Origin of the sequence: Mesorhizobium sp. M0207 (genome assembly GCF_040321995.1) — a bacterium.
In the GTDB taxonomy this organism is placed as follows: Bacteria; Pseudomonadota; Alphaproteobacteria; order Rhizobiales; family Rhizobiaceae; genus Mesorhizobium.
The window spans coordinates 113,114-456,583 of sequence record NZ_JAMYSQ010000002.1; the positions used below are offsets into that span (position 1 = coordinate 113,114).

A 343,470-nucleotide genomic window follows, 5' to 3' on the forward strand; every position below is an offset into this window, starting at 1 on the left:
ACGAAGAAGAAGACCGTGACCAGCATCAGCGCCAGCACCAGCAGCGATGCCATTGCCGATGCATAGCCGAAGGCGCCGAACTGGAACGCCTGCTTGTAGATGTAGATGATCAGCACCGAGGTCGAATTGACCGGCCCGCCTTTGGTCATCACATAGATCAGGTCGAAGACCTGGCCGCCGGCGACAGCCGCGACGAGCGAGACCAGGAGGACGAAGAAGCTGGTCGGCTTGAGCAAGGGCAAAGTAATGTACCAGAAGCTTGTCACCGGCCCGGCACCGTCGATCTTTGCGGCTTCGTAGTACTCTGCCGGGATGTCCTGGAGCCCGCCGAGGAAGATCAGCATGTAGAAACCCATCAGGAACCAGACGCTGACCAGCACCAGCGTGAACAGCGCCAGATTTGGATCGCCGAGCAGCGAAATTCCGCCGAGACCGACGAGCGGCGCCAGCCGGCTGACGATGCCGACCTTTTCGACCAGCATGAGCTGCCACACGAGCGCCACCACGACCAGGCTGACCATCTGCGGCGCAAAGAACATCGAGCGCATGACCGCGTTGAAGCGGTTGGTCTTCTGCACCAGAAGCGCCAGTCCCAGTCCGGCGACGTAGAGCGCCGGCACCAGCATGACGGCATAGGCTACCGTCACCTTCACGGACGACCAGAACAGCGGGTCGCCCCACATGCGCCTGTAATTGCCGAACCCGACGAACCTGTAGCCGCCGAAGCCGTTGACCTCGAAGAACCCGACGGCGAGCGACAGCAGCATCGGCACGCCGACGAACACCAGCAGGCCAACCGCATCGGGCAGGACGAACAGCCATGCGGCGCAGCGCTCCCTTTGCTTGGCGGTGAGGCCGCGGGCGGAATTCGCGCCCGCGGCTGGCGGTTTCAACTGATCCATGCTGGAAAGGGCCTAAAGGATCGGCGCGCCGGAATAGGAAGCGAGGAACGCATCGAGTTGCTGACTGGCCGTCGTCGCCGCCTGCTGGGCATCAACCCCGCCAAGCTGTGCCGACTGGATGGCGTCGGAGATGATCTTGTACGCCTCCGGCGGAACCCGCGGCTCGGCACGCGTTCCCGGGTGGATCTCCTTGGCGAAGGTGCCGAACTTGCCCGTGCTGAAGACATCGGCGCCGGCCTTCAGCGCGCTGTTGCGCGGCGGCATGTCGCTCTTGGCGACCGTGCACCAGTTGACGACACGGTCGATCGAGGCCTGGTCCATCGAGGCCAGCGCCCAGGCGCAGAACTGGGCGGAGGCATCTGGGTTCTTGCCCCCGGCATTGGCGACGAAGGCCCAGCCGCCGCCGACAGTGACGTATTTGCCATTGGCCGGCGTCGGCAATTTGAAGATGCCGTAGGGCACATCCTTGGCGTTGTTGTCCATCGCCGAAATGCCCCAGATGCCGCAGTTCTGCATGGCGCACAGCCCTGCCCCGAGATTGGCGACTATGTCGAAACCACCGCCGACCACTTGACGCGGCGCCACGCCGGTATTGATGGCATCCTGCCAGAGTTTCAGCGCCTGGACGGTGGCCGGCGAATCGAAGGCGCTCTTGCCGTCCTTGCCCTGGAATTCGCCGCCGCCCTGCCACAGGAACGGATACCAGGTGAAGTTCTGGTAATAGCCGGGAGTCGTTTCGAACAGCACGCCGTAGCGGCTGGGCGTCGTCAGCTTTTTGGCGACCGCCAACAGCTCGTCCCAGGTCTTCGGCACGTCGTTCTCGTTGAGCTTTGCATCCTCGAACGCTTTGACCGAATAGTAGAAGGCCATCGGCTCGACTTCCATCGGCACACCGTAGATCTTGCCGTCCACCATGCGGTTGGCGATGACGCTTTCCGGGAAATCGGCTTTGGCGCCATCCTCGATATGCGGCGTCAGGTCGGCAAGCACGCCGCCATTGTAATAACGCAGGAAATCGCCGGGGCTGATGAGGAAGATGTCAGGACCCTCGCCCGACGCGAAGGCCGTTGCCAGCTTGGAACCGGAGATGTATTCGCTGTTGACGACATATTCGAGCTCGACCTTCTGGTCGTGGCCGTCGTTCCAGTCGGCCACCAGCTTTTCGAACCACTGGACCTGCGGCTTCACGTCTCCGCCAGGCGCATAGAACTGCCAGAATTTCAGCGGCGCTTCCTGAGCGCGCACGGCCATCCTGTTGATGAACGGGAAGCCTGTGAGGCCGGCGGCAGCGAAAGTGGCGCCGCCCTGGATCAGCCGACGGCGATTCAGGCTGGCCAATGGCCGGTCGCGGGTCGTTTTGTCAGTCATCAATTCCTCCCTTGGATGTTGTTCGGTCGAACGTTGGCGAAGGGACCTCCGTTCCCTTTGCCGGCATCTGGCGTCACGCGCTGTCGAATGGGCTCAACGCGCATGGGATCACTTCGGTGCGCGGCGCGCCCTCGACTTTGCCACCCAGCCGTTCGAGCAGCATTTCCGTGGCGCGCTTGGCAAGCATTGTCGGACTGTTGCCGACACAGGTCAGCTTCGGCCTGACATATTCCAGTTGAGGCAGGTCATCGAAGACTGCGATGGCGATATCCTGAGGGATATTGATCCCATGGTCGTAGAATTCGGTCAGCGCACCGGAGGCCATCAGATAATTGGCGAAGAACATCGCCGACGGCAGGTGTCCGCCGTGCTTCTCCCTGAGCCAGGTGACCGCTTCCCGCCCTGACGGGGCAAGATAGCTTCCCTCAAACCGCAGATCGGCGGAGATTGGCACGCCATTGTCGGCGAGCCCTTTTTCGAAACCGGCGGCACGCGCCATCGCCTCCTTGAAAAAGGATGGCCCGGTGACATGGGCGATGCGGCGATGGCCCCTCTTCGCCAGATACTCGCCCATCAGATAGCCGCCGCCGAAATCGTCCAGCTGGACGCTGTCGACAGCATGGTTCGGCAGATGGCCGATGAAGACGGCGGGCAGATCGAGGCTGAGCAGTTCGCTGTGCATGCCGTGCAGCGCGAAGTCGGCAACGATGACGCCGTCGACCCGCTTGCGCCCGATCTGGCGCAAATACTCGCGGCCGTGATCCTGTGAATGTCCGCCCGGCACGTCGGTGTTGAAGATCAGCATGTCGAGGCCGACCACTTCGAGCGTCGACTGCGCCGTTTTCACCAGCTCCGGATAGAACGGGTTGCGGATGTCCGGGATCAGCATCGCGATAATGTTGGTACGGCCGGTGCGCAGGCTTTGCGCATGCGGGTTCGGGGTGTAGCCGAGTTCGTCGATCGCCGCTTGTACGCGCTCACGCAGCGATTTCGATACCCGGTCCGCATGGTTGATGACATGCGACACGGTCGTGCGCGACACGCCCGCTCGCGTGGCAACTTTGGAAATCGTACTCATGGTGACAGGTTATGGGCACTTGAATGCATTTGCAAATCGATTTTACCGATGTCTCGCAAATTAGGGCCATCAGGCGATTATACAAATGCCAAAAGAAAAGGCCGGGTTGTTAAGCCCGGCCAAGTGTGAAGGTCTATAACCTCCAGAGGGGAACGCGCCGGACGCAATGGGAGGAGACATCCGACGCAATTCGCATATGGGTCTGCATTGGTGGCGTTTCAACGATGCGGCAGTAGACCAACGGCGTTGCTGCCATAGAGCCAGAAACGCAAAGCATTCGAAGGGGCGGTGGATCGCAGCTGCCAGTTGGACACAAAGGTCGGCGAATGCAGGGCGGGCTCCTGGCATAGGGACTTCAGTCTGTAAGCCTATCGACCAAGGACCCGCACAGCCAAACTTTGGTCCGAGGCTGCTATCGCAAAAGCCCGAAATGCGAGAGTTTCAGGAACTGAGTTCCGAGGAGCCCCGTTGCGATGCCGACTGTTACAGGAGGCCGCCATGGACCCGAGCATTCACCAGGCACGTTGGCTGCTTTTTCCGTTATTTGGCCTGTGTTTCGGGGTCGCGGCCATTGGATTTATTGTTGGCTGACGGTGGAAGTCGGCGCTACCGCGGAGAGACGCAACCAAAGGAAGGCAAAAGACTTGCGCAGTAAATAGTCCCTTCCTGCGCTAGCGAGACCCACCAGTTACCATCGTGGGACTGGTGGGTCTTGACGTTCCGGACGCAAACCATTGTTTTAAGCATCACACGAATTTCGAACAGGAGGCAGTACGACAGAGCCGTATGATTAAGGGGAGTTCCGACATGCGACTGACAAGTTCATTGATGACGACCCGGAAACGAAGGACCGGATCTTCACGAGGACGTCGTGTCGGCATTTCTGTAGTCGTCTTGACCTTCATTCTCGTCGTAAGCCCCTATCGCGTCTTGTTCGATGGATCATCGCAGCCGCTCGGCCCGCAGGCTGTCTGGGCCAAAGATGGCGGGAACGGCAACGGCAATGGCGGGAACGGGAATGGGAACGGCAATTCGGGCAATTCGGGTGGAAACTCCGGCAATTCGAACTCGAATGCTGGTGCCGGCAAGGGCAAAGCAAAGTCGCAGGACGACAATCCCCCTGATCCCGCCCCTGCGGTAAACCCCGATAGCAAGCCAAAACTCTTTGTCAACGCATCCACAGGAGACCGGGTCGAGGTGAGCGGCCCGAGCATTGGCGTGGTGCATTCGAATGGACTCAGCGAACGCATCGACAGGGGCCAATACGAAATGCGGGACGCCAAGGGCCGCACCATCATTCGGCGCCTGGCGACGCGTTCCGATCGGGACAGGTTGCTTGAAATGATCGACTGAGGGCCAGTTCACATGGCCGCGCCGTGCGGCAATTTCGGCTCAAGCATGATCGCGAACAGGCGGATGCCGGTGCTCAGTCGCATCGCGCAAGGTCATGGCGGCTTCGGTCCTGTTGCTGACGTTGAGCTTGGCCAGGATTCGCGTCATGTGGTGCTTTATCGTCTTTTCATGCAGGTTCAGCCGAAGCCCGATCCGTTTGTTGCTCAGTCCCGCGGCAACCAGCGTCAGGATCTCCCTTTCACGGCTGGTGAGGTCGGCAAGTCCGTCAGCTTTCGCCGGCTCTTTTGATTGAGCTGACAGATCGGCCAACAGGCGCGCCGACAATTGTGGACAGACATATCGTTCGCCCGACGCTACCGTGCGCAGGATCGCAGCCAACGTCCTCGAGCCGACCCCCTTCAGAACATAGCCCCTGGCCCCGCTCTGCAACGCGGTCATCACGTGCTGGTTTTCTTCCGAAACGGTCAGCATCACAATTTTCAGTGCCGGATGCCGCTCAAGGGCCGGTCCGATCACGCCAAGGCCACCTCCAGGAACCGAGATGTCCATCAGCAGAATGTCGGGCCGCTGGTCTTCGATTATCCGCAGGGCATCGTCTCTGCTGCTTCCTTCACCGACGATCTCGAACCCGCCGATCTGATCGAGCGTGCGCACAACGCCTTCCCTGAACAGCGGGTGGTCGTCGACGATGGCGAGCTTGATGGCTACTGTCATGTCTGCCCCATTTCAACGATGTTGAGGGCCATTCTTACGACTGTGCCACTCTGTGAGGAAGTCACGGTAAACTGGCCCCCGAGGCTTTCCACACGCTCGCGCAGCCCTACGAGTCCCAGCCTCTCGGGACGCGCGATTTGCGGGTCAAAGCCGGCGCCGGCGTCGGCCACTTCGATACAAACGCGCTCGCCGTCGAAATGTTTCTCGACCGACTGACCTTCACCTCCGGCATGACGGAATCCATTGTTCAGCGCCTCCTGGACGAAGCGGAAGATGCAGATCTTGGCCGCCGGCGACAATGGCGCATGGCCGCCGGTCATCGATAGCATCACTTTGACGCCGGTTCGTTCTTCGTGCGCCCGTACGGCAAGCTGGAGAATTTCACCCAGTTCGGCATGCTCGATATGCGGCAGGACAAGGCCCTTGCTGATGCTCCTGATCTCGCGCATGGCATCGTCCAGATGTGCTTTGATGGCCAGCAATTCCTGTGCACGCTTCGATTGCGGCGTAGCGGGATCGGCAATGACGGGGCTGTCGATCCCCAGCGCCGCGAGAGCAACCAATTGCGCCGGGCCATCGTGCAAGTCCGCACCGATGCGCCTGAGATAGCGTTCGTTAAGTGCGGTGGCACGCTGCGAGGCACGCTGCACCCGCAGCCTCAACAGTCTGTTTTGCGCAAGCAGATCGGAAAGCTCGGCAATGCGCTGCTTCAACGAGCGGCTCTGCGAACTGATCATGCGGCTGCCACGGAACACGATTGCCGACAGCCCGAGAAAGAAGGCCGCTGTGACGGCGGCAACGTCCAGCCAGGTTCGAATGAGTGCCTGATGCAGGTTTCTTTCAAAATCAGTGGCGACCTCGTAGAATTCTGAAACGGCCACCACTTCCCCCGACCATGGCTGCAGCACCGGATTGTAGATCTCGAGAAGATGCAAGCCGCTGGCCCTTTCGGCCTCGCTGTCCGGATCGTCGAGCTTGTCGAACTCCGAGACCATTTGGCCTGCGAATGCCGCCCGGAGATTGTCGCTGGGTTCAAAGCGCTTGCCGATCAATGTCTTGTCGGTCGAATACAGGATGGTTCCGTCGCGACGCCAGAGCTTGAAGGATTCGAGCCTTGTGCCGAGTGCCCCTTGTCCCAGCGTTTCATCGAGCGCATGGGCGACGCTCTCGTCGAGCACTTCGCTCTTGCGCATATCCGGAAGCAGCGGCGCGATAACGCTGTCCACGTAAAGAGCCGTCGCGGAAGCCGAATTCTGCGTGACCACGGTTTCTATATGGTTCGTGACGGAAATCCCGACCACCACCATGGCTGACAGGGAAAATAGACCGCCCGCGAGCAGGAACTGTGTTGCCAGCGACAGCGCATTCCAACGGTCAACAAGGCTTGTCAGCCTGTGTGGCTTGGTGTTCCGAATGGCGCGCTCGGCAGCACGCCGCACCAGTGGCGCGATTCTGGAGAGCCGGCTAATCCGTTGTCGAACGTCGCTGAAAGACGCCATCCTAGGTGTGTAACCGATCAATCGCGATGGAACTAGGGCCTGATGAGAGGGCGAACAGCGTATCCGGCGCTTTTTTGGGCAAACCGTCTCATTGCGTCGTTCGGTAAAGCTCGGACGCGGCCTGCTTCAGTGCCGCCCGTCCATCCGGCCTCAGATACATCATGTGCCCGCCCTCCAGCACCTCGGTGCGAATGGGCTTTGCGCCGGCAAGCGAAGGAATTTGACCAAGCAGGTAGCGCGAGCCCATGTACGGCGTCACCAGGTCGCTGTAGCCGTTGACGATCAGCACGCCGAGGCTGGGGTTTAGCACGCGCGCCTGTTGAAGGTCGTCCATGACACCCGCATAGCCCTGACGCGTCGCGCTCGTCCCATAGTCCCAATTGCCGCTGACTTCACGGTTGAGAAGCCGATAGCTGATATCCGTGCGGAAGTTCAATTCATCACGCACATAGCCGACGAAAGCGGAGGTGAGCGCCGGCACGCTTCGGTCGAGCACCGGATCGGGACCCTCGACTCCCAGGCTCTCTGGCGCCACGTCCGCTGTCGCGATGTTGCCGTCATAGGCGCTGAGAACATTGCCCTTTGCCCGTGCAAACTCCTTGGCGAACAGCCCTATGGGAATGCGTGCAAAGTGCCGCTGGACGAGATCGAGCGGCAGACCGGTGATTGCGGCGACACGCTGGCTCGCCAGGCGTCCACCCTGCTCCAGCCCACCGGCCAGCGCGGCCAGATAATCGCCGAGCGCATAGCGTTCGACTTCCGCCAGCCGCTCCTGCAGGGCCGGGCCGGAAACGCCTTCGCTGTGTAGGCGCACTGCCGCCAGCGACGGCAGTTCCAGCGCCCAGTGGAGCGGCTGGAACTCGTCCGGGCGCACCAGCGTGAATTCGAGCGCCGGCGAAATCAGCACGACACCACTCGGGCTGATGCCGATGTCTTCCTGAAGCTTCCTGGCGAGCAATGCTGCTCGAAAGCCGCCATAGCTTTCGCCAGCCAGGAAGACAGGCGATGCCGTACGGTTCGTCTGCGCCAGATAGAGTCGGATAAACGCGCCTATCGACGCGGCGTCCTGGCTGACGCCCCAGAAGCTGTGTGCTTCCGTGCCGGGCGCTTCACGGCTGTAACCGGTTCCGACAGGGTCCACAAAGACCAGGTCGGTCATGTCGAGCCAGGTGTCGGGGTTATCGAACAGCCTCTGCGGCGACGGCAGGAAACTTCCATCGGCCGCTGTCGCCAGAACCCGCGGACCGAGCGCGCCGAGATGGAGATAGGCGGAAGCTGCTCCCGGACCGCCATTGAACACGAAGGTGATCGGGCGACGCGGATCCGGTCCCGTTTCTTTCCCTGCGTGCAGAGCATAGGCGACATAGAAAATCTCGGCGGTGATATCGCCTTTGCCGGACGGCAATGACAGCGTACCGGCCTTGGCCTCGTAATCGAGCGTGCGTCCGGCAATGACGATCGAATGATCGGAAGTCTGCGGCGGTGGCAGGAGCGAGAGAACCCCGCCTGTGGGCGGCGGCCGCTGGGCCGTCTCCGCATGACCGAACCCAGTTCCGGCAACCAACAGCAGAAGAGCGAGGGCGATTTCTTGCAGCTTGATAGGCATGACGTCTCCGGAGCAATTGGCTGGAAACTAGCACACCGTCGGCCGAACCAAAGTCACAGCACCGTGCGCCAGTACATCTGACAAGAAGGGGTCGAATTTGGAAATCCAATGCCCAGGCGGAAGATAGGGCGCGAGGGTCACGGCGGCAGCCTAACCTCTTCCAGCAGATGCGTGCGGCGGAATGGCGGACCAACGACTTCGTGAATTTTCTGCCGGTTGACTCGATTGGCCCACTTCCTAGGTTGGCATTCGGGGCTCCCGTGCAATCCGAAGTTGGTATGACATCTTTCCACACCCGAAAGCTTGCCCTTCTCCTTCTATCGGCAAGCGCCACCATCCTGTCTTCCTGCGTCATGCCCGACGACACGTCGAGCACTGCGAAGGAAGACGCCACGGCGGCGGCAGCCCGCAGGGAGATGGTCGGCCTTAGCGAGGCGGACGTTCGAATGTGCGCCGGCTTTCCTACCGCCACTGCCGATGTCGGCAAATCCGGCCAGATCTGGACCTATCAGCGCGTCGTTCAACGCGGCAATCTCAACATTGTCGTTCCGACCGTGGCCATTGGCCCCGTCCCGGCGCTGGGGGGTTCCGTCAACGTCGCCCCCGGCGGCTATTGCAACACGCAAATTCGAATGGTTGACGGTCATGTTGCCGAGGTTGCCTACGCCGGCGACAACAACCTGCCGAACAACCGCGATGCGCTCTGTGTCAGCACGGTAGACGCCTGTGTCGCCTACGCCCGTCAGTATCATCCAGGCAGGACAATGGGCAGATAGCGGGATGAGTGGCATTGCCGCTGATCTGAACGCCTGAGATTTCTGGTTTGCCGGCTAGTATCCTCGATCCCGATCGAGCATCACCGATTTGACCTGACTTTCCCCGCTATCAACCGCCGACCCCATCGCGAATAGTGGAGAAATAGCGGTCGGTTCCGACCTGCCCGCCCTTGAGGGCAATTTCCAGCCCATCGATCGCCTTAATGCTTGAATGCGCCACACAAAGTGGCGAGCCCGGCGATGCCGGCAGCGGCATTCGCACAGTCAGCGCGTCGACGCCCATCTGGGCAAGTGCATGGCTCGACGTGTCGCCGCCGGCGATGACCACGCGCAGTAGCTTCTCTTGAAGCGTCAGTTCGCGGAGAACCTCGCCAAGGCCGTGGCCGAGCTTATGGCGGGCGCCTTCCCGGAGATCGATTTCTGCACCGCGGTCGGCCGCAGGCCCCAGCGCGGTGTAGAGGATGACGCTGCGCCCGGCCCGTAGGCTGGAGCGGCCGGTTGCCACCGCGCGCGCAATCGCGTCGTTCGAAGCCTCAGAAACCAGTTCGACTGGGTCGAGCTCGATCCCGTCGAAGCCGTCGGCCAGAGCATAACGGATCTGTCGTTCCGTCGTCGGCGAGCAGCTCCCCGAGACCACGGCGATCCTGTCGGCAGCGCCCGGCGGCGAAAAGGCGGATTTGGTATCCACGATCCGGTTCGCTGCCCATTCGACCAGCAAGGCATATTCGATGCCTGAAGAGCCGACGACGAAATAACCGCCCGGCTTGCGAGCGCGCCAAATCTCCTTGCCGGCAAGTGCCTGGGTTTCCAGGCTATCGACGTCGACAAGCACAATACCTGAGCCATTCTCCACAAGCCGGTCGAATGCTTTCGACCGCGACGCGGACTGCAGCGTCGCCAGGTCGACCAGGCCCGAGGCGAGGCTGGTCTGGCGCGACAGATGGATCAGCAGGTCGGATTCGTCCATCGGCGTGGTCGGATGGCGGCTCATCACGGGATGGCGGTCGATGCGGAAATATTTTTCGCGATAGGCCGCGAACAGATGACCGAAGGCGGTGTAGCGCTTCAGCTGCGGCGCGCCGACGACCAGCGGCACGCCGTCTTGCCGGAAAACCGAGCGGCCGATTTCGATCGCCCGGCCGATGCTGCCGATTGCCGGGCTGGAATCGAAGGTCGAGCAGACCTTGTAGTGGCAGATCTCGGCGTTGACGGTCTTCAGCCAGGCGAAGGCATCTCGCAGATGCGTGTCCATCCACTGCGGCGTCTCGCTGCGGCTGGTGCCGGCCAGCCCAAGGGCGCGGCAATGCGCAAATTGCGAAAGCAGCGCCTCGTCCGGCTGGCGCATGAACAGGACGGTCGGCACGCCGCCGAGCTCGAGCGCCTCCATAACGTCGGTCGAGCCGGTCAGGTCATCGCCATAGTAACTCAGAAGCAGGTTTTGCATGGCGTCAGGCCGCCTCGCCGCCGCCGAACTTCTCGATCGACCGCGCCAGCTCGACATGGCTCAAGGCATAATCCGCCAACGGCATGTCCTGGACCGCCGCCTGCCAGGCCTGCTGCACGGCGCGCACCCCGGCGCCCGGCCCGTCTGGGTGGCTGACGATGCCACCGCCGCAGAGATAGAGAAGATCGACCGTCCGGCCGGTTCGCTGGAAGGTTTCAGGCGCCTGCCCGCCCCACTGGCCGGAGCCGGCGACCGGCAATGCGCAATCGGCCGGCGAAAAGATCGGCGTGGTCACCGCCTTGAAGGATTCGACGAAGGACCAGTCGGGTTCCCAGTATTTTGAGGCGATGCCGTTGATCTGGAACTGGTCGACGCCGAGCAGGCGCCAGAACTGCTGCCAGACCTTGAAATCCATGCCAAGGCCGGGATGACGGGTGAGAATGTCCCAGCCATTGCGGTGGGCATGGAGCACAAGACTGGAGCGTTTTCGAAGGTAAGCCATGCCGCCGAAACCGATCGAATTGATATTGACCACCGCGCAATTGCCGCCGGCCTTTGCCACCAGATCGTGGTTTCGCATCATCTCGTCGGGATCGGCATGTGAAATGCCGAAGGCATACATGACCTTCTTACCGGTCTTCTGCTCGTGGTCGAGGATCAGCGGCATGATTGCCCTCACCCGCTCCGACAGCGGCGAATAGGCCGGGCTCATCAGCTTCTCGTCGTCCTTGATGAAGTCGACGCCGGCCGCAATCAGCTCTTGCACCATTGCGGCCGTCTCGGGCGGGCGGAGCCCCAGCGCCGGCTTGACGATGGTCCCGATGATCGGACGATCCGCGACACCGGTCAGCCTGCGGCTGCCCGTGACGCCGAATTGCGGGCCCGGATGCGCGCCCCGGTACTCCTCCGGTAGCCTCATGTCGACGACCCGGATACCGGACAGGCCCTTGATCGAAAAGGTGCCGCCGATGGTGATGGTCATCAACGCCGACAAGTCGGTACCGATGGCGTCCAGCGGAAACGCGATGTCGACGTCGGCGCGCTTGACCGGGCCGTTGCGCGCTTCGGGACCGGTTTCGGGAAGAGACGGCCGATCCGCATCCGGCAGATTCCGTATCGCCAGGACTCGCGCTGCGACCCTGGCCTTGAGCTCTTCGGTCTCGCCGGCCAGCGCGACGAAGGTTCCGGTCGACTGGTCGCTTGCGATCTTGGCCGCAAGCGCCTCGATATTGCCCGGCGTTTCGATGCGATAGGTGAGAACAATCATATTCGCGCGGCCTGCCGGGTGGTTCGAAAAAGGTTCCTTGGCCCTTGAAATCTGGTATAATGAGTACATAAGCTTTGCAAGCCCTATCCGGCTTGGCGGTAAGGGCGAGCCGGCAGCAGGCGTTCCGGAATTCACGGCGGAAATGCTAGATAGGGGCCGGTCAAAGGAGTGATTCGCGACGATGAACCGTTCGGAGCCGATCGTCCGGCGCAAGCTTTCCGACGAAGTATTCTTGAGACTGAAGCGCCTGATCACCAGCGGCGAATTGCTGCCGGGTGACGACATGCCGTCGGAGCGCGAATTGATGGAGCGCTTCGAGGTCGGCAGGCCGGCGATCCGCGAGGCAATGCAGGCGTTGAGCAATATGGGCCTCGTCGCGATCTCGCATGGCGAGCGGGCGAAAGTGCTGCAGCTGACCGCCAAGTCGATCATCAAACAGGTCGACGGCGCCGCCAAGATCATCCTGTCGTCGTCGAAGGACACGCTGGAGCACCTCAAGAACGCGCGTATCTTCTTCGAGCGCGGCATGGTCAGGGAAGCCGCAGAGAAGGCAACCGCCGAGGACGTGCAGCGGTTGCGGGCAACGGTTGCCGAGCAGCGCAGCCATCGTGGCGACTCGGAAGCCTTTATATCCGCCGACATGAAATTCCACACCCAGATCGCGGCAATATCCGGCAACCCGATCTATGTCGCCGTCAGCGAGGCAATGCTTGGCTGGCTAAAGGAATACCACACCGAAATGCTGATCTGGACCGGCAAGGAAAAGTTCACGCTGACCGAGCACGAAGAGATCATCGGACGCATCGAGGCCAAGGATGCGGATGGCGCCGAGAAGGCGATGATCAAGCACCTCGAACGCTCGCGTGCGCTTTACGTGATGAACTCCGGCAGCTGAAAATCAAGAGCAAGGTCCCGACCGCAGCGGCCGGCACCTTGCTCTCGGCCTACTGACTGACCACCGATCAGCCTGAGCCCGGACCGACGCAGTTTTCTGTTGCGTCTGAATCCGATGTATGTGCCGCGTGTTTTCATTCAACGATTTCAGCATTTGCATCTTCCCAGCCATGGATTTCCGCGGCCCGCTTTCGTCAGCAAGCCCGCATAGGCCCTCCTGGAGGCGCCGCGCTTGTTCTGGGATTGGCAATTCTTGCAAAGACTATGCTAGGCTTGCCATCCGAGAACGATACTGGAGTACCGCAATGGCTGACAGGGGCCTCCACGTTGTGATCTGGCTGCCCTCGAATTTCTATTCGGCCGTCGTCTCGACGCTCGTGGAAATGTTTCAGCTTGTGAATGACGTCTGCCGTTCGCAGGTTCTCTCCTGTGAGTTCGTTTCAAGGAGCGCGCCGTCGGCATCGAGCACCGGAATTTCCTTCCCGACAAAGGCTCAACCATCCCGGAAAATGGATGTCCTGATTCTCATTGCCATGCCGGGTGTCGAGATTCCGGAGCTTCTGCGCTCGCTCGACGAGGAGAGTGAGCATTCAAAACCGCTGATCGCGCTCGCGCAGCAGCAGGACGCAATCATCGCAGCACATTGCGGCGCGTGTTATCTGCTCGCCACTTCGGGATTGTTGGACGGCAAGCGCGCAACGATATCCTGGTGGCTGAAGAACGAGGCAAGCCGCCGGTTTCCGCAAGTGCGATGGGACGCTTCCCGCCTGCTCATTCGCCAGGACCGCCTTTACACATGTGGAGGCGGGTTTTCCGGACTCGAACTCGCCAGGGCTTTGCTGATCGATCTGGGCTTCGAGAAGGAAGAGCGGATCATTCGAAAACTTCTGGTTCTTCCTCCGCCGCGCAAATTCCAGAGTCCCTACGAATTTCCTCTCGACAAAATTTCGAACGACGCCAGCCCATTCGAGAACAAGCTGCGCGAGCTCTCGAACGACAAGATGTCAGAAATCGATTTGAAATTTCTTGCAACCGAATTGGCGATGTCTTCGCGAACCCTGTCTCGCAGGTTTTTCGACGAACTCCAGACAACGCCGGGAAAATGGATCCAGGAAAGGCGGCTGGAGTTGGCAAGGTCCATGCTTGAGGAAACGAAACTGAGCGTCTCAGAAATCTGCTATCGGGTGGGATATCAGGACGTCGCTTCGTTCAGCCGTCTTTTTTCCAAGACAACTGGAATGGCACCAGGCGAGTTTCGAAAGCAAGTCCGGTGACAAGTCGGCAGCGGAAGTGCTGCGGCTACGGGCAACCGCTGCGGAACTGCGGCGATTCATGAACCCCGACGTGACTTCAGCCAATCCGGACCGTTGCGTAGGGCGTCATGACAAGACGGTCTCGGCCCGACGCGTCGCGCTGAATCTGGCGTGACGTTCGTCCATCCCAGATATTCAGAAAACCCTGATCGGAACCGAGCCCGGAAACATCGACTGGAAGGTCGTCCGGAGTAAGGTTCGCCAGCCAGACGATGATCTTGCCTGTCTGGGAGTGGCCGGCCAGTGCCAGCACCCGCGTCTCATCGGTCGTTGTCGCCGCCACATGCGCATGGCCGGCCAGATCGCAAAGTCCTTTCACCGCGTGGAAAATCGGCCGGGGTGTACCTTCTTTGACAGGTTCGCCCGACGAGGCCAGCACGCCGAATGGTCCGGTGAAGCTGCAGAGCGTCAGCATTTCGAGCCCGGCCGGCGCAACGCGCGCGGCATAGCCGATCGTCCATGCGGCCCCGAACAGCCCGGCATGGCGAGGGTCGCGGTTGGCCATGGCAATGCGCTGACTGTCGGGATTAGCCTTGGTCGCGCCGCCATAAGGGTTCTGGCGCATGGCAATGGTCGACGGCCCGATCCGATAAGGTATTGTTCCGAAGATCGTTCGTACTGACGCCGTGATGAAAGGCAACGCCTCCAGCGATTGCATGACGCTGAGATCGTCGGAGGCGTGCACGATCGGGCAGGTGCAATGCGTGACGAAATCGAGCGGGTCGGCCGGCACACGCTTGCGATTGAGTTCGGTGAAATAGCTGAACATGCCGCCGCCGAGGCGGCTGTCGGGAAAGGAGCGCCGCGCCGCGGCGTAGACGTCTTCGAGCGACGGGCATTGCGGCCATGCGCTGCCCGGCGGCGTCGACTGCCGGTCGACCGAGGGCGAGACGGCAATGGCCGAAAGCTTGAGCCCGGCCTGGCGCACCCTGTCGGCGACGCCTGAAAGCTCGGCGTCGAGATCGCCGTCGCCGGCAATGACACATTCGAGCGTTGTCCGGACCGGATAGGCGGCGGCGAGCCGGGCGTAGGATCGCAAGGCGTCGAGCCCATGGCCACGCGTCGGGTCGTAGTGGAACATCAATTGCTGCGGACCAAGCTCGCACAGCACCGACAACTTGCCCAGCGCCGCCTCGACCTCATCCGGGTAGATGATCACGCCAACATCCGGCAGCGCCGGTCCGGCTTGGCCGAGCGTGACGCGAATTGGTTCCGCGATTGCCGCAGCAGTTGGCACTTTCCCGCGACCCTCTATCCGCAAACTAGTGGTCTGGCGGAAGGTCTTGCCGGCAGGCAGCACATAGGGCCATGGCAGCGCGAGCGGCCGGACATAGGTCTTGTAGGAGGCATCCGACCAGTTGCGCTGGTCCTCCATCTCGAACGTGTCGCCTTGCATCCGGCATTCGGCGGTGACGCCCGGCCGGATCTCATGGGTGATCGCCCGCAGATCCTTGAAAGGCTGCCAGGCATCGATCAGCTCTGGAAGCCGCGTCGCGACCACGCTGCCATCGGTATGCTCGACCGTGACCGGGCTGCCGGCCAGCCCGGCAATTGGATGCAGGATGCAGAAGCCGCAGCGATTGGTCTCGAAATCGCTGTCGGGAAGAGCGCTCACGTCGAAGATCAGCTGGCCATCGGCCGAGCCCTTGATGGTCGCACGGAAGTCGAGCCGGCTTCCCTCTGGTCCGAAACAACCTGCCGAATAGCTGACGAAGAAAGCGTCGTCGCCCTGGTCGATGATTAAATCGGTGAGCGCCGGCTCGTAGGTGCCCCAGTCGCGATCCCTGACGATGAAGGCGACGGCGCGCAGAACCTCGGTGCCGCCATGCCGGATGGTGCGCAGATTGCCGTTGACGAAGTCCGCCGTCAGCGCGCCGGCGCGCAGCCTGACCGGTTCGGCTTCAACGGCACGTGTGCCGTAGAGGAGGAAGGCGTCGGCTGTCATTTCAGCAAGGCGTCGAGTTGCACCGGCTCCCGGCTTGCGGCGCCCGCGTACGCAGCCTCGACCAGCGCTAATGTCTTGAGGTTGTCCGCGCCCGAGGTCGCGGGCTCGGTTCCCTTGGTCAGGCAGTCGACCCAATGCTTTTGAATGGCGACGACGCTTTCCTGGATGTTGTGCCACGGCCGTGATGCCCAGGCCAGCAGCGGCGGCGAGACGTCGCTCACAGCTGTCCCGCTCCTGCCGGTGACGGTGAGGCGGTAGCCCTGCGCCAGCCGGATCGTGCCGTCGCTGCCGTCGATCTCGATCAGCGTCTCGGGGAACGGCTCTGTCGCGAGTCTGCTGGCGTAGCTGCAGTCGACCACGGAAGTGGCTCCGCCCGTGTGGTCCATCAGCATCGTCGCAACGTCCTCCCCGGCAATGCCGGGATTGATGCGCGCCGTTCGCGCAGTGACGGTCGAGACGTCGCCCAGCAGGAAGCGGGCTATGTCGAGGATGTGGATACCCAGATCCTCGATGATGAAGCGCTTTCCCGTCGCCAGATAAGGCTGGCCGGAAAACACGTCATAGGCAGAGCGGAACGAGATCCGTCCGAAAAAGGGGGGGCCGATTTCGCCGCTGTCGAGCACGGTACGCACCGCCTGGATCGGCGACTGCCAGCGAAAATTCTCATGCACCATCAGCGGCACGCCGGCGTCAGCACAGGCCTTTACCATCGCCTTGGCGTCGGCAAGCGTCGGCGCAAACGGTTTTTGGCAGATTGCCGGAACGCCGTGCTGCGCCGCCATCTCCACGAGCATTCTGTGGCTTGGTGCCGTGGTGGCGATGTCGACGAAATCCAGCCTTTCGCCGGCAAACAGCGCTGCCGCGTCGGTATAGCGCCGTGCGACCCCGAACTGGTCGCCAATGATCCGTAGCCGGTCCGGATCGCGGTCGCAGATGGCGGTGATCGAGGCGCCCTCTATATCGCGCCAGGCATGCATCTGGTTGATGGCAAAGAAGCCGCAGCCGATCAGCGCTCCACGCAGTTCCGCCATGTCAGCCGGCCTTTGCCATCTGCATCAGCGTGACACGGCTCTGCAGCCGGCGCTGTGCCTGGTCGACGACGACGGCGACGATGATGACCAGGCCCTTGATCACCATCTGCCAGAACGAACTCACTCCCATCATCACCAGCCCGTCCGAAAGGATGCCGATTACGAAGGCGCCGACAATGGTGCCGCCGATCGTGCCGCGACCGCCCGACATCGAGGTGCCGCCGAGCACCGCCGCGGCAATGGCATTGAGCTCGAAGCTCTCTCCGGTCGCCGGATGCGAGGCCATTAGTTCGGACGAGATGATCAGCCCGACGATCGCCGCGCAGAAGCCGGAGAACATGTAGACGAACATCTTCACCATATTGACGCGGACGCCCGAAATCCGCGCCGCCCGCTCATTGCCGCCGACCGCGAAGATGTGGCGGCCGAGCGGGGTGTATTTGGCGAGATAGGCCGCCCCTAGCGCAACGACGAGCAAAATCCAGAGCGCGACCGGCAGGCCGAGCAACCGGCCGGCGCCGAGAAAGCCGAATCCGGTGGTGCCGAGCTCCGGCTTGCCGACGAGATTGGGGAAAGTACGGCCGTCGGACGACAGCAGCGCCAGGCCGCGCGCGACATAGAGCACGCCGAGCGTGGCGATGAACGGCGCAACGTTGAGCCTGGTGATCAGCAAGCCGTTGACGGCGCCGATCAATATGCCGACGGCAAGCGTGATCAGCGCGATCTCGAAGACGTTGAAATAGATGGTATAGCCGACCTGCAGGTCGATGCCGTTGAGCACGAGATAGCCGGCCACCATGCCGCACAGGCCGACGATCGAGCCGACCGACAGGTCGATGCCGCCGGTGATGATGACGAAGGTCATGCCCATTGCGAGGAATGCGTTCAGCGCCACATGCTTCGACATCAGGATAAGATTGGCGGCCGATAGGAAATTGGGGGCGGCTATCGAGAAGAATAACAGCACGGCGATCAGCGCGATGAACGTCCTCGCCTTCATCAGCGTCAGCAGGACCGAGCCGCCCGACATGGAGTTGACCGCCGCCTTGGCTGGGATGTCAGTCATGCGTCTTGCTCTCCGTGCGGGACCGGTCCGTGGCCGAAGGCGGAGGCAGCGACGAGTGCGGCCTCCGTCGCCTCGGCGCGGTCGAACATGCCGGTCAGTTTTCCATTGCTCATCACCGCGATGCGGTCGGACAACGCCATCACTTCGTCGAGATCGGAGGTGGCAAACAGAATCCCCAGGCCGTCGCGCGACAGCTTGCGCATGGTGCGGAACACGTCGGCCTTGGCGCCGACGTCGATGCCGCGGCTGGGCTCGTCCATCAACAGCACCTTCGGCCCGGTGAGCAGCGCCTTGCCGATCACCACCTTCTGCTGGTTGCCGCCTGACAGCGACGAGACTTCCTGCGCCGGATCGGCGACCTTGATCGCCAGTTCGCGCACCGTCCGGGCCACCGCCTGTCGTTCGGCGGCACCACGAATGTGGAACAGGCGCACGAACCGCGACAGGCTGGCCAGCGTCAGATTGCTGGCGACGGAGAGGATCGACACCAGCCCTTCGCGCTGGCGGTCTTCGGGGATCAGCGCCAGGCCGCGCCGGATGCGCCGCGTCGTGTCGCGCTCGTGCACTTTTTTGCCGGCAATGAATATCGTGCCCGTCGAATGGCCGTGGCGGCCCATGATGCAGTCGAACAGCTCGCTGCGTCCGGCGCCCATCAGGCCATAGATGCCGAGAATTTCGCCGGCGCGCAGCGACAGCGAGACGTGATCGACCGCAAGCCCGCCGGTGACGCGCGGCAGGCAGATGTCCTCGGCGCGGAATATTTCCTCGCCCGGCACATGGCCGTCGGCCTTGGCGAAGTCCTTGGCATCCGAGCCGATCATCTGCCGCACGATCCACTGGGTGTCGACGTCTTTCATCTCCGCCTGGCCGGTGATGCGGCCGTCGCGCAGCACCGTGATGGTGTCGCCGATGCGGATCAGTTCCTCGAGCCGGTGCGAGATGTAGACGATTGCCACGCCGCGTGCCTTGAGGTCGGCAATCACCTTGAACAGTATCTCGACTTCCGCCGCGCTGAGCGCCGAGGTCGGTTCATCCATGATCAGGATGCGCGCATCGAGCGAAACCGCCTTGGCGATCTCGACCAACTGCTGCTGGCCGATGCGCAGATCCTCGACCAGCATGTCGGGCCGGATGCCGGCTTCCAGGCGTTCAAGGAACTCCGCCGCACGGCGCTCCTGCTCCTTGCGGTCGATCTTGCGGAAGCGGTTGGTGATCTCGCGGGTGGCGAAAATATTTTCGGCGACAGTCAGATTGCCGAACAGATTCAGCTCCTGGAAAACCATGCCGATGCCGCGGCTCACGGCATCACCGGAAGACGAGAATGAAACCTCCTCGCCGTCCAGCAGGATGCGCCCGAGCGTCGGTTGCTCGACGCCGGCGATGATCTTCATCAGCGTCGATTTGCCGGCTCCGTTTTCGCCGACCAGCACGTTGACCGCGCCTTTGCGCACCTCGAAATTCGCCCGCTTGACCGCGACGGTGCCGGAATAGACTTTCGAGACGTCCTCCAGCTTCAGGATGACATCTTGATCGCCGCTCATGACTTCGGCCCGATCTTTGCCTCCGCCGGCGTCACCAGCGGCAGGTCCTGGCCACTGCCCGGCGTATAGGCGCCAAGTACCTCGACGCTGCGGCCCTCGAGTGCCTCGCGCGGCAGCTTGGAAAGCACGGTCTTGTCGGCATAGGCGTTGAAAGCCTTGCCGAACTGGGCGAAGTCGATCTGGTTGGTGAAATCGTTGAACTGGATGAAGTCGAGGCTGTCGCGCAGCGCGGTTCCGCGCATTGCGGGTCCGATCTGCACCCGCGCGTCCGCCTTGCCGTCGCCGTCGGCATCGACGTCCATCGTCGCCGCGCGTGACTGTGTGTTGGCTGCCACGACCTTGCCCTCGATCCGAACGGCGAAGGTCCATGGCGAATTCGCCTGCTTCTTCGGGTTGCCGTATTTGGCGCCGGCAGCGGCGGGATCGGTCTTGGCCAAGGTGTGAACCTCGGCAAACGGCCCGGCCTTCTGCTGCAGATAGGGTATGACTTTCGCCGCCCAGATGTCCTCGACCATCTTGTCGGGATCGAATGCGGAGCCAGTGCCGCCGTTTTCCGCCGACGGCGTCGGCAGGATCTTGCAGGCGGTCAGGCTGCCTATTGCTGCGAGGAACAACGCGACAAGGATCGGCCGGGTCAGCGTGTTGAACATGTCGGCTCGTTCGGCATGGCGGTCAGGAGCACCCAGAGAAATGGAGGCAAGGGCGAAATGGAAGCAAGGGACGAACCGGAGGCTCGTCCCTTGCTGCTTGATGTTACGCCGGCTCAGTTGGTGAGCGCGAACGTCTCCAGCTTGGCGGCATTGTCGCCATTGACCAGGACGCAATCCATCAATTGCTTTTCCTCGGCCGGGGACTTCTTGTTCTTGATGAAGTCGTTGGCCTGCTCGACCGCCATCTGCGCCTGCGCGAAGGCCGGCTGCAGGACTGTCGCCTTGATGCCGCCGGAGGTGATCGAGTCGCGCACGTCGTTCGACCCGTCGAAGCCGACGACGATGACGTCCTTGCGGCCGGCAGCGGCAAGTGCCGCATGAGCGCCCATCGCCATCGTGTCGTTGCCGGAGATCACGCCCTTGATATCGGGATTGGCCTGGAGGATCGATTCCATCTTTGAATAGGCCTCGGTCTGGCTCCAATTGGCCGACTGCTGCGCCACCATCTTCAGGTCCGGATAGTCGTCGATGACGTCGTGGTAACCCTTGGAGCGGATGCCGGCATTGGTGTCGGATTCCTTGCCGACGAGCTCGACGAAATTACCCTTCTCGCCCATCAGCTTGACGAATTCCTGCGCGCCGAGCTGGGCGCCCTGATAATTGTTGGAGACGATCTGCGCGACGGCAACGCCGGTGGCATTGATCTCGCGATCGATCAGGAAGGAAGGAACGCCTGCGTCCTTGGCCTTCTGCACCGCGGCGACGGTGGCGTCGGCGCCGGCATTGTCGAGGATGATCGCCTTGGCGCCGCGGCCAATCGCCGTGTCGATCAATTCGGACTGCTTGTTGGCGTCGTCGTCATGGACGAGCACCAACGCCTCGTAGCCGAGTTCCTTGGCCTTCGCCTCCGCGCCGACAGCTTCCGCCTTGAAGAACGGATTGTCATGCGAGGGCGTGATGATGGCGATCAAATCCGCCGCATAGGCGGGTGCGGCGGTGCCAAGCGCCAGCATGCCGGCAAAAGCCGCAAGCGTCATTCTGCGTGTCAGTTTCATGTATTCCTCCCGTTGAAAATCTGTGCCTTGTCCCCAAGGCTATATGCATTCGATTTGGTTAGTCGTAGGCGGCGGGTCGCGTCATATTCACAAGCCCTTGGCCGGCTTCACTTCGACGGATCGCTCCCCCTATCCTCCACTCATCCAGCGCCTGACTCCTGCTGCGAAGCTTGACGGTCCGATCCATCGAACAGCTAAGCCAACTGGTATAATGAGTCAATGACAATTTCAGGTGACATGTTCCGGAGAACGCGTCGCTGCCCTCAAGTGATGCGCTGAATGCTCGCGGCAATCTCCTCCGGCTCGAACACCCGCTTCCAGTCGTCGCGCATCAGCACCGGCTTGCCGAACTCTATCGCCTTGTTGCAGGCGTCGGAGAACACGCCTTTGGTCTCGCCGAAGATGACGGCGCCAAGCACGTTCATATGACCAAGCAGGAAGTCGAGCGCCGCCTGCTTGTCGACCCCGCGCGCCACCACCTCGTCAACGGCCTCCTTCATGACGACGAGCAGCGAAGCGCATACCGTTTCCGAAAGGCCGGGCTCGAGCAGCGCCATCTGATCGACGGTGACGCGATGCGAGCGCATGACCGGGGCCCAGATGATCTTGGCGATCGCCTCACCCTTGGCGAAATCCTCCTCGGGTCCCTGCATCAAGGCGCTGACCATGTGTTGCTTGGCCTTGACGCCGCCGAAATAGTCCTTCTTCGCCGCCATGTCGGTCTCGTCGTTGAAGATCGGCGGATGGCACGGGTGGGTGACGAAATACGTCAGGTCCGGCCGCTTCGGCAAATGCCCGGCGAAAGGTGCCGCGGCGTCGAGCACGACGACCATCGTGCCTGATGCAAGCTTGCTCTCGATGTTCGCCGCGACCTTGCCGATATGCGTGTCCGGCACCGCCAGGATCACCACATCGGCGCCATCAAGCGCCTCATCGGCGCTGACGGCATCGATGCCGAGGCCCGACTTAAGCCGCTCGCGGCCGGCGTCGCTGACCTCGACATGGCGTATCGTATAGGGAGATCCGCGAAAATTGGTCGACAGACGGTAACCCATTTTGCCGCCCGCACCAAACAGCGCAATCGTTGTCATGTGTCCGTTACTCCTGAATTCCAACGATGGCCCTGCCGATCGTCATCCCATTGACTTGTATGCACATTGCCGCCGGTTGGCGGATTAGAGAACGCAGGGGAGCCGCCGCTCAAATGACGATGCCATGGACGATGTCTCGGGCGCCCGGATGTCCAGCACAGCGCAGCTACGCGGAGCATGCTACCTTAGGTACACATTATACCAGCATACCAAATTGGCAAGCGGCCATGGCACGGCTCTGACCACTTGCTCGACCGTCGTTTACCTCCTGTTCAACGGCAAGGAGCGATCATCGCGCTGAACCGCCGATCGGCGGGATGATTCGCAGCCGACAAAGGCCCATGCTCGAAACTTCACTCTACAGCCCGGTCAAGACCTTCCTGGAAGGCCTGGGATTTATGGTCAAGGGCGAGATCGGCGGCTGCGATCTGCTGGCGCTGAGTGCCGACTCTCCGCCGATCGTCGTCATCTGCGAGCTGAAGCTGAAGTTCAACCTCGAACTGGTGCTCCAGGGCGTCGACCGTATGGCGGCGAGCGACGAGGTCTGGCTAGCGGCATGCATGTCGGCCCGTGGCAAGGGCCGTGAGAGCGATGTGAGATACCGCAATCTCTGCCGTCGGCTCGGCTTTGGCCTGCTTGGCGTGCGACCGAACGGCGAGGTTCAGGTGCTGCTCAGCCCGACGGCATTGGCTCCGCGTCGGGACCCCCGGCGCCGCTCGAAGCTGATCGACGAACATCGGCGTCGGCAGGGAGATCCTGTCGCCGGCGGCGGCTCGCGTGCGCCGATCATGACCGCCTATCGCCAGCAGGCACTGGCATGCGCCGCAGCACTCGCCGACGGCCCAAAGCGGCCGCGTGACTTGAAGCCCAAGCTGCCGAACGCGCCCAAGATTCTGCTGCACAATGTGTATCGCTGGTTCGCGCGCACCGATCGCGGGATCTACGAACTGACCGCTCAGGGCCGTGAGGCGTTGCAGCGCTGGCCGCAGCCCGATCGCAGCCACACCGCTGCCTGAGACAGGCAACGCCGGATTTCGCGCCCTGCTTTCCGCGACAATCACGGCTTTCGGCAAGACATCACCTCGTCACGGAACCATATTTCGACACGATGGTTTTGTCGTCACCGAATTGATCGTCCGCTGAGCAAACGGAAGGAACGGCCATGCGCCTATCGACGACAATTGCCACACTTTCGGCGCTGGCCCTTGCCTCGCCGGTCTATGCGCAATCCGTGGCACCAGAGCTTGCCCCTGTCCCGCCGACGGCCCCGCAAACCCTGCCAGAGCAAGCCACGCCCGAAGGGACCACTCCCGACCAGGCTACACCTGACCAAGCCTTCTCCGCCCAGAATTTCACCGCTGTGACAATCGTGGCGATGGAGGATCTGCCTCCTGAAATCAAGGCACAGGCGGAGGCCGTCGTCACCCAGACCAGCGCCGAGGATTTGCGCATCCTGCAAAGTTCGATCGACGCATCGCCGCAGGCGGCATCGGCGTTGGCGGCGAACGGGCTTAATTCCACGCAGGTCGTCGCAGCTAATATCGACGGCGACGGCACCCTGACGCTGATCATCCAGACGACGACGTGAGCGGCTGAAAGCGGACAAGCCGGCTCCGGCACGGAACCAAAGCCCGCTTGATCGCGGAGGACTGTCATGGCCGAGGCTGCAGTTCGCAACTTCACCATCAATTTCGGGCCACAACATCCCTCCGCTCACGGCGTCCTGCGGCTGGTGCTCGAACTCGACGGCGAGATCGTGGAACGCGCCGATCCCCATATCGGCCTGCTGCATCGCGGCACCGAAAAGCTCATCGAGTACAAGAACTACCTGCAGGCCTTGCCCTATTTCGACCGGCTCGACTACGTCGCGCCGATGAACCAGGAGCATGCATTCTGTCTCGCCGCCGAGAAGCTCCTCGAAATATCGGTTCCGAAACGCGGACAGCTCATCCGCGTGCTTTTCTGCGAAATAGGCCGGCTGTTATCGCACCTCCTCAACGTCACCACGCAAGCCATGGACATCGGCGCGCTGACGCCGCCGCTCTGGGGTTTCGCCGAGCGCGAGAAGCTGATGGTCTTTTATGAGCGCGCGTCCGGCGCCCGCATGCACGCGAATTATTTCAGGGTCGGCGGCGTGCATCAGGATCTGCCGCCGGAACTCCTAGACGACATCTGGAAGTTCTGTGATCCGTTCCTCAAGGTCTGCGACAATCTCGAAGAGCTGTTGACCGAGAACCGCATCTTCAAGCAGCGCAATGTCGATGTCGGGGTGATCGGCCTCGATGATGCCTGGGCCTGGGGCTTTTCCGGCGTGATGGTGCGCGGATCGGGCGCGTCTTGGGACCTGCGCAAGGCGCAGCCATACGAATGCTATTCGGAGATGGATTTCGATATCCCAGTCGGCAAGCATGGCGACTGCTACGACCGCTATCTCGTCCGCATGGAGGAAATGCGCCAGTCGGTCCGGATCATGCGGCAATGTCTGGAAAAGTTGCGCTCACCAGAAGGCCAGGGACCGGTCGCGATTCCGAGCCACAAGATCACGCCGCCGCCGCGTGCCACGATGAAGCGCTCGATGGAAGCGACGATCCACCACTTCAAACTTTATACCGAAGGCATTCGCGTGCCGAGCGGTGAAGTCTATGCCGCCGTCGAGGCGCCGAAGGGTGAATTCGGCGTCTACCTCGTGTCGGACGGGGGCAACGTTCCCTACCGATGCAAGATCCGCGCACCTTCCTTCGCCCACCTGCAAGCGATGGATTTCCTGTCCCGAGGCCATATGATCGCCGATGTTGCCGCGATCATCGGCTCGCTCGACATCGTGTTCGGAGAAATCGATCGCTAGTTTAGCCAGGTCGCAGGATCTTCCCCGATCGCAGGATCATTCGTCGTTAGTAGCCGCGCAGGCAGGCCTGGACGGCGCTCGACCACCGGTCAGACGAAGGCTCTCACCTGTGGCGGGCCAGCTCAAATTCTCACATCAAAGACGGACGCATGGCCGCGACAAGGCGCAGCCAAGCGTCAAGGAGTTTCACAATCTGCGCGGCCCGACGGCGCACGAGCCCTTCCAAGTTCGGAAGCGCTCTCCACGGCGCGGAAAGAACGCGTGTTCCGCCGTTCCTCGTACCGCCTCAATGCACGATCAAGCCCTTCATCCAGGCAACAAATCTGTTGCCGCGAACTATCCCGCGCACCCTGGCAGCGGCCCATCTCGCTTGCATCGTAGCGCCGACATGGCAATGGCAGACGATTTGGTGCAACTGCCGGTCGCTCAGTTCGAAGAAGCGCTTTGCCTCACCATAGGTATCATCGCTGAGGCCCATGGCACGCAGAACCGGATCCTCGAAGGCGACAGTGAGCGGCGTCCCAGCGCCACGCGATCTGTCGCGCGCTTCCCTGTTCATATATTCGGTGCCTGGAAGCGCCCCAAGGCATCGCGTCGGGTTTTGTTCGAGAAGTTCCGCCCAACGTTCAATCCGCTGGGTTCGAGTCATCGCCGGATACGCCGCGAAGGACTCAACTTCCGCGACGGCCTGCAGTTGGTCGAGTGTTTGATGTTTCATGGTCGGCTCCTGTCGACAGGTGAATTCGCCCACGCCTACATGAGCAATTATCGCGCCATGGAGCGCTGACAAGGCCGGACCGCCGCAACATGAGGCGTACGGATCACCTGCCCGGTGAAGCGGCGCTCGAATTCCGACGCGCCCCCCGCCTGTGTTCGATGTCACCCGTTAACCGAACCCGTTTCCGGACAGGAACTTTTGCGGAAGCTTGCCGTTTGGCTTTGCGTCCGCTTCGGCGGCTGCAATATCAATCTTGAAAGCAATTCCGTTGGACACGAAGCCTCAACGCGTCGAGCAAGACGTCGAGCCTGTAAATGAAACCCGGGAGCAACCGGCCCCGGTTCGAGAATTTCGTGAGCGATCGGCAGAGCCCCGGCAGGAAAAACCCGACGGGAATGCCTCGCAACGAAAGGCCGGTCTGCTCGGCTTTCCCAGGCGCCATCCCTATGCGGCCGCAGCTATCGCGCTTGCGCTGTTGCTCGTCGCGGCAGGCATCGCGATCTGGTGGCTGAACGCTCGCCAGTACGAATCGACCGACGACGCCTTCATAGATGCGCGCATAGTGACGATCGGTGCGCAAATAGCCGGCCGCATTACCGAGCTGGCGGTTACCGACAATCAGCACGTACAGGCGGGCGATGTCCTCCTGCGTATCGACGACAGCGACTATCAGGCAAACCTGAAGCAGGCCGACGCCGGCGTCGCCGCGGCCGAGGCCGAAATCGTCAATGTCGCCGCGCAGATCGAGGCTCAAAAAGCAAAGGTAAACGCTGCCCAGAGGCAGGTTGCACAGGCCAAGGCAGCGCTGGATTTCGCCAAGGCCGAGGATCAACGCAATCGCGAACTCCTGGCCAGGGGCACGGCAACGCAGCAGCAGGCGCAGCAGGCGGCATCGACGTTGCGTCAGGATCAGGCCGCGCTGGACAGCGCCGAGGCCAATGTCGCCTCGGCAAAAAGCCAGGTTTCGGTCTTGCAGGCACAGGCCAGGAGCGCCGAGGCGCAGCTCGAGCAGGCCAAGGCCAGCCAGGAGCAAGCCCGCACGACGCTGTCGCGCACGACTATCACAGCACCCGCCGCCGGGCGGGCAACGAGCATTTCTGCGGCTAACGGCACCTACGCCCAACCCGGCCAGGTATTGATGATGTTCGTTCCCGACGAGGTCTGGGTGAAGGCCAATTTCAAGGAGACGCAGCTCGATCTGATGCGGCAGGGACAGCCGGTCGACATCGACATCGACGCCTACCCGGACAAGTCCTTCCATGGCCGCGTCGACAGTATCCAGGCCGGCAGCGGCACCGCCTTCAGCCTCCTGCCGGCCGAAAATGCCACCGGCAATTTCGTCAAGGTGGTGCAGCGCGTGCCGGTCAAGATCGTCTTCGACAAGCCGCCGGATGTGCTTCTCGGGCCGGGCCTGTCGGTGGTGCCGACGGTCAAGGTGCGATGAGCGGCGAAACCGCCAGAAATCAGGGTGAAAGCCGATCCGCCGCCGGGACGCACAATCCCTGGCTTATCGCCGTCGTCGTCTCCATCGCCACTTTCATGCTGGTGCTCGACACCTCGATCGCCAATGTCGCCCTGCGCAACATCGCCGGCAGCCTGGCGGCCGGAATGGACGAAAGCACCTGGGTGATTACCACCTATCTCGTTGCCAACTCGGTGATCATCCCGGTCAGCGGCTGGCTGGCAAGCGTCATCGGCCGCAAGCGCTACTACATGCTCTGCGTTGCGACCTTTACCGTCGCGTCGCTGCTGTGCGGACTGGCGCCCAACCTGGAACTGCTCATCCTGTTCAGGGTCCTTCAGGGCCTCGGCGGCGGCGGCATGGCGCCAAGCGAGCAATCGATCCTTGCCGATACCTTTCCGCCAGAAAAGCGCTCGCAGGCCTTCGCGCTTTACGGCATTGCCGTCATCGTCGCACCGACGGTCGGGCCGACGATCGGCGGCTGGCTGACCGACCATTTCTCCTGGCACTGGATCTTCTTCATCAACGTGCCGTTCGGCATCCTGTCGCTGGCCCTGGTGCAATGGCTGTTGGTCGAACCGGACGTACTCGAACGCGAACGCAAGGAACGGCTGAAAGGCGGCCTGAAGATCGACGGGATCGGGTTCGTCCTGGTAGCGACGGCATTGGGGTGCCTGGAGATTTTTCTCGACCGGGGCCAGCGCTACGATTGGTTCGCCTCGGATTTCATCACCACTTTCGCAGTGATTTCCGCGATCGCGTTCCTGCTGCTTATCCCATGGGAACTCAGTCGCGGCGATCCGGTCGTCGACATGCGTCTGTTGTTCACGCGCCAGTTCGGCACGGCGTTCCTGGTCATGATGGCGGTCGGTGCTATCCTGTTCAGCACCACCCAGATCGTGCCTCAGCTGCAGCAGACGACATTTGCCTACACCGCGACGCTCTCGGGCCTTTCGATGATGCCGGGCGGCATCGCCATGTTGATCTTGATGCCGGTGTCCGGATTTGTAGGCAGCATCGTGCAGCCCAAATATCTGATCATGATGGGCATGTCGGTGGTCGCAGTGGCCCTTTGGCATATGACCTCGCTAACTCCGGACGCCAGCTTCCGCTTCTTTGCCTTTGCCCGTGTTTTCCTGATGGTCGGGCTGCCGTTCCTGTTCATTCCCATCTCGACCGCGGCCTATGTCGGCCTGCCCCCGCAGAAGACCAACCAGGCATCTGCGCTGATCAACGTTGCACGCAATATCGGCGGCAGCATCGGCGTCTCGCTGTCCAACACCGTCATTGCGCAAAGCTCCCAGATCCATCAATCGAATCTGGTCGGCCACACCGTGCAGTCGTCGCCCGCCTATCAGCAGGCGCTTCGGCAGGCGACCGAGCATTTCGTCGCCCAGGGTTCGCCGATGGTCGAGGCGAAGCAGCAGGCGATCGGCTGGCTTGGCCAGTTGATCGCCCGCCAGGCCACGCTGCTCGCCTATGTCGATGTCTTCCGCTACTGCGCGGTGGCAACCGCCCTGCTCGTTCCGCTTGCTCTGCTGCTGCGATCAAGCAAGTCGGGCAGCAGACAGGCGAATCCGGAGATGGGCTGACCAGAAGGCGGGAACCAGCTGACCCATTGCGTTGTTCTGCGCCAAGAGGAGATGATCACGATGGCCACTATTCCCACACCCGAGCCAATGCCGACCCCGGTGCCGCCGCCTCCCATCCCCGATCCCAAGCCCGTGCGTGAGCCGGACCCCGACAGGCTCCCCGACGAGGACCCCATTCCCAATCCGGATGAAAACGATATTCCGCCGAAGCGGGCGTTCAACATCTAGCCTATTAGATTTCGAGCACAGCGTAGGGGCGGCCGGTCGGCTTGGCGACATGCATGGCAACGTTATAGACCGTCGCCCCGCCCGGTGTGCGGCCCTCGTAGGCGCCGCGATGCGCATGGCCATGCACCACCGCGCTGACCTGGAACCGGTCTATTGTCTCGGCCAGGCGTGACGAACCGAGAAACGGGAAGATCTCCAGCGGCTCGCCTTCGACCGTCTCGACGACAGGCGCGTAGTGCAGAACGACAAGCGTGCGTTTGGCGCGGACCTGCCGCATTGCGTTTTCAAGCCGCATCGCTTCGTTCACGCTTTCCGCCACCATTGACTTGATCGCCGGTTCGCCGAAGGAGCCGAGCATGCGCGATCCAAAACCGCCAACGAAACCCTTGACCCCAACGAACCCGACCTCGTGAATCTCCGTCGCCTCGCCGTCGAGCAGGTGAACGCCCGCCTGGCGCAGAATGTCGGTGACCTGCTCGACGGCGCCTGACTCATAGTCGTGATTGCCAAGTACGGCGACGACCGGGATCGTGCAGGCACGCAGTTCCTCGGCAAGGATTTCGGCCTCCCGAGGCTTGCCGAGATTGGTAAGGTCGCCGGTCAGCACGAGAACCTGGGCTTCGCGCGACATCTCGCCGAAAAGATCGCGGTACGACGCCTGGTCCTCCTTGCCGACATGCAGATCGCCGATGGCGGCGATCTTGAGTGTGCCGCCGTTTTCCGCCTTTGCCGAAGCAGGTTTGAGTTCGTCAGCCATCGCTATATTCTCCTTCACCGCCGACGTCGGCAAAGCCCCATTCCTTGACGTCGATCTCATAGTCGGTTCGTGAAAGCATGCGCCCGCGGCAGATCCGCATCCGGGAAGGCGGCAGTTCGCGCTGTTTGGCCAGCCGGTCGAGCAATTCGTCGAGCAGCCACGCCGGCACACGGTCTCGCTCCGTCGGATAGATCCATCGGAAGTTCAAGAGATGCATCAGCAAGACTTCCCAATGGACTTCCATGTAGGAAAGCAGCCTTTGCCAATCGATCTGGTCGTGCGCCTTGAGGATGGTGTGCGCGACGTCGGCGCCATCGTGGCGGCGGCGGTCTTGGATGAAACTTTTGGACCAGATAAGCTCGGTTGGGCCGATGATCCGCACCTGGCTGCCCAGCAATTCGCCCTGACGGGCGTGCTCCAGCCACAGGTCGTCGACGGGCATTGTGCCGTTCATCGAGGCGAAAATGACGTCGAAAAAATGCGTGCCCTTGAACACTTTGCCGAGCCACCGGTCGTCCTCGACCACGACGGCGTAACCGATCCGCTTGAAATGGGCGAGGATGCGCGGGCAGTCGCCGGCCTTGCAGAAAATATCGAGATCCTTGGTCAGGCGGGTGATCCCGGTATAGGCGCTTACGGCATAGGTGCCGGCGACGAGAAAGGGGATGCCGGTCGTGACAAGCTCGCGGATCGCCTCGATATAAAAGACCTCCGCTTCGGCATTGCGAGGCGTCGGGGCGGCTTTTGGATCGACCGACGGAACGGATGCCGGGATGGCGCTTTCCGGTGGGGGATTAATGATCATAGCAATGGCTCCTGGCTCGGCAGACCAGCAGCCGCCTGTATCTAATAGCCAAGCACGCCCGATGGTTCCCGCCGTTACGCGGTACTGCCGCTCCCGCCGCTGCATCAGGCGAACACATCGCCGTCGCAGGCCTTCGAAGCGGTCATGGCTGTCGCCGTCGCGGCAGTGATGAAAAGACATGCACCGGTTATGTTGGCGTCAGGATCGCAGTGCAATCAGCCTCAGGCGCGTCGAGGCGGAGTAGGCCCGCTATCATCCTCAGGTCCGGAAAGGATTGGCTTCAACATGGTTCCGGAGCTGTCGGAGGCGCTGCGCACCCGGCGCAACAGCCCTTTCAGCGCCCGTAGCCAAACCGACTCTGTTTTCCGGAACGCTGCAGGCGGCGTGGCGAAAAGGCCATTCTCCATTTTGTAGTTCCTCACAGTCTCAGTCCAAATCAGCGTTCTTCAACGAGCAAAGCTTGTGTTGGTTCCGCGTCGCCATCGGCGGGAGCACGGGCTGGACGGGGCGAGGCCATCATTGGCAGGTTCGAGCAGGCTAGCCTTCTGCAGCGAGATCAGCGCCTCGCGAGATCAGCTTCGGCGATCAAGTGGCGGAATTCAGCTACCAGCCGGCGGGATTCGGCTCGTATCCTGATGCGCCGGCTCTGGACACGACCCGCGAAGGCTGAAATTGTGATCGCATTTCCAGTTGCAAATTTGGTTGGGCTCGGCGGGGATGGCGCTGGTTTCTGAAGACATTGCCCGCCATCCGGCGCTGCGTCGCCATGTCCAGGCTCAGTCGCGGACGCTTCTCCAGACCTATGAAGCGAACCCGCGGCTGGCCTCCGTATTCGCCACCCAACAACGTTGGCTGATGGCCCATATCGGCCTTGCCTTGTATTTCAATCGAGAGCCGGACGATCATCGCAAGGGACTTACGTCCGCACGGTTCATGGACGACATCTGCCGGCATTCGGTGGCCAGCCGCAACACCGCCGACGCCTTCCTGAGGGAGATGCTGCATTACGGCTTCATCCGGCATCTGCCGATCAAATATGGGCGCATCCGCCCCTTTGAGCCGACCGCGGGCACTCTGGAGACGGTTGCCGGCTGGGTCATGGCTCATCTCAGAACGCTGGACAGCCTGGACAGCGGATTTCGACTGGCTGCATTCGTCGCACAACCGGACATGCTCGCCAAACTGCAGCCGCTGGTGGCCGACGGCCTGCTTTCGTCGCATGCCGTGCGGGAGCCGAGACAGACCTTTTCCTTATTCACCTGGCTCGACAATGGCGGCATCGTCATGGATTGGCTGATGTCCGGCGTCGACCCCGATCATGCCGACCTGGGCCGAATCCCGACCGGTGTCGTCTCAATCGGAGATTTCGCGAACTGGCTCAAGCTTTCCCGGACCCACCTGTCACGCAAATTGGGCGATGCCGAAGAACTCGGCAGCGTCGGCTGGTTGGGCCAGCGCGGTCACTCGGTCATGTGGGTGTCGAGCGAGTTCTATCAGGAATACATGACCGCCCAGGCGGTCAAGCTCGCCATCATCGATGCAGCCTTCGATAACTGTGTTGTAACTTCGCAAGCCAGCTGAACCGCGAGCCGACCGCCGTCGTGGCAGCCTTGGCGCCGCCGCGACGGAGGTCCGGCATTTCAATCGATGTCGAACGACACGCCCTGCGCAAGCGGCAGCGCCTTGGAATAATTCACCGTATTGGTGGCGCGCCGCATATAGGCCTTCCAGGCATCGGAGCCGCTCTCGCGGCCGCCGCCGGTTTCCTTCTCGCCACCGAAGGCACCGCCGATCTCGGCCCCTGACGTGCCTATATTGACGTTGGCGATACCGCAGTCCGATCCGTCGACGCTAAGAAAGCGCTCGGATTCCTGCAGGTCGCGGGTAAAGATCGAGGATGACAGCCCCGCTCCCACCGCATTGTGTTCTTCTAGCGCGGTGTCGAAGTCCGAATATTTCATCACATAGAGGATGGGCGCGAAGGTTTCCTCTGTCACGGGCGAAACCTGCCGCGGCATTTCGACCAGCGCCGGACGCACATAGTAGGCGTCGGGGTGACCGTTCTCGACCCGCATTCCGCCGGTTATCTTACCGCCATGCGAAGCCGCCTCCTCCAGCGCCTTCTGCATATTCTCGTAGGCAGCCTTGTCGATCAGCGGGCCAACCAGAGCGCTTGTCTCCAGCGGATTGCCGACCGAGACGCTCTCATAAGCCTTCTTCAGGCGCGGAACGAGCTGGTCATAGACGCTCTCATGCACGAACAGGCGCCTGAGCGTCGTGCAGCGCTGGCCGGCCGTGCCCATGGCGCCGAAGGCGATAGCGCGGAGCGCCATGTCCAGATCGGCCGTCGGGCAGACGATCCCGGCATTGTTGCCGCCGAGCTCCAGCACGGCACGGGCAAAGCGCTTCGCCAGCCGTGGGCCGACATCCCTGCCCATGCGCGTCGAGCCGGTGGCCGAGACCAGCGGCACCCTGGGATGATCGACCAGGATCTCGCCGACGGCGCGATCGCCGATCAGCACGGGCGCCAGTCCCTGCGGCGCGTCAGCACCGAAACGCTTTACCGCGCGTGCAAAAATCGCCTCACAGGCGAGCGCCGTCAGCGGTGTCTTCTCCGACGGCTTCCACACCACCGCGTCGCCGCAGACCAGCGCAAGTGCTGCGTTCCACGACCACACCGCGACCGGAAAGTTGAAGGCCGAGATGACGCCTACGACGCCGAGCGGATGCCAGGTCTCCATCATGCGATGGCCGGGACGCTCGGTGGCGATGGTCAGGCCGTACAATTGCCGGGAAAGACCGACGGCGAAATCGCAGATGTCGATCATCTCCTGCACTTCGCCAAGACCTTCGGATGGGATCTTGCCGACTTCGATCGATACCAACCGGCCAAGCTCGGCCTTGTGTGTGCGCAATTCCTCGCCGAGCAGCCGCACCAGTTCGCCACGCTTGGGAGCTGGCACCTGCCGCCACGCCAGGAAAGCTCTGTGGGCATTGTCGATGGTCGTTGCCGCATCGGCCGGCGAGATGGTCTTCAGCGCGGCGATCTGCTCGCCGGTCACCGGGCTGCGCACGATAAGATCGCCGCCCGTAAGCGCGCGCTCGGCAACGCCGAGTTTCGCCAGAAGCCCGGCCGTTTCCTTCGCAATCGTCATTTTCATCCCTTTCAGATTCCGTCGCTCATATGGCGTCGGTCCAAGCCTTGCGCCATACCCACTCCCTGCCGGTCGGCACACCAGGCGCTGTCATGGCGTGGCATTACGCGTTTCAGGGAGAAATCGCCACCCCGGCATGGTCCAAGCCGGCGTCCGACTGTTGAACCAGCCAGATAGAGCGAATCAGTGTGCCGTCTTGGCGGTTTCCCGCACGGCGCTTTCTTTCATCAGCCGGTCGATATGCATGCGGATATGCGCTGCCTCGGCGGCCGTATTGGCAAGCGCGATGGCGCGGTCGAAAGCGACGCGCGCCTCCTCGCCGCGGCCAAGCTGCATCAGCAGTCCGCCCTTGAGGCCGAAGAAATGGAAATAGCCGGAAAGCCTTCCCTCCAGCGGCTCGATCATGGCGAGTGCGGCTTCCGGTCCACGCACCTTGGAGACCGCGACGGCGCGGTTGAGCGTCACCACCGGCGACGGCTGCATCTGCTCGAGCAGGCCGTAGAGCAGGTCGATCTCGTTCCAGTCCGTGTCCTCGGGCTTTTCCGCCCGCGCATGCAGTGCGGCGATCGCCGCTTGCACCTGGTAGGGACCGGGCTTGCGATGGCGCAACGCCTTATCGATCAGCGCCAGGCCTTCATCGATCATCTTGCGGCTCCACAGGCTGCGGTCCTGGTCTTCGAGCAGCACGATCTCGCCGTTCTCGTCGAAGCGAGCCGGCGAGCGTGCATGCTGCAGCAGCAACAGCGCCGTCAGCCCCATGATCTCCGGCTCGGTCTGGAACAGCCTGAGCAGCAGCCGGGCCAGCCGGATCGCCTCTTCGCAAAGCGGCGCACGCGCCGAAGCCTCGCCGCTGTTGCTGGAATAGCCTTCGTTGAAGATCAGGTAGACCATGGCGGCGACGGCGGCGAGCCGTTCGGAGCGCTCGACCGCTCCCGGCGTTTCGAACGGCACCCCGGCGTCGGCGATACGCGCCTTGGCGCGCGTGATACGCTGCTCCATGGCGCTTTCACCGACCAGGAAGGCGCGGGCGATCTGCTTGACCGTCAGGCCGGAGACGATGCGCAACGCCACCGCGATCTGCTGTGTGGCCGGCAGGTCGGGATGGCAGCAGATAAACAGCAGCCGCAAAATATCGTCGCGGTAATGCGCCCCGTCCAGCCGCTCGGCGACGTCGCTCTCGGCATCCTCCAGATCGGAGATCTGGTCCTCCTCCGGCAGCGGCGCCTGCTTGGCGCGCTTGCGCACCGCATCGATGCCGCTGTTGCGGCCGACGAAGATCAGCCAGGCTGCCGGATCGCGCGGCGGACCGTTTTTCGGCCAGTTGTTCAGTGCCCTCAGGCAGGCGTCCTGGAATGCTTCCTCCGCCGCGTCGAGGTCGCGGAAGTAGCGCAGCAATGCCCCCATCGCCTGCGGGCGAGCGGTGCTGATTGCCGTGCTGATCCAGGCGAGTTCGGTCATGCGGAAACCTTGGCGGGATTGAAGAGCGAGACCGGCCGGATTTCGTAGGAGCCGCCGCTCGGGTTGACCTCGGAAAGCTCGCGCGCGAAGTCGACGGCCTCATCGAGGTCGGCGCATTCGAGCGTGTAAAAGCCGAGGAACTGTTCCTTGGTTTCGGCAAACGGGCCGTCGATGACGATCGATTCGCCCTTGACCTTCCTCAGCGTCGTCGCCGCGGTCGTCGGCAAGAGCCGCGCCACCGGGCCAAGCCGGCCCGCCTGGGCATATTTTTCCTGCACACCGATAAGCTTTTCCATGACGGCGTCGTCCTGCTCCTTGCTCCAGGAGCAGACGACGTCTTCGGAAGCATAGCAGAGGATCGCGTAGAGCATGGGTCGTCCTTTTCTCTGTCAAAGGACGAAACACTAGGACCGATGCCGACATGGCGTCGACAAAAAAATACGCTCCGTCCGGCGTCCCAGCCCCTAACTGAAATGTGGAATGCTTTCTGCTGCAAAAGTCGGTCGCATAACTTCGAATTTTTGGGACTGACTTTGCGGCAGGAACTTCCCTGAAAATTCAACGCGATCGATTTTGTCGCAAAACTTAGGAGTTTCGCGACACCGGAATCGATGCAGTCGAGAAGTTGATGAACGTCGGATTCTCTCCAAAGAGCGGACGGTTCTCGCGTCGTCATCCCAGGCTGCCTATGATGCGGCATGGAAGCAAAAGTGTTCATTCGTGACGATGGCGAAACAGACGCAACGGGCGTTACGGATTCGATTCCATGGTGGAGCTTTACGAAGACGGCGCTCTCCGTTGCTCTGTTGCGCCTGTCGGAACGCGGCAAGATCAACCTCGACGAAGCTGTCGAGGGGAAATCTTTCACACCTGCCCAACTCCTACAGCACGAGGCGGGGTTACCAGACTACGGTTCCCTTCCGGCCTACCACGCCGATGTTGAAGCGGGTCGTCCGCCGTGGTCTGTTGATGACCTGTTGAATGCGGTCGAAGCGGATCGGCTGCGATACGAACCCGGTCAAGGGTGGGCTTATTCGAACATCGGCTACCAGGAGGTCGCCCGATTGATCGAGGAGGCAACGAATGTCCCTCTTTCCGAGGCTCTTTCCAACCTCGTATTCATCCCTGCCGAACTCGCCACGGCCCGGCTCGCCCTCACTCCGGCTGATTTAGCAGACGTGCAGATGGGCGATGCGATCGGCTATCATCCGGCCTGGGTCTATCACGGATTGGTTGTCGGCACGGCGATGGATGCGGCCCGACTTCTTCGCCATCTACTCGCCGACAATTTGGTCGACGGGAACGCGCTGTCCAGAATGCTCGAACACAGGCCGCTCCCGCAATTCCGCTCTGAACTCCATCCCGATCCAGCATACGGATTGGGGCTGATGCTGCGGGCAACGAACTCGCTCGCCCATCCCATCGGTCACCGCGGAAGCGGTCCCGGAAGTCGAATTGCCGTCTATGGGCAGCAGGGGAGAACATGCGTCGTTTGGGCAACCGCCGCTTCAAGCACCATTCCCGAGGCGGAAGTTTTCCGTGCCTTGGAAAACGGGGGCTTTTGACACCCCCACCCGAAGCCGATCGGCCGTTTTCCAACCTTCCGCGATCTTGCCGTATCGCGAAATTCCCGATTGAAGCGACAAAATAACCGGCAAATGCCGATTAGGCATATTCCAGAACGCGCATTTCAACATGCAGTCCGGCCGCGACCACCATGTTGACGAGGGTGTCGAGGGCGAACAGGTTGATCTTACCGCGCAGGAGATCGGACACGCGGGGCTGCGTCACGCCGAGACGGCGCGCGGCTTCGACCTGCGTCCAGCCCTTTGCCCGGATATGCTGTTCCAGCGCCATCATCAGTGTGGAGCGGAGCTTCATGTTCTCTGCTTCGGCGGGGGTGTCTTCGATGGCGTCCCACACGCTTGCAAAAGTCTCGTTGCTCATTGGCCTAACTCCTTCATCAGATCGCCGTAGCGTTTCGCAGCCAGGTCCAGATCCATTTTGCTGGTCTTCTGCGTTTTCTTCTGAAAGCAATGCAGCACGTAGACCGCATCGGCGACTTTGGCGACGTAGATCAGCCGGAAGGCGCCGGCTTCGTCCCGAATCCTGATCTCCTGCACACCCTTCCCGATTGTCGCCATTGGCTTCCAGTCGGTTGGAGGTTGCTCATTCTGTACCTTGTCGAGCTGGTAGCCCGCTTCGCGCCGTGCCGAGTTCGGGAAAGCGCGCAGATCATTGAGGGCGCTGCCCCGGAACTTGAGCATTTTCATGCGGCGACTATACAAAAATTTGTATAGTCGCCGCAAGCCTCTTTTCTTCGGGCTGCATCAAGGACTACTTGTCACCTTGCCGCACCCAGATCTGGATGCAAATAGTGCAAAAGTCAGGATTTTCGCGACACGAAGGCAGCGATTTTCGACCTCGAAGCGGCCATGACGGTCGGCGCAATCCGTGGTCAGGCAGGAACGTAAGTCAACCTGATGACCTCCCCGCCGATCCGATCGCTGGCCACAAGGCGGAGCGGCGGCCGACGACCGGTGAAGAAGGGCTTGCCGTGACCAAGCACCACAGGGTGAAAGTAGAGACGGTATTCGTCGATCAGACCGAGGTCAGTCAGGCTTTGCGCCAACTCCGGTCCGGAGGCGGAGATCTCTCCTGGAAGCCGGGTCTTCAGCCCGCGTATCACCACCTCGACGTCATCCATGACAAGCGTTGCGTTAGGGCCGACCGACTTCAACGAGCGGGACACGACCCATTTCGGCAGGCTTCGCCACGCCATCGCGAAGTCGCGTTGCTCCGGGGTCCACTCAGGATGGTTGTTGTCCCAATAGCGCATGACTTCATACATGCGTCGACCGTAAATGCTGCCTGTCAGGTCGCGGACGTGGTCGATCCAATGACGAAAGAGAGCAGGATCAGGTCCAAATTCCTGATGGTCGACATAACCGTCGAGGGAGAGATTCATTCCAAAAACGAGCTTCGCCATGCCGTAAGTTTCCGTGCCGGTCAGGGTATGATGGCCACCCTGCTGCGTCATTCCTTTGTCGCGAAAATCCCATTAAAGCGACAGTTTTGCGATTGAATTTTGCGACGCCGCAAAATGGGACATTTTGCTACAATCGGGTGCGCAGAATGCCGCACGAGGATATTTTCGGCAAGAAGATCGCCCAGCACACCAATGCTGCAAACGGATTCGGCACCCCTATCTGCTTGGTTTTCACATTTCGGTTAAGAGCTGGGTCCCGGCGTCATTCCCTCGCCTTCAGCCATCTCAAGACCAAGGCCTCCTCGTCGTCGAGCCCGGCGATCGAGCGCTTGCCTTGGTTGGCATCCGCCATTTCGTCCAGCAGCCGTCCTTCGGGCCAGGCGCGGAACACTTCCGGATGGATGTAGCATTGGCGACAAACCGCGCGCGTATTGCCGAGCCGCTCGGCAACCTTGTCGATGATATTGTTCATCACCCGCTTTTGCTGCGCCTGGCTTTCCGGACGTTCGGTTTGCGCAAACAGCGACGCCGCATGGATGGTACCACCCCAGGTTCTGAAGTGCTTGGAGCTGAACTCCGCTCCGGCGTTTTCCCTGATATAGCGGTTGACGTCGTCTGAGCGCACCGGACGCCTGTTTCCGTCCTCGTCGAGATACTGGAACAACTTCTGCCCCGGCAGGTCCTGCGCTCCACGCACGACCTTGGCAATCCGGCGATCGACAAGCTTCAATCTCCATTCCTTGCCGGATTTACCGATGAAGGCAAAACGCAGGCTCGAGCCCTTGATGTCGACATGGCGGTCACGCAGCGTGGTCAGCCCAAAACTCTTGTTGTCGCGGGCATAGGCGGCATTGCCGACACGGATCATCGTGTTGTCGAGCAGCCAGACGATAGCCGCAACGACGCGTTCCAGCGGCAGGCCGTGACGGCGCAAATCGACGTCGATCTGCCGCCGCAGTTCGGGCAGGCTTTCGGCGAAGGCGATCAGGCTCGAATATTTGACGCCGTCACGCTCCTCCGCCCAGTGCGGGTGATAGCGGTATTGTTTGCGGCCGCGCTGGTCCCGACCGGTCGCCTGGATGTGACCGTCGGCATCCGGCGAGATCCACACATCGGTCCAGGCCGGTGGAATGGCGAGCGCCTTGATGCGTGCCAGCGCCTCCCCGTCGACAGTCCGCCCGTCGGGTCCTTTGTACGAGAACCCCTTGCCCGAACGCAGCCGGCGAATACCGGGTTCAGTGTCGGTCACATAGTTGAGCGAGGCCCGAACGGCCGAGGCTTGCGCGCCGTTCTCCAGCGCTCCGTTGTGCGGCACCGCGTTTTTTGGTGCAGCTTTCCTCACAGCCGATTGGCCAGACGACGACCCGGATTTGTCCAGCATGTCCTCTCCACGGAATTTCCGTAGATAAGCCGCTTGCCGGCTGCGGGTTCCAACGCCTCTTGATCTCTTGGTCCCGGAACAGCCTATCGACGTCGCCGTGCGTCGAAGACGTGCGTCGTCACGCCTTCTCGAGCACGACCGGAATGACGTCGACCGCCTGCTCGCCGACCTGTCCACCAGTGGTTTTCAGGACGCCGACGATCGGCGCCACATCGGAGTAATCGCGGCCATAGCCGACCGTGATATGGTCGTTGCTAGCCCGCATGCCATTGGTCGGATCGAATTCCTGCCAGCCGGCATCGCGCCCGCACCACACCTTGACCCAGGCGTGCATGGCGTCGGCACCTTCGAGCCGCGGCTTCCCGCGCGGCGGGATGGTGCGCAGGAACCCGCTGACATAGCCCGCGGGAATACCGAGGCCGCGCAGGCCGGCGATCATGATGTGGGAAAAATCCTGGCAGACGCCGCGCTTCAGGCCAAAGGCGTCGCTGGCCCGCGTCTGCACGGTGGTCGCCTCGCCGTCATAGGTGAAATCGCGGTGAATGCGGTTGCACAGAGCCATGGCCGTGCCGACTGTCGAACTGCCGGCACTGCCTTTCGCATAGGCAGTGATTGCCGCGTCGATGCCGGCATGATCGCTGGCGGCCAGAAAGTGATGCGGCGAAGCCGGCGCCAGCGAGTGCACTGCGCCGAGTTCTTCCCTCAGCCGGCGTATGTCCGGCGATACGTCGAGCCCGGGTTCGGGCCGCGACACTGAAACACGCGCGCTCATCCTGATGTCGAGCGCATCATGCGCGTCACGAAAGGCGATCGAGGTGACACTGTTGCCGAAAAAGTCGGAAAAGTCGGAACGTTCGCTGGGCGCCGGCACAAAAGACAGTGAAGCGGCGATGACGCGCTGCACGCCAGGGATGGTCGGCGGCAGCACGCGCACCTGATGGCGGCCACCGCCGGCCGCCGCATCATAGTCGTAACGCAGGTGAAGCCTGATGTCGTAGAGCATGCTGTCTCTACCCGAAATAGGCTTTGGCGAGGCTGTTGTAGAGCCCGCCGATTTCATTGGCGAGATCGCCGAGGGCCTTGGCCGTCATGTCCGAGGGCTCCTTGATGGCGATCGACGTGTTGAGCTGCAGGATTTCCTTGGCCGCCGGCGACATATGGCCTTCAGCGCCGACAGCGGGCAGCAGCGCGATTTCGGCTTTCAGTCGTTCGAGCTGGAAAAGGATTGAGCGCGGGTTGAGCGGATCGAGCGCCAGAAGGTCGACCACGGTGCGCCGCCCCGCCTGCACCGGATATTGCCGACGGTGGGTCATGACGCTGTCGCCGATCTCCAGCATCATGTCGAGCGCACCTTCCGGCGCCTGGGCTCCGGTCAGCCGGGCGAGCGTGCGGGCGATCTGGATGCCGCGTTCGAGCCTGCGGCCGATTTCCAGGAAACGCCAGCCGGCAAAGCGGTACATGTTCTCGTGCAGCAGGCCGGAAAACCCGGCCAGCTTGCGCAGGATGACCGTCATTGCCCTTGTCGCGTCGTCACCCGGCGCCACTGTCGCGGCAAATTGATGGATGGTCTTCGACAGATCCTTCAATGCCAGCCAGCCATCGGGCGAGAAGCGGTCGCGGATCTGCCCGGCGCTGTAAACGGCGCTGTCCAGCGTGCCGATGAGCCCCAATGGGATTGCCGTCTCGACGTCGATGCCGAACGGCGCGAGATAGTCGCTGATATCGGCGAGCAGCGGCATCTCGGGATCGGATGTCTCGGCCAGCCGCACATGGTAGGCGCGCAGGATGCGCACCGTGTCTTCCGATCGCTCGATATAGCGGCCGAGCCATGTCAGGTTCTCAGCCGCGCGGCTGGGCAGGCTGCCCGGCAGGGTTCGGGTGAAGCTGTCGTGCTCCTGCGGCAGCAGTGTCTCGCGCTCGACCGGCCTGTCGCTGACCACCCAGACATCCGCCGCCTGGCCGCCGCGCTGCATGGCGATGGCCGTCGGGTCGAGCGAAAAGCCGACACGGGCAAAACCGCCCGGCATCACCGTCCAGCCTTCCGGCGTCCGCGCCAGATAGACGCGCAGGCTTGCCGGCCGCGGCTCCAGCCAGCCGCCGACATAGACAGGCGTGGTCGACAGCGTCACCGCTTCCTGGCCGACGAAGTCGCCGCCGTCCCGTTCGATCCTGGCGACGAGCTCGGCCCGTTCCTCGACCGACAGCGCTGACCCGAGCTTGGTCGAGCCGTCGTCTTCGAAGGCAAGCCGCGCCGACAGCGCCGGGCCGATCACCATGCTATCGATGTTGGCGAGCACATGTTCACGCTCCGTCTCCTGCCCGCACCACCATGTCGCGACCGTCGGCAGCAGCAGTTCCTCGTTGCGCAGGGCGCGCGAAATCTTGGGCAGGAAGGCGAGCAGCGCGCGCGTCTCCATCAGGCCGGAGCCCAGTGCATTGACGGCCGAAACCGCCCCTTGCCGAACCGCCTCGACCAGCCCCGGCGTGCCGATCTGCGAGTCCGGCCGCAATTCAAGCGGATCGGCGAAGGCGGCGTCGAGCCGCCGCCACAAGACGCTCACCGGCATCAGCCCCGAAACCGTGCGCACCATCAGCCTGCCGCCGGAGACGGTCAGGTCCTCGCCCTCGAGCAGCATGATGCCGAGATAGCGGGCGATATAGGCATGTTCGTAATAGGTTTCGTTTAGCGGTCCCGGCGTCAGGATGGCGACACGGCCGCCGGCTTGCCTGGCCATGCCGATCAGCGCGTCGCGGAAGCGACGGAAGAAGCCGGCCAGGCGGTGCACATGCATTTCGCCGTAGATGTCGGACAGCGCCCTTGTGGTGGCGACGCGGTTTTCCAGCGCAAAGCCGGCGCCCGACGGCGCCTGTGTGCGGTCGCCAAGCACCCACCAGCGGCCGTCCGGGCCACGACCGAGCTCGAAGGCGCAGAAATGCAGGAAATGGCCGCTGGCCGGCCTGGTGCCGACGACCGGCCGCAAATATTCGGGGCTGGCCGCGATCAATCCGGCCGGCAGAATGCCTATCTCGACCAGCCGGTTCGGACCGTAAATGTCGGCGATGGTCTCCTCGAACAGATCGGCGCGCTGGACCAGGCCGGCGCTGATACCAGCCCATTCCTGCTCCTCGATCAGCAGCGGCACATGCGCCAGCGGCCATTCGCGCTCGTTGGCGCCGGCCTTGTCATAGACGCGGTAGTAGACGCCGGCGTCGCGCAGGTACTGGTCGGCGCGGGCGAAGCGCTGGGCAAGCTTTTCCGGCCCCAGGTCCTCCAGCGCCTCGATGAAGTGCCGCCAGGCCGGCCGCGGATTGCCCGACGCATCGACCATCTCGTCGACGACGCCGTCGATCGGCTGATAGTGCTCCAGCAGACTGTGGGTCTGCGGCTTGCTGCGCAGCCTTTTGTGATTCCCCTTCGCCATGGCTGATCAGAGTCTTTGCGGCCGCCGAAGGTCAAGGGTCATCGGGAAATCTTCAGAGGCTTCTTCGTTGCGCAGCACATAGCTGGACGGCGTATGGCCACGCGGCTCGAAGCGAGCGAGCCGCCGCGCCTCCGCTTCGTTGCCATTGACCGGGAAGGTGTCATAGCTGCGCCCGCCGGGATGTGCGACATGGTAGACGCAGCCGCCGACTGCGCGGCCCGACCAGCGGTCATAGATGTCGAAGACCAGCGGGGTGTTGACCGGCAGCGCCGGATGCAGGCCGGACGCCGGCTGCCAGGCCTTGAAGCGCACGCCGGCCACCGCGATCTCGCGGTTGTCAGTCACCTTCATCGGCACGACGCGGCCGTTGCAGACGACGGCGTGACGCTCCGGGTTGAGCCCCTCGGTCTTCACCTGCAGCCTTTCGACGGAGGAATCGACAAAGCGCACGGTGCCGCCGATCGCGCCTTGCTCGCCCATCACGTGCCACGGCTCGAGCGCCTGCCTGAGCTCCAGCTTGACGCCGGCATGCTGGACCTCGCCGCAGAACGGGAAGCGGAATTCGAGCTGGGCATCGAACCATTCCGGACGGAATGCAAAGCCGTTCAGCTTGAGGTCGTCCAGCACATCGAGAAAGTCAGCCCAGACATAATGCGGCAGCATGAAACGGTCGTGCAGCGAAGTGCCCCAGCGCACGAAGCGGCCGTCGAGCGGGTTCTTCCAGGCCCGGGCGATGATGGCGCGCACCAGCAATTGCTGCGCCAGGCTCATGCGCGCGTTGGGCGGCATCTCGAAGCCGCGGAATTCGACCAGCCCGAGCCGGCCGGTCGGCCCGTCCGGCGAAAACAGCTTGTCGATGCAGATTTCCGATCTATGCGTATTGCCGGTCACGTCGGTCAGAAGGTTGCGGAACAGCCGGTCGACCAGCCACGGCAGGGGTGCCGCGCCCTTGTCCGGATGCGGCACCTGCGCCATCGCGATTTCGAGTTCGTAGAGCGTATCGTGGCGCGCCTCATCGAAGCGCGGCGCCTGGCTGGTGGGGCCGATGAACAGGCCGGAGAAAAGGTAGGACAGCGACGGATGCCGCTGCCATTGCAGCACCAGGCTCTTCAACAGGTCGGGGCGGCGCAGGAACGGACTGTCATTGGGCGTGGCGCCGCCGACGACGACATGGTTGCCGCCGCCGGTGCCGGTGTGGCGGCCGTCGATCATGAACTTGTCGGCGCCAAGCCGCGTCTGCCGCGCCTCTTCGTAGATCGCCGTGGTCGTCACCACGCAATCCTGCCAATTCGCGGCGGGGTGGATATTGACCTCGATGACGCCGGGATCGGGTGCGACACGGATGACGTTGAGGCGCGGATCGTGCGGCGGGCCGTAGCCCTCGATATGCACAGGCAGTCCGATCGCCCTGGCAGCGTTCTCCGCCGCCGCCACCAGTTCAAGATAGTCCTCCAGCGCTTCAACCGGCGGCATGAAAACGCAAAGCCGTCCGTCGCGCGGCTCGACCGAAAGCGCCGTGCGCACGGCGCCGCCGATCTCGGTGATCTCCTGTTCGACACGGTCCTGCTGGCCGGTGGCGGCCGTGAAGGAAACGGCCTGCTGGCGTCGCGCCATTTCGTCGGCGCCTTCCAGTTCGGCCGGAGCGGGCGAAGAAACAGAACCGGGCAAGATCGCCTCACGCGCCGGCAACGATCCGCGCGGCAGCGATGGATCGACGGGCACGATGTAGGGAAACTGTGCCGGCGGCACATACGGCAGCGTACCAAGCGGCAGGCGGTAGCCGACCGGCGAATCGCCGGGCACCAGGAACAGCCGGCCGCGCCGCGTCTTCCACTTCTCCGAGCGCCAGCGCGGTCCGGACGCCTGGCTGTTCCAGCGCTGGACAGGCAGCACATAGCCCGACGGCCTGGTCAGCCCGCGTTCGAACACCCGCGCCATGCGGCTGCGCTCCTCGGGGTCCTCCAGCTTCGAATTGGAAGGATCGACGTTGTCCGGCAGCTTGCCTTCCTTGAGCAGCCATTCGGCGGGATCCTCATAGGCTTCGCTGACCATCGTCTTGTCGATGCCGAGTTCGTCGGCAATCGCCGTCAGCAGCCTTTCGGCCTGCTTCGGTCCGACATCCGCCTCGCTGTTTTCATGTGCGATCAGCGACGGGTCGCTCCACACCGGTTCGCCGTCGGTGCGCCAGTAGAGCGAGAAGGTCCAGCGCGGCAGGCTTTCGCCGGGGTACCACTTGCCTTGCCCGTAATGCAGGAAGCCGCCCGGCGCGAAGCGTTCGCGCAGCCGGCGGATCAGGGCATCGGCCTTTTCCCGCTTGGTCGGCCCGACGGCGGCGGTGTTCCACTCTGCAGCCTCGAAATCGTCGATCGAGACGAAGGTCGGCTCGCCGCCCATGGTCAGCCGCACATCGCCGGCCTGGAGTGCTGCATCGACCTCGACGCCCAGCGCGTCGAGCGCCTGCCAGCTCTCGTCGGAGAACGGCTTGGTGATGCGCGGATGCTCGGCGATGCGGTCGACCCGCATGTCGAAACCGAACTCGACATTGGCGAAGCTCGCCATGCCGGAAATCGGCGCGGCATTGCGGAAATGCGGCGTTGCCGCGAGCGGCACATGGCTTTCGCCGGTGAGCAGGCCGGAGGTCGGGTCGAAGCCGATCCAGCCGGCGCCCGGCAGATACACCTCGCACCAGGCATGGAGGTCGGTGAAATCGGTCGCCGTGCCGGGCGGCCCGTCGAGCGCAACGAGGTCGGGTTTGAGCTGGATCAGGTAGCCGGAGACGAAACGCGCGGCGATGCCGAGGTTCCTCAGTATCTGCACCAGGAGCCAGCTCGAATCGCGGCACGATCCCTTGCCGGCGGCCAGCGTTTCCTCGGGCGAGAAGACGCCGGTTTCCATGCGCACGATATACGCGATCTCGCGCTGTAGCCGCGCATTGAGGTCGACGACAAAATTGACGGTGTTGGTCGGGTGGCGCGGGATGGTTTTCAGGAATGCCTCCAACAGCGGCCCCGCCGGTTCCGGCGTTCGATAGATGGTCAGATCGTCCCGGATCTCTTCGGGGTATTCGAATGGAAACGTCTCGGCCGACGGTTCGACGAAGAAATCGAACGGATTGTAGACCGTCATGTCGGCAACGAGATCGACCTCGATCTTCAGTTCCGTCACCGGCTCGGGAAAGACGAAGCGGGCCAGGAAATTGCCGTAGGGGTCCTGCTGCAGATTGACGAAGTGATTTGCCGGCCCGACCTTCAGCGAATGGCTGAGCACCTTGGTGCGGGAATGCGGCGCAGGCTGCAACCTTATGACTTGCGGGCCTAAGACGACCGGCCGGTCGTATTTGTAATGGGTCAGGTGATAGACGGCTGCCAGAATTGCCATGGTGCCCCTGAAGTCGGCGTTTCAAAAGGAGTTCGCTGAACCCTGACACGAATGCTGACCATTCTCCAAGCAGAGATGTTGCGCTGCACCTAAATCAAGCAGCTTTCATAGCTCACGAAACGGAGCGCCGACCCCGGGATTCCGCAGTGTGGCGGCAAGACGTTGCAACGCTGCAGAGCCGAAGTCCGGCGGGTCAGCACCGGGCGCTTCCCGCCGATATCGATGATCGGCAGCACACGCGATGCTTCGTCGAAAAGAGCGGAAAAGAAAAACCCGCCTCGGCGGGCGGGTCGTTGGAGCCAATTAGCACCATACCCAAATTAGTAGCATAGCTGCCGGCACAAAGCAAGAACAAAATGTGGCATGGTCGACGAAAGTTGCCGATCTCCCGCTTTGCGAGGGGAGATACCAGGCACGGGCATCCTGGAAGCGGAGCCTGAACCCTAAAAGAATGCCTGCAACCCGGTCTGCGCCCGTCCGAGGATCAGCGCATGCACGTCATGCGTGCCTTCGTAGGTGTTGACGGTTTCCAGGTTCTGGGCGTGGCGCATGACGTGATAACCGATCTGGATGCCATTGCCGCCATGCATGTCGCGGGCCTGGCGGGCGATGTCGAGCGCCTTGCCGCAATTGTTGCGCTTGACGAGCGAGATCATCTCCGGCGCCATCTTGCCTTCGTCCATCAGCCGCCCGACGCGCAGGCTGCCCTGCAGGCCGAGCGCGATCTCGGTCTGCATGTCGGCGAGCTTCTTCTGGAAAAGCTGCGTACCGGCCAGCGGCTTGCCGAACTGCTTGCGGTCGAGGCCATACTGGCGGGCGCGGTGCCAACAATCCTCAGCCGCGCCCATGGCGCCCCAGGAAATTCCGTAGCGTGCCCGGTTGAGGCAGCCAAACGGCCCTTTGAGACCCGAGACGTTGGGCAGCAACGCGTCCTCGCCGACCTCGACGCCTTCCATCACCACTTCGCCGGTAATCGAGGCTCGCAGCGACAGCTTGCCGCCGATCTTCGGCGCCGACAGCCCGTTCATGCCCTTTTCCAGGACAAAGCCGCGAATCTGGTTGTCATGCGCGCCCCCACTTTCGTCGGACAACTTTGCCCAGACGACGAACACGTCGGCGATCGGCGCGTTGGAAATCCACATCTTCGAGCCGGAGATCCTGTAGCCGCTCGCGGTCTTTTCGGCCCGCGTTTTCATGCCGCCCGGGTCGGAACCGGCATCCGGCTCGGTCAGGCCAAAGCAGCCGATCCATTCGCCCGACGCCAGCTTCGGCAGGTATTTCTTGCGCTGTTCTTCCGAGCCATAGGCGTGGATCGGATACATTACCAGCGACGACTGCACGCTCATCATCGAGCGATAGCCCGAGTCGATCCGCTCCACTTCCCGCGCGACCAGCCCGTAGGTGACGTAGTTGGCGCCGAGCCCGCCATATTCCTCGGGGATGGTGATGCCGAGCAGACCGGCCTCGCCCATTTCGCGGAAGATCCCGGCGTCGGTCTTCTCCTCGAGATAGGCTTCCTCGATCTTAGGAGCGAGCTTGTCGGCGGCAAACGCCGCGGCGCCATCGCGCACCATGCGCTCGTCCTCCGAAAGCTGGTCCTCGATCAGGAAAGGATCATCCCAGACGAATGCGTTCTTGTCGGCGGCCATGGCTCTCGGTCTCCCAAACTCATGCATGTCGCCCAAAGCTTGCCCGCGGGCCTGACCCGAGGGTGTTCGGCAGCTTGGGGATAACGACATGCATCGAAACAGAAATCTTGAAACGCGCGGCTTATCGGCTCCCGTCCTGAAAAAATCAAACGAAATAGCTTCGCCGATCCATGAGCATTGGTGATGGATCATCAATGTCGAGCGCCGTCGTCTGACCTGCCACAGCCGGCTCGCGAAAATTATTTCCGCTTCAACGCATCGGCCAAAGCGGCGCCGAACGCGCCCTGCTGCACCGGCCGCTGCGGCTGGCGTTGGGGCGCGGGCGCGCGCGGCACCGGCCTGCTGCCATTGTCGCGCGGCTTCGGTGCGCCACCGTCACCATCCTTGCGCATCGACAGACCGATGCGCTTGCGCTTGATATCGACGTCGACGACACGCACCTTGACCACGTCGCCGGCCTTGACCACCTCATGCGCGTCCTTGATGAACCGATCGGCCAGTTGCGAGACGTGCACCAATCCGTCCTGGTGCACGCCGATATCGACGAAGGCGCCGAAGGCCGCGACATTGGTGACAGTGCCTTCAAGCTGCATGCCGGGCTTCAGATCCTTGATGTCGTCGATGCCGTCGGCAAAGGTCGCGGTCTTGAAGCCGGGGCGCGGATCGCGGCCGGGCTTTTCCAGCTCCGCCAGGATGTCGCGCACCGTCGGCAGGCCGAAGCGCTCATCGACGAAGACGCGCGGATCGAGCGCCTTGAGTGCGGCGCTGTCGCCCATCAGCGAGCGGACGTCGCGCCCGCAGGCCGCAACAATCTTCTTGGCCACGCCATAGGCCTCCGGATGCACGGCCGAGGCATCGAGGGGTTCGCTGCCGTTTGGAATGCGCAGGAAGCCGGCGCATTGCTCGAACGCGCGGGGTCCAAGGCGGGAGACCTTCAACAGTTCGCGGCGGCTGGCGAACGGGCCGGAGGCATCGCGATGCGCAACGATCGCCTCGGCCAGCGATGCGCCGAGACCCGAAACCCGCGCCAGAAGCGGCGCTGACGCCGTGTTGAGATCGACGCCGACGGCGTTGACCGCATCCTCGACCACCGCTTCCAGCGAGCGGCCGAGGCGGTACTGATCGACGTCGTGCTGATACTGGCCGACGCCGATCGACTTGGGCTCGATCTTGACCAGTTCGGCGAGCGGATCCTGCAGGCGCCGCGCGATGGACACCGCCCCGCGCAGCGACACGTCGAGGCCGGGAAATTCCGCCGCCGCCGTTGCCGAGGCGGAATAGACCGAGGCGCCGGCCTCGCTGACGATCACCTTGAGCGGCTTCGGCCCGGACCCGGCAGGCATGTCAGCCAGCATGTCGGCCACCAGCCTTTCGGTCTCGCGGCTGCCGGTGCCGTTGCCGATCGAGATCAGCTCGACCTTGTGCAGCCGGATGAGCCTGGCCAGTTCGGCCTGCGTGCCGCGCACGTCGTTCTTCGGCGGGAACGGATAGACCGTTGTCGTCGCCAGCAGCTTGCCGGTGCCGTCCACCACCGCCACCTTGACGCCGGTGCGAATGCCCGGATCGAGCCCCATCGTCGGCCGTGAGCCGGCAGGGGCGGCAAGCAGCAAATCCTTGAGATTGCGGGCGAAGACATGGATGGCTCCTTCTTCGGCCCGCTCGCGCAGATCGCGCATCAGATCGAGCGTCAGGTGCAGCGACAGCTTTATGCGCCAGGTCCAGCCGGCGACCTCCATCAGCCAGCGGTCTCCCGGCAACTGGCGGCCGATGGCGTAGGCGTCGGCAATCATCCGCTCAACCGGTTTCACCGGAGAGGCGTCATCGGCATCGACTTCGATGTCGAGCGACAGAACCTCCTCGTTGCGGCCGCGCAACATGGCCAGCGCGCGATGGCTCGGCACGTTGGCCCAGCGCTCGACATGGTCGAAATAGTCGGAAAATTTCGCGCCGGCCTCCTGCTTGCCGTCGACGACGCGCGAGCGCAGAAAGGCGCGTTCCTTCATGTAGGTCCGCAATCTGCCGACCAGATCGGCATTCTCGGCGAACTGTTCGGACAGGATATCGCGCGCACCCTCGAGCGCCGCCTTGGCGTCGGCCACGTCCTCGCTGATGTAGGCTAGCGCCAGCTCGGCGGGTACAGCCGTACGGTCGGCGAGAATAGCTTCCGCCAGAGGCCCGAGCCCGCGCTCGCGTGCGATCTCGGCCTTGGTCCGGCGCTTCGGCTTGTAAGGCAGGTAGATGTCTTCGAGTTCGGCCTTGGTAGCGGCTGCAGCGATCTTTGCTTCGAGCTCCTCGGTCAGCTTGCCCTGCTCGCGGATCGAACCAAGGATGGTGTCGCGGCGCGCGTCGAGTTCGCGCAGATAGGCGAGCCGCTCGGCGAGGTCGCGCAGCTGCGTGTCGTCGAGGCCGCCGGTGACCTCCTTGCGGTAGCGCGCCACGAACGGCACGGTCGCGCCGTCGTCGAGCAAGCCGATCGCCGCCGCAGCCTGTTCGGGCCGCGCGGCGATCTCGGCGGCTATGATGGTTGCGATGCGCTTGATATCGGCTGCCATGTCGTACCTGTCGCTAGTCGAAACGAGCGGCGACCATAGGCGCAGAGCACTGCCGCGCCAACTGCGCCATTTTCAACCCGGCGAGAGGTCCACAGGAAAAGGTCGGGGCGTCTGGATGGATCAGACCATCCGGCTCAGCGCCTCGAAGAAAGAAATCATATCCAGATCGAGCGGATCGTCGACCGGTACCGGCTGCGACGACATCTTTGCGATTACCATTTCGGCCTTCGGATTGACGTAAAGCCACTGGCCGTGGATGCCGATGCCGCAGAAGGCGCCGCTTGCCGCGCCCGTCTGGTACCATTTGTTGCGATAGCGGCCACGCTGAAATAGGAACGCCATCGTGCCGCGCCGCCAGGCCTCGGCGTCACCGCCAGTTTCGGTCGTGTCACGCATCCAGGCTTCCGGGACGACGCGGCGGCCATTGGCCACGCCGCCTTGCCGCATCATCTCGCCGACGCGTGCAAGGTCGCGCGGCGTCACCGAAATGCCGCCGGCAGTGCGCGCCGTGCCTTCCGTGTCGACTGTCACCGAGGCGTCGCTGACGGCGCCGAGAGGCTCCCATAATTTTTCGCGCATCAGATCGGCGAAGCGCCGGCCCGACGCACGTTCGAGCAGGATGCCGAGCAGGTCGGAATTGGGCGAGCGGTAGCGGAACGTCCGGCCATGCGGCTCGGCCAGGCCCTGCAGCGTCATGAGGAAAGTGGCCAGGCTCTCGATGCCCCCGCCCGGATTCCACAGCATGGCGCGGCGGTAGCGGGCGAAGGCGCTTTCCGGATCGAGATAGGCCTCTTCGAAATCGAGGCTGACACTCATGTCGAGCACGTGCCGCACACGCGCATCGCCATAGGCCGAGCCGGCGGCTTCGGGCAGATAGCGGCTTACCGGAGCCTGCGGATCGAAAATCCCCTCGCCTTCCAATATGCCGGCAACAATGGCGGTCAGCGACTTGCTGATCGAAAAGACGATGTGGCGCGCCCCAAACTCCATATGCGGCGCGAACCAGTCGCCGACGAATTTGCCGCGTTTCATGATCGTCAGCGCGTCGGTATCGGAGCGCGCGAGAAACGCCGCGACAGTCTCCGCGCCGCCTGCAAGAGCGACTTTTTCGCCAAGTAGCCCGCCGAAATCCTGCTCCGGCGCCTCGCTGCTGCCCGGCTGTGCCGCCACGGCAGCGCTCGGCACCAGCTCGCCGACATTCTGGAACGACCACCGGCTGAACGGGCTTTCCCGCCAATTGCCGAGCAGCACCTCCTTGCGGGCAAAGCCATACCTGGTCTCGAACGCGGTCTTGCCGGCCATGGCCGCTTCCTTCCGGGTCTTAGGCGTTCTAGGCGAGCGCCGCGGCGATGGCGTGCACGGCTTTCAGTGTCGCCACCGATAGGCGACGTTAAAAAAATGCGGACAAAACGGACCCGGCCGGCGCCTGCCGCCGGGTCCATCACGATGCGGTCACTTCTGCAGTTCGGTCCAGATCTTGCTGTAGATTGCCTGCACGTCCTCGGAACACAATTTTTGCAGCTCGCCATGCGCCTTGACGTCTTCCGGGATGGTGACTTCCGGCGCATCCTTCATATCGGCCGGCATGTACTTGTCGGAACCGGCAATGCCGTTGGCGTAGCGGTGGAAGGCGGATAGGCCGGCGGCATTTTCCGGATCCATGATGAAGTTCTGGAACAGCTTGGCGTTCTCGACATTCTTGGCTTCCTTCAGGACCATGACATTGTCGCTCCAGAGGCCAAAACCTTCCTTGGGATAGAAATAGTGGATCTTGGGGTTCGCCAGCCGCTGGCGCAGGGCTGAGCCGTTCCAGTCGCTGGTCGCCTTGAAATCGCCGGCGCCCATTTTCTCGATGGTATTGTATTCCATTGCGATCCAGTTCGGCTTGGCAGCAACCAGCGTGTCACGCACCTTCTTCAGCGTTTCCTTGTCGCTGGCGCATTGCGCGGCGCCGACATATTTGGTCGCCGCGAACATGACGTCGTTCATTTCCGGCACGACGTTGACCTTGCCCTTCAGTTCGTCGGGTGTGTTGAAGATGATGCCCCAACTGTCCGACGGCCCCTTGTAGACATCGGTGTTCACCACGATACCCACCGTGCCCCAGGCCCATGGCACGGAATATTTGCGGCCGGGATCGAAATCGGGATTGGCCCATTCCGGCGCCACGTTCTTGAAGTTCTCCATCTTGCCGGGATCGGTCTCCTGAACGAGGCCTTCCTTGATCCAGATCGGCACGAAGGTTTGCGAAGGCACCGCGATGTCGAAGCCGGTGCCGCCCTGGCGAACCTTGGCCAGCGCCGTATCGTTCGAATCGTAGTCGGTGATGGTCACCTTGATGTTGTATTTCTGCTCGAACTTCTTGATCACGTCGGGGCTGGTGTAGTTGCCCCAATTGTAGATGTTCAAAACGCCGTCCGCGAAAGCGCCGCTTGTCGAGGCGAGCAGCGCCAACCCGACGGCGGTCGCTGATGTCTTCCAGTTCATGTTTTAGCTCCCATTTTCGATTTTCAGTCCCGTTTCCTGCTGATGAAGAAAAACAACGTCACGATGGCGACCGACAAGAGCAGGAACACGGTCGATATCGCGTTGATCTCCGGCGTTATGCCTCGACGTATCTGGCCAAGCATGTAGGTCGGCAGCGTGTCCTGGCCGCCCGATTTCACGAACTCGGTGATGACGACATCGTCGAGCGAGATTACGAAGGCCAGCATCAATCCGGCCAGGATGCCGGGCCAAAGCAGCGGCAGGGTGATGCGGCGGAACGTCTTCCACGGCGTCGCATAGAGATCGGCGGCGGCCCGTTCCAGCGTCAGGTCCATGTTCTCCAGCCGCGCCCGGATCGGCAGGTAGGCGAACGGAATGCAAAAGGCCGTATGCGCCGCGATCAGGTAGCCGAGCCCGGAATAGCCGGTGAATATCTTGATGCGCGAGAAAAAGATCAGCAGCGCCACGCCGGTGACGATCTCCGGCACCATCAGAGGTTGGTTGATGGCGGCATATTTGAAGGTCAGGCCGGGATAGGGCGGCGTGCGCGTGGTGGCGAGCGCCGCCATGGTGGCGAAGATCGTGGCCAGGATCGCCGCGATGGCGCCGATCTGGAAGGAGCGCACGGTGGCGTCGATGACTTGCGTGTTCTGCCACGCCGACTGGAACCATTTGAGCGAGAAGCCGCCCCATTCCGACGTCGAGGTCGCGGCGTTGAAGGCATAGACGACCAGCACGACGATGGGCAGATAGAGCACGACGAAGCAGGTCGCGGCGATCGCGGTGAATCCCGGCTGATGCTTGATTGCGAAGCTGCTAGCCATGACGCATCTCCGACCGGCCGGTGTTGCGCACATAGGCGAGCAGCGCCACCATGACGATGACCATGACGGCGATCGACAGCGCCGAGCCGAGCGGCCAGTTGCGGCCTTGTCCGAACTGCAGCTCGATCAGGTTGGAAAGCATCATGGTCTTACCGCCGCCCAATAGGACCGGTGTGACATAGGCGCCGAGCGCCGGAATGAACACCAGAATGGAGCCGGCGATGACGCCCGGCTTGACCAGCGGGAAAATGATACGCCTGAGCACCTGGAAGCGTGTCGCATAAAGATCGTAGCCGGCTTCGACCAGCCGGAAATCGAGTTTTTCCATGCTGGCGTAGATCGGCAGCACCATCAGCGGCAGATAGACATAGGCCATGCCGATCAGGATTGCCGTGTCGGTGAAGAGTATCTGGATCGGCGCCGAGATAATGCCGAGCTTGAGCAGCACCGTGTTAATCAACCCTTCGTTGCGGATGATCTGCAGCACGGCGAAGGTGCGGATCAGCAAGTTGGTCCAGAACGGTATGGTGATCAGGAACAGCCAGAGATCGCGCGTCTTCTCGCTGCGCGTCGCCATGAAATAGGCAGTAGGAAAACCAAGCGCCAAAGTAGCGATCGTGGTCACGATGGCAAGCTTGATCGAGCGCCAGAAGATAGTGACATGGGCGGCAGCAATGGAAAGCGTGTCGTCGAAGATGTCGCGTTCCATGAACACCGATGTCCAGGCCTCGGGCGAGAATTGCCACTTCACGTCGCCATAAGGGCCGGGCGTCAAAAACGAATAAACCAGCACGATCAGCAAGGGACCGGTTGCTGCAAGGAAGATGATCAGCAGGGCCGGCGCCGACAGCAGCCAGCGGTCGCGGATGTCGCGCCGTTCGGCCGCCTTGGCGACTTCTTCCGCGCTCGTCATCAATCCCTCAGCACTTGCGCGGCGTCGTTGCCGATCGAGACGCCGACCTTGTCGCCCCGCTCGAAACCGCAGCCTGCGCTGCGCGTGTTCTGCTGGCGCACGGTGAAGGCTTCGCCGCTGTCCAGTTGGACATGAATATGCGTGTCGGTGCCGAAATAGACGATGTTTTCGACGGTTCCGGAAAGATCGCCCTTGCCGCCGGTCAGCTTGGCGTGTTCCGGCCTGACCACCAGCGTCGCATTCTCCTTCGGCTGGAAGCCCTCAGCCACCGTCGCGTCGATCGTCGCGCCGGATTTTAGTGTCGCGCGCGCCTTGCCGTTGCCGATGCCGGTGATGGCCGCGGTCAGGAAATTGGTTTCGCCGATGAAGTCGGCGACGAAGCGCTCGGCCGGCTTGTCATAGATGTCCCAGGGCGTGCCGACCTGCAGGATCTTGCCGGCCGACATCACGGCGATGCGGTCGGACATGGTCAGCGCTTCTTCCTGGTCATGGGTGACGAAGATGAAGGTGATGCCGGTCTGGTGCTGCAGCCGTTTCAGTTCGATCTGCATTTCCTTGCGCAGCTTGTAGTCGAGTGCCGACAGCGGCTCGTCGAGCAACAGCACTTTCGGCTGCGGCGCCAGCGCGCGGGCCAGTGCGACGCGCTGCTGCTGGCCGCCGGAGATCTGGCTGGTGCGGCGGGCACTCAGCGCCTCCATCTTGACCAACTTCAGCATCTCGGCGACGCGCGCCTTGATTTCGGTCTTCGGCTTGCCCAGCATCTCCAGGCCGAAGCCGATATTCTCGGCCACTGTCATGTGCGGGAACAGCGCATAGGACTGGAAGACGGTGTTGACCGGCCGCTTGAACGGCGGCAGCGGCGCGATGTCGTGGCCGTGCAGCAGGATTTCGCCTTCGCTGGGAAAATCGAAGCCGGCGATCAGCCTGAGCAGCGTCGTCTTTCCGCAGCCCGACGGCCCCAGCAGCGTGAAGAACTCGTTCTCGCGGATCGACACCGAAACCGTGTCGAGAGCGGCGACTTGTGCGTCCCCGGTACCGAACACCTTGCGGACGCTGCGGACCTCGATTGCACTCTTACCCGGTTGATCCGGCACGCATTACCCCATTTTCATGTCCGCTCTTGATGGCGGATCCAGTTCCCATTCGATTGTCAGCATATGCCGGTCGGCTTGGCAACCATGCATCTGGATCTCGGTTCAGAACGCAAGCCCCATGCCATAGTCAGCGCCATCATCAACCCCGGTAAGTGATCTTGCCGCCGCAGATGGTGCTGACCGAACGCACCTTGTGCAAGGAAGCCGGTTCAGTTGCCTCGATATCGGCCGACAGCACCACCAGATCGGCCAGATAGCCTGGTTTCAGCCGGCCCTTACGGTGTTCCATGAATTCGGCATAGGCCCCTTCGACCGTATAGCCCGCAAGCGCTTCCAGCAGCGAGAAGCTCTGGTCGGGATCGCCCTCTGCCCAAGGTTTGCGCAGCACCGCCGCCTGAATGCCCAGGATCGGGTCGACCCGCGACACCGGCCAGTCGGAAGCGAAAACGACATGCGCGCCCGCCTGCTTCAGCGTCCGCCAGGCATAGCTGAGCGGCCATCTTTCGCGGCCAATGCGCGAGAGCGTCGGCTCCAGCGGGAAGTCCATGGCGCCGGGCGGGTGCGGCGGCTGCATCGAGGCGACGACGCCGAGTTCGGCAAAGCGCGGCACGTCGGCGGCAGTGGTGACCTCGATGTGCTCGACCCGGTGCCGGCTGTCGCGCCTGCCGTTCTTCCGCCGCGCCGCCTCGTAACCGTCGAGGACCGCGCGCACAGCGCCGTCGCCTATCGAATGCACGGCGATCTGCAGGCCGCGCCGGTCGGCCTCCACTGCCACCTCGGCGAAATGCTCTGGCGTGAACAGCGGCTCACCGCGCCAGCCCGGCCGGTCGGCATAGTCGTCGACCATGACCGCGGTCCAGCCTTCCAGCACGCCGTCGTAAAACATCTTGACCATGCCGGACGACAGCCATTCCGATCGGTAGGAGTTGGCCATGCTCGATGCCTTTTCCAGCTTGTCGAGCGTCATGAAGTTCTTGAAATGAAAAGGTATCTTGGTGCGGCAGAGCAGCCGCCCTTCCTGCTCCAAACCGGCAAGCAGTTCGAGTTGGTAGAGATTGCCGTCCATGTTCTGGATCGAGGTGATGCCGTGGCGGGCGCACCATTCCAGACCGCGATGCATCAGGTCGCGATCGGCCGCGACTTCGGCTGCGGAAGGGTACGGCTCGGGCTCGCCGCCTGTCGCAAGGCCGAGCCGCACGCGGTTCTGCCCGGAAAGCTCGAGGATCGGCCCAAACGCCTCGCCCTCACGCAATTCGCCGGCCGCGAGGCCGTCGGCGCCCATGACGATCTCATTGCCGGGGCCGAGTTGCTTGCCGTGCAGGATGCCAGCCAGCTTCAGCGCCTTGGTGTTGGCCCACATCGTGTGGTGATCGGAAGCCGACATGGCGAACGGCCGGTCGGCGATGATGCGGTCGAGATGATGGCGGGTGACCGGCTCTTCCTTGGAAAGGATGGTATAGTCGACGCCGGCCCCAAGCAGCAATTTGGCGTTCGGCCGTGCCGCAGCGTAGGCGCGGATCGCGTCGCTCAGCGCATCGAAGCCATGCACGCCCTGAAGGTGCAGATTGTCCAGTTCGGCGGCGCCGCCGAAAAGGTGCATATGTGCTTCGATGAAGCCCGGCACCACCGAACCGCCTTGCGCATCGATGATCTTCGTGGCCGGCCCTTTCAGCGCCTCGATCGTCCGGCGATCGCCAACCGCCAGGATGTTGCCGTCCTTTATCGCCACCGCTTCGGCTGTCGGATTGCCTTCGTCCATGGTCAGCACACGGGCATTGGTGACGATCAGGTCGGCATTTGAACTCATGATTACCCGCAGGTCGGTTGCGCTGCCGGCAGGCTAGACGACCGGCTGCCGGGCCAGCAAGCCATGGCTGGTTGGCCCAGCGCCTTGTGAAAGGCAGTGCAGGACGGTTAGGGTCGCCGCGTCTCACCACGGAACAATTTCATGAAGACTGTTTTTTCGCCTTTCCATGCCGGCCATTCCGGCAATGTCGAATTGATCGCCGGCGCCATCGTGCCGGCCTTTGAAAAGCCGTCGCGCGCCGAGTTCATCAGGGCGCGGGTGGAGAGCGAGAAGCTCGGTCCGATCCTGCCGCCGGAAAGCCACGACCTCGCCGCCGCCAGGAAGGTGCATGCCAGCGACTACATCGATTTCCTGCCGACCGTGTGGCCGCTCTGGGAAGCGTCGGGCCGCAGCGGTTCGGCCATTCCCTTCACCTGGCCGACGCGCGGCCTGCGCGGCGACGTGCGCCCGAAAGGCATCGATGCGCTGCTCGGCTTCTACTCCTTCGACGGTGGGGCAACGTTCGTCAAAGGCACATGGGATGCGATCAAGTCGTCCTATGACGTCGCGTTGACCGCCGCCGCGCTGGTCAAGGCCGGTGAGCCTTCCGCCTTCGCGCTGTGCCGCCCGCCAGGGCACCATGCAGGGGCGGCCTTCATGGGCGGCTATTGCTTCATCAACAACGCCGCCGTCGCCGCGCAATGGTTCCGCGACCATGGCGCCGGGCGCGTTTCGATCCTCGACATCGATTATCACCACGGCAACGGCACCCAGGAGATCTTCTATCGCCGCGGTGACGTTCAGGTGCTGAACCTGCATGGCGATCCGATGACGGAATATCCCTTCTTCCTCGGCCATGCCGACGAACGCGGCGAGGGCGACGGCGAAGGCTTCAACGACAATTACCCGATGCCCTTCGGCACCGGCTGGGACGTGTGGAACGCCTCACTCGAGGACGCTTGCACGAGGCTTTCGGCTTATGCTCCTGACGTCGTCGTGGTTTCACTCGGCGTCGACACCTTCGAGAAGGACCCGATCAGCCAGTTCAAGCTGAAGACACCCGACTATCCCAGGATCGGCCGCCGCATCGCCAGGCTCGGCCTGCCGACGCTGTTCGTCATGGAAGGCGGCTACGCCGTCGAGGAGATCGGCATCAACGCCGTCGGCGTGCTGACCGGCTTCGAGGACCGCTAGAGGCGCTGCCGGTGCCCACAAATCATATGGCAGCGCTCGGCGCGGCAAGCGCTATGGCGGGCAGGCGCGCTATCTCGTTGTTGGACCATGATCTTTGTCGAGAATGCGTTCGCCCTTTGCGACATGATGTTCTATTTTTTGAATCCGTGGCTTGAGGGGCCGATTCATCGGAAGAACAAAACGCGTTTGAGCCCGGGAAAGCATTTATGAACGACGACACACCGGAAAGCGAAAGCGCCTCGGCGCTGGCGCCGTTCCGGCACGGCATCTTCCGGGCGGTGTGGTCCGCCAGCCTCGTCTCCAATTTCGGCGGCCTGATCCAGGGCGTTGGCGCCGCCTGGATGATGACGACGATCGCCACCTCGTCCTACCAGGTTGCATTGGTCCAGGCCTCGACCACCTTGCCGATCATGCTCTTCGCGCTGCTGGCCGGCGCTATCGCCGACAGCTTCAACCGGCGCAAGATCATGCTGATCGCGCAGATCTTCATGCTCGTCGTCTCGGCTCTCCTGACCGTCTTCACCTATCTCGACCTGATGACGCCGTGGACGCTGCTCGCCTTCACCTTCCTGATCGACAGCGGCACCGCGCTCAACAGTCCGTCCTGGCAGGCTTCGGTCGGCGACATGGTGCCTCGCACCAGGGTGCCGGCGGCGATCGCGCTCAACTCGATGGGCTTCAACCTGACGCGCAGCGTCGGCCCGGCGATCGGCGGCATCATCGTTGCCGCGGCAGGCGCTGCCGCGGCCTTCGCCGTCAACACGCTGAGCTATGTCGGCCTCATCGTCGTGCTGGCCCGCTGGAAACCGGAACTGCCGGCATCGACCTTGCCGCGCGAGACGCTGGGCGCCGCCATGGGTGCCGGCCTGCGCTACGTCGCCATGTCGCCTAACATTGGCAAGGTGCTGGTCAGGAGCTCGGCTTTCGGCTTCAGCGCCGGCGCGGTCCTGGCATTGCTGCCGCTGGTCGCGCGCGACGTCGTCAAGGGCGATGCCTTGAGCTACGGCATCATGCTCGGCGCCTTCGGCATCGGTGCCGTCGGCGGCGCGCTGATCAGCGTCAGGCTGCGGCAGCTGCTGTCCAGCGAAACCATGGTGCGCATGGCATTCGCCGGCTTCGCCGTCTGCGCCTTCAACGCCGCCGTCAGCAATCATGCCTGGCAGACGTCGCTCGGTCTGCTGCTCGGCGGCGCCTGCTGGGTGACCGCGCTGTCGCACTTCAACGTCACCGTGCAGATGTCGACGCCGCGCTGGGTGGTCGGCCGCGTGCTTTCGGTCTACCAGACCGCGACCTTCGGCGGCATCGCGCTCGGCAGCTGGGTTTGGGGTGTCGTTGCCGACGCGCATGGCGCCGAAGTCGCCCTGATGGCGGCCAGCGTCGCCATGCTGGCGGGAGGCGCCATCGGCCTGCTGCTGCCGCTGCCGCAGCAGGCTGTGCTCAACCTCGATCCGCTCAACCGTTTTCAGGAGCCGCATCTGGCGCTTGATCTCAAGCCGCGCAGCGGTCCAATCGCCATCATGATCGAATATGTCATCCGCAACGAGGACGTGCCGGAATTCCTCGCCACCATGGCCGAGCGCGGCCGCATCCGCCGCCGTGACGGCGCCCGCAACTGGACATTGGCGCGCGATCTCGAAAATCCCTCGATATGGATCGAGCACTACCACACGCCGACCTGGGTCGAATATATCCGCCACAATCGGCGCGCCACCTACGCCGACGCCGTCATCGGCGAGCGCATAAGGGCGCTGCACAGCGGCAACGAGCCACCGCGCGTCCGCCGCATGATCGAGCGCCCGACGACAGCCGGCACCGCGCTGGTCATGCCGAAGGGTCCGATCGAGCATTAGCGGCTGGCGGTGCGTCCAGTTGGACGAGCAAAATGAAATTGCGGCCCCTGGCCCAATCCGCGAATGCACGAACAGGATGGCCATTGTGGAGAGACGGTTATATCAGTTGGTGTGACTATGACCACTAAGGGGAGACGATGCGTTACATACGTCCGCTTTCAATTGAAGACGCCGCCGGCCTGTTGGCCGGTTCAGCCGGCACGGCCGCCATCCTCGCCGGAGGCAGCGACCTCTTGGTGCGAATGAAAGGCGGCTTTATCGAACCCGACCTGATCGTCGACATCAAGGCGATCGACGGGCTTGGCGAGATCAGGGAAACAGCCGAGGGCTTCAGCATCGGCGCGGCGGTCCCCTGCGCCGTGCTGGGCGAGAACACGGCCCTGCAGAAGGCATGGCCCGGCGTCGTCGAAGCGGCCAAGCTGATCGGCTCGAAGCAGGTGCAGGGACGCTGCACCATCGTCGGCAATCTGTGCAACGCCTCGCCGGCCGCCGACAGCGTGCCGGCGCTCGTGGCCGCTGGCGCCAAGGCTGTGGTCGTCGGCCCGGGAACCAGGCGCACGATTGCCGTGCAAGCGGTGCCGACTGGGCCGGGCAAGACGTCGCTGGCCAAGGGCGAGATCATCGAGGCAATCCTGCTCGACAGCCGTCTGCCGCGTTCGGGCGATGCCTATCTGCGTTTCATTCCGCGCACGGAGATGGACATAGCGGTGGTAAGCGCCGGCGTGAACTTGACGCTCGATGAGCAGGGTCGCGTCAAATCCGCCCGTCTGGCGTTGGGCGCCGTGGCGCCGACGGTAATTCTGGTCGAGGAGGCCGCCGAGGTTCTCATCGGCTCCAAGCTGGACGAAGCCACGCTGGAGAGGCTCGCCAAGGTCTGCTCGGGTGCCTGCCGCCCGATCGACGACAAGCGCGGCACCATCGAATTCAGACGGAAAGTCGCGGGTGTGCTGGCCAAGCGGGCCGCCACGACCGCCTATGCACGCGCAGGAGGCAAATGATGGCTGGTGTGGCAGTATCAACGACAATCAACGGCGACAATGTCGAGTTCCTTTGCCAGCCGGACGAGACGCTGCTTGATGTCCTGCGCGATCGCCTGGGGCTGACGGGCGCCAAGGAAGGCTGCGGCACCGGCGACTGCGGGGCCTGCAGCATCATCCTCGACGATCGGCTGGTGTGCTCGTGCCTGGTGCTCGGCGCGGAAGCCGAGGGCCGGCACGTCGAAACCATCGAGGGCATGGCGCATGGCGACAGGCTGCATCCGCTGCAGCAGAAATTCCTGGAGCACGCCGCACTTCAATGCGGCGTCTGCACGCCGGGCTTTTTGATAGCGGCAAAGGACCTTTTGGCCAAGAACCCCGATCCGACCGAGGAGGAGATCCGCTTCGGCCTCGCCGGGAACCTCTGCCGCTGCACCGGCTATGACAAGATCGTGCGTGCCGTTCAGGACGCGGCCAGCGTGATGAAGGGAGCATGACGATGAATTTCGATCCGCGTTACTCCGGACGCAATTTCACCTCTGTCGGCACGCGTCCCATCCGTCCCGACGGCGTCGACAAGGTGACGGGCCGCGCACGCTATGGCGCCGACTTCAACATGGCCGGGCAACTGGTCGGGCGCGTTCTCAGAAGCCCCCATGCGCATGCCACGATCAGGAAGATCGACACGTCGAAGGCGGAGAAGCTCGCCGGCGTCAAGGCCGTGATCACCGCGGCCGACCTGCCCGACCTCACCGACGGCGATGCCGCCATGTACGACATCCTCGACAACTGCATGGCGCGCAAGAAAGCGCTCTATGACGGCCATGCCGTGGCCGCGGTGGCTGCGGTCGATGCCCGCACGGCGAGGCAGGCACTGAAGCTGATCGAGGTCGACTACGAGGTGCTGCCGCATGTCACCGACGTCGACGAGGCGATGAAGCACTCCGCACCTCTGGTCAACGACGCCATCTTCACCGAGGGCCTCGAGCAAAAGCCCCTCAAGCCTTCCAATGTCACCAAGCGCACCCAGTACGGCCATGGCGACATCCATGTAGGTTTCGGCCAGGCCGACTTCGTTGTCGAACGCTCCTTCAAGACCGAGCAGACGCACCAGGGTTATATCGAGCCGCATGCCTGCGTGGCCAATGTCAGCTCCGACGGCACCGCCGACCTGTGGGTCTGTACGCAAGGCCATTTTGTCTACCGCCAACACTGCGCCCAACTGCTTGGCATGGAAGCCTCGAAGCTGCGCGTCACCTCCTCGGAGATCGGCGGCGGTTTCGGCGGCAAGACCCATGTCTGGGCCGAGCCGGTGGCACTGGCGCTGTCACGCAAGGCCGGGCGGCCGGTCAAGCTGGTCATGACGCGCGACGAGGTGTTCCGCGCCTCCGGCCCGACCAGCGCCACCTCGATCGACGTTCGGATCGGCGCCCGCAAGGACGGCACGATCACGGCGGCCGAGGCGACGCTGCGCTATAGCTGCGGCCCCTATGCCGGCACGTGGGCCGAGATCGGCGCCATGACGGCCTTTGCCTGCTACAACCTCGAGAACGTCAGGACGGTCGGCTACGAAGTGCTGGTCAACCGGCCCAAGACCGCGGCCTATCGCGCGCCGTCGGCTCCGATGGCGGCGTTTGCGGTGGAAAGTGCGGTCGACGAGCTGGCCAAGGAGATCGGCATGGACCCTGTCGAGTTCCGGATCAGGAACGCGGCGCAGGAAGGCACCAGATCGTCCTATGGACCGGTATACGGCCCGATCGGCATCGGGCCGACGCTGGAGGCGGTGAAGAACCATCCGCACATGAAGGCGCCGCTCGGCAAGAACCAGGGCCGCGGAATGGCCTGCGGCTTCTGGTTCAATTTCGGTGGCCAGACCTGCACCGACCTCAACATCGGCATGGACGGCTCGGTCTCGCTTGCCGTCGGCACGGTCGATGTGGGTGGTTCCCGCGCGTCGCTTTCGCTGGTCGCGGCGGAGGAGCTCGGCATCCCCTATGAGCAGGTCAAGGCGGTGGTCGCCGATACCTCCAGCCTCGGCTACAACGACATGACGGACGGCAGCCGCGGCACCTTCTCCTCCTCCATGGCGACGATCTCGGCCGCCCGCAACGCCATCAAGGTGTTGCGGGAACGCGCCGCGCAGATGTGGGACATACCCGTCGACGACGTGGTCTGGGAAAAAGGTCACGCGATTGCCAAGGGCGAGAAATACGGCAACCTTGCAGCATTGTCGCTGAAGGAGATCGCAGCCGCGTCAGGGAAGACGGGGGGACCGATCGCAGGCCACAGTGAGCTCGTCGCCGACGGCGCCGGCGTCTCCTTCGCTACCCATATCTGCGATATCGAGGTCGATCCCGAGACCGGCTCCACCAGGGTGCTGCGCTACACCGTCGTTCAGGACGCCGGCAAGGCGGTGCATCCGACCTATGTCGAGGGGCAATACCAGGGCGGTGCCGCGCAAGGCATCGGCTGGGCGCTGAACGAGGAGTATATCTACGGCAAGGACGGGCGGCTGCAGAACCCTGGCTTCCTCGATTATCGCATCCCGGTCTGCTCGGACCTGCCGATGATCGACACGCAGATCCTCGAGATCCCCAACCCAAACCATCCCTACGGGGTGCGCGGCGTCGGCGAGACCTCGATCGTGCCGCCGCTGGCGGCGATCGCCAATGCGGTGTCGAACGCCGCGGGCGTGCGCATGACCCATATCCCGATGTCGCCGCCGCGCATCCTGGCGGCGATCGAGGCGGAACGGGAGGGCTGATGGTCGAAGTGACGCTCTGGGGGTCGCTCGGCGCGATCGCCGGAGGCAAGAGCAAGGTCGAGATCGAGGCGAAGGATATTCGGGAGCTGTTCAGGAAACTGGCTGAGCAGTATCCCGGCCTCGAGCCATACATCGATCGCGGCATCGCCGTCGCCATCGACGGGACGATCTATCGCGACACCTGGTCGAAGGAACTGCCGGAAGGGGCGGAGATATTCCTGCTGCCGCGCCTTGCCGGGGGATGATTTGGGCTCGAGCTCAAGCCGCGCTCCGTGCGGCCAATGCTCGTTTATGAATTCGCGGCCCAGCAGGTCTATCGTAACCCGAACACTACAGTGGAATTGCGGTCACTTCTTTGGCCGTTCGGATCACGAACATCGTGTGGTATCGCGCGACGTTGCTTCGGTCTCGGAACAGTCGCTCGCACAGTGCATCGAACTCTTCCATATCCGTCAGGCGGAGCATGAGGACGGCGTCGGTTTCGCCGCTTACACTGTAGGCCTGAGTGACGGCCGGTTCCTGGGCGGCCAACTCGAGAAAGTCCCGCATATACTGCTCACCATGACGCTCCAGTTCGACGGTGACGATCGCCTTCAAGCCCCGGCCAGCCTTTGCCGGTGCGAGAAGCGCGACAACGCGGCTGATGACACCGCTTTTCTTCAGTCGTCGTATGCGGCGCAGGCAGCTCGAAGGGGAAAGCCCGATTAACCCCGCCAGTTTGGCGTTAGTTCGTGAGGCATCATCCTGGAGCAGGTTGAGAAGCCTTCTGTCGATCTTGTCCATGTCGGTCGCGCTCAGCGTCGGTGCGTTGCAATTTTATTGCACGGAATCGCAAACTTTGACCACAAATGCGAAGCGTCTCACGCTACTCAGACGGCTCCAGGGATGATGGAGCAGCATGATGGCAATTTGCGCCGCCTTCTATCGCAAGACATTGGAGACGCTTGGAATCTATTGGGAACTGGTTCGCGTGATCGTTCCGGTTGCGATTGCCACGCGGCTGCTGCAGGACCTTGGTGTCATCCAGGCGATTTCTCCGTTCTTCTCCCCGCTCATGTTGCAGGTGGGGTTGCCACCTGAACTCGCCTTTGCCTGGCTGACGGGATTGCTGGTCGGGATCTGGGGCGCGCTTGTGATCGTATTCACCTTGGTTCCGGTTTCGGCGCTCAGCACTGCCGACATGACGGTTCTTTCGGCTCTCTTGCTGTTTGCACATGCTATTCCGATCGAGCAACGGATCATTAAGAGGGCCGGGCCGAGCTTCCTGGTCACCGCGGCGCTTCGTATTGGCGGGGGTTTGGTCTTTGCTGTCCTTCTGCATCAGATATTCGCCGTGACCGGATGGCTGTCAGGACCGGTGAAGCCGGCGTGGATGCCGACGAATGAAAGCACCGACTGGGGCTGCTTTTTCCTGGGTACGCTCAAAACCCTGGGCATCATGCTCGTTGTTCTGCTTGCGCTGAGCTGGGTGATCGAGCTTCTAAAGATGTCGGGCATTTTGGATTGGATGAACAGAGGGCTTGCACCGCTCTTTCGGCTCGCCGGCATCGAAAAGCAGACGGTACCTTTCGCCGCTGTCGGCCTGTTTCTCGGGATTTCCTATGGCGCAGGACTGCTGATCCGCGAGGCGCGCACGCCTAGCGCGGAGCCGCGTCAGATATTCCTTGCCTGCGTGTTCATGGGTTTTGCCCATAGCCTCATTGAGGATACGTTGGTCGTTGTCACACTTGGCGCTGATGTTACGAGCGTGCTTCTCGGTCGCCTAGCGTTTGCCGTGCTCGCGACCGCCGTGATCGCAAAAGTAATCAAGGCGGTTCCCGACGCTCTTTTCTTCAAGACACTCTTCCACAAGGAAGAAGACAGTCCGCGCAATCGGATTTCGGAGCCGGCGATTAGCGGGCCGTTGACGTGAGCCCTCCTTACGCAGCAGCCGACATGTGTGTCGAATCGCTATCGGCACAGGACGCGGCTACCCCTCGCCCGACAGATCGCGCCGCGCCTTGTCGAGTTCTTCGGCATAGCGCCGCATCAGGTGGCCTTCGGTCAGCAGCCCGACCACCTTGCGGTCGGTGAAATCCTCGACCACCGCCAATTCCTCGGCGCCGGCGCGCTGGAAGGTCTCTGCCGCCGACTGCACGTTCATGCTCGGCACCAGCACCGCATCCCTGAATTTGGCGAAGGACAGCACCGGCAACCATGCCCGCGTGATGCTGCGGCGATAAAGCCCATCTTCACCTCGGGGAACTGCGTTGACGTAAACGTCAACCCGAAGCTATATGCGCCGGCGGCCGTGGCTGTAAAACCAGGCAAGCGGCTTCGGCCAGATCGAAGCGCCGGCGCGCGACAAACGCAAGCAGACGAGGAGAACCGCCATGAGCGTTCAGGAGATTGCCGACAACATCAGGTCGCGCGTGGCGAGTGCCGGGTTCGATCGCTCGGTGAAATTCGACACCGGCAGCGACGGCGTCATCGTCATCGACGGCGCCGATGTCTCGACCACCGATGCGCCGGCCGATTGCACCATAAAGCTGTCGCTCGACGATCTGGACTCGCTGATATCAGGCGACCTCAACCCGACCATGGCCTTCATGTCCGGCAAGATAAAGGTCGAAGGCGACATGAGCGTCGCCATGGCGCTGAGCCAGCTGATCGGCTGATCCACTCCGGTCAGGGATGAAAACAAGCCGCCGTGCAATGGGCGGCTTGTTTCTGATCCGTCACGCAGCGAGCGGCAGCCTCTGCGCCTTCAACTTGCGCCCTGCCGCCTTCAGGGTGCCTTGCGCGCCGTCGAGCGCGCCGACAACCAGTTCCCGCGCCAGCAGGCGGTGCCGCTCGTAAGGCCCCGGCATGGCCAGCGAGCCGGTCTTTGCGGCCGAAAACCCGAAGCGCTCGTAATAGGGCGCGTCGCCGACCAGCAGGATCGCCACATGGCCAAGCCGCTCGGCCTCGGTGACCGCATGGCGCATCAGCGCCGAGCCGATGCCGGCATTTTTCAGCGCCGGGTCGACCGCAAGCGGGCCGAGCAGCAGCGCTGCCGTGCCGCCCTCGCCCAGCACCACGTCCCACAGCCGCACCGTGCCGGCAACAGTGCCCGACGCATCGCGCGCGACAAAGGCAAGGCCCTCCGAAGGCCGGCGGCCGCGCCGCAGCTTTTCCGACGACTTCTTCCGGCGCTTCGGCCCCATGGCGCGATCGAGCAAAGCGTCGCGAGCGCCAACGTCGGCGGCGGTTTCGGCGACGACCGCAATCTCCCCCCTCGAGGGGGAGATGTCGCCGAAGGCGACAGAGGGGGTTGTCGCGCGTGAAGCGCCGGCCTCCATCTGCGGCGGGAGGCCGAGTCCAGTCGAACCGAACCCCTCTGGCCGCTTCGCGGCCATCTCCCCCTCGAGGGGGGAGATTCCCACGCCTTCAACGATGAGATCTGCAACGTTCATTTCCGCGATCCTTCACAAGCGGATTGTTCCACAGGCGAGCCCGGGCGGGCGACAGGCGCCCATCTCCGGATGATCTGATCGGTTCTTTCGAACCGTCAGATCACGTAGGATCGGAGAGGCTCGAAGCCGTTGAAGGCGACCGATGCATAGGTCGTCGTATAGGCGCCGGTGCCCTCGATCAGCACCTCGTCGCCGATGGTCAGCGACAAGGGCAGCGGGTACGGCGTCTTTTCGTACATCACGTCGGCCGAATCGCAGGTCGGGCCGGCGAGCACGCAAGGCGCGGTCTCGCTGCCGTCATGCGCGGTGACGATCGGGTAGCGGATCGCCTCGTCCATCGTCTCGGCGAGACCGCCGAACTTGCCGATGTCGAGGAACACCCAGCGCACATTGTCGTTATCGGCTTTCTTCGAGATCAGCACGACTTCCGACTTGATGACGCCGGCATTGCCGACCATGCCGCGGCCCGGCTCGATGATCGTCTCGGGGATCGCGTTGCCGAAATGCTTCCTGAGCGCCGAGAAGATCGCCTGGCCGTAGGCCTGCGCCACCGGCACATCCCTGAGATAGCGGGTCGGGAAGCCGCCGCCCATATTGACCATCTTCAGCACGATGCCTTCGTCGGCGAGCGTCGCGAACACCTTCTTGGCGTCGCTGAGCGCACGGTCCCAGGCGGTCAGGTCGGTCTGCTGCGAGCCGACATGGAACGACACGCCATGGGCGTCGAGGCCGAGCGCCCTGGCATGGCGCAGCACGTCGACCGCCATCGCCGGCACACAGCCGAACTTGCGCGACAGCGGCCATTCGGCGCCCTCGCCGTCGGTCAGGACGCGGCAGAACACACGGGCGCCGGGAGCGACGCGGGCGATCTTCTCGACCTCTTCGACGCAGTCCACCGCAAACAGCTTGATGCCGAGCTGGTAGGCGCGCTGGATGTCGCGCTCCTTCTTGATGGTGTTGCCGAAGGAGATGCGGTCCGCCGGCGCACCGGCGTCCATCGCCATCTCGACTTCGGCAACGGAAGCGGTGTCGAAGGACGAGCCCATCGCAGCAAGCAGGCGCAGGATTTCCGGCGCCGGATTTGCTTTCACCGCATAGTAGATCTTGGAATCGGGAAGCGCCTTCTCGAAGGCGCGGAAATTGTCGCGCACGACATCGAGATCGACGACGAGGCACGGGCCGTTCGGACGTCGGGTGGCGAGAAAGTCAAGGATGCGCTGGGTAGCCATCGGGTCTCTCCATCAGCGCCTTGCGGCGCGCACAAAGGCTTGCGGACGCGGGCTCTCGGCCTCGCGAACACGCGGTGGACAAAGGCGGGACGGAAATCCATGGAACCAGCCGGTGGAGACCCCGGAACCATGAAGCGCCGTCTCGCGGCGGTGAACCTTGGCCTTGCCCGGCCTCGGTTCGCTTTGTCTGCCTTGGCTTGGATGGGAGACCCGTCCGCACTGCCGGCAATGAAGGTGTGCCTCTTCAGTAACCCCGGTCTTTGGACGACCGGCAGAACACCAGAAAGGCCCGCACCGTCGTTGCTTCAAGGTGTCCTCGGTTGGCGGTTGGCCGCTAAACCGACTGGAGGGGTTGGCTCCAGTTACCTTACCGATTGCCCTCACCATTCGAGGATCGGCGGACACCCACAGGCACGTGCGACTTTGGGCAAGCGCGATATAAGATCGAAAGATTTCACAATCAATAAAAATCGTATGGCAGGTTGTAAAATTTGTGGCATCGAACAATGCTGCGGCAACCAGAACAACAATGCTGCGGCAAGCACATCCGGATATCGAACGCATGACAGGCACTCGCGGCCCGCTGAACGCTTTTCTCGACCTTGATCAAACCCCTGTAGCCAATGCGAAATCCGGCCCGCTTGCCGGCTTGCGGCTTGCCGTAAAGGACATCTTCGACGTCGCCGGCTACCGCACCGGCTGCGGCAATCCGCAGAAATACCGGGACGCTTCACCGGCCATGGCGACCGCGCCGGCCGTCCAGGCGCTGCTTGATTCGGGCGCCCGCTTCGTCGGCAAGACGCAGACCGACGAACTCGCATTTTCCCTGCTGGGGCTGAACGCGCATTTCCCGTCGCCCATCAACCCGGCAGCACCCGACCGCGTCACCGGCGGCTCGTCCTCCGGTTCTGCCGCGGCAGTCGCCGGCGGGCTGGCCGACATTGCAACCGGATCGGACACCGGCGGCTCGATCCGAGCGCCGGCAAGCTTCTGCGGCCTGATCGGCCTCAGGACGACGCATGGCCGTATCCCGCTCGACGGCGCCATGCCGCTGGCGCCTTCGCTGGACACATTCGGTTGGTTCGCAAGCGACATCGTCATCTACGAAAAGGTCGGCACGGTGCTGCTCGGCGACGATCCGCATTCCCATGAACTGAGACGCCCCGTCACTCTCGCTGAGCTGGACGGCCTCGTGCTCGGCCCGCACGAGGCCGACGAATATCTCGCCATGCTCCGCAGTGTCGCTTCGGTGCTGGGCGCACCGCGCAGCGTCGGCCCGCTGTCGCATTCGACCGACGATCTCTATTGGTGCTTCCGCAAGCTGCAAGGCTATGAAGCCTGGCAAAGTCACGGCGCCTGGATCGCCGGCGGCGACCGCATGCTGGGACCCGGTGTCAAGGAGCGTTTCGAGCACGGCGCGACAATCGACGCGGCAACCGCGCAATGTGAAACGGAACGTCGCGTTTCGTTTCGCCTCGAACTGGCCGGCCTGCTTGGCGACGACGGCGTTCTTGTGCTTCCGACCGCTCCTGGTGCCGCGCCGCTCAAGGCCGCGTCATTCGACGATTTGCAGACCTATCGCGAGCGGGCGCTGAGACTGCTCTGCCTTTCCGGCCTGTCCGGCTTTCCGCAAATCACGCTGCCGCTCGGCAAGACCGGCGGGGCGCCGTTCGGCCTTTCGCTGCTCGGTCCGAAGAACAGCGACCGGCAGTTGATTGCGCTGGCCGCCCGCATCCTTTCGGCCCACCAAGGAGGCGCATGACATGGATACGCTGACCCGCATGCGCGCCTTCATCGACGTGGTCGAGGCCGAAGGATTTTCGGCGGCGGCGCGCAAGATCGGCCGCTCGAAGGCGCTATTGTCGAAATATGTGCGCGAGCTGGAGGACGAGCTCGGCGCGCTGCTGCTCAACCGCACCACCAGGCAGTTTTCCCTGACCGAGGCCGGCCACACCTATTACCGGCGCGCCTCGGAGATCGTGCGCGAGGTCGACAGCCTTGCCGATGCGGTGCGCGAATCCTCCGGCGACGTGCGCGGCAGGATCAAGCTGTCGGCGCCGCGCACCTTTGCCGACGCGCCGATCGGCCAGTCGCTGATCGACTTCGCCAAGCAGCACCCCGACATCGTGCTCGACATCCATCTCGACGACCGTTTCGTCGATCTGGTCGAGGAGGGCTTCGATCTGGCGGTGCGCATTTCGCGGCTGGAAAATTCCTCGTTGATCGCCAGGCGCCTGGCGCCATTTTCGGTACGGCTTTGCGCGTCTCCTGAACTGATCGCCAGGCACGGCATGCCGGTCAGGCCGCAAGACCTTGCCCGCGTGCCTTGCATCATCGACACCAATGGGCGCTGGCTCACCAACTGGCCGTTCAAAGGCGACAGCGGCGATACGGTGAGCGTTTCGGTTTCCGGCCCGATCGAGGTCAACAGCCCGATGGCGGCAAGGGCCGCTGCCGTGGCTGGATTGGGATTTTCCGTCCTGCCGGATTTCATCGCCGCGCCCGACATCGAAAGCGGCAAGCTGCTGACTGCGCTGGATGACCGCATTCTGCCCGGCGGCGGCATTTTTGCCGTCTATCCGCACCGGCGCTATCTGCCTGCAAAAGTTCGCGTTTTCGTCGACTTCCTGGTGCAGTGGTTCAAGACGCTGGACAACGCATGAGCTTTCAGCCGCGTTGCGGTCCCATTTTCGCCCGCTTTCTGGTAACTGTCGGCAATTCACCGAAGCCGATTGAATCGCGACCGAGAATGCACCTGAAACGGCAAGCAATCATGCTGGCTTCGGCCTTGACCGCGACGTTTGCCGCCGTCGGACCGGCTGAGGTGCATCCCCACGTCTTCGCCGAAGCCCGCCTCGAAGTGGTCCTCGGCCCGGATCACCAAACTGTGAAGGCATTGCGTCATGTCTGGCGCTTCGACGATTTGTTTTCGAGCACGGTGATGATGGAGTTCGACAAGAATTCCGACCTGAAACTCGACGACAAGGAGCTGAAGGATGTCGCCGACACCGTCCATGCCTCGCTTGCCGAATTCAACTATTTCCAGCTCGTCACCGTCGACGGCAAGGACGTGGCAATGACCCCGCCGCCGCATTTGATGGCCAATTTCGACAATGACCAGTTGATCATCCTGTTTGAATCTGAACCGAAGGTACCGATCAAACTGAGCGGCAAGATAGATATCGGCGTCTACGACCCGACCTTCTACACCGCGATCGATTTCACCGAGGATGCCAATCTGCAGGTCGATGGGTTGCCGCCGACCTGCACCAGCAAGGTTGTCCGCCCGAACCCGGACGAGGCGATCGCCCAGAACCAGAAGACCCTGACCGAGGCCTTCTTCAACGATCCGACAGGCACCGACATGAGCAAGATCTTTGCCACCAAGCTTGAACTGACCTGTCAGCCGGAAGGATAGATCCAGTGACCAAACCGTCCCTGCGTTTGGCATTCGGTCTTCTGGCCGCCGCCTTTGTGATGACGCACTTTCTCGGCTCCGCCCACGCCCAGAGTTCACTCGGCATCGGCACCAATGACGGCATGGCTCCAACCGCCACCGGCCCGTTCGCCCACATCCTGATGTGGATCAATCTGCGCCAGCAGGAATTCTATCATGCGCTTGCCGGCGCGATGAAGGCGATGCGCCAGGACGGCAGCAAGTTGTGGCTGCTCATCGGCCTGTCCTTTGCCTATGGCATTTTCCACGCCGCCGGCCCCGGTCACGGCAAGGCGGTGATCTCTTCCTACATGGTGGCCAATGAAGTGGCGCTCCGGCGCGGCATCATGCTGTCCTTCGTCTCGGCCCTGCTGCAGGCGCTGACCGCGATCGTGGTGATGCTGGTCGCCTATTTCTTGCTGCGCGGCACTGCCGTCTCGATGACAGACGCCGCATGGTTCCTTGAAATCATGAGCTATGTCTTCGTCACTCTGTTCGGCGCCTGGCTGCTGTGGCGCAAGGCCGGCCCGGCCATCCTTCGCCTGTTCGGCGCAAATCCGGGCTACAGCCTCTCGGCTGCCCATGCCGGCCATTCACATGCCGGCCATTCACATTCCGCGCATGCCCATGCGGCACATTCCCACGCGCTTGATGCGCATGACCACCACGATCATGCGCATGACCATCATGACCACGGCGCCCACGACCACGCCCATGCTGCGCACGATCACCACAGCCATGCGGCGGGCGAGGTCTGCGAGACCTGCGGGCACTCGCATGCGCCCGACCCGGCGCTGCTTTCTGGCGATCGCTTCGATTGGCGCACGGCCTGGTCAGCTGTCGCTGCCGTCGGCATCCGCCCCTGTTCCGGCGCGCTGATCGTGCTGAGCTTCGCCCTGCTGAACGGGCTATGGTTCGGCGGCATCCTGTCGGTGCTGGCCATGGCCCTCGGCACCGCAATCACCGTCTCGGCTCTGGCGACTCTTGCGGTGACCGCGAAGAACTGGGCGGTGTATTTCGCCGGCGACGGCCGCATGGGCAACCGCATCCATTCCTTCGTCGAGATCGGCGGCGCCGCCTTCGTCTTCCTGTTCGGCCTGCTGCTGCTTTCGGCCAGCCTGACTGGCGCCTGACCTCGTTGCGTCCGATCGGGGCGCTTTAACTAGGGATATTGCCCCCCAACTCGTCTTCGATATGGACGCGGATGATCTCGTCGAAGCTCGTTTCGGCGGCAAAGCCAAGCTCCCTCGAGCGCCGCGCCTCGAAGCGCGTCGGCCAGCCCTTGACGATCGCCCAGATCGTCTCGTCGGGCTCCTCGCGGATCAGTTTCACCGCCTTGGCGCCGGCGACCCGTTCCAGCGCTTCGATCTGTTCGCCGACGCTGACGGCGACGCCCGGCATCGTCAGGTTGCGGCGTGGGCCGACGGCGGTACCGTCGATCTGAGCCGCATGGATCAGGAAATTCACCGCCGAACGCGGGCTGGCGTGTGTGTGTATGACCGAGCGCGGCACCGGCAGGATCGCTTCATGGCCGCTCAGCGGCTCGCGGATGATACCGGAGAAGAACCCTGAGGCCGCCTTGTTCGGCTTTCCCGGCCTGACGCAGATGGTCGGCAGCCTGATACCGATGCCGTCGAAGAAACCGCGGCGCGTATAGTCGGCAAGCAGCGCCTCGCCGATCAGCTTCTGCGTGCCGTAGGAGGTCAGCGGCGTCGGGTGGAACTCGTCCGGAATGATGTCGGGAAACGGTGCGCCGAACACGGCGATCGACGAGGTGAAGACGACGCGTGGCGTATAGGCGGCCAAGCGGATGGCATCGAACAGCGCCCTGGTGCCGTCGAGATTGACGCGATAGCCGAGATCGAAATTGGCCTCCGCCTCACCCGACACCACGCCGGCGAGATGGAAGATCACGTCGGGGCGCGGCGCGACCAGATTTGCGGTCGCTCCCGGTGCGGCAAGGTCGCCGGTGTGGAGGGTAATGCTGACACCTTCGAGCACCGGCGCTTGCGGCGGCACGATATCGTGAAGATCGAGCGCGGCGATCTTGCGGCCGCCGAGCGTCCCGTCCTTGGCCAACCTGGCGATGAGTTTGCGGCCGACCATGCCTGCCGCGCCGGTAATCAGAATGCGCATGTCACTTTCCCTTTTTGCGCTGGCTGCGGCTACGCAGCCATAACACGACGAAGATTGCCACCATGAAGATCGCCGCGACGACGCCGGCAAGAACCGTCGAGACCTTGCCGACCGCCAGCATCACTGTTGGAAGATAATAGGCTGCGATGCCGAACAGCAGCAAAACCCAGGCGGCGCCGATCGCCGCATTGCGGGTGTCGCGGTCCATCACGCGGCGCCAGGGTGGCGAGAGTTCATGTCGATCGTTGCCAATGCCCAGAACTCCCGAAGTCAGTGATAATGGCCGCGGTGCGGTGCCGCATCATGCGCGTGATCGTGCTCGTCATCATGCTCATGGCTGTCGGCACATCGGCCGAATTCCGGTTCGACCGTGGCATGGGCTATGCCATGTTCCGCCGCAAGCCGCTTCTTGATCGCGCTTACCGCCATATGCGCGTCGACGCCGTCATTGAGGCAGGCATGCAACGTCGCCATGTTGCTGGAACCGTCGAGCGACCAGACATGCATGTGATGCACCTCGCGCACGCCCTTGACCGAGCCTTCGATGTCCCTGGCGATCAGGTCGCGGTCGAGGCTTGCCGGCACGCCCTCGAGCAGGACGTGGGCGGCCTCGCGCATCAGCGACCAGGCCGTGGACAGGATCAGCAGCGCGACAAGCACCGACAGGATCGGATCGATGGGCGTCCAGCCCGTCGCCAGGATCACCAGCGCCGCCACGATCGCCGCCGCCGAGCCAAGCAGATCGCCGAGCACATGCAGGATGGCGCCACGCATGTTCAGGCTGCCGCGATCGCCGCCATGCAGCACGTAGAAAGAGCCGATATTGACCGCAAGGCCGGCGATGGCAACGACCAGCATCGGCCCGCCGAGCACGGGCTCAGGCGTCAGCAAACGCCCCCAGGCCTCATAGACGATCCACAGCGCGATGGCGAAGATGGCGATGCCGTTGGTGTAGGCGACCAGTGTCTTGACCCGGCCGAAACCATAGGTGAGGCGCACGGTTGCCGGCCGGCCCGCAAGATGGAAGGCATACCAGGCAAGCCCGAGCGCAACGCAATCGGCAAGCATGTGGCCGGCATCCGCCAGCAGCGCAAGCGATCCCGTCAGGAGACCGCCAAGCGTTTCGACGACCATGAAGCCGGCGGTCAGGCAGGCCGCGATCAGCACGCGCTTCTTGTCGGTCGAGCCGTGCACATGCCCGGCACCGTGACTTTGGTCGTGGCCCTGTGCAGCATGGTCGTGGGTATGCGCCATCTATGAGCTCCTGCTAGAGCCTGGTCCATCCCGGCAGAATCGGGATGGAGGCTCTATCTTTTTATTTGACCATGATCTTTTCCGAAAACCGGATACCACTTTTCGGGAGCATGGTCAGACGCCGAACTTGGCGCGAAAATCCTCGAGCCGCCGCTTCTGCTGGCCATCGCTGTCGAAATTGGCCGGATCGAGCCACGCCTCATAGGCTCTGCGCAGATCAGGCCATTCCTTGTCGATGATCGAATACCACGCGGTATCGCGGTTTTCGCCCTTGACCACAAGATGCTGACGGAAAATGCCCTCGAACTTGAAGCCGAAACGTTCCGCCGCGCGCTTCGACGGCTCGTTGCGGTTGTTGCATTTCCATTCGTAGCGGCGGTAGCCAAGCTCGTCGAAGACGTACTTCATGAACAGGAACTGCGCTTCCGTCGCCGCCGGCTTTCGCGAGATCAGCGGACCCCAATAGATGTTGCCGATCTCGATGACGCCGTAGGCGGCGTCGATGCGCATCAGCGTCTGCCGCCCGGCAACCTTGCCGCTGGCCTTGTCGATGACCGTGAAGAACAGCGGGTCTTCGCTGGCTTCTGCCTTGTCCAGCCACGGCTGGAAGGCGGCACGGCTCTCCGGCGGGTAGTCTGGCAGCCAGGCGAAGCGGCCGTCGACATCGGCCACCGACGAGGCCTCAAACAGGCCGTCGCCGTGCTTTTCGGCGTTGAGCGGCTCCAGCCTGACAGTTCGCCCCTCCAGCACCTTGCGTTCGGGCCGCGGGCGCGGTTGCCAATTCTTGAGATTTTCCGACACCGAAAACTCCAATCCGTTTGACTTTTGCGGGCGGACGCTCACAAAAACGCACGCTCGCTGAAAGAACCACACGGACGGGAAAAATGCTCCACACGATTTCGGCCTTCGACCGCCTCGGCGAGGAGAATGCGTTCGCGGTGCTGGCGCGTGCCACGGCACTTGCCCACCAGGGCCGCGACATTGTCAATCTCGGCATCGGCCAGCCCGACTTCAAGACGCCGCAGCACATCGTCGAGGCCGCGATCAAGGCGCTACGCGATGGCCATCACGGCTATACGCCGGCCAACGGACTGCTGGCGACGCGCGAAGCGGTGGTACGCCGCACGCTGGCCACCACCGGCGTCGAAGTCTCGCCGGAAGCGGTGATGATCCTGCCCGGCGGCAAGCCGACCATGTTCGCGGCCATCCTGATGTTCGGCGAGCCGGGCGCCGAAATTCTCTATCCCGATCCCGGCTTTCCGATCTACCGCTCGATGATCGAGTTCACCGGTGCTGCCCCCATCCCGGTGCCGATGCGCGAGGAGAACGGCTTTGCCTTTTCGGCTGCGGAGACCTTGGCGCTGATCACCCCGAAGACCAGGCTGCTGATCCTCAACTCGCCCGCCAATCCGACCGGCGGCGTCACGCCTCGCGCCGAGATCGAAAAGCTGGTCAGGGGGCTGCAAGCGCACCCGGACGTCGCCATCCTCTCCGACGAGATCTACGACGTGATGACCTATGACGGCGAGACGCACTGCTCGCTGCTCGCCTTCCCCGAAATCCGCGACCGGCTGATCGTGCTCAACGGCTGGTCGAAGACCTGGGCGATGACCGGTTGGCGCATGGGCTGGTCGATCTGGCCGAATGGCGACAAGGGCGCGCATCTCTACGACAAGGTGCGCAAGCTGGCGGTCAATTGCTGGTCCTGCGTCAACGCGCCGAGCCAGTATGCCGGCATAGCCGCCATCGACGGCCCGCAGGACGACGTCGACAAGATGATGCGCGCCTTCGACCGCCGCAGGAAGGTCGTGGTCGAGGGGTTGAATGCCTTGCCCGGCGTTTCCTGCATTACGCCGAAAGGCGCCTTCTATGCCTTCCCCAATGTTTCCAAGACCGGCTGGAAGGCCAAGAAGCTCGCCTCGGCGCTGCTCGAGGATGCCGGCGTGGCGCTGATCGGCGGCCCCGATTTCGGCATTCTCGGCGAAGGCTATGTCAGGCTGTCCTACGCCAATTCCGAGGAGAACATCCTGCGCGCGCTGGAGCGGATCGAGGCGTTCCTGGCGAAGTGAGGACGACGATAGGAGAAGCCACATGTTCTATGCCATTCTTGCCTATCACGAGGAAGAAGCGATTACGGCACTGACGCCTGAGCAGGATGCGGCGCTGATGACCGATCTTCTCCAGATCAACGATCGGCTCTACCGCCAAGGCACCCTTGGGCCGGCGGCCCGGCTCGGCGCGACACAAGACGCCTGCACCTTGCGCGGGCCAGGCACCGGAATGGTTATCGACGGCCCCTTCGCCGAGACCAAGGAACAATTGCTGGGGCTCTATGTCGTCGACTGCGCCAACCGTGACGCCGCCATCGACATTGCGCGCGACCTTCGCCGTGTCAATCCGACCGCCGTCTACGAAATCCGCCCGATTTCGCTATATTTACCCGGCGTGCCGCTTCCGGTCACCCAGCCCTAGGACGTAGACTCATAGCTACGTGGCCAGATGCGGATTGCGACGAGTTTTAGGGCGGCAAGAAAGTTCTCAGCCAGCTTGTCGTAGCGCGTCGCGATGCGACGGAACTGTTTGGCTTTGTTGAAGAAGCGCTCGATCAGGTTACGGGCTTTGTATAGGAAGGGCTGAAGCAGATCGGGGCCTTGCGATAGGCATTGGGGGATATTGGCCCAAGTGTTCTGGTCGGTGATGGCAGTGCGCAATGCGTTGGCATCGTAGCCCTTGTCGGCGAGCAGCATCGCACTTTCAGGCAAATCTTTGATCAAGTCCGCTGCGGAGGCAGACATTTGGCTATGAAAGTGACGTCCAGACCACACTCTCAAGATCGGGAGAGTAGCGGGCGATGATAGCCTCTTGATCATGTTCCTGCGTGAGAATTATCTGCTTCCCAGTAGCGTCACCGAGCAATCGCATAAAGCGGTCAAGCTTCTCAACCTCGGTTTTTCCGCTGACTTGCCTTGGATCGAAGTCGAACTCAATTTCGACAGCGCTGAAGAAGTGACATGCAAGCTGGATTGGCCCGACGTAGAAAGACAGTAAGCTGCCTGTTTCGCTTTCCAGGGCCGCTTCGACGCCCAATGGCATCGACTCGATCTTGCCGGAGACACTGAAACTAGCAGGCGGGGTCCATTCGAGGAGGATGTCCCAGACGACCTGCCAATCTGCCTCAGACGTGTTCAGAACGTAGATGTCTCGCCAGGAGCCGTCCCAAGCGAAATCCGATGCTATCTGTTCCCAATTCATGCATGAACCATTCTCAATGACTGCAGTTCTAGCATGACATGTGCCATGACCGCTTTCCACAAATCCCAAGCCCGCTTTCCACCTATCCCGGTCATTCCGCATTTATGAGTTTACGGCCTAGTCTAGTGCATGTCGCCCAAAGTGCGCAGCGGTTTTGGGACAACGACATGTATACAACCTGGACCGGTTGCCTACCCTCGCCCGACAAACGGCATCTTCGTCGCCATCACGGTCATGAACAGCACGTTCGCGTCGAGCGGCAGGCTGGCCATATGGAGGACGGCATCGGCGACGCGCTCGACATCCATCACCGCTTCGGCGGCAATGGTGCCGTTGGCTTGCGGCACGCCGACCGTCATCGCCTGCGCCATGTCGGTCAGCGCGTTGCCGATGTCGATCTGGCCGCAAGCAATGTCGAAGGGCCTGCCGTCCAGCGCCAGCGTCCTGGTCAGCCCGGTGATGGCGTGCTTGGTCGCCGTATAGGGCACCGAGCCCGGCCGTGGCGCATAGGCCGATACCGAGCCGTTGTTGATGATGCGGCCGCCCATCGGCTGCTGCCTGCGCATGGCGCCGAACGCGGCGCGAGCACACAGGAACGAGCCGGTGAGATTGACCCCGACGATGTCGTTCCACACGTCGACCGGGATGTCGTCGATCAATGTCGATTTGTAGCTCGTGCCGGCATTGTTGAAGAGCAGGTCGACGCGCCCGAAAGCCGCAGCCACCGTCTCGAACAGATCGTCGACCTGATCGGCCTTGCTGATGTCGCAGGCGAAGGCCAATGCCTTGGCCTGCGTCGGCCCGGCCGCGGCGATCGCATCCTCCAGCACCGGCTTGCGGCGACCGCAGAAGACCGTATTCCAGCCGGCCTTGAGCAGCGCCGTGGCGACGCTTTTGCCGATGCCCGTGCCGGCGCCGGTGACGATGGCGGTTTTATAGTCGGTCATGGCTGTACTCCCTGAAAGGGATGAGGCATCGCAAATGACGGGAACCATGGCAAGCCGGCCCAAAGCCTGTGCTCACAAAAAGGGCGGCCGTTGGCGACCGCCCCTGATCCGAACCGGGCATGGGAGGAGGAAAACCGATCCGACTGACTGAAATCATGCGCTCACCGGATTAACGAGAAGCTAACGCCAACGGTGCCGAGCTCCGAGGCTTCCTCTTCGAGCTACCAGCGCGAGCCTGCGACCGGCTTGGCCGTGCTGCCCGCTGCCGGCACCTTCGCCGCCGTCACCGTCGCCTCGACATGGTCGACCAGCGCATCCGGCAGGCCGAGACGGCCGGCAAGCAGGTCGAGATAGCCGCGTTCGGCCCGCGTGTCCGGATCGATGGCAAGACGCGAGGCGGTGTAGAGTTCCAGCTTTTGCGCATCGGTCTTGGCCCCGGCGATCAGCACATCCAGATCGAGCGGCGCCTCCAGTTCCGACATCAGGAATTTCTCCGCTTCGGCGCCGACGCCGGCGAGGCTGAGCTTGCCGGCGATGTTCTGCCGCTCTTCGTCATCGACGTGACCGTCGGCCTTCGCCGCCGAGATCATCGCCCTGACCAGCGTCAGCGTGAATTCGTCTTCGCCCTGCGGCGCTTGCGACGGATGGAAGGCGGTATCGGCCGGCGGCGGCAGCAATTCCGGTTCGCCTGCAGCTTGCGTCTCGGCCGGCGCGTTGCCGTTCTTGTAGTTCTGGTAGGCCTTGTAGGCGAGGCCGCCGATCGCAGCCAACCCACCAAGCTTCACCGCCGCACCGGTGACCTGGCGGCCTGGGCCGGTTCCGAGCAGCACCGCGGCCAGCGCGCCGGCGGCAAGCGGATTGTCCTTGGCCATCTGCACCGCCTGCCCCGCCTTGTCGCGGACAGTCGATCCGGTGCCGGGAACTTGCGAGCCGAGCAGATCGTCGAGGAGCTTCTTGGGATCGAACATCAATGCCTCCAGAATTGGCCCGGCCGAAGGTGCGCGGGCAGGTTTGCACGTCGAAGACCTAGGTCCCGCAGTTTGACATTACAATGACGCGGCGCGTCCTTTTGCCCGCTGCCACGCATGACCTCGCACCGACATCTGCTTGTATCTCACGCGGAAATTACAGTGCTGCAGCCTCCTTCCGCGTCAAAAAACGCGCGGCGCTGTGGACATCGGACGTGTCGAAACCAGCTTCGACTTCGGTAATGTCGCGGCATGTCGCTTGAGAGGAGCCTGGCATGACCGATGAGACAGACCGCCAGCCGGCACGCGATCCCCAGGAGCTGGAGCGCCTGCTGATTTCGCGGCAATGGGTCGGAGACATTGACGGCATGGCCGCGCTTTTCGAGCCACATGCAGTCATCAACAGCGGTGGCGGACACCTGACGTTCGGCCGCGAAGCCATCCGGGCGCTGTTCGCGGAGATCACCGCAACCGGCCGAAAATTTCAGTCCGGAGATCAGCGCCCGGCTGTCGTCAATGGCGACCTGGCGCTGACCTCGACCCGGCTTCCCGACGGCACCATCACCACCGAGGTCGCGCGCCGGCAGAGCGACGGGACATGGCTGTGGGTCATCGATCGTTTCTCTATTGCTTGACGTGAAGTTGCTTAACGTGAAGCTAACTTCCGATGTGGCGGTCGCCGCGTGCTTGCGCCAGCTCGACCTGGTGCTGGCGCTCGGCGTAGCGGGCGCGATCTTCGTCCGAGCGGGCATCGAAGCAATGCGGGCATGAAACGCCGGTGGCATATTGCGGCGACAGCCGGTCTTCCGCGGCTAGCGGATGCCGGCAGGCGCGGCAGAGTTCGGCCTCGCCTTCGACCAGCCCGTGCGATACCGAAACGCGCTCGTCGAAGACGAAGCATTCGCCTTGCCAGAGGCTCTGTTCGGCGGGCACATCCTCGAGATATTTCAGAATGCCGCCTTTGAGGTGGAACACATCCTCCAAACCGAGCGACTTCACATAGGCCGTCGCTTTCTCGCAGCGAATGCCGCCGGTGCAGAACATGGCGACCTTGCGCCCGTCGAGCTCGTGCCGATGCTGCTCGACCCAGGCCGGGAATTCGCGGAAGCTGTTGGTGGCAGGATCGACAGCGCCCTTGAAGGTGCCGAGCGACACCTCGTAGGCGTTGCGCGTGTCGATGACGATGGTGCCCGTATCCGAGATCAGTGCATTCCAGTCGGCCGGCGCGACATAGGTGCCTGCACCTGCCGCCGGATCGATATTCTCCACGCCCATGGTGACGATCTCGCGCTTCAACCGCACCTTCATGCGATGGAACGGCATCGTTGCGGCGCTGCTGTATTTGATCTCGAGGCCGGCGAGACCGTCGATGGATTCGAGATGATCGATGAGCGCCGCGATTGCCGTTTCACTGCCGGCGACCGTGGCGTTGATGCCCTCACGCGCCAACAGCAGCGTGCCTTTGATGCCGCGTGCGCAGCAGAAGGCGGCGAGCGGCGCGCGCAGCGCCTCGAAGGTGTCGAGCCGGGCGAAGCGGTAAAGCGCGGCAACGCGGAAGGCTTGGCTGGGAAGTGTCATCACCAAGCCACTAGACGCTCACGACAGCCGGATCAAGGCGGAGCCGAGAGCGGTCTGATCGCGACGGGTTTCGAACACCACGCGTGACATCGCGACACGCCGCGTTTCGTGGACAGAAAAACCTCCTTCTGCTAACCGGTCGACTTGATCAACAGAGGAGAGACGACGAATGCCCAGCACGACCGAAAAGCTCCTGTCGCTCCTCAACGGCCAGCCGGTCATACCGGTGCTGAAGATCGCCAATCCCGCCGACGCGGTGCCGCTGGCCCGGGCGCTGGCCCGCGGCGGCCTGCCGGCGATCGAGATCACGCTGCGCACCGCCGACGCGCTGGAGGCGATCCGCCGGGTGGCGGGCGAGGTTGAAGAGGCCGTCCTCGGCGCCGGCACCATCCTGGACGCCCGCCAGTTCGGCGAGGCGGCGGCCGCCGGTTCGAAGTTCATCGTCAGCCCCGGCATCACCCGCGAGCTTCTCGCGGCAGCCAAGGACAGCGACGTGCCGTTGCTGCCCGGCGCCATCACGCCGGGAGAGGTCATGGCCGCCCGCGAAGCCGGCCTGCGCTTTCTGAAATTCTTCCCGGCCGAACAGTCGGGCGGCATCGCTTCGCTCAAGGCTTTCGCCTCGCCGCTTGCCGACGTGAAATTCTGCCCGACCGGCGGTATCACCGGCAAGAATGCCGCGGACTACCTCAGCCTGCCCAACGTCATCTGCGTCGGCGGTTCCTGGGTGGCGCCGGACGATCTGGTCAAGGCCGGCAAATGGGACGAGATCGAAGCCTTGGCGCGCGCGGCAAGCAAGCTCGGGCGCTAGCATCTTCTGCATCAAAAGCCGCCGCCGATCTGGTTCGCCGGGCTGGTTCCCGCTCATGGGCTCGAACCACGATTCACGCCTTCAAAGGGCGCTGTCCTACCATTAGACGAAGCGGGAGAATGCCGACCAGTGGTTAGCATCCCTGGATGAAGGAAGCCAGTGCCGGCGGTGGAGGCCGCGCGAGGTGCCCAGCGCGGCCTACTCGGTCTTGAAGCGGGCAACCGACATGAACTTGACGGCTTTGCCGGTGAACCGGTTTGCGTCGGCCATCTCGTTGCCCGGCTGGAAGCCTATCGTATAGACCTCGCTCGGTGCCGTACGGACGAAGTCGTAGGCGTAGCGCGGCGCCGTTGTCGCATCTGAAACGGTTGCGACATACTCACCGCTGTGCAGCGCCCACCGGGCGGCCTGCGGCGCGGCGGCGACCACCACCGGCTTGGGGCCGGGCTTCAGGTCGCGGGCGGTGGCCCTGGGTTCCTTGCGTGTGGTCTTCACGCCTGCACCGATGACGGCGGCCGGATCGGAGCCGGCCGGGCGGGCAACGATGGCCTCGCGCGGCGATGCCCCGTCGCTCGATGCCCCGTCGTCGCTCGCCGGTTCCTCGAACACCGATGCTTGCTCGGAAAGCGACGCGACCTTGTATTCGTCGGTCGCGCTGACCCTTTCCAGAACGGCCTTGACCTCGTCGGGCTGGGAACTGTCGGGCCGCGCCGACGGCAACACCGAGAATGCGTCGGTGGCGGTGTTGCTCCGCTCGGCCGCACTCGCCAGCGCCAGCAACACTTGCTTGTCCTGCGGCGCAAGACTAGCAGGCGAAAGATCGGCCGGCAGCGAATGATCGGGCCGCCAGCTCGGCACGGGAATGTTGTTTGCAGCGACCTGCACCGGGCCGGCCGCAGCAGACGGGTCTGCTATGCCGAACGGAACATTTGCCGGCGCCACACTTGCCGGCGCTTGTGCGGTCGCCACCGCCTGTTCAGTCGATCCAGCCGCATCCGCCACGCCGAACGGAACGTTCTCAGGCGGCTGGCCGCCGACGTCCGTCTTCGGGCGCGGAGCAAAATCCGGCAGCGGGATGCTGCGGGCAGGCAATGCCGCGATGATCGTCTCCGGCGTGTCGTTCTCCGGTTCAGGCGCAGGCGCCGGAGCATCGGCGACTTCCGGAATCTGAGCGCGCTTGGCATCCTGAGGCGCGACGATGGCAATGCCAGGCAGGTTGCTGCTCTTGGCGGACGGCGCCGGCTTCACGTTACGGGGCTTTGGCGCCGGCTCGGCCATCGCCACGTCGGCGCTGTCGTCCGCCTCGTCGTCGCCACCGCCGAACAAGGCTGCCAGGAACCCGCGGGATTTCTTGCCGCCGCCGCTTGCGCTGGCCAGTTCGATGGCCGGCGCACCGGCGCCCTTGCGGGCCTTGTAGGAGGCGAGCGCCTGTTGATAACCAGGCAGCGGCTTGCCGTCGCTCGGCACATGCAGCGTCTTGCCGTTGGGGAACACGCGCGCCAGTTCCTGGCGGCTGATGCCGGGCCAGTGGCGCACATTGCCGACATCCATATGCACGAAGGGCGAGCCGGAGCTGGGGTAGTAGCCGACGCCGCCGCCCTGCATCCTGAGGCCGATGTCACGCAGCTTCTTCAATGGGACACCGGGAATGTAGAAATCCATCGCCCTGCCGAGCATGTGCTGGCTCTTCTCGGCGACGCCCCTGCTGCGGCTGCGCAGCATCGAATTCGTGGCCGGCGAACGATAGCCGCAGACGACCTGGATGTAATCGGTGGCGCCGCTCTCCCGATACGCTTCCCAGACCAGGTCCAGCAGGCGCGGATCCATCTTGGTCGGCTCGTTGCGGCGCCAGTCGCGCAGGATGATGTTGATCTTTCGCAAGCCCGCCTGGTCGTAGCGGCCATTACGCTTGTAGACGATCTCCGCCTTTTCATGCGTGTGGAGATGATAGAGCTTCAGCGAACGTGTCTCGGCGCTGGCGCCGGTTGCCGCCGCTGCAAGGAACCCGACAGCAACAATCACCGCTGCCAGCCATCTCGGCCAGACGCTCATGTGATAATGCCGCCCGTTTTCGTGTCGTTCGATTCTGTTCAAATCAAAAGGCCTTGCAGGCTGCCGTTTTGTCCCCGGATTTGACCAAACGGATGCGTGGTGTGTGCATCCGAATATCGATCCTAATGGTTAATCATCGCTTATTGAAGCCGAAATGCGGTAACACGGTGGCGATATCCCGCCCAAAATATTGCGCAGGATATCTTGGTAAACCGCTGGTTTAGATCATGTTTTGGCGCCAGCTCGAAACACGATCTGTTACCGTCCGCCTTAATATGTGAACACTGTGGCGAACACATCATTTCGAGGCGCAGTTGCGTGGAATGATGTCCGGATGAGAACCGGCTTGGCCCTGTGACTCAGGAAGCGAGCCGTTCGACGCGGCCGGTTTCCGGGTCGATGCCGTATTCCTTGAGCTTGCGGTAGAGCGTCGACCGGCCGATGCCGAGGCGGCGGGCGACTTCGCTCATCTGGCCGTTATAGTGATCGATGGCGAGCTTGATCATTTCGAGTTCGACGTCGGCCAGCGCACGCACATTGCCGCGCTCGTCGAGCGCCCGCAGCGTGCCGAAACGAGGCCTGGCCGGTGCATCGGGCTCGGCCGCGGCGACGCCGACGGCGGCCGATATGTTGTCGCGCGGCTGGCTGCCCGAAGCCACTCCGGAAGCTGGCCACCCCGGAGTTGGCCCCCCTGGAGTTGGCCACCCTGGAGCTGGCAAGGCGATACCCGCATCGAGATTGACCGTGCCCTCGACCTGCGCCCGGATCTGCGGGAACTCTTCTTCGGTCAGCATGTCGCCGTCGGCAAGCACCGAAGCCCGGAAGACGGCATTTTCGAGCTGCCTTATGTTGCCCGGCCAGTCATAGGCCTGCAGCATGGCAAGCGCCGCAGCCGAGATGCCCCGCAGGCGGTGGCGCGGATCGGCGGGCGCCACCTTCTCCATGAAGTGCTCGACCAGATAGGGGATGTCGCCGCGACGGTCGCGTAATGGCGGCACGAAGATCGGATAGACGTTCAGCCGGTAGAACAGGTCCTCGCGGAACTTGCCGTCCTTGACCTGCTGCAGCAGGTTGCGATGGGTTGCCGAGATCAGCCTGATGTCGACCCTGACGGTCGAGCGGCCGCCAACCGGATCGACCTCGCCGTCCTGTACGGCGCGCAACAGCTTGACCTGCACGTCGAGCGGCAGGTCGCCGATCTCGTCAAGGAACAGCGTGCCGGTGTGCGCTTCGACGAACTTGCCGGTATGTTTTTCGGTGGCGCCGGTGAACGAGCCCTTCTCGTGCCCGAACAGGATCGATTCGACCAGATTGTCGGGGATGGCGCCGCAATTGACGGTGACGAAGGGTTTCGAGCGGCGGTCGCCGCTGCCCTGGATGGCGCGCGCCACCAGTTCCTTGCCGACGCCGGATTCACCTTCGATCAGGATCGGAATGTTGGACGCCGCCGCCTTGCTGCCGAGCCGGATCACCCGATCCATCGCCGGACTGTGGGTGATCATGTCCTTGAACGTCAGATGGCCGCCGCGCTGCCGTGACGAGCGCTTCACTTCGCCTTCGAGCGCTTCGACCTTGAGGGCGTTGCCGATCGACGCCTGCAGCCTGTCGGGAGAGGCCGGCTTGACGACGAAATCGAAGGCGCCGTGACGCATTGCCGAAACGACGGTTTCGATGCCGCCCTGCGCGGTCTGCACGATGACGGGAATGTGGATGCCGCGCTCGCGCATCGCCTTCAGCACGCCGATGCCATCGAGGCCCGGCATCATCAGGTCGAGGATGATCACCGACACGTCGCGCGCATTGGGTCCGTCGACGAGATCGAGACCGGCCTCGCCGCCATCGGCGACGATCGCGGTGTGGCCGAATTTCGTCACCGCCGCCTCGAGCAGCCTGCGCTGCACGGGATCGTCATCGACTATGAGTATGGAAGCTGCCATGACTGATCCGACCGTGCCCGCCCGAGAATGCGCCCTATGGATCATCTTGGCACAGGGTTCTAAATAAGCTTTCAAAAAACCCGGTGAATGAATTCCTTAGGATTTGACCGGCTTCTCGTTTCCTCGAATTTTTGTGTCTGGAAGGATCGGCAATGCGCATGGTTTTTGCTCGAAAGCTGGCGGCGGCGCCCGGTCAGGGCGTGGCGGAGCTTGGCGACCTGCCGGAATGGAATCTAGCCGATCTCTATTCGGGCATGGAGGCGCCCGAGTTGAAGCGCGACATCGCCAAGGCCGCCGCCGATACCATCGCCTTCGAGAGCCGTTGGAAAGGCACGCTCGCCGCCGAGGCCGGGCGTGGCGGCGCCGGCAGGCTTGGCGAGGCGCTTCAGGTCTATGAAGTGCTGGAGGAGCTGATCGGCCGCATCGTCTCCTATGCCGGGCTTGTCTATGCCGGCAACACGTCGGATCCGCAGCGCGCCAAGCTCTATGGCGACATCCAGGAAAAGATGACCGATGCCAGCGCGCACCTGCTGTTTTTCGCGCTCGAGCTGAATCTCATCGACGATGGTGCGATCGAAACCGCACTCGCCGCCGATCCGGCCTTCGCCCATTACCGGCCCTGGGTGCTCGATCTGCGCAAGGATAAGCCCTATCAGCTCGAAGACCGCATAGAGCAGCTCTTCCATGAAAAATCGATCACCGGGCGCGGGGCCTGGAACCGCTTGTTCGACGAGACGATGACCGATTTGCGTTTCGACGTCGACGGCGAGGAGCTGACGCTTGAGCCGGCGCTCAATCGCCTGCAGGACGCCGACGGCGAGGTGCGCCGCCGGGCGTCCGAGGCGCTGGCCACGACCTTCCGCAAGAATCTGCGCGTCTTTACACTGGTCACCAACACGCTGGCCAAGGACAAGGAGATCTCCGACCGCTGGCGCGGCTTCGAGGACATTGCCGATTCCCGCCATCTCGCCAACCGCGTCGAACGCAGCGTGGTGGATGCGCTCGCCGCCGCGGTTCGCGACGCCTATCCACGCCTGTCGCATCGCTATTACGCGATGAAGGCGCGCTGGCTCGGCATGGAGGTGATGAACCACTGGGACCGCAATGCGCCATTGCCCGAGACCCCACAGGCGGTCATCGGCTGGGACGAGGCCAAGAACACCGTGCTTTCCGCCTACCAGCGCTTTTCGCCCGACATGGCGGAGATCGCCAGAACTTTCTTCGACCGCAACTGGATCGATGCACCGGTGAGACCCGGCAAGTCGCCTGGCGCCTTCGCCCATCCGACCGTGCCTTCGGCGCATCCCTATGTGCTGCTCAACTACATGGGCAAGCCGCGCGATGTGATGACGCTGGCGCACGAACTCGGCCACGGCGTGCACCAGGTGCTGGCCGGCGGCCAGGGCGCCCTGATGGCATCGACGCCGCTGACGCTGGCCGAAACCGCATCGGTGTTTGGCGAAATGCTGACCTTCCGCTCGCTGCTCGAGCAGACCACCGACAAGCGCGAACGCAAGGCCATGCTCGCCCAGAAGGTCGAGGACATGATCAACACGGTCGTGCGCCAGATCGCCTTCTACGAGTTCGAGCGCAAGGTGCATGCCGAGCGCAGGAGCGGCGAACTGACCTCCGACAAGCTCGGCCAGTTCTGGTTGGAAGTGCAGGCGGAAAGCCTCGGGCCGGCGATCAAGCTGCGCGAAGGGTACGAGGTTTTCTGGACCTATATCCCGCACTTCATCCACTCGCCTTTCTACGTCTATGCCTACGCATTCGGCGATTGCCTGGTGAACTCGCTCTACGCGGTCTACCAGAACGCCGAGCGCGGCTTTCAGGAGAAATATTTTGCCATGCTGCGCGCCGGCGGCACCAAGCATCATTCCGAGCTTCTAGCGCCGTTCGGCCTCGACGCGGCCGACCCTGCCTTCTGGCAGATCGGGCTTGGCGTGATCAGCGGACTGATCGACGAGCTGGAAACACTGGACAAGTGATGCGCAACACTGGGCGATGCGCAACACCGGATGACCGGGTTTTCCAGAACAGTTTAGCAGCAACGCATATTGGCGATGGTCTATTCTTGTCTTGGTTATTTGTTCTTAAATATCTTTCCATGGAAGTTTTCCGTTAGATTCCCGTAAGCTGTATGATAGCGTCCGCCCTCAAGCTCAGCCGGGCACGAATGGATCCGGTCGGAAAATCCCGACCGGCCATGGCGTGTCGGCGGATGCGACAACGGTTGTTGGCCAGGGGCAAACCGGTCGCCGACAGCTCGATCGAAGCCGGCTGTTCTGCAAATTGCGGAACCACCATCGAATGGTCCTTCGCCGAGGTCATGGCTCTACAGGCCAGGGCGGACGGATCGGACTGGAGAGAGAAAGACAATGGGCACTTTTTTCTACATGCTCCTGGCGTTCCTGGTAGGTGTGTTGGTTGGCTGGTTCATTTGGGGACGCCTGCGTGGCGAACTCGACAGTTTGCGCGGCGATCTAGACCGCACGCGCAGCGAACGCGACAGATTGCGGGCCGACAGCGACCGTCTGACCGGTGAGTTGGATGCATGCGGCCGCGCCCGCGCCGATCTCGAACGCCGGCTGGGCGAGGCGAAAACCACCCAGGCGCCAACCGCGAAGGCGGCAACAGCCAAGGCGCCAGCCGCCAATGCCGGTGCGACCAAGGCGGCGATGCAGGCGCCGTCAACCCTGATTTCGACATCCGCACCAGCCAAACCGGCGCCGAAGAAATCTGCAACGGTGAAGGCCGCGACCGCGCCACGCGCAAGTGCCGCGAAAACGACAACGCCGAAACCGCCTGCATCGAAAGCGAGCGCCGCGCCGACGGCAAGCAAGGCTGCGCCGGCGGCAAGCAAGGCCGCGCCGGCGGCAAAGAAAGCCGCGACCGGCAGGGCAACAGCTATTGCCCCAGGCAAAGCCAACGACCTGCGTCGCCTGATCGGCATCGGCCCCACCAACGAGCGGCTGCTCAAAGGGCTTGGGGTCACGACCTATGCCCAGATCGCCGCCTGGACGCCCGACGATGTCAAGCGGATCGAGGCGACGTTGAATTTCGACGGCCGTATCGAACGTGAACGCTGGATCGAGCAGGCGAAACTGCTTGCCGCCGGCGACGAAAAGGAATTTGCGCGCCGCTTCCCGACCGCGGGAGAAGCCAGCAACACCTGATCCATCGCAAGGCGGCATCTGGAACAAGGCGGCGCCCTCTGGCGCCGCTTTTGTTTTTGCCGCCGCGCCTTTGCGTCTTGGGACGCCGTTCCCTCGATTGCGCACGGTCGAGCCCCCATATAGATCGATCGCTGGTGACCGCAGCATCCGAGCCTTATGTCCCTGCCCCTGCCCTTTGCAATTTTCAGGAACGACGAGACCGCGCGGCAGCTCGTTTTCGACCGGCCGGCCGAGTTAATCGCAGCGCATGGCGAGGCGGATTTTTTGCCGGCGCTGGAAGCCGCGCAGGCTGCACATGACGGCGGCAAATGGCTGGCCGGTTATTTCTCCTACGAGGCCGGTTACCTGCTCGAACCCAAGCTCGTTCCGCTGCTGCCGGCCGGCCGCCGCGCCCCGCTTTTTTGCCTCGGCGTGTTCGATGCGCCGGTCGAGCAGACGGTCGCGCCAGGCGATCCGCCGGCCAGCAACGGCCCAATCTTCGACGCCAAGGCAGCCTGGTCTTCGGACGACTACGCCAAACGCTTTGCCAGGCTGCATGACCACATCCGCAAGGGCGACTGCTACCAGGGCAATCTGACCTTTCCGGTCCATGCGCAGTGGTCGGGCGACCCGCTGGTCGCCTTCAACGCGCTGACCGAACGCCAGCCGGTGAAGTATGGGGCGCTGGTCGCGCTCGGCGATCCGATCGTCTTGTCGCGTTCGCCCGAACTGTTCTTCGAGGTGGACGCGGAAGGCATGATCGAGACGCATCCGATGAAGGGCACCGCGCCGCGCGGCGCAACAAAAGCCGAGGACGATCGCCTGAAAGCGTTCTTGCGCAACGACGAGAAGAACCAGGCCGAGAACCGGATGATCGTCGATCTCCTGCGCAACGACATCTCACTGATCAGCGAGGTTGGCACGCTCGATGTGCCGGAGCTTTTCCGCATCGAGAGCTACCCGACCGTCCACCAGATGGTGAGCCGCGTGCGGGCGAAACTCTTGCCCGGCCTCGCCATCCATCAGATTTTCGCCGCGCTGTTCCCCTGCGGCTCGATTACCGGCGCACCGAAGATCCGCGCCATGGAGATCCTGCGCGAGCTGGAAAGTGGCCCGCGCGATGTCTATTGCGGCGCCATAGGCTGGATCGCGCCCGGCGGCCGGATGCGCTTTTCGGTGGCGATCCGCACCATCTCGCTCTTTGCCAATGGCGAGGCGGTCTACAATGTCGGCGGTGGCGTCGTCTTCGATTCGACAGCCGAAGAGGAGTACCAGGAGTGTCTGCTGAAAGCCCGTTTCGCGACGGGAACACTGCCGATTTCGAACTGATCGAAACAATGCGCTGGGAACCCGGCTCGGGTTTCCTCCGTTTCGACCGCCATCTCGCGCGGCTTTACGGCTCGGCAAGCGAACTCGGTTTCGCCTGCGATCCGACAAGGGTCGGCGAAGCGCTGATGAATGCGGTCGGCCACCAACAGATCGCGTTGCGCGCCCGCCTCGTCCTGTCGCGCAAGGGCGAAATGGCGGTGTCGGTGCAGCCCTACGAGCCGCTCGCCGCAGACAAGGTCTGGACCCTGCAGCTGGCGCGCGTGCGGCTTGATTCGAGCGATATGCTGCTGCGCCACAAGACCAGCCGCCGACAAACCTATACGCGCGCGCGCGCCGAATATCTCGCCGGGCGCGCCGACGAGGTGCTGCTCGCCAATGAGCGCGGCGAAATCTGCGAGGGCACGATCACCAATGTCTTTGCCGATTTCGGCGACGGCGTGCTGGCCACGCCGCGGCTCGATTGCGGCCTGCTGCCTGGCGTCCTGCGCGGCGAACTGCTGGATCAAGGCCGCGCCGGTGAAGCGGTCTACACGTGGAACGAACTGAAATCGGCCAAGGCGCTGTTCGTCGGCAACTCGCTGCGCGGATTGATCCCGGCGCGGCTGGGCTGAAGCATCTGGAGACAACAATGTTCGTGGTTTCGCTGAACTACAAGGTGCCGCTGACCGAGATCGACCGCCTGCAGCAAGCGCATGTCGAGTGGCTGAAGGCCTGCTATGCGCAAGGTATCTTTGTCGCCTCCGGGCCAAAGCGGCCAAGGACCGGCGGCATCATCATCGCGCGTGGTCCACGCGAAGTGCTCGAAGCCAGACTGGCGGACGATCCCTTCGCCAAGGCAGGTGCCGCCGATTACGAAATCACCGAATTCACGGCGAGAATGGCCGCCGCCGCACTGGAAGCCTACAAAGAGGCATGAGCTTCCGCCCGCCGACCCACACACCCTATGACGGCTCGTCGAAACTGTTCACCATCGGGCTGAAGCCGCTCAATCTCGATAGCTGGATCGAGGTCGACGAATATCTGCTGCCCTATCTTGCCGAGAAACGCCGGCTTTATGCGGAAATTCCCGGCAAGGTTTTTGTCGAGGAGCAAACAACGCGCGACGCTCAGCGCGAAGTGCTCGATCTGCTCGGTGCGCATCTGGCGGCGAACTTTCCTGAGACCCACAGGCGTACCGACAATGCGATCGAGGTGATCGGCGGCATCGACAATCTCGAGGGCTCAGGCACCTCAGCTTCTTTCAGCGATGCGCCGCTTGTCGCGGCCTCGTTGCTCGTCCAGGAGGATTTGATCCTGATGCGTCGCGACGAGAGCGGCTGGCGTCTGGCGGCCGGCTCGCTCTGCTTCCCGTCGTCATGGTCGCTGATCGAAAAATTCGGCAAGCCGCTGCAGCAGATCCACGCGCCGGTACCGGGTTTCGGCCCGGGCACACGCCCGGCCGATCTCATCAACCGCATGTTCGACGGCCTCCAGGGCCAAGCCGTCGAGCGCTACAACTGGTCGATCCAGGCGGGCGACGCACTCTACCATCCGCTCTCCAACCTCGAACGCATCGACCGCGCCAGCAGTCGCCCGTCGAGATTCCCGGATGGCGACATCGACGCCCATGCCTTTATCCGCGTCGAGCGGCAGACGCTGAGAAAGCTCCCCGTTTCGGGCGACGTACTCTTCACCATCCGCATCCATCTCGACCCGCTCGCCGTGCTGGAACGCCACCCCGACCGCGCGGCGCTCGCGGCGTCCTTGGCCGAACAACTTCTGGCGCTGGACGAGGCACAACTCGACTACAAGGGGATGACCGCCGACCGTGACCGGCTGGTGGGAACACTGAAAATGATCGCTGGGGGGAACAATGATCCAGCATCTTAGCAGGCCGGTCACGTTCATGGCCGCGATCCTGGTACTGTCGACAGCAGCCGAGGCGGAGCCGGTGACTTATGCCGGCAAGCTTGGAAAGGCCGATATCGTCGTCGAATTCACCGGCGACCCCGCGGCGCCCGGCGGCCCGCTGGCCGGCCGCTATTTCTACCGCTCGAAGGGCGTTGACATCCCGCTGCAGGCCCGGTCTCAAAGGGGCAGCAAGTTCGAACTGGCCGAGGAGGAGGCATGCGGCACCGACAATTGCGATGACGGAAAGGCCGCGCCGATTGCCGCCGTGTGGCGCCTGGCCTCATCCAGTAACGGCAAGACCCTTGAAGGCAGCTGGAACGGAAAGAAGGCGCTGCCGCTCAGATTGGAACGGGTCGCAAGTCGGCAAGTGACCGGGAACGAGCCCAGCACCCCGCTCGATCTCTACGATTTCAGCTTCATGAAGTTCTTCGCCAATGACACGCCGCTCACTATGGAAACGTCCCCTTATGACTATCTGCGGATGGACACTCAGCTCGATAACGGCAAGACGACTGGTTGGCCGGACGCAACCTACCGCTATGTCGTCGACCCCCGCACCAGGTTTGCCACGCCGCGCATTGTCGAACTGTCCGGCGACGTTCCGATCGAGGCCGCGAATGCTCTGCTGCAAGAGAGGCACTGGCGCGCAAACATCGGCGCACTGGGCTGCGTGGCGGCGCAATATGCCGGTTTCGACGAAGGCGGGCCAATTGACGGTATGAACGGCGGCACGCTCGGCGGCTATGAGGACAGCACATTCGAAGTGACGTCGCTGACTCCGCGGCTGATGAGCTGGCGGGAGTCCGGCAGCATCTTCTGCGGCGGAGCGCATCCGACCAACTATTCGGACGCCTACATCATGGATGTGCGGCGCGGCGTCCTGCTTGGCCTTCAGGACATTTTCTCGGATACGGTGGATGGCAAGCCCGGTCCTTCCCTGGCCTCCTTCGTCAAGCAGCGGCGCAAGAAACCGATCGATCAGACCGATATCGATCACGAAGCCGAATGCGGCATGGACGATCTCATCGGCGAATATCTAGCGGTCAGCCTCTGGCGTGAGGGCGACAAGCAGGTTCTGGTTTTCGGGCTCCAGACCCTGCCGCATGCCATCCAGGCCTGCGCCGACGATCTGCTGGAACTGCCGGTCTCCGAGGCACGTGACCTCTTCGAGCCTGCATTCGCAAGACTAGTCGAGCCGTAGCCGGGATGGCGCGGCGTGAGGCCGGCCGTCCGCTTTTCGCTTTATTGTGACAATGATCTATGGTTTGTCGCGCCGCGGCCAAGCCGCTGTTCCGAAGCGTTTTTTGAGGGAGTAATCGATAAATGGCGAATGAAAACTGGCCCGTTTACGGTGAGATCACCGGCCCTGTAGTGATGATCGGCTTCGGCTCGATCGGACGGGGAACGCTGCCGCTGATCGAGCGCCATTTCAAATTCGACAAGTCGCGCATGACGGTCATCGACCCGCGCGACACCGACCGTAAATTGCTCGACGAGCGCGGCATCACTTTCATGCAGGATGCGGTGACCAAAAAGAACTACAAGAAGCTGCTGACACCACTTTTGACCAATGGCGGCGGCCAGGGCTTTTGCGTCAACCTGTCGGTCGACACTTCCTCGCTTGAGCTGATGAAGCTCTGCCGCAAGCTTGGCGTCCTCTATATCGACACGGTGGTCGAACCCTGGCTCGGCTTTTATTTCGACGAGAAGGCCGACAACGCCTCACGCACCAACTATGCGCTGCGCGAGACCGTACGTACTGAAATCGCGAAGAACCCGGGCGGCACCACGGCGATCTCGTGCTGCGGCGCCAATCCGGGCATGGTCTCGTGGTTCGTCAAGCAGGCACTGGTCAATCTCGCCACAGATCTTGGCCTCGACTTCTCGGAACCCGCGCAGCACGATCGCGAAGGCTGGGCCAGGCTGATGAAGAAGGCCGGCGTCAAGGGCATCCATATCGCCGAGCGCGACACCCAGCGCACCAAGAAGCCCAAGCCGATGAACGTGTTCTGGAACACCTGGTCGGTCGAAGGCTTCATTTCGGAAGGGCTGCAGCCGGCCGAGCTCGGCTGGGGCACGCATGAGGCGTGGATGCCGAAGAACGCCAAAAGCCACAAGAACGGTTCGAAGGCCGCGATCTATCTGGAGCAGCCCGGCGCCAATACACGCGTGCGCACGTGGTGTCCGACGCCCGGCCCGCAATACGGTTTCCTGGTGACACACAACGAAGCGATCTCGATTGCCGATTTTTTCACGCTGCGCGGCAAGAAGGGCAAGGTGCAATACCGGCCGACCTGCCATTACGCCTATCATCCCTGCAACGACGCAGTGCTGTCGCTGCACGAGATGTTCGGTGTCGCCGGCAAGGCTCAGCCCGTGCATCACGTGCTCGACGAAAATGAACTGGTCGATGGCGTCGACGAACTCGGCGTGCTGCTCTACGGCCACGCCAAGAACGCCTACTGGTACGGCTCGCAGCTGTCGCTGGCCGAGGCGCGCAAGCTGGCGCCCTATCAGAACGCCACCGGCATGCAGGTCACGTCGGCGGTGCTGGCCGGCATGGTCTGGGCGCTGGAAAATCCCGAGGCCGGCATCGTCGAGGCCGACGAGATGGATTACAAGCGCTGCCTCGACGTGCAGGGCCCCTATCTCGGGCCGGTCAGGAGCTATTATACCGACTGGACACCGCTCGACAATCGGCCTGGTCTGTTTCCCGAGGATCTCGATACCAAAGACCCGTGGCAATTCCGCAACATCCTCGTTCGATAGCAGCGTTGCCTCGACACTCGGCCAGCTTGCAATCGCCCGGAAATCGGGCGATTGAAGAGGGGCGGCCTAGAGCCACGTGCGTCCATTTGGACGCACAAAGTACGCTCTAGCACTTTGAATGTGCGCATCGTGCTTTCCGAAAATCGGATCGATTTTCGGGCCGATGCGAGAGGAGAGGATCTTGAAGATGACGATTGCGCAAAGACTGCTTTCGGCTGGCATTGCCGCGGCCGCTACGGTCGCGTTGGCGGCCTGCACGACAACCGGCCCAGGCGAGCCGCCGGTGATCACGGCCAAGGGGGTTGAAGGCTCCTGGATCGACGCGCAGGGCACGGGCTTGTCGACCTTCAAGGGCGGCAGCTTCGCGACCGTCGCAACCGACACCGGCCAGAAGCTTGCCGATGGCAGCTACACCATGACCGGCGGCACCTCGGTCGAGATCCATGGCACGTCGCTGATCCGCCAGACGCCGATCAGCTTCAACTGCCTGATGGTCTCCACCAGCCAGCTCAATTGCACCAGCGCGAGCGGGCAGAATTTTGTGCTGACCAGGCGCACCTGAAATCCGATTCCGAATTTACTTTGCACAAGGGCGGCGGCTTCAAGCCGCCGTCTTCTTTTTACGCCGGCAAAGCTGATGCCGATTTCTGCTTGCATCGACTGAAACGCGATGTGAACATAGCCCAAGAGGGCTGTTACATCCCAGTCAAACAAGAGCGTTAAACGCCTCTGCGCATGACCCCGAAAATCGGAGTCGATTTTCGGAAAGGATCATGCGCAAAATAAAAATTGGTACAGCGTCCTTTGCGCGTCCCAAATGACGCGCGGCGCTGTACTCAAGTTATCCGGGAGACGAGAATGAAGAAGATTGCTGCCATCGCCGCGCTGTCGGCATCGGCGCTTGGCCTGTCGGCAGGGGTATCCTTTGCCGACTACACGGTCAACATCCTGCACATCAACGACTGGCATAGCCGCATCGAGAGCAACAACAAGTACGAATCGACCTGCTCGGCCGAGGAGGAGACCAAGGGCGAATGCGTCGGCGGCGCCGCCCGCCTGGTCACCGCGATCGCGCAGGAGCGCAAGAAGCTGGAAGGCCAGAACGTGCTGCTGCTCAGCGCCGGCGACAATTTCCAGGGCTCGCTCTTCTACACGACCTACAAAGGCAAGACCGAAGGCGAATTCCTCAACCAGATGAAATTCGATGCCGAGGCTCTCGGCAACCATGAGTTCGACGATGGCGAGTCGGCGCTGGCGCCGTTTCTCGACATGATCCAGTTTCCGGTGCTCGGCGCCAATGTGAAGGCCAGTGCGCAATCCAAGCTCGGCGACCGCGTCAAGCCGTCGATCGTGGTCGAGGTCGGCGGCCAGAAGATCGGGATCGTCGGCGCGGTCACCAACGACACGCCGGAGCTTGCCACCCCTGGCCCGAATATTGCCATCGAAGACGACGTCAAGTCGATCACCGCTGAGGTCGAGAAACTGAAGCGAGAGGGCGTCAACAAGATCATCGCGGTGACCCATATCGGCTACAAGCGCGAGCGCGACGTGATCGCCAAGATCCCGGGCGTCGACGTGGTGGTCGGCGGCCACAGCCATTCGCTGCTGTCCAACACCGACCCCAAGGCGGAAGGCCCTTATCCGACGATGGTCGACAATCCGGACGGCTACAAAGTGCCGGTCGTCCAGGCGGCGTCCTATTCGAAATATCTCGGCGAGTTCAAGGTCGTGTTCGACGACAACGGCGTCGTCAAGGAGGCCAGCGGCGATCCCATCCATCTCGACAAATCGATCACGCCCGACCCCGCCGTGCTTGCCCGCATCAAGGAACTCGGCGCGCCGATCGAGGCCTTGAAGAACAAGGAAGTCGCCGAGACCACCAAGGCGATCGACGGCAGTCGCGAAAACTGCCGCGCCCGCGAATGCGAGATGGGCAATCTGGTCTCCGACGCCGTCCTCGACCGGGTCAAGGGCCAAGGTGTCGAGATCGTCATCTCGAATGGCGGCGGCTTGCGCGCCTCCATCGACCAGGGCACCGTCACCATGGGCGAGGTTCTCACCGTCCTGCCGTTTCAGAACACGCTGGCGACCTTCCAGATCTCCGGCAAGGATTTGGTTGGCGGCCTCGAAAGCGGCCTCAGCCAGGTCGAGGACGGCGCCGGGCGCTTCCCGCAGGTTGCCGGCCTGAAATATGCGTTCGACAAATCGGCGCCGCCTAACGCACGCGTCAAATCGGTCGAGGTCATGGAAGGCGGCGCCTGGACGCCGATTAAGCCGGACAAGGATTACCTGGTCGCCACCAACAACTATGTCCGCCAGGGCGGCGACGGCTACAAGGTGTTCGCCGAGAAGGCCAAGAACGCCTATGATTACGGCCCGGGGCTGGAACAGGTCGTCGCCGACTACCTGGGCGCGCACCGGCCCTATACGCCGAAGCTCGACGGCCGCATCACCGAGATCGCCGCGACCGTGGCCCCGGCCGCAGAACCTGCCAACCCTGCCGAACCGCCAAAACCTGCTGAGGCTGCGCCGGCAAAGCCCGTTGAGCCGGCAATGCCCGAAATGCCGGCCGGCTCCGGCGACATTTCCAAGACGCCGCCGGCCGTCCCGGCTGAAACAGCGCCGGCACCCGCACCCGCCGAGCCGGCCCAGCCGGCGGCACCTGCGGCTCCTGCCACACCGGCTCCGGCGACCCCTGCTCCGGCTGAGCCGGCACCGGCCGAAAGCAGCCATGTAATCGTCGCCGGCGATACCTATTGGGATCTCGCGGTGAAGGCTTATGGCGACGGCACCAAATGGAAAATAATCTCCGATGCCAACAAAGCCTACGAGCCACGCCGCCTTCCGGTCGGCGCAACCTTGACGATCCCGACGGCCTCAAAGTAATCCGGCCGCAGGAACGCAATGCACCCGCCCGGCAGACCGGGCGGGTGTTGCATTTCTGGGATAAGGTGCGGCCAGACGCAGCATTTGAAAACCGGCGCGGCATCGCTACTTTCGCCGCGGCACCGTTGGTTCGCGGTGTTGGAGAACCTCATGACGCTTGCCAACCCTGCTGAAATCAAAGCCGAGAAGACTGCCGCCTCGCCGTCGGCAGGGCACCCTCTGGTCAGGACCGGCAAGGTCGGTGTCATGCTGATCAATCTCGGCACCCCGGACGGCACCGGCTTCAAGCCGATGTGGCGCTACCTCCGGGAGTTCCTGTCCGATCCGCGCGTCATCGAGCTCAACAAGGCGATCTGGTATCCGATTCTCTACGGCGTGGTCCTCACCACCCGGCCGAAGAAATCAGGGGCCAACTACGCCAGGATATGGAACCGGGAGCGCAACGAGTCGCCGCTGCGAACCTACACCCGCGCCCAGGCCGAGAAGCTCGGGCTCGCGCTCGGCGAGCTACCCAATGTCGTCGTCGACTGGGCGATGCGCTATGGCAACCCTTCGACCGAGAGCGTGGCCGAGAGACTGGTCGAGCAAGGCTGCGACCGCATCCTGTCTTTCCCGCTCTATCCGCAATATTCGGCGACGACGACTGCGACTGCCAACGACCAGCTGTTTCGCGCGCTGATGAAGATGCGCCGCGCCCCGGCCATTCGCAGCGTGCCACCCTATTACAACGAGCCGGCCTATATCGAGGCGCTCGCCCGTTCGGTCGAAAAGCATCTGGCGAGCCTCGGATTCGAACCGGAAATTGTCATTGCTTCCTATCACGGCATTCCGAAACTCTATTCCGACAAGGGCGACCCCTACCAGGCCCATTGCCTCGAGACGACCCGACTGCTGCGCGAAAAGCTCGGCTGGGATGAAAACAAGCTGATTACCACCTTCCAGTCGCGCTTCGGCGCGCAGGAGTGGCTGCAGCCCTACACCGACAAGACGGTCGAAAGACTAGGGCGCGAAGGCGTGAAATCGGTCGCCATCGTCAATCCAGGATTTTCCGTCGACTGCATCGAGACGCTGGACGAGATCGGCAGGGAAGCGTCCGAGACCTTCCATCATGCCGGCGGCGAAAAGTTCGCACATATCCCTTGCCTCAACGACAGTGCCGAGGGCATGGCGGTGATCGAGGCGATGGTGCGGCGCGAGCTGTCCGGCTGGGCCTGAACAGATCACCCGTCTATGCACCCGCAATCCGTGATCACCTGATTGTAACATTGCTGAAACACACTTAAGTGTTTGGTGGAATCGGTCGCGTGGAATATCCAACATAGCCGGCCTTTGAGGGGAGAGCCAAATGGGTTTCAGTGGTTTTGATATCGCGCTTCTTGTTCTTGTCGCCCTTGTCGTGCTGGTGCTTATCAAGGGCATCCGAACAATTCCGCAAGGCTATAATTATACCGTCGAACGTTTTGGCCGTTACACCAGGACATTGAACCCAGGCCTCAACCTGATCGTGCCTTTCGTCGACCGCGTCGGCGCCAAGATGAACATGATGGAGCAAGTGCTCGACGTACCGACGCAGGAGATCATCACCCGCGACAATGCCACCGTTGCCGTCGATGGCATCGCCTTCTATCAGGTGCTCAACGCGGCGCAGGCCGCCTACCAGGTCTCCGGCCTGCAGAATGCGATTCTCAATCTCACGATGACCAACATCCGCACCGTGATGGGCTCGATGGACCTCGACGAACTTTTGTCGAACCGCGACGCCATCAACGAGCGCCTGCTGCGCGTCGTTGACGAGGCGGCGCATCCCTGGGGCATCAAGATCACTCGTGTCGAGATCAAGGACATCAACCCGCCGGCCAATCTCGTCGAATCGATGGGCCGACAGATGATGGCCGAGCGCAATAAGCGCGCGCAGATCCTCGCCGCCGAAGGCCTCAAGCAATCGCAGATCCTGGAGGCCGAAGGCCGCAAGGAAGCCGCCTTCCGCGATGCCGAGGCGCGCGAGCGCTCGGCCGAGGCTGAAGCACGCGCCACGCAGGTGGTGTCGGAGGCGATTTCCAAAGGCGACGTGCAGGCGCTCAACTACTTCGTCGCGCTGAAATACACCGAAGCGCTGACCAGGATCGGCTCAGCGACAAACAGCAAGCTCGTGCTGATGCCGATGGAGGCCTCATCGCTGATCGGCACGCTCGGCGGTATTGGCGAAATCGCCAAGGAAGTTTTCCGAAGCGAAGGCACCGCCGGTGCCGCACGACAGGCCGCCCGCCCGCCGGTCGTTCGTCCGAGCGAAACCTGAGGCCACAGCCATGCTCGGCCGCATTGTTTCCGAACTCGGCCCGTGGAGCTGGATGGTCCTCGGCTTCGTCCTGCTGGTAATGGAGGTCATCGCGCCGGGCATTTTCATGCTGTGGATCGGCATTGCCGCGCTGTTGATCGGCGTCGTCTCACTGCTCATCTGGGATGCCGGTTTCTGGACCTGGCAAGTCCAGGTCCTCGCCTTCCTCGCGCTGTCGCTGGTCTCGGCCTATGTCGGCAAGCGGCTGGTGGGCGGGCGCCATGATGAAACCGACCAGCCCCTGCTCAACCGTCGCGGCGCACAGATGGTCGGCCGGACGGCGACCCTTGCCGAGCCGATCAAGGACGGGCGCGGCCGCATAAAGCTGGGCGACACGTTGTGGCGCGTCTCCGGCCCTGACCTGCCGGCCGGCACGCAAGTGCGCGTGACGGGCGCCGCTGATACCGACCTGGAACTGACGGTCGAGGCGGTCTAGAAGCCCGCTAGGCAGCACCGATGCGCAGCAGGTCGTGCAGATGGACGAGCCCGATCGGCCGCCTGCCTTCGACCACCATCAGGCTGGTGATAGCCGAGTCGTTGATTGTCTGCAGCGCCGTCGCAACAAGCGTGTCGGGCGAAGCCATTTTCGGCTCTCTGGTCATCACCTGATCGACGCTCATTGCCAGGAGATCGCTGCCGATATGGCGCCTGATGTCGCCATCGGTGATGATGCCGATCAGCTTGCCGTCCGCGGCAGTCACGGCCACGCAGCCAAACCCCTTGCGCGACAATTCGAGGATTGCCTCGCGCATGCCGGTACCTGACGACACCAGCGGCAGCCTGTCGCCGACATGCATGATCTCGCGGATCTGCGTCAGGTTGGCTCCGAGCTGGCCGCCGGGATGGAACGTGCGGAAATGGTCCGGGGTGAAGCCGCGTGCCTCGAGCAGCGCGATGGCCAGCGCATCGCCCATCACCATTTGCAATAGTGTCGAGGTCGTCGGCGCAAGCCCGTGCGGGCAGGCTTCCGGTGCTCGCGGCAGCAGAAGCACAACGTCGGCCGCGCGCGCCAGAGCCGATTTTTCACCCGCGGTGACCGCGACCAGCGGGATCGAGAAGCGCCTCGAATAGGCGATGATGCCCTTGAGCTCAAGGCTTTCGCCCGACCACGAAAGCGCGATTATGGCGTCGTTTCTGGCGATCATGCCAAGGTCGCCGTGATTGGCTTCGGCAGGGTGGACGAAAAAGGCCGGCGTGCCGGTCGAGGCGAGCGTTGCGGCGATCTTCGAGCCGATATGGCCGCTTTTGCCGACCCCGGTGACGATGACGCGGCCATCGATCTGCGACACCATGCCGACGGCTCGTGCGAACGGCTCGGCCAGCCCGTTTTCGAGAGCGTCTGCCAGTGCCGCGACGCCGGCCTGTTCCGTCGCCACGGTTCTCAGCGCCGAGGCAATCGCGGCCTGCCCGTCATGCCGCTTCCTGTCTGGGGATTTCACGTCCATGGACGATGCGATTAGCGCTTCGGCGCGCGCCTGTCCAACGGAATTGCCGTCCGGAACCTCCTGACGGGCCATGCCTCAACGCTCCGTTAACCATCCCCATTTACGGTTTCGTAAGTATGGCGCGCGTGCGCCGCGCAAGCAGTGGTGCCGATGTCCGGGTTTCAGCCTCAAAACAAAATGGGACGAAAGGGCAAGGCGGTCTGCGCTTTGCTGCTGGCAACCAGTGTCTTTGCGTTGTCGCGGCCGGCACTGCTTTGCGCCCAGGAAACCGAGCTGCGCGGCGAGGTTTCGGAATCGACAATCCTGGACGAACAGCAGTACAAGATCAGGCAATCGAGCATAGCCGGAACCCAAGCCGCGCAGGCTGCTGCAACCGCCAACGACAATACGCCGCTGCCTACCTATCGCCCGGCCAGCCAAGGGGCGTTGCCTGACGATGGCACGAGCGAGGCGGCCACAACCGGCGGCACTTTCGATCAACCAGTGGCCAGCGGCGACCCATTTCCCGACAACCCTGCTCCGCCACCCCGACGGCGGCCAAGCGCGACGCCACGCGCCGCCAATGCGGCCAACGCCGAAGACGAGACCGCTGACAGCCAGAAGCGCAAGAGAGCCGCGACTGCAGCCGCGGCGGCGACCGATGACACCGATACCGCCGCTATAGACGAGCAGGATACGGTCAACCGCCGTGCCGTCACCATCGATTCCGCCGAGAGGCTCAGGCTCGACCCCGGCGCCGAGCGCACCGAAGCCATCGAAGGCCAGAACAAAAAGAACGAGGACGACCCGTTCGCCGCCACCGGCATCAAGCTCGGCTCTTTCGTAATCCGGCCGACGCTCGAGCAAGGCCTGACGTCTTCGACAAACGCCGATTCGAGCAGCCTCGGCAAGCCGGCCTTGCTGTCGGAAACGACTCTGCGCTTCAACGCCGTCTCCGACTGGCGGGAGAATTCGGCGACGGTTGAGGGCTATGGCATCTTCCGCGAAACCTTGTCCGGCTATGACATTCACGAGGCGCAAGGCCGCGTCGACGGCACACTCAACATCGATCTCGACAATGATCTGCGCGCCATCGCCAAGCTGGGCTATGAGGCCGTGCCCGAATCGGCCTCGGCGCCGGACGCGGTCGTCGGCGCCGTTGGCCAGCCGGTGCGCCAGACCGTGAACGGCAGTCTCGCCGTCGAGAAGGATGCCGGCAAGATGCGCTTCGCGCTGACCGGCGCGGTCGAGCACGACATCTTTGGCGACGCCAAGCTTTCGTCCGGCGGATCGCTGTCGCAGAAGGGCCGCGACTCGACGCTCTACACGGCCATTTTGCGTACCGGTTACGAGATCTCGCCTGCCATCACCCCGTTCACCGAAATCGAGATCGGCCGGCGCGCTTATGATTTGCGCGTCGATCCAAACGGCTTCCAGCGCTCCTCGACCAGGCTTGGCGCACGGGCCGGCGTCGAGCTCGATCTCCGCGAGAAGCTTACCGGCGAGTTCTCGGTCGGCTGGCTGCGCGAAGCTATCGACGACGATGCCCTGCCGGCTATTTCGGGCGCGACGGTCAATGCCGATCTCAAATGGTCGCCGGAACGCGGCACCACGATCGGGCTCACCGCACAGACGACCGCCGAGAACACGACGAATGCGGGCGAAAGCGGCGATATGCTCTATTCCGGCAGCCTCACCGGCGAGCGGCAGATCCGCGCCAACCTGACCGGAAATGCCGCTCTCGGCCTCGAATGGCGCGACTATACCGGCTCCGACGATCATGATTTGACGCTGAGCGCCGAGGCTGGGCTGACGTGGTGGCTGAACCGCTACACCGGGCTCACCACCCGCGCCAGGACTGAAAAACTGACCAGCAACCTGATTGGGCGCGACTACACGGCCAACAGTATCTTCGTCGGCTTGAAGTTGCAGCGCTAAATGCATGTCGCGCAAAAGTGTGCAGCGGTTTTGCGATAACGACTTGCCTAAAACAAGAACCTAAAGCGCGTCGCATGAGGCCGGTCGAACGCGGCGCGCTTTAGCCGATCAGCGCGGCAACCGGTGTTGAAACTACAAGGCTATGCCGCGGCGTTCTGACGGCGCGAGTTCGTCGAGAAGCGTGCGAATGACACCGGCCATGCTGGCATTCATGTCTCTGCGCCACAGTGCGAAGGCAACGTTGGCCTCGACGAAGCCTTCGGGCGAGCCGCAGTCGAACGTCCGCCCGCGGTAGTGGTAGCCGTAGAAGGGCTGTTGCTTCTGCAGCTTCAGCATTGCATCGGTGAGCTGGATCTCGTTGCCGGCGCCTTTTTCCTGACCTTCGAGTATCTTGAATATCTCCGGTTGCAGGATATAGCGCCCGTTGATGTAGAGGTTCGACGGCTCCGTGCCGGTCTTCGGTTTTTCCACCATGCCGGTGATGCGGAAACCGTGATGCGCGTCCTCGCCGCGGCCGACAATGCCGTATTTGTGCGCCTCGGCCGGATCGCATTCCTGCACGGCGACGATGTTGTTGCCGGTCTCGGCGTAAAGCTCGACCATGTCCTTCATGCAGCTTTTTTCCGACTGCATGATCATGTCGGGCAACAGCAGCGCAAAGGGCTCGTCGCCGACGAGCTCGCGCGCGCACCAGACGGCGTGGCCAAGGCCGAGCGGTACCTGCTGGCGGGTGAAGCTGGTCTGCCCCGGCGCCGGTTGCAGCCGCTGAAGGCGGGCGAGCTGGTCGTCCTTGCCGCGCTGCGCAAGCGTGTCGTAGAGCTCGAACTGGACATCGAAGTGATCCTCGATGACCGCCTTGTTGCGGCCGGTCACGAAGATGAAATGCTCGATCCCGGCATCGCGCGCCTCATCGACCACATACTGGATGACCGGCCTGTCGACGACCGTCAGCATTTCCTTGGGAATGGCCTTGGTAGCAGGGAGAAAGCGCGTGCCGAGACCGGCAACCGGGAACACTGCCTTGCGAACTCTCTTCATGTGCCAATTATCCATTTGCATGCCTGTTCGGCAATCCCGATTCGAGACATTTTCATGCCGAAATCGAGGATTACTGAACGGCGGGTCATAAATCTCAGCTGGTAAAGCATTGACGCATCTTTTCACCCCGCACGGCACCTATGGTAAACCAAATGCTAACCGGGTTCGGCGATGAATAGTCTTCCTGAGATGAAGAAGGAGGAAAAGATGTCCGTTCGCAACGCCGCAAGGCGCTTCACCAGCGTCCTGACGGCCGCCAGCCTCTCGCTTGCTTTGCTCATGCCCAGCGGGCCGGCTTTTGCCGATGCCGGCTTCCGCCAATGGGTCGCCAGCTTCCGTGCTACCGCCGTGGCGAGCGGCGTTTCCGGCTCCGTCTACGACCAGGCATTCAAGGGCATCAACGATGCTGACCCGGTGGTACTGGAAAAGGCCCGTACTCAACCCGAATTCACCGCACCCGCCTGGGATTATTTCGACAACCGCGTCCATGACCAGTCGGTCGCCGTCGGCCAGCAGATGGCAAGGAAATGGAAGCCTTGGCTGGACAGGATCGAGGCAAGATACGGCGTCGACCGCTACATCCTGCTGGCCATCTGGTCTATGGAATCGAACTACGGCGAAACTCTCAAGCGCGATGATATCATGCGCAATGTCGTGCGCTCGCTGGCGACGCTTGGTTATGCCGATCCGAAGCGAGCGAAATTTGCCCGCACCCAGCTGATCGCGGCGCTGAAGATCCTGCAGACCGGCGACATCGACGAAAGCCATCTCAGCGGCTCATGGGCCGGCGCGATGGGCCATACCCAGTTCATCCCCACCAGCTACCAGTCCTATGCGGTCGATATGGACGGCAACGGCAAGCGCGACATCTGGAATTCGATTCCCGACGCACTGGCGACAGCCGCCAATTTGCTGAGGAAGAACGGCTGGCAGGCAGGCAAGACCTGGGGTTATGAGGTCAGCCTTCCGGACGGCAAGAAGCTGCCCGGAGGCTCAAAGTCGCTGTCGCAATGGCAGGCGCTGGGGGTCAGCCGTGCCAACGGCAAGCCGTTCAAGAACGGTGCGGACAAGGCGACGTTGAAGCTGCCCGGCGGCAGCGGCGGGCCGGCTTTCCTGATGATCAAGAATTTCTCGGTCATCAAGCGTTACAACAATGCCGACAAATATGCGCTCGCCGTGGGCCTTCTTGCCGACGAAATTGCCGGCTATGGCGGGCTTGTGCAGGACTGGAAGCGACCGTTTACCAAGCTCTCCTTCGAGGAAAGGCAGGAGCTTCAGAAGCGACTTTCCGAGCACGGCTATTACGACGGCAAGTTCGACGGCAAGATCGGTGACGGATCGAAAACCGCCATCATGGCCTTCCAGGCAAAGGCTGGCTTGACCCAGGACGGGTATCCGAGCAAGGAAGTGCTGAAATGGCTCAGGCAGAACTAGAGCCGGTTGCGGGATGGAGAGGGTGATTGGTTTCGGCTGCGCGCATCCGGTTAATCGTTCGTCGCGTGCCGATCCTCGTTCTGGCGATCGCCGTTCTGGCGGTCGGCGGCGCCAGTGCCTTTCATACCGCGGCCATGGCGCAGGAGCCGGAAAGTCGTGGCTGGTCGCTGCGCGACCTGTTGTTTCCGCGCAGAAGCGAGCGGTTTGAGCAGCCGCCGCCCGAATACCAGCGAGAATTCCAGAGAACAAAGCCCAGGCCCAAGCTGAGAAAGCCCCGGTCAGTTAGCCGGCCGCCGCCGGCCGAGCCGACAACCCCAGTGGCCGAGAAGGCGCCGGGTGCACGCGTCGTTCTGGTGGTCGGCGATTTCATGGCGTCTGGGCTGGCTGAGGGGCTCGACGCCGCGTTTGCTGAAAACACCGGCGTCAGGATCGTCGTCCGTGCCAACGGATCGTCGGGCTTCGTGCGTGACGATGTCTACAACTGGCCAGAACAGGTCAAGTCGCTGATCGCTGCCGAAAAACCGGCAGCCGTCGTCGTCATGCTCGGATCCAACGACCGGCAGCAGATGCGCGTCGGCGATGTACGCGAGCAGCCGCGATCCGAAAACTGGACCAAGGAATACGAGCGCCGGACCGATGCGTTCGGCAAGGCCATCGCCGCAACCAAGGTGCCGTATCTGTGGGTCGGCATGCCGGCCTTCCGGGTCTCGAAAATGACCTCCGACATGCTGGCCTTCAACGACATCTTCCGCTCGTCCGCCGAAAGCCACGGCGGCGAATTCGTCGACGTCTGGGACGGGTTCGTCGACGAGAACGGCGCCTTCATCACCAGCGGACCGGACATCAACGGCCAATCGGTGCGCCTGCGCACCGACGACGGCATCAACATGTCGAAGGCCGGCAAGCGCAAGCTCGCCTTCTATACCGAAAAGCCGCTGATGAAGATCCTGGGGCTGGCCGCGCCAGGAAGCGTGGTGACGGCTTCTGCCCCGGCCGGCGCTCCCGTCGAGGCGCCGGCACCTGCCGCGGCACCGATAGCTGTCGATCGCACCGTGCCGATGCTGCTCAGCGATCCGGCGCTGGACGGCGGCTCGGAACTTCTCGGCGCCGCCCCGCCGGCAAAAGCTGACAAGAATTTGCCGGGCGAAAGGCTGATCGTCGAGGGCAAGGCGCCCGACGCCTCACCGGGCCGCGCCGACGATTTCTCCTGGCCGCCCAAGACACAGCCTGCGACGGCGGCCGCATCCGATACGACGACGGCGATCCGCCAGTAAACAGAACCTCTTCGGAACGGGCTCAGCGCGGCAGCACGCTCGATCCCATCAGCGCCTCGTCGATGGCGCGCGCCGCCTGGCGACCCTCGCGGATCGCCCAGACGACCAGCGACTGGCCGCGCCGCACGTCGCCCGCCGCATAGAGCCTTTCGACGCTGGTCCTGTAGTCCCGGTCATTGGCCTCGACATTCTTCGAACGGCGGCTGTCGGTGACGATCTTCATCTGCCCGTCGAGTTCCGAGATCGGCCCGCGAGCGGCTGGCCCGGCAAAGCCGATGGCGATGAACGCGAGATCGGCGCGGATGACGAATTCCGTGCCCGCGATCGGCTTGCGCTTTTCGTCGACCTCGCAGCATTTGACCCCGGTCAGCTGGCCGTCTTCGCCGATGAATTCAAGCGTCGCCACCTGGAATTCGCGCTCGGCGCCTTCGGCCTGCGACGATGACGTGCGCATCTTGGTCGCCCAGTAGGGCCAGACCGACAGCTTGTCCTCCTTTTCCGGCGGCTGCGGCCGGATGTCGAGCTGGGTGACGCGTACCGCGCCCTGGCGGAAGGCGGTGCCGACGCAGTCTGAGGCAGTGTCGCCGCCGCCGACGACGACGACGTGCTGGCCGCCGGCGACGATCGGGCGCGACGGCCATGCCACCGACTGGATCGGCTCGCCGCCGATACGCTTGTTCTGCTGCACCAGATACGGCATGGCGTCGTGCACGCCGTCGAGATCGTCGCCCGGGATGTTGGCCGGGCGCGGCGTTTCGGAGCCGCCGCAATAGAGCACGGCGTCATATTCGGCGAGCAGTTCGGCGACCGGCTTGTCGACGCCGACATTGACGCCGCAATGGAAGCTGACACCTTCGCCCTGCATCTGCTCGATGCGCCGGTCGATATAATGCTTCTCGATCTTGAAATCGGGGATGCCGTAGCGCATCAGCCCGCCCGGCCGGCTCTCGCGCTCATAGACGTGAACGTCATGGCCTGCGCGGCCGAGTTGCTGGGCAGCCGCCATGCCTGCCGGCCCCGAGCCGATGATCGCGACGCGCTTGCCGGTCTTCCGTTCCGGCGGATAGGGCCGGATATGGCCGGTTTCATAGGCTTTGTCGGCAATGGCCTGCTCGATGGTCTTGATGGCGACCGGAATATCCTCGAGGTTCAGCGTGCAGGCTTCCTCGCAAGGTGCGGGGCAGATGCGGCCGGTAAATTCCGGAAAATTGTTGGTCGAATGCAGGTTGCGGATCGCGTTTTCCCAGTCGCCATTGTAGACGAGGTCGTTCCAGTCCGGGATCTGGTTGTGGATCGGGCAGCCGGTCGGTCCATGGCAATAAGGAATGCCGCAATCCATGCACCGCGCGGCCTGTTTCTCGACCTCCTTGTCCGACATCGGCAGCGTGAACTCGCGGAAATGCCGGATGCGGTCGGAAGCCGGCTGGTACTTGTGCACCTGCCGGTCGATCTCGAGAAACCCTGTTACCTTGCCCATAGTCCAGTCCCTGCTGTCCGGAAGGCACGCCTGGCGACGCACCCGTTAACCTCATAAGGCAGCTGTGGCAACCTTCAGTCCGAGGTCAGGATTGTTGATGAAGATGGTTGCCGGGACGCATGGCCTCCCGGCAATTTCCAAATCTATTCCGCCGCCACGTTCATGCGCATCCGCTCCATCTCGATCAGCGCGCGGCGGTATTCGACCGGCATGATCTTCCGGAATTTCGGCCGGAAAGTCGCCCAGTCGTCGAGGATTTCGCGACCTCGTACCGAGCCGGTGTAGTGGACGTGGTTGGAGATCAGCTGGTAGAGCCGCTCCTCGTCATGGCTGGTCATATCGCCGGATACGTCGACACGGCCCTTATGGTCGAGATCGCCGCCATGGTGGAGCAGCTTTTCCATCAGGTCGTCCTCTTCCGGAACCGGCTCCAGCTCGACCATCGCCATGTTGCAGCGTTCGGCGAAATCACCCGCCTCGTCGAGCACATAGGCGACGCCGCCCGACATGCCGGCGGCGAAGTTGCGGCCGGTCTGGCCGATGACGACGACGATACCGCCAGTCATGTATTCGCAACCATGGTCGCCGACGCCTTCAACGACGGCGGCGACACCCGAATTGCGCACGGCAAAACGCTCGCCGGCAACGCCGCAGAAATAGGCCTCGCCCTCGGTTGCGCCGTAGAGCACGGTATTGCCGACAATAATGGACTCGGCAGCAACGATTTTCGTGTTCTCCGGCGGGCGGATGACGATGCGGCCACCCGACAGGCCCTTGCCGACATAGTCGTTGGCGGCGCCCACCAGTTCGAACGAGACACCGCGCGCCAGGAAGGCGCCAAAGGACTGGCCGGCCGTGCCGGTGAGCTTGACCGAGATCGTGTCCTCGCGCAGGCCCTTGTGCTTGAAGCGCTTTGCCACCTCGCCCGACAGCATGGCGCCGGTCGAACGGTCGACGTTGCGGATCGGCAGTTCGATACTGACCGGCTGCCTGGCTTCGAGCGCCGGCTTTGCGAGGTCGATCAGCTTGCGGTCGAGCACGTCGTCGATCGGATGCTTCTGCCGCTCGGTCCAGTGCACCGCCTCGTGCGGCGCATCGGGCTTGTAGAACATCTTGCTGAAGTCGAGCCCGCGTGCCTTCCAGTGCTGGATCAGCTCGCGCTTTTCCAGAAGGTCGGTGTCGCCGATGATCTGGTCGAGATGGGTGTAGCCCATCTCGGCAAGCACCGCCCGCACCTCTTCCGCCACATAGAAGAAGAAGTTGATGACGTGCTCGGGCGTGCCCTTGAAGCGCTTGCGCAGCACCGGGTCCTGTGTCGCGACGCCGACGGGGCAGGTGTTGAGATGGCACTTGCGCATCATGATGCAGCCGGCCGCGATCAACGGCGCGGTCGAAAAGCCGAACTCGTCGGCGCCGAGCAGTGCGCCGATAATGACGTCACGCCCGGTGCGCAGGCCGCCATCGACCTGCAGCGCGACGCGCGACCTGAGGCCGTTGAGCACCAGCGTCTGGTGCGTCTCGGCAAGGCCCATCTCCCACGGGCTGCCGGCATGCTTGAGCGAGGTCAGCGGCGAGGCACCGGTGCCGCCGTCATAGCCTGATATGGTGATGTGGTCGGCACGCGCCTTGGCGACGCCGGCCGCAACCGTGCCGACGCCGACTTCCGAGACCAGCTTGACCGATACGTCGGCCGCCGGATTGACGTTCTTCAGGTCGTAGATGAGCTGCGCCAGATCCTCGATCGAATAGATGTCGTGATGCGGCGGCGGCGAGATCAGGCCGACGCCCGGCGTCGAGTGCCTGACCTTTGCTATGGTCGCATCGACCTTGTGACCCGGCAGCTGGCCGCCCTCGCCTGGCTTCGCCCCTTGCGCGACCTTGATCTGCATCATGTCGGAATTGACAAGATACTCCGCCGTGACGCCAAAGCGTCCCGAGGCGACCTGCTTGATCGCCGAGCGTTCGGGGTTCTTGCCGCCGCCCGGCAGTGGCAGATAGCGATCGGCCTCTTCGCCGCCCTCGCCGGTGTTCGACTTGCCGCCGATGGCGTTCATGGCGCGCGCCAGCGTCGTGTGCGCTTCCCTTGAGATCGAGCCGAAGGACATCGCCCCGGTCGAGAAGCGCTTGACGATATCGGCCGCCGGCATCACCTCGTCGAGCTTGACCTTCTTGCGCCCGGTCTCTTGCGCAAGCTTGATCTTGAACAGGCCGCGAATGGTCTGCGCCTGCGCCGTCTCGCTGTCGATCTGGGCGGAATAGTCCTTGAACGTCTCCCACGAGCCTTGGCGCACGGCGTGCTGCAAGGTCGCCACTGCGTCGGGCGACCAGATATGGGCCTCGCCGCGCATGCGGAACATGTATTCGCCGCCGACCTCGAGGCTGTTGCGCAGCACCGGGTCGTTGCCGAAGCCGTCGGTGTGGCGGCTGACGGTTTCGGCGGCGATCTCGTCCAGCCCGACGCCTTCGATCAGCGTCGCCGTGCCGGTGAAGTACTTCTGCACGAAATCCGACTTGAGCCCGATGGCGTCGAAGATCTGCGCGCCGCAATAGGACTGGTAGGTCGAGATGCCCATCTTGGACATCACCTTGAGGATGCCCTTGCCGATCGACTTGATGTAGCGGGAGACGACCTCGTAGGCATCGACCTCCGCTGGCAATTCGCCACGCTTGTGCATGTCGAGCAGCGTGTCGAAAGCGAGATAGGGATTGATCGCCTCGGCGCCGTAGCCGGCGAGACAGCAGAAATGATGCACCTCGCGCGGCTCGCCGGATTCCACGACGAGCCCAACCGAGGTGCGCAATCCCTTGCGGATCAAATGATGATGCACGGCCGCCGTTGCCAGCAGCGCCGGAATGGCAATGCGATCCGGGCCGAGCTGACGGTCCGAAAGGATGATGATGTTGTAGCCGCCGGCGACCGCCGCCTCGGCGCGCTCGCACAGCCGGTCGATGGCGCCCTGCATGCCGGCCGCGCCTTCATTCGAACCGTAAGTGATGTCGATCGTCTTGGTGTCGAAACGGTCTTCGGTGTGGCCGACGGAGCGCAGCTTCTCCAGATCGCCATTCGTCAGGATCGGTTGGCGCACTTCGAGCCGCTTGCGGCGCGAATTGCCGACAAGATCGAAGATGTTGGGCCGCGGCCCGATGAAGGACACCAGGCTCATCACCAGCTCCTCGCGGATCGGGTCGATCGGCGGATTGGTGACCTGTGCGAAATTCTGCTTGAAATAGGTGTAGAGCAGCTTCGATCTGTCCGACATTGCCGAAATCGGCGTGTCGGTACCCATCGAGCCGACGGCTTCCTGGCCGGTGGTCGCCATCGGCGACATCAACAGCTTGGTGTCCTCCTGGGTGTAGCCAAACGCCTGCTGGCGGTCGAGCAGTGAGACATCCCTGCGCAGGGCGCGCGGCTCGACCGGGTTCAGATCCTCGAGGATGAGCTGTGTGTTGGCGAGCCAGCTCTTGTAGGGATGCCTGGTCGCGATCTCCGACTTGATTTCCTCGTCGGAAACGATGCGGCCCTTGTCCAGGTCGATCAGCAGCATGCGGCCGGGCTGCAGCCGCCACTTCTTGACGATCCTTTCCTCCGGCACTGGCAGCACGCCGGCTTCCGAAGCCATGATGACGCGGTCGTCATCGGTGACGATGTAGCGCGCCGGCCGCAGCCCGTTGCGGTCGAGCGTGGCACCGATCTGGCGGCCGTCGGTGAAGGCAACCGCCGCTGGCCCGTCCCACGGCTCCATCAGCGCTGCGTGATACTCGTAGAAGGCCTTGCGGTCCTGACCCATCAGCTTGTTGCCGGCCCAGGCTTCCGGGATCAGCATCATCATGGCGTGGGCGAGCGAATAGCCGCCCTGCGTCAGGAATTCGAGCGCATTGTCGAAGCAGGCGGTGTCCGACTGCCCTTCGTAGGAGATCGGCCACAGCTTCGAGATGTCGTTGCCGAACAGTTCGGAATCGACCGAAGCCTGCCGCGCCGCCATCCAGTTGACGTTGCCGCGCAGCGTGTTGATCTCGCCATTGTGGGCGACCATGCGGTAGGGATGCGCCAGCTTCCACGACGGGAACGTGTTGGTCGAGAAGCGCTGGTGGACAAGGATCAGCGCCGTCTCGAAACGCGGGTCGGTGAGGTCCTTGTAGTAGGCGCCGACCTGATAGGCCAGGAACATGCCCTTGTAGACGATGGTCCGCGACGACATCGAGACGACATAGAAGCCGTTATCGACGCCTTTGGTCTCCTCATGGATGCGACCGGAAATGACCTTGCGCAAGATGTAGAGCCGCCGCTCGTAGTCGTCGTCGTTCTCGATCTCGGCGCCGCGGCCCAGGAACACCTGCCGGTGCACCGGCTCGGAAGCGGCTATGTCGGGCGCCTTCGACAGCGACGAATTGTCGACCGGCACGTCGCGAAAGCCGAGCAGCGGCTGGCCCTCGAGCTGCGCCACCTCGGCGATGATGCCTTCGATATGCGCCTGCAGCTCCGGGTCGCGCGGCATGAACACCTGGCCGACGGCGTAGTGGCCGGGCTTCGGCAGTTCGACCCCTTGCTTGGCCATCTCCTCGCGGAAGAAGCGGTCCGGCAGCTGCACCAGCACGCCGGCGCCGTCACCCATCAGCGGATCGGCGCCGACCGCGCCGCGATGCGTCAGGTTTTCGAGCACGGCAAGGCCGTCCTCGACGATCTGGTGCGACTTCACGCCCTTCATGTTGACGATGAAGCCGACGCCGCAGGCATCATGCTCGTTGCGCGGATCATAGAGGCCGTGCGCGGCATAGCCGGTGTTGGTTCGCCCAATATTGGTCAGGGACGGATTTTTGACGGCTGCCGCTGTCGTCTGCGCGGCCTTCGTCGCAGATGGCGTCATGTCCGTCATCGTCCTGTCCTCCGTTCCGTCCCCTTCGGGCGCTGGTTTCCGTCGGGAAGCGCGGCTCCCCTTTCAATCTGCGGCACGTCTTGCGAAATTCTTGCCGACCGTGCGGCTTTCCGCATGGTTCGCATATGGTATTCGTACAGGCCGGAGCCAGACTGTCTAGCTGTCGCTCGCGGCAATGGCCGCAGAGGCGCAATCATATGCCAATGCGGCCAGTTTTGTGCGACAAAATAAGACAGTACTACTGTCCTAAATTTTTATGACAGAAATTTTGGATGCACACAAGACCGATTCACAAATTTCTTGAAGCTTTCGCGACAGAAAATTGCGCGGAACGCCGTGTCAGCGTAACCTTCCGTCGCTGCATCTACGCTCATGCGTTTCACTGGCTTTAGCGGATTTTCGGTATCTGCCCCTTGCGGCCGGCATGCGAAAGCGGCCAAGCTCGCACCGATTTCCCCAGCATAGGCAGACGCATGATTTTCGCTTCCGACAATTGGGCAGGCGCCCATCCCCGTATCGCTGCCGGCCTGTCGGCCCATGCCGACGGCTTCTCCACCGCCTATGGCGACGGCGTCCTCGACAAGGCAGTTTACCGGCGCTTCAATGAGATCTTCGAATGCGAAGTCGCGGTGTTTTTCGTCGCCACCGGCACCGCTGCCAATTCGCTGTCGCTGACTACCTATAACAAGCCAGGCGGCATTTCCTTCTGCCATCGCGAATCGCACATCATCGAGGACGAATGCGGTGCACCGGAATATTTCACCGGCGGTTCGCGGCTTTGTACAGTCGAAGGCGCACTCGGCAGGATCGATGCCGGCAATCTGGAACGGGCGGTGGACCGTTTCGCACCCGAAAACGTCCATTCCGGGCGGCCGGTTGCCGTTTCGATCACCCAGTCGACCGAAGTCGGCACCGTCTACACACTGAACGAAATCGCCAGGATTTCGGCGATCGCAAAGCAGCATGGACTGCCGCTGCACATGGATGGGGCCCGCTTTGCCAATGCGCTCGTCGCGCTGGAAACGACGCCGGCCGAAATGACCTGGAAGCATGGCGTTGACATCCTCTCCTTCGGCGGCACCAAGAATGGCTGTTGGTGCGCCGAGGCGATCGTGCTGTTCGACCTCGAGCGAGCCAAGGAATTGGCCTTTTTGCGTAAGCGCGCGGCCCAGCTGTTCTCGAAATCGCGCTTCATCGCCGCGCAATTCGATGCTTATTTCAGGGGTGGGCTGTGGCTCGACACAGCACGGCACGCCAATGCGATGGCGGCACGGCTTGCCGCGGCGATAGAAGATTCCCCTTCGGCCCGGCTGGCCTGGCTGCCGCAGGCGAACGAGGTCTTCGCAGTCATGAAAAAGGCCGAGGCCGAAAGAATGCAAGCGGCAGGGGCGGCCTTCCACGACTGGCACAGGCCGCTCGGCTACGACGGCTACATTGGCGAAGACGAAGCGCTCTATCGGTTTGTCACCAGCTTCGCGACCACGCCCGACGAGGTCGACCGTTTCGGCTACCTGCTCGCCGGATAGCAAGCCTTGCCCACCAGCAAAAAGAGCGGCGCATTGCTGCACCGCCCTTTCTTCCCGGGGAGTTGGCGTCCCGGAGTTTAGCTGCCTGGCTTAGGCGGCAGTCTTGGCCTCGATCTGCTTGGCCTTGGCCGGAGCCGAGGTGATCGCGATCTTGCGCGGCTTCAGCTCTTCGGGGATGTTGCGCTTGAGGTCGACGAAGAGCAGGCCGTTCTTCAGCGCGGCGCCGACAACCTCGACGTGATCGGCAAGCTGGAAGCGGCGCTCGAAGGCTCGGCTGGCGATACCGCGATAGAGCAGTTCGGAGCCTTCGCCATTGCCTTCCTCCTTGCGCTCACCCTTGACGGTCAGCACATTGCGGTGAGCTTCGATCGAAATCTCATCTTCCGAGAAGCCGGCCACAGCCATCGAGATGCGATAGGCATCCTCGCCCGTGCGCTCGATGTTGTAAGGCGGATACGTCTGGCCTTCCGGCTGCGCAAGCGAATCGAGCATGGTGAACAACCGGTCAAAACCGACGGTCGAACGGTAGAGCGGGGAAAAATCAACGTGACGCATAGTGTGTTCTCCTGTTGAGCAACAAGGTTGCGTATGGCCGGTGCGAAACCCGTGACGGCGTTCCGGATGGGCCAGCGGCCCCGACATTGGCGACCGCATGCCAAATTTGGGAAGCCGGCGACGGCATTTCAAGATTTTCCCGCGTCCGAACGGGACCGGTCCCCGGCCCACGTCCCGATGCCGATGAACGGCAGATGAACCGTGGCTTCGGCGAGCGTTCAGCCGGGCGGCACTAAAACTGTTCTCGAGATCACGAACAGGTCGCCGGAAAAGGCGACACGACGAGGCCGAACCGGGTGTAACGTCCCTTCCTCCCGGTCGACAGAGGCCGGAAGCACGCCAAGGCTGCTTCCGGCCTTACTTGTTCGCTGCCTGGCGGTCGACCTCCCCGGCGTCCCGAATTCCTTTGCTTTTGGCGCATGGGCGTTTATGCCTGACTTGCGCCCACACCGGCACCGACACCAACCAAAAACCGCATGACCGATCTTCTCCACCAGCCCCCTCTCTTCCAGGAAACTCCGGGCAATCCGCTGCCGGAAAACGCGGCCGGCGGCTTCTTCACCACGCGCGACGGCAAGAAGATCCGCTATGGGCTGTTTGCCGCGGTTGCCCGCCCGATGAAGGGCACCGTCGTCGTCCTGACCGGCCGCAACGAGTGCATCGAGAAGTATTTCGAGACCATTCGCAACCTTGCCGACCGGGGCTTTGGCGTGGCAACCCTCGACTGGCGCGGACAGGGCGCTTCCGACCGGCTGATCGGCGACCGACAGCGCGGCTTCGTCCGGAGCTTCTTCGATTACACCGGCGATCTGGAGCAGTTCTTCGAGGAGATCGTGCTGCCCGATTGCCGAGGACCCTACTACATACTGGCCCACTCGGCCGGCGCGGTGATTGCGCTGCTCGCCGCGCCCTCGATGGCGAACCGCGTGCGCCGCATGGTGCTGATCGCACCGTTCTTCACCGTGCCGGACCTGCCGGTTTCGGTAAAAACCGTCCGCCGCCTCTGTTCGCTGTTCTGCCTTCTCGGCCTTGGCCGGCTCTATGCCGCATGGGGGCCGCGGCCCAAGGAATCGGTGCCCTTCGCCATAAACAAGCTGACCAGCGACCCGGAACGCTATCGGCGCAACACGCTGATCTACGAAACCTATCCGCAGCTGGCGCTCGGCGGACCGACGATCCGCTGGCTGAAGGCGGCCACCGAGGCATCCTTGATCGTCAGCGACCCGGATTTCATGGCCAAGATCCAGGTGCCCTTGCTGATTATCGCCGCCGGCGCCGACCAGGTCGTCTCGACCAGGGCAGTCGAAGCCTATGCGAGACGTCTGCGCGTCGGCTCGCTAGTGATGATCGACGGCGCCCGCCATGAGATTCTCCAGGAAGCCGACCTCTATCGCGAGCAGTTGCTTGCGGCATTCGATGCCTTCATCCCCGGAACCGGCGACGCTGTTTGACCGCTTCGCCGGCGCCCGCCAACAAAGCCCGCACGGGTCGCTTGTCCGACGCAGCGTGCCCCCTTATTCCCGTTAAGGCATCGAGCGCTAGGTTGCTGCCAAAGAGAATGGAGGCCATTCGCCGGGAGAAAAACGACCATGAACGCATCGAATACGCTGTCACGTCAGGGGCATCGGCTACTGCAGATTGGCGTCGCGCTGCTGCTGTTTTCGTCATTCGAAGGGTTTGCAATACCGTATCTCGCCGCACCGCGGCTCGGACTGTCCGCGCACACGCTCAGCGCCCTGGAGGGCGTTCTCTTGCTGGGTCTAGGCCTCACATGGTCTAGGCTCAATCTCGGCGCGGCGACGTCGCGGATTGCTTTCTGGCTGCTGATCTATTCGGCTTTGGCGATCCTGGCCGCCTACGTGATCGCCAGCGCCTGGGCGGCCGGCAACGAGACTATGCCGTTGGCGGCCGGAGCCTTCCACGGAAGTGCCTTTCAGGAAGCTGTGATCAAAGGTGTGGCGTATTCGTCCGCGCCGACCGGCCTCATCTCTTTCGTGCTCATTTTGTGGGGCCTGCGTCTCTCGGACGCTTGGCCTGCCGACAGCTAATGCATGTCGCGCAGCGGTTTTGCGATAACATGCATAAAACAAGCGCGTCACATGAGTTCACTCAAACGCGACGCGATTTGCTTTAGGACCGTACCGCGGTTTCCGTCGGATTTGCGCAAAACAGACGCGTGGGTGCACCGGATGCTTAGCCGCGCAGCGCCGCCATCGCGGCTGCGTGCAGCTCAGGTGTCGCCGCCGCCAGGATGTCGCCGCCGTTTTCCGCCGGCCCGCCTTCGAAGGTGGTGACAACGCCGCCTGCCTTCTCGATGATCGGGATCAGCGCGACGATGTCGTACGGTTTCAATCCGGGATCGGCAACGATATCGACGCTGCCCGCCGCCACCATCGCGAAGGCATAGCAGTCGGTGCCGTAACGGGCGAGCTGGACCTGTTGCTCGAACAGGTCGTAGCGCAGGCGCGCGTCTCCCTTGAACAGCGCCGGCGTGGTGGTGAACAGCGTCGCCTCGGCGAGATTCGTCGTCTTGCGCGTAGCGAGTTTTCGGGAGCCACCGGGACCTTCATAATGCGAGCCGGAGGCATTGGCGTAGAACAACTCGCCGGTGAAGGGCTGCGACATCATGCCGGCGACGGCATCGCCGTCGACCGTCAGCCCGACCAGCGTGCCCCATACCGGCAGGCCGGAAATGAAGGCGCGCGTTCCATCGATCGGATCGATCACCCAGACATGCCGGCTGGAGATGTTTTCGCTGCCATGTTCCTCGCCGAGAATGCCGTGATCGGGGTATTGCGCTGATATCAGCGCCCGGATGGCGCGCTCGGCCTCGCGGTCGGCCTCGGTGACCGGGTCGAAGCTGCCGCGCTCCTTGTTGGTGACCGCGCCCTGGCTGCGGAAGCGCGGCAAGGTCTCCGCTGCGGCGGCACGCGCAATGCGCCGCATGAACTCGATGCTGATGTCCAACTGATTCTCCCGCTCCAGCATGTTTGGAGATACCCGTTTGCCTAGGGATTTATGCCGAAACAAGGGCGTTCGGAGCCTTTCGCATGGTGCCAACTGTTGCTCGAATGCAACGCCGTCGTCATGGAAATGCAGTTTCCACTTCACAGTGAATTAAAAAAGCCGGAACGCGCCTTGACATTTGTGCAGCGCACAATACGTTTGTTCTCGGACAGGGGTTCCTGTCCATGCCCTCCTTGGGCGTTTCCTCCCTAGACTTCGACCGTGTCGTGCAAACGATGCGGTCTTTTTTTACGCCGCCGCATGAGCGGTGAGTACCGCGATTCCGCGGCTATTCGGCGGCCAGCGGCAAATCCATGAAATTGTGATCGGGCATCGCCATCAGTTCGGCCGAAAACCGCGCCAGATCGTCGGCCAGGGCGTCGAAACCAGCCGATCTCTGGAACGTCCGCTCATTCATGTAGAGCCCGCGATTGACCTCGATCTGCAGCGCATGCAGATGGCGCACGGGGCGGCCATAGTGCTCGGTAATGAAGCCTCCGGCATAGGGCTTGTTGTGGGCGACGCTGTAGCCCATGCCGGTGAGCAGGCCGATCGCCGTCTCGGTCAACGCCGCCGCGGCGGAAATGCCAAAGCGGTCGCCGACGATGAAGTCCGGCCGCAATCCGCTGTCGCCGACCCTTATGCTTGCCGGCATCGAGTGGCAGTCAATCAGCACGGCGTAGCCGAAGCGCGCATGGGTTCTGGTCAAAAGCCGTTTCAGCGTCTCGTGATAGGGCTTGTAGACCGCTTCGATGCGCGCCACAGCTTCCGCCAGCGGCAAGCGGCCGGAATAGATGTCGAGCCCCTCGCCGACCAGCTTGGGCACGGTGCCGAGCCCGCCGGCCACCCGCGCCGAGCGGATGTTGCAGAATGACGGCACCGGTTCGGCGAACATGCGCGGGTCGAGTTCCCACGGCTCCCGGTTGACATCGAGATAGGCGCGCGGGAAGTTTGCCGCCAGCATCGGCGCTCCGAGCGCGACGGCGCCGCCGAACAATTCCTCGACATAGCAGTCCTCGGAGCGGCGGATGGCATTGCGGTCCAGCTTGGCCATAGCCATGAACCGGTCCGGATAGTAGCGGCCGCTATGCGGCGAGTTGAAGAGGAAGGGAACGCGCTGTTCGGCGCCCGATCGGATTTCGAAGGGTGGAACCACCGAAAAATCCTCGGCTGCCGTTTTCAATTTGAACGAACCCGGGAATACAAATGCATCATGATGGGAAAGTGCCACCTCGCCGCCCGCATGTCCAGCCGCCGAAGCGCCAGCCAAATCAGGATTGTGCGGCCAACGTTCACTTGATGTTTACCGTCACCTCCTCATATACAGCATGGTTAACGGGCTTGCCGCACGGCATTGTCGGTTGGGTGATTCGGACGGGACAACATGGCACGCATTCTGCTGGCGGAAGACGACGACGACATGCGCCGGTTCCTCGTCAAGGCGCTGGAGCGCGCCGGTTATCAGGTCAGCGATTTCGACAATGGCGCCAGCGCCTATGAGCGGCTGCGCGAGGAACCTTTTTCGCTGCTTTTGACCGACATCGTCATGCCCGAGATGGATGGCATCGAGCTCGCCCGACGCGCCACGGAGATCGATCCCGACCTCAAGGTGATGTTCATCACCGGCTTCGCCGCCGTCGCGCTGAACCCTGATTCCAAGGCGCCGAAAGACGCCAAGGTGCTATCGAAGCCGTTCCACCTGCGCGACCTCGTCAACGAGGTCGAAAAGATGCTGCAGGCCGCCTGACGCGCTTTTTGTCGCGTCTTGACCGACGCCGCAAGCCAGGCGTTCTTTCCCTTTTCCCGCTATTGACGTGCCGAACCAAAAATGGTGTATGCGCGGCTTCGGATGGGCGTGTAGCTCAGCGGGAGAGCACTGCATTGACATTGCAGGGGTCACAGGTTCAATCCCTGTCACGCCCACCATCCAAATAATCCCTCAATTGGCCGTCGGTATTTTTCGTCGACTGAGGTTCCCGGCCAATACCGGCCTCAGGCCGCACCGAGGCGCAGATCGCCGGTCTCGACGTGCTCCAGAAACCAGGCATAGGTCTGTTCCAACCCGCTGCGCAGCGAGTAGCGCGGGCGCCAGCCGGTGGCGAACAGACGCGACACGTCCATCAGCTTGCGCGGCGTGCCGTCCGGCTTCGTCGCATCGAATGTTATTGCGGCATCGGCGCCAGCGACCGACACGATGGTGCGGGCAAGATCGGCAATAGTGATGTCTTCCCCCGAGCCGACATTGATGTGGCTGTCGCCCGAATAATTCTTCAGCAACCAGACCAGCGCGTCGGCGGCGTCGTCGACATGCAGGAATTCGCGCATCGGCGTGCCCGATCCCCACACCTCCAGGCTCTTGCGGCCGGCGCGCCTGGCCTCGTGCGCCTTGCGCATCAGAGCGGGCACGACATGGCTGGAATTGAGGTCGAAATTGTCGCCCGGACCGTAGAGATTGGTCGGCATCGCCGAGATGTAGTCGACGCCGTACTGGCGCCGATAGGCCTGGCACAGTTTCAGCCCGGCGATCTTGGCGATCGCATACCATTCGTTGGTGGGTTCGAGCGGCCCGGTCAGCAAGGCGTCCTCGGAGATCGGCTGCGCCGCGAATTTGGGATAGATGCAGGATGAACCGAGAAACAGCAGCTTCTGCACCTCGTTGCGGAAGGCGCTGTCGATGACATTGTTCTGCATGACGAGATTGTCCTGCAGAAAATCGACCGGAAGCCTGTTGTTGGCCAGGATACCGCCAACCTTGGCCGCCGCCATCACCACTGCATCCGGCTTGCGGTCGGCCATCCAGCGCCGCACGCCGGCCTGGTCGAGAAGATCGATCTCGGCGCGCGAGGCGGTCAGGACCTCGCAATCCTCGTCGGCCAATCGGCGCAGGATGGCCGAGCCGACCATGCCGCGATGTCCGGCCACGAAAACGCGCTTGCCCTGAAGGTCGAAGGTCATCAGCTTACCCCAATGCAGAACGGCAGCTATGCCAGTTGGCCGGCGGAGCGCCGGATCGGCTTCTCTGTTGCCGGACGCATACCGCATACAGATTTGCCCAGACAAGGCAATCGCAAAGCCACCCGAAGCAACCTTTGGATCGGACGCTGTAGCGCTCGCGATCAGACGCCCGCTACCGCGCAGAGGCTTGTCATTCTGGCAATGGCAAGCCCGGGGTCGGCCAGCAACCCTGCCTGGTCGGCAAGGCGAAAGACGTCGGCATAGTGACGGATGCCGCGCGCCGATTGCATGCCGCCGACCATCGAAAAATGCTCCTGATGGCCGTTCAGCCATGCCATGAAGACGATTCCGGCCTTGTAGTATTCGGTCGGCGCCTCGAAGATCTTGCGCGACAGCGGCACTGTCGGGGCCATCAGCGCGTCGTAGCCCGCGCGGTCGCCGTCGGCCAGCTTTGCCAGCGCCGCATTGGCGACCGGCGCGATGGCATCGAAAATGCCGAGCAGCGCGTGCGAATGTCTGTCGCCGTCGCCGGCGATCAGCTCGGGGTAATTGAAATCGTCGCCGGTGAACATCAGCACGCCCTCGGGCAGCCGATCCCTGAGCGCAATCTCCTTGCCGGCATCGAGCAGCGATATCTTTATGCCTTCGACCTTGCCGGCATGGCGTTCGATGATCGCGACCAGCGTCTCCAGCGCAGTTTCGAAGTCGCTGCTGCCCCAGTAGCCTTTCAGCGCCGGGTCGAACATGTCGCCCAGCCAGTGCAGGATGACCTTGCCGGAGACCTGGGACAGGATGCGGTCGTAGACGCCGATATAGTCGTCGGGGCCTTTGGCGACCGCCGCCAGCGCCCGGCTGGCCATCACGATCGCCTTGCCGCCAAGCCCTTCGATGAAGCCGAGCTGTTCTTCATAGGCCGCGATGACATCGTCTAGCCTGCTGGCGCCCCCCGGCGCCAGATGGTCGGTGCCGGCGCCCGACGCAAGATCGGCGCCTTCGACGCTGTGCGCCTCGGCGATCGAGCGGCGGATCAATTCTTTGGCATTCGCCCAGTCGAAACCCATGCCGCGCTGAGAGGTGTCCATCGCTTCGGCGACACGGAAGCCAAGCCGCCAGAGGTGACGGCGAAACGCCATCGTCTTGTCCCAGTCGACCGCGGGCCTCGACCACGGATCGGTCATGGCGAGGGGATCGGCAACGACATGGGCGGCGGCGTAGGCGATGCGCGAGAAGCGAGCGCCGGCCACAGGCTGCACCGGCTGGCCGACAAGCCGGTAGCGGACACGGCCGGCGCCTTCCCCGGGCAAGGTGATGTCCATGGCTCTCTCCCTTACCAATGCCTATTAAATGGAACGTTCCAACAAATCAAGATATTTTACCCCTGCCTCGTGCGGCGAAAATTGCTGCATCGCAGTAGCCGAAAGCCCTGCTTGCCGGAGGATTGCGCCGCCGAGCCGCATTTTTCCCGGCTTCGCAAAAACGCGATTGACTCAAATGCGCCGCAGAGATTAGATCGTTCCAATAAAATCGCACAAGAAACCACCGGGAGGACAGATCTGGATGGCCAGCCGGGCCAAGGCTACGATACTCGACATCGCCCGTGAGGCGGGCGTGTCCAAATCGACGGTATCGCTGGTGCTGCAAGGCAGCGGGCTGATCCGGCCCGAAACCGCGCTCAAGGTGCGCAAGGCGATCGAGGACGTCGGCTATGTCTACAACCGCGGCGCCGCCAATCTGCGCAAGGCCCATTCCAACGTCATCGGCATGGTCATCAACGATCTCACCAATCCGTTTTTCGCCGAGCTCGCGGTCGGCATGGAGCGCGTCTTCCAGTCGGCCGGCGTTGTGCCTTTCATCGCCAATACGGCCGAAAACCCGGTGCGCCAGGAAGAGGTTCTGAAATCGTTGATGGAGCAGGGTGTCGCCGGGCTCGTCGTGTCGCCGGCGCGCGGCACCACGCCTGGCGCGTTCCGCCGCCTTGAGACCGCAGGCGTTCCGGTCGTCTTCGTCATGCGCCGGCTTCCCGAAAGCCGCATCCCGGTGATCACGCCCGACAATCATCGCGGCGCCTATCTTGCCACCGCCCATCTGATCGGCAAGGGCCACCGCCGGCTGGCCTTCTTCGGCGGCTCGTCCGACCTTGTCGTCTATCACGAGCGCCTGGGCGGCTTTCGCGAGGCCTGTGAAGCGCTCGGCATCGATCCGGCCGACAGGCTGGTCTTCGAGGGCGAAACCAGCCGCAAGGGCGGTATTGCCTGCCTGGAAACCGCACTTGCCATGGCCGCGCCGCCGACCGCGGCCCTTTGCTTCAACGATGCGGTCGCCTTCGGCGTCTTGCTGGCGCTGCGCAAGCGCGGCCTGGAACCCGGCGCGGACTTTGCCGTCGTCGGCTTCGACGACGTCGCCGAGGCCGAGCACTATATGCCGGCGCTGACCAGCGTCGCGGTGAACACCGCCGGCCTCGGCGAGCGCGCCGCCCATGTCGTGTTGAAGATGATCCAGTCGCGTACGACGCGCGCCGAGGATCATATCGGCGCCGTCAACCTCGTGGTCAGGGAAAGCTGCGGCCCCGATCGCAAGGAGCATGGCTGCGCAGGAATGGGAGACGCGGCATGACCGTCAGTTGGGGGCTGATCGGCGCCAGCACGATCGCAAGACAGTTCATGATCGGCGCCATCCGCGCGCAGCCGGACGGCGAGATCGCCGCGGTGATGAGCTCCAGCCCGGAGCGGGCTACCGCCTATGCTCTGGAAAACCGCATTCCGGCGGCGGTCGCGACGATTGATGAATTGCTCGGCTCCGACATCGACGCCGTCTACATCTCGACCACCAACGAATTGCATCTCGAACAGGCACTCGCCGCGATCGAGGCGGGAAAGCATGTGCTGTGCGAAAAACCACTGGCGCTGACCAGCGCCGACGCGCGCAAGATGGTCGCGGCGGCCAGCGCCGCCGGCGTCGTGCTCGGCACCAATCACCATCTGCGCAATGCCGGCTCGCATCGGGCGATGCGCGAAGCGATCGCTGCCGGCCGCATCGGCAGGCCGGTCGCCGCGCGCGTGTTCCACTCCGTCTATCTGCCGGAAAACCTGCAGGGCTGGCGCATCACCAGGCCGGACGCCGGCGGCGGCGTGGTGCTCGACATCACCGTCCACGATGCCGACACGCTGCGCTTCGTGCTCGGCGACGATCCCGTCGAGATCTCGGCATTCACGCAGTCGGCCGGCATGGCCGCCGGCGGGCTGGAAGACGGCGCCATGTGCCTCTGGCGCTTCGGATCGGGGATCATTGCCCAATCGCATGAGGGCTTCACCACCAAATTCGCCGGCACCGGCTTCGAGGTGCATGGCAGCGAAGGCTCGCTGATCGCCAAGGATGTGATGACGCAGAAGCCGCTCGGCTCGGTGTTGCTTCGCACGGCACAGGGTGAGGAGGAATTGAGCTTCGACCGCGAAGACCTCTATGCCCGTTCGCTGCGCCAATACCACGCGGCGATCCGCGGCGAGGGCCAGCCTTCCGCCACCGGCGAGGACGGCGTCTGGTCGCTGACATCAGCCGAAGCGGCATTGCAGTCGGCCAGGTCCGGCAAGGCCGTTGCCATCGACCCGAAGCTCGGGAGCGCAGCGTGAGCAAGCTCGTTTCCGCGGCTGAGGCTGCCGGCCTGATTAGGGATGGCGTGGTCGTTTCCGTGTCGTCGTCGAGCGGCCTCGGCTGCCCGGATGCGGTGCTTGCCGCTATCGGCGAGCGCTTCGACGCCGACGGCCATCCCAAGGACATCACGACGCTGCACCCGATCGCCGCCGGTGACATGTACGGCATCAAGGGCATCGACCATGTAGCCAAGCCCGGCCTGTTGAAGCGCACTTTGTGCGGCTCCTATCCGTCCGGGCCTTCATCGTCGGAACCGCCGCAGATCTGGAAGATGATCGGCGACAATACGGTCGCCGCCTACAACGTGCCGTCCGGCATCCTGTTCGACATGCATCGTGAGGCCGCCGCCAAGCGCCCCGGCGTGCTGACCAAGGTCGGGCTCGACACCTTTGCCGACCCGCGCCATCAGGGTTGCGCCATGAATACTGCCGCCAGCGAGCCGATCGTTTCGGTGCAGCAGTTCGACGGCGAGGAATGGCTCTATTTCCGCTCGATCGTACCGCAGGTCGCGATCATCCGCGCCACCACGGCGGACGAGCGCGGCAACCTTACCTATGAGCATGAGGGTGCCTATCTCGGCGGCCTCGAACAGGCGCTGGCCGCCCGCAACAATGGCGGCATCGTCATCGCGCAGGTCAAGCGCGTCGTCGAGAACGGCACGCTGAAGCCGCACGATGTGCGCGTGCCCGGCGTGCTGGTCGACCATATCGTGGTGGCGCCCGACCAGTTGCAGACGACGCTGACGCCCTACGATCCGGCCATCTCCGGCGAGATCTTCCGGCCGCTGTCGAGCTTTCGCAACGCCGAGATGAACGTCCAGAAGGTCATTGCGCGCCGCGTCGCCATGGAGCTTGCCGACGGCATGGCGGTCAATATCGGCTTCGGCATCTCGGCCAATGTGCCGCGCATCCTTATCGAGGAAGGCCAGCACGGCAAGGTCACCTGGGTCATCGAACAGGGGGCGGTCGGCGGCGTGCCGCTGCTCGACTTCAAGTTCGGCTGCTCGTCGAACGCCGACGCCTTCATGCCCTCGCCGCACCAGTTCATCTATTTCCAGGCCGGCGGCTTCGACGCCTCGCTGCTGTCCTTCCTGCAGATCGACCGCCACGGCTCCGTCAATGTCTCGAAGCTTTCGGCGCGGCCGCACGTCACCGCCGGCGCCGGCGGCTTCGTCGACATCACCGCGCGGGCGAAGAAGATCGTCTTTTCCGGTTTCTTCAATGCCGGCGCCAAGCTGTCGCTTGCCGGTGGCGGCATTCGCATCGACCAGGAGGGCAAGGTCAAGAAAGTCGTCGGCGAGGTCGAGCATATCTCCTTCTCGGGCAAGCGTGCCGTCGCCCAGGGACAGGACATCACCTATGTCACCGAGCGCTGCGTGATGAAGCTGACGCCGGCAGGGCTGATGGTGACCGAGCTGGCGCCAGGTGTAGACTTGGAGCGCGATGTGCTGGCGCAGGCCGAGATCCCGCTCGCCGTCGCCAACGAGCTGAAAATCACACCGGATGCGCTCTACCGGGACCGGCCGATCGGCCTGTCGCTCAATGGCGGCGCATCGCTTGGAGGCGCACATGGCTGAGCGTCTGGTCACCTTTGAAACCGACGGCGCCATCGGCATTGTCACGCTGCGCCGGCCGGAGAAATTCAACGCGCTCGACATCCCGATGCTGCGGGCGCTCGAAGAAGCACTCGACGAGGCCGAGACAGCAACCGGCGTCCGCGTCGTGCTGATCTGCGGCGAAGGCAAGGGCTTTTGCGCCGGTGGCGACGTCGAGGCTTGGGCAGAAATGAGCGCTGTCGATTTCCAGGTGCAATGGGTGCGCTACGGTCACCGGGTCTTCGACCGGCTGGCGCGGCTGCGGCAGCCGACCATCGCCGTGCTTGCCGGCCATGCACTGGGCGGCGGGCTGGAACTGGCGGCCGCTGCAGACTTCCGCGTGGCGGAAACACAGGTGAAGCTGGGGTTCCCCGAAACCTCGATCGGCGTCGTTCCCGGCTGGTCCGGCACCCAGCGCGCCGTGCGCCGCTTCGGCGCGCAGGCAGTGCGGCGGATGGCGCTCGGCGGCGAAGTGTTTCTGGCTACCGAGGCTCTTGCTCTGGGGATTGTCGACCGGGTGGTCGAGACCGGTAAGGCGTTCGCTGAAGCCAAGGCCTGGGCCGGCAAGATCGCCGAGCGCGGCCCGCTCGCGACCGAAGCCGCCAAGCTGATGATTGCCATCGCGGAGGGCGAAGAGAGTGCTGCCGCGACCGAAGCGCTGGCCAGCGGCTTCATCGCGCTGACAAGCGATCTCAGGACCGGCGTCGATGCTTTCAAGGCCAAGCAGAAACCGGCGTTCTCAAGATCTTAGGACCTGAAACTCACATGAACGCACCTCTCAACATCGCCATGCCCGCCGAGGCAGCCGCAGCGCCGAAAAGCTACCGGCTGCTGATCGGCGGCAGGTTCGTCGACGCCCAGGACGGCCGCACGCTGGAGCGCAGCAGCCCTGGCCACGGCTTCACCGTCTCGCGCTATGCACAAGCCGGCGCGGCGGACGTGGAGGCTGCGGTACAGGCCGCGCACAGGGCCTTCGAGACCGGCCCGTGGCCGCGCATGAAGGCCGCCGAGCGCGCCGCGATCCTGCTCAAGGCTGCTGACCTGATCGAGGCGCGGCTGGACGAGATTGCCCGGCTCGACGCACTGGAATCCGGCAAGCCGATTGCGCAGGCGCGCGGCGAGATCGGCGGCGCCGTCGATATCTGGCGTTATGCCGCGGCACTTGCCCGCACGCTTCACGGCGAAAGCTACGCCAATCTCGGCGATGCCATGCTCGGCGTCGTGTTGCGCGAACCGATCGGCGTCGTCTCGATCATCACGCCGTGGAATTTCCCGTTCCTTATCGTCAGCCAGAAGCTGCCCTTCGCGCTCGCCGCCGGCTGCACGGCGGTGGTCAAGCCGAGCGAGATGACCTCGGCCTCGACCTTTGTGCTCGGCGAGATCCTGATGCAGGCCGGCCTGCCGGATGGCGTCGTCAACATCCTTGCCGGGTTGGGCGCCGATGTCGGCGCACCGATGGTCAGCCATCCGCTGGTCGAGATGGTGTCGTTCACCGGCTCCACCCGCGTCGGCAAGATGACCATGGCGTCTGCCGCCAACTCGCTGAAGAAAGTCGCGATGGAGCTCGGCGGCAAGAACGGCCAGATCGTCTTTCCCGATGCCGACCTCGAGGCCGCCGCCGACGCAGCGGTGTTCGGCGGCTTTTTCAATGCCGGCGAATGCTGCAATGCCGGCAGCCGGCTGATCGTCCATGAGGCGATCGCCGACGAGTTCCTCGGCGCCGTCAATGCCCTCACCGCCAAGGTGGTTGTCGGCGACCCGCTCGACGACCGCACCAAGGTCGGCGCGATGATCTCCGCCGACCATATGGCCAAGGTCACCGGCTACGTGACGGCAGCGGAAAACGGCGGCGGCCGGATCTGTAGCGGCGGCAATCAGCTTGCTTCGAGCGCCGGCCAGTATCTTGATCCGACCATCGTTCGCGATGTCACCGAAGACATGGCCATTGCACGCGAGGAAGTGTTCGGTCCGGTGCTCTCGGTGCTGATTTTTGAATCGATTGAAAGGGCGTTGCACATCGCCAACAACACGCCCTATGGTCTGTCGGCGGGCGTGTGGAGCGCCAGCATCGATACCTGCATGTCGGTGGCGCGGAATGTGCGTTCGGGAACCGTTTGGGTGAACACGTTCATGGAGGGTTACCCCGAGCTGCCTTTCGGCGGCTACAAGCAGTCCGGTCTCGGACGCGAACTCGGCAAGCGCGCCGTCGAGGATTATACCGAGGAAAAGACAATCCAGTTTCATCGCGGCCAGCGCACCGGATGGTGGGTCGGCTGAGTTGGGAAGAACCCGGCGGGCATCCGCCGGTCGTGTAAGTTCAACAAGGGAGGAAGTACATGTTGCGCAAACTGCTTATCGGGACGGCTCTCGCATCGGGCGTTGCGTTCGCGGCCCATGCCGAGGACGTCAAGGAAGTCCAGATGCTGCATTGGTGGACGTCGGGCGGCGAAGCTGCCGCTCTGAACGTGCTCAAGCAGGATCTGGCCAAGGAAGGCTTTGCCTGGAAGGACGTGCCGGTGGCCGGCGGCGGCGGCGACGCCGCCATGACCGCGCTGAAGGCGATGGTGGCAGCGGGCAACTACCCGACCGCCTCGCAGATGCTTGGCTATACCGTGCTCGATTACGCCGCAGCCGGCGTTATGGGCGACCTGACCGAGACGGCGATAAAGGAAGGCTGGGACAAGTCCGTTCCCGCGGCCCTGCAGAAATTCTCCGTCTATGACGGCAAGTGGGTCGCGGCTCCGGTCAATGTCCACTCGGTCAACTGGCTATGGATCAACAAGGCGGTGATGGACAAGATCGGCGGCACCGAGCCCAAGACCTTCGACGACTTCATTGCGTTGCTGGACAAAGCCAAGGCGGCGGGCGTCATCCCGCTCGCGCTGGGCGGCCAGAACTGGCAGGAAGCGACAATGTTCGACTCAGTCGTGCTGTCGACCGGCGGGCCTGAGTTCTACAAGAAGGCCTTCAACGACCTCGACGAGGAGTCGCTGAAGTCCGACACGATGAAGAAGTCGTTCGACAATCTCGCCAAGCTCGTCACCTATGTCGACCCGAACTTCTCGGGCCGGGACTGGAACCTCGCCACCGCCATGGTCATCAAGGGCGATGCGCTGGTGCAGGTGATGGGTGACTGGGCCAAGGGCGAATTCAACGCCGCCAAGAAGGTCCCGGGCACCGACTTCCTGTGCTACCGCTTCCCGGGCACCGACGGCAGCGTCGTCTACAACTCCGACATGTTCGGCATGTTCAACGTTCCGGAGGACCGCAAGGCCGCCCAGATCGCCCTGGCCACCGCCACGCTGTCGAAGAGCTTCCAGTCGGCCTTCAACGTCGTCAAGGGCTCTGTCCCGGCCCGCACCGACGTGCCGGACACCGATTTCGACGCTTGCGGCAAGAAGGGCATGGCCGACCTGAAGGCCGCCAATGAAGGCGGCACGCTGTTCGGTTCGCTGGCGCAGGGCTATGGCGCGCCTCCCGCGGTTGCCAACGCCTACAAGGATGTCGTCTCGAAATTCGTGCACGGCCAGATCAAGACCTCGGACGAGGCCGTGACCCAACTGGTCAGCGCGATCGAAGACGCCAAGTAAGGCACCCGCCCATGTGAATGATCTCCCCGGCGCAAGCCGGGGAGATCCCCCGCGGCGAGGTTTTGCGGTCTGGCCGACCGGCACGCTTTCGTGCCGCAGAGCCCGAGACAGCAGAATTCCGGACCCGCCATACGGAATGGACAGATGAGCACAGTTGCTGAAACCAGTATCACGCTGACGCCGGAGCACGATGCCCGTCCGGGCGCCACGGTGCGCTCGCGCCTTCAGGACGCGCTGCCGAAGCTCGTGCTGGCGCCGAGCTTCGCCGCCACTATCGTCTTCGTCTACGGCTTCATCCTGTGGACGATCTATCTGTCCTTCACCAATTCCAAGACCTTTCCCTCCTATGCCGTCACCGGGCCACGCGCCTATCAGCGGCTATGGCGCTGGACTTTCGAAAGCGATCCGCCGTCCTCCTGGTACACGTCGATCACCAATATGGGGATTTTCGGCTTCCTCTATATTTCCATCTGCCTGGCGCTCGGCCTGTTCCTGGCAATCCTGCTCGACCAGAAGATCCGCGGCGAAGGTATGCTGCGGCCGATCTACCTCTACCCGATGGCACTGTCGTTCATCGTCACCGGCGTTGCCTGGAAATGGTTTCTGGACCCCGGCCTCGGCCTCGAGCAGACGCTGCACCAATGGGGCTGGACGAGCTTCCATTTCGACTGGATCAAGAACAAGGATTTCGTCATCTACACGGTGGTCATCGCCGGCGTCTGGCAGGCGTCGGGCTTCATCATGGCGATGTTCCTGGCCGGCCTGCGCGGCATCGACGGCGAGATCCTGAAGGCGGCGCAGATCGACGGCGCCACCACCTTCCAGCTCTACCGTCGCATCGTCATCCCGCTGCTGCGGCCGATCTTCCTGTCCGCCTTGATCGTCCTCGCGCATCTCGCCATCAAATCCTACGATCTGGTGGTCGCGCTGACCAGCGGCGGGCCGGGCGGTTCGGCCTGGCTGCCGTCCAACTTCATGTATGAGTACACCTTCAAGCGCAACGAGATGGCCGTCGGCTCGGCCAGCGCCGTGATCATGCTGATGACCATCACCGCGATCATCGTTCCCTATCTCTATTCCGAGCTTCGGGAGAAGCCGCGATGAGCGCCGTGGCCACTCCTGCTCGCCAGAGCACTGGCGGTATCAGCGCCAGGACGGTCAACCGTATTGTCATCTACGGGCTGCTGGCGCTGTTCGCGCTGTTCTATCTGATGCCGCTGTTCGTCATGCTGGTGACCTCGTTCAAGACCATGGACGAAATCCAGAACGGCAACATGCTGGCGCTGCCGCAGGAGCCGACCTTCGCACCTTGGATAAGGGCGTGGAGCGAGGTTTGCTCGGGTCTCACCTGCGTCGGCATGAAGGGTTATTTCTGGAACTCGATCAAGATGGTGGTTCCGGCCGTCATCATCTCGACCCTGCTCGGCGCGCTCAACGGCTATGTGCTGACGAAGTGGCGCTTTCGCGGGGCGACGCTGGTGTTCGGGCTGATGCTGTTTGCCTGCTTCATTCCGTTCCAGTCCGTCCTCTTGCCGATGGCAACGATCCTCGGCAGCCTCGGCCGGTTCGGCGTCAAGCTGCAGAACGCGACCGGCCTCACCTTCGGCTTCGGCAATCCGACCGTGAACCTGGTGTTCGTTCACGTCGTCTACGGCATCGGCTTCACTACCCTGTTCTTCCGCAATTATTACGAAGCGTTTCCGAACGAGCTGGTGAAGGCGGCGCAGATCGACGGCGCCAGCTTCTTCCAGATCTTCCGGCGCATCATGCTGCCCAACTCGCTGCCGATCATCGTGGTGACGGTGATCTACCAGTTCACCAACATCTGGAACGACTTCCTCTTCGCTTCCGCCTATGCCGGCTCAGGCGACGTGATGCCGATGACGGTGGCGCTGAACAATGTCGTCAACACCTCGACCGGCGTCGTCGAATACAACGTCAACATGGCGGCGGCGATGATCGCCGCGCTGCCGACGCTCCTCGTATACGTGCTCGCCGGCCGCTATTTCGTGCGCGGCCTGATGGCCGGCGCCGTCAAAGGATAATCGAATGGCTTTTCTGGAAATTGACGGGCTGAAGAAGCGTTTCGGAGCGGTCGAGATCCTGAAAGGCATCGACCTCGACCTGGAAAAGGGCGGCTTCCTCGTGCTGGTCGGGCCTTCCGGTTGCGGCAAGTCCACGCTGCTCAACACTATTGCCGGCCTGGAAACCATCACCGAAGGGGAAATCCGCGTCGACGGACGCACGATCAACGATCTCCACCCCTCCAAGCGCGACATCGCCATGGTCTTCCAGAGCTACGCGCTCTATCCGAACATGACGGTTGCCGGCAATATCGCCTTCGGCATGGAGATGCGCGGCGTGCCGGCCGGCGAGCGCCAGAAGGCGATCGACAAGGTGGCGAAGGTCCTGCAGATCGGCCATTTGCTGAAGCGCAAGCCAAGCCAGCTCTCCGGCGGCCAGCGCCAGCGCGTCGCCATGGGCCGGGCGCTGGTGCGCGATCCAAAGCTGTTCCTGTTCGACGAGCCTTTGTCCAATCTCGATGCCAAGCTGCGTGTCGACATGCGCATCGAGATCAAGCGCCTGCACGCCACCACCGGCACTACCATCGTCTACGTCACCCACGACCAGATCGAGGCGATGACGCTGGCCACCAAGATCGCGGTGATGCGCGACGGCGAGGTGCAGCAGTTCGGCACGCCAGCCGAAATCTATAACAATCCGGTCAACCTGTTTGTTGCCGACTTCATGGGCTCGCCGGCGATGAACCTGATCCCGGCGACGATCGGCAGCAACGGCAGCGGCTTCTCCGTCGTCATGGAGCGCGAGGCGCGCCAGCCGATCTCGCTGCCGCTGGGCAATGCGCCGGCCGGCCTGTCGGCATTCCAGGGAAAACCGATCATCTTCGGCGTCCGCCCGGAAGCACTGACCGATCCCGAGGGTGCCGAACGCAACGCCTCGAACATCGCCCGCGCCGACTGTCACATCGAGGTCATCGAGCCGGCCGGCTCGGATACGTTCGCGGTCACCAATCTCGGCGGCAAGGCGGTGGTGGCGCGGCTGCGCGCCGATGCCAAAATCCAGCCCGGCACGGTCACGCCGCTCGCCTTCAACCTGACCAAGGCGGTGTTCTTCGATCCGGCGACCGAGAAACGCATCGTCTAACGGCCATGACAAATCCCGACATCGTCATCATCGGCTCCGGCATAGGCGGCGCCACGATCGCCTCCGGCCTTGCCGGCGGTGGCGCCTCGATCCTGATGCTGGAGCGCGGCGAATCACTGCCAGCAACGCCGCACACACGCGACACCCGCGCGATCTTCGTCGACGGCCATTATCGACCGAAGGAGATGTGGCTTGAGGCCGGCGGAGCGCCTTTCAACCCGGGCAATTACTACTATGTCGGCGGCAATTCGAAATTCTACGGCGCTGTGCTGATCCGCTACCGCAGGGAAGACTTTTCGGAGATGGAGCACTATGGCGGCATCTCGCCGGCCTGGCCGTTTTCCTATGAGGAATTCGAACCCTGGTATTCCAAGGCCGAGCAGCTTTTTCACGTGCGCGGTGCACTCGGCGAAGACCCGACCGAGCCGTTCCACTCGACGCCCTACCCTTTCGGGCCGGTACCAGACGAGCCGCCGATCGCGCGTGCGCGCGCCGAGTTGAAGAGCCTAGGCCTGCATCCGGCATCGCTGCCGCTCGGCGTCGACATCGAAGCCTGGCTGAGAGATGGCAGCACGTCGTGGGACGCGTTTCCCAACACCGGGACCGGCAAGATCGACGCGCAATCCGGGCCGTTGGCAGCAGCCCTTGCCGATCAGAATATCCGGCTTGAGACCGGCGCCCATGTCGAATATCTCGAGGCATCGCCGGACGCCAGGACGATCGAGACCGTCCATTACCGCCAGAACGGTGCGCTGAAGAAAGTCGCGCCGAAGCTGGTCATCCTATCGGCCGGCGCAGTCAATTCCGCCGCCATCCTGCTGCGCTCGCCCACCCCTCAGGGCAGAGGCGGCGGCAAAGGCCTGGCCAACCGCTCCGACCAGGTCGGCCGCAACTTCATGAACCACAATTCGAGCGCCATGCTGGCGATCGATCCACGCCGCCGGAACAAATCCGTCTACCAGAAGACGCTGATGCTGAACGATTATTATCTGTCCGACGGCAAGGGCGGCAAGCCGCTCGGCAATGTCCAGCTCCTCGGCAAGATCGACGGCAACATCCTCAAGGCCAATGTCAGGCGCGCGCCCAAATTCGCGCTCGATTTCATGGCCGGCCACGCCGTCGACTGGTATCTGATGTGCGAGGACCTGCCCGATCCCGAGAGCCGCATCATGATCGACGGCAAGGACATCGTCATGCAGTGGCGGCGCTCCAACATGCAGTCGCTCGACGGACTGACCAAGGTGATGCGCGAGAATTTCCGCGCCTGCGGCTATCCGATCGTCCTGTCGCGTCCGTTTGACAAGCGCACGCCCTCGCACCAATGCGGCACTGTGAAGATGGGCAACGATCCAGCGACCTCGCCGCTCGATCCGTTCTGCCGCTCCTTCGACCACAGCAATTTATTCGTCGTCGATGCCGGCTTCCTGCCGAATTCGGCCGCCGTCAATCCGGCGCTGTCGATCGCCGCACAGGCGCTGCGCGTCGCCGACCATATCCGCAAGACGGAGCTCGCAACATGAGCCGCCCGGCAGCGATCGTCACCGGCGGCGCGCGCGGCATCGGCCTTGCCTGTGCCGAGGCGCTGGCCAGCGCCGGCTTCGATATTCTGGTCGCCGACCTTGCTGACGAAGCCGCAGACGGGCTCGCCGCCGACATCACCGGGCGCGGCGCGAAATTCGCCTATGTCAGCTGCGACATCGCCAACCTCGACGGCCACGCAGCGCTGATTGATGCCGCGACAAGCGCCTTCGGCCGCATCGACTGCCTGGTCAACAATGCCGGCATCGGCACTGTCCTGCGCGGCGATCTGCTCGAGCTCAAGCCGGAAAATTTCGACCGGGTGCTCGGCATCAATCTGCGCGGCACCGTATTCCTCAGCCAGGCCGTCGCCAAAGCGATGCTCGGCCTGCCAAGCGATGGTGCGAGATCGATCATCACCATCACTTCGGTCAGCGCCGCCATGGCCTCGCCGGAACGTTCCGATTACTGCATCTCCAAGGCTGGGCTTTCGATGTGGGTGAAGAACCTGGCACTGCGGCTCGCCGCCGAAAATATCGCCGTGTTCGAGGTGCGCCCGGGCATCATCCGCACCGACATGACCGCCGGTGTGACCGCCAAATATGACGGGCTGATCGACGGCGGGCTGGTGCCGGCGATGCGCTGGGGCGAGAGCGAAGATATCGGTACCGCCGTGGCGGCGCTCGCCGGCGGCAAGTTCGGCTTTTCGACCGGCTCGGTCATCAATATCGACGGCGCGCTGTCGGTGCCGAGGCTATGAACAGGTGATGCCATGACCGACTACATAATCGTCGGCGCCGGCCCGGCCGGGTGCGTACTCGCCAACCGGCTGAGCGAAGATCCGTCGCATCAGGTGCTGCTGCTCGAAGCCGGCGGCAAGGACTGGCATCCGTTGATCCACATGCCGGCCGGTTTCGCCAAGATGACCAAGGGCATCGCCGCCTGGGGCTGGTCGACGGTGCCGCAAAAGCACATGCAGGACCGTGTCTTCCGATACACGCAGGCCAAGGTGATCGGTGGCGGCTCTTCGATCAACGCCCAGATCTACACGCGCGGCAACGCCCGCGACTACGACGCCTGGGAGAAGGAAGAAGGCCTTGCCGGCTGGGGCTATCGCGACGTGCTGCCCTATTTCAAGCGCGCCGAGAACAACCAGCGTTATGCCAACGATTTCCACGGCGACCAAGGCCCGCTCGGCGTATCGAACCCGATCGCGCCGCTGCCGATCTGCGAGGCCTATTTCCGTGCCGGACAGGAGATGGGCATCCCCTTCAATCCCGACTTCAACGGGGTAGCCCAGGAGGGCGTCGGTTATTATCAGCTGACGCAGAAGGACGCGAAGCGCTCCTCCGCCTCTGTCGCCTATCTCCGGCCGATCCGCGAGCGAAAGAATCTCACCGTCAGGACCGGCGTTCTGGTGACACGCATCGTCGTCGACAAGGGCCGCGCCGTTGGCGTCGAGATCGTCGACAGGCCGGGCGGCCAGCCAACGATCCTGCGCGCCGAGCGCGAGGTGATCGTCTCGTCCGGCGCCATCGGCTCGCCGAAGCTTTTGCTGCAGTCGGGCATCGGCCCGGCCGACCATCTGAAGGCGGTCGGCGTGACACCGGTGCACGATCTGCCCGGCGTCGGCTCCAACCTGCAGGATCATCTCGACCTGTTCGTCATCGCCGAATGCACCGGCGATCACACCTACGACAACTACGCCAAGCTGCACTGGACGGCTTGGGCCGGCCTGCAGTATCTGCTCCTGAAGAAAGGCCCGGTAGCCTCCAGCCTGTTCGAGACCGGCGGCTTCTGGTACGCCGATCCGACCGCCGTCTCTCCCGATATCCAGCTGCATCTCGGCCTCGGCTCCGGCATCGAGGCCGGCGTCGAGAAGCTGAACAATCCGGGCGTGACACTGAACTCGGCCTTCCTGCGCCCGCGCTCGCGCGGCACCGTGCGGCTGAACAGTGCCGACCCGGCCGACCGCCCGCTGATCGATCCGAACTATTGGTCCGATCCCTATGACCGCGACATGTCGATCAAGGGGCTGAGGCTGGCGCGCGAGATCATGCGGCAGAAAGCGCTGCAGCCCTATGTACTGCGCGAGGTACTGCCGGGACCCGACCTGCAGAGCGGCGACGAGCTGTTCGACTACGCCTGCCGCAGTTCCAAGACCGACCACCACCCGGTCGGCACCTGCCGAATGGGCCACGATGCGATGAGCGTGGTAACGCCAGATCTCAGGCTGCGCGGTATCGAGGGCCTGCGCGTCTGCGACGCCTCGGTGATGCGGCGCATCCCCTCCTCCAACACCAATGCCCCGACGATCATGGTTGGCGAAAAAGGCGCCGATCTGATCCTTGGCCGCGAGCCGCTGCCGCCGGCGGTGTTTTCCACCAACCGAGCGGCATGAGGGACAAAGAATGATCAGGCACTGTGTCTTCGTCAGATTTCGCAACGATGCCGCCGACGCCGAGCGCGCGGCAATCCATGCCGATCTCGAAGCGTTGCGGGCCGTGATCGACGGCATGGGCAAGGTCGAATTCAGCGCTAATACCAGCCCGGAACCCTTCGCCCGCGGCTTCACGCACGGCTTCACCATCGACTTTCGCGACGCTGCGGCACGCGATGCCTATCTGGAGCATGAAGCGCATCAGCGAGCCGGCGCAAAACTGGTCGCGGCGCTCGAAGGCGGCACCGACGGGCTGATGGTGTTTGACCTGGAGATCGCGTGACTATCCCATTCTCAGCGCAACGACGCCGGCAACGATGCTAAGCACCGCGGCACCTCGCCATGCCGTCATCTTCTCGCCGAGCGCGAACACCGAGATCATCATGGCGAACAGGATCGATGTTTCGCGCAGCGACGCCACCGAGGCGATCGGCGCCTTGGTCATCGCCCACATCACGATCCAGTAGGCGCCGCCGCTGAGCACGCCGGTATAGATTCCGGCCTTCCAGTCGCGCGCCAGCACCGGCAGCGCCTGTGGGCCGCGAAAGACGACGCATAGCACCAGCGCCCACAGCGCATCGCAGACGAACAGCCAGGCGGCATAACTCGACGCGGTGGCGGCCAGCCGCGCGCCGCTGCCGTCCGACAGCGTGTAGCTGGCGATGAAGATCGATGTGCCCAGCGCGAAGCCGACGGCGCGCAGGTTCAATTTCTCCAGATGCGCGCCGCCGCGAAACGACAGCACCAGCGTGCCCGCCGACAACAAGAGGATGCCGAGAATGGCGAGCGGCGCCGGCATCTCGGCAACCACCACAACGCCCCCCAAAGCGGCCAGCAATGGCGCGGTGCCGCGCGCCAGCGGATAGGTCTGGGCGAAATCGCCGGCCTTGTAGGCGCCGATCAGGAACGTCCTGTAGCCCATGTGGAAGACAACCGAGGCGAGGATGTATGGCCACACTTCCGGCTTCGGCACCTCGACGAAAGGCAATGTCACGAGCGCAGCGGCACCCATGCCGAGCGTCATCAGTGTGATCGACAGGAAACGGTCGAGATGGACCTTCACCAGCGCGTTCCAGATCGCATGCATGGAAGCGGCGGCGAGCACCGCGAAAAAGACAAACAGGCTCATCGGCGGTTCATCCGCCGCCCGTCCCGATGACGATCGGCGTCTCCAGGTCGATATCGACCCAGAGCGGAAAATGGTCGGAAGCGATTTGGCCGATATCGGCGCTGACCGAGCGCACGCGCCCGGCAAACATGCCGCCGACGAAGCAATGGTCGAGCCGGCGCTTTGCCAGCCTGCCATCGATAGTCTTCACATGGGTGTGGAAATCCGCTGTCGGTTCCATTGCGACGGCGGCGACATCGACAAAACCGTCGAGATAGGCGGCACCGCGATGATAGGGCGCGCTGCCGACAATGCGCCGGTACTCGGCGCTGTCCGGCTCCATGTTGAAGTCGCCCAACCAGATCGCCGCTACGGGGTTTTCTGGCTCCTGTTCGCCATTGCTCCAGTTGCGCGCGGGCTCGTCGTCGGCGCCGCTCCATGGGCCGCCCTCGGACGGCGCACGGCGATGCTCGGCGAGCAAATAGTCGATCTGCTCCAGCCGCTCCTCGGCCGCGATATGCGCCAGATGCAACGACAGCACCCGCACCGGACCGGCAGGGGTGCGGATCATGCATTCGAGTGCGGCATTGCGGGTGTTGAGCGGCCGCAGCGTGCGCCTGAGCGGCAGCGTATGCAGCCGCGACCAGACGATCGGAAGCTTCGACAGAACCATGGTGCCGAATTGCCGCCGCCGGTTGACGATGCGGCCTTCACGCCGGTGGCTGGCATCCATGTCGAAGGCCGGCCCGTAGACCCAATGGTAGTCGGGCAGAAATTGCGAAAGAAGTTCCGGCTGGTCGTCCTCGTTGCTGCGCAACCAGTGCCGTTCCACCTCCTGCAAGGCGATGATGTCGGCGCCGGCCACGACCTTGGCACAACGCGCCAGGTCGTAGCGGCCATCGCTGCCGAAGCCGTACTGGATGTTATAGCTGACCAGCTTCATTGCTTATCCGGCTCAGTTTCCTGCTGGCAGTAGCCGTTCGCTGACAGCCTTGCAATGTGCAGCCGGGCGGAGGGAGCTTGGGCCAGATGCTAAGTGGTCAGCGGCTGGAACCGACCGGGCGGGGATGCTGCCAGTTCCGACCAGTCGATTTCTTCCTCAAGGCGGTGGTAGGCTTCGTCGCCGATCGTTCCGTCGATGCGCAAACGCTCCAGCGCATCGCGCTGGCTCTTGATGGCGTAGAGACGCAATCTGTCATACTCGGTCGCCGCCTGGGCATCCTCGGGGTTTTCGGCGATGGCGCGCTGGGCGGCATATTGCTCTCGCACCGCCCCGGCCGCGCTCGATGTCTTGCCGCTGAGCACGTCCAGCGCCGCCTGCATGATGGCGACGCGCGCCTGCGCCACCTCCCGGTCGACCGTCCGGTCGAGGTCGAGATTGAGCAGAAGCAGCAACGGTTTCAGGCTGACGCCTTGCAGCACCAATGTGCCGAGCACGACCGTGAAAGCGGCGAGCACGATCGGATCACGGCCCGGAAAGTCGGCCGGCAAGGCGAAGGCTGCCGCAAGCGTCACCAGGCCGCGCATGCCGCACCAGCCGATGAGCACGCCGCCGCGGAATGTCGGTGCGTCCTTCCGCCTGTCCTCGTCGCCCAGACGTGCCAGCGCTCTGAGGATCGCGCCGCAGCCCAGAACCCAGACGAGCCGCGATACGATGACGACGGCCAGCACAGCCAGGGCAAAGACGAACGCCTCGCTTTGTCCTTGCTCGGCAAGTCGGCCGACGATGGACCGCGCTTGCAGGCCCATCAGAACGAAGGCCAGCACGTTGAGCACGAACACCGCCGTCTCCCAGACCGAGTAGGAACTGACACGATTCCTTGCCGGCATGCGGCGCGGCGATGTACGTGCGATCGTCATGGCGTAGACGACGATCGTGATGATGGCGGAAAGCCCTATCCTGTCGGCCAGGATCCAGACGCCGAAGGTTGAGGCGAATTGCACCACGGTGCCGCTCGCCGGGTCGTCGATGCGGCCGAGTATGGCGAGAGACAACCGGCCGAGCACATAGCCTGCGGCAAGGCTGCCGACCGTCGACAGCAGGATCATTGGAACGGCACTGCTCAACAGGATGGTGCCGGCGGCTGCGGAAACCGACATCCTGTAGATCAGCAGCGCCGTGGCGTCGTTGAGAAGGCTCTCGCCTTCCAGGATGGCGGTGATGCGGTGCGGCACCTTGAACTGTCCGAGCACGGCCGCCGCCGCCACCGCATCGGGCGGCGCTACGATCGCGCCGAGCGCTATGGCGGCGGCGATGGGCAAGCCTGCCATCGTCCAGCCGACCAGCGCGACCGTCACGGTGGTGAAGATGACGGCGCCAAGCGCCAGCAGGATGAGCGAAACCTTGTAGCGGTTGAGATCGCGCAGCGACGTGTCATAGGCCGCGTCGAGCAGAACCGGCGCGATGAACAGAGCGAGCGCCAGCCCCGGGTCGATCTCGATGGTCGGGGCAAACGGCAGGAAGGCGATGCCGGCGCCGGCCAGCGCCAGCAATGACGGATAGGGAATCTGCAGACGCCGCGACAGCGCGGTCAGGGCGACCGCGATGAGAAGCAGGACAAGGGTGAGTTCAAAAAGCGCCATGCCTTATCGTAGCGGTGAAGCCGGGCGATTGGCACTGCAAAAACGACGACGGCTTTGGCTGCTGGTGAATGGTGAATGGTGAATGGTGAATGGTGAATGGCTGCGTGCAGAGGAATTTCGGCGCGTAAAGCGCATTCTTACTATTCACTGTTCACTATTCACTCTTCTCCTAATGCAGCACCAGCATGTCGCCCGACGAGAACGAAATCTCGGCCTTTTCGCCGACGGCCGGCGGCGGTGTGGCCGGACTGTTGAACGTGTCGAGCGAGACCGTGCTGCCGCCGATGCCGACGCGAACCCGGATGACCGAGCCGAGGAAATGCACCTCGGCGATTTCGCCCCAAAGGCTGGAATCGCGGCCGGGGTGTCGGCCGAGCGAGATCGCCTCGGGCCGCAACGCCAGCGACAGCGTGTCGCCGGATTTCGAGCCGTTGAGCTTGCCCTTGAGCGAGACCTCTTGCGAGTTGACGCGCACCTTGCCCGAAGCGGCGTCGGTGACCGTGCCTTCGAGCACGTTCAGCGTGCCGACGAAATTGGCGACGAATTTGGTTGCCGGCCGGTTGTAGATCTCGAACGGCGTGCCGACCTGCTCGGCCTTGCCGCCATACATGACGGCGATGCGGTCGGAGATCGACAGCGCCTCTTCCTGGTCGTGGGTGACGAAGATGGTGGTGATGCCGAGCTTCTTCTGGATCGAGCGGATTTCCTCGCGCAGCGACACGCGCACCTTGGCATCGAGCGCCGACAGCGGCTCGTCGAGCAGCAGCAGTTTCGGCTTGGGCGCAATCGCCCGCGCCAGCGCGATGCGCTGCTGCTGGCCGCCGGACAGTTGGTAGGGATAGCGGTCGCCCATCTGCGGCAGCTTGATGATGTCGAGCATCTCGGCAACGCGCCTGTCGGCATCGGCCTTCGGCATACCGGCGACCTTCAGCCCGAAGCCGATATTCTGCGCCACGGTGAGGTTCGGAAACAGCGCATAGGCCTGGAACACCATGCCGATGTTGCGCTGGTTGGGCTTGAGCCGGGTGACGTCCTTGCCGGCCACGACGATCTTGCCGGCGGATGGCTCTTCGAAACCGGCGACCATGCGCAGCACCGTCGTCTTGCCGCAGCCCGACGGTCCGAGAAAGGAGACGAATTCGCCCGGCTCGACGTCGAGGTTGAAATCCTGCACCACAATGGCGGCGCCGAAGGATTTCTGCACATGCTGGATTGAGAGGAATGGCTCGGCCATGGCTTTTTCCTTCGGGTCAGTTCGGACGGTTCGCCGATCGCGGCGCGAAGCGCGACAGGATCTGGATCAGCGACATGCAGCCCCAGGTAATGGCAAAGGCGATGATGGCAAGCGCCGCCGGCTCATAGGCGCGATTGGCGCCGACGTTCTGCAGATAGGGTCCGAAAGCAGGCCGGTTGAGCAGGCTGGCCATGGTGAATTCGCCGATGACGATGGCGAAGGTCAGGAATGCGCCCGACAGCACCGCGATCAGCACGTTGGGCAGGATGACCCGAGTGATGATCGTGCCCCAGCCGGCGCCGAGGATCTGCGCCGCCTCGGTCAGTGTCCGTACGTCGATTGTGCGAAGCCCGGTGTCGACGGCACGATACATATAGGGCAGCGCCAGTGTCGCATAACCGATGACCAGCAAGGCATTGGCTCCTGTCTCGCTGGCCAGGAACGGCAGCGGTGAGTTCGACCCGTACATTCTGATGTAGCCGAAGACGATAACGATGGCCGGAATGACCAGCGGCAGCAGCGTGATGAACTCGACGACGGGCCTGATCTGCGGCAGCCGCAGACGAATCCAGTACGCCGCCGGCACCACCACCAGCACGCCAAGGACGATGGTGCAGATGGCTGCGACCACCGAATAGATGAAGGTCGCCTGGAAGCGGGGATCGCCGAGCACGACCTGATAGGCATCGAAGGAATACGCGCCGCGCCGCATGCGCATGGAGAATTCCACGGTCGCGATCAGCGGAATGAAGAAATAGGCCGCGCCCAGCGCGAAGACGATCCAGGCCCAGAATCTGCCGGACTTCATTTGAGCCACCTCTCAGAGCGCGTCCGGAACCAGATGTAGAAGACATTGGCCAGCCCAGTGATGACGATCATGCCGAAGGCGATGGCGTAGCCGAGATGGGCATTGTGCAGCACGTCACCGCGGATCTGCGCGTAGAGCAGGATAGGGACGATGTTAAGCGAGGAGCCGGTCAGAGCGTAAGCGGTGGCGATGGCACCGAAGGCGTTGGCGAACAAGAGGATGACGGTGCCGAGGAAACTTGGCCAGATCACCGGAATGACGACCATGCGCCAGAACTGCGCCTGGGTCGCGCCAAGCGTTGCCGCCGCTTCGCCCCATTCCTTCTTCAGCCCATCGATCGCCGGCACGATGATCACCACCATCAGCGGGATCTGGAAATAGACATAGGTCAGCGTCAGGCCCCAGAACGACAGGATGTTGAAACCATGGGCATAAATGTTGAAGCCGACCAAGACGTTGAGCAGCACCGTGGCGAGCCCGAGCCGGCCGAGCGTCGCGAGAAAGGCGAAGGCCAGCGGCACGCCGGCAAAATTGGAGGCCACGCCGGAAAAGGTCAGTGTCGCCGAGCGTATCCACTCCGGCAGCCCGCCGCGCACGATGGCGATGGCAATGGCAAGTCCCGCGAAAGCACCGATCAGCGACGAGGCGAGGCTGACCTTGATTGAGATCCAGTAGGCGGCAACGATCGACGGCTGCGCCAAGGCGGCTATGTTTTCGAAAGTGAATTCGCCGGCATCGTTCCGGAATGCGCCCAGCATCAGATAGAGCGTCGGCAGGATCAAGAACATGATGGCGAAGATGAAGAAAGGCGCAACGCCAAGCCATTGCGTCGGCAGCCGCATGCTGCGGGCGTCGGCAGGAGGCGCGGTCTTCCCGGCAACAGCGTGATCGGACAACGAGATATCGGTCATGCGCCGGCTACCGTCCTGGAGGTATGCCGGGCGGCGATCTAAGCCGCCCGGCTGATCTCAAGTCTTACTTGACGTTGGCGCCGACGACGGCATCCCAGTTCTTGGTGATGGCTTCCTTGGCCTTGCCCTGCTCGTCGAGCGTCGGGAACACCGCGGCTGCATAGGACTCGGCCGGCGGCAGCTTGGCCATCACGTCAGCCGGGAGCTTGCCATTCTTGGCGAGGTCGTTGAAGCGGATCGGGTGACAATAGCCCTTCAGCCAGCCGATCTGGCCTTCGTCGGAATAGAGATATTCCAGCCACAGCTTGGCAGCATTCGGGTGCGGCGCATAGGCGCTGATCGCCTGAACATAGACGCCGGCGACGACACCGGTCTTCGGCACGACGACGTCGACCGGCGGATTGCCCTTCAGCGTATCACGGCCGGCAAGCGCGTTATAATCCCAGGTCACCAGGATTGGCGTCTGGCCTTGAGCAAGCGTCGCGGGCTTGCCGATGACCGGCACGAAATTGCCGGCGGCGTTGAGCTTCTTGAAGAAGTCGAGACCAGCCGTGCCGGCGGCTTCGCCGGCAGCCGCACCGCCGGAAAGGCCGGCGGCATAGACTGCCTGGATGGCCTGGTTCGAAGCACGCGGGTCGCCGGCGAGCGCCACGGTATTGGCGAATTCCGGCTTCAGCAGATCGGCCCAGTCGGCCGGCGCTTCCTTGACCAGGTCCTTGTTCACCAGAAACGAAAGCACGCCGTAGTAGTCGCCGGTCCAAAAGCCTTCGGCATCCTTGGCGCTGTCCGGGATCGAGTCCCAGGTTGATACTTTATAAGCCTGGATCAGGCCATCCTTCTTGGCGGTCGGGCCGAAGCTCAGGCCGACGTCGATGACGTCGGGCGCTTGCGGGCCCTTGTTGTCCTTGTTGGCCTTGATCGCCTCGACCTCGTCGCCGGAGCCGGCATCGGGGTTGAGCTCGTTGACGGTGATCCCCGGATATTTTGCCTTGAAGCCGTCGATGACCGCGCCGTAGCCGCACCAGTCATGCGGCAGCGCGATGGTGGTGAGCTGGCCTTCAGCCTTGGCTGCGGCGACCAGTTCATCCATGGACTGGGCCGACGAGATGGCAGAGGTCGCCATCAGGGCGACGGCCGAAAGGGAAAGCAGTTTTCCCGTGAATTTGAACATGTGTTCTCTCCGTTGAACTGACGCCGTTGGACGCCTGCGATGCGGTATCGTTTTCGTGTGACAGCCAGATGAAAGCTTTGTGAAAGCGATGCCCCGCAGTATGAAAAAGTAAACTCTTTTTAACCGGCTGTAGCAATCGCTCCGCGATTCTTTTTCCGGCTAACTAGTTTCGATCTTGCCTTTCATCTTTCCCCCTTTCCTTTGCCTCTTTTCCCAAGTCGATTTCCGATGCGAAAATTGTCTCAGACGGTGCCGGCGATGGCGTTTTCGAGCAGCGTCAGCGCCGCCTTCTTGGTCAGCTTGACCGGGTTGCCGCCGGCGGTCGGATCGACCACCGCCATGTCGGCAATCAGGCCCTTGCGCTTCTTGTCCATGTCGAGCCCCTTGATCAGGCCGGGCAGCGCATGCGGCACCTTGAGCTCCTTGCGCAGCTTGATGATCGCCTTGGCAAAACCGTCGAAGCCGCCCTTGATGCCGCAATAGGCGGCAAGCCGGGCGATGCGCGGCTCGATCGCCTCGCGGTTGAAGGCCAGCACGTAGGGCATGAACACGGCGTTGGTCATGCCGTGGTGGCTATCGTAGAGCGCGCCGATCGGATGCGACAGCGAATGAATCGCTCCAAGCCCTTTCTGGAAGGCGGCCGCTCCCATGGCAGCGGCGCTCATCATGTTGGCGCGGGCGACCAGATCCTTGCCGTTGGCATAGGCTTTCGGCAGGTTTTCGAAGACCAGCCTTATGCCTTCCACGGCGATGCCGTCGGCCATCGGGTGATAGCCCGGCGCGCAATAGGCTTCGAGACAGTGAGCGAGCGCATCCATGCCGGTGCCGGCGGTGATGAAGCCCGGCATACCGACCGACAGCTCCGGATCGGCAATGACGATCGCCGGCAAGAGCTTTGGATGGAAGATGACCTTCTTGGTATGGGTCGCTTCATTGGTGATGACGCCGGCGCGGCCGACTTCCGAGCCGGTGCCGGCGGTGGTCGGCACGGCGATGATCGGCGCGATCGCATCGGCATCGGCGCGTGTCCACCAGTCGCCGACGTCCTCGAAATCCCAGACCGGCCGGGTCTGCCCGGCCTGGAAGGCGATCAGCTTGCCGAGGTCGAGCGCCGAGCCGCCGCCAAAGGCAATGACGCCGTCATGCTTGCCCTTCTTGAACACGGCAATGCCGGCGGTCAGGTTGGAATCCACCGGGTTCGGCTTGACCTCGGAAAATACGCCATAGGGCACCTTGGCGTCGTCGAGGATCTTCAGGGTCGAGGCCACCACCGGCAGCCTGGCCAGTCCCGGATCGGTGACGAACAGCGGCCGCTTGATGCCGGTCGCCGCCAGCACCTCCGGCAGCTCCTTGATGCGTCCGGCGCCGAAGCGGACGGTCGTCGGGTAATTCCATTTGGAAACGAGTTTTGTCATTTCGACCTTCTTGACTGCTTTCGTGCTCTCGGATGTCGTCAATTCACAAAGGTATTGGCCACACGGTCTGACCGCATCATGTACGGAATCCAGATGGCTGCGGCCCAGACGGAACGGTAAATTCCGCGCATCGTTTCGCTGTCGAACGCATCAGCCAAGGTTGGAAAGCTCTCGCGAAAAACCAGATGCGCAGCCCATGGGTCGAGGATGGCATATACCGGCATCGCGACTGCCCAAATCATGTACCAGCCCGGGAATATCTCCCAGCGCTTGAACATGAAGAACAATAACAGGACCGGGGCTGTAAGGCTTAGAACGCCTGCTGTCACCAGTTCGGCAACGAGCAGCGCACCTTGAGAAAAACTGAAGGCCTGCCAGTCGAAGCCGAGATAGTCGGTATTGTGCAGTTGTACCAACCCCAGTATCGGCGTGAGCATCAACCCGAGCATCGGCAGGACAAGCCATCCGCCGATACCCTCGGGACCCTCACCATCTGGCAGCGCCGATTGTTGTGTATCCGCCATTACTCCCCCTCAACAGCGATCGCATGCCTGTCGATCGCCACCTTAGATCACCTCGCGCAGATGGTATGATTTCGGCCTGGTCAGATTGTCGTAGCCGATGGCCGACAGTGCCGCGCCCTTGCCGGTGTCCTTGACGCCGGTCCAGACCAGCGCCGGGTCGAGATAGTCGCAGCGGTTCATGAACACGGTGCCGGTCTCGACAAGATCGCCGATCGCCGCCGCATGCTCAATGTCGCGCGTCCAGATCGAGGCCGTCAGCCCATAGGGGCTGTCGTTCATCAGCGCGATCGCCTCCTCGTCGTTGCGCACCTTCATGATGCCGACGATCGGGCCAAAGCTTTCCTCGCGCATGACGCTCATCTGGTGGTCGACCTGGGTCAGCACTTCCGGCGCCAGATAGGGCGAACCTTGCCTGTCGTTGGCCACCTTCATATCGATGTGCGCCCTGGCGCCCTTGCGCAACGCCTCGGCCTTCTGCTCGCGGATCAGGTCGGCGAAGCGCGCCTGCGCCATCGGCCCCATGGTGGTCGCCTGGTCGAGCGGATTGCCGACGACGTAGTTCCTGGTCTCGGCAATGAAGCCCTCGACGAATTCATCGTAGACCGTCTCATGCACATAGACGCGCTCGATGCCGCAGCAGCACTGGCCGGAATTGTAGAAAGCGCCGTCGACCAGATTGGCAACGGCATGGTCCATCTTTGCGTCCGGCAGCACATAGGCCGGATCCTTGCCGCCGAGTTCGAGGCCGAGCGTCATGAAGGTGCCCGCCGCCGCCTTCTCGATGGCGCGGCCGCCGGCGACCGAGCCGGTGAAGTTGACATGGTCGATCTTGCCGGAGCCGAGCAGCCTTTCGGTCTGCGCGTGGTTCAGGACGAGGTTCTGGAACAGGCCCTTGGGCAGGCCGGCCTTATCAAACGCCTGCTGAAACCGCTCGCCGACCAACAATGTCTGTGCCGCATGCTTGAGGATGACAGCGCTGCCCGCCATCAGCGCCGGCACGATGGTGTTGACGGCGGTGAGATAGGGATAGTTCCACGGCGCGATCACCATGACCACGCCGAGCGGAACCTTCTTCACATAGCGGCGAAAGCCGTCCTTCGGATTGGAGGCCATGACCGGCTTCAGGGCCGCCTCGGCGATCTCGACCATGTAGCTGACGCGTTCCCTGACGCCGCCGAACTCGCCGCCATAGCGCACCGGCCGGCCCATCTGCCAGGCGATCTCCGGCACGATCTCGTCGGTCATGGCGACCAGCGCTTCCAGCATGGCAAGCATGTATTTGCCGCGCTCGATGACCGGCGTCTCAGCCCACTTCTCCTGCGCCGCCTTGGCACGTTCGACCGCGGCACCGATCGCCTGGTCGGTGGCAAGAGGCCGTTCGGCATAGATCGAACCGTCGACGGGGGATTTTATCTTGACCGTTTCGGTCATGCCTTGGGTCCTCGCATTCTACAATAATGTCGTTGGTTAGCGCCGCCCCTCATCCGCCTGCCGGCACCTTTTCCCGTATACTGACGGGGAGAAGGGACAAGCTCAGCGCCGGGCCCCCTCTCCCCCGTTCTTCACGGGAGAGGCTGAGGGTGAGGAGCGGCGCCAACGTTGCCAGATTATTCAATACCGCTCGAACCCCCTGTGCAGTTCCCAGTCCGTAATCCGGCGGTCGTACTCGAACTGTTCCCAGTGTGCCGTGTGGACGTAATGTTCCAGCACATCGTCGCCGAGCGCTTGCCTCAGCATTTTCGATTCCGCCAGCGTCGCGGTGGCGTCGCGCAATGTCTTTGGAATTTCAGGCAGCTGCGAGGCCTGGTAGGCATCGCCGACGAAGGGCTTCTGCAGCTCAAGCTTTTCATCGATGCCGGCGAGCCCGGCCGCGATCAGCGCGGCGAAAGCCAGATAGGGGTTCAAATCGGCGCCGCCGATGCGGCATTCCATGCGGATGCCCTTGGTGCCCTCGCCGCAAAGACGGAAGCCGGCGGTGCGGTTGTCCTCGCTCCACATGATCTTGGTCGGCGCAAACGTGCCGGCCTGGAAGCGCTTGTAGGAATTGATGTAGGGCGCCAGGAACCAGGTGAATTCCTTGGCATATTTGAGCTGGCCGGCCGCCCATTGCTGGCCGAGTGTCGACAGCGTCCACTCGGCATTTTTGTCGTAGAACAACGGCGTCTTGCCGTCGGCGCTCCACAGCGAATTATGGATGTGGCTGGAATTGCCGGCGAGCCCGTAATTGTACTTGGCCATGAACGAGATCGCCTTGCCTTCGGACTCGGCGATTTCCTTGGCGCCGTTCTTCAGGATGACGTGGCGGTCGGCCATGTCGAGCGCCTCGGCGTAGCGGACATTGATCTCTTCCTGGCCTGGCCCCCACTCGCCCTTCGAATTCTCGATCGGGATGCCGGCCGCCTCCATCTCGTTGCGCAGCCGGCGCATGACGCCTTCTTCCTTGGTGGTGATGCCGATCTGGTAGTCGCCGATGTAGGGCGATGCCGTCTCGAGGCCCTGCCAGTGCTTCTTGCGGGCGGAATCGTAGGTTTCGCTGAACAGATAGAATTCGAGCTCGGAAGCGAAATAGCCGATATAGCCGCGATCCTGCAGCCGCTTGACCTGCTTCTTCAGCATGGCGCGCGGCGAATGCGCCAGGTCGTCATGGGTATGGTGGTCGAGCACGTCGCAGATCACCAGCGCCGTCTTCTCCAGCCACGGAACGAGCCGCAGCGTCGCAAGGTCCGGCTTCATGACGAAATCGCCATAACCCTTCGACCAGCTCGCCGCCTTGTAGCCGGGCACCGGTTCCATATCGATGTCTGCCGCCAAGAGATAGTTACAGCCATGCGTCTCGTCATGCGCGGAATCGACGAAATAACGGGCCAGGAAACGCTTTCCCGCGAGCCGCCCCTGCATATCGACGATGCAGGCCAGCACCGTGTCGACCTCGCCGCTGGAGACCGCTTGCTTCAACTGATCGAACGAGAAATTTCCGGCCATTCCTTTGGCACTCCAGCGCTTGTCGTTTCGGGCTTGTCACTTTGAAAAGGAAACGGAAACCCATGGCCGGCACGATGCCGGCCATGGTCATCAGAGAGCGTCAGGCGCCGGCCTCGCCGACAGCTATCTCGGCTGCCTTTATCGCCGCCTGGCGCTTCGCGATCTGGTCGCCGATGGGCGGACCCTGGAAGCGGCGGTTCTCGAAACCGAACCAAAGCACCGCGGTCAGCACGATGAAGCCCAGGGTGATATAGAGCACCTTGTCGTTCGGCGGCTGGATGGCGATGTAGAAGATGATCGCCATGCCGATGATCGACAGGATGCAAAACAGCTTGAACAGGCCGGCGCCGAGATTCCATGGGCCGGGATTCGGCCATTTCGCCGTTCCGAAAGCCGTCATGCCGAGCGCGATCGGAATGGTGAAGGACAGGAACAGGAACACCAGCGTCGAATTGACGACGATGGTGTAGATGTTGGTGCCGCCGATCGAAATGAACTGGGCAAGAAAGACATAGATGATCTCGAGGATCGCAGCGGTCCAGATGGCATTGACCGGCGTGCGCCAGGTTGGGCTGACTTTGGCGAGCCCGGCCGAACCGACCGGCATGCCGCCGTCGCGAGAGAACGCAAACAGCATGCGCGAGGCCGAGGTCACCGTGGCGAGGCCGCAGAGGAACTGCGAGATCAGGATTGCCAGATAGAGCAGTTCTTTCAGCCAGCCCGGTAGGATTGCATCCATTGTCGAGAAGAATACGCTCCAACCCTGCTTGGCGCCTTCCGCCAGGTCCGGAATTGCCAGAACGATCGCGCAGACCATCGCCCAGCCGATCAGCGACGACCAGAGCACGGACGAAATGATCGCCCGCGGAACGGAATGCGCTGCCTTCAGCGTTTCTTCCGAAGTATGCGCCGACGCATCATATCCGGTGATGGTGTAGACCGGCAGCAGCAGGCAGAGCAGGAACAGGTAGCTCATGGAATCCGACTGTGGGAAGACACCGCCGCCGGCATCACCCGAATAGTTGGTGAAGGTCCACAGCCGCGTGATGTCGATTGCGGGCGCAAACACTAGGCAGGCAATGATCAGCACAGCTGTTGCGCCAAGGATCAGGAAGCCGGAAGCGTCAGTCAGCATGGCGGTCAGCTTGATGCCGAAGTGATTACAGAGCGCCTGGATCGCGGTGATGACGGCAACAAATCCGACAATCTCGCCCGGAGTACCGGTAATGCCGAACCAGCTCCCGAACGTTCCGACGAAGAAGAAAGCAGTACCGATGTTGATGGCGCCGAGCACGGTGATCAGGCCGAGCAGATTGAGCCATGCGGTGAGCCAGCCAGTGAAACGGTTCCCTAGGATGGATGCCCAGTGATAGAGGCCGCCGGCGGTCGGAAATGCAGAGGCGATCTGGGCCATGGCGAGCGCGAAAAATCCCGAAACCATGCACCCGACGATCCAGCCGATGCCAGCGCCGGCGCCACCGATGGACGACGTCGCTTGCGCGAAGGAATTGATGCCGCCTGAGAGGATGCAGATGATCGAGAACGAGATCGCGAAATTCGAGAAGCGGCTCATGCTTCGCGACAGTTCCTGAGCATAGCCCATTCCGTGGAGAACTTTCAGGTCCTCCTTCTTGTCAACTTCGCTGTAACCCGGTGCTACCATTTTAAAGTCCCCTTTGGTTTCTTAGCTGGCCGATTGAACTGACTTTCCGACTGCGCTTGGTCTGGAGGCCTTGGCCGCTTCGGGCTCCAGATTGAGAAAAATACCTGCGAGCAGATCCGCCCATTTCCGCTGCCCGGCTGCGCCGGCGATCTCGTCGTTGCGGATTTCAATCATTGCGCAGGCCAGCCCGCGCGAGCGGGCATGGCGTTCCAGTGTGAAATAGACGCGGTCGGCCGGCGAATAGGGTTCATTGACGCCGACCGTGACGCCGGCGAGCCGCTTCAGCGCCGCGATCAGCGGCGCCGCCAACCGACCATCCTCGTCATGGATGATGCCTATGTGCCAGGGCCGGCTCTTGCCCTTGTATACCGGCGTGAAGGAATGGATCGAGACCAGTCTGGTTTCTCGCCCGGCCGCCTGGCGTTCGTCGATGATTGCAGCGATCCTCTCGTGAAACGGCCGCCACGCCAGAGCGATGCGCGCCTGCCGCTGGTCGGCGGAAAGCCCCTGGTTGGCCGGGATCACGGTTTTTTCGCTGGCGCTGACCGTCACTATCAGGTCCGGCGCGTCGATCGGCCGGTTGCAGTCGATGACGAGCCGCGAGACGCAGGTCTCGACCAGCGTCGCATCAAGCACCTCGGCCATCCGGCGCGCCACCGGCAAGGCGCCGGGATCCCAGGCGATGTGGTGGGAAAGTTCCTCGGCGGCAAGGCCGAGCGTTCCGAATTCCGGTGGCAGGAAATTGGAGGCGTGGTCGCAGGTCAGCACGAAAGGGCTTGATCCGCCGGGGTTCGTCACCCTTACGGTTTCAGGCGATGCAAGGCTGGCGGGCCGTGCTGTCTCCATTGTCTGCTGTCCCCGGGGAGCGCTGTATCGTATGTTACGTATTTTGCCTCATTGCGTCCCTGCGGATGATTTCATACAGTTTGGCCGGCTTTGTCAAACGCGATTTCGATAATGCGCTAACGGCACGGCCAGGGTGGGGAAAAAGCATGGTTTCGAGCATTGCCGAACTGATCTCCGACCGCATCGGCACCATGCCGGCCGGCGAGCGGCGCGCAGCGCAAGCGCTGATCGCCAGCTATCCGCTGATCGGGCTGAAGACGGTCGCCGAATTCTCGGCTACGGCCGGCGTATCATCGCCCACGATCCTGCGTTTCGTCGCCCGGCTCGGCTTCCAGAACTATCCGGAATTCCAGTCGGCGCTGCAAGACGAACTGGCGGCGCAATTGCAGTCGCCGGCTTCGCGCACGCTCAATCCCCCCTCCCAGGGCAGCAGCGCCGTGTCGCCGATGCTGGAAGCGACCCTCGACAACATGCGCGAGACATTCCGGCACCTCTCGGACAAGCAGCTTGCCGACATCGTCGCCAAGCTAGCCGACCGGCGCGGCAAGACATTCCTGATCGGTGGCCGCTTCACCGACCCGCTGGCGCGCTACATGGCCGCCCACCTCGCCATCATCCAGCCCAACGTTTTTCACCTCGGCGGGCAGGAAAGCGTCTGGCGCGACCGACTGATCGACATGGGGAAGCGCGACGTGCTGGTGATCTTCGACATCAGGCGCTATCAGGACAGCCTGGTCCGTTTCGCCGAGACGGCCAACCAGCGCGGCGTGCAGATCGTGCTGTTTACCGACCAGTGGCTGTCGCCGATCGCCCGCTTCGCCCGCCATGTCATCGCCGGGCGCACCGCCGTGCCTTCGGCCTGGGACTCATCCGCCGCGCTTTTCGTCGTTGCCGAAGCCCTGATCGGAGCGGTCACAAGGCAGCTCGAAGCCGACGGCGCCAAACGCATCCGCGAACTGGAAAGCCTGCGGTAGAGCCCCTCCGGAAAGGCACGCCTTTCGCTTCGCTCTAGTCCAATAAAAAACTGATCATCTGCAGGATCAGGATCAGCAAAAGGACGCCAAAGACAGTTGCAACAACCGCTGCCAGCAGGACGGTGCGTTGTTTCTTACCCATGGCTTTCCCGCCGACAGCATAGTCCCCGTCCACGACTACGAATATCAGTCCCGCCCCACTGCTCGGCCACCTCCCAACTCCTCAAGACCCGCCTGCGGCTTGGGCGGAGGAGTAATGACGACTGGTTCACGCGCGAAATGAACCGCTTACCAAGGTGCTCGCTAACGGGCACGGCCGCATCATTCATCCGACCCATGTCACGTCCGAATGACCACCTTGCATTTCGGGCTTAACCATCCAGCCACTAAATGTGCCCCACCCCAGCTACTTTACCCATGGCAAGCATGATCGAAGTTCGGCTAGCCTTGTCGACGTGAAGCCGCTTCCTTGAACCAAAGCGCGGTGAACTGCGCGGAGGGTACGATGAGCTATCTGGACGAGCTGTTCTCAGTCGCCGGCAAGACAGCGCTGGTCACCGGCGCCGCGACCGGCATCGGCCGCATGGCGGCGACCGCTCTGGTCATGGCCGGCGCCTCGGTGATGATTGCCTCGCGCAAGGGCGAGGACTGCGCCAAGGTTGCCGGCGAGTTGAACGGACTTGGCGCCTCCGGCCGGGCGGAAGGTTTTGCCGGCGACGTCTCCAGCGAGGCCGGCATTGCGGCGCTTGTGGCCGAGGTCAGGGCGCGGACCGAGCGGCTGCATATCCTGGTCAACAATGCCGGCATCTCCTGGGGCGCGCCGCTGGAAAGCTTTCCCTACCATGCCTGGGCCAAGGTGTTCGGCGTCAACGTCACCGCGGTTTTCCACCTGACGCGCGAATTGCTGCCTCTGCTCGAAGCCGCCGCCAGCGACGCCGACCCGGCCCGGGTGATCAATCTTGGATCGGTGATGGGCACGCAGCCGTTGGCCGAAGACGCTTACTCCTACTCGGCCTCGAAGGCTGCGGTTCACCACCTGACACACATCCTGGCGATCGAATTCGCCGCCCGCGGCATCACCGTCAACGCCTTTGCGCCTGGCCCTTTCCAGAGCCGGATGACGGCCTTCGCCACCGGCACCGAGGACCAGGCAAGACATATCGGCAACCACGTTCCGATCGGCCGCATCGGCGCACCGGATGACATTGCCGGCGCAACGCTCTATTTGTGCAGCCGGGCCGGCAGCTATGTCACCGGCGCCATCCTGCCGATCGATGGCGGGCAGTCGGTGCAACACGGGCTGACATTGTTCAAGGAATGAGACGCACGCCATCCGGCGAGTGAAATGCCGGGGGTGAAGATGGAGGACATCAGCGTGGAACCGATCAGTCTCGATGTGCTTCTGGCCAACGTCGGCAAGGAAGTCGGCGTGTCGCCATGGCGGGTCGTCACCCAGCGCATGATCGACCAGTTCGCCGATGCCACCGACGACCATCAGTTCATCCATTGCGATCCGGAACGCGCCAGCCGCGAAACGCCGTTCGGCGGCACCATCGCGCATGGCTTCCTGTCGCTTTCGCTGTTGTCGGCGATGACCTTCGAAACCATGCCGCCGCTGGAAAACAGCAAGATGGGCGTCAATCATGGCTTCGATTCGCTGCGCTTCCTGGCCCCGGTGAAGACCGGCTCGCGCATCCGCACCCGTTTCGTGCTGGCCGACGTCAAGGTCAGGCCGTCGGGGTGGGTGCAGACGGCGCACGACGTGACGATCGAGATCGAGGGCTCGAAAAAACCGGCGCTGACCGCGCGCTGGCTGACGCTGACGCTGATCGAACGCCAGCCGGAAGCGGTCTGACTCTCTCGGGCGGAGAAGCCCAAATCTATCTGTGCCAAATCTATTTAGCTTCGGCCGCGACGTACTTCATGTGACGGCTGACCTGCAGCGCAATGTAGACGACCAGTGAACAACCGATTGGGAACACGATCTCGTTGAGGCCGGTTGCGATCGCCTGTGGCATTGCGAGAGCAGCGTCATTTGCCGCGGCCGTCTCGATGGTTAGCACCGTGATGCCGCCGCCGAATACCGCGCCTATCAGGGCGCCTGCCAGCGCGAAATGGAGCGGACGCGGTTCTTCCTTCGATGCCAGCGACGCCAGTGTCCAGCCGAGCAGCCCGTATTCGATCGCCCGCAGCACACCGAGCGTCGTGAGCGACAGGATGGCCGGCTTTGCCGCCGCGTCCAGCGCGCTGACCATAACCTTTTGCGTCCCTTTGGCGATGCCCATCGCCAGTGGCGCCGAAATCGCACCGATCAGGCCACCGAGCGAGGCTCGCACCTTGGTGAGCGCCGTGCCGAGGCTGACGCCGGCGCAGACGAAGAACGACCAGGTCACGCCTTGCGCCAGTTCGATCAGAACCTGCGTCGTAACGGGGTAGGCACCTGCCGCAAATCTGACGGTCAGAATGAGAGCTTCCATGGCGAAGCCGAGCGCGATCGCCAGCCATGCGACAGTCAAGCTTCTGCTTCGTGCCACCCTTGCCCGACGCCGTACAGCGTATATATGCTGCATCCAGCCATCAGTCGTAAGGCAGTAGAAAGTTGCAGCTAAGCGTCCAGGAGCGCCGCGAAAAACAAAAGGCCGAACTGCGTTCCGACCTTGTCGACGCCGCGCACAAGCTTGTTCAGGAAGAAGGCTATGACGGCCTCACCATCCGCAAGCTCGCCAAGCGCGTTGGCTATGCGCCGATGTCGGTCTATTCCTATTTCGCCGACAAGCAGGACATCCTGTTCGCGCTGGCCGAGGATGCCTTCGAGACCTTGGCCAGGCGCATCGCAAATCATACGGCCGACGACCCGATCGAGGCGCTCAAGGCGGTGCTTATCGAATACGCCGCCTTTGGGCTGGAAAATCCCAACGAATACCGCACCGTCTTCATGACCGAAAAAGTCAGGCCGCCAGCCGGAAAGACCTTCGCCGAAATGGAGAGCGGCAACCCGGCGATGAAAGTGCTGATCGCGAGGGTCGAAGCCTGCGTTGCCGCCGGCAGGCTCAAAGGCGATCCACGCGCCATCGCCACCATGCTGTGGGCGGTCGGCCACGGCGCCATCTCGCTGCTGATCACCTTCCCGTTCTACCCGTTCGGCGACCAGACGACGTTCATCACACGGATCGGCGACATCATGCTCGAAGCCATCGCCGCGCATGAGATTGCGCCGCTCACGCCGCCGGTCAACTGCTGAAGAGCGGCGCTCCTCCCGATCTGCAGGATCTTCTCCGAACGATCCGCGCCCCGGCGCCGAGCGTTCGGCAATTCTCCGTACGCGTACGATTTTGCTTGAACATCTGGAGTCCAGGGCGTATCTGTACGCAATGTCGTACATGTACGAGAAATTCAATAGCTGAACCGGAGACCGACGATGAAGAAGGCAATCCTCACGCTCGCCGCCCTGCTGGCGCTCTCTGGCGCCGCATTTGCCGGCAGCAATCAGTCAGGCAAGCAAGAAGTGACCTGTATCGATACCAAGACCGGTGCGAAGCTTGATTGCGCGCCGACCGGATCGCTTGAAAAGGCCGATGCCGCGGCCCACAAGGCCGGCAGCAAGGGCCCGAGGCTCGGCATCGGCATCGACCCGTGGATCGTGCCAAGCAGCTTCTGAGCCGATCGGCGACAATACGCGGTGAGGAAACGAAAGGGCGGCAGCAATTTCCGGCCGCCCATCGTGCCGGCCTCAGCCCTGCTTTTTGTCACCCCGCGCAGATCACTTCTTGCGCTTCTGTCCCACCACGCTTTTGGGCTTGCCGGGTCTTGCCGGTGCGCCGGGGATGGCCGTTCCGGTGATCGACACCGGATCGCTGGCCGGGAATGTATCCTCGAGGCCTTCCTCGAGTTCCTCTTCGATATCCGTCCCAGTGCGCTGCTCGTCTTCGAAAGAGCGCACGGCCGGCGTCTTGACCGGCGACTTCGGCGCGGAGTTCGGCGGCATTTGCATTCTCCCTCGGCTCGCTGTCGCAGAACGGTCGGGCGCGGCGAACATGCCTATGCTGCCGCGTCGCGCGCTGCCTCCGACAGAAAAGTAAAGACATAATCGGAAAAGGAACGCCAGCATTCGACGCGGAACGCGTCGGCCGCCGTGCGCAACAGCACGATTTCGACCTTGCCGAGAATGGTACGCGACGCCGCCCCGACCGGAAAGGCGTCGAGCGACAGATCCTGCGGGCAGCCGGCATTGATCGTCGCCGCGGCAGCCGGACCGGTAACCGATATGGCGACGTTGCGGTGCGAGATGCCGACCGCCGAATGCAGTACGGAAATGCTGGCGCAGTCGGCGAGCGGATCTTTTCCGCTCTCGTCGATGACCAGCCATTCGTCCGGCCCGAGCCACAAGGCCGTGCGTCCGGCCTTTGCCGCCGAGGTTTTCGGCCTTTGTGGCAGGACGACGCCGAGCGCTTTCGAAAGTGCCGCAATCGAGGCTTCCGGCGCGCGCAGCGATATGCGCTCGGCCGGCGGCAGCACGGCAAGTGTAACGCCGGCTGCGGAAAGCGACTGGCCGGCGAGAGCCGGACGGCGTTCGACTGAGGGTCCGGCGGCGTCGGTTTTCAAAGCGGCCTTAGCCATTGAGGCGCTCCCCCTTCTCGTCGAAGAACACCATGCCGGTGACCTCCACCTCGATCACCCCGTCCGGCATCGGCACATAGAGCGTCTCGCCCGTGCGATCGCGGCCGCCGGCGACCAGCCCCAGCGCGATCGAGCGGCCGCAATTTTGCGACCAATAGCTCGAGGTGACATGGCCAATCATCTTCATCGGGATTGCCTGCTTCGGGTCCGCGACGATCTGCGCGCCCTCCTCCAGCACCACCTTGGGATCCCTGGTCTTCAGGCCGACAAGCTGCTTGCGGCCCTTGGCGACCAGGTCCGGCCGCGCCATGCCGCGAATGCCGACGAAATCGGTCTTCTTCTTGCCGACGGCCCAGTCGAGCCCGGCATCGTTCGGCGTCACCGTCCCGTCGGTATCCTGGCCGACGATGATGTAGCCCTTTTCGGCGCGCAGCACATGCATCGACTCGGTGCCGTAGGCACAGGCTCCGTGCTTCTGGCCCTCGGCCCATAGCGCTTCCCAGACCGCCTCGCCATAATCGGCCGGCACGTTGACCTCGAAGCCGAGCTCACCGCTGAACGACATGCGAAACAGCCTTGTCGGCACGCCGCAGATCCTGCCTTCGCGCACCGACATATGCGGCAGCGCCTCATCCGACATGTCGATGCCCTCGACCAGCGGCGCAATGATGTCGCGAGACTTGGGTCCCTGCACGGCAATCACCGCCCACTGCTCGGTGATCGAGGTCAGCCAGACGTTGAGATGCGGGAACTCGGTCTGGAGATAGTCTTCCATATGGTTCATGACCCGCGGCGCGCCGCCGGTCGTCGTCGTCACATGGAAACGGTCGGGTGCAAGCCTGCCGACGACACCGTCGTCATAGATGAAGCCGTCCTCGCGCAGCATGATGCCGTACCGGCAGCGGCCGGGCTCGAGCTTCTCCCATGGATTGGTGTAGAGCAGTTCCATGAATTTGGCCGCATCCGGCCCGACCACCTCGATCTTGCCCAGCGTCGAGGCATCAAACAGGCCGGCTGTCTTGCGCACCGTGACGCATTCGCGGTCGACGGCGGCATGTATGTCCTCGCCCGGCTTCGGGAAATACCAGGCGCGCTTCCATTGGCCGACATCCTCGAATACAGCGCCCTGGCGCTCGGCCCAGGGATGGATGGCCGTCTTGCGGGTAGGGTCGAACAGGGGACCCCGCGCGTGCCCGACGATCGAGCCGAATGTCACCGGCGTATAGGGCGCGCGGAACGTCGTCAGCCCGACCTGCGGGATCGGCTTGCCCAACGTCTCGGCGGCAATCGCCAGGCCGTGCATGTTGGAGGTCTTGCCCTGGTCGGTCGCCATGCCATTGGTGGTGAAGCGCTTGACGTGCTCGATCGAGCGCATGCCCTCGTGCACTGCCTGGCGGATGTCCTTGGCGGTGACGTCGTTCTGGAAGTCGACAAACGCCTTGACCGTCGTATCCGCTCCGGCACCGGGTGCTGCACCCAGCATGCCGCGCGACCAACTCTCGCCGGCGTCGACCTTCGGCTTGGTGCCCTTGGCCGGCCTGCTGCCGGCGTCCTTGGCCGCCTTGGCGCCCGCTGCATAGGCCTCGTCGATCGTCGCCGACAGCCCGTCGGTACCGTTGCAGGCGCCGACCGAGACGCAGTCCTGCGCATAAATTCCGGGCACGAAGCGCTTGGTCTCGTCGTTGAAGGCGACCTTGCCGCGCGATTGCGAGAACAGATGCACCGATGGCGTCCAGCCGGCCGACATCAGGATCGCGTCGACCGGGATGGTGCGCTCGCCGCCGCCATTCTTCGGCTGCACGGTCATCGACGACACCCGCAATTTGCCGCCGGCGCGGATCACCGCGCGGCCGAAATTGACCTCGATGCCGAGCGCCCTCGCCTCGTCGATCGCCGGCCCGGTCGGGTTGTCGCGCAGGTCGACGATCGCCGCTATGTTGATGCCGGCCTTTTTCAGGTCGATCGCCGCCGCATAGGCGGAATCGTTCGCCGTATAGACGCCGATACTCCTGCCGACGGCGACGCCGTAATGGTTGAGATAGGTGCGCGCCGCCGACGCCAGCATGATGCCCGGCCGGTCGTTGTCGGCAAACACCATGTGGCGCTCGATGGCGCCGGTCGCCAGTACCACGCGTTTAGCGCGAACCTGCCACAGCCGCTCGCGCGGCAGGTCGCGGCCGGGGTTCTGCAGATGGTCGCTGACGCGCTCGACCAGCCCGACGAAATTCTGCGCGTAATAGCCGAAGGCCGTGGTACGCGGCAGCACGCGGACATTGTCCATCGCGCTCAACTTGGCGAGAGCCGATTGCGCCCAGGAAAAACCGTCCTGGCCTTCGATCTTCGCGCCGCTCTCGAAGCGCAGGCTGCCGCCGAATTCCGCCTGCTCGTCGGCAAGGATGACGCGCGCGCCGGTCTCGGCCGCGGCCAATGCCGCGGCGATGCCCGCGGCACCGCCGCCAAGCACCAGCACCTCGCAATGGGCGAAGCGCGCCGAATAGTGGTCGGGATCCGGCTGGTCAGGAGCGACGCCGAGACCGGCCGCGGCGCGGATCTTGGGTTCGTAGAGGTTTTTCCACGCGGCCTTCGGCCACATGAAGGTCTTGTAGTAGAAGCCGGCCGAAAGCATCGGCGAGGCAATACTGCTGACGGCACCGACGTCGAAAGCGAGCGACGGCCAGCGGTTCTGCGACTGTGCGGTCAATCCGTCATAGAGCTCCTGCACCGTGGCACGCACGTTCGGCGTCTTGCGTGCCGCGTCGCGCTTGATCTCGACCAGCGCGTTCGGCTCTTCGGCGCCGGCCGACAGAAAACCGCGCGGCCGGTGGTACTTGAACGAGCGGCCGACGAGATGGACGCCGTTTGCAAGCAGCGCCGAGGCCAACGTATCGCCCTCGATGCCGGTATAGGGGCGGCCGTCGAAGCTGAAGCCAGCTATCTTTGCCTGTTTGAGCCGCCCGGCGCCGGCAATGCGGAACGTGGCGCTCATTTGGCGGCTCCCGGCAGCTTGGTGGGCTTCGGTTCGCCAGCCTTGTAGGTCATCAGGAACCTGTCGCTGACGGTGTCGCGCACGGCATTGAAGAACCGCGCGCAGCCATGCATGTGCCGCCAGCGCTCATAGATGATGCCTTTGGGATTTGAGCGGATGAAGAAGAACTTTTCGAAGTCATCGTCAGTCTCGCCGGCGATGTTTGGGGAACGCGCGATATGCGCCTCGCCGGCGTTGCGGAATTCGAGCTCCGGACGCTCTTCCTCGCAATAGGGGCAGCGGATGAGAAGCATGGTTGGTCCTACAGTTCGCCGTGGCCGACGCGAGCGCCGGCAGGTTGGTCGCAAAGCCTCTGGCCCATCGTCACGAAGGGCGCGACCAGCCGGATGCGCTCCTCGATGCTGGCTACCGGGCGGAAAAGGTCGCGATACGCCATATTGCCGACCGAAAGCGTCATCGGTTCGGTCGTCACGATGACGTAGCGCCGCTCGAATTTTTCGCCCTCCTCGAGATCGGCTGGCCGGTTCTCCATAAAGGTGACCACTCTCTGACCGGCGCTCCAGGCGCAGGCGAGTACACCCTCGTCGACGGAAAACGGCCAATCCGCTTCATTGCCGGCGCGGCTGATGGGCTGCAGGCGCACCTCCTCTGGCGTGGGGATATGGAACAGGCCTTGCTCGCCGGCGAGCATCAGCGGCATGGCGACGGCCATCTCGGTCATCATCAGTGCGCCACCGCTGCCGCCGCCGCCTCGTCGATGAGGCGGCCGGTGCGGAAGCGCTCGATGGTGAAGGGCGCGTTGATCGGGTGCGGATCGTCTCTGGCGATCGTATGGGCAAAGACATGGCCCGAACCCGGCGTCGCCTTGAAGCCGCCTGTGCCCCAGCCGCAATTGACATAGAGGCCGGGTACCGGCGTCTTGGCCAGGATCGGCGAACGGTCGGGCGTCACGTCGACAATGCCGCCCCACGAACGCAGCATCTTCATGCGCGTGAAGATCGGGAACATCTCGCAGATGGCGTCGAGCGTGTGTTGCAATATGTGCAGGCCGCCGGTCTGCGAATAGGAGACATATTGGTCGGTGCCGGCGCCGATGACCAGCTCGCCCTTGTCGGATTGCGAGATATAGGCATGCACCGTGTTCGACATGACAACGCAGGGCACCACCGGCTTGACCGGCTCCGATACCAGCGCCTGCAGCGGATAGCTTTCCAGCGGCATGCGCACACCGGCCATGTTCATGATGACGGACGAATGCCCGGCTGCGACCACGCCGACTTTCCTGGCGCCGATGAAACCGCGCGTCGTATCGACGCCCATGACTGCGCCATTGGCGGCGCGCTTGACCCCGGTGACCTCGCAATTCTGGATGATGTGGACGCCGCGCGCCGAGGCGCCGCGCGCATAGCCCCAGGCGACGGCATCGTGCCGCGCCGTGCCGCCACGGCGCTGCAGGGAGGCGCCCATAACCGGATAGCGCGCATCGCGCGAAATGTTGAGCGGCGGACAGAATTCCTTGGCCTGCTCCGGCGTCAGCCATTCATTGTCTATGCCGTTCAGCCGATTGGCATGGACGTGCCGCTTCAGGACCTGGATGTCGTGGATGTTGTGGGCGAGCATCATGACGCCGCGCGGCGAATACATGACGTTGTAGTTGAGTTCCTGGCTGAGCCCGTCCCACAGCTTCAGCGCATGGTCGTAGATGCCGGCGCTTTCGTCATAGAGATAATTGGAACGGATGATGGTGGTGTTGCGGCCGGTATTGCCGCCGCCGAGCCAGCCTTTTTCCAATACCGCGACGTTGGTGATGCCGTGCACGGTGGCGAGATAATAGGCGGTGGCCAGGCCGTGGCCGCCGGCGCCGACGATGATGACGTCGTACTCCTTCTTCGGCTCCGGTGAGGACCATTGTTCCTCCCAGCCCTTGTGACCGCGCATGGCCTCGCGGGCGATGGCGAATACCGAGTATTTCTTCAACGTCGCAGGCCTCGCAAATGACGGCCGGGCATTCACTCGAACGCCGGCGCGCGAGCTGTATCACTAGCGAAACGGCGCTGCCAGCCTTGCACTGTTTGCGACGGCGCTTGCCGTTTTGCGCCGTGGTGAAAAAGCCGCATCCGGGCAGGTTGATTGCAATTGCCTTCCACCGCTATCCGTCGCCTGACGATCGGAGGATTATGGCGGTGGCTAACGTCTGGTGGAACCTGACATTGCGCTTCTTGCTGGAGCTCGCCGCTTTGCTCGGCCTCGGCATGGCGGGCTGGAGCCTCTCAGCGGGCATGTGGAGTTGGATCCTTGCCGTGGCATTGCCGTTCGTTGCCGCCGCGCTCTGGGGTACGTTCGCGGTGCCGAACGATCCGAGCCGCTCGGGGCGGGCGCCGGTTCCGGTGCCGGGCGGTGTGCGGCTGGTGCTCGAGCTCGTCATCCTGTTCGGCGGCGCTGCCGGATTCCACCTGGCCGGTTACACGACAGCCGGCATTGCCGTCGCCCTGCTGATCGCCGTCAGCTACGCATTTTCGCTCGATCGGCTCGGCTGGCTGCTTAGGCAATAGTCGCCTTGCACCGTTTGCGACGGCGCTTGCCGTTTTGCGCCGTGCTTTCACTGGTCGCTCTTCTGAGCTTCGCCTTTTGAGGGGTCAGCCGGAGCACGCTTCAGGATGGACGGCCCAATCGCATAGGTCGCCCGCAAATAACCTTTGTGGCAATCGGCAGCGATTTGACGAATTTCCGCATCGTCCGACTGCTCCGCCATGGCCACGAAGCGCTCGACGATCACCTCGCGCGGCCTGATAGCCACGGCCGCCGCAAAGCGCCGCAAAACCGCATCCGGATGTTCGAGTAACCGTGGCAGGTCCTTGGAACTCGGCATGACATAGTGACCATAGGCGTCGACCAGTGTCGTGAAAGCCGAGTCCGGGCGAAGCGCGGCGGCATTTTCCACCGCAAGCCCTAGCTGCCAGCGCTGTGCAAGGCAGATGAACTGGACGACTCTCCACCGAACGCCGGCATGTTCGTCATCCAGCCGCAGCATCACGCGCCCGAGAATGGCGGCATCGGCCGGCGTGGTGCATCCAGAAGCGCCTCGATTGCGTCGAAGCGGAGATGAGAAGCTTTGCTATCGAGCAGATCGGCTATCTCGGCGACAACACAATTTAGCTTGTAGCTGAGCCTGGAACCCATTTCGACCGCTATGAACACCGCTGCAGCTTGTGTCTGGCCATTGCTGGAGACCAGCAGCGGCCGGAGGTTTTCGATCGGAAAGCCTTTGCCAAATTCCGAAACGAAGAGCCCACGTCAACTCGCTGTCGCCCTCGTAGCCGGGCTCCAGCAACTTGCTCATCATGTCTTGGGGGGTCATTGCAAATGGGTGGCGCGTCCACCCGCAAGTTTGGATGACGACCCGTAGCCTGGTGGCCAGCGGACGTCAAGAAGCGCTGTCGGCCACAGCGCAGGTATCGGGTGGCTCGCACCGCCTCTATCTGCGACCAAGCATCCGATTGCCGGCAAGAGCCGGCGCCAAAAAAGGATGCAGAAAATGTTCGCACTCGCCAACAAGGTCGCCATCGTCACTGGCGCCAGTTCCGGCATCGGCCGCGCCACGGCAAAGCTCTTTGCCGAGGAAGGCGCCAAGGTGGTCGTCGCGGCCCGCCGCCAGGCGGAACTCGATGCGCTGGTTGCCGAAATCGAAGACGCCGAGGGCACCGCCATTGCGCTTGCCGGCGACGTCCGCGACGAAGCCTACGCGAAAGTCCTGGTCGACCTGGCGGTCGAGAAATTCGGCGGGCTCGACATCGCCTTCAACAATGCCGGCTCGGTCGGCAGGATGGGGCCGGTCTCTGAGCTGTCGCTGGAGGGCTGGCGCGAGACGCTCGATACCAATCTGACCAGCGCCTTTCTCGGCGCGAAATACCAGGTGCCGGCGATGGTCGAACGCGGCGGCGGCTCGTTGATCTTCACCTCAACCTTCGTCGGCTACACGGTCGGCATGCCCGGCATGACCAGCTATGCCGCGAGCAAGGCCGGACTGATCGGATTGACGCAGGTGCTGGCCGCCGAATTTGGCGCCAAGGGCGTCCGGGTCAACGCGCTGCTGCCGGGCGGCACCGACACGCCTTCGGCGACATTCAACACACCTGAATCGCGGGCGTTCGTCGAAAACCTGCATGCCTTGAAGCGCGTCGCCGAGCCAGAGGAGATCGCCCGCTCGGCGCTTTACCTGGCTTCCGATGCATCGAGCTTCACCACCGGCACGGCACTGTTCGCCGACGGCGGTGTCTCGATCACCCGCACGTGAAGCGTTTCGCGGTTGGCGTCGGCCCGCCAGCCGCAATGTCGGCCGCCAGCCGCAATGCCGGAAAAACCGGTCTTGCTTTTCCCGGCGATTTGACGATTCCGTCTTCTCCTCGAAAACGGGTTGGAAACATGCTGCTGATCAGGACCTATATCGCTGCAAGCGCAATCGAAGGCGTCGGCGTGTTCGCCGCCGAGCCGATCCGGAAAGGGGCGCAGATCTGGCGGCTCGATCCGGACTTCGACCGGCTGATCCCGATGGAAAGATACGAGACGGCGCCGCCGCACCTCAAGGAATTGCTCGACAGATATGCCTATCCCAGTCCGGACCGGCCGGGCTTCATGGTGTATGAGGTCGACAATGGCCGCTTCATGAACCACGCCGACAAGCCGAACACCGACTTTTCGCAATATGGCGGGGCCACCGCGACCCGCGACATCGCCGCCGGCGAGGAAATAACCTGCGACTACGGCGAGTTCTTCGAGGGTTTCGAGCAGCTCCACCTGGCCACGGCGTAGCGGCGCCTATCTGGCCCAAGGCGAATTTTGTTCTTGCTTTGTGCCGGCAGCTATGCTATTAATTTCCCTACGGTGCTGATTCACACCAGCGACCCGCCGCCGAGGCGGGTTTTTTCGTTTCGGGATTCGGCGGCCTCAGGCTTCGGTCTTTTCGGCGGTGAGTTTCACCCCTAAGGCCTTCACCACGCCAAGCAATGTCGAGAGGCGCGGGTCGCCATCGGGGCTCAGTGCCTTGTACAGGGCCTCCCGGGTGACGCCGGCATCTTTCGCCACCTTGGACATGCCACGCGCGCGGGCAACTATGCCGAGAGCATTCGCGATATAGCCGGTATCGCCCGTGGCAAAGGCGTCGGCAAGAAGTTCGGCCTGGGCCTCCGCGCGGCCGAGATGTTCGGCAGGATCAAAAGGCAAGGTCTCGTGGGGCATTTCAGATCTCCTTGGCCATTTCAATGGCCTTCCTGATATCGCGCTTCTGCGAGGACTTGTCGCCGCCGCAGAGCAGGATAACGAGCGCGCTGCCGCGCTTGACGAAGTACAGTCGGTAACCGGGACCGTAGTCTATCCGAAGCTCGCCGATGCCATCGAAGAACTTCACGTCTCCCATCAGTCCGGACTGGATACGTGCCACGCGGATCGCAATCCGCTCGGCCGCCCGCATATCGTTTAGACCCTTGAGCCAGTCCCGGAACTCGGCGGTTTGCTCAACGATGGTCACTCGTGAACTATAGTTCACAGATTGAAAAAATCAAGCCGCCATGTGGGACTGTCGTGCCCGCCCGGACGGCACCGCCTCTCAATCGGCTGTGGACAGAGCCCCTTGATTCTGCTATCAGCCGCCCCAATTCGTGGTGTAACGCGCCGCGGAGGCTTGCGGCTATGGCCGCTTGCCTGTTGATTTCAAACCCGAAAGACAGGATTGCACGTGCAGGTACTCGTCCGCGACAACAATGTTGATCAGGCGCTTCGCGCGCTCAAGAAAAAGATGCAGCGCGAAGGCATCTTCCGCGAAATGAAGATGCGCGGACATTACGAAAAGCCCTCCGAGAAGCGCGCCCGTGAAAAGGCGGAAGCCGTGCGCCGTGCCCGCAAGCTGGCCCGCAAGCGCGCCCAGCGCGAAGGCCTGCTGCCGATGACGCCGCGTCCGGTCGCGGCCGGTGCTGCCGGTGCCGGTGCTCCGCGTCCGCCGCGGTTCTGACGTCAATTTTTCGTCCTTTTCCAAGGATATCCAAGGTGGCGCGATGCGGAATCGCCGCCACCTTTTTGTTGTGAGTTCGACCCGGTCCGAGAGGACCGGTTGGGGGAGATGCCGGTTCGGAGGGGGAACGGACCAGACGGCGCAGTAAGGACAGGGCAGACATGGACGCAATCACCGTAGAGCGCAGAACCGCGTGGCGCGGCCTCGCCCTGACGGCAGCCCTGCTTTCCGGGATGGCGCTTGCCAGCTGCCAGAGTGTTCCGACCGGCGAGTTCAACAACATCGACAAGGCGCAAGGCTCGAGCGAGAACATCTCCTCGCTGTCGGCGGTGATCCAGCGCAACCCCCAGGATCCGGAAGCCTACAATGTGCGCGGCTCGGCCTATGGCCGCGGCGGCCAGTACCAGGCGGCGCTGAAGGACTTCAACACCGCCATCCAGCTCAATCCGAATTTTTACCAGGCCTATTCGAACCGTGCGCTCATCCAGCGCTTCCTCGGCGATCAGGCGAGCGCGCTCGCCGACTACAATCGCTCGATCCAGATCAATTCCAACTATGACGCCGCCTATATCGGCCGCGGCAATCTCTACCGCAGGGCGGGCCGGGTCCAGGAAGCCTTCAACGATTTCCAGAAAGCCATCCAGCTCGACACGACCGATGCGCGCGCCTATCACAATCGCGGCCTGATCTACCAGAGTCAGGGCCAGCACGCCTTTGCCATCGAGGATTTCTCGACCGCCATTTCGTTGGCGCCGGACGCCTCCGAGCCTTACAACGGGCGCGGCCTCTCCTACCTTGCCATGAACGACGAGGACAATGCCTTCGCCGACTTCAACATGGCGATCAAGCTCGACGGCAAGAATGCTGAGGCCTGGTCCAACCAGGCGTTGATCTACGAGCGGCGCGGCGACAAGGTCAGGGCCGCGAAATCCTACCGCGAGGCCGTGCACCTCAATCCGACCTACCAGCCGGCCAAGGACGGCCTGGCCCGCACCAGTGCCGGCTGAGCGGCCGGTTAATCGGGCCTCCGTTTCCGCACTCCGACAACCCTGCGTTTAGCTTCGCCTTGCTGGCGCCAAGTTTTCGGCGGAACGCTCGGCGTGCTCAGCCGTTTGTACAAGGCAATTTCGAAAGGACCCTGCCATGATCAAGAAACTCGCTTGTGCCGCTGTTCTCGCCACGACCGTCGTTGCCGCTCCCGCCAGCGCCAGCAAACTCCAGCTCGGCGTGCTCGACTGCACCATCGACGGCGGCACGGCCTATCTCGTCACTTCCAACAAGGGTGTTTCCTGTGTCTTTCGTCCGCATCGTGGCGGCCCCTCTGAAGTCTATACCGGTGTGATTTCCAAGCTCGGCGTCGATGTCGGCCGGACGCATCAGGGCCAGCTGGTATGGGCGGTTCTGGCGGCGACCCGCAACCACGATGAAGGCGACCTTGCCGGCAGCTACTATGGCGTGAACGCCGAGGCCAGCGTGGTCACCGGTGGCGGCGCCAATCTCCTGGTCGGCGGCCTCGACAGCGCCTTTTCGCTGCAGCCGCTCAGTGTCCAGGCACAGACCGGCGTCAACTTGGCGGTCGCCGTCACCTCGCTCGACCTGATCCACTCGTTCAAATAACGGCGCAGCATGGCTCCCGAGCGGCGGGGAGCGTAGGTGTCGGCCTGCGAATGGCTGCCGAAGGCTCATAGATTCCGGCAGGCCCACTCCGCAGAGGACGGGCCGCCCTGATGTTCAAAGTTGCGGCGCTCGAAGATCACGGCATGGCAACTGTGTTCATGCCGTTACCGTGACCGAAGATTGCGGCGATCCAATATTGCTTGTCTTCGGTCTGACCAGAATCTCAACGCCTCGTGATCGTCCCCCACCGCACAATTTTGAAATCCGCCACGTCAACGGCGATCAAGACCGCTTGATCTCAACTACGGTTGAGGTTCTAGAAGTCCTCCCATACTGCGGCATGTACTCATTTGGACGTGAAGAACGCTCCAATACTTCAGACCAGCAAAGCCTGGGGGACCGGATGACCAAGACAAGCACAAACAGGGTCGACTGGCGCGCGCTGTGGGCGAGCGGCGACCTGGCGCGCTTCTGCTTCATCAGCCTCGGCATCCTGCTGCACGCCACCAACGAAACCATGGTGGCAACGGTCATGCCGGCCATGGTCGGCGAACTCGCCGGCGTGCAACTGGTCGGCTGGTCGCTGGCGATCTACGAGCTCGGCGCCATCGTTGCCGGTGCGGCCGCCGGACGGCTGGTGAGCTATGTCGCGCTGCGTACCAACATGATGGTCGCCGCAATGCTCTATGCCGCCGGCGCGCTGGTCTGCGCCACCGCGCCTTCGATGCCGCTGTTCCTCTGCGGCCGCCTGATCGAGGGGCTCGGTGGCGGCGCGCTGGTGTCGCTGGCCTTCGTCTCGGTCGAGCGGCTGTTTGCCCGCGCGATCTGGCCGCAGCTTTTCGGCGTCATGTCGGCGATCTGGGGCGTCGCCGCCTTCAGCGGCCCCGTGCTCGGCGCGGTCATGACCGAATTGCTGTCCTGGCGCTGGGCCTTCGGCGTCTTCACCCTCGGCGGCACGGCGATGGCGCTGGCAAGCTTCATCGTGCTCGACACACCGGAAGCAACAAGGCCGCAGGCGACGGGCGGCTCGGCGCCACCCTTTCCCTTTGCGGCACTTGGCTGCCTCGCCGTCAGCGTCGTGCTGATTGCCACCGCCGGCGTCGACATCGCCCTGCTGCGCTCGTCGCTGCTGCTCACCCTCGGCCTGGTCGGCCTGGCGCTGTTTATCTACATCGACGCACTGAAGCCGCGCTCGCGCCTGTTCCCGTCGCGGCTGTTCTCATGGCGCTCGCCGGTTGGCGCGGGCATGACCATGGTCGCCGCGTTCTCGGTGGCGACCTGCTCCTTTACCGTCTACGGTCCGCTGCTTCTGACCAGCCTGCACGGCATTCCGATCCTGACCACCGGCTACATCATCGCCGCCGAATCGATCGCCTGGTCGATCCTGTCGATCCTCGTCGCCAATGCGCCGCCGGAACGCGAGCGGCTGATCATCGTCGGCGGGGCGCTGATGATCGCCACGGGCGTCGCCGGTTTCGCCTATACGGTGCCGGCCGGCTCTATCCCGTTGATCCTGCTTTGTGCCTTGCTGCAAGGCGGCGGTTTCGGCATCGCCTGGCCGTTCGTCACGCGTGTCATCGTGGCATCGGCCAAGGAAGGCGAGCAGACGATCGCCTCGGCCGCTGTGCCGACCATGCAGCGCATCGGTTATGCCGTTGGTGCGGCACTGACCGGCATCGTCGCCAACGCCAGCGGCTTTTCCGAAGGCCTGAACCGTGAGGCCGCGGCAAGTGTCGCCGCCTGGCTGTTCCTAGCGTTTATCCCGCTCGGAATCCTGGGATGCCTTGCCGCCTTGCGGATTTCGGGGGCGACCGACACGAAGCCGGCGAAGCTGTCAATCTCCGTGGGGGAGATTGACTAGACAACGACCGTCTTCATCCGGTCGGCGATCAGCGCCGCGAGCCGCGTCGCCACCTCGTCCTTGCTCATCTCCGGCCATTCCTCGACGCCGGCCTTCGAGACGATCCGCACCTTGTTGCGGTCGCCGCCCATCACGCCCGGGGAACCATCTTCATGGGAGACATCATTGGCAACGATAAGATCGGCGCCCTTTTTTGCAAGCTTGGCCTGGGCATTCCTGACCAGGTCCTGCGTCTCGGCGGCGAAACCGACCACCAGCATCGGCCGCTTTTTGTGATGCCCGACACCGGCGAGAATATCGGGATTTTCCACCATCTGCAGCGCCGGTGGCCCCTCGCCCGCCACCTTCTTGATCTTTTCCCCGGCCGAACTTTGAGTGCGCCAGTCGGCGACAGCCGCGACGAACACTGCCGCGTCGGCCGGCAGCAGCTGCTCGACGGCGTCCTTCATCTCGACGGCCGTTTCGACGTGCAGCGTGGCGACGCCGGCCGGATCGGCAATGCCGACCGGGCCGGAGACGAGACGCACGTCGGCACCGAGCCTGGCCAGCGCCGCCGCAATGGCGTGGCCCTGCTTGCCCGACGACCGGTTGGCGATGTAGCGGACCGGGTCGATCGGTTCATGCGTCGGCCCGGAGGTGACAATGATCTTCCTGCCCGCCAGCGGCTTTGGCCGGCTGTCGAGCAGCGCCTCGATCGCGGCGACGATCTCCAGCGGCTCGGCCATGCGGCCCTCGCCCACCTCGTTGCTCTCGGCCATCTCGCCCTTCGCCGGGCCGACGAATGCGACGCCGTCCTTGCTCAGCGTCGCGCGGTTGCGGCGGGCCGCCGGATGCGCCCACATTTTCGGGTTCATCGCCGGCGCCATCAAAACTCGCTTGTCGGTGGCGATGAGCACGGTCGAGGCAAGGTCGTTGGCATGGCCATTGGCGAGCTTTGCCATCAGGTCGGCGGTGGCCGGCGCCACGACCAAAAGGTCGGCCTCGCGCGACAGCCTGATATGGCCGATGTCGTGCTCGTCCTGCCGGTCGAACAATTCGGTGAAAACATGGTCGGCCGACAGCGCCCCGACCGACAGCGTAGTGACGAACTCCTGCGCCGCCGCGGTCATCACCACCCGCACTGCCGCGCCGCGCTCGCGCAGCCGGCGGATCAGGTCGAGCGCCTTGTAGGCGGCGATGCCGCCGCCGATGATCAGCAGGATGCGCTTGCCGGAGAGGATGCCTCGCGGGCTGGAGACGGCGACCACCGGCGCTGCTGGACTCTGCGAACTCGTCAGTTCGCGCAGTGTTTTCTCGATCTGATCGATGCGACCGGCCGAACCGAACTGACCTTCGACCGCTGTGCGGATCATCACCCGCGCCTGGTCTTCCATCGACCGGCCATTCTCCGCCGCCAGTCGGCGCAGCAGGTCCTTGACCTCGTCATCAAGGTTGCGGATCGTGATGCTGGCCATCTGATTGCACCTTGCCCGGAATTGCTGAGTGTAATGATAGCAATGCAAGCACTTTGCAACAAGCGCTAGAAAATACGCCAGGCGATATACACCAGCGTCAATGCGATCACCCACAGCGCCAGCCGGCCGGAGCGGGTGTAGCGCGCCTCGGCCTTGCCGATCGCGCGTGCGGTCCTTTCGTCGAAGCGCAGGCCGTGTTCGGCCATCAGGTCGATCTCACGCGACAGCCGCTCGGTGCGGGCGGCGAGGTCCGGTGCCTGGCGGGCCAGCGCCAGCAGCGCGTTGGCACCGTCGCGCGCATCGGCCAGCAGGGCGCGCGGGCCGAGGTTGCGGGCAATCCAGCCGCTCACCACCGGCTCCGACGTCTTCCACATGTTGAAGGCCGGGTCGAGCGTGCGGGCGACGCCTTCGACGACGACCATGGTCTTCTGCAGCAGCACCAGCTCGGACCGCGTCGCCATGTCGAAGAGGTCGGTCACTTCGAACAGCAGCGTCAGCAGCTTGGCCATCGAGATGGTCTCGGCAGGCTGGCCGTGGATCGGTTCGCCGATCGCCCGGATCGCCTGGGCGAAGGCCGCGACATTGTGCTGGCGCGGCACGTAGCCAGCCTCGAAATGCACCTCGGCGACGCGCTGGTAATCGCGCGTGATGAAGCCGTAGAGGATTTCGGCGAGGAAGCGGCGCTCCTTTTTGCCGAGCCGGCCGGCAATGCCGAGATCGACGGCGACGATGGTGCCATCGGCTTCTATAAACAGGTTGCCCGGGTGCATGTCGGCGTGGAAGAAACCGTCACGCAGCGTATGGCGCAGAAACGACTGAACGAGGTTGGCGGCAATCGCCTTCAGGTCGTGGCCGGCGGCGGTCAGGCCGGCAATATCGTTCATCTTGATGCCGTCGACCCATTCCATGGTCAGCACGTCACGACCGGTGCGCTCCCAGTCGACTGACGGCACACGGAAGCCGGGATCGTCCTTGGTATTCTCGCCGAGCTCCGAAAAAGCCGCCGCCTCCAGCCTCAAATCCATTTCGATCTTGGTAGTCTGGGCCAGCGTCTCCGTCACCTCGACCGGCCGCAGCCGGCGCGACGACGGGATGTACTTTTCCTGCAGCCGGGCGGCGAGGAAATAGCTTTCGAGATCGCGAAAGAAGCGGCGGCGCACGCCCGGCCGGATGACCTTCACCGCCACTCGCCTAACGACGCCGTCCTGCAGGGTTTCAGCGGTATGGACCTGGGCGATCGAGGCGGCGGCGACGGCCTCGCCAAAACTGGCATAGAGCTCACCGACCTTGCGTCCGAGCGATGCTTCTATCGCCGCTATGGCCTCGGCCTTGGGAAACGTCTGCATCTTGTCCTGCAGCATGGCAAGATCAAGCGCGATATCGTTGCCGACGACATCCGGCCGTGTCGCCAGGAACTGGCCGAGCTTGACGTAGGATGGGCCGAGCCGCACGACCGCCTTGGCCAGCCTGTCGCCGCGCTCATAGGCAAGCGCCCGACGGCGGGTGAATAGCCGGGCCATGCGCCAGCCGAATTTCGGCAAGCCGAAGAGCTCGTCACCGGGCAAAGCCGCGATGACGCCCTCGCGCACAAGCACCCAGCCGGCCCGCACGAGCCTGAAACCAGCGCCGATGCTGCTCATGGCTGGCTTTGCCCTGCCGGTTTCCTGAACTGGCGCAAGGCACGTCGGAAAATGCGGGCCAGCCTCAAAGCTTCCAGCCCGAATGAAGCGCGGCGATGCCGCCGGAATAATTGCGGAATGAGGCGCGCTCGAAGCCTGCGCGCGAAATCATCGCCGCGAAATTCTGCTGATTGGGAAACTTGCGGATCGATTCGACCAGATAGGAATAGGGCTCGTCATCGCCGGTCACCACCTTGCCGATCCGCGGAATGGCGTTGAACGACCATGCTTCATAGACCTTGTCGAGCAGCGGCATCTCGACCTCGGAGAATTCAAGGCAGAGAAAGCGCCCGCCAGGCTTCAGAACGCGATAGGCTTCGGCAAGCGCCACATCGATGCGCGGCACGTTGCGGATGCCGAAAGCGATGGTGTAGGCGTCGAAAGTAGCGTCGGCAAAAGGCAGTTCCTCGGCATTGGCTTCGACGAAATCGGTATTTGCCGACAGGCCTTTTTTCTCGGCCCGATCGCGGCCGACGGCGAGCATCGAGCCGTTGATATCGAGAACCGTTGCATGAGCGTGCCTGCCGCTCGCCTCGACGATGCGGAAGGCGACATCGCCGGTGCCGCCGGCAACGTCGAGAACGCTCCAGCCCGGCCGCTTCGGTGGATTGAGCCAGGCGACCATGGCGTCCTTCCACAACCGATGCAAGCCGGCCGACATCAGGTCGTTCATCAGGTCGTAGCGGTTCGCCACCTTGTGGAAAACATCATTGACCAGGGACTGCTTGTCGCCTGGCCCTACCCGCTTGAAACCATAGGAGGTTTCCATGCCGCCCGCAGCAGTGGTTCTTTCAACCGACATCGTTTTGATCCGCCATAAAATCGGCGGGACCATAGCCGATCGATGGTGCGGGCGCTATTGTTTAAGGCGCGGTGTTCGGCCGCGCTTCGAAGCAGGTTCCGGAAAAGTGTCACACGGTTTTTCGACAGGAACTTGCGTCATAAGAAAAAGCCTGACGGGATAATTGAATGCCTTTGAAAGCAGAACTGCACTGCCACATCGAAGGGGCAGCGGCGCCTGAACTCGTCCTCCGCCAGGCTGAGAAATACGGTAAGGATGCCTCGCGCTACGTCCAGGACGGCTCCTTCGTCTGGCGCGACTTCACCTCTTTCCTCGCGGCCTACGACTTCTCGTCGGACCTGTTCCGCACCGAAGAAGACTATGCGCGGCTGGCCGACCATTACCTGACCAGCCTCGCCCGCGACGGCGCCATCTATTCCGAGGTTTTCACCTCGCCCGACCATGCCAACAAGGCCGGGCTGTCGCCAAAGGCCTATACCGACGCGCTCGGCGAAGGCATGGCCCGCGCCAAGGCGAAGACCGGCATCGAAGGCCGCATGATCGTCACCGGCGTGCGCAATTTCGGTGTCGAATCGATCGAGCGGGCGGCGCGTTTCGCCGCGCGCTGCGGGCATCCGCTGGTCACCGGTTTCGGCGTCGCCGGCGACGAGCGGATAGGCGACCTGGAAGATTATGTCAGGGCCTTCGAGATCGCCCGCGAGGCCGGCCTCGGCATCACCGTCCATGCCGGCGAATTGATGGGCTGGGAGAGCGTCGAGGCGGCACTCGACCACATCCGCCCGTCTCGCATCGGCCATGGCGTGCGCGCCATCGAGAACCCCGAGCTTGTGCGGCGCATCGCCGACGAAGGCGTCGTGCTCGAATGCTGCCCTGGCTCCAACATCGCCCTGAAAATCTTCGACAGCTTCGCCGACCATCCCTTCCCCGCCTTGCGGGCAGCGGGCTGCAAGGTGACGCTCAACTCCGATGACCCGCCCTATTTCTGGACCTCGCTGAAACGCGAATACGACATCGCTGCCGAGCATTTTGCGATGGACGACAAGGCGCTCGCCGCGGTCACCAGGACGGCCATCGAGGCAGCCTTCGTCGACAGGAAGACCAGGGCGGCGCTGCTGGGCAGGCTCGGCGCCAAGGGCAGGTGAATGGTGAATGGTTCACCCGGCGCTTCGGTTCGTCAGCCGCGAGTTTTTCCGCGCAACCAAGGACTCGCAAACCAGTTCACTATTCACTATTCACTATTCACCATTCACCATTCACTTGCGCAGTTGGAGAACACCATGAAGGGCGTCACCGTCGTCGACCATCCGCTTGTCCAGCACAAGCTGACCATCATGCGCAAGAAGGAAACCTCGACGGCCGGCTTCCGGCGGCTGCTGCGCGAGATCTCGCTGCTGCTCGGCTACGAGGTCACCCGCAACCTGGAACTGACGACGACGACCATCGAGACGCCGATCGAAACGATGGAGGCGCCGACGCTGGAGGGCAAGAAACTGGTCTTCGCCTCGGTGCTGCGCGCCGGCAACGGCTTGCTCGAAGGCCTGCTCGATCTGGTGCCGGCGGCGCGTGTCGCCCATATCGGCCTCTATCGCGACCATGAGACGCTGGAAGCGGTCGAGTATTTCTTCAAGGCGCCGGGCGACCTCGCCGACCGGCTGGTGATCGTCGTCGACCCGATGCTGGCGACCGCCAATTCGGCGATCGCGGCGATCGACAAGCTGAAAGGCCGCGGTGCCACAAACATCCGCTTCCTCTGCCTGCTGGCGGCACCAGAGGGCCTCGAGCGGTTTACCCAGGCGCATCCCGATGTTCCGGTCTTCACCGCTTCGATCGACCGCCAACTCAATGAGAAGGGCTACATCATGCCGGGTCTCGGCGATGCCGGCGACCGCATGTACGGCACCAAATAGATCCGTTTACCGATTGTTTACGCAAACGGCTGGTTTCCGCATTCGTTAAAGCGGCAGACACCATGTCGGACTAAGGATCGGCAACCACAAAGGCCGGTCCATGCTGCGCAAGCTTCTCATCCTTGGCGTGTTTGCCGGAACGTCGGCATCGCTGCCGATCGTGTATCAGTCCAATTCACAGGTAATCGAGCGGCTGTTGAAATCAGCCATCGGAGCCAGGCCGGCCGACACACAAACCGACCTGAATCTCGCCGCCGTCCCGGACAGGCCGGCAACGCCGCAGCCGCTCGGCCGCAAGGTCGTCGTCACCGCGGACGCGCGCGGGCATTTCATGTCGCTCTTCAAGTTGAACGGTCGCCAGGTCGACGGCATGATCGACACCGGTGCGACGCTCGTCGCCATCAACACCTCGACCGCGCGCAGGATCGGCATCTCGCTCAATTCGACGGACTTCAGCCATCAGGTCAACACCGCCAATGGTGCGATCAAGGCCGCCGTGGTGACGATTGATCGCCTGCAGATCGGCAAGATCACCGTCGAGGGCGTCGAGGCCGTCGTGCTCGACGACAGGGCGCTGCACACCAACCTGATCGGCATGAGCTTTCTGCAGCGGCTCGAAAAATACCAGGTCGAAGGCGGCAAGCTGCTGCTGGTTCAGTAGAACGTGATCCCGAACCGCAGGTCCGCGCCTGCGAAAAGTTGGGGACCAGTCTTCGGACAAGATCGTGGTCCAAAGAAAGATAGAACCCATCCGATACCGTCGGAATGGCTCTACCCGCGGGGCAGGATCCGCCGGATGACGGTTTTCTCCGTGGCCGGTTTGGAAGTGCCGATGGTATACGCCGAAAGCACGGCGGCCGCGGCCGCTTCGGCATCCCCGGTATTGCGGGCATGGACCAGCGCCAGCGCTTCGCCGGCCCGCACTTCAGCGCCGACCGGCAACAGCCTGGTGATGCCAACGGCGTGATCGATCCTGTCGTCGGGCCGCGTCCGCCCGCCGCCAAGCCCGACCACGGCAAGCCCGATCTCGCGGGTCGCGATGCCGGTGACAAAGCCGTTCGCGCTCGCCTTGACCGCGAATTCCGTTGCCGCTTTCGGCAGATATTTTTCCGGATTGTCGACAAAGTCGACGGGACCGCCCAGTGCCGCCACCATGCGCGCGAAGATGGAAGCGGCGCGGCCGCCGGCCAGCGTCTCGGCGGCGCGGCGCAGGCCGTCCTGGTTGGACGACACCAGGCCTGCCGATTGCAGCATCTCGGCGGCCAGCGCCAGCGTCACGTCCTCCAGCCGCCGGTCGCGAAAGCGGCCGGTGAGAAAATCGACGGCGTTGCGCACCTCGACCGCATTGCCGGCGGCGGACGCCAGGGGCTCGTTCATGCCGGTGACCAGCGCCGAGGCCTTAAGGCCGGCGCCATTGGCGACGTCGACCAGGCTGTTGGCCAGTGCGGTTGCGTCGCGCGATTTCTCCATGAAGGCCCCGTTGCCGACCTTGACGTCAAGCACCAGCGAATTGAGGCCGGCGGCCAGCTTCTTCGACAGGATCGAAGCAGTGATCAGCGGCACCGATTCGACCGTTCCCGTCACATCGCGGATGGCGTAGAGCCTGGCGTCGGCGGGTGCGAGATCGGCGGTCTGGCCGATGATGGCGCAGCCGGTTTCGAGCACCGTCTTGCGGAAGCGCGCAACATCCGGCTGGCTGATATAGCCGGGGATGGCATCCATCTTGTCAAGCGTGCCGCCGGTATGGCCCAGACCCCTGCCGGAAATCATCGGCACATAGGCGCCGCAGGCAGCGACGATCGGCGCCAGCATCAAGGAGACATTGTCGCCGACGCCGCCGGTCGAATGCTTGTCGGTGACCGGGCCGGGCAGATCCGACCAGTCGAGCACATCGCCGGAATCGCGCATCGCCATAGTCAGCGCCACCGCCTCGTCGCGGCTCATGCCGTTGAAGAACACCGCCATGGCAAAGGCGCCGACCTGCGCGTCGGTGACTGTGCCGGCGGTCAGACCCTCGATGAAGAACGCTGTCTCCTCAGCCGAGAGCTTCTGGCCGTCGCGCTTGCGGCGGATGATTTCCTGGGGAAGCATCAGGCGTCGACCCTGTGCTCCGGAAGCCCGTCCTGAAAAACACGCTGCAGAATGGTCGCTAGCCGCGCGCCGCCGACCGGTGCCATGTCCTTGGTCTCCTGGTGCGACAGCTCGGCTCCGGTCATGCCGGCGGCAAGGTTGGTCACGACCGAACACGCGGCGACGCGCAGCCCGAGGAAGCGGGCGAGAATGACCTCCGGCACCGTCGACATGCCGACGGCGTTGGCGCCCATGACGCGCGCCATGCGGATCTCGGCGGGCGTCTCGAAGCATGGGCCGGAGAACCACATATAGACGCCCTTGTGCAGCGTGGTACCGGTAGCCTTCGCCGCCTGCTCGATGGCGGAGCGGAGACCGGCGTCGTAGGCTTCGGTCAGGCCGACGAAACGGCGGTCGCTCGGTTCGCCGATCAGCGGGTTGGAGCCCGAGAAATTGATGTGATCGGTGATCAGCATCACCGAGCCCGGGCCCATCCCGGGATCGACCGAACCGGCGGCGTTGGTGAGGATCAGCCTGGAGATGCCGAGGCCGGCGAGCACCTCGAGTGCCGGCCGCATCGCCGCCGCGTTGCCGTGCTCGTAATAATGCGCCCGGCCGGACAGCATCAGCACCGGCGTGCCGGCAAAGAGCCCGGCCACCACCTCGCCGGCATGGCCGCTGACGCCGCTTCGGGGAAACCCCGGCAAGTCGGCGTAGGAGATGCGCACCGCATCCTCGACCTGGTCGACAAGCCCGCCAAGCCCTGACCCCAGCACCAAGGCGGTGGTCGGCGCCAGCCCGTCCAGCCTTTCGACGAGGTGATCGAGCGCTTCCTTCATTTCAGCACATCGCCTTCAAACCCGTATGGCAGCAACTCGCCCATGGTCACGGTCTCAACCACGCCGCTATCATCGCAGAGATAGAACTTCGTCTCCGGCCGGCAGAATTCCGCCAGCCGCTGCCGGCAGCCGCCGCAGGGCGAGCATTTTGCCACGCGTTCGGCGATCACGGCGATTTCCGTGATTTTGCCGCCGCCGCCCATGACGTAGTGGCCGAGCGCGGTGGTTTCGGCGCACCAGCCCTCCGGATAGGACGCGATCTCGACATTGGCGCCGGTGAAGACACGGCCGTCCTCGGTGCGCAACGCCGCGCCGACCGGAAATTTCGAATAGGGCGCATAGGCCTTGGCCATGGCGGCTTTCGCCGCTTCGAACAGATCATGAGCCATGATAGATCAGCGTTCCTTGACATAAGGCACGCCGCCGGCGCGCGGCGGGATTGCCTTGCCGATGAAGCCGGCGAGCAGGATGACGGTCAGCACATAGGGCAGCGCCTGCATGAATTGCACCGGCACCTTGCCGATCAGCGGCAGCGGCGTGCCTTGCAGGCGGATCGAGGCGGCGTCGAGGAAGCCGAACAGCAGGCAGGCGAACATGGCGTTGACCGGTTTCCATTTGGCGAAGATCAGCGCGGCCAGCGCGATATAGCCCTTGCCGGCGGTCATGTCCTTCACGAAGCCGCCATTCTGCACCATCGACAGATAGGCGCCGGCAATGCCGGTGAGCACGCCGGTGCAGATCAGCGCCCGGTAGCGCAGCCAGGCGACTGATATGCCGGCGGTGTCGACCGCGGCCGGGTTCTCGCCGACGGCGCGCAGGCGCAAGCCGAAGCGAGTGCGGAACAGCACCCACCAGGTGAACGGCACGGCCAGGAAGGCGAGATAGACCAGCACGGAGTGGCCGGAGATGAGTTCCGAATAGATCGGCCCGAGGATCGGCACGCTCCTGAGCGCCTCCGCGCCCGGCCAGGTGATTGCCTCGAACCGCTCGCCGGCGGCCAGCGCCGGCGTGCGCCCGCCTTGCTGGAACCAGGCCTGGCCGAGCATGATCGTCGATCCGGCGGCAATGAAATTGATCGCGACACCGGAAACGATCTGGTTGCCGCGATGGGTGATCGAGGCAAAGCCGTGGATCAGCGCGAAGGCGACCGAGATCAGGATGGCCATGCCGAGGCCGATTAAGGCCGAGTGGAAGACCGAGGCGGCGGCCGCACCGGCGAAGGCGCCGACAAGCATCTTGCCCTCGAGCCCGATGTCGAAGACGCCGGCCCGCTCCGAATAGAGGCCGGCGAGACAGGCGAGCAGCAAGGGCACAGACAGGCGGATGGTCGAGTCCAGGACCTGTACGATGGCGTTGAAGAAATCCATCTCAGGCGCCCTTCCCCTTGACCGCTTCCATGCCGACCGATTTCGGGCTGAGCGAGGCGAACAACGCCTGGACGTAGGGCCGGAACATATGCTCGAGCGCGCCGGCGAACAGGATCACGAGGCCCTGGATGATGACGATCATGTCGCGGCTGATCACCGGCATCTCGAAGGCGAGCTCGGCGCCGCCCTGGTAGAGCATGCCGAACAGGATCGCCGCCAGCACGATGCCGACCGGGTGCAGGCGTCCCATCAGTGCCACCGCGATGCCGACGAAACCGGCGCCCGAAACGAATTCGAGCGCGACATTGTGCTGGTCGCCCATCGTCGGGTTGAGCGCCATCATGCCGGCCAGCGCGCCCGAGATCATCATCGCAATGATGATGATGCGGATCTCCGAAATGCCGGCATAACGCGCCGCTTTCGGGCTGTGGCCATAGGTGCGCATCTCGTAGCCGAGCTTCGTGCGCCAGATCAGCACCCACACCAGAAAGGCCATGGCTAGCGCCAGCAGGGAACTGACGTTGAATGGCGCCGAACGGATTTTGGCGCCGAACAATTCGATGACCCAGTTGAGCTTCGGCAATTGCGCGCCTTCGAGGAAGGTGCGCGTCTGCGGCGCCATCGAGCCGGGCGGCTTCAGCATCCCCACCAGCGCATAGACCATGACGCTGGCGGCGATGAAATTGAACATGATGGTGGTGATGACGATGTGCGAGCCGCGCTTGGCCTGCAGATAGGCCGGGATCAGCGCCCACAGCCCGCCCATCGCCGCGGCGGCGATAATGGCGATCGGGAAGGTCAGCCACCAGGGCAGCACGCTGTCGAAGGCCAGGCAAACAATGCCGATGCCGAGACCGGCGATATAGCCCTGGCCCTCGCCGCCGATGTTGAACAGGCCGCAATGCGCCGCAACCGCCACCGAAAGCCCACTGAAGATGAAGGTGGTGGCATAGAAAAGCGTGAACGCGATGCCTTGGCCGCGGCCGAAGGCACCCTCGACCAGGATGACGGCTGCACGCAGCGGGTTCTCGCCGACCAATATGACGACGAAGCCGGCGACGACGAATGCGACGAACAGATTGATCAGCGGGATCAGCACGTAATCGGCCCAGGCCGGCAGCTTGGCATAGGGGGTGCTCACTCGGCGGCCTCCCGGTGCTCGACGCCGGCCATCAGCAGGCCGAGCTCGCCCTCGGTCGCGTCGGGGCCGCGTTCGCCGACGATGCGGCCGGCAAACATCACCAGGATGCGGTCGGACAGCGAGCGGATCTCGTCGAGCTCGACCGAAACCACCAGCACCGCCTTGCCCTGGTCGCGCATGGCGATGAGGCGCTTGTGGATGAATTCGATGGCGCCGACATCGACGCCGCGTGTCGGCTGGCCGACGATCAACACGCCGGGATCTTGTTCCATTTCCCGCGCCAGCACGATCTTCTGCTGGTTGCCGCCGGAGAAATTGGCGGTCTTGAGGCGGCAGTCCGCCGGGCGGATGTCATATTTGACGATCTTGTCCCGGGCATCGTTACGGATGGCGTCGATGTCAAGGAACGGCCCCTTCAGATAGCGCGCGTCGTCCTGGTAGCCGAGGATCGAATTCTCGTTTTCCTCGAAGGCCAGCACGAGCCCGACATGATGGCGGTCCTCCGGCACATGGGCGAGGCCGCGCTCGCGCAGCTCGCCAGGGTCGGCGGCGCCGGTGAGGTCGATCGGCTTGCCGTCGAGCATGACCGAGCCCGAAACGGCATGCCTGATGCCGGAAATCGCCTCGAGCAATTCGGACTGCCCGTTGCCGGCGACGCCGGCAATGCCGACGATCTCGCCGGCATGGACGTCGAAGGAGACGTCGTCGACCATGGTGACGCCGCGGGAATCCTTGACCGTCAGGTTCTTGACCGCAAGCTTGACGCCGCCGGCCTTCGCCTCGCCCTTTTCGACGCGCAGCAGCACGCGCCGGCCGACCATCAGCTCGGCCAGCTCCTCGACCGTGGTCTTCCTGGTTTCGCGTGTCGCCACCATCGTGCCCTGGCGCATCACCGACACCGTGTCGGTGATCGCCATGATCTCGCGCAGCTTATGGGTGATCAGCACGATCGTCTTGCCCTGCTCCTTCAGCTGCCTGAGGATGCGGAACAGGTGGTCGGCCTCGGCCGGCGTCAGCACGCCTGTCGGCTCATCGAGGATCAGGATCTCGGCGCCGCGATAGAGCGCCTTGAGGATTTCGACGCGTTGCTGCAGGCCGACCGGCAACTCCTCGATGATGGCGTCGGGATCGACTTCGAGCCCGTATTCGCGCTCGAGCCGCTCCAGCTCGGAACGCGCCTTGGCAATGCTCTTCTTCAGCAGCGCATCGCTTTCGGCGCCGAGAATGACGTTTTCCAGCACCGAGAAATTGTCGACCAGCATGAAATGCTGATGCACCATGCCGATGCCGAGCGCGATCGCATCATTCGGTGTCTTGATCGATGCCGGCTGGCCGCCGACACGGATCTCGCCGGAATCGGCTTGGTAGAAACCATAGAGGATCGACATCAGCGTCGACTTGCCGGCGCCGTTTTCGCCGACGATGCCATGGATGGTGCCGCGCATAATCTCCAGATTGATGTCGCGGTTGGCGCGCACGGCGCCAAAGCTCTTGTCGATGCCGATCAGCTCGATTGCGGCTTGCGCCATGCAGCCTGTTCCCACTGTTATTTTTTTACCGCTTGGTCAAACGCCTAGCATGACGCCCAGTCTGTGCCAATTGGGTCCGTAGCAATTGGCCGGAGCAGGTTCACTCTCGACAAATCCCGCCATGCTTGTCAATTTCCAACGTGGCCGCAGCCTGCACAATCGCCTGATCGAGGATTTCAAATGACCATGCCCGAGGACCGGCTGACGACGCTGGAAATCCGCGCCGCCGAGCAGGAGAAGATCATCGAGGAACTGTCCGGCCAGATCGCCGAGCAGTGGAAGGTGATCGAGCGCATGCAGCGCAAGCTGGACGCGCTGGCCGAGCGCTTCCTGGCGCTGGAGGAACAGGCCGCGCCCGACGTGCCGGTGACCAAGCCGCCGCACTGGTGAGGCGAGCAACGGTTATAGGCTGGGCCTTCGCGACATCAGCAACATGGGTGCGCAATCTTGTTCGAACGTTTCGACCGTCATCCAGCCGAGCGCCGCATAGAAATCGCGCGCCTGCCAGGTATAAAGATAGAATTCGACAACGCCGGCCGATGCTGCGCGCGCTTCGGTCGCCCTAACCAGTGCCGTGCCGATCCCTTGGTGCTGGTGCTTCGGAGCGACAGCCAGCCCGGCTAGCCATGGCGTCAGTTCATGCGCCAGCTCCAGTTCACGGCGGACCAGCAAACACGTACCGACTGGGACATCACCGATCCGGGCAACCAGGGAAGTCTCGAATCCGTCACCAGCCAGCAGCTTGCGAAGGCCGGCGATGTCATCTTCGAGCGTCCTTGCGGTGCCATCAAAAAAGGCGGCAAGGCGCAATTGCGCGACTGCCTCAACATCGCGCTCGCGCATCGGTTCGACTGTCGGCTGCATCTGCGTCCCCGGGGGGGTTGATGGTTCACCGGCGTTTGCCAAAACAAAACCGCCGGGACCACGCCCGGCGGTTCGCAATCAGTGCCGGCGGATCAATACGGGCAGGCATTGTCCGACATGTAGTCGTGCACCTTGATGGTGCCGGCGATGATGTCGGCCTTGGCTTTTTCGACCGCCGCTTTCATCGCATCGTCGACAAGCGCCTTGTTGTTGTCGTCCATGGCGTAGTCGACGCCGCCTTCCTTGAGGCCGAGATCGTTGACGCCCGCCGTGAACTTGTCGTTCTTGGCATCCATGAAGGTGTTGTAGACGGCAACGTCGACGCGCTTGACCATCGAGGTCAGCACCTTGCCGGGCTGCAGGCCGTTCTGGTTGGAATCAACGCCGATGCCGAGCTTGCCGGCGTCGGCCGCTGCCTGCAGCACACCGACACCGGTGCCGCCCGCCGCTGCGTAGATTACGTCGGCGCCCTGGTCGATTTGCGTCTTGGCGATCTCGCCGCCCTTGGCCGGATCGTTCCAGGCTGCCGGCGTATCGCCGGTCATGTTCTGGATGACGTCGGTGGCCCCGGCCGCCTTGGCGCCGCCGACATAGCCGCAGCCGAACCTGCGGATCAGCGGAATATCCATGCCGCCGACGAAGCCGACCTTCTTGGTCTTGGAAGCCATCGCCGCCATCACGCCGACGAGGTACGAGCCTTCCTGCTCCTTATAGACCAGGGAGCGGACATTGGGCTTGTCGACGACCATGTCGATGATGGCGAATTTGGTGTCGGGGAACTCGGTTGCGATCTTGTCAAGCGCGTCAGCCCACGAGAAGCCCGCCATGACGATCGGGTTGCGGCCGTCCTCGGCGAAACGGCGCAGCGCCTGCTCGCGCTGGGTGGCGTTGCTGACCTCGAATTCCACATAGGGGATGCCGGTCTCGGTCTTGAACTTTTCAGCGCCGTGGAAGGATGCCTCGTTGAACGACTTGTCAAACTTGCCGCCGAGATCATAGAGGATCGCGGGTTGAATGTCCGCGGCGAAGGCCGGAAGAACCATTGCAGCTGCGGCCATGAGGCCGAGAACGATACGTTTCATGTGATCCACACCCCTGTCGGTTATTTGTCCATTATGCACCGCATGCCGGCCCGGTTCTCCGGCAGGCATACGGTTTCGGGCAGGAGTGTCTTCCTCCCGCTTCGGGTCAATCTGGCACGGCCCGAAACAAAATTCACGTGGAATTTTGACCCTTTGGAAAAGCATGGCGCCGCATCGCGGCGCCACAGCATATTCCTTGCGTCAGGGGCATAAAATCAGGCGGAGACGGCGGCCGGAATGGCGCAGGTGACGCCGGTTCCCTGCAGGCCGCAATAGCCGTAAGGGTTCTTCGCCAGATATTGCTGGTGGTCTTCCTCGGCGAAGTAGAATTCCGGCGCCGGCGCGATCTCGGTGGTGATCTTGCCGCGTCCGGCACCGCGCAGCGAAGCCTCGTAGGCATCGCGCGAGGCGAGCGCCGCCTGGTACTGCGCGTCGTTGAACGTATAGATCGCCGAACGGTAGGTGGTGCCGACATCATTGCCCTGGCGCATGCCTTGCGTCGGGTCGTGGCTTTCCCAGAACAGCTTCAAGAGCTCGGCATAGGACACGATCTTGGGATCGTAGATGACGAGCACGACTTCGGCATGGCCTGTCAGGCCCGTGCAGGTTTCCTGATAGGTCGGGTTGGGCGTGACGCCGCCGGCATAGCCGGCCGCCGTGACCCATACGCCCTCGACTTGCCAGAACAGGCGCTCGGCGCCCCAGAAGCAGCCCAGCCCGAACATCGCCATTTCCATCCCTTCGGGATAAGGACCCTTGAGCGGCCTGTTCGAGACAAAGTGCTTCGATGCCGTCGGGATCGGCCGGTCGCGGCCGGGCAACGCCTCGGAGGGTTTCGGCAGGTTGAGCTTCTTGTTCAGCATGTCGCTGAGAAACATGTGTGGCTTCCTTTTCTTCTTGGTTGAGCCTTCCTGGTACGGGATCACCGGGTCAGGCTGGAAATGTCAGGTTGCGGCGAACCGCCCGCTGGGGCGCTGCCGCCTGTAACCGATGGCATAAAGAATGAACGCCAGCACCGCGAACACGGCAAAGCCGGGCTGGCTGAGCACCCAGGCGATGGCACCGTCCCACAGCAGCGGGTTGACCTTGTCGCGGACGAAGCTTTCGAAGGCGCTGCGCGTATCCGGCGAAACCGCGAGCCAGCTGGTGTTGAGCGGAGTCATCACCAGCGCCGAAGCCGCCACCGAGCGGGTCGCATCGAGCACGGCCATGATGACCGAAACCGAAAGCGCGATCATTGCGGCAAGACGGAAGATAAAGCGGAACATCCGGACCCTTCCTCCCCAGGAGTTTATCAGAATGTCGTGTGGACTGTTAAATAGGATCTGCGTGCTTTATCCGCAATCGCGACACGCGAAGTTGAACCTGCGGCCGCCGGTTCGCCGGGACCGGTGGCGCGCCGGGGACGGCAAGCACACCTCCGCCGCTCCTTTCGATAGGCTCCCAACGGGTGCCCCAGCGGCATGGGCTGAGCATCCGTATCCGGCAAAGCGAATAGACTGCCGTTATGTCTTGGCATTCGGCACCGGATCGACTAGATGAGCCCCGCGCCTGTTGCTTTGACGGCTCAGGTGCGGGGAAAGGGTATCCGCTGGTTGACGGCGCCCACGGCCGGAATTCCGGCACCGGAATCCCAAAGGAGATGCATCTCCCCAACCCGCGCGGCGAAACCGGCCGCGTCGAAAATGCTAAAGAGACGGAGAGGTGGCCGAGTGGTTGAAGGCGCACGCCTGGAAAGTGTGTTTACGGGAAACCGTAACGCGGGTTCGAATCCCGCTCTCTCCGCCAGCGTCCCTATAACTATGTAACTGTCTGACTTAGTGATGTTTTTTTAGACGACTTGGAATTGTGGTGCCCCACGCCGGTGCCCCAAACTAGCCGCTCAGTTAGAGCTTATAATGCTTGCGCCACGGCCCTAGCCGCTGCAAATAGTCAATCTTCGCGCCGACGACACGGGGTGCATCGTTGGGCGCGTGACCGCTTATGACGTCCACCGCGTGGATCAGCTCCCGTACCAATTCTTCGAGGATAGCGGTTAGGAGACGCACATCCGGGAAGGCCCCGATATTGGTCATGTTGTTCGGCGAGATGACGGTAAACCCCTCAGGCGTCGGATGGGCACCGTACTTGGAGAAGATGCTGTAGTCCTCCTGGCGTTTGGTATCCTTGCTTCCATCGAACGCCTCCAAAGCTATCCGGACTTTCGGCGGTGAAAACTTGGATTTGCGCTCAGCCTCAGGAAGCGTATGCCATTCCGCCAAGCGCTGCGGTTGTCGGTTGAATAGGTCCAACAACAGCCTGCATTCCATCATGTCCCGAATCATCGCCAAGGAAGGCTGGAAGTAGCCACATCTCACTAGGCGCAATGCGGCCGCAGCGTCGTTGAAGCACCTCGTGGCCAGCCTCAGGGCAACAACGTCGTCGCGGGTGTCATAGGGCGTGGCTCTGATTAGCTCGTGGATAGTATCGAGCGCGGCATCGATCATCCGCTGATGTGCCAACAGGTCCGGACTGTCGGCAATCATCCGATCATGCTCGGCGACTACCGGAGCCTCATCAATAAAGTAGGTGGGTTCATTTGCCATCGTGGGCTTGGTTCTAGCCCGGCCTTCGAATGTCATCTGGCGTGGTGGCGTTCATAATGCGTCGGATGCTGTCCTCCACCGTGCGAACATCAGCCTGAGCGCCGCTTTCGGTGACAAGCTTGACCATGTGGCTAATGCCGCTCTCGTATGCCGGCCCGAACATTGCAGAAAGGGCGATTGATTTCGCCTTCCGATTCACATCTTCATAGACGGCCTCAATGAAGCACTCCGGCAGGGCTGATGCATCTGGATTGGATGCGCTCGCTCGGAGGACTTCGGCCCGCTGAGCCAGATCGGAGACTATGTCCTTTCCCCGCTTCGACAGATCAAACCGAGAGGTCTCCCGGTCGAGCGTCTCTTCGCCTATCTTGGCCAGGTATAGGTAGCCCTGCCACACGGCTTGAAGGGTCTGGTCTAGTCGGTCTCCGTTTGGCTGCGGCATCGAAAGATGCGGCCGATCAACCAAGAACCGCGCAAGCACCTCCGGTTGCCGCCTGAAGTCGGCCAGGATCGTCAGGTCAGAGTCCCCAAATTCCAGCATGCGGACAAAGACCTCTGAAATTACATCCCTCCAGATGGCCTCGACATTGGAGTCCTTGCGGCGATGGGCGGGGAACTGTGATAGCCCCTTCCGAACACTGACCGCGTACTCATCGGTCGATTGCTTTATAGCCAGGAGTAATGCCATCGGCCTAACAAGGCTTTCGGCTAGTGCGCCAGTGCGGGGGTCCCTCCGACTCAGACGTCTCTTCAAGCTGCCAAACATGCCCCCCACTGCCCTTTCCGGTCGCGCTGTTCTGTCCAAGGCTCCTAGCGCGTGGGCCGCTTAGGTCGCATCGGGATTGCCGAGTGACTTCCCCTTGAGCACCCTGCCGCTCGCCTCCAACATGCTGACCGCTCCCGCCAGGCACGAGCCCATAATGCACGCCGCGAAGAGCCAGTCGGTTGGTCTGCCCGAACGAGACAGGGCGAAGAAGGCGACGAGTTCCCCGGCGGCTAACCCAAGGTTGGCACCGTAGACGGCAACAATCACCAGCCATCGGGGCGCAGGACTTGCAGCATCGAGGTTGATAACCCGCATGACCAACAGCGCAATCCCTACGGCAATCGCGATGAACCCTATCGTGCCGAAAAAAACCATTGATGCCCCTCCCTCATTGCCGAACGCAATAGTGACACTCTTACGACTCCTTGGGAACTCCGTGCGGCAGTCGGCGGGCGATTGCTTATTGAGGGCTTCGGGTGCAAGCTCAAATACAGACGTTGGGGGGACGATGTTATGCGCAATGCCTGGGCCGCACTGGCGGCGATGCTGACGATTAGCGGTTGCGCGATGACGCTCCCAGTTAAAGGGCAATCTGGCGACGGCTCGGAGACCTTTACAGGGTCCGCGACAGGTCAAATCGATGGAGCCGGAACGCTGTCGATAGTGAGTAATAAAGGCCGCAGCTGCAAAGGCGACTTCGTCTACGTCACCAACCGTGAGGGCAGCGGCACGTTCACTTGCAGCGACGGCCAGAGCGGCCCGTTCACGTTTGTCTCGACGGGCACTCGCGGGACCGGATCGGGTACTCTTGGTGGCAAGCCTTTCACCTTCTCGTTCGGATGAGTGGACTGGCCCCACGCCACACACAAAGTCGGCTGACGAGCGACCTCATCTTTGGCGGTCTCGGATACCTCATCGGCCTTAGCACGGGTGTCGCGGCACTGGGTAGCGCGGTGAGCGGCGCGGTCGTGTTCGGTCCTATTGGCTTCGTCGTCGGGTGGCTGCTGCCGGCCAAATGGACGGATGCGGAAGCACCGCCGACCAGCTCGTTGCTTGCCTCAGTGCAGGCTTCGATTGAGGCCGCGCCAGACCCCGTTAAGCAGACTGCGGCCCCGCGTAGCGACTTTCAGCGTGTCGAGGATTCCTTGAACGAGATGATCCCCATTGTCGGGCGCGTCCTCGGCTCCGTCTGGAACCTGGAGATGCGGCTGCTGATAGCGGTCGGCCTCATGCCGTACTTGGTGCGCCACGCATGGCTGCTATTCGGCATGGCCGTCGTGTTGCGGCGGTGTTCCCTCTGGGGATCGTCTTCACAGTGACAGGGGTTGCCGCGATGCACCACGGCGCGAAGGCCAAGAGCAACTTCCTGGTGAACCTGGAGCGACCCACGAGCTGACCGGACTTCTGGTCCCGCCCCATGCCACCGCCTCATGCCGTACCTTTTGGCCCTCCGGCACTTCCTGTTGCGAGACTCTAAGCTTTCGCTGCCTCTTCGGCCCTAAGCTTGCATTTTGTAAGAGCGGGTCTTACATTTTGTAGCATTCGTGATTCTCGGAGACCAAAATGGAGAAGATGCCGCGCCTTTCGAACGTCGAGTATGAGATTTTGAATCTCCTTCGCGCGGGCGAGATGTATGGCCTTGAGATGGTTAGGGAGTCATCGCTGTTGAAGCGTGGGACCGTTTACGTGACGCTGGACCGTATGGTGGCGAAAGGGTTCCTCACATCTCGGTCGGAGGACCTACCACACGAGGCCGGCATCGCTCGCCGCATGTACAAAATTACTGCTTTGGGTCAGCGGGTACGCGCCGCGCGTGACGCAGCCGAGACAGCGTTCGCAAGGGGGGCTCTCGCATGAAGTCGGCACGGTTCGCCGTCCGTTTCGGCCTTGAAGTCATTCGGGACAATGGCAGATCGTTGTGGCTCGCCGTGTTGGATGGCATGCTAAAAATCGGCCTCCCGATGGTGTTGGTCATGGGCACGTTCCTGCTGGCCTTTGGCGGGAAGCCGCTAGCCGTTGCGCTCGTTTGCTTGTCGACAGCGTTTGGAACAGTAGTTTCGGGGCTCGTCGGCTTTATGTGGGGCGCCTATGAAGTCCGCTATCCAGTGACTGTATCCGCACCCGGCAGCCGGCTTATCATATTACTGCGGTTCGTTTTCCCCAGGCGAGCATTCGAGGAAATCTTTGCTCAAACGGTTGTCGATGGTCGCGAGGAATATTTTGCCGCCCTCGCCGACGACCGACCGCAGCTGGCCCGTTTGCGGCTGATGCAGATGTATCTCGCGCTGATCTTTGCGGCGACTACATGGGCCGGCGTTTCGGTGGTAGGAAAAATCGTTCGGATTTGGCAAATCGGGCGCTAGGGAGTTCTCGGCCGCCTTGTCCCGGTGGGGCAATGAGCCTCACGAAGCTGGAGGCCTGGTTGGGAATTAGCTTCCCTCCCTCCTCTACCGGGCGGACTACCCCGAGACTTTCCGGTACTCAAGGCAGCCACTTTGAGCACTACCCCCTAGCGACCAAGCGGCCATCTGGAAGCGGGGGACGATGAAGGCGAGGATCGCAGGCCCTCTTACCTGAAGCGTCTCGGCGCAGCGCACACCTAAGGCCACCAGGGGGACCACTCCTACACCATAGGGGGGGAGTTATCGAATTGTCGTGCTCCCGCGCCGCTTCTGGCTCACCGCGTGGAACAAATCCTAGGCCGGCCCGTTCGACTCGCCAGCTTTGGGTGAGTGGCGTGATGCGCGACGAGCAGTTGGACATTCCGGTGACCATCCAAACTGAGCAAACAGGGCGATACCTCACAGTTACCCGCACGGCTCAAGCGGCCAGCTTCTTGGTTGAGCGATGGCCCGTCCAAAACCGTGGCCCAAAGTACCGTTCAGCCCTTAAGGCGATGATGGACGTAATGGAGCAGCGGAAGACAGTCAGTGCGGCCCGAAAGGCTTTCGTCGGGGCCGCCAAGGAAGCCGGCGTTTTCGTGCGAGAGGACTAAGTCCGCCTCACTCCATGTCCGGCACGTCGCCATCCACAAAGAGCGTCGTGGGCTCCCCATATTCGCCAAGCGAGGGGTTGGCATCACGCGACCACGCAATGACGCCCCCATGTTTCCCCGCCAATCCCTTCGCGGTCCTTATCGCCCGGTCCTCTGCCTGCAGCTCGGCTGGCCCAAAGACAGGCTGAAGGTCGCCGGTCTCATCACGGTCGAAGGCGGTAACGACAATGAGCTTGGGGGCTTTCTGCTGCGGCAGGAGGTTATCTGACATGTCGGTTGCCTTTCCGCTTGGCCGGGACGAGGGCCGCCACCCGGTGGAAGTTGCTTCCAGGCGGATCAAACCAAGGTCGTGCCGAATATAGGCACCATCGCAGGCTCCGACTCTGGCGCTTCCCGTTTCGCCTTCAGGCCCGTGATTTCCTCGTCGCGTCTGGCAATTCGGCTTTCCAGATTGGCGACGCGCTCGGTCAGCAAGTAGCGGCCGACTAAGAAGCCCCCGCCTCCGGAGAGAAAGGCAAATCGCAAATGCGGCCGGTTCGACAGCACCAGCGCTAAGTTGGTCTCTAGGAAAGCGATGAGGTCCTGCATGTTATCCCAAGACTGGCGACGGGTCGTCGTAGCTGATCGCCACAAGCCCCGGGTGACGGTGGGCAAGGGCGATTATCTGGGTCTCCAGCTCGCAGTTGTAAGCCATGAGCGCCTCCACGGTCTCAAGCGAGCAATGAGCTTCTCCGCTTCAGCATGCAGTTCCGCTTTGGCTTCAGCGTCGAGGTGCATGATGCCATTGTTGTTCCTTCCTAGCGTGTGGAGCGGCGCGGTGCAGTGAGCGCGTCAACGCGGTCTTGGAGGTGGCCGTTGAGGACGATCATTTCCTTGAGGGCCCTGACCGGGTCGCCCTTGTGCTGGGTAACAAATTTGTCGTCGATTTCCTGGAGGGCTGCCTCCTGGCGGCTGTCCAGAGTCACAATGTGGTCCATAGCGATCAATCCGAAAGCGTTATGCCCCAGCGATCTCAGGGAAATCTTTGGGGACGTTGAGGCCGCCGAGTTGGTGGGGAGCAAAATGAGTTGCAGACGGGTGCGGCAAGAACGAGTACATGCCTGCCGAGACACAAAACCCATCGGCGAGAACGGCAGAGCATTCGGGTTAGGAGGCTTGCCGAATCCGAGGTGCGGGGTCTGGTCTGATGAGGGTTGAGGGAAAAGAGCCCATGGACGGTCAGAATGGATTCTCGTTTTCGGCCTTCTTCATATCATCACCCCATTTTCCGGAAAGGCGATCAATCTCGTTCATTATGCAATTGCCCGCGTAAGGCCAAAGACACTTGCTCAGTCGATGTGCATAGGCTTGAAAGGACTCGTCGTCATTGCGGCCTATTGAATCGTCCTTAGGGTTGGCAGAGTTGGCGTCAGGCTCTGGATTGGGGGTTTGGACAAGCGGCCCAGAGGCGGCATCGTCCCGCTGGAGCGCCTCAGAAGGCTTGACAACCTCGGGAGTGACGTCCACCAAATCGTCCTGTCCGGGATTTTCCATTTCAGGCTGCGGAGTCCAATCTGAGCCAGATGTTGCAGGGTCGTCAGGCGCGGAATCTTCCACTGCCGGCTGTGAATTCGAATTCCCGCCGTCTTGGTGATCGCAAAAAACACTAACCAGATTAGGGAAGTGGGCTCTAGCGTCATCACACATGCCACTGGCCGATGACGGCTCGCAAAACATGACCGCGACAATAACTGCCAAAGAGCACCGGGACGGCAGAAATATTCCGCTATATGCCAAAGATTTCCTACCTCTCGAAACGCCTCTACTCCTCAGAGACATGGATCGCCTCCGCAAACAGCTTTGCAAGCCTGCCCTGCGAACAATCTCCGGCCATCTGAGCCGCAAGCCCAAACTCAGGAGCGGCCTGCTTTGGGTAATTCTCCTTTAATAGGATCTGGCCCTGATAGTAGTGAGCCACCCCGTCCATCAAAGACTTTCCGCCTCGGTCAAATCCTTGTTCAAATAATAGCTTTGACTCGCGGTAGTCACCGTCCTTATAAAGATGAAAGGCCATATGATAAAGACTATCAATCGCAAGTCCTCGTTCGGAACGCCAAACGGTCGAGGAGAAATTCGCACCACGAACCAATAGAGCATCGGGCGGCAAAGGGACGTTGTGCATACTGCGATATTCGTCAGCGTTTTTTGCCCAGGTTGGGCCGGACACGACTGCATACCATCCGTTCTTAGACCTTAAGACTCGGGCCTCGATCTCAGCGTAGCTTTGGGCAATATCTTGCGCTTTAGTAAGGTCCTGCCGACTTGCCAGTTCAAGCCATCTTGAAGCAGGTGTCCATATGGTCCTAACAAATGTAAGCCCCTTAGATAAGATGGCGTCGTCAGGGATGACAGCGCCGTGGTAGTTCAAAAGGAATTCGGCTAAGGTGCTTACTTTCTCCGGGCCAAGTACAATTGCGTACCAGCCGTTTTGTGCCACTACTATCCTGGCCTTCTGATTTGAAAAGGGAAGGGCAATGCCAACTGCTTGAGCGAGGTCTGATCGACTTGCAATCATTACCCAGCGTTCGGCGCCATCAAGCGCCAGTGATTCCGCCGAAGAATCAGTGCTCCATGCAAAAATGCCAAATAAGCAAACAGCTGCAACGCGAGTTGCTATGCGAGCGATCTTGGACACAAGGCTCAGACCCCACTACCCTCCCGATCTTTGGCACGTTCCTTCAGGAAACACAATGTTGTAAGAGCAGTACTCTTTCGTCTTAGAGAAGCGGCAACTGGCCTTTTTTGTTCTGTGACCCGTTCGGAAACTTGATCTGTGTGGCCGGCTTCTCGACAATCACGAGAGCATCATCTGGCGCAGTCCGCTGTAGCCGCCTTGCCTCCGACCACGGAGCAGTTAGCCACGTCTCGGTCTCCTCTTGCGTCCTCAGGATCACCGGCATGGCCTTCTCGTGGATTGGCGCGATGAGAGCATTGGGCTTGGTGGTCATGAAGCCATAGACCTGATGATCGCCTGGGCCTTCCTTGACCTTGCGCACCCCCTGCCAGCGCGTCCAGAGGCCGGCGAAGAAGAACAGCGGGCGGTCCTCGCTAAGGGCGAACCAGTAGTTCCGCTGAATGCCCCCCGTTTCTGGGTCCTTGTCGTTCGGCGTGGGGCTGGGCTCCGCGAAGCTTGTCACAGGGACCACGCAGCGGTGCTCAACGCCGACATATTGTTGCCAATGGCCATACTGCGGATTGCGGATGTTGGTGGTGCCAGAGTCCGCGTTGCCCCTTACGCGGTCCAGTGGCGTCGGCATCCCCCAGCGCAGACTGGCAAGCTCACGGTCACGGTCCGGTGCATTGCGAACCACGGGGCCGAACTGGTTGGGATAGATGTCAACGGACGGCTCAAGGTTGCCCAAGATATCCCGCAAGGCACGGGTCCACTGGCGGATGGCCTCTTGCGATGTAGTGATGTTGTAGAGGTTGCACATAGTCGCGCCATCGCCCTCCTCGACCCCTGATGTCGCCGCATGATGCCATACCTACTGGTCCCTCGGGTACTCCTAAGCCCCTGCGCGGCAAGTGCTTTGATACTCGCCATGATGGCGGGAGACCCCTTGGACTGCATTATGGGCGGGCCTGCGGTGGTTGGTTGGGAATTAGCCTCCCTCCCTCCTCTACCGGGGGCGGAGCTACGGTGGGACTTCCTGGTATTAAAGGCTGTCACTGTCGAGCCGAAGGAAGGGCCATCTGGCAGCCGGGTCGATGAAGGCGAGGATCGCAGGCCCTCTTACCTGAAGCCGTCTTTGTGCGAGAGCCTAACGTCACCAGGGGGCACTCCTATTACACCCGGGGTTAGCCTATTTGCGGAAGGTCGGGCCAATCGTGGCGGTCCATTTGGTCGCGATCGGAGTGCGGGCCATTGATCGGGCGTGGCTGCGGGCGGGCAAGCATTAGGTCAGCGGCCCCACGAGGTGGTGTCCGTATTTTCATTTGAAAATGATCAACTTGCCGCACTGCGAATTTCGTGGTCGAACAGCAGGATAGGGTTTGGCGAAGGGAGAATCTCGTGGCCGTTTCACCGCAGGGGATAAGTATTCAATCCCTCTATAGGTCTTTTCGCGACGGGACTCTCATCGTGAACAGGCAATACCAGCGCAAACTGGTGTGGACGGTTCTGGAAAAGCAGCGTCTTATAGACAGCATTCTTCGCGATTATCCCCTTCCGTTGTTTCTTCTCGCAGACAAAGTAGCCGCGATCGGTCAAGGGTCGGAGCTTGAAGTTATAGACGGCATGCAGCGGCTGAACGCAATCTTCAGCTATATCGAACACGGCTTTTTGCTCGACGAGACCTGCTTCAACATCAATGAATTTGCGAGGGCACGACAAGCCGCCGAGAAGGGTCTGTTTAAGGAGTTCCCGGACAACATATCGAGGCTTTCGGCACAGCAATGCGCAGACATGCTCGATTACCAGCTAGCAGTGACCATTTTCCCCGGCGAGAGAGATGAACGTATCACGGACGTTTTTGGTCGGATCAACTCAGGCGGCAAGCAGTTAAGCGATCAAGAAAGGCGGCAAGCGGGCGTCCTATCTCCCTTCGCGGAAATGGTTCGAACTTTAGCTGCTGAAATACGCGGTGACGTTTCGAGGGACACGTTGCTTCTGAGCGAGATGCCTGAAATCAGCATAGAAACAAGCAGAAATCCACACGGATATGCGCTGAAGGCGGAGGACATTTTCTGGTGCTATGAGGGAGTGCTCCGGACCGGCGACCTAAGAGAGAGTGATGACGAGCAGGCGCTAGCCGATATCTGCGCTTCGATTCTTTTTGACGACCCAGTTGAGGCATCGGGGGAGTTCCTTGACAAGCTCTACAGCAAGGATTTCGAACAGTATGCTGACGTGAATTCCCGGTTGGCCGCCTATGGCCGGGATCGCCTGATGCAAGAAGTGAAGACTACTTTCTCCACCATTCGGGCGGCCATCGAGGCCCATGATCCAAATAGATTTGCGTTTAGGAAACTGGTCTATCCCAAACCGACCTCTAACGCGCAGAAGTCTCCATTTTATGCAGTCTTCATGGCGTATTTTGAATTGATCCACCGCGAAAGCATGACGCCTGCCGTCGGTGATGACATCATGAAATACCTAGAAAACCTAACAAATAAGATCGAAATTGGTCAGAAACATATAAAGAGTGAAGACAGGCGGTCAAACATAAAGATAACGAAAGGACTAATTCGCGATCATTTCGTCAAAGCAGATGTTGCATCCTTGGCGCATGGACCAGGGCTCCTCTTCGATTTCGAGAATTCTTTGAGGCGTTCTAGAACGGAAACCGCTCGATACGAATTTAAACAAGGCTTACTTCGTCTCGATTCGAACAAGGAACCAGACCCAAAAATCATTCAAGTCATTCTGGAGACGATATGTGGCATCGCAAACGTTGGACCCGATGCAGACGGATTTGTCTATATTGGTATCGCTGACAAGAAAGAGGATGCGATTCGGGTCAAGGCTATTTACGGCATTGATGCAGTTAAATTTGAACACGTGGAGATCGTCGGCGTAGATCGCGAAGCATATCATATAGGTGACCTCGGCAAATATATGCGGCGCATAGAAGATGCCATCAAGCAGTCGAAGCTTACCGATCCTCTGAGAACACAAGTTTTATCAGCACTGGACGTTATTGCTTACAAGGGCATGACGGTGATCAGAATCCGTGTTCCTAAGCAGACTCAAGCTTCGTTTCTAGGGGATGACTGCTTTGTTCGAATGGGGTCAGCTACGCACAAAGCGACCGGACCGCAGATAGCGGCAGTCACCACCGCTTTCAACAAAGCGTAGCAGGCAACTTCACGTCGACAGAACGATCTACCGTCGCACAGAGTCCTCGAACCTCTTTTCGCCTGACAGGAAGCGCGTGGCCAAGTATCTCGACGGCCGCCCGCCCCATGGCCCTCCTCGCCTCCTTCTCCTTCGAGGCCGGCACCATGATCCCGTCATGCATCGGCAGGGCCGGAACTCCTTGCTCCAAGAGTATGCCCAACGCCGCGACCAAGATGCGGCTCTCGGTGAACATTAGCCTGAGACCAAGCCCGGTGCCGAACATGGAGGCGATGGCCGGGTGACGTTCCGCCAGCGCCTCGCTAAGCCGCTTGGCGTTCCACTCTTTGCCTGCGGCCTCCCGGACTTCGCTAGGCAGCCGGCGCATGGCCCCACGTCGGCAGAGCAGCGCGGAGAGACCCATCTTGGCAGCAACCCTCGGCAGGCCTTCAATACCCCCGTATGGGTCGCTGTTGGGCAGCGCTGCCTCGGCCTCAAGGTAAGCCAGTTGCGGGAACATGGCGGTGAAGTCGAGGTCAGCCACCTCTTCGCCATTAACGCGGAGCAGATGCCGCTGCGTCTTCGGAAGGTTCATCCAAAAGCCGCCATAGAGTCGCCCGTGCTGGTCGAACGTGTGGGGAGCGTCAGGGTGCTCGATCTGGAAGCGGCGGGTGAGGAGGACGGGGAGCGGGGGTGGGCTGCCGTCTAGCCGGATGTCGGCCTCGTTGAGGAACTCATTGATGGCCGCCATGTCCGCCCGCATGGCGATTGTTTCGGGGGTGTCGGCATAGTCCAGGAGGAGCTTGGTGCGGCCCCTCCCGGTGGTGGCCTTGAGGACAATGGTCTCGGCCCCAACCTCCCGCCCAATCGGCCTCGGGGCTAGCGTCAGGCCCGCCATCAGGTCGTGAAAGCGCGGTGACGGCTCGATGGTGGACCGCTGATTGCCTCGCCCGCCGCGCTGCCGGGTGACGAGACCCAAAGCCTCCATGCTGCCGATGAGCTTTGTGACCACCTCGCGGGGAAACCTGGGGCGGTCGTAGCGGGTCGCTGGGTCGTTCCTCGCGGAGACGGCTAAGCGGGTGCCGGCTGGGTGGTGCAGGACCAGGAGGGCGAGGCTGACGACGATGTTCCCGGTGATTGCCCTGCGGCGCTCCGTGGCGTCCCGGCGCTGGCGGGGTGGCATGGGGGAGTTATGCTCGATGTCCGCGAAGACAGTGTCGGCGAGGGCCTGGAGGGCGGGACATGCGGGGGTCAGCCAAGGATCGTGATGGATATCGCTGCCGAGGGCTCGCTCCTCGTCGGTATCGTGCGGCTCCCCCTTCCGGGTCATGGCCCCTCCACGGCTATGGTGAAAGGCCGCGGAATTTCGCATGTCTCGACAGACCCCAGCGCTAGGTCACCAAATGACGGGTTAGTTGAGTGTTGGTACTTCAGGCCTGCCTGGCGGGCCTCTCCGTGCGCGATTCCGGTGGCTAGCTTCAGGCGATGGAGCGTCAGTGGCCTCGCGACAGGCTGATACGTCCAGTCTCCTTCGTCCTGGCGGAAGGTGATCTCCCGGAGTACTTCGTAGCCGGCTAGGGGCTTGCCGGATGTAGTCCTGCCTCCTCGCCGGATGGCCGCCCGGATATGGCCCCCTGGCCCAATGTAGGCCCCCAGTTCGGAATGGGCCTGCACGAAGATTTCCAAATCGGCTGGCACCATGGCCAATAGGCGGCGGATACCAAGGGCTAGCATCGGGACGCCCGTGGTTGAGCACCCGGCACCCCACACGACACCCTCCTTGCCCTGTCCCGCCCAGACCACGCCGTAGGTGCCAAGCGGGAAACTCCCCACCGCCACAACCTTCGTCTGGGGTTCGTGCCAAGCTGCAACCGCTGCGGATACGGTATGCGGTGAGTCGAGTTCTCCGGGGGCGAACCCGAACCTTGAAGCAGTCATGTCGTTACTTCCCTCTTGGTCGAGTTGGGGATGGTGCGGCTCATCGCCGGGCCTGCCCATTGGTGAGAGCCTCCAGCAACGCCCTTGCACCAGGTTGGCCATCCGTCCTGGCCGCTCGTTTCGCCGTGACGGCACCCCGAGCTTCCATCTGCCGCTTCCCGATGATCGGTTGCAGCTCGACGTTCTCCTGGAGGAACACCTTCTTGGCGGCCTCGCGGTAGCGCTGGACGATCTCTCCGAGCTTGTTGAGCCTGGTGCCCTTCACATCGGAATCGCCATCAGGAAGGTCCTGGTAGGGCTCCGACTTGATGAGCGCGGCGAGGACTTCCTTAAGGCTCTTCTGCCCTGGGATATGCCCCGATAGCTCCTGGAGCCGCTGGTAGGCGTTCTTGCCGTCCTTGAGGGTGAGTTCCCGAAGGTCCACGCCCTGGAGGTCCGTCTCAGGCTTGCCGATGCCGTGGTCCGTCTGGAGCATGATGCGGTTGTGCTCGGCCTCCACAATGTCGTTGTCCTGGGAGTCCGTGAGGCCCACATGGCGCTCAATCGGGTCACCCCAGACATCCATGGAGAGAGGAAGCGTCTCTGAGAGACCAGGGACGCCCCTGATGGCATTGTCCACGAAGGTCCGCGCCTCACGGAGGTACGGGTCGGGATTGGCCCCGCGCATCAAGGAGGAGAACGGGAGCATGGAGCCCGCCGTCCGCCCCAGGAACTTGGGAAGCTCCGTCTCGGGGTCAAGGGCTGCCTTCAGCGAATTGTTGAGGTTGAGGAGGAACGTCTTCTCGCCCAGGTTCTTGGCCACCGCCACGGCAACCGCCATGATTAGGTCCGAATAGTCCTGATCGGGGTTCTTCTTGTTGAGGGCCACGATGTCAGCGACGAGGCCCATCACGGTTGCGGCGGGGTCGAACCTTCCGAGCTGGAAGTACTGCCGCTTGCCGTCCGCCCCCATCCAGGTGACCGAGTAGGGCTTCCATCCGGTGGAGAGAAGCTCCTGCTTGAGCACGTAGTTGTCAGGACCACTTCCGGTGAGGGAGTCGTTGGCCGCCAAATGAGCCGCGAGGCCCATGAACATTGACCCCATAGCCATCTGGCCGATAGCGTGGGCCTGGGCCTCCTGGCCGGTCCTCCCGAAGAGCGCGTTTCGGAACTCAGTCTGGAGGACATTCAATCCCGGCGTGAGCTTCATGCCATACCGGATGACGTTGATGGGAGTCTTTACGAAGGGCAGCACGAGGCCCAGGATCGGTGCCGTCCTTCGAGCGCTTTGTACGGCCCGCCCTAGCGCAAATCCGGGAAGTGTCTCGTAGTTAAGGTCCTGCTGGAAGGTGGTCATCTGGGCTTCCCGCACGGCGTTGGCATCAAGTGCCCTGCCGGTGGCCGGATCGATGGCCTTGTCCATGGCCTTCTGCACGTAGTCCTTGAAGTCCTGGCCGGAGAGCCCGATGTCAGCTGCATCGGTGGCCGCTTTGGATTGCACCACGGCCCTGTAGCGGAGCGTCTTGAAGAACTCGTCGGCCCCACCCAGCGCCCGCGTCGGCAGACCCACGATGGTCCTATAGTTGGCGGCCTGCCAAGCGTTGTGCGCCACGTCCCAGACGGAGTTCCAGGGCTTCCACTGAAGTGGTTGCGTCTGGAGGCCCGTCACGCTGCCATCGAAGAACTCCGTGTTCTGGGGGTTGAGGATGGAGTCGCCTCGCCTGAAGGCTTCGACCGCGTTGGACCAGCCGTCCGCCAGGGAGGCGATCGTGTAATGGTACTCCCGCAGTCCTTGCCTGGAGAGCGAGGACAGCTCCGCCCTCTTCCCTGCGTCCTTAGTGATGAGACGGAGGGCTGCCGACCCAAAGGTCTTCTCGCTGGGCCGCGCAGCCAGCATGAAGGCGTTGGTCGTCAGGTTGACCATGTGAGTCGGCCACATCCAGAGGAGGCCGTTGGTAAGATGCCAAGTGGCCTCGTCCAGGACGCGCTTGCGCCAGTTCTCGTTGAGGAGCATGGCGACCTTCTTGGGATCGCCCCCGGCCTTTCGCATCACCATGATGACCTGCTCGGGGTCCATGCCCCTGAGTCGCGCGATATCGGCGGGCCTGAAGCGAAACTGGGAGCGAGCGAAGCGCAAGGTACGCCCCGAGTTGGCGAGCATGGAGTTGGCCGAGGCCATCGTGTCGAACGAGACCCCGAGCCGCGCCATGAACTCCTGGGTGGCGAGGGCGATGTTGCCCCCGAACTCCTGGAGGTTGCCGTTAGCAATCCTGCTGGCCAAGTCGTCCGCGTCGTTGAACATGCGGTTGCCGAGGCGGAGCGCGGCCTCCATCTGAGGAGCGAGAAGCTTGGCTTTGTCGCCGGCCTCCGCGAGTTGCCCGAGGATGAGCGCCGGGTCCTCATTGAACTGGAGGCCCAACTCGTTGGCGAGAGACCGCACATGCTCGTCCGTCAGGACCTTGCCACCCTTGGCGACGTTAAAGCGGTCCTCCAAGACCTTCGCGGATCGCTGGATAAGGGACTCCACGTTGCCGGTGATGTGAAGCTTTTGCCAAGGCAGGGGAATCTTCTTGCCAAAGTTGTGGCCGGCCTCCTGGGCCTGTGCCCTGGAGCCATACGTCTCGACGGCCTTGGCGTCCGCCTGGGTGTCCTTAAGTATCTTTGCAAGGTCATCGTCCGGTATCTCCTGGGTGGGAGTGGCCTTGGACGGCATCTTCTCGGTCGGGAGGAGGGGCTGGCCGGTCTCGGGGTTGATCGGTGGCTTGGTGCCGAGCTGCTCGATGGTGTCTTCGGCGGGGCCAGGAGCAACCTCCTCGGCCTTGGTGGGCCTGGACCCTTTGGTAACGGGTGCCTCACGGGGTACCTGGCCCGACTTGGGGGTCTCCTTCCATATTCCCAGGCGTATCTCTTCCTCAGGGTTGACATTCACTTCGGGAGCCCGCACTTCGCCGCCGACTGAGGGCGTATCCGGCAGGCCGAACTCGTTGGCATTGGCCAGCCGGGTCTTCTCCAGCTTGGCGATCTCCTTCGCCGCCTCCGCCTTGTCACCGCCACGGAGGTACTTGATGACGCGCACCGCGCCGACCAGGGTCAGGTCCGCACCGATGGACTCCAGGGCATTCTTGAGGCGGCCCTCAGCGGCGGTGTCATCGGGGTCAGCCGCCAGGTAGTTGGTGACCGGGTTCTGGAGGTCAGGGAACTCCTCGACCAGGTTCGACAGGCGGTCCTCATGGGGGTCCAGGACGGTGTAGCCCGCCATGGCACCCTTGGCGATCTCGAAGCCCGTCTTCAGGATGGCGCCGCCTTCGGTGTAGGCCTTGAGTGGGGCCAGGAGCTTGCCCGCCCCGATGAGGCCCACGGTGAGCTGTGAGACCCCTTCCGTCAGCCCGTAGCCGATGCTCTCGTTGGCGAGCGCCCGGCCCTGGGCCTCGAAGCTTTGCCGAATGTCCGCCTTATCGGTCTCCTTAGGCTCGCCAACTAGGAAGTCCTTGGTCTCGAATAGCGCCTTGGAGGCACCGATGGACGCGGCTCTGGCGATCCTCTCGATCACTCCGGCGCCATCAGGTCCTTCCATCTTCCCCAGCTTGATGCGGTCGCGGAAGGCTTGGTCGCTTGCCGGGTTGTTGGGGTCGGCCTGCCTTCGTGCCTCCAGCTTGGCGGAGACCCTCTCGAATGCCCCCTGCGGATGCGAGCCTGCTCGTCGTCGACGGGTGGGGGCGTGGTGTCCATGCTTCGTGTCTTTCCATAGGTTGGGCCAAGCGGTGGCCATCGAGGCTCCGGCTGGGCGGGTGAGTGGTGGCGAATCGGCACTGCTGCCGGTTGGGTGCTGGTGGTGAGGAATCTTGACGCACGGCCATACGGGCCATGATGAACTCCATTGGGCGGGCCTCGGTGAGATGGTTGGGACGACCTTGGGAAGACGTGGTACGGGCGCGAGGCGGCGCTTATTGCTGCTAAGGTGGATGCAGCCTAGATGGAGGGTATCACGCCCAGGCATCAGGTCTGGCAGGCTGTGACTGGAATGGTCCACCGATACGATCTCTCGCAGAGATAGGTATTTATTCCTCACAAGAAGCGGCAGCGCAGCCCATTGGATTGTAGGGGTCCAGCTATGCCGCTCCTCAAGTAGGCGCCCATTGCCGGACCCTGGCTGGCTAAGCCGCTTGTCAAGTACGTGGTCTATTGGTCCGGGCCGGCATTTCCTTATCAAGCACAACGGCTATTCACCGGCCACGCTGCCTATCAAGTAGGTGGGAATTAGGGGGACTAGGCTAGCTGCTTATCAAGTAGAAGGACTATTACCCAGCTAAGGCGCTTACCAAGTACAGAGGGATTGCGGGACCGGCTTCGCCTAGCCGCTCTTCAAGTACGTCCCCTAATGCCCTCGCCACAGCGGCGCGGCCTGATGCACAGGCTATGAGCTGCCGTCCAAGATGAACTCGATCTGCGAGAGGAGCCCCCGTCCGCGCGGCGTCAGGTAGAATATCTTCTTGCGACCATTATCAGAGTTCCGCACCGTCCCGACCAGCCCCAGGCCTGGTGTGCCCTCGCGGTAGCCGTGACCTAGATACCGCATGTGCTGCGAGATGGTGGTGGGCGAGAACCCCAGGCGATCTGCGAGGTCCTCTAGGGTAAGCGGGTCATTCGGGTCTCGCGGGTCGAAGCCCCAGATGGCGGCCCCGAGGAACGCCACTGAGATACCTATCGGCATGTCCTTCGCCTCGGCCATCATGCGGCGGTTGGCTTCGAGATATCTACGGACCGTCTTACTCGACATTACACATACTCGCTCACACTCCTCGGGGCCGGCACGGATAACTTGGCGACCGCTACTGTTGGGGCGGATAGGCACCGGCATCGGGGCCATAGGAGGAGCTGACCTCCCGGCGAACCGAGGTGACGTGCGACAGCCAGGCCCCAAGGTCCCTTCCGGCTCTTCGGTCGGCAAGGAAGGAACTCACCTCGAAGTGCTCAAGGCAGTCCAGGGCGAAGGCAATGGCGATGTCGGGGTCCGCGAGTGCATCGGCGGATGCGGGGAGGGACGGCAGGCGGGCGGGCATCATGTTGGTCATGCGCAGTCTCCGGTTGAGTTGCGCCGCCCAGTATGGCCATAATGAGTCGCCGATCAACAAGTATAAGCTGTGCAGGTTCGTAGTGTTGTCACGCGCACAGTTATCGAGTGTCTGGGCCACCGCCGCTCCTGTTCTTTAGGCCGTCCTCAGAATGCGGAAGACACTTGCCCTTCCGATCCCCAACTCCTGGGCGATGGCGTCGGCGGTCTTGCCCTCGGTCTTCAGCCTGATGACTTCGGGGGCCATGCGTCGCGCCGTGGGAGCCCGCCCCTTGTACTTCCCCTCGGCCTTGGCCTTAGCGATACCCTCAAGTTGCCGCTCCAGCATCAGCTCCCGTTCGAACTCCGCAATGGAGCCTAGGAGGTTCACCATGAGCTTCCCCGTTGGGGTTCCGGTGTCCAGGCTCATCGAGAGGATGCGGAGGGCCACGCTCTTGGTTCGGAGCTGCGCGGTGATGCCCACGAGGTCCGCCACGGAGCGGGCCAACCGGTCGAGCTTGGTGACGATGAGGGTGTCGCCCTCCCGCACGTAGTCCAAAGCCCGCTCCAGCTCCGGTCGCTTGGTAGCCACGGAGGACAGCTCCTCGCGGAACACCTTCGCGCACCCCGCTCCGGTGAGGTCCCTGAGCTGGGCCTCAAGCCCTGCCTTCTGGTCGGTGGTGGAGGTGCGTGCGTAGCCGACTAGATGCCCGTTTGGTATGGTGGTCGTGGTGGTATGCTCCGGCGCTTGCATGGTGGCTCCCCTTCGGATCATTAGACCTTATGAGGATGTGATCCTTCCGTATCAAAAAGTCAATCCATATTCGTGTGAGACTCAAAATCGACCTTTCTGGCTGACTCACTGGGGCAAGGCCTATTGATACTGCGGGTTTCGCCCGGAGCTGCCCGTCGAGTTTCTCCCAGGACGTATCATTATATCTTTGACTTCAGTGATACTTCTGGTACTGTGACTTGTCTCGACCACATCAATCAACCTGAAGGAAACAGCCATGTACGACTACGCCAGCCAGACCCCGTTCCAGATCAAGTTCAACGATGCAGAGCAGCGCTTCGCAGCCGATCATCTTCAGGGCGGCGAGCTTGCCGAATTCCAGTCCGATTGGCGTAGGGCCCGCGTGACAGGGGTGCAGTTCTGGCTTGACACCGTGGCGGAGCGGAAAGGCCTCCCCTGCCGCTGGCATGTCGCCGCCTAGTGATCCCGCAGGGAAGCCATGAAAGCCCCAGTGAAGCCGCTGGGGCTTTTTGCTGTGAGTAGGGCCGAGGCGCTGGAGGTGGAGGCCGCAGGCCGAGGCGCTGGAGGTGGAGGCCGCAGGCCGAGGCGCTGGAGGTGGAGGCCGCAGGCCGAGGCGCTGGAGGTGGAGGTGGAGGCCGCAGGCCGAGGCGCTGGAGGTGGAGGTGGAGGCCGCAGGCCGAGGCGCTGGAGGTGGCCTACCCCCAGGGGGGAAGTCCGCCCGCTGCCACGCAAATAGGAGCACTCGGGTGATCGACCCCAGCGGGCGATCCGGTAAGGAACCCCTATCAATTGAAATATCGTAGACCCCGGCCTAGTGAGGACACAATGTTCATTTCGACCTGAGGAGTTCAAGGCATGTCTCATGCTGCCCAAATGCTTCCCGACGTAGACCTCCTAGTCACAATGGAACCGGAGGAGCTTGCGGCGTCCTTGCTTATGGCGCTTCCCTCGATAGCCAACAGCGGCATGAACATGGTCGCGATGACGAACATTCTCAGCTCACTTTTCACTGTGGGAAACAGTGGGCAGAGCGCGATTCCACTGTCACGTCGCGAGGAAGTCGAGCAGGCGATTACGGAGGCTTGGGTGTGGCTTGAGGTCCAAGGGCTCCTGATCCCTGCCTCGGGAACGAATGGCCAAAACGGATGGAGGAAGCTTAGCCGAAGGGCGTCCAAAATTAAGGACAAGCGCGACTTCCAACAATTCTCCGCCACACGATTCCTACGGAAAGAGTATCTGCACCAGGCGATTGCCGACACGGTCTGGGCTGCCTTCCTTCGGGGAGAGTACGACGTGGCGGTATTTCAGGCCATGAAAGCTGTTGAAGTCGCCGTTCGCGCCGCAGCCGCACTGTCGGATAACGATGTGGGGGTCTCCCTTGTGCGCAAGGCCTTTAATCCAGAGTCCGGCCGACTGACTGACAAGAGCATCCAGACGAGCGAGCGGGAAGCAGTGGTGAACCTGTTTGCGGGCGCAATTGGCCTCTACAAGAACCCGCAATCGCACCGCGATGTGGCCTTGGATGATCCCGTTGAGGCAATGGAGGTGGTGATGCTGGCCAACCATCTTCTGCGGATCGTGGATGCTAGAACAGCAGCGCTGATGGCTACAGGGCAGCCTGCCTCACAGGCAACTTGACGGCCTCCACCAAGGCCTTCTTTGACTTCTCCGGGTCCTGCCCCGCGTAACCGTGCTGGCTAAGGTCGAGGCTCTTCGCCCGGTCGCTGTCGGTATGCCCGACCACCCAGGTCAGCGTCCATTCGTCAAACCCCGAGTCACCCGCGAGTTTCGCATTGCGGACCTTACGGACAAACCAGCGGCGGAACGAGTGGAAGTCTACGTTGCTCTTGGCCTTGTCGTTCGGCCGCTCGTCCACCCCGATGTCCCGACGATACCGGGTGAACCGCTTGATGGCTGGGTCCGATCGCGTCTCGCGTGACTTTGGGGTTGGCGGGAGTTCTTCGAACAGGAAGTCGCCCGGCTTCTTACTTTCGATGCGGCGCTCGACGATCCCGACCAGGCCGCTGTGGATTGGCACCGTTCGACGGGCGTTGTCGGTCTTACCGGCCCACACGTTGAAGGCCTCTCCGACACAATCCGAGACAAACAGTTGGCACATCTCCTCGACCCGCATGCCGCTCAAGGCACCCACCCGCATCATATCGTTGAGAAGCGGCCCGGCGTCACCAGCCAGGAGCGAGACCACTTCGTCATCCGTGAAGGGACGCTTACCCCGGTCCGGGTCGGCTTCGCGTTGTCGCCTGGGCGGAGCCGGCAGGGTCTGGCCAGCCCAAGGGTTGTCGGCGGTGAGGTGTCCCTTGTCCCGCAGCCAAGTCCAGTACTGTCGGATGAACCCTAGATACGCGGCGGCCTTCTGCGCACCCCTGCCGACCACAAGGCTCTCCGTGATGAAGCGCCCGGCCTCGATCCTAGAAACGCCTTCAAGGGCCACCGGCAGGTTGCTATCCCGTAGCCATGTCGTGAGCCAAACCAGAACCCTGCGGAAGTCGCCCTCGGATTTCTGCCTGTAGCCCTGGTGCGCCAGGAAAGCGTCCGCATGGTGATCCAGTGGCGTGATCTCTCCGCTGGCTAGACCGTAGAATGCCTGGGCGCGGGCGAACCCTTCAGCCGCCTCAACCTGGGTGGCTCGGTTATGGAGAAAGTATTGGGTCGCCTCGTCGTCTTTCGTGAGGCGGAACTTCAGCGCCTCGGCCTCCAGGGGATCATTGCAGGCGAGCGCTCGGTTGGCTGCGACGATGACCTCCTTGAGCCGGGACACGATGGGCCACTTGCGGGCGTCCGCATCGCTGAGGTCCGAGGTGTGGAGCGGGAAAGTGAGCTTGCCTCGCCCAATCAAGTCGCGGACCTTAGCAGGCACCTTCACGCGGACTCGCCACTGCTGCCCGTGCCATTCGAGATATTGCCTTTGGTTTGCCACTCAGACCCCCGGGTGCCCCACGCTGGTGCCCCACCGCTGGGCCTCAAGGAGGCGGAAGTCAAGGGCCACAAGGGGTCAAGGCCTGCGGAGGAGAGTGTCCCGCTCTCTCCGCCAGTTAAATCTCACCGGCTCGCCGAGTCTGAAGGGACACTGGACGGCGACTGCCGCTGCGATGCAGTATCTTGAGGCAGGCAGAGGGGGGCGCGAGCGGCTTTCATCTTCGCCGCACTCTTACCTCAGATCAGCCTACAACCGATCGGCCCGCGCTTCACCAGAAGCACGGGCTTGGTCGACTCGGCACCGTCGCCGCCCCGTCTAGCGCGGGACCGCTTGTATTCCCGAGACCGAGCGCTCTGTTTCGGCGGAGAAAACCACGAAGGCAAAGATCAGCACGGCGGCAGCGACAATCATTGAGCCGGTGGCGACGATCGGCTCGAGCGCCGGATTTCCCTGCAGCATCAGGTAAAGCGCCGGCAGCATCACGACCAGGCCGAGATTGTAGACGCCATAGTGGATCATCGCGCTCCTGCGGGCAGCCTTCGCCGGGTTCAGCGCATAATAGCCGCCGAATATTGCACTGGTGACCCACCCCAGCAGATTGATGTGCGCGTGAGCCGGAAACGCGCCGTGATCGCCTGAAATTGCCATCTGCAGGCCAGCTGCAATTCCCAGAATAAGAAAGATGATGGCTGTCTTGAAAAAGAGTTCCGAAACCTTAGGCATATCATTCTCCCAAACCCGTTTTGCCGCCGCATCATGCTGTGGTTCCGGCGATCTTGCCAAGGGACCGTCGGGCCTGCGGAGCCATTTGTCGCCGGCCTGACAGCCCGTTGGCGGCCGGCCGCCGGGCCTGGCCGGTTGCGAGTCCAGCCAGCAAAAAATATGCACTCACGCTAATTTAATTGCAACATTACCGGCCAGGCTTGCATGTCGTTCTCGCCAGGGAAGTGTCCTGCACGATGGTAGTGCCATACGCGCCAAAGATCTGCCCGTCAGTGTTGCAGCAAGGCCTCGCCGAACTTCTCCCACAGCTGTGCGCAATCTGTTGCTCTGAGGCTGGGGGTTCCGACTGGGCCATATCTGATGACGGCGGCGTGAACATCATAGCCAACGATAGGTGCATTGGCGACAAAGTGGATAGCCTCGCCCAATCGGCGGGGGCCAATTGGCGCATCGGTTTTGTTGGTGATATCGAAGACACCACGAATATCCGCTTCCTGATTCCTGGCTGCCAACGCAGCCGCCATTACCCTTTCTTGCATCATCGAAATCTCTCCTATCGGTCTAAGTCTAAGAACCGCGGCTTGTGCCGATCCGGCAGCTGACAACCGGCAAATCGAAGTGCCTTTTGCAGCATCTTGATTGGCTCTTGCTGCGAGCCACTCCGCCCGCTCCCGCGGCAAGCCGATAAGGCAACTGCCAGCAAAATCCGCAGGCACATCCACGGTCGCATCAAACACGGCCCACGTGCCAGTCGGCTCCTGAACGGGCAAAAACCTCATAACAGCGCCTGCTAATATACCATGCCGACTGTGAGGACGAGACTTTTTCCTGCATCAACTAAACGAATGAGAGCTGGTGTCGAAGTGCCGGGCGACGCTCGTCGAAAACAAATCGTCGGCGACATCGCCTGGATCGAAGGTGGGCCTGAGCAGCGATCCGGCCGCATTCGAGGCTCGCCGACAGGGACAAGCACAAGACGCAGCGCGCCGGCACGCCTCGTCAAATGTTACTTTCTGCCCTGCGGATAGATCGTCTCGCCGCGCTTCAGCATCTCCACGAACGCCGCGATCTTCTTCTTGCGTCCGGCTTCGGTTTTCATGTTGTGGATGCGGAAGGCGAGTGCGAAGCGGTTTTGCCCGCTGAGCTTTGCCAGCATCTCTTTCGCCGTGGGCTCGGCGTCTATTGCCGCCTGGAGGTCGTCGGGGATCTTCATCTCCTTGCCGCTCTTGTAGGCGCGCGCCCAGCGGCCGTCGGCCTTGGCTGCATCGACCTGCCTCAGCCCGTGCTCGGTCATCCGGCCCTCCTCGATCAGCCGGGCGACATTGTCGACATTGATCTGGCTCCAGGTGCTCTTCTTGCCGCGCGGGGTGTAGCGCTGCAGGTAGCTTTTGCCGTCCAAGGCCTTGCGCACCGCATCGATCCAGCCCCAGCACAACGCCACGTCGATGGCTTGCTTCGGAGTGATCGACGGCAGTCCCGAATCGAGCTTATGGATCTTGATCCAGACTTCGTCCTCGCTGTCGTGATGCTCGCCAAGCCAGGCATGGAAGCTTTCGGCGTCCCTGAACTCGCGCACCTTGGCGGGGTCGACCTTGACGGGCGCCATCAGCCGGTCCGCCCATGACGCGAGCGCGTACGACGCCAAACCGCTGGCCGGCCGCGCGCGCGCTCATCTCAGCTCCGAGTCCGCAATCCGCAGGCCTGGTGATTCTCGCCGGCACGCATTCAGCCCGCACGATTGGGCGTTCCGAGGACATGGGATTTCGGCGGCAGCATGACGTTGTCGAATGTCTGCGTGAACATCGCCGCCGCAAAGAAAGCGACGGCGCGCAGGGTTTCGGTGCCGGTGTTGACGAGGTCGTGCCTGACCGGCGTCGGAAGTACCAGGACGCTGCCCGGCCCGACCGGGTGGGTGGTGCCGCCCTCAATGTGTAGCTCGCCGGTGCCGGCGATGATGTATTGCGTCTCTTCGGTGGCGTCGCTGTGCCAGCCGAGCCGCTTGCCGGGCTCGATCTCGTAGACAATGACCGAGGACTGGGTGGTGCCGTGCCCGCCGTAAACCGCGAAAGCGCCGGCCCATTTGACCGACGGATCGTCCTCTGCCCAAACCAGCGAACGTTCGAGCCTGTCGGATGCGACGACTGCTGTCATGGCTTCGTTCCTCTCAGCGAATTGCGAACACGAATCTAGATGATTTTTCTGGTCTGCGTCAGCAAAACTGGCTGCTGACCGTTCCCTCGTCCATTGCGCGTGACGATTTGTCGGGCCGCGATCCGACCTATTCTACTCTCGGGCCGGATCACTGAGCCGATACCCCAATGCAAACCAAGCCTTTACCTTTTAGTCAGTTTTGAGTTGCCCCTGCGTTGCGTTCGTGGTCCGGTACAACCAGGGCGCTCAATGCGGCATTCGGCAACGGTCGCCTCACCGACCGTCAGGGCAACACACCGTCGAGCCAATACAGGAGATAGCAATGGGCATTTTCGACAGTATCAAAGGTGCGATTTTCGGAAACGCGGTTGCGGCCGAAGCGCCGCCGGCGCAACCGTCTCCCGCGCCTGCTTCGAGCACGGCCACCCAGCCGACGGCGCCTACCCGATCCGCCCCGGCTGCAACCCCGGCTCCGGCCGCGCCGGCCGCGCCGTCCTTTGCCCCGGACATCGCTGCCATTCTCGACAAGGCGGTGGCCGCGAGGGGGCAGAAACTCAACTGGAAGAATTCGATCGTCGACCTGATGAAGGCTCTGAATATCGACAGCAGCCTCGGCGCCCGCAAGGAGCTTGCCCACGAGCTGAACTACACCGGCGATATGAACGACACTGTAACGATGAATCTGTGGCTGCACGACGCACTGATGAAAAAGCTGGCCGAGAACGGCGGCAAGCTTCCGAGCGACCTGGCCGCCTAGAGTCACAAGACAAGCAATTCCAGGAAAACGTGTGAACGGTTTTCCGTCCGGAATTGCGTCAAACGAAAAAGACAGACCGGTTCTGCCCGCACCGTGGTTCTTGCTGCGCCGGCTTCGGCCGCAACCGAGCAGACCACACTGCCAAGCATCAGACTGCCATTAGATAAAACTGAGACCGATCCCGGCCGCCGGGATTGGGTCCATGGGAAGTCCCATGGCACAAAGCGCTGCCGCCTCGCGCCCGGATTGCCTCCCGCAAAACCGACGATTTCGGTCGCTGCCCACGCGCTGGTAGGACCACCATTTTGCTGGCGAAACGCGACGTTCGGCGTATCATTCTCTCGGGAGAGGGTTCATGGTGGGAGGAAGCCAATGAACGTGGTGAAGCGGGTGACGGTCGCCGACTTGACAGCCCAAGAGCTTGTTTCATCTGCGCTTTCACGGTTCGGTGCCGGCGACACCATATCGACGAGGGCGATGCTGGACATCGTTCGCAGGACGGCTCCGGCCTGCGGCAACAGTGACGACGATCTGGTCGAGCTTATCGTCATGACGGCGGTTGGTAGGACCATGGGCGTCGTGTTCGACCATCGCTCCCATTAAAACAATCTGGAACGAACATCAGGCTGCGCCCAGGAGCAGTGGCGGGCGGTGGCAGCGCCGCCAAAGAGGCCGGCCTGTTTGTGCGTGAAGGTCGGCCTGGCACCAAGCCATTGCTTTGAGCAAAACCGCTGCTCATGCCGGGTCATGCCCGAAGCCGGTAGTTGGGCGACACGCTCGAAGGAACTCGCTGAAATCTTGCCCGTTATGCTCTCGTTGAGATGAGGAGAGCTGCCATGGCCGACGACAAAACCAAGACCGACAGTCGCGACCGCTCACGAGTGGCGGGCGGCGAAGACTACGAGGTACGTCACTTCGCCGAGGAAGCGGGCATTACCCCTGAGCAGGCGCGCACGCTGATCAAGCGCCACGGCACCGACCGCAAGGTGCTGAACGAAATCGCCGAGAGCATAAGAGCGTCGTAATGGCTGACAAGAAAACCGCAATGGCCGACCGCAAGACGCGCGATCTGGACGAAAAGCAGGCTCTGCGCCTGGCCGAAACCACCGACGTTTCGCCGAAGCAGGCGAAGGATCTGATGCGCAAGCACGGCAAGGACAGCCCGAAGGTCGAGAAGGAAGCCAAGAACTTCAAGGCCGAGGGCTGAGCCGCCCAGCCGGTTGGACGCGCGGCATGGGGCCGCGATCCTGCGGCTTATCGGTTTTCTAACAAATTCGGCCTATCCCTTCCGCTATCGCGGCTCAGGGATGCCATATGCGCGGGATATCTGGTGGGGCGAGGCCGTCGATAGACGACATACGGCATGTGAGGCTGATGTTTTGCCTGGTGGCGGCGGTCGTGATGGCGGCGGCGCTCCTCGCCTTTGCCACCTCCCTCCTGCAGGATCCCGATAGCTGGTGGCACATCAAGGTCGGCATGGATATGCTGGCACGCCGCACATTCCCCACCGTCGACATCTATTCCTATACTTTTGCCGGCCAGCCATGGATCGCCAAGGAATGGCTTAGCCAGGTCCTCCTTGCAATTGCCTTTCAAGCCGGCGGCTGGAACGGCGTGGTGCTGCTGGCGACTGCAGTAATCGCGCTTACGGCCTTCTTGACGTCGTGGCATCTCAGCGCGTGGTTGAAGCCGACGCTGGCGATAGGACTGACGCTGGTTCTCGCGCTCTTGATCGGGCCAATCTATGTCGCCCGGCCGCACATCTTTACCTTGCCCATCATCGTCGTCTGGACCGCCGGTCTTTTCCAGGCCGCACGCAACGAGAAAGCACCGCCCTTATGGCTGCTGGCGCTGCTTTGCCTCTGGGCCAATCTCCATGCCACCTTCACCTTCGGTTTCGTCATCGCCGCCTTCGCCGGCCTCGATCTCGTCATGCGCACACGCTTGTCGAACCCCCGGCTGCTGGCCAAGTGGATCCTTTTCGGGGTGCTTTGCCCACTGGTCAGCCTGCTCAATCCCTATGGCGTCAAGGCCATACTCGCCACATTCACCGTGGCCTATGGCAATGAGGCGGTGCCTTACATTGCGGAGTGGCAGCCCTTCGACGTCGCGCGGCACACCCTCCAGGAGGTGGCCCTGCTGGTGGCGCTTTTCGGGCTGCTCGTGTCGAGATTGCGCATTGGCTGGGCCAAGGCGCTGTTCCTTGTCTTCACGTTGCACGTCTATCTCACCCACATACGGTTCATGTACCTGTTCTTTCTTCTCGTGCCGGTGGTCCTTGCCGTCGAGGTCGCGCAACAATATCCAGCGCTTTCAGCCGAGAAATGGGCGGCGGAAAAGCGTGACGGACTTGAACAATTTTTCACACGGCAATTTTCCAGGATTTGTGCTGGACTTGCCGTTTTGCTGGTTTTGGCGGCTGCCGCCTTCACGAGCTATCCGGTCGCGCCGAGCCAGAAGACCTCGGCGAGGGACGCACTGGCCTTTGCCCAAACCCATAATCTGTCGGGCAATCTGCTGAACTCCTACGATTTCGGCGGCACGCTGATTTTTCATGACATCAGGACGTTTATTGACGGCCGCGCGGATCAGCTCTTCCTGAATGGCTTTACGGAAACGGATGAGCAGACTGGGCACAGCCGGGGCAAGCCGATCCTGAAAGCCCAACTCGACAAATATACGATAGGCTGGGCATTGTTGACCGCCGACGACAGCCGCATTCCGTTCTTCGACCAACTGGGCTGGAAGCGGGCCTATGCGGACGATTACGCGGTGATCTACACCCGCGCGGACTGAGCCCCGGCAGCTTCGCGCGCCGGTGCGCACCTCCCCCCTGAAGCTTCGGCCAGCGCCGAGGCGGCGAAATCCTTATGGGATTTTGATTTCTTTGCTCCGCGTCCCGTCTCGAACCTTTATGGCACTTTGATCCATATTCACGGGAGCGGTGTATCCAGCCGCCGATATGATGCGGCGACGGGTTTGGATAGTTTGTTAAAGTAAACAAACAAATACAACATAAGGAAAACGCGCGGTGGACATAGTTTTTGTCGCGATTGGAATCGCGTTCTTTGCTCTATGCTTCGGCTACATCAAAGCTTGCGACAAGCTGTAAGTTTAGGGGATCGTAACATGCTTTTCGACTATATCCTCGGCGGCGCCGTGACCTTGTTTCTTCTCGCCTACCTGACATACGCCCTCGTTCGCCCGGAACGCTTCTGATCTCCGCTGGCAAGGAGCCAACCCCATGACAATCAACGGATGGCTGCAGATCCTCGTCTATTGCGGGATCGTCGTTCTGCTGGCCAAGCCGCTCGGCGGCTACATGCATCGCGTTTTCAGCGGCGAGCGCACATTCCTGTCGTCAATTCTGGCCCCGCTCGAGCTCGGGCTCTACCGCATATCAGGGACCAGCGAGCGCGAGGAGCAGCACTGGACCTCCTACGCGGCGGCCCTGCTGTTCTTTAACCTGGCCGGCTTCCTGGTGCTCTATTTGCTGCAACGGCTGCAAGGCGGCCTGCCCTACAATCCGGCCGGCATGACCGCCGTCGAACCTGGGCTGGCCTTCAACACCGCCGCCAGCTTCATGACCAACACCAACTGGCAGAACTACGGCGGCGAAAGCACGATGTCCTATCTCGTGCAGATGGCCGGCTTGACCGTGCAGAATTTTCTGTCGGCGGCGACTGGCGTCGCCATTGCGGTCGCATTGATCCGCGGCTTTGCCAGGGCCTCAGGCAAATCGATCGGCAATTTCTGGGTCGATATGACCCGCGGCACGCTCTACCTGCTTTTGCCCTTTTGCATCGTGTTAACTCTGGTCTATGTCTATCTCGGCATGCCGCAAACGCTCGCTGCCTACGTCAACGCGACGACGCTCGAAGGCGCGCAACAGACTATCGCGGTCGGGCCGGTCGCTTCCCAGGTTGCCATCAAGATGCTCGGCACCAATGGCGGCGGTTTCTTTAACGCCAATGCAGCGCATCCCTTCGAAAATCCCGATGCAATCTCCAACCTGATCCAGATGGTGACGATCTTCGCCCTCGGCGCGGCGTTGACCAATGTCTTCGGCCGCATGGTAGGCAACCAGCGCCAGGGCTGGGCAATTCTGTCGGCTATGGGCGTGCTGTTCATCGCCGGCGTTGCCGTCTGCTACTGGGCGGAAGCCGCCGGCAATCCGCTCGTCCATGCGCTGGGCGTCGACGGCGGCAACATGGAGGGCAAGGAGAGCCGCTTCGGCATCGCCCTGTCGGCACTGTTTGCCGTCATCACCACGGCCGCATCCTGCGGCGCGGTCAACGCCATGCATGACAGCTTCACCGCACTCGGCGGCATGATCCCCATCATCAACATGCAACTCGGCGAGGTTATTGTCGGCGGCGTCGGCGCCGGCTTCTACGGTATCCTGATGTTCATCGTCATTGCCGTTTTCGTCGCCGGGCTGATGGTCGGACGCACGCCCGAATATCTCGGCAAGAAGATCGAGGCCAAGGAGGTCAAGATGGCTATGCTGGGCGTGCTCTGCCTGCCGCTTGCAATGCTGATCTTCACCGCTATCGCGGTGGTGCTGCCGACCGGCGTTGCTTCCATCGCCAATGCCGGCCCGCACGGCTTCTCCGAGGTTCTCTATGCCTACACCTCGGCCGCGGCGAACAATGGCTCCGCCTTTGGCGGCCTCAGCGGCAACACGCCCTGGTACAACGTAACGCTCGGCATCGGCATGCTGATGGGCCGGTTCCTGGTCATTATTCCGGCGTTGGCGATTGCTGGCTCGCTGGTTGCAAAGAAGACCGTCCCTGCCTCCGCCGGCACCTTCCCGACCGACGGTCCGCTGTTCGTCGGGCTGCTGGCCGGTGTCATCCTGATCGTCGGCGGCCTGACCTTCTTCCCGGCCCTCGCGGTCGGACCGATCGTCGAGCACCTGGCGATGATTCACGGTCAGACATTCTGAAACGGCGATGCCCTGGTTCAAGATCATACCTCGAAAGGTCCGGCATCGCCCCGAGCCGGAGGGGGAGAAAACGCCCCCTCCTTTCCCGACGCTGTCCACATTCCTCGCTATTGCGGCAGCCTTGATCATGATCTGGCTGCTGGCTTACGGGCCGCCGCACCTTCGTTCGGCACACGATCGACCGGTCAACAACATCGACACTGGAGCTACCAAATGAGCCCGTCGAAATCCGTGAGCATCATGGATACCCGCATTCTGTGGCCCGCTATCGGCGGTTCCTTCAGAAAACTGAACCCGCGCACCTTGATGCGAAACCCGGTGATGTTCGTCGTCGCCGTCGTCTCGGCGCTCACCACCGTGCTGTTCGTCAAGGATCTCGTTACCAGCGGCGGCGATCTTGGCTTCACGCTGCAGATCATCATCTGGCTGTGGTTCACCGTGCTCTTCGCCAATTTCGCCGAAGCGGTGGCCGAAGGCCGCGGCAAGGCGCAAGCTGACTCGCTGCGTCGGGCGCGAACCGAGACGCAGGCCAAGCTGTTGAACGGTGGCGACCGCAGCAAGTTCAAACTGGTGCCCGGCACCAGCCTGAAGGTCGGCGACATCGTGCTTGTCGAAGCCGGCGACATCATCCCCTCGGACGGCGAGGTGGTCGAAGGCGTGGCGTCGGTCAACGAGGCGGCCATCACCGGCGAATCCGCACCGGTCATCCGCGAATCCGGAGGCGATCGTTCGGCGGTGACCGGCGGCACGCAGGTCTTGTCCGACTGGATCCGCGTGCGCATCATTGCGGCTGCCGGTCATACGTTCCTCGACCGCATGATCTCGCTGGTCGAGGGCGCCGAGCGCCAGAAGACACCCAACGAGATCGCGCTCAACATCCTGCTCGTCGGCATGACGCTGATCTTCGTGCTGGCGACGGCGACGATCCCGAGCTTCGCCTCGTATTCGGGCGGCTATATCTCGGTGACCGTGCTGGTCGCCCTGTTCGTTACCCTGATCCCGACCACAATTGGCGCCCTGCTGTCGGCTATCGGCATTGCCGGCATGGACCGCCTGGTGCGCTTCAACGTGCTCGCCATGTCGGGCCGCGCCGTCGAGGCGGCCGGCGATGTCGACACGCTGCTGCTCGACAAGACCGGAACCATCACGCTGGGCAACCGTCAGGCGACGGCATTTCGTCCGGTCAAGGGCGTCACCGAACAGGAACTGGCCGACGCGGCTCAGCTTGCCTCGCTTGCCGACGAAACGCCGGAAGGCCGCTCGATCGTCGTCCTGGCGAAGGAAAAATACGCTATCCGCGCCCGCGACATGGCAAGCCTGCACGCGACTTTCGTGCCCTTCACCGCGCAAACCCGCATGAGCGGTGTCGATCTGGAAGGCTCCTCGATCCGCAAGGGCGCAGTCGATGCGGTACTTGCCCACGTCAACCTCTCGGCCGTTGCCACAGGCAGTATGCGCCCCGGCAGCGACACCGTCCGCGACCTTCAGGCGATCGCCGACGAGATCGCCAAATCGGGTGGCACTCCACTCGCGGTCGAGCGCGACGGGCGCCTGCTCGGCGTCGTCCATCTGAAGGACATCGTCAAGGGCGGCATCGCAGAACGCTTTGCCGAATTGCGCCGCATGGGCATCCGCACGGTGATGATCACCGGCGATAATCCGATGACCGCGGCGGCGATCGCGGCGGAAGCCGGCGTCGACGACTTCCTTGCCCAGGCGACGCCCGAGGACAAGTTGAAGCTGATCCGCGACGAGCAGGCCAAAGGCAAACTGGTCGCGATGTGCGGCGATGGCACCAACGATGCGCCGGCCCTTGCGCAGGCCGATGTCGGCGTTGCCATGAACACCGGCACGGTCGCGGCGCGCGAGGCCGGCAACATGGTCGATCTCGACAGCGATCCGACCAAGCTGATCGAGATCGTCGAAATCGGCAAGGCGCTGCTGATGACGCGTGGCTCGCTGACCACCTTCTCCATCGCCAACGACGTGGCCAAGTATTTTGCCATCATCCCGGCAATATTCGCCGTCTTCTACATCGCCCCGGGCCAGACCGCCGGGCCGCTGCAAGCGCTCAATGTCATGCATCTGGCGACGCCGCAGAGCGCTATCCTCTCGGCCATCATCTTCAACGCGCTGATCATCATTGCGCTGATCCCGCTGTCGCTGAGGGGCGTCAAATACCGCGCGGTCGGCGCCGGTGCGCTGCTCAGCCGCAATCTCATTGTCTATGGCCTTGGCGGCGTCGTAGTGCCCTTCGTCGGCATCAAGATGATCGACATGGCCATCACCGCTCTCGGTCTCGCCTAAGGAACCACGTCGATGCTCAATCAAATCAGGCCCGCGATCGTCATGATCGTCTTCTTCACCATTCTGACGGGTTTGGTCTATCCGATCGGCATGACCGGCATTGCCCAGGCGCTGTTTTCGCGCCAGGCCAATGGCAGCCTGATCGAGAAGGACGGCAAGCTCGTCGGTTCCGAGCTGATCGGCCAGGCTTTCGAAAGCGACCGCTACTTCCATGGCCGCCCGTCGGCTGCCGGCGACGGCTACAATGCCGCCGCCTCGGGCGGCTCGAATCTCGGCCCGACCAACCCGAAGCTCATCGACAGGATCAAGAGCGACGCCGAAAAGCTGAGAGCCGAAAACCCGAGCCAGCCGGTACCGATGAATCTGGTCACCACGTCCGGCAGCGGCCTCGATCCGCATATCAGCCCCGATGCGGCCTATTTTCAGGTTGCCAGGGTGGCCAAGGCCAGGGGCGTCGATGAATCCAGGATCAAATCGCTTGTCGACAGCCATGTCGAAGATCGCGAATTGGGATTCATCGGCGAGCCGGTAGTCAATGTGCTGGCCCTCAACCTTGCGCTGGACGATGCCATGAAACAGTGAAGGACCGGCGCCGGGATCGACACCGAAGCCGGCGCCGTTCATGATTGACCCGTATGCCAGACGACAGACGCACCGCCGAAACCAGGCCCTCTCCCGACGCGCTGCTCGAGCATGCCGAGCGGGAGGAGCGCGGCCGCCTGAGGATATTTCTCGGCGCCGCCCCCGGTGTCGGCAAGACCTACGAGATGCTGATGTCGGGCCGCGCCAGGCTGGCCGACGGGGTCGACGTGGTGATCGGCATCGTCGAGACGCACAGCCGCAAGGAAACCCAGACGCTGGTCGAAGGCTACGAGGTCATTCCTCGCCTTGAGATCGATTACAAGGGGCGGATCCTTGAGGAGATGAATCTCGACGCCATCCTCGCCCGGCACCCGGCGCTAGTTCTGGTCGACGAACTCGCCCACACCAATGTCGCCGGCAGCCGTCACCCCAAGCGCTATCTCGACGTCCAGGAAATCCTGACGCACGGCATCGATGTCTACACGACGCTGAATATCCAGCACGTCGAGAGCCTGAACGATGTCGTGGCGCAGATCACCCGCGTCAGGGTGCGGGAAACTGTCCCCGACTCCATAATCGACCAGGCCGACGACATCGAGATCATCGACCTCACCCCCGACGATCTGATCAAACGGCTTGAGGAAGGCAAGGTCTACATCCCCAGCACCGCCCAGCGCGCCATCGAGAACTATTTCTCGCCGGGCAATCTGACGGCGCTCCGGGAATTGGCGCTCCGCCGCACTGCCCAGCGGGTCGACGAGCAGTTGCTGACCCACATGCAGGCCCACGCGATACCCGGGCCTTGGGCGGCGGGGGAAAGGGTTCTCGTCTGCGTCGATGCGCGTCCGGGCGGGGCGGCCCGTGTACGTTATGCGCGGAGGTTGGCCGACCGGCTCCGCGCCCCTTGGACGGCGCTTCATGTCGATACCCCTCGTTCAGCTGCCATGCCCGAGGAGGACAAGGATCGGCTGGCGACGCAGCTGCGCCTTGCCGAGCAGCTCGGTGCCGAGGTGACGACCATTCCGGGTCAGAACGTCGCGCAAGACATCGTTCGGCATGCGACGGCGAACAACTTCACCCATATCGTGATCGGCAGGCCGACCCGATCGCGTTGGCGGGAATTGATCGAAGGCTCGCTCACTTACGATCTCATCCGCAATGCCGGCGACATCAGCGTCCATGTCATTTCGGGAAACGAACGCAACGCCGAGGCGACGTCGAGGACCGTCAAGGCGGCGGACGAGCAGTGGCAGTTCGAGATCTGGCCCTATCTCAGGGCCACGGCCTATGTTGTTGGCTCGCTCGCCTTCGCCGTCCTTCTCGACCAGTTTCTCGACGTCCGCAATCTGGCGATCATCTTTCTCATTGGGGTCCTGACGTCGGCGGTGACCGGCGGTCTCTGGCCGGCTTTGTATGCCTGCCTCATCAGCGCCATTGCCTTCAACTATTTCTTCCTGGAACCACGCTACACGCTGACGATCGAGGATCCGGAGAGCATCGTTGCGCTGGCTGTCTTCCTGGTTGTTGCGGTCATTGGCAGCAATCTAACAGCGCGCGTGCAGCGTCAGGCGGTCGCCGCGCGCTCGCGGGCACGCGCCACAGAAGATATTTATCTCTTCTCAAAGAAGCTCGCCGGCGCTGGGACGCTTGATGACGTTCTCTGGGCAACTGCCTTCCAGATCGCCTCGATGCTGAAGCTGCGCGTGGTGCTGCTTCTGCCGGAGAACGGCACGATTGCGGTCAAGGCCGGCTACCCACCCGACGACACGCTGGCCGAGGCCGACATCGCAGCAGCCCGTTGGGCGTGGGAGCATAACCGCGCCGCCGGGCGCGGCGCCGACACGCTGCCCGGAGCAAAGCGCCTCTATCTGCCCCTGCGGACCGGACGCACGGCGGTGGGCGTCGTTGGCCTCGACAACGACAAGCAAGGTCCGCTGCTGACACCCGAGCAGCAGCGTCTGCTCGATGCGCTCGCCGACCAGGCGGCGGTCGCCATCGAACGCATCCAGCTCGTCGCCGATGTTGACCGGGCCAAGCTCGCGGCCGAGGCAGACCGTCTGCGCTCGGCCTTGCTCACCTCCATTTCCCACGATTTGAAAACGCCGCTTGCCGCCATCATGGGCGCAGCCGGAACACTCAGGGACTTCGAGGCCGCACTTCCCGAGCAGGACCGGGCGGAACTGCTGTCGACCGTGCTCGATGAAGCGGAGAGGCTTAACCGCTTCATCGCCAACCTACTCGATATGACCAAGATCGAATCCGGCACTATGGAGCCGAACTATGCGTTTCACTATCTCGGCGACATTGTCGGCTCAGCCCTACATCGGGCCCGCAAAATCGTCGGCGAGCATAAGACCGAGATCGACATTCCATCGGATCTGCCGATGTTGCGGGTCGACCCCGTTCTGTTCGAACAGGTGCTGTTCAACCTCCTCGACAATGCTGCAAAATACGCGCCGCCAGGTTCGACGATCCGCCTGCAAGCCTGGGCCGACAACGGCTTCGTCATCCTGCAGATCATGGATGAGGGACCAGGCATTCCGCCAGCGGATCTAGAGCGCGTTTTCGACACTTTCTACCGTGTGCGCAAGGGTGACCAGGTGCGTGCCGGCACCGGGCTCGGCCTGTCGATTTGCCGCGGCTTCATCGAAGCGATGGGCGGGACGCTCTTGGCGGCAAACAGGTCCGACCGCTCGGGGGCGGTTTTCACGATCAAGATGCAACTGGTGCCGGCGGAACTGCCCAATCTCGGCGAACCCGAGACGGGCCATCAAAATATGGACGATCTGGCATGACGAGCCTGGACGTCAGGATATTGGTGGTGGACGACGAACCGCCGATCCGGAAACTGCTTCGCGTCGGGCTTGGCAGCCAAGGCTATGCGATCAGCGAGGCGCCGAACGCCAGGGCGGCGATTGAACTCATCGCGACGGAAAAGCCGGACCTTGTGCTGCTCGATCTCGGCCTGCCCGGCATGAGCGGGCATGAGTTGCTCCGCAAATGGCGGGATGATGGCCTGGACATTCCCGTGGTTATTCTTTCCAGCCGCACCGACGAGGCCGGCATCGTCTCGGCCCTCGAACTCGGCGCCGACGATTATGTCACCAAGCCATTCGGTATGAACGAGCTTGTCGCACGCATCCGCGTCGCGCTTCGCCACAAGTTCCAGCAGCAGGGTGAGAGACCGGTGTTCCAGACCGGCGACCTCTCCGTCGATCTGGTGAAGCGCATCGTCAAGGTCGAGGACAAGGAGATAAAGCTCTCGCCGAAGGAATACGACATTCTTCGCACCTTGGTGCAGCACGCCGGCAAGGTTCTCACCCACCAGTTCCTGCTGAAGCAGGTCTGGGGCGATTCCACCGACGTTCAATATCTCAGAGTCTATGTCCGGCAACTCAGGCTAAAGATTGAGAAGACGCCCGACCAGCCCCGCTATATCACGACCGAGACCGGCGTCGGATACCGGCTGCGCGAAGTCGACTGACGCGACGAGCATCCGAAGCCGAAATGCCTCTTCCAATCTGCTTCAAATCAGCGGCGGCCATGGCGTCGCCGGACAAAAGCCCTATATTAAGCGAAGATTGGTTTTGTGCGGGAATGAACGAATGCCACGGCTTCGTCTATTGACGTTTCTAGGGTCGGCAATGCTGACTGCGGCGATGCTGTCGGGCGTAAATCCAGCTGCATCGGCACAGGTCGGCAGTCCCGCCGATCGCAACGTGTTGATCCAGCAAGACCAATTGCAGATGTTGGAGAACAGGCTGCGGCGGCAGCAATACCAGCAGCAGCAACAGCAGTACCGTGCCCTGGATCGCCAAATCCCAATACCGCAACGGCAGGAGGTGCCGCAGATGAGGCCAACTTGCCAGTTGCTGCCGTCAGGGAGCGGCTTTGTCAGCACCTGCCGCTGACGACCGGTCTCTTTCATTTATTTAGCCGACTTATATACTGGGGAAACCGCTCCGCCTGCGCCCCATTGAAAGCGGGCGAGTTTGCAACGCTGCCCTTGCCGTCTGGGCACCGATTCGACTGGATTATCGAATGGCAGCCAGCAAGAAGAAGGTTGTACGCAAGGCAAGGAAGGGCGACGGGGTTCGCCAGGTCGCGGCGATTCCCTTTCGGCTGAACGAGCATGGCGATATCGAGGTGATGCTGGTCACATCGCGAACGACGAGGCGCTTCATCGTACCGAAGGGTTGGCCGATGAAGGGCAAGAGCGGCCGCAAGGCAGCCACCATCGAAGCACAGGAAGAAGCCGGTGTTCTCGGCAAGACACTGAAACTACCGGCCGGCACCTATTCCTACTGGAAGCGGCTGGCAAACCGCTTCGTCCGTGTCGACGTCGTCGTCTATTTGCTTGAGGTAACCGAGGAACTTGCCAAGTGGCAAGAAGCCAAGAGACGGCAGCGGGCATGGCTGACGCCGACCGACGCGGCGTTGCTGATCGACGAGCCGGATCTTTCGACGCTGGTGAGGAACATCAGGATTGCCGAGCTGGAGCATAATCCCAAAAAGCAGAGTCCGGCGTTTGGAAAAGATCCCGCTCAATAGAAGATGGAGGCATGCCCCGACTGTGTCGGGATGGAATTGGTTTCCAGCGCCCGCCGCCCCCGTCTCTTGAACCGATGCCTCACTGACTGCCATCGTCTTCCTCGGGCAGAGGCCGCGCCGGCGTGCCGGTATAGGCCCACAGCCATTCGCGCGGCAGTGGCCCCTTGTTGCGTTCGCTCTCCTGCGACTGTTCCCATGCATGTGCGAGGATGCCGACTGAGCGCGACAGCACGAAAAGGCCGCGCGTCAGCGGCGGCGGAAAGCCGAGCTCGCCGTAGATGACGGCCGTGGCGCCGTCGATATTGAGGGGGATTTTTTTGCCCTTGCGCCGCGCCACCTCGGCCTCGATCGCCTCGGCGATGTCGGCGAAGCGCCCGCTGACGATGCCGCGCGCGGCAAAGTCGTGGGTTAGCTCGATGAGGCGGGGCGCCCGCGGGTCGACCGGGTGGAAGCGATGGCCGAGCCCGGGCACATAACCGTCCTCCCCAGCAAGGAAATGATCAACCCGCAGCGACACGGCGCCCGTGAGGGGCACGCCGGCGTCCACTTCAGCGGCGATGTCGCCGTAGAAGGAAAGCGCCTGTTCGCCGGCGCCGCCATGCACATCGCCAAGCACGTTGATGGCAGATGCCATGGCGCTGTTGATGCCGACGCCGCAGGTGATCGCCATGCGGGCGATGGCGATCGACGGCGCCTGCGGCCCATGGTCGACGGCAGCACCCAGCGCGATGCCAAGCAGCGCCGCCTGCTCCTCGCTTGGCAGTTCGCCGCGCAGCATCAGCCAGATCATTGCCGGAAAGCTGACGCGACCGATCAGATCCGGGATTTCATAGCCGCGCAGCCGGATGACGCCGGGGCGCATCTCGATGATGCCGGTCTGCCACCATTCCTCGCCGCGCGCACGGCCAGCCTTGTTTTCCGTGTCGCTCATGGCTTCTTTTCCGTGCCGCTCATGCCTTCGCTCTTTTCTTGGCGCGTGGCGGCAGGTTGGCAAAAACTTCGTCCATATGCTCGCCCAGCCCCGGCGGCGGCCTGCTCGGCAAAGGTGCCTCGCCATCGACCATGAAGCCCCCGCGCACCACGGTCAGCGGCCTGGCCATCCCGGACACAGCCTGGAAGCGTGCTGTCATGCCGCGCTCGATCATTTGTCTCTCTTGCAGTACCTGCGGGATTGTCAGCACCCGGCCTGCCGGCACGCCGGCGCGATTGAACGTCTCCTCCCAGGCGGCGGCCGAGCCGCTCGCCAAGGCATCCTCGATCAGCGCTTTCAATGCAATGCGGTTCTGCTTGCGCGTCTCGCGCTCGGCAAAGCGGACATCCGACGCCAACTCCGGCCGACCGATCAACCGGCACAGTGTGACGAACTGCTCTTGCTTGTTGGCGGCGATGTTGAGCAAGCCGTCGCCGGTGCGAAACGCGCCAGACGGTGCGGCCGTCATGTTTTCATTGCCCATCGGCTGCGGCTCGACGTCCGCCGTCAGATAGTTCGACACCGGCCAGCCGAGCGCAGAAAGCGTGCATTCGAGCATCGACACGTCGAGGAACGCGCCCTCGCCAGTCGTCTTCTGCTTGACCAGTGCGGCGGTAATGGCGAAGGCTCCGACCAGCCCGCCAAGCGTATCGGCGACGGGATAGCCGACACGTAGCGGCGCCGTTTCCGGTGTACCGGTGATGCTCATGATGCCGGAAAGACCCTGGATAATCTGGTCGTAGGCTGGATTGTCGCGCATCGGCCCGGTCTGGCCGAAGCCCGATATCGCACAGTAGACAAGGCCTGGCCGGACCTCCTTCAGCCGGGCATGGCCAAGCCCCAGCCGGTCCATTACGCCGGGGCGGAAATTCTCGACCAGCGCGTCGGCCGAAGCGACCAGATCGAGGAAGCGTTCGCGGTCGGCCTCCTGCTTGAGATCGAGCGCCACCGAGCGTTTGCCGGCATTCTGCGCCAGGAACGAAGCGCCCATGCCCGCCCGGTTGAGCTCCGGCGAGGCGCCGAGCTGGCGCGCCAGATCACCACCTTGCGGCGTCTCGACCTTGATGACGTCGGCCCCGAGCAACGCCAGCTGGTAGGTGCAATAGGGGCCGGCCAGCACATTGGTCAGGTCAAGGACGCGGATGCCGGAAAGCAGGTCTGTCATGACGTCACGAACAGCTCAGGCATCGCCCGGCACGTGCTCCGGTCCACGCATGCGCCTGTGCTCGATGTAGGCCCAGATATGCGGTCCAACCAGCCCGATGAAGGCCAGCGTCAGCAGCGTCAGCGACAGCGGATGCTTGTAGAACACCGTCCAATCGCCGTTGGAGATGGTCATCGCGCGGCGGAACTGCGTTTCGGCAAGCGGCCCGAGAATCATGCCGATGATGACCGGCGCGGTCGGGAAATCGAAACGCCTCATCAGGAAGCCGGCGGCACCGAGCAGATAGAGGATGACGAGGTCGATCGGCGATTGCGAGATGCCGTAGGTGCCGACCGTGGCGAACACCAGGATGCCGGCATAGAGCTGCGGCGCCGGGATCTTCAGCAATCGCACCCACAGCCCGATCAGCGGCAGGTTGAGGACGACGAGGATGACATTGGCGATGAACAGGCTGGCGATCAGCCCCCACACCAGGTCGGCCTGCGTCGTCAGCAGCAGCGGCCCCGGATTGATACCGTAGCTCTGGAACGCCGACAGCATGATCGCGGCCGTCGCCGAGGTCGGCAGGCCGAGCGTCAGCATCGGCACCAGCACGCCGGCCGCGGATGCATTGTTGGCCGCTTCCGGCCCGGCAACGCCCTCAATGGCGCCGACCGTGCCGAACTCCTCCTTGTGTCTGGAGAGTTTCTTCTCGATAGCATAGGAGAGGAAGGTCGGGATTTCGGCGCCGCCGGCCGGCATGGCACCGATCGGGAAGCCGATCAGGGCACCGCGCAGCCATGGCTTCCACGAGCGCGCCCATTCGGCCGCGGTCATGTAGAGCGAGCCCTTCAACGGCACGATATCGTCCTTGCCGGCATAGCGGCGCGAGGCCATGTAAAGCGTCTCGCCAACGGCGAACAGGCCAACGGCGACGACGATGACGTCGACGCCGTCCAACAATTCGCTCATGCCGAAGGTGAAGCGCGGCTGCCCCGTCTGCAGGTCGACGCCAATCATGCCGACGACGAAGCCGACGAACAGACTGGTCAGGCCGCGCACCGAAGACGAGCCGAGCACCGCCGAAACCGTGATGAAGGCCAGCACCATCAGCGAGAAATATTCGGCCGGGCCGAAGGCCAGCGCGAATTTGACGACGATCGGCGCCAGGAAGGCAACGCCGATCGTGCCCAGCGTGCCGGCGACGAAGGAGCCGATCGCCGAGGTCGCCAGGGCCGCACCGCCACGGCCGGAGCGGGCCATCCGGTTGCCTTCCAGCGCGGTGACGATGGTGGCGCTTTCGCCAGGCGTGTTGAGCAGGATCGATGTCGTCGAGCCGCCATACATGGCGCCGTAGTAGATGCCGGCAAACAGGATGAAGGATGCCTCCGGCGCCACCTGATAGGTGATCGGCAACAGCAGCGCGATGGTCAGAGCCGGCCCGAGGCCGGGCAGCACGCCGATCGCAGTCCCCAGCGTGGTGCCGACCAGGCACCATATGAGATTGATCGGCGAGAAGGCGACCGAAAATCCGTGCGCGAGATGGCCGAGCGTTTCCATGGCGTCAGCCCCTCAGCATGGCGACGACCGAATCGACGATCGCATTCAGCTGGTTTTCGATGAAGCCGGCACCGATATTGACGCCAAGCGCCCTGGCAAAGCCGAAATAGGCGGCCAGCGCCAGGATCAGCCCGAGCAGCACGTCACGCAGCGGACGCCGGCTGCCGAAACCGTGGCAGATGAGAACGAACATGATGACAGATGCAGCGGTAAAGCCGAGCGGCTGGATCAGCACCAGATTGGCGATCAGTCCGAGGGCGACGATGCCCATCGCCTTCCAGTCGGTCGGCGTCTCCTTTTCGTCCTCCGGCTGCCATCCGCCCCGCAAGGCGGCAATGATGAGCAGCAGCGACAGGATCATCATCCCGGTCATGGTGATGTAGGGAAAGACGGTCGGACCGACCTTGGAATAGAGCGGCGAGACCGGGATTGCCAGCGTCTGCCAGGCAACCGCACCCGCACAGGCGAGGAGCCCAACGCCGATCAGCAGTTCGGGCACTGCAAGGCGCGGCGGCGCCTGCTGGTCGCTGGTGCTCATCATCGTCCTCCCAATGCCAGCCCCGAGGGCCGGTTCTCCCTGGACTGGTCTCACTCGGCCGATCTCGGCCTAGTTTCACCTCCGGCGCCGCGTATGTCCATGCGGCTGGCGAAAGTCGGCAAGGGTTGGCGCGGGCCGCCCCTTGCCGAGAGCATCACGCCAGGCCGAGGTCCTTGAGGATCGTCCCGATGCGGGCCGTGTCTTCGGCGACGAATTTCGCATAATCGTCACCGGTGAGCAGGATCTGCGTCCAGTTACGGTTCTTGCATTCGGTGGCCCAGGCGTCGCTCTTGGCCATGGTCTCGATCAGCTTGATCATTGCTGCCTTGTCGGCGTCCGAGACGCCGGGCGGTGCGAAGACGCCGCGCCAGTTGAACAGCTCGACATCGATGCCGGCTTCCTTCATCGTCGGCGCATCGATTCCCTCCTGGCGTTTATCCGCGGAGATGGCCAGCAGCCGCAGCGCACCCGCCTTGACCTGTTCGGCGAACTCGCCATAGCCGGAGATGCCGGCCGCGACCTGGTTGCCGAGCAGCGCCGACAGCGCCTCGCCGCCGCCGGCAAACGGCACATAGGAGAGATTGGTGGCCGGAACACCGACGGTCTTGGCGATGAGGCCGAACAAGATGTGGTCCGAGCCGCCAGCCGAACCGCCGGCGACCGGAACCTGCGTCGGGTCGGCTTTGAGGGCGGCAACAAAGTCGGCCGCAGTCTTGAATGGCGAGGCGGCCGGCACCACAAGCGCCTCGAACTCGCCAGTAACGCGGGCGATTGGCGTGACCTCGGTAAGGTTGTTAGCCGCCTTGTTGGCGATGATCGCGCCGACCATGACCATGCCAGCCACCATCAGCGCATTGCCCTTGCCCTTCCACTGGTTGACGAATTGCGGCAGGCCGACAGTACCGCCGGCGCCGCCGACATTGGTGATCTGCGAGCCGGAGATCAGTTTTTCGCTGCGCAGCACCTGGTCCATGGCGCGCGCCGTCTGGTCCCAGCCGCCGCCCGGCGCCGCTGGCACGAAAATCTGCAGCTGCGGCGCGTCCTGCGCGAAGGCGGGGATAAAATGCGATGCCGCGAGTCCGGCAGCACCCGCTGCCGCGGTGCTCATCAAGAATCGGCGTCTGTTCAGCACGGGATTCCTCCAAATCGCGACACCTCCTCCGGTGCCTGCCAGAAACGTGGCCTGACTTCAGACCCGCTCGATAAAATTCATGCAGAGTTTGCGTCTTCCTGTCAAAGACAGAACACGCCGCATGCGGCACAATCGGCCTGCGCGATTTTCAGGCTGGCGAACCGGACGCCCGAAGACGACGTGGCAGGCAGTGCCAAACAACATCCGTCAGGGTTGCCGCTCCAGCAGGATGGTCGGCTTGCCTTGGTAGACGGTTCGCAGCACTTCGCCATAACCACATTTTGCCGCGACGTTCAGCGATCCGGTGTTTTCCGGATCGATGATGCAGACGGTCTTCGCGGCGCCGAACGTCTCGTCGCCCCAGGCAAGCACCCGTGCGACGACTTCGCTGGCCAACCCGTGGCCATGCGCGCCCGAAACCAGAGCCCAGCCGGCCTCCGGAATGCCCTCGATCGACGGCGTCATGTCGCGTTTCAGATCGTGAAAGCCGGCCTCGCCGATGAAGCGGCCGGTCGCCTTTTCCTCGATCGCCCAGAAGCCGTAGCCCAGAAGCGACCACAGGCCGGCGTGGCGCAGGAAGCGCATCCAGCTTTCCTCCCGCGTGCGCGGCTTGCCGCCGATAAAGCGGGTGACGGCGGGATCGGCCCACATCGCGACATAGGCGTCGAAATCGTCAAGCCGGTGCGGCCGCAGGACCGTGCGCGAGGTCTCAATTACTGGGGCGACAATTGTATGCGGACTGGCCATGGTCATGTCTCGGTTGTTGCCCGTGCAGGTCTTCCAAAAGTGGGGACAGCGACACGCCCGAGACGGGAAATCCAAATCCGTTGCGAAAAACAAGAGCCAAGGCTGTGTAGATCATCTTCCAGGCTGATGTGAATCCTGCCAGGCGGTGTTAGTTTTTCTCCAGTACTGGTTCAGGCGCGTTGGGTTTCGGCGCTGCCGTCCGACAGAGGGAAAACAGCATGGACACCACCGACCTTGTGCTTGCCATCTTCCATCATCTGCTGGTGTTTTCGCTGGCAGGCATCATCGGCGCCGAGTTCGTCCTGATCCGCAGCGACTTGTCCGCCGCGACGCTGAAGCGGCTTGTCGGCATCGATCGCCACTACGGCATCATCGCCATGCTGATCATCGTCGCCGGCATCGGCCGCGTCATCTATGGTCTCAAGGGCTGGGAATTCTACGTCTACAACTGGATGTTCTGGGCAAAGATGGCCGCCTTCGCAATTGTCGGCCTGTTGTCGATTATCCCGACCGTCCGATTCCTGTCCTGGAATAGGCAGGCGAGCGCCAGTCCCGGCTTCCAGGTGCCTGCGGCGGAGCTAGCGCCCGTTCGCAGCTATGTCCGCACCGAGGCCTTCATCTTCCTCTTGATCCCGGTGTTCGCGGCGGCGATGGCGCGCGGCTACGGTTATTAAGATAGGTCGGAGGAAGGGCATCGCGCGGCCCAACCTTTCCACTCATTTGCGCGGACAAACGTGCAGTTTGCCGTTCGAGGCTGATTGTCATTTGTCGGGTTGCGCTAGTTATTGCTCCATCTACATTCGGTTTTGAGAGGAACTCCGCGTAGCGGTTGGTAATTCGTATCCTGGGAGGAATCACGATGAGAAAATTCGTCGCCGCGCTGGCTGCCGTTGCGGCCGCCATGCTTTACCCACCGGCCGCTGGCGCGCAGACCTACCCCGAACGCACGATCAGCATTGTCGTGCCGTTTTCGGCCGGCGGCCCGACTGACACCGTCACGCGTCTTGTCGCGGAAGCCATGTCGAAGGACCTCGGCCAGCAGGTCATCGTCGAGAATGTCGGCGGCGCCGGCGGCACACTGGGCGCGGGCCGCGTCGCAAATGCCGAGCCTGACGGCTACACGCTGCTCCTCCATCACATCGGCATGGCGACAAGTGCTACGCTCTACAGAAAGCTCGCCTACGACACGCTGAACGCATTCGAATATGTCGGCCTCGTCACCGAGGTGCCGATGACCATCGTCGGCCGCAAGGATCTCGAGCCGACCGATCTGAAGGGGCTGGTCGACTACGCCAAGGCTAACAAGGACAGCATCACCGTTGCCAATGCCGGGATCGGTGCCGCCTCGCATCTGTGCGGCATGCTGTTTATGAGCGCCATCGGCACGCCGCTGGTCACCGTACCATATAAGGGCACCGGCCCGGCCATGACCGATCTTCTCGGCGGCCAGGTCGACATCATGTGCGACCAGACGACCAATACCACCAAGCAGATCCAGGGCGGCACGATCAAGGCTTATGCCGTAACCTCGCCGCAACGGCTAGACGTGCTGCCGGACGTGCCGACGACGATAGAGGCCGGTCTTCCCCAGGTGCAGGTCGGCATCTGGCACGGCATCTATGCACCCAAGGGCACGCCGGCCGAGATCACCGAACGCCTGTCGAAATCTCTGCAGGTGGCGCTGAAGGACCAGAACGTCGTCGCCCGATTTGCCGAACTCGGCACCAAGCCGTCGCCCGAGGCCGATGCCACGCCGGCCGCGCTCAAGGCCAAGCTGGAAAGTGAGATTGCGCGCTGGAAGCCGATCATCGAAGCGGCCGGCCAGTACGCCGACTAAAGGTTTTTAACGGGGCGCCGCCGGCGCCCCGTTTTTACACCGGCATCGGCACGCCCGTGAGGCGGGCCGGGAGGACGTCATGAAACCTTTCGCAATCGACAGAGCCAACGGCATATGCGCCGCGCTGTTGATCTTTATTGGCGTCTTTTTCGCGCTGCAGTCGCTGGGCCTCGAAATCGGCACCGCCTTTCGCATGGGGCCGGGCTATTTCCCCCTGGTTCTGGCGATCGTGCTCATTCTGCTCGGCGCCGTCATCCTAGTCGAGGCAGTGCGCTTCGAGAGCGAGCCGATCGGTTACATTGCGTGGCGCGGCATGCTGTTCATCCTGCCTGCTCCGATCTTCTTCGGCCTGACGGTGCGCGGCCTCGGCTTCATCCCATCGATCTTCCTGGCGGCGCTGATCGCATCGTTTGCCAGCGGCCGCATGAAGCCGCTGACCGCGCTCGTGCTGTCGGCCGGCCTGACGCTGTTCGCGTTCGCCATCTTCAGCTACGCACTCGGCCTGCCGTTCCGGCGTTTCGGCCCGTGGTTGCCACTGTCGTTGTGAGGAGATGAAATGGAACTCCTCAACAATCTCGCACTCGGCTTTTCGACGGCCACATCTTTGGCAAACCTCGGTTTCTGCCTGATCGGTGTCCTTCTCGGCACGCTGATTGGTGTCCTGCCCGGTATCGGCGCCACCGCAACCATTGCCATGCTGTTGCCGATCACCTTCCAGATCGGCGATCCGGTTTCCTCCCTGATCATGCTCGCCGGCATCTATTACGGCGCGCAGTATGGCGGCTCGACTACCGCTATTCTCATCAACATGCCTGGCGAATCCTCGTCGGCCGTCACCGCCATCGACGGCTACCAGATGGCCAGGAACGGCCGCGCCGGGGCGGCACTGGCGACCGCGGCGATAGGCTCGTTCTTTGCCGGCACGGTGTCGACCTTCCTCGTCGCCATCTTTGCCCCGCCGCTGACGGCGATAGCGTTAAAATTCGGTGCTGCCGAGTATTTTTCGCTGATGATTGTCGGTCTGGTCTCGTCCGTCGCGCTCGCCCACGGCTCGATCGTCAAGGCGCTGGCCATGGTCGTGCTCGGCCTGCTGCTCGGCCTTGTCGGCACCGATATCTACACCGGTACACCCCGTTTCACGCTCGGCATCCGCGAATATGCCGACGGGCTGAATTTCGTCGCAGTGGCGGTCGGTGTCTTCGGCGTCGCCGAGATACTGCGCAACCTCGAAAACGAGCATGAGCGTTCCGTGCTGATCCGAAAGATCTCCGGCCTTATGCCGACCCGCGAAGATTTTCGGCGCATGGCGGCTCCCATCGTGCGCGGAACGATCATCGGTTCGGCGCTCGGCATCCTGCCGGGAGGCGGCGCGATCCTTGCCGCCTTTGCCTCCTACACCGTCGAAAAACGTGTCTCGAAAAATCCCGGGGAATTCGGCAAGGGCGCCATCGAAGGCGTCGCCGGACCGGAATCGGCCAACAATGCCGGCGCCCAAACCTCCTTCATCCCGATGCTGACGCTCGGCATTCCGGCCAACCCGGTAATGGCGCTGACGATCGGCGCTATGATCATCCAGGGCATCGTGCCCGGCCCCAATGTCGCCATCGAACAGCCTGCGCTGTTTTGGGGTATCATCACCTCGATGTGGATCGGCAATCTGATGCTGATCATCTTGAACCTGCCGCTGATCGGGCTTTGGGTGAAACTTCTTACCATCCCCTACTACGTGCTCTTCCCGATCATCATGGCGTTCTGCTCGATCGGCGTTTACAGCGTCAACACCAACGTCTACGACCTCTATGCCGTCGCCTTCTTCGGCTTGCTTGGCTACCTCCTGACCAAGCTGCGCTGCGAACCTGCGCCGCTGCTGCTCGGCTTCGTGCTCGGCCCGCTGCTCGAGGAAAACCTGCGCCGCGCCATGATCCTCTCGCGCGGCGATCCGAGCACCTTCGTGACGCGGCCGATCAGCGCCAGCCTGCTCCTCATCGCGCTTGCCGTGCTCGTCATCGTGTTTCTCCCCGCGGTCAAGAAGAAGCGCGAGGAGGTGTTTGTCGAAGAGAGTTCCTGAACGTGGACGGCGCCACATGCGAGGAACTTCACAGTCGCTTGCCGGGCACTGACTCAGTAGCCGCTTCTCCTGGCCCGAGCGGCGCGATCTCCACCAGCGGTGCAGGCACGCTGGTCGTCTTTTCCTTGGCCTTGCAGATATCGGCGATGACGCAGGCCGGGCAATCCGGCTTGCGCGCCTTGCAGACATAGCGGCCGTGCAGGATCAGCCAATGATGCGCGTGCCGCATATATTCATCCGGAATGATCTTCAGGAAACCTTGCTCGACCTGTTCCGGCGTCTTGCCCGGCGCCAGGCCGAGCCTGTTACCGATGCGGAAGATGTGCGTGTCGACCGCCATCGTATGCTGGCCGAATGCCACATTGAGCACGACGTTGGCGGTCTTGCGGCCGACACCCGGCAGCTCGACCAGTTGATCGCGATCCTCAGGCACCTCGCCGCCATGGTCGCGGATCAGCGCCTCCGACAGCGCGATGACGTTCTTGGCCTTGTTGCGCCATAGCCCGATGGTGCGGATATGGTCGCCGAGCTTGGCCTCGCCCAGCGCCAGCATCTTTTGCGGCGTGTCGGCAATTTTGAACAGCGCCCGCGTCGCCTTGTTGACGCCGGCGTCCGTCGCCTGAGCCGAAAGCACCACCGCCACCAACAGCGTGAAGGCGTTGATATATTCGAGCTCGCCCCTCGGTTCCGGCCGCTGAACGGAAAAGCGCCGGAAAATCTCATGCACCTCGGCCGCGCTGTAAAGCGCCCGCGATCTTGCGGGCCGCGGACGCCGCTTGGCGTTCGAGCCGTCGCGGCGGCCGGGCAACAGGTCTTTTTTTAGCGCAGAAGAGTTTTTGGGCTTGGGGCTTGTCATTGCCTTCCTATAATATTCCCCAATGAGCGACACAAACGCCTCATTTCAGGCCGACGAGCCATTTTTCCAGGCGCTGCTGACACCGCACCGGTCGCTGGGCAAGACCGGCTTTGCCATACTGATGGGCGCCCTGCTGTTCGGCTGGCTGGTGACCGGAGCTTTTTTTCTGTCGCGCGGCGCCTGGCCGGTGTTCGGCTTCTTCGGCCTCGACGTGATCGCCGTCTACATCGCCTTCCGCGCCAATTATCGTGCCGCCCGGGCTCGCGAGGAGGTATCGGTGTCGCGCACCAGCCTCGACATCCGCAAGACTGCCCCGTCAGGCAAATCGGAAGCACACCGCTTCAATCCGTTCTGGGCGCGCTTTTCGATCGCCCGCCACGCCGAGATCGGCATCACCAGAATGGCGGTCGAGGCGCAAGGAAAAACCGTCTCGATCGGCGGCTTTCTCAACCCCGCCGACCGCGAGAGTTTTGCCACCGCATTTTCGCGCGCTCTGGCAGCCGCCAAGGCGCGCTGAGCCAGCGTTTCAGAACCGATAGCGCAACAGCCTGCCGATCTTGCGCAATGCTGGAATGTATTTCCAAAGGCGAACAAACAGTTTCGCGAACCAGCGCATGCGAGCGGCATGTTCCGGCTTATAGGCAGGGATGTCCTCGACGAACCGCAGCTTCGGAACGGCTCGCTCCAACTCATGCGGGTTCTCGATGCTCCAATGGACCTCGGCACCGGTGGCGCGGAAGGAGGAATTGAGGCGAATGATCTTCAGGCCCAGGCGACTATAGGCATCGAAAACCAGTTCGCCGCTCGAAAGATGTCCCACCAAACGAGAAAACAGTTGCTGCCCCTCTTCGGCGCCCAGGTAGGGAGTCAGGCCTTCCGCCACGACTATGGCCGGGCGATCCCGAGGTACTTCGTTCAGCCATCCCGGTTCGGTGACCGACGAAGCGATCAGGTGGTAGTGATCCCGCACGGGATAGAGCTTGCGCCTGAGGTCGATGACTTCGGGATAGTCGACGTCGAACCAGTCCACGCCGGCTGGCGGATCGATACGGAATACGCGCGTATCGAGCCCACACCCGAGATGCAGTACGATGGCGTCAGGATTTCGGGCGAGAAAGTCCTGAACGCAGACGTCCAGCGTCTTTGCCCTGATTGCTAGACCGACGCCGAGATTGTTGTCGACCTTGAGCCGTGAGAAATCATAGTCGATGTTGCGCACCGCCTCGTCGGCAAAGTAGTCCCTGAGCAGCGAATTGGGCAGCCGGCTCTCCAGCGCCTTGCCGTAAAGTGTCAAAAGCAAAGTCTCCTTTGCCCCGGTCAGGTTTACTTTTTCACCAGCCACGACCGTCCTCCCCATTCAAAGCCCAGCTCTATCTGGGTACATGCCGCGGGAAAGCAAGTTTCGGGTGGTGATCGGCGCCGCGAAGGACGATATTCGCACTCAAGGAGATACTGCCATGAACGCCCAAATGCCTCTCAAAACGACAGCAATCCTTCAGAAAGACATCACGCCTGAAGGTGGAGACTACGAAATCGTCCGTCGTGCCATCGAAAAGATCAGCCTCGACTATCGCGACCAGCCTTCGTTGGAAGTGCTGGCCGAGGAGGTCGGCGAGACGCCGACCGGGCTGCAGAAGCTGTTCACCCGCTGGGCCGGCCTGTCGCCCAAGGCTTTTCTGCAGGCCGTCACCCTCGATCATGCGCGCAAGCTGCTCGATGCCGGCATGCCGCTGCTTGAAACCTCGTTCGAACTCGGCATGTCCGGCCCAGGCCGGCTGCACGATCTGTTCGTCACCCACGAAGCGATGTCGCCGGGCGATTACAAGACCCGCGGCGCAGGGCTCACCATCCGCTACGGCTATCATATCTCGCCTTTCGGCATCGCGCTGATCATGGTGACGGACCGCGGCCTTGCCGGCCTCGCCTTCAACGACCCCGGCGGCGAGCGTGCGGCCTTTGCCGACATGTCCAGCCGCTGGCCGAATGCGACCTATGTCGAGGACATGGCGGCGACGGCACCCTATGCCGCGCGCATCTTCGATCCGTCGCTGTGGCGCGCCGACCAGCCGCTGCGCGTTGTCATGATCGGCACAGACTTCCAGGTCCGTGTCTGGGAGGCCTTGCTGCGCATTCCGATGGGCCAGGCCTGCACCTATTCCTCGATCGCCGCGCGCATCGGCGCACCGAGTGCCAGCCGGGCTGTCGGTGCCGCGGTCGGTGCCAATCCGATGTCCTTCGTCGTGCCGTGCCACCGGGCTCTCGGCAAGTCCGGCGCACTCACCGGCTACCATTGGGGTCTGACCCGCAAACGCGCCATCCTCGGCTGGGAGGCGGGACAGGTCTCTTCTTGAATAGCCAACGAATGGAACGATTGGAGCGATGCAAGGACCGCTAGGGTGACAAGCAGCGATCTTACGGAGTAGCTTCCCGCGCAATTAGAGTGGTATGCGCTAGCGGGAGGCACTACTTGATCGTCGTCATCGGCTCCATCAATCTCGATCTCATCGCCAGTGTCGACCGCTTGCCCGGTCCCGGCGAGACCGTGCGCGGCTCCGGTTTCGCTACTGCCCCCGGCGGCAAGGGCGCCAACCAGGCGCTGGCCGCCGCCCGCGCCGGCGCCAAGGTGCGCATGGTCGGCGCGGTCGGCAAGGACAGCTTCGCCAGCGACGCTCTGGCGCTGCTGCGCGACGGCAAGATCGACCTGTCCGGCGTCGGCGAGACCTTTGCCTCGACCGGTACCGCGTTGATCATGGTCGGCGCCGACGGCGAGAACGTGATCGCCGTTGTGCCGGGCGCCAATGATTCGGTCGTGCCGGGTGACCTTTCCAAGGCTTTCGTAAAAAACGGCGACGTCGTGCTGCTGCAACTGGAGATCCCGCTGCAGACCGTCGAGGCAGCACTCGACGCGGCAAGCACGGCCGCCGCGATCACCGTGCTCAACACCGCACCTTTCCATGGCGACGCGGCCGGCTTCCTCGGCAAGGCCGACTATCTCGTCGCCAACGAAACCGAGTTCGACCTCTATGGCGAGGCGCTGTCGTTGAATGGCCGCGACCGCCCGGCACGGATGCGCGACTATGCCGCGAGAACCGGCCGCACCATCGTCGTCACGCTTGGCTCGGACGGCGTTCTGGCGGCAACGCCGGACGATCTCCTGATGGTTCCGGCGCTGAAGATCACCCCGCTCGACACGGTCGGTGCCGGCGACACGTTCTGCGGCTATTTTGCAGCCGGGCTGGCAGCCGGCCTGCCGCTCGACCAGGCGCTAGCCCGCGCTGCCGCAGCCGGTTCGCTGGCCTGCCTGAAAGCCGGTGCACAGCCGGCCATCCCGCTGGCCAGGGACGTCGATGCCGCCCTGCAGAAATCTGCAGGCTAAAGCGGGATGACAGCCATGCGCCCGACGACGAAGCACGCGGTGCCGCCCGCCGGCGACATCTGCCGCCTGTCTGCCGTGGCGCTTGCCGGGAAGATCAGGCGCCGGCAGCTTTCGGTGCGCGAAGTGGTCGCGGCATTCCTCGACAGGATCGAGGCGGTGAACCCGCTGGTCAACGCTATCGTTTCATTGCGTGAGCGTGCCGACATCCTGCGCGAGGCCGACAGCGCTGACGCTCATCTGGCGCGAGGTGGAGATACCGGATCGCTGTTCGGCCTGCCGATCGCGATCAAGGATCTTGCGCTGACAAAAGGCCTGAGAACCGCCTTCGGCTCGCCGATCTTCGCCGATTTTGTGCCTGAGGAAGACGACTTCTTCGTCGAGCGCGTCCGCAAGGCCGGCGCGATCATCATCGGCAAGACCAATGTTCCCGAATTCGGGCTCGGCTCCAACACCTACAACACCGTGTTCGGACAGACGCTCAACGCATTTGACCCGGCGCTGACCGCCGGCGGCTCGAGCGGCGGTGCGGCGGTCGCGCTGGCGCTCGACATGGTTCCCGTTGCCGATGGCAGCGATTTTGGCGGTTCCCTGCGCAATCCCGCTGCCTACAACAATGTCTATGGCTTCCGTCCATCGCAGGGATTGGTGCCGGCCGGCCCAGACCTTGATGTGTTTCTTGCGCAAATGGGCGTCGAAGGGCCGATGGGGCGTAACGTGCGTGACATGGCGTTGCTGCTCGACGTTCAGGCCGGCTATCATCCTCGCGCGCCGCTGTCGCATGATAAGCCAGGCTCGTTCCTCGAAGGGCTGGACGCACCGGCGGCCGGCGGGCGCATCGCCTGGCTCGGCGATCTCGAAGGCCATCTGCCGGTTGAAGCAGGCATTCTACAGCTTTGCGAGGCAGCACTCGGCCGGTTCGCGGATGTATCCTTCGAGGCCGAGCCGCTGATGCCGAAATTCGACTTCGAAGCGCTGTGGCAAGCCTTTGTAACGCTTCGCCAGGCGAGCAGCGGTTGTGCGCTCAAGGCGCATTACGACGATCCCTCGAAACGCAGCCTGCTGAAGCCGGAGGCCGTGTGGGAGGTGGAACATGCACTGCGCCTCACCGCGCCGCAGATCCACGCCGCCACGGTGAGGCGCTCGTCCTGGCACCGAATGCTGCTATCGCTCTTCGAGCGTTTCGACCTGATTGCGCTGCCAGCCGCACAGGTCTTTCCCTTCGATGTCGTCACCCACTGGCCAAGGCAAGTGGCCGGGCGTGCCATGGACAGCTATCATCGCTGGATGCAGGTTTCAGCGTTCGCCACGCTGGGCGGCTGCCCGGCGATCAATGTGCCGGCGGGCTTCGACGCCAGGGGCAGGCCAATGGGCATGCAATTGATCGGGCGGCCGCGCGGTGACCTCTCCGTGCTGAGGGCGGCTGCCGCCTATGAGACAACGCTGCCATGGCAGGCCGGCGCCTGCTGAAATCAACTCCGCATTGTCGGCGCCTCGCCGGCTTGCACGCAACTCATCGCCATGCATTGATCGCGACAGCGCGCCGCACGAGCGGCATCTGTGGAGGGAAAAATGTCGTTGGAACTCTACGCCACCTATGTCGTCGCCTGCATCGTCATCATCCTGGTGCCGGGGCCGACGGTGACGCTGATCATTGCCAACAGCATCCGCCACGGCTCGCGCGCAGGGCTCGCCAATGTCGCCGGCACCCAGGCCGGGCTAGCCATCATGATCGCCATCGTCGGCATCGGATTGACTTCGCTGATCGCGGGCATGGGCCACTGGTTCGAGTGGGTCCGGCTGATCGGCGCCGCCTACCTGATCTGGATGGGCGTGCAGATGTTCCGCTCGAAAGGCAAGCTGAACGCCGACGGAACGGCAAAAAGGCCACGTGGCGGCTTCTTCCTGCAGGGCCTGCTGGTGGCGATCAGCAATCCAAAGACGCTAGTGTTCTTCGGCGCCTTCTTTCCGCAGTTCATCGCTCCCGAAGGCAATTACGCACTACAGATCGGCGTCATGGGTCTCACCGCGATGATCTTCGCCGCAGTCTCGGATTCGACCTACGCGCTGGCCGCCGGCCGCGCCGGACGCCTGCTGTCGGCCGGCCGCCTCAAGCTCTTGTCGAGGATCAGCGGCAGCTTCCTGGTCGGCGGCGGCCTGTGGCTGGCCTTTTCCAAGGCGAAGTAACGGCCGCGAGCCCGGCGACGCCAACAGCAACATCCTGGAATAGGAAAGCCGATTGAAAGTCGGCCTTCAGGCCACCACATGGATCAACAGTTGGGGATTCATGTCTATGCCGTGGAGTTACGCGGATTTGAAAAGGAACGCGTTTGGCGTGATCCTGTTCATCGCTTTGTTCGCGGCGATGGTTCCGTCGGCTCTGAACAAATGGGCGAATGACGCAAGTCCGATCCGATCGGTCGACCCGGTCGATGCGACGATCAAAAGTGGACAGGGTAAAGGGCGCAATATCCAATATCTGCTGGTCCTTGAGAACGGTTCGACGGTCCTCGTTTACGACGACCTCCCGCATCTGATCGGCTCGCGCGTAGGCATCGAGCGCGTCACGCGCGACAATGGCTTCGTCTTTTACCGGTTTGCAAATTGAACGACGATCGATCGATAAGCTGTTTTCAAAGGTGACGCGAGTGACATGGCTTTTTCGGGGAATCGCTCTTGAACAAAGCCCCTATGCTACTCAACTCTAAGGTATGGGGCCGGCAAATCTTCTCTTAGAACCCGCATTCTTTTGCTTCGGGAAGAGTTTCGCGACAGAGTTGTTGGCATCACAATCTTGTGTGCGCTCGCTCTCGCGATCGCTGTGCCGATTGTAACCAGGCAGAACAGTCCGATCACTGGCACACAACTCGTAGGAGGCACCGTCGAAGATGTTGCGACGATGCCTCTAAATCCGAGGGGTTCCGTCGGACATGGACTTTATTATAGATATGAAGTCCGCCTCTATGAGGGCAACGCTCGGATATTTGTCGATGGTGAGGTGGAAACACCCCACATGATTGGATCGGAAGTCTCGATCGAAGAACAACAACGCCAGGACGGTACCACCACCTACCGCCTGCTCAACTACTGAGCAGCCCTAAAGCCGCCCCAGCCGTTCCAGCAACAGCGCGAAAAACGCATCATGGTCGATGTCGCGCATCACCATGGCGTTCTTCGGCCGCTTGGTCACCCCCCACCAGTCGATCACCGTCATGCCCATGGTGAGCTCCGAGGCGGTTTCCACGCTGACATTGCAGTTGCGCCCCTTGAACAGCTTCGGCTTCAGCAGATACGCGATCACGCAAGGATCGTGCAGCGGGCCGCCGTCGGTACCGTATTTCTCCTCGTCGAAACGTTCGAAGAATTCCAGCATGTCCGCGGTGGCCGTGCCGACCCTGGTGCCGAGCTTGCGGAAGGCCTTCGTACGCTTGGCGGTGGTCAGCGCCTTGTGGGTGACGTCGAGCGGCATCATCACGATCGGAATGCCGGATTTGAACACGACATCGGCAGCATGCGGATCGACATAGATGTTGAACTCGGCGGTCGGCGTGACGTTGCCGCCCTCGAAGAAGCCGCCGCCCATCAGCACGATTTCCTTGATGCGCGGCGCGATTTTCGGCTCGCGGATCAGCGCCAGCGCAACGTTGGTGAGCGGCCCGAGCGCGCACAGCGTGATCGTGCCGCTCTCCTCGTTCATCAGCGTCTCAACGATGAAATCAACCGCATACTCGTCCTGCAGTTTCATCTTTGGTTCGGGCAGTTGCGGCCCGTTGAGGCCGGTCTTGCCATGCACTTCCTCGGCGGTGACGAGTTCGCGCGCCAGCGGCCGGATGGCGCCTGCATAGACCTTGACGTCCGGCCGGCCGGCCAGCTCGCAGATCTTGCGGGCGTTTTTTTCGGTAAGTTTCAGCGGCACGTTGCCGGCCACCGCGGTGATGCCGACGATCTCCAGCTCGGCGCTGCCCAGCGCCAGCAATATGGCGACGGCATCGTCCTGGCCGGGGTCAGTGTCGATGATGATCCTGCGGGATTGGGGCATTTCAATTCCTTGTTTTGGCAAGTCTTTTTGGGCGGGACGTGTGACGGCTTGAAGTCTGCCGGGCGGCGGACCATATCAAGACCATCGGGAAAAATGCCATCCGGGTTTTTCCACTTTATGTCGCTCTTGAGAGGACACTGTAACATGAGCCGAATGACGCCTTTTTCCAGCCCGCTTCTCCTCGGTTTCGATTCCATGGAAAAGACGCTGGAGCGGTTGGCAAAGTCCGGTGACAGCTATCCTCCCTACAACATCGAGCGCCTCAGCGGTGCCGACGGCAAAACCGAAAGGCTGCGTATCACGCTCGCCGTCGCCGGTTTCGCGGAAAGCGATCTCGATGTCACAACGGAGGAGAACCAGTTGGTCGTGCGCGGCCGTCAGAACGACGACACCGAGCGCGAATTCCTCCACCGCGGCATCGCCGCGCGCCAGTTTCAGCGCTGTTTCGTGCTGGCCGACGGCATGCGGGTGATTGCGGCGGAATTGAAGAACGGCCTTCTGTCGATCGATCTCGATCGGCCGGAATCCGAACGGCTGGTACGAAAAATAAACATATCGGTGAAAGACTGATTTTTGCCGATAGCTCTCATGCGGGATGGCCTTGAGCGGCATCTCGCGGCAAGGAGGCTTGAAATGACCAGAACTAACGAAAATATCATCATGACCAGCGGCGAATTCGCCCATCTCGGCGAAGGTTCTGTCGCCTATCTCAGGAAAGTGTCGAGCGACGATCTGCGCGGCCGTTTCCCGGGCCTCGGCGAAATCGCGCCCGGGCTGGAACTGTGGGCCCTGTTTGCCGCCAATGGCCAGCCGATCCTGCTTTCGGACGCTCGCGACCGGGCACTGGCTGGCGCGCTGGAAAACGATCTGACCCCGGTCGCTATCCACTAACGTCGTTATCCACTGACAAATACGGCGCAGCGATCTGGTTGGAAACGGACAGGGCCGCTCACGGCGGCCCTTCAACGGATTTAATCAAAACCTCAGGCGGCGTGCGAGGCCTGTGTGTCCGACAGCAGCGCGTGGATGGCTACGGCGTCGCGCGTGCCCCTGATCTTGGCAACCGTGTCGGCGTCGCGCAGCACCCGCGCAATGCGCGACAGCGCCTTGAGGTGGTCGGCGCCGGCGCCTTCGGGAGCCAAAAGCAGAAACACCAGGTCGACCGGCTGATCATCGAGGGCCTCGAAGTCCACCGGTGTCTCCAGCCGGGCAAAAACGCCGGCGATCCGCTTCACCCCGGCCAGCTTGCCGTGCGGAATGGCGATGCCGTTGCCGACGCCGGTGGAGCCGAGCCGCTCGCGCTGCAGGATGGTGTCGAACACCTCTCGCTCCGGAATGCCGGAAATCGCCGCCGCCCTTTCGGACAGCAATTGCAGCAGCTGCTTTTTGGAGTTCGCCTTCAACGCCGGCATGATTGCCGGAACGCTGACGAGATCGCTCAGATCCATGCTTGAAATCCCTTGTTCGCCTGCCGTCGCCAGTCCCCACGCTCGCGTGCGGCTGGTTTTTACCCCTGCGCGACCTTGGCCGTGGACGGGTCGATCCAGCCAATATTCCCGTCCGGCCGGCGATAGACGATGTTGAGATGGTCGTTTCCGGCATTGCGGAAGACCAGGACCGGGCTGTCCTTGGTGTCGAGTTCGATCACCGCTGACGCCACCGACATGGTCCGCAGCGTCATGGTCGATTCGGCGACGATGGCCGGCGCGAAATTCTCCGGTATGTCCTCCTCGTCGTCGGCAAGCGGCGCCATCACCGTATAGGCGACGTCGGTGAGCTCGCCGTTGCTATTGCCTGAATTGTGCGACTTCAGCCGGCGCTTGTAGCGCCTGAGGCGTGTTTCCAGACGGTCCGCCGCGGTATCGAAGGCAAGCGTTGGATCCTGGGCATCGCCGGTCGCCTGCAGCGAAGCACCGGAGTCCAGCCGGATCATGCAATCGGCCGTGTAGCGCGACCCCGATTTGACGACTACGATTTGCCCTGAAAAGCCCCGATCGAAATATTTCCCGATCACTTCCCCGACACGGTCGTTGATGCGCGTACGGAACGCATCGCCGATATCCATGTGTTTTCCCGATATGCGCAGTGTCATCTGAAAACTGACCTTCCTTGCTCAGGCTTCAAACTGTCCCGAGTTTATACTCGTGGTCCGCGCGCACAAGCTTTTGCGGCGTCACTTGCGCCGATTTTAGATCCGAACTTTCCGGTTGATCACAAGCCGCCTTCTTGGCCGTCCCGTGGCCTACATCGTGACGGACCATCTCTCGTGCGGGCATCGGCGAACTCAAATCCACTCGCCAGCCCGTCCCATGCGGGCGGGCTTCTAGCCACTTCGTCGCCGCTTGTCAATGAAGGGCGAAAGCTGTGGAAATTCCGCCGGAGATCAACGGCCGGCGCTGGCCAAAGCGCGTTTTTCACGCCGCCGCTGCACCGAAGAGGGTATGTTCATGCCTTCCCGGTATTTGGCCACCGTGCGCCTGGCGATGTCGACGCCGCTTTCCCGCAGCATGTCCACGATGGCATCGTCGGAAAGCACATCGATGGCTTTCTCCTCGTCGATCAGCTGCTTTATGCGGTCGCGCACCGCTTCCGACGAATGCGCATCGCCGCCACCTGACGAAGCGATCGAGGCGGTGAAGAAATAGCGCAGCTCGAACACGCCGCGCGGCGTCAGCATGTATTTGTTTGCCGTGACCCGGCTGACCGTTGATTCGTGCATGCCGATGGCGTCCGCCACCGTGCGCAGGTTGAGCGGCTTCAGGTGCCGCACGCCGTGGACGAGAAAAGCGTCCTGCTGGCGCACGATCTCAGAGGCCACCTTGAGAATGGTCTTCGCCCGCTGGTCGAGGCTGCGCGTGAGCCAGTTGGCGTTCTGCAGGCATTCGGCAAGGAAATCCTTTTCCGCCTGGTTTTTCGCATGTGGCGTGACCTGGGCGAAATAGATGTGATCGACCAGCACGCGCGGCAGCGTCTCGGCATTGAGCTCGACCGTCCAGCTGCCGTCATTGGCTGCACGCACCTCGATGTCGGCCACGATCGCATCGCTGGCACCGCGCGAAAACGCCATTCCCGGCCGTGGGTCGAGCGCCCGGATCTCGGCCAGCATGTCGAGCAGATCCTCTTCGTCGACGCCGCAAATCCGCTTCAGCGTCTGGAAATCGCGCCGTGCCAGGAGTTCGAGATTGGCGATCAGCGCCTTCATCGCCGGATCGAGCCGGTCGCGCACGGCCAGCTGCAGCAACAGGCATTCGGCGAGGTCGCGGGCGAATATGCCGGCGGGCTCGAATGTCTGGCAGACCGCCAGGACCGTTGCCATCGCCGTGGCGTCCGCGCCGAGGCGGGCGGCGATCTCGGCCATATCGGCACGCATGTAGCCGGCCTCGTCGAGGCCGTCGGCAAGCTCGCCGGCGATCAGGCGCGCCGCCGGATCGGCAAAGGCGAGCGCCACCTGCTCGCCGACATGGTCGCGCAGCGTGATGGCCGCCGCCGCCATATCCGCGACGTCGAAGCCGTCGGAGGAAGAGGTGGAACCATTGCCGGACGCCGATTTCCATTGTGCCGTCAGGTCGGGCCCGAGCCGCTCGCTCGTACCAGGATCGTCAGGAAACAGGTTTTCCAGCGACGTATCGAGCTTTTCCGAGATCGCCTCGGCGCTCCATGCCGTTTCCGCCTCGAACCAGTCGCCGTCGGCAGCCGGTTCCGATGCGGCCTCGCCCTTCTGCGCCTGGTCGCTGGCGGCGTCCTCCTGCGGTTCGGCGCGTTCCAGCAAGGGATTGCGTTCGATCTCGTCGTCGATAAAGCGTTCCAACTCGAGATGGGTGAACTGCAGCAGGCGGATCGACTGCATCAGCTGCGGCGTCATCACCAGCGACTGCGACTGTCGTAGCTGTAGTTTTGCCGCCAACGCCATGGTTCGGTTTCAAACGCCCCGTCTACGCACCCGCACTGCTGGAAGGAATTTTCCAGGCCAGCATAGAAACTGGCCCGGCTTTTGCTTGTCAAGGCGAGGAGCGGTAAAACTCGCCTGCCGACGCGTTTTCAGGCAGAAAATTGAAGAAAAAGCTGTTGGACTACGCCGGAAATCCCGTTCGAACCGGAATTTCGCATTTAGAGTGTAAATCCCTCGCCGAGATAAAGCCGCCGCACGTCGGCATTTGCGACCACTTCGTCGGCCCGACCATGGGTCAGCACCTGGCCGGCATGGATGATGTAGGCGCGGTCGATCAGGCCAAGTGTCTCGCGGACATTGTGGTCGGTGATCAGAACGCCGATGCCACGTGCCGTCAAGTGGCGCACGAGCTGCTGGATGTCGGCGACGGCGATCGGATCGATGCCGGCGAAAGGTTCGTCGAGCAGCATGTAGGCGGGGCGGGTTGCCAAGGCGCGGGCAATTTCGAGGCGTCGCCGCTCACCGCCGGAGAGCGACAGCGACGGAGCCTTGCGCAGATGGCTGATGTGAAATTCCTCGAGCAATTCGTCGAGCAGGCGCTCACGCTCCTTGCGGCTCTTTTCGACGACCTCGAGCACGGCCCGGATGTTTTGCTCGACATTCAGGCCGCGAAAAATCGACGCTTCCTGCGGCAGATAGCCGATGCCGAGACGGGCGCGGCGATACATCGGCATCGACGTGACGTCGAAACCGTCGATTTCGATCGTGCCTTCATCGACCGGCACCAGGCCGGTTACCATGTAGAAACAGGTCGTCTTGCCGGCGCCGTTGGGGCCGAGCAGCCCAACCGCCTCGCCGGCGCGCACGCCCAGCGTCACGCCGCTGACGACTTTGCGGCCCTTGTAGCTTTTGGTCAGCCCCTTGGCGATCAAGGTTCCCTTGAACTTTGCCGCTTCGACGGTGACCCTGGCCGGTGCCGCAAGTTTGCTGGCGGCGCGCCCTGGAAGACGCGCCAGCAGCGACGATATGCCGGTCATCAGGGTTTCGCTGCTCCAGACTTCGCCGGCGGCGTGATCGACATCATGACGCGGCCGCCGCAAGCGTCGACCTGGGCAAGGCCGCTCTTCATCTGCACGGTAAGCTTGCAGCCGACAAGCACGTTATCGCCTTGCGAGAGCACGACCTTGCTGCCCGAAAGCACCAGCACTTCGGTCTTCATGTCGAAGGTGCCGCGGTCGCCGGTGGCAACCTGATTGTCCGATTTGATGTAGACCTTATCGTCGACCTCGAGATGGTCGATGTTGGCGGATCCGGTCATTGCCGCGGCACCCGCGGGCTGGGCGCCTTTAGCGGCGCCTGCATCCCTGACGTAATAGACCGTCATTTTGCCGGCCTTGAGCACGGTTGGACCCTGGACGACGTTGACGTTGCCGGTGAAGACGGCGACGCTTTCCGCCTGGCGCACCTCGAGCTTGTCGCTTTCGATCTGGATAGGCTTGTCGCCCGACAGCCTGAGGCCGGACATTTGGCTGGTGGCACTGGATTGCGCCAGCGACGGCGCCGTCCCGAAGGTCAGCCCCAAGGGCAACCCGAGCGTCAACGCCGAAATCGCGGCGAGGCGCCGTGCCGAACTACTGAACCGCATTGGTCTCTCCGCTCTTTGCCTCTGCCGCCTTCAAACTGGCGGGATCGATGTCGACGCGCACCTTGTTCTCGAAAACCAGGACCTTGCCATTGTCCTGGACCGACATCGAATCCGCCCTGATCCGCGACCCGCCGCGGCTGACATCGACGGGCTCGCTTGTCTTCATAGTGCCTTCGCCCATGTCGAGATAGACTGATTTGAATTTTGCCACCACACCATCCGTGGTCGACACGGTCACATCGCTGGTCAGGCTGAGCGTGTTGCCGTCGCGATCATAGGTGCCGTGCGTGGCATCGATGGCGGCCGTGTTGTCGGCCGCAATCGGCAGCTTGGCCTTGATGCCCTCCAGATCGATGATGCCTTGTTTGCTGACATCCTGTATGGCGCGCAGGGCTGTCATCGAATAGGGCAGGTTCTGTTTGGTGAAGCCGTTGAGCTTGGGGTTCGCCATCACCAGCTTGCCATCGGCAAAGGCGCCGCCGTCGGCCTGCACCTCGATTGCGGCGGGAGCCATGAGATAGGAATAGACGGGAAACGCGACCGCAATCACGGCAGCGACCAGCGGCACGGCCAGCTTGAGGACACGGACCCGGCGCGAATGACGCTGCGCAACGTCAAACGCGTCGACCCGCGCCCGGCCTGCGGCCTTGGGAGCCAACTCCGTCTCGGTGTTGGTCGGTTCGATTGGTCCCGCTAACATGACTGCTTCTTCTAAACCCCTGCCCGCCAGGCCGCCCTATAGGTGGGGTGCCGGCGCCCTCAAGCAAGCACAAGCCGAGGAAAACCGCAAAAATGTGACAGCCGCCCCTGTACAATGAAAATGGCCCCAGCGCAGCCTGTACCTCATACCAGATATGGGCGCACAGTGTTAGGGCCTGTGGAACGAGACAGGTTGAGGCTTGCCGCGAATGCCTAACGGCCTTTGGCGCAAGGCCGTCAGGAAACGGTAGCCGGGCGCGAATGGTTGCTTTAAAAGCATCTGCTCCCACCGACTACGAGGCTGACCATGGTATTGAGAGCCGACGACCTGATCGACCGCCGCCGCTTGCGCCGCAAGCTGACATTCTGGCGTGTTGCGGCGATTATCGTCGCGGCAGCCGGACTGATCGCCTTCTCGGCATGGATCTATGGTGACGACTTCACCGGCGCGGCTGTCGACCACATCGCCAAGGTCAAGATCGAAGGTACCATCACCGAAGACGAAGAACTGATCAAGCGGCTGGAGGCAATCCGTCAGTCGCCGCGCGTCAAGGCTGTGATCCTGTCGATCGATTCACCCGGCGGCACCACCGTCGGTGGCGAATCGATCTATGAGGCAGTGCGCAAGCTCGCCTCCGACAAGCCGGTGGTGGCCGAGGTCGGCACGCTCGCGGCTTCGGCAGGCTATATGATCGCCACCGCGGCCGACCATATTGTCGCACGCAAATCCTCAATCGTCGGCTCGATCGGCGTGCTGATTCAGTACCCGGACGTCAGCGGCCTCATGGACAAGCTCGGCGTCAAGCTGGAGGAGGTGAAATCCTCGCCCTTGAAGGCCTCGCCTTCTCCCTTCAAGCCGACCAATGACGATGAGCGCGCCATGGTCCGCAAGCTCATCCTCGACAGCTACGACTGGTTCGTCGGCATCGTCGCCGAGCGCCGCAACATGACCAAGCCGGAGGTGCTGGCGCTCGCAGACGGGTCGATCTTCACCGGCCGGCAGGCGGTCACCAACAGATTGATCGACGCGGTCGGCGGCGAGGCCGAAGCGATCGACTGGCTTGCAGGCAAGGGCGTCGATGCCAAGCTCAAGGTGGTGGAATGGAAGGACACGGAAAAACGCGGCGGTTTCCTGTTCTCCAAAGCGATGGCGCAGACCGTCGGTGCTGCGCTTGGCCTGGCCGGCCATGACGGCGACGTCCTTCACGAAATTGGAGCGGACCGCTTGTTTCTTGACGGTCTCGTTTCCGTCTGGCACCCTTGAGGAACCGCTTGGGACGAGTGAAAAACCAAATAAAATCATTCTGATAATTTCGGCGGCACTGCTTTTACGGGGAGCCTTTTCATGATCAAATCCGAACTTGTGCAGATCATCGCCACGCGTAATCCGCATCTTTTCCTGCGCGACGTCGAAAACATTGTCAGCGCCATCTTCGATGAAATCACCGACGCGCTTGCCGAGGGCAACCGGGTCGAGTTGCGCGGCTTCGGCGCGTTTTCGGTGAAAAATCGCCCTGCCCGCACCGGCCGCAACCCGCGCACCGGCGAATCCGTAGAGGTCGAGGAGAAATGGGTACCGTTCTTCAAGACCGGCAAGGAATTGCGTGAAAGGCTGAACGGAGGCAAGTAGGCGCCGCGCCCGCCGTCCCGCTCCGATAGCAGTCCCTACGGAAAAACATGTTCAATCGCTTAATCCTCATCGTGGTCTTCGTGCCGCTGGCCATCATCCTGATCGCGCTGGCCGTTGCCAACCGCGAACCGGTCGCCTTCACGCTCGACCCGTTCAATCCGGGCAACCCGGCGCTGACGCTGACCTTGCCGCTGTTCATATTCCTGTTCCTTGCCCTTGCCATCGGCATGATCGTCGGCAGCCTGGCGACCTGGATCAAGCAAGGGCGCTATCGCAAGCTGGCGCGCCAGCGCGGTGCCGAGGCCGAGAATCTGCGCCAGGCGGTAAGCCGCGCGCCTGCCGCGCCTCGGAGCCCGGCTTTGCCGAAGCCGACAAACTGAAGCGTCGCTGACATATCTTTCGCGGAGCCTTTCATGCTGACCATTTCGGCCGCCGAGGTCGACAGCGCGCTGACCTTTCCCGGACTGATCGAGACGCTGCGCGCCGCGTTTCGCGATGGCGCCATACAGCCGGTCAGGCACCATCATACGATAGAGCGGCCCGACGGCGCCGCTTCAACGCTGCTTTTGATGCCGGCCTGGACCGACTTCAACACGGCTGGCACCTCCGCCGGCGGTCACATCGGCATCAAGATCGTCACCGTGTCGCCCGACAACAACGCTGTCGGCAAACCCGCGGTGATGGGCCTTTACCTCTTGCTCGACGGCACCACCGGCGAGCCGCAGGCCATGATCGACGGCCAGCGGCTGACGCAGTGGCGCACGGCCTGCGCCTCGGCGCTGGCCGCCTCCTACCTGGCCCGCGAGGACGCCTCGCGGCTGCTCGTGGTAGGCGCCGGCGCGCTGTCGCCGTTCCTGGCGAAGGCGCATTCGGCTGTGCGGCCGATCACCAACATCCGCATCTGGAACCGCACGCCGGCCAATGCCGAAAAGGTCGCTGCAAGATTGCGTGCGGAAGGTTTTGCGGCCGAAGCCGCAGGCGATCTCGGCGCCGAACTCGGCCAGGCCGACATCATTTCCTCGGCGACCATCACCACCGAGCCGCTCGTCAAGGGCGCCTTGTTGCGACCTGGAACGCATGTCGACCTCGTCGGCGGCTTCACTCCGGCGATGCGCGAAAGCGACGACGACACGGTTGCGCGGGCCCGCGTCTATGTCGACACCCGCGCCGGCGCCACCAAAGAGGCGGGTGACATCGTCCAGCCACTGGCCTCCGGCGTGCTGAAGGCGGAAGCCATCGTCGCCGACCTCAATGAACTGACGCGTGGAGACAAGAAGGGCCGGCAGAGCGCCGGTGAGATCACGCTGTTCAAGTCGGTCGGCGCAGCCCTCGAGGACCTCGCCGCCGGCATTGCCGTGTATCGCGCAAGCGTAGGGCAGTAGGGCAGTAGGGCAGTAGGGCAGTAGGGAACTGTACTGATCGTGCGGCGCCGCGCCAGCTATGTTTCCTGTCACGTACTCCCCTACTGCCCTACTGCCCTACTGCCCTACTGCCTTACTCCCTTTGCCAATAAACCCGCAGCCGGTGGTTGTCCGGATCGAGCGCGACGAAGGTCCGGCCGAAATCCATGTCGGTCGGGCTCTGCAGGATTTTCAGACCCCGTCCGGCCCAATCGGTGTAGGTGGCATCGACCGCCTCCGGCGTGTCCAGCGCAAAGACGATCTCGGCGCCACCGCCTGCTGCCGCGGCGTCCGGTTCCACGGTGTGACGCGACCAGAGGCCGAGCTTGAAGCCGTTGTCGAGCACGAACAGCACGAAGGTCGGCGAGGTCTCGACCGGCTGCCGCCCAAGCAGCGCGCTATAGAAGGCGCCGCTTTGCTCAGGCTTGTCGACATAGAGGATGACGAAATTGGGCGGTGTCATGAATTGCTCTCCAGATCGTTTCGACTGGAGGAGCATACCGTACGCCCACTGCCAGATTCTGGCAGCAGTCTCAACTGAGCAGCAGCCTTAGCTTGGCGTGTCGAGCGTCGCCCGCCATTCTTTGAGCAGCACCTGACGGCGGCGCGGATAGCGCATCTCGGTGGCATTGAGGCCGGATATCCGGTCGGCGCGAAAGTGCCTGAAATCCTGGCGCATCTCGCACCAGGCCGCGACGACGCGCACCTTGTCGAAGAAGCCGAGTGCGAACGGCCAGACGGTGCGCTCGGAGGCAGCGCCGCCGGCGTCGCGATAGACAAAGCTCAGCTTACGCTCCTCGCGGATGGCCTGCCGCACCACGCCGAGATCGATGCCTTCGGTGACCTCGGTGCGCGACCCGACCAGCAGCGTCGAGGCGTCGAGCTCTTCGCGCAAATCGTTCGGCAGCACCGCCGCGATCTTGGCCAGCGCGTCGGTGGCGGCGTTCGCAAGCCGCCAGTCCGGCTGCTTGGCCACCCAGCGCGAACCGAGCACGATCGCCTCGATCTCCTCATCGGTGAACATCAAGGGCGGCAGCATGAAACCGGGCCTGAGCACGTAACCCAACCCCGCCTCACCCTCGATCGGCGCGCCCTGCCCCTGCAGCGTGGCGATATCGCGATAGAGCGTGCGGATCGACACACCCATTTCGCCCGCAAGGCTGCGGCCGCTGACTGGCCGGCGATGCCGGCGCAGGATCTGGATCAGGTCGAGCAGGCGTTCAGCACGGGACATGAATCATGACCTGGTTTCAATCACGATAGAGCCCCAGCGCTTTCGGCGGCAAGCGACATGGGTGGCGGACGGGAACGTCTGCGTCCTGACGCCGTTGTCTGGCCACTATGGATATGCGCGGGTTCCTGTTGTTCTGGTCGGTTTTGACCGCCATCGTCGCTGCGCTCAGCCTCGGACCATCCTTCGCCCATGTGCTGGAATCGGTGCCGCGGCTGACCAGTTGGCCGCCTTCGCTCTGGCGTGAAACCACTGTCTTCAACGCTCAGTTCCAATTCTTCGCGATTGTCGGCGCACCGCTGGACGTGGCCGCGATCGCCTGTCCGGGGCTTCTCGCCTGGATGCTGCGCAGTGACCGCCCGGCTTTTGGTGGATTTTGGCCGCCACCGTGCTTTATCTGATGGCCCTCGTGGCGTGGTTTACCCTGGTCAAACCGGCAAACGATGTCCTGGCCACCTGGGTGCCTGGACCGATCCCGGACAATTTCGAAAGTATCCGGAGCAGTTGGGAAAGCGGCCATATGGTCGTCACCGGCTTCAAGGCCGTTGGTTTCATAGCGCTCGCAGTCGGCCTGCTGTCGATCAGGCGCGGCTGATCCGGTTGCACACGTCGGCAGCCCTTTTGTTGCGCCGGTCAATGTGCTGTGGCAGAAGCGGCGAGCCGCCGTCCGGAGATGCGCCTTCTTGAAACCTTTTCGCGACAAACGCCGCGACAGCCGCCCGCCCCCGAAGGGCGGGGCGGAGCAGCCGCGGCGGCGCGACGCCGGCCTGACCGCCGGTTCGGAGCCTAAACTGCAGGACCGGTCCGAGCCGAAAGCCGCGCCGCGCCCTCTATCCCGTCGCGATGGCGTGCTGCCTGCCGAACATCTGCCGCTGATCCTCGAGGTCGGCCCCAATCAGGACTACGCGTTGCTCGACAGCGGCGCCGGAGAAAAACTCGAGCAATACGGCCCCTACCGCATCGTTCGGCCGGAGGGCCAGGCGATCTGGCAAAAGGCTTTGCCGGCCAGGGACTGGGAGCGCGCCGACGCCATTTTCACCGGCGATACCGACGAGGAAGGCATCGGCCGCTGGCGCTTCCCCAAGACGCCGCTCGGCGAGACCTGGCCGATGAAGCATGACGGCATAGATTATCTCGGCCGCTTCACTTCGTTTCGCCATGTCGGCGTCTTTCCCGAGCAGGCCTCGCACTGGGACCACATGGCCGGACTGATCGCGGCGGCAAAACGGCCGGTGAAGGTGTTGAACCTGTTCGGTTACACCGGCCTTGCCTCCTTGGTGGCGGCGCGTGCCGGCGCCGAGGTCACCCACGTGGATGCTTCCAAGAAGGCGATCGGCTGGGCGCGCGAAAACCAGCAAATGGCGGGCTTGTCGCAAAAGCCGATCCGCTGGATCGTCGACGATGCCGTGAAATTCGCCGAACGCGAGGAGCGCCGCGGCAGCCGCTACGACATCATCCTGTTCGACCCGCCCGCCTATGGCCGCGGACCGAAAGGCGAGGTCTGGCAGCTGTTCGAGGACCTGCCGGCGCTGACCGATATCTGCCGCACGATCCTGACGCCGAAGCCGCTCGCCGTGGTACTGACCGCCTATTCGATCCGCGCCTCTTTTTTCGCCATCCATGCCCTGATGCGCGACACCTTCGCCGGCATGGGCGGCACGGTCGAGTCGGGTGAATTGATCATCCGCGAGAAATCTGCCGGTCGGGCGCTTTCGACCTCGCTGTTCTCGCGCTGGGTGGCCTGAATGAGTGCGTACGAACGGCACGCGGGCGCGCCAGGGCAGGTGAAGGAAGTCACCAGCCTCGCCAACCCGCTGGTCAAGGACATCAAGGCGCTCGCGCTGAAGAAATTCCGTGACCAGCAGAATGCCTTCATGGCCGAAGGCCTGAAGCTGGTCATCGACGCGCTCGATCTCGGCTGGTCGATCAGGACACTGGTCTTCGCCAAGGCCGGACGTGGCAATACGGCGGTTGAAAAGGTCGCGGCGCGCACGGTCGCCGCCGGCGGCACCGTCCTTGAAGTTTCGGAAAAAGTGCTGGTCGCCATCACCCGCCGCGACAATCCGCAAATGGTCGTCGGCGTGTTCTCGCAGAAATACCTGCCGTTGAAGGACATCCGCGCCCGTGACGGCGACGTCTGGGTGGCGCTCGACCGCGTCCGCGACCCCGGCAATCTCGGCACCGTCATCCGCACGGTCGACGCTGTCGGGGCCAGGGGCGTCATCTTGGTCGGCGAGACCACCGATCCCTTTTCGGTCGAAACGGTGCGCGCCACCATGGGCTCGATTTTCGCCGTGCCGGTCGCCAAGGCGTCGCCCGAAGCTTTTCTCGCCTGGCGAACGAGCTTCCCCGGCCTCGTCGCCGGCACCCACCTGAAGGGTGCGGTCGACTACCGCTCGGTCGATTTTTCAAAGGGCCCGGTGCTTTTGATGATGGGTAACGAGCAGCAAGGCCTGCCTGACGAGCTTGCCGCAAGCTGCGACAAACTGCTGCGGATACCGCAGGCCGGCCGCGCCGATTCGCTCAACCTTGCAGTGGCCACCGGCGTCATGCTGTTCGAGATCCGGCGCGGCGCGCTGAAGCTCGGCCCGGAGGACGCCAGATCGTGACATCTCAAACCGTGAAACTGCAAACCATGAAGTCCTGGAGGCCGTATGCTCTTCTGGTCGTCGCCGCGATAGCGCTCGACCAGTGGGTGAAATACCTAGTCGAAACCGGTCTTGCCTTTCAGGAACGGCTCGACCTGCTTCCGTTCCTGGCGCTGTACCGCACCTACAACACCGGCATCGCGTTCTCGCTGTTTTCGTCCTTCGGCGACACCGGCCTGGTGGTCGTCGCGGTTCTGGTGGTCGCTTTCGTGCTCTATCTTGCGGCCCGCACGCCGCCCGGCCACCTGCTTGCCCGCATCGGCTTCGCACTGATCGTCGGCGGCGCGCTCGGCAACCTGATTGATCGCGCAATCTACGGTCATGTCATCGACTATGTCCTGTTCCATACGCCGGTCTGGTCCTTCGCGATCTTCAACCTCGCCGACGCCTTCATTTCGGTTGGTGCGGTGCTGGTCGTCTTCGACGAACTCATTGGCTGGCGGCGCGGAGCGTCGAGCGATTGACCTCACTCGCCTGGCGCCACACATTCTGATCTGCAAGCCCGAGGAGAAAAAATGCCCGAAACCTTCAAAGCCATCCTCGTTTCGCGTGACGCCGAGAAAAACCAGTCGGTCGCGGTGACCGAGCTTACCGAGGCAGACCTGATGGAGGGCGACGTCACCGTCGCGGTCGAGGCGACGACGGTGAACTACAAGGACGGTCTTGCAATTACCGGCAAGGCGCCGGTGATCCGCCGCTGGCCGCTGGTGCCGGGCATCGATTTCGCCGGCACCGTCATCTCGTCTTCCAATCCTGACTGGCGCAAGGGTGACAAGGTCATATTGAACGGCTGGGGCGTCGGCGAGACGCATTTCGGCGCCTTTGCAGGGCGCGCCCGCGTCAAGGGCGACTGGCTGGTGCCGTTGCCGGACGGCATGAGCCCGCATGATGCGATGGCGGTCGGCACCGCCGGCTACACCGCCATGCTTTGCGTCATCGCGCTGGAGCGCCACGGCATCGTGCCCGATCGCGGCCCGGTGGCGGTGACCGGCGCTGCCGGTGGCGTCGGCTCGGTCGCGGTCTCGATCCTGTCCAGCCTCGGCTATCACGTCATCGCCTCGACCGGCCGTGCTGCCGAAAGCCCCTATCTGATCGACCTCGGCGCCGCGGAAGTGATTTCACGCGACGAGCTTGCCCAGCCCGCAAAACCACTCGCCAAGGAACGCTGGGCCGGCGGCGTCGATGCGGTCGGCAGCCACACGCTGGCCAACGTTCTATCGATGACCTCCTATGGCGGCGCCGTTGCCGCTTGCGGCCTCGCCGGCGGCATGGACCTGCCGGCAAGCGTCGCGCCCTTCATCCTGCGCGGCGTCTCGCTGCTCGGCATCGATTCGGTGATGGCGCCGAAGGCGGTCCGCCTCGAGGCCTGGCGCCGTATCGGCGCCGATCTCGACCACGCAAAGCTTGCCAGCCTTTCGACGAGCATCGGCTTCGACGGCATCATCGGCGCCGCGCATGACATCGTCGAGGGTAAGATCCGCGGCCGCGTGGTGGTGGATATGTGAGCCCCCAAGGGAAAAAAAGAGCGCGACCGGTAAAATTCGAGCGATCAACCACAACCTTCGATAAGCTCTGTCTGGCAGGATTTCCGTATGATTGCGGAACCCGGCATCAGAGAGGCGGAACCAGCCGAACGGGCCGACGGGACGGCCCCCGCGGCGCCAGGACGGCAGCTTGTCGCCGCGCCACCGCTGGCGCCGGAACTGCCGGCCTCCAACCGCGAAGGCCTGCCCTTCCTGACGCTCGTCGCCATTGTCGTGCTGGCAGGCTTTTCGCATCTGACCGGGGCGCCGATCTTCATCACTATCGGCCTTTTGGCGACAGCCATCGCCGGGCTCGCCATGCATCTGCGCAACAGGCGCACCGAGCGCCGCGCGGTGGCCCTGCTCGATGCCACGACCGCCCGCAGCCGCGCCGAAATAGAGACGCTGGCCGACCGCATGTGGGAGATGCAGGAGAGCGAGGAGCGCTTTCGCGGGCTGATCGATGCACTCGGCGATCTCGTCGTCCATCGCGACCGCGACGGCCACATTGTCTACGCCAACAAGGTTTTCGCCGACCTTGTCGAAACCGACCAGCGCGACCTTGCCGGCAAGACCCTGGCCGAACTAGGCATCGATGTCGGCATCGTCCCCGACGCCGCGTTTTCCGACCATGAATGCCTGAGTTCCACCGACGTCGCCATTCGCACGCCGGACGGCCCACGCTGGTTCTCTTGGATCGAGCTGTCGGTGCGCGACAAGGACAGCGGCGCCGTTTCGCATCGCGCCATCGCCCGCGACATCACCGCTCGCAAGCGCGCCGAATCCTCGCTGATCACCGCCCGCGAGCGGGCCGAATATGCGAGCCAGGCCAAATCGCGCTTCCTCGCCACCGTCAGCCACGAGATCCGCACGCCGATGAACGGCATCATGGGCATGGCCCGGCTTCTCGCCGACACCAGCCTTTCGCCCGAGCAGCGGACCTATGTCGGCGCCATCTCGACCTCGGCCAGCGCGCTGCTGGCGCTGATCGAGGACCTGCTCGACTACTCCAAGATCGAGGCCGGCCGCTTCGATCCCGAACCGCAGCCGATGTCGGTGCGCGAGATCGCCGACAATGTCATCGAGCTTTTGGCGGCGCGGGCTTTTGCCAAGGATATCGGCCTCGGCTGTCATGTCGAACCCGACGTGCCGCAGCTGATCACCGCCGACCCCGGCAGGGTCAGGCAGGTGCTGCTCAATCTCATCGGCAACGCCGTCAAGTTCACCGACAGCGGCGGCGTCCTGGCAAGCATCGCCCGCGTCCGCACCGAAACCACCGACCGCATCCGCTTCACCATCACCGACACCGGCCCCGGTCTGCGCGAGGAGGACATGGAGCGCATATTCGAGGACTTCGAACAGGCTGACGGCACCTCGACCCGTGCGCATGGCGGTGCCGGCCTCGGTCTCGCCATTTCCAAGCGCCTGGTGACCGCCATGGGCGGCACTATCTCTGTGTCAAGCCGGCTTGGCCAGGGGTCCGAATTCGTCTTCGAGATTCCCGCTATTTCCGCCGTCGAGGCGCCGCAGATCCGCCAGGACGCGCTGTCGGGCCGGCATGCCGTGATCGTGTCGAAGAACCTGGTCGAGGCCGAAGCCCTCGCCCGCACCATTCGCGCCAATGGCGGCGCGGTCGATCTGGCCACCGCCGCCGCCCAGGCCACCCCTTTCGCCGAGAGCTGCGACGTGCTGCTGATCGATGCTGCCATGGAGCAAAGCGACGGCAGGCTGCTCAGGCGCCTGCGCCAGAGCGGATTTGCCGATTGCGAGGCAGTGACGCTGATCGCACCGACCGACCGTGGCATGCTTGGCGAGTTCCGTGCCAATGGTTACGCCACGTTCCTTGCGAGGCCGGTGCGCGGTGAGACATTGCTGCGCGTGCTTTTGACCAGCCACGCGCCGGTCGTCGCCGAGCCGCAACTGCAAAGGCGCGGCGCGCAGACGGGCCACGCCATTGGCGCCCGCCAGCAGGGCCTATCGGTGCTGATCGCCGAGGACAACGACATCAACGCCATGCTGGCCCGCGCTACACTGCTGAAGGCCGGGCATCGCGTGAAAGTGGTCGGCAACGGCAAGGCCGCCGTCGAGGCGGTCATCAGCACCGGCCACAAGCACCGTTACGACGTGGTGCTGATGGACTTGCATATGCCTGTCATGGACGGCCTGGACGCCATCGCCGCCATCCGCCGCCATGAGGAGGAGACCGCGGTGCCGCCGGTGCCGATCATGGTGCTGTCGGCCGACAGCCAGGAAAAGACCCGCCACGCCGTGCTCGCTCACGGTGCCAGCGGCTTCGTCACCAAGCCGCTCGACCCCGATGCCCTGGTTCATGCGGTCGAAGGGCAAGCGGCCGCCTGAGGCACAACATCGACGGTTGATAGATTGCCCAGCCGACGAAGTATTGCCCGCAGAGCCGTATCACGGTACTGTCACAATCCTGTTGCACCTACACCGTATCCCCGTGCCAAGAGGGATGGCTCGAAGGAGAATCACTCGTGCATACAGTCATGCCGGAATGTGATGCTCGGCCGAACGCCAGCGGGCCTTTGCTCGTCGGCCGGAACGCCGATGCCGTCATAAAAGGCGCATCGCTCGGCCGCATCGGCAATCTCGAAGTGCGGCTCGCCCGCAACGAGGCCGAGATCGCTGCCGCGCAGGAAGTGCGCTACCGGGTGTTCTACGACGAGCTTGGTGCCAGGAAGGACCTGTTCCAGATGCAGGACCGCCGCGATGCCGATCGCTTCGATCCCCTCTGCGATCATCTGCTGGTCTTCGATACTTCGCTTTCCGGCCCCGAGCATCGCCGCATCGTCGGCACCTACCGCCTGCTGCGGCAGGAGATTGCCGCGGCCGCCGGCGGCTTCTATTCCGAAGGCGAATTCGAACTGACCAAGCTGATCGCGCGGCATCCTGGCCAGCGCTTCCTCGAGCTCGGCCGCTCCTGTGTTCTGCCCGAATACCGCTCGAAGCGCACCATCGAGGCGCTGTGGCAAGGCATCTGGGCCTATATCAATCATTACGGCATTGGCGTGATGACCGGCTGCGCGTCGTTCCACGGCACCGTGCCGGCGGCACATGCAGAGGCGCTGACCTACCTTGCCCACCACTGCCGGACGAATTCATCCTGGGACGTGCGTGCCGTCGCCGGGCGCTATTGTTCGATGGATCTGATGCCGATCGAGGCCGTCAATACCAAGGCGGCGATTGCCGCGATGCCGCCGCTGGTCAAGGGCTATCTGCGCGTCGGCGCGCGCATTGGCGACGGTTGTGTCATCGACCGTGAATTCTCGACGGTCGACGTGTTCGTGGTGATGCCGGTCAAGGAGATCGGTGCCCGCTACGTCAATTATTATGGCGGAGAAGCGCAGCGGTTTGCGGCCTGAATAGGGGAGTAGGCGGAGAGAAGGCAAGGGCCCGAGTAGGCAATTGCTCTACTTTACCCGACGCAGCGCTATTCCCTACTCCCGTACTGCCCTGTTCCCCTACTCCCCTAACTTACGCATCCTTCTCAGCCTGCTCGTTGACCGGCCCCGGCTCCACTGGCGCTTCGCTTGCGACATGCTTGGGGCCGCCCTTGGCGACGCCGACCATGGCCGGCCGCAGCACACGCTCGCCGATCGAATAGCCGGGCTGCACGACTTGCACGACTGTGTTGGCCGGTACGTCGGGATTGGGCACCTCGAACATCGCCTGGTGGAAATTCGGATCGAATTTCTCGCCCTCGGGCTCAAGCTTCTTCACGCCGTGGCGTTCCAGCGCCGACAGCATGGCGCGCTCGGTGATCTCGACGCCGTCGATCAGCGCCTTGAAGCCGGCATCGCCCGACGCCTTGGCCTCCTCCGGGATGGCATCCAGCGCACGGCGCAGATTGTCTGACACCGAAAGCATGTCGCGGGCAAAATTGGCAACCGCATAGGCGCGCGCATCGTGGACGTCGCGGGCGGTACGGCGGCGCAAATTCTCCATGTCGGCCGCGACGCGCAGCGCGCGATCCTTCAGCTCTTCGTTTTCCTTCAGAAGCCGCACAAGCGCTTCATAGTCGCCGTCGACGCCACCTTCCCTTGGCTCCGCGGCAGCCTCGGTCTTCTCGGCTTCATCGGGCGCGCGTTCGTCTTTTGCCTGGTCGCTCATCGCCGTTTCCCGTCATTTTCGAATGGTGTGGATTTGCGCCCGATATCGAGGTTTAGCGGCCAAAAATCAAGGGGCAAGCGATACTGCAGCCGCTGTCGCTGCTTGATGACGGACGGCGCAGACCTCTCGATTTTAATTCAAACTTTACCGTACCCGACGGCTTTGCTTGCCGGGACACTACAATGCGGGAACCATTCCTCCCTTGGAAGAGTTTCGAAGCCGACACAGGATTTTGGATGATGCCCCGCAGGAATGGCGAAAAACGCGACGGGCTCGCCGCCGATATCCGGCGCCAGCTCGGCACCGAGGCGACCAAGCGCTTTCTGCGCACCTTGCCGGCCTTCCGCACGGAGTCCGATATTCCCGACCGTCTGAAGGAATTGCTCGACCGCCTGGACGGCGTGGAAGCCAAGGTGGTCGCAGGCGGGCGCCGTCGGTAGACACCATTGCAGGCCGTGCATCCGGCGACTGCGGCCACCAATTCCTCGCCATCGCGCGACATTTACCCGCAGTAACTTTGCGTGATCTCCGCCTTGCGGCAGCGCGCCGCTCCGCCTATGTTTCATGATGAACATGATTTCCCCCGAAGCTGTGGCAAACAGCAAGCGCGCCTGGTTGAAGATCCTGTCGCGCTATAAAAAGCCCGACAGGCGTCGCAGCGCCGTTGAACTCGCCATCACCCTCATTCCTTTCGCCACGCTGTGGGCACTGTCCTCGGCCGCCTATGCCTATGGCCATTGGTGGGGTCTGGTCCTCATCCTTCCGGCCGCCGGCTTTCTGGTGCGGATCTTCATGATCCAGCACGATTGCGGCCACGGCTCCTTCTTTGCCAACCGCTATGCCGACGACTGGATCGGCCGCGTGCTAGGCGTGCTGACGCTGACGCCCTACGATTGCTGGCGCCGCGCCCACGCCACCCATCACGCCAGCGCCGGCAATCTCGACGAGCGCGGCACCGGCGACATCAAGACACTGACGGTCGCTGAATATCGGCAACTGTCATGGCGGGGCCGGCTCGCCTATCGCCTCTATCGCCATCCGCTGGTGATGTTTGGTCTTGGCCCGATATGGATCTTCATTTTCGAGCAGAGACTGCCCTTGGGCATGATGCGGGGCGGTTTCACCCCCTGGGTGTCGTCGATGTCGACCAATCTCGCCATCGCGGTCATCGCCGCGCTGCTCATCTGGTTCGTTGGCCCCGGCGCGTTCCTGGTCGTGCATTTGCCGATCGTCATCCTCGCCGGATCGGCCGGCATCTGGCTGTTTTATGTCCAGCATCAGTTCGAGGAGACGGAGTGGACAAAGGACTCCGAGTGGGAATTCCAGCACGCTGCCCTGCACGGTTCGTCCTATTACGACCTGCCGCCGGTGCTGAACTGGATCACCGGCAATATCGGCGTCCACCACGTGCACCACCTCTCGGCCAAGGTGCCGTGCTACCGGCTTCCGGAAGTGCTGAGGGACTATCCGGAGTTGCGTGAGATCGGCCGCGTCACACTCCTCGACAGCCTGCGCTGCGTCAAGCTGGCGCTGTGGGACGAGAGCCGCAGCAAGCTGGTATCGTTCCGCGAAGCGCGGATGGCCGTGTAAAGCATACCGCCGCACCTAAAGCGCGTCGCGCTCGACCGGCCTCATGCGACGCGCTTTAGGTTGTTGTTTATGCATGCCGTTATCGCAAAACCGCTGACACTTTTGCGCGACATGCGTTAGGGGTGCGGCGGGCTCCACATTCCGAGCTTAAGCCGCCCGGCGCTGGTCGCGCATCAGGATCTCGCCCTGGTGGATCTCGGTGCCCAGCACTTTCAGGCATTCGCGCATGAAGGCGGCAAGGCCCGGCCAGCCCTTGGCCGACACAAGATTGCCGTCGACATGGGCGCCGGTCGGCGCAACATCGATATAGATGCCGCCGGCCAGCGTGACTTCCGGCTCGCAATATTGCAGCGCCGCGACTTCCCTGCCGCGCACCACGCCGTCGACCGCGATCAGGATCTGCACGCCGTGGCAGATGGTGAAGATCGGTTTTCCCGTCTCATGGAAATGCCGCACCAGCGCCTGCACGCGCTTGTCGATGCGGATATATTCCGGCCCGCGCCCGCCCGCCGCGTAGACGGCATCGTAGTCGGCCGGATTGACCTCGGAAAACGTCTTGTTGAGGATGTAGTCGTGGCCGAGCTTTTCCGTATAGGTCTGGTGGCCCTCGAAGTCGTGCAGCGAGGTCTTCAGGATATCGCCGGCCTTCTTGTCGGGGCAAACGACATGGACGGTGTGGCCCACCGCATGCATGGCCTGTTCAAAGACGAAATCTCGTACTCCTCGCTGAACTCGCCAACGAGAATCAATATCTTCTTGCCAGCCATACCCGGTTCCTCCCTTGTGGCCACATTTATTCGGATCGCGAAATAATGGGCCTATCCTAAGGCGGAGAGGCGCAAAATAAAAGGCTGAATCGGGAATGTGGTCCGACCAGATAGGGCTTCTGGCCCTCTGGAGCGGATCAGCCGGCGCGCACCCGCCGCCAGGAATATTTCGGGCCTTTGGCCTCCGGCTTCACCGCCGGCTGATAGAACAGCGGCAGTCCGCCGGTGCGGCCTTGCTCGAGCCGCTTCAGCAGCACCGGGTGCGATACCTCGAATTCATCGAAGCCGACGCGCAGCATATGCGGCAGCTGATCGATCAGCACCTGCCCGGTGGCGCGCATAGCGCCTGCAAAATGATAACGGCTGCGCAGCAATTCGCCCTTGGAGAACGAGCGGCCGTCATTGAACGCCGGAAACGCCAGCGCCACCAGCGACAGCTGATCGAGCAGGCCTGCGATCTTCTCGAGCTGATCGCCGGGCTGCAGCAGCACACCGATGCGCTCCTTCGCCGACCGCCGCACCTCCGGATCGAGGCCGAGAAACGCCTGCAACGGCAGGATGAAACGGCCATTGCCGACCAGCGCCTCGGCGCTTTCGGCATGAACCCACTCGTCCTCGCGGAACCCATCCGGTGTCCACAGCCGCATGGCGTTTTCGGCTATCAAATCGCTCATCAAGAAAATTCCCAAGTCCAAAGATTCTAAAGTGCAAAACACCTCAGGGTGCGTTGAGATTCAGGTCAGGCCGAGCCGGAACCGAAGGCGCGCGCGAAGCGACCAAACTGCGTGGCTTCCGAGAACCGGAGCGGAGCGTACTTTGGGTACGTGAGCGCCGGAAGCGCAGGAAGCCGCCGTTTGCAGGCCGGCTGAATATCAACGTATCCTAAAGCGAGGCGTCGGTCAGCGACCTTTCCAGCCCCGACAAGTGGATGCCGCATTCGGTCTTGGCGTGCCCGGCCCAGCGGCCGCTGCGCGCATCGTCGCCCGGTTGCACCGGCTGCGTGCATGGGAAACAGCCGATCGACAGATAGCCATAGGCGACCAGCGGGTTCTCACGCAGCGCATGCGCGCGCATGTAGCCGGCCTGGTCCGATGTCGTCCAGTGCGCCAGCGGATTGATGCGGATGCGCGAGCCGACCGCCTCGAACACCGGCAGCGCTGCCCGGGTCGCCGCCTGGAAGCGCTTGCGGCCGGTGAACCAGGCGCGGAACGGCTCGACGCCGCGCGCCAGCGGCTCGACTTTGCGCACGTCGCAGCAGGCGTCGGTGTCGGTCTCGTTCAGATTGCCGGTCGGGTCGATCCTTGCCAGCGCCGCATCGTCGGGCCTGATCACCCGGATATCGCTCAGCCCGAAATCGGCGGCCAGCGCGTCACGATAGCCGAGCGTCTCCTCGAAATGCTTGCCGGTGTCGAGAAAGATCACCGGCAGCGTGCGGTCGATCTCGGCGATCATGTGCAGCAGCACCGCCGAATCCGCGCCGAAGGACGAGACGGCGGCGATTTCGCCGTGAAAGAACTCCCGGGTCGACCGCTCGATGATCTCCAGCGGCTTCAGATGGCCGTAGAGCGCGTCGAGACCCGCCGCTTGGGCGGCGATGCCGGCCTCGACGTCGACGATACGGTCAAGCGGCCTTGGCTTCGCCAGCATAGAGCGCCTCCTTGAACGGCGCGGGACCGACTCGGCGGTAGGCGTCGATGAATCTTTCGTTTCTGTCCAGCCGAAGCCCGAGATAGGTCTCGACGATCTGCTCGATGGCATCGGTGATCTCTTCCGAACTGAAGCCGCGGCCGATGATCTCGCCGACCGAGGTGTTCTCGTCGGCCGAGCCGCCGAGCGTCACCTGGTAAAGCTCGGCACCTTTCTTCTCGACGCCGAGGATGCCGATATGGCCGACATGGTGATGGCCGCAGGCATTGATGCAGCCGGAAATCTTCAGCTTCAATTCGCCGATGTCGCGCTGGCGCTCCAGCGAAGCAAAGCGCCGCGAGATTTCCTGTGCCACGGGAATCGAACGCGCCGTTGCCAGCGCGCAATAGTCGAGGCCGGGGCAGGAGATGATGTCGCTGATCAGGTTGGAATTGGCCGTCGCCAGCCCGATATCGACAAGCGCGTCATAGACCGCCTTGAGATCGGCGCGCGCGACATGCGGCAGGATCAGGTTCTGCTCGTGACTGACGCGCAGCTCGTCGAATGAATATTTTTCGGCAATGTCGGCGACCGCTTCCATCTGGCTGTCGGAGGCATCACCCGGCGTCTCGCCGATGCCCTTGAGCGAGATGGTCACCGCCGCGTAGTCGGGATGGCGATGGGTGACCACATTCTGATCCAGCCATTCGGAAAAGCTCTTGGAGTCGAGGCGGGCAAGCTTGACCGCCTCGTCGCCTTCCGGCCGGTCGACAAGCGGAGGCGGCGCGAAATAGGCATCGATGGCGCGGATGTCTTCTTCCGGCAGCCTCAGCTCGGCGTCCTTCAACTCCTGCCATTCGGCCTCGACCTGGCGGGTGATCTCCTCGACGCCGGTCTCATGGACCAGGATCTTGATGCGCGCCTTGAACTTGTTGTCGCGCCGGCCATAGAGGTTGTAAACGCGCAGGATCGCCGTGCAGTAGGACAACAGATCCGCTTCGGGCAGGAAATCGCGGATCTTCTTGGCCACCATCGGCGTGCGGCCCTGGCCGCCGCCGACATAGACGGCGAAACCGAGCTCGCCGGCGGCGTTCTTCTTCAGGTGCAGGCCGATGTCGTGCGTCTGGATGGCGGCGCGGTCGCGCTCGGCGCCGGTCACCGCGATCTTGAATTTTCGCGGCAAGAACGAGAACTCCGGATGTACCGAGGACCATTGCCGCAGGATTTCGGCATAGGGGCGCGGATCGGCGACCTCGTCGGCGGCGGCGCCGGCGAAGTGGTCGGCGGTGACGTTGCGGATGCAGTTGCCGCTGGTCTGGATGGCGTGCATCTCGACGCTTGCCAGATCAGCCAGGATCGCCGGGATGTCCGACAGCGCCGGCCAGTTGAACTGGATGTTCTGGCGCGTCGTGAAATGGCCGTAACCTTTGTCGTATTTGCGGGCGATGTGGCCGAGCATGCGCAGCTGCTTGCTGTTCAGCGTGCCGTAGGGCACCGCGATGCGCAGCATGTAGGCATGCAGTTGCAGATAGACGCCGTTCATCAGCCGAAGCGGCCGGAACTGGTCCTCGGTGATCTCGCCGGCAAGGCGCCGCGCGACCTGGTCGCTGAACTCGGCGACGCGGGCCTTGACGAAATCGTGGTCGAACTCATCGTAACGGTACATATTCAGGTCTTTCCGGGCGCGTCCGCCCGTTATTTTCTTCATTCGAGCATGATCGGGATCATGCTTGTGTCATCTATGCCGCGCGTGCGGCTTGCGGACGGGCCTGCTTGCCCAAGTCGTTGCGCGTGGTCGGGCCGGCGGCACGGATCTTTTCACGCAGCCGGACCGCTTCGACCGTGCCGTTGGCCACGGTCACGTCTATCAGGTTGACGTCGACCACTTCGTTGTTGGCGGAGGCCTTGGCGCCGATCGTCTCCAGCCGGTCCTCGGCCGCCTTGTCATGGGCGATGTCGGCATGGTCGATGGTCTCGGCCCAGCTGCCATTGGCGTACCAGACGGCTATGCCGTCGGCGAGGCGGTTCGCGGTCAGGACTTTCATTGGCTCACTCCTTGCGCGGCAGCACTCGCCACGCTTTCCTGCCTGTGTGCCGCCAGCGGCTCGGACCGTTCGAAATTGGCGCCGGCGACCGCGTCGCCGATGATGGTCATCACCGGGCCGCTGAGGTCGGCGCGCGCCTCCAGCGACGGCAGGTCGGCGAGCGTGCCGTGGAAACGGCGGCGGTTGGCAAGGCTGGCATTCTCGACCACGGCGACGGCCGTATCCGGCGACAGGCCGGCTTCGATCAGCCGGCCGGCGACCTCGGCGGCGACCGAGCGGCCCATATAGACGGCGACCGTCGCGCCGGAAATGGCGAGCTTTGCCCAGTCGGGCAGCGAATTTCCCTTGAGGTCATGGCCGGTGGTGAACACCATCGACGACGACACGCCGCGCAGCGTCAGCGGCAGTTCGAAATCGGCGGCGGCGGCGAAGGCCGCGGTGACGCCCGGAACCACTTCGTAGGCGACGCCGGCATCGCGAAGTGCCGCCATCTCCTCGCCGGCCCGGCCGAACACCAGCGGGTCGCCGGACTTCAGCCGCACGACACGCTTGCCGGCGTGGCCAAGCTCGACCAGCAGCGCATTGATCTCGGCCTGGCTCTTGGAATGGCAGCCCTTGCGCTTGCCGACCGGCAGGCGCTCGGCATCGCGGCGGCCCATGGCGACGATCGCCTCCGGCACCAGCGCGTCATGGACGATCACGTCGGCTTCCATCAGCAGGCGATGGGCGCGCAGCGTCAAAAGGTCCTCGGCGCCTGGACCGGCGCCTACAAGCGCGATATGGCCCGATGCCGGTTCTTTCGAAAGCAGCAGGCCGACGGCCGCATCATGCGCCTGCGAAAGCTCGCCTGCCTCGACAGCGCGGGCCGGCGCGCCGCCAAAGAAATCGCTCCAGAAGCGGCGGCGGGCATTGCCCTTCGGCAGAAGTCTTTCGGCGGTGTCGCGAAAAGATGCGGCGAGCGCCGCGAGCGGCCCGAGCGAGGGCGCCAGCATGCGGTCGATGCGGCTGCGCAGCATCTGCGCCAGCACCGGGCCGGCACCTTCCGTGCCGATGGCAATGGCGACCGGCGCGCGGTTGACCAGTGCCGGCGTGAAGAAATCGCATAGCTCCGGCCGGTCGACGGCATTGACCGGAATGCCCAGCCGGCGCGCATCCCCGGCAACGCGGCGATCGAGCGCCTCGTCGCCGCTGGCGGCAAACACCATCACCGCACCATTGAGATGTGCTGCATCATAGACGTCGGCGATGTGGGCGGCCCCCGTCTCGGCGATAAAGGCCAGCAGCTCCGGGCTTGTTTCATCGCTGACGATGCGCAGCACAGCGCTCGACTGCGCGAGCAGCCGCGCCTTGGCCAGCGCTTCCTCTGCGCCGCCGACGATGGCTATGGCTTCGCCCTCGACCCGCATGAAGACGGGAAAGGCATTGAGCTTGGGTGTGGCTTGCGGCATGACGAGCGGAATCCTGGAACCGTTTGTCAGTTCTACGCGGAGGCGCGAAAAACCAGAAGGCACCCACTCGCGCATCGCTTCGTAGCAGGCAATCTCTTTTCTGCAAGCATGAAGGCCAAGAGAAAAATATTCCACATTCAAATGCGGGGCAGATTGAAGCTGCTGTTGCAGCCCTTGATCCGCTGCCTTTTTAGCGGCCGGAGGAGCTAACCACAAAACAGATTTTTCTAAATTCTATCAATTTAGTAGATTAAGCCGCCGGATGCTGACCGAGCGATCGACGGCAGCCCCGCACTCTCGCCGACCCCTGTCGGAGCACCGGGTCCGAGTGCCGGAACATTCCCGCCTCGGCACGCGTTTGCCCTATGGACCCAGGCCCGGTCACACCCCTGCGGCAAAGGCCCGGCGATGGGTTCGAAAAATCAAAAAAGGAGCGCCCCATGAGCAACGTCAGACTGAAACGCGGACTGTGGATCGTGGTGGCAGATGGCGAAAAGGCGCTGTTCCTCGAGAACCGTGGAGACGTCCAATATCCCGACCTTCAGGTCGTGCACGAGATGGAGCAGGAAAATCCGGCAACCCGAGAACAAGGCACGGACCGCCCCGGCCGCTACAGCGACGGCCCTTCCGTCCACCGCAGTGCGGTCGAGGACACCGACTGGCACCGTCTCGGCAAGGAGCGTTTTGCCGAAGAGATTGCCGACAGGCTCTACAAGCTCGCGCACCGCGGCAGCTTCAAGGAGATCGTGCTGATCGCGCCGCCGCCGGTGCTGGGCGACATGCGCAGGAAACTGCACAAGGAGGTCACCGACAAGATAACGGCCGAAATTCCAAAGACGCTGACCAACCACAGCATACCCGATATCGAGAGCCTGCTGCAGGCGACCTGATCGGGCATCGGCGGTGTGCAACTTTCGTTTCCGTAGCAATCGCCTGGCTGGAGCAGGCCGCGCCGGGTGGCAACGCTTGCCGGCTCAACGCCTTTTTGCCGCCTTGCCATCGATTTCATGGGGATTGCGGGTTGTCTCGCGACTGTCCCAGCCTCCATACTGCCAAGGCGGCGGCTTTTGGACGGCGCATATCCGACATCGCGATTCCTGAAGGCGCTCCATAGACAATGCCGCATGACACGCCCCTTATCGCCACCATCGTCGCCGGTCTGGGGCTGGCTTTCGTCTTCGGCGCACTTGCCAACCGTTTTCGCGTGCCGCCGCTGGTAGGCTATCTCATCGCCGGCGTTCTGGTTGGACCGAACACGCCGGGTTTCGTTGCCGATGCCGGCCTCGCCAATGAACTTGCCGAGATCGGCGTCATCCTGCTGATGTTCGGCGTCGGCCTGCATTTCTCGCTGAAGGACCTGTTGTCGGTCCGCGCCATCGCCGTGCCCGGCGCCATTGTGCAGATCGGCTTCGCGACAGCCCTCGGCGCCGGCCTTGCCTGGATGCTCGGCTGGTCGATGGGCGCGGGACTGGTCTTCGGCCTGGCGCTTTCCGTGGCCTCGACCGTGGTGCTGTTGCGCGCCCTGCAGGAGCGGCGGCTGATCGAGACCGAGCGCGGCCGCATCGCCGTTGGCTGGCTGATCGTCGAGGATCTGGCGATGGTGCTGGCGCTGGTGCTTTTGCCGGCGTTGGCCGGCGTGCTCGGCGGCCAAGAGCAGGTGGAGGTGCACTCCAGCGGTCTGCTGTCGCTGCCAGCGAGCTACGGCGTCTGGGGCGTCGTCGCCGTCACACTGGCCAAGGTCGCGGCCTTTGTCGTGGTCATGCTGGTGGTCGGCCGCCGGCTTATCCCCTGGATCCTGCACTACGTCGCCCATACCGGATCGCGCGAACTGTTCCGGTTGGCGGTGCTTGCGATTGCGCTTGGCGTCGCCTTCGGGGCGGCCAAGCTGTTCGGCGTGTCGCTGGCTCTCGGCGCTTTCTTCGCCGGCATGATCATGAGCGAATCCGAGCTCAGCCACCGGGCGGCCGAGGAATCGCTGCCGCTGCGCGACGCCTTTTCCGTGCTGTTCTTCGTTTCGGTCGGCATGCTGTTCGACCCGTTCAGCGTGATCAGCAATGGTTGGCCGATCCTGGCGACGCTGGCCATCATCGTTGTCGGCAAGTCGCTGGCAGCCTTCGTCATCGTCGTCGTCTTCCGCTATCCGGTGGCAACCGCATTGATGATTTCGGCAAGCCTAGCCCAGATCGGCGAATTCTCGTTCATCCTGGCTGAACTCGGCGTCGGGCTGAAACTGCTGCCCGAACAAGGCCGCGACCTCATCCTCGCCGGCGCCATCCTGTCGATCGTCCTCAATCCGCTGATGTTTCTTGCCGTCGACCGGATGAAACCCTGGCTGGAAGCACGCGCCGGCAGGACGGCGCCGTCCGGCGAAGCAAGGCCGATCGGCCCGGCGACCGAGCCCGGCCAGGTGGCTTCGGTCGCGGCGCCTGCTAACGAGGATGGCCCACCGCCCAGGACGAGGCTGACCGGCCACACCATCCTGATCGGCTACGGCCGCGTCGGCAGCCTTGTCGGTACATCGCTGAAGCAGGCCGCCCTGCCCTTCCTCGTCATCGAGGATGCCGACAAGACGTTGGCGAAACTCAAGGCCGAAGGCGTCGAAACCGTACCCGGCAACGCGGCGAGTGGCGACGTGTTCGCCGCATCCAATCCCGCGGGCGCGAAGCGGCTGATCCTGGCCATTCCCAACGCCTTCGAGGCCGGGCAGGTCGTGCTGCGCGCCCGCGCCGCCAATCCGGCAATCGAAATCATCGCCCGCGCCCATTCCGATGCCGAGGTCGAGCACCTCAAAAACCTTGGTGCCGACACCGTCATCATGGGCGAACGCGAGATCGCCCGTGGGATTGTCGAAGTGGTGATCGGACATGTCGTGTCGCCGATGCCTGCGACTGCCAACGAACCGAACGCGGCGGAACCCTCCACTTCCGGGGGTTAGCCATGACCTCTCGGCGATATGGGAATATCTCCTTGAGGTACATAGCTTGAACACGGTCGGGGCCGGTAGCTCAGCCGGATAGCGCGCCCGATGCTAATCGGTAGGTTGTGGGTTCAGGTCCCGTCCATCCAACCAGTCATTATCAACGCGCTTGGTGGCTACCGATAACTTGTTAACCGGTGGTTATCGATACTGACCCAAAGTCGCCTAGCGGCCTTCTCGCAGCGAACGGACCATTCGTTCTCTATGAATGACATCGCATGGCCGAGCCTTTTCGCGGTCATCACTGGATCGCAGCCGACGAAAATCAAGTCAAGCTTCGCAAATCGCGGGTTATTGCCTGGAGAGCCGAACCGTTTCACTAGCCTCTTCATATCTAAATCGACGGCAATAAGTGCAGCACTATTGAGGATAGCTGTGCTGGCAACCAGTTCGTCCTTGGCGCCACTTTCCAAAACATCGCCATGATAGATAATTTGATAGCCGCGGTCCAAAAATGGCGACGCCGAGAGAACTGGTGTCCCCTCGTCAAGAAGAACTACTAGAGTTGGTTTTTTTCCCTTCACGCCACTTCTTTAAAATTTATAGCCGCCGCAATGTCTCCGATATTTAGGCTCGGATACTGCTTCTGTATATCTTCAAAAGAATATCCCGCCTTGTGAAAGGATTGTATGTGTCTTACCGGGATTCTCGTCCCCGCGATCACAGGCTGATTTTGAGCGACACCGCGCTTCTGATCAATCTTCCCGACAGTTTGGGCATCACGCTGTCGCATAGCACGCACAGCGTCTTCCATCTTACCAGCCACGACTTGAAGAGGTATCTCCAGGACTCCTTGGCCTGTCGACGTCTCTTCTTTTTGACCCGTCTCGGGGTTATCGAAAACGATTTTCTTGCGGTGGACATATAGCGTCGTCTTTGCCCACATGTCGGCCCCTAGGTGGGCCAGTCTTTCCTTTGCCTTCCGTAGCTCAGGAAACGACACCTTCGATTCGTTGCGGATGGAATTGATAATTTTCAGACAGAGCAGGTCACGGAACCCATAGAGGCGAAGCTCCGCAAGACTGTCGTCTTCCATTTTAATGCTTGGAATGAAGAACTTATCTGTAGCCCAATAGCGGAGTTGTCGGCGGCTGACCCCCGTCAGGCGCACGACTTGTTCCTCCGTAAAGGCGGAAATCACCACGTTTGAATCTGCCTTCGGCATAACGTATCCTAACCCCTCTTTAGGGCCAGAAGAAGAGGCGATGTGCGCCATGAATGAAGCCCACTTGTCACTTTCAGAAGCTTTAAGATCCGGGCGGCTTGAGGAACTTATTGTTCAACAGGAAGTCGCCGGAACCGGTCTTATCGATGAGGCCGCCTTTCTAGAAGCGGCCTCCAAGTGATCAAACACGAGCCACGATCACATCGAATATCGAGTTCTGCATCCTCCGATGGCTCGATCGGAAAGTGAATTTCGGTACCCGTGAACAAAGGGGGAGAAGGCAATGCCAGCGCCGAAATTCCCTTCTCTCGTCACTATGCGGGAGAAGGTCCCAGCAGGGCGATGAGGGGCAGCGCCGACGATTGATAAAACTCAGCCGCTCAAACGTGCTGGCCGCCATTGATGTGGATTTCCGAACCGGTCACGTAAGACGCCTGCTGCGAGCACAGGAAGAAGATGATGTCGGCGACTTCCGCCGTGGTGCCCAGCCTTCTCAGCGGGATGGTCTCGACGATTTTTTCCGTGCCCGGCGACAGGATCGCGGTGTCGATCTCGCCCGGCGCAATGGCGTTGACGCGAATGCCGTGGGGGCCGAAATCATGCGCCATCTCGCGGGTCAGCGAGCCGAGTGCCGCCTTCGACGTCGCATAGGCGGTACCGGCGAAAGGATGCACGCGGGTACCGGCGATCGAGGTGACGTTGACGATCGAGCCCTTGGCCGATGCCAGCTCCTTGAACAGGCCCCGCGCCAGCATGATCGGCGCGAAGAAATTCACCTGGAAGACGTCGCGCCAGACATGCATCGGCGTGTCGATCGAGTTCATGCGGCTGTTGCCGTCCTTGAGCTTCGGCGAGATGCCGGCATTGTTGACCAGCGCATGCAGCTGGCCGCCATGCGCCTCGAGCCGGTGGCGGATTTCCGAGATGGCGATGCCGACATCCTCCTGGTCGGCGAGGTCGACCTTGATGTGGTCTTCAGGTCCGGCCGGCCACGGGCAGTCCTCGGCAAAGGCCTGGCGCGAGCAGGTGATGACGCGCCAACCTTCGCGTGAAAAGCGCTTGACAGTGGCATGGCCGATGCCACGGCTGGCGCCGGTCAGCACGATGGTTTTTCTGGTGTCGGTCTCTGCCATTCGCGGTCTCCAAACGGGAGATGTAGCGGAACGCGGCAGCGGTGGCGAGGGGGCCTGTTGTTCAGCCGCCTGTCAGGATGTCCAGGATCGAGGTCTGCCGCTTCTTGACCGGGCCGCCGACATTGCCGGGCGGCACCGGATGCTTGATCGATCCGGTGGCGCTATCGACCCCCGGCATGGCAAGGCCGCCGGCATCGACTGTCTCGGCAGGACGCGCGGGACGCGAAGCCGACTGGGTAGCTGCCACAGGCGGCGCCGATTGGCCGACGGAAGCGACCGGCGCCGGCGGCGCCGTATCGGACGGTATGTCGTCCGGGACGATGGTGTCGGGCGGCGTCGACTTCCAGGTTCCAGGCAGCGGCCGCACCGGCACGCCCTCATGCGCGGCGACCATGAACTCGTGCCAGGCCTGCGCCGGCAATGCGCCGCCGGTGACCTTCTTCATCGCGCTGCCGTCATCATTGCCGAACCAGACGCCGGTGGTGAGGTTGGCGGTATAGCCGATGAACCACGCGTCGCGCGAGTTCTGGCTGGTGCCTGTCTTGCCGGCCGCCGGCCAGGCGAACGCCGCCTTCCTGGCCGTGCCGATCTCGACCGTGCCGGTCATCATCGAGTTCATCATGCCGACAACATCGGGCTTGACGACCCGCGGCGCACCGCCGCCATTGTTTTCGTAGAGCACCTTGCCGTCGCTCGTCGTGACCCGGCGGATGAAATGGATGTCGGGCTTATAACCGCCGTTGGCGAAGGGAACATAGGCCGAGGTCAGTTCCAGCGGCGTCACTTCCGAGGTGCCGAGCGCGATCGAGGTGTTGGCCGTCAGCTCGGACTGGACGCCCATGCGGTGCGCCGCCTCGACCACCGCATTCGGCCCGACTTCCATGGTCAGCTGCGCGGCCACCGAGTTCAGCGATTTTGCCAGCGCCGTCGCCAGCGTCACCTTGCCGAAATATTTGCCGCCGTAATTGTCGGGCGTCCAGTTGCCGATCTTGATCGGCGCGTCGTTGCGCACGCTGTCGGGCGTGCGGCCGGATTCCAGCGCCGCCATGTAGACGAACGGCTTGAACGCCGACCCCGGCTGGCGGCGCGCCTCCGAGGCGCGGTCGAACTGGCTGGTCGAATAGTCGTAACCGCCGACCATCGCGCGCACCGCGCCGGAATTGTCGATCGACACCAGCGCGCCCTGGCTGACATTGAGCTTCTTGCCGCTCTGGTCGATCAGCCGGCGGATCGATTGCTCGGCGAGTTTCTGCAGCGTCAGGTCGACAGTCGTGTCGACGACGACATCGCGGCGCACGTCGCCGATCAGGTCGGGCAGTTCTTCCATGATCGTATCGGCGACGTAGTTTTCCGAGCCGGTCCAGTAGGACGGCGCGCGTGTCGCCGGCGCGCTCATCGCCGTGGTCTGCTCCTTGGCGCTGATCTTGCCCTCGTCGCGCATCGCGGCGAGCACCAGCTGCGAGCGCTGCTCGGCCGCCTTCGGGTCGCGCGCCGGCGACAGCCGCGACGGCGCCTTGAGCAGGCCGGCGAGAAGGGCGGCCTCCGACAGCGTGACGTCACGCGCGCTCTTGCCGAAATAGCGGCGCGAGGCCGCTTCGACACCATAGGCGCCAGAGCCGAAATAAACCCGGTTGAGGTACATTTCGAGGATCTGGTCCTTCGTATGCTTGTGCTCCAGCCACAGCGCCAAGAGCACTTCCTGCACCTTGCGTTCCAGCGTGCGGTCCGGCGTCAGGAACAGGTTCTTGGCCAGCTGCTGGGTCAGCGTCGAGCCGCCCTGCGAAAAATGCCCGCCCAGCACGTTGGTCACCATGGCCCGGGAAAGGCCGATCGGGTCGATGCCGAAATGCGAATAGAAGCGGCGGTCTTCGATGGCGATGACGGCCTCGGGAATATAGGGCGACATTTCGTGCAGGCCGACGGCCTCGCCGCCGCTCATGCCGCGATTGCCAAGCAGCTGGCCGTCGACCGAGACGATCTTGATGTTGGGGGCGCGGTCGGGAATGGCCCAGGTGGTGGCCGCCGGCATTTTCGCGCCGTAATAGACGACGATGCCGGCAGTGGCGATGCCGCCCCAGATGGCCAGCACGAAGCACCAGTAGAACAGCCGGGCAAGCACGCCGAACACGCCGCGCCGGCTTTTGCCGCGCCCGCCGCGCGGCGGCTTGGCCCTGGACGATTTGCGCTTTGCAGCGGCTTTTCGGTTGCTCGGCACGACGCGGTCCTCCTCGCTTACCGAAAAACCGGCCGAGGATCTCGCCCCCGGCGATGCCTCGAAGCTGGGCTCGATGCGGCTGTCTTTCCGGTTCGCCATGCGCTGTGCTGTCTTCCCCATGCCTATGGCGTTGGGGTTGAAGACTAGATGCGGCGGTTTAAAGGCGGGTTAAGTCGGGAAAAATCGAAATAAACTGTATTCAGTCGCTTGCCGAACGGCTGCGGCCCGCGACAGCGCCAAAGCCGGAAATGAAAAACCCGCCTCGGCGGGCGGGTCGTTGGAGCCAATGAGCACCATAGCAAAATCAGTAGCATAGCTGCCGGCACAAAGCAAGAACAAAATGCGCGTTGCCTCAGAATAATCACTTCAGTTCGGCGGTTGCGACAACCCTCAGTCGTCGGCATCCGCATCGTCGGAGGCCGGCCGCCAGCTGATCGGCTCGATCTTCCTTTGCGTATGGCCGTCCGTATAGGCCCACCAGCCAGCGTCGCTTTCGTCCCAGTCGCCGCCTGCCGCCTTCAGCCGGTCGAGCGAACGGTATTGCGCGATGCTCTCGTTCATCACGCCGTCGCTGTCCTGCCAGTAGACGGTGACCTTGGAGCCGTCCTTCGGTGCCGTTTCGATTGATTTTCGGGCAGCCATTTTCATTTCTCTCGGTGAAGCGAACGGAACGCCGGGACAAGCGTCTGGTTCCTGGCCGATGGCCTTTAGGAGAATTCGCTCCGGCGAGACATATGGCGTGGTTTTCGAGAACCGGAGCGCAGCGGACATTTGGGTCCGTGAGCACCGGAAGCGGAGAAAACTGCGCCAGATGGCCGCCGGAGTAGAATTATCATGAAGGCCATTAGCTGTGGGCGAAGATATCCTCCTCATCCCAGCCCATCAGGTCGAGTTTCGCACGCGTCGGCAGGAAGCGGAAGCAGGCATCGGCCTCCCTGGTCCGGTTGTCGCGCGCCAGACGCGCGCTCAGCACGTCGCGCAGCCGGTGCAAATAGAGCACGTCGGAGGCGGCATATTCGAGTTGCTCGGGCGACAGCGTCTCGGCGGCCCAGTCCGATGATTGCTGCGCCTTCGACAGGCCGATCCCGAGAAGCTCGAAGCAGATGTCCTTCAGCCCGTGCCGGTCGGTGTAGGTGCGCGTCAGCCGCGACGCGATCTTGGTGCAGAACACCGGCTCCGGCATGACGCCGAAGGCGTTGTAGAGCACGGCGAGATCGAAGCGGCCGTAATGGAACAGCTTGGTGATGCTGCGGTTCTTGAGCAGGCTGACGAGGTTCGGCGCCTTCTTCTGGCCGGGCGCGATCTGGATGACGTCGGCCGAGCCGTCGCCCGGCGAGATCTGCACGACGCAGAGCCGGTCGCGATGCGGGTTCAGCCCCAGCGTCTCGGTGTCGATGGCGACCGCCCCGACATCGTAATGCAGCAGGCCGGGCAGATCGTTTTTGTGGAAACGTATGTCGCTCATCGTCTTCTCCGGTCGCGGCCCCGTGCAGCGATGTGCGACGGACCGTGCCCGTCCTTGCCGCGATCCGGCGAAAAATCAACAAAAACTTGAATCTGGCGTAATTTCAGCGTGTCAGCGCCTCGAGAATGCGCGCCCAGGAGCGCTGGCCCTTGTGGAAGGAGCTCATCTCGTACTTCTCGTTCGGCGAGTGGATGCGGTCGTCGTCGAGGCCGAAACCGACGAGCAGCGACTCCATGCCGAGATAAGTCTGGAAATCGCCGACCACCGGGATCGAGCCGCCGCTGCCGGTCACCACCGCCGGCTTCGGCCATTCGTCGGACAGCGCCTGCTTGGCCTTGGCGAGGAAGGGCGAGTCGTAGGACAGCTGGATCGCCGGCGAGCCGCCATGCGGATGAAATTCGACCGAGCAGTCGGCCGGAACGCGCTGCCTGGCAAATGCCTGGAAGGCGGCGCGGATTTTTTCCGGATCCTGTTTGTGGACCAGGCGGAAGGAGACTTTTGCCGAGGCTTGCGCGGCGATCACCGTCTTGAAGCCCTTGCCGGTATAGCCGCCGATAATGCCGTTGAACTCGGCCGTCGGTCGCGCCCAGGTCAGCTCGAGCACCGAGCGGCCCTTTTCGCCGGACGGAATCGACAGGCCGATCGGGCCGAGGAAGGTCTCGGCCGTCTCGCCGAGCGACAGCCACGACTGCAATATCTGCGACGGCGTTTCCTCGACGCCGTCATAAAAACCCGGAATGGTGACGTGACCATCCGCATCGTGGATGTCGGCCAGGATCTTTGCCAGGATGCGGATCGGATTGGCGGCCGCACCGCCATAGAGCCCGGAATGCAGGTCGCGGTCGGCGGCAGTCACCGTGATCTCCTCGCCGACCAGCCCGCGCAGCGAGACGCAGATCGACGGCGTATCGCGGTCCCACATGCCGGTGTCGCAGACCAGCGCGAAATCGGCCTTGAGCTCATCCGCATTCGCCTCGAGAAACGGCTTCAGGGACGGCGATCCGGACTCCTCCTCGCCCTCGAACAGGATTGTGATTCGGCACGGCAATCCGCCATGCACCTGCTTCCACGCGCGGCAGGCCTCGACGAAGGTCATCAGCTGGCCCTTGTCGTCGGCCGCGCCGCGGCCGGTGATCACCTTGTGGCCGGGCTCGATCTCCTTGACCGCCGGCGCGAACGGGTCGCTTTCCCACAGCTCGATCGGATCGACCGGCTGGACGTCGTAATGGCCGTAAAACAGCAAATGCGGCGCGCCCGCCGGCCCATCGTGATGCGCGACCACCATCGGATGGCCTGGTGTGTCGCGCACGCTGGCGTCGAAGCCGATCAGCTTGAGCTCGGCGACCAGCCATTCGGCGGCCTTGCGGCAGTCGGCGGCGTAGTCCGGATCGGTGGAGATCGACTTGATGCCGAGCAGGCCGAACAGGCGTTCCAGGCTCTGGTCGAAGTTCTTGTCGAGGCGGTCGAGAACAGGGGAAACTGCGGACATCTGGCGGGCCTTTCGATTCTGGCGGCGAATCTAGAGCCCATGTTGCGAAACGGAAAGCCCGCGACCGTTGGGCCACAGCTTCCTGTCCAAAGGCAAAAAAATGCCGCCGTGGTGGAGGGAACCACGGCGGCCTCTACTCGAAACGATGCGGCAGCCCGGAGAGGGGGGATAGGCTGCCGCAAGTGTCCGGGATAGGCGGGGGACGGGCCTTGCTCCGGACTTCGGCGAAAACTGCCGATGGCGTTTATCTGTGTCTGCGAACGTGGCGATTCAAGGGCACAAAAATTACACTTTTGTAACATAGGCGTGAGCGAACAAAGCTCCAGCCAGGCCGCATGGCAGGCCAGGCTCGTACGCCATTTGTCAGGGTGTTGCCGGAACCCTTGGCAGAAGCCGCCTTTGGCATGGACCGCGGCGCCGCGCCGCGCTATTCCCTCGTGCCATGAAAAAAGGCGATCATCTCTTCCTTGTCGACGGCTCCGGCTACATCTTCCGTGCCTATCACGCGCTGCCGCCGCTGTCCCGCAAGTCCGACGGGCTGCCGACCAGTGCCGTGCTCGGCTTCTGCAACATGGTCTGGAAGCTGACGCAGGACGCCCGCAACACCGATGTCGGCATCGTGCCCACGCATTTCGCCGTGATTTTCGACTATTCGTCGAAGACCTTCCGCAACGACCTCTACCCCGAATACAAAGCCAACCGCTCGGCGCCGCCGGAAGATTTGATCCCGCAATTCGGCCTGATCCGCCAGGCGACCAGGGCCTTCAACCTGCCATGCCTTGAGACGGAAGGCTACGAGGCCGACGATTTGATCGCCACCTATTGCCGGCTTGCCTGCGAAGCCGGCGCCGACACCACCATCATCTCTTCCGACAAGGACTTGATGCAACTGGTCGGCCCAACGGTTGCCATGTACGACCCGATGAAGGACCGCCAGATCGGCGTTCCCGAGGTGATCGAGAAATGGGGCGTGCCGCCACAGAAAATGATCGACCTGCAGGCGCTGACCGGCGATTCGGTCGACAATGTGCCGGGCGTGCCCGGCATCGGGCCGAAGACGGCAGCGCAATTGCTCGAACAGTTCGGCGACCTCGACACGCTGCTCGCCCGCGCCGGCGAGATCAAGCAGGACAAGCGGCGCGAATCGATCATCGCCAATGCCGACAAGGCACGCATTTCGCGTGACCTGGTGACGCTGAAGAACGACGTGCCGGTGACCGAAGGGCTTGACGAATTCGTGTTGCATGCGCCGGACGGCCCCAGGCTGATCGGCTTCCTCAAGACCATGGAATTCTCGACGCTGACCCGCCGCGTGGCCGAAGCGACCGGAACCGACGCCGGCGACGTTCCAGCCACCCCCGTCACCATAGAGCGTGCCGATACCGCGCATGGCCCCGATATGGGTTTTGGCGTGCCCGCGGCCGCCGAGAGCGCACCGCCGTCGGACGAAGCGGCACTCGAAGCTCCGGCCGCAGCCAAGCAAGGCGACACCCCATCCCTGCTTTCGGCGCTTCGCCTGGAGGCTGCCACCGCCCGCAAGATCGACACCGGCGCCTACACCTGCATCCGCGACGCCGCGACGCTGAAGGCCTGGATCGCCGAGGCGATGGAGAGAGGCATCGTCGCCTTCGACGTTAAGACGTCCTCGCCCGATCCGATGCGGGCCGAACTGATCGGCCTTGCCATGGCCGTCGCGCCCGGCCACGCCGCCTACGTGCCGCTCGCCCATAAAAACGGCAATGGCGACCTGCTCGGCGGCGGCGCGGTCGAAAACCAGATCCCGGTCCGCGACGCGCTGGCGTTGCTCAAGCCGCTGCTCGAGGACAAATCCGTCCTCAAGATCGTGCACGATATGAAATACCGCCTTGTCGTCATGAGCCGTCACGGCATCGAGATCGGCCCCTATGACGACACCATGCTGATCTCCTACGTGCTCGAGGCCGGCACCCACGGTGGCCATGGCCTGGAGGCGCTGGCCGATAAATGGCTCGGCCACGCGACCATTCCGCTGAAGGAACTGGCCGGTTCGGGAAGAAGCTTCGTCGGCCTCGATCAGGCCGACCTCGGCAAGGCGACGGCTTACGGGGCCGAGCACGCCGACGTCGCGCTCAGGCTCTGGCAGGTGCTGAAGCCACGGCTTGCCGCCAAGGGCCTGGTCTCGGTCTATGAACGGCTGGAACGGCCGTTGGTGCCGGTCCTGGCACGGATGGAGCAGCGCGGCATCTCCGTCGACCGGCAGATCCTGTCGCGGCTCTCCGGCGAACTGGCACAGGGTGCCGCACGGCTCGAGGACGAAATCTACCAGCTGGTCGGCGAACGCATCAACATCGGCTCGCCAAAACAGCTCGGCGACATCCTGTTCGGCAGGATGGGTCTGCCTGGCGGTTCAAAAACCAAGACCGGCCAGTGGTCGACCTCGGCGCAGCTTCTCGAAGACCTCGCCGCCGAAGGCCACGAATTGCCGCGCAAGATCGTCGACTGGCGCCAGCTGACCAAGCTGAAATCGACCTATACCGATGCGCTGCCCGGCTTCATCCATCCCGACACCAAGCGCGTCCACACCTCCTACGCGCTTGCCGCGACGACGACCGGGCGGCTGTCGTCCTCGGATCCCAATCTGCAGAACATTCCGGTGCGCACCGTCGAGGGTCGAAAGATCAGGACGGCCTTCATCGCCGACAAGGGCAACAAGCTGGTTTCCGCCGACTACAGCCAGATCGAATTGCGCGTGCTCGCCCACGTCGCCGAAATCCCGCAGCTCAAGCAGGCCTTCGCCGATGGCGCCGACATCCACGCCATCACCGCGTCTGAAATGTTCAACGTGCCGGTCGAGGGCATGCCTTCGGAAGTGCGCCGCCGTGCCAAGGCGATCAATTTCGGCATCATCTACGGCATTTCGGCCTTTGGCCTCGCCAACCAGCTGTCGATCGCGCGCGAGGAAGCCGGCGACTACATCAAGAAATATTTCGAGCGCTTCCCCGGCATCCGCGACTATATCGATGCGACCAAGGCCTATGCCCGCGAGCACGGCTTCGTCGAGACCATCTTCGGCCGCCGCATCCACTATCCGGAGATACGGTCGTCGAACCCTTCGGTCCGTGCCTTCAACGAGCGCGCCTCGATCAACGCCCGCCTGCAGGGCACCGCCGCCGACATCATCCGTCGCGCCATGATCCGTATGGACGAGGCGCTGGAAAAAGCCAGGCTTTCTGCCCGCATGCTGCTGCAGGTGCATGACGAGCTGGTTTTCGAGACGGTCGAAGCCGAGGTCGAGGCGACGATCCCGGTCGTCTGCCACGTCATGGAGAACGCCGCCATGCCGGCGGTATCGATGTCGGTGCCGCTGCACGTCGACGCCCGCGCAGCCAACAACTGGGAAGAGGCGCATTAAGGCGGGCCACAGAGCCATGTTCGGTTCAAGGTTCACGAGCAGCAGCGGTATGCTATAGTGCCCGTATGATCACCAAGGCACTTGAGAATCTGGTAAGGCATGCGGAAGCTTGGCCTCGCGAAGACCAGGAGGAGCTTGCTGATTACGCCCGCGTCATCGAGGCGCGGCGGACTGGCGTGTATGCGATGTCGGAATCAGAGCGCAGCGCGGTCACAGCGGGCCTAGCAGAGGCCGATCACGGCACTTTCGTAGATGAGGATACCGTTCGCGCGGCCGACACCCGCCGCAGGCTATGAAGGTCCGATTTACGCGGCAAGCCTTTGCCGAACGCGAGGCGATTTTCAACTACCTCGAAGAGCGGGCGCCTCAGGGCGCCCTTTCAGTCATTTCTCGGATCCACGCTGGGATTTCGCGACTTGCCGAATTTCCCGAAAGCGGTCACGCGACCGACATCCCTGGCGTTCGCGTCCTCTTCATAGGCCGCTACCCTTATAAGGTCTTCTATCGTGCCCGTGCCGACGCAATTGAGATCCTGCACATCCGGCATACCTCAAGGAGACCCTTTCCCTACTGAGCCGATCCGGGAACACCCGGCGAGGGCTCGGAAAACCTTGCTCCGCCTTCGCCGCGTTGCTCCGGCCTCAAGCCGCCTCGGCCAAACACTTCGCACATGTCCCACGAAACTCGATCACCGCCTTCTTGGCGGCGAAGCCGGTCGAGCGCACCCATTCGTCGAGCCGGTGTCCGACATCGTGGTCGGAGAACTCGGTCACCTGGCCGCAGGTGTCGCAGATGGCAAACGCCGTCATCGAATGGCTGTGGTCGTGCGGCTCGGCACAGGCGACGAAGGAATTGAGGCTTTCGAGCCTGTGCACGAAGCCGGATTTCACCAGCGTGTCGAGCGCCCGGTAGACCTGCAGCGGCGCGCGAAAACCGCGCTCGCGCAGTTGGTCGAGCAACGTATAGGCGCTGAGCGGGCCGCTGGCGGCCTCGAGCTTCTCGAGAACGCAAAGCTGGTTCTTCGTCAGTACATCCCTTGCCGCCATGATCCTGTTCCAAGCCGCTCCGTGCCGATCGCTGCCATTTCGCAAGCAGTCGGACCTCTTCCACTGAGATAGCGACGAACTGCCATTTTTGCTACTGTTTCTATTCGCAGCCGGTGGTCGGCTGGCCGGCGGCGCCATATTCAAAATACTGACAAAATCCTCGGCCAGGCTGGCCGTGCTTGGAAATTCGATCGGGCTTGGGGAAGCAATCATGATCAAAGTGACGCGGCGGACGCTGCTTGCCGGCACGTCCGCGCTGGCCGCTGCCGGCCTGGTGCCGTTTCGGGCATTCGCAGCGGCGCGCACCTACCATGCGCTGCTTGTTGCCTGCACCGATTACCCGAACCTGCCGAAGAAAAACTGGCTGATCGGACCGAAAAACGATGCCGGCCTGGTGCGCGATTACCTCCTGGGGAACACGCCCGCGCCGGTAAAATTCCTGGCCGAAAACGTCACGCTGCTCGCCAAGGATGTCGAAGGCGCCAACGGACCGCCGACACATGCGGCGATCAAGGCGGCGTTGGCCGATCTTGCCGCCAAGGTCCAGCGCGACGATTTCGTCTACCTGCATTTGTCCGGTCACGGCGCGCAGCAGCCGGCAGCGAACAAGGGCGACGAGACGGACGGCCTCGACGAGATTTTCTTGCCGTCCGACATCGACAAATGGGTCAACCGCGAAAAGGGCGTGCCCAATGCGCTGGTCGACAACGAGATCGGCACCGCGCTCGACGCTATCCGCGACAAGGGCGCCTTTGTCTGGGCCGTATTCGACTGCTGCCATTCCGGCACGGCGACGCGCGCCGCCGAGGTCGACGACGAGCTGGAACGCAAGGTCGAGTTCGCCGATCTGGTCGGCGGCGACGACGCTGCCAGGGCGGCTGCGGTGAGAGCCTATGACGAGATTGCGTCGGCCGCGCCGCGCGGCTTTGACGACGACGGGCAGCGCAAGCCGGCCTTCAAGCTGACGCCGACCGGCGCCGAGCCGACCACCAAGGGCAAATTGGTCGCCTTCTACGCGGCGCAGACGGTGGAGACGACGCCCGAGATGCCGCTGCCCAAGGGCACGGCCGATGCACCGCGTTTCGGCCTGTTCACCTTCACCATCCTGTCGAAACTGGCCGAGAACCCCAACATCACCTATCGCCAGCTCGGCCAGGCCGTGCTGCAGCAATATTCGGCGGACGGCCGCACCCGGCCGACGCCGCTGTTCGAAGGGGAACTCGACGCACGCGTCTTCGGCACCGACAAGACAGACGCGGTCATGCAATGGCCGATCGTCATCGAGAACGACAAAGCCACGATCAGCGCCGGGTTGCTGCAACGCCTCACCCCCGGCAGCAGGCTCGCAATATTGCCGTCGGCGCTGTCGCCGCTGTCCGAGGCGCTTGGCTATCTCCAGGTTCAGTCGGCGAAAAACCTGGAAAGCCGGGTCAAGCCGGTCGAGTTCGGCGGCAAGCCGGCGCTCAAGCTGGCCGATATCCCCGCCAATGCCTATGCACGGCTGGCCGAGCTCGCCGTCGACTACAAGCTCGTGGTCGCGCGGCCGGCTGCGGCCAAAGGCCTCGAGAAAGAGGCCGCGCTGGCGAACTCGGTTCTCGACGAACTGGCGGCCAGGAAGAGCTCAGGGTTTCACATCGCGCTGGTCGAGCCGGGCAAGAGCGCAGATCTGCGTCTCGCAGTGCTGCGCGAGAACGCCATTGCCGGCGCCGCAGAAGATGCCACCGACGCGCCGGCGCTGTGGTTCCTGCCGGCTTCGGGCGACATGACGCTCAAGGGCGGCAGCAAGCCGCCGTTGATCGTCATTCATCCGGACGGCCGCGAAAAGTTGATCGAGGCCGCCACAGGGAATCTGACGAAAATCTTCCGCGCCATTGGCCTGTCGAGGCTGGCCGCCGCCTCCGATTATCGGCCGGAAGAGGTCAGCGTCGAGTTCCGGATCAAGCGTTTTGACAGCGACACGCTGCAGCCGATCGAAGCGTCGACTGTGCCGCGTGTTTCGCCCGACGATCAGGTCCACGTACTGGCCAGGAACGGTTCGACCAACCTGGTCGACATCAACGTGCTCTACGTCGGCTCCGACTATTCCATCCAGCATTTTCTTGCCGAGCGCCTGACCGAAGGCGCCGTGCTCGAGGAAGGCCTGTTCAAATTCACCGACACCGGCTTCGGCATGGAGCGGATGATCGCCGTCTTGACCGAAGCACCGCCGCAGAGCGAGAAGCAGGATCTGAGCTTCCTGGCGCAAGAGGGCGTTGTCTCGGTAACGCGCGGACTGGGACAGCCAAGCTTCGCCGACATGCTGGCCGATATCGGCATGGCGCCGGCGACACGGTCGGCCATGCGGCTGACCGACGACAAGGGGTCGAAGGGCGCCGTGATGATTTTTCCGATGGAGACCGTGCCGCGCGCCTGAGGCGCGGTCAGGTGCCCGGCCGGGCCTCTTGCCTAATCGGCTGATAATGAACATTCTTCGACCACCGCTGTCGGCGGCCGAACGGAACGGGTGAGGGCGTTCGTGAACAGGATCGTATTTTCGTGGCGCGCAACAACCGCCGGCCTTGTCGCCGGGCTGTTGCTGGCCGCCAATGCTTCGGCGGACGAGGCTTGCGGCCTCTGCGCCAAGGAGGTCGTCATCAATTCCGAACTGGCGAGCTGCTTTCTCGACCAGTACGACCGGATCGCCAAAACCGGCAACACCGCCGTTGTCGTCGATCTCAGCAGCTGCGCCTCGCGCGGCGTGGTCGAGCCGTTGCCGTCGCCGGGCAAGGCGCAGGTGGCGCCTGACCTGCAGTTCATCGTTTCGCGCACGCAGCTGGATTGCCTGAAGAAGAAGCTGGAGACGCCGGGCATCGTGCTCGACCCGTCCGCCACCATAGAACTGGACAGCTGCGGATGACGAAAGCGGGGGGCAACGCAACGCAGCAGGCAGTGACGGCGCCGGTACCGCAAAAGAAGCCGGTGTCGCTGCCGGAAACCGTCGAAGGCCTGCCGTGGGTGAGCAATCACGAGGTCAAGAAGGAGGCGAACCCATTCACCGATCGCGACTGGCGCATGCTCGTCTATGCCTGGTCCGGATTGCTGGTGCGCCTGGCGATCATCTTCACCTTGATCTTTTCGGTCTACCAGTTCCTGGCGAACCAGGAGCAGAAGCGCGTCGAGCAGACGATGTCGCTGGTCGAGCTCTGGGAAAGCAAGGATTACCAGCAGGCGCAACGGGCCCTCAAGCAACGCCTGGCGGCGCTCAACGCCAAATACGGCAATCTGCTCAGTGCCAATCCGACGCCGACCGAGGAACAGGTGTTCAGACAGCGCATCGGCATCGAAGCGATGAGCGCTACCGGCGGCGACATGCCGCTTGCCGACTTCAGCGACAATTTCGACCGCGTCGTCTATTTCCTCAACCGCCTTTCCTTCTGCGTCGAAGGCAGGCTGTGCTCGCGCGACGTCGCCGACTCCTATTTCCGCGACTATGCCGCTTCCTTCTGGAGCTATTTTGCCGGCTATATCGATAAGGAGCGCAAGGCCGGTTCACCGACTTTCGCCCAGCCGATCGAGAACTATGTGCGCCAGGCGCCACCCTCGGCCCAGTCCAGATAATTCCCGAAAATGCGAAAGCCGGCGACGGAAATGCTCCGCCGCCGGCCGGTTTTCCGCGACGATCGCGGCGGAAACTCTGCAGGCCTATTTGTACAGGCTGTTGATCCACTGGACGTTGATGGCGTTCAGACGCACGGCGGTATTGGCATCCGGGCTCTCGGCCACGTTCACGCCGGTGATGACGCGCTGCTTGGAGCCATTGTCATAGGCATAGACCGAGCTGCCGCTCGACCCGGGATAGGTGTCGCAGTCGTACTGGAAATACTCGGTGGCGATGTTTTCGGCGTGCACTTCGCAGGTCGCCTTCCACATCGTGCCCATCGGCTTGTCGCCGGGATAGCCGATGATGTTGGCGGTGAAATCGCCGAGGTCGTCATAATTGGCATAGCCGAGCCAGCCGAGGTTGGTGCCGACATCCTGCTTCAGGGTGACGATGCCGAGATCCCACGGCACGACCGAGCCGTAAAAGCCCTGGTAATTGTCGATGAAGCCCTGGATGACATAAGCGCTTTCATAGGTGAAGGCGCCGAACGGCGCGTCGTCGGCAGTCTTGCCGTTGAGAGCCGGCACGAACAGGATATCGTCGAGCCAGGCCTTGTCCTCGTGGCTGTAGAGGCAGTGCGCCGCGGTGAGCACCGTGCGCGGGCCGATCAGCGTCGCCGAGCAGCTGCCATAGCTGCCGCTCTTCGATTTGCCTTCGAGATAGCCGATCGCGGTGAACGGGTAGGTTTTGGTATTCTTGATCTGCTCGCGGTCGTCCGTGCCGAACACCTGACGGCCGGCCTCTTCGCCTCCGCTCAGTCCGGAATTGTCGGACTTCTGCCCGTCGGCGGGCGCGTTCATGTCCTTGATGACAAGGTCCTTCAGCGTCTCGTTCGGGTCAATCTTGATGTCCTTGCCATCGGCGGAGCGGCCGACGATGCCATAGGATTTGACGGCCGTTGCTTCGTCGGTGAGCGGCGCGGCGCGGTTGGCCTCGTCGTCGGTCAGTTTCGGCGGGGCGATTGGTTTCGCCCGGCCGGGCTTGTAATCGCCCGATGTTACATCCCGCATGCTTTCGCCGTTGCCGGCATTGGCGGAACCTGGATCGGCAGCCAAGGCAGGAACCGCCCACATTGCGGTGGAAAGCAACGCGGAGGCAATAATGCTATGTGTCAGTTTTGTCATGGTGAGACTCTCCCAAAAGTCAGCAAGGACTGGATCAAGATACAGAAATATTGTCGAGATCGTGGTGGCGCAAAAAAATGAAATTGGTTACCGGTGCCTTTACCGGGCCATTATTCAGTGCAGCCAGTTTAGGTCCCCGCCAAAAATGCCTGCAACGGTATACTGCCTAAAATAATCCAACATTGGCAACGACAAATTGCTTCCACATAGCCCGTGGGGGGCTATAGGATTTTGGGCGGGTTGGCTCGACAGCACGACTAGCAGAAATGGTGCTCGGCTTTGTGACGGATCGTGCTTCGCCGTGGAGCATGATCTCACCGGCCGGTTCCATTTCAGTGGACCATGCGTCGGCGACTGACCTGTCGGGAACATCGTCTCAGGGGGTTCGAGGTGAAGATCATCCATAGGTTCAGACCGATTGCCGCCGCCGCGCTGCTCGGCATCGCGGCGGCCTTGCCGGCCGTCAAATCCGTTCATGCCACGGACGCGGCCGCTCGGCCGGAGGCGGCGATCTCGCCGATGAAACGCGTGGCCGAGGCCAGGGCCAAGGCCAGGGCGGAGAACCCCGACGGCGCCGATCGCGTCTACGGCGGCAAAGAGGCCGAGAAGGGCGCTTACCCGTTCCAGGTGGCATTGCTGACCACCGGCAAACTGGACAAAAGCCCGGCCTCGCAGGCGAATGCGCAGTTCTGCGGCGGCAGCCTGATCGCGCCGCAATGGGTGCTGACGGCGGCGCACTGCCTCAATGACGACGGCGAGCCGATTTCGCCTGATGTGGTCACCGTGCTCACCGGCGCCACCGATCTGAGCGAGGGCAAGCGCTACAAGGCGGTGGAGATCATCGTCAACGAGGGCTACAGCGAGCAGACGCTGGACAACGATCTCGGCTTGATCCGGCTGGCCGCGCCGGCCGATGCCCCGACCATCAAAATTGCCCGTGAGCCGACACCAGACGCCGGCAAGACGACGGTCACCGGCTGGGGCAAGATGCAGGACGGAACGTTTCCCACCGCACTGATGGTCGCCGACCTGGACCTCCAGCCGAACGCAACCTGCAACAGCGGCATCAAGGCGATTTATGCGCATGATTTGAAGGCAGCGCTCGGCGAACTCGCCCGCCGCATGCGTTATTCGGAAAGGGGCATCGAGGCGGCCGCCAACGCGATTGCGGCCGATATGGCCGATCCACTGACCGGCAACATGATCTGCGCCGGCACGGCCAGCGGCGAGCGCGACGCCTGCAATGGCGACAGCGGCGGACCGCTGTTCGTGACCGGCGCCGATGGTCCGGTGCAGGTCGGCGTCGTCAGCTGGGGCGAAGGTCCGGCCGACGGCGGTACCGCCTGCGGCCACAAGAACGCCTACGGCATCTACACGCGGCTGGCCAATTACACCGGCTGGATCGAGGAGAAGATGAAGACGGCGGCGCCCGCAGCGCCCAAAGCCCTCGGCACGGCGCAGAAGCCCGCCACGCCCTGACCGGTGTCATTGCTGAACCAATGAACAGCGGGAGCAATCCCTCTGTTTCTGTCCCAAAACCCGGTTCTGTCCCAAAAACCTGGGGTCGGGACTAGAACCAGCGATCGCGGCGCTGATCTGTGGCGGCCAGGGTGAGGCCGAGTAGCGCCCCTACGGCCGCTCCGAGGATGAATGCCGACGATATTGTGCCGGGATTCTCCTGGACCACCCCCGACACCGTCTGCGCCCTGTTGCGCAGGGCTTGTGCTGTCCGAGAGGCGCGCTCGGCAGCGTTGTCATACCAGCCGCCGGCGTCTTCGATCGCCTCTTCCGCGCGTTCGGCCAAGGTCCGATTGATCTTGCTGATCTCGCGCCTCAGCTGCGCGACCTGCTTCTCCAGGGCTTCCTGAGCTTCGCGTTGACTCATCTTGGGTGCTGCGGATTCGTTTGGTTCGTCGGCCATGGTAATCTCCTTTGCTCAGGTGAGGATCAACGGCGTGCCCGCTGTGCAGGTTCCTCCGCAAAACGATTCTGTCCGGTGTTTGTTCGTTGGAAGCGCGGCTCTGCCTGCAAAATCGGCTTGAACATAGGATCGTTCCGGCGCTCCCCGCGTTGGTGAAAACGCCACAAGGGAGGAACCGTCATGGACAATGACCGGCATGAAAAGATTCGGCAGCGAGCCTATGAAATCTGGATGCGCGAGGGCCGCCCGGATGGCGCGCATGAGCGTCATTGGCAGCAGGCGAAGCAAGAGCTTGGCCTCGACGACGCGGACGGTCCGGCGGGAACGATCGCCAGCTCCGACGTTCTGACGGTCGAGGCACTGGCGATGCGCACCGGGATAACCGGTGATCAGGCGCAAGAGCTGATCGACAGGCTGGGCAACGACAGGGCGACGCTCGAGCAAGCCGCGCGGAACCTCAAGGCAGCCGAAAGTTAGCCGCTGGCTGTCGAGGTCGAAGACGGCTGCCAACTGAAGTGGCAAATCTGACCCCGCGCACGCGAGTTGCCGGACTTATTGTATCCCACGGCATCATCGCCGCGTCCGCATGCGCCGACCGCGGTCGGCGCCAGGACGCTGGCCTATGATGCCGAAATAAATTTTGATAAGGATTGCAGATGTACTGGAGAGTAGAGGAAGATGTATTGAGGTACCGTCCACCTCTTGTCGGCAGTGCGCGATGTCGGGTTGGACCCTGTGCGCGCGGGACTGGTGAGGCAGGCGGCCGATTGGCCTGGTCAAGCGCCCGGGCGCATCTGACGGATCAACTCGACGGCGTTGTGGATCTGAGACCGATGAAGGACCGGCTGCCATCGTCGACGGGCTGTTCGATTTGCTCGACACGGATGTCGCGGCTCAAAAAGGTGCACCGTCACCGTAATTAAATTTCACCAGTTACCGGGCGGACTGTACTGAATGATAGCGATCTTGCCTACTATGCTGTAGATCCATTCAATTCATTGAGGTTTCCGTAATGAGTAATCGGATATCGTGGATTGAGAATACCGAAGTAACTTTGATTAGAATCGAATTGTATTCGGTTGTGATTGAAGCTTTGTCCTTAGACATGGGAGATAGGATATCGATAGATATAAATAGCGATTTTAAAATCTATATTTCAGATGAGCTCTCAAAGTACGATGTCGTAAAACACAACGGATCACTTCCAATTCTTTGGAAATTAATAGGTATGAGCATAGTTTCCGTAAAATTCGATCAAGACGCCCTCGAAATAGAGCTCAACGACGGCGTACGCATCTCTGTCGAACTAGAAATTGGAAAGTTGGAGCAAGTTAGCTTTCGCCGCACAAAGCCAGATACACTCGAACACCTTCCCTGAAGCCCGGCAGAAATTACGGTGACAGTGCACTCTTTACTATGTTCGCCCGGCTGTCGTTGTGTAGATTGACCGCGTGGCTCAAATGCTCGCATCGTCGTTCCCGGTCTGAGTCGTGGATGCCGTCATCGCCTACTTCCTCGGCGGCCCCTTGCGCTCGGCCGATGCCGCCCAGAGATTGATGTCCGACTCGCGGGCAAAGGTGTCGATCTCGGCGAGCTCGGCATCGCTGAAGTCGAGCGCCTTCAGCGCGCCGACGCAATCCTCGACCTGTTCCGGCCGGCTGGCGCCGATCAGCGCCGACGTCACCCTGCCCCGGCGCAGCACCCAGGCCAGCGCCATCTGCGCCAGCGTCTGGCCGCGGCGACGGGCGATGACGTTCAGCGCCTCGATATTGGTGATCGACTTGTCGTTGATGAATGCCGGGCGCAGCGACTTGCCCTGGCTGGCGCGGCTGCCGTCGGGGATGCCGCCGAGATATTTGTCGGTCAGCATGCCTTGCGCCAGCGGCGAGAACACGATCGAGCCGACACCGAGCCCCTCCAGCGTATCGAGCAGGCCATCATCCTCGACCCAGCGGTTGAGCATCGAATAGCTCGGCTGATGGATCACGCAAGGCGTGCCGAGCTGCTTCAATATGTCGGCGGCCTCGCGGGTGCGCTGCGAATTATACGAGGAAATGCCGGCATAGAGCGCCTTGCCCGAGCGCACCGCGTGATCGAGCGCGCCCATCGTTTCCTCCAGCGGGGTGTCGGGGTCGAAGCGGTGCGAATAGAAGATGTCGACATAGTCGAGCCCCATCCGCTTCAGGCTCTGGTCGAGGCTGGCCAGCACATATTTGCGGCCGCCCCACTCGCCATAAGGCCCTGCCCACATTTCGTAGCCGGCCTTGGTCGAAATGATCAGCTCGTCGCGATAACCGGCAAAGTCCGTCCGCAGGATCTCGCCGAACGCCCGCTCCGCCGAGCCGGGCGGCGGGCCGTAATTGTTGGCGAGGTCGAAATGCGTGATGCCGAGATCGAACGCCCTGCGCGTGATCGCCTGCTTGGTTCTATGCGACGTGTCGTCGCCGAAATTGTGCCACAGCCCAAGCGAGATCGCCGGCAGCTTCAGGCCGGACCGCCCGCAGCGATTGTAGACCATCTTGTCATAGCGGTTTTCGGCGGGGACATACGGCATGGGAAATCCTCAAATCGAAACGAGCCGACAGCTGCGCCGCAACAGTGGGGCAGTCGAGCTTGCCACCCTTAGCCTCTCCCCGCGCAAACGGGGAGAGGCTTTTTGCGGTGCTTGGGCGGCGCGCCGCCTACTTGGTTTTCTGCTTCGCCAGCAGCTCCTTCGCCGCCTTGACGCCGAGTGCCGCGGGCCGCTCGCAGCTGGTCTGCATGGCGACGAACTTTCCGGTCTCGCCCGAACGCAACAGGCCGGTCATGACGTCGACGGCATGCAGCGCCAGTTCCATCGAGCAGCGGTGCGGCCGACCTTCCCTGATCGCGATCGCCATGTCGGCCAAACCGGCGGTGCGGTAGTTGGCCATCATGCCTTGCGAATGCATCTCGTTGGGCACGCCGAACGGATGCGGCCATTTCGGCAGCTTCTTCACCAGCTTGGCGGCCTCGGTGAAACGCACGTCGCCGCCGAAGAAATTCGGATCCGGCACGAACACCGTGCCCGCCTCGCCATAGAGCTCCATGGGCGCGTGGCCGTGGCTCCAGACATCCCAGCTGGTGTTGAGCGTCACCACGGCGCCGTTCTCGAATTCCAGCACGCCGTGGATCGTCGTTGGCGTGGAGACCGGGATCTTTTCGCCGGCGCGCGGCTTCGAGCTGATGATGCGTTCCGTCATCGGGATCGAAGCAAAAGCCGCAACCCGCTTCACCGGCCCGATCAGCTGGATCAGGTTGGTGATGTAATAGGGTCCGATGTCGAGCACCGGCCCGGCGCCCGGCTGGAAGAAGAAGTCCGGATTGGGGTGCCAGTGCTCCATGCCATGGCTCATCACATGACAGGTGCCGCTGGTGATCCTGCCGAGCCTGCCGGTGTCGATCAGGTCGCGGACAAGCTGGTGCGCGCCGCCGAGGAAGGTGTCGGGCGCCGAACCGATGCGCAGCCCCTTGCTTTCCGCCCGTTTTTTCAGGTCGAGCCCTTCCTTGACCGACAGCACGAAGGGCTTCTCCGAATAGACGTGCTTGCCGGCGTCGAGGATCTGCTTCGAAACCTCGTAATGCACCGCCGGAATGGTCAGGTTGACGATGATGTCGATATCGTCGGCCTTGAGCAGCCCCTCGACGGTCTCGGCGCGCAGCTTGAACTCTTTTGCCCGCGCTTTCGCCGCTTCCATGTTGATGTCGGCGCAGGCGCGCATCTCGATGCCGCGAAACAGCGGCGCCAGCGAGAAATACGCCTTCGAGATGTTGCCGCAGCCGATGACGCCGATGCCAAGTTTTGTTGCCATGCTGATGTGCTCCTAATAGGTCTTGGCGGCTGCGATCGAGCGGCGGGCGAAGCGCTCGATATCATTGGGATTGTCCTGTTCCATGACGTAGTATATTGCGGCGCTTTTGGCGCGTAGCGCCTTGATCAGGCCGGGCCAGTCGATGGTGCCGTGGCCGACATCCGACCAGCCGTCCTCGTCGAGGCCCTCGCCCGGCCTGGCCAAGTCCTTGACGTGGACGGCGACGATGCGCTTGCCGTGCTTCTCGATCCAGGGCAGCGGATCGACGCCGCCGCGCACCACCCAGGCGACGTCCATCTCCCAGCCGATGTCGGGCGCGGAGGACAGGATATGGTCCTGCGGCACCGAACCGTCGGCAAGCGCCTTGAACTCGAAATCATGGTTGTGCCAGGCAAAGCCATAGCCGGCTTTCCTGGCCGTCTCGCCGACCCTGGCCAGGCGTTCGCCGAAACCGCGCCAGCCGGCTGTGTCGGCCGGCCTGAACTCGGCGTTCAGGAACGGGCAGATGAGCAGCGTGATGCCGAGCGCGTCGGCCGTCCTGCGCACGCCGTCGAAATCCTTCTCGAGCGCGTCGATCGAGAAATGCCCTGTCGGCATGGCGAGCCCGTTCTTGTCGAGCTCGGCACGGAACGCCTTGGGATCGTCATAGACGCCGCCGAACCCTTCGACTTGGCTGTAACCAAGCTCCCCCAGCATCTTGAGCACGCCCTCCCAGGGCTGGAAATTGCGGGCGCTGTAAAGTTGGAATGACCAGTTCATCGTCTCTGTCCGTTTTCTTGTGGATGGTTAGTTTTGGGGGGATGAGTCTTGCGGGAGTGGAAGAGTCTTGGGAGGCTAAATCATGCTCTAGAGGCGGTTACCTGTGGCGGCGTCGAAAAGCGAGGCGCGCATCGGGTCAAAACCGATGCCGACCGCCTCGGCGTTGTTTGGCGTGCGCTCGGCCGTCACCCGCACCGTGAAATTCTGGCCGGCGAGCTTCAGCCAGACCAGCGTGTCGGAACCCATGGGCTCGACGACCTCGACATTTGCCGTGGCTGCGAACGGCCATCCCGTGCCGCTGTTGAACGCCACGTGCTCGGGGCGGATGCCGAACACGGCCGGCCCTGGCACCGGGTCCTTCTCGAAAGCATAGGTGGCAAGCGGTATCCGCACATCCTCGGCGACGAAGTGCCAGTCGCCTGCCGCCTGCTCCAGTCTGCCGTCGAGGAAGTTCATTGCCGGCGAGCCCAGGAAGCCGGCGACAAACCGGTTGACCGGCCGGTTATAGATGGTCTGCGGCGCATCGAGCTGCTGGATGACGCCGCCCTTCATCACCGCGATACGGTCGGCCAGCGTCATCGCCTCGATCTGGTCGTGGGTGACGTAGATCATGGTGTTCTCGAGCTTGCGATGCAGCAGCTTGATCTCGACGCGCAATTCCGCGCGCAGCTTGGCGTCGAGGTTGGAGAGCGGTTCGTCGAACAGAAAGACATCGACGTCACGCACAAGTGCGCGCCCGATCGCCACGCGCTGGCGCTGGCCGCCGGACAGCGCCGCCGGCTTGCGATGCAAAAGCGGTTCGATCTGCAGGATCTCGGCGGCCCGGGCGATGCGCTTGGCGATCTCGTCCTTGGCGAGGCCGGCAACGCGCAGCCCGAACGACAGGTTCTTCTCCACCGTCATCTGCGGATAGAGCGCGTAGGACTGGAACACCATGCCGATGCCGCGATCCTTGGGCTCTTCCCAGGTGACGTTCTTGCCCTTGATGAAGATGCGGCCTTCGGAAACGTCGAGCAGCCCGGCAATGCAGTTGAGCAAGGTCGACTTGCCGCAGCCGGACGGGCCGAGCAGCACGATGAATTCGCCTTCGGCAACATCGAGGTTGAGCGTCTGCAGCACCGATATTGCACCGAAATTCAGCGACAGGTTCTGGATCGAGACGCTGGTGCCGTTTGCCGCAATGCTGCCGTTTGCGTTCATCGCCATCATCCTTTCACCGCGCCGGCGGCGATGCCGCGCACAAACAATTTTCCGGACAGGAAATAGACGATCAGCGGCACCAGGCCGGTCAGGATGGTGGCTGCCATGTTGACGTTGTATTCCTTCACGCCTTGCACCGAGTTGACGATGTTGTTGAGCTGCACCGTCATCGGATAGGTGTCGGGGCGGGTGTAGACGACGCCGAACAGGAAGTCGTTCCAGATGCCGGTCACCTGCAGGATGATGGCGACGACGAAGATCGGCAGCGACATCGGCAGCATGATGCGGAAATAAATGCCCCAGAAGCCGGCGCCGTCGACACGCGCTGCCCGGAACAGCTCCTCCGGCATGGAGGTAAAGTAGTTGCGGAACAACAGTGTGAGGATCGGCATGCCGAAGATGGAATGGACGATCACCAGGCCGCTGAGGCTGCCGTAAAGGCCGACTTCGCGCAGGATGATGACGATCGGATAGATCATCACCTGATAAGGGATGAAGGCGCCGACGATCAGGATGATGAAGAAAGTGTCGGCACCTTTGAAGCGCCAGTTGGCAAGCGCATAGCCGTTCACCGAGGCGAGCGCGATCGACAGGATCACCGACGGGATCGTGATGCGCACCGAATTCCAGAAGCCACGCGACAGCCCGTCGCAGTTGAGCCCGGTGCAGGCGCTCGACCAGGCCTTGACCCATGGCTCGAAGGTGATCTCCATCGGCGGCGAGAAGATGTTGCCGAGGCGTATCTCGGGCATGCCTTTGAGCGACGTCACCACCATCACATAGAGCGGCAAAAGATAGTAGAGCGCCACCACGATGAGCGTGCCGTAGAGGAAGATGTTGCGGCGCGAGAACATATGCCGCGGCTTCGGCCCGCTCGGCCCGTACGCTTCGAGCGTGCCGGGGCCGGCCGGCAAGGAAACGGTATGGTCAGACACGCTTCTTGCCTCCAAACTCGAGATAGGCCCACGGCACGATGACGATGATCACCGACAGCAGCATCATGGTCGAGGCGGCGAACCCCTGACCGAGGTTCTGGGCGAAGAACATGTAGTCATAGACATATTTGGCCGGGACTTCGGAGGCGATGCCGGGCCCGCCGCTGGTCTGGGCGACAACCAGGTCATAGATCTTGACGATACCGGCAGCGATGATGACAAGCGTGGTGATGAAGACCGGCCGCATCATCGGTATGATGATGAACAGATAGGTCTTCCAGGTCGGTATCCCGTCGACCCGCGCTGCCTTCCAGATATCCTCGTCGATCCCGCGCAGGCCGGCCAGCATCAGGCACATGATGAGCCCGGTGCCCTGCCAGAGAGCGGCGATCAATATGCCGTAGATGACGATGCTGGAATCATAGAGCGGATTGAAGCTGAAGCTCGTCCAGCCGAGGCTGCGCACCACTCCCTGGATCCCGAACTCGGGGTTGAGCAACCACTGCCAGACGAGGCCGGTGACGATGAAGGAGAGGGCGAAGGGATAGAGGAAAATGGTCCGGAACGTGTCCTCGAACCGGATCTTCTGGTCGAGCAGGGCGGCAAGCAGGAAGCCGATCACCAGCGAGAACAGCAGCGACAGCACGCCGTAGATCAGCAGGTTCTCGATCGAGACCAGCCAGCGCGGCACCGACCACAGCCGGTAGTACTGGTCGAGCCCGACGAAATTTAGCCGTGGCAGGAGCTTCGAACTGGTGAAGGAATAAAGCACCGTCCACGCGCTGCCGCCGACAAAGATCACCAGCGCTGTGAGGATCATTGGGATCGAGGCGATCTTCGCATTGAGGTTGCGAAAGAGTTGGCTAGGGCGTTCGCTCTTGCTCATCTGCACAGCCGCTTTGGATCGGGTAAGGGCCGGAGGGTCAAGAGGCCTTGACCCGAGCTCCCGACCCTGCGTTTGCAGGGGCGGGAGTGAGGCGGTCGGTCGATCGCTCAATCGGCCGAACCGACAATGGCGGCGAAGCGCTTCTGCGCATCTTCCACGGTCATGTCCTGCTTGGCGAAGAACTCGGAGAAAAGATCCTCCTTCTGCTTCTGGGTATCCTGCGAAAGCAGCTGGTCGGTCCAGGGCATGACATTGCCCTTGGCGAGAATTTCGAGCCCCTTCTTCATGCAGTCGTTCGCCGCCTTGAGGTCGACGTCGCCGCGTACCGGCAGCGAACCTTTCTTGAGATTGAAGGCGACCTGCGTCTTGGGATCGAGCAGCGTGTGGGCCAGCACTTCCTGTGCCTTCGATTTTTCGGGATCCTTCAGCAGCGGGAAGTAGAAAGCGTCGCCGCCGGTGGCGATCATCTCGTTGAGACCGAGGCCCGGAAGGCAAGTATAGTCCTTGCCGGCGACCTGACCGGCAACCTGGAACTCGCCCTGCGCCCAGTCACCCATGATCTGGCCGCCGGCCTTGCCGGTGATGACCAGATTGGTGGCCTGGTTCCAGTCCTGCACATTGGTGTTCTTGGCCATCTTGCGGGCGTCGTCCGCGGCCTTGAAGACCTTGGCGACCTCGGGCCCAGCGGCGAATTCCGCGTCCTTGTCCTTGTAGACCTTGAGGAAGGCGTCGGTGCCGCCGACCGCCGCAAGCAGCACGTCGAAAGCGCCGGAGGCCTGCCAGGGCTGGCCGCCGACCGCTAGCGGCTGGATGCCTGCCTTTTCAAGCGCGGGCGCCGCAGCGACATATTCATTCCAGTTCTTCGGCACCGGCACGCCGGCTTTTTCGAAGGCCGCGTTCGACAGCCACAGCCACTGCCAGGAGTGGATATTGACCGGCACGCAATAGATCTTGCCGTCGAGGGTACAGCCGTCGAGCAGGCTCTTCGGCTGCACGATTTCCGTCCACTTTTCCTTGGTGGCGAGATCGGTGAGGTCGCGCATCAGCCCGGCCTGCACCAATTCTTCCGCCTGCCGGCCGTGATTGAACTGGGTCGCGCCCATCGGGTCGCCGCCGGTGATGCGGCTGATCATGATCGGCCGCGCCGTGCCGCCGGAGCCGGCGATGGCGCCGTCAACCCAGTGATTGCCGGTTGCGTCGAAAGCCTTGGCGAGTTCGGCGACCGCTGCCGCCTCGCCGCCGGAGGTCCACCAATGGGTGACTTCCAGATCCGTCGCGGCCGCCGGGCCGGCAAATTGCAGCGCGGTCGTCACCGCCAGCGCGGCAGTCATGAGTTGGTATCGCATTTCGTTCCTCCCAGAATCTGAAACGTTACAGATTTTCGATACGGCAATTGCTTGAGGCGCGCAACCCCTCAGGCGAAGGTGGCATCAAGTTTTTTCGAAGCGCGAATAAAATCGCGCGGCTCGTCGGCCTACCGCATCGCAACAAGAGGGGTTGCACTGCAAAATGCAATGCTGCGACGCCAGAAAACCGGAAAAGCCCCTTCTGTCGCTCTTTTTTGCGCCGACCGGAGTGCCGCTCGTTTTGCGCCTATCACCAGTGATATCGCCACGGCAGTGACAATCTGTAACGTTTCAGTATATAGCGGTCTCATTCGGTGAAGGCCCGCGGCGTACCCGCGGCCCGCCGATTGCCGGCCTGCCCGGCAACTGCTATGCGCCTGACGGGGCGGGATGAATGAACAGGCATCAAAAAGAGAAGGCCGACGAAGCGTCGGGCCAGGGCCGGCCGACACTGAAGACGCTCGCCTTCATGACCGGGCTGGGCGTCACCACCGTGTCGCGCGCGCTGAAGGACGCCCCCGAGATCGGCGCCGAGACCAGGCGGCGCGTCCAGCTTGTCGCCAAGCAGATCGGCTATCGGCCCAACCGTGCCGGCGTACGCCTGCGCACCGGCAAGACCAATGTCATCAGCCTGGTGCTCAACACCGAGCACGAGATTATGAGCTTTGTCTCGGACATCATCTACGGTGTTTCGGAAGTCATCGCCGACACGCCCTATCATTTGATCGTGACGCCCTATTCGCGCTCGCAGGATCCGCTCGACCCGATCCGTTATCTCGTGGAAACCGGTTCAGCCGACGGCGTCATCATTTCGCGCACGCAGCCGAACGATCCGAGGGCCCGCTATATGCTGGAGCGCGGCATTCCCTTTGCCACGCATGGCCGCACCGATATGGGGCTGATCCACCCCTATCATGATTTCGACAATTACGCTTTCGCGGCCGAGGCAGTGCGCCATCTGGCCGGCATCGGCCGCCGCCGGCTGGCTCTGCTGGCGCCGCCGGTCGAGCTGACCTATCACGGCCACACGCTCGCCGGCTTTGCCGATGCGCTGAGCGAGGTCGGCGCCAGCGAAATCCCGTTCAACACCGTTTCGATCGATCATTCGATCGAGCAGATCAGAATGCGGACCGCGCAGCTGATGCGCCGCGAAAACCGCCCGGACGGTTTCATCAGCAGCGCCGCCGCCGCGACGCTCGCCATCGTCGCCGGCATCGAAGACGCCGGCCTCAAGCTTGGCCGCGATGTCGATGTGGTGTCCAAACAATCGTCGGAGCTTCTGCACCTGTTTCGCAGCGAATTGCTGGTCGTCAACGAGAACTTCCGGCTGGCCGGCGCCGAACTCGCCCGCTCGGTGCTGGGCTGGATCGGCGGCGCCGCACCCGGCACCCTGCAAAGCCTGAGCGAGCCGGGTGAAGTCCAGGCCTATCGCCGCCCGGCGTGAGCGGGACATGTTCAAAGTGAACTGGCATCCGGCTCCAATGCGCGCTGCCGACTGGCAACCTTGGGGCCGGAAAGGGACTGGCTGGTTCTTGCGAGCGATCATGGGATAGCTGCGGTACCACTCCCGACCTCGTTACGGTCGAAACGGCCGCGCTGGTCTCACCAAAAACGGCCACTAGAATAGGTTGCTGATATGGCGGTTTCAGATCAATTGCGAACATTGGCAGACGTTCGCGCCCGATACGCCCTAGTCCAGCCTGGAAACTGGGATCAGGGCGTTTCCATCTCGGAAAATTTCAACTAGGTGCACGTTCTTGAGCCCGTCCCAATATCGCGGATTTATGTGCTCGAAGACGATCATCTGGAACTCTTTTCCCATTTCATTTGCCGTAGTGATGAACTGGTCCAAAAGCTCCAGTGCCAACTTGACCTTTGCGACATCGCTCTGGTCGACGTCCTTCTCGCCCTCCCCGTCCTCCTGATCATCCTCGCCCCAGTAGGGCCTAGAGAACTGATCAATAATCAGAAACGGTGCCACGTGAATGCCGTCGTTCCGCATGATCAGTTCATGCAGACCAAGGAACAGAAACAGGTGGAGGAACATGTGGTTGGAACTGCTGCCGACGTTCTCGGTCGATGCTGTTCTGGGCTTGCGCAGATGAAGCTTCTTTTCCGAGTAATTGAAGGCGGAACGATATTCGCCATAGTTCCCGAGCGCTGCCTTTGTTAGAGAAATATATTCCTGGATTGCCTCATCAAGGGTCCTGGTGAACAGCTCTTGCCGGTCATTGACAGGTGACACAGCAAGGTCTTCGATTTCAGCTTGCAGGTTTGCGATCAACTGACTGTTGTCTGGAGCCTTTTCCGACTCTGGATCTCCGTACAGCTCAAGCTTGGCTTTCGTTTCGCCGATGAAGATATATTTATCTTTGTCGGTCTCGAAGCTCTCCATCTCGGCGGGAAGGGCTTGAAGGTCTTTTTCGAGCTTCTGGCGCTGACTTTCCAATGCCTTGATAATTTCGGAGATGTTACTGTCCAACGGCGTCTTTCGAGCAGTAGCGTCTTTAATCTGCTGTAGACCCTCAGAAAGGTTCCTGAGGATGTCGTCGAATACGGATGTACGAACCGTCTCCTCGTAGTAATGTCAAATATGCGTGGTAGCGCCTCTTGATAGCGAGGCTCGTTCTGCTTGTCGAAAAACTGATCGCTATGCGTGATTATATCTTGAGAGATCGTGTTGAAGAGCAGGAAGTATCGCAGAGACACCCTAGAGCCGGTTTGCAGCGTTCTCCCGCCAAAGGGAATTTTGACGTCTTGGTCGATGCCGAAGTCAGCGCTCAATTGCTTTTTCAAAACGCTTTCGCTGATATTCGGGATTGGCGCGGAGTCCGGCACTTCCCCTATTGAGGAGAAGTAGTAATCAGACGATGTGGTCGTTCCTGCCGGTGCGCGTCTTGCCAGCGTATAGATTTTATCGTTCACATGAATGCACAGTCCGTACCAGGCGACATTTTCGTTGATAATGCTCTCAGAAATCCGATGCTTGCTCGCGAACATGCAATAATCGACGATGTCCAGGATGGCGGTTTTACCAGTGTGGCTGTCTCCGGTGATCACAATCACCTTGTTCGGCAAGAACGTAACGGACCTTCTTTGTTCGGTCTTGAGCCACAGGTGCAGGCTTTCGATGTAGAATTTCATAGCTCGATCCTCGCATTGAGGTAGAAAACTTCAGCATTGCCGGAAACCAGGGCAGCTATGTTTGGTGACGCGCGCTTAACGCGCTCGGCGCGTTTGCCCATCGATGCGTCGAAGGGTAAATCAGACGCAATCACCGCGCCGTCGCCCTTCAATTGAAGCACGTCCATCTCACACAAAAATTGGAGGGCATTGACGGTCGGAGTAAGCGACGCAAAGTATCGCTCATTGAAATTGTAGAAGAATTCGATGTTATCGATCAGATACTGCTCAAAACTGACAAAGCGGAATCTGCCATCTGCTAGCTTTGTTACCATCTGACGATGCGCAACAACTGGCAAAATCAACGCAATTTGGGGAATCGCTAGAAATCCCGCCTCTTTCAGCACAGAGGAGATCGCGAACGCATTGATCCCGAGATTGTTGTAATATGAACTGAACTTCACTTGTAGCGGTCTTTCCAGTCGCTCAACCAGCCAATCACCGGTCGATCAGAGAGATCGTAGAACCCGCCATGGCTCATGGGTATCGGAAGCTCCTGCGAAGCAAGCGTCAGCTTTCTCTGCCGCAAATCTCCGACAATCGCACGGGCAGATGCGCCCTCGTCACCAGTTGACTGTTGGCCTGAGTAGGCCTGGAGGAACTTGCCTTCCCATATGACGAAAGCCTCTTCCTCCAAATCGTCAATATCGGATTGGGTGATATCCCCGTCCTGGATCAGTCGTTCCATGTTATCGCGAAAGTGCAGCCGCCTGGTGGTGAACTTCGTATGAAACTCAATGTTATCCTCCGAGATATCAGTGATATCCACCAATTGCTTGATGAACGTCTGGTCGAGGAGATTGTCCGGCAAAACAGGCGGAAATTTCCTGAAAAGCAGACCGCCGCTCCGAGCTTTATCGAAATACCGTCGGTATTTCTGGGTGAATTCGTCAAAGCTGATCGTGATTTTCTGCCCTACCTTGACGGTGGCGTAGGAATTTTGCCGTACCTCTGAGTCGATGGCGTGAAAAACGTCGTCAATACGGGATTGGTGTATCTGCTTCTCGGCGATGGACGCTCTACATAGGTTGATGATTTCGTCCTTCCCCAAAGCGAACGACAGGTGCTCAAAAAACCTCTCTGACACGGCGGCGTCGAGTGAGAGCACGTCATCGATGTAGCCTTGAATCACCTGGTCTTTGCTTTTCGCCTTGAGCGACGTGATATCAGCGACAAGCTCAGCATGACTTTTGGTGGTAGCTTTGAAGGCTTCAATGGATATCAGAAGGGCGTTTTTGTCGTTTTCTGACTTGTTGGATGCGAGCAGGAAGCTGGTCTTTTTAAGAAAGGCAAGCTGAGAATCCACCGTCGCCCGTCCATCCGCCGGGTCGATGATCAATTTGCACCAGTTCGAAATCGATTTCCAAAGATCACTGTCCATCGTCGTAAGGTTGATAGGAGCGCCCTGTGCGCTCGTCTGAACTGTGTGCTTCAGCTGGACAAGTAGATTAGTGCCGTCGGGACGCTCGATATGAACATCATCTAAAACCTCCAAGCCCACAACTTGGCCGATTTTCAGATTTAGCAGCTCATTTAGAAAGTAATAATACTGGTAGTCGAAACCAATTGATTTATCTTCCGCACTAGTCGTATCGACACGCGACCTTCCGCTCATGGCCTACCAACAGAATTCGAGAAAACACGCTCCAAGTTGTTACCCCGACACCTAGCAGCTGCCAATCGCTATTTCAATTTACTAACAATGGGATTTGGAGCTAAGATCCATATCAATTTAACCGGTTCTGTCGCTGACTTCGCCTTCTCGGGTATTGAGAAGGAAGATCTGGAGATTCTCGCTCGGTTCAATAATCTCGTTCCGTCCGGAACCGGCAGGACTCTGGAACTTTCTGTCCAGCCTGTGCGGAGGTGGCGAGTATGTCCGCTTTCAGTGGAAGGTTCCGACCGTCCGAAATGCCCGATAATGGCGCTAACCCGCCGCCCCGCTGCCCCACGGGCCATGGAAAGCACCCTGCCCATCGATGCGCTCGAAGCCGTGCGCGCCGAAGAAATCGCGCTGCGCCTGGATCAGGTTCGAGGTGCCCCGGCCCTGCCGGTAACTGTCGAAATAGGCAAGTGCAGATGACAGGGCCGGCACCGGCGAGCCGGCTTCGGCCGCCCTTGCCACGACGCGGCGAAGTGACGGATGCGCCTCATGCATCAACGAGACGAAAGCCGGCGCCATCAACAGGTTGGTGGCCGCACCGCCGCCGCCGAAGGCCTCCGCCATTGTATCCAGCAATTGCGAGCGGATGATGCAGCCGGCCCGCCAGATCTTGGCGATGACCGGCATCGGCAGGTTCCAGTTGAATTCCTTCGACGCGCCGCTCATCACCGCGAAGCCTTGCGCGTAGGCGGCGATCTTGCCGGCAAACAGCGCCAGCTCGAGATCGCCGAGCAGAGCGTCCTTGTCCCCGGAAATCCTGCTCACGCCGCCGCCATAGACCTTTTCGGCGGCAAGCCGCTCGTCCTTGATCGACGACAGCACGCGTGCCGCCACCGCCGCCTCGATCGCGGTGGCCGGGATACCGAGCTGCTGCGCCTCGATCACCGACCATTTGCCGGTGCCTTTCTGGCCGGCGCGGTCGAGGATGATGTCGACCACCGGTTTGCCGGTCTTGGGATCGTCGGCGGCCAGCACCTTGGCGGTGATCTCGATCAGGTACGAATTGAGCCTGCCCGTGTTCCACTGGGAAAACACCTCGGCGATCTCTTTCGGCCCCATGCCGAGCCCGTCGCGCAAGATGCCGTAGATCTCGGCGATCATCTGCATGTCGGCATATTCGATGCCGTTGTGGATGGTCTTGACGAAATGGCCGGCGCCGTCGGTGCCAAGCCACGCCGCGCAAGGCTCGCCCTTGAACTTGGCCGAGATCGCGGTCAGCACCTTTTCGACGCGCTTCCAGGACTCTTCGGTGCCGCCGACCATGATAGAGGGACCGTGGCGTGCGCCCTCCTCGCCTCCGGACACGCCCATGCCGATGAAGGTCAGGCCCGAATCGGTAAGCTCGGAGAAGCGCCGCATCGTATCGCGGAAATTGGCATTGCCGGCGTCGATGACGATGTCGTTGGCCGACAGCACGCCGCGCAATGCCGCGATCTGCTCGTCGACCGGCTTGCCGGCCAGCACCATGATGATGATCGGCCGCGGCGGCCGGATCGCGGCGGCCAGTTCTTCGAGGCTGTAGCAGGGCACCACCCTATCCCGAAGCGCGCCGGCATTTTCGACAAAGGCATCGGTGCGCGCCGCGGTGCGATTGAAGACGGCTATGCGGTGCCCCTTCTCGGCGATATTGAGTGCCAGGTTGGAGCCCATCGTGCCAAGGCCGATCAGGCCTATTTCGGCTTTTTCCATCGTTTCTTCCCTGCTTTCGGATCTTGTTGGTTTGAGCCCGCGATTGGGTTGGACGCCCATTCTTGATGGCGATGATTGACGGGGGTTCGCGGCCGCGTCAACCGCCTCGCCGAATTGTCTTGCGTGGACCAGCGCTCTCGTCACGGCCTGATGTCGATCGGCGCCTCTATCTTCACCATCTCGAAATCCGAGACCAGGATATCGAGCCGCGCCGTCCACCGGCCGGCGACCGGAATGACGAGATCGTCGACGCGCCAGGTGCCGTCGCCAAGCCTCGTCGCCGGGCGCTTGATGGGCTCGATGCCGGAATCGGGCTTTGACAGCACCAGCGTTAGCTGCTTGGCGTCGAGCGGGCCGAAATCGCCGGTCATGATGAAGATCGAAGCGGCAACAGGTCCGGTGTGCCCGGGCGCAATGCTGAGATCGGCCATCGCTTGCAGCGTGTGGATATGCACCGACGCCGGCTGTGCCGCGGCGATCGCCAGCGCGCGCGGCGGCGGCGTGAAGCGCCAGCCGGCGGCAACGCCGAAGATCGCCAGCACGATCAGCACCTCGATAAAGATCGAGCGGGCCAGCCGCCGCTGGACTTCCGTTTCGCCCGCCTCAGCCGGGGCCGTAAGCTTGAAGCGATTGACGGCGGCGAGCGTGAACAGAAAGACGAGCAGCACCAGCTTGAGCAGCAGCAGCCGGCCATAAGCGGTATGGACCAGCGCCGACGGCGTTTGCACCTGGATGACGGCGAGCACGATGCCGGCTGCCGCAAGCACCGCCACGACGAACAGGATCGCTCGTGAAAACCGGCGCAGCAACGGCCCGGCTTTGTCCGGCTGCCGTTTCAAGGCAAGACCGAGCGGCGCCAGCGCCCCGGACCAAATCGCGATACCAGTGGCGTGCAGAAACACCATCGGCCTTGTCAGCCATTGCGGCTCGGCGGCACTGGCATGCCCGCTGGCGGCAAGTGCTGCGCCAACGCCAACCAGTCCGGCCAAGGCCAGCGGCTTTGCGTCGGCGGGCGGCACGACCAGCGATAATAGGCTCAGGCCGAGCGCCATCAGCGCGATCAGCACCGTCCAGCCGAAGCTGGTGCCAAGCCCGGTCTGCCAGATGACCGGCTGCGCCAGCCGGGCAAGCGGCGCGCCGAGTGCATCCAGCCCCTGGAAACCGAGCGACAAGAGTGCGGCGGCCAGCCCGCACAGGATCGCGGCGACGATCATGTTCTGGCCGGATCGGCCGCCTTGCGCCAGCCAGCCTAGCGCAAAGGCACCGCCGACACCGAAAAACAGGCCGATGTATAGAAAAACCTTGCCGATCCAGATCGCCGTTCGAAGCTCCCGGTCGACAGCTTCGGAGGCGGCCGGCGCAGCACTCGGCGCACCGACCGAGAACAGCACCGAGCCGCCGACCGGATGCCCATCGGCGGAGATTACCCGCCAGCTCAGCACATGTGTGCCCGACGTGAGCGCCTGCGGATTGTCGATCTCGACGGTCTGGCCGCTGAGCCGGAAGGACGTCAGCGGAACCGCCGTGCCGTCGGGCCGCACCAGCGTCAGCACCAGCGGCGAAACCGGCTCGCTGAAGGTCAGCGACATCTGCGACGGGCTCTGCGCCAGCACCGCACCGTCGGCCGGCTCGGCCTTGATCAGCGCCGCATGGGCGAGGGCGGGACCAGGCATGGCAATTGCGGCGAGCAGCACGATGGCGGCCAGCAGGCCAGCCACAAGCCGGCCAGAACAGTTGCCGGCCATGCAAGCTTGCCGCAGGAAGGATGCCGCGCTCATCTCACCGCCAAGAGCAGCGGCGCGCTCATCCGCCAAAGCGCGCCGCTGGAGCTCACTTCGGCAGCAGCTTGAGGCCGGGCGCCGGAAATTCCAGCGCGTCCTCAGCCTGCCCGGCTGCCGGAATCTCGATCCAGCGATCGGCAACGCCGTCACATTCCTGGACCACCGGGAAATGCAGCGTCTGGCCTGCCGGCAGGTCGGACGCCAGCGTCGCGCGAAAGACGAATTCATCGTAGAATTCGTCCGGCAGGCTGCCGGCGCTCCAGTCGACCTCCTTGACGCCGCTGGTCACTGCCTGGCCGTAGAGCTGGTAGGACTTCTCGTATTTGCCGTTCTTGACCTGCAGCGTCCAACCCGGCTTCGGCATCGGTTTGACCGAAAGCACCCCTTCCGGGATCTGCACGCGCACGGCGGTCGTTGCCTTGCCCTCGCAGCCATGCGGCACCCGAAGAACCGCCTTGTAGGTCGAGCCGACTGCGGTCTCCGGCGTTTCGAGCGTGATGTGGGCAAAGGCCGCGCTGGTCCCGAGGACAAGAAGCACGCAGCCGGGCAAAAGAGATTTCTTCATGATGGTACCTCTCGAAGCGGCCAAGTCAGTCGTCGTCCTGGGGCGCCGCGCTGCCGATGCCTTGCACGGCGAATTCAATCTGCACGGGCCCGGCTTTTTCGAAGGTCAGCGTGGCGGAGAACGTTTCGCCCTCCTTGGGCTGCCGCTTCAAATCCATGAACATCAAATGATAGCCGTTAGGCGCCAGCGCGACCTTGCCGCCAGCCGGGATTTCGAGGCCGCCGGTGACCGGCCGCATCGTCATGACGCCATTGCTGACGCCCATCTCGTGCAGTTCGGCCTTGGCCGAAATGTCGGAGGTGATCGACAGCAGGCGATCCGCCGCACTGCCTGTGTTGGTGATGGTGAAGTAGCCGCCGGCCACCTTGGCGCCGGCTGGCGTGGCCCGCGACCACGGGTGCCCGATCTCGAGATCGCCAAGCTTGAACTCGTGTGCCAACACCGTCTGGGCGCTGGCGAACAGGAGGGCAAGAACGCAAAGGGCGACGCCGAGACGCTGCTCGAAACGACCCAGTGCGAAGCGCCTGCGGCTGGATGCGGCAGCGCGAAAAGAGTGAGACATGATTGCTCCGTGGACTTTAGGGGATCGCGCCGATGGCCGGTCGCGAACGATGTCGATAAACGCGCCGGCAAAGCGTTGCGCGGCGCGAACCAGAACGGATCAGGCCGTCGCCGGTGGTGCGCGCGGATTGGACGGAGTGCGGGCGCGGGCGAAATCGCGATGCCGGAAGGCCGGCAGGAAAAAGGCGATGGTTTCGACGGAAAGGCTGCGAGCCAGGCTCCCGGCGGCATCGGGTGGCGCGTAGACCGCCGAAACGAGGTTGCAGCCAAGCATGCAGCAAGCCGGCATGTGCTGCTGATGCGGATCGCCGGCGGGGACTTGCGTCGCACCGTCATGGGTGCAGATCGTGTTGCCGAAAGCATCGAATTGCGAGGCGTTCGGCGCGACGCCGGAAGCAAACGCGCCGAACATCGACTGGAGCATGAAAAGCCACGCCGCGGCGAACGCGACCGGCATGCTCCATCGTCTCCGGCGTATGGTCAAGAACCAGCCTCTTCACGCAGCAACGTCAGCTCTCTAGCACGGAGCCGGCGGCCGGAAAATCGCCAAAACGTTGCTGCGGCAACGCAACACAATCACGCGCGTTGCAGCTGCCTGCCCTCGGGAATCGACGTCAGCAGCGTGTGGCGGGCCGATTTCAGGTGCTTGCGGCAGGCGGCGTCGACCTTGGCGAGATCGCGCGATTTGAGCGCGGCGATATAGGCGAGATGCTCCTGGACCGCGACTTCGTTGCGCTCGCGCTCCTGCGCCTTGTTCCACTGGTAGTGGTAGTGGAAGATCATGGCGATGACGTCGTAGAAATCGACGATGAAGCGGTTGTGCGACGCCCGATGGATCAGCCGGTGAAAGCGCTCGTCAAGCTCGGAGAATTCGTTGAAGCGCACGGCGATCTCGCGCTCCAGCCGGTGATGCTCGTCTTCCAGGCGGTCGAGGTCGTCCCACACCGGGCTGTCCTCGGGCAGAGCGGCAAAGGCTGCGGCCGAGCGCAGTTCGAACATCTCGCGGATTTCGGTAAGCTCCAGCGCGAAGGCGCGGGTAAAGCCTTTCAGCACCCAGTGGCTGTTGCGGCGCTTCTCGATCAGCCCGAACCGCGAGAAGCGGATCAGGAATTCGCGCACGCTGGTGGTGCCGACGCCGATCTCGCGCGCCAGTTCGAGCTCGTTGATCTGCATGCCGGCTTCGGCACCGCTGGCAAGCAGCCGCCGCATGAAGGAGCGCTCGATGATCTCGGCCAGCGTGTCGGTTTCTTCCTCGGGGAAGAAATCGTCCGGTCGCGGTTCGCGCAGGACCGTCTTGCTGCGCTTGTTCCAGTCGATCAGCCCGGTTTCTTCCATGCGCGCAAGGATAGTGCGGACCGTCGTGCGGCTGACGCCGAGCAGCGTACCCAGCTCCGGCTCCGAAGGCAGGCTCCTGGTTTCGTCGAGCAGCCTCAGACCGCGATTATAGGCGTCCTTGTAAACGTTGTTGCTCTTCGACATCCCCTGCCCCGTGGCGCATCGGCGTTTGCGGCCAGTGTGAAGCGTTTCTCGCGCATGAAACCGGTACCTTTTCGGAAAACATCATGCGCAACGCTAGTTTTGGTTGTAGAGCCTACTTCTCGCATCCAAAAGACGCGTCGCGCTCTGGCGAAAAAACAATTGACGCAAAAATGTTTTTTCACGATAAAAGACATTATATGTTAAGAGCCGCGTGTCAATCCGCTCGCGCACCCAGGAACACACCCAGGAAGCTCCCGTGAACGCCGCAAACAGCATTCTTCTGTCTCCCGCCGACAATGTCGCGGTCGCCAATGGCCGCATCGAGATCGGCACCGTGCTGCCGGGCGGCGCCGTCGCCGCCGCAGTGATCGAGCCGGGCCACAAGGTGGCGATCAAGCCGATTGCGGCCGGCGAGGCCGTGGTCAAATACGCCCAGGCGATCGGCCGCGCCACGCAGGACATCGCGCCCGGCGAGCATGTCCATTCGCACAATCTGGTCTTCGAAAGCGGGCGTTTGCCGGTGGTGCCGCCGAGCGAGGCAGTGCATGCGACCGAGGCCGACCGCGCCCGCACCTTCATGGGCTACCGCCGCGCCGACGGCCGCGCCGGCACGCGCAACTTCGTCGGCATTCTCGCCAGCGTCAATTGCTCGGCCACCGTCTGCCACGCCATCGCTGACGCGGCGAACCGCACGCTTCTGCCGCAATATCCCGGCATCGACGGCTTCGTCCCGATCGTCCACGGCCAGGGCTGCGGCATGAGCGCCACCGGTGACGGCATGATGGTGCTGCATCGCACGCTGGCCGGCTACGCCCGTCATCCGAATTTCGGCGGTGTGCTGATGGTCGGGCTCGGCTGCGAGGTCAACCAGCTCACCCTCTACGGCCAGAAGGGCGTTGCCGCGGGAAAACGCCATTTCAACATCCAGGAAGCCGGCGGCTCGCGCAAATCGGTCGAGAAGGCGCTGGTCGTGCTGGCCGAGATCGCCGAAGAGGTCGGCAAGCTTCAGCGTGAGCCGATCCCGGTCAGCGAGATCGTCGTCGGCCTGCAATGCGGCGGCTCCGACGGCATGTCCGGCATCACCGCCAATCCGGCGCTGGGTGCCGCGGTCGACATCCTGGCCGGCGTCGGCGGTGTCGGCATCCTCTCCGAGACGACGGAGATCTACGGCGCCGAGCACCTGCTCGCCTATCGCGCCGCAACCCCCGAGATCGCCGCCAAGCTCGACGGTTATGTGAAATGGTGGGAAGACCACGTCGCCAAGCATGGCGCATCGATCGACAACAATCCCTCACCGGGTAACAAGCGCGGCGGCCTGACCACCATCCTGGAAAAGTCGCTCGGCGCGGTCGCCAAGGGCGGCCAGACGCCGCTCAACGGCGTCTTCGGCTATGCCGAAAAGGTCACCGGGCACGGGCTGGTGTTCATGGACACGCCCGGCTACGACCCGGTCTCGGCCACCGGCCAGGTGGCGGGCGGCGCCAACGTCATCGTCTTCACCACAGGCCGCGGCTCCTGCTTCGGCTGCCGGCCGACGCCGTCGATCAAGGTCGCCAGCAACTCGACCATGTATCACACGATGGAGGAGGACATGGACGTGAATTGCGGCGTCATCGCCTCGGGCGAAAAGACCATCGCCGGCATGGGCCGCGAGATCTTCGAACTGATCGTCGAGACGGCTTCGGGCCGCAAGACCAAGAGCGAAGAGTTCGGCTACGGCGACAACGAGTTCGTGCCGTGGCATCTCGGAGCGACGCTCTAAGCCGGACATGCGCAATAGTCGCGAACACCGGACGTGATCGCCAGGCGTCACAGTTCCAACGCTCCCGAAAAAGAATGAACATTCCATATTGACTGAGTGATGGAATTAATATTCCATACGGGATATTGGAGGAGATTGGCAGCGGAATTCCGAGGGAGCAAGCTTTCCCGCCCAGCCATTCGAGCGGCCATCAAACATCGCTTGCGCCGACCGAGGTGATGCACTATCAAAATGCGGTAAATGTTTTTTATTGATAAAGTTCCGTTCGGGCCGCGCCATCCGAATGGAGCTTCCGCAACATTCACCGGGCGACTTAGGGAGGACTCCTAATGAAATTCGTGACCAGCATTCTCAATCGCCGCGCCTTCGTGGCACTCGCAGCCGCCTCGATGCTTGCCGGCGTGATGCACTCGGCCCCGGCATCCGCGGCCGACGCGACCATTCCGATCATCGTCAAGGACACCACGTCCTTCTACTGGCAGATCGTTCTGGCCGGCGCCCGCAAGGCCGGCAAGGATCTCGGCGTCAACGTGCCGGAGCTCGGCGCCCAGGCCGAGACCGACGTCAACGGCCAGATCTCGATCCTCGAAAATGCCGTCGCCGGTAACCCGGCCGCCGTCGTCATCGCGCCGACCGAAGCCAAGGCGCTCGGCAAGCCGATCGACGAGGCCGCCACCAAGGTCAAGATCATCGGCATCGACTCCGGTGCCGACTCCAAGGCCTTCACCTCGTTCCTGACCACCGACAACATCCAGGGCGGCCGCGTCGCCGCTGACGGCCTTGCCGCAGCCATCGGCGAAGCCAATGGCGGCAAGGTCGAGGGCGACGTCGCCCTGATCACCGCTCTTCCGGGCGCCGGCTCGCTCGAACAGCGCGCCCAGGGTTTTAAGGAACAGCTCGCTGCCAAATATCCGGGCCTCAAGCTGGTCGCCGACAAATACGCCGACGGCCAGGCCACCACCGGCCTCAACATCGCCACCGACCTGATCACCGCCAACCCCAACCTCAAGGGCATCTTCGCCTCCAACCTGATCATGGCGCAGGGCGTCGGTCAGGCGATCGCCGAGAACAGTCTTGCCGGCAAGGTCGGGCTGGTCGGTTTCGACAGCGACGAGAAGCTGATCAAGTTCCTCAACGACGGCGTCATTTCGGCTCTCGTCGTTCAGGATCCGTACCGGATGGGCTATGACGGCATCAAGACGGCGCTCGCCGCCTCGAAGGGCGAGAAGGTCGAGGCCAATGTCGATACCGGCGCCAATTTGGTTACCAAGGCCAACATGAAGGATCCGAAGATCGACGCGCTGCTCAACCCGAAGCTCGACTGAGCATAGCCTCAGGTGAACTGTTTCCGGGGCCTTTTCGCCCCGGAAACATCCCACTCGTGCCAATCGCGAGGCCAATCTTTGGGGGCCAATCTGGGAGGATTGTCATGATGTCGACGGCGCAGGAACTCCATCCGGCCCCAACGCTCGAACCGGGCAGGACCATCCTCGAACTCCGCGGGCTGGAAAAGCGCTATCCCGGCACCCATGCGCTGAAGCCGGTCGATCTCGCCTTCAAGGCCGGCGAGATCCACGCCATCGTCGGCGAGAACGGCGCGGGCAAATCCACCCTGATCAAGCTTCTGACCGGCGTCATGCCGCGCACCTCCGGCGACGTCATCTGGGAGGGCAAGCCTGCCGCATTGGCAACGCCGCATGAGGCGATGGCGCTCGGCATCAATGCCGTGCATCAGGAAGTCGTCCTATGCCGCCATCTCACCGTCGCCGCCAACATGTTCCTCGGCGAGGAGGATTCCCGCTTCGGCATCCTGCAGCAGCGGGCGATGGTCAGGCAGGCGCAGAAGATCATCGACGATCTCGGCTTCGACCTGCCGGCGCATGTCATGCTGGGTGACCTGACCATCGGCCAGCAGCAGTTGATCGCCGCCGCCCGCGCCACGGTGCGCGGCACCAAATTCCTGATCTTCGACGAGCCGACCGCCTATCTTACCCGCAAGGAGGCCGACCAGCTGTTCACGCTGATCCGCCGGCTGAAGGGCGAAGGCGTCACCATCATCTACATCAGCCATCGCATGGAAGAAGTGTTCGAGCTCGCCGACCGCGTCTCGGTGCTGCGCGACGGCACGCTGGTCGGCACCAGGAACATTGCCGAGACCAATGACGCCGAGCTGGTCAAGATGATGATCAACCGCTCGATCGAGCAGGTCTACCACAAGGAGCATTTCACCCCCGGCGCGACCATCGTCGAAACCAGGAACCTGTCCGGCAAGGGTTTCGAAAATGTCTCGATGTCCGTCCGCGCCGGCGAGATCGTCGGCCTCTACGGCCTGATCGGCGCCGGGCGCAGCGAGTTCGTCACCACGCTCTATGGCCGCCACCGCAAATCGGCCGGCCAGATCCTCTGGGAGGGCAAGGAGGTCAAGGTCAATTCCGAACATGACGCGATCAGGCTCGGCATGGCGCTGGCCCCGGAAAGCCGCCGCGACCAGGGCCTCTGCCTCAACCTGCCGGTCGGACTCAACCTCAATCTGCCGATCTACAAGCGCATCTCCAGCAATCTGCTGATCTCCCGCGCGCAGGAAAAGGCGCAAGCCGATCGCCAGATCGCCGACCTGCGCATCAAGACGCCGACGCGCGGCGCGCTGGCCTCCAGCCTGTCCGGCGGTAACCAGCAGAAGATCGTCATCGGCAAATGGCTCGCCCATGGCGCCAAGCTATTCATCTTCGACGAGCCGACTGTCGGCGTCGACGTGGGCACCAAGGCCGAGATCTACCGCCTGTTCGGCGCGCTGTTGTCCAAGGGAGCCGGCATCATCCTGATCTCGTCCTACCTGCCCGAGGTTTATGAACTCGCCGACACGCTGCACGTGTTCCGGCGCGGCAAGCTGGTGGCCACGCACGGCTTTCGTACCGCTGACCACGAGGAGATCCTCACCCAGGCGCTGGCCGAGAAACAAGAAAAACCGGGAGGACGGATATGAGCACCGAGGCGATCGCTGCCGAAAGGCCGAAACGCAACTACAACGCCCTGTTCGGGCTGACACTGCTGGCGCTGCTGGTTCTTTTATGGATCATCCTGTCGGTGGCGACGCCGAGCTTCGCCTCGGCCAACAACATCTCCAACCTGTTGCGGCAAGGGTCGATGATCGCCATCCTGGCGGTCGGCCAGACCTTCGTCATCATCACCGGCGGCATCGATCTTTCCGTCGGCGCCGTGGTCGGCTTCGCCACTGTCATCGTCGCGATGCTGATCAACGCCGGGACACCGGTTTTCCTCGCCATCCTGATCACCTTGCTGGTCGGCGTCGCCATCGGCATGTTCCATGGGTTCGGCATCGTCAAGATGGGCCTGCCGCCCTTCATCATCACCCTGGCGACGCTGACCTCGCTGCGCGGCATCGGTCTGTTGATGACCAACGGCAACTCGATCTCGATCAACAACGACGCCTTCCAGACGTTCTCGCGCAGTTCCTTCGCCGGCGTCCCCAATCTGTTCTGGATGGTGATCCTGGTCGGCATCCCAGCCTACATCTTCCTGCACCACAGCCGCTGGGGCCGCTATCTGTTCTCGGTCGGCTCCAACGCCGAGGCGTCGCGCCTGTCAGGCGTCAACGTCCAGCGCACCATCTACATGGCCTACACGCTGTCGGGCCTGTGCGCGGCCTTCGTCGGCGTGCTGCTTGCCTCGCGCATCGGCATCGGCAATCCGACGCAGGCCGAGGGCTGGGAATTGCAGGCGATCGCCTCCTCGGTGATCGGCGGCACCTCGCTGTTCGGCGCTGTCGGCTCCGTGCACGGACCGCTGCTCGGCGCCTTCATCCTTGCCACCATCAACAACGGCGCCAATCTGCTCAACGTCAACGCCTTCTGGCAGCGCATCATCACCGGCGTGCTGATCATCGTCATCGTCTATTTCGACGGGCTGCGCCGCCGCGGCAAATAGACCGCCTCCCAACAATCGCCGGCCTCGCCACAGCAGGGCCGGCAGTGCCATGAACCGACTGGATTGAAGCATGAAAGCCGTCGTCTGCCGCTCGCCCGGCGAACTTGTCCTCGAAGATCGTCCGGCGCCTGGCGCCCCCCCCGCCGGCTGGGCGCTGGTCGCCGTCAGCCATGTCGGCATCTGCGGCACCGACTATCACATCTTCGAAGGCAAGCACCCGTTCCTCGCCTATCCCCGCATCATGGGCCACGAGGTTTCCGGCACCGTGATCGAGGTTGGCGTGGACGTCGATCTCGCCGTCGGCGAAGCGGTGATCGTCAATCCCTATCTCGCCTGCGGCAAATGCATCGCCTGCCGGCAAGGCAAGCCGAATTGCTGCGTCAGGATCGAGGTGCTCGGCGTCCACCGCGACGGCGCCATGTGCGAGCAGATCCTGGTGCCGGCGCAAAATCTTTATCCGGCAAACGGCCTGTCGCTGGCCGATGCCGCCGCCGTCGAATTCCTGGCGATCGGCGCCCATGCCGTGCGGCGCTCGCTGGCTGATCCACGTGCGCGCACGCTGGTCATCGGCGCAGGCCCGATCGGGCTCGGCACGGCGCTGTTCGCCCGCATCGCCGGGCTCGATGTGACGCTGCTCGACATGAGCGCTGAACGGCTTGGCTTTGCCGAAAGCGAACTCGGCTTCGCGACGCTCGACGGCTCGCGAGGCACCGCTGCCGACCTGGTGCGGGAAGCAACCGGCGGCGACGGCTTCGACGTGGTTTTCGATGCCACCGGCAACACCCGGTCGGTGCAGTCGGCCTTCGCCCATGTCGCGCACGGCGGGGCGCTGGTCCTGGTCAGCGTCGTCAAGGACGACATCGCCTTTTCCGATCCCGAATTCCACAAGCGCGAGATGATGCTGATCGGCAGCCGCAACGCCCTGCGTGCCGATTTCGACCATGTCGCCGCCTCGATCCGCAACGGCGCGCTGCCGCTGGCAAAGCTGGTCACCCACCGCACCACGCTTGGCGAGACGCCGCACGACCTCGCCCGCTGGGCGCATGAGAAGTCCGGCCTGATCAAGGCCGTCATTCAAGTCGGATGATGCCAGGGCTGCCGCATCTCAGAGCGCCGACAATTTGAGCTCGATCCGCTCGGCCGGGAAGCGCGACTCCGAAAACTGTATCGGCTGACCGTCGGGCGTGACGTTGACGGCGACCGTCACTAGCACGATGGCGCCGGGCTGCAGGTCGAGGTCAGCAAGGTCGGCGGCATGGGCATGGCGCGCCGACAGCACGGTCGATTGCCTGAGATAGTCGTCGATGCCGAAACGTGCCAGCGATGCGGTGATCGAACCGGTTTCCGCCATGGCGGCATCGATGCCGGCAAAGCGCCTGGCATCGAACCAGCCGGCCGCGCGGGATACCGGCATTCCATCGGCTTCGCCGCGCGTTTCCAGGCGTATCACATCGGCCCCCGTCGCAAGGCCTAAGCCCTCTGCGACACGACGGTTGGCCGGCTCGATCGATGACGCGAGCAAGGTGATATGCCGCTCGGACGCCTGTCCTTGCAATCCCTCGGAAAAGCGGGTGCGGGCGCCGATCGGATAAGACAGCAGCTTGCGCGACAGCACGAAGGTGCCGCGCCCCTGCTCCGCCCTGAGCACACCCTCCTGCATTAGCGCTGCGATAGCGCTACGCACCGTGTGGCGGTTGACGCCATAGCGTCCGGCCAACGCGATCTCCGGCGGCAGCGCGGCATTCTCGGGAAAATCGCCGGCGGCGATCGAATGCAGTATCTGGTCGGCGATCTGCCGCCACAGCGCGACACCGCTGCGCCGCTCGATGCGGTTGGCTTGTCCGATCATCTCCCGCCCCAATTCTTTGCGCCGATCTTTTGGCCGGTGTCACGTGCCCGTCATGGACACGCGCTAGATAACGAGTATAATTTGTATAGTTGTCTATATCAATAGACAAATTCACGCAAACGAGGAGTACGGCCATGCGAGGACGGGAAGCGCGAGAGCAGGCCGAGCGCAAGGCCGTGATGGCGACGCTGGCGCAATCGGCCGGCGAAGACATCGTCCGCCTGTGGGACGAAACCGGCCTGCCCTGCGAAGCGGAACTTCTGCGTGGCCCCGAAACCGGCCTGGTTACGGTACGCGGCCGCATCGGCGGCGGTGGTGCCCCTTTCAATGTCGGCGAGGCGACGGTCACCCGTGCCACGGTGCGGCTTGCGTCCGGCCATGTCGGCCACTGCTACGCACTTGGTCGCGACAAGCAGAAGGCAAGGCTGGCGGCGATCGCCGATGCGCTGTGGCAGGACCCGGCCCACCGCAATGAGGTCGAGATCAGGATCGTTGCGCCATTGCAGGCGGCACTGGCCAAGGCGCGTGAACAGCGCCGCGCCGAGACGGCGGCGACCAAGGTCGATTTCTTCACCATGGTGCGCGGAGAAGACTGATGGATATCGCCACTCAATCCATTGAAGGCGGCTTCGCCGATCCGGTATTCAATGCCCAGACCGTATTCCGTGCCGTTATGGACGCGATGGCGCGGCCAGGTAGTGTGCAGCCGCTGCCGGCCCTCGCCCACCCCCCGGTGCCGCTGTCGGCCACCGCCGGGGCCGTTGCGCTGGCGCTGTGCGATAACGACACGCCGCTCTGGCTCGACCACGCCTTGCAGGCTTCAGCGACGGTGAAATCCTGGCTTGGCTTTCATACCGGCGCGCCGCTGGCCAACACCCCGGCCGACGCGCATTTCGCGCTGATCGCCACGCCGGCCGAGATGATGGCGCTCGACGGGTTTTCGCAAGGCACCCAGGATTATCCCGATCGCTCCACGACGCTGATCCTCGAGGTCAGCGATCTTGTCTCCGGCGCTCCGCTGCTGCTCGAAGGCCCGGGCATCGAGAAGACGGCGACGATCGCGCCGGCGCAAATGCCGCGCCATTTCGTCGAGCAATGGAAGCAGAACAACCAGCGTTTTCCGCGTGGCGTCGACATCATCCTCGCCACGTCCGAAGCAATTGCCTGCCTGCCGCGCACGACGCGCATCAAGACGATGGAGGCATAGGATGTATGTCGCGGTAAAGGGTGGCGAAGCGGCCATTCGCAACGCCCACAAACTGCTCGCCGACCGCCGGCGCGGCGACCGCTCGGTGCCCGCACTTCGCCTCGACCAGATCGTCGAGCAGCTGGCGCTCGGCGTCGACCGGGTGATGAGCGAAGGTTCGCTCTACGACCGGGAATTGGCGGCACTCGCCATCGTCCAGGCGCGCGGCGACATGATCGAGGCGATCTTCCTGGTTCGCGCCTATCGCACGACGCTGCCGCGTTTCGGCTACACAAGGGCTATCGACACCGGCACGATGCTGGTCGAGCGACGGGTGTCGGCGACCTACAAGGACCTGCCCGGCGGCCAGCTGCTCGGCCCGACATTCGACTACACCCACCGCCTGCTCGATCCCGAGCTCGCCGCCGGCGGCGATGTCGCCGAACCGGAGCAGCGCGCAGGCGAGGCGGAAGCCATGCCGCGCGTCTCGGCCATCCTCGCCCGCGAAGGCCTGATCGAGCCCGACGGCGACATGCCTGGGGATCATACCCCCGGCGACATCACCCGCGAGCCGCTCGAATTCCCGATGGCGCGCGACATCCGCCTGCAGGCGCTGTCGCGCGGCGACGAGGGGTTTCTGCTGGCGCTTGGCTATTCCACCCAGCGCGGCTACGCGCGCAACCATCCCTTCGTCGGCGAGGTTCGCATCGGCGAGGTCGAACTGGAACTGGACGTGTCGGAACTGCCCTTTGCCGTGCCGCTCGGCAGCATCCGCGTCACCGAATGCCAGATGGTCAACCAGTTCAAGGGCTCGGCCAAGGCGCCGCCGCAATTCACCCGCGGCTATGGCCTCGTCTTCGGCCAGAGCGAGCGCAAGGCCATGGCCATGGCGCTATGCGACCGCGCGCTGCGCGCCTCGGAGTTGGGTGAGGATGTCATCGCCGCAGCGCAGGACGAGGAGTTCGTCATCTCGCATTCCGACAATGTCCAGGCGACCGGCTTCGTCGAGCATCTGAAGCTGCCGCATTATGTCGACTTCCAGGCCGAGCTCGACCTCGTGCGCCGCATGCGCGCCGAGCATGATGCCCGCGAAAATGCCGGCAAGGCCGAAGAAAAGAGGGAGGCAGCGGAATGAGTGCACAACCAGCGGACATCGCCACCTACAACTTCGCCTATCTTGACGAGCAGACCAAGCGGATGATCCGCCGCGCCATCCTCAAGGGCATTGCCATCCCCGGCTACCAGGTGCCGTTCGCCTCGCGCGAAATGCCGATGCCCTATGGCTGGGGCACCGGCGGCGTGCAGGTCACCGCTTCGATCATTGGCCCGGACGATGTGCTCAAGGTCATCGACCAGGGCGCCGACGACACCACCAATGCGGTTTCGATCCGCGCCTTCTTCAAGAAGGTCGCCAATGTCGCCGTCACCACCGAGACGGCCAAGGCGACCATCATCCAGACGCGCCACCGCATTCCCGAATATCCGCTGCGTGCCGGCCAGGTGCTGGTCTATCAGGTGCCCATCCCCGAACCGCTGCGCTTCCTCGAACCACGCGAGACGGAGACGCGCAAGATGCATGCGCTGGAGGAATACGGTCTGATGCATGTAAAACTCTACGAAGACATCGCCAGGCATGGCCGCATCGCCACCACCTACGCCTACCCGGTCAAGGTTGAGGGCCGCTATGTGATGGATCCCTCGCCGACGCCGAAATTCGACAATCCGAAGATGCACCGTTCGCCGGCTTTGCAATTGTTCGGCGCCGGCCGCGAAAAGCGCATCTACGCGCTGCCGCCCTTCACCGATGTGGTCAGCCTCGATTTCGAGGACCATCCGTTCGAGGTGCAGACCTTCGACCAGCCCTGCGCGCTGTGCGCGGCCGAGAACGTCTATCTCGACGAGGTCATCCTCGACGACCATGGCGGCCACATGTTCGTCTGCTCCGATACCGATCATTGCGAGAGGCGGCGCAACGCCCCTACCTCCCCCTTGTGGGGAGGTCGCGCCGAAGGCGCGGGTGGGGGTACTGCCACCGCCTCACCCCCCACCCCGGCGCTACGCGCCGACCCTCCCCACGAGGGGGAGGGTAAGGAGAAGCAATGACAGACGAACCGCTGCTGCGCGTTTCGGCGCTGTCCAAATTCTACGGCTCGCGCGTCGGCTGCGAGAACGTCACTTTTGACCTCTGGCCGGGCGAGGTGCTGGCGGTGGTCGGCGAATCCGGTTCCGGCAAGACGACTTTGCTCAACTGCCTGTCAACTCGACTGCTGCCCAGCTCCGGCACCGCCAGCTACCGGATGCGCGACGGCCAGTTTCGCGAACTTTACCGCATGAGCGAGGCCGAGCGCCGCTTCCTGATGCGCACCGATTGGGGTTTTGTCCATCAGAACCCGGCCGACGGGCTGCGCATGACGGTGTCGGCCGGCGCCAATGTCGGCGAGCGGCTGATGGCGGTCGGCGACCGCCACTATGGAAAAATCCGCGCCACCGCGGTCGACTGGTTGTCGCGTGTCGAGATCGACGAAGACCGCATCGACGACGAGCCGCGCGCCTTTTCCGGAGGCATGCGCCAGCGCCTGCAGATCGCCCGCAACCTCGTCACCGGGCCGCGGCTGGTGTTCATGGACGAGCCAACCGGCGGCCTCGACGTCTCGGTGCAGGCGCGCCTGCTCGATCTGTTGCGCGGCCTGGTCACCGATCTCGGCCTGGCGGCCATCGTCGTCACCCACGATCTCGCCGTAGCACGTCTGCTGTCGCAGCGCATAATGGTGATGAAGGACGGCCGCGTCGTCGAAAGCGGCCTCACCGACCGCGTCCTCGACGATCCGCGCGCGCCCTACACCCAGTTGCTTGTGTCCTCGATCCTGCAGGTGTGACCATGGGACGCATTTGCCTGGCACCTACCCCCACCCCGCTGCTTCGCAGCGACCCTCCCCACAAGGGGGAGGGTAAAACGCCGGCGCCCTACCTCCCCCTTGTGGGGAGGTCGGACCGAAGGTGGGGGTACTCCGGCCCGCAGACAAATGACGATTGGAGAACCCTCTGATGGCAACCCCGCTCGTTGTCTCCGATGTCGCGAAGAGCTTCACCATGCATCTGCGCGACGGCATCAAACTGCCGGTGGTCGCCGGTGTCTCGTTCGCGATCAGGGCCGGCGAATGCGCCGTGCTCGGCGGCCCGTCCGGCGCCGGCAAGAGCTCGATCCTGAAGATGCTCTACGGCAATTATGCCGCCGACGAAGGCCAGATCATCGTCCAGCACGAGGGCGGGCTGATCGATCTCGCAACCGCCAGCCCGCGCACCGTGCTTGCCGTGCGCCGGCTTACCATCGGCTATGTCAGCCAGTTCCTGCGCACCGTGCCGCGTGTCTCTGCGCTCGATGTCGTGGCCGAACCGCTGGTCGAGCGCGGCGAGGAGCGCGAGGTCGCGCACGGCAAGGCACGCGCCTTGCTGGCGCAGCTCAACCTGCCGGAGAAGCTCTGGGCGCTGCCGCCGGCGACGTTCTCCGGCGGTGAACAGCAGCGCGTCAACATCGCGCGCGGCTTCATCACCGAGCACCCGATCCTGCTGCTCGACGAGCCGACCGCTTCGCTCGACGCCAGGAACCGCGACGTGGTGATTTCCCTGATCGCCACCAAGAAGGCGGCGGGCGTCGCTTTGCTCGGCATCTTCCACGATCACGACGTGCGTGAGGCGGTGGCCGACCGTATCATCGACGTGACCGCCTTCGCCGCCGGAAAAATTGCCGCATGACGAGGAAACTGTTGGAGGCGCCGGTGATCCACGAGACGGCGGAAGTAGAGAACTCAACGCTTGGCCGCTGGACCGAGATCGCCGAGCGCTGCCGGGTTTCCGAAAGCACGCTCGGCGACTATTCCTACATGATGCAGGACTGCGGCGTCTGGTGCGCAACGATCGGCAAATTCGCCAACATCGCCGCAAGCGTGCGCATCAACGCTACCAACCATCCGACCTGGCGGCCGGCGCTGCACCATTTCACCTATCGCGCCTCGGATTATTGGGACGACGCCGAGCACGAGAGCGAATTCTTCGCCAAGCGCCGCGCCAAACGCGTCACCATCGGCCACGACACCTGGCTCGGCCACGGCTCGACTATCCTGCCCGGCGTCACCGTCGGCGACGGCGCTGCGGTCGGCGCCGGCGCGGTGGTGTCGAAGGACGTCGCGCCCTACACCATTGTCGCCGGCGTGCCGGCCAAGCCGATCCGCGAACGCTTCGACCGCCGCACCGCGGAACGCTACCAGGCGCTCGCCTGGTGGGACTGGGATCATGCAAGGCTGCGCGCCGCGCTCGACGATTTTCGGGAGCTGTCGGCGGAGGCGTTTCTGGAGAAATATGGCGGCTAAGGGATCGTGAATGGTGAATGGTGAGTAGTGAATGGCGGGACGAATAGGTTTCGAGGCTTAGGGAAGCCTCTCTTGCCACCATTCACCATTCGAGCTTCTCGTGCTGGATCGGCCGCGCCGCTCCAGGCTGTGGGCGGTAACAAAACTGACATCGTTCCGACACCGCAGGTTCATGCGGCTGCGCTAGCCAGGGTAAACAGACCTTCAATTGCGATTGGACTGGAGCCTGCACCATGTCAGCTACGCTCGAAATGTCAGCTACGCTCGAAATCCGCGGCGTCACCCGCCGGTTCGGCAAGAACACTGCCGTCAGCAATGTTCACATCGCGATTCCGCAAGGCCAGATGGTCGGCATCATCGGCCGTTCAGGCGCCGGCAAATCGACGCTGCTGCGCATGATCAACCGCCTCATCGATCCCAGCCAGGGATCCATCCTGTTCGACGGCGTCGAGGTCTCCGGGTTGCGCGGCTCGCCGCTCCGGCGATGGCAGCGCGACTGCGCCATGATCTTCCAGCAGTTCAATCTCGTGCCGCGCCTCGACGTGCTGACCAATGTGCTGCTCGGCCGGCTCAACCACCGCTCGACGCTGTCCAACCTATTTGGCATGTTCTCCCGCGGTGAATGCGCCGAGGCGGTTGCAGCCCTCGAGCGCCTCGACATCGCCCGCACCGCCCTACAGCCGGCCGGCACCCTTTCCGGCGGCCAGCAGCAGCGCGTTGCGATTGCGCGCGCCATGATGCAGCAGCCGAAGGTGTTGCTGGCGGATGAGCCGATTGCCTCGCTCGATCCGCTCAATGCCAAGGTGGTGATGGATTCGCTACAGGACATCAATTTGCGCGAGGGCATCACCGTCATCACAAATCTGCATACGCTGGATACGGCCCGCACCTACTGCAACCGCATCATCGGCATGGCTGCCGGCAAGGTCGTCTTCGACGGCCCGCCCGAAGCCCTCAACCGCGAGGCCGTGCGCATGGTCTACGGCGCCGACAGCAATGGCGGCGAAATCTCCGAGGCCATCACCTCCACCAGTGTCGCCATCAAACAGAAAATCGCTGCATCCGCCGGACCGCTCGAGCCCGCATTCCCGGGATATTGAGAACGGCCTGATCGCCCGCCCGCGTCAAAGGCACCTGTCAAAAAATTCTAACGCTACCGGCGCGAGGCCGGGACCAACAGGAGAGAGATAATGTTCAGGAAGATGGTTTTTGGCGCCGTTTCATTGCTCGCCATCGCGGCAAGCGCCGCTCACGCCCAGGATATCAAGGAATTCCGCATCGGCATCCTTGGCGGTGAAAACGAAGCGGACCGGCTGCGCAACTTTCAGTGCCTCGCCGATCACCTGAAGTCCGAATTCGGCTTCGAGAAGGTCTCGCTGTTCCCGGCCGCCGACTATGACGGCGTTATCCAGGGCCTGCTCGGCGGCACGCTCGATTTCGCAGAGCTTGGCGCGTCGGGCTATGCCAGCGTCTACCTCAAGGATCCGAACGCCGTGACCCCGATCCTCACCACCCAGCAGACCGACGGCGCGACCGGCTATTATTCGATCGGCCTTGCGCTGAAGTCGTCCGGCATCACCGACATCAAGTCGGCCAAGGGCAAGAAGCTCGGCTATGCCGACCCGGATTCGACCTCCGGCTACCTGATCCCGCTGACCCAGATCCCGAAGGACACCGGCGCTTCGAACGAAACCTTCTTCGCCTCGACCCAGTTCAATGGCGGCCACGAGAACAACCTTCTCGCGGTTCGCGACGGCAAGGTCGATGTTGCGGTTGACGACTCCTCGGGCATCGGCGACTTCAAGAACGGCTACACCTCCGGCACCTTCCACAAGGAAGTCGCCAAGGGCGCCGTGGACCCCAACGATTTCGTTGAAGTCTGGCGCTCCGGCTTGATCCCGAACGGCCCGCTGGTCGTGCGCACCGCACTCGGCGGCGACATGAGCGCCAAGCTCGCCAACTTCTTCACCGGCCTGCCGGCCAAGGACAAGCCTTGCTTCGAGGCCATCGAAGGCGGCGATTTCACTGGCTATGTTCCGGTGAAGCCGGACTTCTACAGCGTCATCGTCGAAGCCCGCAAAGCCGCGATCGGCGGCTGACGACAATTGCGAAAAGGACGGCGTCCATTAGAGCGACGTGCGTCCACTTGGACGCACAAAGTACGCTCTAACACTTAGATGCCGCATCGTGCTTTCCGAAAGTCGACTTTCGGGCCGATGCGGTCGCCGCCCTTTTTGTGTGTCCGCTCGTGACCCCGTATGACCTTCGCCGCTACAATTCGTTCAGACGCGGTCCGGCAGGCAGCAGACGCCTGGCGACGCCAGACGTCCTTGCGCCGGTTCTACACGGCGCTCGGCATCGGCTCACTGCTTGTCGCCATGTGCACAGCCATGTGGTTCGCCGACGAGGCCAATGCCGGACATTTCTTCGATCGGCTGCCGCACATACTGGATTTCCTTAGTTGGCTTGTTCCCAAGGACTGGAACGACGTCTGGCGGGCGCTGTTCGACATCACATCGCCGCACGACAAGGGCAGCCAAGAGTTCAACTTCCCGCTTGGCCGCGTCTATCTCTGGGGCGGCTTTTATCTACCCGAATATTTCGAGCTGATGCTCACCACGCTTAACGTGGCGCTGGTTTCCACTTTCATCGGCTTTGTCTTTGCGGTGCCCTTTTCCTTCATCGCCGCGCGCAACTTGACGCCGAGTCCGGTGCTCAGGCTCGTCGTCAAGCGCTTCATGGAACTGCTTCGCGCCTTCCCCGAGATCGTCATTGCCGGCCTGTTCGCAGCCATCCTCTCGACCGGCCCGGTCGCAGCCGTTATCGCCATCGGCCTGCATTCCATCGGCGCCCTCGGCAAGCTCTTCTACGAGATCAACGAAAACATCGACATGCGCGCCGAAGAAGGCCTGCGCGCGGTCGGCGCCAACTGGTTCGAGCGCGTGCGCTTTGCCGGCCTGCCGCAAGTGCTGCCCAATTTCATGTCCTACACGCTGCTCAGGATCGAGATCAATGTGCGTATCTCGACCATTATCGGCGCGGTCGGCGGTGGCGGCATCGGCGAGGAACTGAAGCTCTCCATCTCGCGCGGCTTCGGCGCCAAGACGCTGGCATTGGTGCTGCTGCTGTTCACGACGATCTTCCTCGTCGACCAGTTTTCCGCCTGGCTACGCCGCAAGCTCGTCGGCGAGCAGGCATTCATGATGGGTGCCTGACCATGATCCCAAAAAGTGGATTCCGGTTTTTGGAAAAGATCATGGCAAATCAACAAGAAGACGGCCCATGGCCGCAATGACCGCCGATGAGATGCGGTCGATCGAGGAGCGCTTTCCCCAAGTGTTCCGGCGGCCCTTGTACAAACGCTTCGGCCCGCTGGTCCTGTTCACAGGCATCCTGCTCTATCTCCTCTACGCCTTGTGGTTCTTCAGCCTGCCGCAAGTGCTGAGGGAATCGCACTGGGAGCGCCTGCCGCTCTTCCTGACGCAATGGATCAGCTACGATCTGCAGCCGGAATTCCGTCTCGACCAGCCTCAGATCACACCCAGATACCCGCGTTTTTCGGCGCTCGGCGAAGACCCGCATCCCGATTGGGTCATCACCAACGCCAACGGTTCCTACACCATCCTGATCGACGGCCGGGCCAAATCGGTCATCTTCGACAAGACCGAGGCGACGCTGGTCGCCAATGGCCAGACGGTGCCGGTGTCCTTGGCCAGCGGCAAACCGGTAATATCCGGCCCGGTGCCGGAGTGGATCACCGCGCATGACGATGAGATCGTCGCCAGGATGGGCTTTGCCGGCGAGGTCCGTATAACCGTCGATCGCGTCAAGGTCCGCAAGCGCTTCCTCGGCTGGGCGAATTTCGTCTTCGACACGCGCTCGCCCTTCTTCGGCAAGTCGCCTGGCGAGGTGGTCTCGTTGCTGGTGTCCGGACCCCAGCTCAAGCCGGGCACATCAAACATTGCGCTGGCCGCCGATAATATCTGGAACAACGCCCAATGGCAGCATGGCGACGTCTGGACGAAGCTGTTCCAGACCATTGTCATGGCGTTTCTCGGCACCTTGCTCGGCGGCATCGTTGCCTTCCCGCTCGCCTTCTTCGCCGCCCGCAACATCACCCCGAGCGGCCTGCTTAGCCAAGTGCTAAAGCGGTTCTTCGATTTCATGCGTTCGGTCGACATGCTGATCTGGGCGCTGTTCTTCACCCGCGCCTTCGGCCCGGGGCCGCTTGCCGGCAGCGCCGCGATTTTCTTCACCGAGATCGGCACGCTCGGCAAAGTCTATTCGGAAGGCCTCGAGAACATCGACGACAAGCCACGCGAGGGCATCCAGTCGACCGGCGCCAACGGCTTGCTGGTGCAGCGCTATGGCGTGCTGCCGGAAGTGATCCCGGTCTTCATCAGCCAGACACTCTATCAGTGGGAATCCAACACCAGGGGCGCGACGATCATCGGCGCCGTCGGTGCCGGTGGCATCGGCCTGAAGCTCTGGGAGGCCATGCGCACCAATTCCAACTGGGCCAATGTCTTCTACATGGTGCTCTTGGTCCTGCTCGTCGTTTTCATCTTCGACAACATTTCCAATTTCCTGCGCCGCCGCTTGAGCAGGACGATCCACGACTACAACCGGATCCAGGCCGGCCAGGGCTGACGGGGGGAGTTGCGCAGGCGTGCGGTTAGGGCGCCTTCCTCCATCCATTCCTGATATGCCTGTAGCCGTCGCGGTAAACAGCTTCCGGGCCTTCGGAAAAGTCGCGCCACACCTTGGTGGCCGCGGCCAGATCCTTCAGCGAACGCCCGAACGCCTCGATCGTCAGCCAATCGTCGTAGCCGCTCTTGCGAATGGCGGAGAAAGTCTCCTTCCAGGGGACGTGGCCGCGGCCCGGCACGCCGCGATCGTTCTCCGAAATATGGATATGGACGATGTTCTTGCGGTTGCGCGTATAGGCCCCGATCGGGTCAGCCTCTTCGATGTTGGCATGGAACGTGTCGTACATCGCCTTGATGTGCGGCCGGTCGATCGTGTCGATATGCGCCGACAAATCGTCCATCGTGTTGAGCAGATAGCATTCGAAGCGGTTGAGCGCCTCCAGCCCGATGGTGACACCCTTGTTGCCGGCATGGTCACCGATGACGCGCTGCGAAGCGACCGAACGTTTTTTCTCGGCCGCCGTCGGCCCGCTGCCGGAGAAGACCCCGAGTGTCGAATGGAGCGGGCCGCTCAACGTGTTCGCGCCAAGCGCCTGAGCGCAGTCGATCACCGATTTCATGTAGTCGATACCGGCCTTGCGCGTCGAGGCATCCGGCGAGATCAAATTCATCGCCGGATCGCCCATCGCCGAGACGGCGGTGCGTTGCAGCCCGATACGGTCGAGCAGCTCGCCGAGTTTCCTGTAGTTGTCCGGCGTGCCGGAGAAGACCGGTATCTCGACGCCGTCGAAGCCGGTCGCCTTGATGTCCCTCAACAACGGCTCGTGTTTTTTCGAGACACTGGTCGTCCACAACAACATGCACATGCCGATTTTCATCGACGCCCCTCCCCTTTTTACGGCCGGGCTTGCTCCTCCGGCGACTTCGCCACAAGCCCCCTCATCCGGCCGCTTCGTGGCCACCTTCTCCCCGCCGGGGAAAAGAGGTGAACGCCAGCGCCAACGATCTCCTCTCCCCACGAGGAAAGGTCGGATTGCCCCGAATTGCCTTGCAATTCGGCTGGCAATCCGGGTGACGGGGACTTCCCATTAACCGGGCGCAGCGATTAAAGCTTCGTCCACGCCCCGTTCTTCTTCGACGACTTCACGCAGGCCTCGATGAAGGCCATGCCCTCGACGCCGTCCTGCACGGTCGGGAAGACGACATCCTTGGCCGGCTTCCCGCCCTTCCGGCGCGCTGCACGAATAGCCCGCGCGGCTTCCTGATAGATGTTGGCGAAACCTTCGAGATAGCCTTCCGGATGCCCTGGCGGAACGCGGCTGACGCGCCCGGCGACGGGGAGCGCGCCGGCGCCATTACGGGTAATCAACTGCTTCGGCTGGCCGAACGGCGTGTACCAGAGATAGTTCGGGTCGGCCTGCACCCATTCGAGGCCGCCCTTCGAGCCGTAGATGCGCAATTTCAACCCGTTCTCGTGGCCGGGCGCCACCTGGCTTGCCCAGATCATTCCCTTCGCCGGGTGCGACCCGCCGACCGGCTTGAAGCGCAGCAGCACATTGATGTTGTCGTCGAGCAGCCTCCCCGGCACGAAGGCATCGAGATCGGCCGACAACGAATCGAGCTCCAGCCCGGAGACGAAACGGGCAAGGTTGTAGGCATGCGTGCCGATATCGCCCAGCGCACCGCCGGCACCCGCCTGCTTCGGGTCAGAGCGCCACGCAGCCTGCTTCTGGCCGGTGGCGGCCAGGTCTTCGGTCAGCCAGTCCTGCGGATATTCCGACTGCACGATACGGATATCGCCGAGCTGTCCCTTGGCCACCATCTCGCGTGCCTGCCGCACCATCGGATAGGCGGTGTAGTTATGCGTCAGCACGAACACCTTGCCGGTCTTCTCGACCAGCGCGGCCAACCTCTTCGCCTCGGCCAGCGACGTCGCCAGCGGCTTGTCGCAGATGACATGGATGCCGGCCTCGAGAAAAGCCTTGGCTGCCGGCACGTGCACATTGTTCGGCGTGACGATGGCCACCGCCTCGATGCCATCCGGCCGCTTGGCCTCCGCCTTGGCCATCTCGGCATAGGAGCCGTAGCTGCGTGCCGGATCGAGCCCAAGCTCGGCCGCCGAGGCCTTGGCGCGCTCCGGATTCGACGAGAGGGCCCCGGCAACCAGCACGAACTCGTTATCAATGCGCGCCGCGATGCGGTGCACCGCGCCGATAAAGGCGCCTTGTCCGCCGCCAACCATGCCGTAGCGGATCGGACCGCCTCCCGTTTCCGTCTTCGATGCGCCAACCATGATTTTCTCCCTCGTCACTGAAATACCCCTCCGCTGAGGGGAAGGTGGCCCGCACGGCCGGGTGGGGTTGGTTCATGCCGAGCTCTACGCCCGGCGACCCCACCCCGATCCGCTGCGTGGATCGACCCTCCCTTCGAGGGGGAGGGATATCTGTGCTAGATCCCCATCATGCCGCGCAGCATCTTTTTATCGGTCGTGCCGCCGGCGAAGTCGTCGAATGCTTTTTCCGTCACCCTGATGATGTGGTGCTGGATGAAGGGAGCGCCTTCGGCCGCACCATCCTCCGGGTGCTTGAGGCAGCATTCCCATTCCAGCACCGCCCATGAATCGTAATTGTATTGGGTGAGCTTGGAGAAGATGCCGCTGAAATCCACCTGCCCGTCACCGAGCGAGCGGAAACGCCCGGCACGGTTGGTCCAGCTCTGGTAACCGGAATAGACACCTTGCCGCCCGGTCGGATTGAACTCGGCATCCTTGACGTGGAACGCCTTGATCCGCTCGTGGTAGATGTCGATGAATTCGAGATAGTCGAGCTGCTGCAGCAGGAAGTGCGACGGGTCGTAGTTGATGTTGCAGCGCTTATGGCCGCCGACCGCATCGAGGAACATCTCGAATGTCGCGCCGTCGAACACGTCCTCGCCTGGATGGATTTCGTAGCCGACATCGACGCCGTTCTCGTCATAAACGTCGAGGATCGGCTTCCAGCGCTTGCCGAGTTCGGCAAACGCTTCCTCGATCAATCCCGCCGGCCGCTGCGGCCAGGGGTAGAGGTATGGGAAGGCCAACGCGCCGCAAAACGACACCGACGCCTTGAGCCCGAGATTCTTCGACGCCTTGGCGGCGAACTTCATCTGTTCGACCGCCCATTGCTGCCTGGCTTTTGGATTGTTGTGCACCGCAGCCGGCGCGAAGCCGTCGAACTGGGCGTCATAGGCGGGATGCACCGCCACCAGTTGCCCCTGCAGATGCGTCGACAGTTCGGTGATCTCGATGCCGGCATCGGCGCAGATGCCCTTCACCTCGTCGCAATAGGCCTTGGAGGAGGCTGCCTTCTCGAGATCGAACAATCGGGCATCCCATGTCGGGATCTGCACGCCCTTGTAGCCCAGACCAGCCGCCCATTTGGTGATCGAGGCCAGCGAATTGAACGGCGCGGCGTCGCCCGCAAACTGCGCCAGGAACAGACCAGGCCCCTTCATCGTCGTCGGCATCGGCATCTCCCTATGTTTCACGACCAAGCATAGCGGCGATTGAAAACAGGGCCAGCGTCTTTGGTCTCTTTGCACAGCGCGCTCAGCGCTGCTATTCTGGTATTACCAAATGCCGAAATCTGGTCAAGCCATTTGACGCGCTGCCGCGGTCCTGCAACCATGCCGAGTTAGGCCACATGTCTAAGTATAATCAATAGCATAGACAGGAGCCAACGCTTGATGGCAGCACTTCTTGCCGTCTAGATGAAATTACTGTAGACCTCCCATCAGGCCCAATTGGTCGAACCAGTTTGCAAAAAATGCTGGGACGCCTTGGGGAAGAATCATGCGGCACGCTTCGGCAGAGTGCGCCGCAGGCGAACTGGTACAGGCGATTCTGGGAAGGATAGACCATGCATCTTTCGACGCACAATTGGATGCGGGCGGAGCCGCTGGAAACGACGCTCAAGCGCATCAAGAAATTCGGCTACGAGTCGATCGAGATTTCCGGCGAACCCGATCAGTACAAGCCCAAGGAGACGCGCGCACTGTTGAACGAGTACGGCATTCGCTGCTGGGGAGCGGTGACGCTGATGCTGGGCGAGCGCAATCTCGCCGCCAAGGACCAGGGCCAACGCGAGCGCTCGGTGCAGTATGTCAAGGACGTGCTGACCATGGTCAGCGAACTTGATGGCGAGATCATCACGCTGGTTCCGGCCACCGTCGGCAAGGTGGTGCCGGACGGCACCGAGGAAGAGGAGTGGAAATGGGTGGTCGACGCCACCCGGGAATGCTTCACCCACGCCAAGAAGGTCGGCGTCAAGATCGCGGTCGAGCCGCTCAACCGCTTCGAGACCTATCTGTTCAACCGCGGCGCCCAGGCACTGGCGCTGGCCGATGCGGTCAGCCCCGAATGCGGCGTCTGCCTCGACGCCTACCACATCCACATGGAAGAATTTAACGTCTACGACGCCATCCGGCAGGTCGGCAAGCGCCTGTACGACTTCCATGTCGCCGACAACAACCGCTTCGCCGCCGGCCTCGGGCAGATCGACTGGCCGAAGATCGTCGGCACGCTGAAGGAGATCGGCTATGACGGCGCGCTGACCAATGAATTCGTCGCCCCCGTCGACCGCACGCCGGCTGCCCCCTATCCCGACATGGTCGAACGCAACCCCGTCGACATCTCGCCGGAGCAGCTGAAATTCATTCAGGACCACGGCTCCAGCGTGCTCACGGAGAAATTCTACACCGACCAGATGCGCATCAACGCGGAAACGCTGCTGCCGCTGATCAAGTAGCCGAGCCGTTTGGAAAGAGCCCTTCCGCCTCACCGCGGCCGGGCCGAGGATGAACATGCGCATCAAGACGGTCCAAGCCTGGTGGGTCCGCATACCGATCGAAGCCGCGAAGCAGCACCGCAGCGACTTCGGTCAGGTGGCGACGTTCGACGCCGCCATCCTGCGCATCGAGACCGACGACGGGCTGGTCGGCTGGGGCGAGGGCAAGAATGCCGCCGGCAGCGCCGGCAGCTACGGCGCCCTTGTCCATTTGCTGAACTACGAGGTCGGCCCGCAGCTGGTCGGCCGCGACCCGGCTGACATCGGCGTCATATGGGAGATGCTCTATAATGGCACGCGCCACGATAGCGCCGCTCGCGCCGGCCACGCCATGCCGCAATTGGCGCGACGCGGCATGAGCATCGCGGCTATCAGCGCCGTCGACATCGCATTGTGGGACATTCTTGGCAAATCGCTCGGCGTTCCGGTCTGGCGGCTGCTCGGCGGCCGCAAGCTGGACCGCATGCCGGCCTATGCTTCCGGCGGCTGGGCCACTGCGGAAGCCATCGGCGACCAGCTGCAGTCCTACATCGCCAAGGGCGGTTTCAAGGCGCTGAAGATGCGCGTCGGCGCCATGGACGGCGCCCCACATATCTCGGCCGCTCGCGTCCGTGCCGCCAGACGGGCGCTCGGTCCCGATATCGACCTGATGGTCGACGCGCACGGCACCTACACGGTGGCCGAAGCCAAGCGCTTTATCCATCTCGCCGGCGACCTCGATCTCGCCTGGTTCGAGGAGCCGGTGATCGCCGACGACAAGCCCGGCATGGCCGAGGTGCGCGCCTGCGGTTCGATCCCGATCGCCACCGGCGAAAGCGAGGCGACGCGCTATGCCTTCCGCGACCTCGCCGTGCTCAAATCCGCCGATATCTTCCAGCCGGATCCGGCCTTTTGCGGTGGCATCAGCGAGGCGATGAAGATCGGCACCATCGCCAGCGCCTTCAATCTGCGCTTTGCGCCGCATCTTTGGGCCGGCGCGCCCTGCTTCTTTGCCGGGCTGCATGTCTGCGCCGCTTCGCCGGCGAGCTTCACCGTCGAATATTCGCTCGGCGCCAACCCGATGATCCACGATCTGATCGAAGAGACTGTCGAAGCAAAGGACGGTATGGTAGCGATCCCTGATAGACCCGGGCTGGGATTCACCATTTCGGAGCGGTTCCTGGAGGCGCACGCGCAACACGGCTGACATGAAAGAAAAGAACCTTCTCGCGGAACTCGCCGCCTATCTGTTCTCCCATTCGGACAAGGAGACGGGCCGCACGCCGTCGGAGCGCGAACTGGCAGAGCATTTCAGCGTCAGCCGCGGCCAGATCCGCGAGGCGCTGGCCATTCTCGAGGCCATGCGCATCGTCGAGCGACGGGCGAAATCCGGCATCTACATCGATACGAAGCAGGCGAGCGTCGAGGCGATGGCGCTGTTCGCCCGCGCCGGCCTGCCGCTCGATCCCGTCCAGATCTACGAGACGGTCGAGTTGCGCAAGATCCACGAGATCAAGGCCGCCGAACTTGCCTGTTCACGCGCCACCGAGGAGAATTTCGAGCGGCTGCGCGAGATCCTGAAGGCCTCCGAGGATCGCATCGCCGCCGGTGAAGGGCTTGCCCGGGAAGACCGCGCGTTCCACCTCGAGATCGTGCGGGCGACCAAGAACAGCGTCTTCCACAATATCTGCAGCGTCTACTACATGATGGGTGAACTGCGCCTGCCGATCTATTTCAACGATCCCGAACGCAGCGTGCGCTCCCATGCCGAGCATATCCAGATCTACGAGGCGCTGCTGCGCCGCGACGGCAATCTCGCCCAGGCGCTGATGAGCGCCCACCTGCAAGGCGCGGAAAGCTACTGGAAGGGGCTGATCGAGGGGCGTGGGGCGGAACCGGAAAGCCCTGCGCTCGAAAAGGCCTGAAATGCCCAAGATCCTGTCAACACACAGACTGCACCCTCGTGCCGCTTCCATGCTGACCGGGGCCGGCGAACTCGTCGTTGCTTCCGCCCTCGATGCGGCCACGCTGGCCGCCGAGGCGAGGAACGCCGATGTCATCATCGTTCGCGCTCCCTTGCCTGCGGCGCTTTTCGAAGGCGCGAAGAAGCTCAGGGCCGCGATCCGCCACGGCGCCGGGCTGGACATGGTACCGATGGAAGCGGCCAATGCGGCCGGCGTGCTGGTGGCGAACGTGCCGGGGGTGAACGCGCGATCTGTCGCCGAATATGTGATGTTCGCGGCGCTGGCGCTGCTTAGGCGCTTCCGTGTGTTGGACCGCGACTTGCGTGCGAAGGGCTGGCTGGCGGGCCGCGAACACACGGTGGTGGCCAGCGAGCTAGCGGGCAAGACGATCGGCATTGTCGGCCTCGGCGCGATCGGTCAGGCGGTTGGCCACATCGCCGCCCATGGGTTCGATCTGAATGTGGTGGCGACGACGCGCAGCATGCGGCCGGCGCCGGACAGGGTCGGCTTCCTGTCGATCGATGCACTCATCGAACAGAGCGACATCATCGTTCTGTGCTGCCCGCTGACGCCCGAAACACGGGGGCTGATCAGCCGCGAGCGCATTGAGCGGATGAAGCCGGATGGGCTGCTGATCAATGTTTCGCGCGGGCCGGTGATCGATGACGACGCGCTGATCGAGGCCTTGCAGAAGGGCCGCATCGGCGGCGCTGCGCTCGATGTTTTTGCTACACAACCGCTACCGCCCAATCATCCTTATTTTGGCTTCGACAACGTCATCGTCACCCCGCACATGGCTGGGATTACCGAGCAGTCGATGATGCGCATGGGCGTCGGCGCGGCTGGCGAAGCCTTGCTGGTGCTGGCCAACAGATTGCCGGTCAATCTGCGCAACCCCGAAGTGGTCGAGCACTACCGGCGGCGGTTCCCTGCCGATTTCTGAAAGCGCCCCAATTTTCCCGAATTCGCCGGCGATGGTGCCGGCATGGCAAGCGTCACAAAATTCCTGCTGACCGCCGGCTTCTGCGTGGCGACGGCGCAAGCCTTCGCCAACGAACAGGGCAGCTACGTGTTCTGCGACAACGGCATACGCTGCCTGGCGGCACCCTGTCCATCGAACAGCGCACTCGACCTTGCTGCTGGGAAGCTCATCAAAGGCGTTTCAATCGACATCGATCGCCTGCCGCAACAAGACAAGGCGCTCGATCTTTCAGACAAGCTCTATGCCGGCAAGGTCGTTGTTGTCGGCTCGATCGAGAACCGTACCCGGACCTTCAACGGCAAGCGGTACACCCTGCCTTGGCTGGTCGCCACCAGCATCGAACGCGCCGCCAAGGACAGCGAACGCGGCCACTGCTCGTCGCGCTGACACGCGCTGTGCGATCAATTTGCAAGCAGCCCCTCCACGCCCGCTGCGATGCGCAGCAGGTGGTGGTCATGGCCATTGCGCGCCACCAGCATCAGCCCGGCCGGACGCGTCATTCCCGGCATCGGCAGCGAGATGGCTGATAGATCGAACTGGTTGGCGACCTGCGTGTTGCGCAGCAGAAGGCCTTCCGTCCTGTTGCACAGAGCCTCGTCGCTGGTCATCGACACGATCGTCGGCGCCGTCACCGGTGTGGTCGGCAGGGCCAGCACGTCGACCGACGCCAGCCGGTCATCCATCGCGGCGGCCAGCGCCGTGCGGCGGCGCATTGCCCTGATATAAACCGTGGCCGGAATGGCGGCGGCGCGCGACAATGGCCCGCTTACCCGCGGGTCGACCGGCCTCGTCGCTCCCGTCGCCAGCCAGTCGGCATGGATCTCCGCCCCTTCCATCGCCGCGATCGACGCGCGTTGGGTTGCCACGCGCAGATCGGCAAGCAGGTCGTCGATCGACAGCTCCACAAGCCGTGCGCCGCTAAGCTCTATCTTGCGCAGACACCGGTCGAACGTCGTCGCGACCTCTTCCTGCGTATCATCGAACAGCACGCCGCGCGCAATACCGATGCGCAGGCCGTCCAGCGGCAGCGGCAACAGTGCCGCCAGGTTTTCGCCCGACATCACTGCATCGGCCGCCGCACATTCGGCGACGGTGCGGGCCAGCGGACCGATCGAGTCCAGCGTGGCTGACAGCGGAAACGCACCCGCAAGCGGCACGCGCCGCGCAGTCGGCTTGAAACCGACGACGCCATTCAGCGATGCCGGAATGCGCACCGAACCACCGGTATCGGAACCGATGGAGATTTCGCTGGTGCCTTCGCCCACCGAAACGCCGGCGCCTGAGGAGGAGCCGCCCGGAATATGGCTGGCATCGCTAGCATTGCCGGGCGTGCCATAATGTGGATTGACGCCGATCGCAGTAAAGGCGAACTCGGTCATGTTGGTCTTGCCGAGGATGATTGCACCGGCCTGGCGCAACTTTTGCACGACAATGGCATCCCGCAGCGCCGGCGCTGCGTTGGCGAGCAGCAGAGAGCCCGCCGTGGTCGGCTCGCCGGCGACATCGAACAGATCCTTGATCGAGACGATCGCCCCATCGAGCGGCCCGAGCGTGACGCCGGCTTTTCGCCGCGCATCGGTGGCGTCCGCCGCCGCCCGGGCGGCTTCCGGGTAGAGCTTTACGAAAACCCTCTCATCGTCGACGCGAGCGGCAAGAGACGAAAGAATTGCTTCGAGGTGATCGCGGGCTGATTGCATTTTTCGGTGTCGGACTCCGCGCGCTTGCAACGTCTTAAGGTAGCAGCCAGAAACCGGCCGCAGGAGACATAGCCCGGCACGGTCGCATTTGCACCTGTCGAACCGAAGGAGGAAGGCGCGATGCTCTACCAAGGCAGCTGCCACTGCGGCAAGGTCGCGTTCGAGGTCGAAGGCGAGCTGACCGGAGCCGTTCGGTGCAATTGCTCGATCTGCTCGCGCAAGGGTGCACTGCTATGGGCAGTTCCGCATGAGAGCATGCGGGTGCTTGCCTGGGGCGATGATCTCGGCCGCTACAGCTTCGGCAACCATGTCATCGCCCACCGCTTCTGCCGCAGCTGCGGCATTCACCCCTTCGCCGAGGATGTCGGCGAAGGGAGCGGGCGAAGTGCCTATATCAATATTAATTGCATCGAGGCGTTGGACGTCGCCGCCGTGCCGGTCTTCGACTTCGACGGCCGTTCCGTTTAGGCCTTGGGGTCGTCGATCGGCTTGGGGCCAAGGAAGAACGCCGCCAGTGCCGCAAGCAACGTCGCCGCCGCGCAATAGGCGAAGGCGGTGGCAACGCCGGTATTGTCGACAAGCAGGCCGCCGAAGACGGCGCCCAACGCAATGGCGACCTGGAACGTCATAACCATGAGCCCACCGGCGCTTTCCGCCTGATCGGGGGCGGCCCGCACCAGCCAGGTCTGCAGCCCGACTGGGACGGCGCCGAAGGCAAAGCCCCAGCTGGCCACTGCTATTGCAGCCACGACGGGTGAACCTCCGACCACCAGCAGCAGGAGCGCCGAAAACGCGATCAGCAGGGGCGCCAGGCTGACGGCTGCCTTGAGGCTGCGTTCGGCAATGAAGCCGCCGGCAAAATTGCCGAAGAAGCCACCAATGCCGTAGGCGAGCAGCACAAGCGAGATCGTCTCGATGTCCAGCGCGGGCACCTTCTCGAGAAACGGGCGGACATAGGTGAAGCCGGCAAAATGTCCCGAGGCGACCAGTAGTACCACCAGCAGTGCCACCCCGATCATCGGCCGCTTCATCACCTCCAGCAGCGTGCGAAAACCTGCCGTACCTGCAGGCGGCAGCTTCGGAATGGTAGCCACCTGCACCAGCAGCGCCAGCGCTCCGACCAGGGCGGCGATCATGAACGCCGTCCGCCAGCCCCAGATGTCGCCGACATAGGCGCCGACCGGAGCCGCGCAGACCGTCGCCACCGAAACGCCGGTGAGAATGATCGACATGGCGCGCGGCATCAGCCGCATCGGAACGAGCCGCATCGCCATGGCTGCCGACATCGACCAGAAGCCGCCAAGACTGATCCCGAGCATGATGCGGGCAATCAGAAGAACGGGAAGCGAGGACGCAAACGCGGCCACCAGGTTTGACAGCACAAGCAGCACCGTCAGCGCCCACATGACCAGCCTGCGGTCCAGCCGCTTGGTGACAATGGCCATGGTCGGCGCCGCAATCGCGCCAATGACGGCGGTGGCCGTTACCGCCTGCCCGGCGGCGCCTTCGGTGATGCCGAGATCCTGCGCAAGCGGCGTCAGCAGGCTGGCTGGCAGAAATTCCGCGGTCACCAGGCCGAAGACTCCGAGCGCCAGGGAGACCACTGCCCCCCATGCGGGCTCGGATCGTTCGCCGGTTTCCGATGGGTCGAGAACGGCGTCCATGACGCCTGTCGCGGGTTCGGTCATGAGGGATCTCCGATCTGGTTGCAGCGCAGCATCTGGCTGCAGTGCAACATAGGGAGTGACTGTCTGGAGTTTCCATGCTAGAAACACCATTATGCTTGACCGTTCGTCCAAAATCCCCGTCACCGGTGATCCGCTGACAGACATATTGCGCGGATTGCGCCTCGAAGGCGTCGATTACGGCCGTTGCGAGATGAAGGAGCCCTGGGGCATCCATTTTCCGGCTCAGGCGGCGGCACGGTTTCATTTCATCGGCCGCAAAGGCTGCTGGTTGCTCCAGCCGTCCGGCGAATGGGTCGAGTTGAAGGCGGGCGACGCGGTATTGTTGCCGCGCGGCTCAGCCCACACGCTGGCGAGCGAGCCGGGTACCGAGGCGGCGCCGATCCACGGCTATGAGGTCGAGGAAATCTGCAAGAATGTCTATTGCATGTCGAATGACGGCATGCCCGGCTGCCGTCCGGGGACCTTGCTGTTTTTCGGCAGCATGTATTTCAATCTCGATGGCTTGCACCCCTTGCTCGGCATGATGCCGGACGTGATGCGCGCACATGAGTTGGAGGCCTATGAGCCAGGTATCCCGCATTTGCTGGAAGCGATGGCCCGCGAGGTGACGATGGAGCGCGTCGGCTCCGGCGGCATCCTGGCGCGGCTGGCCGATGTGCTCGCCGCGACCGTCATCCGCTCATGGGTCGAGCGCGGCTGCGGCGACTCTTCCGGTTGGATTGCGGCGGTCAGGGACCGCGAGATCGGCCGGGTGCTGGCCGCGATCCATCTGGAACCGAACCGCGACTGGACGGTGGAAGCTCTGGCGAAGATGATGGGTGCCTCGCGATCAGGTTTCGCCGAGCGCTTCGCAACCATTGTCGGCGAAACACCGGCAAAGTACGTCACGCAGGTGCGGATGCACCAGGCGAGGCAATGGCTGGTCCGCGACCGGCTCAAGATTTCCGTCGTCGCGGCTCGTCTCGGCTACGAATCCGACGCCTCCTTCAGCCGCGCCTTCAAACGGGTCATCGGATCGCCGCCTAGCCATTTCCGGGCCGAGGAACAGGCTGATATCCGCCAGGCCGGCTAAACGTTGGCCGGGTTATTGCTCGGTGATGCAGGCCGAGCCGGCGCTGCTCTTGCAATATTTACCGGAAGCCCCGCACCTGCCATCCGAGACTTCCACGACGGTGCCGCTCAACAACAGCTTGCAGTCGCTGGTGGACAGATTGACCGTGCCGTTGAGATCCTTGATCTTCTTGGCGTCGACCTTCGCGCCGGCGACAACTTTCTTGGCTGCCTGCGCCTCGCCCAGATGCGCCGCCGACAATCCCATACCGGCGACGAGTAGGATCGTCGCAAAACCGCGAAATAGAGTTCCCATAGCCAACCCTCCGTTTTGGGCCTCCAAATTGGGCTTGCAAAGCCCGTTTGGGACCAAAGGATCAGCCTATTCGACAAATCGGAGCATCCGCATCCCCCGTATGGGGGATGACGGGAAGACTCGAGCATTTAGCAGCCAAGGGAATCACTCGACGTCGCACAAATGCGGCTAAAACACATGGTTTAGAGCGGTATGCACGGCTCGATTTGAACGCATCCGTTCTAGCTGCAGCAAAGAGGCTTGTACTTAGCCGGCGTGACGCAGGCTTATTCCGCTGCCCTTGTCGAACAGCACCACCTTGTCCGGGTTCCAGGCAAAGCGCACCGGCTGCTCTATCTGCACGTCGGTCCTGGCCGGCACGGTGGCGCGCAGCATGGTGTCGCCGACCCGCAGCGTCAGGATCTTTTCGACGCCATGGTTCTCGACATCGTGGACCCGCGCCTCGACCAGAGCGCCGGTCTCGAGATAGACGTCTTCAGGGCGAATTCCGAAGACGAGCGGGCGACCGTCGGTCGCCGCGCCCGTCTTTTGGGGGGGGGGGGGGGGGGGGGGGGGGGGGGGGGGGGGGGGGGGGGGGGGGGGGGGGGGGGGGGGGGGGGGGGGGGGGGGGGGGGGGGGGGGGGGGGGGGGGGG

The 343,470-nt window shown here is 62.8% G+C and carries 329 protein-coding genes, 3 tRNA genes and 3 pseudogenes (1 of these 335 running past the window's edge); 160 read left to right on the forward strand and 175 right to left on the reverse strand.

Translation table 11 applies throughout. The features are described from left to right. From NKJ15_RS04340 to NKJ15_RS04350, 3 genes are all read right to left on the reverse strand, one after another. Positions 1 to 902: the 5' portion of a carbohydrate ABC transporter permease gene (locus NKJ15_RS04340; RefSeq protein WP_352767192.1), read on the reverse strand. The gene continues 34 nt to the left of window position 1, outside the view; 902 of the gene's 936 nt are visible here — the first part of the coding sequence; it begins with the start codon at positions 900 to 902; the stop codon falls past the left edge of the window. A gap of 12 nt (positions 903 to 914) precedes the next feature. Next, positions 915 to 2,270 carry an ABC transporter substrate-binding protein gene (locus NKJ15_RS04345; RefSeq protein ID WP_352814256.1) on the reverse strand — a complete coding sequence of 452 codons (1,356 nt, stop codon included), beginning with the start codon at positions 2,268 to 2,270 and terminating at the stop codon, positions 915 to 917. A 73-nt stretch (positions 2,271 to 2,343) separates the two neighbouring features. Further along, on the reverse strand, positions 2,344 to 3,348 hold the full coding sequence (locus NKJ15_RS04350; protein WP_352814258.1) for a LacI family DNA-binding transcriptional regulator: 1,005 nt from the start codon (positions 3,346 to 3,348) through the stop codon (positions 2,344 to 2,346). 894 nt (positions 3,349 to 4,242) lie between these two features. Here NKJ15_RS04350 and NKJ15_RS04355 point away from each other — a divergent pair. After that, complete coding sequence (locus NKJ15_RS04355) at positions 4,243 to 4,701, forward strand: hypothetical protein (RefSeq protein ID WP_352682607.1); 459 nt, start codon at positions 4,243 to 4,245, stop codon at positions 4,699 to 4,701. A gap of 39 nt (positions 4,702 to 4,740) precedes the next feature. On the opposite strand, the gene NKJ15_RS04360 is transcribed toward NKJ15_RS04355, so the two are convergent. From NKJ15_RS04360 to NKJ15_RS04370, 3 genes are all read right to left on the reverse strand, one after another. Continuing rightward, the gene (locus NKJ15_RS04360) at positions 4,741 to 5,415 is read right to left on the reverse strand and encodes a LuxR C-terminal-related transcriptional regulator (RefSeq protein WP_352682605.1); all 675 of its coding nucleotides are present in this window, start codon (positions 5,413 to 5,415) and stop codon (positions 4,741 to 4,743) included. Continuing rightward, on the reverse strand, positions 5,412 to 6,854 hold the full coding sequence (locus NKJ15_RS04365; RefSeq protein ID WP_352814261.1) for a sensor histidine kinase: 1,443 nt from the start codon (positions 6,852 to 6,854) through the stop codon (positions 5,412 to 5,414). Before NKJ15_RS04365 ends, NKJ15_RS04360 begins: the two co-directional genes overlap by 4 nt. A gap of 148 nt (positions 6,855 to 7,002) precedes the next feature. Continuing rightward, positions 7,003 to 8,520 (reverse strand): S10 family peptidase, encoded by a 1,518-nt coding sequence (locus NKJ15_RS04370; protein WP_352469598.1) that lies wholly within the window; start codon positions 8,518 to 8,520, stop codon positions 7,003 to 7,005. Positions 8,521 to 8,798: 278 nt separating this feature from the next. Here NKJ15_RS04370 and NKJ15_RS04375 point away from each other — a divergent pair, with 278 nt between their 5' ends. Then, positions 8,799 to 9,296 carry a hypothetical protein gene (locus tag NKJ15_RS04375; protein ID WP_352682601.1) on the forward strand — a complete coding sequence of 166 codons (498 nt, stop codon included), beginning with the start codon at positions 8,799 to 8,801 and terminating at the stop codon, positions 9,294 to 9,296. A 109-nt stretch (positions 9,297 to 9,405) separates the two neighbouring features. Here the strand turns inward: NKJ15_RS04375 and NKJ15_RS04380 are convergent, their stop codons facing one another. After that, positions 9,406 to 10,740 carry a four-carbon acid sugar kinase family protein gene (locus NKJ15_RS04380; protein WP_352814263.1) on the reverse strand — a complete coding sequence of 445 codons (1,335 nt, stop codon included), beginning with the start codon at positions 10,738 to 10,740 and terminating at the stop codon, positions 9,406 to 9,408. A 4-nt stretch (positions 10,741 to 10,744) separates the two neighbouring features. Then, positions 10,745 to 12,007 (reverse strand): 3-oxo-isoapionate-4-phosphate decarboxylase OiaX, encoded by a 1,263-nt coding sequence (gene oiaX / locus NKJ15_RS04385; protein WP_352814266.1) that lies wholly within the window; start codon positions 12,005 to 12,007, stop codon positions 10,745 to 10,747. Between the two features lie 181 nt (positions 12,008 to 12,188). On the opposite strand from oiaX, the gene NKJ15_RS04390 reads away from it, so the two are divergent. Together NKJ15_RS04390 and NKJ15_RS04395 are read left to right on the forward strand one after the other, a co-directional pair. After that, entirely contained in the window at positions 12,189 to 12,902 is a 714-nt protein-coding gene (locus NKJ15_RS04390) for a transcriptional regulator NanR (RefSeq protein ID WP_292663135.1), read from the forward strand. Between the two features lie 304 nt (positions 12,903 to 13,206). Then, a complete protein-coding gene (locus NKJ15_RS04395; RefSeq protein WP_352814269.1) occupies positions 13,207 to 14,175 on the forward strand; it encodes a GlxA family transcriptional regulator in 969 nt (322 codons plus the stop codon). A gap of 76 nt (positions 14,176 to 14,251) precedes the next feature. Here the strand turns inward: NKJ15_RS04395 and apnL are convergent, their stop codons facing one another. The 7 genes from apnL to NKJ15_RS04430 all read right to left on the reverse strand — a co-directional run bounded on the left by apnL (position 14,252) and on the right by NKJ15_RS04430 (position 22,593). Beyond that, on the reverse strand, positions 14,252 to 16,159 hold the full coding sequence (gene apnL / locus NKJ15_RS04400) for a D-apionate lactonase (RefSeq protein WP_352814271.1): 1,908 nt from the start codon (positions 16,157 to 16,159) through the stop codon (positions 14,252 to 14,254). Continuing rightward, the gene (locus NKJ15_RS04405) at positions 16,156 to 17,190 is read right to left on the reverse strand and encodes a Gfo/Idh/MocA family protein (RefSeq protein WP_352814274.1); all 1,035 of its coding nucleotides are present in this window, start codon (positions 17,188 to 17,190) and stop codon (positions 16,156 to 16,158) included. The genes apnL and NKJ15_RS04405 overlap by 4 nt, the downstream gene beginning before the upstream one ends. A 1-nt stretch (position 17,191) precedes the next feature. Next, the gene (locus tag NKJ15_RS04410; protein ID WP_023675478.1) at positions 17,192 to 18,256 is read right to left on the reverse strand and encodes an ABC transporter permease; all 1,065 of its coding nucleotides are present in this window, start codon (positions 18,254 to 18,256) and stop codon (positions 17,192 to 17,194) included. Beyond that, positions 18,253 to 19,797 carry a sugar ABC transporter ATP-binding protein gene (locus tag NKJ15_RS04415; RefSeq protein WP_352469590.1) on the reverse strand — a complete coding sequence of 515 codons (1,545 nt, stop codon included), beginning with the start codon at positions 19,795 to 19,797 and terminating at the stop codon, positions 18,253 to 18,255. The genes NKJ15_RS04410 and NKJ15_RS04415 overlap by 4 nt, the downstream gene beginning before the upstream one ends. Continuing rightward, entirely contained in the window at positions 19,794 to 20,447 is a 654-nt protein-coding gene (locus NKJ15_RS04420; RefSeq protein ID WP_352469589.1) for a DUF2291 family protein, read from the reverse strand. Before NKJ15_RS04420 ends, NKJ15_RS04415 begins: the two co-directional genes overlap by 4 nt. Before the next feature lie 113 nt (positions 20,448 to 20,560). Further along, positions 20,561 to 21,502 (reverse strand): D-ribose ABC transporter substrate-binding protein, encoded by a 942-nt coding sequence (locus NKJ15_RS04425; protein ID WP_352469588.1) that lies wholly within the window; start codon positions 21,500 to 21,502, stop codon positions 20,561 to 20,563. Positions 21,503 to 21,765: 263 nt separating this feature from the next. Then, the gene (locus tag NKJ15_RS04430) at positions 21,766 to 22,593 is read right to left on the reverse strand and encodes a phosphogluconate dehydrogenase C-terminal domain-containing protein (RefSeq protein ID WP_352469587.1); all 828 of its coding nucleotides are present in this window, start codon (positions 22,591 to 22,593) and stop codon (positions 21,766 to 21,768) included. Between the two features lie 341 nt (positions 22,594 to 22,934). On the opposite strand from NKJ15_RS04430, the gene NKJ15_RS04435 reads away from it, so the two are divergent. The 3 genes from NKJ15_RS04435 to NKJ15_RS04445 all read left to right on the forward strand — a co-directional run bounded on the left by NKJ15_RS04435 (position 22,935) and on the right by NKJ15_RS04445 (position 25,438). Next, a complete protein-coding gene (locus tag NKJ15_RS04435) occupies positions 22,935 to 23,609 on the forward strand; it encodes a DUF2161 domain-containing phosphodiesterase (protein ID WP_352488814.1) in 675 nt (224 codons plus the stop codon). A gap of 146 nt (positions 23,610 to 23,755) precedes the next feature. Then, positions 23,756 to 24,181 (forward strand): hypothetical protein, encoded by a 426-nt coding sequence (locus NKJ15_RS04440; RefSeq protein WP_352469585.1) that lies wholly within the window; start codon positions 23,756 to 23,758, stop codon positions 24,179 to 24,181. A gap of 66 nt (positions 24,182 to 24,247) precedes the next feature. Beyond that, on the forward strand, positions 24,248 to 25,438 hold the full coding sequence (locus NKJ15_RS04445) for an NADH-quinone oxidoreductase subunit D (RefSeq protein WP_352501918.1): 1,191 nt from the start codon (positions 24,248 to 24,250) through the stop codon (positions 25,436 to 25,438). A gap of 286 nt (positions 25,439 to 25,724) precedes the next feature. Here the strand turns inward: NKJ15_RS04445 and NKJ15_RS04450 are convergent, their stop codons facing one another. Beyond that, the gene (locus tag NKJ15_RS04450) at positions 25,725 to 26,156 is read right to left on the reverse strand and encodes a hypothetical protein (RefSeq protein WP_023675469.1); all 432 of its coding nucleotides are present in this window, start codon (positions 26,154 to 26,156) and stop codon (positions 25,725 to 25,727) included. Between the two features lie 475 nt (positions 26,157 to 26,631). On the opposite strand from NKJ15_RS04450, the gene NKJ15_RS04455 reads away from it, so the two are divergent. From NKJ15_RS04455 to NKJ15_RS04465, 3 genes are read left to right on the forward strand one after another with little or no spacing between them, the layout of a single operon-like run. Continuing rightward, on the forward strand, positions 26,632 to 27,600 hold the full coding sequence (locus tag NKJ15_RS04455; RefSeq protein ID WP_352814279.1) for an HlyD family secretion protein: 969 nt from the start codon (positions 26,632 to 26,634) through the stop codon (positions 27,598 to 27,600). Further along, a complete protein-coding gene (locus NKJ15_RS04460) occupies positions 27,597 to 29,210 on the forward strand; it encodes a DHA2 family efflux MFS transporter permease subunit (protein WP_352814281.1) in 1,614 nt (537 codons plus the stop codon). Before NKJ15_RS04455 ends, NKJ15_RS04460 begins: the two co-directional genes overlap by 4 nt. A 60-nt stretch (positions 29,211 to 29,270) precedes the next feature. Beyond that, positions 29,271 to 29,438 (forward strand): hypothetical protein, encoded by a 168-nt coding sequence (locus NKJ15_RS04465; RefSeq protein ID WP_352448160.1) that lies wholly within the window; start codon positions 29,271 to 29,273, stop codon positions 29,436 to 29,438. Between the two features lie 4 nt (positions 29,439 to 29,442). Here the strand turns inward: NKJ15_RS04465 and NKJ15_RS04470 are convergent, their stop codons facing one another. Together NKJ15_RS04470 and NKJ15_RS04475 are read right to left on the reverse strand one after the other, a co-directional pair. After that, a complete protein-coding gene (locus NKJ15_RS04470; protein ID WP_352814284.1) occupies positions 29,443 to 30,195 on the reverse strand; it encodes a metallophosphoesterase family protein in 753 nt (250 codons plus the stop codon). After that, positions 30,188 to 31,000, reverse strand: a complete 813-nt coding sequence (locus tag NKJ15_RS04475; RefSeq protein ID WP_352539322.1) for a nucleotidyltransferase family protein — start codon at positions 30,998 to 31,000, stop codon at positions 30,188 to 30,190. The genes NKJ15_RS04470 and NKJ15_RS04475 overlap by 8 nt, the downstream gene beginning before the upstream one ends. A 717-nt stretch (positions 31,001 to 31,717) precedes the next feature. Here NKJ15_RS04475 and NKJ15_RS04480 point away from each other — a divergent pair. After that, positions 31,718 to 32,581 (forward strand): hypothetical protein, encoded by an 864-nt coding sequence (locus NKJ15_RS04480; RefSeq protein WP_352814287.1) that lies wholly within the window; start codon positions 31,718 to 31,720, stop codon positions 32,579 to 32,581. 59 nt (positions 32,582 to 32,640) lie between these two features. Here the strand turns inward: NKJ15_RS04480 and amaB are convergent, their stop codons facing one another. From amaB to NKJ15_RS04495, 3 genes are all read right to left on the reverse strand, one after another. Further along, positions 32,641 to 34,155: an L-piperidine-6-carboxylate dehydrogenase gene (gene amaB, locus NKJ15_RS04485; RefSeq protein ID WP_352814289.1), complete on the reverse strand. Its 1,515-nt coding sequence runs from the start codon at positions 34,153 to 34,155 to the stop codon at positions 32,641 to 32,643. A gap of 183 nt (positions 34,156 to 34,338) precedes the next feature. Further along, a complete protein-coding gene (locus NKJ15_RS04490; RefSeq protein WP_352814292.1) occupies positions 34,339 to 35,613 on the reverse strand; it encodes an RNA polymerase sigma factor in 1,275 nt (424 codons plus the stop codon). After that, positions 35,610 to 35,984: a YciI family protein gene (locus NKJ15_RS04495; RefSeq protein ID WP_292663532.1), complete on the reverse strand. Its 375-nt coding sequence runs from the start codon at positions 35,982 to 35,984 to the stop codon at positions 35,610 to 35,612. The genes NKJ15_RS04490 and NKJ15_RS04495 overlap by 4 nt, the downstream gene beginning before the upstream one ends. Positions 35,985 to 36,311: 327 nt before the next feature. Here NKJ15_RS04495 and NKJ15_RS04500 point away from each other — a divergent pair, with 327 nt between their 5' ends. Next, positions 36,312 to 37,178 carry a serine hydrolase domain-containing protein gene (locus NKJ15_RS04500; protein ID WP_352814295.1) on the forward strand — a complete coding sequence of 289 codons (867 nt, stop codon included), beginning with the start codon at positions 36,312 to 36,314 and terminating at the stop codon, positions 37,176 to 37,178. Positions 37,179 to 37,278: 100 nt separating this feature from the next. Here the strand turns inward: NKJ15_RS04500 and NKJ15_RS04505 are convergent, their stop codons facing one another. The 15 genes from NKJ15_RS04505 to NKJ15_RS04575 all read right to left on the reverse strand — a co-directional run bounded on the left by NKJ15_RS04505 (position 37,279) and on the right by NKJ15_RS04575 (position 58,109). Further along, positions 37,279 to 37,560 (reverse strand): helix-turn-helix domain-containing protein, encoded by a 282-nt coding sequence (locus tag NKJ15_RS04505; RefSeq protein ID WP_352469576.1) that lies wholly within the window; start codon positions 37,558 to 37,560, stop codon positions 37,279 to 37,281. Further along, entirely contained in the window at positions 37,557 to 37,886 is a 330-nt protein-coding gene (locus NKJ15_RS04510) for a type II toxin-antitoxin system RelE/ParE family toxin (protein ID WP_352469575.1), read from the reverse strand. Before NKJ15_RS04510 ends, NKJ15_RS04505 begins: the two co-directional genes overlap by 4 nt. Positions 37,887 to 38,071: 185 nt before the next feature. Continuing rightward, positions 38,072 to 38,602, reverse strand: coding sequence for a dihydrofolate reductase family protein (locus tag NKJ15_RS04515; protein ID WP_352814589.1), 531 nt, complete (start codon positions 38,600 to 38,602; stop codon positions 38,072 to 38,074). Positions 38,603 to 38,864: 262 nt separating this feature from the next. Further along, the gene (locus NKJ15_RS04520; RefSeq protein WP_352682576.1) at positions 38,865 to 39,983 is read right to left on the reverse strand and encodes a DNA topoisomerase IB; all 1,119 of its coding nucleotides are present in this window, start codon (positions 39,981 to 39,983) and stop codon (positions 38,865 to 38,867) included. Positions 39,984 to 40,101: 118 nt separating this feature from the next. Continuing rightward, on the reverse strand, positions 40,102 to 40,986 hold the full coding sequence (locus NKJ15_RS04525) for a transglutaminase family protein (protein WP_352448166.1): 885 nt from the start codon (positions 40,984 to 40,986) through the stop codon (positions 40,102 to 40,104). A gap of 7 nt (positions 40,987 to 40,993) precedes the next feature. After that, entirely contained in the window at positions 40,994 to 43,405 is a 2,412-nt protein-coding gene (locus tag NKJ15_RS04530; RefSeq protein ID WP_352814296.1) for a circularly permuted type 2 ATP-grasp protein, read from the reverse strand. 6 nt (positions 43,406 to 43,411) lie between these two features. Beyond that, on the reverse strand, positions 43,412 to 46,783 hold the full coding sequence (locus NKJ15_RS04535; protein WP_352814297.1) for a transglutaminase family protein: 3,372 nt from the start codon (positions 46,781 to 46,783) through the stop codon (positions 43,412 to 43,414). Between the two features lie 443 nt (positions 46,784 to 47,226). After that, a complete protein-coding gene (locus NKJ15_RS04540) occupies positions 47,227 to 48,432 on the reverse strand; it encodes an acyl-CoA dehydrogenase (RefSeq protein ID WP_352577767.1) in 1,206 nt (401 codons plus the stop codon). 239 nt (positions 48,433 to 48,671) lie between these two features. Further along, positions 48,672 to 50,984 (reverse strand): Tex family protein, encoded by a 2,313-nt coding sequence (locus NKJ15_RS04545; protein ID WP_352814300.1) that lies wholly within the window; start codon positions 50,982 to 50,984, stop codon positions 48,672 to 48,674. Between the two features lie 120 nt (positions 50,985 to 51,104). Next, complete coding sequence (locus tag NKJ15_RS04550; RefSeq protein ID WP_352814303.1) at positions 51,105 to 52,286, reverse strand: serine hydrolase domain-containing protein; 1,182 nt, start codon at positions 52,284 to 52,286, stop codon at positions 51,105 to 51,107. Between the two features lie 150 nt (positions 52,287 to 52,436). After that, positions 52,437 to 53,471 carry an ABC transporter substrate-binding protein gene (locus NKJ15_RS04555; protein ID WP_352814306.1) on the reverse strand — a complete coding sequence of 345 codons (1,035 nt, stop codon included), beginning with the start codon at positions 53,469 to 53,471 and terminating at the stop codon, positions 52,437 to 52,439. Positions 53,472 to 53,494: 23 nt separating this feature from the next. Further along, complete coding sequence (locus tag NKJ15_RS04560) at positions 53,495 to 54,295, reverse strand: ABC transporter permease (RefSeq protein ID WP_352469567.1); 801 nt, start codon at positions 54,293 to 54,295, stop codon at positions 53,495 to 53,497. Continuing rightward, positions 54,288 to 55,208, reverse strand: a complete 921-nt coding sequence (locus NKJ15_RS04565; protein WP_352767162.1) for an ABC transporter permease — start codon at positions 55,206 to 55,208, stop codon at positions 54,288 to 54,290. The genes NKJ15_RS04560 and NKJ15_RS04565 overlap by 8 nt, the downstream gene beginning before the upstream one ends. Beyond that, complete coding sequence (locus NKJ15_RS04570; protein WP_352767160.1) at positions 55,208 to 56,302, reverse strand: ABC transporter ATP-binding protein; 1,095 nt, start codon at positions 56,300 to 56,302, stop codon at positions 55,208 to 55,210. The genes NKJ15_RS04565 and NKJ15_RS04570 overlap by 1 nt, the downstream gene beginning before the upstream one ends. A gap of 139 nt (positions 56,303 to 56,441) precedes the next feature. Next, positions 56,442 to 58,109 carry an amidohydrolase gene (locus NKJ15_RS04575; protein WP_352814309.1) on the reverse strand — a complete coding sequence of 556 codons (1,668 nt, stop codon included), beginning with the start codon at positions 58,107 to 58,109 and terminating at the stop codon, positions 56,442 to 56,444. A 141-nt stretch (positions 58,110 to 58,250) separates the two neighbouring features. Between NKJ15_RS04575 and NKJ15_RS04580 the strand changes: the two genes are divergently transcribed. From NKJ15_RS04580 to NKJ15_RS04605, 6 genes are all read left to right on the forward strand, one after another. Next, on the forward strand, positions 58,251 to 59,282 hold the full coding sequence (locus tag NKJ15_RS04580; RefSeq protein ID WP_352682557.1) for a histone deacetylase family protein: 1,032 nt from the start codon (positions 58,251 to 58,253) through the stop codon (positions 59,280 to 59,282). Between the two features lie 206 nt (positions 59,283 to 59,488). Next, a complete protein-coding gene (locus NKJ15_RS04585; RefSeq protein WP_352814312.1) occupies positions 59,489 to 61,132 on the forward strand; it encodes an MFS transporter in 1,644 nt (547 codons plus the stop codon). 137 nt (positions 61,133 to 61,269) lie between these two features. Next, positions 61,270 to 62,130, forward strand: coding sequence for an FAD binding domain-containing protein (locus tag NKJ15_RS04590; RefSeq protein WP_352539333.1), 861 nt, complete (start codon positions 61,270 to 61,272; stop codon positions 62,128 to 62,130). After that, positions 62,130 to 62,606 carry a (2Fe-2S)-binding protein gene (locus NKJ15_RS04595; RefSeq protein ID WP_352539334.1) on the forward strand — a complete coding sequence of 159 codons (477 nt, stop codon included), beginning with the start codon at positions 62,130 to 62,132 and terminating at the stop codon, positions 62,604 to 62,606. The genes NKJ15_RS04590 and NKJ15_RS04595 overlap by 1 nt, the downstream gene beginning before the upstream one ends. Positions 62,607 to 62,608: 2 nt before the next feature. After that, on the forward strand, positions 62,609 to 64,873 hold the full coding sequence (locus NKJ15_RS04600; RefSeq protein ID WP_352814318.1) for a xanthine dehydrogenase family protein molybdopterin-binding subunit: 2,265 nt from the start codon (positions 62,609 to 62,611) through the stop codon (positions 64,871 to 64,873). Further along, positions 64,873 to 65,118: a MoaD/ThiS family protein gene (locus NKJ15_RS04605; RefSeq protein ID WP_023675441.1), complete on the forward strand. Its 246-nt coding sequence runs from the start codon at positions 64,873 to 64,875 to the stop codon at positions 65,116 to 65,118. Before NKJ15_RS04600 ends, NKJ15_RS04605 begins: the two co-directional genes overlap by 1 nt. A gap of 85 nt (positions 65,119 to 65,203) precedes the next feature. On the opposite strand, the gene NKJ15_RS04610 is transcribed toward NKJ15_RS04605, so the two are convergent. Continuing rightward, a complete protein-coding gene (locus NKJ15_RS04610) occupies positions 65,204 to 65,656 on the reverse strand; it encodes an Lrp/AsnC family transcriptional regulator (RefSeq protein WP_352469560.1) in 453 nt (150 codons plus the stop codon). A 118-nt stretch (positions 65,657 to 65,774) separates the two neighbouring features. Here NKJ15_RS04610 and NKJ15_RS04615 point away from each other — a divergent pair, with 118 nt between their 5' ends. Beyond that, the gene (locus NKJ15_RS04615; RefSeq protein ID WP_352814321.1) at positions 65,775 to 66,785 is read left to right on the forward strand and encodes a nucleoside recognition domain-containing protein; all 1,011 of its coding nucleotides are present in this window, start codon (positions 65,775 to 65,777) and stop codon (positions 66,783 to 66,785) included. 57 nt (positions 66,786 to 66,842) lie between these two features. Here NKJ15_RS04615 and NKJ15_RS04620 read toward each other — a convergent pair. Continuing rightward, positions 66,843 to 67,043, reverse strand: a pseudogene (locus NKJ15_RS04620) (chloride channel protein); the annotation flags it as partial. Between the two features lie 202 nt (positions 67,044 to 67,245). Here NKJ15_RS04620 and NKJ15_RS04625 point away from each other — a divergent pair. Further along, a complete protein-coding gene (locus tag NKJ15_RS04625; RefSeq protein ID WP_352448193.1) occupies positions 67,246 to 67,530 on the forward strand; it encodes an SCP2 sterol-binding domain-containing protein in 285 nt (94 codons plus the stop codon). 60 nt (positions 67,531 to 67,590) lie between these two features. On the opposite strand, the gene NKJ15_RS04630 is transcribed toward NKJ15_RS04625, so the two are convergent. Both NKJ15_RS04630 and odc2 read right to left on the reverse strand, forming a co-directional pair. Further along, positions 67,591 to 68,193 carry a GNAT family N-acetyltransferase gene (locus NKJ15_RS04630; RefSeq protein WP_352814591.1) on the reverse strand — a complete coding sequence of 201 codons (603 nt, stop codon included), beginning with the start codon at positions 68,191 to 68,193 and terminating at the stop codon, positions 67,591 to 67,593. A 209-nt stretch (positions 68,194 to 68,402) separates the two neighbouring features. Further along, positions 68,403 to 69,536, reverse strand: coding sequence for an ornithine/lysine decarboxylase (odc2, locus tag NKJ15_RS04635; protein WP_352469558.1), 1,134 nt, complete (start codon positions 69,534 to 69,536; stop codon positions 68,403 to 68,405). A 562-nt stretch (positions 69,537 to 70,098) separates the two neighbouring features. Here odc2 and NKJ15_RS04640 point away from each other — a divergent pair. The 4 genes from NKJ15_RS04640 (at position 70,099) to NKJ15_RS04655 (ending at position 74,105) form a co-directional block, all read left to right on the forward strand. Beyond that, a complete protein-coding gene (locus NKJ15_RS04640; RefSeq protein ID WP_352539336.1) occupies positions 70,099 to 71,298 on the forward strand; it encodes an amidase in 1,200 nt (399 codons plus the stop codon). 1 nt (position 71,299) lies between these two features. Further along, entirely contained in the window at positions 71,300 to 72,199 is a 900-nt protein-coding gene (locus NKJ15_RS04645; protein WP_352469556.1) for a LysR family transcriptional regulator, read from the forward strand. An 86-nt stretch (positions 72,200 to 72,285) separates the two neighbouring features. After that, positions 72,286 to 72,954, forward strand: a complete 669-nt coding sequence (locus NKJ15_RS04650; RefSeq protein WP_352469555.1) for a DUF1007 family protein — start codon at positions 72,286 to 72,288, stop codon at positions 72,952 to 72,954. Then, on the forward strand, positions 72,951 to 74,105 hold the full coding sequence (locus NKJ15_RS04655) for a nickel/cobalt transporter (RefSeq protein ID WP_352814593.1): 1,155 nt from the start codon (positions 72,951 to 72,953) through the stop codon (positions 74,103 to 74,105). Before NKJ15_RS04650 ends, NKJ15_RS04655 begins: the two co-directional genes overlap by 4 nt. A gap of 25 nt (positions 74,106 to 74,130) precedes the next feature. Here the strand turns inward: NKJ15_RS04655 and denD are convergent, their stop codons facing one another. The 4 genes from denD to NKJ15_RS04675 all read right to left on the reverse strand — a co-directional run bounded on the left by denD (position 74,131) and on the right by NKJ15_RS04675 (position 77,163). After that, a complete protein-coding gene (denD, locus tag NKJ15_RS04660) occupies positions 74,131 to 75,108 on the reverse strand; it encodes a D-erythronate dehydrogenase (RefSeq protein WP_352682541.1) in 978 nt (325 codons plus the stop codon). Between the two features lies 1 nt (position 75,109). After that, a complete protein-coding gene (locus tag NKJ15_RS04665; protein WP_352814326.1) occupies positions 75,110 to 75,316 on the reverse strand; it encodes a hypothetical protein in 207 nt (68 codons plus the stop codon). 62 nt (positions 75,317 to 75,378) lie between these two features. Further along, entirely contained in the window at positions 75,379 to 76,362 is a 984-nt protein-coding gene (locus tag NKJ15_RS04670; RefSeq protein ID WP_352814327.1) for a cation diffusion facilitator family transporter, read from the reverse strand. 114 nt (positions 76,363 to 76,476) lie between these two features. Continuing rightward, on the reverse strand, positions 76,477 to 77,163 hold the full coding sequence (locus NKJ15_RS04675) for a GNAT family N-acetyltransferase (RefSeq protein ID WP_352814329.1): 687 nt from the start codon (positions 77,161 to 77,163) through the stop codon (positions 76,477 to 76,479). Positions 77,164 to 77,246: 83 nt separating this feature from the next. Between NKJ15_RS04675 and NKJ15_RS04680 the strand changes: the two genes are divergently transcribed. Together NKJ15_RS04680 and NKJ15_RS04685 are read left to right on the forward strand one after the other, a co-directional pair. Beyond that, positions 77,247 to 78,431 (forward strand): pyridoxal phosphate-dependent aminotransferase, encoded by a 1,185-nt coding sequence (locus NKJ15_RS04680; RefSeq protein ID WP_352488769.1) that lies wholly within the window; start codon positions 77,247 to 77,249, stop codon positions 78,429 to 78,431. 22 nt (positions 78,432 to 78,453) lie between these two features. Beyond that, complete coding sequence (locus NKJ15_RS04685; protein WP_352488768.1) at positions 78,454 to 78,834, forward strand: YciI family protein; 381 nt, start codon at positions 78,454 to 78,456, stop codon at positions 78,832 to 78,834. Here NKJ15_RS04685 and NKJ15_RS04690 read toward each other — a convergent pair. From NKJ15_RS04690 to NKJ15_RS04705, 4 genes are all read right to left on the reverse strand, one after another. Further along, complete coding sequence (locus NKJ15_RS04690) at positions 78,831 to 79,232, reverse strand: transposase (RefSeq protein WP_352814331.1); 402 nt, start codon at positions 79,230 to 79,232, stop codon at positions 78,831 to 78,833. The two genes, NKJ15_RS04685 and NKJ15_RS04690, sit on opposite strands and share 4 nt — an antisense overlap. Next, a complete protein-coding gene (locus NKJ15_RS04695; protein WP_352488765.1) occupies positions 79,162 to 79,614 on the reverse strand; it encodes a hypothetical protein in 453 nt (150 codons plus the stop codon). The genes NKJ15_RS04690 and NKJ15_RS04695 overlap by 71 nt, the downstream gene beginning before the upstream one ends. Positions 79,615 to 79,805: 191 nt before the next feature. Continuing rightward, positions 79,806 to 80,561: an SDR family oxidoreductase gene (locus tag NKJ15_RS04700; RefSeq protein WP_352469547.1), complete on the reverse strand. Its 756-nt coding sequence runs from the start codon at positions 80,559 to 80,561 to the stop codon at positions 79,806 to 79,808. A gap of 221 nt (positions 80,562 to 80,782) precedes the next feature. Beyond that, entirely contained in the window at positions 80,783 to 81,529 is a 747-nt protein-coding gene (locus NKJ15_RS04705; RefSeq protein ID WP_352814333.1) for a tellurite resistance TerB family protein, read from the reverse strand. Between the two features lie 275 nt (positions 81,530 to 81,804). Here NKJ15_RS04705 and NKJ15_RS04710 point away from each other — a divergent pair, with 275 nt between their 5' ends. Then, a complete protein-coding gene (locus NKJ15_RS04710; protein WP_352814335.1) occupies positions 81,805 to 82,164 on the forward strand; it encodes a YybH family protein in 360 nt (119 codons plus the stop codon). Positions 82,165 to 82,186: 22 nt separating this feature from the next. On the opposite strand, the gene trhO is transcribed toward NKJ15_RS04710, so the two are convergent. Next, the gene (trhO, locus tag NKJ15_RS04715; RefSeq protein WP_502906865.1) at positions 82,187 to 83,107 is read right to left on the reverse strand and encodes an oxygen-dependent tRNA uridine(34) hydroxylase TrhO; all 921 of its coding nucleotides are present in this window, start codon (positions 83,105 to 83,107) and stop codon (positions 82,187 to 82,189) included. A gap of 169 nt (positions 83,108 to 83,276) precedes the next feature. Here trhO and NKJ15_RS04720 point away from each other — a divergent pair, with 169 nt between their 5' ends. Then, on the forward strand, positions 83,277 to 83,915 hold the full coding sequence (locus tag NKJ15_RS04720) for a 2-dehydro-3-deoxy-phosphogluconate aldolase (protein ID WP_352814339.1): 639 nt from the start codon (positions 83,277 to 83,279) through the stop codon (positions 83,913 to 83,915). A 43-nt stretch (positions 83,916 to 83,958) separates the two neighbouring features. Here the strand turns inward: NKJ15_RS04720 and NKJ15_RS04725 are convergent. The 3 genes from NKJ15_RS04725 to NKJ15_RS04735 form a co-directional block, all read right to left on the reverse strand. Continuing rightward, a tRNA-Gln gene (locus tag NKJ15_RS04725) sits at positions 83,959 to 84,032 on the reverse strand. A gap of 81 nt (positions 84,033 to 84,113) precedes the next feature. Continuing rightward, positions 84,114 to 85,967, reverse strand: coding sequence for a peptidoglycan L,D-endopeptidase MepK (gene mepK, locus NKJ15_RS04730; protein WP_352814340.1), 1,854 nt, complete (start codon positions 85,965 to 85,967; stop codon positions 84,114 to 84,116). Between the two features lie 359 nt (positions 85,968 to 86,326). After that, complete coding sequence (locus NKJ15_RS04735) at positions 86,327 to 87,904, reverse strand: sigma-54-dependent transcriptional regulator (RefSeq protein ID WP_352814342.1); 1,578 nt, start codon at positions 87,902 to 87,904, stop codon at positions 86,327 to 86,329. A gap of 152 nt (positions 87,905 to 88,056) precedes the next feature. Here NKJ15_RS04735 and NKJ15_RS04740 point away from each other — a divergent pair, with 152 nt between their 5' ends. The 13 genes from NKJ15_RS04740 (at position 88,057) to NKJ15_RS04800 (ending at position 102,704) form a co-directional block, all read left to right on the forward strand. Then, on the forward strand, positions 88,057 to 89,892 hold the full coding sequence (locus NKJ15_RS04740; RefSeq protein ID WP_352814344.1) for a M3 family oligoendopeptidase: 1,836 nt from the start codon (positions 88,057 to 88,059) through the stop codon (positions 89,890 to 89,892). Between the two features lie 390 nt (positions 89,893 to 90,282). After that, on the forward strand, positions 90,283 to 91,080 hold the full coding sequence (locus NKJ15_RS04745) for a helix-hairpin-helix domain-containing protein (protein ID WP_352814346.1): 798 nt from the start codon (positions 90,283 to 90,285) through the stop codon (positions 91,078 to 91,080). A 156-nt stretch (positions 91,081 to 91,236) separates the two neighbouring features. Further along, positions 91,237 to 92,388 (forward strand): aminodeoxychorismate synthase component I, encoded by a 1,152-nt coding sequence (locus NKJ15_RS04750; RefSeq protein WP_352469538.1) that lies wholly within the window; start codon positions 91,237 to 91,239, stop codon positions 92,386 to 92,388. Continuing rightward, positions 92,337 to 92,999 carry an aminotransferase class IV family protein gene (locus NKJ15_RS04755; protein ID WP_352814347.1) on the forward strand — a complete coding sequence of 221 codons (663 nt, stop codon included), beginning with the start codon at positions 92,337 to 92,339 and terminating at the stop codon, positions 92,997 to 92,999. Before NKJ15_RS04750 ends, NKJ15_RS04755 begins: the two co-directional genes overlap by 52 nt. 17 nt (positions 93,000 to 93,016) lie before the next feature. Beyond that, positions 93,017 to 93,304 (forward strand): YciI family protein, encoded by a 288-nt coding sequence (locus NKJ15_RS04760; protein ID WP_352469536.1) that lies wholly within the window; start codon positions 93,017 to 93,019, stop codon positions 93,302 to 93,304. Continuing rightward, a complete protein-coding gene (locus NKJ15_RS04765) occupies positions 93,301 to 94,257 on the forward strand; it encodes a heme-dependent oxidative N-demethylase family protein (protein WP_352469535.1) in 957 nt (318 codons plus the stop codon). The genes NKJ15_RS04760 and NKJ15_RS04765 overlap by 4 nt, the downstream gene beginning before the upstream one ends. Beyond that, positions 94,241 to 95,479, forward strand: a complete 1,239-nt coding sequence (locus NKJ15_RS04770; protein ID WP_352682519.1) for a hypothetical protein — start codon at positions 94,241 to 94,243, stop codon at positions 95,477 to 95,479. The genes NKJ15_RS04765 and NKJ15_RS04770 overlap by 17 nt, the downstream gene beginning before the upstream one ends. Positions 95,480 to 95,601: 122 nt before the next feature. Continuing rightward, positions 95,602 to 97,047 carry a homospermidine synthase gene (locus NKJ15_RS04775; RefSeq protein ID WP_352448220.1) on the forward strand — a complete coding sequence of 482 codons (1,446 nt, stop codon included), beginning with the start codon at positions 95,602 to 95,604 and terminating at the stop codon, positions 97,045 to 97,047. Between the two features lie 187 nt (positions 97,048 to 97,234). After that, positions 97,235 to 97,609: an outer membrane lipoprotein Omp10 gene (gene omp10, locus NKJ15_RS04780; protein WP_023720183.1), complete on the forward strand. Its 375-nt coding sequence runs from the start codon at positions 97,235 to 97,237 to the stop codon at positions 97,607 to 97,609. Between the two features lie 296 nt (positions 97,610 to 97,905). Then, positions 97,906 to 99,933, forward strand: coding sequence for a 5'-nucleotidase C-terminal domain-containing protein (locus tag NKJ15_RS04785; protein ID WP_352814350.1), 2,028 nt, complete (start codon positions 97,906 to 97,908; stop codon positions 99,931 to 99,933). A 150-nt stretch (positions 99,934 to 100,083) separates the two neighbouring features. Further along, complete coding sequence (hemH, locus tag NKJ15_RS04790) at positions 100,084 to 101,148, forward strand: ferrochelatase (RefSeq protein ID WP_352814352.1); 1,065 nt, start codon at positions 100,084 to 100,086, stop codon at positions 101,146 to 101,148. A gap of 130 nt (positions 101,149 to 101,278) precedes the next feature. Beyond that, a complete protein-coding gene (locus NKJ15_RS04795; RefSeq protein ID WP_352814354.1) occupies positions 101,279 to 102,229 on the forward strand; it encodes an SPFH domain-containing protein in 951 nt (316 codons plus the stop codon). A gap of 10 nt (positions 102,230 to 102,239) precedes the next feature. Further along, positions 102,240 to 102,704, forward strand: coding sequence for an NfeD family protein (locus NKJ15_RS04800; RefSeq protein ID WP_352682513.1), 465 nt, complete (start codon positions 102,240 to 102,242; stop codon positions 102,702 to 102,704). A gap of 7 nt (positions 102,705 to 102,711) precedes the next feature. Here NKJ15_RS04800 and NKJ15_RS04805 read toward each other — a convergent pair whose 3' ends face one another. Next, positions 102,712 to 103,713, reverse strand: a complete 1,002-nt coding sequence (locus NKJ15_RS04805; protein WP_352539488.1) for a KpsF/GutQ family sugar-phosphate isomerase — start codon at positions 103,711 to 103,713, stop codon at positions 102,712 to 102,714. Between the two features lie 177 nt (positions 103,714 to 103,890). Between NKJ15_RS04805 and NKJ15_RS04810 the strand changes: the two genes are divergently transcribed. After that, the gene (locus NKJ15_RS04810) at positions 103,891 to 105,630 is read left to right on the forward strand and encodes an outer membrane beta-barrel protein (protein WP_502906866.1); all 1,740 of its coding nucleotides are present in this window, start codon (positions 103,891 to 103,893) and stop codon (positions 105,628 to 105,630) included. A 132-nt stretch (positions 105,631 to 105,762) separates the two neighbouring features. Here NKJ15_RS04810 and galU read toward each other — a convergent pair whose 3' ends face one another. Next, positions 105,763 to 106,668: a UTP--glucose-1-phosphate uridylyltransferase GalU gene (galU, locus tag NKJ15_RS04815; protein WP_352469528.1), complete on the reverse strand. Its 906-nt coding sequence runs from the start codon at positions 106,666 to 106,668 to the stop codon at positions 105,763 to 105,765. Positions 106,669 to 106,875: 207 nt separating this feature from the next. On the opposite strand from galU, the gene NKJ15_RS04820 reads away from it, so the two are divergent. Both NKJ15_RS04820 and NKJ15_RS04825 read left to right on the forward strand, forming a co-directional pair. Beyond that, positions 106,876 to 108,102: a lytic murein transglycosylase gene (locus NKJ15_RS04820; protein ID WP_352564889.1), complete on the forward strand. Its 1,227-nt coding sequence runs from the start codon at positions 106,876 to 106,878 to the stop codon at positions 108,100 to 108,102. Positions 108,103 to 108,128: 26 nt separating this feature from the next. After that, positions 108,129 to 109,376, forward strand: coding sequence for an SGNH/GDSL hydrolase family protein (locus NKJ15_RS04825; RefSeq protein ID WP_352814358.1), 1,248 nt, complete (start codon positions 108,129 to 108,131; stop codon positions 109,374 to 109,376). A 22-nt stretch (positions 109,377 to 109,398) separates the two neighbouring features. Here the strand turns inward: NKJ15_RS04825 and NKJ15_RS04830 are convergent, their stop codons facing one another. Both NKJ15_RS04830 and gltB read right to left on the reverse strand, forming a co-directional pair. Then, on the reverse strand, positions 109,399 to 110,853 hold the full coding sequence (locus tag NKJ15_RS04830; protein WP_352469525.1) for a glutamate synthase subunit beta: 1,455 nt from the start codon (positions 110,851 to 110,853) through the stop codon (positions 109,399 to 109,401). Positions 110,854 to 110,996: 143 nt separating this feature from the next. Continuing rightward, positions 110,997 to 115,727 carry a glutamate synthase large subunit gene (gene gltB / locus NKJ15_RS04835; protein ID WP_352814360.1) on the reverse strand — a complete coding sequence of 1,577 codons (4,731 nt, stop codon included), beginning with the start codon at positions 115,725 to 115,727 and terminating at the stop codon, positions 110,997 to 110,999. Positions 115,728 to 116,200: 473 nt separating this feature from the next. On the opposite strand from gltB, the gene NKJ15_RS04840 reads away from it, so the two are divergent. Next, entirely contained in the window at positions 116,201 to 117,253 is a 1,053-nt protein-coding gene (locus NKJ15_RS04840) for a threonine aldolase family protein (RefSeq protein ID WP_352612903.1), read from the forward strand. A 90-nt stretch (positions 117,254 to 117,343) separates the two neighbouring features. Here the strand turns inward: NKJ15_RS04840 and NKJ15_RS04845 are convergent, their stop codons facing one another. Continuing rightward, on the reverse strand, positions 117,344 to 117,808 hold the full coding sequence (locus NKJ15_RS04845; RefSeq protein ID WP_023675381.1) for an Hsp20 family protein: 465 nt from the start codon (positions 117,806 to 117,808) through the stop codon (positions 117,344 to 117,346). A 476-nt stretch (positions 117,809 to 118,284) separates the two neighbouring features. Between NKJ15_RS04845 and NKJ15_RS04850 the strand changes: the two genes are divergently transcribed. Both NKJ15_RS04850 and NKJ15_RS04855 read left to right on the forward strand, forming a co-directional pair. Further along, positions 118,285 to 119,259, forward strand: a complete 975-nt coding sequence (locus NKJ15_RS04850; RefSeq protein WP_352814362.1) for an alpha/beta fold hydrolase — start codon at positions 118,285 to 118,287, stop codon at positions 119,257 to 119,259. Between the two features lie 138 nt (positions 119,260 to 119,397). Then, positions 119,398 to 119,856 (forward strand): styrene oxide isomerase, encoded by a 459-nt coding sequence (locus NKJ15_RS04855; protein WP_352682506.1) that lies wholly within the window; start codon positions 119,398 to 119,400, stop codon positions 119,854 to 119,856. A 145-nt stretch (positions 119,857 to 120,001) separates the two neighbouring features. Here NKJ15_RS04855 and hisN read toward each other — a convergent pair whose 3' ends face one another. Continuing rightward, positions 120,002 to 120,775 (reverse strand): histidinol-phosphatase, encoded by a 774-nt coding sequence (hisN, locus tag NKJ15_RS04860; protein ID WP_352814364.1) that lies wholly within the window; start codon positions 120,773 to 120,775, stop codon positions 120,002 to 120,004. Positions 120,776 to 121,103: 328 nt separating this feature from the next. Further along, entirely contained in the window at positions 121,104 to 122,045 is a 942-nt protein-coding gene (locus tag NKJ15_RS04865; protein WP_352814366.1) for an N-formylglutamate amidohydrolase, read from the reverse strand. Positions 122,046 to 122,198: 153 nt separating this feature from the next. Here NKJ15_RS04865 and cpdR point away from each other — a divergent pair, with 153 nt between their 5' ends. Then, on the forward strand, positions 122,199 to 122,561 hold the full coding sequence (cpdR, locus tag NKJ15_RS04870; protein ID WP_006199474.1) for a cell cycle two-component system response regulator CpdR: 363 nt from the start codon (positions 122,199 to 122,201) through the stop codon (positions 122,559 to 122,561). Between the two features lie 104 nt (positions 122,562 to 122,665). Next, positions 122,666 to 122,740: transfer RNA gene (locus tag NKJ15_RS04875), tRNA-Val, on the forward strand. A gap of 66 nt (positions 122,741 to 122,806) precedes the next feature. Here NKJ15_RS04875 and fcl read toward each other — a convergent pair. Together fcl and NKJ15_RS04885 are read right to left on the reverse strand one after the other, a co-directional pair. Next, the gene (gene fcl, locus NKJ15_RS04880; protein WP_352814368.1) at positions 122,807 to 123,769 is read right to left on the reverse strand and encodes a GDP-L-fucose synthase; all 963 of its coding nucleotides are present in this window, start codon (positions 123,767 to 123,769) and stop codon (positions 122,807 to 122,809) included. Between the two features lie 161 nt (positions 123,770 to 123,930). Further along, on the reverse strand, positions 123,931 to 125,085 hold the full coding sequence (locus NKJ15_RS04885; RefSeq protein ID WP_352814370.1) for a dihydrodipicolinate synthase family protein: 1,155 nt from the start codon (positions 125,083 to 125,085) through the stop codon (positions 123,931 to 123,933). Positions 125,086 to 125,326: 241 nt separating this feature from the next. On the opposite strand from NKJ15_RS04885, the gene NKJ15_RS04890 reads away from it, so the two are divergent. From NKJ15_RS04890 to NKJ15_RS04950, 13 genes are all read left to right on the forward strand, one after another. After that, positions 125,327 to 126,382: a LacI family DNA-binding transcriptional regulator gene (locus tag NKJ15_RS04890; protein WP_352814372.1), complete on the forward strand. Its 1,056-nt coding sequence runs from the start codon at positions 125,327 to 125,329 to the stop codon at positions 126,380 to 126,382. Further along, a complete protein-coding gene (locus NKJ15_RS04895) occupies positions 126,379 to 127,395 on the forward strand; it encodes a Gfo/Idh/MocA family protein (RefSeq protein WP_352814374.1) in 1,017 nt (338 codons plus the stop codon). Before NKJ15_RS04890 ends, NKJ15_RS04895 begins: the two co-directional genes overlap by 4 nt. After that, complete coding sequence (locus tag NKJ15_RS04900) at positions 127,392 to 128,993, forward strand: acyl CoA:acetate/3-ketoacid CoA transferase (protein ID WP_352814376.1); 1,602 nt, start codon at positions 127,392 to 127,394, stop codon at positions 128,991 to 128,993. The genes NKJ15_RS04895 and NKJ15_RS04900 overlap by 4 nt, the downstream gene beginning before the upstream one ends. Beyond that, positions 128,986 to 129,762 (forward strand): enoyl-CoA hydratase/isomerase family protein, encoded by a 777-nt coding sequence (locus NKJ15_RS04905; protein WP_352814378.1) that lies wholly within the window; start codon positions 128,986 to 128,988, stop codon positions 129,760 to 129,762. The genes NKJ15_RS04900 and NKJ15_RS04905 overlap by 8 nt, the downstream gene beginning before the upstream one ends. A 14-nt stretch (positions 129,763 to 129,776) precedes the next feature. Next, positions 129,777 to 131,288: an aldehyde dehydrogenase family protein gene (locus NKJ15_RS04910; protein WP_352814380.1), complete on the forward strand. Its 1,512-nt coding sequence runs from the start codon at positions 129,777 to 129,779 to the stop codon at positions 131,286 to 131,288. A 59-nt stretch (positions 131,289 to 131,347) separates the two neighbouring features. Continuing rightward, positions 131,348 to 132,601, forward strand: a complete 1,254-nt coding sequence (locus NKJ15_RS04915) for an ABC transporter substrate-binding protein (RefSeq protein WP_031194023.1) — start codon at positions 131,348 to 131,350, stop codon at positions 132,599 to 132,601. Between the two features lie 144 nt (positions 132,602 to 132,745). After that, positions 132,746 to 133,705: a carbohydrate ABC transporter permease gene (locus NKJ15_RS04920; RefSeq protein WP_352814382.1), complete on the forward strand. Its 960-nt coding sequence runs from the start codon at positions 132,746 to 132,748 to the stop codon at positions 133,703 to 133,705. Continuing rightward, positions 133,702 to 134,646 (forward strand): carbohydrate ABC transporter permease, encoded by a 945-nt coding sequence (locus NKJ15_RS04925; protein ID WP_023675367.1) that lies wholly within the window; start codon positions 133,702 to 133,704, stop codon positions 134,644 to 134,646. Before NKJ15_RS04920 ends, NKJ15_RS04925 begins: the two co-directional genes overlap by 4 nt. Positions 134,647 to 134,650: 4 nt before the next feature. After that, a complete protein-coding gene (locus NKJ15_RS04930; RefSeq protein WP_023675366.1) occupies positions 134,651 to 135,766 on the forward strand; it encodes an ABC transporter ATP-binding protein in 1,116 nt (371 codons plus the stop codon). A 5-nt stretch (positions 135,767 to 135,771) separates the two neighbouring features. Next, positions 135,772 to 137,286: a GMC oxidoreductase gene (locus NKJ15_RS04935; protein ID WP_352814384.1), complete on the forward strand. Its 1,515-nt coding sequence runs from the start codon at positions 135,772 to 135,774 to the stop codon at positions 137,284 to 137,286. Continuing rightward, positions 137,283 to 138,044 (forward strand): 3-ketoacyl-ACP reductase, encoded by a 762-nt coding sequence (locus NKJ15_RS04940; RefSeq protein ID WP_352814386.1) that lies wholly within the window; start codon positions 137,283 to 137,285, stop codon positions 138,042 to 138,044. Before NKJ15_RS04935 ends, NKJ15_RS04940 begins: the two co-directional genes overlap by 4 nt. A 12-nt stretch (positions 138,045 to 138,056) precedes the next feature. Further along, on the forward strand, positions 138,057 to 139,685 hold the full coding sequence (locus NKJ15_RS04945; protein WP_352814388.1) for a GMC family oxidoreductase: 1,629 nt from the start codon (positions 138,057 to 138,059) through the stop codon (positions 139,683 to 139,685). A 10-nt stretch (positions 139,686 to 139,695) separates the two neighbouring features. Then, entirely contained in the window at positions 139,696 to 140,007 is a 312-nt protein-coding gene (locus NKJ15_RS04950; RefSeq protein ID WP_352682488.1) for a Dabb family protein, read from the forward strand. Here NKJ15_RS04950 and NKJ15_RS04955 read toward each other — a convergent pair whose 3' ends face one another. From NKJ15_RS04955 to NKJ15_RS05015, 13 genes are all read right to left on the reverse strand, one after another. Beyond that, positions 140,008 to 140,853 (reverse strand): EamA family transporter, encoded by an 846-nt coding sequence (locus NKJ15_RS04955; RefSeq protein ID WP_023675361.1) that lies wholly within the window; start codon positions 140,851 to 140,853, stop codon positions 140,008 to 140,010. Between the two features lie 7 nt (positions 140,854 to 140,860). Further along, positions 140,861 to 141,775 (reverse strand): endonuclease/exonuclease/phosphatase family protein, encoded by a 915-nt coding sequence (locus NKJ15_RS04960; RefSeq protein WP_352612932.1) that lies wholly within the window; start codon positions 141,773 to 141,775, stop codon positions 140,861 to 140,863. A gap of 89 nt (positions 141,776 to 141,864) precedes the next feature. Next, complete coding sequence (locus NKJ15_RS04965; protein ID WP_352539373.1) at positions 141,865 to 143,415, reverse strand: cation:proton antiporter; 1,551 nt, start codon at positions 143,413 to 143,415, stop codon at positions 141,865 to 141,867. A 169-nt stretch (positions 143,416 to 143,584) separates the two neighbouring features. Further along, positions 143,585 to 144,649, reverse strand: coding sequence for an ABC transporter ATP-binding protein (locus tag NKJ15_RS04970; RefSeq protein WP_352469503.1), 1,065 nt, complete (start codon positions 144,647 to 144,649; stop codon positions 143,585 to 143,587). A 16-nt stretch (positions 144,650 to 144,665) separates the two neighbouring features. Beyond that, positions 144,666 to 145,457 (reverse strand): ABC transporter permease, encoded by a 792-nt coding sequence (locus NKJ15_RS04975; RefSeq protein WP_352814391.1) that lies wholly within the window; start codon positions 145,455 to 145,457, stop codon positions 144,666 to 144,668. Beyond that, positions 145,454 to 146,368 (reverse strand): ABC transporter permease, encoded by a 915-nt coding sequence (locus NKJ15_RS04980; protein WP_023675356.1) that lies wholly within the window; start codon positions 146,366 to 146,368, stop codon positions 145,454 to 145,456. Before NKJ15_RS04980 ends, NKJ15_RS04975 begins: the two co-directional genes overlap by 4 nt. Positions 146,369 to 146,432: 64 nt before the next feature. Then, positions 146,433 to 147,539 carry an ABC transporter substrate-binding protein gene (locus tag NKJ15_RS04985; RefSeq protein ID WP_352469502.1) on the reverse strand — a complete coding sequence of 369 codons (1,107 nt, stop codon included), beginning with the start codon at positions 147,537 to 147,539 and terminating at the stop codon, positions 146,433 to 146,435. A 242-nt stretch (positions 147,540 to 147,781) separates the two neighbouring features. Beyond that, entirely contained in the window at positions 147,782 to 148,954 is a 1,173-nt protein-coding gene (locus NKJ15_RS04990) for an iron-containing alcohol dehydrogenase (RefSeq protein WP_352469501.1), read from the reverse strand. Positions 148,955 to 148,992: 38 nt separating this feature from the next. Then, the gene (locus NKJ15_RS04995) at positions 148,993 to 149,478 is read right to left on the reverse strand and encodes a DUF2569 domain-containing protein (protein WP_352767095.1); all 486 of its coding nucleotides are present in this window, start codon (positions 149,476 to 149,478) and stop codon (positions 148,993 to 148,995) included. A 42-nt stretch (positions 149,479 to 149,520) separates the two neighbouring features. Next, the gene (locus tag NKJ15_RS05000; protein ID WP_352814394.1) at positions 149,521 to 150,909 is read right to left on the reverse strand and encodes an aldehyde dehydrogenase family protein; all 1,389 of its coding nucleotides are present in this window, start codon (positions 150,907 to 150,909) and stop codon (positions 149,521 to 149,523) included. Positions 150,910 to 151,089: 180 nt separating this feature from the next. Next, positions 151,090 to 152,460, reverse strand: a complete 1,371-nt coding sequence (locus NKJ15_RS05005) for a glutamine synthetase family protein (RefSeq protein ID WP_352469498.1) — start codon at positions 152,458 to 152,460, stop codon at positions 151,090 to 151,092. A 100-nt stretch (positions 152,461 to 152,560) separates the two neighbouring features. Beyond that, entirely contained in the window at positions 152,561 to 154,123 is a 1,563-nt protein-coding gene (locus NKJ15_RS05010; protein ID WP_352814396.1) for an amino acid permease, read from the reverse strand. Between the two features lie 21 nt (positions 154,124 to 154,144). Further along, positions 154,145 to 154,969: an N-formylglutamate amidohydrolase gene (locus NKJ15_RS05015; RefSeq protein WP_352814398.1), complete on the reverse strand. Its 825-nt coding sequence runs from the start codon at positions 154,967 to 154,969 to the stop codon at positions 154,145 to 154,147. 146 nt (positions 154,970 to 155,115) lie between these two features. Here NKJ15_RS05015 and NKJ15_RS05020 point away from each other — a divergent pair, with 146 nt between their 5' ends. Beyond that, positions 155,116 to 155,943 (forward strand): MurR/RpiR family transcriptional regulator, encoded by an 828-nt coding sequence (locus tag NKJ15_RS05020; RefSeq protein ID WP_352469495.1) that lies wholly within the window; start codon positions 155,116 to 155,118, stop codon positions 155,941 to 155,943. 34 nt (positions 155,944 to 155,977) lie between these two features. Here the strand turns inward: NKJ15_RS05020 and NKJ15_RS05025 are convergent, their stop codons facing one another. Further along, positions 155,978 to 156,118, reverse strand: a complete 141-nt coding sequence (locus tag NKJ15_RS05025) for a hypothetical protein (RefSeq protein WP_352814400.1) — start codon at positions 156,116 to 156,118, stop codon at positions 155,978 to 155,980. Between the two features lie 330 nt (positions 156,119 to 156,448). On the opposite strand from NKJ15_RS05025, the gene NKJ15_RS05030 reads away from it, so the two are divergent. Together NKJ15_RS05030 and NKJ15_RS05035 are read left to right on the forward strand one after the other, a co-directional pair. Then, positions 156,449 to 157,264, forward strand: a complete 816-nt coding sequence (locus tag NKJ15_RS05030) for an SDR family oxidoreductase (RefSeq protein ID WP_352814402.1) — start codon at positions 156,449 to 156,451, stop codon at positions 157,262 to 157,264. A gap of 39 nt (positions 157,265 to 157,303) precedes the next feature. After that, entirely contained in the window at positions 157,304 to 157,798 is a 495-nt protein-coding gene (locus tag NKJ15_RS05035) for a MaoC family dehydratase (RefSeq protein ID WP_031211357.1), read from the forward strand. 40 nt (positions 157,799 to 157,838) lie between these two features. Here NKJ15_RS05035 and NKJ15_RS05040 read toward each other — a convergent pair whose 3' ends face one another. Then, positions 157,839 to 158,459: a hypothetical protein gene (locus NKJ15_RS05040; protein ID WP_352814404.1), complete on the reverse strand. Its 621-nt coding sequence runs from the start codon at positions 158,457 to 158,459 to the stop codon at positions 157,839 to 157,841. Between the two features lie 83 nt (positions 158,460 to 158,542). On the opposite strand from NKJ15_RS05040, the gene NKJ15_RS05045 reads away from it, so the two are divergent. Together NKJ15_RS05045 and NKJ15_RS05050 are read left to right on the forward strand one after the other, a co-directional pair. Then, a complete protein-coding gene (locus NKJ15_RS05045; RefSeq protein ID WP_352814405.1) occupies positions 158,543 to 159,184 on the forward strand; it encodes a TetR/AcrR family transcriptional regulator in 642 nt (213 codons plus the stop codon). 177 nt (positions 159,185 to 159,361) lie between these two features. Then, the gene (locus NKJ15_RS05050) at positions 159,362 to 159,601 is read left to right on the forward strand and encodes a DUF680 domain-containing protein (RefSeq protein ID WP_352448260.1); all 240 of its coding nucleotides are present in this window, start codon (positions 159,362 to 159,364) and stop codon (positions 159,599 to 159,601) included. A gap of 102 nt (positions 159,602 to 159,703) precedes the next feature. On the opposite strand, the gene NKJ15_RS05055 is transcribed toward NKJ15_RS05050, so the two are convergent. From NKJ15_RS05055 to NKJ15_RS05080, 6 genes are read right to left on the reverse strand one after another with little or no spacing between them, the layout of a single operon-like run. Further along, the gene (locus tag NKJ15_RS05055; protein ID WP_023675341.1) at positions 159,704 to 159,928 is read right to left on the reverse strand and encodes a hypothetical protein; all 225 of its coding nucleotides are present in this window, start codon (positions 159,926 to 159,928) and stop codon (positions 159,704 to 159,706) included. A gap of 53 nt (positions 159,929 to 159,981) precedes the next feature. Then, positions 159,982 to 160,560, reverse strand: coding sequence for a sarcosine oxidase subunit gamma (locus tag NKJ15_RS05060; RefSeq protein ID WP_023675340.1), 579 nt, complete (start codon positions 160,558 to 160,560; stop codon positions 159,982 to 159,984). Then, complete coding sequence (locus NKJ15_RS05065; RefSeq protein ID WP_352814408.1) at positions 160,553 to 163,546, reverse strand: sarcosine oxidase subunit alpha; 2,994 nt, start codon at positions 163,544 to 163,546, stop codon at positions 160,553 to 160,555. Before NKJ15_RS05065 ends, NKJ15_RS05060 begins: the two co-directional genes overlap by 8 nt. Further along, positions 163,543 to 163,839, reverse strand: a complete 297-nt coding sequence (locus NKJ15_RS05070; RefSeq protein WP_352644114.1) for a sarcosine oxidase subunit delta — start codon at positions 163,837 to 163,839, stop codon at positions 163,543 to 163,545. The genes NKJ15_RS05065 and NKJ15_RS05070 overlap by 4 nt, the downstream gene beginning before the upstream one ends. Positions 163,840 to 163,847: 8 nt before the next feature. After that, positions 163,848 to 164,270, reverse strand: coding sequence for a hypothetical protein (locus tag NKJ15_RS05075; RefSeq protein WP_023675337.1), 423 nt, complete (start codon positions 164,268 to 164,270; stop codon positions 163,848 to 163,850). Then, entirely contained in the window at positions 164,270 to 165,523 is a 1,254-nt protein-coding gene (locus NKJ15_RS05080) for a sarcosine oxidase subunit beta (RefSeq protein ID WP_352814410.1), read from the reverse strand. Before NKJ15_RS05080 ends, NKJ15_RS05075 begins: the two co-directional genes overlap by 1 nt. A gap of 200 nt (positions 165,524 to 165,723) precedes the next feature. Between NKJ15_RS05080 and NKJ15_RS05085 the strand changes: the two genes are divergently transcribed. Beyond that, a complete protein-coding gene (locus NKJ15_RS05085) occupies positions 165,724 to 166,098 on the forward strand; it encodes a YrdB family protein (RefSeq protein ID WP_352814412.1) in 375 nt (124 codons plus the stop codon). 47 nt (positions 166,099 to 166,145) lie between these two features. On the opposite strand, the gene NKJ15_RS05090 is transcribed toward NKJ15_RS05085, so the two are convergent. Next, positions 166,146 to 166,580, reverse strand: coding sequence for a hypothetical protein (locus NKJ15_RS05090; RefSeq protein WP_352814414.1), 435 nt, complete (start codon positions 166,578 to 166,580; stop codon positions 166,146 to 166,148). A gap of 501 nt (positions 166,581 to 167,081) precedes the next feature. Here NKJ15_RS05090 and NKJ15_RS05095 point away from each other — a divergent pair. Further along, complete coding sequence (locus NKJ15_RS05095) at positions 167,082 to 167,840, forward strand: SDR family oxidoreductase (protein WP_352814416.1); 759 nt, start codon at positions 167,082 to 167,084, stop codon at positions 167,838 to 167,840. Between the two features lie 128 nt (positions 167,841 to 167,968). Continuing rightward, the gene (locus NKJ15_RS05100; protein WP_352454023.1) at positions 167,969 to 168,355 is read left to right on the forward strand and encodes an SET domain-containing protein; all 387 of its coding nucleotides are present in this window, start codon (positions 167,969 to 167,971) and stop codon (positions 168,353 to 168,355) included. Between the two features lie 135 nt (positions 168,356 to 168,490). Here the strand turns inward: NKJ15_RS05100 and NKJ15_RS05105 are convergent, their stop codons facing one another. Next, entirely contained in the window at positions 168,491 to 168,781 is a 291-nt protein-coding gene (locus NKJ15_RS05105; RefSeq protein ID WP_352448268.1) for an addiction module antidote protein, read from the reverse strand. A 1-nt stretch (position 168,782) separates the two neighbouring features. Then, the gene (locus tag NKJ15_RS05110) at positions 168,783 to 169,070 is read right to left on the reverse strand and encodes a type II toxin-antitoxin system RelE/ParE family toxin (protein ID WP_352448269.1); all 288 of its coding nucleotides are present in this window, start codon (positions 169,068 to 169,070) and stop codon (positions 168,783 to 168,785) included. 207 nt (positions 169,071 to 169,277) lie between these two features. Between NKJ15_RS05110 and rpsU the strand changes: the two genes are divergently transcribed. The 4 genes from rpsU (at position 169,278) to NKJ15_RS05130 (ending at position 173,028) form a co-directional block, all read left to right on the forward strand. Further along, entirely contained in the window at positions 169,278 to 169,550 is a 273-nt protein-coding gene (rpsU, locus tag NKJ15_RS05115) for a 30S ribosomal protein S21 (protein WP_023675331.1), read from the forward strand. A gap of 161 nt (positions 169,551 to 169,711) precedes the next feature. Continuing rightward, a complete protein-coding gene (locus tag NKJ15_RS05120; RefSeq protein WP_352469482.1) occupies positions 169,712 to 170,557 on the forward strand; it encodes a tetratricopeptide repeat protein in 846 nt (281 codons plus the stop codon). Positions 170,558 to 170,693: 136 nt separating this feature from the next. Next, positions 170,694 to 171,167, forward strand: coding sequence for a DUF992 domain-containing protein (locus NKJ15_RS05125; RefSeq protein WP_352469481.1), 474 nt, complete (start codon positions 170,694 to 170,696; stop codon positions 171,165 to 171,167). 403 nt (positions 171,168 to 171,570) lie between these two features. Next, complete coding sequence (locus NKJ15_RS05130; protein WP_352814418.1) at positions 171,571 to 173,028, forward strand: MFS transporter; 1,458 nt, start codon at positions 171,571 to 171,573, stop codon at positions 173,026 to 173,028. On the opposite strand, the gene coaBC is transcribed toward NKJ15_RS05130, so the two are convergent. The 3 genes from coaBC to ubiE all read right to left on the reverse strand — a co-directional run bounded on the left by coaBC (position 173,025) and on the right by ubiE (position 176,963). Continuing rightward, positions 173,025 to 174,482, reverse strand: coding sequence for a bifunctional phosphopantothenoylcysteine decarboxylase/phosphopantothenate--cysteine ligase CoaBC (coaBC, locus tag NKJ15_RS05135; protein ID WP_352814420.1), 1,458 nt, complete (start codon positions 174,480 to 174,482; stop codon positions 173,025 to 173,027). The genes NKJ15_RS05130 and coaBC overlap by 4 nt on opposite strands. 65 nt (positions 174,483 to 174,547) lie before the next feature. After that, positions 174,548 to 176,122, reverse strand: coding sequence for a 2-polyprenylphenol 6-hydroxylase (gene ubiB / locus NKJ15_RS05140; protein WP_352469478.1), 1,575 nt, complete (start codon positions 176,120 to 176,122; stop codon positions 174,548 to 174,550). A gap of 64 nt (positions 176,123 to 176,186) precedes the next feature. Further along, a complete protein-coding gene (ubiE, locus tag NKJ15_RS05145) occupies positions 176,187 to 176,963 on the reverse strand; it encodes a bifunctional demethylmenaquinone methyltransferase/2-methoxy-6-polyprenyl-1,4-benzoquinol methylase UbiE (RefSeq protein ID WP_352469477.1) in 777 nt (258 codons plus the stop codon). A gap of 167 nt (positions 176,964 to 177,130) precedes the next feature. On the opposite strand from ubiE, the gene NKJ15_RS05150 reads away from it, so the two are divergent. From NKJ15_RS05150 to NKJ15_RS05160, 3 genes are all read left to right on the forward strand, one after another. Next, on the forward strand, positions 177,131 to 178,105 hold the full coding sequence (locus tag NKJ15_RS05150; protein WP_352682444.1) for an adenosine deaminase: 975 nt from the start codon (positions 177,131 to 177,133) through the stop codon (positions 178,103 to 178,105). 135 nt (positions 178,106 to 178,240) lie between these two features. Beyond that, on the forward strand, positions 178,241 to 178,870 hold the full coding sequence (gene upp / locus NKJ15_RS05155; RefSeq protein ID WP_023675320.1) for a uracil phosphoribosyltransferase: 630 nt from the start codon (positions 178,241 to 178,243) through the stop codon (positions 178,868 to 178,870). A gap of 100 nt (positions 178,871 to 178,970) precedes the next feature. Further along, positions 178,971 to 179,531, forward strand: coding sequence for a TIGR02281 family clan AA aspartic protease (locus NKJ15_RS05160; RefSeq protein ID WP_352469475.1), 561 nt, complete (start codon positions 178,971 to 178,973; stop codon positions 179,529 to 179,531). A gap of 110 nt (positions 179,532 to 179,641) precedes the next feature. Here the strand turns inward: NKJ15_RS05160 and deoA are convergent, their stop codons facing one another. From deoA to NKJ15_RS05190, 6 genes are read right to left on the reverse strand one after another with little or no spacing between them, the layout of a single operon-like run. Continuing rightward, a complete protein-coding gene (deoA, locus tag NKJ15_RS05165) occupies positions 179,642 to 180,961 on the reverse strand; it encodes a thymidine phosphorylase (protein WP_352469474.1) in 1,320 nt (439 codons plus the stop codon). Next, on the reverse strand, positions 180,961 to 181,779 hold the full coding sequence (locus tag NKJ15_RS05170; RefSeq protein WP_352448279.1) for a purine-nucleoside phosphorylase: 819 nt from the start codon (positions 181,777 to 181,779) through the stop codon (positions 180,961 to 180,963). The genes deoA and NKJ15_RS05170 overlap by 1 nt, the downstream gene beginning before the upstream one ends. Further along, entirely contained in the window at positions 181,776 to 182,168 is a 393-nt protein-coding gene (cdd, locus tag NKJ15_RS05175; protein WP_023675315.1) for a cytidine deaminase, read from the reverse strand. The genes NKJ15_RS05170 and cdd overlap by 4 nt, the downstream gene beginning before the upstream one ends. A 6-nt stretch (positions 182,169 to 182,174) precedes the next feature. Beyond that, on the reverse strand, positions 182,175 to 183,146 hold the full coding sequence (locus NKJ15_RS05180; RefSeq protein ID WP_352682440.1) for an ABC transporter permease: 972 nt from the start codon (positions 183,144 to 183,146) through the stop codon (positions 182,175 to 182,177). Position 183,147: 1 nt separating this feature from the next. Beyond that, positions 183,148 to 184,287 (reverse strand): ABC transporter permease, encoded by a 1,140-nt coding sequence (locus NKJ15_RS05185; protein WP_352539396.1) that lies wholly within the window; start codon positions 184,285 to 184,287, stop codon positions 183,148 to 183,150. Then, positions 184,284 to 185,816 carry an ABC transporter ATP-binding protein gene (locus NKJ15_RS05190; protein ID WP_352682437.1) on the reverse strand — a complete coding sequence of 511 codons (1,533 nt, stop codon included), beginning with the start codon at positions 185,814 to 185,816 and terminating at the stop codon, positions 184,284 to 184,286. Before NKJ15_RS05190 ends, NKJ15_RS05185 begins: the two co-directional genes overlap by 4 nt. A gap of 180 nt (positions 185,817 to 185,996) precedes the next feature. Between NKJ15_RS05190 and NKJ15_RS05195 the strand changes: the two genes are divergently transcribed. Then, positions 185,997 to 186,206, forward strand: coding sequence for a SlyX family protein (locus NKJ15_RS05195; RefSeq protein ID WP_352469468.1), 210 nt, complete (start codon positions 185,997 to 185,999; stop codon positions 186,204 to 186,206). A 12-nt stretch (positions 186,207 to 186,218) separates the two neighbouring features. Here the strand turns inward: NKJ15_RS05195 and NKJ15_RS05200 are convergent, their stop codons facing one another. From NKJ15_RS05200 to NKJ15_RS05215, 4 genes are all read right to left on the reverse strand, one after another. Next, positions 186,219 to 186,659, reverse strand: coding sequence for a GNAT family N-acetyltransferase (locus tag NKJ15_RS05200; RefSeq protein WP_352469467.1), 441 nt, complete (start codon positions 186,657 to 186,659; stop codon positions 186,219 to 186,221). A 113-nt stretch (positions 186,660 to 186,772) separates the two neighbouring features. Continuing rightward, the gene (locus NKJ15_RS05205) at positions 186,773 to 187,762 is read right to left on the reverse strand and encodes a BMP family lipoprotein (protein WP_352469466.1); all 990 of its coding nucleotides are present in this window, start codon (positions 187,760 to 187,762) and stop codon (positions 186,773 to 186,775) included. Positions 187,763 to 187,977: 215 nt separating this feature from the next. Beyond that, complete coding sequence (gene msrA / locus NKJ15_RS05210; RefSeq protein ID WP_352539398.1) at positions 187,978 to 188,640, reverse strand: peptide-methionine (S)-S-oxide reductase MsrA; 663 nt, start codon at positions 188,638 to 188,640, stop codon at positions 187,978 to 187,980. A gap of 66 nt (positions 188,641 to 188,706) precedes the next feature. Beyond that, complete coding sequence (locus tag NKJ15_RS05215; protein ID WP_352469464.1) at positions 188,707 to 189,030, reverse strand: hypothetical protein; 324 nt, start codon at positions 189,028 to 189,030, stop codon at positions 188,707 to 188,709. 430 nt (positions 189,031 to 189,460) lie between these two features. Here NKJ15_RS05215 and NKJ15_RS05220 point away from each other — a divergent pair. Beyond that, a tRNA-Ser gene (locus NKJ15_RS05220) sits at positions 189,461 to 189,550 on the forward strand. Between the two features lie 98 nt (positions 189,551 to 189,648). Here the strand turns inward: NKJ15_RS05220 and NKJ15_RS05225 are convergent. The 3 genes from NKJ15_RS05225 to NKJ15_RS05235 form a co-directional block, all read right to left on the reverse strand. Beyond that, positions 189,649 to 190,347: a hypothetical protein gene (locus tag NKJ15_RS05225; protein ID WP_352814425.1), complete on the reverse strand. Its 699-nt coding sequence runs from the start codon at positions 190,345 to 190,347 to the stop codon at positions 189,649 to 189,651. Positions 190,348 to 190,360: 13 nt separating this feature from the next. Then, a complete protein-coding gene (locus tag NKJ15_RS05230) occupies positions 190,361 to 191,035 on the reverse strand; it encodes a hypothetical protein (RefSeq protein ID WP_352814427.1) in 675 nt (224 codons plus the stop codon). 138 nt (positions 191,036 to 191,173) lie between these two features. Further along, positions 191,174 to 191,488, reverse strand: a complete 315-nt coding sequence (locus NKJ15_RS05235) for a hypothetical protein (protein WP_352814428.1) — start codon at positions 191,486 to 191,488, stop codon at positions 191,174 to 191,176. 138 nt (positions 191,489 to 191,626) lie between these two features. Here NKJ15_RS05235 and NKJ15_RS05240 point away from each other — a divergent pair, with 138 nt between their 5' ends. The 5 genes from NKJ15_RS05240 to NKJ15_RS05260 all read left to right on the forward strand — a co-directional run bounded on the left by NKJ15_RS05240 (position 191,627) and on the right by NKJ15_RS05260 (position 194,108). After that, the gene (locus NKJ15_RS05240; RefSeq protein ID WP_352814430.1) at positions 191,627 to 191,956 is read left to right on the forward strand and encodes a hypothetical protein; all 330 of its coding nucleotides are present in this window, start codon (positions 191,627 to 191,629) and stop codon (positions 191,954 to 191,956) included. Positions 191,957 to 192,066: 110 nt separating this feature from the next. Continuing rightward, complete coding sequence (locus tag NKJ15_RS05245; protein ID WP_352814432.1) at positions 192,067 to 192,432, forward strand: hypothetical protein; 366 nt, start codon at positions 192,067 to 192,069, stop codon at positions 192,430 to 192,432. A gap of 244 nt (positions 192,433 to 192,676) precedes the next feature. After that, on the forward strand, positions 192,677 to 192,970 hold the full coding sequence (locus NKJ15_RS05250) for a PadR family transcriptional regulator (protein WP_352814434.1): 294 nt from the start codon (positions 192,677 to 192,679) through the stop codon (positions 192,968 to 192,970). Continuing rightward, the gene (locus NKJ15_RS05255; RefSeq protein WP_352814436.1) at positions 192,967 to 193,476 is read left to right on the forward strand and encodes a hypothetical protein; all 510 of its coding nucleotides are present in this window, start codon (positions 192,967 to 192,969) and stop codon (positions 193,474 to 193,476) included. Before NKJ15_RS05250 ends, NKJ15_RS05255 begins: the two co-directional genes overlap by 4 nt. A 377-nt stretch (positions 193,477 to 193,853) precedes the next feature. Continuing rightward, positions 193,854 to 194,108, forward strand: coding sequence for a DUF982 domain-containing protein (locus tag NKJ15_RS05260; RefSeq protein ID WP_352814595.1), 255 nt, complete (start codon positions 193,854 to 193,856; stop codon positions 194,106 to 194,108). A 7-nt stretch (positions 194,109 to 194,115) separates the two neighbouring features. Here the strand turns inward: NKJ15_RS05260 and NKJ15_RS05265 are convergent, their stop codons facing one another. The 6 genes from NKJ15_RS05265 to NKJ15_RS05290 form a co-directional block, all read right to left on the reverse strand. Continuing rightward, entirely contained in the window at positions 194,116 to 194,379 is a 264-nt protein-coding gene (locus NKJ15_RS05265; RefSeq protein ID WP_352814438.1) for a hypothetical protein, read from the reverse strand. A 65-nt stretch (positions 194,380 to 194,444) separates the two neighbouring features. After that, positions 194,445 to 194,696, reverse strand: a complete 252-nt coding sequence (locus NKJ15_RS05270; protein ID WP_352814440.1) for a hypothetical protein — start codon at positions 194,694 to 194,696, stop codon at positions 194,445 to 194,447. A gap of 209 nt (positions 194,697 to 194,905) precedes the next feature. Next, positions 194,906 to 195,085 (reverse strand): hypothetical protein, encoded by a 180-nt coding sequence (locus NKJ15_RS05275; protein WP_352814442.1) that lies wholly within the window; start codon positions 195,083 to 195,085, stop codon positions 194,906 to 194,908. A 241-nt stretch (positions 195,086 to 195,326) separates the two neighbouring features. Next, positions 195,327 to 195,641: a hypothetical protein gene (locus NKJ15_RS05280; protein ID WP_352814444.1), complete on the reverse strand. Its 315-nt coding sequence runs from the start codon at positions 195,639 to 195,641 to the stop codon at positions 195,327 to 195,329. A 268-nt stretch (positions 195,642 to 195,909) separates the two neighbouring features. Continuing rightward, entirely contained in the window at positions 195,910 to 196,782 is an 873-nt protein-coding gene (locus NKJ15_RS05285) for a hypothetical protein (protein WP_352814446.1), read from the reverse strand. Between the two features lie 82 nt (positions 196,783 to 196,864). Beyond that, positions 196,865 to 197,581, reverse strand: a complete 717-nt coding sequence (locus tag NKJ15_RS05290; protein ID WP_352814448.1) for an SOS response-associated peptidase — start codon at positions 197,579 to 197,581, stop codon at positions 196,865 to 196,867. 578 nt (positions 197,582 to 198,159) lie between these two features. Here NKJ15_RS05290 and NKJ15_RS05295 point away from each other — a divergent pair. Then, positions 198,160 to 199,944, forward strand: a complete 1,785-nt coding sequence (locus tag NKJ15_RS05295; protein ID WP_352814450.1) for a GmrSD restriction endonuclease domain-containing protein — start codon at positions 198,160 to 198,162, stop codon at positions 199,942 to 199,944. On the opposite strand, the gene NKJ15_RS05300 is transcribed toward NKJ15_RS05295, so the two are convergent. The 5 genes from NKJ15_RS05300 to NKJ15_RS05320 form a co-directional block, all read right to left on the reverse strand. Next, positions 199,931 to 201,253 (reverse strand): hypothetical protein, encoded by a 1,323-nt coding sequence (locus NKJ15_RS05300; RefSeq protein WP_352814452.1) that lies wholly within the window; start codon positions 201,251 to 201,253, stop codon positions 199,931 to 199,933. The two genes, NKJ15_RS05295 and NKJ15_RS05300, sit on opposite strands and share 14 nt — an antisense overlap. A gap of 648 nt (positions 201,254 to 201,901) precedes the next feature. Further along, positions 201,902 to 205,609, reverse strand: a complete 3,708-nt coding sequence (locus tag NKJ15_RS05305; protein WP_352814454.1) for a hypothetical protein — start codon at positions 205,607 to 205,609, stop codon at positions 201,902 to 201,904. 645 nt (positions 205,610 to 206,254) lie between these two features. Beyond that, a complete protein-coding gene (locus NKJ15_RS05310) occupies positions 206,255 to 206,617 on the reverse strand; it encodes a hypothetical protein (protein WP_352814456.1) in 363 nt (120 codons plus the stop codon). A gap of 52 nt (positions 206,618 to 206,669) precedes the next feature. Then, on the reverse strand, positions 206,670 to 206,912 hold the full coding sequence (locus NKJ15_RS05315) for a hypothetical protein (protein WP_352814458.1): 243 nt from the start codon (positions 206,910 to 206,912) through the stop codon (positions 206,670 to 206,672). 135 nt (positions 206,913 to 207,047) lie between these two features. Further along, entirely contained in the window at positions 207,048 to 207,644 is a 597-nt protein-coding gene (locus NKJ15_RS05320) for a recombinase family protein (RefSeq protein ID WP_352814460.1), read from the reverse strand. 256 nt (positions 207,645 to 207,900) lie between these two features. Between NKJ15_RS05320 and NKJ15_RS05325 the strand changes: the two genes are divergently transcribed. Both NKJ15_RS05325 and NKJ15_RS05330 read left to right on the forward strand, forming a co-directional pair. After that, positions 207,901 to 208,104 carry a hypothetical protein gene (locus tag NKJ15_RS05325; RefSeq protein WP_352451823.1) on the forward strand — a complete coding sequence of 68 codons (204 nt, stop codon included), beginning with the start codon at positions 207,901 to 207,903 and terminating at the stop codon, positions 208,102 to 208,104. 395 nt (positions 208,105 to 208,499) lie between these two features. Beyond that, the gene (locus NKJ15_RS05330; protein ID WP_352717385.1) at positions 208,500 to 209,282 is read left to right on the forward strand and encodes a TIGR02391 family protein; all 783 of its coding nucleotides are present in this window, start codon (positions 208,500 to 208,502) and stop codon (positions 209,280 to 209,282) included. On the opposite strand, the gene NKJ15_RS05335 is transcribed toward NKJ15_RS05330, so the two are convergent. The 5 genes from NKJ15_RS05335 to NKJ15_RS05355 form a co-directional block, all read right to left on the reverse strand. Then, positions 209,251 to 210,582, reverse strand: a complete 1,332-nt coding sequence (locus NKJ15_RS05335; protein WP_352814463.1) for a DUF6538 domain-containing protein — start codon at positions 210,580 to 210,582, stop codon at positions 209,251 to 209,253. The two genes, NKJ15_RS05330 and NKJ15_RS05335, sit on opposite strands and share 32 nt — an antisense overlap. 315 nt (positions 210,583 to 210,897) lie before the next feature. After that, positions 210,898 to 211,305, reverse strand: coding sequence for a hypothetical protein (locus tag NKJ15_RS05340; protein WP_352501933.1), 408 nt, complete (start codon positions 211,303 to 211,305; stop codon positions 210,898 to 210,900). A 269-nt stretch (positions 211,306 to 211,574) separates the two neighbouring features. Then, entirely contained in the window at positions 211,575 to 211,847 is a 273-nt protein-coding gene (locus NKJ15_RS05345) for a hypothetical protein (RefSeq protein ID WP_352469463.1), read from the reverse strand. A 464-nt stretch (positions 211,848 to 212,311) separates the two neighbouring features. Continuing rightward, entirely contained in the window at positions 212,312 to 212,911 is a 600-nt protein-coding gene (locus NKJ15_RS05350) for a YdeI/OmpD-associated family protein (protein ID WP_352620298.1), read from the reverse strand. A gap of 119 nt (positions 212,912 to 213,030) precedes the next feature. Then, complete coding sequence (locus tag NKJ15_RS05355) at positions 213,031 to 213,456, reverse strand: cupin domain-containing protein (RefSeq protein ID WP_352465923.1); 426 nt, start codon at positions 213,454 to 213,456, stop codon at positions 213,031 to 213,033. Positions 213,457 to 213,778: 322 nt separating this feature from the next. Between NKJ15_RS05355 and NKJ15_RS05360 the strand changes: the two genes are divergently transcribed. From NKJ15_RS05360 to NKJ15_RS05420, 13 genes are all read left to right on the forward strand, one after another. Continuing rightward, positions 213,779 to 214,213: a DUF3597 domain-containing protein gene (locus NKJ15_RS05360; RefSeq protein ID WP_352814466.1), complete on the forward strand. Its 435-nt coding sequence runs from the start codon at positions 213,779 to 213,781 to the stop codon at positions 214,211 to 214,213. Between the two features lie 372 nt (positions 214,214 to 214,585). Continuing rightward, the gene (locus NKJ15_RS05365; protein WP_352469460.1) at positions 214,586 to 214,816 is read left to right on the forward strand and encodes a hypothetical protein; all 231 of its coding nucleotides are present in this window, start codon (positions 214,586 to 214,588) and stop codon (positions 214,814 to 214,816) included. 233 nt (positions 214,817 to 215,049) lie between these two features. Then, complete coding sequence (locus NKJ15_RS05370) at positions 215,050 to 215,238, forward strand: DUF3606 domain-containing protein (RefSeq protein WP_352502669.1); 189 nt, start codon at positions 215,050 to 215,052, stop codon at positions 215,236 to 215,238. Beyond that, entirely contained in the window at positions 215,238 to 215,420 is a 183-nt protein-coding gene (locus tag NKJ15_RS05375; RefSeq protein WP_352814468.1) for a hypothetical protein, read from the forward strand. The genes NKJ15_RS05370 and NKJ15_RS05375 overlap by 1 nt, the downstream gene beginning before the upstream one ends. 107 nt (positions 215,421 to 215,527) lie before the next feature. After that, positions 215,528 to 217,009 carry a hypothetical protein gene (locus NKJ15_RS05380; protein ID WP_352814470.1) on the forward strand — a complete coding sequence of 494 codons (1,482 nt, stop codon included), beginning with the start codon at positions 215,528 to 215,530 and terminating at the stop codon, positions 217,007 to 217,009. A gap of 333 nt (positions 217,010 to 217,342) precedes the next feature. After that, entirely contained in the window at positions 217,343 to 217,432 is a 90-nt protein-coding gene (locus NKJ15_RS05385) for a K(+)-transporting ATPase subunit F (protein WP_023675300.1), read from the forward strand. 25 nt (positions 217,433 to 217,457) lie between these two features. Beyond that, positions 217,458 to 219,161: a potassium-transporting ATPase subunit KdpA gene (gene kdpA / locus NKJ15_RS05390; protein ID WP_352814472.1), complete on the forward strand. Its 1,704-nt coding sequence runs from the start codon at positions 217,458 to 217,460 to the stop codon at positions 219,159 to 219,161. Between the two features lie 213 nt (positions 219,162 to 219,374). Continuing rightward, positions 219,375 to 221,468, forward strand: coding sequence for a potassium-transporting ATPase subunit KdpB (gene kdpB / locus NKJ15_RS05395; RefSeq protein WP_352814474.1), 2,094 nt, complete (start codon positions 219,375 to 219,377; stop codon positions 221,466 to 221,468). Between the two features lie 12 nt (positions 221,469 to 221,480). Next, positions 221,481 to 222,050 carry a potassium-transporting ATPase subunit KdpC gene (gene kdpC / locus NKJ15_RS05400; protein ID WP_352502664.1) on the forward strand — a complete coding sequence of 190 codons (570 nt, stop codon included), beginning with the start codon at positions 221,481 to 221,483 and terminating at the stop codon, positions 222,048 to 222,050. A gap of 53 nt (positions 222,051 to 222,103) precedes the next feature. Continuing rightward, complete coding sequence (locus NKJ15_RS05405) at positions 222,104 to 224,845, forward strand: DUF4118 domain-containing protein (RefSeq protein ID WP_352814476.1); 2,742 nt, start codon at positions 222,104 to 222,106, stop codon at positions 224,843 to 224,845. Next, complete coding sequence (locus NKJ15_RS05410; protein ID WP_352448298.1) at positions 224,842 to 225,534, forward strand: response regulator transcription factor; 693 nt, start codon at positions 224,842 to 224,844, stop codon at positions 225,532 to 225,534. Before NKJ15_RS05405 ends, NKJ15_RS05410 begins: the two co-directional genes overlap by 4 nt. A 160-nt stretch (positions 225,535 to 225,694) precedes the next feature. Then, positions 225,695 to 225,961 carry a hypothetical protein gene (locus NKJ15_RS05415; RefSeq protein WP_352539406.1) on the forward strand — a complete coding sequence of 89 codons (267 nt, stop codon included), beginning with the start codon at positions 225,695 to 225,697 and terminating at the stop codon, positions 225,959 to 225,961. A 130-nt stretch (positions 225,962 to 226,091) separates the two neighbouring features. Beyond that, positions 226,092 to 226,601 (forward strand): NUDIX hydrolase, encoded by a 510-nt coding sequence (locus NKJ15_RS05420; RefSeq protein ID WP_352814478.1) that lies wholly within the window; start codon positions 226,092 to 226,094, stop codon positions 226,599 to 226,601. Positions 226,602 to 226,680: 79 nt separating this feature from the next. Here NKJ15_RS05420 and NKJ15_RS05425 read toward each other — a convergent pair whose 3' ends face one another. From NKJ15_RS05425 to NKJ15_RS05450, 6 genes are all read right to left on the reverse strand, one after another. Next, positions 226,681 to 227,532 carry a citryl-CoA lyase gene (locus NKJ15_RS05425; protein ID WP_352814479.1) on the reverse strand — a complete coding sequence of 284 codons (852 nt, stop codon included), beginning with the start codon at positions 227,530 to 227,532 and terminating at the stop codon, positions 226,681 to 226,683. A 19-nt stretch (positions 227,533 to 227,551) separates the two neighbouring features. Beyond that, complete coding sequence (locus NKJ15_RS05430; protein ID WP_352814481.1) at positions 227,552 to 228,736, reverse strand: CaiB/BaiF CoA transferase family protein; 1,185 nt, start codon at positions 228,734 to 228,736, stop codon at positions 227,552 to 227,554. A 15-nt stretch (positions 228,737 to 228,751) separates the two neighbouring features. Next, complete coding sequence (locus tag NKJ15_RS05435) at positions 228,752 to 230,275, reverse strand: tripartite tricarboxylate transporter permease (RefSeq protein WP_352469448.1); 1,524 nt, start codon at positions 230,273 to 230,275, stop codon at positions 228,752 to 228,754. A 4-nt stretch (positions 230,276 to 230,279) separates the two neighbouring features. Beyond that, positions 230,280 to 230,813 (reverse strand): tripartite tricarboxylate transporter TctB family protein, encoded by a 534-nt coding sequence (locus tag NKJ15_RS05440; RefSeq protein ID WP_352502673.1) that lies wholly within the window; start codon positions 230,811 to 230,813, stop codon positions 230,280 to 230,282. Positions 230,814 to 230,967: 154 nt separating this feature from the next. Beyond that, on the reverse strand, positions 230,968 to 231,921 hold the full coding sequence (locus tag NKJ15_RS05445) for a Bug family tripartite tricarboxylate transporter substrate binding protein (protein WP_352814483.1): 954 nt from the start codon (positions 231,919 to 231,921) through the stop codon (positions 230,968 to 230,970). A 231-nt stretch (positions 231,922 to 232,152) separates the two neighbouring features. Further along, positions 232,153 to 232,692 carry a GNAT family N-acetyltransferase gene (locus NKJ15_RS05450; RefSeq protein ID WP_352814485.1) on the reverse strand — a complete coding sequence of 180 codons (540 nt, stop codon included), beginning with the start codon at positions 232,690 to 232,692 and terminating at the stop codon, positions 232,153 to 232,155. Between the two features lie 218 nt (positions 232,693 to 232,910). Between NKJ15_RS05450 and NKJ15_RS05455 the strand changes: the two genes are divergently transcribed. The 4 genes from NKJ15_RS05455 to NKJ15_RS05470 all read left to right on the forward strand — a co-directional run bounded on the left by NKJ15_RS05455 (position 232,911) and on the right by NKJ15_RS05470 (position 236,597). Further along, positions 232,911 to 233,366 carry a DUF2214 family protein gene (locus NKJ15_RS05455; protein WP_352814487.1) on the forward strand — a complete coding sequence of 152 codons (456 nt, stop codon included), beginning with the start codon at positions 232,911 to 232,913 and terminating at the stop codon, positions 233,364 to 233,366. Between the two features lie 185 nt (positions 233,367 to 233,551). Further along, entirely contained in the window at positions 233,552 to 234,529 is a 978-nt protein-coding gene (locus NKJ15_RS05460; protein ID WP_352469444.1) for a tripartite tricarboxylate transporter substrate-binding protein, read from the forward strand. Positions 234,530 to 234,608: 79 nt separating this feature from the next. Beyond that, positions 234,609 to 235,076: a tripartite tricarboxylate transporter TctB family protein gene (locus tag NKJ15_RS05465; protein WP_352469443.1), complete on the forward strand. Its 468-nt coding sequence runs from the start codon at positions 234,609 to 234,611 to the stop codon at positions 235,074 to 235,076. Between the two features lie 9 nt (positions 235,077 to 235,085). Then, a complete protein-coding gene (locus NKJ15_RS05470) occupies positions 235,086 to 236,597 on the forward strand; it encodes a tripartite tricarboxylate transporter permease (protein ID WP_352814489.1) in 1,512 nt (503 codons plus the stop codon). A gap of 28 nt (positions 236,598 to 236,625) precedes the next feature. Here NKJ15_RS05470 and nth read toward each other — a convergent pair whose 3' ends face one another. Then, positions 236,626 to 237,453 carry an endonuclease III gene (gene nth, locus NKJ15_RS05475; RefSeq protein WP_352814491.1) on the reverse strand — a complete coding sequence of 276 codons (828 nt, stop codon included), beginning with the start codon at positions 237,451 to 237,453 and terminating at the stop codon, positions 236,626 to 236,628. A gap of 22 nt (positions 237,454 to 237,475) precedes the next feature. Between nth and NKJ15_RS05480 the strand changes: the two genes are divergently transcribed. Beyond that, positions 237,476 to 237,970 (forward strand): DUF2244 domain-containing protein, encoded by a 495-nt coding sequence (locus NKJ15_RS05480; protein WP_023675281.1) that lies wholly within the window; start codon positions 237,476 to 237,478, stop codon positions 237,968 to 237,970. A gap of 9 nt (positions 237,971 to 237,979) precedes the next feature. On the opposite strand, the gene NKJ15_RS05485 is transcribed toward NKJ15_RS05480, so the two are convergent. Beyond that, on the reverse strand, positions 237,980 to 238,795 hold the full coding sequence (locus NKJ15_RS05485) for a class I SAM-dependent methyltransferase (RefSeq protein ID WP_352469440.1): 816 nt from the start codon (positions 238,793 to 238,795) through the stop codon (positions 237,980 to 237,982). 115 nt (positions 238,796 to 238,910) lie between these two features. On the opposite strand from NKJ15_RS05485, the gene NKJ15_RS05490 reads away from it, so the two are divergent. The 5 genes from NKJ15_RS05490 to NKJ15_RS05510 all read left to right on the forward strand — a co-directional run bounded on the left by NKJ15_RS05490 (position 238,911) and on the right by NKJ15_RS05510 (position 243,434). Beyond that, entirely contained in the window at positions 238,911 to 239,804 is an 894-nt protein-coding gene (locus tag NKJ15_RS05490) for a methylated-DNA--[protein]-cysteine S-methyltransferase (protein ID WP_352453988.1), read from the forward strand. Positions 239,805 to 239,920: 116 nt separating this feature from the next. Further along, positions 239,921 to 240,829, forward strand: coding sequence for a ribokinase (locus NKJ15_RS05495; RefSeq protein ID WP_352502653.1), 909 nt, complete (start codon positions 239,921 to 239,923; stop codon positions 240,827 to 240,829). Between the two features lie 6 nt (positions 240,830 to 240,835). Further along, positions 240,836 to 242,296, forward strand: a complete 1,461-nt coding sequence (locus NKJ15_RS05500; RefSeq protein ID WP_352767782.1) for an amidase — start codon at positions 240,836 to 240,838, stop codon at positions 242,294 to 242,296. A 102-nt stretch (positions 242,297 to 242,398) separates the two neighbouring features. Further along, positions 242,399 to 243,013, forward strand: a complete 615-nt coding sequence (locus tag NKJ15_RS05505) for a LysE family translocator (RefSeq protein ID WP_352469436.1) — start codon at positions 242,399 to 242,401, stop codon at positions 243,011 to 243,013. A gap of 52 nt (positions 243,014 to 243,065) precedes the next feature. Next, positions 243,066 to 243,434 (forward strand): hypothetical protein, encoded by a 369-nt coding sequence (locus tag NKJ15_RS05510; protein WP_352469435.1) that lies wholly within the window; start codon positions 243,066 to 243,068, stop codon positions 243,432 to 243,434. Positions 243,435 to 243,923: 489 nt separating this feature from the next. Here NKJ15_RS05510 and NKJ15_RS05515 read toward each other — a convergent pair whose 3' ends face one another. Then, a complete protein-coding gene (locus NKJ15_RS05515; RefSeq protein WP_352469434.1) occupies positions 243,924 to 244,865 on the reverse strand; it encodes a nucleoside hydrolase in 942 nt (313 codons plus the stop codon). A 144-nt stretch (positions 244,866 to 245,009) separates the two neighbouring features. Here NKJ15_RS05515 and NKJ15_RS05520 point away from each other — a divergent pair, with 144 nt between their 5' ends. Then, positions 245,010 to 245,435, forward strand: coding sequence for an Hsp20 family protein (locus NKJ15_RS05520; protein WP_023675270.1), 426 nt, complete (start codon positions 245,010 to 245,012; stop codon positions 245,433 to 245,435). 63 nt (positions 245,436 to 245,498) lie between these two features. Further along, positions 245,499 to 245,756 carry a BQ00720 family protein gene (locus NKJ15_RS05525; RefSeq protein WP_023675269.1) on the forward strand — a complete coding sequence of 86 codons (258 nt, stop codon included), beginning with the start codon at positions 245,499 to 245,501 and terminating at the stop codon, positions 245,754 to 245,756. A gap of 92 nt (positions 245,757 to 245,848) precedes the next feature. On the opposite strand, the gene ptsN is transcribed toward NKJ15_RS05525, so the two are convergent. The 6 genes from ptsN to lptC form a co-directional block, all read right to left on the reverse strand. Then, positions 245,849 to 246,313 (reverse strand): PTS IIA-like nitrogen regulatory protein PtsN, encoded by a 465-nt coding sequence (gene ptsN / locus NKJ15_RS05530; protein WP_023675268.1) that lies wholly within the window; start codon positions 246,311 to 246,313, stop codon positions 245,849 to 245,851. A 59-nt stretch (positions 246,314 to 246,372) separates the two neighbouring features. Continuing rightward, entirely contained in the window at positions 246,373 to 246,957 is a 585-nt protein-coding gene (gene hpf, locus NKJ15_RS05535; protein WP_023675267.1) for a ribosome hibernation-promoting factor, HPF/YfiA family, read from the reverse strand. A 291-nt stretch (positions 246,958 to 247,248) separates the two neighbouring features. Then, a complete protein-coding gene (gene rpoN / locus NKJ15_RS05540; RefSeq protein WP_352814495.1) occupies positions 247,249 to 248,775 on the reverse strand; it encodes an RNA polymerase factor sigma-54 in 1,527 nt (508 codons plus the stop codon). Between the two features lie 197 nt (positions 248,776 to 248,972). Beyond that, positions 248,973 to 249,791 carry an LPS export ABC transporter ATP-binding protein gene (gene lptB / locus NKJ15_RS05545; protein WP_292664962.1) on the reverse strand — a complete coding sequence of 273 codons (819 nt, stop codon included), beginning with the start codon at positions 249,789 to 249,791 and terminating at the stop codon, positions 248,973 to 248,975. Then, complete coding sequence (locus tag NKJ15_RS05550; RefSeq protein ID WP_292664963.1) at positions 249,791 to 250,399, reverse strand: LptA/OstA family protein; 609 nt, start codon at positions 250,397 to 250,399, stop codon at positions 249,791 to 249,793. Before NKJ15_RS05550 ends, lptB begins: the two co-directional genes overlap by 1 nt. Next, positions 250,386 to 251,099: an LPS export ABC transporter periplasmic protein LptC gene (lptC, locus tag NKJ15_RS05555; protein WP_352469430.1), complete on the reverse strand. Its 714-nt coding sequence runs from the start codon at positions 251,097 to 251,099 to the stop codon at positions 250,386 to 250,388. The genes NKJ15_RS05550 and lptC overlap by 14 nt, the downstream gene beginning before the upstream one ends. 306 nt (positions 251,100 to 251,405) lie before the next feature. Between lptC and sppA the strand changes: the two genes are divergently transcribed. From sppA to lhpI, 4 genes are all read left to right on the forward strand, one after another. Next, on the forward strand, positions 251,406 to 252,362 hold the full coding sequence (gene sppA / locus NKJ15_RS05560) for a signal peptide peptidase SppA (protein ID WP_352814497.1): 957 nt from the start codon (positions 251,406 to 251,408) through the stop codon (positions 252,360 to 252,362). Positions 252,363 to 252,443: 81 nt separating this feature from the next. Next, positions 252,444 to 252,728: an integration host factor subunit beta gene (locus NKJ15_RS05565; RefSeq protein ID WP_023675261.1), complete on the forward strand. Its 285-nt coding sequence runs from the start codon at positions 252,444 to 252,446 to the stop codon at positions 252,726 to 252,728. A 47-nt stretch (positions 252,729 to 252,775) separates the two neighbouring features. Continuing rightward, a complete protein-coding gene (locus NKJ15_RS05570; protein ID WP_352814499.1) occupies positions 252,776 to 253,108 on the forward strand; it encodes a LapA family protein in 333 nt (110 codons plus the stop codon). Between the two features lie 33 nt (positions 253,109 to 253,141). After that, the gene (lhpI, locus tag NKJ15_RS05575) at positions 253,142 to 254,110 is read left to right on the forward strand and encodes a bifunctional Delta(1)-pyrroline-2-carboxylate/Delta(1)-piperideine-2-carboxylate reductase (RefSeq protein ID WP_352814501.1); all 969 of its coding nucleotides are present in this window, start codon (positions 253,142 to 253,144) and stop codon (positions 254,108 to 254,110) included. A gap of 112 nt (positions 254,111 to 254,222) precedes the next feature. Here lhpI and NKJ15_RS05580 read toward each other — a convergent pair whose 3' ends face one another. After that, positions 254,223 to 254,591 (reverse strand): VOC family protein, encoded by a 369-nt coding sequence (locus tag NKJ15_RS05580; RefSeq protein WP_352814503.1) that lies wholly within the window; start codon positions 254,589 to 254,591, stop codon positions 254,223 to 254,225. Positions 254,592 to 254,678: 87 nt separating this feature from the next. Further along, positions 254,679 to 255,362, reverse strand: coding sequence for a helix-turn-helix transcriptional regulator (locus NKJ15_RS05585; protein ID WP_352684488.1), 684 nt, complete (start codon positions 255,360 to 255,362; stop codon positions 254,679 to 254,681). A 113-nt stretch (positions 255,363 to 255,475) separates the two neighbouring features. Between NKJ15_RS05585 and NKJ15_RS05590 the strand changes: the two genes are divergently transcribed. The 8 genes from NKJ15_RS05590 to olsB all read left to right on the forward strand — a co-directional run bounded on the left by NKJ15_RS05590 (position 255,476) and on the right by olsB (position 262,913). Beyond that, positions 255,476 to 255,760 (forward strand): hypothetical protein, encoded by a 285-nt coding sequence (locus NKJ15_RS05590; RefSeq protein WP_352814505.1) that lies wholly within the window; start codon positions 255,476 to 255,478, stop codon positions 255,758 to 255,760. Further along, positions 255,748 to 255,954, forward strand: coding sequence for a hypothetical protein (locus NKJ15_RS05595; RefSeq protein WP_352814507.1), 207 nt, complete (start codon positions 255,748 to 255,750; stop codon positions 255,952 to 255,954). Before NKJ15_RS05590 ends, NKJ15_RS05595 begins: the two co-directional genes overlap by 13 nt. An 88-nt stretch (positions 255,955 to 256,042) precedes the next feature. Next, positions 256,043 to 257,104 (forward strand): RsmD family RNA methyltransferase, encoded by a 1,062-nt coding sequence (locus tag NKJ15_RS05600; RefSeq protein WP_352814509.1) that lies wholly within the window; start codon positions 256,043 to 256,045, stop codon positions 257,102 to 257,104. Further along, entirely contained in the window at positions 257,105 to 257,968 is an 864-nt protein-coding gene (locus tag NKJ15_RS05605) for a TrmH family RNA methyltransferase (RefSeq protein ID WP_352469423.1), read from the forward strand. A 26-nt stretch (positions 257,969 to 257,994) separates the two neighbouring features. Continuing rightward, positions 257,995 to 258,471, forward strand: coding sequence for a signal peptidase II (lspA, locus tag NKJ15_RS05610; protein WP_352454178.1), 477 nt, complete (start codon positions 257,995 to 257,997; stop codon positions 258,469 to 258,471). Between the two features lie 51 nt (positions 258,472 to 258,522). Next, a complete protein-coding gene (gene acuI / locus NKJ15_RS05615) occupies positions 258,523 to 259,512 on the forward strand; it encodes an acrylyl-CoA reductase (NADPH) (protein WP_352469422.1) in 990 nt (329 codons plus the stop codon). An 87-nt stretch (positions 259,513 to 259,599) separates the two neighbouring features. Then, positions 259,600 to 261,888, forward strand: coding sequence for a PAS domain-containing hybrid sensor histidine kinase/response regulator (locus NKJ15_RS05620; RefSeq protein ID WP_352814511.1), 2,289 nt, complete (start codon positions 259,600 to 259,602; stop codon positions 261,886 to 261,888). A 149-nt stretch (positions 261,889 to 262,037) separates the two neighbouring features. Continuing rightward, positions 262,038 to 262,913 carry a l-ornithine N(alpha)-acyltransferase gene (olsB, locus tag NKJ15_RS05625; RefSeq protein ID WP_023675251.1) on the forward strand — a complete coding sequence of 292 codons (876 nt, stop codon included), beginning with the start codon at positions 262,038 to 262,040 and terminating at the stop codon, positions 262,911 to 262,913. Between the two features lie 112 nt (positions 262,914 to 263,025). Here the strand turns inward: olsB and grpE are convergent, their stop codons facing one another. Further along, entirely contained in the window at positions 263,026 to 263,661 is a 636-nt protein-coding gene (gene grpE / locus NKJ15_RS05630) for a nucleotide exchange factor GrpE (RefSeq protein ID WP_023675250.1), read from the reverse strand. 236 nt (positions 263,662 to 263,897) lie between these two features. Here grpE and NKJ15_RS05635 point away from each other — a divergent pair, with 236 nt between their 5' ends. Next, positions 263,898 to 264,101, forward strand: a complete 204-nt coding sequence (locus NKJ15_RS05635; RefSeq protein WP_023675249.1) for a hypothetical protein — start codon at positions 263,898 to 263,900, stop codon at positions 264,099 to 264,101. Between the two features lie 127 nt (positions 264,102 to 264,228). Further along, positions 264,229 to 265,251: a fatty acid desaturase gene (locus tag NKJ15_RS05640; protein ID WP_352469420.1), complete on the forward strand. Its 1,023-nt coding sequence runs from the start codon at positions 264,229 to 264,231 to the stop codon at positions 265,249 to 265,251. Between the two features lie 147 nt (positions 265,252 to 265,398). On the opposite strand, the pseudogene NKJ15_RS05645 reads toward NKJ15_RS05640, so the two are convergent. The 6 genes and pseudogenes from NKJ15_RS05645 to cysG all read right to left on the reverse strand — a co-directional run bounded on the left by NKJ15_RS05645 (position 265,399) and on the right by cysG (position 271,137). Next, positions 265,399 to 266,018 (reverse strand): annotated as a pseudogene (locus tag NKJ15_RS05645) (DJ-1/PfpI family protein). Between the two features lie 137 nt (positions 266,019 to 266,155). Continuing rightward, positions 266,156 to 266,692, reverse strand: a complete 537-nt coding sequence (locus NKJ15_RS05650) for a DUF934 domain-containing protein (protein ID WP_352539420.1) — start codon at positions 266,690 to 266,692, stop codon at positions 266,156 to 266,158. A gap of 208 nt (positions 266,693 to 266,900) precedes the next feature. Further along, complete coding sequence (locus tag NKJ15_RS05655; RefSeq protein WP_352448339.1) at positions 266,901 to 267,665, reverse strand: phosphoadenylyl-sulfate reductase; 765 nt, start codon at positions 267,663 to 267,665, stop codon at positions 266,901 to 266,903. After that, positions 267,640 to 269,310 (reverse strand): nitrite/sulfite reductase, encoded by a 1,671-nt coding sequence (locus NKJ15_RS05660; protein WP_352469418.1) that lies wholly within the window; start codon positions 269,308 to 269,310, stop codon positions 267,640 to 267,642. The genes NKJ15_RS05655 and NKJ15_RS05660 overlap by 26 nt, the downstream gene beginning before the upstream one ends. Positions 269,311 to 269,383: 73 nt before the next feature. After that, positions 269,384 to 269,689, reverse strand: a complete 306-nt coding sequence (locus tag NKJ15_RS05665) for a DUF2849 domain-containing protein (protein ID WP_352814514.1) — start codon at positions 269,687 to 269,689, stop codon at positions 269,384 to 269,386. Continuing rightward, entirely contained in the window at positions 269,686 to 271,137 is a 1,452-nt protein-coding gene (gene cysG, locus NKJ15_RS05670) for a siroheme synthase CysG (protein ID WP_352814515.1), read from the reverse strand. Before cysG ends, NKJ15_RS05665 begins: the two co-directional genes overlap by 4 nt. 440 nt (positions 271,138 to 271,577) lie before the next feature. Between cysG and NKJ15_RS05675 the strand changes: the two genes are divergently transcribed. Together NKJ15_RS05675 and NKJ15_RS05680 are read left to right on the forward strand one after the other, a co-directional pair. Further along, on the forward strand, positions 271,578 to 272,027 hold the full coding sequence (locus NKJ15_RS05675; protein ID WP_352448343.1) for a baeRF12 domain-containing protein: 450 nt from the start codon (positions 271,578 to 271,580) through the stop codon (positions 272,025 to 272,027). A 227-nt stretch (positions 272,028 to 272,254) separates the two neighbouring features. Then, positions 272,255 to 274,072 carry a cation:proton antiporter domain-containing protein gene (locus tag NKJ15_RS05680; protein WP_352814516.1) on the forward strand — a complete coding sequence of 606 codons (1,818 nt, stop codon included), beginning with the start codon at positions 272,255 to 272,257 and terminating at the stop codon, positions 274,070 to 274,072. Positions 274,073 to 274,230: 158 nt separating this feature from the next. Here NKJ15_RS05680 and NKJ15_RS05685 read toward each other — a convergent pair whose 3' ends face one another. Together NKJ15_RS05685 and NKJ15_RS05690 are read right to left on the reverse strand one after the other, a co-directional pair. Next, complete coding sequence (locus NKJ15_RS05685) at positions 274,231 to 274,638, reverse strand: hypothetical protein (protein ID WP_352703063.1); 408 nt, start codon at positions 274,636 to 274,638, stop codon at positions 274,231 to 274,233. Then, positions 274,635 to 275,330: a DUF433 domain-containing protein gene (locus NKJ15_RS05690; RefSeq protein ID WP_352703064.1), complete on the reverse strand. Its 696-nt coding sequence runs from the start codon at positions 275,328 to 275,330 to the stop codon at positions 274,635 to 274,637. The genes NKJ15_RS05685 and NKJ15_RS05690 overlap by 4 nt, the downstream gene beginning before the upstream one ends. On the opposite strand from NKJ15_RS05690, the gene NKJ15_RS05695 reads away from it, so the two are divergent. Next, positions 275,329 to 275,460, forward strand: a complete 132-nt coding sequence (locus NKJ15_RS05695; RefSeq protein ID WP_352703066.1) for a hypothetical protein — start codon at positions 275,329 to 275,331, stop codon at positions 275,458 to 275,460. The genes NKJ15_RS05690 and NKJ15_RS05695 overlap by 2 nt on opposite strands. A 199-nt stretch (positions 275,461 to 275,659) precedes the next feature. Here NKJ15_RS05695 and NKJ15_RS05700 read toward each other — a convergent pair whose 3' ends face one another. The 5 genes from NKJ15_RS05700 to NKJ15_RS05720 all read right to left on the reverse strand — a co-directional run bounded on the left by NKJ15_RS05700 (position 275,660) and on the right by NKJ15_RS05720 (position 281,581). Beyond that, entirely contained in the window at positions 275,660 to 276,412 is a 753-nt protein-coding gene (locus NKJ15_RS05700) for an SDR family NAD(P)-dependent oxidoreductase (protein ID WP_023675240.1), read from the reverse strand. 61 nt (positions 276,413 to 276,473) lie between these two features. Further along, complete coding sequence (locus NKJ15_RS05705) at positions 276,474 to 278,726, reverse strand: transglycosylase domain-containing protein (RefSeq protein WP_352814517.1); 2,253 nt, start codon at positions 278,724 to 278,726, stop codon at positions 276,474 to 276,476. A 291-nt stretch (positions 278,727 to 279,017) separates the two neighbouring features. Next, a complete protein-coding gene (locus NKJ15_RS05710) occupies positions 279,018 to 279,269 on the reverse strand; it encodes a hypothetical protein (protein ID WP_352469413.1) in 252 nt (83 codons plus the stop codon). Positions 279,270 to 279,471: 202 nt separating this feature from the next. Further along, the gene (locus NKJ15_RS05715) at positions 279,472 to 280,092 is read right to left on the reverse strand and encodes a ribonuclease D (RefSeq protein WP_254816792.1); all 621 of its coding nucleotides are present in this window, start codon (positions 280,090 to 280,092) and stop codon (positions 279,472 to 279,474) included. Positions 280,093 to 280,195: 103 nt separating this feature from the next. Continuing rightward, positions 280,196 to 281,581 (reverse strand): M20/M25/M40 family metallo-hydrolase, encoded by a 1,386-nt coding sequence (locus NKJ15_RS05720; protein ID WP_352814519.1) that lies wholly within the window; start codon positions 281,579 to 281,581, stop codon positions 280,196 to 280,198. A gap of 442 nt (positions 281,582 to 282,023) precedes the next feature. On the opposite strand from NKJ15_RS05720, the gene polA reads away from it, so the two are divergent. Both polA and NKJ15_RS05730 read left to right on the forward strand, forming a co-directional pair. After that, the gene (gene polA / locus NKJ15_RS05725) at positions 282,024 to 284,972 is read left to right on the forward strand and encodes a DNA polymerase I (RefSeq protein ID WP_352814521.1); all 2,949 of its coding nucleotides are present in this window, start codon (positions 282,024 to 282,026) and stop codon (positions 284,970 to 284,972) included. A gap of 292 nt (positions 284,973 to 285,264) precedes the next feature. Then, positions 285,265 to 285,546 carry a type II toxin-antitoxin system RelE/ParE family toxin gene (locus NKJ15_RS05730; RefSeq protein WP_352448351.1) on the forward strand — a complete coding sequence of 94 codons (282 nt, stop codon included), beginning with the start codon at positions 285,265 to 285,267 and terminating at the stop codon, positions 285,544 to 285,546. A gap of 67 nt (positions 285,547 to 285,613) precedes the next feature. Here the strand turns inward: NKJ15_RS05730 and NKJ15_RS05735 are convergent, their stop codons facing one another. Further along, complete coding sequence (locus tag NKJ15_RS05735; RefSeq protein WP_023675234.1) at positions 285,614 to 286,018, reverse strand: Fur family transcriptional regulator; 405 nt, start codon at positions 286,016 to 286,018, stop codon at positions 285,614 to 285,616. A 211-nt stretch (positions 286,019 to 286,229) separates the two neighbouring features. Here NKJ15_RS05735 and NKJ15_RS05740 point away from each other — a divergent pair, with 211 nt between their 5' ends. The 3 genes from NKJ15_RS05740 (at position 286,230) to NKJ15_RS05750 (ending at position 289,615) form a co-directional block, all read left to right on the forward strand. After that, positions 286,230 to 288,431, forward strand: coding sequence for a caspase family protein (locus NKJ15_RS05740; protein ID WP_352814523.1), 2,202 nt, complete (start codon positions 286,230 to 286,232; stop codon positions 288,429 to 288,431). A gap of 102 nt (positions 288,432 to 288,533) precedes the next feature. After that, on the forward strand, positions 288,534 to 288,914 hold the full coding sequence (locus tag NKJ15_RS05745; protein WP_352814524.1) for a hypothetical protein: 381 nt from the start codon (positions 288,534 to 288,536) through the stop codon (positions 288,912 to 288,914). Continuing rightward, positions 288,911 to 289,615, forward strand: coding sequence for a DUF4760 domain-containing protein (locus NKJ15_RS05750; RefSeq protein WP_352814526.1), 705 nt, complete (start codon positions 288,911 to 288,913; stop codon positions 289,613 to 289,615). Before NKJ15_RS05745 ends, NKJ15_RS05750 begins: the two co-directional genes overlap by 4 nt. Before the next feature lie 84 nt (positions 289,616 to 289,699). Here the strand turns inward: NKJ15_RS05750 and NKJ15_RS05755 are convergent, their stop codons facing one another. Next, complete coding sequence (locus NKJ15_RS05755; protein WP_352474872.1) at positions 289,700 to 290,782, reverse strand: trypsin-like serine peptidase; 1,083 nt, start codon at positions 290,780 to 290,782, stop codon at positions 289,700 to 289,702. A gap of 390 nt (positions 290,783 to 291,172) precedes the next feature. Between NKJ15_RS05755 and NKJ15_RS05760 the strand changes: the two genes are divergently transcribed. Further along, positions 291,173 to 292,261: a S1 family serine peptidase gene (locus NKJ15_RS05760; RefSeq protein WP_352474873.1), complete on the forward strand. Its 1,089-nt coding sequence runs from the start codon at positions 291,173 to 291,175 to the stop codon at positions 292,259 to 292,261. A gap of 91 nt (positions 292,262 to 292,352) precedes the next feature. Here NKJ15_RS05760 and NKJ15_RS05765 read toward each other — a convergent pair whose 3' ends face one another. Beyond that, positions 292,353 to 292,703, reverse strand: coding sequence for a hypothetical protein (locus tag NKJ15_RS05765; protein WP_352814528.1), 351 nt, complete (start codon positions 292,701 to 292,703; stop codon positions 292,353 to 292,355). A gap of 180 nt (positions 292,704 to 292,883) precedes the next feature. On the opposite strand from NKJ15_RS05765, the gene NKJ15_RS05770 reads away from it, so the two are divergent. Next, on the forward strand, positions 292,884 to 293,180 hold the full coding sequence (locus NKJ15_RS05770; RefSeq protein ID WP_352502631.1) for a DUF2934 domain-containing protein: 297 nt from the start codon (positions 292,884 to 292,886) through the stop codon (positions 293,178 to 293,180). Between the two features lie 1,030 nt (positions 293,181 to 294,210). Here the strand turns inward: NKJ15_RS05770 and mgrA are convergent. The 7 genes from mgrA to NKJ15_RS05805 form a co-directional block, all read right to left on the reverse strand. Further along, the gene (mgrA, locus tag NKJ15_RS05775; RefSeq protein WP_352502630.1) at positions 294,211 to 295,257 is read right to left on the reverse strand and encodes an L-glyceraldehyde 3-phosphate reductase; all 1,047 of its coding nucleotides are present in this window, start codon (positions 295,255 to 295,257) and stop codon (positions 294,211 to 294,213) included. Positions 295,258 to 295,384: 127 nt separating this feature from the next. After that, positions 295,385 to 296,533, reverse strand: coding sequence for a Gfo/Idh/MocA family protein (locus NKJ15_RS05780; protein WP_352814530.1), 1,149 nt, complete (start codon positions 296,531 to 296,533; stop codon positions 295,385 to 295,387). Between the two features lie 12 nt (positions 296,534 to 296,545). Further along, complete coding sequence (locus NKJ15_RS05785) at positions 296,546 to 297,292, reverse strand: sugar phosphate isomerase/epimerase family protein (RefSeq protein WP_352814532.1); 747 nt, start codon at positions 297,290 to 297,292, stop codon at positions 296,546 to 296,548. A gap of 87 nt (positions 297,293 to 297,379) precedes the next feature. Further along, the gene (locus NKJ15_RS05790; protein WP_352448362.1) at positions 297,380 to 298,492 is read right to left on the reverse strand and encodes an ABC transporter ATP-binding protein; all 1,113 of its coding nucleotides are present in this window, start codon (positions 298,490 to 298,492) and stop codon (positions 297,380 to 297,382) included. A 5-nt stretch (positions 298,493 to 298,497) separates the two neighbouring features. Beyond that, positions 298,498 to 299,427 (reverse strand): carbohydrate ABC transporter permease, encoded by a 930-nt coding sequence (locus NKJ15_RS05795; protein ID WP_023675222.1) that lies wholly within the window; start codon positions 299,425 to 299,427, stop codon positions 298,498 to 298,500. After that, a complete protein-coding gene (locus tag NKJ15_RS05800) occupies positions 299,420 to 300,313 on the reverse strand; it encodes a carbohydrate ABC transporter permease (protein ID WP_352448363.1) in 894 nt (297 codons plus the stop codon). The genes NKJ15_RS05795 and NKJ15_RS05800 overlap by 8 nt, the downstream gene beginning before the upstream one ends. A 107-nt stretch (positions 300,314 to 300,420) precedes the next feature. Then, positions 300,421 to 301,659 carry an ABC transporter substrate-binding protein gene (locus NKJ15_RS05805; RefSeq protein WP_352814534.1) on the reverse strand — a complete coding sequence of 413 codons (1,239 nt, stop codon included), beginning with the start codon at positions 301,657 to 301,659 and terminating at the stop codon, positions 300,421 to 300,423. Positions 301,660 to 302,053: 394 nt separating this feature from the next. Between NKJ15_RS05805 and NKJ15_RS05810 the strand changes: the two genes are divergently transcribed. Beyond that, positions 302,054 to 303,103: a LacI family transcriptional regulator gene (locus NKJ15_RS05810; protein WP_352814536.1), complete on the forward strand. Its 1,050-nt coding sequence runs from the start codon at positions 302,054 to 302,056 to the stop codon at positions 303,101 to 303,103. Between the two features lie 246 nt (positions 303,104 to 303,349). On the opposite strand, the gene NKJ15_RS05815 is transcribed toward NKJ15_RS05810, so the two are convergent. From NKJ15_RS05815 to NKJ15_RS05855, 9 genes are all read right to left on the reverse strand, one after another. After that, on the reverse strand, positions 303,350 to 304,141 hold the full coding sequence (locus tag NKJ15_RS05815; protein WP_352814537.1) for a DUF3732 domain-containing protein: 792 nt from the start codon (positions 304,139 to 304,141) through the stop codon (positions 303,350 to 303,352). Between the two features lie 658 nt (positions 304,142 to 304,799). Continuing rightward, positions 304,800 to 305,246, reverse strand: a complete 447-nt coding sequence (locus tag NKJ15_RS05820) for a three component ABC system middle component (protein WP_352814539.1) — start codon at positions 305,244 to 305,246, stop codon at positions 304,800 to 304,802. After that, on the reverse strand, positions 305,243 to 306,457 hold the full coding sequence (locus NKJ15_RS05825) for a hypothetical protein (RefSeq protein ID WP_352814541.1): 1,215 nt from the start codon (positions 306,455 to 306,457) through the stop codon (positions 305,243 to 305,245). The genes NKJ15_RS05820 and NKJ15_RS05825 overlap by 4 nt, the downstream gene beginning before the upstream one ends. A gap of 312 nt (positions 306,458 to 306,769) precedes the next feature. Then, on the reverse strand, positions 306,770 to 308,194 hold the full coding sequence (gene gnd / locus NKJ15_RS05830; protein ID WP_352814543.1) for an NADP-dependent phosphogluconate dehydrogenase: 1,425 nt from the start codon (positions 308,192 to 308,194) through the stop codon (positions 306,770 to 306,772). A gap of 140 nt (positions 308,195 to 308,334) precedes the next feature. Then, positions 308,335 to 309,972: a copper resistance CopC/CopD family protein gene (locus tag NKJ15_RS05835; RefSeq protein WP_352814545.1), complete on the reverse strand. Its 1,638-nt coding sequence runs from the start codon at positions 309,970 to 309,972 to the stop codon at positions 308,335 to 308,337. A gap of 52 nt (positions 309,973 to 310,024) precedes the next feature. Beyond that, entirely contained in the window at positions 310,025 to 310,540 is a 516-nt protein-coding gene (locus tag NKJ15_RS05840) for a YcnI family copper-binding membrane protein (RefSeq protein WP_352814547.1), read from the reverse strand. 25 nt (positions 310,541 to 310,565) lie between these two features. Continuing rightward, positions 310,566 to 311,102 (reverse strand): copper chaperone PCu(A)C, encoded by a 537-nt coding sequence (locus NKJ15_RS05845; RefSeq protein WP_352448371.1) that lies wholly within the window; start codon positions 311,100 to 311,102, stop codon positions 310,566 to 310,568. A gap of 99 nt (positions 311,103 to 311,201) precedes the next feature. After that, positions 311,202 to 311,558: a DUF2946 family protein gene (locus tag NKJ15_RS05850; RefSeq protein ID WP_352814549.1), complete on the reverse strand. Its 357-nt coding sequence runs from the start codon at positions 311,556 to 311,558 to the stop codon at positions 311,202 to 311,204. A gap of 119 nt (positions 311,559 to 311,677) precedes the next feature. Continuing rightward, positions 311,678 to 312,580 carry a GntR family transcriptional regulator gene (locus NKJ15_RS05855; protein ID WP_352814551.1) on the reverse strand — a complete coding sequence of 301 codons (903 nt, stop codon included), beginning with the start codon at positions 312,578 to 312,580 and terminating at the stop codon, positions 311,678 to 311,680. 256 nt (positions 312,581 to 312,836) lie between these two features. Here NKJ15_RS05855 and NKJ15_RS05860 point away from each other — a divergent pair, with 256 nt between their 5' ends. From NKJ15_RS05860 to NKJ15_RS05880, 5 genes are all read left to right on the forward strand, one after another. Further along, positions 312,837 to 314,342 carry a UxaA family hydrolase gene (locus NKJ15_RS05860; protein ID WP_352613107.1) on the forward strand — a complete coding sequence of 502 codons (1,506 nt, stop codon included), beginning with the start codon at positions 312,837 to 312,839 and terminating at the stop codon, positions 314,340 to 314,342. A 329-nt stretch (positions 314,343 to 314,671) separates the two neighbouring features. Next, positions 314,672 to 315,667: an ABC transporter substrate-binding protein gene (locus NKJ15_RS05865; RefSeq protein ID WP_023675208.1), complete on the forward strand. Its 996-nt coding sequence runs from the start codon at positions 314,672 to 314,674 to the stop codon at positions 315,665 to 315,667. 104 nt (positions 315,668 to 315,771) lie between these two features. Continuing rightward, the gene (locus NKJ15_RS05870; RefSeq protein WP_352456805.1) at positions 315,772 to 317,325 is read left to right on the forward strand and encodes a sugar ABC transporter ATP-binding protein; all 1,554 of its coding nucleotides are present in this window, start codon (positions 315,772 to 315,774) and stop codon (positions 317,323 to 317,325) included. Continuing rightward, complete coding sequence (locus tag NKJ15_RS05875) at positions 317,322 to 318,287, forward strand: ABC transporter permease (RefSeq protein WP_352448376.1); 966 nt, start codon at positions 317,322 to 317,324, stop codon at positions 318,285 to 318,287. Before NKJ15_RS05870 ends, NKJ15_RS05875 begins: the two co-directional genes overlap by 4 nt. Positions 318,288 to 318,357: 70 nt before the next feature. After that, positions 318,358 to 319,374: a zinc-binding alcohol dehydrogenase family protein gene (locus NKJ15_RS05880; RefSeq protein ID WP_352814552.1), complete on the forward strand. Its 1,017-nt coding sequence runs from the start codon at positions 318,358 to 318,360 to the stop codon at positions 319,372 to 319,374. Positions 319,375 to 319,392: 18 nt separating this feature from the next. On the opposite strand, the gene phnF is transcribed toward NKJ15_RS05880, so the two are convergent. Continuing rightward, a complete protein-coding gene (phnF, locus tag NKJ15_RS05885; RefSeq protein WP_352814554.1) occupies positions 319,393 to 320,136 on the reverse strand; it encodes a phosphonate metabolism transcriptional regulator PhnF in 744 nt (247 codons plus the stop codon). Positions 320,137 to 320,270: 134 nt separating this feature from the next. On the opposite strand from phnF, the gene phnG reads away from it, so the two are divergent. The 11 genes from phnG to phnE (NKJ15_RS05940) all read left to right on the forward strand — a co-directional run bounded on the left by phnG (position 320,271) and on the right by phnE (NKJ15_RS05940) (position 330,339). Further along, positions 320,271 to 320,732: a phosphonate C-P lyase system protein PhnG gene (phnG, locus tag NKJ15_RS05890; RefSeq protein WP_352539446.1), complete on the forward strand. Its 462-nt coding sequence runs from the start codon at positions 320,271 to 320,273 to the stop codon at positions 320,730 to 320,732. Then, a complete protein-coding gene (phnH, locus tag NKJ15_RS05895; protein ID WP_352502612.1) occupies positions 320,732 to 321,343 on the forward strand; it encodes a phosphonate C-P lyase system protein PhnH in 612 nt (203 codons plus the stop codon). The genes phnG and phnH overlap by 1 nt, the downstream gene beginning before the upstream one ends. 1 nt (position 321,344) lies before the next feature. Continuing rightward, on the forward strand, positions 321,345 to 322,457 hold the full coding sequence (locus NKJ15_RS05900; protein WP_352814556.1) for a carbon-phosphorus lyase complex subunit: 1,113 nt from the start codon (positions 321,345 to 321,347) through the stop codon (positions 322,455 to 322,457). Continuing rightward, positions 322,454 to 323,425 (forward strand): alpha-D-ribose 1-methylphosphonate 5-phosphate C-P-lyase PhnJ, encoded by a 972-nt coding sequence (locus NKJ15_RS05905; RefSeq protein ID WP_352685859.1) that lies wholly within the window; start codon positions 322,454 to 322,456, stop codon positions 323,423 to 323,425. Before NKJ15_RS05900 ends, NKJ15_RS05905 begins: the two co-directional genes overlap by 4 nt. Then, positions 323,422 to 324,198, forward strand: a complete 777-nt coding sequence (gene phnK / locus NKJ15_RS05910; protein WP_352814558.1) for a phosphonate C-P lyase system protein PhnK — start codon at positions 323,422 to 323,424, stop codon at positions 324,196 to 324,198. Before NKJ15_RS05905 ends, phnK begins: the two co-directional genes overlap by 4 nt. 169 nt (positions 324,199 to 324,367) lie before the next feature. Beyond that, the gene (gene phnL / locus NKJ15_RS05915; RefSeq protein ID WP_352685856.1) at positions 324,368 to 325,075 is read left to right on the forward strand and encodes a phosphonate C-P lyase system protein PhnL; all 708 of its coding nucleotides are present in this window, start codon (positions 324,368 to 324,370) and stop codon (positions 325,073 to 325,075) included. Then, positions 325,072 to 325,689, forward strand: a complete 618-nt coding sequence (locus NKJ15_RS05920) for a DapH/DapD/GlmU-related protein (RefSeq protein ID WP_352814560.1) — start codon at positions 325,072 to 325,074, stop codon at positions 325,687 to 325,689. Before phnL ends, NKJ15_RS05920 begins: the two co-directional genes overlap by 4 nt. A gap of 233 nt (positions 325,690 to 325,922) precedes the next feature. Continuing rightward, positions 325,923 to 326,789: a phosphonate ABC transporter ATP-binding protein gene (phnC, locus tag NKJ15_RS05925; RefSeq protein WP_352814562.1), complete on the forward strand. Its 867-nt coding sequence runs from the start codon at positions 325,923 to 325,925 to the stop codon at positions 326,787 to 326,789. 90 nt (positions 326,790 to 326,879) lie between these two features. Beyond that, complete coding sequence (phnD, locus tag NKJ15_RS05930) at positions 326,880 to 327,788, forward strand: phosphonate ABC transporter substrate-binding protein (protein ID WP_352474085.1); 909 nt, start codon at positions 326,880 to 326,882, stop codon at positions 327,786 to 327,788. A gap of 159 nt (positions 327,789 to 327,947) precedes the next feature. After that, complete coding sequence (phnE, locus tag NKJ15_RS05935; RefSeq protein WP_352685854.1) at positions 327,948 to 328,904, forward strand: phosphonate ABC transporter, permease protein PhnE; 957 nt, start codon at positions 327,948 to 327,950, stop codon at positions 328,902 to 328,904. A 67-nt stretch (positions 328,905 to 328,971) separates the two neighbouring features. After that, positions 328,972 to 330,339 (forward strand): phosphonate ABC transporter, permease protein PhnE, encoded by a 1,368-nt coding sequence (gene phnE, locus NKJ15_RS05940; RefSeq protein ID WP_352502606.1) that lies wholly within the window; start codon positions 328,972 to 328,974, stop codon positions 330,337 to 330,339. A gap of 25 nt (positions 330,340 to 330,364) precedes the next feature. On the opposite strand, the gene NKJ15_RS05945 is transcribed toward phnE (NKJ15_RS05940), so the two are convergent. The 3 genes from NKJ15_RS05945 to NKJ15_RS05955 form a co-directional block, all read right to left on the reverse strand. Next, complete coding sequence (locus NKJ15_RS05945; protein WP_352814565.1) at positions 330,365 to 331,216, reverse strand: sugar phosphate isomerase/epimerase family protein; 852 nt, start codon at positions 331,214 to 331,216, stop codon at positions 330,365 to 330,367. 227 nt (positions 331,217 to 331,443) lie between these two features. After that, entirely contained in the window at positions 331,444 to 332,631 is a 1,188-nt protein-coding gene (locus NKJ15_RS05950; protein WP_352814567.1) for a Gfo/Idh/MocA family protein, read from the reverse strand. A 155-nt stretch (positions 332,632 to 332,786) separates the two neighbouring features. After that, on the reverse strand, positions 332,787 to 333,842 hold the full coding sequence (locus NKJ15_RS05955; RefSeq protein ID WP_352814569.1) for a sugar phosphate isomerase/epimerase family protein: 1,056 nt from the start codon (positions 333,840 to 333,842) through the stop codon (positions 332,787 to 332,789). 392 nt (positions 333,843 to 334,234) lie between these two features. Between NKJ15_RS05955 and NKJ15_RS05960 the strand changes: the two genes are divergently transcribed. The 5 genes from NKJ15_RS05960 to NKJ15_RS05980 are packed head-to-tail and all read left to right on the forward strand — an operon-like array spanning position 334,235 to position 338,473. Continuing rightward, on the forward strand, positions 334,235 to 335,122 hold the full coding sequence (locus tag NKJ15_RS05960) for a sugar phosphate isomerase/epimerase family protein (RefSeq protein WP_352448392.1): 888 nt from the start codon (positions 334,235 to 334,237) through the stop codon (positions 335,120 to 335,122). 55 nt (positions 335,123 to 335,177) lie between these two features. Beyond that, the gene (locus NKJ15_RS05965) at positions 335,178 to 336,347 is read left to right on the forward strand and encodes a mandelate racemase/muconate lactonizing enzyme family protein (RefSeq protein ID WP_352474076.1); all 1,170 of its coding nucleotides are present in this window, start codon (positions 335,178 to 335,180) and stop codon (positions 336,345 to 336,347) included. Between the two features lies 1 nt (position 336,348). Continuing rightward, a complete protein-coding gene (locus tag NKJ15_RS05970; protein ID WP_352814571.1) occupies positions 336,349 to 337,065 on the forward strand; it encodes a FadR/GntR family transcriptional regulator in 717 nt (238 codons plus the stop codon). 1 nt (position 337,066) lies between these two features. After that, positions 337,067 to 338,047: a hydroxyacid dehydrogenase gene (locus NKJ15_RS05975; protein WP_352814573.1), complete on the forward strand. Its 981-nt coding sequence runs from the start codon at positions 337,067 to 337,069 to the stop codon at positions 338,045 to 338,047. A 42-nt stretch (positions 338,048 to 338,089) separates the two neighbouring features. Further along, positions 338,090 to 338,473, forward strand: coding sequence for a hypothetical protein (locus NKJ15_RS05980; protein WP_352474072.1), 384 nt, complete (start codon positions 338,090 to 338,092; stop codon positions 338,471 to 338,473). A gap of 14 nt (positions 338,474 to 338,487) precedes the next feature. Here the strand turns inward: NKJ15_RS05980 and NKJ15_RS05985 are convergent, their stop codons facing one another. Further along, positions 338,488 to 339,783 carry an amidase gene (locus NKJ15_RS05985; protein ID WP_352814575.1) on the reverse strand — a complete coding sequence of 432 codons (1,296 nt, stop codon included), beginning with the start codon at positions 339,781 to 339,783 and terminating at the stop codon, positions 338,488 to 338,490. Between the two features lie 120 nt (positions 339,784 to 339,903). Between NKJ15_RS05985 and NKJ15_RS05990 the strand changes: the two genes are divergently transcribed. Further along, complete coding sequence (locus tag NKJ15_RS05990; RefSeq protein ID WP_023675184.1) at positions 339,904 to 340,251, forward strand: GFA family protein; 348 nt, start codon at positions 339,904 to 339,906, stop codon at positions 340,249 to 340,251. Here the strand turns inward: NKJ15_RS05990 and NKJ15_RS05995 are convergent. Next, positions 340,248 to 341,471, reverse strand: coding sequence for an MFS transporter (locus NKJ15_RS05995; protein WP_352814576.1), 1,224 nt, complete (start codon positions 341,469 to 341,471; stop codon positions 340,248 to 340,250). The genes NKJ15_RS05990 and NKJ15_RS05995 overlap by 4 nt on opposite strands. Before the next feature lie 91 nt (positions 341,472 to 341,562). On the opposite strand from NKJ15_RS05995, the gene NKJ15_RS06000 reads away from it, so the two are divergent. Next, positions 341,563 to 342,543, forward strand: a complete 981-nt coding sequence (locus tag NKJ15_RS06000; protein ID WP_352814578.1) for an AraC family transcriptional regulator — start codon at positions 341,563 to 341,565, stop codon at positions 342,541 to 342,543. A gap of 12 nt (positions 342,544 to 342,555) precedes the next feature. Here the strand turns inward: NKJ15_RS06000 and NKJ15_RS06005 are convergent, their stop codons facing one another. Further along, positions 342,556 to 342,837, reverse strand: a complete 282-nt coding sequence (locus NKJ15_RS06005; RefSeq protein ID WP_352474067.1) for a hypothetical protein — start codon at positions 342,835 to 342,837, stop codon at positions 342,556 to 342,558. A 246-nt stretch (positions 342,838 to 343,083) separates the two neighbouring features. Continuing rightward, positions 343,084 to 343,359, reverse strand: a pseudogene (locus tag NKJ15_RS06010) (TOBE domain-containing protein); the annotation flags it as partial. Between the last annotated feature and the right edge of the window lie 111 nt (positions 343,360 to 343,470).

Excerpts from the sequence above, each read along its gene's own strand:
- NKJ15_RS04345 (WP_352814256.1), bottom strand. The coding sequence starts at position 2,270 with ATGACTGACAAAACGACCCGCGACCGGCCATTGGCCAGCCTGAATCGC.
- NKJ15_RS04350 (WP_352814258.1), bottom strand. The coding sequence starts at position 3,348 with ATGAGTACGATTTCCAAAGTTGCCACGCGAGCGGGCGTGTCGCGCACG.
- NKJ15_RS04360 (WP_352682605.1), bottom strand. The coding sequence starts at position 5,415 with ATGACAGTAGCCATCAAGCTCGCCATCGTCGACGACCACCCGCTGTTC.
- NKJ15_RS04370 (WP_352469598.1), bottom strand. The coding sequence starts at position 8,520 with ATGCCTATCAAGCTGCAAGAAATCGCCCTCGCTCTTCTGCTGTTGGTT.
- NKJ15_RS04375 (WP_352682601.1), top strand. The coding sequence starts at position 8,799 with ATGACATCTTTCCACACCCGAAAGCTTGCCCTTCTCCTTCTATCGGCA.
- NKJ15_RS04380 (WP_352814263.1), bottom strand. The coding sequence starts at position 10,740 with ATGCAAAACCTGCTTCTGAGTTACTATGGCGATGACCTGACCGGCTCG.
- oiaX (WP_352814266.1), bottom strand. The coding sequence starts at position 12,007 with ATGATTGTTCTCACCTATCGCATCGAAACGCCGGGCAATATCGAGGCG.
- NKJ15_RS04390 (WP_292663135.1), top strand. The coding sequence starts at position 12,189 with ATGAACCGTTCGGAGCCGATCGTCCGGCGCAAGCTTTCCGACGAAGTA.
- NKJ15_RS04395 (WP_352814269.1), top strand. The coding sequence starts at position 13,207 with ATGGCTGACAGGGGCCTCCACGTTGTGATCTGGCTGCCCTCGAATTTC.
- apnL (WP_352814271.1), bottom strand. The coding sequence starts at position 16,159 with ATGACAGCCGACGCCTTCCTCCTCTACGGCACACGTGCCGTTGAAGCC.
- NKJ15_RS04405 (WP_352814274.1), bottom strand. The coding sequence starts at position 17,190 with ATGGCGGAACTGCGTGGAGCGCTGATCGGCTGCGGCTTCTTTGCCATC.
- NKJ15_RS04410 (WP_023675478.1), bottom strand. The coding sequence starts at position 18,256 with ATGACTGACATCCCAGCCAAGGCGGCGGTCAACTCCATGTCGGGCGGC.
- NKJ15_RS04415 (WP_352469590.1), bottom strand. The coding sequence starts at position 19,797 with ATGAGCGGCGATCAAGATGTCATCCTGAAGCTGGAGGACGTCTCGAAA.
- NKJ15_RS04420 (WP_352469589.1), bottom strand. The coding sequence starts at position 20,447 with ATGTTCAACACGCTGACCCGGCCGATCCTTGTCGCGTTGTTCCTCGCA.
- NKJ15_RS04425 (WP_352469588.1), bottom strand. The coding sequence starts at position 21,502 with ATGAAACTGACACGCAGAATGACGCTTGCGGCTTTTGCCGGCATGCTG.
- NKJ15_RS04430 (WP_352469587.1), bottom strand. The coding sequence starts at position 22,593 with ATGACAACGATTGCGCTGTTTGGTGCGGGCGGCAAAATGGGTTACCGT.
- NKJ15_RS04435 (WP_352488814.1), top strand. The coding sequence starts at position 22,935 with ATGCTCGAAACTTCACTCTACAGCCCGGTCAAGACCTTCCTGGAAGGC.
- NKJ15_RS04440 (WP_352469585.1), top strand. The coding sequence starts at position 23,756 with ATGCGCCTATCGACGACAATTGCCACACTTTCGGCGCTGGCCCTTGCC.
- NKJ15_RS04445 (WP_352501918.1), top strand. The coding sequence starts at position 24,248 with ATGGCCGAGGCTGCAGTTCGCAACTTCACCATCAATTTCGGGCCACAA.
- NKJ15_RS04450 (WP_023675469.1), bottom strand. The coding sequence starts at position 26,156 with ATGAAACATCAAACACTCGACCAACTGCAGGCCGTCGCGGAAGTTGAG.
- NKJ15_RS04460 (WP_352814281.1), top strand. The coding sequence starts at position 27,597 with ATGAGCGGCGAAACCGCCAGAAATCAGGGTGAAAGCCGATCCGCCGCC.
- NKJ15_RS04465 (WP_352448160.1), top strand. The coding sequence starts at position 29,271 with ATGGCCACTATTCCCACACCCGAGCCAATGCCGACCCCGGTGCCGCCG.
- NKJ15_RS04470 (WP_352814284.1), bottom strand. The coding sequence starts at position 30,195 with ATGGCTGACGAACTCAAACCTGCTTCGGCAAAGGCGGAAAACGGCGGC.
- NKJ15_RS04475 (WP_352539322.1), bottom strand. The coding sequence starts at position 31,000 with ATGATCATTAATCCCCCACCGGAAAGCGCCATCCCGGCATCCGTTCCG.
- NKJ15_RS04480 (WP_352814287.1), top strand. The coding sequence starts at position 31,718 with ATGGCGCTGGTTTCTGAAGACATTGCCCGCCATCCGGCGCTGCGTCGC.
- amaB (WP_352814289.1), bottom strand. The coding sequence starts at position 34,155 with ATGACGATTGCGAAGGAAACGGCCGGGCTTCTGGCGAAACTCGGCGTT.
- NKJ15_RS04490 (WP_352814292.1), bottom strand. The coding sequence starts at position 35,613 with ATGACCGAACTCGCCTGGATCAGCACGGCAATCAGCACCGCTCGCCCG.
- NKJ15_RS04495 (WP_292663532.1), bottom strand. The coding sequence starts at position 35,984 with ATGCTCTACGCGATCCTCTGCTATGCTTCCGAAGACGTCGTCTGCTCC.
- NKJ15_RS04500 (WP_352814295.1), top strand. The coding sequence starts at position 36,312 with ATGGAAGCAAAAGTGTTCATTCGTGACGATGGCGAAACAGACGCAACG.
- NKJ15_RS04505 (WP_352469576.1), bottom strand. The coding sequence starts at position 37,560 with ATGAGCAACGAGACTTTTGCAAGCGTGTGGGACGCCATCGAAGACACC.
- NKJ15_RS04510 (WP_352469575.1), bottom strand. The coding sequence starts at position 37,886 with ATGAAAATGCTCAAGTTCCGGGGCAGCGCCCTCAATGATCTGCGCGCT.
- NKJ15_RS04515 (WP_352814589.1), bottom strand. The coding sequence starts at position 38,602 with ATGGCGAAGCTCGTTTTTGGAATGAATCTCTCCCTCGACGGTTATGTC.
- NKJ15_RS04520 (WP_352682576.1), bottom strand. The coding sequence starts at position 39,983 with ATGCTGGACAAATCCGGGTCGTCGTCTGGCCAATCGGCTGTGAGGAAA.
- NKJ15_RS04525 (WP_352448166.1), bottom strand. The coding sequence starts at position 40,986 with ATGCTCTACGACATCAGGCTTCACCTGCGTTACGACTATGATGCGGCG.
- NKJ15_RS04530 (WP_352814296.1), bottom strand. The coding sequence starts at position 43,405 with ATGGCGAAGGGGAATCACAAAAGGCTGCGCAGCAAGCCGCAGACCCAC.
- NKJ15_RS04535 (WP_352814297.1), bottom strand. The coding sequence starts at position 46,783 with ATGGCAATTCTGGCAGCCGTCTATCACCTGACCCATTACAAATACGAC.
- NKJ15_RS04540 (WP_352577767.1), bottom strand. The coding sequence starts at position 48,432 with ATGGCCGCCGACAAGAACGCATTCGTCTGGGATGATCCTTTCCTGATC.
- NKJ15_RS04545 (WP_352814300.1), bottom strand. The coding sequence starts at position 50,984 with ATGGCAGCCGATATCAAGCGCATCGCAACCATCATAGCCGCCGAGATC.
- NKJ15_RS04550 (WP_352814303.1), bottom strand. The coding sequence starts at position 52,286 with ATGGCCGGCAAGACCGCGTTCGAGACCAGGTATGGCTTTGCCCGCAAG.
- NKJ15_RS04555 (WP_352814306.1), bottom strand. The coding sequence starts at position 53,471 with ATGAACTGGAAGACATCAGCGACCGCCGTCGGGTTGGCGCTGCTCGCC.
- NKJ15_RS04560 (WP_352469567.1), bottom strand. The coding sequence starts at position 54,295 with ATGGCTAGCAGCTTCGCAATCAAGCATCAGCCGGGATTCACCGCGATC.
- NKJ15_RS04565 (WP_352767162.1), bottom strand. The coding sequence starts at position 55,208 with ATGACGAGCGCGGAAGAAGTCGCCAAGGCGGCCGAACGGCGCGACATC.
- NKJ15_RS04575 (WP_352814309.1), bottom strand. The coding sequence starts at position 58,109 with ATGAGTTCAAATGCCGACCTGATCGTCACCAATGCCCGTGTGCTGACC.
- NKJ15_RS04580 (WP_352682557.1), top strand. The coding sequence starts at position 58,251 with ATGAAGACTGTTTTTTCGCCTTTCCATGCCGGCCATTCCGGCAATGTC.
- NKJ15_RS04585 (WP_352814312.1), top strand. The coding sequence starts at position 59,489 with ATGAACGACGACACACCGGAAAGCGAAAGCGCCTCGGCGCTGGCGCCG.
- NKJ15_RS04590 (WP_352539333.1), top strand. The coding sequence starts at position 61,270 with ATGCGTTACATACGTCCGCTTTCAATTGAAGACGCCGCCGGCCTGTTG.
- NKJ15_RS04595 (WP_352539334.1), top strand. The coding sequence starts at position 62,130 with ATGGCTGGTGTGGCAGTATCAACGACAATCAACGGCGACAATGTCGAG.
- NKJ15_RS04600 (WP_352814318.1), top strand. The coding sequence starts at position 62,609 with ATGAATTTCGATCCGCGTTACTCCGGACGCAATTTCACCTCTGTCGGC.
- NKJ15_RS04605 (WP_023675441.1), top strand. The coding sequence starts at position 64,873 with ATGGTCGAAGTGACGCTCTGGGGGTCGCTCGGCGCGATCGCCGGAGGC.
- NKJ15_RS04610 (WP_352469560.1), bottom strand. The coding sequence starts at position 65,656 with ATGGACAAGATCGACAGAAGGCTTCTCAACCTGCTCCAGGATGATGCC.
- NKJ15_RS04615 (WP_352814321.1), top strand. The coding sequence starts at position 65,775 with ATGGCAATTTGCGCCGCCTTCTATCGCAAGACATTGGAGACGCTTGGA.
- NKJ15_RS04625 (WP_352448193.1), top strand. The coding sequence starts at position 67,246 with ATGAGCGTTCAGGAGATTGCCGACAACATCAGGTCGCGCGTGGCGAGT.
- NKJ15_RS04630 (WP_352814591.1), bottom strand. The coding sequence starts at position 68,193 with ATGGAGGCCGGCGCTTCACGCGCGACAACCCCCTCTGTCGCCTTCGGC.
- odc2 (WP_352469558.1), bottom strand. The coding sequence starts at position 69,536 with ATGGCTACCCAGCGCATCCTTGACTTTCTCGCCACCCGACGTCCGAAC.
- NKJ15_RS04640 (WP_352539336.1), top strand. The coding sequence starts at position 70,099 with ATGACAGGCACTCGCGGCCCGCTGAACGCTTTTCTCGACCTTGATCAA.
- NKJ15_RS04645 (WP_352469556.1), top strand. The coding sequence starts at position 71,300 with ATGGATACGCTGACCCGCATGCGCGCCTTCATCGACGTGGTCGAGGCC.
- NKJ15_RS04650 (WP_352469555.1), top strand. The coding sequence starts at position 72,286 with ATGCACCTGAAACGGCAAGCAATCATGCTGGCTTCGGCCTTGACCGCG.
- denD (WP_352682541.1), bottom strand. The coding sequence starts at position 75,108 with ATGCGCATTCTGATTACCGGCGCGGCAGGCATGGTCGGCCGCAAACTC.
- NKJ15_RS04665 (WP_352814326.1), bottom strand. The coding sequence starts at position 75,316 with ATGGACCGCGACACCCGCAATGCGGCGATCGGCGCCGCCTGGGTTTTG.
- NKJ15_RS04670 (WP_352814327.1), bottom strand. The coding sequence starts at position 76,362 with ATGGCGCATACCCACGACCATGCTGCACAGGGCCACGACCAAAGTCAC.
- NKJ15_RS04680 (WP_352488769.1), top strand. The coding sequence starts at position 77,247 with ATGCTCCACACGATTTCGGCCTTCGACCGCCTCGGCGAGGAGAATGCG.
- NKJ15_RS04685 (WP_352488768.1), top strand. The coding sequence starts at position 78,454 with ATGTTCTATGCCATTCTTGCCTATCACGAGGAAGAAGCGATTACGGCA.
- NKJ15_RS04690 (WP_352814331.1), bottom strand. The coding sequence starts at position 79,232 with ATGATCAAGAGGCTATCATCGCCCGCTACTCTCCCGATCTTGAGAGTG.
- NKJ15_RS04695 (WP_352488765.1), bottom strand. The coding sequence starts at position 79,614 with ATGAATTGGGAACAGATAGCATCGGATTTCGCTTGGGACGGCTCCTGG.
- NKJ15_RS04700 (WP_352469547.1), bottom strand. The coding sequence starts at position 80,561 with ATGACCGACTATAAAACCGCCATCGTCACCGGCGCCGGCACGGGCATC.
- NKJ15_RS04705 (WP_352814333.1), bottom strand. The coding sequence starts at position 81,529 with ATGTTCGATCCCAAGAAGCTCCTCGACGATCTGCTCGGCTCGCAAGTT.
- NKJ15_RS04710 (WP_352814335.1), top strand. The coding sequence starts at position 81,805 with ATGACCGATGAGACAGACCGCCAGCCGGCACGCGATCCCCAGGAGCTG.
- trhO (WP_502906865.1), bottom strand. The coding sequence starts at position 83,107 with ATGACACTTCCCAGCCAAGCCTTCCGCGTTGCCGCGCTTTACCGCTTC.
- NKJ15_RS04720 (WP_352814339.1), top strand. The coding sequence starts at position 83,277 with ATGCCCAGCACGACCGAAAAGCTCCTGTCGCTCCTCAACGGCCAGCCG.
- mepK (WP_352814340.1), bottom strand. The coding sequence starts at position 85,967 with ATGAGCGTCTGGCCGAGATGGCTGGCAGCGGTGATTGTTGCTGTCGGG.
- NKJ15_RS04735 (WP_352814342.1), bottom strand. The coding sequence starts at position 87,904 with ATGGCAGCTTCCATACTCATAGTCGATGACGATCCCGTGCAGCGCAGG.
- NKJ15_RS04740 (WP_352814344.1), top strand. The coding sequence starts at position 88,057 with ATGCGCATGGTTTTTGCTCGAAAGCTGGCGGCGGCGCCCGGTCAGGGC.
- NKJ15_RS04745 (WP_352814346.1), top strand. The coding sequence starts at position 90,283 with ATGGGCACTTTTTTCTACATGCTCCTGGCGTTCCTGGTAGGTGTGTTG.
- NKJ15_RS04750 (WP_352469538.1), top strand. The coding sequence starts at position 91,237 with ATGTCCCTGCCCCTGCCCTTTGCAATTTTCAGGAACGACGAGACCGCG.
- NKJ15_RS04760 (WP_352469536.1), top strand. The coding sequence starts at position 93,017 with ATGTTCGTGGTTTCGCTGAACTACAAGGTGCCGCTGACCGAGATCGAC.
- NKJ15_RS04765 (WP_352469535.1), top strand. The coding sequence starts at position 93,301 with ATGAGCTTCCGCCCGCCGACCCACACACCCTATGACGGCTCGTCGAAA.
- NKJ15_RS04770 (WP_352682519.1), top strand. The coding sequence starts at position 94,241 with ATGATCCAGCATCTTAGCAGGCCGGTCACGTTCATGGCCGCGATCCTG.
- NKJ15_RS04775 (WP_352448220.1), top strand. The coding sequence starts at position 95,602 with ATGGCGAATGAAAACTGGCCCGTTTACGGTGAGATCACCGGCCCTGTA.
- omp10 (WP_023720183.1), top strand. The coding sequence starts at position 97,235 with ATGACGATTGCGCAAAGACTGCTTTCGGCTGGCATTGCCGCGGCCGCT.
- NKJ15_RS04785 (WP_352814350.1), top strand. The coding sequence starts at position 97,906 with ATGAAGAAGATTGCTGCCATCGCCGCGCTGTCGGCATCGGCGCTTGGC.
- hemH (WP_352814352.1), top strand. The coding sequence starts at position 100,084 with ATGACGCTTGCCAACCCTGCTGAAATCAAAGCCGAGAAGACTGCCGCC.
- NKJ15_RS04795 (WP_352814354.1), top strand. The coding sequence starts at position 101,279 with ATGGGTTTCAGTGGTTTTGATATCGCGCTTCTTGTTCTTGTCGCCCTT.
- NKJ15_RS04800 (WP_352682513.1), top strand. The coding sequence starts at position 102,240 with ATGCTCGGCCGCATTGTTTCCGAACTCGGCCCGTGGAGCTGGATGGTC.
- NKJ15_RS04805 (WP_352539488.1), bottom strand. The coding sequence starts at position 103,713 with ATGGACGTGAAATCCCCAGACAGGAAGCGGCATGACGGGCAGGCCGCG.
- NKJ15_RS04810 (WP_502906866.1), top strand. The coding sequence starts at position 103,891 with ATGGGACGAAAGGGCAAGGCGGTCTGCGCTTTGCTGCTGGCAACCAGT.
- galU (WP_352469528.1), bottom strand. The coding sequence starts at position 106,668 with ATGAAGAGAGTTCGCAAGGCAGTGTTCCCGGTTGCCGGTCTCGGCACG.
- NKJ15_RS04820 (WP_352564889.1), top strand. The coding sequence starts at position 106,876 with ATGTCCGTTCGCAACGCCGCAAGGCGCTTCACCAGCGTCCTGACGGCC.
- NKJ15_RS04830 (WP_352469525.1), bottom strand. The coding sequence starts at position 110,853 with ATGGGCAAGGTAACAGGGTTTCTCGAGATCGACCGGCAGGTGCACAAG.
- gltB (WP_352814360.1), bottom strand. The coding sequence starts at position 115,727 with ATGACGGACATGACGCCATCTGCGACGAAGGCCGCGCAGACGACAGCG.
- NKJ15_RS04840 (WP_352612903.1), top strand. The coding sequence starts at position 116,201 with ATGATTTTCGCTTCCGACAATTGGGCAGGCGCCCATCCCCGTATCGCT.
- NKJ15_RS04845 (WP_023675381.1), bottom strand. The coding sequence starts at position 117,808 with ATGCGTCACGTTGATTTTTCCCCGCTCTACCGTTCGACCGTCGGTTTT.
- NKJ15_RS04850 (WP_352814362.1), top strand. The coding sequence starts at position 118,285 with ATGACCGATCTTCTCCACCAGCCCCCTCTCTTCCAGGAAACTCCGGGC.
- NKJ15_RS04855 (WP_352682506.1), top strand. The coding sequence starts at position 119,398 with ATGAACGCATCGAATACGCTGTCACGTCAGGGGCATCGGCTACTGCAG.
- cpdR (WP_006199474.1), top strand. The coding sequence starts at position 122,199 with ATGGCACGCATTCTGCTGGCGGAAGACGACGACGACATGCGCCGGTTC.
- fcl (WP_352814368.1), bottom strand. The coding sequence starts at position 123,769 with ATGACCTTCGACCTTCAGGGCAAGCGCGTTTTCGTGGCCGGACATCGC.
- NKJ15_RS04885 (WP_352814370.1), bottom strand. The coding sequence starts at position 125,085 with ATGGACATCACCTTGCCCGGGGAAGGCGCCGGCCGTGTCCGCTACCGG.
- NKJ15_RS04890 (WP_352814372.1), top strand. The coding sequence starts at position 125,327 with ATGGCCAGCCGGGCCAAGGCTACGATACTCGACATCGCCCGTGAGGCG.
- NKJ15_RS04895 (WP_352814374.1), top strand. The coding sequence starts at position 126,379 with ATGACCGTCAGTTGGGGGCTGATCGGCGCCAGCACGATCGCAAGACAG.
- NKJ15_RS04905 (WP_352814378.1), top strand. The coding sequence starts at position 128,986 with ATGGCTGAGCGTCTGGTCACCTTTGAAACCGACGGCGCCATCGGCATT.
- NKJ15_RS04910 (WP_352814380.1), top strand. The coding sequence starts at position 129,777 with ATGAACGCACCTCTCAACATCGCCATGCCCGCCGAGGCAGCCGCAGCG.
- NKJ15_RS04915 (WP_031194023.1), top strand. The coding sequence starts at position 131,348 with ATGTTGCGCAAACTGCTTATCGGGACGGCTCTCGCATCGGGCGTTGCG.
- NKJ15_RS04920 (WP_352814382.1), top strand. The coding sequence starts at position 132,746 with ATGAGCACAGTTGCTGAAACCAGTATCACGCTGACGCCGGAGCACGAT.
- NKJ15_RS04925 (WP_023675367.1), top strand. The coding sequence starts at position 133,702 with ATGAGCGCCGTGGCCACTCCTGCTCGCCAGAGCACTGGCGGTATCAGC.
- NKJ15_RS04930 (WP_023675366.1), top strand. The coding sequence starts at position 134,651 with ATGGCTTTTCTGGAAATTGACGGGCTGAAGAAGCGTTTCGGAGCGGTC.
- NKJ15_RS04935 (WP_352814384.1), top strand. The coding sequence starts at position 135,772 with ATGACAAATCCCGACATCGTCATCATCGGCTCCGGCATAGGCGGCGCC.
- NKJ15_RS04940 (WP_352814386.1), top strand. The coding sequence starts at position 137,283 with ATGAGCCGCCCGGCAGCGATCGTCACCGGCGGCGCGCGCGGCATCGGC.
- NKJ15_RS04945 (WP_352814388.1), top strand. The coding sequence starts at position 138,057 with ATGACCGACTACATAATCGTCGGCGCCGGCCCGGCCGGGTGCGTACTC.
- NKJ15_RS04950 (WP_352682488.1), top strand. The coding sequence starts at position 139,696 with ATGATCAGGCACTGTGTCTTCGTCAGATTTCGCAACGATGCCGCCGAC.
- NKJ15_RS04955 (WP_023675361.1), bottom strand. The coding sequence starts at position 140,853 with ATGAGCCTGTTTGTCTTTTTCGCGGTGCTCGCCGCCGCTTCCATGCAT.
- NKJ15_RS04960 (WP_352612932.1), bottom strand. The coding sequence starts at position 141,775 with ATGAAGCTGGTCAGCTATAACATCCAGTACGGCTTCGGCAGCGATGGC.
- NKJ15_RS04965 (WP_352539373.1), bottom strand. The coding sequence starts at position 143,415 with ATGGCGCTTTTTGAACTCACCCTTGTCCTGCTTCTCATCGCGGTCGCC.
- NKJ15_RS04970 (WP_352469503.1), bottom strand. The coding sequence starts at position 144,649 with ATGGCCGAGCCATTCCTCTCAATCCAGCATGTGCAGAAATCCTTCGGC.
- NKJ15_RS04975 (WP_352814391.1), bottom strand. The coding sequence starts at position 145,457 with ATGAAGTCCGGCAGATTCTGGGCCTGGATCGTCTTCGCGCTGGGCGCG.
- NKJ15_RS04980 (WP_023675356.1), bottom strand. The coding sequence starts at position 146,368 with ATGACCGATATCTCGTTGTCCGATCACGCTGTTGCCGGGAAGACCGCG.
- NKJ15_RS04985 (WP_352469502.1), bottom strand. The coding sequence starts at position 147,539 with ATGTTCAAATTCACGGGAAAACTGCTTTCCCTTTCGGCCGTCGCCCTG.
- NKJ15_RS04990 (WP_352469501.1), bottom strand. The coding sequence starts at position 148,954 with ATGACAAAACTCGTTTCCAAATGGAATTACCCGACGACCGTCCGCTTC.
- NKJ15_RS04995 (WP_352767095.1), bottom strand. The coding sequence starts at position 149,478 with ATGGCGGATACACAACAATCGGCGCTGCCAGATGGTGAGGGTCCCGAG.
- NKJ15_RS05000 (WP_352814394.1), bottom strand. The coding sequence starts at position 150,909 with ATGACCGAAACGGTCAAGATAAAATCCCCCGTCGACGGTTCGATCTAT.
- NKJ15_RS05005 (WP_352469498.1), bottom strand. The coding sequence starts at position 152,460 with ATGGCCGGAAATTTCTCGTTCGATCAGTTGAAGCAAGCGGTCTCCAGC.
- NKJ15_RS05010 (WP_352814396.1), bottom strand. The coding sequence starts at position 154,123 with ATGGTAGCACCGGGTTACAGCGAAGTTGACAAGAAGGAGGACCTGAAA.
- NKJ15_RS05015 (WP_352814398.1), bottom strand. The coding sequence starts at position 154,969 with ATGGAGACAGCACGGCCCGCCAGCCTTGCATCGCCTGAAACCGTAAGG.
- NKJ15_RS05020 (WP_352469495.1), top strand. The coding sequence starts at position 155,116 with ATGGTTTCGAGCATTGCCGAACTGATCTCCGACCGCATCGGCACCATG.
- NKJ15_RS05030 (WP_352814402.1), top strand. The coding sequence starts at position 156,449 with ATGAGCTATCTGGACGAGCTGTTCTCAGTCGCCGGCAAGACAGCGCTG.
- NKJ15_RS05035 (WP_031211357.1), top strand. The coding sequence starts at position 157,304 with ATGGAGGACATCAGCGTGGAACCGATCAGTCTCGATGTGCTTCTGGCC.
- NKJ15_RS05050 (WP_352448260.1), top strand. The coding sequence starts at position 159,362 with ATGAAGAAGGCAATCCTCACGCTCGCCGCCCTGCTGGCGCTCTCTGGC.
- NKJ15_RS05055 (WP_023675341.1), bottom strand. The coding sequence starts at position 159,928 with ATGCCGCCGAACTCCGCGCCGAAGTCGCCGGTCAAGACGCCGGCCGTG.
- NKJ15_RS05060 (WP_023675340.1), bottom strand. The coding sequence starts at position 160,560 with ATGGCTAAGGCCGCTTTGAAAACCGACGCCGCCGGACCCTCAGTCGAA.
- NKJ15_RS05065 (WP_352814408.1), bottom strand. The coding sequence starts at position 163,546 with ATGAGCGCCACGTTCCGCATTGCCGGCGCCGGGCGGCTCAAACAGGCA.
- NKJ15_RS05070 (WP_352644114.1), bottom strand. The coding sequence starts at position 163,839 with ATGCTTCTCATCCGCTGCCCCTATTGCGAGGAAGAGCGTCCGGAGCTC.
- NKJ15_RS05075 (WP_023675337.1), bottom strand. The coding sequence starts at position 164,270 with ATGATGACCGAGATGGCCGTCGCCATGCCGCTGATGCTCGCCGGCGAG.
- NKJ15_RS05085 (WP_352814412.1), top strand. The coding sequence starts at position 165,724 with ATGGCGGTGGCTAACGTCTGGTGGAACCTGACATTGCGCTTCTTGCTG.
- NKJ15_RS05095 (WP_352814416.1), top strand. The coding sequence starts at position 167,082 with ATGTTCGCACTCGCCAACAAGGTCGCCATCGTCACTGGCGCCAGTTCC.
- NKJ15_RS05100 (WP_352454023.1), top strand. The coding sequence starts at position 167,969 with ATGCTGCTGATCAGGACCTATATCGCTGCAAGCGCAATCGAAGGCGTC.
- NKJ15_RS05105 (WP_352448268.1), bottom strand. The coding sequence starts at position 168,781 with ATGCCCCACGAGACCTTGCCTTTTGATCCTGCCGAACATCTCGGCCGC.
- NKJ15_RS05120 (WP_352469482.1), top strand. The coding sequence starts at position 169,712 with ATGGACGCAATCACCGTAGAGCGCAGAACCGCGTGGCGCGGCCTCGCC.
- NKJ15_RS05125 (WP_352469481.1), top strand. The coding sequence starts at position 170,694 with ATGATCAAGAAACTCGCTTGTGCCGCTGTTCTCGCCACGACCGTCGTT.
- NKJ15_RS05130 (WP_352814418.1), top strand. The coding sequence starts at position 171,571 with ATGACCAAGACAAGCACAAACAGGGTCGACTGGCGCGCGCTGTGGGCG.
- coaBC (WP_352814420.1), bottom strand. The coding sequence starts at position 174,482 with ATGGCCAGCATCACGATCCGCAACCTTGATGACGAGGTCAAGGACCTG.
- ubiB (WP_352469478.1), bottom strand. The coding sequence starts at position 176,122 with ATGAGCAGCATCGGCGCTGGTTTCAGGCTCGTGCGGGCCGGCTGGGTG.
- ubiE (WP_352469477.1), bottom strand. The coding sequence starts at position 176,963 with ATGTCGGTTGAAAGAACCACTGCTGCGGGCGGCATGGAAACCTCCTAT.
- NKJ15_RS05150 (WP_352682444.1), top strand. The coding sequence starts at position 177,131 with ATGCCTTTGAAAGCAGAACTGCACTGCCACATCGAAGGGGCAGCGGCG.
- upp (WP_023675320.1), top strand. The coding sequence starts at position 178,241 with ATGAAGGGCGTCACCGTCGTCGACCATCCGCTTGTCCAGCACAAGCTG.
- NKJ15_RS05160 (WP_352469475.1), top strand. The coding sequence starts at position 178,971 with ATGCTGCGCAAGCTTCTCATCCTTGGCGTGTTTGCCGGAACGTCGGCA.
- deoA (WP_352469474.1), bottom strand. The coding sequence starts at position 180,961 with ATGCTTCCCCAGGAAATCATCCGCCGCAAGCGCGACGGCCAGAAGCTC.
- NKJ15_RS05170 (WP_352448279.1), bottom strand. The coding sequence starts at position 181,779 with ATGAAGGAAGCGCTCGATCACCTCGTCGAAAGGCTGGACGGGCTGGCG.
- cdd (WP_023675315.1), bottom strand. The coding sequence starts at position 182,168 with ATGGCTCATGATCTGTTCGAAGCGGCGAAAGCCGCCATGGCCAAGGCC.
- NKJ15_RS05180 (WP_352682440.1), bottom strand. The coding sequence starts at position 183,146 with ATGGATTTCTTCAACGCCATCGTACAGGTCCTGGACTCGACCATCCGC.
- NKJ15_RS05190 (WP_352682437.1), bottom strand. The coding sequence starts at position 185,816 with ATGGCGCAAGCCGCAATCGAGCTGATCGGCATCGACAAGAGCTTTGGC.
- NKJ15_RS05195 (WP_352469468.1), top strand. The coding sequence starts at position 185,997 with ATGACCATGCCCGAGGACCGGCTGACGACGCTGGAAATCCGCGCCGCC.
- NKJ15_RS05200 (WP_352469467.1), bottom strand. The coding sequence starts at position 186,659 with ATGCGCGAGCGCGATGTTGAGGCAGTCGCGCAATTGCGCCTTGCCGCC.
- NKJ15_RS05205 (WP_352469466.1), bottom strand. The coding sequence starts at position 187,762 with ATGAAACGTATCGTTCTCGGCCTCATGGCCGCAGCTGCAATGGTTCTT.
- msrA (WP_352539398.1), bottom strand. The coding sequence starts at position 188,640 with ATGTTTCTCAGCGACATGCTGAACAAGAAGCTCAACCTGCCGAAACCC.
- NKJ15_RS05215 (WP_352469464.1), bottom strand. The coding sequence starts at position 189,030 with ATGTTCCGCTTTATCTTCCGTCTTGCCGCAATGATCGCGCTTTCGGTT.
- NKJ15_RS05225 (WP_352814425.1), bottom strand. The coding sequence starts at position 190,347 with ATGGCAAATGAACCCACCTACTTTATTGATGAGGCTCCGGTAGTCGCC.
- NKJ15_RS05230 (WP_352814427.1), bottom strand. The coding sequence starts at position 191,035 with ATGGCATTACTCCTGGCTATAAAGCAATCGACCGATGAGTACGCGGTC.
- NKJ15_RS05235 (WP_352814428.1), bottom strand. The coding sequence starts at position 191,488 with ATGGTTTTTTTCGGCACGATAGGGTTCATCGCGATTGCCGTAGGGATT.
- NKJ15_RS05240 (WP_352814430.1), top strand. The coding sequence starts at position 191,627 with ATGCGCAATGCCTGGGCCGCACTGGCGGCGATGCTGACGATTAGCGGT.
- NKJ15_RS05250 (WP_352814434.1), top strand. The coding sequence starts at position 192,677 with ATGGAGAAGATGCCGCGCCTTTCGAACGTCGAGTATGAGATTTTGAAT.
- NKJ15_RS05255 (WP_352814436.1), top strand. The coding sequence starts at position 192,967 with ATGAAGTCGGCACGGTTCGCCGTCCGTTTCGGCCTTGAAGTCATTCGG.
- NKJ15_RS05260 (WP_352814595.1), top strand. The coding sequence starts at position 193,854 with ATGCGCGACGAGCAGTTGGACATTCCGGTGACCATCCAAACTGAGCAA.
- NKJ15_RS05265 (WP_352814438.1), bottom strand. The coding sequence starts at position 194,379 with ATGTCAGATAACCTCCTGCCGCAGCAGAAAGCCCCCAAGCTCATTGTC.
- NKJ15_RS05270 (WP_352814440.1), bottom strand. The coding sequence starts at position 194,696 with ATGCAGGACCTCATCGCTTTCCTAGAGACCAACTTAGCGCTGGTGCTG.
- NKJ15_RS05275 (WP_352814442.1), bottom strand. The coding sequence starts at position 195,085 with ATGGACCACATTGTGACTCTGGACAGCCGCCAGGAGGCAGCCCTCCAG.
- NKJ15_RS05280 (WP_352814444.1), bottom strand. The coding sequence starts at position 195,641 with ATGGAAAATCCCGGACAGGACGATTTGGTGGACGTCACTCCCGAGGTT.
- NKJ15_RS05290 (WP_352814448.1), bottom strand. The coding sequence starts at position 197,581 with ATGTGCAACCTCTACAACATCACTACATCGCAAGAGGCCATCCGCCAG.
- NKJ15_RS05300 (WP_352814452.1), bottom strand. The coding sequence starts at position 201,253 with ATGACCCGGAAGGGGGAGCCGCACGATACCGACGAGGAGCGAGCCCTC.
- NKJ15_RS05305 (WP_352814454.1), bottom strand. The coding sequence starts at position 205,609 with ATGGCCACCGCTTGGCCCAACCTATGGAAAGACACGAAGCATGGACAC.
- NKJ15_RS05310 (WP_352814456.1), bottom strand. The coding sequence starts at position 206,617 with ATGTCGAGTAAGACGGTCCGTAGATATCTCGAAGCCAACCGCCGCATG.
- NKJ15_RS05315 (WP_352814458.1), bottom strand. The coding sequence starts at position 206,912 with ATGACCAACATGATGCCCGCCCGCCTGCCGTCCCTCCCCGCATCCGCC.
- NKJ15_RS05320 (WP_352814460.1), bottom strand. The coding sequence starts at position 207,644 with ATGCAAGCGCCGGAGCATACCACCACGACCACCATACCAAACGGGCAT.
- NKJ15_RS05325 (WP_352451823.1), top strand. The coding sequence starts at position 207,901 with ATGTACGACTACGCCAGCCAGACCCCGTTCCAGATCAAGTTCAACGAT.
- NKJ15_RS05330 (WP_352717385.1), top strand. The coding sequence starts at position 208,500 with ATGTCTCATGCTGCCCAAATGCTTCCCGACGTAGACCTCCTAGTCACA.
- NKJ15_RS05340 (WP_352501933.1), bottom strand. The coding sequence starts at position 211,305 with ATGCCTAAGGTTTCGGAACTCTTTTTCAAGACAGCCATCATCTTTCTT.
- NKJ15_RS05345 (WP_352469463.1), bottom strand. The coding sequence starts at position 211,847 with ATGATGCAAGAAAGGGTAATGGCGGCTGCGTTGGCAGCCAGGAATCAG.
- NKJ15_RS05350 (WP_352620298.1), bottom strand. The coding sequence starts at position 212,911 with ATGGCGCCCGTCAAGGTCGACCCCGCCAAGGTGCGCGAGTTCAGGGAC.
- NKJ15_RS05355 (WP_352465923.1), bottom strand. The coding sequence starts at position 213,456 with ATGACAGCAGTCGTCGCATCCGACAGGCTCGAACGTTCGCTGGTTTGG.
- NKJ15_RS05360 (WP_352814466.1), top strand. The coding sequence starts at position 213,779 with ATGGGCATTTTCGACAGTATCAAAGGTGCGATTTTCGGAAACGCGGTT.
- NKJ15_RS05365 (WP_352469460.1), top strand. The coding sequence starts at position 214,586 with ATGAACGTGGTGAAGCGGGTGACGGTCGCCGACTTGACAGCCCAAGAG.
- NKJ15_RS05370 (WP_352502669.1), top strand. The coding sequence starts at position 215,050 with ATGGCCGACGACAAAACCAAGACCGACAGTCGCGACCGCTCACGAGTG.
- NKJ15_RS05375 (WP_352814468.1), top strand. The coding sequence starts at position 215,238 with ATGGCTGACAAGAAAACCGCAATGGCCGACCGCAAGACGCGCGATCTG.
- NKJ15_RS05380 (WP_352814470.1), top strand. The coding sequence starts at position 215,528 with ATGCGCGGGATATCTGGTGGGGCGAGGCCGTCGATAGACGACATACGG.
- NKJ15_RS05385 (WP_023675300.1), top strand. The coding sequence starts at position 217,343 with ATGCTTTTCGACTATATCCTCGGCGGCGCCGTGACCTTGTTTCTTCTC.
- kdpA (WP_352814472.1), top strand. The coding sequence starts at position 217,458 with ATGACAATCAACGGATGGCTGCAGATCCTCGTCTATTGCGGGATCGTC.
- kdpB (WP_352814474.1), top strand. The coding sequence starts at position 219,375 with ATGAGCCCGTCGAAATCCGTGAGCATCATGGATACCCGCATTCTGTGG.
- kdpC (WP_352502664.1), top strand. The coding sequence starts at position 221,481 with ATGCTCAATCAAATCAGGCCCGCGATCGTCATGATCGTCTTCTTCACC.
- NKJ15_RS05405 (WP_352814476.1), top strand. The coding sequence starts at position 222,104 with ATGCCAGACGACAGACGCACCGCCGAAACCAGGCCCTCTCCCGACGCG.
- NKJ15_RS05410 (WP_352448298.1), top strand. The coding sequence starts at position 224,842 with ATGACGAGCCTGGACGTCAGGATATTGGTGGTGGACGACGAACCGCCG.
- NKJ15_RS05415 (WP_352539406.1), top strand. The coding sequence starts at position 225,695 with ATGCTGACTGCGGCGATGCTGTCGGGCGTAAATCCAGCTGCATCGGCA.
- NKJ15_RS05420 (WP_352814478.1), top strand. The coding sequence starts at position 226,092 with ATGGCAGCCAGCAAGAAGAAGGTTGTACGCAAGGCAAGGAAGGGCGAC.
- NKJ15_RS05425 (WP_352814479.1), bottom strand. The coding sequence starts at position 227,532 with ATGAGCGACACGGAAAACAAGGCTGGCCGTGCGCGCGGCGAGGAATGG.
- NKJ15_RS05430 (WP_352814481.1), bottom strand. The coding sequence starts at position 228,736 with ATGACAGACCTGCTTTCCGGCATCCGCGTCCTTGACCTGACCAATGTG.
- NKJ15_RS05435 (WP_352469448.1), bottom strand. The coding sequence starts at position 230,275 with ATGGAAACGCTCGGCCATCTCGCGCACGGATTTTCGGTCGCCTTCTCG.
- NKJ15_RS05440 (WP_352502673.1), bottom strand. The coding sequence starts at position 230,813 with ATGAGCACCAGCGACCAGCAGGCGCCGCCGCGCCTTGCAGTGCCCGAA.
- NKJ15_RS05445 (WP_352814483.1), bottom strand. The coding sequence starts at position 231,921 with ATGAGCACCGCGGCAGCGGGTGCTGCCGGACTCGCGGCATCGCATTTT.
- NKJ15_RS05450 (WP_352814485.1), bottom strand. The coding sequence starts at position 232,692 with ATGGCCAGTCCGCATACAATTGTCGCCCCAGTAATTGAGACCTCGCGC.
- NKJ15_RS05455 (WP_352814487.1), top strand. The coding sequence starts at position 232,911 with ATGGACACCACCGACCTTGTGCTTGCCATCTTCCATCATCTGCTGGTG.
- NKJ15_RS05460 (WP_352469444.1), top strand. The coding sequence starts at position 233,552 with ATGAGAAAATTCGTCGCCGCGCTGGCTGCCGTTGCGGCCGCCATGCTT.
- NKJ15_RS05465 (WP_352469443.1), top strand. The coding sequence starts at position 234,609 with ATGAAACCTTTCGCAATCGACAGAGCCAACGGCATATGCGCCGCGCTG.
- NKJ15_RS05470 (WP_352814489.1), top strand. The coding sequence starts at position 235,086 with ATGGAACTCCTCAACAATCTCGCACTCGGCTTTTCGACGGCCACATCT.
- nth (WP_352814491.1), bottom strand. The coding sequence starts at position 237,453 with ATGACAAGCCCCAAGCCCAAAAACTCTTCTGCGCTAAAAAAAGACCTG.
- NKJ15_RS05480 (WP_023675281.1), top strand. The coding sequence starts at position 237,476 with ATGAGCGACACAAACGCCTCATTTCAGGCCGACGAGCCATTTTTCCAG.
- NKJ15_RS05490 (WP_352453988.1), top strand. The coding sequence starts at position 238,911 with ATGAACGCCCAAATGCCTCTCAAAACGACAGCAATCCTTCAGAAAGAC.
- NKJ15_RS05500 (WP_352767782.1), top strand. The coding sequence starts at position 240,836 with ATGACAGCCATGCGCCCGACGACGAAGCACGCGGTGCCGCCCGCCGGC.
- NKJ15_RS05505 (WP_352469436.1), top strand. The coding sequence starts at position 242,399 with ATGTCGTTGGAACTCTACGCCACCTATGTCGTCGCCTGCATCGTCATC.
- NKJ15_RS05515 (WP_352469434.1), bottom strand. The coding sequence starts at position 244,865 with ATGCCCCAATCCCGCAGGATCATCATCGACACTGACCCCGGCCAGGAC.
- NKJ15_RS05520 (WP_023675270.1), top strand. The coding sequence starts at position 245,010 with ATGAGCCGAATGACGCCTTTTTCCAGCCCGCTTCTCCTCGGTTTCGAT.
- NKJ15_RS05525 (WP_023675269.1), top strand. The coding sequence starts at position 245,499 with ATGACCAGAACTAACGAAAATATCATCATGACCAGCGGCGAATTCGCC.
- ptsN (WP_023675268.1), bottom strand. The coding sequence starts at position 246,313 with ATGGATCTGAGCGATCTCGTCAGCGTTCCGGCAATCATGCCGGCGTTG.
- hpf (WP_023675267.1), bottom strand. The coding sequence starts at position 246,957 with ATGACACTGCGCATATCGGGAAAACACATGGATATCGGCGATGCGTTC.
- rpoN (WP_352814495.1), bottom strand. The coding sequence starts at position 248,775 with ATGGCGTTGGCGGCAAAACTACAGCTACGACAGTCGCAGTCGCTGGTG.
- lptB (WP_292664962.1), bottom strand. The coding sequence starts at position 249,791 with ATGACCGGCATATCGTCGCTGCTGGCGCGTCTTCCAGGGCGCGCCGCC.
- NKJ15_RS05550 (WP_292664963.1), bottom strand. The coding sequence starts at position 250,399 with ATGCGGTTCAGTAGTTCGGCACGGCGCCTCGCCGCGATTTCGGCGTTG.
- lptC (WP_352469430.1), bottom strand. The coding sequence starts at position 251,099 with ATGTTAGCGGGACCAATCGAACCGACCAACACCGAGACGGAGTTGGCT.
- sppA (WP_352814497.1), top strand. The coding sequence starts at position 251,406 with ATGGTATTGAGAGCCGACGACCTGATCGACCGCCGCCGCTTGCGCCGC.
- NKJ15_RS05565 (WP_023675261.1), top strand. The coding sequence starts at position 252,444 with ATGATCAAATCCGAACTTGTGCAGATCATCGCCACGCGTAATCCGCAT.
- NKJ15_RS05570 (WP_352814499.1), top strand. The coding sequence starts at position 252,776 with ATGTTCAATCGCTTAATCCTCATCGTGGTCTTCGTGCCGCTGGCCATC.
- lhpI (WP_352814501.1), top strand. The coding sequence starts at position 253,142 with ATGCTGACCATTTCGGCCGCCGAGGTCGACAGCGCGCTGACCTTTCCC.
- NKJ15_RS05580 (WP_352814503.1), bottom strand. The coding sequence starts at position 254,591 with ATGACACCGCCCAATTTCGTCATCCTCTATGTCGACAAGCCTGAGCAA.
- NKJ15_RS05585 (WP_352684488.1), bottom strand. The coding sequence starts at position 255,362 with ATGTCCCGTGCTGAACGCCTGCTCGACCTGATCCAGATCCTGCGCCGG.
- NKJ15_RS05590 (WP_352814505.1), top strand. The coding sequence starts at position 255,476 with ATGCGCGGGTTCCTGTTGTTCTGGTCGGTTTTGACCGCCATCGTCGCT.
- NKJ15_RS05605 (WP_352469423.1), top strand. The coding sequence starts at position 257,105 with ATGAGTGCGTACGAACGGCACGCGGGCGCGCCAGGGCAGGTGAAGGAA.
- lspA (WP_352454178.1), top strand. The coding sequence starts at position 257,995 with ATGAAGTCCTGGAGGCCGTATGCTCTTCTGGTCGTCGCCGCGATAGCG.
- acuI (WP_352469422.1), top strand. The coding sequence starts at position 258,523 with ATGCCCGAAACCTTCAAAGCCATCCTCGTTTCGCGTGACGCCGAGAAA.
- NKJ15_RS05620 (WP_352814511.1), top strand. The coding sequence starts at position 259,600 with ATGATTGCGGAACCCGGCATCAGAGAGGCGGAACCAGCCGAACGGGCC.
- olsB (WP_023675251.1), top strand. The coding sequence starts at position 262,038 with ATGCCGGAATGTGATGCTCGGCCGAACGCCAGCGGGCCTTTGCTCGTC.
- grpE (WP_023675250.1), bottom strand. The coding sequence starts at position 263,661 with ATGAGCGACCAGGCAAAAGACGAACGCGCGCCCGATGAAGCCGAGAAG.
- NKJ15_RS05635 (WP_023675249.1), top strand. The coding sequence starts at position 263,898 with ATGATGCCCCGCAGGAATGGCGAAAAACGCGACGGGCTCGCCGCCGAT.
- NKJ15_RS05640 (WP_352469420.1), top strand. The coding sequence starts at position 264,229 with ATGAACATGATTTCCCCCGAAGCTGTGGCAAACAGCAAGCGCGCCTGG.
- NKJ15_RS05650 (WP_352539420.1), bottom strand. The coding sequence starts at position 266,692 with ATGAGCGATTTGATAGCCGAAAACGCCATGCGGCTGTGGACACCGGAT.
- NKJ15_RS05655 (WP_352448339.1), bottom strand. The coding sequence starts at position 267,665 with ATGCTGGCGAAGCCAAGGCCGCTTGACCGTATCGTCGACGTCGAGGCC.
- NKJ15_RS05660 (WP_352469418.1), bottom strand. The coding sequence starts at position 269,310 with ATGTACCGTTACGATGAGTTCGACCACGATTTCGTCAAGGCCCGCGTC.
- NKJ15_RS05665 (WP_352814514.1), bottom strand. The coding sequence starts at position 269,689 with ATGAAAGTCCTGACCGCGAACCGCCTCGCCGACGGCATAGCCGTCTGG.
- cysG (WP_352814515.1), bottom strand. The coding sequence starts at position 271,137 with ATGCCGCAAGCCACACCCAAGCTCAATGCCTTTCCCGTCTTCATGCGG.
- NKJ15_RS05675 (WP_352448343.1), top strand. The coding sequence starts at position 271,578 with ATGAGCAACGTCAGACTGAAACGCGGACTGTGGATCGTGGTGGCAGAT.
- NKJ15_RS05680 (WP_352814516.1), top strand. The coding sequence starts at position 272,255 with ATGCCGCATGACACGCCCCTTATCGCCACCATCGTCGCCGGTCTGGGG.
- NKJ15_RS05695 (WP_352703066.1), top strand. The coding sequence starts at position 275,329 with ATGAATGAAGCCCACTTGTCACTTTCAGAAGCTTTAAGATCCGGGCGG.
- NKJ15_RS05690 (WP_352703064.1), bottom strand. The coding sequence starts at position 275,330 with ATGGCGCACATCGCCTCTTCTTCTGGCCCTAAAGAGGGGTTAGGATAC.
- NKJ15_RS05700 (WP_023675240.1), bottom strand. The coding sequence starts at position 276,412 with ATGGCAGAGACCGACACCAGAAAAACCATCGTGCTGACCGGCGCCAGC.
- NKJ15_RS05705 (WP_352814517.1), bottom strand. The coding sequence starts at position 278,726 with ATGGCGAACCGGAAAGACAGCCGCATCGAGCCCAGCTTCGAGGCATCG.
- NKJ15_RS05710 (WP_352469413.1), bottom strand. The coding sequence starts at position 279,269 with ATGGCTGCCCGAAAATCAATCGAAACGGCACCGAAGGACGGCTCCAAG.
- NKJ15_RS05715 (WP_254816792.1), bottom strand. The coding sequence starts at position 280,092 with ATGAGCGACATACGTTTCCACAAAAACGATCTGCCCGGCCTGCTGCAT.
- NKJ15_RS05720 (WP_352814519.1), bottom strand. The coding sequence starts at position 281,581 with ATGTCCGCAGTTTCCCCTGTTCTCGACCGCCTCGACAAGAACTTCGAC.
- polA (WP_352814521.1), top strand. The coding sequence starts at position 282,024 with ATGAAAAAAGGCGATCATCTCTTCCTTGTCGACGGCTCCGGCTACATC.
- NKJ15_RS05730 (WP_352448351.1), top strand. The coding sequence starts at position 285,265 with ATGAAGGTCCGATTTACGCGGCAAGCCTTTGCCGAACGCGAGGCGATT.
- NKJ15_RS05735 (WP_023675234.1), bottom strand. The coding sequence starts at position 286,018 with ATGGCGGCAAGGGATGTACTGACGAAGAACCAGCTTTGCGTTCTCGAG.
- NKJ15_RS05740 (WP_352814523.1), top strand. The coding sequence starts at position 286,230 with ATGATCAAAGTGACGCGGCGGACGCTGCTTGCCGGCACGTCCGCGCTG.
- NKJ15_RS05750 (WP_352814526.1), top strand. The coding sequence starts at position 288,911 with ATGACGAAAGCGGGGGGCAACGCAACGCAGCAGGCAGTGACGGCGCCG.
- NKJ15_RS05755 (WP_352474872.1), bottom strand. The coding sequence starts at position 290,782 with ATGACAAAACTGACACATAGCATTATTGCCTCCGCGTTGCTTTCCACC.
- NKJ15_RS05765 (WP_352814528.1), bottom strand. The coding sequence starts at position 292,703 with ATGGCCGACGAACCAAACGAATCCGCAGCACCCAAGATGAGTCAACGC.
- NKJ15_RS05770 (WP_352502631.1), top strand. The coding sequence starts at position 292,884 with ATGGACAATGACCGGCATGAAAAGATTCGGCAGCGAGCCTATGAAATC.
- mgrA (WP_352502630.1), bottom strand. The coding sequence starts at position 295,257 with ATGCCGTATGTCCCCGCCGAAAACCGCTATGACAAGATGGTCTACAAT.
- NKJ15_RS05780 (WP_352814530.1), bottom strand. The coding sequence starts at position 296,533 with ATGGCAACAAAACTTGGCATCGGCGTCATCGGCTGCGGCAACATCTCG.
- NKJ15_RS05785 (WP_352814532.1), bottom strand. The coding sequence starts at position 297,292 with ATGAACTGGTCATTCCAACTTTACAGCGCCCGCAATTTCCAGCCCTGG.
- NKJ15_RS05790 (WP_352448362.1), bottom strand. The coding sequence starts at position 298,492 with ATGAACGCAAACGGCAGCATTGCGGCAAACGGCACCAGCGTCTCGATC.
- NKJ15_RS05800 (WP_352448363.1), bottom strand. The coding sequence starts at position 300,313 with ATGAGCAAGAGCGAACGCCCTAGCCAACTCTTTCGCAACCTCAATGCG.
- NKJ15_RS05805 (WP_352814534.1), bottom strand. The coding sequence starts at position 301,659 with ATGCGATACCAACTCATGACTGCCGCGCTGGCGGTGACGACCGCGCTG.
- NKJ15_RS05810 (WP_352814536.1), top strand. The coding sequence starts at position 302,054 with ATGAACAGGCATCAAAAAGAGAAGGCCGACGAAGCGTCGGGCCAGGGC.
- NKJ15_RS05825 (WP_352814541.1), bottom strand. The coding sequence starts at position 306,457 with ATGAGCGGAAGGTCGCGTGTCGATACGACTAGTGCGGAAGATAAATCA.
- gnd (WP_352814543.1), bottom strand. The coding sequence starts at position 308,194 with ATGGAAAAAGCCGAAATAGGCCTGATCGGCCTTGGCACGATGGGCTCC.
- NKJ15_RS05835 (WP_352814545.1), bottom strand. The coding sequence starts at position 309,972 with ATGAGCGCGGCATCCTTCCTGCGGCAAGCTTGCATGGCCGGCAACTGT.
- NKJ15_RS05840 (WP_352814547.1), bottom strand. The coding sequence starts at position 310,540 with ATGAAGAAATCTCTTTTGCCCGGCTGCGTGCTTCTTGTCCTCGGGACC.
- NKJ15_RS05845 (WP_352448371.1), bottom strand. The coding sequence starts at position 311,102 with ATGTCTCACTCTTTTCGCGCTGCCGCATCCAGCCGCAGGCGCTTCGCA.
- NKJ15_RS05850 (WP_352814549.1), bottom strand. The coding sequence starts at position 311,558 with ATGCCGGTCGCGTTCGCCGCGGCGTGGCTTTTCATGCTCCAGTCGATG.
- NKJ15_RS05855 (WP_352814551.1), bottom strand. The coding sequence starts at position 312,580 with ATGTCGAAGAGCAACAACGTTTACAAGGACGCCTATAATCGCGGTCTG.
- NKJ15_RS05865 (WP_023675208.1), top strand. The coding sequence starts at position 314,672 with ATGAAATTCGTGACCAGCATTCTCAATCGCCGCGCCTTCGTGGCACTC.
- NKJ15_RS05870 (WP_352456805.1), top strand. The coding sequence starts at position 315,772 with ATGATGTCGACGGCGCAGGAACTCCATCCGGCCCCAACGCTCGAACCG.
- NKJ15_RS05875 (WP_352448376.1), top strand. The coding sequence starts at position 317,322 with ATGAGCACCGAGGCGATCGCTGCCGAAAGGCCGAAACGCAACTACAAC.
- NKJ15_RS05880 (WP_352814552.1), top strand. The coding sequence starts at position 318,358 with ATGAAAGCCGTCGTCTGCCGCTCGCCCGGCGAACTTGTCCTCGAAGAT.
- phnF (WP_352814554.1), bottom strand. The coding sequence starts at position 320,136 with ATGATCGGACAAGCCAACCGCATCGAGCGGCGCAGCGGTGTCGCGCTG.
- phnG (WP_352539446.1), top strand. The coding sequence starts at position 320,271 with ATGCGAGGACGGGAAGCGCGAGAGCAGGCCGAGCGCAAGGCCGTGATG.
- phnH (WP_352502612.1), top strand. The coding sequence starts at position 320,732 with ATGGATATCGCCACTCAATCCATTGAAGGCGGCTTCGCCGATCCGGTA.
- NKJ15_RS05900 (WP_352814556.1), top strand. The coding sequence starts at position 321,345 with ATGTATGTCGCGGTAAAGGGTGGCGAAGCGGCCATTCGCAACGCCCAC.
- NKJ15_RS05905 (WP_352685859.1), top strand. The coding sequence starts at position 322,454 with ATGAGTGCACAACCAGCGGACATCGCCACCTACAACTTCGCCTATCTT.
- phnK (WP_352814558.1), top strand. The coding sequence starts at position 323,422 with ATGACAGACGAACCGCTGCTGCGCGTTTCGGCGCTGTCCAAATTCTAC.
- phnL (WP_352685856.1), top strand. The coding sequence starts at position 324,368 with ATGGCAACCCCGCTCGTTGTCTCCGATGTCGCGAAGAGCTTCACCATG.
- NKJ15_RS05920 (WP_352814560.1), top strand. The coding sequence starts at position 325,072 with ATGACGAGGAAACTGTTGGAGGCGCCGGTGATCCACGAGACGGCGGAA.
- phnC (WP_352814562.1), top strand. The coding sequence starts at position 325,923 with ATGTCAGCTACGCTCGAAATGTCAGCTACGCTCGAAATCCGCGGCGTC.
- phnD (WP_352474085.1), top strand. The coding sequence starts at position 326,880 with ATGTTCAGGAAGATGGTTTTTGGCGCCGTTTCATTGCTCGCCATCGCG.
- phnE (WP_352685854.1), top strand. The coding sequence starts at position 327,948 with ATGACCTTCGCCGCTACAATTCGTTCAGACGCGGTCCGGCAGGCAGCA.
- phnE (WP_352502606.1), top strand. The coding sequence starts at position 328,972 with ATGGCCGCAATGACCGCCGATGAGATGCGGTCGATCGAGGAGCGCTTT.
- NKJ15_RS05945 (WP_352814565.1), bottom strand. The coding sequence starts at position 331,216 with ATGAAAATCGGCATGTGCATGTTGTTGTGGACGACCAGTGTCTCGAAA.
- NKJ15_RS05950 (WP_352814567.1), bottom strand. The coding sequence starts at position 332,631 with ATGGTTGGCGCATCGAAGACGGAAACGGGAGGCGGTCCGATCCGCTAC.
- NKJ15_RS05955 (WP_352814569.1), bottom strand. The coding sequence starts at position 333,842 with ATGCCGACGACGATGAAGGGGCCTGGTCTGTTCCTGGCGCAGTTTGCG.
- NKJ15_RS05960 (WP_352448392.1), top strand. The coding sequence starts at position 334,235 with ATGCATCTTTCGACGCACAATTGGATGCGGGCGGAGCCGCTGGAAACG.
- NKJ15_RS05965 (WP_352474076.1), top strand. The coding sequence starts at position 335,178 with ATGCGCATCAAGACGGTCCAAGCCTGGTGGGTCCGCATACCGATCGAA.
- NKJ15_RS05970 (WP_352814571.1), top strand. The coding sequence starts at position 336,349 with ATGAAAGAAAAGAACCTTCTCGCGGAACTCGCCGCCTATCTGTTCTCC.
- NKJ15_RS05975 (WP_352814573.1), top strand. The coding sequence starts at position 337,067 with ATGCCCAAGATCCTGTCAACACACAGACTGCACCCTCGTGCCGCTTCC.
- NKJ15_RS05980 (WP_352474072.1), top strand. The coding sequence starts at position 338,090 with ATGGCAAGCGTCACAAAATTCCTGCTGACCGCCGGCTTCTGCGTGGCG.
- NKJ15_RS05985 (WP_352814575.1), bottom strand. The coding sequence starts at position 339,783 with ATGCAATCAGCCCGCGATCACCTCGAAGCAATTCTTTCGTCTCTTGCC.
- NKJ15_RS05990 (WP_023675184.1), top strand. The coding sequence starts at position 339,904 with ATGCTCTACCAAGGCAGCTGCCACTGCGGCAAGGTCGCGTTCGAGGTC.
- NKJ15_RS05995 (WP_352814576.1), bottom strand. The coding sequence starts at position 341,471 with ATGACCGAACCCGCGACAGGCGTCATGGACGCCGTTCTCGACCCATCG.
- NKJ15_RS06000 (WP_352814578.1), top strand. The coding sequence starts at position 341,563 with ATGCTTGACCGTTCGTCCAAAATCCCCGTCACCGGTGATCCGCTGACA.
- NKJ15_RS06005 (WP_352474067.1), bottom strand. The coding sequence starts at position 342,837 with ATGGGAACTCTATTTCGCGGTTTTGCGACGATCCTACTCGTCGCCGGT.